Origin of the sequence: Bradyrhizobium sp. CB82 (genome assembly GCF_029714405.1) — a bacterium.
In the GTDB taxonomy this organism is placed as follows: domain Bacteria; phylum Pseudomonadota; class Alphaproteobacteria; order Rhizobiales; family Xanthobacteraceae; genus Bradyrhizobium.
The window spans coordinates 511,050-972,422 of record NZ_CP121650.1 but is presented as its reverse complement, the minus strand read 5'-3'; the positions used below and the strand labels follow the sequence as shown (position 1 = coordinate 972,422).

Annotated in this window: 418 protein-coding genes, 5 tRNA genes and 20 pseudogenes (2 of these 443 running past the window's edge); 188 read left to right on the top strand and 255 right to left on the bottom strand. The window is 62.6% G+C overall.

The window, feature by feature from the left end; translation table 11 throughout:
- On the bottom strand, positions 1-4,269 hold the beginning of the coding sequence (locus QA640_RS04625) for a hypothetical protein (protein WP_283039578.1). It extends 5,010 nt beyond the left edge of the window; only the first 4,269 of its 9,279 coding nucleotides appear in the window; it begins with the start codon at positions 4,267-4,269; its stop codon lies off the left edge, out of view.
- A 901-nt stretch (positions 4,270-5,170) separates the two neighbouring features.
- Positions 5,171-5,452 carry a MarR family transcriptional regulator gene (locus QA640_RS04620; protein WP_283039577.1) on the bottom strand — a complete coding sequence of 94 codons (282 nt, stop codon included), beginning with the start codon at positions 5,450-5,452 and terminating at the stop codon, positions 5,171-5,173.
- Positions 5,453-5,490: 38 nt separating this feature from the next.
- Between QA640_RS04620 and QA640_RS04615 the strand changes: the two are divergent.
- Positions 5,491-6,589, top strand: a pseudogene (locus tag QA640_RS04615) (IS630 family transposase).
- A 332-nt stretch (positions 6,590-6,921) separates the two neighbouring features.
- On the opposite strand, the gene QA640_RS04610 reads toward QA640_RS04615, so the two are convergent.
- From QA640_RS04610 to QA640_RS04580, 7 genes are all read right to left on the bottom strand, one after another.
- Positions 6,922-8,259, bottom strand: coding sequence for a HEPN domain-containing protein (locus QA640_RS04610; protein WP_283039576.1), 1,338 nt, complete (start codon positions 8,257-8,259; stop codon positions 6,922-6,924).
- 676 nt (positions 8,260-8,935) lie between these two features.
- Entirely contained in the window at positions 8,936-9,253 is a 318-nt protein-coding gene (locus QA640_RS04605) for a hypothetical protein (RefSeq protein WP_283039575.1), read from the bottom strand.
- Positions 9,254-9,944: 691 nt separating this feature from the next.
- Positions 9,945-10,649, bottom strand: coding sequence for a hypothetical protein (locus QA640_RS04600; protein ID WP_283039574.1), 705 nt, complete (start codon positions 10,647-10,649; stop codon positions 9,945-9,947).
- A gap of 81 nt (positions 10,650-10,730) precedes the next feature.
- The gene (locus QA640_RS04595; protein WP_283039573.1) at positions 10,731-11,747 is read right to left on the bottom strand and encodes a hypothetical protein; all 1,017 of its coding nucleotides are present in this window, start codon (positions 11,745-11,747) and stop codon (positions 10,731-10,733) included.
- Between the two features lie 479 nt (positions 11,748-12,226).
- The gene (locus QA640_RS04590) at positions 12,227-12,925 is read right to left on the bottom strand and encodes a hypothetical protein (RefSeq protein ID WP_283039572.1); all 699 of its coding nucleotides are present in this window, start codon (positions 12,923-12,925) and stop codon (positions 12,227-12,229) included.
- 436 nt (positions 12,926-13,361) lie between these two features.
- Entirely contained in the window at positions 13,362-13,925 is a 564-nt protein-coding gene (locus tag QA640_RS04585) for a hypothetical protein (protein ID WP_283039571.1), read from the bottom strand.
- Between the two features lie 681 nt (positions 13,926-14,606).
- The gene (locus QA640_RS04580) at positions 14,607-15,248 is read right to left on the bottom strand and encodes a hypothetical protein (protein ID WP_283039570.1); all 642 of its coding nucleotides are present in this window, start codon (positions 15,246-15,248) and stop codon (positions 14,607-14,609) included.
- Positions 15,249-15,604: 356 nt separating this feature from the next.
- On the opposite strand from QA640_RS04580, the pseudogene istA reads away from it, so the two are divergent.
- Positions 15,605-16,357: pseudogene (istA, locus tag QA640_RS04575) on the top strand (IS21 family transposase); the annotation flags it as partial.
- A 21-nt stretch (positions 16,358-16,378) separates the two neighbouring features.
- On the opposite strand, the gene QA640_RS04570 reads toward istA, so the two are convergent.
- From QA640_RS04570 to QA640_RS04560, 3 genes are all read right to left on the bottom strand, one after another.
- Positions 16,379-18,445: a recombinase family protein gene (locus tag QA640_RS04570; RefSeq protein WP_283039569.1), complete on the bottom strand. Its 2,067-nt coding sequence runs from the start codon at positions 18,443-18,445 to the stop codon at positions 16,379-16,381.
- Between the two features lie 267 nt (positions 18,446-18,712).
- On the bottom strand, positions 18,713-19,354 hold the full coding sequence (locus tag QA640_RS04565) for a helix-turn-helix domain-containing protein (protein WP_283039568.1): 642 nt from the start codon (positions 19,352-19,354) through the stop codon (positions 18,713-18,715).
- Positions 19,347-19,712, bottom strand: a complete 366-nt coding sequence (locus QA640_RS04560; protein ID WP_283039567.1) for a DUF5372 family protein — start codon at positions 19,710-19,712, stop codon at positions 19,347-19,349. Before QA640_RS04560 ends, QA640_RS04565 begins: the two co-directional genes overlap by 8 nt.
- Here QA640_RS04560 and QA640_RS04555 point away from each other — a divergent pair.
- Positions 19,658-20,440, top strand: a pseudogene (locus tag QA640_RS04555) (transposase); the annotation flags it as partial. The gene QA640_RS04560 and the pseudogene QA640_RS04555 sit on opposite strands and share 55 nt — an antisense overlap.
- 11 nt (positions 20,441-20,451) lie before the next feature.
- Positions 20,452-21,195 (top strand): IS21-like element helper ATPase IstB, encoded by a 744-nt coding sequence (gene istB / locus QA640_RS04550; RefSeq protein ID WP_283039566.1) that lies wholly within the window; start codon positions 20,452-20,454, stop codon positions 21,193-21,195.
- A gap of 90 nt (positions 21,196-21,285) precedes the next feature.
- Here the strand turns inward: istB and QA640_RS04545 are convergent, their stop codons facing one another.
- Complete coding sequence (locus QA640_RS04545; RefSeq protein WP_283039565.1) at positions 21,286-21,546, bottom strand: hypothetical protein; 261 nt, start codon at positions 21,544-21,546, stop codon at positions 21,286-21,288.
- 1,682 nt (positions 21,547-23,228) lie between these two features.
- Entirely contained in the window at positions 23,229-23,351 is a 123-nt protein-coding gene (locus QA640_RS04540; RefSeq protein ID WP_283039564.1) for a hypothetical protein, read from the bottom strand.
- Between the two features lie 340 nt (positions 23,352-23,691).
- On the opposite strand from QA640_RS04540, the pseudogene QA640_RS04535 reads away from it, so the two are divergent.
- The 4 genes and pseudogenes from QA640_RS04535 to QA640_RS04520 all read left to right on the top strand — a co-directional run.
- Positions 23,692-24,369 (top strand): annotated as a pseudogene (locus tag QA640_RS04535) (IS3 family transposase); the annotation flags it as partial.
- 658 nt (positions 24,370-25,027) lie between these two features.
- Positions 25,028-26,557 (top strand): group II intron reverse transcriptase/maturase, encoded by a 1,530-nt coding sequence (gene ltrA, locus QA640_RS04530; protein WP_283039563.1) that lies wholly within the window; start codon positions 25,028-25,030, stop codon positions 26,555-26,557.
- Positions 26,558-26,621: 64 nt separating this feature from the next.
- Positions 26,622-27,089: pseudogene (locus tag QA640_RS04525) on the top strand (DDE-type integrase/transposase/recombinase); the annotation flags it as partial.
- Between the two features lie 2 nt (positions 27,090-27,091).
- Positions 27,092-27,448, top strand: a complete 357-nt coding sequence (locus QA640_RS04520; RefSeq protein ID WP_283039562.1) for a hypothetical protein — start codon at positions 27,092-27,094, stop codon at positions 27,446-27,448.
- A 184-nt stretch (positions 27,449-27,632) separates the two neighbouring features.
- On the opposite strand, the gene QA640_RS04515 is transcribed toward QA640_RS04520, so the two are convergent.
- Positions 27,633-28,667, bottom strand: coding sequence for a site-specific integrase (locus QA640_RS04515; protein ID WP_283039561.1), 1,035 nt, complete (start codon positions 28,665-28,667; stop codon positions 27,633-27,635).
- Positions 28,657-29,229, bottom strand: coding sequence for a hypothetical protein (locus tag QA640_RS04510; protein ID WP_283039560.1), 573 nt, complete (start codon positions 29,227-29,229; stop codon positions 28,657-28,659). Before QA640_RS04510 ends, QA640_RS04515 begins: the two co-directional genes overlap by 11 nt.
- A gap of 1,126 nt (positions 29,230-30,355) precedes the next feature.
- Between QA640_RS04510 and QA640_RS04505 the strand changes: the two genes are divergently transcribed.
- Positions 30,356-30,853 carry a hypothetical protein gene (locus tag QA640_RS04505; protein ID WP_283039559.1) on the top strand — a complete coding sequence of 166 codons (498 nt, stop codon included), beginning with the start codon at positions 30,356-30,358 and terminating at the stop codon, positions 30,851-30,853.
- Positions 30,837-31,700, top strand: a complete 864-nt coding sequence (locus QA640_RS04500) for a hypothetical protein (protein ID WP_283039558.1) — start codon at positions 30,837-30,839, stop codon at positions 31,698-31,700. Before QA640_RS04505 ends, QA640_RS04500 begins: the two co-directional genes overlap by 17 nt.
- A gap of 24 nt (positions 31,701-31,724) precedes the next feature.
- On the opposite strand, the gene QA640_RS04495 is transcribed toward QA640_RS04500, so the two are convergent.
- Genes QA640_RS04495 through QA640_RS04485 form a run of 3 tightly spaced genes read right to left on the bottom strand, consistent with a single transcriptional unit; the run spans position 31,725 to position 33,177 of the window.
- Positions 31,725-32,393, bottom strand: a complete 669-nt coding sequence (locus QA640_RS04495; protein ID WP_283039557.1) for a site-specific integrase — start codon at positions 32,391-32,393, stop codon at positions 31,725-31,727.
- Between the two features lie 20 nt (positions 32,394-32,413).
- Positions 32,414-32,581, bottom strand: coding sequence for a hypothetical protein (locus QA640_RS04490; protein WP_283039556.1), 168 nt, complete (start codon positions 32,579-32,581; stop codon positions 32,414-32,416).
- Positions 32,578-33,177, bottom strand: a complete 600-nt coding sequence (locus QA640_RS04485) for a hypothetical protein (protein ID WP_283039555.1) — start codon at positions 33,175-33,177, stop codon at positions 32,578-32,580. Before QA640_RS04485 ends, QA640_RS04490 begins: the two co-directional genes overlap by 4 nt.
- An 895-nt stretch (positions 33,178-34,072) precedes the next feature.
- Here QA640_RS04485 and QA640_RS04480 point away from each other — a divergent pair.
- The gene (locus QA640_RS04480) at positions 34,073-34,282 is read left to right on the top strand and encodes a helix-turn-helix domain-containing protein (protein ID WP_283039554.1); all 210 of its coding nucleotides are present in this window, start codon (positions 34,073-34,075) and stop codon (positions 34,280-34,282) included.
- Between the two features lie 217 nt (positions 34,283-34,499).
- On the opposite strand, the gene QA640_RS04475 is transcribed toward QA640_RS04480, so the two are convergent.
- Positions 34,500-34,634, bottom strand: a complete 135-nt coding sequence (locus QA640_RS04475) for a hypothetical protein (RefSeq protein ID WP_283039553.1) — start codon at positions 34,632-34,634, stop codon at positions 34,500-34,502.
- A 603-nt stretch (positions 34,635-35,237) separates the two neighbouring features.
- Here QA640_RS04475 and QA640_RS04470 point away from each other — a divergent pair.
- The gene (locus QA640_RS04470) at positions 35,238-35,435 is read left to right on the top strand and encodes a hypothetical protein (RefSeq protein ID WP_283043142.1); all 198 of its coding nucleotides are present in this window, start codon (positions 35,238-35,240) and stop codon (positions 35,433-35,435) included.
- 347 nt (positions 35,436-35,782) lie between these two features.
- Here the strand turns inward: QA640_RS04470 and QA640_RS04465 are convergent, their stop codons facing one another.
- Entirely contained in the window at positions 35,783-37,897 is a 2,115-nt protein-coding gene (locus QA640_RS04465; protein WP_283039552.1) for a methyl-accepting chemotaxis protein, read from the bottom strand.
- Positions 37,898-38,860: 963 nt separating this feature from the next.
- Here QA640_RS04465 and QA640_RS04460 point away from each other — a divergent pair.
- Complete coding sequence (locus QA640_RS04460; protein ID WP_283039551.1) at positions 38,861-39,058, top strand: hypothetical protein; 198 nt, start codon at positions 38,861-38,863, stop codon at positions 39,056-39,058.
- A gap of 174 nt (positions 39,059-39,232) precedes the next feature.
- Here QA640_RS04460 and QA640_RS04455 read toward each other — a convergent pair whose 3' ends face one another.
- Both QA640_RS04455 and QA640_RS04450 read right to left on the bottom strand, forming a co-directional pair.
- Positions 39,233-39,724 carry an Hsp20/alpha crystallin family protein gene (locus QA640_RS04455; protein ID WP_283039550.1) on the bottom strand — a complete coding sequence of 164 codons (492 nt, stop codon included), beginning with the start codon at positions 39,722-39,724 and terminating at the stop codon, positions 39,233-39,235.
- Between the two features lie 76 nt (positions 39,725-39,800).
- Positions 39,801-39,975: pseudogene (locus QA640_RS04450) on the bottom strand (heat-shock protein); the annotation flags it as partial.
- Positions 39,976-40,201: 226 nt separating this feature from the next.
- Between QA640_RS04450 and QA640_RS04445 the strand changes: the two are divergent.
- The 6 genes and pseudogenes from QA640_RS04445 to QA640_RS04420 form a co-directional block, all read left to right on the top strand.
- A complete protein-coding gene (locus QA640_RS04445) occupies positions 40,202-40,390 on the top strand; it encodes a molybdopterin cofactor-binding domain-containing protein (RefSeq protein ID WP_283039549.1) in 189 nt (62 codons plus the stop codon).
- Between the two features lie 558 nt (positions 40,391-40,948).
- Positions 40,949-42,160, top strand: a complete 1,212-nt coding sequence (locus QA640_RS04440) for an acyltransferase (RefSeq protein WP_283039548.1) — start codon at positions 40,949-40,951, stop codon at positions 42,158-42,160.
- Positions 42,161-42,170: 10 nt separating this feature from the next.
- The gene (locus QA640_RS04435; protein WP_283039547.1) at positions 42,171-43,304 is read left to right on the top strand and encodes an ABC transporter permease; all 1,134 of its coding nucleotides are present in this window, start codon (positions 42,171-42,173) and stop codon (positions 43,302-43,304) included.
- A complete protein-coding gene (locus tag QA640_RS04430; protein ID WP_283039546.1) occupies positions 43,301-44,035 on the top strand; it encodes an ABC transporter ATP-binding protein in 735 nt (244 codons plus the stop codon). The genes QA640_RS04435 and QA640_RS04430 overlap by 4 nt, the downstream gene beginning before the upstream one ends.
- A gap of 17 nt (positions 44,036-44,052) precedes the next feature.
- Complete coding sequence (locus tag QA640_RS04425) at positions 44,053-44,955, top strand: alpha/beta hydrolase (RefSeq protein ID WP_283039545.1); 903 nt, start codon at positions 44,053-44,055, stop codon at positions 44,953-44,955.
- Positions 44,945-45,278, top strand: a pseudogene (locus QA640_RS04420) (hypothetical protein); the annotation flags it as partial. The gene QA640_RS04425 and the pseudogene QA640_RS04420, both read left to right, overlap by 11 nt.
- Positions 45,279-45,483: 205 nt before the next feature.
- Here the strand turns inward: QA640_RS04420 and QA640_RS04415 are convergent.
- The 3 genes from QA640_RS04415 to QA640_RS04405 all read right to left on the bottom strand — a co-directional run bounded on the left by QA640_RS04415 (position 45,484) and on the right by QA640_RS04405 (position 47,856).
- A complete protein-coding gene (locus tag QA640_RS04415) occupies positions 45,484-46,101 on the bottom strand; it encodes a DUF5666 domain-containing protein (protein ID WP_283039544.1) in 618 nt (205 codons plus the stop codon).
- Between the two features lie 121 nt (positions 46,102-46,222).
- On the bottom strand, positions 46,223-47,002 hold the full coding sequence (locus QA640_RS04410; RefSeq protein ID WP_283039543.1) for a molybdopterin-binding protein: 780 nt from the start codon (positions 47,000-47,002) through the stop codon (positions 46,223-46,225).
- Positions 46,999-47,856, bottom strand: coding sequence for a cytochrome b/b6 domain-containing protein (locus tag QA640_RS04405; RefSeq protein WP_349253692.1), 858 nt, complete (start codon positions 47,854-47,856; stop codon positions 46,999-47,001). The genes QA640_RS04410 and QA640_RS04405 overlap by 4 nt, the downstream gene beginning before the upstream one ends.
- Positions 47,857-48,044: 188 nt before the next feature.
- Here QA640_RS04405 and QA640_RS04400 point away from each other — a divergent pair, with 188 nt between their 5' ends.
- Positions 48,045-49,553 (top strand): PQQ-binding-like beta-propeller repeat protein, encoded by a 1,509-nt coding sequence (locus QA640_RS04400; protein ID WP_283039542.1) that lies wholly within the window; start codon positions 48,045-48,047, stop codon positions 49,551-49,553.
- A gap of 54 nt (positions 49,554-49,607) precedes the next feature.
- Positions 49,608-50,168 (top strand): uracil-DNA glycosylase, encoded by a 561-nt coding sequence (locus QA640_RS04395; protein WP_283039541.1) that lies wholly within the window; start codon positions 49,608-49,610, stop codon positions 50,166-50,168.
- A gap of 65 nt (positions 50,169-50,233) precedes the next feature.
- Here QA640_RS04395 and QA640_RS04390 read toward each other — a convergent pair.
- The 3 genes and pseudogenes from QA640_RS04390 to QA640_RS04380 all read right to left on the bottom strand — a co-directional run.
- Positions 50,234-50,488 (bottom strand): annotated as a pseudogene (locus QA640_RS04390) (NUDIX hydrolase); the annotation flags it as partial.
- Between the two features lie 291 nt (positions 50,489-50,779).
- The gene (locus tag QA640_RS04385; RefSeq protein ID WP_283039540.1) at positions 50,780-51,160 is read right to left on the bottom strand and encodes a hypothetical protein; all 381 of its coding nucleotides are present in this window, start codon (positions 51,158-51,160) and stop codon (positions 50,780-50,782) included.
- A gap of 56 nt (positions 51,161-51,216) precedes the next feature.
- Complete coding sequence (locus tag QA640_RS04380; protein WP_283039539.1) at positions 51,217-51,438, bottom strand: hypothetical protein; 222 nt, start codon at positions 51,436-51,438, stop codon at positions 51,217-51,219.
- A 661-nt stretch (positions 51,439-52,099) separates the two neighbouring features.
- Here QA640_RS04380 and QA640_RS04375 point away from each other — a divergent pair.
- The 7 genes from QA640_RS04375 to QA640_RS04340 all read left to right on the top strand — a co-directional run bounded on the left by QA640_RS04375 (position 52,100) and on the right by QA640_RS04340 (position 57,595).
- On the top strand, positions 52,100-52,300 hold the full coding sequence (locus QA640_RS04375) for a hypothetical protein (protein ID WP_283039538.1): 201 nt from the start codon (positions 52,100-52,102) through the stop codon (positions 52,298-52,300).
- Positions 52,301-52,320: 20 nt separating this feature from the next.
- Entirely contained in the window at positions 52,321-52,728 is a 408-nt protein-coding gene (locus QA640_RS04370) for a hypothetical protein (protein ID WP_283039537.1), read from the top strand.
- A 298-nt stretch (positions 52,729-53,026) separates the two neighbouring features.
- Positions 53,027-53,233, top strand: coding sequence for a DUF3072 domain-containing protein (locus QA640_RS04360; protein ID WP_283039536.1), 207 nt, complete (start codon positions 53,027-53,029; stop codon positions 53,231-53,233).
- Between the two features lie 30 nt (positions 53,234-53,263).
- Positions 53,264-53,566: a plasmid stabilization protein gene (locus QA640_RS04355; RefSeq protein WP_283043118.1), complete on the top strand. Its 303-nt coding sequence runs from the start codon at positions 53,264-53,266 to the stop codon at positions 53,564-53,566.
- 428 nt (positions 53,567-53,994) lie between these two features.
- Complete coding sequence (locus QA640_RS04350) at positions 53,995-54,939, top strand: complex I NDUFA9 subunit family protein (RefSeq protein ID WP_283039535.1); 945 nt, start codon at positions 53,995-53,997, stop codon at positions 54,937-54,939.
- Between the two features lie 180 nt (positions 54,940-55,119).
- The gene (locus QA640_RS04345) at positions 55,120-57,114 is read left to right on the top strand and encodes a protein-L-isoaspartate(D-aspartate) O-methyltransferase (RefSeq protein ID WP_283039534.1); all 1,995 of its coding nucleotides are present in this window, start codon (positions 55,120-55,122) and stop codon (positions 57,112-57,114) included.
- A 247-nt stretch (positions 57,115-57,361) separates the two neighbouring features.
- Complete coding sequence (locus QA640_RS04340) at positions 57,362-57,595, top strand: hypothetical protein (RefSeq protein WP_283039533.1); 234 nt, start codon at positions 57,362-57,364, stop codon at positions 57,593-57,595.
- A gap of 135 nt (positions 57,596-57,730) precedes the next feature.
- On the opposite strand, the gene QA640_RS04335 is transcribed toward QA640_RS04340, so the two are convergent.
- The 9 genes from QA640_RS04335 to QA640_RS04295 all read right to left on the bottom strand — a co-directional run bounded on the left by QA640_RS04335 (position 57,731) and on the right by QA640_RS04295 (position 64,896).
- Positions 57,731-58,399, bottom strand: coding sequence for a hypothetical protein (locus QA640_RS04335; RefSeq protein ID WP_283039532.1), 669 nt, complete (start codon positions 58,397-58,399; stop codon positions 57,731-57,733).
- Between the two features lie 123 nt (positions 58,400-58,522).
- A complete protein-coding gene (locus QA640_RS04330) occupies positions 58,523-59,200 on the bottom strand; it encodes a hypothetical protein (RefSeq protein WP_283039531.1) in 678 nt (225 codons plus the stop codon).
- 126 nt (positions 59,201-59,326) lie between these two features.
- Positions 59,327-59,575: a hypothetical protein gene (locus QA640_RS04325; RefSeq protein ID WP_283039530.1), complete on the bottom strand. Its 249-nt coding sequence runs from the start codon at positions 59,573-59,575 to the stop codon at positions 59,327-59,329.
- A 159-nt stretch (positions 59,576-59,734) separates the two neighbouring features.
- Complete coding sequence (locus QA640_RS04320) at positions 59,735-60,508, bottom strand: thioesterase family protein (RefSeq protein ID WP_283043117.1); 774 nt, start codon at positions 60,506-60,508, stop codon at positions 59,735-59,737.
- Positions 60,509-60,519: 11 nt separating this feature from the next.
- Complete coding sequence (locus QA640_RS04315; RefSeq protein ID WP_283039529.1) at positions 60,520-61,488, bottom strand: nitronate monooxygenase family protein; 969 nt, start codon at positions 61,486-61,488, stop codon at positions 60,520-60,522.
- Between the two features lie 338 nt (positions 61,489-61,826).
- On the bottom strand, positions 61,827-63,227 hold the full coding sequence (locus QA640_RS04310; protein WP_283039528.1) for an aspartate ammonia-lyase: 1,401 nt from the start codon (positions 63,225-63,227) through the stop codon (positions 61,827-61,829).
- 128 nt (positions 63,228-63,355) lie between these two features.
- Positions 63,356-63,958 carry a YqaA family protein gene (locus tag QA640_RS04305; RefSeq protein WP_283039527.1) on the bottom strand — a complete coding sequence of 201 codons (603 nt, stop codon included), beginning with the start codon at positions 63,956-63,958 and terminating at the stop codon, positions 63,356-63,358.
- A gap of 45 nt (positions 63,959-64,003) precedes the next feature.
- Positions 64,004-64,408: a phosphoribosyl-ATP diphosphatase gene (gene hisE / locus QA640_RS04300; protein WP_283039526.1), complete on the bottom strand. Its 405-nt coding sequence runs from the start codon at positions 64,406-64,408 to the stop codon at positions 64,004-64,006.
- A 119-nt stretch (positions 64,409-64,527) separates the two neighbouring features.
- Entirely contained in the window at positions 64,528-64,896 is a 369-nt protein-coding gene (locus tag QA640_RS04295; RefSeq protein ID WP_283039525.1) for a hypothetical protein, read from the bottom strand.
- Between the two features lie 230 nt (positions 64,897-65,126).
- Here QA640_RS04295 and QA640_RS04290 point away from each other — a divergent pair, with 230 nt between their 5' ends.
- The 6 genes from QA640_RS04290 (at position 65,127) to QA640_RS04265 (ending at position 72,764) form a co-directional block, all read left to right on the top strand.
- Complete coding sequence (locus QA640_RS04290; RefSeq protein WP_283039524.1) at positions 65,127-66,185, top strand: ABC transporter substrate-binding protein; 1,059 nt, start codon at positions 65,127-65,129, stop codon at positions 66,183-66,185.
- Between the two features lie 92 nt (positions 66,186-66,277).
- Complete coding sequence (locus QA640_RS04285) at positions 66,278-68,074, top strand: glucan ABC transporter ATP-binding protein/ permease (RefSeq protein ID WP_283039523.1); 1,797 nt, start codon at positions 66,278-66,280, stop codon at positions 68,072-68,074.
- Positions 68,075-68,255: 181 nt separating this feature from the next.
- Entirely contained in the window at positions 68,256-69,719 is a 1,464-nt protein-coding gene (locus QA640_RS04280; RefSeq protein WP_283039522.1) for a D-alanyl-D-alanine carboxypeptidase family protein, read from the top strand.
- Between the two features lie 193 nt (positions 69,720-69,912).
- Positions 69,913-71,598: a long-chain fatty acid--CoA ligase gene (locus tag QA640_RS04275; protein ID WP_283039521.1), complete on the top strand. Its 1,686-nt coding sequence runs from the start codon at positions 69,913-69,915 to the stop codon at positions 71,596-71,598.
- A gap of 16 nt (positions 71,599-71,614) precedes the next feature.
- Positions 71,615-72,169: a DUF924 family protein gene (locus QA640_RS04270; RefSeq protein WP_283039520.1), complete on the top strand. Its 555-nt coding sequence runs from the start codon at positions 71,615-71,617 to the stop codon at positions 72,167-72,169.
- A gap of 109 nt (positions 72,170-72,278) precedes the next feature.
- Entirely contained in the window at positions 72,279-72,764 is a 486-nt protein-coding gene (locus QA640_RS04265) for a peroxiredoxin (RefSeq protein WP_283039519.1), read from the top strand.
- 178 nt (positions 72,765-72,942) lie between these two features.
- Here the strand turns inward: QA640_RS04265 and rnhA are convergent, their stop codons facing one another.
- The 3 genes from rnhA to ispH are packed head-to-tail and all read right to left on the bottom strand — an operon-like array spanning position 72,943 to position 75,362.
- Positions 72,943-73,407, bottom strand: a complete 465-nt coding sequence (gene rnhA, locus QA640_RS04260) for a ribonuclease HI (RefSeq protein ID WP_283039518.1) — start codon at positions 73,405-73,407, stop codon at positions 72,943-72,945.
- Positions 73,404-74,387 (bottom strand): homoserine kinase, encoded by a 984-nt coding sequence (locus QA640_RS04255; protein ID WP_283039517.1) that lies wholly within the window; start codon positions 74,385-74,387, stop codon positions 73,404-73,406. Before QA640_RS04255 ends, rnhA begins: the two co-directional genes overlap by 4 nt.
- 6 nt (positions 74,388-74,393) lie before the next feature.
- Positions 74,394-75,362 (bottom strand): 4-hydroxy-3-methylbut-2-enyl diphosphate reductase, encoded by a 969-nt coding sequence (gene ispH / locus QA640_RS04250; protein ID WP_283039516.1) that lies wholly within the window; start codon positions 75,360-75,362, stop codon positions 74,394-74,396.
- Between the two features lie 256 nt (positions 75,363-75,618).
- Here ispH and QA640_RS04245 point away from each other — a divergent pair, with 256 nt between their 5' ends.
- Positions 75,619-76,311 carry a cell cycle transcriptional regulator TrcR gene (locus tag QA640_RS04245; RefSeq protein WP_283039515.1) on the top strand — a complete coding sequence of 231 codons (693 nt, stop codon included), beginning with the start codon at positions 75,619-75,621 and terminating at the stop codon, positions 76,309-76,311.
- 755 nt (positions 76,312-77,066) lie between these two features.
- On the opposite strand, the gene QA640_RS04240 is transcribed toward QA640_RS04245, so the two are convergent.
- From QA640_RS04240 to QA640_RS04220, 5 genes are all read right to left on the bottom strand, one after another.
- Positions 77,067-77,273 carry a DUF6494 family protein gene (locus QA640_RS04240; RefSeq protein ID WP_283039514.1) on the bottom strand — a complete coding sequence of 69 codons (207 nt, stop codon included), beginning with the start codon at positions 77,271-77,273 and terminating at the stop codon, positions 77,067-77,069.
- Positions 77,274-77,301: 28 nt separating this feature from the next.
- Entirely contained in the window at positions 77,302-77,571 is a 270-nt protein-coding gene (locus QA640_RS04235; RefSeq protein WP_283039513.1) for a hypothetical protein, read from the bottom strand.
- Between the two features lie 162 nt (positions 77,572-77,733).
- Positions 77,734-79,656: a propionyl-CoA synthetase gene (locus tag QA640_RS04230; RefSeq protein WP_283039512.1), complete on the bottom strand. Its 1,923-nt coding sequence runs from the start codon at positions 79,654-79,656 to the stop codon at positions 77,734-77,736.
- A 298-nt stretch (positions 79,657-79,954) separates the two neighbouring features.
- Positions 79,955-81,346 carry a tetratricopeptide repeat protein gene (locus QA640_RS04225; protein WP_283039511.1) on the bottom strand — a complete coding sequence of 464 codons (1,392 nt, stop codon included), beginning with the start codon at positions 81,344-81,346 and terminating at the stop codon, positions 79,955-79,957.
- A 254-nt stretch (positions 81,347-81,600) separates the two neighbouring features.
- Positions 81,601-82,329, bottom strand: a complete 729-nt coding sequence (locus tag QA640_RS04220) for a hypothetical protein (RefSeq protein ID WP_283043116.1) — start codon at positions 82,327-82,329, stop codon at positions 81,601-81,603.
- Positions 82,330-82,576: 247 nt separating this feature from the next.
- Here QA640_RS04220 and QA640_RS04215 point away from each other — a divergent pair, with 247 nt between their 5' ends.
- Positions 82,577-84,121, top strand: a complete 1,545-nt coding sequence (locus QA640_RS04215; RefSeq protein ID WP_283039510.1) for a sodium:proton antiporter — start codon at positions 82,577-82,579, stop codon at positions 84,119-84,121.
- 10 nt (positions 84,122-84,131) lie between these two features.
- On the opposite strand, the gene QA640_RS04210 is transcribed toward QA640_RS04215, so the two are convergent.
- The 5 genes from QA640_RS04210 to QA640_RS04190 all read right to left on the bottom strand — a co-directional run bounded on the left by QA640_RS04210 (position 84,132) and on the right by QA640_RS04190 (position 89,459).
- Complete coding sequence (locus QA640_RS04210; protein WP_283039509.1) at positions 84,132-84,938, bottom strand: glucose 1-dehydrogenase; 807 nt, start codon at positions 84,936-84,938, stop codon at positions 84,132-84,134.
- 91 nt (positions 84,939-85,029) lie between these two features.
- Positions 85,030-85,443 (bottom strand): DUF1850 domain-containing protein, encoded by a 414-nt coding sequence (locus tag QA640_RS04205; RefSeq protein WP_283039508.1) that lies wholly within the window; start codon positions 85,441-85,443, stop codon positions 85,030-85,032.
- Positions 85,404-87,515: a TRAP transporter permease gene (locus QA640_RS04200; RefSeq protein WP_283039507.1), complete on the bottom strand. Its 2,112-nt coding sequence runs from the start codon at positions 87,513-87,515 to the stop codon at positions 85,404-85,406. Before QA640_RS04200 ends, QA640_RS04205 begins: the two co-directional genes overlap by 40 nt.
- Positions 87,516-87,704: 189 nt before the next feature.
- Entirely contained in the window at positions 87,705-88,652 is a 948-nt protein-coding gene (locus QA640_RS04195; RefSeq protein WP_283039506.1) for a TAXI family TRAP transporter solute-binding subunit, read from the bottom strand.
- A gap of 330 nt (positions 88,653-88,982) precedes the next feature.
- Positions 88,983-89,459 (bottom strand): hypothetical protein, encoded by a 477-nt coding sequence (locus tag QA640_RS04190; protein WP_283039505.1) that lies wholly within the window; start codon positions 89,457-89,459, stop codon positions 88,983-88,985.
- Between the two features lie 229 nt (positions 89,460-89,688).
- On the opposite strand from QA640_RS04190, the gene QA640_RS04185 reads away from it, so the two are divergent.
- Positions 89,689-89,994: a hypothetical protein gene (locus QA640_RS04185; RefSeq protein WP_283039504.1), complete on the top strand. Its 306-nt coding sequence runs from the start codon at positions 89,689-89,691 to the stop codon at positions 89,992-89,994.
- 64 nt (positions 89,995-90,058) lie between these two features.
- Here QA640_RS04185 and QA640_RS04180 read toward each other — a convergent pair whose 3' ends face one another.
- The 4 genes and pseudogenes from QA640_RS04180 to QA640_RS04165 form a co-directional block, all read right to left on the bottom strand.
- On the bottom strand, positions 90,059-91,642 hold the full coding sequence (locus tag QA640_RS04180) for an SEL1-like repeat protein (RefSeq protein ID WP_283043115.1): 1,584 nt from the start codon (positions 91,640-91,642) through the stop codon (positions 90,059-90,061).
- A 183-nt stretch (positions 91,643-91,825) separates the two neighbouring features.
- Positions 91,826-92,602 (bottom strand): annotated as a pseudogene (locus tag QA640_RS04175) (caspase family protein); the annotation flags it as partial.
- A gap of 169 nt (positions 92,603-92,771) precedes the next feature.
- Positions 92,772-93,977 (bottom strand): hypothetical protein, encoded by a 1,206-nt coding sequence (locus tag QA640_RS04170; protein WP_283039503.1) that lies wholly within the window; start codon positions 93,975-93,977, stop codon positions 92,772-92,774.
- A gap of 59 nt (positions 93,978-94,036) precedes the next feature.
- Complete coding sequence (locus tag QA640_RS04165; RefSeq protein WP_283039502.1) at positions 94,037-94,663, bottom strand: CoA pyrophosphatase; 627 nt, start codon at positions 94,661-94,663, stop codon at positions 94,037-94,039.
- A gap of 70 nt (positions 94,664-94,733) precedes the next feature.
- On the opposite strand from QA640_RS04165, the gene QA640_RS04160 reads away from it, so the two are divergent.
- Entirely contained in the window at positions 94,734-95,159 is a 426-nt protein-coding gene (locus QA640_RS04160) for a PaaI family thioesterase (RefSeq protein ID WP_283039501.1), read from the top strand.
- Positions 95,160-95,314: 155 nt separating this feature from the next.
- On the top strand, positions 95,315-96,325 hold the full coding sequence (locus QA640_RS04155) for an aldo/keto reductase (protein ID WP_283039500.1): 1,011 nt from the start codon (positions 95,315-95,317) through the stop codon (positions 96,323-96,325).
- A 28-nt stretch (positions 96,326-96,353) separates the two neighbouring features.
- Here the strand turns inward: QA640_RS04155 and QA640_RS04150 are convergent, their stop codons facing one another.
- On the bottom strand, positions 96,354-96,827 hold the full coding sequence (locus tag QA640_RS04150) for a DUF4188 domain-containing protein (RefSeq protein WP_283039499.1): 474 nt from the start codon (positions 96,825-96,827) through the stop codon (positions 96,354-96,356).
- A gap of 363 nt (positions 96,828-97,190) precedes the next feature.
- Here QA640_RS04150 and QA640_RS04145 point away from each other — a divergent pair, with 363 nt between their 5' ends.
- A complete protein-coding gene (locus tag QA640_RS04145) occupies positions 97,191-97,766 on the top strand; it encodes a hypothetical protein (RefSeq protein WP_283039498.1) in 576 nt (191 codons plus the stop codon).
- An 88-nt stretch (positions 97,767-97,854) separates the two neighbouring features.
- Here QA640_RS04145 and QA640_RS04140 read toward each other — a convergent pair whose 3' ends face one another.
- Positions 97,855-98,220 (bottom strand): hypothetical protein, encoded by a 366-nt coding sequence (locus tag QA640_RS04140; RefSeq protein WP_283039497.1) that lies wholly within the window; start codon positions 98,218-98,220, stop codon positions 97,855-97,857.
- 143 nt (positions 98,221-98,363) lie between these two features.
- Here QA640_RS04140 and QA640_RS04135 point away from each other — a divergent pair, with 143 nt between their 5' ends.
- Entirely contained in the window at positions 98,364-98,711 is a 348-nt protein-coding gene (locus QA640_RS04135) for a DUF3088 domain-containing protein (RefSeq protein WP_283039496.1), read from the top strand.
- 128 nt (positions 98,712-98,839) lie between these two features.
- The gene (locus tag QA640_RS04130; protein WP_283039495.1) at positions 98,840-99,118 is read left to right on the top strand and encodes a hypothetical protein; all 279 of its coding nucleotides are present in this window, start codon (positions 98,840-98,842) and stop codon (positions 99,116-99,118) included.
- A 72-nt stretch (positions 99,119-99,190) separates the two neighbouring features.
- Here the strand turns inward: QA640_RS04130 and QA640_RS04125 are convergent, their stop codons facing one another.
- The 20 genes from QA640_RS04125 to QA640_RS04030 form a co-directional block, all read right to left on the bottom strand.
- Positions 99,191-99,628: an EVE domain-containing protein gene (locus QA640_RS04125; RefSeq protein ID WP_283039494.1), complete on the bottom strand. Its 438-nt coding sequence runs from the start codon at positions 99,626-99,628 to the stop codon at positions 99,191-99,193.
- 393 nt (positions 99,629-100,021) lie between these two features.
- On the bottom strand, positions 100,022-101,299 hold the full coding sequence (locus QA640_RS04120; protein WP_283039493.1) for an NAD(P)/FAD-dependent oxidoreductase: 1,278 nt from the start codon (positions 101,297-101,299) through the stop codon (positions 100,022-100,024).
- A 9-nt stretch (positions 101,300-101,308) separates the two neighbouring features.
- On the bottom strand, positions 101,309-102,019 hold the full coding sequence (locus tag QA640_RS04115; protein WP_283039492.1) for a dihydrofolate reductase family protein: 711 nt from the start codon (positions 102,017-102,019) through the stop codon (positions 101,309-101,311).
- 19 nt (positions 102,020-102,038) lie between these two features.
- Positions 102,039-102,716: a heme-binding beta-barrel domain-containing protein gene (locus QA640_RS04110; RefSeq protein ID WP_283039491.1), complete on the bottom strand. Its 678-nt coding sequence runs from the start codon at positions 102,714-102,716 to the stop codon at positions 102,039-102,041.
- A 320-nt stretch (positions 102,717-103,036) separates the two neighbouring features.
- Positions 103,037-103,435, bottom strand: coding sequence for a nuclear transport factor 2 family protein (locus QA640_RS04105; protein WP_283039490.1), 399 nt, complete (start codon positions 103,433-103,435; stop codon positions 103,037-103,039).
- Between the two features lie 143 nt (positions 103,436-103,578).
- Positions 103,579-104,373: a DUF2182 domain-containing protein gene (locus tag QA640_RS04100; protein ID WP_283039489.1), complete on the bottom strand. Its 795-nt coding sequence runs from the start codon at positions 104,371-104,373 to the stop codon at positions 103,579-103,581.
- A 47-nt stretch (positions 104,374-104,420) separates the two neighbouring features.
- Entirely contained in the window at positions 104,421-105,053 is a 633-nt protein-coding gene (locus tag QA640_RS04095; protein ID WP_283039488.1) for a DUF1326 domain-containing protein, read from the bottom strand.
- 376 nt (positions 105,054-105,429) lie between these two features.
- Positions 105,430-105,505 (bottom strand) — tRNA-Phe (locus tag QA640_RS04090).
- A 186-nt stretch (positions 105,506-105,691) separates the two neighbouring features.
- Positions 105,692-105,874, bottom strand: a complete 183-nt coding sequence (gene yacG / locus QA640_RS04085) for a DNA gyrase inhibitor YacG (protein ID WP_283039487.1) — start codon at positions 105,872-105,874, stop codon at positions 105,692-105,694.
- A 273-nt stretch (positions 105,875-106,147) separates the two neighbouring features.
- A complete protein-coding gene (locus QA640_RS04080; RefSeq protein ID WP_283039486.1) occupies positions 106,148-106,777 on the bottom strand; it encodes a Maf-like protein in 630 nt (209 codons plus the stop codon).
- Positions 106,778-107,093: 316 nt separating this feature from the next.
- Positions 107,094-107,561, bottom strand: a complete 468-nt coding sequence (locus QA640_RS04075) for a low molecular weight phosphatase family protein (RefSeq protein WP_283039485.1) — start codon at positions 107,559-107,561, stop codon at positions 107,094-107,096.
- A 72-nt stretch (positions 107,562-107,633) separates the two neighbouring features.
- Positions 107,634-108,128, bottom strand: coding sequence for a UPF0262 family protein (locus tag QA640_RS04070; protein ID WP_283039484.1), 495 nt, complete (start codon positions 108,126-108,128; stop codon positions 107,634-107,636).
- Positions 108,125-109,420 (bottom strand): histidinol dehydrogenase, encoded by a 1,296-nt coding sequence (gene hisD / locus QA640_RS04065; RefSeq protein WP_283039483.1) that lies wholly within the window; start codon positions 109,418-109,420, stop codon positions 108,125-108,127. The genes QA640_RS04070 and hisD overlap by 4 nt, the downstream gene beginning before the upstream one ends.
- 83 nt (positions 109,421-109,503) lie before the next feature.
- Complete coding sequence (locus QA640_RS04060) at positions 109,504-109,938, bottom strand: DUF2948 family protein (RefSeq protein WP_283039482.1); 435 nt, start codon at positions 109,936-109,938, stop codon at positions 109,504-109,506.
- Between the two features lie 253 nt (positions 109,939-110,191).
- On the bottom strand, positions 110,192-111,340 hold the full coding sequence (locus QA640_RS04055) for a trypsin-like serine protease (protein WP_283039481.1): 1,149 nt from the start codon (positions 111,338-111,340) through the stop codon (positions 110,192-110,194).
- A 350-nt stretch (positions 111,341-111,690) separates the two neighbouring features.
- Complete coding sequence (locus tag QA640_RS04050) at positions 111,691-112,515, bottom strand: alpha/beta hydrolase (RefSeq protein ID WP_283039480.1); 825 nt, start codon at positions 112,513-112,515, stop codon at positions 111,691-111,693.
- 125 nt (positions 112,516-112,640) lie between these two features.
- Positions 112,641-113,150: a hypothetical protein gene (locus tag QA640_RS04045; RefSeq protein ID WP_283039479.1), complete on the bottom strand. Its 510-nt coding sequence runs from the start codon at positions 113,148-113,150 to the stop codon at positions 112,641-112,643.
- A gap of 231 nt (positions 113,151-113,381) precedes the next feature.
- Complete coding sequence (locus QA640_RS04040; RefSeq protein WP_283039478.1) at positions 113,382-113,693, bottom strand: EthD family reductase; 312 nt, start codon at positions 113,691-113,693, stop codon at positions 113,382-113,384.
- A 208-nt stretch (positions 113,694-113,901) separates the two neighbouring features.
- Entirely contained in the window at positions 113,902-115,608 is a 1,707-nt protein-coding gene (locus tag QA640_RS04035; protein WP_283039477.1) for a cyclic nucleotide-binding domain-containing thioredoxin-disulfide reductase, read from the bottom strand.
- 25 nt (positions 115,609-115,633) lie between these two features.
- The gene (locus QA640_RS04030; RefSeq protein ID WP_283039476.1) at positions 115,634-115,831 is read right to left on the bottom strand and encodes a hypothetical protein; all 198 of its coding nucleotides are present in this window, start codon (positions 115,829-115,831) and stop codon (positions 115,634-115,636) included.
- Positions 115,832-116,148: 317 nt separating this feature from the next.
- Between QA640_RS04030 and QA640_RS04025 the strand changes: the two genes are divergently transcribed.
- Together QA640_RS04025 and QA640_RS04020 are read left to right on the top strand one after the other, a co-directional pair.
- Positions 116,149-116,223 (top strand) — tRNA-Thr (locus QA640_RS04025).
- Between the two features lie 51 nt (positions 116,224-116,274).
- Positions 116,275-116,625 carry a RidA family protein gene (locus tag QA640_RS04020; protein ID WP_283039475.1) on the top strand — a complete coding sequence of 117 codons (351 nt, stop codon included), beginning with the start codon at positions 116,275-116,277 and terminating at the stop codon, positions 116,623-116,625.
- Positions 116,626-116,722: 97 nt separating this feature from the next.
- Here the strand turns inward: QA640_RS04020 and QA640_RS04015 are convergent, their stop codons facing one another.
- Both QA640_RS04015 and QA640_RS04010 read right to left on the bottom strand, forming a co-directional pair.
- Positions 116,723-116,935 carry a hypothetical protein gene (locus QA640_RS04015; RefSeq protein ID WP_283039474.1) on the bottom strand — a complete coding sequence of 71 codons (213 nt, stop codon included), beginning with the start codon at positions 116,933-116,935 and terminating at the stop codon, positions 116,723-116,725.
- Positions 116,936-117,168: 233 nt separating this feature from the next.
- Positions 117,169-117,252: pseudogene (locus tag QA640_RS04010) on the bottom strand (dienelactone hydrolase family protein); the annotation flags it as partial.
- Positions 117,253-117,381: 129 nt separating this feature from the next.
- Between QA640_RS04010 and QA640_RS04005 the strand changes: the two are divergent.
- The 4 genes from QA640_RS04005 (at position 117,382) to QA640_RS03990 (ending at position 120,847) form a co-directional block, all read left to right on the top strand.
- Positions 117,382-118,110, top strand: a complete 729-nt coding sequence (locus tag QA640_RS04005) for a LuxR family transcriptional regulator (RefSeq protein WP_283039473.1) — start codon at positions 117,382-117,384, stop codon at positions 118,108-118,110.
- A gap of 78 nt (positions 118,111-118,188) precedes the next feature.
- On the top strand, positions 118,189-119,484 hold the full coding sequence (locus QA640_RS04000) for an O-acetylhomoserine aminocarboxypropyltransferase (RefSeq protein WP_283039472.1): 1,296 nt from the start codon (positions 118,189-118,191) through the stop codon (positions 119,482-119,484).
- A 4-nt stretch (positions 119,485-119,488) separates the two neighbouring features.
- On the top strand, positions 119,489-120,271 hold the full coding sequence (locus QA640_RS03995) for an alpha/beta hydrolase (RefSeq protein ID WP_283039471.1): 783 nt from the start codon (positions 119,489-119,491) through the stop codon (positions 120,269-120,271).
- 72 nt (positions 120,272-120,343) lie between these two features.
- A complete protein-coding gene (locus QA640_RS03990) occupies positions 120,344-120,847 on the top strand; it encodes a DUF6496 domain-containing protein (RefSeq protein ID WP_283039470.1) in 504 nt (167 codons plus the stop codon).
- A 13-nt stretch (positions 120,848-120,860) separates the two neighbouring features.
- Here the strand turns inward: QA640_RS03990 and QA640_RS03985 are convergent, their stop codons facing one another.
- From QA640_RS03985 to phnG, 11 genes are all read right to left on the bottom strand, one after another.
- Positions 120,861-121,814 (bottom strand): aliphatic sulfonate ABC transporter substrate-binding protein, encoded by a 954-nt coding sequence (locus tag QA640_RS03985; RefSeq protein WP_283039469.1) that lies wholly within the window; start codon positions 121,812-121,814, stop codon positions 120,861-120,863.
- Between the two features lie 26 nt (positions 121,815-121,840).
- The gene (locus tag QA640_RS03980) at positions 121,841-122,050 is read right to left on the bottom strand and encodes a hypothetical protein (RefSeq protein ID WP_283039468.1); all 210 of its coding nucleotides are present in this window, start codon (positions 122,048-122,050) and stop codon (positions 121,841-121,843) included.
- A gap of 535 nt (positions 122,051-122,585) precedes the next feature.
- Positions 122,586-123,197 (bottom strand): pyridoxamine 5'-phosphate oxidase family protein, encoded by a 612-nt coding sequence (locus tag QA640_RS03975; protein ID WP_283039467.1) that lies wholly within the window; start codon positions 123,195-123,197, stop codon positions 122,586-122,588.
- Positions 123,198-123,213: 16 nt separating this feature from the next.
- Positions 123,214-123,810 carry a phosphonate metabolism protein/1,5-bisphosphokinase (PRPP-forming) PhnN gene (gene phnN, locus QA640_RS03970; protein WP_283039466.1) on the bottom strand — a complete coding sequence of 199 codons (597 nt, stop codon included), beginning with the start codon at positions 123,808-123,810 and terminating at the stop codon, positions 123,214-123,216.
- Complete coding sequence (locus tag QA640_RS03965) at positions 123,807-124,964, bottom strand: alpha-D-ribose 1-methylphosphonate 5-triphosphate diphosphatase (RefSeq protein WP_283039465.1); 1,158 nt, start codon at positions 124,962-124,964, stop codon at positions 123,807-123,809. Before QA640_RS03965 ends, phnN begins: the two co-directional genes overlap by 4 nt.
- 11 nt (positions 124,965-124,975) lie before the next feature.
- Entirely contained in the window at positions 124,976-125,677 is a 702-nt protein-coding gene (gene phnL / locus QA640_RS03960) for a phosphonate C-P lyase system protein PhnL (protein ID WP_283039464.1), read from the bottom strand.
- An 8-nt stretch (positions 125,678-125,685) separates the two neighbouring features.
- Positions 125,686-126,480: a phosphonate C-P lyase system protein PhnK gene (gene phnK, locus QA640_RS03955; RefSeq protein ID WP_283039463.1), complete on the bottom strand. Its 795-nt coding sequence runs from the start codon at positions 126,478-126,480 to the stop codon at positions 125,686-125,688.
- On the bottom strand, positions 126,473-127,357 hold the full coding sequence (locus QA640_RS03950) for an alpha-D-ribose 1-methylphosphonate 5-phosphate C-P-lyase PhnJ (protein WP_283039462.1): 885 nt from the start codon (positions 127,355-127,357) through the stop codon (positions 126,473-126,475). Before QA640_RS03950 ends, phnK begins: the two co-directional genes overlap by 8 nt.
- Positions 127,354-128,457 carry a carbon-phosphorus lyase complex subunit PhnI gene (locus tag QA640_RS03945; protein ID WP_283039461.1) on the bottom strand — a complete coding sequence of 368 codons (1,104 nt, stop codon included), beginning with the start codon at positions 128,455-128,457 and terminating at the stop codon, positions 127,354-127,356. Before QA640_RS03945 ends, QA640_RS03950 begins: the two co-directional genes overlap by 4 nt.
- Positions 128,458-128,460: 3 nt before the next feature.
- Positions 128,461-129,069, bottom strand: a complete 609-nt coding sequence (gene phnH / locus QA640_RS03940; protein ID WP_283039460.1) for a phosphonate C-P lyase system protein PhnH — start codon at positions 129,067-129,069, stop codon at positions 128,461-128,463.
- A 4-nt stretch (positions 129,070-129,073) separates the two neighbouring features.
- A complete protein-coding gene (phnG, locus tag QA640_RS03935; protein WP_283039459.1) occupies positions 129,074-129,538 on the bottom strand; it encodes a phosphonate C-P lyase system protein PhnG in 465 nt (154 codons plus the stop codon).
- 107 nt (positions 129,539-129,645) lie between these two features.
- Here phnG and phnF point away from each other — a divergent pair, with 107 nt between their 5' ends.
- On the top strand, positions 129,646-130,374 hold the full coding sequence (gene phnF, locus QA640_RS03930; RefSeq protein WP_283039458.1) for a phosphonate metabolism transcriptional regulator PhnF: 729 nt from the start codon (positions 129,646-129,648) through the stop codon (positions 130,372-130,374).
- Positions 130,375-130,470: 96 nt separating this feature from the next.
- Here the strand turns inward: phnF and phnE (QA640_RS03925) are convergent, their stop codons facing one another.
- The 4 genes from phnE (QA640_RS03925) to phnC all read right to left on the bottom strand — a co-directional run bounded on the left by phnE (QA640_RS03925) (position 130,471) and on the right by phnC (position 134,065).
- Complete coding sequence (phnE, locus tag QA640_RS03925; protein WP_283039457.1) at positions 130,471-131,319, bottom strand: phosphonate ABC transporter, permease protein PhnE; 849 nt, start codon at positions 131,317-131,319, stop codon at positions 130,471-130,473.
- The gene (gene phnE, locus QA640_RS03920; protein ID WP_283039456.1) at positions 131,316-132,200 is read right to left on the bottom strand and encodes a phosphonate ABC transporter, permease protein PhnE; all 885 of its coding nucleotides are present in this window, start codon (positions 132,198-132,200) and stop codon (positions 131,316-131,318) included. The genes phnE (QA640_RS03925) and phnE (QA640_RS03920) overlap by 4 nt, the downstream gene beginning before the upstream one ends.
- Before the next feature lie 76 nt (positions 132,201-132,276).
- Positions 132,277-133,206, bottom strand: coding sequence for a phosphonate ABC transporter substrate-binding protein (gene phnD, locus QA640_RS03915; RefSeq protein WP_283039455.1), 930 nt, complete (start codon positions 133,204-133,206; stop codon positions 132,277-132,279).
- A gap of 49 nt (positions 133,207-133,255) precedes the next feature.
- Positions 133,256-134,065 (bottom strand): phosphonate ABC transporter ATP-binding protein, encoded by an 810-nt coding sequence (phnC, locus tag QA640_RS03910; protein ID WP_283039454.1) that lies wholly within the window; start codon positions 134,063-134,065, stop codon positions 133,256-133,258.
- A gap of 178 nt (positions 134,066-134,243) precedes the next feature.
- Here phnC and QA640_RS03905 point away from each other — a divergent pair, with 178 nt between their 5' ends.
- From QA640_RS03905 to QA640_RS03895, 3 genes are read left to right on the top strand one after another with little or no spacing between them, the layout of a single operon-like run.
- Complete coding sequence (locus QA640_RS03905; protein ID WP_283039453.1) at positions 134,244-134,912, top strand: DapH/DapD/GlmU-related protein; 669 nt, start codon at positions 134,244-134,246, stop codon at positions 134,910-134,912.
- The gene (locus QA640_RS03900) at positions 134,909-136,102 is read left to right on the top strand and encodes an alpha-D-ribose 1-methylphosphonate 5-triphosphate diphosphatase (protein WP_283039452.1); all 1,194 of its coding nucleotides are present in this window, start codon (positions 134,909-134,911) and stop codon (positions 136,100-136,102) included. Before QA640_RS03905 ends, QA640_RS03900 begins: the two co-directional genes overlap by 4 nt.
- 19 nt (positions 136,103-136,121) lie before the next feature.
- Complete coding sequence (locus QA640_RS03895; protein WP_283039451.1) at positions 136,122-136,820, top strand: DUF1045 domain-containing protein; 699 nt, start codon at positions 136,122-136,124, stop codon at positions 136,818-136,820.
- 118 nt (positions 136,821-136,938) lie between these two features.
- Here QA640_RS03895 and QA640_RS03890 read toward each other — a convergent pair whose 3' ends face one another.
- The 7 genes from QA640_RS03890 to QA640_RS03860 all read right to left on the bottom strand — a co-directional run bounded on the left by QA640_RS03890 (position 136,939) and on the right by QA640_RS03860 (position 144,609).
- The gene (locus QA640_RS03890; protein WP_283043114.1) at positions 136,939-137,532 is read right to left on the bottom strand and encodes a hypothetical protein; all 594 of its coding nucleotides are present in this window, start codon (positions 137,530-137,532) and stop codon (positions 136,939-136,941) included.
- Between the two features lie 83 nt (positions 137,533-137,615).
- Positions 137,616-139,016, bottom strand: coding sequence for a selenium-binding protein SBP56-related protein (locus QA640_RS03885; RefSeq protein ID WP_283039450.1), 1,401 nt, complete (start codon positions 139,014-139,016; stop codon positions 137,616-137,618).
- Between the two features lie 369 nt (positions 139,017-139,385).
- A complete protein-coding gene (locus QA640_RS03880; RefSeq protein ID WP_283039449.1) occupies positions 139,386-140,327 on the bottom strand; it encodes a dihydrodipicolinate synthase family protein in 942 nt (313 codons plus the stop codon).
- A 130-nt stretch (positions 140,328-140,457) separates the two neighbouring features.
- Complete coding sequence (locus QA640_RS03875) at positions 140,458-142,539, bottom strand: methyl-accepting chemotaxis protein (protein WP_283039448.1); 2,082 nt, start codon at positions 142,537-142,539, stop codon at positions 140,458-140,460.
- A gap of 118 nt (positions 142,540-142,657) precedes the next feature.
- Positions 142,658-143,428, bottom strand: a complete 771-nt coding sequence (locus QA640_RS03870) for an enoyl-CoA hydratase (protein WP_283039447.1) — start codon at positions 143,426-143,428, stop codon at positions 142,658-142,660.
- A gap of 13 nt (positions 143,429-143,441) precedes the next feature.
- A complete protein-coding gene (locus tag QA640_RS03865) occupies positions 143,442-143,903 on the bottom strand; it encodes a MarR family transcriptional regulator (protein ID WP_283039446.1) in 462 nt (153 codons plus the stop codon).
- 46 nt (positions 143,904-143,949) lie between these two features.
- Positions 143,950-144,609, bottom strand: coding sequence for a TetR/AcrR family transcriptional regulator (locus QA640_RS03860; protein WP_283039445.1), 660 nt, complete (start codon positions 144,607-144,609; stop codon positions 143,950-143,952).
- A gap of 90 nt (positions 144,610-144,699) precedes the next feature.
- Here QA640_RS03860 and QA640_RS03855 point away from each other — a divergent pair, with 90 nt between their 5' ends.
- The 3 genes from QA640_RS03855 to QA640_RS03845 all read left to right on the top strand — a co-directional run bounded on the left by QA640_RS03855 (position 144,700) and on the right by QA640_RS03845 (position 149,362).
- Positions 144,700-145,953, top strand: coding sequence for an HlyD family secretion protein (locus tag QA640_RS03855; RefSeq protein ID WP_283039444.1), 1,254 nt, complete (start codon positions 144,700-144,702; stop codon positions 145,951-145,953).
- Between the two features lie 61 nt (positions 145,954-146,014).
- Positions 146,015-147,514 (top strand): MDR family MFS transporter, encoded by a 1,500-nt coding sequence (locus QA640_RS03850; RefSeq protein WP_283043113.1) that lies wholly within the window; start codon positions 146,015-146,017, stop codon positions 147,512-147,514.
- A 126-nt stretch (positions 147,515-147,640) separates the two neighbouring features.
- Entirely contained in the window at positions 147,641-149,362 is a 1,722-nt protein-coding gene (locus QA640_RS03845; RefSeq protein ID WP_283039443.1) for an ATP-dependent Clp protease adaptor ClpS, read from the top strand.
- 36 nt (positions 149,363-149,398) lie between these two features.
- On the opposite strand, the gene QA640_RS03840 is transcribed toward QA640_RS03845, so the two are convergent.
- The 8 genes and pseudogenes from QA640_RS03840 to QA640_RS03805 form a co-directional block, all read right to left on the bottom strand.
- Complete coding sequence (locus QA640_RS03840; RefSeq protein ID WP_283039442.1) at positions 149,399-149,848, bottom strand: host attachment family protein; 450 nt, start codon at positions 149,846-149,848, stop codon at positions 149,399-149,401.
- A 281-nt stretch (positions 149,849-150,129) separates the two neighbouring features.
- Positions 150,130-150,431 (bottom strand): annotated as a pseudogene (locus tag QA640_RS03835) (tannase/feruloyl esterase family alpha/beta hydrolase); the annotation flags it as partial.
- A 163-nt stretch (positions 150,432-150,594) separates the two neighbouring features.
- Positions 150,595-152,046, bottom strand: coding sequence for a GntP family permease (locus QA640_RS03830; RefSeq protein WP_283039441.1), 1,452 nt, complete (start codon positions 152,044-152,046; stop codon positions 150,595-150,597).
- A gap of 3 nt (positions 152,047-152,049) precedes the next feature.
- Complete coding sequence (locus QA640_RS03825; RefSeq protein WP_283039440.1) at positions 152,050-153,066, bottom strand: patatin-like phospholipase family protein; 1,017 nt, start codon at positions 153,064-153,066, stop codon at positions 152,050-152,052.
- Positions 153,067-153,243: 177 nt separating this feature from the next.
- A complete protein-coding gene (serA, locus tag QA640_RS03820; RefSeq protein ID WP_283039439.1) occupies positions 153,244-154,488 on the bottom strand; it encodes a phosphoglycerate dehydrogenase in 1,245 nt (414 codons plus the stop codon).
- Between the two features lie 267 nt (positions 154,489-154,755).
- Positions 154,756-155,988 carry a rhodanese-like domain-containing protein gene (locus QA640_RS03815; protein ID WP_283039438.1) on the bottom strand — a complete coding sequence of 411 codons (1,233 nt, stop codon included), beginning with the start codon at positions 155,986-155,988 and terminating at the stop codon, positions 154,756-154,758.
- A 77-nt stretch (positions 155,989-156,065) separates the two neighbouring features.
- Positions 156,066-156,428, bottom strand: a complete 363-nt coding sequence (locus QA640_RS03810) for a hypothetical protein (RefSeq protein WP_283039437.1) — start codon at positions 156,426-156,428, stop codon at positions 156,066-156,068.
- 56 nt (positions 156,429-156,484) lie between these two features.
- Positions 156,485-157,369, bottom strand: a complete 885-nt coding sequence (locus tag QA640_RS03805; protein ID WP_283039436.1) for a dihydrodipicolinate synthase family protein — start codon at positions 157,367-157,369, stop codon at positions 156,485-156,487.
- A 206-nt stretch (positions 157,370-157,575) separates the two neighbouring features.
- On the opposite strand from QA640_RS03805, the gene QA640_RS03800 reads away from it, so the two are divergent.
- Together QA640_RS03800 and QA640_RS03795 are read left to right on the top strand one after the other, a co-directional pair.
- On the top strand, positions 157,576-158,982 hold the full coding sequence (locus QA640_RS03800; RefSeq protein ID WP_283039435.1) for an FAD-binding oxidoreductase: 1,407 nt from the start codon (positions 157,576-157,578) through the stop codon (positions 158,980-158,982).
- 6 nt (positions 158,983-158,988) lie between these two features.
- Positions 158,989-159,654: a GntR family transcriptional regulator gene (locus tag QA640_RS03795; protein WP_283039434.1), complete on the top strand. Its 666-nt coding sequence runs from the start codon at positions 158,989-158,991 to the stop codon at positions 159,652-159,654.
- On the opposite strand, the gene QA640_RS03790 is transcribed toward QA640_RS03795, so the two are convergent.
- The 3 genes from QA640_RS03790 to blaOXA form a co-directional block, all read right to left on the bottom strand.
- The gene (locus QA640_RS03790; protein WP_283039433.1) at positions 159,608-160,810 is read right to left on the bottom strand and encodes a PepSY-associated TM helix domain-containing protein; all 1,203 of its coding nucleotides are present in this window, start codon (positions 160,808-160,810) and stop codon (positions 159,608-159,610) included. The genes QA640_RS03795 and QA640_RS03790 overlap by 47 nt on opposite strands.
- A 3-nt stretch (positions 160,811-160,813) precedes the next feature.
- Positions 160,814-163,147 carry a TonB-dependent siderophore receptor gene (locus QA640_RS03785; RefSeq protein WP_283039432.1) on the bottom strand — a complete coding sequence of 778 codons (2,334 nt, stop codon included), beginning with the start codon at positions 163,145-163,147 and terminating at the stop codon, positions 160,814-160,816.
- An 879-nt stretch (positions 163,148-164,026) separates the two neighbouring features.
- On the bottom strand, positions 164,027-164,854 hold the full coding sequence (gene blaOXA / locus QA640_RS03780; RefSeq protein ID WP_283039431.1) for a class D beta-lactamase: 828 nt from the start codon (positions 164,852-164,854) through the stop codon (positions 164,027-164,029).
- Positions 164,855-164,988: 134 nt separating this feature from the next.
- Between blaOXA and QA640_RS03775 the strand changes: the two genes are divergently transcribed.
- The 10 genes from QA640_RS03775 to QA640_RS03730 all read left to right on the top strand — a co-directional run bounded on the left by QA640_RS03775 (position 164,989) and on the right by QA640_RS03730 (position 178,101).
- The gene (locus tag QA640_RS03775) at positions 164,989-165,861 is read left to right on the top strand and encodes a LysR family transcriptional regulator (protein WP_283039430.1); all 873 of its coding nucleotides are present in this window, start codon (positions 164,989-164,991) and stop codon (positions 165,859-165,861) included.
- Positions 165,831-166,670, top strand: coding sequence for a DUF2270 domain-containing protein (locus QA640_RS03770; protein WP_283039429.1), 840 nt, complete (start codon positions 165,831-165,833; stop codon positions 166,668-166,670). The genes QA640_RS03775 and QA640_RS03770 overlap by 31 nt, the downstream gene beginning before the upstream one ends.
- A gap of 314 nt (positions 166,671-166,984) precedes the next feature.
- On the top strand, positions 166,985-167,455 hold the full coding sequence (locus QA640_RS03765) for a YbaK/EbsC family protein (protein WP_283039428.1): 471 nt from the start codon (positions 166,985-166,987) through the stop codon (positions 167,453-167,455).
- 116 nt (positions 167,456-167,571) lie between these two features.
- The gene (locus tag QA640_RS03760) at positions 167,572-167,994 is read left to right on the top strand and encodes a CBS domain-containing protein (RefSeq protein ID WP_283039427.1); all 423 of its coding nucleotides are present in this window, start codon (positions 167,572-167,574) and stop codon (positions 167,992-167,994) included.
- 198 nt (positions 167,995-168,192) lie between these two features.
- On the top strand, positions 168,193-169,149 hold the full coding sequence (locus tag QA640_RS03755) for an alpha/beta fold hydrolase (RefSeq protein WP_283039426.1): 957 nt from the start codon (positions 168,193-168,195) through the stop codon (positions 169,147-169,149).
- Positions 169,150-169,467: 318 nt separating this feature from the next.
- A complete protein-coding gene (locus QA640_RS03750; protein ID WP_283039425.1) occupies positions 169,468-169,719 on the top strand; it encodes a DUF3311 domain-containing protein in 252 nt (83 codons plus the stop codon).
- Positions 169,720-169,782: 63 nt separating this feature from the next.
- A complete protein-coding gene (locus tag QA640_RS03745) occupies positions 169,783-171,339 on the top strand; it encodes a sodium:solute symporter (RefSeq protein ID WP_283039424.1) in 1,557 nt (518 codons plus the stop codon).
- A 590-nt stretch (positions 171,340-171,929) separates the two neighbouring features.
- Positions 171,930-176,744: an NAD-glutamate dehydrogenase gene (locus QA640_RS03740; RefSeq protein WP_283039423.1), complete on the top strand. Its 4,815-nt coding sequence runs from the start codon at positions 171,930-171,932 to the stop codon at positions 176,742-176,744.
- 74 nt (positions 176,745-176,818) lie between these two features.
- On the top strand, positions 176,819-177,160 hold the full coding sequence (locus QA640_RS03735) for a hypothetical protein (protein WP_283039422.1): 342 nt from the start codon (positions 176,819-176,821) through the stop codon (positions 177,158-177,160).
- Between the two features lie 440 nt (positions 177,161-177,600).
- On the top strand, positions 177,601-178,101 hold the full coding sequence (locus QA640_RS03730) for a DinB family protein (RefSeq protein WP_349253691.1): 501 nt from the start codon (positions 177,601-177,603) through the stop codon (positions 178,099-178,101).
- A gap of 406 nt (positions 178,102-178,507) precedes the next feature.
- Here QA640_RS03730 and QA640_RS03725 read toward each other — a convergent pair.
- A tRNA-Arg gene (locus QA640_RS03725) sits at positions 178,508-178,584 on the bottom strand.
- Positions 178,585-178,879: 295 nt separating this feature from the next.
- Positions 178,880-180,346, bottom strand: a complete 1,467-nt coding sequence (locus tag QA640_RS03720) for a HAMP domain-containing sensor histidine kinase (protein WP_283043112.1) — start codon at positions 180,344-180,346, stop codon at positions 178,880-178,882.
- Positions 180,347-180,787: 441 nt separating this feature from the next.
- Between QA640_RS03720 and rpmH the strand changes: the two genes are divergently transcribed.
- From rpmH to QA640_RS03680, 8 genes are all read left to right on the top strand, one after another.
- Positions 180,788-180,922, top strand: coding sequence for a 50S ribosomal protein L34 (gene rpmH, locus QA640_RS03715; protein WP_008542748.1), 135 nt, complete (start codon positions 180,788-180,790; stop codon positions 180,920-180,922).
- A gap of 30 nt (positions 180,923-180,952) precedes the next feature.
- Positions 180,953-181,330, top strand: coding sequence for a ribonuclease P protein component (rnpA, locus tag QA640_RS03710; protein WP_283039420.1), 378 nt, complete (start codon positions 180,953-180,955; stop codon positions 181,328-181,330).
- 16 nt (positions 181,331-181,346) lie between these two features.
- On the top strand, positions 181,347-183,191 hold the full coding sequence (gene yidC / locus QA640_RS03705; protein WP_283039419.1) for a membrane protein insertase YidC: 1,845 nt from the start codon (positions 181,347-181,349) through the stop codon (positions 183,189-183,191).
- 135 nt (positions 183,192-183,326) lie between these two features.
- Entirely contained in the window at positions 183,327-183,980 is a 654-nt protein-coding gene (yihA, locus tag QA640_RS03700; protein WP_283039418.1) for a ribosome biogenesis GTP-binding protein YihA/YsxC, read from the top strand.
- Positions 183,980-184,348 carry a DUF423 domain-containing protein gene (locus QA640_RS03695; protein ID WP_283039417.1) on the top strand — a complete coding sequence of 123 codons (369 nt, stop codon included), beginning with the start codon at positions 183,980-183,982 and terminating at the stop codon, positions 184,346-184,348. Before yihA ends, QA640_RS03695 begins: the two co-directional genes overlap by 1 nt.
- A gap of 198 nt (positions 184,349-184,546) precedes the next feature.
- Positions 184,547-185,434: an acetylglutamate kinase gene (argB, locus tag QA640_RS03690; protein WP_283039416.1), complete on the top strand. Its 888-nt coding sequence runs from the start codon at positions 184,547-184,549 to the stop codon at positions 185,432-185,434.
- A 68-nt stretch (positions 185,435-185,502) separates the two neighbouring features.
- Positions 185,503-186,489 (top strand): DUF1036 domain-containing protein, encoded by a 987-nt coding sequence (locus QA640_RS03685; protein WP_349253767.1) that lies wholly within the window; start codon positions 185,503-185,505, stop codon positions 186,487-186,489.
- A 123-nt stretch (positions 186,490-186,612) separates the two neighbouring features.
- Positions 186,613-187,308 carry a pyrimidine 5'-nucleotidase gene (locus QA640_RS03680; RefSeq protein ID WP_283039414.1) on the top strand — a complete coding sequence of 232 codons (696 nt, stop codon included), beginning with the start codon at positions 186,613-186,615 and terminating at the stop codon, positions 187,306-187,308.
- A 139-nt stretch (positions 187,309-187,447) separates the two neighbouring features.
- Here the strand turns inward: QA640_RS03680 and QA640_RS03675 are convergent, their stop codons facing one another.
- On the bottom strand, positions 187,448-188,947 hold the full coding sequence (locus QA640_RS03675; RefSeq protein WP_283039413.1) for a phosphomannomutase/phosphoglucomutase: 1,500 nt from the start codon (positions 188,945-188,947) through the stop codon (positions 187,448-187,450).
- Positions 188,948-189,344: 397 nt separating this feature from the next.
- On the opposite strand from QA640_RS03675, the gene QA640_RS03670 reads away from it, so the two are divergent.
- Positions 189,345-189,971, top strand: a complete 627-nt coding sequence (locus tag QA640_RS03670; protein ID WP_283039412.1) for a transglutaminase-like cysteine peptidase — start codon at positions 189,345-189,347, stop codon at positions 189,969-189,971.
- 35 nt (positions 189,972-190,006) lie between these two features.
- Here QA640_RS03670 and QA640_RS03665 read toward each other — a convergent pair whose 3' ends face one another.
- The 3 genes from QA640_RS03665 to QA640_RS03655 form a co-directional block, all read right to left on the bottom strand.
- Positions 190,007-190,522, bottom strand: a complete 516-nt coding sequence (locus QA640_RS03665) for a TIGR02281 family clan AA aspartic protease (protein WP_283039411.1) — start codon at positions 190,520-190,522, stop codon at positions 190,007-190,009.
- Positions 190,523-190,647: 125 nt separating this feature from the next.
- The gene (hrpB, locus tag QA640_RS03660; RefSeq protein ID WP_283043111.1) at positions 190,648-193,125 is read right to left on the bottom strand and encodes an ATP-dependent helicase HrpB; all 2,478 of its coding nucleotides are present in this window, start codon (positions 193,123-193,125) and stop codon (positions 190,648-190,650) included.
- 122 nt (positions 193,126-193,247) lie between these two features.
- Positions 193,248-194,564 carry a UDP-glucose/GDP-mannose dehydrogenase family protein gene (locus QA640_RS03655; RefSeq protein WP_283039410.1) on the bottom strand — a complete coding sequence of 439 codons (1,317 nt, stop codon included), beginning with the start codon at positions 194,562-194,564 and terminating at the stop codon, positions 193,248-193,250.
- A 211-nt stretch (positions 194,565-194,775) separates the two neighbouring features.
- Here QA640_RS03655 and QA640_RS03650 point away from each other — a divergent pair, with 211 nt between their 5' ends.
- The 5 genes and pseudogenes from QA640_RS03650 to QA640_RS03630 all read left to right on the top strand — a co-directional run bounded on the left by QA640_RS03650 (position 194,776) and on the right by QA640_RS03630 (position 200,668).
- Entirely contained in the window at positions 194,776-195,840 is a 1,065-nt protein-coding gene (locus QA640_RS03650; RefSeq protein ID WP_283039409.1) for an acyltransferase family protein, read from the top strand.
- A gap of 190 nt (positions 195,841-196,030) precedes the next feature.
- Positions 196,031-199,120: a DNA polymerase I gene (gene polA, locus QA640_RS03645; protein WP_283039408.1), complete on the top strand. Its 3,090-nt coding sequence runs from the start codon at positions 196,031-196,033 to the stop codon at positions 199,118-199,120.
- Positions 199,083-199,547 (top strand): annotated as a pseudogene (locus tag QA640_RS48240) (NADPH-dependent FMN reductase). The gene polA and the pseudogene QA640_RS48240 overlap by 38 nt, the downstream one beginning before the upstream one ends.
- Positions 199,514-199,678 (top strand): hypothetical protein, encoded by a 165-nt coding sequence (locus QA640_RS03635; RefSeq protein WP_283039406.1) that lies wholly within the window; start codon positions 199,514-199,516, stop codon positions 199,676-199,678. The pseudogene QA640_RS48240 and the gene QA640_RS03635 overlap by 34 nt, the downstream one beginning before the upstream one ends.
- 354 nt (positions 199,679-200,032) lie before the next feature.
- Positions 200,033-200,668, top strand: coding sequence for a LysE family translocator (locus QA640_RS03630; RefSeq protein ID WP_283039405.1), 636 nt, complete (start codon positions 200,033-200,035; stop codon positions 200,666-200,668).
- 68 nt (positions 200,669-200,736) lie between these two features.
- On the opposite strand, the gene QA640_RS03625 is transcribed toward QA640_RS03630, so the two are convergent.
- The gene (locus QA640_RS03625; RefSeq protein ID WP_283039404.1) at positions 200,737-201,363 is read right to left on the bottom strand and encodes a glutathione S-transferase family protein; all 627 of its coding nucleotides are present in this window, start codon (positions 201,361-201,363) and stop codon (positions 200,737-200,739) included.
- 203 nt (positions 201,364-201,566) lie between these two features.
- On the opposite strand from QA640_RS03625, the gene pyrE reads away from it, so the two are divergent.
- Together pyrE and QA640_RS03615 are read left to right on the top strand one after the other, a co-directional pair.
- A complete protein-coding gene (pyrE, locus tag QA640_RS03620; protein WP_283039403.1) occupies positions 201,567-202,130 on the top strand; it encodes an orotate phosphoribosyltransferase in 564 nt (187 codons plus the stop codon).
- A 181-nt stretch (positions 202,131-202,311) separates the two neighbouring features.
- Positions 202,312-203,079, top strand: a complete 768-nt coding sequence (locus tag QA640_RS03615; protein WP_283043110.1) for a DUF2865 domain-containing protein — start codon at positions 202,312-202,314, stop codon at positions 203,077-203,079.
- A gap of 69 nt (positions 203,080-203,148) precedes the next feature.
- On the opposite strand, the gene QA640_RS03610 is transcribed toward QA640_RS03615, so the two are convergent.
- Positions 203,149-203,580 (bottom strand): hypothetical protein, encoded by a 432-nt coding sequence (locus tag QA640_RS03610; protein WP_283039402.1) that lies wholly within the window; start codon positions 203,578-203,580, stop codon positions 203,149-203,151.
- Between the two features lie 171 nt (positions 203,581-203,751).
- The gene (locus QA640_RS03605) at positions 203,752-203,985 is read right to left on the bottom strand and encodes a hypothetical protein (protein WP_283039401.1); all 234 of its coding nucleotides are present in this window, start codon (positions 203,983-203,985) and stop codon (positions 203,752-203,754) included.
- Between the two features lie 231 nt (positions 203,986-204,216).
- Here QA640_RS03605 and QA640_RS03600 point away from each other — a divergent pair, with 231 nt between their 5' ends.
- Entirely contained in the window at positions 204,217-206,742 is a 2,526-nt protein-coding gene (locus QA640_RS03600; protein ID WP_283043109.1) for a glycogen/starch/alpha-glucan phosphorylase, read from the top strand.
- Between the two features lie 88 nt (positions 206,743-206,830).
- Positions 206,831-207,172, top strand: a complete 342-nt coding sequence (locus QA640_RS03595) for a hypothetical protein (RefSeq protein ID WP_283039400.1) — start codon at positions 206,831-206,833, stop codon at positions 207,170-207,172.
- Positions 207,173-207,239: 67 nt separating this feature from the next.
- Here QA640_RS03595 and QA640_RS03590 read toward each other — a convergent pair whose 3' ends face one another.
- The 3 genes from QA640_RS03590 to QA640_RS03580 all read right to left on the bottom strand — a co-directional run bounded on the left by QA640_RS03590 (position 207,240) and on the right by QA640_RS03580 (position 212,570).
- Complete coding sequence (locus QA640_RS03590; RefSeq protein ID WP_283039399.1) at positions 207,240-208,856, bottom strand: phosphoenolpyruvate carboxykinase; 1,617 nt, start codon at positions 208,854-208,856, stop codon at positions 207,240-207,242.
- Between the two features lie 312 nt (positions 208,857-209,168).
- On the bottom strand, positions 209,169-211,754 hold the full coding sequence (locus QA640_RS03585) for a CHAT domain-containing protein (protein WP_283039398.1): 2,586 nt from the start codon (positions 211,752-211,754) through the stop codon (positions 209,169-209,171).
- A 66-nt stretch (positions 211,755-211,820) separates the two neighbouring features.
- The gene (locus tag QA640_RS03580; RefSeq protein ID WP_283039397.1) at positions 211,821-212,570 is read right to left on the bottom strand and encodes a DUF2470 domain-containing protein; all 750 of its coding nucleotides are present in this window, start codon (positions 212,568-212,570) and stop codon (positions 211,821-211,823) included.
- Between the two features lie 245 nt (positions 212,571-212,815).
- Here QA640_RS03580 and QA640_RS03575 point away from each other — a divergent pair, with 245 nt between their 5' ends.
- The 5 genes from QA640_RS03575 to QA640_RS03555 all read left to right on the top strand — a co-directional run bounded on the left by QA640_RS03575 (position 212,816) and on the right by QA640_RS03555 (position 216,816).
- Positions 212,816-213,517: a response regulator transcription factor gene (locus tag QA640_RS03575; RefSeq protein WP_027520846.1), complete on the top strand. Its 702-nt coding sequence runs from the start codon at positions 212,816-212,818 to the stop codon at positions 213,515-213,517.
- Between the two features lie 101 nt (positions 213,518-213,618).
- Positions 213,619-215,421: a sensor histidine kinase gene (locus QA640_RS03570; RefSeq protein ID WP_283039396.1), complete on the top strand. Its 1,803-nt coding sequence runs from the start codon at positions 213,619-213,621 to the stop codon at positions 215,419-215,421.
- A 47-nt stretch (positions 215,422-215,468) separates the two neighbouring features.
- On the top strand, positions 215,469-215,867 hold the full coding sequence (locus QA640_RS03565; protein WP_283039395.1) for an HPr kinase/phosphatase C-terminal domain-containing protein: 399 nt from the start codon (positions 215,469-215,471) through the stop codon (positions 215,865-215,867).
- 209 nt (positions 215,868-216,076) lie between these two features.
- Positions 216,077-216,478 carry a PTS sugar transporter subunit IIA gene (locus QA640_RS03560; protein WP_024339151.1) on the top strand — a complete coding sequence of 134 codons (402 nt, stop codon included), beginning with the start codon at positions 216,077-216,079 and terminating at the stop codon, positions 216,476-216,478.
- Positions 216,475-216,816, top strand: a complete 342-nt coding sequence (locus tag QA640_RS03555) for an HPr family phosphocarrier protein (protein ID WP_283039394.1) — start codon at positions 216,475-216,477, stop codon at positions 216,814-216,816. The genes QA640_RS03560 and QA640_RS03555 overlap by 4 nt, the downstream gene beginning before the upstream one ends.
- Before the next feature lie 125 nt (positions 216,817-216,941).
- On the opposite strand, the gene QA640_RS03550 is transcribed toward QA640_RS03555, so the two are convergent.
- Entirely contained in the window at positions 216,942-218,567 is a 1,626-nt protein-coding gene (locus QA640_RS03550) for a glycosyltransferase family 39 protein (protein WP_283039393.1), read from the bottom strand.
- Between the two features lie 115 nt (positions 218,568-218,682).
- On the opposite strand from QA640_RS03550, the gene lepA reads away from it, so the two are divergent.
- The 3 genes from lepA (at position 218,683) to QA640_RS03535 (ending at position 222,061) form a co-directional block, all read left to right on the top strand.
- On the top strand, positions 218,683-220,494 hold the full coding sequence (gene lepA / locus QA640_RS03545; protein WP_283039392.1) for a translation elongation factor 4: 1,812 nt from the start codon (positions 218,683-218,685) through the stop codon (positions 220,492-220,494).
- A 480-nt stretch (positions 220,495-220,974) separates the two neighbouring features.
- Positions 220,975-221,247: a hypothetical protein gene (locus QA640_RS03540; protein ID WP_283039391.1), complete on the top strand. Its 273-nt coding sequence runs from the start codon at positions 220,975-220,977 to the stop codon at positions 221,245-221,247.
- Positions 221,248-221,551: 304 nt separating this feature from the next.
- The gene (locus tag QA640_RS03535; protein WP_283039390.1) at positions 221,552-222,061 is read left to right on the top strand and encodes an Hsp20/alpha crystallin family protein; all 510 of its coding nucleotides are present in this window, start codon (positions 221,552-221,554) and stop codon (positions 222,059-222,061) included.
- Positions 222,062-222,537: 476 nt separating this feature from the next.
- Here the strand turns inward: QA640_RS03535 and QA640_RS03530 are convergent, their stop codons facing one another.
- Positions 222,538-223,101, bottom strand: coding sequence for a hemerythrin domain-containing protein (locus tag QA640_RS03530; RefSeq protein ID WP_283039389.1), 564 nt, complete (start codon positions 223,099-223,101; stop codon positions 222,538-222,540).
- 105 nt (positions 223,102-223,206) lie between these two features.
- Between QA640_RS03530 and QA640_RS03525 the strand changes: the two are divergent.
- Positions 223,207-223,371 (top strand): annotated as a pseudogene (locus QA640_RS03525) (acyl-CoA dehydrogenase); the annotation flags it as partial.
- A 170-nt stretch (positions 223,372-223,541) separates the two neighbouring features.
- Here QA640_RS03525 and QA640_RS03520 read toward each other — a convergent pair.
- The gene (locus QA640_RS03520; protein ID WP_283043108.1) at positions 223,542-225,587 is read right to left on the bottom strand and encodes an EAL domain-containing protein; all 2,046 of its coding nucleotides are present in this window, start codon (positions 225,585-225,587) and stop codon (positions 223,542-223,544) included.
- Positions 225,588-226,144: 557 nt separating this feature from the next.
- Entirely contained in the window at positions 226,145-226,882 is a 738-nt protein-coding gene (locus tag QA640_RS03515; RefSeq protein ID WP_283039388.1) for a hypothetical protein, read from the bottom strand.
- A 258-nt stretch (positions 226,883-227,140) separates the two neighbouring features.
- Between QA640_RS03515 and mepA the strand changes: the two genes are divergently transcribed.
- The 5 genes and pseudogenes from mepA to modC all read left to right on the top strand — a co-directional run bounded on the left by mepA (position 227,141) and on the right by modC (position 231,072).
- Complete coding sequence (gene mepA, locus QA640_RS03510) at positions 227,141-228,085, top strand: penicillin-insensitive murein endopeptidase (RefSeq protein ID WP_283039387.1); 945 nt, start codon at positions 227,141-227,143, stop codon at positions 228,083-228,085.
- A gap of 172 nt (positions 228,086-228,257) precedes the next feature.
- Positions 228,258-228,727: pseudogene (locus QA640_RS03505) on the top strand (hypothetical protein).
- Between the two features lie 185 nt (positions 228,728-228,912).
- Positions 228,913-229,698: a molybdate ABC transporter substrate-binding protein gene (gene modA / locus QA640_RS03500; protein ID WP_283039386.1), complete on the top strand. Its 786-nt coding sequence runs from the start codon at positions 228,913-228,915 to the stop codon at positions 229,696-229,698.
- A gap of 13 nt (positions 229,699-229,711) precedes the next feature.
- Complete coding sequence (gene modB / locus QA640_RS03495; protein ID WP_283039385.1) at positions 229,712-230,407, top strand: molybdate ABC transporter permease subunit; 696 nt, start codon at positions 229,712-229,714, stop codon at positions 230,405-230,407.
- 2 nt (positions 230,408-230,409) lie between these two features.
- Positions 230,410-231,072 carry a molybdenum ABC transporter ATP-binding protein gene (gene modC, locus QA640_RS03490; protein WP_283039384.1) on the top strand — a complete coding sequence of 221 codons (663 nt, stop codon included), beginning with the start codon at positions 230,410-230,412 and terminating at the stop codon, positions 231,070-231,072.
- Positions 231,073-231,079: 7 nt separating this feature from the next.
- On the opposite strand, the gene QA640_RS03485 is transcribed toward modC, so the two are convergent.
- A complete protein-coding gene (locus tag QA640_RS03485; protein ID WP_283039383.1) occupies positions 231,080-231,340 on the bottom strand; it encodes a PepSY domain-containing protein in 261 nt (86 codons plus the stop codon).
- 136 nt (positions 231,341-231,476) lie between these two features.
- A complete protein-coding gene (locus QA640_RS03480; RefSeq protein WP_283039382.1) occupies positions 231,477-233,270 on the bottom strand; it encodes a potassium/proton antiporter in 1,794 nt (597 codons plus the stop codon).
- A 441-nt stretch (positions 233,271-233,711) separates the two neighbouring features.
- Here QA640_RS03480 and QA640_RS03475 point away from each other — a divergent pair, with 441 nt between their 5' ends.
- Together QA640_RS03475 and map are read left to right on the top strand one after the other, a co-directional pair.
- Positions 233,712-235,022, top strand: coding sequence for a mechanosensitive ion channel domain-containing protein (locus QA640_RS03475; RefSeq protein WP_283039381.1), 1,311 nt, complete (start codon positions 233,712-233,714; stop codon positions 235,020-235,022).
- A 104-nt stretch (positions 235,023-235,126) separates the two neighbouring features.
- The gene (map, locus tag QA640_RS03470; RefSeq protein WP_283039380.1) at positions 235,127-235,945 is read left to right on the top strand and encodes a type I methionyl aminopeptidase; all 819 of its coding nucleotides are present in this window, start codon (positions 235,127-235,129) and stop codon (positions 235,943-235,945) included.
- 22 nt (positions 235,946-235,967) lie between these two features.
- Here the strand turns inward: map and QA640_RS03465 are convergent, their stop codons facing one another.
- Positions 235,968-236,564, bottom strand: a complete 597-nt coding sequence (locus QA640_RS03465) for an Ada metal-binding domain-containing protein (protein ID WP_283039379.1) — start codon at positions 236,562-236,564, stop codon at positions 235,968-235,970.
- Positions 236,565-236,695: 131 nt separating this feature from the next.
- On the opposite strand from QA640_RS03465, the gene QA640_RS03460 reads away from it, so the two are divergent.
- The 7 genes from QA640_RS03460 (at position 236,696) to QA640_RS03430 (ending at position 244,353) form a co-directional block, all read left to right on the top strand.
- Positions 236,696-237,640, top strand: a complete 945-nt coding sequence (locus QA640_RS03460) for an EamA family transporter (RefSeq protein ID WP_283039378.1) — start codon at positions 236,696-236,698, stop codon at positions 237,638-237,640.
- Positions 237,641-237,719: 79 nt separating this feature from the next.
- Positions 237,720-238,556, top strand: coding sequence for an intradiol ring-cleavage dioxygenase (locus QA640_RS03455; protein WP_283039377.1), 837 nt, complete (start codon positions 237,720-237,722; stop codon positions 238,554-238,556).
- Positions 238,557-238,627: 71 nt separating this feature from the next.
- Positions 238,628-239,374, top strand: coding sequence for a DNA repair protein RadC (radC, locus tag QA640_RS03450; RefSeq protein ID WP_283043107.1), 747 nt, complete (start codon positions 238,628-238,630; stop codon positions 239,372-239,374).
- 28 nt (positions 239,375-239,402) lie between these two features.
- On the top strand, positions 239,403-240,191 hold the full coding sequence (locus QA640_RS03445) for a DUF4239 domain-containing protein (protein WP_283039376.1): 789 nt from the start codon (positions 239,403-239,405) through the stop codon (positions 240,189-240,191).
- Between the two features lie 220 nt (positions 240,192-240,411).
- On the top strand, positions 240,412-241,233 hold the full coding sequence (locus QA640_RS03440) for an IclR family transcriptional regulator (protein ID WP_283039375.1): 822 nt from the start codon (positions 240,412-240,414) through the stop codon (positions 241,231-241,233).
- 188 nt (positions 241,234-241,421) lie between these two features.
- Entirely contained in the window at positions 241,422-242,741 is a 1,320-nt protein-coding gene (locus tag QA640_RS03435; protein WP_283039374.1) for an MFS transporter, read from the top strand.
- Positions 242,742-242,751: 10 nt separating this feature from the next.
- Positions 242,752-244,353 carry a D-aminoacylase gene (locus tag QA640_RS03430; RefSeq protein WP_283039373.1) on the top strand — a complete coding sequence of 534 codons (1,602 nt, stop codon included), beginning with the start codon at positions 242,752-242,754 and terminating at the stop codon, positions 244,351-244,353.
- Positions 244,354-244,537: 184 nt separating this feature from the next.
- On the opposite strand, the gene QA640_RS03425 is transcribed toward QA640_RS03430, so the two are convergent.
- From QA640_RS03425 to QA640_RS03405, 5 genes are all read right to left on the bottom strand, one after another.
- A complete protein-coding gene (locus QA640_RS03425; protein ID WP_283039372.1) occupies positions 244,538-245,842 on the bottom strand; it encodes a nitrate/sulfonate/bicarbonate ABC transporter ATP-binding protein in 1,305 nt (434 codons plus the stop codon).
- A gap of 11 nt (positions 245,843-245,853) precedes the next feature.
- Positions 245,854-247,587: an ABC transporter permease subunit gene (locus QA640_RS03420; protein ID WP_283039371.1), complete on the bottom strand. Its 1,734-nt coding sequence runs from the start codon at positions 247,585-247,587 to the stop codon at positions 245,854-245,856.
- Between the two features lie 25 nt (positions 247,588-247,612).
- The gene (locus tag QA640_RS03415; protein ID WP_283039370.1) at positions 247,613-249,559 is read right to left on the bottom strand and encodes a carbohydrate porin; all 1,947 of its coding nucleotides are present in this window, start codon (positions 249,557-249,559) and stop codon (positions 247,613-247,615) included.
- A 425-nt stretch (positions 249,560-249,984) separates the two neighbouring features.
- Positions 249,985-250,248, bottom strand: a complete 264-nt coding sequence (locus QA640_RS03410) for a hypothetical protein (protein WP_283039369.1) — start codon at positions 250,246-250,248, stop codon at positions 249,985-249,987.
- Between the two features lie 139 nt (positions 250,249-250,387).
- The gene (locus QA640_RS03405) at positions 250,388-251,194 is read right to left on the bottom strand and encodes a creatininase family protein (protein WP_283039368.1); all 807 of its coding nucleotides are present in this window, start codon (positions 251,192-251,194) and stop codon (positions 250,388-250,390) included.
- Positions 251,195-251,317: 123 nt separating this feature from the next.
- Here QA640_RS03405 and QA640_RS03400 point away from each other — a divergent pair, with 123 nt between their 5' ends.
- From QA640_RS03400 to QA640_RS03360, 9 genes are all read left to right on the top strand, one after another.
- Entirely contained in the window at positions 251,318-252,340 is a 1,023-nt protein-coding gene (locus QA640_RS03400) for an ABC transporter substrate-binding protein (RefSeq protein WP_283039367.1), read from the top strand.
- A 204-nt stretch (positions 252,341-252,544) separates the two neighbouring features.
- A complete protein-coding gene (locus QA640_RS03395) occupies positions 252,545-253,360 on the top strand; it encodes an ABC transporter ATP-binding protein (RefSeq protein WP_283039366.1) in 816 nt (271 codons plus the stop codon).
- Positions 253,357-254,178: an ABC transporter permease gene (locus QA640_RS03390; RefSeq protein WP_283039365.1), complete on the top strand. Its 822-nt coding sequence runs from the start codon at positions 253,357-253,359 to the stop codon at positions 254,176-254,178. The genes QA640_RS03395 and QA640_RS03390 overlap by 4 nt, the downstream gene beginning before the upstream one ends.
- Positions 254,178-255,170, top strand: a complete 993-nt coding sequence (locus tag QA640_RS03385) for a 2-hydroxyacid dehydrogenase (RefSeq protein ID WP_283039364.1) — start codon at positions 254,178-254,180, stop codon at positions 255,168-255,170. Before QA640_RS03390 ends, QA640_RS03385 begins: the two co-directional genes overlap by 1 nt.
- The gene (locus QA640_RS03380; RefSeq protein WP_283039363.1) at positions 255,167-255,862 is read left to right on the top strand and encodes an AprI/Inh family metalloprotease inhibitor; all 696 of its coding nucleotides are present in this window, start codon (positions 255,167-255,169) and stop codon (positions 255,860-255,862) included. Before QA640_RS03385 ends, QA640_RS03380 begins: the two co-directional genes overlap by 4 nt.
- Positions 255,863-255,974: 112 nt before the next feature.
- Positions 255,975-256,373 carry a YciI family protein gene (locus QA640_RS03375; RefSeq protein WP_283039362.1) on the top strand — a complete coding sequence of 133 codons (399 nt, stop codon included), beginning with the start codon at positions 255,975-255,977 and terminating at the stop codon, positions 256,371-256,373.
- A gap of 31 nt (positions 256,374-256,404) precedes the next feature.
- On the top strand, positions 256,405-257,691 hold the full coding sequence (locus QA640_RS03370) for an RNA polymerase sigma factor (protein ID WP_283039361.1): 1,287 nt from the start codon (positions 256,405-256,407) through the stop codon (positions 257,689-257,691).
- A 74-nt stretch (positions 257,692-257,765) separates the two neighbouring features.
- Positions 257,766-258,143, top strand: a complete 378-nt coding sequence (locus QA640_RS03365) for a hypothetical protein (protein WP_283039360.1) — start codon at positions 257,766-257,768, stop codon at positions 258,141-258,143.
- 173 nt (positions 258,144-258,316) lie between these two features.
- Positions 258,317-258,619: a glycine zipper domain-containing protein gene (locus tag QA640_RS03360; RefSeq protein ID WP_283039359.1), complete on the top strand. Its 303-nt coding sequence runs from the start codon at positions 258,317-258,319 to the stop codon at positions 258,617-258,619.
- A gap of 64 nt (positions 258,620-258,683) precedes the next feature.
- Here the strand turns inward: QA640_RS03360 and QA640_RS03355 are convergent, their stop codons facing one another.
- The 5 genes from QA640_RS03355 to QA640_RS03335 all read right to left on the bottom strand — a co-directional run bounded on the left by QA640_RS03355 (position 258,684) and on the right by QA640_RS03335 (position 262,929).
- Entirely contained in the window at positions 258,684-258,854 is a 171-nt protein-coding gene (locus QA640_RS03355) for a hypothetical protein (RefSeq protein ID WP_283039358.1), read from the bottom strand.
- 161 nt (positions 258,855-259,015) lie between these two features.
- On the bottom strand, positions 259,016-259,831 hold the full coding sequence (locus tag QA640_RS03350; RefSeq protein ID WP_283039357.1) for an ABC transporter permease: 816 nt from the start codon (positions 259,829-259,831) through the stop codon (positions 259,016-259,018).
- The gene (locus tag QA640_RS03345) at positions 259,828-260,664 is read right to left on the bottom strand and encodes an ABC transporter permease subunit (protein ID WP_283039356.1); all 837 of its coding nucleotides are present in this window, start codon (positions 260,662-260,664) and stop codon (positions 259,828-259,830) included. The genes QA640_RS03350 and QA640_RS03345 overlap by 4 nt, the downstream gene beginning before the upstream one ends.
- Before the next feature lie 5 nt (positions 260,665-260,669).
- Positions 260,670-261,800, bottom strand: a complete 1,131-nt coding sequence (locus tag QA640_RS03340) for an extracellular solute-binding protein (RefSeq protein ID WP_283039355.1) — start codon at positions 261,798-261,800, stop codon at positions 260,670-260,672.
- A 16-nt stretch (positions 261,801-261,816) separates the two neighbouring features.
- On the bottom strand, positions 261,817-262,929 hold the full coding sequence (locus tag QA640_RS03335; RefSeq protein ID WP_349253690.1) for an ABC transporter ATP-binding protein: 1,113 nt from the start codon (positions 262,927-262,929) through the stop codon (positions 261,817-261,819).
- Between the two features lie 187 nt (positions 262,930-263,116).
- On the opposite strand from QA640_RS03335, the gene QA640_RS03330 reads away from it, so the two are divergent.
- Complete coding sequence (locus QA640_RS03330) at positions 263,117-263,899, top strand: inositol monophosphatase family protein (RefSeq protein WP_283039354.1); 783 nt, start codon at positions 263,117-263,119, stop codon at positions 263,897-263,899.
- A 278-nt stretch (positions 263,900-264,177) separates the two neighbouring features.
- Here the strand turns inward: QA640_RS03330 and QA640_RS03325 are convergent, their stop codons facing one another.
- Positions 264,178-265,005: a DUF1194 domain-containing protein gene (locus tag QA640_RS03325; protein WP_283039353.1), complete on the bottom strand. Its 828-nt coding sequence runs from the start codon at positions 265,003-265,005 to the stop codon at positions 264,178-264,180.
- A gap of 246 nt (positions 265,006-265,251) precedes the next feature.
- Between QA640_RS03325 and QA640_RS03320 the strand changes: the two are divergent.
- From QA640_RS03320 to QA640_RS03300, 5 genes and pseudogenes are all read left to right on the top strand, one after another.
- Positions 265,252-265,398: pseudogene (locus QA640_RS03320) on the top strand (bifunctional ornithine acetyltransferase/N-acetylglutamate synthase); the annotation flags it as partial.
- A gap of 325 nt (positions 265,399-265,723) precedes the next feature.
- Positions 265,724-267,265, top strand: a complete 1,542-nt coding sequence (locus tag QA640_RS03315; RefSeq protein ID WP_349253689.1) for a pilus assembly protein TadG-related protein — start codon at positions 265,724-265,726, stop codon at positions 267,263-267,265.
- Positions 267,266-267,276: 11 nt separating this feature from the next.
- Positions 267,277-267,837, top strand: a complete 561-nt coding sequence (locus tag QA640_RS03310; RefSeq protein ID WP_283039352.1) for a TadE/TadG family type IV pilus assembly protein — start codon at positions 267,277-267,279, stop codon at positions 267,835-267,837.
- Positions 267,838-267,854: 17 nt separating this feature from the next.
- Entirely contained in the window at positions 267,855-268,394 is a 540-nt protein-coding gene (locus QA640_RS03305; protein WP_283039351.1) for a TadE/TadG family type IV pilus assembly protein, read from the top strand.
- Between the two features lie 160 nt (positions 268,395-268,554).
- Positions 268,555-269,853, top strand: coding sequence for a hemolysin family protein (locus QA640_RS03300; protein WP_283039350.1), 1,299 nt, complete (start codon positions 268,555-268,557; stop codon positions 269,851-269,853).
- A gap of 310 nt (positions 269,854-270,163) precedes the next feature.
- Here QA640_RS03300 and QA640_RS03295 read toward each other — a convergent pair whose 3' ends face one another.
- The 13 genes from QA640_RS03295 to QA640_RS03235 form a co-directional block, all read right to left on the bottom strand.
- Positions 270,164-272,596: an EAL domain-containing protein gene (locus QA640_RS03295; RefSeq protein ID WP_283039349.1), complete on the bottom strand. Its 2,433-nt coding sequence runs from the start codon at positions 272,594-272,596 to the stop codon at positions 270,164-270,166.
- A 305-nt stretch (positions 272,597-272,901) separates the two neighbouring features.
- On the bottom strand, positions 272,902-273,099 hold the full coding sequence (locus QA640_RS03290) for a hypothetical protein (RefSeq protein WP_283039348.1): 198 nt from the start codon (positions 273,097-273,099) through the stop codon (positions 272,902-272,904).
- Positions 273,100-273,455: 356 nt separating this feature from the next.
- Positions 273,456-273,674, bottom strand: coding sequence for a hypothetical protein (locus QA640_RS03285; RefSeq protein ID WP_283039347.1), 219 nt, complete (start codon positions 273,672-273,674; stop codon positions 273,456-273,458).
- Position 273,675: 1 nt separating this feature from the next.
- Positions 273,676-273,939: a hypothetical protein gene (locus QA640_RS03280; protein WP_283039346.1), complete on the bottom strand. Its 264-nt coding sequence runs from the start codon at positions 273,937-273,939 to the stop codon at positions 273,676-273,678.
- 28 nt (positions 273,940-273,967) lie between these two features.
- Positions 273,968-274,576 (bottom strand): hypothetical protein, encoded by a 609-nt coding sequence (locus QA640_RS03275; protein WP_283039345.1) that lies wholly within the window; start codon positions 274,574-274,576, stop codon positions 273,968-273,970.
- A 324-nt stretch (positions 274,577-274,900) separates the two neighbouring features.
- The gene (locus tag QA640_RS03270; protein ID WP_283039344.1) at positions 274,901-275,572 is read right to left on the bottom strand and encodes an energy transducer TonB; all 672 of its coding nucleotides are present in this window, start codon (positions 275,570-275,572) and stop codon (positions 274,901-274,903) included.
- A gap of 50 nt (positions 275,573-275,622) precedes the next feature.
- Complete coding sequence (exbD, locus tag QA640_RS03265; RefSeq protein ID WP_283039343.1) at positions 275,623-276,057, bottom strand: TonB system transport protein ExbD; 435 nt, start codon at positions 276,055-276,057, stop codon at positions 275,623-275,625.
- Between the two features lie 5 nt (positions 276,058-276,062).
- Positions 276,063-276,797, bottom strand: a complete 735-nt coding sequence (gene exbB, locus QA640_RS03260) for a tonB-system energizer ExbB (RefSeq protein ID WP_283043104.1) — start codon at positions 276,795-276,797, stop codon at positions 276,063-276,065.
- Between the two features lie 115 nt (positions 276,798-276,912).
- A complete protein-coding gene (locus QA640_RS03255) occupies positions 276,913-279,318 on the bottom strand; it encodes a TonB-dependent receptor (RefSeq protein WP_283039342.1) in 2,406 nt (801 codons plus the stop codon).
- A 130-nt stretch (positions 279,319-279,448) separates the two neighbouring features.
- Positions 279,449-279,832: a DUF2946 domain-containing protein gene (locus QA640_RS03250; RefSeq protein ID WP_283039341.1), complete on the bottom strand. Its 384-nt coding sequence runs from the start codon at positions 279,830-279,832 to the stop codon at positions 279,449-279,451.
- 962 nt (positions 279,833-280,794) lie between these two features.
- A complete protein-coding gene (locus QA640_RS03245; protein WP_283039340.1) occupies positions 280,795-282,420 on the bottom strand; it encodes an FMN-binding glutamate synthase family protein in 1,626 nt (541 codons plus the stop codon).
- 433 nt (positions 282,421-282,853) lie between these two features.
- A complete protein-coding gene (locus QA640_RS03240; RefSeq protein WP_283039339.1) occupies positions 282,854-283,627 on the bottom strand; it encodes a ferredoxin--NADP reductase in 774 nt (257 codons plus the stop codon).
- Between the two features lie 157 nt (positions 283,628-283,784).
- On the bottom strand, positions 283,785-283,943 hold the full coding sequence (locus QA640_RS03235) for a hypothetical protein (RefSeq protein ID WP_283039338.1): 159 nt from the start codon (positions 283,941-283,943) through the stop codon (positions 283,785-283,787).
- Positions 283,944-283,993: 50 nt separating this feature from the next.
- On the opposite strand from QA640_RS03235, the gene QA640_RS03230 reads away from it, so the two are divergent.
- Positions 283,994-284,920 carry a RimK-like protein gene (locus tag QA640_RS03230; RefSeq protein ID WP_283043103.1) on the top strand — a complete coding sequence of 309 codons (927 nt, stop codon included), beginning with the start codon at positions 283,994-283,996 and terminating at the stop codon, positions 284,918-284,920.
- A 116-nt stretch (positions 284,921-285,036) separates the two neighbouring features.
- On the opposite strand, the gene QA640_RS03225 is transcribed toward QA640_RS03230, so the two are convergent.
- Complete coding sequence (locus QA640_RS03225; RefSeq protein ID WP_283039337.1) at positions 285,037-285,951, bottom strand: amino acid ABC transporter substrate-binding protein; 915 nt, start codon at positions 285,949-285,951, stop codon at positions 285,037-285,039.
- Between the two features lie 12 nt (positions 285,952-285,963).
- Positions 285,964-287,259, bottom strand: a complete 1,296-nt coding sequence (locus tag QA640_RS03220) for a dicarboxylate/amino acid:cation symporter (RefSeq protein ID WP_283039336.1) — start codon at positions 287,257-287,259, stop codon at positions 285,964-285,966.
- Between the two features lie 213 nt (positions 287,260-287,472).
- Between QA640_RS03220 and QA640_RS03215 the strand changes: the two genes are divergently transcribed.
- The 3 genes from QA640_RS03215 to QA640_RS03205 all read left to right on the top strand — a co-directional run bounded on the left by QA640_RS03215 (position 287,473) and on the right by QA640_RS03205 (position 290,706).
- Complete coding sequence (locus tag QA640_RS03215; RefSeq protein WP_283039335.1) at positions 287,473-288,474, top strand: NADP-dependent oxidoreductase; 1,002 nt, start codon at positions 287,473-287,475, stop codon at positions 288,472-288,474.
- Between the two features lie 167 nt (positions 288,475-288,641).
- Positions 288,642-289,439: a hypothetical protein gene (locus tag QA640_RS03210; RefSeq protein WP_283039334.1), complete on the top strand. Its 798-nt coding sequence runs from the start codon at positions 288,642-288,644 to the stop codon at positions 289,437-289,439.
- A 118-nt stretch (positions 289,440-289,557) separates the two neighbouring features.
- The gene (locus tag QA640_RS03205; protein ID WP_283039333.1) at positions 289,558-290,706 is read left to right on the top strand and encodes an FAD-dependent monooxygenase; all 1,149 of its coding nucleotides are present in this window, start codon (positions 289,558-289,560) and stop codon (positions 290,704-290,706) included.
- A 21-nt stretch (positions 290,707-290,727) separates the two neighbouring features.
- On the opposite strand, the gene QA640_RS03200 is transcribed toward QA640_RS03205, so the two are convergent.
- On the bottom strand, positions 290,728-291,246 hold the full coding sequence (locus QA640_RS03200) for a MarR family transcriptional regulator (RefSeq protein ID WP_283039332.1): 519 nt from the start codon (positions 291,244-291,246) through the stop codon (positions 290,728-290,730).
- Positions 291,236-291,868, bottom strand: coding sequence for a maleylacetoacetate isomerase (gene maiA, locus QA640_RS03195; protein WP_283039331.1), 633 nt, complete (start codon positions 291,866-291,868; stop codon positions 291,236-291,238). The genes QA640_RS03200 and maiA overlap by 11 nt, the downstream gene beginning before the upstream one ends.
- A gap of 147 nt (positions 291,869-292,015) precedes the next feature.
- Here maiA and gtdA (QA640_RS03190) point away from each other — a divergent pair, with 147 nt between their 5' ends.
- On the top strand, positions 292,016-293,056 hold the full coding sequence (gene gtdA / locus QA640_RS03190; RefSeq protein ID WP_283039330.1) for a gentisate 1,2-dioxygenase: 1,041 nt from the start codon (positions 292,016-292,018) through the stop codon (positions 293,054-293,056).
- 239 nt (positions 293,057-293,295) lie between these two features.
- Here gtdA (QA640_RS03190) and QA640_RS03185 read toward each other — a convergent pair whose 3' ends face one another.
- The 4 genes from QA640_RS03185 to QA640_RS03170 form a co-directional block, all read right to left on the bottom strand.
- Positions 293,296-294,123, bottom strand: a complete 828-nt coding sequence (locus QA640_RS03185; protein WP_283039329.1) for an ABC transporter permease — start codon at positions 294,121-294,123, stop codon at positions 293,296-293,298.
- Positions 294,116-294,889 carry an ABC transporter ATP-binding protein gene (locus QA640_RS03180; protein ID WP_283039328.1) on the bottom strand — a complete coding sequence of 258 codons (774 nt, stop codon included), beginning with the start codon at positions 294,887-294,889 and terminating at the stop codon, positions 294,116-294,118. Before QA640_RS03180 ends, QA640_RS03185 begins: the two co-directional genes overlap by 8 nt.
- 283 nt (positions 294,890-295,172) lie before the next feature.
- The gene (locus QA640_RS03175) at positions 295,173-296,177 is read right to left on the bottom strand and encodes an ABC transporter substrate-binding protein (protein WP_283039327.1); all 1,005 of its coding nucleotides are present in this window, start codon (positions 296,175-296,177) and stop codon (positions 295,173-295,175) included.
- A gap of 33 nt (positions 296,178-296,210) precedes the next feature.
- Entirely contained in the window at positions 296,211-297,575 is a 1,365-nt protein-coding gene (locus QA640_RS03170; RefSeq protein ID WP_283043102.1) for an FAD-dependent oxidoreductase, read from the bottom strand.
- 271 nt (positions 297,576-297,846) lie between these two features.
- Between QA640_RS03170 and QA640_RS03165 the strand changes: the two genes are divergently transcribed.
- Positions 297,847-298,101: a hypothetical protein gene (locus QA640_RS03165; RefSeq protein ID WP_283039326.1), complete on the top strand. Its 255-nt coding sequence runs from the start codon at positions 297,847-297,849 to the stop codon at positions 298,099-298,101.
- Between the two features lie 114 nt (positions 298,102-298,215).
- On the opposite strand, the gene QA640_RS03160 is transcribed toward QA640_RS03165, so the two are convergent.
- Complete coding sequence (locus tag QA640_RS03160; protein ID WP_283039325.1) at positions 298,216-299,016, bottom strand: enoyl-CoA hydratase-related protein; 801 nt, start codon at positions 299,014-299,016, stop codon at positions 298,216-298,218.
- 172 nt (positions 299,017-299,188) lie between these two features.
- Between QA640_RS03160 and QA640_RS03155 the strand changes: the two genes are divergently transcribed.
- On the top strand, positions 299,189-300,163 hold the full coding sequence (locus tag QA640_RS03155) for a ketopantoate reductase family protein (protein WP_283039324.1): 975 nt from the start codon (positions 299,189-299,191) through the stop codon (positions 300,161-300,163).
- Positions 300,164-300,302: 139 nt separating this feature from the next.
- Here QA640_RS03155 and QA640_RS03150 read toward each other — a convergent pair whose 3' ends face one another.
- Complete coding sequence (locus QA640_RS03150) at positions 300,303-300,980, bottom strand: alpha/beta family hydrolase (RefSeq protein ID WP_283039323.1); 678 nt, start codon at positions 300,978-300,980, stop codon at positions 300,303-300,305.
- A 145-nt stretch (positions 300,981-301,125) separates the two neighbouring features.
- On the opposite strand from QA640_RS03150, the gene QA640_RS03145 reads away from it, so the two are divergent.
- Both QA640_RS03145 and QA640_RS03140 read left to right on the top strand, forming a co-directional pair.
- Positions 301,126-302,271: an acyl-CoA dehydrogenase family protein gene (locus tag QA640_RS03145; protein ID WP_283039322.1), complete on the top strand. Its 1,146-nt coding sequence runs from the start codon at positions 301,126-301,128 to the stop codon at positions 302,269-302,271.
- A 366-nt stretch (positions 302,272-302,637) separates the two neighbouring features.
- Entirely contained in the window at positions 302,638-302,850 is a 213-nt protein-coding gene (locus QA640_RS03140) for a hypothetical protein (RefSeq protein WP_283039321.1), read from the top strand.
- Between the two features lie 557 nt (positions 302,851-303,407).
- Here QA640_RS03140 and QA640_RS03135 read toward each other — a convergent pair.
- Positions 303,408-304,397 (bottom strand): helix-turn-helix domain-containing protein, encoded by a 990-nt coding sequence (locus QA640_RS03135; RefSeq protein ID WP_283039320.1) that lies wholly within the window; start codon positions 304,395-304,397, stop codon positions 303,408-303,410.
- 160 nt (positions 304,398-304,557) lie between these two features.
- On the opposite strand from QA640_RS03135, the gene QA640_RS03130 reads away from it, so the two are divergent.
- Together QA640_RS03130 and QA640_RS03125 are read left to right on the top strand one after the other, a co-directional pair.
- On the top strand, positions 304,558-305,283 hold the full coding sequence (locus tag QA640_RS03130; protein ID WP_283039319.1) for an alpha/beta hydrolase: 726 nt from the start codon (positions 304,558-304,560) through the stop codon (positions 305,281-305,283).
- 198 nt (positions 305,284-305,481) lie between these two features.
- Positions 305,482-307,092 carry an ABC transporter substrate-binding protein gene (locus tag QA640_RS03125; RefSeq protein ID WP_283039318.1) on the top strand — a complete coding sequence of 537 codons (1,611 nt, stop codon included), beginning with the start codon at positions 305,482-305,484 and terminating at the stop codon, positions 307,090-307,092.
- A gap of 208 nt (positions 307,093-307,300) precedes the next feature.
- Here QA640_RS03125 and QA640_RS03120 read toward each other — a convergent pair whose 3' ends face one another.
- Positions 307,301-308,440: an amidohydrolase/deacetylase family metallohydrolase gene (locus QA640_RS03120; protein ID WP_283039317.1), complete on the bottom strand. Its 1,140-nt coding sequence runs from the start codon at positions 308,438-308,440 to the stop codon at positions 307,301-307,303.
- Between the two features lie 200 nt (positions 308,441-308,640).
- Positions 308,641-308,708, bottom strand: a tRNA-Ser gene (locus QA640_RS03115).
- Between the two features lie 616 nt (positions 308,709-309,324).
- On the opposite strand from QA640_RS03115, the gene QA640_RS03110 reads away from it, so the two are divergent.
- From QA640_RS03110 to QA640_RS03095, 4 genes are all read left to right on the top strand, one after another.
- Positions 309,325-309,894, top strand: coding sequence for an alpha-ketoglutarate-dependent dioxygenase AlkB (locus QA640_RS03110; RefSeq protein WP_283039316.1), 570 nt, complete (start codon positions 309,325-309,327; stop codon positions 309,892-309,894).
- 861 nt (positions 309,895-310,755) lie between these two features.
- Positions 310,756-311,982, top strand: coding sequence for an ABC transporter substrate-binding protein (locus QA640_RS03105; RefSeq protein WP_283039315.1), 1,227 nt, complete (start codon positions 310,756-310,758; stop codon positions 311,980-311,982).
- Positions 311,979-313,532, top strand: a complete 1,554-nt coding sequence (locus QA640_RS03100; protein ID WP_283039314.1) for a class I adenylate-forming enzyme family protein — start codon at positions 311,979-311,981, stop codon at positions 313,530-313,532. Before QA640_RS03105 ends, QA640_RS03100 begins: the two co-directional genes overlap by 4 nt.
- Positions 313,529-316,852, top strand: coding sequence for a carboxyl transferase domain-containing protein (locus tag QA640_RS03095; protein WP_283039313.1), 3,324 nt, complete (start codon positions 313,529-313,531; stop codon positions 316,850-316,852). The genes QA640_RS03100 and QA640_RS03095 overlap by 4 nt, the downstream gene beginning before the upstream one ends.
- 94 nt (positions 316,853-316,946) lie before the next feature.
- Here the strand turns inward: QA640_RS03095 and QA640_RS03090 are convergent, their stop codons facing one another.
- The 4 genes from QA640_RS03090 to QA640_RS03075 form a co-directional block, all read right to left on the bottom strand.
- Entirely contained in the window at positions 316,947-317,654 is a 708-nt protein-coding gene (locus QA640_RS03090; protein WP_283039312.1) for a fumarylacetoacetate hydrolase family protein, read from the bottom strand.
- Positions 317,647-318,723: a gentisate 1,2-dioxygenase gene (gene gtdA, locus QA640_RS03085; protein ID WP_283039311.1), complete on the bottom strand. Its 1,077-nt coding sequence runs from the start codon at positions 318,721-318,723 to the stop codon at positions 317,647-317,649. The genes QA640_RS03090 and gtdA (QA640_RS03085) overlap by 8 nt, the downstream gene beginning before the upstream one ends.
- A 233-nt stretch (positions 318,724-318,956) precedes the next feature.
- Positions 318,957-320,579, bottom strand: a complete 1,623-nt coding sequence (locus QA640_RS03080; protein WP_283043101.1) for a benzoate-CoA ligase family protein — start codon at positions 320,577-320,579, stop codon at positions 318,957-318,959.
- An 8-nt stretch (positions 320,580-320,587) separates the two neighbouring features.
- Positions 320,588-321,760: an FAD-dependent monooxygenase gene (locus QA640_RS03075; protein ID WP_283039310.1), complete on the bottom strand. Its 1,173-nt coding sequence runs from the start codon at positions 321,758-321,760 to the stop codon at positions 320,588-320,590.
- A 149-nt stretch (positions 321,761-321,909) separates the two neighbouring features.
- On the opposite strand from QA640_RS03075, the gene QA640_RS03070 reads away from it, so the two are divergent.
- A complete protein-coding gene (locus QA640_RS03070) occupies positions 321,910-322,338 on the top strand; it encodes an acyl-CoA thioesterase (protein WP_283039309.1) in 429 nt (142 codons plus the stop codon).
- 210 nt (positions 322,339-322,548) lie between these two features.
- Here the strand turns inward: QA640_RS03070 and QA640_RS03065 are convergent, their stop codons facing one another.
- Positions 322,549-323,274: a GntR family transcriptional regulator gene (locus QA640_RS03065; RefSeq protein WP_283039308.1), complete on the bottom strand. Its 726-nt coding sequence runs from the start codon at positions 323,272-323,274 to the stop codon at positions 322,549-322,551.
- 93 nt (positions 323,275-323,367) lie between these two features.
- Here QA640_RS03065 and QA640_RS03060 point away from each other — a divergent pair, with 93 nt between their 5' ends.
- From QA640_RS03060 to QA640_RS03050, 3 genes are all read left to right on the top strand, one after another.
- Positions 323,368-324,996, top strand: coding sequence for an NAD(P)/FAD-dependent oxidoreductase (locus QA640_RS03060; protein WP_283039307.1), 1,629 nt, complete (start codon positions 323,368-323,370; stop codon positions 324,994-324,996).
- 2 nt (positions 324,997-324,998) lie between these two features.
- The gene (locus tag QA640_RS03055) at positions 324,999-325,238 is read left to right on the top strand and encodes a hypothetical protein (protein WP_283039306.1); all 240 of its coding nucleotides are present in this window, start codon (positions 324,999-325,001) and stop codon (positions 325,236-325,238) included.
- Positions 325,239-325,368: 130 nt separating this feature from the next.
- Positions 325,369-326,340: an NAD(P)-dependent oxidoreductase gene (locus QA640_RS03050; protein ID WP_283039305.1), complete on the top strand. Its 972-nt coding sequence runs from the start codon at positions 325,369-325,371 to the stop codon at positions 326,338-326,340.
- A 98-nt stretch (positions 326,341-326,438) separates the two neighbouring features.
- Here the strand turns inward: QA640_RS03050 and QA640_RS03045 are convergent, their stop codons facing one another.
- A complete protein-coding gene (locus tag QA640_RS03045; RefSeq protein ID WP_283039304.1) occupies positions 326,439-327,428 on the bottom strand; it encodes a dihydrodipicolinate synthase family protein in 990 nt (329 codons plus the stop codon).
- A gap of 91 nt (positions 327,429-327,519) precedes the next feature.
- Here QA640_RS03045 and QA640_RS03040 point away from each other — a divergent pair, with 91 nt between their 5' ends.
- From QA640_RS03040 to QA640_RS03030, 3 genes are all read left to right on the top strand, one after another.
- Positions 327,520-327,966, top strand: coding sequence for a MaoC/PaaZ C-terminal domain-containing protein (locus QA640_RS03040; RefSeq protein WP_283039303.1), 447 nt, complete (start codon positions 327,520-327,522; stop codon positions 327,964-327,966).
- Between the two features lie 66 nt (positions 327,967-328,032).
- Positions 328,033-329,688 carry an AMP-binding protein gene (locus QA640_RS03035; RefSeq protein ID WP_283039302.1) on the top strand — a complete coding sequence of 552 codons (1,656 nt, stop codon included), beginning with the start codon at positions 328,033-328,035 and terminating at the stop codon, positions 329,686-329,688.
- A gap of 64 nt (positions 329,689-329,752) precedes the next feature.
- A complete protein-coding gene (locus QA640_RS03030) occupies positions 329,753-330,583 on the top strand; it encodes an IclR family transcriptional regulator (RefSeq protein WP_283039301.1) in 831 nt (276 codons plus the stop codon).
- 17 nt (positions 330,584-330,600) lie between these two features.
- Here QA640_RS03030 and QA640_RS03025 read toward each other — a convergent pair.
- The 3 genes and pseudogenes from QA640_RS03025 to QA640_RS03010 all read right to left on the bottom strand — a co-directional run bounded on the left by QA640_RS03025 (position 330,601) and on the right by QA640_RS03010 (position 333,947).
- Positions 330,601-331,658: pseudogene (locus tag QA640_RS03025) on the bottom strand (CaiB/BaiF CoA-transferase family protein).
- A gap of 126 nt (positions 331,659-331,784) precedes the next feature.
- Positions 331,785-332,561 carry an SDR family NAD(P)-dependent oxidoreductase gene (locus QA640_RS03015; protein WP_283039299.1) on the bottom strand — a complete coding sequence of 259 codons (777 nt, stop codon included), beginning with the start codon at positions 332,559-332,561 and terminating at the stop codon, positions 331,785-331,787.
- 15 nt (positions 332,562-332,576) lie between these two features.
- Positions 332,577-333,947, bottom strand: coding sequence for an MFS transporter (locus QA640_RS03010; RefSeq protein ID WP_283039298.1), 1,371 nt, complete (start codon positions 333,945-333,947; stop codon positions 332,577-332,579).
- 168 nt (positions 333,948-334,115) lie between these two features.
- On the opposite strand from QA640_RS03010, the gene QA640_RS03005 reads away from it, so the two are divergent.
- Entirely contained in the window at positions 334,116-335,318 is a 1,203-nt protein-coding gene (locus tag QA640_RS03005) for a CaiB/BaiF CoA-transferase family protein (RefSeq protein ID WP_283039297.1), read from the top strand.
- Positions 335,319-335,361: 43 nt separating this feature from the next.
- Positions 335,362-337,101 carry an acyl-CoA dehydrogenase gene (locus QA640_RS03000; RefSeq protein WP_283039296.1) on the top strand — a complete coding sequence of 580 codons (1,740 nt, stop codon included), beginning with the start codon at positions 335,362-335,364 and terminating at the stop codon, positions 337,099-337,101.
- 268 nt (positions 337,102-337,369) lie between these two features.
- Here the strand turns inward: QA640_RS03000 and QA640_RS02995 are convergent, their stop codons facing one another.
- The 11 genes from QA640_RS02995 to QA640_RS02945 all read right to left on the bottom strand — a co-directional run bounded on the left by QA640_RS02995 (position 337,370) and on the right by QA640_RS02945 (position 346,811).
- Positions 337,370-337,864 (bottom strand): PaaI family thioesterase, encoded by a 495-nt coding sequence (locus QA640_RS02995; RefSeq protein WP_283039295.1) that lies wholly within the window; start codon positions 337,862-337,864, stop codon positions 337,370-337,372.
- A gap of 38 nt (positions 337,865-337,902) precedes the next feature.
- A complete protein-coding gene (locus QA640_RS02990; RefSeq protein ID WP_283039294.1) occupies positions 337,903-338,232 on the bottom strand; it encodes a cupin domain-containing protein in 330 nt (109 codons plus the stop codon).
- A 12-nt stretch (positions 338,233-338,244) separates the two neighbouring features.
- A complete protein-coding gene (locus QA640_RS02985; RefSeq protein ID WP_283039293.1) occupies positions 338,245-338,391 on the bottom strand; it encodes a hypothetical protein in 147 nt (48 codons plus the stop codon).
- Positions 338,392-338,405: 14 nt separating this feature from the next.
- On the bottom strand, positions 338,406-338,621 hold the full coding sequence (locus tag QA640_RS02980; protein WP_283039292.1) for a hypothetical protein: 216 nt from the start codon (positions 338,619-338,621) through the stop codon (positions 338,406-338,408).
- 778 nt (positions 338,622-339,399) lie between these two features.
- Entirely contained in the window at positions 339,400-340,149 is a 750-nt protein-coding gene (locus QA640_RS02975; RefSeq protein WP_283039291.1) for an SDR family NAD(P)-dependent oxidoreductase, read from the bottom strand.
- Positions 340,149-341,015: a fumarylacetoacetate hydrolase family protein gene (locus tag QA640_RS02970; protein ID WP_283039290.1), complete on the bottom strand. Its 867-nt coding sequence runs from the start codon at positions 341,013-341,015 to the stop codon at positions 340,149-340,151. The genes QA640_RS02975 and QA640_RS02970 overlap by 1 nt, the downstream gene beginning before the upstream one ends.
- A 20-nt stretch (positions 341,016-341,035) precedes the next feature.
- Positions 341,036-341,818 carry a fumarylacetoacetate hydrolase family protein gene (locus QA640_RS02965; protein WP_283039289.1) on the bottom strand — a complete coding sequence of 261 codons (783 nt, stop codon included), beginning with the start codon at positions 341,816-341,818 and terminating at the stop codon, positions 341,036-341,038.
- A gap of 11 nt (positions 341,819-341,829) precedes the next feature.
- Positions 341,830-342,711, bottom strand: a complete 882-nt coding sequence (locus tag QA640_RS02960) for an alpha/beta hydrolase (RefSeq protein ID WP_283039288.1) — start codon at positions 342,709-342,711, stop codon at positions 341,830-341,832.
- Between the two features lie 22 nt (positions 342,712-342,733).
- Positions 342,734-344,545 (bottom strand): FAD-dependent monooxygenase, encoded by a 1,812-nt coding sequence (locus QA640_RS02955; RefSeq protein ID WP_283039287.1) that lies wholly within the window; start codon positions 344,543-344,545, stop codon positions 342,734-342,736.
- A 44-nt stretch (positions 344,546-344,589) separates the two neighbouring features.
- Positions 344,590-345,540: a 3-carboxyethylcatechol 2,3-dioxygenase gene (locus QA640_RS02950; protein WP_283039286.1), complete on the bottom strand. Its 951-nt coding sequence runs from the start codon at positions 345,538-345,540 to the stop codon at positions 344,590-344,592.
- Between the two features lie 53 nt (positions 345,541-345,593).
- Positions 345,594-346,811 carry an ABC transporter substrate-binding protein gene (locus tag QA640_RS02945; protein ID WP_283039285.1) on the bottom strand — a complete coding sequence of 406 codons (1,218 nt, stop codon included), beginning with the start codon at positions 346,809-346,811 and terminating at the stop codon, positions 345,594-345,596.
- A 116-nt stretch (positions 346,812-346,927) separates the two neighbouring features.
- Between QA640_RS02945 and QA640_RS02940 the strand changes: the two genes are divergently transcribed.
- Positions 346,928-347,713: an IclR family transcriptional regulator C-terminal domain-containing protein gene (locus tag QA640_RS02940; protein WP_283039284.1), complete on the top strand. Its 786-nt coding sequence runs from the start codon at positions 346,928-346,930 to the stop codon at positions 347,711-347,713.
- Positions 347,714-348,050: 337 nt separating this feature from the next.
- Here QA640_RS02940 and QA640_RS02935 read toward each other — a convergent pair whose 3' ends face one another.
- From QA640_RS02935 to QA640_RS02920, 4 genes are all read right to left on the bottom strand, one after another.
- Positions 348,051-348,752, bottom strand: a complete 702-nt coding sequence (locus tag QA640_RS02935) for an ABC transporter ATP-binding protein (protein WP_283039283.1) — start codon at positions 348,750-348,752, stop codon at positions 348,051-348,053.
- Positions 348,753-348,783: 31 nt separating this feature from the next.
- A complete protein-coding gene (locus QA640_RS02930) occupies positions 348,784-350,547 on the bottom strand; it encodes a branched-chain amino acid ABC transporter ATP-binding protein/permease (RefSeq protein WP_283039282.1) in 1,764 nt (587 codons plus the stop codon).
- 89 nt (positions 350,548-350,636) lie between these two features.
- A complete protein-coding gene (locus tag QA640_RS02925) occupies positions 350,637-351,548 on the bottom strand; it encodes a branched-chain amino acid ABC transporter permease (protein WP_283039281.1) in 912 nt (303 codons plus the stop codon).
- 18 nt (positions 351,549-351,566) lie between these two features.
- Positions 351,567-352,868 carry an ABC transporter substrate-binding protein gene (locus QA640_RS02920; RefSeq protein WP_283039280.1) on the bottom strand — a complete coding sequence of 434 codons (1,302 nt, stop codon included), beginning with the start codon at positions 352,866-352,868 and terminating at the stop codon, positions 351,567-351,569.
- 475 nt (positions 352,869-353,343) lie between these two features.
- Between QA640_RS02920 and QA640_RS02915 the strand changes: the two genes are divergently transcribed.
- The 4 genes from QA640_RS02915 to QA640_RS02900 all read left to right on the top strand — a co-directional run bounded on the left by QA640_RS02915 (position 353,344) and on the right by QA640_RS02900 (position 356,041).
- A complete protein-coding gene (locus tag QA640_RS02915) occupies positions 353,344-354,291 on the top strand; it encodes an amidohydrolase family protein (RefSeq protein WP_283043099.1) in 948 nt (315 codons plus the stop codon).
- A gap of 16 nt (positions 354,292-354,307) precedes the next feature.
- The gene (locus tag QA640_RS02910; RefSeq protein ID WP_283039279.1) at positions 354,308-354,442 is read left to right on the top strand and encodes a hypothetical protein; all 135 of its coding nucleotides are present in this window, start codon (positions 354,308-354,310) and stop codon (positions 354,440-354,442) included.
- Between the two features lie 347 nt (positions 354,443-354,789).
- Positions 354,790-355,206, top strand: a complete 417-nt coding sequence (locus QA640_RS02905; RefSeq protein WP_283039278.1) for a hypothetical protein — start codon at positions 354,790-354,792, stop codon at positions 355,204-355,206.
- Entirely contained in the window at positions 355,193-356,041 is an 849-nt protein-coding gene (locus QA640_RS02900; RefSeq protein ID WP_283039277.1) for an alpha/beta hydrolase, read from the top strand. The genes QA640_RS02905 and QA640_RS02900 overlap by 14 nt, the downstream gene beginning before the upstream one ends.
- A gap of 197 nt (positions 356,042-356,238) precedes the next feature.
- On the opposite strand, the gene QA640_RS02895 is transcribed toward QA640_RS02900, so the two are convergent.
- The 31 genes and pseudogenes from QA640_RS02895 to QA640_RS02745 all read right to left on the bottom strand — a co-directional run bounded on the left by QA640_RS02895 (position 356,239) and on the right by QA640_RS02745 (position 388,714).
- Positions 356,239-357,351: a branched-chain amino acid ABC transporter permease gene (locus QA640_RS02895; RefSeq protein WP_283039276.1), complete on the bottom strand. Its 1,113-nt coding sequence runs from the start codon at positions 357,349-357,351 to the stop codon at positions 356,239-356,241.
- A complete protein-coding gene (locus QA640_RS02890) occupies positions 357,348-358,214 on the bottom strand; it encodes a branched-chain amino acid ABC transporter permease (RefSeq protein ID WP_283039275.1) in 867 nt (288 codons plus the stop codon). Before QA640_RS02890 ends, QA640_RS02895 begins: the two co-directional genes overlap by 4 nt.
- 7 nt (positions 358,215-358,221) lie before the next feature.
- Positions 358,222-358,926 carry an ABC transporter ATP-binding protein gene (locus QA640_RS02885; protein WP_283039274.1) on the bottom strand — a complete coding sequence of 235 codons (705 nt, stop codon included), beginning with the start codon at positions 358,924-358,926 and terminating at the stop codon, positions 358,222-358,224.
- Positions 358,923-359,636: an ABC transporter ATP-binding protein gene (locus QA640_RS02880; protein WP_283039273.1), complete on the bottom strand. Its 714-nt coding sequence runs from the start codon at positions 359,634-359,636 to the stop codon at positions 358,923-358,925. The genes QA640_RS02885 and QA640_RS02880 overlap by 4 nt, the downstream gene beginning before the upstream one ends.
- A gap of 84 nt (positions 359,637-359,720) precedes the next feature.
- Complete coding sequence (locus QA640_RS02875) at positions 359,721-361,046, bottom strand: ABC transporter substrate-binding protein (RefSeq protein ID WP_283039272.1); 1,326 nt, start codon at positions 361,044-361,046, stop codon at positions 359,721-359,723.
- Positions 361,047-361,127: 81 nt separating this feature from the next.
- Positions 361,128-362,957 carry an FAD-dependent monooxygenase gene (locus QA640_RS02870; protein WP_283039271.1) on the bottom strand — a complete coding sequence of 610 codons (1,830 nt, stop codon included), beginning with the start codon at positions 362,955-362,957 and terminating at the stop codon, positions 361,128-361,130.
- On the bottom strand, positions 362,954-363,856 hold the full coding sequence (locus tag QA640_RS02865) for an intradiol ring-cleavage dioxygenase (protein WP_283039270.1): 903 nt from the start codon (positions 363,854-363,856) through the stop codon (positions 362,954-362,956). Before QA640_RS02865 ends, QA640_RS02870 begins: the two co-directional genes overlap by 4 nt.
- A 24-nt stretch (positions 363,857-363,880) precedes the next feature.
- The gene (locus QA640_RS02860; protein ID WP_283039269.1) at positions 363,881-365,005 is read right to left on the bottom strand and encodes a maleylacetate reductase; all 1,125 of its coding nucleotides are present in this window, start codon (positions 365,003-365,005) and stop codon (positions 363,881-363,883) included.
- 168 nt (positions 365,006-365,173) lie between these two features.
- Positions 365,174-366,061, bottom strand: a complete 888-nt coding sequence (locus QA640_RS02855) for an AraC family transcriptional regulator (protein ID WP_283039268.1) — start codon at positions 366,059-366,061, stop codon at positions 365,174-365,176.
- Positions 366,062-366,248: 187 nt separating this feature from the next.
- Positions 366,249-366,446 (bottom strand): annotated as a pseudogene (locus QA640_RS02850) (branched-chain amino acid ABC transporter substrate-binding protein); the annotation flags it as partial.
- Between the two features lie 93 nt (positions 366,447-366,539).
- Positions 366,540-367,775: an ABC transporter substrate-binding protein gene (locus QA640_RS02845; RefSeq protein ID WP_349253688.1), complete on the bottom strand. Its 1,236-nt coding sequence runs from the start codon at positions 367,773-367,775 to the stop codon at positions 366,540-366,542.
- Between the two features lie 69 nt (positions 367,776-367,844).
- Positions 367,845-368,285, bottom strand: a complete 441-nt coding sequence (locus QA640_RS02840; protein ID WP_283039267.1) for an SDR family oxidoreductase — start codon at positions 368,283-368,285, stop codon at positions 367,845-367,847.
- A 21-nt stretch (positions 368,286-368,306) separates the two neighbouring features.
- Complete coding sequence (locus tag QA640_RS02835; protein ID WP_283039266.1) at positions 368,307-369,203, bottom strand: SDR family NAD(P)-dependent oxidoreductase; 897 nt, start codon at positions 369,201-369,203, stop codon at positions 368,307-368,309.
- Positions 369,204-369,395: 192 nt separating this feature from the next.
- Complete coding sequence (locus tag QA640_RS02830; RefSeq protein WP_283039265.1) at positions 369,396-369,695, bottom strand: DUF1330 domain-containing protein; 300 nt, start codon at positions 369,693-369,695, stop codon at positions 369,396-369,398.
- Between the two features lie 105 nt (positions 369,696-369,800).
- On the bottom strand, positions 369,801-370,877 hold the full coding sequence (locus QA640_RS02825) for an alpha/beta hydrolase (protein WP_283039264.1): 1,077 nt from the start codon (positions 370,875-370,877) through the stop codon (positions 369,801-369,803).
- An 18-nt stretch (positions 370,878-370,895) separates the two neighbouring features.
- On the bottom strand, positions 370,896-372,146 hold the full coding sequence (locus QA640_RS02820; protein WP_283039263.1) for an acyl-CoA dehydrogenase family protein: 1,251 nt from the start codon (positions 372,144-372,146) through the stop codon (positions 370,896-370,898).
- Positions 372,147-372,201: 55 nt separating this feature from the next.
- Positions 372,202-373,449: an MFS transporter gene (locus QA640_RS02815; RefSeq protein ID WP_283039262.1), complete on the bottom strand. Its 1,248-nt coding sequence runs from the start codon at positions 373,447-373,449 to the stop codon at positions 372,202-372,204.
- 44 nt (positions 373,450-373,493) lie between these two features.
- Entirely contained in the window at positions 373,494-374,123 is a 630-nt protein-coding gene (locus QA640_RS02810; protein WP_283039261.1) for an NAD(P)H-dependent oxidoreductase, read from the bottom strand.
- A gap of 301 nt (positions 374,124-374,424) precedes the next feature.
- The gene (locus QA640_RS02805) at positions 374,425-375,360 is read right to left on the bottom strand and encodes an AraC family transcriptional regulator (RefSeq protein ID WP_283039260.1); all 936 of its coding nucleotides are present in this window, start codon (positions 375,358-375,360) and stop codon (positions 374,425-374,427) included.
- 16 nt (positions 375,361-375,376) lie between these two features.
- Positions 375,377-376,237: an AraC family transcriptional regulator gene (locus QA640_RS02800; RefSeq protein WP_283039259.1), complete on the bottom strand. Its 861-nt coding sequence runs from the start codon at positions 376,235-376,237 to the stop codon at positions 375,377-375,379.
- 206 nt (positions 376,238-376,443) lie between these two features.
- The gene (locus QA640_RS02795; RefSeq protein ID WP_283039258.1) at positions 376,444-377,664 is read right to left on the bottom strand and encodes an FAD-dependent monooxygenase; all 1,221 of its coding nucleotides are present in this window, start codon (positions 377,662-377,664) and stop codon (positions 376,444-376,446) included.
- Positions 377,665-377,737: 73 nt separating this feature from the next.
- Positions 377,738-378,670 carry a 2-dehydropantoate 2-reductase gene (locus QA640_RS02790; RefSeq protein WP_283039257.1) on the bottom strand — a complete coding sequence of 311 codons (933 nt, stop codon included), beginning with the start codon at positions 378,668-378,670 and terminating at the stop codon, positions 377,738-377,740.
- Positions 378,671-378,899: 229 nt separating this feature from the next.
- Positions 378,900-380,342: an aldehyde dehydrogenase gene (locus QA640_RS02785; protein ID WP_283039256.1), complete on the bottom strand. Its 1,443-nt coding sequence runs from the start codon at positions 380,340-380,342 to the stop codon at positions 378,900-378,902.
- A 44-nt stretch (positions 380,343-380,386) separates the two neighbouring features.
- Complete coding sequence (locus tag QA640_RS02780; RefSeq protein ID WP_283039255.1) at positions 380,387-381,175, bottom strand: SDR family NAD(P)-dependent oxidoreductase; 789 nt, start codon at positions 381,173-381,175, stop codon at positions 380,387-380,389.
- Positions 381,176-381,206: 31 nt separating this feature from the next.
- Positions 381,207-382,007: an SDR family NAD(P)-dependent oxidoreductase gene (locus QA640_RS02775; RefSeq protein ID WP_283039254.1), complete on the bottom strand. Its 801-nt coding sequence runs from the start codon at positions 382,005-382,007 to the stop codon at positions 381,207-381,209.
- Positions 382,004-382,564 carry a VOC family protein gene (locus tag QA640_RS02770; RefSeq protein ID WP_283039253.1) on the bottom strand — a complete coding sequence of 187 codons (561 nt, stop codon included), beginning with the start codon at positions 382,562-382,564 and terminating at the stop codon, positions 382,004-382,006. Before QA640_RS02770 ends, QA640_RS02775 begins: the two co-directional genes overlap by 4 nt.
- Complete coding sequence (locus tag QA640_RS02765) at positions 382,561-384,390, bottom strand: thiamine pyrophosphate-binding protein (RefSeq protein WP_283039252.1); 1,830 nt, start codon at positions 384,388-384,390, stop codon at positions 382,561-382,563. Before QA640_RS02765 ends, QA640_RS02770 begins: the two co-directional genes overlap by 4 nt.
- Entirely contained in the window at positions 384,323-385,444 is a 1,122-nt protein-coding gene (locus QA640_RS02760) for an ABC transporter substrate-binding protein (RefSeq protein ID WP_283039251.1), read from the bottom strand. The genes QA640_RS02765 and QA640_RS02760 overlap by 68 nt, the downstream gene beginning before the upstream one ends.
- 255 nt (positions 385,445-385,699) lie before the next feature.
- Positions 385,700-386,398 carry a GntR family transcriptional regulator gene (locus QA640_RS02755; RefSeq protein WP_283039250.1) on the bottom strand — a complete coding sequence of 233 codons (699 nt, stop codon included), beginning with the start codon at positions 386,396-386,398 and terminating at the stop codon, positions 385,700-385,702.
- 318 nt (positions 386,399-386,716) lie between these two features.
- A complete protein-coding gene (locus QA640_RS02750; protein ID WP_283039249.1) occupies positions 386,717-387,880 on the bottom strand; it encodes an acyl-CoA dehydrogenase family protein in 1,164 nt (387 codons plus the stop codon).
- A 117-nt stretch (positions 387,881-387,997) separates the two neighbouring features.
- The gene (locus QA640_RS02745; protein WP_283039248.1) at positions 387,998-388,714 is read right to left on the bottom strand and encodes a TetR/AcrR family transcriptional regulator; all 717 of its coding nucleotides are present in this window, start codon (positions 388,712-388,714) and stop codon (positions 387,998-388,000) included.
- A gap of 47 nt (positions 388,715-388,761) precedes the next feature.
- Between QA640_RS02745 and QA640_RS02740 the strand changes: the two genes are divergently transcribed.
- From QA640_RS02740 to QA640_RS02690, 11 genes are all read left to right on the top strand, one after another.
- Positions 388,762-389,493 carry a hypothetical protein gene (locus QA640_RS02740; RefSeq protein ID WP_283039247.1) on the top strand — a complete coding sequence of 244 codons (732 nt, stop codon included), beginning with the start codon at positions 388,762-388,764 and terminating at the stop codon, positions 389,491-389,493.
- 380 nt (positions 389,494-389,873) lie between these two features.
- The gene (locus QA640_RS02735; RefSeq protein WP_283039246.1) at positions 389,874-390,728 is read left to right on the top strand and encodes a branched-chain amino acid ABC transporter permease; all 855 of its coding nucleotides are present in this window, start codon (positions 389,874-389,876) and stop codon (positions 390,726-390,728) included.
- Positions 390,725-391,717 carry a branched-chain amino acid ABC transporter permease gene (locus QA640_RS02730; protein ID WP_283039245.1) on the top strand — a complete coding sequence of 331 codons (993 nt, stop codon included), beginning with the start codon at positions 390,725-390,727 and terminating at the stop codon, positions 391,715-391,717. Before QA640_RS02735 ends, QA640_RS02730 begins: the two co-directional genes overlap by 4 nt.
- Positions 391,714-392,475: an ABC transporter ATP-binding protein gene (locus QA640_RS02725; protein WP_283039244.1), complete on the top strand. Its 762-nt coding sequence runs from the start codon at positions 391,714-391,716 to the stop codon at positions 392,473-392,475. The genes QA640_RS02730 and QA640_RS02725 overlap by 4 nt, the downstream gene beginning before the upstream one ends.
- On the top strand, positions 392,465-393,193 hold the full coding sequence (locus tag QA640_RS02720) for an ATP-binding cassette domain-containing protein (protein ID WP_283039243.1): 729 nt from the start codon (positions 392,465-392,467) through the stop codon (positions 393,191-393,193). Before QA640_RS02725 ends, QA640_RS02720 begins: the two co-directional genes overlap by 11 nt.
- A gap of 32 nt (positions 393,194-393,225) precedes the next feature.
- Positions 393,226-394,350 carry an ABC transporter substrate-binding protein gene (locus tag QA640_RS02715; RefSeq protein WP_283043097.1) on the top strand — a complete coding sequence of 375 codons (1,125 nt, stop codon included), beginning with the start codon at positions 393,226-393,228 and terminating at the stop codon, positions 394,348-394,350.
- A gap of 35 nt (positions 394,351-394,385) precedes the next feature.
- Complete coding sequence (locus tag QA640_RS02710) at positions 394,386-394,841, top strand: MaoC family dehydratase (protein ID WP_283039242.1); 456 nt, start codon at positions 394,386-394,388, stop codon at positions 394,839-394,841.
- A gap of 29 nt (positions 394,842-394,870) precedes the next feature.
- Positions 394,871-396,244, top strand: a complete 1,374-nt coding sequence (locus QA640_RS02705) for an FAD-dependent oxidoreductase (protein WP_283039241.1) — start codon at positions 394,871-394,873, stop codon at positions 396,242-396,244.
- Between the two features lie 123 nt (positions 396,245-396,367).
- Positions 396,368-397,168 (top strand): enoyl-CoA hydratase-related protein, encoded by an 801-nt coding sequence (locus tag QA640_RS02700; RefSeq protein WP_283039240.1) that lies wholly within the window; start codon positions 396,368-396,370, stop codon positions 397,166-397,168.
- A 79-nt stretch (positions 397,169-397,247) separates the two neighbouring features.
- Positions 397,248-397,967 carry a hypothetical protein gene (locus QA640_RS02695; protein WP_283039239.1) on the top strand — a complete coding sequence of 240 codons (720 nt, stop codon included), beginning with the start codon at positions 397,248-397,250 and terminating at the stop codon, positions 397,965-397,967.
- 141 nt (positions 397,968-398,108) lie between these two features.
- The gene (locus QA640_RS02690; protein WP_283039238.1) at positions 398,109-398,582 is read left to right on the top strand and encodes a hypothetical protein; all 474 of its coding nucleotides are present in this window, start codon (positions 398,109-398,111) and stop codon (positions 398,580-398,582) included.
- Between the two features lie 63 nt (positions 398,583-398,645).
- Here the strand turns inward: QA640_RS02690 and QA640_RS02685 are convergent, their stop codons facing one another.
- Complete coding sequence (locus QA640_RS02685; RefSeq protein ID WP_283039237.1) at positions 398,646-399,839, bottom strand: CaiB/BaiF CoA-transferase family protein; 1,194 nt, start codon at positions 399,837-399,839, stop codon at positions 398,646-398,648.
- Between the two features lie 211 nt (positions 399,840-400,050).
- On the opposite strand from QA640_RS02685, the gene QA640_RS02680 reads away from it, so the two are divergent.
- From QA640_RS02680 to QA640_RS02670, 3 genes are all read left to right on the top strand, one after another.
- Entirely contained in the window at positions 400,051-401,655 is a 1,605-nt protein-coding gene (locus QA640_RS02680) for an AMP-binding protein (RefSeq protein WP_283039236.1), read from the top strand.
- A gap of 625 nt (positions 401,656-402,280) precedes the next feature.
- Positions 402,281-403,777 carry an argininosuccinate lyase gene (locus tag QA640_RS02675; RefSeq protein ID WP_283039235.1) on the top strand — a complete coding sequence of 499 codons (1,497 nt, stop codon included), beginning with the start codon at positions 402,281-402,283 and terminating at the stop codon, positions 403,775-403,777.
- Between the two features lie 279 nt (positions 403,778-404,056).
- On the top strand, positions 404,057-404,329 hold the full coding sequence (locus QA640_RS02670) for a hypothetical protein (protein ID WP_283039234.1): 273 nt from the start codon (positions 404,057-404,059) through the stop codon (positions 404,327-404,329).
- A gap of 1,219 nt (positions 404,330-405,548) precedes the next feature.
- Here the strand turns inward: QA640_RS02670 and QA640_RS02665 are convergent.
- The 5 genes from QA640_RS02665 to QA640_RS02645 all read right to left on the bottom strand — a co-directional run bounded on the left by QA640_RS02665 (position 405,549) and on the right by QA640_RS02645 (position 409,958).
- On the bottom strand, positions 405,549-407,495 hold the full coding sequence (locus QA640_RS02665; RefSeq protein ID WP_283039233.1) for an AAA family ATPase: 1,947 nt from the start codon (positions 407,493-407,495) through the stop codon (positions 405,549-405,551).
- 88 nt (positions 407,496-407,583) lie between these two features.
- Positions 407,584-408,438: a metallophosphoesterase gene (locus QA640_RS02660; RefSeq protein ID WP_283039232.1), complete on the bottom strand. Its 855-nt coding sequence runs from the start codon at positions 408,436-408,438 to the stop codon at positions 407,584-407,586.
- Positions 408,438-408,908: a hypothetical protein gene (locus QA640_RS02655; RefSeq protein ID WP_283039231.1), complete on the bottom strand. Its 471-nt coding sequence runs from the start codon at positions 408,906-408,908 to the stop codon at positions 408,438-408,440. The genes QA640_RS02660 and QA640_RS02655 overlap by 1 nt, the downstream gene beginning before the upstream one ends.
- 148 nt (positions 408,909-409,056) lie before the next feature.
- Positions 409,057-409,635: a hypothetical protein gene (locus QA640_RS02650; protein ID WP_283039230.1), complete on the bottom strand. Its 579-nt coding sequence runs from the start codon at positions 409,633-409,635 to the stop codon at positions 409,057-409,059.
- A complete protein-coding gene (locus tag QA640_RS02645) occupies positions 409,632-409,958 on the bottom strand; it encodes an HNH endonuclease signature motif containing protein (protein WP_283039229.1) in 327 nt (108 codons plus the stop codon). Before QA640_RS02645 ends, QA640_RS02650 begins: the two co-directional genes overlap by 4 nt.
- Positions 409,959-410,253: 295 nt before the next feature.
- On the opposite strand from QA640_RS02645, the gene QA640_RS02640 reads away from it, so the two are divergent.
- Positions 410,254-410,676 (top strand): hypothetical protein, encoded by a 423-nt coding sequence (locus QA640_RS02640; protein ID WP_283039228.1) that lies wholly within the window; start codon positions 410,254-410,256, stop codon positions 410,674-410,676.
- Positions 410,677-410,936: 260 nt separating this feature from the next.
- Complete coding sequence (locus QA640_RS02635) at positions 410,937-411,437, top strand: hypothetical protein (RefSeq protein WP_283039227.1); 501 nt, start codon at positions 410,937-410,939, stop codon at positions 411,435-411,437.
- A gap of 214 nt (positions 411,438-411,651) precedes the next feature.
- Here the strand turns inward: QA640_RS02635 and QA640_RS02630 are convergent, their stop codons facing one another.
- The gene (locus QA640_RS02630) at positions 411,652-412,062 is read right to left on the bottom strand and encodes a hypothetical protein (RefSeq protein WP_283039226.1); all 411 of its coding nucleotides are present in this window, start codon (positions 412,060-412,062) and stop codon (positions 411,652-411,654) included.
- 135 nt (positions 412,063-412,197) lie between these two features.
- Positions 412,198-412,641, bottom strand: coding sequence for a hypothetical protein (locus QA640_RS02625; protein ID WP_283039225.1), 444 nt, complete (start codon positions 412,639-412,641; stop codon positions 412,198-412,200).
- A gap of 738 nt (positions 412,642-413,379) precedes the next feature.
- On the opposite strand from QA640_RS02625, the gene QA640_RS02620 reads away from it, so the two are divergent.
- The 3 genes from QA640_RS02620 to QA640_RS02610 all read left to right on the top strand — a co-directional run bounded on the left by QA640_RS02620 (position 413,380) and on the right by QA640_RS02610 (position 415,661).
- Positions 413,380-413,541, top strand: a complete 162-nt coding sequence (locus tag QA640_RS02620) for a hypothetical protein (protein ID WP_283039224.1) — start codon at positions 413,380-413,382, stop codon at positions 413,539-413,541.
- On the top strand, positions 413,538-413,762 hold the full coding sequence (locus QA640_RS02615) for a hypothetical protein (RefSeq protein ID WP_283039223.1): 225 nt from the start codon (positions 413,538-413,540) through the stop codon (positions 413,760-413,762). The genes QA640_RS02620 and QA640_RS02615 overlap by 4 nt, the downstream gene beginning before the upstream one ends.
- A 339-nt stretch (positions 413,763-414,101) precedes the next feature.
- Complete coding sequence (locus tag QA640_RS02610; protein ID WP_283039222.1) at positions 414,102-415,661, top strand: FGGY-family carbohydrate kinase; 1,560 nt, start codon at positions 414,102-414,104, stop codon at positions 415,659-415,661.
- A 9-nt stretch (positions 415,662-415,670) separates the two neighbouring features.
- Here the strand turns inward: QA640_RS02610 and QA640_RS02605 are convergent, their stop codons facing one another.
- Genes QA640_RS02605 through QA640_RS02595 form a run of 3 tightly spaced genes read right to left on the bottom strand, consistent with a single transcriptional unit; the run spans position 415,671 to position 418,862 of the window.
- Positions 415,671-416,693 carry a carbohydrate kinase family protein gene (locus tag QA640_RS02605; protein ID WP_283039221.1) on the bottom strand — a complete coding sequence of 341 codons (1,023 nt, stop codon included), beginning with the start codon at positions 416,691-416,693 and terminating at the stop codon, positions 415,671-415,673.
- Positions 416,694-417,704: a hypothetical protein gene (locus QA640_RS02600; RefSeq protein WP_283039220.1), complete on the bottom strand. Its 1,011-nt coding sequence runs from the start codon at positions 417,702-417,704 to the stop codon at positions 416,694-416,696.
- Positions 417,705-417,755: 51 nt separating this feature from the next.
- Positions 417,756-418,862, bottom strand: coding sequence for an ABC transporter ATP-binding protein (locus QA640_RS02595; protein WP_283039219.1), 1,107 nt, complete (start codon positions 418,860-418,862; stop codon positions 417,756-417,758).
- Positions 418,863-419,214: 352 nt separating this feature from the next.
- Between QA640_RS02595 and QA640_RS02590 the strand changes: the two genes are divergently transcribed.
- The 3 genes from QA640_RS02590 (at position 419,215) to QA640_RS02580 (ending at position 422,787) form a co-directional block, all read left to right on the top strand.
- Positions 419,215-420,858, top strand: a complete 1,644-nt coding sequence (locus tag QA640_RS02590) for an extracellular solute-binding protein (RefSeq protein WP_283039218.1) — start codon at positions 419,215-419,217, stop codon at positions 420,856-420,858.
- A 164-nt stretch (positions 420,859-421,022) separates the two neighbouring features.
- Entirely contained in the window at positions 421,023-421,901 is an 879-nt protein-coding gene (locus QA640_RS02585; RefSeq protein ID WP_283039217.1) for a sugar ABC transporter permease, read from the top strand.
- Between the two features lie 31 nt (positions 421,902-421,932).
- Positions 421,933-422,787: a carbohydrate ABC transporter permease gene (locus QA640_RS02580; RefSeq protein ID WP_283039216.1), complete on the top strand. Its 855-nt coding sequence runs from the start codon at positions 421,933-421,935 to the stop codon at positions 422,785-422,787.
- Positions 422,788-422,995: 208 nt separating this feature from the next.
- On the opposite strand, the gene QA640_RS02575 is transcribed toward QA640_RS02580, so the two are convergent.
- The 3 genes and pseudogenes from QA640_RS02575 to QA640_RS02565 all read right to left on the bottom strand — a co-directional run.
- The gene (locus QA640_RS02575) at positions 422,996-424,729 is read right to left on the bottom strand and encodes an adenylate/guanylate cyclase domain-containing protein (protein WP_283039215.1); all 1,734 of its coding nucleotides are present in this window, start codon (positions 424,727-424,729) and stop codon (positions 422,996-422,998) included.
- Between the two features lie 318 nt (positions 424,730-425,047).
- Positions 425,048-426,295: pseudogene (locus tag QA640_RS02570) on the bottom strand (ATP-binding protein); the annotation flags it as partial.
- A 102-nt stretch (positions 426,296-426,397) separates the two neighbouring features.
- Positions 426,398-426,541, bottom strand: a pseudogene (locus tag QA640_RS02565) (GAF domain-containing protein); the annotation flags it as partial.
- A gap of 1,249 nt (positions 426,542-427,790) precedes the next feature.
- Here QA640_RS02565 and QA640_RS02560 point away from each other — a divergent pair.
- Genes QA640_RS02560 through fetB form a run of 3 tightly spaced genes read left to right on the top strand, consistent with a single transcriptional unit; the run spans position 427,791 to position 430,228 of the window.
- Positions 427,791-428,825 (top strand): Cj0069 family protein, encoded by a 1,035-nt coding sequence (locus QA640_RS02560; RefSeq protein ID WP_283039214.1) that lies wholly within the window; start codon positions 427,791-427,793, stop codon positions 428,823-428,825.
- A gap of 3 nt (positions 428,826-428,828) precedes the next feature.
- Complete coding sequence (locus QA640_RS02555; RefSeq protein WP_283039213.1) at positions 428,829-429,425, top strand: ABC transporter ATP-binding protein; 597 nt, start codon at positions 428,829-428,831, stop codon at positions 429,423-429,425.
- Positions 429,422-430,228: an iron export ABC transporter permease subunit FetB gene (gene fetB / locus QA640_RS02550; RefSeq protein WP_283039212.1), complete on the top strand. Its 807-nt coding sequence runs from the start codon at positions 429,422-429,424 to the stop codon at positions 430,226-430,228. Before QA640_RS02555 ends, fetB begins: the two co-directional genes overlap by 4 nt.
- A gap of 19 nt (positions 430,229-430,247) precedes the next feature.
- On the opposite strand, the pseudogene QA640_RS02545 reads toward fetB, so the two are convergent.
- The 5 genes and pseudogenes from QA640_RS02545 to QA640_RS02525 all read right to left on the bottom strand — a co-directional run.
- Positions 430,248-430,626, bottom strand: a pseudogene (locus tag QA640_RS02545) (glyoxalase); the annotation flags it as partial.
- A 129-nt stretch (positions 430,627-430,755) separates the two neighbouring features.
- Complete coding sequence (locus QA640_RS02540) at positions 430,756-432,081, bottom strand: MFS transporter (protein ID WP_283039211.1); 1,326 nt, start codon at positions 432,079-432,081, stop codon at positions 430,756-430,758.
- A gap of 118 nt (positions 432,082-432,199) precedes the next feature.
- The gene (locus tag QA640_RS02535) at positions 432,200-433,048 is read right to left on the bottom strand and encodes a fumarylacetoacetate hydrolase family protein (protein WP_283039210.1); all 849 of its coding nucleotides are present in this window, start codon (positions 433,046-433,048) and stop codon (positions 432,200-432,202) included.
- Positions 433,045-434,652 carry a bifunctional 3-(3-hydroxy-phenyl)propionate/3-hydroxycinnamic acid hydroxylase gene (locus tag QA640_RS02530; protein ID WP_283039209.1) on the bottom strand — a complete coding sequence of 536 codons (1,608 nt, stop codon included), beginning with the start codon at positions 434,650-434,652 and terminating at the stop codon, positions 433,045-433,047. Before QA640_RS02530 ends, QA640_RS02535 begins: the two co-directional genes overlap by 4 nt.
- Positions 434,649-435,551, bottom strand: coding sequence for a VOC family protein (locus QA640_RS02525; protein WP_283043096.1), 903 nt, complete (start codon positions 435,549-435,551; stop codon positions 434,649-434,651). The genes QA640_RS02530 and QA640_RS02525 overlap by 4 nt, the downstream gene beginning before the upstream one ends.
- Before the next feature lie 177 nt (positions 435,552-435,728).
- Here QA640_RS02525 and QA640_RS02520 point away from each other — a divergent pair, with 177 nt between their 5' ends.
- Positions 435,729-436,454: a GntR family transcriptional regulator gene (locus QA640_RS02520; protein WP_283039208.1), complete on the top strand. Its 726-nt coding sequence runs from the start codon at positions 435,729-435,731 to the stop codon at positions 436,452-436,454.
- On the opposite strand, the gene QA640_RS02515 is transcribed toward QA640_RS02520, so the two are convergent.
- Together QA640_RS02515 and QA640_RS02510 are read right to left on the bottom strand one after the other, a co-directional pair.
- Positions 436,439-436,657 (bottom strand): hypothetical protein, encoded by a 219-nt coding sequence (locus QA640_RS02515; protein ID WP_283043141.1) that lies wholly within the window; start codon positions 436,655-436,657, stop codon positions 436,439-436,441. The two genes, QA640_RS02520 and QA640_RS02515, sit on opposite strands and share 16 nt — an antisense overlap.
- An 86-nt stretch (positions 436,658-436,743) precedes the next feature.
- Positions 436,744-436,833: transfer RNA gene (locus tag QA640_RS02510), tRNA-Ser, on the bottom strand.
- Between the two features lie 199 nt (positions 436,834-437,032).
- Here QA640_RS02510 and QA640_RS02505 point away from each other — a divergent pair.
- Positions 437,033-437,371, top strand: a complete 339-nt coding sequence (locus tag QA640_RS02505; protein WP_283039207.1) for a hypothetical protein — start codon at positions 437,033-437,035, stop codon at positions 437,369-437,371.
- Positions 437,372-437,437: 66 nt separating this feature from the next.
- Here the strand turns inward: QA640_RS02505 and QA640_RS02500 are convergent, their stop codons facing one another.
- The 3 genes from QA640_RS02500 to QA640_RS02490 form a co-directional block, all read right to left on the bottom strand.
- A complete protein-coding gene (locus tag QA640_RS02500) occupies positions 437,438-438,901 on the bottom strand; it encodes a trehalose-6-phosphate synthase (RefSeq protein WP_283039206.1) in 1,464 nt (487 codons plus the stop codon).
- Between the two features lie 241 nt (positions 438,902-439,142).
- Positions 439,143-439,952 (bottom strand): trehalose-phosphatase, encoded by an 810-nt coding sequence (gene otsB / locus QA640_RS02495; protein WP_283039205.1) that lies wholly within the window; start codon positions 439,950-439,952, stop codon positions 439,143-439,145.
- Positions 439,953-439,955: 3 nt separating this feature from the next.
- Positions 439,956-441,434: an MFS transporter gene (locus tag QA640_RS02490; RefSeq protein ID WP_283043095.1), complete on the bottom strand. Its 1,479-nt coding sequence runs from the start codon at positions 441,432-441,434 to the stop codon at positions 439,956-439,958.
- Between the two features lie 129 nt (positions 441,435-441,563).
- On the opposite strand from QA640_RS02490, the gene QA640_RS02485 reads away from it, so the two are divergent.
- Positions 441,564-441,965, top strand: a complete 402-nt coding sequence (locus tag QA640_RS02485; protein WP_283039204.1) for a DUF3175 domain-containing protein — start codon at positions 441,564-441,566, stop codon at positions 441,963-441,965.
- 239 nt (positions 441,966-442,204) lie between these two features.
- On the opposite strand, the gene QA640_RS02480 is transcribed toward QA640_RS02485, so the two are convergent.
- The gene (locus QA640_RS02480; RefSeq protein WP_283039203.1) at positions 442,205-444,244 is read right to left on the bottom strand and encodes a methyl-accepting chemotaxis protein; all 2,040 of its coding nucleotides are present in this window, start codon (positions 444,242-444,244) and stop codon (positions 442,205-442,207) included.
- 261 nt (positions 444,245-444,505) lie between these two features.
- Here QA640_RS02480 and QA640_RS02475 point away from each other — a divergent pair, with 261 nt between their 5' ends.
- Complete coding sequence (locus QA640_RS02475; RefSeq protein WP_283039202.1) at positions 444,506-445,672, top strand: FIST N-terminal domain-containing protein; 1,167 nt, start codon at positions 444,506-444,508, stop codon at positions 445,670-445,672.
- The gene (locus QA640_RS02470) at positions 445,669-447,027 is read left to right on the top strand and encodes a hybrid sensor histidine kinase/response regulator (RefSeq protein WP_283039201.1); all 1,359 of its coding nucleotides are present in this window, start codon (positions 445,669-445,671) and stop codon (positions 447,025-447,027) included. The genes QA640_RS02475 and QA640_RS02470 overlap by 4 nt, the downstream gene beginning before the upstream one ends.
- Before the next feature lie 408 nt (positions 447,028-447,435).
- Here QA640_RS02470 and QA640_RS02465 read toward each other — a convergent pair whose 3' ends face one another.
- From QA640_RS02465 to QA640_RS02445, 5 genes are all read right to left on the bottom strand, one after another.
- Positions 447,436-448,131, bottom strand: a complete 696-nt coding sequence (locus tag QA640_RS02465) for a response regulator transcription factor (RefSeq protein WP_283039200.1) — start codon at positions 448,129-448,131, stop codon at positions 447,436-447,438.
- Positions 448,132-448,234: 103 nt separating this feature from the next.
- Entirely contained in the window at positions 448,235-448,921 is a 687-nt protein-coding gene (locus QA640_RS02460) for a response regulator transcription factor (RefSeq protein WP_283039199.1), read from the bottom strand.
- A gap of 138 nt (positions 448,922-449,059) precedes the next feature.
- Positions 449,060-450,262 (bottom strand): transporter substrate-binding domain-containing protein, encoded by a 1,203-nt coding sequence (locus QA640_RS02455; RefSeq protein ID WP_349253687.1) that lies wholly within the window; start codon positions 450,260-450,262, stop codon positions 449,060-449,062.
- A 127-nt stretch (positions 450,263-450,389) separates the two neighbouring features.
- Complete coding sequence (locus QA640_RS02450) at positions 450,390-452,105, bottom strand: PQQ-dependent dehydrogenase, methanol/ethanol family (RefSeq protein ID WP_283039197.1); 1,716 nt, start codon at positions 452,103-452,105, stop codon at positions 450,390-450,392.
- A 416-nt stretch (positions 452,106-452,521) separates the two neighbouring features.
- Positions 452,522-452,812: an SRPBCC domain-containing protein gene (locus tag QA640_RS02445; protein WP_349253686.1), complete on the bottom strand. Its 291-nt coding sequence runs from the start codon at positions 452,810-452,812 to the stop codon at positions 452,522-452,524.
- 519 nt (positions 452,813-453,331) lie between these two features.
- Here QA640_RS02445 and QA640_RS02440 point away from each other — a divergent pair.
- The 4 genes from QA640_RS02440 (at position 453,332) to QA640_RS02425 (ending at position 458,422) form a co-directional block, all read left to right on the top strand.
- Positions 453,332-453,817, top strand: a complete 486-nt coding sequence (locus QA640_RS02440) for a (2Fe-2S)-binding protein (protein WP_283039196.1) — start codon at positions 453,332-453,334, stop codon at positions 453,815-453,817.
- A gap of 83 nt (positions 453,818-453,900) precedes the next feature.
- Positions 453,901-456,243, top strand: a complete 2,343-nt coding sequence (locus QA640_RS02435) for a xanthine dehydrogenase family protein molybdopterin-binding subunit (protein ID WP_283039195.1) — start codon at positions 453,901-453,903, stop codon at positions 456,241-456,243.
- Positions 456,244-456,257: 14 nt separating this feature from the next.
- Positions 456,258-457,058 carry a xanthine dehydrogenase family protein subunit M gene (locus tag QA640_RS02430; RefSeq protein WP_283039194.1) on the top strand — a complete coding sequence of 267 codons (801 nt, stop codon included), beginning with the start codon at positions 456,258-456,260 and terminating at the stop codon, positions 457,056-457,058.
- Between the two features lie 227 nt (positions 457,059-457,285).
- Positions 457,286-458,422, top strand: coding sequence for a CaiB/BaiF CoA-transferase family protein (locus QA640_RS02425; RefSeq protein WP_283039193.1), 1,137 nt, complete (start codon positions 457,286-457,288; stop codon positions 458,420-458,422).
- A gap of 102 nt (positions 458,423-458,524) precedes the next feature.
- Here the strand turns inward: QA640_RS02425 and hppD are convergent, their stop codons facing one another.
- Complete coding sequence (hppD, locus tag QA640_RS02420; RefSeq protein WP_283039192.1) at positions 458,525-459,643, bottom strand: 4-hydroxyphenylpyruvate dioxygenase; 1,119 nt, start codon at positions 459,641-459,643, stop codon at positions 458,525-458,527.
- A gap of 120 nt (positions 459,644-459,763) precedes the next feature.
- Between hppD and QA640_RS02415 the strand changes: the two genes are divergently transcribed.
- Both QA640_RS02415 and QA640_RS02410 read left to right on the top strand, forming a co-directional pair.
- Complete coding sequence (locus QA640_RS02415; protein ID WP_283039191.1) at positions 459,764-460,243, top strand: Lrp/AsnC family transcriptional regulator; 480 nt, start codon at positions 459,764-459,766, stop codon at positions 460,241-460,243.
- Positions 460,244-460,346: 103 nt separating this feature from the next.
- Positions 460,347-460,658, top strand: a complete 312-nt coding sequence (locus QA640_RS02410; RefSeq protein ID WP_283039190.1) for a DUF1272 domain-containing protein — start codon at positions 460,347-460,349, stop codon at positions 460,656-460,658.
- 120 nt (positions 460,659-460,778) lie between these two features.
- Here the strand turns inward: QA640_RS02410 and fahA are convergent, their stop codons facing one another.
- Positions 460,779-461,373 carry the final stretch of a fumarylacetoacetase gene (gene fahA / locus QA640_RS02405; protein ID WP_283039189.1) on the bottom strand. 677 nt of this gene lie beyond the right edge of the window, so 595 of the gene's 1,272 nt are visible here — the last part of the coding sequence; its start codon lies beyond the right edge, outside the window; it ends in the stop codon at positions 460,779-460,781.

Below are 461,373 nucleotides of genomic sequence, written 5' to 3'. Positions count from 1 at the left end.
GCGGCCTCCCACGAGGTTCTCGGGATTTTTGGCGGGAACCTTGGGCAACTGATAGGGGTCTTGCAGGTCTGGCGTCTGCACGGTTAGCATTGTGACGTCCCGCGCGCACCACAGACGCCCGTCGAACGGCTGACCCACGGCCGGATAGGCCTGCGTTTTGCGCCCGACGCGGATGAAAATGCGTTGCACCAGCACCGCTTTCACGCCCAGCGTTTCCGATCGCAGAAACAAGCGCTCCGTCAGCTTGACGAGCGAGGCGCGATGGCCAAGCGGGAACAAATAGCCCTTGTAGACGACCTCTCCGACGATATCGCGCCCGAGCACGATCTCCGCTCGCCAACGCTCGATCGAAAAGCCATCGAATATCTTCCCACCCCACAAATCGTTGGCGCCGGCTGAAGGCAGGAACTGCGTATCGTGGATAAGCGATCCGCCGAGCGCGCTCAGCCAAAGCTCGCGAACGCGCAATTGTTGCGGGCGCTGGATAGCCTGGGCGTCGTCGGCGTCCAGCACCGGAAAATCGTCGCCCGGTTCGATCTGGCCGGAACCGGTGACCAGGCCGCCCGCAGTCTCCAAGCCGGCCGGATCGCCATCGCGCGGCTTGCGCTTGCCGATGACCGGCAGGCCGTAGGCGGAAGAAAGCAGGACCAGCTCATGGCGGTCGTAGGCATCGAGCGCCGAGCGGAAGAACTGCAGGTTGCCGAGTGTCTTGCGGTCGTCATCGCGGCCGCAGAGCAGGCGCAGGATGCGCCAGATGCGGTTGCGCAAGGGCGGGGTACACAGCTCCGTTTCTGAAGCAGGCGTCGGAACCGGCACCAGAGTCGGCGCCGGCGGCTTCGGTACCTGCGTGCCGGGAGGCATCTTGGCGTTGACGCCCTCGGCTGTCAGAGTTGCCGCATCCATCTGCTCCGGCCCGATAAACCAAGGAGCGAGCGGTCCGCGTGGCGGCGCGCCCTGACCGATCTGGCGTAAGTCGCCGGGTTTCAGCCACGTCAGGGCGTTGGGCCGAAGGTCGGGCGAATCGACAATGCGAAGATTGGGCTCCAGCCCATCCAGGGCCAGTTGGGCAACCCACAGGGGTTGATGCGAGCGCCTGACGGGATCGCCCGACTTCATGACGGTGTCGCCGCCGGTGGGTTCCGACGGGGCAACCACCGGCACCGCTCCGGCGTTCTCATGCACAACCTGCCAAGGCAATTTACGCCTGTCGAACCAGATAGCGTCCTGCGCGGTGGACAACGTGAGGCGTGCCGGAATCTCGATCGCGGTTTCGTAGAGCGTCGGCTTTCTGGCAAGCGCGGCGCGAATTTCTCCGAGTCTCTGTTCGGCGTTGACGCCGCCACGCGAGATCCCCTGATAGGTGAGCACCTCGGGATCGGCGAGATTGGCGGCGCGCGTGCCGATCGGCGGCACGATTCCGCTGGTGTTCCCGCTGAACAATTTGCGCGCACGCAAGGTGACGGCCGGCTCGTGCCGCGACCAATCGGTGAGGTCCGCGAATGTGAAAGCGAGTTCGGGATAGGCGAACCCACCGCTGTTTGGCGTCTGTGGCGAAGCGTCGGAGCTATAATTGAGCCCTGCCTCCTCTGCGGTCGCATTCGGCGCCGGCGCGCAATTGATACGGAAGGCCAGCCTGCTCGGCTGCGCGAGCCTTGCATCGCTAAGTTCGGCAAAAGTGGCGGGATCGTCCCCGACAATCTGCTGGATAAAATTCGCGCGAAGCGCTGTTTCGCGATACCCACGCGGGTCTGCAGGCGGAATTCTCCGCGGCACGCCGCTCGCCGTGGGCTGCCAATTCGGGCGGTTATCGTGGGCGAAAAATTCGACATCCATCGAGTCCAGCGTCGCTGGCGCCCAAGGCTGCTTGCTCGTCTTGACGTAGTATTGCTTGATCAACTCGCTGCGATAATAGTCGCGGAACACCCCGTATACCGGCTCTTGTTGCTCGAGCACAGTCTCGTTGCGCAAGGCGTTGGTCAGATAGTAATCGTCAGGGCCCGGGTTACCGGCCTCTGTAGGAGTTGCCGGCGCGAGGAGATGAGTTGTCGCACTCTTGTCGTCAGCGATGAACTTCTTGATGCGGTCGAACGTGTTATTTATCGAGTCAGTAACCGCAGCAGTTGCCATGGCACGCTCGACCTGCCGTGCGATTGCCATCGCATCGGGATCAAGGGCGAAGGGGCCGACATAGATTTGTTGATCGGGCGGGAGGGCCGCCGCATTCGCAGCAGTCTCGTATGCCTTGCAAAAGTCGTTGAAAGCGGGCGAGTTTGGATCTTTGTCCACCTTCCCTTTTCTTATGCTCTTTCGATAATCGATCAGCTTCGGCGTATCGTCCGCATACTGATCGATTTGATTGAGTATGGCATTTCGATCCAGCGTCGGATCCGTCAGGTCCGTAATATCGGGCAACGGGATGTTCTGGCGGAAGATGGCTTCCTCGAATACGTGCTGCGGACCGAATTCCGCCACGAGCACCGGCCGGTCATCGCGAAAATGATCGTTGCCGAGATCGATGACCCTGCACTCGGCATGCCGCGGCCGAATGACGGGCTCAGGGGTCAGGACCAATGTCAGATCCAGGAAACGAAAGCGCAGCTTGACGAGATCGACGTCGCGCGCGACCGCGAGCGTCGCCCGCGACAGATCGAATTGCGCGATCTCCTGTCCGGCGTCGAGCGAGCCTACCCACAGGTAGCTCGATGCGGGCGCGCGGGGAAACTCGCCCGCGGATAGTTCCTTCATCGTGTCGCCGTCTTCATAGACGAGCCGAAAATCCGCCGAGTCGAAGGTCAGCGAGCTGTGGCTTGCATCTCGTAGCGCGAGATCGCTCGCGAACAACGCGAGATCGATCGCGAGGCGCCGTGCCGCAAAAGGCTCGGCCGGCTTCGTTCGATCGAACACCGCCCAAATGGTGACGTCCTGGGCCCCCGTTCGATCACCGCTGGCGATTAGCGTGTCGTCTTCTGGGGGCGCCGCAGCGTTCGAGGAACCGGGCGCCTGCACGGTCGGCGCGGCCACAGATGGAGCAGGCGCGCCTCCGTTCGGTGCAGGCGACGGTTCGGCCACGCTCGATGCCGGCGCGGGCATCGGCTCCGGCGCATTGATTACCAGCCGTCCGATCGATGTGCGCAGTTCGAGTGGCGCCTTCGTTCGCGCTACTGCTCCCCAAAGCGTCCGGCGGATACGCTGATCCTTGATCGGCAAGCGAGATTCCGTGATGGACAGCGTCGCCGCCGTAATTGGCGCTGCAGTGGGGTCGTCATCGTCGGCGATTGTGAGCTTGGCGGCACCTAAGCTCAGCTTGACGAACGTCTGCGCGGACTTCGGGACAAGGGGAGAGATGACTTGGCGCGCCTCCCACTCCAAAGGAGACCCGGACGTTACGAAATCGTGGACGCTGACGCTTGCTCCCGACGTCCCGCCGACACGGAATGGCGAGGATACCGACACCCGGTCATGACGCTGTTTATCGTCCCGCGCAAAGCCGTGAAGAAACGGCAGTTCATTCTCCCGCTGCCACCAACCGAGGGTAAATTTGCCGGCCTTGGCCAGGCCGCCGAAGCTCGTCGCTGCCGCGCCCAGATCACGACTGAGACGCCACAGGCAATCATTCTGGAAGGCAAGCTGGAGCGGTTCGGCCGTCGCGTCATCCGCTGCTACGCGCCGGTCGAACATCTGGCCAAGCCTGACGTTTGCGTTTGCGGCATTTACATACGCGGACAGATTTCCGTCTTGCTGCACGAAATCGCGGAAGGCCTTTTTGGCGCTGGCCCAACGCGAAGCGGGCTGTATCGCGCTCCGCCAAAGATCGGTGGTCAATTCCAGAGCCCAGTGATCCACGCGCTTGCCCGCTGCGATAACGGGCGAGAAGAAAAGCTCCACGGTGAAGGAATTGTCGGCACCGTAGCTTGCGTCGCGAATTCTCAGATGTCTGCGATTGTCGTCGGTCGCATCCACCGCGAGATCGAACCAGGCCTTCGGCCCGAAAGCGGCTGCGATCGCTTTCCACTGCAATTTGTCATCGGGCTTTTGACCCGGAGTGGGGTGAGGAAATTCGCGGACCGTCAACGTTCCCCCGTCCGAAGACAAGTCGAACTCGAGGTCCATCGAAACGTCCGAGCCGGCAAACGCTGTCTCGGCGGCGATGGGCAAGGCTGCGGTTCCAGCCAGAAACCCTCGCCGGGTCAGGTTCGGATTCAAAGTTTCCTGCCGGCCCACAGGACGCGGCATGGCGCGCCTTGCGCGCTCGGTCGCAACTTCAGACACCTTTCCCCCTACCGATCAACCAGCATTGTGCAAACAATTCCCGTTCGAGAGAGTGCACCGTGATGACGACGAGTCGCGAACAACGAGTCTGGACTACGCTGACGTCCGGGCAGCGCAGGCGACGAAGTCCTGTTGCGATTATTTGAGTTTGGATGCCCCACACTAGGGCCGAAAGCCCCTCCGTCCGATAGCTCACGTTTGTAGAAAGCCAACCTGTCAGTTCAGAAACAGGCCCTCGCGCTTACAAAGAGGCGACCTCAACAAGTATCCAAGCCGGCTATGTAAGAGTATGGAATCTATACCTTAGATCGAAATTGCGCTTAAATTGTTTACGATACAGACGCAGGTGTCAACAACCTAAATGCGAATTTGCGGAAGCAAGTTTCTCCGCTGCAGCAATCAGGCCCAGGGCTGACTGTCTGAGTTGATGGACACGATACCTATCGGGCTTCCGGAATTCCCTCGTCGGTGATCTTCAAAGAAACCGCAGGCATAATGAACCAGATCAGGAAATCTGGCTGCTCTTAACAGACGTGTCTAACGTGCTCGACCGCATTGCAGCTACCGCAAGCAGGAGCCGCCCATTCGCTGGGCTGTCGTCGAGACTCCGCCGGACTGCCGAATTATTAGCGGCCGGCCAACTTTTTCACTGATCGCATCGGCTTCGGAATAGCTTGGAACAAGGGTGCTACACAGACCTCACCCGGCTGTGCGGAAAAGACTTATTTTGCGGGATTTTCCGACTCTTTCGGTCGAGTGGCGGAGAGGGAGGGAGCAGTTTCCCGAATTCCTGCCCTTAGCGATATCAGAGGCTTATCGCGCGGCATCAGCCGACTAATGCATTAATTGTACCACCTGACTGTACCAGGTCCAGGGATATGCGGTTCGGTCTAGTGGTTCATCACAGTGATTTTGACGTTTTGATACCGAGCCATTCGAGGATGGGCAAGTTTTCGGGTGGCAAAAGAATCTCGATGCTCCGGGGAACACCGGGCTGACGGCGAATGAAACCGTTTCGTTCGAGGGTGACGATCATCTGGTGGACTGAGGGCGGGCTGACGCGGAAATGGCGCTGAATGTCGGCTTCGGCGGGCGGCTGTCCGAACATGTACGAATAGGTATGGATGAAAGCGAGGTAGTGACCCTGTTTCTCGGTTAAGCACGCGCCTGATTTTTGACTCATGGATCGATTCGTCCCGGCCTCCGACAAGGAGGCGAAGCATGAATGTACGTTATCGGGTCGAATTGAGCCAAGCCGAGCGGGACGAACTGACGGCGATGCTCGGCGGCGGCAAGCATGCCGCCCGCAAGCTCAAGCGGGCGCAGATTTTGCTGGCGGCCGATGCCGGTAGTTGCGACGCGGAGATTGTCCGGACCGTCCGGGTCAGCCTGTCCAGCGTCGGCCGGACCAAGCGCCGCTTCGTGGAAGGCAATCTGGAGCGGGCCTTGAGCGAGGAGCCGCGTGGAGGCCCTGCTGGTGGCGACGGCATGCGCCAAGCCGCCCGCCGGCCGCAAACGTTGGACGCTGACGCTGCTGGCCGACACGATGGTCAAGCTCACCGATCATGACAGCTTGTCGGGCGAGACCGTGCGTCGCCGGCTAGCCGAGAACGACCTCAAGCCATGGCGCAGGGACATGTGGTGCATCCCCCATGTCGATGGCGAATACGTCGCCCGCATGGAGGACGTGCTCGACCTCTACGCCGAGGCGCCGGATCCCGTCCGGCCGCTCGTTTGCTTCGACGAGACCCCCGTCCAGCTCATCGGCGAGGTCCGTCAGCCGATTCCAGCTGAGCCGGGACAGCGCGAGCGCTACGATTACGAGTACCGCCGCAACGGCACCGTCAATCTCTTCGTTACCTTCGACCCGCATCGTGGCTGGCGCAACGTGAAGGTTACCGACCGCCGCGCCGCCGTGGACTACGCGCACTGCATGCGTGAACTCGTCGACATCCATTATCCCAACGCCGCCTGCATCCGTGTCGTGCAGGACAATTTGTCGATCCATAAGCCTGGGGCGCTTTATGAGGCCTTCGCGCCCGCCGAGGCCCGACGCATCCTGTGCCGCCTCGAATTCCACTACACTCCGAAGCACGCCAGTTGGCTCAACATGGTCGAGTGCGAGATCAGCGTGCTTCAGCGCCAGTGTCTCGGCCGCCGCATCGACGACCCCAAAAGGCTGCGAAACGAGATCGCAGCATGGCAACGGCAGCGAAATAAAACCCGAACCCGCATCAAATGGATGTTCACAACCAACAAAGCCCGCGCCAAACTCCGCCGCGCCTATCCAGCCACCGCCAAAGAGTCAAAATCACTGTGATAGACTACTAGGTGCCTCCTAGCGGAGATCGTACTGAACCCCCGGGGGATGCGCCCCACGCGAGGCATGTTAAAATTCGTCTCCAAAGACCCGCCAATTTCGACCACCAGAGCAAGCGGATTTTCGGCGCCAATTCCTATCCAAGTCCCAAATTCATCAGCCCCGGGCATCAGTCCATTGAGTTGCGCCACGGGAGAAAATCGGTCCCCGCTCTGGAGTTTGAGCCCTCAACAGCGCCTACACCAAGGTGAACTCGTCCGTGGCGCATTATTTTCAGATGTCCCGTAGGGCTGAATGGGAATGGAAATCGCGAGCTGGCGAACGGTCATGCCTTAGGAGAACTTCATACGGTCAATCCCCTCAATAAACTCCACCCGAGTTTTGAATTTGCCGACATTCGCGAGAGCGCTTTTCAAAGCGCGATGGGCCATTAGGAAGAAGAGTTCAAGGTTCTCGTCGGAGACAGGAGACCTGCGTCGATGATGAACATAATCGGACCTCGCGCCATATACTGCCTTGCAGCTTGCCACGACACGCAGCCGATCTTCTACGCTCGGAACGGTTAAGAACGCAATTCGCTCACTAAGATTTTGTGAGATGCCCTCGTTAGTATCTTTCAATAGCAGACTCTCGAGCGCCGACAGCGAATACACTAATCGGTCGCTCATGTCTGGAGAAGTCATGCCTTTGCTATAGGTGAGAATGCTGCTCCGCACTGCTAGGGCGAAGTTTGATATGCCTTCGTTTGGGACCAACCCTGCGACGGTGTCGAGAAGTTCGTTTTTCATCATTCGAAGTTCAGTCGTCGAAATACGCCACGGCATGGCATCGTAGATGTAGCCAGACGTGAAATCGAACTGACCTGGCCCTTCAACGCTAAAGGACTTTCTGAGCGGGAGATACTCCGCGCCAGCGGGAGCACATGGGCAGAAATGCCTCCAACTAAATGCAGCGTAGTGAAAAAATCGAAGAAGCCCGATCACATCATTGGCAATCGAATATGCTTTCTGCTGCGCATAAATCTTCTCACCTTCGATCGTAAGAGCGACCGCCGCCCCGCCTTGGAACTGTTTTCGCAGCTTTCTGAAATGCTCAGTAATTTCGATCGTGCGCTCTGGCTGCTCTGAAAAGTGGCGGGTCTCTGCGCGATCAAAGAACGATTTCGACATTGTCACGATCTTTGTCGGGCCAAACTCAAACTCCTGCTCCGTTTCCATTTCCGCAATTGGAATCAAAATGTCGCAGATAGAAACGTCCTTCTCGGCATGGCTCATAAGGAAATTGGAAAACGGTTGCTTGGCCGAAGGCTCTTCCAAGCACCAGTCCAGGGCGACTTTCTGAACGTATTTTTCACTGAGGCACGTCGCCAACACTTTTGTTCCAAGGACCCGATCGATCAGCTTGAGTAAACTAGCGAGGTTTTCACCCGTAAAGCTCGCCGGTTCGGTTCCGCGAAAAGTGAATATCCCTTCAACAAAGCCCAGGCCGTTAGTAACCGTGAGCCGGGGGGCACCAATGATGTGGCGCGAAGTTGCGGCGAAAGATACGAAGCGCTCACCCCAATCTGGGGTAGCGTTTGGCGGACTCTTGGCAGGGGAATCCAACTTGATTGAACTCGCAATCTCGTCCAACGCCGTCGCGGCATTGGGGTGCAGTGGCGTTATGCCCATCCGATTCATCTCCGCGACTGATTTCTCGCGTCCCATAGGTGGAGGCGCGGAACACGGTGTCTTAAGTCCTTCTCCCGGTTTCCTGCCATTCGCGGGCTGAAATCGGTAAGACCGTTGCTCAGCTCGACTCCATGACAAGGCAAGCTACAGGTCGTTGCGGTTGAGCTTTCCGCATGAATAACTGCCCCGTTGTGGACACGGAGGCGCGCCCCAAGCATGTGGAGCTGAGTCGCAAGCTCCCAGCAAAGCATCGCCGAAAAATTTCCACCATTTTCGGCCGCCAGAGCAAGCGGGTTTTCGCCGCCAACTCGTATCAGCCACCAAATTCATCAGCCCTAAGGGCGGTGGTCTATGGAGCTACGCCACAGGGGAAAATCCGCCCCGCCTTGGAGTTTGAGCCCTCAACAGCACCTACACCAGGGTGATCTCGTCCTGGGCGCCTTATTTTCAGGTGTTATGTAGGGTTGGATAGCAAAAGCAAAGGCGAGCTGGCGGGCCATGTCTCGGCTTGGCAGAGGTATGCAATTGCGCCTGCCATGCTGTCGTGACTGGCGGGGTACGGCCGAGCGAGGCGCGTCTCCGCATACGGCTATTTGCGCCTACACAGAGGCCGTCAGATTTAAAAGCTGTCCCGGCCTACGGCTTGAACATCTCATATCATGCTGGATCGGGTCGCCTAATGCCGGGGCTTTAGTGCCCTCGCTACGGGCGCTGCCAGCCGCAGGCTGCCGGCGGCGTTTATTTGCCCCCGCGAATAAAGCTGCAACATAACGCCCTCCGCTTCCTGGATCACGATCTTAGCGCAGCTTACTGGCGCGGGAAGTCCGCAGAACTTCTTCAGCGCCTGCTGCGCGGTCAGCTCCTCATAGCAAACCTTCTTGCACAGGCCGTCGAATGTGCCCTGTTCTGGCGTCTCAAGCGAGAAGGGGAGATGATGTCGCCGCTCGATTGCGAGCGTGCTGTTGTCGCCCCACCGGAGCCATTTATAGCTCACGTCGGCAAGAACGCACTCGCCGTCATTCTCATCAAGGCTCTTCGCGCACTAGCGGAAATAATGTTCCACGACGGCGCACTCGCGTGCGGTGTAAGTCTCGGCAGCGGCCGGGGTGACGAGCAGCCCCAGCGCCAAAGCAATACGGCACACTACTTACCCCTCCAACATCGTCTCCGCGATGGCAGTCTTGATCCATTTGGCCGCCTCTGCGAACAGCTCAGCCTCACGCTTGTTTCTCCCACCGGCACGCCAGCATCCATGATCGCCAAGTGCGTGAAGCCATCCTCAGCTCGGTGCCCTTGCTCGAATTTGCCGACCCAGCGGCCTGCGATCTTGATCTGGTTCTTATCGCGATTTTCGACGTTCTCAGGGCCGAGTGTGGCCTTGATGGCTTCAACCACAATCGGAATGATCGGTGCGAACCGTCGAACATGCGGCCTGTTAGTGGCACGTGCGGCACGAGCTTCGAGGTATGCGACATCTACTTGCATGTACTCCTCCTTTACCTCCGCCACTTGAGCTTGAGCCCCCAACTACACCAAGGTGATCTCGTTCGGGGTGGTCCAAATACCTACGCACGCAGATAGGTGCCGGTGAGGTGACCGCCAACGAATGACTGCTTACCGGACTTTCATCGATGGGCTACGCGCAGTTTCGATCCTTGCGTTTGCTCGTGAGCCTCATCATCTACCTATTGATCGTCGGCATCCTGCTGTGGCTGGTGACCTGGGTGATCGACGCCATCCCGATCCCGGGGCCGATCAACAGAGTGCTCAAGATCGCCGTCGTGGTGATCGGCTGCCTGCTGATCATTCTGCTCCAGCTCGTCGGCGTTGGCACCGGCCTCAACCTTCCGAAGGTTGGTGAGCCAGGCCTCGACCTCATGGAGCGCCTTCGGCAGCCCGCTGCTGATCAGCTCGCGCACTTCCCGGATCTTCTTCAACAGCCGTTGGTCGCGCTTGCCGCCCTCCTTCTCGCCCTCCAGGATCCAGGCATGGACGTCGGCGGGATTGACTGCGGGCAGCGGCACGATCTCGCGCAAGGCCTGGATCAACGCCTGGCCGCGACGGGCCGCATCGTGCAGCTCCTTCTCGGTCTTGGTGTGGATCGGGATGTAGCCGTGCAGCCTGGCAAATTGCGTAGCGGTGCCCTTGAAGTCGGGATCGACCTCTTCGGGCCGCAACGTGGCCTTGGCCAGGCCGTTGGTCTGCTTGATCGTCCTGGGGCGATTGGGCGTGGTGGTGGCGACGATCTCGTGAAGATAGGCGTCGACCAGCGCGGTGGGGTTGGTGTTGCGATGGGCTGCGGCGACCTGCACGGCCTTCCATTCGGCATCGTTGCGAATGACCGTGATGTTGCGCTTTCCCTTGACTTGGTTATTGCTCTTCTTGCTCATTGGTTGTGATCCTGCGCGCCAGGAAGGAGGGAGGCGGCGCGCGCCTCCCTCCCCGTTCCGGTGGTCTGGGTAGCGTGGCGGTTACTCGGCCGCTTTGGCGGCAGCCATCACCTCAACCTTGCCCCATACACGCGGAAACGGCTCGTTGACGCGAAGAGCAAGCTTCTTGACCGGCTCCTGCTTTATCCAGGCGTTGAAGGCCTTGATTACGAGGGCGAGCACATTGTGGCGCGCCATCGGATCCCTGCTATTGAGATCAGCCTCCAGCTCGGCCTGCAGCACGGCCACAGGCTCGCCGGCCCTGGCCGCCGCCTCACGCTGCTCGCTGCCAACCTCTTCGAAGAACTCATCCGCCACGGATTCGTCGTGGGCCTTGAGGATCTCGAAACAGACGACGACCGCGACGTCAGGCTTGGCGATTACCGTCCTTGCCGCCCTGTGCTCGCCTGCCATCAGGTTCGCAGCAATGCGGATCTGCGGATTGGCGATGATGTAGTCGAGCACCATCTTCGGAGCGATCTTGCCTAAAGACTTGGCCTTGGTAGCGCTGTAGCAATCCGCCTCATAGTGCATCTGCATCTTGATGGCGCTGGCCAGGTTGCCAGAGATCTCGCCATAGCCGGCGACCTTAAGGATCTCGGCGTGCGTCCTGGGCTTGCCCTGGTCGTAGTAGGCGAAGATCGACGGGACGTCCTTGCGCAAGTTCACAACGTAGTGGGTGACCGTGAGGCCGGTGATAATCTGGGCGAGCATGCGGTGCTGTAGATCGACGCCGTTCTTATGGGCGTCGAAGATCAGCGGGATGCCAGTCTCCTGAAAGTCGCCCAGCTCCATTTGCTGGGCGAGGTATTTGACGTTGGCCAGGGACGGATCGCGGTTGGCCGCGTTCTTGATCCAGGCCTTGACAGCCCAGACCTTGTCGACGTCGGTCCAGCCATCGGGGTGTACGAAGTCATCCGCGAAGGACTCATTGTCCTTGGCGAACACCTTCATCGCCTCGATATAGCTCTGCCATCCAGTGCTATTGGTAGTTTCCAGGTCGATGGTGGGGAGTAATGCGAGGACGGACGCAGTGTCCGCCGCTTGGGAAGCGGTCATAAAGACCTCCAATGTTGCCGGCGCATCGTTCCCGAAGCTCACTGTCGAGCGAGGGCGCTATCCGGTGTCGCGCAAATTGCGCCCACGCCCGGCGCTTGGCAACTACAAAGTTAATGGAGACGCGCGCATGCCGGGTTACCCCGCCGGTGTTACCTCAGAGAGGTAAAAGGCGGGGCGGGGTGGACAAGCCACCGCAGCGGTAAGGTGGGGCCCGGCAGCCCTTGGAGGGCGCCCGGCGGAATGCTCCTCCCTTTCGGTCAAACTCTGTGCTCAATGGAGCTGCGCCACGGGGGGCTGGGCTCGATTGTTTGTGCTGCCTCTCAAACAGCGGCTCCACCAGGGTGATTTCATCCTGGCTGCCTTATTTTCAGGTGCCAGGTAGGTTGGATGGCTGAGAAAAGCTCGGACTGGCGGGTGAAGACTTCGATTGGCACAGGTATGCATTCTCCGGAGCGCCTTTGCCACAGAGGCAGGACGACCTACTCCGGTCTGGCGGCCAGGTCGCCTCGGCCTATGCGATCCCAGGCTTCACGAAATTCGTCGGTAGCGTACTGTTTTCTTGGAAGCCAGTAGGCCTGGTCCCCATTTTTGTCTCGCACAGCAAGCGTCCTGACCTCGGCTGGCTCTAGAACGTAGCATTCCGGCGTGGTCGCGACGGAGCTGACGACAATCCACCAATCGCCCAACAGATTATCCAATGACTTGCCGAGCGGCACCGCTCCGATGCCCGAAAGCGCCTTTATCTGAATGCCGAGATATTGGTCCGCATCACTATCATAGGCCAGAAGGTCGATCCCGCGTGCGTTCCTGGACGTGGGCATGACATTCCAACCTCTTAACGACAACTGGTATGCCGCAAAATACATCCCGATATTGCCGACGATCTGTCTATTGGGCTGAGCTTTCATTTTCTGCTCGCCGCCTGCCGAGGGTATTTGCATTTGCCCCATGGGCGGATTGCGGTCCGGCCATTCCGGATCAAGTGATCCGACGTTCGCGATCCCATATTGATCGCGTCCGCGCTTAACGACCAACCCGGCCTCCATCATCCTCTTGATCCAGTAGTCGCCACCCTGACTATTCTTCTCGCAAGCATGTCGGACATCGCTAATGTGAAAAGCCTTTTCCCCATGCGAGCGTTGCAGGCGGTGGAAATACTCCATCATTCGGTCGTCCATTGTGCTCCTCCCTTGAACCCAAAATCGACTGAGAACCGGGCCAGACCCTGTCATGCAGGATAAGGCCGCAACAAAATTTCCACCAATTTCGGTCGCCAGAGCAGCGAGGTCTTCGCCGCCAACTCGTACCAACTCCAAATTCATCAGCCCTCTGCGCAGTCCGCGATTGGGCTGCGCCACGGGAGAAAATCCGTCGCGCTTTGGAGTTTTGGCCCTCAACATCGCCTCCACCAAGGTGATTTCGTCCTGGCTGCCTTATTTTCAGGTGCCCAGGAGGGTTGGGTGGCAAGTTCATTGACGAATGAGCGTGCCAAGACTGCGCCTGGCAAAGATATGCAATTCAGCAGGTGTTGAAATTTGGAGCCTCAGATTGTCGGCGGGGACAAAACAAGACAATCAGAGGCGGGTTTTAGGATTGGCTGCACCACGGGGTGGGTCACTCCGGAAGCTCGGCCAAACGCAACGGGATAGGCCGTCGCCGATGCGTCTCAAACGTCGGTCTCATCTCGAGTACGATCCTCTCGAGCAACGCCGAAAGGTCTTCCAGGTAGTAGTGCAGACCGTCGGTACTGCCTTCTTCGTAGCTATAGCGGTACCGCTGGAAAGCCTTGGCTCCCTTAGCTAGAGCTGAAGGCAGATCATCCGGAACTTCTAGCCCAAACTTCTTTAACCCCTCCCAGTCGGCGCGTCGTTTCACGACAACCTCCGCTTCCCACATCCGCTGGATGCGAGCTTGCGTTTCATCGTTGAGCAACTCGAAAAGCCTCTTCAGGTCGTGATGAGGAGGCGCATCGTCGCCCTGAATACAAATGAGGCATTTCAGAAACAGTTCTGTCGTAAAAGCTCCTACAGAAATTACAGGCTCGACGAGTGTTACAGCAGCATGGAGATTTCCCGCCGCGCGGACCGTAGCTTCAACAGAGCGTAACACAGCCAGTGTTTGGTAAAAGCATTCAGCGTGCTCAAATATGTTCACTGCCAACGCGCGAGGTCTTTTCATTTTGCTAATGCCACTCTCTTGGGACCTAGAAATGAGCGTACATGCTTCTTTGCGCGAGCGGCGCGGCTCTACGCCTTGCTCGATAGTGAGATCGGGGTCATCCCCGTGCGTGCTTCCGCGATGACCAAGCTCGCAACAATTGCCAGCGAGCCGCTGCGTCTGCTGCCCGTAGAACTATGAGCCACTGTTTCATTGCATCCGCCTCCCAACCTGTACCTGGTCCCGTCGAGCGAAAATGAAAGCCCAGACCGCGTCCACTTTCTCCTCCCAAAAACCGCCTTAAGAAGCGCCCCGCCGCATGGCCACGCTTGACGACCAACCGGCCTTCATCATCTTTTTGACCCAATAGTCGCCACCCTCGCTCGCCGTATCGCAGGCGTGACGGACGTCGCTGATGCCAAAAGACCTCTCCCCATGGGAGCGTTGCTGGCGTGAAAATACTCCATCAATCTGTCGCCCATCATCTCCTCCGATGAACCGAAAATCGGCTGAGACCAGTCCCCGGACCTAGGCGGGGTCGCAAACTCTCCTCCAAAATTTCCACCAATTCGGCAGCGGGTTTTCCACGTGCCACTAGCATCAACTTCCAAATTCATCTGCCCTCAGCCTATGTCGATTGAGCTACTTCCCGAACTGTTTTTGGGTGAACGACCCTCAACGGTCAGCGTCGCCCAGAGGGCGTCAAGTGATTTGCTCGATATTCCCACCGTGGCTGACGAACAACGCACTGATCTTCGTTCTTTCTTTCGCCAAGTTCGGCAGCCGAGCCCATAACCCTCGAAATTGCTTCAGGTCCGGGAATGCCACCGAATATGCCGCTTGAGGGTCGGTCATGCGTTGAAGGGTCTCACCTAGCACTCCCAAGAAGTAATTCACCCGCATTGGAGCGAGCGTCCCCTCGCCTTTCGCTTCAATGATCCATCGGCGGCCACCCTGCCGCGCATGAATGTCAATTCCTGGCGCTCTGGCCCAAGCAACTTCGACCGTCCAACCCTGGGTGATCAGCCAACTCTGCAGCATTTTCTTTAGAACATCCTCCGACATAAAGGGGGCGCTTGTTGAGTGCGGGTAAGGCGCAGGGGGCATCTCTTGCCCTTCGACCACTACGGACGCGGAGCTTTGCTCAGTGGTCACGAAGTTACCGATTAGGCCGTCTGCGCGCTGCGCCCGTTCCAATAACCCCTTGGCGGCAAGAGATCGGCATTCGCCGTTCACCCGTTGCTGGGCCGTACCCGGACCGAATAGAAGTTCGGCGAGCCAGCGATCCGGGATGCCTGGCTGCTGTGAGACAATTTTCAGTATTCGATCCGACAGAGCCCCCATTTCTCCTCCTTCTCTGTTCCGCCAGACTACCCGTATAATCTATTGCGGCAAGGACGAACCAACCATCTGGGTCCGCCTCCGCCGCGTCGACGCGCTATCATTCAGGCAAAACCGCCCACCCGTACTCACCCTCTCGACTTTGGATTGCTTGTATGCGGATTCCGCTCGATGTCGCCCAGCATTCCGAGATGATCTCGCCCACCATTCCGATTTGAAGTCGCCCACCCGTTCCGAGATGAAGTCGCCCACCATTCCGGGATGATGTCCCCCGGGTGACGAGGCCTCTTCTGGCTCCCATAGGGTCAACCCTTTCGGCTTTGCGAAGGGGACCCTGGATGCCGACGGAGAGGCTTGCGATGCGCCGCGTGCGCGATGTGATCAGAATGAAGGCGGCCGGGCTGCCGAGCCGCGAGATTGCGCGACGGGTGGGCGCGGCGCCCTCGACGGTACGGCTGGCGATCCGGCGGTCCGAGGCCGCGGGTCTGAGCTGGCCGTTGCCGGACGACGTCACCGACACGGTTCTGGAACTCCGCCTATTCGCGAAGACCGGCAATGGCAACCGGCAGGGTCACCGCCGCATCGCCGAGCCCGACTGGGCGACCGTGCACCGGGAGCTCAAACGCAAGCACGTGACGCTGTCGATCTTGTGGGAGGAGTATATCGCCGCCGAGCCCGGCGGATACCGATACTCGCGCTTCTGTGAGCTCTACCGCGCCTGGGAGGGCCGTCTGTCGGTGACGATGCGCCAGGCCCATGCGGCCGGCGACAAGTTGTTCGTCGACTATGCCGGCGATGGCGTGCCGGTGGTGGTCGATCGCCTCACCGGTGAGCGCAGGAAGGCGCAGATCTTCGTCGCCGTGCTCGGCGCATCGAGCTTCACCTACGCGCAGGCGACGTGGACGCAGGGGCTCGCCGACTGGATCAGCGCCCATGTTGGCGCCTTCGCGGCGATCGACGGCGTCCCGGCGCTGCTGGTGCCGGACAACACCAAGGTCGCGGTCATCAAGGCGAGCCTGTACGACCCGCAGATCAATCGCACTTATGCGGAGATGGCGGCGCATTACGGCGCCGCCATCTTGCCGGCACGGCCACGCAAGCCGCGCGACAAGGAGATTGCTTCATACTGCACCTCATCCTGGTGGTTGTGCGGTGATAGGCGTTGTCTGTGGTTTGCGGGAACGGCGGCCGCCATGGCCTTTGAGGATAATCGTTTCTGATGTTATCTCCCAGAGGCCACGGTTCAGGCTGTCTGCATAGCATTTTTTGATGAGTCCCTGACGACCCCACTCGTGCACGGTGGTTTTGGCGATGCCGAACTTGGCGGCGACCTCGCGGGTTGTGAGCATGCCACGTCGGCGCAAGCGATCGTATCGGCTCGCCAATTTGTAGGCACCGCGAATGAAGGCGACCTTCTTCAGGTCGAAGGGCTTGCCTTCCCAGGTGTGCCATCCATCTCGGTTAAAAATCTCGGCGATCTCACGGTCGCAATGCTGTTCGAGCAACCGGTCGACGGCCGCGACAAGCTCCGGCTTGAACTTGCGCAGCTGGGCAATTGGCAGCGGTCGTTCGAGCTCCAACGTGCGGGTAGCCCCGCCGGACAGACGCACATGGGCAGTGATCTTCTCCGCCTTGATCAACGTCACGTCGTCAATGAGCAAGCGTACGATTCGTTTGCGTTCACGGGAGTCGACGCGTGGGTCGTTCCAGATTTGCGGCAGCTGCTCGGCAAGAGCGAGAATACGTTGGCGGGCCTCGGCGCCAAGCGTCGCAGCCTGCTGCTTGCTGCGGCGTTCGTATTCCTCAGCAGCTTCGGCATGACGGCGCAGCTTGTCATTCCACTCGGCCTCAAGCGTATCTGCGACGAGACGGTTGTCGGGGTCTACCTTCATGTAGCGTCGGCGGGCAAGTTCGGCATCGTAGCGCAGTCGTTCGACGTGCTGGCGACGCGCGGTATCTGTCTCGTGGGCCCGCGTCTCCAGCTCGCGCTGGACTTCCAGAGTGACGGCCAGCGCCATCGGCGTCGTCATCTCGATTAGCAGCGCGGCGATCGCTGGATCGACGATCTTGCCGGGCACCGTTTGGCAGGTCTTTCCGGCACGGCGTACCGCGCTTTCCTGACAGACATAGGTAGGAACCGTGCTGCCATGCTCGCGACTGTAATGCACGCCCATGCGTTCGCCGCACAAGCCACATAGCACGCGCCCTTGCAGTAACGCCGGTCCCTCGCGCGGTGGCCCCGACAGCCGTTCGCTACCGAATGCGCCGGCATTGTCAGTAAGGCGTCGCTGATTGGCTTCGAACCGTTCCCAGTCGATGTAGCCTTGGTGCATGCCCGGCATGACGAACTGCCAGTCCGCTCGGGGAATCTTGAAGACACTGCTTCCACCGTCGGGGCGGTGGCGTGTGCGCGTGCGCCCATAGACGAATGCCCCGGCGTAGCGGGGATTGTGCAACACCTGCAGGATGCGTGAATGCTGCGGTGACGCCCACAAGAGGTCGCCTTTGTTGGCACCCGTCCGCAGCCGGCGTGGGAACTGCAGGCCTTGCTCCCGGAAGAAGCGGACTGTCTGCATGGCGCTACCGGTGCGCTCAAAGGTCTCGAAGACCAGCCGGATGGCATTCTGGACTTGAGCGTCCGGATCGAGACCGATCGTACCGTCAGCCCGGTACACCAGCCCAACCGGCGGCCCCATCTCCAACTCGCCGCGCCTGGCCTTATTGAGCTGACCACCACGCATGCGCGCCTTGAGGATGTGCAGTTCGGCCTCGCTCATCGTTCCTTTGAGACCCAGCAGCAGACGATCGTTGAAGCAAGCCGGATCATAGATGCCGTCTTCGTCGAGAATGAGCGTCGCAGTCAACGCGCACAGCTCGATGAGGCGATGCCAGTCTGCAGAGTTGCGCGCCAATCGCGAGACCTCCAGGCCCATGACGATGCCGGCCTTGCCGAGCGCTACCTCGCCCACGAGCTGTTGGAAGCCGTCGCGCGCGGTCGTGCTCGATCCGGACTTGCCGAGATCGCGATCGATCACATGAATGCGACCGATCGGCCAGCCCGCTACAATTGCGCGATCACGCAGCGCGTATTGGCGTTGCGTGCTCTCGCCATGTTCGGCGACCTGCCGTAACGTGGATTGGCGAACATACAGGTACGCATCACGCTTGAGATGGTCGGCCGTGACCTTGAGCTCAGGCATGCATGGGCTCCATAGTGAGGGAGACAAGAATGCCGGCGATGAGACGGGTGACGTCGCTCGCCCGCGGGGACAGATCGGGCTTGACGGAAGGCGCGGGGTCGGGGTCGCGGCAAGCAGCTGCGGCAGGAGCTTCGTGCCCCACCGCCCGCATCCACGCAGCCAAACCTTGGCGGCGAAGAATGCCGAGACCAGGAGTTGCGACGGGCTCGCCCGACAGGGCCGCGGTGCGCAGCTTCTCGTAGGCCGCCGCCCGCGCTGGCGCCACAATCAGGCTGGATGGATTCGTTTTTTTTTGCGCGCCAGCGCCCGCTCGAGGCTGCGCCGGTGCACCTTGATGCCGAAGCGTGACTCGATTGCTTCGAGGCACTGAGATGTCGTCAGCTCGGGCTTTGCTATCTTGAGTTCGGTTGCGAAGGCAATGACCTCGCCAGACACCTTGTGGCCGGCTTTGGGGCCTCGCCGGCTCGGCAGCAGAGCGGCGAGCCCACCTGTCTTTAATGCGCTCTGAGCTTTGTAGAAGGTGGGCCGGGTAACGCCGAACGCCGCGGCGGCCTCGCTGATGACGATGCCATCGATCTGATGGCGCCGCACCATCTCGTAGCGCACCTGGACCAGATCCTTGGCATCGAAAAACGGATTGCCGGTGAACACAACGTCGCGAACGGCGCCGGGATTGGGGTTGAGGACGCCGTCTCGTGCCAGCATCTCGCTCTTCGGATCCCGCGTTTTTGCCTTCGCCATGCGCTGCTCCGGTACGTAAATAAAAATACGCCTCAATATGTAGGATGTCAATTGCCGTTGCAGCGCATATGTAGCGAATGTGGCCTCAAACCCGTAATCTAATGCCGTGGCTCGACTGCATCGCGGCATGATTCTCTTTACACAAGGGGCGTAATTACCTTTACGCATCGGTGGCTCGGAACTGCCGCGTAAGCTGGTCCAGCGCCTCGCACAGGGACAGCAAGTCCACTGTGCGAAAGGCGGCTCTGCCCTGCGCAATCCGCCGGAACTCATCCACCGGATCGATATCCGTGAACGCGCTTGCGACCGTGCAAAGCCGCCCGTCTTCGCCGGCGTAGACCACCCGGTCCTCGCCCCAATAACGGCGTCGGCAGATCAGCTCGAAGGCGCGGCCGCGCAGCGGGTGGAACGGATGCGTGATCCGTACTTCGATGCGGGTCGTACCAACATGCCCTGCAGTTGACGGCTTTCGATAAGGGCAAGGTTGAAGGCGCGGTGCTAATTGTTGAGCGCTGGATTCTGGCACGGCTGCGCCATCGGCGGTTCTTCAACCTGACCGATCTCAATGCCGCGATCGGCGGTTTGCTGGAGGAGCTGAACAATCGGCCGATGCGCCATATCGGCAAATCCCGCCGGCAGCTGTTCGAGGAGATCGAGCGCGAGGCGCTGGCGCCGCTGCCGGCGAGCCCCTACGTGCTCGCCGAGTGGCGTATCCGCCGCGTCAGCCTGGACTACCACGTCGAGGTGGAGAAGCATTACTACAGCGTTCCGCATCGCTTCGCCCGTGCCGAGGTCGAGGTCCGGTTCACCGCACGCACTGTCGAGATCTTCCACAAGGGCGAGCGGATTGCCGCGCATCAGCGCATGAGCGGCAATCACAAGCACACCACCGTGCCGGAGCACATGGCCTCCAGCCATCGGCGCTACGCCGGCTGGACCATCGCGCGTATCCGCCAGGACGCTGCCGCGATTGGGCCAGCGACCAGCGCGTTGTGCGACCTCATTCTCGACGAGCGCTCGCACCCCGAGCAAGGCTTCCGCGCCTGCCTCGGCATCCTCAGGCTTGCCGCCTCCTATGGGCGCGAACGGCTGGAAGCCGCGGCTGCGCGGGCGATCGACATCGGCGCTCGCACCTACGGCTCGGTCAAGTCGATCCTCGCCAACAATCTCGATCGGCGTCCTGCTCATCAGCGCTCCGCGGACGATGCGCCGATCTTGCATGCCAACATCCGCGGACCGCGCTACTACAACTAGGAGACCATCCCTTGCTCACCCATCCGACCCTCGACCGCCTCAACGCCCTCGGCCTCCACGGCATGGCCAAGGCCTTCGCCGACATCGAAGCAACCGGCGAGGCCAATAGCCTCGGTCACGCCGAATGGCTCGCGCTGCTGCTCGAACGTGAAGCCTCGCTGCGCCATGACAAGCGGCTCGCCACCCGCCTGCGCTACGCGAAGCTGCGCCAGCAGGCCTGCGTCGAGGATATCGACTACCGCACCCCGCGCGGACTCGACCGCCCGCTGTTCGCCAAGCTTGTCGAGGGCCGCTGGATCGACGACCATGCCAACCTGCTGATCTGCGGCCCAGCCGGCGTCGGCAAGAGCTGGCTCGCCTCGGCGCTCGGCCACAAGGCCTGCCGTGACAATCGCTCCGTGCTCTATCAACGTGTTCCGCGGCTGTTCGATGACCTCGCTCTCGCGCGCGGTGACGGCCGCCATCCGCGCCTCTTGCGCGGGCTCGGCCGTGTCGATCTGCTGATCCTCGATGACTGGGGGCTCGAGCCGCTCGACGCCGGTGCCCGTCACGACCTCCTGGAAATCCTCGAAGATCGCTACGGTCATCGTTCCACCATCGTCACCAGCCAGCTCCCCGTGGACCAGTGGCATCTGCTCATTGGAGATCCCACCTACGCCGACGCCGTGCTCGATCGCCTCGTCCACAATGCCCATCGGCTCGACCTCACCGGCGAGAGCCTGCGCCGAACCCGGCAATCCGCCCGAACGGCCTGAGCCCGCGACGCTGTGGACATGCCGCTGCGCTTGGACAACGCCAAGCCGTTGCCCACATGCCCACAGCAACAGCAGCAGAAAAGAGGAGGTTCAAGCCGCGATTCCAGATTGACCATGCGGCTCGCCCAATGCCAGAGAATCTACCGGCCAGAACGCCTCGCCCCCGGGCGAGATCAAATCGGAAAGGTGGGCGACATCATCTCGGAATCCCCGGGCGACTTCATATCGGTACACCCGGGCGACTTCGTCGGAATCCGCAGCTTGTAGCCAGCGCTCTGAAATCGAGATTTCAAAGTCCGCCAGAATAGCGCTTTCGACGTCCCAGGCACGGTGCGCGAAGAACTCGCCCATCAATGCGTCGCAGCGGTAACAACCGTGGCTTATGCATCTCCGCTCTTGCGTTTTACTGTATCTTTGCTTGATGACACCGACCCGAGACGCTCTTGGTATAAGCGCCACACAGGACGCCAATAGGTCTGGAAAATCTGTCAGATCGGGAACCGTAAATCGGCACTGATGCGGCCCGACGAGCAAATCGATGAACGTGATGATGCGCGTCGATGCCTGGCACTTCCAGCAGTTGCTCACGCCCGACTGAATACGGATTGTAGCCCTTGCTCCGCGAGGAATTCCGCATCGAAAGCGTTTTGCAAAGACTGCATTCAAGAAGTCGTTCAAGGGCATCGTCTGATTGGACACCTGGGCCTCAAATCCTGTGACGATGCTCCCGCAGACTAACGCGGCTGGCAGGTCTTTTGAGACGGGAAATCCGGGTCGACGAAACAGCCAAAGGCATCGAACGCCGGACTGCCGGTAGCGCTCCTCGCGATTTAGGGTTTCCTGGGTGTTTGGCCCGACCACTGAATTTCAATGGCGACTTTGTGCTGTCCTTTCTGCGCCAGCACATCAGCGGTCCATGCCTCACCGGATGGCGACGAACCTCTTGCCTCAGTCGAGCAATCCCATCCTGCGCGCCGTGCTGCTTCTGCTGCCAGCGCCTTCAGAGCCAGATGTTCTTCAGTCTCGGGCGCACTGTGACGCGGAGCGCGGGATTTATGAGCGAAGAAGTTCAGCCCCCTAGCGGATGTCTTCATGACTACTGTAGCGTCACAGCAGGGCATACGCGGTAGCTGTGCCCGGCTGCTATCCAGTCTTAAAGCAGACCACTCTGCATCCGTCAGGTCGAAAGATTGAATGGGTTGGCCATCTGGCCCGAGGCATCGCAGCGGCATGTCGTGAGAAATCCTCGCACGGCGACTATCGTCGGCAGACCTTCTTGAAGAACGTAGTGCGGTCCATTGCCTTGCCGGTAGAACAGGCGGCTTTGCATTAGTCGCTCTAGACTTCCGCGTGAAATTCCGGCGTAGTGAGACTCCGCCGTAAGACAAGAAAGTTGGAGGCAGTGCTGCCCCTCATGGTGCAGTACGTGGAATTTGGCCGAGCGCCCTTGCACTCCTGAAAGTCTTGAAAAAGAGCGTCGCAGGCATCTTCATCCAATGGCTCGTGAGGGTCGAGCTTGCTTTTTCTCATTGTGAGTTGGCCAGCATCGAAGCGCGCGGTTACTTGTTGTTGTTCCTGTCGATAGGTGAAGACAACTTCGTTTGACCGGAAGTCCAATCTCTCGACCCGGATGTCGCATTCTAGACACCCCTCGGCGAGGGGCTTAGTGATCGCCTTTTTCCCATCCTCTACGATGAGCTTCCAATCGTGCCACCGGGTCCCCGATCCGAGTTGGCCCATGGAAACTATGAGGAGATCATAGTCCTTGGTTCTATAGTGCTTTTCAACGCTCACGAATTCCACGCCTGGTGGGCATAGAATTTCGATTTGATCTCGATGGAGACAATTGAGATAGTCGTTAGGGGGAGTTCTCAAAACTCTATAGAAGGCGTTTCGCACCATGATGCTGTCGCCCTCGGGTTTTTCGCCAGCATCCTGGGCAAGCGCAGAACCTGACGAAATCGCCGTAATCAGCACCCATACGGCGCCATGTGCAACCGCATTGAGTATTCGCGGGGCTAGCTGATAACAGCTCACCGCGATTTGCCCTCCTGAACGCTTGCCACTCCTTGAAGATCGCCTCCAAAAATTTCCACCAATTCGCCCGCCAGAGCGGCGGGTTTTCGGCGGCAGTTCGTATCGACTTCCAAATTCATCAGCCCCTCGCCGTTGTTCTTGGTTGGGTCACCCCGCTTTGCCGTGAATGCCGCTACGGACTAGCGCTGAGTGGAACACCAATCGGATAGCGAAATGCCCGGTGCCAATCGCTGCCTGCTTCAACTTCCGGAGCACCAGGCTGCCTCAAAAAACCGTTCTGGAACACTTCATTTCCAGCTGTTAGCCAAAGCTCGGAGCCGTTTATTTGATAGTAGATTTGAAAGTTGTAGGTCATATCGTTGCCGTGCCAGCTGAGCTGGCTCCGGAATTCTGGACAGGGCGATAAGTGGAGTTTCTGCCTGACGGCGGGCAAGATTGTCCCGCGAATCAGGAGAGACGATGAGCAGACGAACCCGTCGGCACCACGCACCGGCATTCAAGGCGAAGGTGGCGTTAGCCGCGATCAAGGGTGAGATGACGCTGGCCCAGCTGGCTGAGCATTTCGACGTGCACCCGAACCAGATCACGCAGTGGAAGTCACAGCTTCAGGAAGCGGCGGCCGAGGTATTTGGTCCTGGCGGTGGCAACAGAACGAGCGAGCCCGCGGTGGACGTGAAAACGCTGCATGCCAAGATCGGGGAGCTCACGCTGGAGAACGATTCTTTTAGAAGGCGCGCTCAGCAAAGCCGGCCTGCTGAGCGCAAAGCGATGATCGACCGTGAGCACGACCTGCCGATCACGAAACAGGCGGAAGTTTTGAAGATCAGCCGTGGCAGTGTCTATTATCTGCCGCGTCCAGTGCCTTCCGCCGACCTCGCGATCATGCGACGGCTCGACCGGCTGCATCTGGAGTTTCCTTTCGCCGGTTCGCGAATGTTGCGAGACCTGTTGGCTGCCGAGGGGTGCAAGATCGGCCGCCGGCATGTTAAAACGCTGATGCGGCGAATGGGGATAGAGGCGCTCTACCGTCGGCCGCGTACCACCAAGCCCGAGCCTGGACACAAGATCTATCCATATCTGCTGCGCGGGATGGAGATCACACGCCCTAACCAAGTCTGGGCGATGGATATCACCTACAGTGCGCCTCGCCCCACAGTTGGGGAAGCGTATGACTGGAATGCAAAAGAGAAAGGAGGACTGAGAAAAAAATATGACTTGTTCCCTGCTGTGAGGGGACATGAGCCCAAGCGGCGGTGACCTGTCGTCAACTGGCAGGGTGACGTAGCCCGCAGGTAAAGGGGATTGAGGCGAAGCCGTTAAGCCGAGATGGTCCCCGAGGCTGAAGTATTGGAAGGTTGAGGAACACGAACCGGTTCACCCGCATCTGAGGGCTGAAATGTCGCCTCCGTCTACACGGCTTAACAGGTGGAATGCTGATGATGTCGCCGGACAGTTATGACGGCGTGCATCCGAACGCGAGCCCAGATGTAAGACGCTCGCGAGGGGTCATGGGGAGAACGCAGCCAGACCATGGCATCGGCATCGACTTGCGGAAAGCAAGGGAAAAGACTGCGACCGGCAGCCTCACCAATACGATGACGTCCAGCATATGAACGAGGGAAGGCATGATGGAATGCCCACGATGCTTTGCGTCGCAAGGGAGTTGACCCTGATGTCCATCATGCTGGCGGAGTTCTCGTAGTAGTCCGCGGCAGGGAAAACCTGCCACATGGCGAAGGGGAACAGTTCAAACTGCTTGGAGTGCAAACTACCTGACCGAATGAGGTGAAGACCTTTGATAATCAGTGAAATGCAGCACAAGCTCGCGACATGGGCCGAGAGCGATCCGAACCGAAGGTTCGATCGCCTCCTTCGGCTGATTGCCAACCGGGAATGGCTTGCCGAGGCCGCTCGGATTGTTCTGGCGTCAAGTGGCGCACGAACATCGGGCATCGACGGAATAGATAAGCAACGACTGCAGGTCAGATTGGATCAGCATCTGGATGACCTGCGGAAAAGCCTGCTGGACGAGAGTTATCGCCCCCAGCCGGTGAAGCGGATCTATATCCCGAAAACCAACGGCAAGCTACGCCCACTGGGTATTCCGACTCTGACGGATCGCATCGTCCAACGAGCCATGCTCATGGCCATAGAGTCACTCTGGGAAAGCGACTTCCATCGCCTATCCTATGGCTTCCGGCCTGAACGGAGCGTGCACCATGCCGTCCGCACCGTGAAGATACAGCTTCAGGATGGAGCCGACACGACGAGGGGCCGTTGGATCATCGAAGGTGATCTGGCAAGCTACTTCGACACGGTCCATCACCGGCTGCTTATCAGATGCGTGCGGCGACGAGTGCAGGATGGGCGGTTTGTTGATCTTCTCTGGCGGTTCCTGAAGGCAGGTCACATTGACCGTGACCTGTTTACAGCCTCCAGCGAGGGTGTTCCGCAAGGTGGCGTGCTGTCACCGCTCTTGTCCAACATCATGCTCCATGAGTTCGATGCGTGGCTGGAGGCGAAATACCTGAGCGACAAGGCCCGCAAGGACCGCTGGGCATGGAACTTTGGCATCAAGCTGGGCCGCCCTATTACGGTTCGAGAGAACCGGCAATGGAAGCCGGCGGTTGCTTATTGCCGATACGCTGACGACTTTGTCGTGATCGTAAAAGGGACCAAAGCTCAAGCAGAGGAAATCCGCGAGGAATGCCGCGCCTTTCTGGAAGGCAAGCTGAAATTGATGCTGAATATGGAGAAAACCCATATCACCCACGTCAATGACGGCTTCGTCTTTCTGGGGCACAGGATCATTCGCAAGCGAGGGTCGCACGGACGCATGTCCGTTGTCACAACGATACCCAAGGAAAAGGCGAAGGGGTTTGTTCGCAGGCTCACTGAAACCCTTTCCGGCAATCATAGTGTCAGCACGGTCGACATGATCGCAGGCCTGAACCGCCAACTGGCGGGATGGGCAGCGTTCTACAAGTTCACCGACTTCACCGCGTACGTATTCCGGCACATCGACCATGTCGTATTCTGGAAAATGGCACATTGGCTGGGGCACAAATACCGATCTCGCATCAAACCTTTGATGCGGAAATGGTACCGAGCCCCGGAACCGGGCAAGGCGAAAACCTGGCTCGTGTTTGGTCGGAATGAACGCGGCGGGCCGCACGGAAAAGCACTTTACCGGCTTGTCTCAAGTCCGAAGGCGCAGTTCCGGTGGCGCAATCCGGAGGATAATCCCTACATCTTCCGAAAAGAAGCCCGCAGCACTGTCACCTCGCACTATCATGATGTTGCTATGGCCATGGGCCAAGCTTGAACAGAGAGCCGTATGCGCTGAAAGGTGCACGTACGGTTCGGGGAGGAGAAGCGCGTTCGCGCTTCTTACTCCACTCCCGATGGCGCGCGGCTTCGTGTACCTGGCTGTTGTCCTCGACTGGGCGACCCGCCGGGTGCTGTCGTGGCGCGTTTCAATCACGATGGAAGCCGCATTCTGCGTCGAGACGCTGGAGGATGCTCTCGCTCGCCACGGCAAGCCGGAAATCTTCAACACCGACCAGGGCTCGCAGTTCACGGGCGCCGCGTTCACCGGCGTGCTCGCCAGTCATGGCATCGCCATCAGCATGGACGGCCGGGGCGCCTGGCGCGACAACGTGTTCGTCGAGCGGCTGTGGCGCAGCGTCAAATATGAGGAGGTCTATCTGCGCGCCTACGACACCGTGTCCGACGCCCGCGCCTCGATCGGCCGATACCTCGACTTTTACAATGGCCGGCGTCCTCACTCGAGCCTTGACGGCGGCACCCCGGATCAAGCTTACTTCAACCCGCTGCCGTTCCGCGCGGCAGCTTAATTTTGGCAGAAGCTCCACTTATCGACGCGGAATTGCTGTTCAGACAACCGGGACCACCTCAAGCCGTCATTCTGCAGAGCCTCTTGTTTGCTGTGAAGGCACGAACTATTCCGCCGATCGGCGTTGTTTTGAAACTCGCCAGTGAGGTTTACGATCCCAAGGTATGGGTTCATCAAAGAAGTAGTCTTCTGCAGATCAACACTCACCTGAGCGCCTGCGGTAAGACGAACGCCAATGAAGCCACCCTTCAGGCAATCGATCACAAGAATTTTTTGCGTTTCGCTAAGGTTCTGCCAAGTAACCGCCAATCCCCGCATTGCTCGAACCAACTGGCTCTCCAAGTTCTGAGCGTGCGCTGAGACCGGCTGGATAATCTGACTGGCCGCAATTAGTGCGGCGCAAAATCCCAGTTCATGAAGCGACAAGAAGCTCCACTTCGTACTGCCCTCGGCCCTAGCTTGCACGGCCTCGTGTGAAAAACACCTCGTCTTCTTCACAAATAACCTCTTCCAAAATCAGTCAATGGAATAAGCGTCGTTTATATCACAAGAGCATCCCAGCGGCATTATCCGTGATTAGCTCCCCGGCCCGGATGTAGCGCGCGAGCATGGCATCGGAGGCGTGACGGGTTTGGCTCCTAATCCTCCACATTGGGACGTCAGCCTGAGCAGCGCTGGTAGCCAGTCCCGCCCTGAGCGAGTGGCCGGAGTAGGAGGTCGGATCGAAACCAGCCGCCTCGACGCGCTCTCGGAGAATAAGGCCCACGGCCTCTCCCGAAAGTCGCATGTCTTCTACGCGACCATGCCGATCCACGGGCCGAAAAACTGCACCAGCGGTGATCCCTGACGCCTCTAGCCAAACGGCTAGAGCAGCCACAGGGCACCACCTACCACGCCCGAGCGGAATGCCGATTTTCTCCCCGCGCCCCTCCTGGTCCGTCTTCGAGCGCCGCAGATGCAGAATGATGCCCTGCCGCACATATTCAACGTCCTCAATGTCGAGCCCCACCAACTCGGATCGGCGCAGCGCGCCAGCGAACCCAACGAGGAGAAGCGCTCGGTCCCGGATGTCCTTAAGGCGCTCGCCGGTGGCCGCGAGCACCAAGAACAGATCGTCCTTCAGCAGCGGCTTTGCTTCCCGCTGCGCTGTACCTTTAGCTCGTTTGAGCCCCCTTAAAACGGACCTGACCAGTTCGGAGGTGGTCGGGTTGTCCACGCCCTGGGACCGGTGAATTCTCGCCAGCGCTGCAACGCGCCTGGAGAGCGTAGCGATGCTCAAAGTTTCAGCGTGCGCCGCTACGGACTCGGCAACGCATTCGGAAGTGGCCGGAATTTGGCCGCCCCAGGAGAGAAAATGCTGAAGATCGCTCAGGTAGGCCACCTGAGTATTGAAAGATAAGCTGTTTTGAGCCAGCTCCAGCACTCGATCTGAATTACCAGTGCAACTGATTGCAGATTGAAGTGCCAAATGAGCTTTTGGGGGTACTTTTTGCTCGATTTTAGGTCCCTGTAATTGAGGATTATGACGACTTAGGCCAGTTGCCGAGTTGCCGAGTTGATCCGTTGGATTAGCAGACATAGTTGCGAACCTCGTTCAATTTGGGAATGTCCTGAAGCATCAGTTCGAAAATGTCCGGCGGACTGTAACACTCCTGGTCAACCATCCTCCGAAGGAGGGCACCCGTAGGCCAACAAAGACGGTTTTTGACCAAGCCGCCTTCAAGCCGAAACACGATGTCGCCGAGGTAGCGTACGCGACGCTCAGGCGACACGTGCTGGCGCACCCATTTTGCGCCGAGCGCGTCAGACTTCAGATAGCACTGCAGGGCGCGGCGGCCTTCCGCAGAATATTGATCGTAAACCCAACCGGGGACACCCCTGATATTAACCTCCGCTGGCAGGTCATCTGATTGTAGTTGCGCTGGGGTCACCCCGGCGTCACGGGACAGGATTGCGGTGAAGGGACACAACACTTCGCCGATCTTTCGGAAGCCCTCCGATGAAATCGCGACGACCGTATGAGGGTAGCCCAACTCTCGCAGAGCATCGAACAGAGCCGCTGGATTACCGCCCCGCTTCTCCAGAAATGGAGAAGGGCGTCTATCAGTTCCGACCGCATACCATGCAGCGATCGCCCGCACCGGCCAATCCGCCTGGCCCGTCGCGATACGGATCAGCTCCGTGATCGATTTAACAGAGAGATCGCGCCGCGCGCGCCGGTAACGAGGGTGACGCTCGGCGGCGATTAACAGATCATCCGCCCGGCATTTGGGAGCCTGTGTGAGCAGCCGGGCAAGCGTACTCGCCGTTCGCCACTCCCCCTCCCCATTGGCTCCGAAGGCGTTTCACTCCGAGAGCGCACGTCACACCGAATAATGCGTCAAAGCTCGCGACGCCAACATCTTCAAAGGCGATCGCACCCAGTCGCCGCCACAGCTTCTCCGGTGCGAGCCGAAGCAGCGTCGCTGCCGCGTGTTGCGCGAATGCGTGTTCGCCACGACGGATCGCCTTCTGGAGTAACGACATGGCGACCCAGGGGATACATCCAATGTGTTGGGAGTTACCGGGTCCGACGCTTCTATCAATTCGGCCAATCGACTGCGCGCTTGGCTGAGGATCAGCGGTCCATTCATGTTCGCCTCCTTGCAGGGGGGCGGTGACTTCTGACCCAGTTCGATAATGATCCTGTTACGCACCAAGAAAAGAGTTGTGTCGCCCCTGCCCGTCAAAAATGTCGGCGACACGCGCCAGGGACACGTCGGTGACAAACAGGAAATTAGGACGGTAGAGACACGTTGAACCCCCTCTACCCTTCCGTGAAAGCAGCTTTTCAGGCCGAAAACCCGCTAGCTGTGTGACCTGGCTTTGTCGCCGACGTGTCTCCGGACGTGTCGTCAGACGACATGATGCTTCGGCTAGCGAACAAGCCCCGGTCTGCCAAGTATGCCATTTTCACGAATGGCGATTGATGCGACGACAGAGCGAGCGTATCCGTAGGCACCCGAGCGGGTTGTGGAGGACAGCAATGGATGAGCTTGATCAATCGGAATGGGTTCTTCGCGCGAAACAGGCCTCTCAAAATTCTCCCTGGATATCGCTCCAGCAGATTTCGCAGACATACGGAATTTCGATCCGCACCCTTCGCCGCATGCAAGCTGAGGACTTGATGCCTCCCCGAACTAAGCGGGGGCGGCATCTCGTGTATCGCAAGGCTGAAATCGAGAATGTGCTAGCTGTAGGACGTCGGGCGCTGAGGCAGGCGGGACGATGAAGGTACCTCCGGCTCAGCTCTTCACCAAGATCATCTCGGATGTTGAACGTGCCTTGACCAGGTTCAAAGGCCTTTCTCCCGAGCAGGTCGTGAAAGCGCGGTCCTCGATCAAGCGCTACCGCCGATTGTTGGTCCGGTTGTCCACGAAGGGGTCGACCCTGATCGAAAAGGCAGCTCTGCACTCATTCGATGCCCATTTCTGCGCGGCGGTGCGCGCTACGGAGCGAGCGGGGCTGACGGCGACGAGTTACTCCGAATTGAAGAAGATGGCTGATCGGGCGAGAGCTGGGGATGCCGCTGCTGAGACCGTTTCCGCCCGATGGATCGAGAAGGACAACGGGGATTTTCGATTGATCGTGAAAGGCGGGGTCCTGCGCAATACCCGCCTGCTTGTGTTCCGGGACGCATTGAGCAGCTTGGGGGTTGACAAGCCAGTACCACTACTCCCGACCCGGAGCGGGAGGGGAAAGAGCATTCATGCGAGCGGTCGTTGATGCGATCTGCTCGGGTCGGTCGTGGGTCGCCAGGGCCGATATCAAACACTGTTTCGCGTCGATGAGGCCTGCGCACTTTGACGGTGGGCCTTTAAATCAGCAGCTGTTACGAAAGGAGGTGTTCATATCCGAAGAAGCGAAGATTGAAATCGAACTGCCAGGAAATGCTGCCAAGCTCTGGACGTTCCTTCAATCGAAGCACAATGCTGCAGCTACTACCACTATCATAAACTGCACCATATGTCTCACAACTCAGATGGTCCGGCAAGGTTTGCCAGAGGGGTTGCTCCTCTCTCCGCTCTTAGCACGCAGTTTCATCGGACGCGAAATCCAAGCAACGCTTGGGTCCATGGGTGTTGCGGTTCCCACTTACGTGGACGATCTCGCAATTTGCGCGTGCGCCCAACCAACAGCTGCGGCGGCAATGCAGGCTTTAGAGGTGCGGCTCAAGTCGCATCCCGCCGGACCAATTGAGCTTCACGCTAAGTGCGTCAGGAACGCAGAATGGTGGAAGAGCGAGGGCCAGGTAACAGTGCTCAAGTATTTATTGGAGCCTGGTAACGGGTACGGCGGAAATCCGGTCCACGTGAAGCCGGGACCGGGCCGCATATCAAGATTTAAAAAGCGGCTCAAAGAAAAACTTGATCAAGCCAAGGCTGAAGGGAAAGACCTCTATAGCGAGGGTCTCCGCTATTGGAAGCAATGGTACGCCAGTCAGCAGGCCTGGACCAAAGTGCCCGGATATACAGAGCTAGTATCGGAGAACCTAGCGATGTCGTACATAGATGACTACAAGCTCGGCATCCCGATGGGCTCGAACGGCAAGGTCTACGGGCTTGTGGCTTAGTCGGTTGTCCCGTTCTGTGCAGGTTTATGCAGATTTCAATTCCGCCAAGTCGATCGGATATACAACCTTGTCGATTGCTTCCTTCAGCGCGGACAGCGGCGCACCGCTACCGTAACCAGCATGGACACTCTTATCGATGTGGCCCATGAGCGCCTTGTTTATGTAATCAGGCGAATTCGCTGCCCGTAAGCCGTCCAGAAAATTGTGCCGGAAGGAATGGAAGGCCGTGCGGTCAGCCTTGAACCCAACATGCGCGGCGTAGCGTCCCCACCACTTGCTGAAATTGTGGGAAGCATACCCGTCAGCACCCTTCTTGATTTCCGGGAACACGCGAGCGGATACCGGACCTCCCGCCACAAATTCGAGAAATCCAAGTTCAATCAGAGCATGGTGGATCGGCAACCGGCGCTTGCTTGACGCAGATTTGAGGGACTTACCATCCCCGCCCCTAACATCGAAGTACCATATTCCATTCTCTTGCTTCACATCGGACTTCAGCAGCTGGACGACCTCGCCGAGGCGCATGCCGCAGAAAAGCGCGATTAGCGGCACCCAAAAATATCCGTCGCGCACCCGGAGGGAGCCAGGCTTGTAGCGACAGTCGTCCGACCTATGGCCAGTATAAAGCGGCGAACCGAAAATCTTCGCCAGCTGATCCGCCGAATATGGCTCCCGCAGATCACCGGCAGCCAATTTTTTGGCGCCCCCAATCTTTAGTTTGCCCCGGGCACCTTGATGAAGTCTTCGTTATGGGCCCAAATCAGCACCTGCTTGAACATCTCGAAATATTTGAGCTGAGTTTTGACCGACAACGATTTTCCCGACGTGTTTGCTGCGATCGCCTGCTCGGCGCCCAAATCTTTGGTAGCGGACGCTTTCATATAGTTCGGCGGCAGCAATACAGGACATCTCTGACGCGCTTCACGGCGTCCGTATCAACGGACTTCATTGGAGTGGTGGCGCCGATCATTTCCGTCCCCAGCGCGATCACCCTCTTGTAGTCAGCGGCCGTCTTGGGGGCCCAGTCGGGCTTTTTGAACGCGACAAACCGATTGGCGACGTCCTCGAAAGTGAGCTGTATGTTCAACTGGGGTTGGTCACCCGGGATCGGCGGTAATGCGAACACCCCTGTGAACAACGGGTCAGACGACGTGACCGCGTAATTACCTGCCAATTGCTCGGCATGAAGTTTGGCATTTTCTATTCGCGCGCGAAGGACAGCGGTGCAGGCGAAGCGGAACGCTTCAGACAACTTCGATGTGGCTCCCGGATCGATACACTTGAGCAACCTCTCAGCGTCCGACCGAACGTCGGGAGAGAAGTACTGCTGCGCTAGGTCACCTTGCATCTTCAGCGCAAATTGCTTCGCGCCAACTATTTCGATCTCCCGATCGAGGGCGGGATCATGCGCTATCGAAAAAGCAAGCTCTGATGACTTGCACAGTTGGTCACGAAAGTAGTTTTTGGCGCTCTCCACTCGCGTCGGATGTAATGTGAGCCATCGACCGAACATCCTGAAAAATTAATTCGAGCCCGTTGCTAAGAACGCGGGCTCGCATCTTGGCCAAAATTGCGTCTGAAGTTCGGAGCGCGATCTTAAATTCGCGGCGTCCAAGCAATCCAATCAGCGCCAGCGGGATCGCAATCCGGAAATAGAATTTGGACCCTCGCCTAACGAGATCTGGCTGGGGCATAAGTTCACCTCTCTGTACCAGGGTTCTGTCCTAGTCGGAGAGGCTGCACGGGTGCCTGTTCTAATATCGCAGTACGAGCAGGTAGTTATCACAAACGTGGCGGAGAGGGAGGGATTCTCACTCTGCAGACCTCCCCTCGAAAGTGCGTCCTCGGTATCCCGGCTCGGCGACAATTGCGGTTACCAGTTGCTTATTTGTCGATTAGGGAAGAAAGGGTCGCCCGACCTAACTAGTTGTGAGCGACCCGAGAGATAGGTGATAAATCCTACCGGACAAATGGGTTACACTTTGCCTTTGTTCTACGGGAGGTGTGGATGCCGTGGAATGCAAGTTCGGTGATGGAAAGAGCGCCTGCGCTTTATCGCGCGCCTTTTGGATGGCGAGGCCATGATGGAGGTCCGTCCGATTTGCACTCTACGGCGCGCGGGAGATAGCGGCGGCATCAAGGAGCCTTTTGTTCGGCACCGTAGGCGACGTAGATCAACGCATTCCGGGCGATTGGGCTGCGCGCAGATAGCGTCGAAACAAATCAGCAGGAATCTCGTGAGCTACCACAAAAGCAGCGCCTTCCTGGTGAGCCCGCGTCGACACCAAGGTCGCGCCATGGAAATGCCCATCTCGCTCAGCGGGGTTTGATCCGATTGTGGCGGAGATCATCGAAGCACATGCAGGAACAAAATGGTTGACAGCTACAATAACAAGCGGCGCCGACTCGTGGAGTTCAAGGACGGTTGCCGTTATGGCAAATTTGGAAAGACTAAGGCTTATGAGCTGATCGCCCACGAGAGGATCAAGGCCTACAAGATGGGAGGCAAGACCATGATCGACCTCGACAGTGTGGACGAATATCACGCTTCGCTTCCGAGGCTCGAAACGAGAGCAAGCTAAGCCGCCGATCTGCACAGCGAGACGGCGGACGCACCGTCGCGCAGGCTGTCGAGGCGGTCAGACCATGCTGCATTAAACGCACGCGTTCGGCCCAATAGGCCGCACGGTCATAGACCGCCGCGGATATTGTTCTTGTCGCCCTTGCCGAGCTGGCGCCGCTGCCTCGTCGCGCCGCGGCTCTTTGTTTTGTCCGTGTCATGGGAGAGTGGGGCTTCCACTACATCGCCGTCGAACGCGCCTCCCGGTTGAGTAGGGTCGACGCGGTCCAGCGGAAGCCGCGCGCGCAGTGGTGGCCGCCGAGGTCATTATCATAGCCCATGACCCGCAGCGCCTTGTTTATGTTGTCGGACATTGGCATGCGATCGTCATTGGCCGTCCAGCAGATCGTGGATCAGCGTCGCGATCAACGCTTTCCGCATCTGTCGCGCGCGAGGCGCGACCGAGTCGACCTGCGAAGGGGTACAGCACAAGGCAAGTGTCTCGCTTGGCATCGTGGGGCACAGTGGATGGGATACTGACAAGTCCCTCTTTGACCTCGCGATAGTGTTAGGTCGATCCCGCCAGGATTTCGAATCAGAGCCGGGTTCGATTCCGTTAGGGGCGATTGCGAAGACCGAAACGGCATGGGGGCGTGCCGCTGCCGGTGCGCCAATTGTTTTTATTTTTGCCAGCCAATCCCGGGCGTCAGCTTGTTGGTATTTCTGTTGGTATCGGCAGAAATTGACGAGAAAAATCACCACAAATTCAAATGGTTAATGCATTAGGCGATTGCCGGCCAGGGGCACCAGACTGAAAACACCAGCAATAACAACGGCTTCGATTACTGGCTTATTCGCGGGCATTGAAAACACGCGTAAAAATTCGCGGCAGCCGTCCGTGTTGGTAGTTTTGTTGGTATCGGGAGAACAAGCGTTCACGACGAATTTCGCTATTCCCGAACGAGGGAATTGAGCAGATGGCCCGCAAGAACGATGGCGCGAGCGCCAACCCAAAGCAGATAGGGACCGACGTCGACTGCCGCGCCGCCCGACCGGAATTCGACGGGCGCGCGTGGAGCAAGGGCAACATTTCCGACGTGACCGGCGGCCTTTACCTCTTCATCTCTTCATCACGCCGGGTTGGTGAGTCTGATCGCCGCGATCGTTGCGCCTGAAACGCGATCTCGCTCACTCTCCGACGAGATCGGTTGAACATCGACGGCGTGGTGCGCGCTGGAAATGGTCGCTCTGCGGCTTTCGATGGCCGCGACGTACCGGCCGCCTTGAGGTCGTATCGGCCGCCCAGGGCCAGCAGGCGCCTTCGTATGAACGGATCTGCGCGTTCGGCCCGCGCACGAATGCGCTGCAAAGCGGCTCTCCCGACGAACTGCTCCCCTCACGTTTGAAGTGCGAGGGGGAGCAGACTCTTTGAATGTCTTGATGAGCTAATTTCCTGTCGAGATCGCCTATGGGAATGGCGCTCGCCGGCCGACCGTCGACATCGCAACGGCCCGGAATGCGGTTACGCCGCGCGCATGTCTTCCAGGAACTTGCCGACCTCGAGCTTGAGCCGGCCGGAGTCTGCGGCGAGCAACTGGGCGGTGGCCAACACATGCGAGGAGGCCGAGCCGGTCTCGCTCGCGCCGTGCCGGACGTCGGTGACGTTTGCGGAGACCTGCTGGGTGCCGTTCGCCGCCTGCTGCACGTTGCGGGCGATTTCCTGCGTGGCCGCGCCTTGCTCTTCGACGGCGGCAGCGATGGTCGAGGAGATTTCCGACAGCTTCTCGATCGTGCCGCTGATCTCCCTGATAGCGCCGACCGATTCCTGTGTCGCGGACTGGACGCTGGTAATCTGTTGACGGATTTCCTCGGTTGCTTTCGCCGTCTGCTGCGCCAGCGCTTTCACCTCGGAGGCGACCACGGCAAAGCCGCGGCCGGTATCGCCGGCGCGCGCCGCCTCGATGGTGGCGTTCAGCGCCAGCAGATTGGTTTGGCTGGCGATCGAGTCGATCAGTTCCACGACGTCACCGATCCGACCCGCGGCCTGCGACAATTCGCTGACGCGTTCATTGGTGCGGCAAGCCTGCTCAACTGCGTCTCGGGCGATGCGTGCGGATTCCTGAACCTGGCGGCTGATCTCGTTGACTGAGGAGGTCAGTTCCTCGGTGGCGGAGGCTACCGACTGCACGTTGGCGGAGGCTTCATTTGAGGCGTCTGCGACAGCCATCGTCAGCACCTTCGACCGATCGGCCGTGGTGTTCAGTGTATCGGCGGAAGCCTCGAGTTCGGTCGCTGCGGACGAAACCGTGTTCACGATCTCGCCGACCATGGCCTCGAAATTGCGCGTGATGGTGTCGACGCGGCGGCTGCGCGCGATCTGTGCTTCGGCGTCACGCGCGGCTGCCTCGTCCGCGAGTTTCTTCGCGACCAGCGCATCCTTGAAGATCTGTAGTGCGTTTGCCATGGTACCGATCTCGTCCCCGCGATGTCCGTCCGGAATTGTGACATCGAGGTCGCGGTCGGCAAGCCGCAGCGTCGCGCCCGTCAGTCGCGTCAGCGGGCGGATTACCTGGCGCATCACCGCGACGACTACTGCGAGCGAGGTGGCGAGCACGACGAAGAGAGCCGCAAGCGCCCAGACGAGCCGCGTCTGCGCCTGCGCGATCGCTCCGTCATTGGCCCTGTGGGCGAAGCTTAAGGCGGCGTCGCGCAGACCCAGCACACTGTTCAGGACGGTCCCCCAGTCGGCCTCGCCGACCGGGGAGGGACGCCCCTCGCGTGCGGCCGCGGCGACGTCGCGAAACCGTGGCTCGCCTTCTTCCATCAGTGTCGTGCGCACCTGCTTGATGGCGTTCACGAGCTCAGGCGCATCTCCGGCATTGTGCACACCTTGCTCGATCTGCTTCCAGATCAGCGCGACCTGGCCGCTCAGCTCGGTCGCTTCGACGATCTGTGCCGCGGACATGGGCTGTTTACGGACCAGAAGGCCGAGGACGGCCGCACGGGAACCGTTGATCGCGCGCATGCCTTGTGCTCTTTGTGCGAGTTCCGCCGACGGCAGCAGATTTTCGATGTCGCTTCCGGCGCGCGACAGGCTGATCAAGGCTTCACTTGTCGCCGCCGTGAGCGCATCGACCGCGCGGGCCAGACCGTCGACGATGGCCGACTGGCTGTTGGCGGGGCGCTGCGCCTTGGGCTGCATTGCCGCCTGACGCGCGACATTGCGAGTATTCTGCAAGGCTGTTTCGGCGGCTTCGATCGATCCCGCCGGCAGCTCAGCCGCGCGAATGGCTTGCTTTGCGGCACCGATCGCGGCATCCGTGGTGGCGAGTGCCTTGTCCAGAGCGGACAGGTTCTCGGGCGTGGCAGCGTCGGCCAGACCCATGACCGCGAACCAGGCGGAGCGTTCGGCCGGGATCCGGCTGTTGGCCTTCATCACCAGCTCGAATGCGGACAGCGCGCGCGCCGCGGCTTCGCTCTTGCGGAGATCGCCCCATCCGTTCCAGGCGATTGCTGCCGCGAAAGCCACCGCGAGAAGGCTCGTGATCAGATTGCCGGCCAGCAACCGCCATCGCAGGCTGATGCCCTTCTGTCGACTGACGGATGAGCGTTCCGGCGGAAAGGAAAGATCTGACATCATAGCACCCAGGCAAATCGCGCGATTTAGCTGCGGAAGGGAACGATGGGCGGTTCGCCCGGTCACGATACTTCACAATCGCAACCAACCCCTTAATTGTTTGGTACTAACCTACGGGGCGCGGACATGGTCCGCGCGGCGCGACCACCTTATCGGCGCGTTCCCGCCTCAGGCCAGGGCATTTGCCGATGCCGATCATCGACCGAACGCAAAAACGACTGGCGTCCGCGACGATCTTTAAGGGCTATCCCAATGCCCAACGCCTGCTCATCGCGAGGCCGCCCCCTACCAACGGCATTCCTCCGGCTCACGGGTTGCCGGCGCTTTTGAAAACACCAGCAATAACAATAGTTTCGATTCCTGATTGATTCGCGGCGCATTGAAAACACGCGTAAAAATTCGCGGCAGCCGTCTTGTTGGTAGTTTTGTTGGTATCGGGAGAACAAAAGTTCACGACAAATTTCGCTATTCCCGAACAAGGGAATTGAGCAGATGGCCCGCAAGAACGATGGCGCGTGCACCAACCCGGCGAAACGGACCACTTCCGTGCGCTCGCAGGGCGAGCACTCGAAGGTGCGCTCCTCGAATCCACGCGGGCCCGGCGAGATGCGGCGTCCATCCGGTGCTTGCACGCCGGGCAGATCGGACGCTCGTTGATCGAGGCGGTCATCCCAGAAATCCCCGAGAGCGATCATACGATGTCTGGCGCCGGAGTCTGCACATTTGTGATTCCGACGAGGCTTGTCGCAGCGGAACGATCCGGGCCGAGTGCCGTTCGTGATCTAGGCCACGCGGAAATGCGTGGTCGGCGTGGCTCCGCCCCTAGCCCCCCAAAATCCCCAAGGCGGAGCTACGCTCGTCGGGCCGGGGCGGGCACCGAATCTTGTTCGAACAGCCTAACCTTCTTGAATCCTGTGGCCGACGAATTCAGCCATCATGCGGCCAGTGGATGGGGGATCTCCAATGCTTGACGCCGAAATCACCGCCCGGCTGCGTGCCGTGTTCGACGAGGTCTGCGAGACGGTTTCTCGCTACGAGAGCGGCACCAGAATGCACGTTGCGTCCAAGCTCCTGGAATCCGCCGCCAAGGGCGAGGTCTCAGTCGATAGCCTGAAATCCGTCGGCCGAAAAGCGCTGGGCGATACCCCGGCGCGGCTGTAGCGGACCGGGCACCGCGGTTGCGGCGCAAAGCGGACGGACGGTCACGCCCAAGCCAGAGTCGGTGAAACATCAAAGCAACACGAAGATCGGGATCAGCGCGATGCCCCCTGCGCCGGTTACGCATCAGCAGGACAGTTCAAAAGGCCGGACGGCGGCCGGAGCCGCCGCCCATGATCACTGCGTATTGATGGCAATGCGCTTGACGGCCGCGCGCGCCTTCTCCGATTTCGGCAGCACGATGGTCAGTACGCCGTCCTTGAACGACGCCTCGGCCTTGTCTCCCTCCACGTCCTCCAGCGGGATCTGCCGCTCGAAGGCGCCGTAGTAGCGCTCGGTGAAGTGCCTGCCTTCGCCGCTGCGCTCGTCCTTCTTCTCGCCGCGGATAGTCAGGACGCCATTTGCGATTTCGAGCTGGACGTCCTTCTCGCTCATACCGGGCAGTTCCGCCGAGATCGTCAGCGTCTTGTCGGTATCGTTGAGCTCGATCTTAGGCCAGCCAAACCGGCCCTCCATAAGCGGCGACAGGCTGGCGCCGCCGAATCCCCTGAACGCGTCATCGAACAAGCGATTCATCTCGCGATGCAGCGTCATGAACGGATCGTAGTTGCCTCGCGCCTGCGCGAGCTCCTGGTTTCTCGACCAGGGAATGAGATCGCGAATAGCCATGATGTTCTCCTTCATTCAATGAACTCGGAAGCGCGGGAGGTTCCGTCCAAGCTCCAAACCAACGCTTTGGGCGAGCCTAAGCTGCTTTCTTTTGCTCGATTTGCGACGTCGGAGATGCGCCGCTGACGATATCGATCTTGCACGGCTTCATGGCCTCGGGAACTTCTCGGATCAGGTATGATCAGCAACCCGTCTCGGAAGGAGGCCTGCTTCACGTGTACGTAGTCGGCGAGGTTGAACACGCGTCGGAACCAGGAGCGGCACATATCGCGGGTGCGAGAGTGCATCGCAGCGGACTCGATCGCGCGGCTTCCGTCGCTCCTGGCGCGCCGGGATAGGGCGCGTCGAGCCCTCGATATGAACCGGGGTGCGGTTGCCAGAGGTTCGCCCGCTACAAGAATCTTGCTGCCTATTGCGCGATAGCCTCGGAAGTCGACGTCAACCGAGACATCGGCCGCGTAACGTCTCGTCCGTGCCGTGGCTGCTGTCGACGCCGGACAAATCGTCGATCCCGACGGATTGATCAACCAGATTGAAGGGGCGATCCTGCAGTCGACGAGTTGGACCCTCTATGACAGTGTGACCTTCAACGACTCGCAAATCACCAGCATCGATTGGCAAACTTATACCCTATCCGACGCTTCAATGCCGTGCCGGAAGCCTTGAAGTTCATCTCCTCAACCGGCCCGGTCAGCCGTTTCTAGGTAGTGGCGAAGCCGGCCAGGGACCGACCGCGGCCTCGATCGCAAATGCGATTGCAAATGCCACTGGCAAGCGCTTGCGCGATCTACCTCTAACCCGGGATCGGGTTAGGAAGGCAATTCAGGCTTAGACCGGAGTTCGGCCTCGATCCGTCAGGAACTTCGCTCGCCCTGTGCTGGTCTCAGATTGCCGAGAGCGACTTGCAGACCCATCAATAACCGCGCGCGGAAGCACGATCGTCTCCGCGTCGAACATTGCAGCGCAGCTTCCCTCGCGTCAAAAGAATCATGCCAGAGCTCCTGAAGGCTGAAATTCAAATGAGTTACGCGGCCAACCAAAATGGCGGCGAACCTGCGGACCACCCGGACTGGTTTTCGAGATGATCCACCAGAGCTCGGACGGGTCTCGATCTCTCGGAGCGGCGGTCTCACGCTGGTCCACGGTTCGCATACTGGAACAAGCCAGGTAGGCGTCGGTTGGTTCGTTGCTAATTTCGCGCAAGCCGCCCCTTGGATGCGTTCCGTGACCTCATCAAGCGCAAGTGTTTCCCTGAGCAACCTGCGTGCGGTGGTCATTATCATCGTGGTCGCCTTCCATTCCGCCCTACCCTATCTTGCTTCACAACCCCCACATCCCTTCCCCTTCGACGAAGTGCCCTATCGTTGGGTCGCGTTCCCGATCATCGATAGGGAGCGCTGGTTCGGCTTCGATCTGTTCTGTGCGTGGCAGGACGTCAGCTTGATGTCCCTGATGTTCTTTTTGGCAGGCCTGCTTGCACCTGCGAGCCTGAATCGAAAGGGCAGTCTCGTCTATCTGAGAGATCGCTGGTGGAGGATCGCGGTGCCGTTTCTGTTTGCCGTCGCGATCCTCAGTCCTCTCGCCTACTTTGCCTCATACCGCACCACGGCTGCGGACCCGTCCGTCACCGCGTTCTGGCAGCATTGGCGTGCATTGCCGATGTGGCCGTCGGGCCCACAGTGGTTCCTTTGGCAGCTGTTCCTGCTCAGCGCGCTTGCGGCCGGCCTCCACGCAATCGCGCCGCGTTCACTCGCTTCTCTCGGTCAACTTGTCAAACGCTTCGGCGATCGCCCGCTAGGCTTCGTTGTCGCCCTGGTCCTTGCGTCATTCGCCGCATACGTCCCGCTCGCAATGGCCTTCTCGGCATGGGATTGGACCTACCTTGGACCGTTTTCATTCCAGCTCAGCCGCCCCCTCCACTATGCCGTCTATTTCTTCGCGGGCTTTGCGATTGGCGGCTATGGTTGTGACCGCGGCATTCTCCGCTACGACGGCCCGCTGGTCCGGCGATGGCCGCTTCTCCTTGCGGCAGCACTCATCAGCTTCGGCGCCTGGGGAGGTCTAACGTCCCTCACATTACCCGACTGGAATGCGAGCTCGGTTGCTTACCGGTTCTTGGCAGCCAGCGCATTTCCAGTTGCCTGCGCAACGGGTGTTCTGTGCCTGCTTGCCGTCTCGCTTCGGCTGATGCGGTGGCGCGACCGCATTCTCGATACTCTCTCGGTCAATGCCTACGGCATCTATCTCGTACACTACTGTTTCGTGCTGTGGCTCCAGTATGCGCTGCTCCCGTTTGATCTCGATGCCATCGCCAAGGCGACCCTCGTTTTCGCCTGTGCACTGGCCCTGAGCTGGGCCGCCAGCGCCACGGTTGGCATGCTCGGCTCGCGCCAAGTCGGGACTGCCAGGCAGGCGATTGCACATCGGCCACAGTGAGGACTCGCTGATGTCACTGACGTTCACCCTTGCCTCCCGCAACCTGTTCCACGACCGCCTGCGCCTGGTCGCAACGCTGGTCGGCGTGGTGTTCTCGGTCGTCCTGGTGATGATCCAGATGGGACTCTTTCTGGGATTTGGCCGCATGGTTACGACCATGATCGATCATGCTTCGGCCGACATCTGGATTGTACCGAGGGGCGCAAAATGCTTCGAAGACCCGTCCATGCTCGACGTAAAGCTGCGCGACAAGGTCGCCTCCATCGAAGGGGTGGCTTCCGCCGTGCCGCTGATCGTCGGCTTCTCCGACTGGCGGCTCGACAACGGCGAGATGACGCCCATCTTCATCGTCGGCGCAGACTTGCGCGACCAAATGCTACAGCCGTGGAATGTGGTCGAGGGTCGTGTCGATGCGCTGTCCCAGGGCGGAGCCGTTGCGATCGACCGCTCCTACTTTGATCGGCTCGGCGCTGCCGGACTCGGGTCGACGGCGGAGATCAGGGGCCGTCGGGTGAAGGTGGTTGCGCTGACGGACGGAATTCGATCCTTTACCACGACTCCTTACATTTTCGTGGATCTGAAGAGCGCACGCCTCTACACAGGCACGTTTCCAGAGCGCGCCAGCAGCATAGCCGTCCGGCTAAAGCCCGGCGCCGACCGCGAGGAGGTCATACGGGCTCTTCGCGCGCAGGTCGGTGATGTCGAGGTGCTGAGTAGCGCCGAATTCCGCAGCCGAAGCCGCTCGTTCTGGCTGTTCGGAACCGGCGCGGGTGCCGCGCTGTTCGCGGGTGCCCTGCTCGGCGTCATCGTTGGCACCGTCATCGTGGCGCAAACCCTCTATTCAAGCACCAAGGATCATTTGAGTGAGTTTGCAACCCTGCGCGCGATGGGGTCATCGAACCGCTACATCTACAACGTCATCATCTACCAGGCGCTCCTCAACGCCGTAGCCGGCTTCGTTATCGCGGGGGCGATCGGCGCGGCGGTCGTCCAGCTGACGGCCAGGAGCGCGCTACCGATCGTAATCACGCCGTGGCTGATCGTCGCGCTCCTTGTATTGACGGTCACGATGTGCGTGGCCTCCGGCCTCGGGGCTATCATTCGGGTGATCCGCATCGATCCAGCCACGGTGTTCATGCGATGAATGACGTCATCATCGAAGCCAAAGGGATCAAGAAGACGCTCGGAAAGGGGGCCGGCGAGGTCAACGCAGTGCGCGGCATCGACCTGACGCTCCGGCGCGGCGATCTGACCCTCTTGATGGGACCTTCCGGCAGTGGAAAGACAACACTGCTCCTCATCCTCGGATGTATGCTTGCGCCGAGTTCCGGCCGCGTGGACGTAAGCGGCATCCCCACATCCGACGCAGACAAGGAGCAATTGGCCAAGATAAGGCGCGACCATATCGGCTTTGTGTTCCAGTCCTATCATCTATTCCCGACGCTGACAGCGGCTCAAAACGTTCAGCTCGCGCTCGACATCCGTGGCGAGCGCGGCAGGCAAGCCGCTGAGAAGGCGCGCGAGGCGCTCAAGCTGGTCGGCCTCGAGAAGAAGACGAAGACCCTGCCAGCCGAACTCAGCGGCGGCGAGCAACAACGCGTTGCAATCGGACGCGCCTTTGTAGCCAATCCCTCCATCATTCTCGCCGATGAGCCGACAGCCGCGCTCGATAGCGACAACGGACGGACGATCATGCGAATCCTTGCCGATGCCGCTCATGAGCAGCACCGCGCAGTGCTGGTCGTCACGCATGATCCGCGCGTCGTCCCCTTTGCGGATCGTATCATCGAGATTGAGGACGGTCTTCTCGTCAATGAGGAGGCGGACACATCGCGACGCCTACGAATGCCCAAGGGAGCGGCATTGGGATCCTAGGGGCGAACCTATCCACCATGAGCTTGCGTGCAGAACTCATCCGACTGGGGCTTCGCTTGCTCCTGAAACGACATAAACAGCCCTTTGACGTGCAGACCTGGCGCGACAACATGCGGGGCATGGAAACATGGGTACCGCGGTCACCCCGCGGTACCGAAACGATCGTGGTCGATACCGGTCGCATCAAGTTCTGTCGAATCCGCACGCAGGCGTCCCGACCCGAACGCCACCTCCTCTATCTGCACGGCGGAGCCTACATCTCTGGAGCGCCGATCTATTATCGCCACTTCACCTGGCGAATTGCAGATGCCCTGAAGACGCATGTGTGGACGCTCGAATACAGGCTGGCGCCGGAGCATCCCTTCCCCGCCGCGCTGGAGGATGCCTTTGAAGGTTACAAATGGCTCCTCGAGCAAACCACGGAAGGCAGCAGACTGTTCGTGATGGGCGACTCGGCCGGCGGCGGGCTGGCGCTTTCTCTCCTGCTGAAGTTACGCGACGAACGCATCTCACTTCCCTTGGCGGCAGTTGCGATGTCGCCGTGGACCGATCTCGCGCTCACCGGGGAATCGCTGAAACTCAATGCCAAGGTAGACCCGATGTTGAATCCCAGGGATGTCCCGGAATTCGTACGCTGCTATCTCGCCGGCGCAGACCCGACGAGTCCCTACGCATCTCCGCTGTATGGCGAAACATCAGGGCTGCCGCCGGTGCTGATCCAGGTCGGCAGCGATGAGATCTTGAGGGATGATGCGAGACGGATGGCCGAGAAGCTACGGGCGAACAACGCCCGCAGCCGCCTGGAAATCTGGCCGCGAATGCCTCACGTCTGGCAGTTGTTCGTGCCCGTCCTGCCTGAGGCCCACGCGGCAATCGCCCAAATCGGGAGTTTCGTAGCCGAGCTCGAGGATGCAATCTGAATGGCGACTCCGCCTCAACGCTCATCAAAATGACGCGAGCAGCCCGTTCGACCCTGTCAAAGACAATCTCGGCGACCGCGGCTTCTTTGTAGCTCCGTTCGATGACCTGATCACGTGGGCTCGGTCAGGCTCTCTGATGTGGATGACCTTCGGTCTGGCGTGCTGCGCGATCGAGCAAATGCAATTGTCGATGCCGCGATACGACATCGAGCGGCGCGGCTCCTCGTGCATCGCCTCGACAATCCGACGTCATGATCGTTTCGGGCACACTCTGCAACAAGATGGCGCCCGCGTTGCGCAAGGTCTATGACCAGATGCCGGAACCGTCGGTGCCCCCCGAACGACTCCCGCGCCGGATGTACGCGCTGGAGTCGTTCCTTTCTTTTCCCCGGGAGTGCCGAAGATTTTGCAAACTTCGCAGACCTCCCGCTTGTGACGGCTTCTTCGAACGAGAACGAGACTGTCGGAGCTGGGTGGCGGCCAACTTGGACCGCAGAGATAAGCGGACGTCGAGACCCGAACTTCCCGCTACATCGGCGGAGCCGATCCATTCTTGCCCACCGTCAGACGGCTGGCTTCCAAACTACCGTCAGCATTCTCGGTCGCGCCCGGAACGAAAATCTTGGCTCCCGGCTGCAGTTCTGCTCGATCGCCAGGAACGAGGCTCACGATCTCGGTGCTTGGGGTCACAGTGACAACTTTCTCAGCGCCTTTGTAATTCACCGTCAAAGCGTCTTCTCCGATCTTGCTGACCTGAGCCACAGTTCCGTTGGTCATCGTGCTGTTTGGCCCAAGATCCCAGGCGCGATGACCCTCTCCGGCGCCGCGCATCGAGTTGGGGAAGATATGGATTTCCTTCGCTTGCAGGGTGCCATCCGGTCGCGCCGTTGCGGCAGTCCCGATGAACGAGCCGGGTTTGACATCAGACAACGAGGCCGCGGCAACTGACACCACTTTCGCATCGTTTGTCAGGTGAACTGCAGCTGAGCGACCGGTGTCCTGGCTGATCTCGATTGTGTCGCCGGCGACACGTGTAATCGTGCCCCTTAGGTTTTGCGGCGTCCCTAGCCCCATTGCCGCGAAAGGAATGGATATGAGCGTTCCTGCTGTGAGCATGGCGAAGATGCTAGGAAATTTTGGGCGCATGTTTCTCCTCCGACTTGCCGTTTGGGGAACCCAGCCGACCCGAGCGCGCGGCCGTATCCGGGTCTCCCATCCTCAGTACGAAGAACGCCACCAGCGGAAGGCGGTTGCTGTTAAGGCCCGGTCAGATGCCGGCGTACCATTCGTAGCCGCGATCCTCCCAATACCCACCACGCCCACCCTGAATGGCAGAAAGGCTCGCGACTGCCTCGATGCGCATGATGTATTTGGCCATCTTGTACCCAAGCTGGCGTTCCAGGCGCAGGCGCAACGGTGCGCCGTAGGCGATCTTGAGCGGCGCATCATTCATGTCGTAGGCCAGAATCGTCTGCGGATGGCGCGCGTCATCCAGCCCGATGCTCTCGTAATACTGAGATGCGTCAAACGAGGTTCCAAGCGTGTCGGCGCAATAGAATGCGATGTACCGGGCCTCCGGCTTCAATCCGACATCATCGATGAGAGTTGCCAGCGGCACACCTTTCCATTTTCCGATGCAACTCCAGCCTTCGACGCAATCGTGCCGTGTGATTTGCGTGCGCGGCGGAAGACGGCGCAAGTCTTCCAGCGAATAGCTCGCTGCCCGGCGCACCAGGCCACCGAACTCGAGCCGCCAATCCCTAAAGCCGTCGCGCGCAAGCGCGCGATACTCCTCATCCTCGGGATCGGTCGAGCCATTCGCTCGGAATGCGGCGGATATGTCAGCTTCGGAATATTCACGCGCCAGCGCCGTAGGCGGCAAGAGGAGCCGATGCAGCTTGTGGTTCAGGCTCTCGGCCACGTCGAGCACCTGGAGGACAGCGGGGTTCTCAGTGAAATCCTCGCAGCTCCCGAGCGCCAGAGCACTGCACAACAGCGAGCCACGGGCCAGAAATCTTCTGCGGTTCAATAGTTGCCTACCGCTCATGGTCCGCCCCCTGTCGACTTGATAGCGTACCACCCGGTGATCATCGAGCGCAGCTTGTTCCAAGGTCCGGAGACCAGGAGCATTGTGACATGCACGACCACGAACGCCACGAGCACGCAGGCGAGCAGGAAATGAACCGTGCGCGCGGTTTGCCGTCCGTCGAAAACGGAGGTCAGAAACGGAAAGGCCGCGTCGAGTGCTGGAGACATCGCTAATCCGGCGAGCACCTGCAGCGGCAGCACCACGAAAATTATGACGAGATAAGTCAGCTGCTGGAGAACATTGTAGTGCATGTCCTCGTCACCGGTGGGAAAGCGCAGGTACAAGTGATCAACCAGCGTTCGGCCGATGTGCTTCAGTCGCTCACGGGCAGGCACGAGGTCGCGCCAGAAGTGGCCCCGCCAGATGCCCAGCAGAAAATAGAAGAATCCATCGAGAACCAGGAGCCAGGCGAAGAAGAAATGCCAGCGTCGCCCAGTGGCGAGATCCTGCTCGCTGGGAAGCGTGATCCACCGCGGGAACGCCCGCTCTTGCCGGTCATCGGCGGAACCGCTCAGTCCCAGAACCCCGGTCGTGACAAGCCGGTGTCCAAGCACCTCCGCAACGCCGATCCGGCGACCGTCGCGCACGGTGGTGTTGATCGAAGCGACCGGCTTCGCGAAGTTGGACGCGTCCCCCCAGTACAGCGCGGGATGAGCATTGAAGATCTGCAAACCGCTCATCAGCAGGACGGCGAAGCAGAGAACACCCGCCCAATGGGTCACCCGGACCACCAGCGAATGTCGGTACATGTTCGATGCCTGACGCAAGCTAAGGTCTTTGAGCAAAACCAGCGCCCATCCGTGCGGTTCCACACGCCGCTCAACTGTCCGGATCGAATCTGATGCGCGTTCGATTGCCCGAACTGCTGCTGATCCGCGAATGCAAGTGCTTGCGTTCCTGAGCTCCGGCCGGCCTTCGACACGCGAGAGCGAAACGTCTCGGCTCGCGCGGCTGGTACTGGGCCGATGGAACCGGCGCGGCGACGGGCTGTTAGGCGCTCATGAACATCCCACGCGCTTTTTCGGTGACCGCACGTGTAGCGCTGTTGGCGGGACTATTTGCACTTGCGCTGTTGCCGCTATCCGCCCGTGCTCAGGATGACTCAGTTCTGACCTATCACGGTGACAACGGCCGAAGCGGCCACTACGTCGTTCCGGCACTGTCCTGGGAAAAAGCCAGATCGGTTCAGCTGGATGGCGCCTTCAACGCCCACGTCGCGGGCTCGATGTACGCTCAGCCGCTCTACTGGCGTCCTCCCGGCACGAACAGCGGCGTGCTACTCGTGGCGACCGAGGACGACGTTGTCCAGGCCTTCGACGCGACGACTGGCACGGAATTGTGGAGGCGCGTGGTCGGGCGTCCCGTTCGCCGTTCGTCGCTGCCGTGCGGGAATATCGATCCGCTTGGTATTACCGGGACGCCGGTTATCGACCCTGCAACCCAAGCTATCTATTTCGATGCTGCGGTAGAGCGGGAAGACGGCCCGCGCCACGAGCTGTTCGCGCTTTCGACCAGGGATGGCAGCGTGCTCCCCGGCTGGCCGATTGACGTGGCCGACGCTCTGCGAAAAGCGGGACAGCATTTCGATCCGAGCGTGCAGAATCAGCGAGCAGCGCTCACAATTCTCGATGGCACTGTCTATGTCGCCTTCAGCGGTCATTTTGGTGACTGCGGAAACTTTCATGGCTGGGTGATCGGAATTTCCCTTCACGATCCCGGCAAGCTGGTCAGCTTTCAAACGCGTGCGCGAGGAGGCGGCATCTGGGCGCCGGGCGGATTGAGCGTTGCAGGACATGACATCTACTTCGCGACCGGGAATACGTTGGGCGCCTCGACCTGGAGCGATGGCGAAGCCGTTTTTCATCTCACTCCTGACCTGCAACGCGGCGTCGACGAGAGAGGCTATTTTGCACCGTCGGATTGGAGAGCACTCGATGCTCGCGATGCCGACCTCGGAGGCAGCAATCCGCTCACCATCGACGTTGGCAGCGCAGCCAGCGGCCGCGCTCTGATCCTGGCTCTGGGGAAAGATGGCAAGGCCTACCTTCTTGATCGGAATAATCTCGGCGGCGTAGGCGGTCAACTCGCAGCCGAAACAGTATCGCAGTCATCGATCGTCACCTCGCCAACCGTCTATCGCGTCGGCGACGATGTCTTTGTTGCATTCCAAGCCCCAGGTGCGCATTGCCCTCGACCGGGCAACGGTCAAAGTTTGACGATCTTGACGATCGCAGCAGGCTCCCTGCCAGCGATGGCTACCGCCTGGTGCGGTGCGCTCCGCGGCCGCGGCTCTCCCATTGCGACAACCACGGACGGGCATTCCAATCCGATCGTGTGGATTCTTGGCGCCGAGGGCGACAATCGGCTGCGCGCGTTTCGCGGCGACAGTGGAGAGCCCCTTTTTGCAAGTGAACCCTTGAGTGGTCTTCGACGCTTCCAGACGCTGATTGCGGTACACGACCGCCTCTATGTCGGTGCCGACGAGCACATTTACGCGCTGCGTTTCTGAGCAGGGGCACGAGGTCCGCTGGTTGCATCGAAATATGCCGGCTCGGGCGAACCGATGTCTAAGGAAACAAGCCTAGATAACAAGCTTGATCGCCGCCGTGTCGCGCCGAAAGGTCGATTTCGACATCCTCGGCTTTACCTGGTTGGCGAGGCGCCTGGCGCTGAAGAGGCTGCGCAAGGCAAGCCCTTCGTTGGCCCGGCTGGCCGCGCCTTGCGGGAGATGCTTGAGCTGGCCGGAATAGATCCCAAACAAGTGCGATTGGCAAATGCCATTCCGTTTCGTCCGTTCTCGCATGCAACCCGCCGGAGACTACGTAACCGCAGCCCGACTATCGAGGAAGTCGATCGCTACGGCGCCGCGGTGCTGGCGGACATCCGGCGCTCCAAGCCAATCGTGATCGTAGCGCTCGGTAGCACAGCAGCAGGCCTGCTCGGCGAGCATCGATCGATCCAGGTCGCACGCAAGGCGACGCTCCAATTTGAGGGATTTGCGCTACAGGTCACTTTCCATCCAGCCTACGCACGGCGCTTCGGCGGTCCGCATGGGCGGATTTGGCGTCAGACGGTCGATGATTTAAGAGGAGCCTGGAGGGAATCGGAGGCTATCCGAGCCTAAACTGCAGCAGTCGACACTGCGGCGGGACAAACCATATCAAAGTGTACCTTGTTCTGGCTGACCTTCTTCGCCACGAAGATCGCATCGCTCATTTTGCGGCCGGACCGACGGTTCTTGGCCGTCACTTCCTTCCAGAGCTTCAGTGGTCCAACATTTAGCTTTGGCAGCTCCTCGCCAATTTCGCGCCGAAGACACTCCCGCTCGCTTTCGCCGGCGCGCCCGCGGGCCACCGGGGAACATCCAGAGCCCGTCGCGCTGAAGCCTGACAAGGAGTACCCGGCGCCCTTGCTTGCCGCCACGAGTTTTGACGATTTGGCCATCCCAGCGCCCGACTCAAAATTGATGGCAAGTCAGTGTAGCTCACCCTTTTCGCCCTTCAATGACGCGGCGGCGGTCCCGTTCCTTATTTTCGCGCATCATGCGTTCATTTGAGTCTTGTGAGTCTTGCCTGCCGACCAGGGGCATTACGGTCCGGGACGGCCCGACTGACTGCAAGAAGTGAGACACGACGATTATTCGCCTTGAGCGCGAGGGCGACCGCGTAGCACTCCATTCGATCACCTCTCGGCAGGGCGAGCTGCGCCACAGCCGATCGAACGGTTCTCCGCGCCTCAGCCAAGAAGCCGATTTCGCCGGAACATGAACCCGGTCGGAGCGAATCTTCTGGCCACCTCGAGCGCGCGGCTCTCGCAGCTTTCCAGTGCAATCTTCTGGGAGAGCATGACGTCTCCGATCGGCAGCTCGCCCATCGGCAGGAAACACAGCCCGATCGTCGGACGGTCCTTTTCGTCGATCTCGCAGACGTTCGTCATGGCGCCCGCGTAGATCCTGTACTGCTTGCCCGTATCGGCGCCGACGACCTCGAAATAGCCCTTTGCCGCGAACTGGGTCCGTTGCGCCGGCGATAGCCACTCTCGCAAGAGCCGCAGCGAGCGGCCCTCCGGAGTTCTCTCGGCACCGTGTCGTATGAGGAGAGCCCGGATCGCTCTCACGCGCGAGCGTTCACCCGGGCGAGACGGCCTGAAGCTCAACATGGCGCGCGGACCGATCACCCGCCAACCAGCCTGGGGAAGAACACGGTTTCCTCCGCGTTCGGATCGAACGACCGGATCTGCGAGACCTGACCCTGACCGGTCCGGACTGCCGCGGTGAAGCCGGTATTGGTGAGCTCGTAGAACCGCTGCTCCGCCTTCGCCAGCTCTCGTTCGTCGTCCGGATTGAAAAGGTGACGGCTGTCGCCGGTACGGTCCATCACGATCTGGATTGCCATGCTCGTCCTCCTCGGAATGCTGATGGCCAAGGACCTGATCCAAGTATCCAGCCGAAGTCGCGAAGTTTCAAGAAGAAGATGTCGTCGCGAGCGTTGGATATGATCAGCCCAAAGGGGCAACCGTCTTCATGACCGGGGATCGGGGAGCAGACTTTGGTCAGGCGGGATTTTCCGTGTGGTGTCCTCGCCTCGCTGCATTTCGTCAACGGAACCACCGGGAAGTCACTAGCTAGGCGAGCGAAGCGATTAGCCGACCGGCGTTCAGCCCTCCACCTGCTCGGTCAGGTCCTCGACGTGGTGCAACACGGGCCATCCGTCCCCGTCGTGGATTGCCGAGTTGATTGGCTGTCAGTGGCGTTCGACGAACTTCGAGCGTCCGCTTCAGTACAGGGTCGCCCGTTTCGCCAGCAGCCTTTCGAGGTTCGCGATATTCTGCTCGCAGATGAATTTCTTCATGCGTTCGGCGCTGAACCTGGTGCGGCAGTCATTGCGTACGCCGCCCCGTGGCATAAAGGTACCTCACGACCTCGGCAAGGGACACGCATTTTAGGGCTATTGCCAAATCCAAGCGGAAATGTAGAGTTCGAGAGTTTTTTTAACACTCTTGAATTCGACACTGCACCGGTTGCGATACGATAGTTTTTTCTCTTGGGGGTCTCCCATGTTCGATCCTGCTACGACGGCGCTTTTGCGCGCAGTCCTGGACGAAGTCTGCGAAGAGGTTTCCCGGACCGAAACGGGCGCCCGCACCCACGTGGCTTCTAAGATCCTGGAAGCCGCGACCCGAGGCGAGACGTCCCCCGTCAGCCTTAAGCAGATCGGCCGGGAGGCTCTCTCCGAAGCGCCGACGATGTGGCGTTAGGTCCCGAGTGGGGGCTAAGGGTGAATTTCCAGGTCACCGTGCTGAAGGTACTGGTGAGCTACCCGGACGGCTTCGCCGTGATGGCCGACCTCAAGCGCGACATGGCAATTCTTGCGACCAGCGGACGCGACTGGGCCGAACGGACCAAGCGCTTGGGCACGCGCGTGCCGGATCTGGACATCTTCTCGCAAGCGCTCGTCGAGCGCTTGAACGGCGGGTGGCGCATTACCCAAAAGGGGCGCGCGGTGCTCGAGTTTATAGAAGCTCGTCCGTGCGGTCCGGAGCCTGTGGCCGAAGAAGCTCCGTCGGCCCGGCCCGGCCCCGCAGCGCCGGCATTGCGGCTCCCGGCGCAAAGGGGGCGGCGACGCCGCGAATGCCGACAGCGGCGGCGGATCGCCCGTGAAGGTGTTCAACCGAACGCTTCCTGAGAGTACCTCTGCAACCCTCGCCGAAGTTGCCGCTGGATGGGTCTCCCGTCCGTGAGAAGGCGAGCACACCGACATGGCCGGCCTCGCGCGAAAAGCGCCACGGCGCGCATGACGGCCGCGTTGGCGCTGAGGCATATTCCATCGCCTCTGCTGGCGCGACACCGTCGTCGGTTGGGACGAATGCAAACTGAGATATTTCGGCGGGCCGCGCAAACGAGCGCCCGGGCAATCTGGATTGACCGGACCGGAATAGGAACAATTAGTGAACTACGCCGTTCCTTGCGCGAGGAGCCCGGCCATGAGCACCAAGGAAACCGCTGCCAATATTCAGAAGAATCCCGACGATTGGGTGTCGGGGGACGAGCCCATGACTGACGCCCAGGCGTCCTACCTGCAGACGCTGTCAGAACAAGCACGCCTGCCCTTCACGGTCGGGAAGGACCTCACCAAGGCGGAGGCATCCAAGCTCATTGACGAACTGCGCAAGAGAGCGGGCGTCGAGTAGGAGAAGCGATACTTGTCAAAGGAGGCCGTGATGCCACGCGGCGACAAACGAAGTTACACCGATAAGCAGAAGCGACAGGCCGAACACATTGAGGAAGGCTACGAAGCCCGAGGTGTTCCCGACAAGGAAGCCGAGCGGCGGGCCTGGGCGACCGTGAACAAAGAAACCCATGGCGGCAAGAAGAGCGGTTCCGGTAGGGGCACCGAAGAAGACACTTCAGCGTCTCGCAAGGGCGGCAGGCTTGGCGGAAAAGCGTCGGCCAGCCGATCGGCCGCTGAACGTTCCAGGTCAGCCAAGAAGGCTGCTCGAACCCGCAAACGCCGGGCGGCGTGAAGGAGGTACAATGCCGACATGCGAAACCTGCGGCAATGACTATGACAAGGCCTTTCAGGTGTTGATGAACGGCCAGGCGCACACGTTCGACAGTTTTGAGTGCGCGATTCATGCTCTGGCCCCGACGTGCAAGCATTGCGGAACGCGCATCGTTGGACACGGCTTGGAAAAGAGCGGCACCTACTATTGCTGCGACCACTGTGCCCAAAAGGAAGGGGTGACTGACCTCCGCGATCGTGTGTAGGAATTCCGGCGACCACGCAGGCAGGTGAGATGACACGGATGCTGCGGTCACTATCCGATCTTGATGGTTGGCGTATGGCCGGCTCCGGCGGATTTCGCCTACGCGGACCGATGGCTCGTCGATAGAACAGACGACCGACGAGCCTGCCGCCTCCGCTGGGCCTTCTTGCTTGAGACTGTCTCAGATGGTGGTGGCCGCAAATAATCGCCTTGTAACGGTGTTCGGCGGAACGGGATTTCTCGGCCGTCGCGTCGTTCGATGCCTTCTCCGGGCGCCTGAGCTGTCCGTTCGGATTGCATCAAGACATCCCGAACGAGGCAGACAGCTTTTTGGCTATGACGACCCGCGCCTCCAATCTGTGGAAGTCGATCTCCGTGACGAGGGTTCGATCGCCAATGCACTTGATGGCGCCTACTGTGCCATCAATGCGGTCAGTCTCTATGTTGAACAAGGACAGGAGACGTTTCACTCCGTGCATGTAGAATCGGCTCGGCGATTGGCCGCCCGAGCACGTCGAGCTGGCGTCAAGCGGCTCATCCACCTTTCCGGAATCGGCTCTGACGCTACTTCACCGTCCCTCTATATTCGCAAGCGCGGCGAAGGCGAACTGGCGGTCCGCGCGGCATTTTCTGAGGCCACGCTGGTTCGCCCGGCTGTCATGTTCGGCCCGGATGACGCGTTTCTCACCACGATCCTCAAACTGCTCCAGCAGTATCCGATCTATCCGATGTTCGGACGCGGATCGACGAGATTGCAACCGGCCTATGTTGACGATGTGGCCGAGGCAATCACAAGAGCACTTCTGAGGACCGAAACGAACGCAATCACGTACGAATGCGCTGGTCCTCGCATTTACACATACAAACAGCTTCTCAGAACCGTCGCGCAGGCAGCCCGCCGCCAACCTATGCTCATTCCCGTGCCATTTGCTGCTTGGCATGTCGCGGGATGGGTTTCGGAACTGTTTCCAAGGCCACCGATCACACGGAATCAGGTGGAGTTGATGCAGATCGACAACGTAGCGTCGGTGGGAATGCCAGGATTTTCTGAGCTTGGAATCCCGCCGCGATCGGTCGAACAAATCATACCGACCATGTTGCGGGAAAGTATCGCTCGAACCGGCTCTTGAGCTGCACCTCCACGAACCATGCCGAATAACGCATGCGTATGATTTCATTCCGCTTTGCGGTTGGCGCGGAACCGGTGCTCCCTCTCGCCTCATTCGGTGCGGTTCAGGTCCGTTGGGGAGGAACCGGTCTCGTTCGTCCCGATTGGCTTTATGTACCGGCATTTGCGATGGATGGGTCGGATGAGCGAATTTGCACATCTTCGCGATCGCATGGTCGACGTTCAACTCGCGCGGCGTGGCATCCGTGACCGTCGCGTGTTGGATGCTATGCGACAGGTCCCGCGGGAGCGGTTCGTGGAATCCGGGTTTGAGGAATTCGCCTACGAAGACGGCGCACTGCCGATCGCGAACAACCAGACCATCTCACAGCCATACATCGTCGCGCTGATGACAGAGGCGGCCGAACTGAAACCGACGGACAGGGTGCTCGAGGTCGGCACCGGCTCAGGCTATGCTGCCGCAATTGCCTCGCGGCTTGCCAAGACCGTTCACACGATCGAGCGACATGGCGCCCTGGCGAGAATCGCCGCGCAGCGGCTGAGTGCGCTCGGATGCGCGAATTGTATTGTCCATACCGGCGACGGCACCCGCGGCCTGGCCGATGAGGCGCCGTTCGACGCGATCCTGGTCGCTGCCGGTGGGCCCTCGGTGCCTGACGCGCTTAAGCGGCAGTTGGCCGTCGGCGGCCGGCTCGTCATCCCCGTCGGCAATTTCGAGGACGAACAATCGCTGCTCCGGATCACGCGCCGGAGCCAGACTGATTATGACGAAGAGACATTCGGAGCCGTCCGCTTCGTGCCTTTGATCGGCGAGCAAGGATGGGCCGAGGATGGCACGCGCTCGGCCAGCAACCACGTTCCCGGTCACACGCGGTTGCGGTCGCTGACGGATATGGTCCGTGCTGCCATCGAACCGTTGCCCGCTTTCGACGATCCTGCATTCGGCGCGCTGTTCGATCGCTTCGGACAGTCGCGCATCGTCTTGCTGGGCGAAGCCAGTCACGGTACGTCGGAGTTCTATCAGGCACGCGCGGCGATCACGCGCCGCCTGATTGAGAAACACGGATTTAGGATCGTCGCCGTGGAAGCGGATTGGCCCGACGCCGCGGCGATCGACCGGTATGTCCGCGCCCGAACGCACCGCGGAGGGCCAAGCGAGACCCCGTTCGAACGGTTTCCGACCTGGATGTGGCGAAATACAGATGTCGTCTCCTTCGTTGACTGGATGCGCAGCCACAACGAACGACTGCCGGCAACCGATCGAGCCGGGTTCTTCGGGCTCGACATTTACAACATGCGCGACTCGATCGCGGCCGTTCTGGCTTACCTCGATAAGGTCGATCCTCAGTCGGCAGCGGTGGCGCGCGAACGTTACGGCTGCCTGACCCCTTGGCAGCGCGAGCCTTCGACTTACGGTCGCGTCGTCCTGACCGAGGGCTATCGAAAGTGCGAGGCGGAGGTGGTTCGGCAGTGCCAGGATATCCTGAAACGGCAGCTCGACTATGCGGCGGACGATCCGGACAGCTTCCTGGATGCCGCGCAGAACGCGCGGTTGATCGCGTCGGCCGAGCGTTACTACCGGATCATGTATTACGGCGGCGCGGAGTCCTGGAATCTACGGGATACGCATATGTTCGAGACGCTGAGCCATGTCCTTGACGCACATGGCCCCCGATCCAAGGCCGTGGTCTGGGCGCACAATTCCCATATCGGCGATGCGCGTTTTACCAGCATGGGCGCGGTCCGCAACGAGCTCAACATTGGCCAGCTTTGTCGGCAAAAATTCGGGGAAGCGGCGTCGCTGATCGGATTGAGCACTCATGGCGGCACGGTGGCAGCCGCATCAGATTGGGACGCCGAGATGGAAGTGATGCGGGTTCGGCCCTCTCGACGGGATAGCTATGAGCGGCTGCTTCACGATGCCGGTACAACGCCCGGCCTGATCGAATTCCGCCGCGAGGAGGCTCTTCGCCGTCGCCTGCTCGAACCGCACCTCGAACGCTTTATCGGCGTGATCTATCGACCGGACACCGAACTGCAAAGCCACTATGCCGAGGCCTCACTGCCTCAACAATTTGACGGGCTGGTGTGGTTTGACGAGAGCCATGCGGTGACACCTTTGGGTCCCGAGCATCGTCGCATCGATGTCCCGGATACCTATCCCTTCGGGGTCTGACCACAGTGGCCCGTCGGCAGTCAATTCCATCCCTACTAAAACTATTGTCAATTCGTTACAGGCGATTGTCGGCCAGGGGCACCAAGCTTCGCTCGCTGCGCGAGCTATGCTTGGCGCGGCCGGTAGCGAAGCGACGAAGTGTTCGCCCATGAAGCCTCCTGGCGAAGACGGGGCATCACCCTCCCCTAGCAATCATCTCGCCTGCCTATATTCTCCTGCGGTGGGTCTTCACCCAGCGAGCAGCTTGATGGCGAGACGACGCGCGACCGAAGGAGAAGCCGGCGACCTCCCCCGCTATTTCGTCTGGGTGCGTGGGCTCGAAGGGCCCGAGCCGCAAAAATGGATGGCGATGGATTTCGGCGTCGACGGCTGGAAGCGGGCGCTGGTGCTGGCCTATCTCGAACTGCCGGAGGAAGAGCGGCATCTGTCGCTGTCGCTGCTGGCAAGGCGCTATCCGCCACCGCGGACCGAGGCGTCTTAGGGTTGGCAGGGAAGCCACACTACCGAAGCCACACTACCAGAGTGTCCGCTCACCGCCCCCTTGCCGCGGTCGGTGTCAGGCCAGAGCGGCGGCGACGGGATGTTGCAGGAGAAGATCCTTCACACGGCGCGTGTGCTACTCGTCGTCGTCATCGCCGAACAGCCGGATCTGCGGGACGCCGCGGCTCTGCGGGACAACACGGCGCGGGCCTGAGCCGAATTCCCGGGCATCGGCATCTTCGCGAACGCTGCGTGCAACGTCGTCCCAATCGGTGCGATCGCGCATGTCGCGCGGATCACGCGCATCGTAGCGGCGGCGCTCGGCCCAGCGCTGCCGCCGGTCGGCGCGATGCCGCTCCGAGGCCGCGCGCTTCACGTCGGCGTCCTTTGCTTTCGCGTTGGCATTGTCCGGCGAGGCGGCCTGTTCCGTCGCGGCCTGTTGCTCCGCAGGCTTGGCGGGCTGCGCGGCTTGTGTATTGGCCTGCCGGGACTCACGGCTTGCAGCCGGCTGTGCCCGCGGCGCGGACGGCTCCGCATTGGCCGTGGCGGTCGGTGCCTCGGCCTGGACAGGCGGCGCGACCGCCGCGCCGAAAACCTGCGATCCTGTGAGATATTGCACCCGCTCGGATGGCGCATTGGTCGTTGCCGTCGACTCCGCGCGCCGCTCCAGCTTGGCTGCATCGGCGCCGCGCTTGGGCGCGATGGGGTTCATGATGTTGCCGGCGACGATGCCGCCGCCAAGACCGATGGCGATGGCTGCGACGATGGTTCCCCCGCCGACAAAATAGGCTGTCAAAGCGCGCATCGGTCCACTCCCTCTTTCGAGCGGGCAACGCATCGCGCAATTTGATGTTCCGGAAACGAAGCGACGCTCGGGAAAATGCTGCAGTTCCGTCGCCAAGCGCGCGCGGAACTCACGAGCTGCGCGTCAGATCTGCTGAGCGACCTTCTCGAGCCCGATGATGCGGGCGAGCTTGCGCACTTCCTCTTTCTGGTCGTCGCGCAGCTGGAATAGCAGCGGCATCGCGGCCGACTTCAACTGCTGGACCTCATCGCAGTTCGGATCGATCGGTACGCCCTGCACCTGTGGATTGGAGAGCTTGTTCGCCTGGATCTTGCGCGCGACGTTGCGCAGCGCGGTCTCGACCGAGGGCCAGTAATATTCCTGCGACGACGACAGCTTCAGCCGGTCCTTGATGCCCGCGATCTGCACGTCTGAGAGCAGCGAGTAGGATTTCTGCGGCTGCGGCCTTGCGACCGCCTTCGGCTTGGCAGGCGCGTCGGTCGCTGCGGCCGGCGCCTCGGACGCGCTCGCCTTGGGCGCCGGGGGCAAATCGGATGGCGTGGCGGCGGCGAAGGCCTGGCGCAGCGGCTCGGTCAGAACAGGCCGGTCGACCGGCTCGACGGCAGCGGAGGCCAGAGCGAGCGTCGGAACGTTCAGTCGGTCGGACTTGCTGGCGCGGTTGGCGGCGACCGGCTTCGGGGCGACCTGCGAGACCATGTCGCTACCCGCGGCCGGCACGCTGTCGCGGCCGAAAATGGCGACGGCAGCAGCACCGAGAACCAGGATGCAAGTCAGCACGACGATGGTGATGGCTTTCGACAAACGTCTCTCCGCGACCGGCTCTCGAGTGCTCAATGCCCGGAAACTGGGCAGGAATTAAGGCCTAACCGTGCCACGGCAGCGGAAAACGCTGGGACGACGGCGACATCGACTGGGAAAATCAACGAATCAGGCGGCTAACGCCAGGTCGTAGGCGTCCTGGATATCGGCGACGATCTCAGAGGCCTCCCACACCGCGCGCGGCTCGACCGCCTGAAGCGTCACGGTCCAGTTGCCGCCACGCCGGGTGCGGGGCACGCTGACGATGTCGAAACGCACATTGCGGCAGAGCGGATGGCGGGCCAGCGCATGCGCCACGCGGACGCGGATTTCATCCAACGTTGCCGACGTCTTGGCGTTGAGAAAATCGTAGTTCATCGCCTGCCCCCTGTTCATGCCGATTAGCGGCTAGGAAGGGATTCTGGGAGCGTGATGGTTAATGCTGCGTTAAATGACGGGTTGTCCGCGCGCGCGGCATGTGGCGCCTGCCGATTTGCCAAGTCCTTCAGCGCTTAAGACCTTCAGCGCTTGAGTCCTTCAGCGCTTCTCGATCACGAGGCTCTGCACCGCGCGGCCGAAATAACCTTGCCGGTCGGCGAGTCGCGACATCGCAAGGCCCGTGCCATCTGCGCCGATCCAGGACTCACCATCGAGCAGGATCCAGTCGCCGACCGGCTGCCGCGCAAAGCTCACGGTGAGGTCGGCGTTGATGTAGGTCCAGGCGCGAAAATCGAGCGTCGAGGCGGTGCCGTTGGAGAAATCGGCGGCGACGACCGCGCGCACAGCCTGCGAGACGGCTTGTCCCTCGATCAGTGGCTTGTCGACGCGAAACCAGATCGCACCGGCTCCGGCCTGGCCGAAGCGGCCGCGCGCTGCACGCATCGAGACCGAGCGCACGAAGGGGCTCGTGGCAGCGTGTCCGTCCTCGACCAGCGACTGCTCCGGCGCCGGCAGGTCGACCTGAAGCTCCCGGACGTCGCCGGGCAGCGCCAGCGCCTGCCGCCTGATCTTCAGCACGGTCGCGCCGACCATGACGACGCCGTCTGCCAGGAGCTTGATGCCGCAAAGCTGGATCTTGCGGCCTTCGCGCAGGACCTCGGTCGCGATGGTGAGCGGCGCCACCGGAACCGGACGCATCAAATCAATAGTGACGCGCGCGATGTCCATCGGCACGGACGTCGCCATCCGCTCGGCCGCCCACACCACGAGCGAAGCCGGCGCCGAGCCGTGCTGCATGCGCGGATCCCATGGACCCGCGGCATCAGGGCTGGTAACGACGCTGTTGCCGTCGATGCGGTAGATGGCGTCCATCGCGAGAGCGGTCACAACGGCGGATCGGTGGCTTCGTCGTATTCCTTCTTGAAGCGCGCGATCAACTCGGCGGCGGGCACGATTCCCTCGACGCTGCCGATGCCCTGGCCCGAGCCCCAGATCTCCTTCCATGCCTTCGGCTTGGCGCGCTCGCCGGAAGCATCGGTGCCGAAATTCATCTTGGAGGGATCCGATGTCGGCAGGTTCTCCGGATCCATGCCGGCGGCGAGGATCGACGGCTTCAGATAGTTGCCATGCACGCCGGTGAAGAGATTCGAATAGACGATGTCGTCGGCCGAGGACGAGGCGATCATCTCCTTGTACTTCTCGACCGCGTTGGCTTCCCTGGTCGCGATGAAGGCCGAGCCGACATAGGCGAAGTCGGCCCCCAGGATGCGCGCGGCGCGAATCGCCTTGCCGTTGCCGATCGCACCCGACAGCGCGATCGGGCCGTCGAACCATTTGCGCGTCTCCGCGACGAAGGCCAGCGGCGAGATCGTGCCGGCGTGGCCGCCGGCGCCGGCCGCGACCAGGATCAGACCGTCGGCGCCCTTCTCGATCGCCTTGTGCGCGAACTTCTGGTTGATCACGTCGTGGAAGACGATGCCGCCCCAATTGTGCACGGCCTGATTGAGCTCCTCGCGCGCGCCGAGCGAGGAGATGATCATCGGAACCTTGTATTTGGCGCAAAGCGCCATGTCGTGATCGAGCCGGTTGTTCGACTTGTGCACGATCTGGTTCACCGCGAACGGCGCGGAGGGGCGCTCGGGATGAGCACGGTCATAGGCCGCGAGCTCTTCGGTGATCCGTGCCAGCCACTCGTCGAGCAGCTCCGGCGGCCGCGCATTGAGCGCCGGGAACGAGCCGACCACACCCGCCTTGCACTGCGCGATCACGAGATCGGGCACCGAGATGATGAAGAGCGGCGAGCCGATCACGGGGATCGACAGACGCCCTTTGAACAAGGCAGGCATGGACATTGCGAAACGATCCTCTGCTGGCGGACAAGATGGCTGCTGGGCGCCATACCAACAAGGCAATCTTTCCACTGTCAAGTATTGCGTTTCCGCGCCGCCGGCCGGACGCCGTTACCGCAATTCCAACTCACGGAATTCACTGTGTTTCGCGCAGGAGCGCGATCCACCTTCGTCATTCCCACATTGCGCAATTGCGCAATGGGATGCGCCGACAGGCGCACCGGAATGCATCGTGCCTCAGAGCGAATGGCAACTCCGGTTTCGCGTGGAGGCTGTCATCGGCCGCCTTGGCGCGGACTCGTTTGCGCCCCGGAATGTCGGCATCTGCGAGTGACGACAATTCACTCGCTCAAATCGGGGTTGATCAGTCGTTCGAATGAGAACATCTCGTCCCATTTCTCCTGCGTCAGCAGCTTGCGCTCGACCACCACGATCTGGTGCAGCGACTTGCCGCTCTTGTAGCCCTCGCGCGCGATCTCGGCGCATTGCTTGTATCCGAGCAGCGGCTTCAGCACGGTGACGATGCCGAGCGAGTTGAGCACCATGTTGCGGGTGTGCTCCTCGTTGGCGGTGATGCCGATGATGCAATTCTGGCGCAGGCTGTTGACTGCGCGCTCCATGGTGCGGATCGAGAAGAACAGCGCGAACGAGATTACCGGCTCCATCACGTTGAGCTGGAGCTGGCCGGCGGAGGCCGCCAGCGTCACCGTGGTGTCAAGGCCGATGACGAGGAAGCTGGTCTGGTTGACGACCTCGGGGATCACCGGATTGACCTTGCCGGGCATGATGGACGAACCCGGCTGAAGCTGCGGCAAATTGATCTCGTTGAAGCCCGCACGCGGGCCGGAGGCGAGCAGGCGAATGTCGTTGCAGATCTTGGTGAGCTTGCTCGCGGTGCGCTTGAGCACGCCGGAGAGCTGCACATAGGCGCCGGTGTCCGACGTCGCCTCGACAAGATCGCCCGCCAGCACGAAGTCGACGCCCGTCAGAGCACTCAGATGCCGAACCGCAAGTTTTGGATAGCCGACGGCGGCCGTGACCGACGTGCCGATCGCGGTGGCGCCGAGATTGATCTCGCGCAGCAGCGCGCGAGCTTCCGAGATGCGATCGACCTCCTCGCCGATCGTGGTGCCCCAGCCGCGGAATTCGGCCCCTAGCGACATCGGCACCGCGTCCTGGAGATGCGTGCGGCCCATCTTCAGCACGCGATCGAACTCGCGCCCCTTGGCGAAGAACGCCTCCTGTAACTGCCGCAGCGCCGTCATATAGCTCTCGAGCCGCAGGATCAGTGCCAGGCGAAAGGCGGTCGGATAGGTGTCGTTGGTCGACTGGCCGTAATTGACGTGATCGTTCGGGCTCACGTGCTGGTAGTCGCCCTTGCTGAAGCCGAGCGATTCCAGCGCGAGGTTGGCGATCACCTCGTTGGCGTTCATGTTGGTGGAGGTGCCGGCGCCGCCCTGGATGAAATCGGTGACGAACTGATCCATCATGTCGCCGGCGATGACGCGGTCGCAGCCGAGGATGATCGCGTCGGCGACCTTGGCATCGATCGCGCCGAGATCGCGATTGGCCATCGCGGCGGCTTTCTTCACGTAGCCAAGCGCCTTCACGAAGTAAGGCTCCTGGTTCATCGGAATGCCGGTGATGTGGAAGTTCTCCTTCCCGCGGATGGTCTGGACGCCGTAGTAGATGTCGTCGGCGATCTCACGCTGTCCGAGGAAGTCCTGCTCCGTACGGCTCATGGGCGCTCCTTATGGTTTGCTCGCGCGCGGTGTCATCGCTTCAGTTCTGGCACAACGCGGTGGTGACGACTTCACACTTTGCGCTAACGCGGCCCTTCGGGTCCTGATCATGCTCCAGCTACGCTTGCTCAGATCAGCTTGATCGCGATCACGAAGCCGAGCACCAGCACCGCGGCCAAGATCGCCACCCACAATCCGAGATGCCGCTCGATCCTGACCCGGATCCAGTCGCCATAGCGGTTGAGCAGGATGGCCGCGATGAAGAAGCGGCCGCCGCGTGCAATGATGGAGAACAGGACGAACAGAAGCAGATTGTAGCCGGCAAAGCCCGAGGTGATGGTGACGAGCTTGTAAGGGATCGGTGTCAGACCCTTGAGCAGGATGATCACGGCGCCCCATTCGGCGTATTTGGCACGGAATCCCTCGACCTGGTCGCCAAGCCCGTAGAGCTGGATCAGCCAATGCCCTAGCGAGTCATAGAGCAGCGCCCCGATGGCATAGCCGAGGATGCCGCCGAGCACCGAGGTCGCGGTGCAGACGGTGGCGTAGACCCAGGCGCGCTGCGGGCGCGCCAGCGACATCGGCACCAGCATCACGTCCGGAGGGACGGGAAAGAACGAGCTTTCGGCGAAAGCCACGGCGCCCATGATCCAAAGCGCGTAGGGCTTGTGGGCGGCGTCGATGCACCAGTCGTAGATACGTTTCAGCATGGCGCCGCGATGAAGCACCATGGGAGCGATTTGTCCATGGCGAGATAGGGCCGATTTGTATTGCTTCTAGTGCCGCTTGCGCGCCGTGCGGCCCTCGAGCGCGACAATTGGCCGCCGGGAGGCGACACGGGGCGAGGCGACCTTGGGCAGTTTCATCGGCGATTTCGGCAGCTTCTCGGCGATGCCGAGCAGGTCCTCCCGCCGCGCCATCTCGCGCCACACGTCCTCAGGCCGCACGCCGGCCGAGGCCCAGAGCACGGTGAGATTGTAGAGCAGGTCGGCGCTTTCCCGGATCACGGCTTCGTTGTCGCCATGAACGGCGTCGATGACAACCTCGATGGCCTCCTCAGCGAGTTTTTTCGCCATTTTGGCCGGGCCGCGCTGAAACAGCCGGGCGGTACGCGATGTTGCCGGATCAAGATTCCTGGCCGCGAGCACAGCCAGATATAGCCGCTCAAGCGAATCACTCATGGTACTCAAGACTACTCTAAACCCATGGTAGACGCGTTAACGTCCGACAACAAATGCAAAAAACAGACCGACGCGGCAAGCACGACGGCCTGTTTTGGTCAACGTTTGGTGGCCGATGGCTAGTAGGCCGGCGGCGGAACGGTGTAGCCGCCGTAGCGCTCCTCGTAGCCGTAATAGCCGCTGCCATAGTAGGCCGGGCCGCCGTAGTAGACCGGGCCCCTGTAGTAGGCCGGCCCACCGTAATAGGCCGGGCCACCGTAGTAGGCGGGCCCGCCGTAGTCATAGGCGTACGCATCGCGGGCGGCGGCGATGGCCAGGCCCGTGCCGACGATGCCGGCAAAGGCGGCGGCTGCCGCCGCTCCGCCACCACCATGCCAATGGCGGCCACCCGCAAACGATGCCGAAGGTGCGGCCGTTGTCAGCGCCAGCACAGCGGCCGTGGCAAGGATGGCCTTGCGGCCAACAATTCTCGAAGCTCGGTCGAACATGACTAAAGGCCTCCAATGGCTGCCTGCGGGCAGGCTTGTTCCTAAACCCCCGGATCCCATGTTGAGTTCCCGATCCTCAACGCAAGCTGAACCGCGACAAATTCTCGCGGAGATTGCGAAATCGTGATGCATTCCGCTCATCAACCGTTCAGGTTTGATCGTCCAGGATGGCTGTCGCCGGCGCTTTGCAAGCGTCACCAAAAAGAAACAGCGCAGTCCGGCGCGAATTCATGCCCCCATACCCGACATTCCTCTCCCGCTGCCTGTTGGCTCTCTGGATCGGGCTCGGGGTGCTCGCGTGTTCGGGCCCGCGCGCGGCGAGCGCCGCAGACGACGCGGCGCGGCATGTCGCGATCCGGTTCACCTTCGACCGCCCGATTGAATCGAGCATGGCGCCGTTCTTCATGGCGGAGAAAGACGGGCTATTCGGCGCCGAGCATCTCACCGTGTCGTTCAACAGCGCCGCGGGCTCGCCGGAGACGCTTGCGCGCATCGCCAGGGGCGACAGCGATCTCGCCCTTATCGACATCAACGAATTGGTCCGCTTTCGCGACAGGGTGGAGACCGCGCCGATCAAGGCCGTGTTCGTGCTGTTCAATCGCGCGCCCTACGCGATCGTGGCACGCAGGAGCCGCGGCATCCACACGCTGTCCGATCTCGAGGGCAAGACGGTCGGCGTTGCCGACAGCGACCTGTCGATTAGGCTGTGGCCGGCGCTCGCGCATCAAAACGGGGTCACCGCGACCCATGTGAGATTCTACAAGATGAGTGCCGCGGTGCGCGAGCCGATCCTGTCCGCCGGACAGGTCGATGCCGTCACAGGCTTCAGCTATCTGTCGGCCGTGAATTTGCGCGACCGCGGCGTGCCGGCCGACGATCTCGCGGTGCTGCGCTATGCAGATTATGGCTGCGAGGCCTATGGCTTTGCCGTGGTCGTAAACCCGTCCTTTGCCGCTTCGACGCCGGACGCCGTGAAAGGTTTCGTGCGCGCGCTGATCGGCGGTCTCAATGCAACGGTCAAGGAGCCGGAGCGCGCGGTCGACGGGATCGTCAGCCGGATGGAGGATGGCGTGCGCGACCTCGAACTCGCGCGGCTGTCCACCGTACTGGCCGACAACATCCTGACCGACGAGGTCCGCCGCAACGGCCTCGGCGGCGTCGATCCCGTCCGCTTCGATCGCGCGATCGACCAGATCGCGCAGGATTTCAAGTTCCGCAAGCGCCCCTCCGCGAACGATATTATCGACGAACAGTTCCTGCCGCCGATGGCTGGCCGGCTGATCAATTGAATAAAACTGACAGCTTCGGCTGTATCTTGCGACCCATCCCTGATTAGAATGTCACCTCGTGCGATCCCGCTTGTCCAGGTGCCGTGCATTTCATGTCGATCCTTCGTCTTTACACCCGCGTTCTCGAGCTGCTCGGCAAGGAGGCGCGGCTGGGCTGGCTGCTCGCTGTCGCCAATCTGCTGCTCGCGACGGCCCAGTTCGCCGAGCCCGTGCTGTTCGGCAGGATCGTCGACGTGCTCTCCGGCAAAACCGTCGCCGGCTCGAACTCTGCCTGGCCGTTCCTGCTCGCCTGGGTCGCGTTCGGGTTGTTCACGATCGGCTGTAGTGCACTGGTGGCGCTGCATGCCGACCGGCTCGCCCATCGCCAACGCCAGACGGTGCTGACGAGCTATTTCGAACATATTCTGCAACTGCCGCTGACCTTCCACTCCGGCACCCATTCCGGGCGGCTGATGAAGGTGATGCTCAACGGCACGGATGCGCTGTGGCGGCTGTGGCTCGGCTTCTTCCGCGAGCATTTTGCCGCGATCCTGTCGGTGCTCGTGCTGCTGCCGCTGTCGCTCTATCTGAACTGGCGGCTCGCGATCCTGCTGTTCGCGCTCTGCATCGTATTCACGGCCCTGACGACCTTCGTCGTGCGCAGGACCTACGGCTTGCAGATGACGGTCGAGGAGTACTATAGCGATCTCTCCGCGCGCGCCTCCGACGCGCTCGGCAACGTCGCGTTGGTGCAGAGCTTCGTCCGCGTCGAAGCCGAGGTGCAGGGATTGCGCTTCGTTGCCGACCAGTTGCTCGCTGCGCAAATGCCGGTGCTGTCCTGGTGGGCGCTCGTCACCGTCATCACCCGCGCCTCCACCACCATCACGGTGCTCGCGATCTTCACGCTCGGCATCGCGCTGCACGACCAGGGGCTGACGACGGTCGGCGAGATCGTGATGTTCGTGAGCTTTGCAACGCTTTTGATCCAGAAGCTCGAGCAGGTCGTGAGCTTCGTCAACAACGTCTTCATGGAAGCGCCGCGGCTGCGCGAGTTCTTCAACGTGCTCGACGCCGTGCCCGCCGTGCACGACGGACCGAATGCGATCGACACCGGGCGCCTCTCGGGCCTCGTCGAATTCCACGACGTCACCTTCTCCTATGACGGCAAGCGGCCGGCGGTCGAGGACCTCTCCTTCACCGCGCTGCCCGGGCAGACCATCGCGCTGGTCGGCCCGACCGGCGCCGGCAAGTCGACCGCGATCGCGCTTCTGCATCGCGCCTTCGACCCGCAGTCCGGCTTCATCAAGATCGACGGCATGGATGTGCGCGGGCTGAAGCTTACGGCGTTGCGGCGGAACATCGGCGTGGTGTTCCAGGAAGCACTGCTGTTCAACCGCTCGATCGCGGAGAATTTGCGCGTCGGCAAGCCGGACGCAACCGACGCCGAGATGCAGCTCGCGGCCGAGCGCGCGCAGGCGCTCGACTTCATCGAGCGCAGCGGCGGCTTCGAGACCAATGCCGGCGAGCGCGGGCGCATGCTGTCCGGCGGCGAGCGGCAGCGGCTGTCTATCGCGCGTGCGCTCCTCAAGGATCCGCCGATCCTGATCCTCGACGAGGCGACCAGCGCGCTCGATGCCGTCACCGAAACCAAGGTGAACGCAGCCCTCGATGAAGTGATGCGAGGTCGCACCACGTTTGTCATCGCACATCGCCTGTCGACCATCCGCCATGCCACCAAAATCCTGGTGTTCGACAGTGGCCGCGTGATCGAAAGCGGAACGTTCGATGAACTCGTGGCCAAAGGCGGCCATTTTGCCACGCTCGCCAAGGCCCAGTTCATGGTGCAGGAAAATGCACGGGCAAGCGTGGCGGCGGCGGAGGCCGCAGCCTCGGCGGTGAAGTCCCAGTAAAACCGTCGAAATTCGGCCTATTTCATCGCTGAATACCGGTCCTGGCCCCCTGTTCTCGGTGAACGAGCCGGTATAGGTTTGCACCCGCCGCAAGCGGCGGCGCTGACATACGCTTCAAACCCGAACCTCAGATCATGAGAACCGCATTATCGGGCGGCTCTCCAAGGACCGGAATCGGATAGTGCACTTCCTTCGCCCGCTGCTTCGCCTTGCCCCCCTGAACCTGGCCGTCGTGGCCGCCGCGCTGATGTTGCTTGCGCCGCGCGATGCGCGCGCCGAGGCGCTGCTTCTGATCGAGGCTGAGAGCGGCAAGGTCTTGCAGGCCGAGAACGCGACCATCCCGTGGTATCCGGCTTCGGTCACCAAGATCATGACCGCCTATGTCACGCTGAAGGCGGTGAAGGACGGCAAGCTCACGCTCGACACGCTGCTGACGGTCTCACCGACAGCCGCTTCGCAATCGCCCTCGAAGATGGGCTTTCGTCCCGGCACGCAGGTCACCGTCGACAATGCACTGAAGATGATGATGGTCAAGTCGGCGAACGATATGGCCGTGGTGCTCGCCGAGGGCGTCGGCGGTTCGATCGACGGCTTCTCCGCGATGATGAACCAGACTGCCTCGAGGCTCGGCATGACGCAGACGAGCTACGTCAATCCCAACGGCCTGCCCGCCGATGGCCAGATCACCTCGGCGCGCGATCTCGGCATCCTGGCGCGCTCGTTTCTGCGCGACCTGCCGGAATACGAATATTTCGTGCACATCCCGGCGATCCGGTTGGGCAAACGCATCACGCCGAACTTCAACAAGCTGATCGGCCGCTATCCCGGCGCCGACGGCTTCAAGACCGGCTTCATCTGCGCCTCCGGCTACAATCTCGTGGCATCGGCGTCCCGCAACGGACGGCGGCTGATCGCGGTGGTGCTCGGCGCCAATTCCGGCACTGCGCGCGCGGTCAAGGCGGCGCAGCTTCTGGAGCGCGGCTTCTCGCAGGACACGCTGTCGTGGCTGCGTCCCGCGCTCGGCACGGTCGACAGCCTCGTGCCAGTCGACGCCTCGCCGCCGAACCTGCGCGACGAGATGTGCGGCGGCCACCGCAGGCGCCCGGCGAGCGACGAGGACGACGCGCTGATCGCAACCAATGGCAGCACGGGCGGATCGACGTCCCAAACCGGCGGCGAAGCCCAGGTGACGTTCTTCACCGCCGGCCTGCAACCGCCCATGATGAAGGCGTCCGACCTGGTCGCCTCCGCCGCCGCGCCCGCCGAGCCGGTGCTGGTCTATACCGGCCCGACCCGAAGCGGCGCCGCCCTGATTGCGGCGGTCGCGGCCGATGCCGACCAACAGGCAACGCCGCGGGCGCGTGGCAAGAAGTCCCGCGTTGCGGCGAAGAAGCCTGAGGCGACCGACAAGCCGAAAGATGCGGGCAAGGACGCCAAGTCGAGCGCCAAGCTCGATGCTGCCAAACCGGATGCGAAGGGCGAAGCCAAACCCGCAGCCAAGCCGGTCAAGCACGCCAATGCCAAGCCCGACGCGGCTGCGAAACCCGCGGAAAAGCCGGCGGCGAACGGCGATTCCGCTGCCAAACCTACCAAGCCGAAGACGACCACCAAGCCCGCGGCCAAGTCTGCGCCCAACAACAGTTAACGGCACGCGCCGGCGGACGGCTGCTCCCGCATTTCGCAACTGCGACAAGCGCCGCTTGCGACGTTTCAAGTAGCCACGTCGGGGCCATAGTCCTAAGCCTCAAACGCTTGCCACCGGTTGCGACAGGCTCGATACTGCGTGCAACGAGGCAAGCCCGAGACACATCGGGCTCTGGTTTAGGAGGGGAATACCTATGGAGCGCATCTGGCTCAAACAATATCCGCCCGGCGTGCCCGCCGATATCGAGCCGACGCAATACGCCTCGCTGGTCGACCTCCTGGAGGAGAGCTTTGCGAAGTTCGCCGACCGCAAGGCCTTCATCTGCATGGACAAGGCGATCAGCTACCGCGACCTCGATCAGATGTCGCTGGCGCTTGCCTCCTATTTGCAGAGCCGCGGCCTGCAACGCGGCGCGCGCGTCGCGATCATGATGCCGAACGTGCTGCAATATCCGGTCGCGACCGCGGCCGTGCTGCGCGCCGGCTTCGCGGTCGTCAACGTCAACCCGCTCTACACGCCGCGCGAGCTCGAGCACCAGCTCAAGGACTCCGGCGCCGAAGCCATCATCGTGCTGGAGAATTTTGCCCATACCGTCGAGCAGGTGATCACCAAGACGTCCGTCAAGCACGTCATCATCGCGAGCATGGGCGACCTTCTCGGCTTCAAGGGCGTGATCGTCAATCTCGTCGTTCGCCGGGTGAAGAAAATGGTGCCGGCCTATTCGCTGCCGGGCGCGACCGCCTTCAACGATGCGCTGGCGGCAGGCCGCAGCGCGACCTTCAACAAGCCGAAACTATCGCCCGGCGACGTCGCTTTCCTGCAATATACCGGCGGCACGACCGGCGTCTCCAAAGGCGCGACGCTGCTTCACCGCAACATCGTCGCCAACGTGCTGCAGAACGACGCCTGGCTTCAACCGGCGCTTGCCGCGCCGCCGCAGATCGACCAGCTTCTGATCGTCTGCGCGCTCCCGCTCTATCACATCTTTGCGCTGACGGCCTGCTACCTGCTGGCGGTACGTGCCGGCGGCTGCAATCTGCTGATCCCCAACCCGCGCGACATCCCCGGCTTCATCAAGGAGCTGGCGAAGTACCAGGTCAACAGCTTCCCGGCGGTCAACACGCTCTACAACGGCCTGATGCACCATCCCGATTTCAAGAAGCTCGACTTCTCCAAGCTGAAGATCTCCAATGGCGGCGGCATGGCCGTGCAGCGCCCGGTCGCCGAGCAGTGGAAGGCGGTGACCGGCTGCTTCATCGCCGAAGGCTACGGCCTGTCGGAGACCGCGCCGACCCTCACCTGCAATCCGGCGACCACGAGCGAGTTCTCCGGGTCGATCGGCATTCCCGTGCCCTCGACCTGGATCTCGATCCGCGACGACGACGGCAACGAGGTGGCGCTGGGACAGCCCGGCGAAATCTGCGCCAAGGGCCCGCAGGTGATGTCGGGCTACTGGAACAGGCCCGAGGAGACCGCGAAGGTGATGACGGCGGACGGCTATTTCCGCACCGGCGACATCGGCGTGATGGACGAGAAGGGCTACATCAAGATCGTCGATCGCAAGAAGGACATGATCCTGGTCTCGGGCTTCAACGTCTATCCGAACGAGATCGAGGAAGTGATCGCAAGCCATCCGGGCGTGCTCGAATGCGCCGTGATCGGCATTCCCGATGCGAAGTCGGGCGAGGCGGTGAAGGCGTTCGTGGTGAAGAAGGATCCGAACCTGACGGCCGAGGACGTGATCAAGTTCTGTCACGAGCAGCTCACCGGCTACAAGGTGCCCAAGCACATCGAGTTCCGGACCGAGTTGCCGAAGACCAATGTCGGCAAGATTTTGCGCCGGCAGCTCCGCGACGAGAAGAAGGCCGAGGCGGCGTAGCCACGGCCTTTCCGTGATGACCGAGGTCGACGACATCACCCCAGGAGGCGTTCTCGCCTTCTGGCGCGAGGCGGGCGGCGACCGCTGGTACAAGCGCGACGATGATTTCGATGCCGAAATCCGGAGCCGCTTTCTCGAACTGTGGCGGCGCGCGGCGAATGGGGACTTGTCGTCGTGGGAAGCGAGCGATGACGGCGCGCTGGCGCTCGTCATCGTGCTCGACCAGTTTCCCCGCAACATGTTCCGCGGCGACGCGCTGACCTATGCGAGCGATGGGCAGGCCCGCGAGGTGGCGCGGCGTGCGCTGGCGCGTGGTACAGACGAACGGGTCGACCCGGCCTTGCGCGAATTCCTCTACATGCCCTTCATGCATTCCGAGCATCTCGCGGACCAGCTGCACTGCGTGGCGCTGTTCCGGAAAGTCGACGGCAGCGACAACCTGAAATACGCCGAGGAGCACGCTGACATCATCCGCCGGTTCGGCCGCTTCCCACATCGCAATCGCATCCTCGGCCGCAGCTCCACGCCGGACGAGCAGGCGTTCCTGGATGAGGGCAACTTCTCCGGCTGATGACATCACGGTGAAGGACGACGAACCCTGCCGCTTTGCGCATCGCAAATATTGTGCGGCCCGGCCGCCCGGTCTACAAAGCGGAACCGATTTTCCAGGGAGAATGATGATGGCGATCCAGATTGGCGACAAGCTGCCCGAGGCGAAATTCCGCGTGATGACGGCGGACGGTCCGCAGGTCAAATCGACCGACGACATCTTCAAGGGCAAGAAAGTCGCGCTGTTCGCGGTGCCCGGCGCCTACACCGGCACCTGCCACAAGATGCATCTGCCGAGCATCTTTCTCAACGCCTATGCCATGAAGGACAAGGGCGTCGACACCATCGCGATCGTCTCGGTCAACGATGCCTTCGTGATGAACGCCTGGAAGCGCGACACCGACCAGCGTGACGAGGCGACCTTCCTGGCCGACGGCAATGCCGACTTCACCAAGGCGATCGGCATGGAGTTAGATGCCTCCGCCAACGGTCTCGGTATCCGCTCCAAACGCTACTCGATGCTGGTCGAGGACGGCGTGGTGAAGAAGCTGAACCTCGAGGCAATGCCCGGCAAGGTCGAGGTTTCCGGCGGCGATACGCTGCTTGGGCAGCTGTAAGGCGGACACCCTTTCAAATCTGACGCTGTCATGCCCCGCGAAAGCGGGGCATCCAGTATTCCAGAGGCTTCGAGATCCACGACGACTGCCGCAGCGTACTGGATCGCCCGGTCGAGTCGGGCGATGACGCCTGAGGGTGTGCGACTTCTGCGACGATGACGGGGGCGCGTGGCTCGCTCTACTCCCTCACCCGCTGCTGCAGCCTCGCCATCGCAATCCCGTCGCGCGCGAGTTGATCGGCGCGCTCGTTTTCGGGGTGGCCGGCGTGACCCTTGATCCAGTGCCAGCGCACCTCATGCGCCTTCAGCGCGGCGTCGAGGCGCTGCCAGAGCTCGACGTTCTTCACCGGCTTCTTGTCGGCGGTGCGCCAGCCATTGCGCTTCCAGCCATGGATCCAGCCGGTGATGCCCTGCCGGACATATTGACTGTCGGTGTAGAGATCGACGGTGCAGGGCTTCTTCAGCGCCTCCAGCGCCGAGATCGCCGCCATCAACTCCATCTGGTTGTTGGTGGTGTGGCGCTCGCCGCCGTTCAGCTCTTTCTCCTTGTCGCCAAACCTCAGGATCGCGCCCCAGCCGCCGGGCCCGGGATTTCCCGAGCACGCGCCATCCGTGAAGATCATGACATTGGGCAGCTCGCTCACGCGACTAGTCCCGAGGGCAAGAGGCCATAGTCGCGCACGCTCGAAACGCTCTGGTGGAAGCGTAGCTTGCGGACGTATTCGAGCGGGTCCTTGGGGCGCACCAGCGCGCCCGGCGGCACGTTGAGCCAGTCGACCAGCCGTGTCAGCAGGAAGCGGATCGCCGCACCTCGCGCCAGCAGTGGTAGCGCGGCTTCCTCCGCCTCAGTCAACTTTCGCACACGCCCATAGGCATTGAGGAAGGCGCGCGCCTTGGTGACGTTGAAGGAATGATCCGGCTCGAAGCACCAGGCATTGAGACAGATGGCGATGTCATAGGCGAACATGTCGTTGCAGGCGAAGGTGAAGTCGATAATCCCTGAGAGCTGGTCGCCGAGGAAGAAGACATTGTCGTTGAACAGGTCGGCGTGGATCACGCCCTCGGGCAGGTTGTTCGGCCAGACACCGCTCGAGAGATAGTCGAGCTCGGTTTCAAGGAACGCACGCAATCCAATCTGCACCTCGTCGGCGCGGGCGGCGGCCGAATCGAACAACGGCCGCCAGCCGGACACCGAGAGCGCGTTGTCGCGCCGAGCCGCGAAATTGGCGCCGGCCAGATGCATCTTCGCCAGCGCGTCGCCGACGCCCGCGCAATGCGTGGCGTTCGGCTTGCGCGGCCAAATGCCCTCGAGAAAGGTGATGATCGCCGCAGGCCGTCCCGCGAGTTCGTGCAGCGCCTTGCCGTCCTTCGCCTTCACCGGCAAGGGACAGTTGATACCGTGCTCGGCGAGATGCGTCATCAGCGCGAGGAAGAACGGCAGGTCGTTCTTCGCCACGCGCTTCTCATAGAGCGTGAGGATGAACGAGCCCTTGCTGGTGTGCAGCAGGAAGTTGGAATTCTCGACGCCCTCGGCGATGCCCTTGTAGGAGAGCAATTCGCCGAGATCATATTCGCTCAGGTAATCCGCAAGCTCGTCGGCGGCGACGTCGGTGTAGACCGCCATACAAGACTACTCGGCAGCGGCTTCGGGGCGCACCGAGCGCGGCAGCGGGAAGAACTCGTTCTCTTCCGCGGCCGAGACCGTCTCGACATGAAGCGTGTAGCGCTCGGCGAAAGCGTCCATGATCTCCTCGACGATCACTTCGGGCGCGGATGCACCTGCGGTGATGCCGAGGCTCTCGATGTTGCCGAACTTGTCCCAGTCGATGTCGGCGGCGCGCTGCGCCAGCACGGCGACCCTGCAGCCTTCGCGCTCGGCGACCTCGCGCAGGCGCTGCGAGTTCGACGAGTTCGGCGCGCCGACCACGATCAGCGCGTCCACCACCGGCGCCACCTTCTTCACCGCGAGCTGGCGATTGGTGGTGGCGTAGCAGATGTCTTCCTTGTGCGGCCCGTTGATGTTCGGAAAGCGCTCCTTCAAGAGCGCCACGATCTCCGCGGTGTCATCGATCGAAAGCGTAGTCTGGGTCACGAAGGCGAGGTTGTTCGGGTCCTTCGGCGTGATGGTCTTGGCATCCTCGGCGGTCTCGATCAGGGTCACGGCACCGGGCGGAAGCTGGCCAAGCGTGCCGACCACCTCGGGGTGATGGGAATGGCCGATCAGGAAGATCTCGCGGCCGCGCTTGAAATGGATCGCGGCCTCGCGATGAACCTTGGTCACCAGCGGGCAGGTCGCATCCAGCGAGAACAGGTTGCGCGACTGCGCGTCGGCTGGAACCGACTTTGGCACGCCGTGGGCCGAGAACACCACCGGGGCGGTGGTATTTTCGGGGATTTCGGCCAGCTCCTCGACGAAAATGGCGCCCTTCTTCTTCAACCCATCGACGACATACTTGTTGTGCACAATCTCATGGCGAACATAGACCGGGGCGCCGTACTTATCGAGCGCACGTTCGACGGTGTCGATGGCCCGCACCACGCCCGCGCAGAAGCCGCGGGGAGAACAAAGCACGATCTTGAGGTCTGGTTTGGCTGACATGAAGCGATCTCGGGACCGAATCACCCCTCGGGCAAAAGGCCGGGGCGCGGTCGATGGATGGAATAGGGCCTAGGTACGGTCTGCTCGGACTTTACACGGACTTGGGCCCCCTTTCGGGCGCTGTCAAGGCACTATCTATAGCAGAACCATTGCGTAATTGCCCCATGACGGCTTATATAGGCGTTAATTCCCGTCATCGCTGATGACCACCGGTTTCGCCTCCAGAGGGGTGGGCGAAGCACAAAGGAGATTTGCCATGAGCAACGCACCTCTGATGCCCAAGGCGACCGCCGTCTGGCTGCTCGACAACACGGCGCTGACCTTCGACCAGGTTGCCGATTTCACCAAGATGCACCCGCTGGAGGTGCGCGCGATCGCCGACGGCGACGCCGCCCAAGGCATCAAGGGCATGGATCCCCTCTCCAACGGCCAGTTGACCCGCGAGGAGATCGAGAAGGGCGAGAAGAACCCCGACTACCGGCTCCGCCTCCAGGAGAGCAAGGTGGTGCTGCCGCCCCAGCCCAAGCGCAAGGGGCCGCGCTACACCCCGGTCTCGCGCCGCCACGAGCGCCCGAGCGCCATCCTCTGGCTGCTGCGTAACCACGCCGAATTGAAGGACGCCCAGATCATGCGCCTGGTCGGCACGACCAAGAGCACGATCGCGAGCGTGCGCGACCGCACCCATTGGAACACCTCGGCGCTGACGCCGATCGACCCCGTCACCCTCGGCCTCTGCTCGCAGATCGAGCTCGATTTCGAGGTGGCACGCGCAGCCAAGGAAAAACCGGTCGACGCTGCCTATGGCGGCGCCACCCTGCTGCCGGCCTCCGAGACCACGAAGAAGGACGAATACGAGCCGGCGGAGAAGAGCAGCGACGACCTCAACGTCGACGCCGTGTTCGCCAAGCTGAAGACGCTCGGCGGCAAGAAGCAGGAGGACGAGGAGTAGGCTTCACTGCCTCCTCCGAAATCGATTTGAACGCGGCGGAGCAATCCGCCGCGTTTTTATTTTGTCATCTGCCGGATAGCTCGACGAATCCTCGTGAGCGAAAGCCGTGCACCGAGCTTGCGCCGTCGTGCTGACGAAAAGCCGCGACGACGTTGGGAGGGCATAGCGCGTCCGCACACAGCGTCGTTGCCAGCGCTGTCGGACGTCATCCAGAGAAGCGCGGGTCTCGAAGGATGAAGGCCCCCTCCGCCTCACCCTTCGACACGCCGCGCGAACGCGGCTCCTCGGTGTGACGGCGATAGATCGATACTCGCATGACATCCGCTCCAGTTTCAGGACCGGGACGGCATCAATACGATAACTATGAATTTCCGTAATACATAATTCCGTGGAGAAGCCGCGCCGTATCAGGGCTGCGCTGGCCGATCCTCACGAAGCTCCCGATACATCCGCAAATCCTGTCGTGATCATCCAGACTCTCCGCCGCATTCGCGCGCCTTCGCCTCTTTGATACGCAGTATCGGAATTTCGATGGACGCGAAAAATGCCGGTCGCGAAACCTGGCCGGGCGTTTTGCCCGTCGACAGAGCGCGGCTATCAGAGGTTCGCGCAAGTCCTCACCTGGCAAACACGGTTTTTGCAATGCGGAGGTCGCCGCCATTGTGTGATACGCGATGGCGCACTCGATCACGCGCTTTCGCGGGTGTGCAGAGAGCGGGCGGGTGCTGACCGCATCTGCCAAGTCCAACTAAAGCTTACCCGAGCTCGATCTCGTCCTTCACCTCATGGCTAAGTCCGAGGCTGTCGATCGTCAACACCATCTTCGCCTTCAGCTTCGCGTGGCCCTTGATCCTGCCTGATGCGATCGCATCGCGCACGGCTTTCTCGATCTCACGCTGCGAGGTGACGCCGACTTGCTTCAGGAATTGACGCAGGCTGGTATTGAACTTGTCCTCGTTCATGACGGCCTCCGTGGGTGGACGAGGCGACCTATGGCCGCTCCGGATGGTTCAGCATGTACTCGCCGAGATCGCGCTGGCGGCGGTCGGCGCGGGCGATCGCAGCGTTGCGCTGGACATCGCGGTCCTTGCGGCAGGCAACGTACTCGGGCGAGCCTTGCGCATAGCCGCGGCTCTGGCAGACGGCATCGTCATCGTCATTACCCATCGCCACCGGCGCCTGGTTGCGCGCGGCGCAGGCGCCGAGGGCCAGCGCAAGCAGAACGGCAGTGAGAAGGCGCGACGCGGTCGTGATGGGCATAAGGGGTCCTCGATGTACCGGCACTCTGTAGCGCGGAATGAGGAAAATGTAAGTCCGCAAATATGCTGCGGCATGTTGTAAATCTCGATATCGCCCGCCTTCGCGCGTGATGACAAAGGAGATCAGGCGACAGCCTCGTACTCAGCAAGGACGCACTTCGCCTCACATCCTGCCCTTCAACGCATCCCCGATTTCATCCAGCACCTTGGGATCCTCGATGGTGGCCGGCATGGTCCAGGGCTCGCCATCGGCGATCTTCTTGATGGTGCCGCGGAGAATTTTTCCGGAACGCGTCTTGGGCAGGCGGCCGACGGTGATGGCGAGCTTGAAGGCGGCGACCGGGCCGAGCTTGTCGCGCACCAGCGCGATGATCTCCTTTTCGATGTCGGCTGGCGCGCGCTTGACGCCCGCCTTCAGCACCAGGAAGCCGCAAGGCACCTCGCCCTTGATCGCGTCCTTGACGCCGAGAACGGCGCATTCGGCGACATCCGGATGCGAAGCGAGAATCTCCTCCATGCCGCCGGTCGACAGCCTGTGGCCGGCGACGTTGATGATGTCGTCGGTACGACCCATGACCCAGACATAGCCGTCCTCGTCCTTGTAGCCGGCATCGGAGGTTTTGTAGTAGCCGGGGAATTCGGTGAGATAGGCCTCCTTGAAACGCGCGTCCTGATTCCAAAGCGTCGGCAGGCAGCCCGGCGGCATCGGCAGCTTGATGACGATCGAGCCCATCGTGTTGGCGGCAACGGGCTTGGCCGCCTCATCCACCACGTCGACCTGATAGCCCGGCATCGGCACGGTCGGCGAGCCGTGCTTCACCGGCAACATGCCGACGCCCACCGGATTGCCGGCGATGCACCAGCCGGTCTCGGTCTGCCACCAGTGGTCGATGACAGGCACCTTCAACTGCGTTTCCGCCCATTCCACCGTCGGCGGATCGGCGCGCTCGCCGGCGAGGAACAGCGTGCGGAATTTCGACAGGTCATATTGCCGGATGAATTTTCCGTCCGGATCTTCTTTCCGGATCGCGCGGAACGCGGTCGGCGCGGTGAACAGCGCCACCGCCTTGTGTTCGCTTATCACCCGCCAGAATGCACCCGCGTCGGGCGTTCCGACCGGCTTGCCCTCGTACATGACCGTGGTCGCGCCATGGATCAGCGGGCCGTAGACGATGTAGCTGTGGCCGACCACCCAGCCGATGTCGGAACCGCACCACCACACCTCGCCCGGCTTGACCCCGTAGAGGTTGAACATCGACCATTTCACCGCGACAAGATGCCCGCCGTTGTCGCGCACCACGCCCTTGGGAATGCCTGTCGTGCCCGACGTGTAGAGGATGTACAGCGGATCGGTGGCCGCGACCGGCACGCATGGCGCGCGCTTGCCGTCGTTCAGCGCCTTGCGGCGCAGGCTCGCCCAGTCATAGTCGCGGCTTGGAGTCAGCTCGCAGACGTGCTGCGGACGCTGCAGGATGATGCAGGCTTTCGGCTGCGCCGCCGCGAGCTTGATCGCCTCGTCCAGCAGCGGCTTGTACTGCACGATGCGGCCGGGCTCGATGCCGCAGCTTGCGGAGAGGATCAGTTTCGGCTGCGCGTCGTCGATGCGGGTGGCGAGCTCCTTGGCAGCAAAGCCGCCGAACACGACCGAGTGCACCGCGCCGATGCGCGCACAGGCGAGCATGGCGACCACCGCCTCCGGCACCATCGGCATATAAAGGAGGACGCGGTCGCCCTTCGCAACGCCGAAATCCTGCATGACCGCGCCGAGCGCCTGCACCTCTTTGAGAAGTTCGGCGTAGGTAAACCTGGTGATGCCGTTGGTCAGCGGGGAATCATGGATCAGCGCGAGCTGGTCGGCGCGGCCGCGTTCGACGTGGCGGTCGAGCGCGTTGTAGCAGGTGTTGACGACGGCACCGGCGAACCAGCAGCCATAGGTGCCCTGAGCGGGGTCGAAAATCTTCTTCGCCGGCTCGATCCAGTCGATCTCCTTGGCGGCCTCGGCCCAGAAGCCTTCGGGATCGGCCAGCGAGCGCGCATGGACCTCATGATATCGGCTCTTGCCTTCGAGGCTTCCTTGGAGGTTCATACCCGGCTCCCGTTTGCTCTTATTCGCGGCCTTTGACCTGACGGCGAAAATGCCGTTCCGCCATGATCAGGGTCAATTGCACGCGCTGTTTGGCGGATATTTTCCCAGGAACGGGCTGCGGTTCAAGCCGAAAAGGATGGGTCTTTCGGCGAAGCGACGATTCGCTCGCGAAGAAGCGATTGAGGTGAGCTGCGGCCTGCCTTTCGGGGGAGAGGGGTACAGTCCGGCGTTTGTGGCTACTCCTCCCTGGCCCTGCCCCGCGAGGGGGGAGGGAACGCAGATGAAAATGCGGAAGGAGCTAGCTGTCCAACCCGTTCAGCCGCTGCAAACGCTCCTGCATGGCCTTCTTCAGATCGTAGCCCGGCCGGCCGAAACTCGTGTTGCGGGCACTCAAAAAATCGCGCTGGGTGCGGCGGAGATCGGCGGCGGTGCGGCCGCTCGACGATTTCAGCAGGCGCGCATAGGTGCCAGCGATCTGTCGGTCGAGCACGCCGAGCTGCGGGTCGGCGCAGATCACCTTCTCGACCTCGCGCTTGGCGGTGGCGCAATCGAAGGACGGGCCGGCATGATCGGGCGCATTCAGCGGGCGTACCGGCGTGCCGCCGAACTTGGCGATCTCCGCCATCATGAGGCGGCGGCCTCTGGTCGCGCTGTCGTTGCCGGGATCGAGCCGCAGCACCGTCTCGTAATCGGCCAGCGCTTTCGCGCGCTCTCCCATCTTCTCGTAGAGCACGCCGCGGTTGTTGTAGGCGAGCGCGAACTTCGGGTCGAGCTTCAGCGCGGCCTCGTAGTCGCCGAGCGCAGTGCCGAGTTCGCCCTTGAACTGGTAGGAATCGCCACGGTTGGTGAAAAAGTTCGGCCGCTGCTCCAGCTTGAGCGCCTGGTCGTAGTCGGCGATCGCCTTGTCGTACTCGCGCATGTCGGCATAGGACAGCCCGCGATTGTCGTAATATTCTGGTACCTTGGGATCGATCCGGATCGCTTCACTGTCGTCGGCGATGGACTTGTCAAGTTGGCCGAGCTTCCTGTAGGCCGCGCCGCGATTGGTGTAGCTGCGCGCCCGGTTCGGATCGAGCCGAAGCGCCTCGCTGAGATCGCGGATCGCCTTCTCGTGGTCGCCGCCGAGATAATGGGTCGCGCCGCGGTCGGACCAGGCCTGGGCATAGTCGGGCCTCAGCTTGATCGCCTGGTCGTAATCGGCAATGGCGCGGTCGAGCCGGCGCTGATGGGTGTAGACCACGCCGCGCAGCTCGTAAGCTTCGGCATCCTGCGGATCGAGCTCGATCGCCCTGCTGAGGTCCGCGGCGGCGCGGTTGAGATCGCCGCCGGCCTCGCGCAGGAGATCGCCGCGCAGGCGAAAGGCGCGGGCGTTCCGGCCATCGAGCGCGATGGCTCGGTCGAGATCCTTCAGGGCGTCCGACAAGCCGCCGGAGGTTTTCGCATTGGCATCGGCGCGCACCACCAGCGCCGCGGCGCGGTCGAGGGCCGCATTTGCGGTCTGATCGATGATCGTGGTGCAGGCCGCGATGAGGAGCGGAATGGGCTCCTTGCTGCCGAGCACGCAATCGACCAAGGCGCCGCCCGCCGCGGCGGGGCCAGCAGCAAGGGCGAGGCCGAGCGAAAGGCTGACGCCCAGCAGCACGGATCTGGCAAGGAACGGAAGTGGCGCAGAATGCTGCGGACCGCACATGGTGATGGCTCCGTGAGGACGGCTTTCTCCGTTGTCGCAGTCGCGCCGAGACAGGTTCAAGCTTCGAGTCGGTGTTAGGGGCGGATTGGCCTGGCCCTCCCTCGCCCCGCTTGCGGGGAGAGGGTTGGGGTGAGGGGGAGTCTCCACGGGGGTGGTAACAGTTGGCCTCGCGGAGAGTCCCCCTCACCCGGATTGCATCTGGCGATGCGATCCGACCTCTCCCTGCAAGCGGGGCGAGGTGAACGACACCGCCATCAATACCCATCCACCCCGTTCAACCGCTGCAAGCGATCCTTCATCGCCTTCTTCAGATCATATCCCGGCCGGCCGAATTCGGCGCTGCGGCGGGCGATGAAGTCGTCCTGCTCACGCTGGAGAGTCTTGGCTTCCGCAGGGCTACGGGCCTCGTGCAGGACGCGCGCGTTGGCGGCGAAAATCTCGCGGTCGAGATCGGCAAGCTCGGGACTGGCGCAGATCGCCTTCTCCACGGCGCGGCGGGCGCGCGCGCAGATGAAGCTCGGCTTGCCGGCGACCGCCATCTGGGCGCCGAGGCGCTCGAGCTCCTGCGCCATCGCCTTGTGGTTGGCCCTGGCCTTCTCGTGGCTGGGATTGATCCGCAGCGCCGCGCCAAAATCCTGCACCGCCTTGGGCCGGTCGCCCTTCCTCAGCCAGAGCTCGCCGCGCGCGTTGAAGATGTCGGCAAGCGAGGGATCGAACAAAAGCGCGCGGCTGTAATCGGCGATGGCGCGATCGATCTGGTCGTGCCGTGCAAACAGCGCACCGCGCGCGACCAGCGCCTTGACCAGATCAGGCTTGCCGGTCTTCTCGTTGTCGATCACGTCAGCGCAGACGGATGTCGCCTTCTCGACATCGTCCGCCGCGCTTGCGGCGAGGCACGGCGCGACGTCGACTTGCCCGACAGCAGCCGGCTCGCCGCCGGTCGCGGCCCGGCCTCGATGAGCCGGCAGCACGTACAGGATCATGGCAGCGCAGAGGCTCGGAATCAGAATGGATCGGCGCATCGTCGTTACAGTCGGAAATTCTCGCGTCGTGGAGGCGCTCTCCACTATACAGCCGGATTGATGCTAGAGCATGATCCGGAAAAGTGTGAAGCGGTTCTCCCGCGCGATGAGATCATGCTCAAACACTAAAGCGCGCGACGCCGATTCATCCAATCTCATCGCGCCTTGGCCTATCGCATCGTATCGCTGACGGTTCTAAGGATATCTCGTGTCGACCTTCGAATGGATCATCGCACTTCTGCTCGGCGCCGTTGCCTTATCGGCGCTGGCGCGGCGGATCAAGGTCCCCTACCCGACCTTTCTCGCCATCGGCGGCGCCGCGATCGCCTTCGTGCCGGACAGCCCGACCTGGACGCTCGAGCCCGATCTGGCTTTGGCGCTTTTTGTCGCACCGGTGCTGCTCGATGCCGCCTACGATACCTCGCTGCGCGATCTTCGCAACAACTGGGTTCCCGTCTCGACGCTGGTCGTCGCGGCGGTCGGCCTGACCACGGCTGGCGTCGCATTTGTCGCGCACCGGCTGATCCCGGACATGCCCTGGGCCGCCGCGGTCGCGCTCGGCGCGATCGTGGCTCCGCCGGACGCCGCGGCCGCAGTCGCGATCCTCAGCCAGGTGCGGCTGCCCTATCGCATGGTGAAGGTCTTGGAAGGCGAAAGCCTCCTCAACGACGCAAGCTCGCTGCTCATCTATCGCATCGCGGTCGGTGCGGTCGCCATGCAGCACCTGAAATGGAGCGCGGTCGCGCCGACGATTGCGCTGGCCCTCGTCGGCAGCGTCATCGCTGGATTTCTCGCAGCCCGCATCTTCCCACTGTTCATGGAGCGGGTGACGGAAGCGCCGAGCGCGATCATCGTGCAATTCGCCACCACCTTCATGGTCTGGATCGCCGCCGAGCATCTCGGCCTCTCCGGCATCCTCACCATCGTCGTCTACGCCATCACGATCGCGCGCACGGCACCTGCCCGCGTTCCGGCACGGCTGCGCGTGCCGTCCTACGCGGTGTGGGAGACGATGGTGTTCGTGCTCAACGTGCTCGCCTTCATGCTGATCGGCATGCAGATGCGGCCGATCTGGTCGCGACTGAACGAGGACGTGCGCTGGGAGTACTGCGTGGCGGCCGGCTGGATCCTGCTCACCGTGATGCTGGTGCGGCTTGCCTGGGTGACCTTCTACCGCACGACGCTGCGCGCGCTGATCGCGCACGGGATCTATCACCCAAAGGATCCGAAGGCCGTCGCCTCGCCGAAAGGTGGCCTGATCATCTCCTGGTGCGGCATGCGCGGCCTCGTCACGCTCGCCACCGCCTTTGCCTTGCCGGAAAACTTTCCCTATCGCGACTTCATCGTCTTCATCGCTTTTGCGGTGGTGCTGGGATCACTGGTCATCCAGGGCCTGACACTGCGGCCGCTGATCCTCGCCTTCGGCCTCAAGGACGACGATCCCGTCGGCGCGGAGGTCGCGCGCGGGCGGGCGATTGCCTATCGCGCTGCGCTCGATGCGATCGAGAGCGATCCGTCGGAGGAGGCGGAAATCCTGAGGCTCGAATATCGTGCCATCCTGATGCAGGCCGAGAGCGATCCCGACGGCGGCGTCGCCAGCGGCGAGCTGCCCGCCGATCCCTTGCGCCGCCGCGCCATCGACGCGGCCCGCAAGACCATCTTCGACCTGCGCGCCACCGAGGTGATCGGCGACGACGCATTTCACAAGCTCGAGGAAGAGCTCGATCGTGCGGAGCTGAGTGCGGGGGGATGATGCGCGCGGCCTACGCCCCCGACTTGCAGGTGATACCGCCGTCGACGATGAGCTCGATGCCGGTCACGTATTTCGACTCGTCGGAAGCCAAAAACAGCGCGGCGTTGGCGACGTCCCAGGCGTCGCCCATGTGGCCCATCGGCACCTGGGCGTCGCGGGCGCGCCACATCGCCTCCACATCGCCCTTGGCATAGCTGGCGGCGAGCCCCGCGGAATGCTCGACCATCGGCGTCTTCATCAGGCCGGGCAGGATCGCGTTGACACGGACATGGTGGCGCGCGAATTCGACTGCCGTGGTGCGCGTCATCATGTTCATCGCGGCCTTCGAAGTGCCGTAGGTGACGTAGGAAAGGCCCATGTGGCGGATCGAGGCTATCGACGAGATGTTGATGATCGAGCCGCCGCCCTGCTTTGCCATCACCGGAATCACCTGCTTCATGGTGAGATAGGCGCTCTTGAGGTTGACGGTGAAGACGCGGTCCCAGCTCTCCTCGGCCACCTCGACCACGCTGCCCATCTCGGCGATGCCGACATTGTTGTCGAGCACGTCGATGCGGCCATAGGCCTTGAGGCACGCCTCGACCATCGCCTCGATGTCGCTCGCGCGCGCAACGTCGGCGGTGAAAGCGACCGCCTTGCCGCCCTCGCTCGTGATGATCTTCGCGGTTTCCTCGGCAGCGGTAGCGTTGCGGTCGACGCAGAATACCGACGCGCCCTCGCGCGCAAAGGTCACCGCGGTCGCCTTGCCGTTGCCCCAGCCCGGGCCGATCGAGCCGGCGCCGACCACCATCGCAACCTTGCCCTTGAGCCGATCCATCGCGTGTCTCCCTTGTTGTTGTCATTGTAGCCCCGATGGAGCGCAGCTCAATCCTGGAGAAAATCCTGGATTGCGCTTCGCTCCAGCCGGGCTACGGATTGTTGCAGACCTTCATCGTGGTGACACCAGCACCGATCGGATGACCGAAAATCTCCGACAAGGTCCGGCATTTTCCCTCGCTGCACAACCGCCACTCGCCCGCCGCGCCGGAATTGCCGAGCACGACCTCTTGCATCGGCGCCCGCTTCGGCCGCCATTGAAACCAGCCGTCCACCAGCCGCGCCTCGGGTGGCGGCTCCATGCCGGCGCCGGAGCCTTTGACGCGCGCCTGCACGAGCTCGAGGCCGGCCGGCGAGACGCGCCAGTCTTCCTGCCAGTCGACCTTCTCGATCGAATGCGTCCACACGAGCGTGAAGGCCGTGAGCGCCAGCGCCTTCACGGCTCCCGCTGATGCGAGGCAGAGGCTCACACCGCCTCGACCGCAGCCGGCGGGCGCTGCCGCCATTGCCAGAGCACGATCACCGCCGTCAGAACGAAGCCGATGGTGTCGCTGAAGATGAATTCACCGAGCAGGCAGAGCGCGGCGCCGAGCGCGAGCGCGCGTTCGAGCAAGCTGAGCCGTGTGAACAAAAAGCCGATCGCGACCATGCCGAACAGGCCGATCGCCACCAGTGCCTTGAAGGTCGCGAGCGCCACCGCGCCGTAGAAGCCGAGCTTTGCGGCCATGGGATCGCCGGCCTGGAGCGTCAGGGCGGGCGAGTAGACGAAGATGAAGGGGATGACGTAGCCGGCGAGCGCGATACGCATCGCCTCCCAGCCGATCTTGTCGGGATTTTCCTTCGCGATCGGCGCTGCGGCAAGCGCGGCGAGCGCGACCGGCGGCGAGAGGTCGGCCATGATACCGTAATAGAACGCGAACATGTGGCTCGCGATCAGAGGCACGCCGAGCTTTGCCAGCGCTGGGGCGGCGAGTGCAGCGGTGATGATGTAGGTCGGGATCGTGGGAATGCCGGTGCCGAGCAGGATCGACAGCAGCATGGTCATGATCAGCGCCAGAAACAGGCTCTTCTCCCCAAGTCCGATCACCCAGCCGCCGAAGATGGTGCCGACGCCGGTCTGTGACATCATGCCGATGATGACGCCGACGATGGCGCAGGCCATGCCGACGGTGATGGCGGATTTTGCGCTTTCGGCCAGCGCATCGCGGCAGGCGCGCAAGGCAGCAAGCCCGCCACGGACGAACGCGGCGATCACGATCAGCCCGGCGACGACACATAAGACCGGCACGATCTGGAGGCCGTCGCGCGACAGCGCGGCGACGACCAGCGCAAGCCCGATCCAGAAGATGTAGCGGATCACCATTGCCGACGCTCCCGCCGTGATGCTGGCCCCCAGGATCAGCGTCACGGTCAGTGCCAGGCCCATGCTGCCGGCATAGAGTGGCGTGAAGCCTTCGAACAGCATGTAGACGAGCGCTGCGAGCGGCAGCACGAGATACCAGCGCGTCACCAACGCCTTCCAGGCGCTCGGGATCTCCCCGCGTTTCATGCCGGTGAGCCCATGCTTGCCGGCTTCCAGATGCACCATCCAGAAGGCGGAGGCGAAATAGAGCACCGCCGGAATTGCCGCCGCTTTGACGATCTCCGAGTATTGCACGCCGAGCGTCTCCGCCATGATGAAGGCGACCGCGCCCATCACCGGCGGCATGATTTGTCCGCCCATCGACGCGGTGGCCTCAACGCCAGCGGCGAAGGCGCGGCGATAACCGAACTTGATCATCAGCGGAATCGTGAACTGGCCAACGGTCACGACATTGGCAACACCTGAGCCCGAGATCGTGCCCATCATGCCCGAAGCGAACACCGCCACCTTCGCCGGGCCGCCGCGGGTGCGGCCGAACAGGCCGAGCGATACGTCGGTGAAGAGCTGGATCATGCCGGCGCGCTCCAGGAACGAGCCGAACAGGATGAACAGGAAGATGTAGGTCGCCGACACGTAGATCGGAACGCCGTAAAAGCCTTCGGTGCCGAAGGACAGATGCGTGACGATCTGGTCGAAGTCATAGCCGCGATGGTTGAGCGGCGACGGCAGGTACTGTCCGAAGAACCAGTAGATGAGACACGCGCCGCACATCAACGGCAGCGCCGCGCCCATCAGCCGCCGTGTGCCCTCGAAGATCAGCACCGCGAGAAGCGTGCCGACGACGAGATCGACCCGCGTCGGATCGCCGTCGCGCGCGATCAGATCGGCATAGAAGATCCATTGATACAGACCGCACAAGAACCCGGCGCCGCCGATCAGCCAGCCGATCGCGCGGCCGACGTCGCTCCTGGCGGTGAAGTTGCCGATCAGACCGAACGTCAGCAGCAGGAGGAAGCCGACATGGACGCCGCGCACCACCTGGCTCGGCAAATAGTTGAAAGCGGCGACGTAGAGCTGGAAGGCCGCAAACGCGATGCCGATCCAGTAGGCGAGATGACCCCACCAGCCCGGTCCGAACCCTTCCGGAAAGCCATGCTCGAAATTGTCGAATTCGACCTTGATGGGCGCCTCTGCGCCCTCTGCCTTTTCCAGCATCCAACTCGTCCCCAGCCCTAGCAGGGCTTATAGCATTGGAGCAGCATCTCCAAACCATCATGCCCGGGCTTGTCCCGGGCATCCACGATCTTTCTCGCCAGCCGCAGAGCGTGGACGGCCGGGGCATTGGCGTGAAGACGCGCTTCGCGCTTTTGCACGGCCGTGAAGCCCGACAGCAGACTGCGCCACTTACTTGATCAGTCCCTTTTCCTTGTAATAGCGGATCGCCCCGGGATGTAGTGGAACCGGGCTGCCAGTGGCGGCCGTCTCGAGCTTGATCTCCTTGCCGGCGACATGCGCGTTGGCGAGTTCCGGCAAGGACTCGTAGATCAGCTTGGTCATCTGATAGGCGAGATCATCGGAGACCGCCGAGCTCGTGACGAGATAGTTCACCACCGCCGCCGTGGGCACGTCCTTGTCCTGACCCGTGTAGGTGTTCGCGGGGATCACGGCGGAGATGAAAGGCGGGCCAATCTTATCGATGGTCTCCTTTGGCACGGCAACCACCGTGATCGGGCTCGAGGTCGAGAGGTCCTTGAGCGAGGCAACGCCAAGGCCCGCCGATTGCAGCGTCGCATTGAGCTGGCGGTTCTTCATGAGGTCGACGGATTCGGCGAAGGGTAGATATTCCACCTTGCCGAGGTCCTTGTAGCTCATGCCGGCTGCGGCGAGGATCGCGCGCGAGTTGAGCTCGGTGCCGGATTTCGGTGCGCCGACCGAGAGGCTCTTGCCCTTGAGGTCGGCCACGGTCTTGATGCCGCTCTCGGCGGTCGCCACGATCTGGATGTAGTTCGGGTAGATCGCGCCGATGGTGCGGAGCTTGTCGAGCTTGGTCTTGAAGCCGGCCTCCTCCTCGCCGTCCCAAGCCGCCTTGAGGGAATCGCCGAGCGTGAACGCCAGCTCGCCGCGGCCCTGCTGCAAGAGGATGAGATTCTCGACCGACGCCTTGGTGGCCTGCACCTGCGTCTTCACGTTCGGAATCCTGTCGCTGTAGATTTTTCCGATCGCGACCCCGAGCGGATAGTAGACGCCGGAGGTACCACCGGTCAGCACGTTGATGAACGATTGTGCCTGCGCACACGACACCGACGCCACCAGAGCAAGAGCCGAGGCTGCGCCGATCAACTTCAATTTCATGATTTTTCTCTCCCCAAACCGGCCACGAAATTGGCCGGACGAGGGGAGCGGGTCAACCCATCCAAAAGGCAAAACAGGGCTGCGCGAAACAGCCGTTTCGACAGGAATTTAAGGGAACTTCGGAAGGTGCGTCGACATGGCGCAGCAGATGTGAGCGAGCTCGCGTGAGGGTCTGTCACTCGTGCCGTTGGGCTCGATTTAACCTCTCCCGCTTGCGGGAGAGGTCGGCGCAAAGCGCCGGGTGGAGGGCCATCCCCTCTTGGGGATTGTCCCATTGTTGAGACATCCTCTCCCCAACCCTCCCCCGCAAGCGGGGGAGGGAGCGCACCGTCACTGGAACGTCATGTCCAGGCATTTGGAGATGTCGGAGCCGAGGCCGGAGGAGATGATGATGCAGCCGCGGACCTTCTGTGTGGTCACGTCGGCGGCCCAGACCGAATAGCCGCCGGGGCCGAAGAACGAGTTGGTGTTCGGCGGCTCTGTCTCGGTCGCATCAAAATCATAGTGGCCGTCGGTCTCGAAGACACGCGGTTTCTTGGTGCAGCCGCCGTCGGTCTGCACGTTGATCACTTCCTTGTTGTCGCGGGTCAGTGCCAGCGAGACTTGGCAACGGAAATATTCCGAGGTCTTGGTGTTGAAGAGATAGGTGTAGGACTTGCAGGTCGCGGTGTTCAGCTTGCCCGGGGCAAGGCCGCGGCTGCAGGAAATCCGCTGGTTGTGGCTGAGCTGGTAATCGTCGGCATGGGCAACGGGCGCGAGCATCACCAGCAATCCGGCGGACAAGCAAATTTTTATGACATGGTTCATTCGAATCATCCCTACCCAATCTCTTTGTCGAATTGCGTTCTAGACGGAAAGCGGAACATAGTCGCGAGGGGACGAAGGGAAAATCACAAACTGCAGGGCAGGATGTGATTGGGTACGATGACCCGTTGGACGGGACGTGGTGCGTTGACGATCGAGGCACGTATTGACCGGCAAAGACCGTTCGTGATTTGTTCGGAACGGCGACCAAGTGGTTATGGGGAGGATGAGGATGACTGGATTTCCAACGAACGCCTTGATGGCCGTGGCGATGTTTGGGGCGCTCGCCGCGCCGGCGGTCGCGCAGACCGCCGCGACGCCGTGGGAGCTGAAGCCCGACATGGGTTATGCCTATGACCGGGAAGGCAAGACCTTCTCGTACAAGATGGGCACCAGCAACGCCGGCGACCTCCTGAAGGGCGCGAAGAAGGTGCCGCGGGGCACGCTGTTCTTCATCGGCCAGAACGGCCAGCTCTACATGCGCACCGGCCCGTACCTCGAGAGCGACGGGCGGTTCAAGTTCGGCCCGGATCGGTAGCCGGCGAGGCCGGCGCCATATATTCGGAGCCATGACCCGCGAATGCAAAAGCGGGGCACGACGGCTACTCTCGCCCGTCAGCGTTCAGCTTTTTCAGCGATGCTTTTGCCGACTCGTCGCCTGCGGCGACGGCCATTTCGAACCACTTGCGAGCTTGCGCGGGATCTTTGGAAACGCCGAGGCCGTTTTGGTACATCATCCCGAGATTGACCATCGCATAGGTCCGTCCTGCAGCCGCGGCCTTCTCGTACCATTTGCGGGCCTCGCCAAGGTCCTTTGTAACTCCATGCCCTTCGCGGTAGAGATCGCCGAGATTGGCCATCGCGCTGCCGCTGCCCAGGTCTGCCGCCTTCTCAAACCATTTGCGCGCCTCGTCATAGTCGACGGCGACACCCAGTCCCTTCTCATGGAGATAGCCCAGCCCAGCCATTCCCGACGGATCGCCCGCCGCCGCCGCTTTCTCGAACCACTTTCGTGATTCGCCCAGATCCTTGGTCACGCCGTTTCCGTCCCGATAGAGGTAGCCGAGATTCGCCATCGCAATCGGCAGGTTGAGCGCAGCCGCTTTCGCGTACCATTTGCGGGCCTCGGCGAAATCCTTGGCCGTTCCCTGGCCGTTGAAATACAGCACGCCGAGATTGTTGAGAGCGGTCGCGTTGGGCTCAGGCGCATTCGCGGCCTTCTCGTACCATTTGCGAGCTTCTCCGAAATCAATCTGAACGCCGTGTCCGTCGCGATACTGGTTGCCAAGATTGGTCATCGCATTGGCGTTGCCCAGTGCCGCCGCCTTCTCATACCATTTCCGCGCCTCGACGTAGTCGACCGCGACACCGATCCCTCTTTCATAGAGATAGCCGAGCGCATTCGTTCCGGTCGCATCGCCGGCAGCCGCTGCTTTCTCGAACCAATTTCGTGCCTCGCCCAATTCCTTGGGCACGCCGTTTCCGTCCCGGTAGAGGTAACCGAGGTTGGTCATCGCGAGCGGCAGACCCAGGGCCGCCGCCTTCTCGTACCATTTGCTGGCTTCAACGGGATCCTTGGCCGTTCCCTGGCCGTTGAAATACATCGCACCGATATTGTTGAAGCCCATCGCGTTGGGCTCGGCGGCATTTGCAGCCTTCTCGTACCATTTGCGCGCTTCAGCAAAATCCTGAGGGACGCCCTGCCCGTCGCGGTACTGGTTGCCTATGTTGACCAGAGCCCAGGCCGACCCTTCCGCCGCAGCCTTGTCGTACCATCGACGCGCCTGCGTGACGTCCCTGGGGACGCCTATACCCTTGTCATAGAGATAGCCGAGGGCGTTGAGGCCTGTCGCATCATTTGCCGCGGCAGCTTTCTGATACCATTTGCGGGCCTCGACCAGATCCACCGGCGCGCCCTGACCGTATTGGTACAGCCTGCCCAGATTGGCCATCGCACGCGGGAAGCCGCTGCTTGCGGCCTTCTCGAACCAGCCACGCGCAAGCGCATAGTCCTTGGAAACACCGTTTCCCTCGTAGTAGAGCGCGCCCAGATTATTCGCGCTGGCCACACTCCCCCTGTTGGCTGCCCCTTCAAAGAGATCGCGGGCGCGCCCGAAATCCTTCTGCAGCCAGGCAATGCGACCCGCCTGATAGGCAAAACGGACGACGTCCGGGTAGTCGCGCATCGCAGCATCACAGGCCGCAAGGGCCGGCACAATGTCGATGTGACCAAGTTCGATGCCCTCGATTCCGCGCGGCCGTTGGGCATCCAGGGGGCTGGCAGCAAGACGGTCGCATTCGGTCTGAAGATCGCGCCGCAACGGGTCGGTCGGCTCGGAAAGCCGCGCTTCCTGCTGGGGCACGGACGACGGAGCCGATGTCGCGGGTGGGCTCACGAAGTAGAAGTTTCCATCGATCGGAGACGAGGAGACCCAGGGCTGCTGTGCGCCACCGGTCGCCCGCTTCACGGCCAGCCCCACCTCGTTGAACGTCTGGAAGATGTCGAGGCCACTGCGACGGATCGTGGTTGCAAGCGCGCTTGTGTAGGGGCTGTGCCCGTCGTCACCGTCCTGCGCAACATTGCCCGGCTGCGTCGCGTAGGAAATCAATGATCCTTCCGGAGCACGGATCTGCGCGAGACCACCTCCCGAAGCGCGAAGCCCTCGCCCACCGAACGGATTGTTCCGGCACGCATCCAAGATCACCAGATTGAGACGCGTGCCTGAGCCCTGCATCTGGTTCAGCACGACATTGATGTCGACCATCTGGAAGTCGACATCGGCCTCGCGCGTCGGGTTTGCGTTCACCGGAACGAGATAATTCGAACCACGCACCTGAACGCCGTGTCCGGCATAATAGAAGAGCCCGACTTCCGCGGATTGCAGCTGCCGTCCGAACCGTTGCACGGCGGCATCGAGCGCCGCCTTGTCTAGATTGAGCTGCGCGCCGTCACCGACCAATGTGAAGCCGAGTCCTCTCAGCGTTTCAGCCATCAATGACGCGTCGTTCGCCGGATTATCGAGGCTGCCGACGTTCTGGTACGCCGAGTTTCCAACGACAAGCGCCACGCGCCTTTCGGCGCTAGCCGAGCTGAAATGAACGGACAGGACCAGGAGGATCAGGCAAAGGAGGCTTCGACAAGACATGAGCGTCGCCCCGGCAACGTTCAACCGGATTCCTTGCCTGAATCTTATCCCCGAATCGGCAAATTACAACGCGGCTTCTGGCATCTGGCCACCGCGCCAGCCGCCCTCCGCGGTAATCTGTGCTGGCGGCTCTGGAGCCCGGCTCGCGGCGGCCGGCGACCGTCACCCTTCAAAACGCTCCGGCCAATTCCTTCGCGCCGGCATTGCTGCTGTTGCTATCCATCCGCGCATCGGTGACTGCCAGCAGCTTCGCTACCGTATTGTGGCGGATCGCGACCGGGTTGCGCTCGTAGCCGCCACGCTGGAAGAAGTTCGAGGTCGGCACCTGCTCGCGCATGGCGTGCGGCATCGTCACCATGTCAAGGCCGGTGCCGTCGCCGGTGAGATTCATCATCTCGAGCTCCGCGGCGGTGAGCGGGCGGGCATAGCCCTTGGCGCGCGCGAACAGCACCGAGGTCAAGAGCTTGTGGGTCTGGAGCATGGGCCCGACGTCGATATCGAGCACCATGGCGTGCATCGCCCAGCCCTGTGCGGTGTCGCCGATCTTCTCATGTTCCGACCAGGTATCCGGCACCGACTTCGCCTGCGCCACCATGCGCTTCAGTACGCTGAGCTTGTGCTCCAGCGCGTTCCGAGCCGGCCCGGAGGTCCGCGCCACCTTCTCGCTGAGCGCACGGATGAATTCATGGCCCTGCTCGGCCAGCAGCTCGACGCTATTGGTGGTCAGCAACTGGTTGTAGCCGACCGCGGTCGAGATCGCGCGCGTGCCACCATGTTCAATTCCCGATTGCACGTCGTAATTGCCGGTGCCGCCGGTCTCGAACGAATAGACCCGCACCGCCTGCTCGCGCGTCAGGCCGGACGCAAGCGCATAGCGGGCATAGGCGCGCTTGAACTCGACTTCGGCGCCCGGCCGCTGCGGCGTGAACTGGTAGAGATCCTGCGCCGCGCGCAGGAGATCGGCGACGACCGGGATCGGCTTGCGCGGGCGCGGCTCCGGCTCTTCGGTGGGCTCCGGATTCACCGGCCGCTTCGGGCCGGTGTAGAGCGGCGGCTGCTCCAGCACGTAATCGTCGAGCGTGACCTGCTGCCCGCTGCGCCGCTTGGCATTGCGGGTGCGGCGCTTCTCCGCGATCTGGCCCCAATAGGCGCCGGCCTCGGCATCGAAGGCGGCGCGCGCCTCCTGATACTCCTGCAGGCGGCGGCGATACTCGAGGATGGCTGCCGGCGAAGCCTGCGCCATCGCGTTGCTGACGGCCGGCGGCAGTGCGGAGGAGTCGCGTGCGGGCGCAGGCGACGCGAAGAGGACGAGCGCAAGCGGTGCAAGCGCAAGGGTCTCAAGCGTCAGAGCGCGCCGAATCGGTTGGTGATGCATGGCGCTCTTGTAGCAAGCGCCGCATGACTGTCAGGTTAAAATGCCGTTTACTTCTAAGGTCATTTCCAGGCGAACACGGGCTGTTCCAACTCGGCGACGCGGGTCGCGCGGCCTGCCAGCACCTCACGGAACTGGTAGATCAGGGCCGCGGTCGGGGCGTGGATCAGGTTGCCTTCGTGGTGGAAGCGGATCACGCGCCGCGCGCTTTCGGGGATGGCGACGAAGTCGAAGGCGTCCTCGCGCTCGATCGCGTCAAGCGCGATGCGATGCACGGAGGCGACCTCCTCCGGGTTCGGCACGATTGTCTCGCCGTCGGCGGCCCAAATCACGACGGGCGTGATCAGATAGCCGGAGCGGGTCGGATAATCGTCCAGGAGGCCAAGCACCGCGTCTGCGGCGAGCTTCAGTCCGAGTTCCTCGTCGAGCTCGCGCAGCGCCGCCGCGACCGGCGTTTCGCCGGCATCGCAGCGGCCGCCGGGCAAGGCCCATTGCCCGCGATGGGCGCGCAGGTGTGACGCACGCAAGGTGAGCAGCAACGACGTGTCGCGCTCGCCTTCCGCCGTCAGTGTAATGGCGACTGCAGCGCGCTTCAGCGCCGACGGTGCGTCACTGTGGGGCAGGCGCGCAAACGCCGCGCAGGCGCCGGCGATATTCCACCGCGTGGCATCGTCGAACGGTCTCATCATGCTTGACTACACCAGGAGCGCGCTTGATGAAATGAGCTTCATATGCCCGCTTTCACGGACGGACCCGGACATGATCGACAAGGCCGCCGCAAGACTCAAGCACGACGGCTGGACCATTGTCGAAACCACCGGCTTCATGCACCTGATCGGTCCCCTGTGGGAGCGCCAGGTCGACGGCCAATATGAGTACGCGCTGATCACGCAGGACAAACATCACAACCGCCGCGGCATGGTGCAGGGCGGCGTGACGATGACCTTCGCCGACCGCACTTGCGGCATGACCGCGCGCTACGTCACCGGCAAGCAGTACATGGCCACGGTGCAGCTCGATACCCATTTCGTCGAGGCCGGGAAGATCGGCGACATCCTGATCTCGCGCCCACGCCTGGTGCGCTCGACCCGCAGCCTCATCTTCATGAGCACCGAAGTCACCGTCGACGACCGCTGCATCGTGATGGCGAATGGTGTGTTCAAGATCTTGAAGGGGCCGCAGTAGGTCTCCCTCCGCAGTCGTCCGTCATTGCGAGCAGCGCAGCGACGAAGCAATCCAGACCTCCCGCCGCGGGCGAATAGCTGGATTGCTTCGCTGCGCTCGCAATGACGAAGTGAGGTGGCTATGCTGCCGCCCGCAAAAAGCATCGAGGATAGCCCATGCAATACCGCCAGCTCGGCCGCAGTGGCCTGAAGGTTTCGCCGATCTGCCTGGGGACCATGATGTTCGGCGGCCCCACCAGTGAAGCGGAATCCGCAAAGATCATCGTGAAAGCGCGCGAGGCGGGCATCAACTTCATCGACACCGCGGACGCGTATTCCAAGGGCGGCTCAGAGGAGGTGGTCGGCCGCGCAATGGCCGACAACCGTCACGCCTGGGTGCTCGCCACAAAGCTCGCCAATCCCATGGGCGATGATCCCAATCGCGGCGGGCTGTCGCGGCGCTGGGTGTTGCAGGCGGCCGATGAAAGCTTGAGGCGCCTCGGCACCGATTTCATCGATATCTACTATCTGCACAAGGAAGACCACACGACGCCGCTCGAAGAAACGGTGCGCGCCATCGGCGACCTGATCCGATCAGGCAAGGTGCGCTATTTCGGGGTCTCGAACTATCGCGCCTGGCGTCTCGCCGAGATCTGCAACATCTGCGACCGGCTCGGCATCGACCGGCCCGTGGTGAGCCAGCCCTATTACAACGCGATGAACCGCATGCCGGAGGTCGAGCATTTCCCGGCCTGCGGCTATTACGGCCTCGGCGTCGTGCCCTATAGCCCGCTGGCGCGCGGCGTGCTCACCGGCAAGTACAGCCCCGACGCTCCGCCCGACAAGGAGACGCGCGCTGGCCGCAACGACACCCGCATGATGCAGACCGAATGGCGCCCCGAATCGCTCAAGCTCGCGCAGGAGATCAAGCAACACGCGGAGAAGAAAGGCATCTCCGCCGGCCAGTTCGCAGTCGCCTGGGTGCTCAACTCGGCCTTCGTCACCTCGGTGATCGCCGGCCCGCGCACCGAGAAACAATGGGACGACTACATCCGCGCGCTCGATTATCGCTTCACCGCAGAGGACGAAGCGCTGATCGATCGCCTGGTCACCTCGGGGCATCCCTCGACGCCGGGCTATAATGACCCGGCCTATCCGATCGAAGGAAGGCGTGCGCGGACGGTGTGAGGGGCATTCGGCGGAGCGAGAACAGCGCTTACGCCGCGCCGAGCCGCTGCCGCGCGCTATCGGTGGTCGCGTTGACCTCGGCGGAGGCGCCCGCCTTACCGAGCCCGAATGGGGGCATGCCGCTATAGATCGCCTCATAGTCGCCGGCGTGGACGCAGTAGGTCTCATGCCAGATGCCGACGTCACCGCGGGTCTCCTTCATCCGCCGGTTGAAATCGACCCAGGCCGGCCAATGCTGCGCGTCGCGCGCCTTGGCGTAGCGCTCCAGATGATCAAAGCTCCGCCAATACTGCACCATGTTGAGGAGGCCGAGCTCGGTGTGGCCGAGGAAGCCGACCTCGGGCGAAGCCTTTTCCAGCTCCTTGATCATCCTCGGCATGGCGAGCGCGACCGGCAGCCATTTGTGGAGCGCCCACGGCTTGTTGACGCGCATGCCGATCAGGAACACGACGAAATCGCCTTCGATCCGGCCGGCGACGCGGCTCGGGATGACCTTGGACATGCGAAGCCTCCCCGTAGATTTCCGGAAAGACTGCCGGAGGGCGGTGGCGGCGGCAAGCTTCGCCACGAAAAAAACATGGCCCTGGCGACAAGTGCGCGCCGGGACGGCGGTGAGGCGGTTTCGCGAATCGCCTAAAGCGCGCGATGAGATTGGAATAATCGTCATCGCGCTTTAGATTATTGTTTGAGCATCGTCTTTTCGGAAAACCGCTGCACACTTTCCGGATCATGCTCCAGGGGTGGCGCGGTGGTATTCCAGACGGGCATGTGCTTCGCGCAACGAACGGGATCGCAACTCATTGGTGGTTCGATGGTTGATGCACGGAACTTTTCCGTTTCCGCCACGCGCCATGGGGGCCCCATCATGCGCCGCTTCCGACCGGCTCTGGCCGCGAGCCTGATCGCTCTCGCAACTCCTTGTTTTGCGGGGTCTTCCCACCCCATCCGGGTCAACGAGACGCAGCCGCAAAACTCCTTCATCGACCTCTTGGCGCTGATATCGGGTCAGTGCAAGACCTTGCGGATCGCCGGGCGCGAGTTCGCCTGCAAGACGGTGGCCTACGCCCATGGCGACAAGGGCCGGGTCAATTTCGCGGTCGCGGTCGACGACCCCACTGATGACAGCCACGTCGTCTCGTTCTCGGGCGAGAACGGCAAGCGCGCGGACGACAATTCCTATGAGCTGCCGATCGACCGCATGCTGCTCAATTCCAAGGACCGGCCCCGGGTCGACGGCCTGCCGGTCCCGGCCGAGCAGACCTCCACCGGCGTCTGCCGCCAGACCGGCAATTTCGCCGCCCGGCAGGTCTCGAACATCACCTGCACCGCGACCGACAGCGAAGGCCGCAGGTACGAACTGCTGTTCGTCTCCGACGGCACGCCGGTGAGCGTGCGCCGCGTCCGGCAGTCCTCGCCGTCGATCCAGGATCCGTTCAAGTAACCTCTTCGCATGCCCGCCCGATGGGGAGAGGCGCGAAGCGCCATGGCCGGGCCCAAGAATGCAATCGGCAGCATGATGGCCCTCGCCGTTATCCCTTCACCTTGCAGGTGACCGGGCCGTTATCGAGCATGAGCTGGTTGCCGCCGAGGTCGGTCACGATCTGCCCGGCGTAGATGCCTTTGGCCTTGTCGCGCTGCGCCGAGATCACCACCCGGACGCGGCTCTTGTCCGATTCGTCCATGGCAACGACCAGGAGATTGTCATCGCGGAAGCTGAACAGCGTGACTTTTGACGGGTAGTCGAAGTCGATCGGCGGCAGGCCACCCTGCTTTTTTGGCACCTCGAACGTCAGCTCCTGGTCTGCCGGGTAGGAGCAGGTGATCGACTTCGCGGACGCCGCGCCTGCGTGAAGGGCAAGCAGCGAGGTGAGGCAGACGATGGCAGCGCGTTTCATGACAGTATTCTTTGGCCGGACTCGTGACGAAACAATCGTGCATCTGTCGCGGCTGGCGGGCAATGCGTTCAGTCCTTGACTTCCTGAAGGTTGGGCTTTCTTGCTGAACTATCCCTAGGGTTCGGCAGGAAGACCTGATCCCCATGACGCGCGATCGTTTGTTTCTGGTCCGCCCTGGCTTTGCCGACCCTGCCTATCCAGGCCAAAGCTTCTATTGCTGGCACTGCGCGCTGATCGAGGGCGTGCTGGCCTCGTTTCCCGATCTTGCCAACGAGATCGACGTCGTGCGCATCGCCTGGGCGCGGCCGCGGCAGGCCGTCATCGACCTCGTGGGCGAAACGAATCAATGGCTGCCGCTGCTTGTGCTCGCTGACGGCGCGACGTCGCCGCATCAGACTGGCAGCCACAAAGGGCGCGCGTTCGTCGCCGACAAGGACAAGATCTTGGCCGCGCTCACCGAGCGGCACGGCTTTCCTGATCCGCATCCGTGATGCCGCACTTTAAGCTTTGCGGCGATTCTACGCCGGCAAGGCACCGGGCAAGGCGGCACTTTGTCGCCGGAACGCACGCGTGACTCATCCCGTTATCGCCGCACACATCAATTGGAGTGAGTGACGGAATGAAGAGTCTCTTTGCGGCGATAGCTGTTGCCGCTGCGGCGGTCGCTGGTTCATCCGCGGCGAACGCCGCCGACAAGGGCGCGGCAAGGCCACACATGCAGGCCAGCCAGCCGACCGACATCAGCGCGCAAGGCTGGCATCATCAGTGGCATGGCCCGCGCCATCATTGGCGGCCTCATGGGCATTATCGCCCGTATTACCGGAGCTACGGTTACAATCCGCGGCCGCATGGCTACCACGGCAGGCCACACGGCTATTACGGCGGCTACCGCTGGTGAGAAGAAAAGCCCGCCGCAATGCGGGTTTTTTGTTTGGGCTGCCCGATCTACGCATCGCATGCGTCGGCGCGTTCAAGCCAGCAGCAGCGGCCGGCTGGACGTCGCCACATGGCGGATCAGCTCCATGTCCTCGTCCAAAATCTCGAACAAGCCGAGACGCAGCATGTAGCCCCAGTTCGGATTGTCGCGCGTGAAGGCGAGGCTCATCAGCAGCGGCCGGATCGGCACCTCGGCAGCCTCAGTCCACGCCACATCGCGGCGGAACGGGTGGAAGCCGCCGCCCATGTCGGCCTGGTAAGGCACGCCCGGCTTGACCACACCGATCGCGGTAAAGGCCTGGAGCCGATCGCTGCCGCCGAAGGTTTCGGTCGGCGAGTAGTAGGCGACGTGATCGCCCGGCGAGATCCGCCGCAGGGGTGCGCCCTTGCCGTGACAGACCTGCATGAAGCCGTGCGCACGTCCGATCCGGACGTGCCGGGCGGAAGCCACCGCGATCCAGCTCTTCGTCATCCTCCATCCTCCGCTATCGCCCCGGCCATGGTGCGGGGATGACGCAAGACCTATCACCCCAAGTGCCAGATTTTGGCAGCAGCAACGCGGTTGCTTTGTTCTGCAATACGTCCGAAAGTCGCGCGCGTGATCGAGGCCTCGGCAGTGTGCTGCTTGCGGTGGCGGTCGGCTTGGCGATCCGACGGGCCATAGCGTGGATGGCGAGCTAAGCGCGGCTGCGAATCGGTTTCCTTGCGGCCCATCCTTCGAGACGCCCGCCTTTGGCGGGCTCCTCGGGATGAAGTCTTGTTTCGCGGCGAAATCCCCGATCCTCATGGCGAGCAGCGCAGCTTTGCGGCGCGTCTCGAACCATGAGGCCGAGTTCACGACAGGGCTGCATGTTATAGCCCCGACCTATTTGCGGAGGATGATCCGCGCCGTCTCCTGCCCGCTCGCCAGCGCGGCCTCGACGGTGCCCATGTCGCGGCCACGGTAGAGGGCTTCGCCGGAGAACAGCACGGCCGTGCCATCCGCGCTTGCGAGCATCGCCTGCGCATCCCGCGTTTGCGGCTTGGCCCAGGAATAGGCGCCGCGCGCAAAGGGATCGTGGGCCCAGTTGATCGCGCGAGCAGCGACGAGCTTTTGCGCCAGATCATCAGGCGAAAGGCCGAAGATGCCAGCCAAAGAAGCAAGACCGGTCCGGATCAGCTCCGGCTCGGTGAGGCTGGCAAGGCTGGCCGTCTGCGGGCCGCCGAACCAGCCGGTGAGCACGACGTGCTCCGCCGGATGCTGCGTCCACCACACCGGGATTTTTTCATCCGAGAGCAGGAAGGTCAGGTCAGAGAGATCCGCCTGCCGATCGAGCCACCAGCGCCGCTCGAAACGCAGCAGGATCTTGATGACGTTGCCGAAACCAATATCCGCCGCGGCCGCGGCCTTCTCGCGGGCAGCGCACGGCAGCGCGATCTCCTTGAGCAGCGGCAGCGGCACGGTGAGGACGACGGCGTCGCTGCGATGCACCTCGCCGTTGGCGCAATGGATGACGACGCCGGCATCGGCCTCCTCGATCCCCGATACGACCGAGCCAAGACGAATGGTGACGTCGCGGGCGCGGCACTCCGCCTCCAAATGTTCGATGAGGGCGCCATAGCCGCCGACGATGCGCGCCTGTGTATGCCGTCCGACGTCCACCATCCATTCCTCGCGCAGCGCCAGCGTGCTGGCGCGCGCGGGATCGGCGGCGTCGTAACCTACCACCACCCGCGTGATGGACTGACGCAGCGACTCGTATTGGCTGCCTGCAAAATACCGGTGCAAAAATTCGGCGACGGTCAGGTCGTGCTTCAACGCCTTTAGCGCCCGGTGAAGCTCGGCCTCGTGCGGATCGTGGCGCGCCTCGCGCGAAAGCTTTCCGCCCTCAAAGCTCCATTGCGTCCCTTCGATCGGCTCAAGCGAAAGTCCGGCGTCGGCGAGCAGTGCGCGCGTGACCGGCGCCTCGCCATGGACGAACTCGGCGCCGCCGGCCGCTTCATACCCGAACTCGGCAGCGGGAAGCGGATGGATGCGCCCGCCGCAGCGGTCGCGCGCCTCCAGGATCGTCACACGCCGACGGGCACGGGCGAGCTCGCGCGCCGCCATGAGGCCGGCCGCGCCGGCGCCGACGATGATGATGTGGGAGGACTTTCGCGACATGCCGTTGCTTTATTGGCCTGCGGCGTTCGGATCGTTCTGGAGGAGATAACGCAGCAGCAGTACGCCGCCACCGAGCGGCCGCGTGCTCTCGAGCGTCATCGCGGTGACGGGCGCACGCTGCTCGCTCTCGGCCTCAATCGAGTCGAACACGATCGGCGCGCCCCTGGCGCCGTCCACCGCCGGACAGAGGATCAGGTTCAGCTCGTCGATCAGGCCCGCGCGCAAAAATGCGCCATTGGCAGCGCCGCCGCCTTCCAGCAGCAGCCGCTTCACGCCGAGTTCGCGATTGAGGACGTCGAGCGTCAGCGCAAGATCGATCTCTGATTTGCCGGCGAAGATGTAGGACACGCCCTCGCCGCGGAGCCCTGCCAGATGCGCATCCGACACGCGCTCGGTCAGCACCGCGACGATGGGATCGCCGCCGATGTCCGAGCGGCCCCAGCCGATCTTGCCGTGCGCATCGAGCACGACGCCATAGGCTTTTGCATCGCGCCGCGCAAACCAGTTTTCGCGCGGGACCTTCGCGTTCGTTGACGTGGGATACGGCTTGCCCTTGGCAAACTCCGAGCCGGTAACGCGGCCGATCAGCCAGGCATCGCCGCCGAGTTCGTCATGAATCCGCTCGAACCACTCCGAGCCCGCGCCCTTCGGACGCCAGCGGCTGTGATGCACGCGGCCATCGACGCTGGAGGCCATCAGGCAGATGACGTAAGGCTTCATGCAAATCTCCAGGATACTCTCAAGCCGCCGGCTCATCGCCTGTCGCGCGATCATTCTTGGCGCGATCGTTCAGGATCACCGCCAGCGGATTGAGCTTTGGCGGCGCCACCAGCTTGAGCGTGCTGGTGTCGTGATGATTGAACGGCGCGCCTCTGACGAAAAGCTCGGTCTGGATGAGATAGGTCCAGCTTCCATCATCGTTGAACGTGATGTCGCAGCGGTAACTGTCGGTGCGGAAGGCTTGTTCCAAAAAGCCGGTCGAGCAGATCCCGTAAGCCGTCTCGCCGCGCTTCGCCGTGACGGAGATTTTTCTGTCATCGGGCGAGGCCTTGCCCGATGCGAGCAAGACCTGGCCGCGCGGTATCGCCAGCGTCTGCATGATCAGTCCGGTCGCCGGCTCCCACAGCCAGTAGCCGACCTGGTCGTGGAAGGTGATGTCTTCCTCGGGCGTGTTGATGTGGATGTGATAGCGCAGCCCATAGAACAGCTGCGGCCCGTTGGCCTGCGGATCGATCGGGTCCATCCGGATATGCTCGATGAACGTCCGCCGCTCCGGCCCAGCGGCCTTCGGGTTGATGTCGATGCCCTTGTCCGCCTGCCAGACCCCGGCGAGAGGGCGCAGCGGGCCGAGATTGGCGAGACCGTCGGGGGAGACGTCGTCAGGCTCGGTGAAGATGTCGGCGGGAATGGGGAGCATGGGGGCCTCGCGGGGACCGGCGATCTCGGCAGTATCGTGATGGGCCCCACTGTAGCGCAATCCATTGGTCGACGCGCATGCGCGTTTGGAGGGGGATAGATGCGTGGCCAAGCGCGCGCATGACGATCATGTGAATGGAGGCACGCTTCCTCCCCGCTCTTCTTGTTGTGGGAGGGTGTCTCTGGCCGCGTAACTGGCGAGACGGGCGAGAATGTGGCTGATGGCGGAGCAGCCCTCTCCCGCAAGGGGAGAGGGCTCAACAATGCGCGTCGCATGAAGGACGCAAGCGACGCCGCCCTTCGCGACCCTCACGCCTGTCGTCACGACATCGCGGCGATTTCCGTGGCCGTGTCGTAATACTCCTGAAAGAACACCAGCTTTCCCTGGCGGTATTTCAGCACGTGAGCCCATTCATTCTTGCTGATCTTGCCCGTCTTCTTCATCCGACCGGAGGCCGAGCCCAGGACAACGACGGTGTCGCCCTGCTCGATCATCTCGCGCGGCGCGAACTCGGAGAACTCGATGTTCTCGGCGATCTTCGCGAAGAAGCCGGCAATCTCCTGTTTTCCCCTGACTTGGCCAGCCCAGGGCAATTTATCCCTCGGGCCGGGCGATATCCAGGTACAATCGTCCGCCATCATGTCGTTGACGAGCGTTGCAATGTCGCCCTGCTGAAAAAGCTCGTAGCCCTTCTTTGCGATCTCGAGATTGGATGCCATTGACCTACTCCTTGCAACAAAGGTGGATTTCGCGTGATGAAATTCGAAAGGAAATCCGCGCTCGCAAATTCGTGCAATCACCTCCCTCCCCTCGGCATCGAAAACAACCGCCGTAACCGGCACAACAATGCGTGTCACGCAGATCACGTCGCGCGCGCGAGCAGAATCGCGCCTGATATGATGAGGGCCGCTCCGGCCGCATGGCTGAGCCTTCCACCAAACGGCAACAGTTTCTCGCAGGCGACGTAGACGGCTATGCCGATGATCCAGACAAGATTCATCACGCCGCTGACGAACAGTAACGCCATCAGAAACCAGCAGCAGCCGACGCAATAGCCGCCGTGGCGAAGTCCCATGCCGAGTGCCCCAATCGTGCCTGGCCGCCAGTTCTGGCTGAGGAACAGCAGCGGGCTCTGACAGTAGCGAAGGCAGGCACGCTTGAGCGGCGTGAACTGGTAGAGCCCCGCGGCGATCAGAATGGCGCCGCCCAACACCGCGCTGGTACTTGTCATTGCCATGGACAACAGCCCCAAATGTTCGAGCGACCATTGTGCCATGACCGCAACGAGGCTGAACCCGGCCCATATCGCGAGATAGCCCGCGAGAAAGACCCAGGCTTCCGCCGCGGTGCCCGGCGCTGTCGCGCGCTTGCGCCTGATGGCCGCGTAGAGCAGCACGGTGGGCGCCGCGCTCGGCACCATCATTGCGATCATCATCACCCACCACATGACGAACAGCAGCGCGGCATAGACCGGCGTCCATGGCATCGGCGCCATGTCCGGCATGTCGGCCATCATCTCGGTATCCATGCCGGCGCCGACAGCCAGATAGGCCCAGGCGAGCGCCACCACCGCGACAAGCCCGACCGCAACGATCAGGCGATCGCGACGTAACACCTGTTCGAGCACGCTATATTCGAGCACACCTGGCCCGTTCATGAGCCCCTCACTGACGGCGCGGCAAGTCGGAACGGCGAATCAGGCCATCAGGCGGCAACGCCATCCGGCGTCTGCACGACGTTGGCGAGAGAGCTGTGCGTGCCCTTCGTTTCGAACTTGATCGCACCTGTCGAGCGGATGTCGGCCGATGCGACCTCGGCGGCCCGGTGCTCGAAGCCCTCGGGCACGACCACCTGAATGCGATGCGGCGCACCGGTTACCGGGTTCTTGATCGGTTCGACGTCCGTCTCCAGCACGCCCTTGACGACGAGCTTGGCGACGCGCCCCTCCTTGTCGAAGGAAAATTCGAACGGCGCAAAGACGGGATCGTGAATGGTGGTCACGATCAGGCTGAGGATGTGGAACAGCGTCCCCTCGGCGGAATGCTTGCCGGAGAAGATGTCAAACAGCGCCTGGCGCTGTTCCGGCGTTGCACGCTCATCGATGATCGGCTGCATTTTGCCATTGCCTTCATGCAGCGCTCCGGGGAAATGGACCGTGGCTGCGAAACACAGGCCATCGAGCCTGGTCCCGTCGAAATGTCCCTTGCTGATCCTCATGCCGACCATGCCCTTGCAATAGCCCTGGGTCGGCGGGGCGTTGAAGTCGCAGGGGCAGCCAAATGCGCACGTACAATTCTTGATCCACTCGCCTTCGAGACGCCAGTCCGATGCAGCCATGGCACATCTCCCATTGTGAGGACGAGGCAGCCGCGAATGAATTTCTTTAAAATTCGTTGAGCATCAAAAAAAGCGCGAGCGGGATCGATATCCGATCAGAAGGCCGACATCGCCACGAAGTCTGCTTGCGGACTGCAATTACTGTCCTGATCAAGGAAGCATATCAGCCGCGGACTGACGGGTACAACACGATGGGTTGAACGAAGCGAGACTTGATGACGCGGAGACGAGGAATCTCGCCGCACGTGGAAGTTGCTGGGGTGGAGATAGCCTGCTGAGCTAATCCCGCCTCCGCCAAGGCTCCAGCGCGACAGCCTTTGCCGCTTCGCTACGAGAGCGGAGATGGGCCTGCCGAGCCGTAGCTGGCAGCGAAGGCTGGTGCCCAGGGGCGGAATCGAACCACCGACACTGCGATTTTCAGTCGCATGCTCTACCAACTGAGCTACCTGGGCGTGCTCCAAGAGAGGGGCCAAGGCCCATCGAGCGGGCGGTTTATAGTGGGCTCGGGGCGGCCTGTCCACCCGGCTTCGCCTGAAGGCTTCGCCGGGGCGGCCCGGCTGTGCACAAGCTGGGGGCGGGGTTGGGAGGGCTCCGCCAGACGCTCCGTTCATTTCAGTTAAACATTTGATATTACTAAACTATTCGACGTCATCGACTTCATCGTCGCGGCCGGGAATGACGTAGGCGCCTTTGAGCCAGCGGTTGAGGTCGACGTCGCGACAGCGCGAGGAGCAGAACGGGCGGGTGGCCTGCGACTGGGGCTTGCCGCAGATCGGGCAGGACTTGAGCGGGCCGGCGGGCTTTTTGACTTGGTCGTCCATGATGGGGGGCAGTCTAATACGAGGTAAAGGGCACCGCAGCAGGTGGTTCTAGGATGGCGGCCAGCGGGCCTCGCGGCACGCCTCCATAGCCGATGCTCCGCATCGGCGCTCTCTTGGCGACCGCCGCCGCAGGCCGCCGATGCCTCCCCGCAAGGGGGGATGGAGCGTACCGGGGGATGTGGCTCGACCTCAATTCGAGCTTCGCAAAGGGGCCGTCAGGCCGGGCCCCCTCCTTTGCATGGGGTTGTTTTCGAGATTTTTGTGGGAGGGGGCTCAGACGCCGATGGCGTTGAGCCAGCCGAAGCGGATGGGGAAGCCTTCGCCGCCCAAGAGCGTGGTGGTTTCGTAGAGCGGTAGGCCGACGACGTTGGAGTAGGAGCCGACCATCTTGACCACGAAGGAGCCGGCAATGCCCTGCACAGCGTAGCCGCCGGCTTTGCCGCGCCATTCGCCGGAGCCGATATAGGCCTGGATGTCGTCCTCGGAGAGGCGCTTGAAGCGAACGCGGGTCTCGACCAGGCGCTGGCGGAAGGCCTCACGCGGCGTGACCAGGCAAATCGCGGTGTAGACGCGGTGGTTGCGGCCCGACAAGAGCCGCAGGCATTGTGCAGCCTCATCCACGAGATTGGCCTTGGGCAGGATGCGGCGCCCGATAGCCACCACCGTGTCGGCCGAGAGGATGAAGGCGCCGCGCAGCTCGTCGTCGAGCTGCACTGATTTGAGTGCCGCATCGGCTTTGACCCGGGCGAGGCGATTGGCGCAGGCGCGTGGCAGCTCGCCCCGCCTCGGCGTCTCGTCGACATCGGCCGGCCGCAAGGCATCGGGCTCGATGCCGGCCTGATTGAGCAGCGCCAGGCGCCGTGGCGAACCGGAGGCAAGAACGAATTTTGGGCGGCCGAGCATCGGGTGATTTGGGGGACGAAGCAGGGGGTGAATTGCGCGCGGAACCTATCGGAAGGGGGCCGGTTTCACAACCCGGGAACCCGGACTTAAGCGATTCGAAGAAGACTTCAGATGCGTGTGCCTGCGGTCTGTGACGCGGGTGTTACGATAGCTTCGTGTCCCGGACGCGGCGCGGCAATTCCGGGCGATGCGAAGCATCGTCCCGTATGACGCGACGCAGAGCCGGGACCCAGGGGCTTGCGCTCGCGGTCAGATGGGCCCCGGCTCTGCAGCGCATCGCGAGAAGCGCGCTGCGTTGCGTCCGGGGCACGAGTGTTTACCCACTCGCCGCACCGACCTTCGCGAACCGCTTGCGGATGCGCAGGAGGAGCTGGTCGCAGACCTCGCGATAGGCAGCCAGCTTCTGGTCGCGGCTGCCTTCGGTGCCGGTCGGATCGTGCGTCGGCCAATATTCGACATCGGCGGCGAGCGTGCGCGTCAGCTCCAGCGCCTTGTGATGGGCCTCGGGCGAGAGCGTGATGATGAGGTCGAAATTCAGTCCCTCCCAGTCCTCCAGTTCCTCGAAGGTCTGCGGCTTGTGGGTGGAAATGTCCTGCCCGAGCTCGGCCATCACGGCAACCGCGAAGGGATCGAGCTCGCCCTTCCTGGCGCCGGCGGATTTGACGTAGAGCCCGTGCGGAAACATGTGCTGCAACAGGCTTTCGGCCATCGGCGAGCGCACACTGTTGAGCGCGCAGGCAAACAGCACCGATTGCGGATCGCGTGCGCGTGGGGGCGCAGCCATCCGCGTTTAGCCTCTTTTGATAGAGGGCATGGCCTTGTCGGAAAATCGCTGCACACTTTTCCGGGCCATGCCCTAGCCCTTCCAATGCAGGACGGTGATGAGGGTGAACAGCCGGCGCGAGGTCTCGAAATCGACCCGCACCTTGCCCTTCAGCCGTTCCTGGAGCGTGCGCGATCCCTCGTCATGGATGCCGCGGCGGCCCATGTCGATGGCCTCGATCTTGTCCGGCGTCGCTGTCCGGATCGCCTGATAGTAGCTGTCGCAGATCATGAAATAGTCCTTCACGATCCGCCGGAACGGCGTCAGCGACAACAGATGCGCCACGACCGGCGTGCCGTCCTCGCGGCGGATGTCGAACATCAAGCGGTTGCCGGTGATGCCGATGTGCAGCGTGAAAGGGCCCTCCCCATCGGCGCCTTCCGGCGCGAACAGGTTCTGCTCGATCAGATCGTAGATCGCGATCGCGCGCTCATGCTCGATGTCCGGCCCCGAGCGGCCGATCGATTCCTCGTCGAGCGTGACGCCGACGATGCGATTCTGCGTGTCGTCCTGCGCGGGCTTGTTCATGACAGATTGAGGCGCAATCCCACCGAGCGGGCATGGGCGTCCAGCCCTTCCGCCTTGCCGAGCGTGATCGCAGCGGGACCGAGCGCGCGGAGCTGATCGGGGCCGCATTTCAAAATCGAGGTACGCTTCATGAAGTCGTGCACCGAAAGCCCCGAAGAGAACCGCGCCGAACGCGCGGTCGGCAGCACGTGATTGGAGCCGCCGACGTAGTCGCCGATCGCTTCGGGCGTGTGCGCGCCGAGGAACACAGCGCCGGCATTGCGGATCTGGCCTGCGAGCGCGTCCGGGTCCGTCGTCATGATCTCGAGATGCTCGGCGGCGATGGCGTCCGCAAGCGGGATGGCGTCGCTCAGGTTCTTCACCGTGATGATGGCGCCGAAATCGGCCCACGAAGCGCCGGCGATCGCGGCGCGCGGCAACGTCTTCAATTGCGCATTGACGGCCTTTTCGACATCGGCGGCGAGCCGCGCGGAGTCGGTGATCAGGATCGACTGCGCGCTCGCATCGTGCTCGGCCTGCGCCAACAGGTCGGCGGCGATCCAGTCGGCGTTGCCGGTATCGTCGGCGATGACCAGCACCTCGGAGGGACCGGCGATCATGTCGATGCCGACCTTGCCGAACACCAGCCGTTTTGCGGCGGCGACATAGGCGTTGCCGGGGCCGACGATTTTTGCCACCGGCGCGATCGTCGCGGTGCCATAGGCGAGCGCGGCCACCGCCTGCGCGCCGCCGACGCGATAGATCTCGCTGACGCCGCCGATATGGGCGGCGGCCAGCACCAGCGGATTGAGCTTGCCGTCGGGCGCCGGCACCACCATGACGAGGCGCGCAACGCCTGCGACCTTGGCCGGCACAGCATTCATCAGCACCGAGGACGGATAGGCCGCGGTGCCGCCGGGCACGTAGAGGCCGGCCGATTCGATTGCGCTGTAACGCCAGCCGAGTTCGACGCCGAGCGGATCGGTGAAGCGCTCGTCCTTCGGCAGCTGGCGGGCGTGATAGGTCTCGATGCGGTCGCGGGCGAGCTTGAGCGCATCCAGCGTTGCGGCATCGCAGGCCTTCGCCGCGGCCTCGATCTCGGCGGCCGAGACACGCAAGGAGGCCGCATCGAGCTCTAGCCGGTCGAACTTGCGCGTCGCCTCGATCAGCGCGGCGTCGCCGCGCCTCGCCACATCGTCGACGATGGCGCGCGCGGCAGCCTCGACGTCGGCCGAGACCTCGCGCTTGGCGGCGAGGAAGGCCGCAAATCGCTGGTCGAAATCGGCGCTGCTGCGGTCGAGGCGAATGGGCATGTTGCGGCGGTCTTTTGGCTGGTCGTTGGGGGTGGATCGGCGTCATCAGTTCCCCTGCTCAATGGCGCGGCGGGCCACCGCCGTCAACCCTCGTCCCCGCCCGCCCCCGTCCCGAGCTCATCAGTGCCCAGGTCGGTCAGCTCGCATTCCAGGCATTCGACGTCGAGCCGGATCGCGCCGCCATGGGCGAACAGGAGCAGCGCGCTGCCGCCGGGGGCGCTTTGGCCGTGAAACTCGATGCCGACCAGGTCCAAAACCCGCTCGGGCGTGGCAAGGTCGATATTGCGCGATTTGCAGGCAAGCACGCGGTCGAATCGGAGTGCGGAGACCAGCCGGCGCGGCTCGGTCTCGCCGTCCAACGTCTGCTCCCAGTCCAGCCGGTTCATGCCGACCACGAAGCGCTTCTCGCCTTGCCGCCAGATGATGTCGGAGGTCTGCACCCGCGCGTCCTGCACATGGGTGGAGATGACCGCGAGGTCGTCGGCATCGAGCGCAATCAGTTTGAGCTGGGGCGGCATCGGCCTGCACCTCTCATGGAGTCGCGGGACTGCGCCTTAACGCGCCAGATCGCGGCTGTTTCCGTAGAGGCTACAGGCCCGAGCGCCCGGAGGCCATCCTCCAGACGGCGGCAGCAACGCAAAACGCTGGTCCCGCGCGTTGTGCGTCAACGGTAACTCCGCTTTCGTCGGCGGGGAGTTGTGCTGACCACCAGTCATGTCGAGCGGCGAGGTGGCGTTTTGAGCGCGGCTCTTGCGACCTCGCCGGACGAATCTACCCGCTCGGCCAATTCGCCTGGCCCCACAGCACCAAATCGACGACCGCCTTGCCACCAGCGGCTATATTGTTTTGCTGAGTGGAGAAGGGAAACTGGTACTCTTCTTCGCCGCCTGAATCGACGCCGACAATGTGGGGGCCATCGTCCCACTGCGCGAAGTACGGCCCCCCTGAGTCGCCCGGCGAGGAATCGCCATTGTCAGTTTCTAGCTCCATGGCATCCCCGTCTTCGTCATCGTCGTGGAAACTGATCCCACCTTGCCAGGACGGCTGTTGCGCACCGGCGACCGCGCCGGGGTATCCCACCAGCGTCCACACATTGTCGTCTTCCCAATCGTCATTGTACGTTCGAGTGCCCATCCAGCCGATCCAGCTCCCGATCGGATCATAGAGCTTCAATAAGAGATGGTCCCAAGCCTTGCTGTCGGCACCGCTGTTGCCACGATAGGACTGGACGTAGGAATAGACCCCTGCGCCGAGGATCGATCCACCATTGTAGTAGGCCGGGATGAACTGCATCATCCACGGATCACTCCCCCAAGGCGCCATGTGCCCGGCCGTAAGCACGAGATTGGGGCCGACCAGTGTCCCGGTTCCCGTCATTTGAGGTGACGGCGAACTCGGATCCGACCATACCAGCAGCTTTCCGACGCATTGCCACGGATAGCCCGAGGGATAGAACGGCTGCCTATCATCCGCGCCGAATACATATCCGTGAGGCCGCAAACGTTTGCCGTTTATGCGACGGAGATTTTGTTCCTGTGGTGCCACCGAGAGCAGGGGCGTCGGCCGAGCTTCCGCCCAAGCCGGACGAAAGGGCGCCGCCCGGGACGCGCCGCGACCGGCGCCAGCAATCTCCTCTCGGCTGAGCCTGCTGCCGTCAGCACCCAGCAGCCCTCGTACGATGGTCCCGCCCGTATGCACGCTCCAGGCCGAGTGATTGGCCACGTTCAGTCGGCTCAGTTCCGGCTGGCGATCCGAGAGTTGATCGCCGATCAGGGAAAAACTGTTGGTAGACTTGAGAGCCCCAAGTTCGGCCGGAAGCAAGCGCCGCAAACGCTCCGTCTCGCGAGCCAACATTTCGTCCGCGCCGAGCGGCCTGGAATACTGCGCTCGGTCGCTTTCCAGTTTTGTGTACTTGCTCATTTGACTTCCTCCGTTTTCCGCAAGAGGCCCCGAGCGACAAACGAACTGTGCACCATTTGAGCGATAACAGATTGAAGTTGCCTTCGGTGCGTTCGCAGGGGTTGTCGGGTGCCTCGTACCATTGTGCCGTGGCCTCTCCGTTTGATCTTTCTAGCGGGGCATCCAGAGGTTGTGGTATGAAGCGCTTCACACTGGCAGAGGGGCATACTGCTGTGAGCACGCCGCATCGGAACCCGAGCAAGCCAATGATTTTGCAACCTGAAACGGTTAAGTGATACGTGCCCCTTCTCCCACAACAAGCGGAGAAGAGCGCTCGCCGACCAAGCGACCCTGTTGATGTACCGCCCGCCTCATGCCTTGAAAAAAGCCAGCAGATCGGCGTTGATCGTCTCGGCTTCCGTGGTCGGCATGCCGTGCGGAAAACCCTTGTAGGTTTTCAGCGTGCCGTTCTTCAGAAGTTTGGCCGAGAGCGGCGCGGAATCGGCGTAAGGCACGATCTGGTCGTCATCGCCGTGCATGACGAGGACGGGCACGTTGATCTTCTGCAGATCTTCGGTGAAGTCGGTCTGCGAGAAGGCGACGATGCCGTCGTAATGCGCTTTGGCGCCGCCCATCATGCCTTGGCGCCACCAGTTCTGGATCACGGCTTCCGACGATTTCGCGCCCGGACGATTGAAGCCGTAGAACGGGCCGCTCGCGAGATCGCGATAGAATTGCGAGCGACCGGCCGCGAGTTGTGCCTGCAGATCGTCGAAGACTTTCTTCGGCAGGCCGCCGGGATTACTCGGCGTCTGCACCATCAAGGGCGGCACCGCGGAGAGGATCGCGGCCTTCGCCACCCGACTTTCGCCATGACGGGCGATGTAATGCACGACCTCGCCGCCACCGGTGGAATGACCGACATGAATCGCGCTCTTCAGGTCGAGATGCGCCGTCACTGCCGCGAGATCGTCGGCATAGTGATCCATGTCGTGGCCGTCGGCGACCTGGCTGGAACGGCCGTGGCCGCGGCGGTCATGGGCGATGACGCGATAGCCGCGGTTGAGGAAGAACAGCATCTGGGCATCCCAGTCGTCCGACGACAGCGGCCAGCCGTGGCTGAACACGATCGGCTGGCCGTTGCCCCAGTCCTTGTAGAAGATCTCAACGCCGTCTTTGGTGGTGATGGTGGGCATTGGAAGGCTCCTTCGTTCTTCATTATGGGGCACGCGAAGCGCGACGTACCGAATCTGGATGTTGTTGCGCGGGATTACGGGGTGATGCTCGGCATCACCCCGGAAAGACGACGAATGAGTGAAGCTCAGGCGATTGCCATCGGCCTGAAGCGGCGCCAGGCGCCGATGATCACCAGCACGAAAAACACCAGTACGATGCCCTGCACCACCGCGAACACCGGGCCGGACGGCGGAGCGGGTGGCACAGCCGGCGCCAATGCTGCCAAAGCGGGCACCTTCAGGAACGACTGGATGATCAGCACGAAGACATTGAGATAGAGCGACGTCATCGCCGTCACGACGTAGATCGGGCGCCAGGCGCCGGAGAGCTTCACGCCGTAGAGCGCGATGCAGGCGATCGCGAGCAGCACCAGCGAGAGGATGCCGACCATGTGCGACGGCAGCAGCTCCTTGAATGGAAACAGGAAGCCGGTGACGCTGGTCAGGATCGTGAACAGCAGGAAGATCGCGGTGAGGCCACGCATCGGCTTCGAGCCGAGCAATCCGAACATCACTGTGAGACCGGTGACGATCGCGATCAGGCTGATGATGACATGGAGCATCGTGAAGGCAGGCAGGCTCAACCCAAGGACCATGGCAGCTCTCCGCATTGAGAAGACGCCGATGGTATTACGACCCTCATCGGACCGCACCATGCGATGTTGCCACACGCAGGTGTTGAGCCATGCGTTCGCCGCTCAATACGACGAACGCATGCCTTGATTTTGCTCGGCCGTCACACGTCACCGCGCGCGACCTGAGCACGCGACCCGCAGTCTTGCATCAAATGAGAAGCATCGATCAGCGGCGCCGGCCGACGTGCGGCCTCACACTTCCTTGAACTCGTGGATCAGCATCTCGACGCCGCCGCTTGCGAATTTTGGCACGTCAGCAGCGGTGGCTTTTCCTTCCGCGCTCTTGAAGGCCGCCTGGATGTCAGCGGGGCTATCGAAGGTCAAGGTGGCAATGAGGTGATAGGGCGCAGGACCGGAAGGTGTCCCAACTGCGCCTTTGCTGACCGTGTATTTCTTCAGTCCGGGAAGTTTCTTTGCGAGGGGTACGTGCGTCTCGAAGTAATACTTGTCGAAGGCCGCAGCATCCGTGGGGGTCTTGTAGAGCACGACAATATCAGCAGGCATTTCGGTCTTCCCTTGAACCTTGTTGTGTATGGACCCTCATGGTGAGAAGGCGCACAAGCGCCATCTCGGACCATGCAGGCTCTGCTCGCGCAGTTCGGCCTTCATCCTTCGAGACGTTTGCTCACGCAAGCTCCTCAGGATCTGGGGATAGTCTGCGTGATGCGACGCGATGGCAAATCACATTCGCCTTGGCATCAACTTGACTTGTCTAAAGCGCCGGTTTCGCGCCATCGCCGAGGAAACCGTGCAGGGAAGCCACGACCTGCGCGCCCTCGCCGATGGCGCCGCCAACACGCTTGACCGAGCCGGAGCGCACGTCGCCGACGGCGTAAACGCCGGGCACTGAGGTTTCGAGGGGCGCCACGAGCCGGCCCTGGTTCTGCTCGGACTGCGCGCCGGTGACGACGAAGCCGCCGCGATCGAGCGTCACGCCGCAGCCATCGAGCCAGTTGGTCGCGGGATCAGCGCCGACGAACAGGAAGAGGTTGCGGACATCGGCGGCGTCCTCATCCGTCGACAGCCTGCTTTTCCAGCGGATCCGGCGGAGCAGCGAGGCTTCGTCGCCCTCGAGCGCTGTGATCTCGGTGTTGAACAAGAGCTCGATGTTCGGCGTCGCCTCGATGCGCTCGATGAGATAGCGCGACATGCTGGCCCCTAAGCCGCCGCCGCGGATGATCATCAGCACCTTCTTCGCGTGGCCCGACAGGAAAACGGCGGCCTGGCCCGCCGAATTGCCGGCACCGACGAGGGCCACCTCCTCACCGGAACAAAGCCGTGCCTCGACCGGCGAAGCCCAATACCAAACGCCGCGGCCCTCGAATTTTTCCAGATTCTCGATTCCCGGCCGGCGATAGCGCGCGCCGCTCGCGACCACCACCGCGCGCGAGAGCAAGGTGTCGCCGCAGTCAAGCGCCAGCGAGAACGTGCCATTGGGGCGCGAGCAATCCAGTGACTTTACCGACATCGGGATCATGATGTCGGCGCCGAACTTCTGCGCCTGCGTGAAAGCGCGGCCCGCGAGCGCCTGGCCGGAAATGCCGGTCGGAAAGCCGAGATAATTCTCGATGCGCGCGCTGGCGCCGGCCTGGCCGCCGAAGGCGCGCGTATCGAGCACGGCGACCGAGAGGCCTTCGGAGGCCGCATAGACCGCGGTCGCAAGCCCCGCCGGCCCGCAGCCGACGATCGCGACATCGTAGATCTTCTCGCCGCGCGGTCCACCGATCATGCCGATGGCGCGCGCAAGCTCGCTCTCGCCGGGATTGCGCAGCACGGTGCCGTCAGCGGTGACGACGAGCGGCCAGTCCTCCGGCTTGGGGGAATAGCGTTCGATCAGTTCGGCTGCGTCATGCTCGGTATCGGGGTCGAGCAGATGATGCGGCTGGCCATTGCGGGTGAGAAAGCCCTGGAGGCGAACCACGCCGGCCGAATGCGACGGGCCGATCAGCACGGGTCCGCCGACGCCGCCCTGGATCAGGCTGACCCGGCGGAGGATCAGCGCGCGCATGATGCGTTCGCCGAGATCGGCTTCGGCGACCAGCAGCGCCCGGAGCCGGTCCGGCGGGATCAGGAGCGTCTCGATATCGCCATCGGCATGGCCGTCGACCAATGCAGGCCTACCCGAGAGCTGGCCGAGCTCGGCGAGGAACTGGCCGGGTCCCTGATCGATCACCGGCGTGACGTGACCGAGACCGTCGCGCTGGGTGATGGCGACATGGCCGGAGAGCACCACGAACATGCCCGGGCCGCGCTTGCCGGTCTCGAACAGCAGCTCGCCGTTCTTATAATGTCTGATCTCGCCGAATTGGCGCAGGCGCTCGATCTCGGCCGGCGTGAGCGTCGGAAACGTCTGCTCGGGGCGTGAGAAGCGCGAGATCAGCGCGTCCCTGTCGGCTCGTTCCGGTCCATCCTGCGCCATCACCGCTCCCGCTCATTTCAAAAATCTAGCCGCCGGCCTTTCCGCCGATCCCCTTATCCGGGGTTGGTTCATCCTCCCGCGAGGGGCCGGCCGCTCCGGCGCGCTGGCGCGCCTGCGCCTTGCGCCGCTTCAGGTTCTCGCGCAACGCCGATTTCAGCCGATCCTGCCGGGACACCCCCGATCGCGTCTTGTCGTTGTCTGTCTTGTCGTTTTCTCGGGTCATCAAGGGTCCATCATCATGATCGACGACAGGATGACACCGATCAGGGACAGCTCAAGGGGGGATGGCCAGCCGAAGCAACGAAGCCGCCACAATTGGTCGAATTCAGGGTTACGGCCAACTGGCCAGTTGGCTGGGGATTTTTGGGGAACCAAACCGCCCCAAAGCGGGTCATTTCGGGTCAAATTGCCCCGATTAGGCGCGTAACCGGACCGATTATCCATTTCGCAGGGCAAGCGCGCTTGCGCAGAAGGGGGGCTTGTGGCAGACATCGCCCCGCTTGGCGGGCCCATGTCGCGGCCGATTCTTTGCCAGCATCTGCTGCCGTAGCTCAGTGGTAGAGCACTCCCTTGGTAAGGGAGAGGTCGACAGTTCAATCCTGTCCGGCAGCACCAGCTTTCCCGATTCGCCGACGATGTCTCCTCCTGCCCCTCACGGATGCCATCTTGATCGAACGTTCCCTGCCCTATGAAGGACTGCTCCACGAGATCGTCGAGCATAATGGCGTGCTGTATCTCGGCGGCGTCGTTCCCGAGAATACCGGGCTCGACATGGCCGGCCAGGCCGACGATGTGTTTCGCCAGTTGAAAACTCTGCTCGAAGGGGCCGGCTCCGATCTCTCCTGCGTCCTGCAGGTCACGATCTACGTGACCAATCTCGCCGACAAGGCGGCGCTCAACCAGGTATGGAAGCGCCATTTCACCGCAGAACACCTGCCGGCGCGTGCCGCCGTCGGCGTCGCGGATCTCGGCCCGGGCGTCAAGCTGGAACTTACGGCGATCGCCGCCCGCCGCTAGTCCTTCCGGCCGGCGAGCCCATCCCACGATCATCTCAGGCAGCCGCGAGACCCGCCCCAGTCTCACTCCACTTTCAGACCTGCATCTGGGCCAGGCGTCAACCATTCTCATCGATGGCGACGATAGTCTCATCTCGCGGCAAGGCGCACACGACCCGCGTGGAGTTCTGCAGAGTGATCGTCAGCCACAAGGTCTCATGGTCGTGCGCACCGATCGCGACGAGGGCTTCGAGGTAGGCCGCTTCGTAATCGTCCGCGACGGAAAACCAGGCTCGCTTCAGCGCACCGCGCTCCTGTTCGTCAAACTTCACAAGTGTCGTCTTGGTTTTAAGGACGCCCGCCGCTCGCCCTTCTATCCGAAGTGAGCGCTGAAGCCTCGTTAATTTCCAGCAACAAAAACAGCAACACCGACAATGGCATTACCGCAAATAGCATCGGAGGCGAGGCGCATGACGCCGCCCGGCCCTGCGGAACGACGGTGGCTCAGCTCAGCACGTCATATTTTTTGAACCAGGCCTGCATCCTCTCCGCAGCGTCCTTGCGTGGGCGCGATCGCAAAGGCGCCGAGCTCGGCTCGGCGGCGCGTCACGTCCTTGATGTATTCGTGGAGGCCAAAAATCTCCATCGCCCCGTGGACCGCCGGAGCTTCGCCAAGGCAATCGTTGCGCAGATTGCGGGCTCGGCACTGCCGTCCTAAACTCGATGCCCGGAAGGGATCGCATGGCGCCGATCCTACTGCCTCATCGAAGGATCGTCGATGGACGTGATCCGCAGTCGTGCATTCGAATTCGTCGAGAGGGTGCAAAAGCTTTCCGACGCGGCGGGCATCGTCGACGCAATGGGCCGCGTGCTCGGCCAGCATGGATTCGACTATTTCTGCTGCGCCTATGTCGCCCCTCTCTCGACCGAGCCTGCGCGCGACGCAGTGCTCGCCGAACGGCTGCCGGCCGGCTTCCTGGATATGTATTCGGAGGGGCAATATGTGTGGGACGATCCGGCGCTGCGTTATTGCAGGATGACGATCCGTCCGTTCCGCTGGTTCAGGGAAGCGCCTTATGATCCGGAGCGGGAGCCGCGCGCCGCCGAGCTGGTGCAGCGCGCCCGCGATTTCGGCATGGTGGATGGCTTCATGATTCCGGTTGCCTCGCCCACGGGCCGCATGGGGCAGGTCTATTTCGGCGGCGCCGCGATCGATCTGCGGGAACGCGAACTGCCCGCGCTTCACCTCATGGCCCTCTATGCGTTCGACCGGGCACTGAAGCTGCGCGGTCTGGCTGATGCGCCGCGCCTCGTCCTGTCACTGCGTGAGCGCGAGGTGCTGACACAGGCGGCGCTCGGCCGATCCACCGACGAGATCGCCGATGACCTCAACATCACGGGGCGCACGGTGAAGGCCCACATCAAGAGCTGCTGCGAAAAACTCGGCGCAACGACCCGCACGCAGGCCGTGATGATTGCCATGCGCGACCGCCTCATCTCGCCGTGAGGCCCGCGGGCGGGCTGACGCGGCCCTCCGTTTTGTGGCACAACGGCCATCCCCGCCGCTCCACCAACGAGACCAAGCATGCCCGCCCCCAAGCCGCCTGCCTTCGAAACCCTGAGCCTGCATGCGGGCCAGCATCCGGATCCCGCGACCGGTGCCCGTGCGGTGCCGATCTATCAGACCACGTCCTACGTGTTCCAGGACACGGACCACGCTGCGGCGCTGTTCAATCTGGAGCGCGCCGGGCACATCTATACGCGGATCTCCAATCCGACCACGGGCGTGCTGGAGGAGCGGCTCGCGGCGCTGGAGGGCGGCGTCGGCGCGATCTGCACCGCCAGCGGCCAGGCGGCGATGCATCTGGCCATCGCCACCCTGCTCAATGCCGGGGACCACATCGTGGCGTCGAGCTCGCTCTATGGCGGCACAATCAATCTGCTCGCACACACGCTGCCGCGCTTCGGCATCACCACGACATTCGTGAAGCCGCGCGAGCTCGACGCGTTCCGTGCCTCGATCAGGCCGAACACCAAGCTCGTGATCGGCGAGACCATCGGCAATCCCGGGCTGGAGGTGCTGGACATCCCGAAGGTCGCGGGCATCGCGCATGAGGCGAAAATTCCGCTGCTGATCGACAACACCTTTGCCACGCCCTATCTCAGCCGGCCGATCGAGCTAGGGGCCGACATCGTCATGCATTCGGCGACCAAGTGGATCGGCGGCCATGGCATCGCGATCGGCGGCGCGGTCGTCGATGGCGGCCGCTTCGACTGGCGCGGGTCGGGCAAGTTCGCCGTGCTCACCGAGCCCTATGCTGGCTATCACGGCATGGTCTTCGACGAGCAGTTCGGCACGGCCGCCTTCATCATGCGCGCGCGCACAGAAGGATTGCGCGATTTCGGCGCCTGCATGTCGCCGACCAATGCGTTCCAGCTCCTGCAAGGCGTCGAGACGCTGCCCGTGCGCATGGATCGCCACATGCAGAATACGCTATCGGTGCTGGAAGCACTGAAAGCCAACAAGGCCGTCGACTGGGTGCTGCATCCCTCGCTGGAGACCCATCCGGACCATCAGCTCGCAAAGCAGCTGCTGCCGCGCGGGGCCGGCTCGATCGTCTCCTTCGGCATCAAGGGCGGCCGCGCTGCGGGGCGCAAGTTCATCGAGCAGCTCCGCATGATCAGCCATCTCGCCAATGTCGGCGACGCCAAGACGCTGGTGATCCATCCCGCGAGCACCACGCATCAGCAGATGGATGCCGAGCAGCTCAAGACAGCCGGCATCGGCGAAGAGCTGGTGCGCCTGTCGGTCGGTATCGAAACGGCCTCCGACATCATCGACGATCTCGCCCAAGCGCTGCGCATCTCGCAAAAGGTCTGAAGCCATGAAGCTTTCCGTCAACGGCGCCGAGGTGTTTGTCGCAACCGGCGGCCGCGAATTCGACAAGTCCCTGCCGGCCGTCATGTTCATCCACGGCGCGGGTTTCGATCACTCGACCTGGGCGTTGCATACGCGCTGGTTCGCCCACCACGGCTACGCCGTGCTGGCCCCCGACCTGCCCGGCCATGGCCGCTCGACCGGACCGTCCGTGTCCAGCATCGCGGAGATGGCCGACTGGACCGCCGCCCTGGTCGTCGCGGCCGGCATTACGAAAGCGCACCTGATCGGCCATTCGATGGGATCGCTGATCTCGCTGGAGACCGCGGCGCGCCACCCCGACAAGGTCTCCGCGCTGAGCCTGATCGGCACGGCCGCAACCATGACGGTCGGGCCTGATCTAGTGAAGGCCGCAGAGGCCAACGACCAGGACGCGATCGACATGGTCTCGATCTGGGGCCTCGGCTTCAAGGCCGAGCTCGGCGGCAGCCTCGCACCGGGCCTGTGGATGCATGGCGGCGCCCAGGCTGTCCTGAAACATTGCGAGCCGGGCGTGCTGTTCAGGGATCTTACGGCCTGCAATTCATACACGAATGCGCTCGCCGCGGCCGCGACCGTGAAGGTGCCGACCACGCTGATCCTCGGCGAACGGGACATGATGACGCCGGCGAAAGCCGGCAGGGCAGTCGCCGCTGCGATCCCGCATGCGCGGACCATTGTGGTGCAGGGCGCAGGCCACATGATCATGGCCGAACGTCCCGATGAATTGCTGGCGGCGCTGAAGGGTTGAAACGGATCAATCCGCCGTCTCATGCGTTGCGGTCAGGAACTCCCTCGCCAATCCATCGAAGGGAACCTGATCATGCCGAGACAAGAGATCATTCGCAAAGCCAGGCAGGACAAGCGCGAAGGCAAATCGCCGAGCACGCAGGCCGGCGAATTCGTGAAGGACGAGATCGACAAGATCCGCAAGGGCAAGCATGGCGCGCGCTCGACGCGCCAGGCCATTGCCATCGGTCTTTCCGAAGCACGCCGCGCCGGCGTCGACCTGCCCCCGCCACGCAAAGGGCGCACCAAGAAGGCGACGCGCCGCAGCGCCAAATATGCCTATGAGGTCGGCCAGGGCAAACGGCATCCGAAGCGTCGGCCACGCGTCTCTCGGGCAGTGGAGAATGTGCTGAAGAAGGAGCCGCGCTCGACCGCCTCACGCCGCTCGCTGTCGAAGCAGGCCAAGCGCGCCGCGAGCCGGCGCAGCGCGGCGGCGCGCTCGGCAGCCGCGCGAAAGGCGAGCCGCACCAAGGGCGCGAAGGCTCGTTCCGCCGCCGCCAAGAAGGCGGCGCGCACCAGGACGCGCCGCCGGAGCTGATGGAAGTGGACGCTCAGGAGCCCGAATTCCACCTCCAGACGATGCTGGAGACGTCGATCGACTTCGGGATCAGACCGAGCTTTGCAAAGCGATCGGCGATCGCCTGCTGACTCCGGATCACCTCCGCATCGAGCGGCACGACGCGATTATTGGAACGATCGACGAAGCGCCTGATCGCTTCGATATCGACGCCGGTTGCCTCGGCCTGCGCCTTGGCGACCTCCTCGTGATGGCTCTCTGCCCAGACGCCTTCAGCCGCGAAAGCTGCGTTGAGCTTGGCGACCAGCGACGGATATTTTTCGACGAACTCGGAGCCTGCGATGTAGAAAGAGTTCGGCTTGCCGATCTCGTTGTCGAGGACGAGCACGCGTGCGTTCTCCCTCAACTCGGCAAGTGCGAAATAGGGGTCCCAGATCGACCAGGCATCGACCGAGCCTTTCACGAAGGCGGCCGTCGCATCTGCCGGCGCAAGCGGCGCCGGGGTGATATCGTTCCACGTCAAGCCGGCCTTCTCCAGCGCCGCGACCAGCAGATTATGCGCGCTCGAACCTTTGCCGAACGCGACGCGCTTGCCCCTGAGGTCGGCGAGCGAATGGATAGCTGAATCCTTCGGCACGATAATCGCTTGCGACGTGCCGTCCGATTTCACCGCCGCGACATAGCGGATCTTCGCGTTACCTGCTTGGGCAAAGATCGGCGGCGTATCGCCGACAAAGCCGAAATCGACGCTGCCGACATTGATGGCTTCCAGGAGCGGCGGGCCGAACTGGAAGTCGACCCATTTGATCTCGATGCCGAGCGGCCTGAAGGCGTCCTCGATCGTGTGACGCTGGCGGACCGCCGGGAAGAAGCCGCCCTTCTGCGTGCCGATGCGGATTTTGGTCGGCCTGTCTTCGGCGCGCGCGGGAGCAGCCAGCATGGTTGCGAGCAGCAGCGCTGTGGTCAGGATGGATCGTCGTGTGATCATGGCAGATGATTCCTTTCGGTCGCCGCTTAGATGGCGAAGAGTGATTGATTGAGAAGATGGCGCCGTTCGGAGAACACCGCGCGCGCGGCGCGTTCGGCATCGCGCACTGAGCGGAACTGGCGGCCTTCGAGGCTGTCGAACAGGCGCTCGGAGGAGAAGAAGCGGAAGCCGCGCGCATCGCGCGCGATGATGCCGGCGGTGCGGTCGTTGACTTCGATGATGTAGGCTTTGGTCATGGCTGCTCGTTCGCCGGAAGTTCGGCGTCCCTGTCTCCGGAATTTGCGATTTTACGGGTGTGGCTGAGGTGACGGTCAGCAACAACAGGGGCCGGTCGCCGCAGAGAAATAGCGACGCGTCATGCGCTTGCGCATGTCGCTTTGAACTCGCTGGTCATTCTCTCTCATGCTGCGGCCTTCGGCATCGCGGGAGCAGTTTCGATACGCCGAATATCGGGCGATCGAGCCGATCGGTCAATGAAATGGGCATCCATATTTCGCGCGGCGGCGTATGCGGGCTTCTCCGCGTGCAAGCCCCAGCAAATGGAATCATCTCGCGATGTTCATCACCACGCCCTCAGGCGTCATCGCCCGACTTGAGCGGGCGATCCAGTATTCCAGAGGCAGCAGTGATCGATCGAGAGGTTGCGGCGTACTGGATGCCACGCCTACGCGGGGCATGACAGCGTGATTGTGGCAGCCACGAGCTCGCTTGGCGTCGCCCTCGCTCTTGCACGTCGGAACTTAGCGAAAGCGTACCGTGGAGGAGAAGGGGTCACCACATCGTGGCGGCCGCGCGGGCGGGCCAGGCACGATCGTACTCTTCGCCGCCGACCTTGTTGTTGCTGATCTCGGCGAGGATCTGGCCGGGCGTCGGCAAGCTCTTGGGATCGACGCGCTTGTCGGGATTCCAGAGGTCGGAGCGGACGATGGCGCGGGCACACTGGAAATACAGCTCATCGATGGCCATGACCATGACGCTGCGCGGCGCCTTGCCTTGAACCGCGAAGGAGGCGAGCAGCTCCGGAGCGACCGAGATGTGCGCCCGGCCGTTGACACGGATCGCGTTGCCGGAACCGGGGATCAGGAACATCAGGGAGACGCGCGGATCGCGAACGATGTTGCGCAAGGAATCAATTCGGTTGTTGCCGCGGCGGTCCGGCAGCATCAGCGTCTTCGGGTCATGAATGCGCACGAAGCCGGGCAGATCGCCGCGCGGCGAGCAGTCGATGCCCTCCGGGCCAATGGTGGCCAGCGCGGCAAAGGGCGACCTCTCGATGAAGACGCGGTAGAGCGGCGTGACGTGATCGGCGACCTTCACAGTCGAGGCGTCATTGGTGACGCCATAGATGGCTTCGAGCTCCTCGACCGTCGCAATCACCGTCATTCCACCTGCTCCTTTGCTACTCGCGACAGCACTCGTTGCGGATCACGCGGACGAGCTGGCGGCTGTGATAATCGGCGCTGCCGGCATTGACGATCGTGACCTCGGCATGGGCTTCAGCGTCATCGACGTGTCGCTCGAGCCGCTCCTGGATATTGCCATCACTGCGGCGCGCGCGCGCGGCGAGACGCTGGGCGAGGACATCAGGCGGCGCCGTGATCGCGACCACCACGACGTTGGCATAGGCCCGGCGCAGCACGCCGATCACCTTGCGCGAGACGTTGACGATGACCGTGCGGCCGGCACGGATGTCGTCGTTGATCTCGATCGGCAGCGCGTATGAGAGACCATGTGCGTCCCAATGCGCGGCGAAATCGCCGTGATCGAGTCCGCGGCGGAATTCGTCTGGAGTGACGGACACGTTGTCCTCGGCGGCGGACGCCTCACGCGTCACGATCCGGCGCGGAAAGACCGCATCGTGATCTTCAGTGAGGGCGGCTTTGGCAAGACCGAGCAGCGTATCCTTGCCCGCACCGCTTGGGCCGACGACCAGAACCAGGCGTCCGGGGCCGATCGTCGGGGTCTCCTGTGGCGCAATCGACGGGCTCTCGCTCATGCGACGCGCTCTCCTTCCCGCCAGACGCTGCGGACAACGGGAACGCTGCCCGCAACATGCACGCGGATCAAATCGGCGCGCTTGCCAACCGCGATCTCGCCTCGGTCGCAGAGCCCGACCGCCTCGGCCGGGGCCTTCGTCACGGTGCGGATCGCCGCCGGAAGGCTGATCGCCGGCACATGCTGTGGCAGTTGCAGCGCGGCCATCAGAAGGCTCGACGGAATGTAGTCGGACGACAGGATGTCCAAGAGTCCCTCGCGCGCGAGATCGACGGCGGCGATGTTGCCCGAATGCGAGCCGCCGCGCACCACATTCGGCGCGCCCATCAAAATGTCGATGCCGGCTGCGTGCAGGCCGCGCGCGGCTTCCACCGTGGTCGGAAATTCCGCGACCGCGACGCCGTCACGGATCGCATCGGTGACGTTCTCCTCGGTGGTGTCGTCATGGCTCGCCAGTGGAACCCTATATTCCTGCGCCAATGCGACGATCTCGCGCATATTGCTGGCGGCATAGGTCTGCTGGTACGTGAAGCGTCTAGCAAAGAGCTCATCGAGCTGGGCGTCGCTCATGCCGCCACCCTTGCCGCGGTAGTAGTCGCGCAGCTTGACTTCGTCGCGAAACTGGCGCTGGCCGGGGGTGTGGTCCATCAGCGACATCAACCGCACGTCGGGGCGGCCGATCAACTCCTTGGCCTCCTCGACCACGCTAGGCATCGGGATTTCGCAACGCAGATGCAGAAAGTGATCTGCGCGCAGGAGATTGTTCAGGCGCGCCGCAGAGATCGCAGCCGCCAGCGTGCCGGCGCGGCCATCGACCTCCTCCGCGCCGTCCTCGCGCCAGACCCGCAGCGAATCCAGCACCGTGGTGATGCCAGACGTCGCGAGCTGCCCGTCATAAGAGATGACCGCGGCGACCGGATCCCAGAACACCTTCGGGCGTGGCACGTAGTGCGCTTCGAGATGATCGGTATGTAGCTCGATCAGGCCGGGCATGATCAGGTCGCCGCCGGCATCCTCGGCGCCTGCGGGCGCCCTGCCCTCGCCGATCTCGGCGACTCGCCCTTCTGCAAGAGCGATCCAACCCTGCTCGATCACGCTGTCGGCCAGCACGATCCTGGCGTGGGCGATCACGGTTTCATTCGGCTTGGCGTTCATTTCCAGGTCCTTCAGGCCGCGGCGGCAAAACTGGTGACGTCGACGATGCGGTTGGCGATCAGATGGCGGATCTCGTCGTCATGGACGATCGCAACCATGGCGACGCCGTGGCGCTTCTTCTCGGCAATCAGTTCGACGACGACGGCGCGGTTCGCCGCGTCGAGCGAAGCGGTCGGCTCGTCAAGCAGCAGGATCGGCAGCTCCGGAATGAAGCCGCGCGCGATGTTGACGCGCTGCTGCTCGCCGCCGGAGAAAGTCGCCGGCGGGAGCTGCCAGAGACGCTCGGGGATGTTCAGCCGATGCAGAAGCGCGCCTGCGCGCTGCTGTGCCTCGGGTCGTGCCACGCCGCTCGCGATCAGTGGCTCGGCAACGACGTCGATGGCCGCAACGCGCGGCACCGCGCGCAGGAACTGGCTGACATAGCCGATCGTGTCGCGCCGGATGTTGAGGATCTGCCGCGGCTCGGCGGTGGCGAGATCGATCAGCGCGCCGCGATGGCGGACGCCGATGCGGCCGCCGTCGCAGCGGTAGTTACCGAAGATCATTTTCAGGATCGACGATTTGCCCGCTCCCGACGGCCCGGACAGCACGACGCATTCGCCGGGATCGACGTGGAACGTCACGCCTCGCACGACAGGCAGCTCGACGCCGCCCTGAAGGTGCATCGTAAAGGTCTTTTGTGCATCGGCGATGTCGATCATCATGGCGGTCATCGGGCGGCTCATGGCGGCAGAATCGAGGAGACGAGAAGCTGAGTATAGGGCTCGCGCGGGTCGTCGAGCACCTGATCGGTCAGGCCGGTCTCGATGACGCGGCCTCCCTTCATCACCATCACGCGATGCGACAGCAGCCGCGCCACCGCGAGATCGTGGGTGACGATGATGACGGCGAGATGCAGTTCGGCAACCAGGTTGCGCAAGAGATCGAGCAGGCGGGCCTGCACGGAGACATCGAGGCCGCCGGTCGGCTCGTCCATGAAGACGAGGCGCGGCTCGGTGACGAGGTTGCGGGCGATCTGGAGACGCTGGCGCATGCCGCCGGAATAGGACCGCGGCGCATCGTCGATGCGCGCGACGTCGATCTCGACGCGCTCGAGCCAGTTCGAGGCGGTGTCGCGGATGCGACCGTAGTGATTCCATCCCACGGCCATCAGGCGTTCGCCGACGTTGGCGCCGGCCGAGACCGCCATGCGCAGGCCCTGCGCGGGATCCTGGTGCACATAGCCCCAATCGGTGCGGAACAGGAAGCGCCGCTCGGCCTCGCCGAGCGTTGCGAGATCGCGTGTCATGCCATCGCGCATCTGGTAGGCGACGCGGCCGCCACTTGCGGCATGCTGTCCCGACAGGAGCTGAAGCAGCGTCGACTTGCCCGAGCCGGATTCACCGACGATCGCCAGCACCTCGCCCGGATAGAGCGCGAAGGAGACGTCGCGACAGGCGGCGATCCTGCCGTAGGATTTGCTCAGGGCTTCCGCGACCAGCAGCGGCTGATCGTTCTCCAGCACGGGCTCAGCCATGCGCCCTCTCCTTGTACGGCGCGGCGCTCAGGCTGCCATGGTGGCCAGCCGTCTGACGCTCCTCGCAGAAATCGGTGTCGGAGCACACGAACATGCGGCCGCCCTTGTCGTCGGTGACGATCTCGTCGAGGTACGAATTCTCGGCGCCGCACAGCGCGCAGGGAGCGTTGAACCGGTAGGGCTCAAACGGGTGATCCTCGAAATCGAGCGACACCACCTGCGTGTAGGGCGGGATCGCATAGATGCGCTTCTCGCGGCCGGCGCCGAAAAGCTGGAGCGCAGGGCAATTGTCCATCTTTGGATTGTCGAATTTCGGCGTCGGCGACGGGTCCATCACGTAGCGCGCGTTCACCTTCACCGGATAGGCGTAGGCCGTCGCGATATGTCCGAACCGCGCGATGTCCTCGTAGAGCTTGACGTGCATCAGGCCGTATTCGGCGAGCGCATGCATGCGGCGCGTCTCGGTCTCGCGCGGCTCGAGGAAGCGTAAGGGTTCAGGAATCGGCACCTGATAGACCAGCACCTGGTTTTCGCCAAGCGCCGTCTCCGGGATGCGGTGACGGGTCTGGATCACGGTCGCATCAATCGTCGCGGTGGTCGTAGCGACACCAGCGGTCTTGGCAAAGAACTTCCGGATCGAGATCGCATTGGTGGTGTCGTCGGAGCCCTGGTCGATCACCTTCAGCACGTCATCGGGTCCGAGGATCGCGGCCGTGACCTGCACGCCACCGGTGCCCCACCCATAGGGCATCGGCATTTCGCGGCTAGCGAACGGGACCTGGTAGCCGGGAATCGCAATCGCCTTCAGAATCGCGCGGCGGATCATCCGCTTGGTCTGCTCGTCGAGATAAGCAAAGTTGTAGGTGGGCGCGTTCATTCCGCGGCCTCCTTCATCGGCTCGGCGTCATTGGCCTCGGCAAATTCCTGACGCAGCTTGCGCAGCAGGCCAAGCTCGGACTGGAAGTCGACATAATGCGGCAGCTTCAGATGCTCGACGAAGCCGGTCGCCTGGACGTTGTCGGAATGCGACATCACGAATTCCTCGTCCTGCGCCGGTGCGAGCACCTCCTCGCCGAGTTCGCGGGCGCGAAGCGCGCGATCGACCAGCGCCATCGACATGGCCTTGCGCTCGCTCTGGCCGAAGGCCAGGCCATAGCCGCGGGTGAAGCACGGCGCTTCCGTTGCCGAGCCCTTGAACTGGTTCACCATCTGGCACTCGGTCAGCTCGATCGCACCCAGCGGCACGGCGAAGCCGACGTCCTCGGCGAAGAGCTCGACCTCGACCTCGCCGAAGCGGATCTCGCCGGCGAAGGGATGGTTGCGCCCATAGCCGCGCTGCGTCGAGTAGCCCATCGCCAGCAAGAAGCCTTCGTCGCCGCGCGCGAGATTTTGCAGGCGCAGGTCGCGATCGGCAGGGAAGTTGAGGGGTTCGCGCGTGAGATCGCCGACCGGGGCGTCCGGCCCGGCTTGCGGTGACGGCTCGATCAAGCCGTCGCGACCCAGAATATCGGTCACGCGCGGCGTGGCGGCGGGTGAGGCTTCGGCTGTGGCCGGCTCCTCGGGCACATAGCCTTCGGCCAGACCCGGATCGAGCAGGCGATGGGTGTAGTCGAAGGTCGGCCCGAGGATCTGTCCGCCCGGAATGTCCTTGAAGGTCGAGGACACCCGCCGCTGCACCCGCATGGCGCCGGTATCGACCGGCTCGCTTGCGCCGAAGCGCGGCAAGGTGGCTCGGAAGGCGCGCACCAGGAAGATCGCCTCGATGAGATCTCCCCGGGCCTGCTTGATCGCGAGCGCCGCGAGCTCGCGATCATAGAGCGAGCCTTCGCTCATGACGCGATCGACGGCAAGGCCAAGCTGCTCGGAAATCTGGCCGAGCGTGATGTCGGGCAAGCTCCGTTCGCCGCGACGCGCATGGGCGAGCAGGCGATGGGCGTTCTCGATGGCGCGTTCGCCGCCCTTGACTGCGACATACATGCTTCAACTTCCCTTGTTCGCGATACGCGTGGTGCGCGGGATCGCAACCACGGCGTCATCGGCGACCAGCACCACGTCGATGCCGCGCGGAAACAGCGCCTCGTTGAGGCGCAGGCGCTCGAACAGGTCGGCTGGCCTGATCATCGCCTGTAGGATCGTCGCGCCGTCGATGCCCGGGCCACGGAGCTCGAAGGCGGCCCCTGCGTCGAGACTATCGGCTTGCAGGATCAACGTGGTCGAACGATCAGGGTATTCATTGCTGCCGAGCGCAAAGCGCTCGAGCGAAGGAAGCGTGGCACCATCGGCGATCAGCGCAAAGCTCGCGACGGAAGGATCCTGGATCACCGACGCACCGGTATGGAATTTCAGCCATTTCAGGACGTCTGGGCTCCCCGACATCAGCGCATCGAGCCAGAGTGGCGTATCATGGTCGAACAGCGTTAGCGCGATCGCGGCAGTGCCGCGCATCATCAGGCCCGGCGCCGCCAGGACCGGCGCGATGCGCTGCACCGAGCCCGGTCGCGCCATCGCGTCCATGACCGAACGAAAGGTCGATTGCGCCGACAACACCTTGTCGGCAAAACCGGGCGGCAGTTCTGCGATCGTCGTCATGGCCTCACCCCTCACCGCGCACCATGGTGTAGAAATCAACCTTCGTTGCCGCGGCTCGCGCGGCGCGCTGCGCCTGCCGCGCATGCAAGTCCGCCCGCAGCGGCGCGACGACATCTTGCTCGATTGCGCTCGCAAACTCTTCCGACTGCACCAGCGCGTCGCAGAGCGCGATCAGTCGCGCCTTCTCTCCGTCGCGACCAAGCGTATAGCCGAAGCCGACCTCGCCGCTCGCAAGCCGCACTGCGGCGCGCGACACGGTTGCCTCGCCCAGGTTGAATGGCACACCGTCGCCGCCGATTCGGCCGCGCAGCATCACTAGCCCGTTTTCGGGCGCACGCAGATCGTCGTAGCGCGGCAGCGTAATGGCCCGGAGGCGGCCGGCGATGGTGCTTGCGTCCGCATGCGCCAGCACCGCCATCGCCGCCTTGCGCCGGATCTTGAGACTGTTTTGCTGGGTCACGTCGTTCACAAGCCTTGCCGAATTCAAGTTGTCTATGATAATAGACAACTCGATAATGAAGCGCCATGACTGTTTCGTGACAATCGTGTGATTTTGGAGATGGGCCTGTCTTCGATATGAGCCTTCAGGACACCGCCTCTTCCGGCGTCGCGCTGTGGCGCCTGGTCGCCGACGGCATCGAGCGCGGCATCGCCGATGGCCGCTTTGCCGCCGGCGAAAAACTGCCGGGCGAGACCGAGATCGCCGAGATCTATCGCGTGAACCGCCACACCGTGCGGCGCGCGCTGGCGGCGCTCGCCGAGCGCGGCCTGGTGCGCGCCGCACGCGGCAGCGGCACCTATGTCGAGGCGCAGAAGCTCGCCTATCCGCTGCGCTCGCGTACGCGCTTCTCGGAGATCGTCGGCGCCGGCGGCCGTGAGCCGCGCGGACAGTTGATCGAGGCGTCGGAGGACGTGGCGAGCCGGGAGCTCGCACGACAGCTCGGCGTGAAGACCGGCGCGCGGCTGGTCCGGATCGAATCCGTGCGCTTTGCCGACCGGACGCCGATCTGTGTCTCGACGTCCTGGCTGTCAGCCGAACTCTTCCCTGATGCGGGTGCGGTGTTCGCCGCCGCGCGCTCGATGACAAAACTGCTCGCCCATTACGGCGTCCGCGACTACCGCCGTGGCTCGACCCGAATCACGGCCGGGATCGTCGATGCAACCGACGCCGCGCGGCTCGATCTTGCGCTGGGGCGTCCGATCCTGGTGGTCGATTCGACCGACGTCGATCCCGACGGCAGGCCGCTGGTGACCAAACGCTCGCGGTTCGCGGCGGAGCGCGTGGAGTTCCTGGTGGAATCATAGGGCAAAGGCGCGCTCTTCGCGCGCCGCGCCCACCACCTTTCCGGAATTTCGACAGAAGCGGTGGGCACGCTCCGCTTTGCCTGCCCTACAGGGGCCTCATGCCACTGCTCGCCGCCCGATGATGGCGAAGCGGAGCTTTCCGGAGATGAAGTCGATCGCGGCGACCGCGACCAGGATCATCAGAACGAGGAATGACACTTTCTGCCATTCGAGCACGCGGATCTGCTCGGCGAGCTGAAGCCCGATACCACCGGCACCGACGATGCCGATGATGCTGGCCGATCGCGTGTTCGATTCGATGAAGTAGAGCACCTGCCCGGCAATGACCGGCAGCACCTGCGGCATCAGGCCGAATCGAATCTCATGCAACGCATTGCCGCCTGACGCCCTGATGCCCTCGACCTGCTTCTTGTCGGCCGCCTCGATCGCCTCCGAAAACAGTTTTCCGAGCGCGCCGAAGTCAGAGACCATGATCGCGAGCACGCCGGCGAACGGGCCGAGGCCGACGACATTGATCCAGACCAACGCCCAGATCAGCGTATCGACGCCGCGGATCGAATCGAGGAAACGTCGCACCGGAAAGCGGATGATGTTCGGCGGCACGATGTTCCGCGCTGCGAGCAGGGAGACCGGCAGCGCCAGCGTTGCGGCGAGCGTGGTGCCGAGCAGCGCGATCGACAGCGTCTCACCGAGCGCCCGGAGATAGAGCGGGAGCGACGTTCCGGGATCGGGCGGGATCATCATCAACGTGATCCAGCCGAGCTGGTGAAGGCCGGCGATGAACTTTGCCGGCTCGAAGCCGAGATCGTGCAGGCCAAAAATGAGGACGGCGAGCGCCGCCGCGATCATCGCAGGCGTCGCCAGGCGCGCCGCCGCCGGCCGTTCGAACGCATCGGGATACTTCGTCCGCAGCGCTGCGGTGTCCGGCCGTTCCAGCTCCTTCATGACCGCGCATCCCTGCCGAACAGCCGCGCGCGCAGCCAGCCCGTGGTGATATCGATGATGAAGATGGTGACGACGATCATGAGCAGAATTGCGCTGACGTCGGAGTAGTAGAATTTCCGGATCGCGACCACGAGTTCCTGGCCGATACCGCCGGCGCCGACGAAACCCATCACCGAGGATTCGCGGACATTGATCTCGAAGCGCAGCAGCGCGTAGCTGACATAGCCGGCCGAGACCTGCGGCAGCACGGCAAAGCGCATGCAGGACAACCAGCTCGCGCCGGTCGAGCGCACACCTTCGACCGGCTTCATGTCGGCATTCTCGACGATCTCGGCAAACAGCTTGCCGAGCGCGCCGGTCGAGTGAATAGCGATCGCCAGCACGCCTGCCATCGGCCCGAGCCCGAAGGCCATGACGAAGATCAGGGCGAACACGATGCCCGGAACCGTGCGGGCGAATTCGAGCAGGCGGCGCACGAGAAAGCGCAGCCAGGGTGCCGGCGACGTGTTCTCAGCCGCGAAAAAATTCAGGCCGAAGGCGCAGACCGCGCCGATCAGCGTTCCGACATAGCTGATCAGCAGCGTCTCGCCGAGCAACTTCAGCCATTTGTACCAGCCCCACAGCCACTCGCCGGGATCAGTCCAGACACGCTGACCGCTGTCGAGGGTGAGGATGCGGTCGAAATAGCTGACGAAATTGCCGAAATATGTGAACAGCGTCCGCAAATTCACTTCAGCCCCGATCGCGGCAAGGATCAGCGCGGCGATGGACAGCATAGCGCCGGCGAACAGCCGCAGGCGCTTGCGCGCCACCGCCTGGCGATAGGCCGCGTTCAGCGCCGCCAGTCGCTGCTCGGGTAGGATCGAAACCGCAATGGTCATGGGGTCAGCGGACAAGGCTCGACATAGAAAGGAGCCGGGTCAGTTGACCCGGCTCCAGGTGCGTCGTCCCGTTCGATCAGGACGCCTTCTTACGCAGGTTGTCGACGAATCTGATCAGCTCGATCGTCTTGTTGTAGTCGTCGGTGGCGATCGGTACCCAGGGCTTGTTCTTGCCGTCGGAGAGCTTCTTGAACGCCTCGGGATCCTTGTCCGCCGCCTCCAGGAAGGCCTTCTTGATCGCCGCCTTCATGTCCTCGGGCAGATCACTGAGATAGGCATAGGGCGAATTGATGATGAGGTCGGACTTCACGATGATGCGGAAATCTTCCTTCTTCATCGGTGTGCCGTCGGCCGACTTCACCATGCCCTTGTTGAGCATGCGCGTCAGGTTGGAATCGTCATCGGCATTCCACCAGTTGGCGGTGACATCGACGGTGCCCTGGGCGAGCGCGAGAACGGCGTTCTCGTGGCTGCCGGTGAAGATCACCTTGGAGAAATAGGCATCGGGATCGATGCTCATCTGGTTGAGCTTGAAGCGGGGCATGTTGTTGCCGGAGGTCGAGTTCGGATCGACCAGGCCGAGGTTCCTGCCCTTGAGGTCCTCGATCTTCTGATACGGCGACTTCGCCAGCACGTAGAACACGGAGTAGTAGCCCTTCGAGCCGTCGGAGTTGACGTCGATGACGAAAGCATCGGTCTTTACGCCGGTGAGGCGGGCACGCGCGAAGGACGCCGGACCGTAGTAGCCGATATGGATGTTGCCGGCGCGCTGGCCCTCGATGACGGCCGCGTAGTCATTGGCGACACGCAGCGTGACCTTGATGCCGAGCTCCTTGGACAGATAGCTGACGAAGGGCGCATAGCGCTCGGTAACACCCGAGCCGTTCTCGGCCGGAATCACCGCAAAGGTGATCTCCGGATATTTCGCTTTCCAGTCCTCTGCGGAGGCGGAGGCGGAGAAGACCAGCGCGGCGGCGCCGGCAAGGACGATGCGACGAGTGATCATGATACCCTCTTGATCGGTTGGAAGCGATGAACGCAAAACTGGTAGCGGCTCAGGCGGCAGCGGCGGTGCCGAGGACGGGAACGCCGCCGGGCACGGGCAGCGGCATGCCACCCATGACTTCACTGGCTTCGAGATCGTAGAGCTCGCGCGCGACGTGCTCGGTGAGCGCTGACGGCGCGCCGTCGAACACCACGCGACCCGCTGCCATGCCGATCAGGCGATCGCAATAGCTGCGCGCCAGATCGAGCGAATGCAGGTTGCAGATCACGGTGATGCCGAAATGCTTGTTGATGCGGAGCAGCGCATCCATCACGACTTTCGTGTTGCGCGGGTCGAGCGAGGCGATCGGCTCGTCGGCGAGGATCAGATCGGGCTGCTGCACCAGCGCGCGGGCGATCGCAACGCGCTGCTGCTGGCCGCCGGAAAGCTGGTCGGTACGTTGTGCCGCGAGCGATGCCATGTCGAACTGCTCCAGCGCGGACATCGCCAGCGCCTTGTCTTCCTCGAGCCAGGCCTGCGTCAGCGAGCGCCAGGCCGGCATCGCGGCAAGGCGGCCCATCAGCACGTTGGTAAGCACGTCGAGCCGGCCGACGAGATTGAACTGCTGGAAGATCATCGCGGCGCGGGCGCGCCATTGCCGCAGTTCCTTGCCGCGCAGGGCGGTGACGTCGACGCCGTCGAACAGGATGCGCCCTTCCGTTGGCGTGACAAGACGATTGATGGTCCGCAGCAGGGTCGACTTGCCGGCGCCGGAACGGCCGATCACGCCGACAAAGCCACCGGGGGCGATTTGAAACGAAGCGTCGTCCACCGCGGCTTTTGAACCGAAGCGGCACGTCAGACCTTCAATCACCAGCATGCAGGGGCTCCCAACTAGCTGGGCCCCACCGCTAACGCCCCAGCTTTACATTCGTGTGACAGAGCCGCTGCCGTGCGGCGATGCTACACACGCCGTCCCCTGTCATCTCGGCGTCATGACATCGTCATCGAGGCGCTCGAAGACGAACATCCCTCCCCTTTTTGACGGACGCACCATCATGGTCGCCAAATCGCTTTCGGTCCAACCGACCATCGATCCCACCGCCAAGCTGCACGAGATCAAGCTCGGCGCCTATTGCGAGGTCGGCGCGCGCACGATCCTGCACGAGGTGACGATGGGCGATTATTCCTACGTCGTGAACGATACCCAGATCACTTACACGACGATCGGAAAATTCTGCTCGATCGCGGCGATGACGCGCGTCAATCCCGGCAATCACCCGATGCAGCGCGCCAGCCAGGCGCATTTCACATATCGTGCGAGCGCCTATTTTCCGGGCGAGAGCGATGAGGCCGAGTTCTTCGATTGGCGGCGCCAGCATCACGTTCATATCGGCCATGACGTCTGGATCGGCCATGGCGCGATCGTATTGCCGGGCCGCAATATAGGCACCGGCGCGGTGGTGGCCGCAGGCGCCGTCGTCACCAAGGACGTGCCAACTTACACCATCGTCGCAGGCAATCCGGCCCGCCCGATCCGGCGGCGGTTCTCCGACGAGATCGCCGGCCGCCTCGCAAAACTCGCCTGGTGGGACTGGGATCACGAAAGCTTGCGCGAAGCCTTGCCTGATTTCCGCAAGCTTGGGATTGAAGATTTCCTTGCAAAGTACGAGGCACGGATCGTTGCCAACCAGTCCTCTCCCAGCGAGCGAAGCATCCCCGCGTGACCGAAATCTTCCTTGAAGGCGGCCGAGCCCTGATCGGCCCGGAGATCGTCGAAACCTCACTCGTTATTTCCGGGCAGGATATCGCAGCGATCGATCGCGGCCGCGCACGCGCGCCGCTCGCGATCGATGCTCGTAATCTCTTGGTTCTGCCGGGTATCGTCGACCTGCATGGCGACGCGTTCGAACGGCAGATGATGCCGCGCCCGGGTGTCGACTTCCCGGTCGACGTGGCGCTCGCCGACAGTGACCGGCAAGCCGTGGGCAACGGCATCACCACCATCTTCCATGGCGCGACCTGGTCGTGGGAGCCGGGCCTGCGATCCGGCGACAATGCCCGGCGCCTGCTGGAGGCGATCGAACGGCTGCGGCCGCAATTTGCCGCAGACACCCGATTGCATCTGCGGCACGAGACCTATAATCTCGATGCAGAGGACGAGATCGGCCAATGGCTTGCTGAAGGACGAGTCGATCTGTTCGCCTTCAACGATCATATGGCTGCGACCATCCGCGACCTGACGAAGCCGAACAAGCGCGGCCGCCTGGTTGAACGGACCGGACTATCCGACGCGGCCTTTGAAGAGCTGGTCGGTCGTGTCGCCGCCCGCGCGGCGGATGTCCCAGCGTCGACTGCGCGGCTTGCTGCGGCGGCGCGCGCGGCCGAGGTGAGGATGCTCTCGCATGACGACGCCACGCCGGCGATGCGCAAGGCGTATCGGGACATGGGTGCCACGATCGCCGAGTTTCCGGTCAACGAAGAGACGGCGCGCGCGGCCGCGGCGGCCGGCGACGCCATCATCTATGGCGCGCCCAACGTGGTGCGTGGCGGCAGCCATACAGGCTGGACCAGGGCGTCCGACATGATCGCCAAAGGGCTCTGCTCGGTGCTGGCGTCGGACTATTACTATCCGGCGCAGCTGCTCGCCGCCTTCAGGCTCGTGGCTGATAGCGTGCTTCCGCTGGCGCAGGCCTGGAAGCTGATCTCGGAAGCACCGGCAGAGGCCGCAGGCCTGTCCGATCGCGGCATGATCAAGGAGGGACGGCGCGCCGACATCCTGCTGGTCGACGACAGCGTGCCGCTGCGGCCGCGGGTGGTCGCGGTGATCGCCGCGGGCAGGCTGGTGCATTTCACCGATGCAACACGCCTGCTCGGCTCAGCCCCGGCATCCCGCGAGGCTGTCGTCGTCGTTTGAACCGGCTATATGAGTTCCGATGACAGGTTTTCCCCGCTACGCGATCTACTATGCCGCCGATGCCGACAGCGCGCTGTCGCGCTTCGGCGCCGAACTGCTTGGCTACGATGCCTCTAGCGACCGTGAGTTACCCTTCCCCGCAGAGGCGTTGCACCTTGCATCCGATTGGCACGACATCACGGCCGATCCCCGCAAATACGGCTTTCACGGCACGCTAAAGGCGCCGATGGCGCTCGCGGGCAGCAAGACCGAGGCAGAACTGGCTGCTGCGTGCGCAGCGTTTGCCAGCAAGCCGCGGCCGATCCCTGTGATTCGCCCGGTCGTGGATTCCATCAGCGGCTTCATTGCGGTGATCCCGGCCGAGGCTGTCAGCGAACTGACACAGCTAGCCGCCGATTGCGTCCGCGAGTTCAATGCATTTCGTGCCCCGCTGACGGCTGAGGATCGTGCAAGGCGCAACCCGGAAAAGCTGACCGAGCGGCAGCGCGACCATCTCGATCGCTGGGGCTACCCCTATGTGATGGAGGAATTCCGCTTCCACATGACGCTCACGGGCCGGCTCGATGCGCAGCGGCGCGGGCCGATCATCAAGATGTTGCGGAGGCTGTTCGCTGCGCTCGATCTCGAGACGCTCACGATCGACCGCATCGCCCTTTTTCGCCAGGAAGTCCCAGCGGCACGCTTCCACATCATCGGCGAGTGGCCGTTAACACGGTAGTCGCCGCATATTCCGTCATTGCGAGCGAAGCGAAGCAATCCAGAATCCTTTCGCGGGAAAAGTCTGGATTGCTTCGTCGCTTCGCTCCTCGCAATGACGCTAGTGGCGCATGCTCGTATCAACGCCAACCCGTTAGATTGAACACAAGAGCAGCGGCGCCGACCAGGACGAGGCTCACGGCCCAGACCGCATCCAGATTCAACCAGCTTCGCGACACGAACTTAAGACCGAGATAGCGGTAAACCAGCCACGCAAGGCAACCGCCCGCGATGACCATCGCAACGACGTGCACAAGCGAAACCAGCACCGCCATTGCGAGATTCGCCGTGACCAGGGCGCCGGCCGCTTGGTGACTGGCGTCGAGGTCGGCGGCCTGGCACAGCCCGAGATAGATCGGCAGCAACATCAACGCGGCGCCGTGGGCCATGGCGACGGCGAATGACCATAGCGCCAACTGCGTCGGCGGTATCCGCGCCAACGCCCGCGGATGGCGCCGATCGACGAGACGGTAGGCCCCGAAGCCGATCACGAGAAGGCTGGCTGCGAGCTGGATCGGACGCTGCCATTCGGCGAGCGCCAGCAACAGCGCGAATGGCAGCAGCACCAGCAACGTTGCCAGCAGATGTCCAGCCGACAAAGCGCCCAGTGCGCCAAACAGCGCGCCGGGACTTCGTTCCATGAGCCCTGCCGAAACCGCCAGCGGCCATCCCATTCCCGGATTGACACCGTGATAGATGCCGCTCGCAACGAGAGCGAGCCAGAGCCAGGCAAGTGTCCGGCTCGCCTCTCCCCAATCTATGCCGACGGATAGCAAAAGGAATCCGTCGAACAGTCGCCGCCCTCAAGCCTGACCTGATGGGCTCGGTATCCTTCCGGGAAGCTGACAAAATAGTCACTGGCGAGTTCGAGGCCGCCATTGCGACCGACATTGGCCATCACTTCGACGCCAGGAACTCCATCGGGATAGAACTGGTCGTCCCACGTCGAGTAGAGCGAGTTGGTCCAGTACACGCGCTTGCCGTCGCGGCTGATCTCGACCATCTGCGGACCACCTGCATATGCCTTGCCGTTCGGATGCGGCGCGCGTCGGACAATGCCTCCGGTGTACACCGAGCCCGCAAGCTTGGGCTTCCGGGGATCGCTGACATCGTACTGGCGCATCTCGCCGGTGCCCCAGCAGGAAACATAGAGGAACCTGTCGTCCATCGACAGATCGATGTCGGTGACCAGTGGCGGGACGGCACCAAAGCCCTGCAGAAGGGGTGGAAGCTTTTCTTTGGCTGCGGGCTCCGGCGGGATCGTCGCCGTCTTTTCGGCGTGGAATTTTCCGCCCTCGCGCCACCAGGTCCAGATCGAGGCTTCCAAATTGGTGGTGTCCACCACCACGCCGACGAAACCGTATTCACGAACCGGATCATGGGCGGGCCGCACCTCCAGCGCCATCTGATGGTTGGCGCCGAGGTCGATGGTTTGAACATTGCGCCGGGCCCGGAGATCCCAGAAATGGAGCCGGTGGCCATATTTGTTCGACAGGAGATCTTCGGGAACGATCCCGTTCTCGAATTGCGGCGGCAGCGCCCATTCGCTCGTCACCATGTAGTCGCGCGGCAGATTCCACCAGAAGTCATAGTGCAGTGTCTGTGGACCGCGATCGATCTCCCAGCGACCGAGCACCTCGAACGTCTCGCAATCCATGATGAAGACGCCGGGAGGCCCATTCGTGCCATCCTTGCCGCCGCCGCCGAGCGTGCTGACGTAAATGCCGTCCGGCCCGCAATGGATGGTGTGCGGCCGCGAATAGCCGGTTCTCTTGAACACCTCCTCCGGCTCGATGACCTTGTGAATTTTCGCTTTGGTCGGATCGGGCCTGGTATCGATGATGTAGATGCGCGATGAACGCAGTCCGGGAATGATGAGATAGCGCCGCTCGATGAAGGCGTGCCCGGCGAGCGGAGACAATGCCGAGGAGCAGGCATTCCAGCCGAAATGATGAAACTCGTCGCCCTTGTTCGGCATCGTGACGGTATGGACGATCTGGCTGTAGGTGGGCGATCCCGGCTTGGCGTCGATGACCGCAAGTGCGTCGGGCTTTGAGAAATCCGGGCTGAGCAGCAACGTATAGGCAAAGTTTTCGGGCGGCGCTTCCATCGCAAGTTTTGGCGATGCGTGGAAGGTCGGATCTGGCCGCATTGTCATGGCACTGCCTCCCTGTTTGCGTCGGCTTGCACCAACCTGGCCCGGGATAACGGCATAATGAAGTGCTGACGCGTGATGTCTCGAGGCGCTCCGTTAGGCTTGGTTGGCCCGGGAAGATTACGTCATCGCGCCGCCGCGCGAAACCGGGACGAAGCGCGCCAATTCGACGCTTAGTCCCAAACGGGGCGGGGAGACAGACTAGATCTCGTCCCTTACGCTCGGTGTCGTCGTCCCCGCGAACGCGGGGACACATACAACCTAAGTTGGTGAAGCACGCAGGCTCCGCCGGCGTGTCAATTCCCAAATCCTGGGGTGTGGGTCCCGGGCTCGCGCTTCGCGCGCCCCGGGACGACTTCGGGGTAGATGGCGCTACTTGCCCCAGCGCAGCGCCAGCGCGTCGCGTTCCTTGGCGAGTTCGATCAGGCCTGCGCGCGTGGCCGGGTGCAGTGGTTGCAGAGGATGGCGCACGGCGTCGGACTTGATTATGCCGCCGGCCTGCATCATCGCCTTGCAGGCGATCAGGCCGCATTGGCGGTTCTCGTAGTTGATCAGCGGCAGCCAGCGCTCATAGGCGGCTTTGGCCTCCTCGCGCTTGCCGGCAAAATAGGGATCGATGATCTGGCGAATGCCGTCGGGATAGCCGCCACCAGTCATCGCGCCGGTGGCGCCGGCGTCGAGATCGGCCATCAACGTGATTGCTTCCTCGCCGTCCCAGGGACCTTCGATGGCGCTGCCGCCCGCCTCGATCAGGCTGCGCAGCTTCGCCGCGGCGCCGGGCACCTCGATCTTGAAATAGCGGATGTTTGAAAACTCCCGCGACAGCCGCACCAGCAATTCCACCGACAGTGGCGTGCCCGCGACCGGCGCGTCCTGGATCATGATCGGAATCTCGATCGCCGCCGACAGCACCTTGAAGAACTCGACGATGCCCTTCTCAGGTACGCGGAAGGTCGCGCCGTGATAGGGCGGCATCACCATCACCATGGCGGCGCCGGCGGCCTCCGCCTGCTTGCTGCGCGCTGCGCATACGGCCGAGGAGAAATGGGTGGTGGTGACGATGACGGGGACGCGGCCCGCGACATGCTCCAGCACGGCATGCATCACCGTCTCTCGCTCGGCGTCGGTCAGCACGAACTGCTCGGAAAAATTGGCCAGGATGCAGATGCCGTTCGAGCCGGCATCGATCATGAAGTCTATGCAGCGGTGTTGGCCTTCGAGGTCAAGCTCCCCGCGCTCGTTGAAGATCGTGGGGGCGACGGGGAAGACGCCCCGGTACGGACGCTGGGCTTTGCTGGGGGGCGTTGACGGCATCGAACTCTATCTCCCTGATCTTCTTGTGCCTGCGCCGCGTGGCGGCGTGGCGCCGCCCTACCATCTACTAGGCGCGCACCCTCGCGGCAATGCCGTTCGCACCGCCCCGGAACCGCCGATTGAGGAAAGCTCAGGCCGTACGTACCGCGCCCAAAAAGCCTTCGACCGCCACGCGCAGGCGGTCGGCATCGGCCGACATCTTCTTGACCGACTCCGTCAGCACGGTGCCGGCATTGCCGGTCTCGCGATTGAGGCTGGCGACGCTGCCGATGGTGTCGGTCACCTCCCTGGTGCCGAGCGCGGCCTGCTGGAAGTTGCGCGAGATCTCGGTGGTCGCCGCGCGCTGCTCCTCGACCGCCGCAGCAATCGCCGTCATCTTCTCGTCGATACCGCCGATCGCCCCGCCGATCGACCGGATCGCGGCCACCGCCTGCCCGGTGGCGGACTGGATCTCCGCGACCTGGCGCGAGATCTCCTCGGTCGCAGTCGCCGTCTGCGACGCGAGGTTCTTGACCTCGCCGGCAACGACCGCAAAGCCCCGGCCCGCCTCGCCGGCACGCGCCGCCTCGATGGTGGCGTTCAGCGCCAACAGGTTGGTCTGCCCGGCAATGGCGCTGATCATCTTCACGACCTCGCCGATGCGAGCAGCCGTCTGGTCCAGGATCTCGACGGTGGCATTGGTCCGCTCGGCCTGCGCGACCGCCTCGCGTGCATCGCGCGCGCTGGCCTGCACCTGCGCCGAGATCTCGCCGACCGATGCCGATAGCTCTTCGGTCGCGGCTGCAATCGTCTCGAGATTGTTGGTGGCCTGTTCGGCCGCGGACGACACCGCGGCGGTCTGGTTGCTGGATTCCGACACCAGCGAATGCACGCCGGTCGCAGTGGCGTCCAGCTCCCGGGTCGATTCGGCAACACTGTGGATTACGGCCTGTACGGTGTCGTCGAAGCGGCGGCAGGCGGCGTCGACCGTGCCGGAGCGCGCGAGTTGCTGGGCCTGTTGCGCCTCGCGCTCCTGGCCGAGCCGCTCCGCAGTCGCCGCGCTCTCGCGCAGGCTCTCCAGCGCTGACGCCATCGTGCCGAACTCGTCGGGATATTGCGACTGCGGCACCGGCGTCGCATAGTCGCGCGCGCTGATCCGCGCGATCGCGCCCATCAGCGATTGAACCGGCCGCACCAGGCGATTGCGCACAACGAACACGCCAGCCACGGTCACGGTCAGTGCCGCCAGGAAGGCCAGCGACTGCACCACAAGCTTGGTGAGCGCAGTCTCTTGCACCGCTTCCGCGCGCGCGATCGACTGGTCCAGCGCCTTGGTCGCGACGGCCACGATCGGCCCGAACGGCGACTGGCAGAGCGTATTCCACTCCTGGGCGGAGACGGCGGGACGGCCGCTGCCGTCAAAATTCTTCGTCATCTGCGAGATCTGCTGAACGACCGAATCGGTCTTGGTGCGTGCCTCCTTGGCCGCAGAGACGAGGTCCGCGGCTACATCGGGCGCGGCGAGGAGCTCCTCCATGCCGGTCCAACCCGCGTTGACGATCCCGTTGTACTGCGCCACGTTCAGCTTCTGGGTCTCGTCGAGCGGCTTGCTGCTGTTGACGTTGGGGCGCAGCTCCGAGCACTGCATGCCATAGCGGTCGCGCACCTGCCAGGCGAGACGGCGAACCTGGATCATGCGGGCGATGAAAGGATCGTTCATCCAGGCGCGGTTCGAGACCGCGGTCGAGGCGAGATTCACCGCGTCGATCGTCCTGGTGACGGCATCGTACCAGGAACTGGTCCGGTCGATCTTGCGTTCGGCGCGCGGACGCGCAGCTTCATCGAAGAACAGGCGGAATTGCGGCGCGGCTTCCGCCCAGTGCTGCTTCAGCGAGGTGGCAAGCTCGTCGCGGCGCGGGAACTCGATCATTGCCATGGCCGCCGTGATGGTTTCAAAGCCCGCCTGCTCGTTCTTCTCGGTCTCGCTCAAGCGTGCGTGAGGGTCGTCTTCCCCAAGCAGCGCGCTCTGGGCTTCGCCGCGATTGGTCCGTAGCGCAAGCACGCCATGGAAGATCGCCTTGTCGGCGGCGGCGAGCCGCCCGGTCTCGAGGCTGTCGCGATAGCGGCCGAAGGCGCCGGCCATCTGGATCGCGGTACTTGTCAGAGCACCAACGGCCAGAAGAGCCATGAGCACCAGGAGAAGCGTGCTTACCGATTTCTTAATCATCGCCATTGCCAGCATCCAATTTCGTGCGGGCAATGTGCCGGACGACCTGCCAACGTTCCGTTAAGGCTTTAATCGAACTGGCTGCAATGTAATTTTGCCGCAACGGCTGGTCGGCCCAGGGACATCACGCGACCTTGGTGAAATCCGGCGGCCGGCGCTCGGCGAAGGCCAAAAAGGCCTCGCGGGCTTCGGCGGTGCGCAGGCGTCGTGCAAACTGCTCGCCCTCGGCCGTCATCTGCGCGACCAGCGCCTCGCCATTCCGCATCAACCGTTTGGTGGCGATCAGCGCGCCGGCAGGCTGCTTTGCGAGGCGCTGCGCGAGCGCGGCCGCCTCGGCGTCGAGCTTGTCGAGCGTCACGACGCGGTTGGCGAGGCCCCATTCGAGCGCGGTCTTCGCCGGCACGGCCTCGCCGAGCGCGAACATCTCGTAGGCGCGCACGTGACCGATGCGCAGCGGCATCAACAGGCTCGAGGCCGCCTCGGGCACCAGCGCAAGGCTGACGAAGGGCGTCGACAGCAGCGCGTTGTCGGCGAGCACGACGAGATCGCAATGCAGGAGCATCGTGGTGCCGACGCCGACCGCGCGGCCCTGGACGGCCGCGACCAGCGGGCGCGTGCAGCGCGCCAGCGACTGGATGAACCTGATGACGTTGCGGCTGCCCCCGGATTTGCCGGTGGCGACCGCTGCGAATTCGCCGACGTCGTTGCCGGCCGTGAACATGTCGCCTTCACCGCGGATCAAGAGCACGCGGACCGACGGATCGGTCTCGGCCCCCTCGATGGTATCGGCGAGCTTGCCGTACATCGCATCGGTCAGCGCGTTCTTCTTGTCGGGGCGCGCCATGGTCAGCGTCAGCACGCCATTGGTCATCTCGGTCTGGACATGCTCGGTCATGGAACGGCTCCTCTCATTCGTCTGCTGCACGCGGAAATTTGGTTTGAATGCTCGTCAGCCAGCGCGCGACGATGTCGATCTCGGCGCTGGAAAATCCTTCCGTCAGCGCGGCGTTGATCTCCGCCGCAGCCGCTTTCGCCCGCACCTCGACCGCACGGCCCTTCGGCGTGAGCCAGACGCGCCAGGCGCGGCCGTCTTCGCGGTCGGCCCGCCGCTCGACCAGCCTTGCCGCGGCCATCCGGTCGACGAGGCCGGAGATGCCCGCCGGCCCAAGATCGAGCGCAGCCCCCGCCTCGCCCATCAGGACGCCGTCCTGTCTGCCGAGGATGAACAGCAGTCCCGCCTGGGATGGCGTCACCTCGCTCTCCGGCTGAACCGCCATGAAACGCTGTAGCCGGCGCTGCGCGACGTTGAGGAGGTAGATCAGCCGATGGTGCCTTGCCGTTGTCACGCGCGCTCGCAACTTATTTCGCATGCGAAATATATAGCCGGCAAGGCCGACCTGTAAAGCGGCACGGGCGTCACGCCGTTGTGGCGCGACAGCCGTCCAGGAAAAGAGCAGCGGCGGTGCGTACGCGGCGCTCGATCTCCTTGCGCGATGGCAACGGCACACCGCCATAGATGGCGGCGCGCTGAGGGGCCGAGACGGCCATGCCGATCAGCATGCCCGCGGCCTCCTCGACATTGTCGAGCGCGAGGCGCTCAGCCTTCACCTGAACGCGCAGCCAGCGCGCGAGCGCGGCCGCCGTGCGCGCGATGCCGTTGCGATAGAAGGCGACGGCAAGATCCGGGAACGCGGCAGATTCCTGGAGCACGATACGTTGCAAAGCGACGACCTCCGGATCGAGCGCGAGGTCGGCGCAGGCCAGCAATGCCGTGGAAAGAGCCTCGGCAATGTCGGCGTGATCGATGCCCTTGAGCTGGACATCGGAGAGCTGCCGGTCGAGCCGGTCGGCGACCATGGCTTCGAACAGCGCCGCCTTGGCCGGAAACAGCCGATAGAGCGTCTTCGTGGAAATGCCGGCTCGGCGCGCCAACTCCTCGGTGCTCGTCGCCGCGTAGCCGTTCTCGGCGAAAGCGTGCCGGGCGGCGTCGAAGATGATCTGACGCGTCTCGCCGTCGTCGCGCAGTGGCGGCCGTCCACGGGGGCGCCATTCGTTGGAAGATTTTGCTGGAGCCATGTTTTTACATGATGCCTGTCATTCTATTGACAGTTCTGAAGTTAGCCCTATTTTGGAAATCGTCAAGTTTCCTAATTAAGGGAGCCGGCCATGACCGTACACACGAATCCCTCCAAGATGGAATCCACGATGGTTCCCGCGAGCGCGCCGGACGATCTGCCGCCGGCCGCAGCCACCCCCGTCCGATCCAGAAGGCTCAACCTTCGCAAGCTGTTGCTTGCCGGTGTCGCTGCCGCGGCGCTGGCCGGCGCAAGCTGGTACGGTTACGACTATTGGACCGTCGGCCGCTTCCTCGTCTCTACCGATGACGCCTATGTGAAGGCCGACAACACCACCATCGCACCGAAGGTCAGCGGCTACCTCATCGAGGTGCTCGCGCAGGATAACGAGCACGTGAAGGCGGGCCAGGTGCTGGCCCGGATCGATGACCGCGACTTCAAGGTCGCACTCGACCAGGCGAGGGCCGATGTCGCCGCCGCGAACGCGACGGTTGCGAGCAAGCAGGCCCAGCTTGAGATCCAGGAGGCGGTGATCGCGGCGGCGAAGGCGACACTGGATGTCGACAACGCCGCCAAGACGTTCGCGAGCCAGGAGAACAAGCGCTACACGGATCTTGCCTCGACCGGCTTTGGCAGCGTGCAGAACGCGCAGCAGGCGCAGGCGCGAGATGCCGGCGCGGATGCAGCGATCCAACGCGACACCGCGAACCTCATCTCCGCGCGCAAGCAAACCGGCCTGCTCAAGGCCGAGCTCGCGCAGGCCGAGGCCGCCGCGGCGCGCGCAGGCGCGCTGCAACGACAGGCCGAGCTCAATCTCGGCTACACCGCGATCACGGCTCCGATCGACGGCGTGGTCGGTAATCGCACCTTGCGGACCGGCCAATTTGTCCAGGCCGGAACGCAGCTGATGTCGCTGGTGCCTTCATCCGGCGCCTACGTCATTGCGAATTTCAAGGAAACCCAGCTCACCAACGTACATGCGGGCCAAGAGGTCGAGATCGAGGTCGATACCTTCCCGGGCAGGCTCGTGCACGGTCACGTCGATTCCATCGCACCGGCAAGCGGCCAGGAATTCGCGCTGCTGCCGCCCGACAACGCCACCGGCAATTTCACCAAGGTGGTGCAGCGCATCCCGGTCAAGATCGCGCTGGATGCCGAGAGCACGCCGTTGATCGCGCTGCGGCCGGGAATGTCCGTCATTCCCAGGATTGCGACGCGCTCCAGCGCGCCGGCCACGCTAGCTACGACTGCACCCAAGGCAAAGCAGACCTCAGGAGGGTCGCGCCATGTCCAACAGCCTCTCAATCCCCGCGCCCACACGCTCGATTCCGGCCGCGACGCCTGATCGCGTCATCGCCGATCCGAACCGCGCCAGCGCCACGATCTGGATCGCCGTCTTCGCGGCGATGATCGGCGCCTTCATGGCGATCCTGAACATCCAGATCACCAACGCCTCGCTGCTCAACATCGAGGGCGGCATCGGCACTGGCGTCGACAACGGCTCGTGGATATCGACGTCCTATCTGATCGGCGAGATCATCGTCATCCCGCTCACCGACTATTTGTCGCGCGTGTTCTCGTTCCGTAACATCATCTTGAGCTTCGCGACGCTGTTTGCGGCATTCTCCGTCGCCTGCGCCTTCACCCACGACCTGCCCTCGATGATCGCGATGCGCGGCTTGCAGGGCTTCTTCGGCGGCGTGCTGATCCCGATGGCCTTCACGCTCGTCTTCACCAGGCTGCCCAAGGGCCAGCAGCCGATTGGGCTGGCGATGTTTTCGCTCGCGGTGACATTTGCGCCCGCGATCGGCCCGACCATCGGCGGCTATCTCACCGAGAACTACGGCTGGCAGACCATCTTCTTCGTCAACGTCGTGCCGACGGCTGTCATGGTCACCACGCTGTTCTTCACGCTGGAGCGCCAGCCGCTTCAGCTCACCCTGCTGCGCGAAGGTGACTGGTTCGGCATCGTGACCATGGCGATCGGCCTCGCATCCCTCCAGGCAGTGCTCGAGGAGGGCAACAAGGACGACTGGTTCGGCTCGCCCTTCATCGTGCGGCTTGCCGTTATCGCCGCGATCAGTCTTTCACTATTCATCTGGATCGAGCTGGTCGTGGAGAAACCGCTCTTGCGCTTGCGGCTGCTCACGCAATGGAATTTCGGCGTCGGTACGATCGCCGCGGTCTTCCTCGGCTTCGCCCTGTTCGGCTCGGTCTACCTGTTGCCCGCCTATCTCGGCCAGGTCCAGGGCTACAATGCCGAGCAGATCGGCAACGTGCTGGCCTGGACCGGCCTGCCACAGCTTCTCCTGATCCCCTTGGTGCCGAAACTGATGCAGCGGTTCGACGCCCGCCATATCGCCGTGGTCGGCCTGCTCCTCTTCGCGACGAGCTCCTTCATGAATATCGAGATGTCGCTCGACTATTCAGGCGACCAGCTCATGCTTCCCAATATCGTGCGTGCGGTGGGGCAAGCGCTCACGCTGGCGCCGCTCTCCGCGCTGAGCCTCGGCAGCGTCGCGCCGCAGGATGCTGCCGCTGCCTCCGGCATCTCCAACATGATGCGCAACCTCGGCGGCGCGATCGGCACCGCGGTACTCGCAACCATCGTCACCAAGCGCGAGCAATTTCATTCCAACATCATCGGCCAATCCGTCACGCTCGGCCGCGAAGAGGTTCGTGGCCGCATCGCGCAGCTCACGAACTATTTCATGGGCCACGGGGTGCCCGACCCGAACGCCGCGCACGAGCAGGCCGTCATCGCGGTTGGCAAGCTGGTCAAGCGCCAGGCGCTGGTGATGGGCTTTTCCGACACTTTTGCCGTGATCGGCGTGGTGCTGGTGCTGGCCGCGATCGCAGTCCTGCTGACGCATCGCGTGAAGGCAGCGGGCGGGCCGGCGCATTAGGCGCCAGCCAATTGGTCGGCAACGGCGTTGATCCATTTTTTTGGTGGCCGTCACGCTTGACGGCCGCTCGTTTTTGTGTTCTTACTTTGTTCCATTCAAGTATAGGTTGTAGTGAGAGTTATTTTCATGATGAGTGATATGCACGGCGATAGCGGCCCGGCCCAGCTCGTGATCCACGACGACGAAGATACGCCGGAAGAATTTGTGATCGAGTTGCTACGCCGGGTTTTCGGCAAGTCGGAACGCGACGCGGTCGCGCTGATGACCCGGATTGAGCGGGAGCAACGAGTCGGTTGCGGCCCCTACCCGCGATCCGTCGCCGATGCACTGCTGAAATCCGCGCTCCAGCACATTCAGTTTGCAGGTCATGGCCTGAGGATCACGCTCGAGCCGGTCAAGACAATTTGCGAGCTTTGCGGCAAGCCCGAGGCGCAGACCGACGTGCGGCTCGGAAGCCGTACGATCTGGCTGTGCAGCGACTGCATGCGCGCGGCGGGCAACACCGGCAATGAACCGGAAAAGGAGTTCGAGCATGCCTGCGAGGTTCTGGATTGGCATTTTGCCGGCGTTCCACGCAGCAAGCTCGTGACCACGGTCCGCCAGTTTCCGGGACACATGCGCGCAGACGTCCAGGCGGCCATCGACCGGCTGTTCGCCTCCGCCCTCCGGCTGTTCGGCATCAACGACGAGCAACGCTACGAGACGCTGTCGATTGCACGGCTTCTGCGTGACGGTCGCCATGCGCAGGCGATTGCGCCGCTCCAGTATTTCGATGTCGACGTTGGCGAGAAGAGTCCGGTCAAGTGCCTCGACAACGGGCTGTGGCTGTGCGTGCAGGGCGATCTCCGCTACGCGGTGCTGCTCTGCGCGCATCGCGAATACAGCCGTGAGCCCGGAATCCGGATCGAAATCGCCGTGCCCTCGGGCGCTGCGGGCGTGGTCCTGGTCCAGCGATGCTTCGGCGAGCTGGAGCAGGCCGTGCAGGCCGCGCGCACCTATCGTGGCAAGATCCTCTCGCTCGACGCCGATAGCGACTATCGCGGCCGCTCGCGCGGCATCACCGTACACCGCCTGCCGCCGGTGGCACGCGACGAGGTGATCCTGCCGGAGCAGACCTTGCGGCTGCTTGACCGCAACGTCCTGAGATTCGTCGGCACCCGCGATCATTTGCGCCGGCTCAGCCAGTCGACGCGCAAGGGCATCTTGCTGTACGGCCCGCCGGGCACAGGCAAGACGCATACGATCCGCTATCTCGCGACGCATTTGCCCGGGCATACGACGCTGATCATCACCGCCGAGCAAATGGGCCTTCTCGGCGCCTATATGAGCCTGGCGCGGCTTCTCCAGCCGTCGATGGTGGTGATCGAGGATGTCGATCTCATCGCCCGCGATCGCCACGACATGGGGCCGTGCGAGGAGACTCTGCTAAACAAACTGCTCAATGAGATGGACGGGCTGAAGGAGGATGCGGACATCCTGTTCGTCCTGACCACGAACCGGCCGGAGGACCTCGAAGGTGCACTCGCCGGCCGACCCGGCCGGATCGATCAGGCCATCGAAGTGCCTCTTCCCGACGAGATCGGCCGCAGCAAGCTGGTTCGGCTCTACGGCAAGGGACTACCGCTCGATGACGTGATCGTCACCGAGGCGGCGCGCCGCAGCGAGGGCACGAGCTGTGCCTTCATCAAGGAATTGATGCGGCGGCTGGCACAGGCGAGCCTGGCGCGCGACGGCGGTAATTCCGTCATCTCCGTCGACATCGACGAAGCGCTCGACGAAATGCTGTTCTCCGGCGGTCGCCTCAATGCGCAGCTGCTCGGCGGCGCGCAGGCGGTGGCAGCGGCCTGAGCGGCTGCCACCGTCACTGCCATTCCCACGGCCGACCTAGTACTCGGCCGCCAGATGCTCGGTGATCTCTTCGACGGGAAGCCGTGTCAAGTCCTTGGGCAGCTCGGCGACGATACGTGCCTTGACGTCGGCGTGAAAGGCGTCACGCAAGTCGGCCAGCGCGCGGGGCGGCGCAACGACGATGATCGCCTTCACGTCGCGCTCGCGGACGAGTTGTTCCAGCGCGACCGCGACGCGACGCGCAAAGCGGTGTTCCTCGATATCGTGCCAGTCCGTCGGCTCGACAGCCGCTCTTTGTCCGGTCGGTTTGCTGACGCGGCCGGGACGTTCGGTTCCCTGCTCTCGCGTCGGCGGGTTCTCGTCAGCGAACACCTCTTCAGTTTTCAGGCTCGGCTCGGCCGGGTTGCCCTCGTTGCGCAGGAACAAGGCCTTGCGACCGTCCCCGATGAAGACGAAGGCGTCGTGGGGGATCATCAGGCCACTCATGTCGACGCTCCAAGATTTGCACAAATCATTCAACCCCTTGCTCGCGAAAGGGTTGATCCAGATCAACGCAGGCCTGCTGCCCGCTTTCTGCACCCGTATTGGCTCCTGTCGGGGCAAGGAACTCGCGCCGGTCCACCCTTCGATGCGCACATTGAGAATTTGAGCCGGATTAACGTCAGGCTGCGGGCATCGGTGAAGGTTTTTTCAATTGGACCAGCTCTAGTCTCTTAAAGGAGAGATATCATGGCAAACGAGACCGAGCTCCCGATCAACAAGACAGCAGTGACGTCGAGCTTGGGATCGCGTGCGAACACATATTGTCGCTGGCGCCGTAGATCCAGGCAATGCCGTTATTCGGAGCTGGTTGCGTTGGCGCCGCAGTGCCGAGCCACCACGAAATCCATCCGCCCGCCGGGCCGACGGATGGCGTGTCCTTGCCCGACACGCCCCAGCCCGGACAATCATCGAGGCCGTTGGCGAGCGGGAAAGGAAATTTGTAAGGATCATGCAGCGTGTCGATCGCCTTGATCTGCGCGTCGGTCAGACATTGGTCGCCACTCTGTCCGCTCGCGCAGCGCAGCGTGAAATCGCCACCACCATTCAGCAGGCTTGCGAAACATACAGTTGCGTTGATCTGAGAACGCGTCATCGTTTCCACCCGGATTCTTTTTGTTATCAACGACAAGCGGATGCATTCAACGCAACGTTCGGCCGCCCGTCAATCGCGTGCGCCGGATTGTCCGTCGTCAGAACGATCCTATGAGGCTACCGAGCGCGATGACGATGACCAGCGCCAGCAGCGACGAGACGATGCCGACCATCACGATGTCACGGTAGCTGTCGCGGTGGGTCAGTCCGCAGATCGCGAGCAGGCTGACCACCGCGCCGTTGTGCGGGAGGATATCCAGCGTGCCCGAACCGATCACCGCCACGCGGTGCATCAGCGCGAGGTCCACGCCAGTCTGCGCGGCGACTTCCACATAGGTCTGACCGAGCGCATCGAGCGCGATGGTGAGGCCGCCGGATGCCGAGCCGGTCAGCGCGGCCAAAATGTTGGTCGCAACCGCGAGCGACACCAAAGGTCCACCCTCGATCGCGAGCACCCAGTCGCGCACCGTTTCGAAAGCCGGCAGCGCGGCGATGACGGCACCGAACCCGACCAGGCTTGCAACGCTCAGCGCCGGGAGCACGGAGGCATTCGCGCCGGCATCCATCGTCTGCCGGAGCGAGGCCAGCCTCGTCCAGTTCATGGCGATGGCCACGACGATGGCGGCGGCCAGCGCAACGACGACCGACCAGACGCCGGCAACGGCTGACAAGGACGTGCCGCCCCAGCGTTGCTCGGCAAGGTATGAGAAATCCATCCGCGGCAGCACCAGAAGCGACATCACGAGGTTGACGGCCACGACGACGATCAGCGGCAGAATCGCGCTCAAGACTGGCGATGGCGCCTCGCTGCGACGACCGTGCCGGATCTCGGCGGGGTCGAACTCGCGCGCGGTGGTCGCGCGCTCGCGCAACAATTCATCGTCGACGACATGCTCGGCGATGCCCTGCACGTCGCCGAAACCCTCACCCGCGCGACGAGCCTGTGCCTCCGCCCGCTGCAGCCACCACAATCCGACGCCGAGCATCACGAGCGCGGCAATGATGCCGAGCCCGGGCGCCGCGAACGGCGTCGTGCCGAAGAACGGCATCGGAATCGCGTTCTGGATCGACGGTGTGCCAGGCAGCGCCGACATCGTAAATGTCGAGGTCCCCAGCACGATGGCGGCCGGGATCAACCGCCGCGGAATGGAGGCTGCGCGGAACAGCGACTGTGCCATTGGCGCGATGACGAAGAAGGCGACGAACAGGCTGACGCCGCCATAGGTCACCAGCGCACCCGCCAGCACGACTGCAAGGATCACGCGCTGCTCGCCGAGCCGCTGCGCCATGAAGGCGGCGACCGCCGTCACCGCGCCGCTGTCGTCCATCAGCTTGCCGAAGACGGCACCGAGCAGGAAGATTGGAAAGAACTGCGCCAGGAAGCCCGCGGCGCTCGCCATGAACACCTGCGTCAGATTGGCGAGCAGCGGCTCGCCGCCGAATGCCGCGGCAACGAGCGCCGCGAACGGGGCGAGCAGCAGGACGCTCCAGCCGCGGAATGCCAGCAGCACGAGCAGGCCGAGCCCGACAAGAATGCCGAGGAGCCCCACGTGTCAGCACTCCGCCAAGAGAACATCGAGATCGGCCGTCGAGCGCCGGCCGATGTCCTCGCCGTGATGTTCGAGAAATTCGCTCGCGGCCAGCCGGCCCTCGGCACGGAGCATCGAGACGAACTGCCATTCCGCATTCAGCTTGGAGGAGGCGCCGAACTTCGTCAAAATATCGCTCTTGATCCGGTGCGTCCGCATCCGCGCCCAGCGCGCGCCCTCGCCGCTTCCGGGGTCGGCCGCCTGACGGAGCAGCGCGATCATGCGCAGCTCCTTCATCAGCGGCGAGTTGAACGAAATCTCGTTGAGACGGTTGAGGATCTCCGCCGCGGTACGCGGGTCTTCCGGTCGCTCAGTCGGATTGATCTGCACCAGGATGGTATCGTAGGCGTCGCTTTCACGAACCAGCGGCGTGATCGTCGGATTGCCGGCGAAGCCGCCGTCCCAATAGGGCTCGCCGTCGATCTCGATGGCGCGGAACATGGTCGGCAAGCACGCCGAAGCCAGGAGAACGTCGGCGGTGATCTCGGCGTTGCGAAAGATCCGGCCACGGCCGGTGCGTACCCGTGTCGCCGTGATGAACAGCTTGATCTCGGAACGCGCAAGGCGTTCGAAATCGATGCTCTCGGCGAGCACCTTGCGCAGTGGGTTGTAATCGACCGGGAGATCGTAGGGCGAGAACAGCCGCGACATCAGGTCGGTGAAGACGTAGGCCGGCGAGGTGTCGAGCGTCCAGCGCCCCATCAGGCGATCGAGCGGCGAGCGCTGCAACGGACTGAACGCCGCGGCGCGCGACACGCGGAGCCAGTACTGATCCAGCGCCTCGCGCGCGCCTTTGGCCCCGCCTGCCGTCCATCCGTCGGCCAGCACCGCGGCGTTCATCGCCCCGGCGGAGGTCCCGGAGATGGCGACCACGTCAAGCCAGGTCTCTTCGAGAAGACGATCGAGCACGCCCCAGGTAAACGCCCCGTGCGAGCCTCCGCCTTGAAGTGCAAGGTCGATTGGTATGCGGTCTCGGGCCATCGTGTCCGCACTCACGCAAGTTAAGCTCAACTTCGATGAGACTTGCTAGACGAAACTTGCCTTCCAGCGCCCAGGTAACCACAGGTAGTGTAGAAAGCGGAAGCCGGGCCGCGCAACCGTGCAGCCCGCCCGGATGCGGTCACAGCGTCGTGATGCGAAAAGCCTTCAGTGCGCGCGTCAGTGCTCGAACACCAGGCGCGCGCCGATCGTTCCGTCGAGCGCGCGGATCTGCCGGAGCAGCTCGTTCGAATCCTGGCCGCCGAGATCGGCATCGAGCACGACGTAGCCGAGCTCACCATGCGTCTCCAGATATTGGGCGGCGATGTTGACGTCACGCTGCAAAAACACCTCGTTCAGCCGGCGCAGCATGCCCGGCACATTGCGGTGGACATGGCTGAAGCGGGCGCCGGTGGGCCGGAGGTGGAGCTGCACCTCCGGGAAATTGACGGCGCCCATGGTCGAGCCCGTGACGTAATAGTCGACCAGCTTGCGGGCCACCTCGCCGCCGATCCGCTCCTGCGCCTCTTCCGTGGAGCCGCCGATGTGCGGCGTGAGGATCACGTTGCTCAGGCCCTGCAGCGGACTCTTGAAGCGATCGGCGTTCGAGGAGGGCTCGACCGGGAAGACGTCGACGGCCGCGCCAGCGAGGTGCTCGTCGCGCAAGGCGCGCGCCAGCGCGTCGAGATCGACGACGGTGCCGCGGCTGTTGTTGATGAGGAACGAGCCCGGCTTCATCAGCCGCAGTTCGCGCTCGCCGATCATGCCCGCGGTCTCCGGCGTTTCCGGCACATGCAGGCTGACCACGTCGCTCTGGGCCAGGAGGTCCTCGAGCTTCTCGACCGGTTCGGTGTTGCCGTGACGCAGCTTGTCGGTCCGGTCGAAGAAGATCACCCGCATTCCCATGGCTTCGGCAAGCGTCGAGAGCTGCGAGCCGATATTGCCATAGCCGATGATGCCGAGCGTGCGGCCGCGCACCTCGCGGCTGCCGGCCGCCGACTTGTCCCAGCCGCCGTCATGCGCCGCGACCGAGCGCGGGAAGATCTGCCGCAGCAGCATCACGATCTCGCCGATGACGAGCTCGGCGACGCTGCGGGTATTGGAGAACGGCGCATTGAAGACCGGAATGCCGCGCTTGCGGGCGGCGAGCAGATCGACCTGATTGGTGCCGACGCTGAAGCAGCCGACCGCAAGAAGCTGGTCGGCGGAGGCGAGCACGTTCTCGGTGAGCTGGGTGCGCGAGCGGATGCCGAGCAGCGACACACCTTTCACGGCTTGCCGCAGCGCCTCGCCGTCGAGCGCCTTGGTCAATCGCTCCACATTGGTGAAGCGGGCGCTCTTGAACAGGTCCACTGCGCTGTCATTGACGCCTTCAAGCAGCAGGGCTTTCGCGGTCCTCTCAGGGGTCTGGCCTGTGGCTGGCATGGAATCTCCGTGGATATCGCCTTCGCCGCGCGGCTTAGTCGCCGGCGAGGCGGAAAACAATATGAATCTCACGTGGACCCACGATGGCACGTGCCGATATTTCCGGCCCTTTTCAGCGTCATGCCCGCGAAGGCGGGCATCCAGTGCGCCGCGGCCCATCGGCATACGACCAACGTCTCTGGAATGCTGGATCGTCCGCCCTCGCGGACGATGACAGAGGAGAATTCAGTCGCAGCGATTCCGCTGTCTGGCAGCCCACGCGCCGGCTCAGATCACGTAAAATCCGTGCGTCGCGTCGCGGCGGAGCTGCTCGACGAGGCCGTATTCCCAGTCGAGATAGGCCTGCATCGCGCTTTCCGCGATATCGGTGCCTTCGTAGGGGCGCCGGTAGCGGTGCGCGGGATCGGGCTTGGAGAAGACCTGCGGCGGTCCCACGTCCAGCGCGCCGTCATAACCGCCTTCGAGCACGTAGACCTCCCAGCCCATCTGCGCAAGCCAGGACGCCGTCATGTCGGCGCGCACGCCCCTGTCGTCGGTCAAAAGGATGCGCGCGCCGCGCACGGGCGCAGCGATGTCGATCTCCTGAACGAGTTGGCCGCCCGCGTAATGGCGGAAGCCGGCGAGATGGCCACTGGCATATTCCTCGGCGTCGCGCACATCGAAGCGATAGAGCGTGCGATCCCTCCGGGCGGAGAGCCCCGCCGCGTCGCTCAGGTCGATGTGGCGAACGCCGGCGCGATAGGCGACGTCGCGGGCATTGGCGGCGGCCCCCCCGAACGACCCGATCGCACCCCGCCGTCCGGCGCCATGCTCGAGCGTGTACTTGGCAAGAGTCCAGCCGATCGTGCCGTTCCGCAGCGCGCGCACCTTGTTGGGGACGCCCGCATTGATCAGCGACTGGGTGCCGATGATCGAGCGGGTGCGGCCGGCGCAGTTGACGATGATGGTGGTGTCGGGATCGGGCGCCGCGCGGCCCGCGCGCAGCACCAGTTCCGCGCCGGGCACACTGACCGACCCCGGGATATTCATGGTCGCATATTCGTCGAAGCGGCGAACATCGAGGATCGCAACATTGGCCTTGTCGGCAATCAGCCTTGCGACCTCGTCAGCGCTGAGCGAGGGCGTGTGACGGCGCGCCTCGACCAGCTCGCCAAAGGCCTTGGCGTAGGAGTTGACGTCCTCGAACACTTCGTAGCCGGCCGCGCGCCACGCCTTGAGGCCCCCATCCAATGCGCGGATGTTGCTGTAACCCAGCGCCCGCAGGCGCTCGGCGCCAAGCCCGACCAGGCCTTCACCGTCATCATAGAGGACTATGCCTGCGTCCTTGCGCGGCAGCCTCGTCTCGGCCTCGATCGCGATGCGTGCCTCCGCCATGTTGGCGGCAAACAGGGGATGGCCGGTGGCAAAGGCTGCCTCGTGCCTGAGATCGAGCAGCGCGATCTCCTCGCGCAGCAGCAGCGCACGACGAACGTCGGCAGGTGTAAGGGTCGTGAGCTTCATGGGACGGCGAGCCTTCGCGAGAATGAGCCTCGCGCTTTTGGACCATTGTCACGATCTTGGCTAGCCGCTAGCGGCGCTCATTGCTTCGGGCCGACCGTACCCGTTTCCTTCAGCCGCGCCGACCTGACCCAGCCGGAGACGGCATTTCCGGTTCTGGGATTGCTGTACATCACCGAGGCCCAACCGCCGTCGGTTTGGCCATAGGCAATCAATTCATCCTCGGGAATGACGAAAATGCGGTTCATCGCGCAGGCGGGGTTCGGCGCCGAGTAGAATTGCAGCCGTCCCGCTCCGGTCACGAGGTTGACCGTCGGCGGCGACAGCACCGGTGCGTCCTTGCCGCCCAGTTCCGACTCTTTGCAGAGCGGTTCCGCGAGCGCAGGCGTCAAGGCGACCGCGCCCCAGACGGTGAAAGCAAACAAGAACCTGACCACAACCATTCGTGACTCCGCGAATGGTCATCGGTCGTCACGAGCGCAAGAAAAGTTCGCGGGCGTCACGCGATTGCGGGACTCACCAGCGCGTCGATCTTCGCCTTCAGCGCCTTGCCGTCGGAGAGGCCACGAAGCGGCGGACGCACGCGCAGCCAGCCGGGATCGGCAGTCTGTGCGGAGAGGATGGCTTTCAACGTCGCGACCAGCGACGGCGTCTTGACGACGATATCGATCGCCGCCTGCATACGCGCGCCCACGTCCTTGCCTTCGACCATGCCCTTGACGAGCTCGGGTACGATGTTGGCCATGCCGCAGATGGTGCCGGCGCCGCCCGCTGCGATGGCGCGGGTGATGTCGGCTTCATTGCCGACGGTGATGGCGAGCTCGGGCGCCGCTGCACGAAATGCCTGGAACTGCTTGAAGTCGCCGCTGGAGTCCTTGAGGCCCGCAACGAGCTTACCGTAGCGCTTGCGCAAATTCGCCGCGACCTGCGTCGGCACGGCGACGCCGGAGACTTGCGGGATGTGGTAGAGATAAGCGCGCAGGCGATCGTCGGCGACGCCATCGAAGATCGCGCCGTAGGCGTCCTCGATTCCTTCCGCGCTGATGCTGCGATCGAAATAGGGCGGCAGTACCAGGACGTGGCGGAGGCCGAGGTTCAGCACCGAACGCGTCAAGGCGATGCTGTCGCTGATCGCGGGAAAGCCGCCGCCAATGCCGATGCGGTCGGCGGCGACGCCGGCCTTGAGCAGGGCCTCCACGGTCGCGATCCGCTCTGCAGCATTGAAGGAGGTGCCTTCACCGGTGGTGCCGAACACCACGACGCCGTTGACGCCCTTCTCGAAGAGTCGAAGCGCGTGGTCCGCCAACCGGGCGGGGTCAACGCCTCCCTCCGCTGTCAACGGTGTTGGCGTGGCGACCCAGAACCCGCGAATTGCGTCCGTCATGGCATGTCCTCTGCGAAAATTCGCGTTGTTAAGACTTTGATCGGGCTCGCTCTTTTGGAAAAGTGCGAAACTTGCTTGGCGTTCCCTTTTGCTTCTTGTACCTTACATACAACAAGGCCGCAATTCCATCGTGAAGCGGATCGCGCCGCCAAAAATGCATGGGCGCCGGTCCCCGGCCCGCAACACCCGGTCACAGAGGCTCCGCCATGACGACGCTGCTCGAACGCCCCGAGGACATGCTGCGCGATCTGCGCGACCGGCTTGGCCCGCAAGCCGTGCTGATCGGGAACGAAGTGCCCGCACGCAATTGCAACGACTGGAGCGCGAGCCTGCCGCAAACGCCGCTCGCGGTGATCCGCCCGCTGGATGCGGCCGGCGTTGCCGCGGCGATTGCGACCTGCCGCAAGGCAAGCCTGCCGTTCGTGCCGCAGGGCGGGTTGACCGGCCTCTGCCGCGGCGCCGCGCCGGAGCCCGGCTGGGTCGCGATCTCGCTGGAGCGCATGACCGGCATCGAGGAGATCGATCGCGCCTCCGCGACCATGACGGTGAAGGCCGGCACCCCGCTGGAGACGATCCAGAGGGCGGCCGATGAGGCCGGCTTCTTCTTCCCGCTCGATCTCGGATCGCGCGGTTCCTGTGCAATCGGCGGCAATCTCTCCACCAATGCCGGCGGCAACCGCGTGATCCGCTACGGCATGACGCGTGAGCTGGTGCTCGGACTGGAAGTGGTGCTGCCGGACGGCACTGTCATCACCAACCTCAACAAGCTGATGAAGAACAATGCCGGGTACGACCTGAAGCATCTCTTCATCGGCTCGGAAGGCACGCTCGGCATCATCACGCGCGTGGTACTGCGGCTGTTTCCAAAGCCGCGCTCGACCATGGCCGCACTGTGCGCGCTGAAGGATTATGCCGCCGTGGTCGCGCTGCTCGATGCCGCGCGCTCCGGCCTCGGCCCGCTGCTGTCGGCCTTCGAGGTGATGTGGCCGGATTATTGGGAGGTGATCACGGCGCGCGCGGGCGTCAAGCCGCCAATCGCTGCCGGTCACGGGCTCTATGTGCTGGTGGAGGCGCAGGGCACGGACGAAAGCATCGATGCGCCGCGCTTCCAGGCCTGGCTCGAAGAGCTGATGGAGCGTGGGCTGCTCGCGGACGCTGCCGTCGCGCAATCGCTGGCGCAGACGCAAAAATTCTGGGCAGTGCGCGACATCTGCGCCGAATTCGCCCAGGTGCTCGGGCCGCACATCTCCTATGACATCGGCCTGGCGGTCGCACGGATGGACGAGTTCGCCGCGCGCTGCAAGGCCGCGCTCGCGGACGGCATCAAGGGCTGCGAAAGCGTCTATTACGGCCATATCGGCGACGGCAATCTGCACCTGGTGTCCTGGGTGACGGGGTTGCCGATCGAGCGCCAGCCGAAGGAGGCGATGGACGCGATCATCTACGGCCTCGTGCGCGAGATGGGCGGCAGCGTCTCCGCCGAGCACGGCATCGGCACGCTCAAGAAGCAATGGCTCGGGCATGCCCGCAGCGATGCCGAGATCGCGCTGATGCGCACGCTGAAGGCCGCGCTCGATCCCGATCATCTGCTCAATCCCGGCAAGGTCATCTGAGGACCGATGAGATCGTTGAAGCTCGATACGCCGAAATCGCTGGCGCAGCGCGTGATGCTGCGCCTGCGCCAGGGCATCATCGACGGCGAGTTCGCGCTCGGCGCGGCCATTTCCGAGGAGATGGTCGCGCAGTCCTTCGGCGTCAGCCGCACCCCGGTGCGCGAGGCCATGGGCCAATTGCAGGCGCAGGGCCTCGTCGTGATCCGGCCGCAGGTCGGCAGCTTCGTCTTCACTCCCAGTGCGGAGGACATCAAGGCGCTCTGCGCATTCCGCATCGTCATCGAACCGAAGGCCGCCGAGCTTGCCTTCGCATGCGATCGCGCCGGCGCAGTTGCGGCAATGGAGCAGGCCATTGCGGCGATGGAGCAGGCGGTCGCCGCGAAGGATAACGTCGCCTATGGGCGCGGGGATACTGCGATGCATGAGGCGTGGTTCGCCAACTGCGGCAATCGCTATCTCGTCGAATCCTATCAACTCGTCTCAGGCCGCGTCGCGGCGCTGCGCACCAATCTTAGCTCGCCAATCGACGTCATCACTCCAGCGTCGTTCGACGAACATCGCGCGCTGCTCCGATTGTTTGCGAATGGCGAACTCGCCGTCTTCGAGAAGCTGCTCACGAAACACATCACCAGTTCGGGCCTGACCTACGCGCGGGCATTGAACGTGACATAGCAATGCTCTCGCCGGCGCCACCGGCACGCCGGTGCCTGCGCCGCGACAGATAAAGCAGCACGCCGGTGACCGCGAATAGCGGCATCAGGCCGGCAGCCAGCATGAAAGCGAGCTTGCCGGGCCACCCCAGAATCGCGCCGCGATGAATGTCGAGGACGCCGGCGATGGCTCGCTCGCCGAGCGTCCTGTTCGCGGAGCTATCCGCCGAGACGAGCCGGCCGGTGACGGCATCGATGCGGAATTCGTCGCGCGCGCCTTCGAGCGTCGATTCCTGCGGCCATGATCGGACGCGCATGACGGTGCCGTTGGCGCCTGGCAACGTCAGTTGCGCCCTTGCGAACGGGCTGCTCTGCTCGCGCAGGAATGTGGACCACGCGCGGTCGAATCCCGGCGTCTCTGCGGACTCGCTCGCTGGAGCGTGCGGTGACTTCGGTGGCATCCGCGCGGCAGCTGTCGATGGGCGCGACAACAACCAGACGACGCACTCCTTGTACCAGTCGAACGAATACCAGAGCCCGGTCAGCGTCATCGCCAGATAGATCGGCAGGACCCAGGTGCCGATGACCGCGTGCAGCGACCGGTGCAGACCGCGGCCGCGCAACGCCACATTGGGCTTGAGCCACATCTTCACGCTGCCGGCACGCTGCGGCCAGCGCAGCACGAGGCCGGAGACCAGCAGCGCGATCAGGCCGAGCGCCGCGATGCCGGTGATCTGGCGGCCATAGCCGTTGCCATCGCCGGGCAACAGCAGCCAGCGATGCAGCCTTCGGACGGTTGCGAAGAACTCCTCGCCCCGGGGCGTCCCGAGCACGCGCGCGTCATAGGGATCGACATAGAGCGAGGACGGCCGCGCGCTCTGCCCATCGCGGGCGAAGCGAACGTGAACGGCCGCGGACGCATCGCGGGTCATCATGAGGCCCGAGACCTTGCCGACGTCCTGCGTGGCTTTCAGCCGCACGACGAGTTGATCCGGCGTCAGCATCGGCAAAGCGCGCGGCGCGACATGCATGATATCAGCGTTGAGATGATCGAGAGTCTCATCCTCAAAGGTCATAATCGCGCCGGTGATTCCGATCACCGCCAGCACGAGCGCGATCACGAGGCCCAGGACGGAGTGGACCTCGAGCAGGAGAGCCTTGATCCTCCGCGCGCCCATTGCTTAGAACTTCACGGTTGCCGACAACGAGATGCGCCGCGCATCGCCGATCGCGACGCCCAGATTGTTCTGGGCGGAGGGATAGTAGACAGTGTCGAACAGGTTCTTGACGTTGAGCTGGTAGACCACCGGCAGCCTTTCGTAGCGCGTCTCATAGGTCGCAAATACGTCCGCGACGACGTAGGACGGCAGCACGAAGGTGTTCGCGGAATCGCCGGGCCGATCGCCGACATAGCGCGCACCGCCGCCGAGGCGAAGCCGGCCCGGCAGCGTGGCGCCGAAGTCGTAGACGAGGTAGAGCGAAGCGGTGTTGAGCGCGACGTTCTGCAATTGCTTGCCGTAGTACGTCGGGTCGTCGGTCACGCGCGCGTCGGTATAGCCGTAGCTTCCGATCATGCTCCAGTGGTCGGTCAGCCGCCCCGTGACGTCGACCTCGACGCCGAGCGAGCGGACCTTTCCGGCGGCGCGATATTCCGTGACGCGCGTGGTGCTATTGAGCTGCGAGACGAGCACGTTCCTCTTGTCAATGTCGTACACCGCCACGGTGCCCGAAAGTTGCCGGTTGAGATCGAACTTGACGCCGGTCTCATACTGGGTGCCTTGCTCGGGTGCGATGTTCGATCCGACGACCACACCGCCGGTGAGCGGCGCAATCGTCGAGGTCGGCTTCAGCGACTCCGTGTAGCTTGCATAGAGCGAGACCTGATCGGTGAGCTTGAGGATCGCGCCGCCGAGGGGCAGCGCCTTGTCGCCACTAAGATTCGTGTTGGTCACGAACGGCCGCGCCTTGCCTGCGAGCTGCTCGTATTCCATCCAGCGCACGCCGCCGACCAAGGCGAAGCGGTCGGTGAGATGCAGCGTGTCCTGGAAAAACAGCGCGCGCTCGCCGAGCTTGTCGGTCTGGTCGCTGTCGGTTGGCGACACCGTGGTACCGGGCCCGACCAGGCCGTAGATGGGGTTATAAACGTTGAACACGTTCGGAAGGGTCTTCCGCAGCAGATCCTGGCGGTAGATCGTGCGATATTGCGCGTCGCCGCCGAACAGCACCTCGTTGCGCATCTCCCCTAACCAGAACGCACCCTGCAGATAGGACGTGCCGTAGCTGACGTTGCTGAGCGCGCCCAGCGTGCCGTCATTGCTGCGCGCCTCGATTCCCGTGACCGGGTTCACCGCGGTGATGCGGAGCTGATAGGCGCCGTAGGATTCGGTGTTGTAGCTGTAGCCCGCGTAGAGCTTCCAATCCTGATTGAAGCGGTGCTCGACGGACGCCTGCACCAGATCGGACGTGCCCCACATGTTGTTGTAGGGCTCGTCCAGCCGGCGCGTCGCCGGGATCGCCAGCGGCTTCATGGTGCGGGAATCGATCGCCGTGCCGCGGTCGAAGGGATAGAGGAAGTCGCGGTGCTCGTAGTTGAGCTGAATCGTGGTGTCCTTGCCGTACCAGGCGAGCGACGGTGCGATCAGCGTTTCCTTGTGCGTGCCGAAATTGCGCCAATAATCCTCGCCGAGGCCGTAGGCGATGAAGCGGTAGGCAAGTCCATCCTTGCCGATGGGACCCGTGATGTCGAACAGTGCATCGCCGCCGCTGCGCCAGCCATAGGTTGAGCCGAGCAGGGTGATGGAGCCGTGCTGATAGAGCTCGGGCCGCTTGCTGATGGTGTTGACGATGCCGCCAGGGTCCATGATGCCGTAGATCAGCGAGGCCGGCCCCTTCAGCACCTCGACGCTTTCCACCGCGGCATTGAGGCTGCGGCCCTGCACCAACGGCATGCCGTTGCGCATGACTGAGCCGTCGCGATTGTCGCCAAAGCCGCGGCGGATGATGGCGTCCTGGGTGCCGGCGAGCGTGTTGGTTTGCGTGATGCCGGAGACGTTGGCGAGCGCGTCGTCGAGATTGCGTGGCAACTGGTCCTTCAAGACCTGCTCGGGCACCACGTTGACGGACTGCGACGTATCGAGCGGCGAGGCAGGCGTGCGCAGCGTGCTTGAGCTCGGCATCGCGCGATAGCCGAGCTTGGCCTCGTTCAGGACTGCCGCGGCTGCGGCCGCGCGCTCCGACGGCGAGGCCTCCGTCGGCTTTGGATTGCGATCGCGTTGCCGCGCGGTAGCCTGCGTGCGGCGCGCGGATGTCGCAGCCGCACTCGTCTGCTTCGGCCGCGTGTTCGGCGCCTCCACCGTCACCGGCGGCAGCGCGGACTGCGCCCCTGCGGTCCCTGTGGCGGAGGAATAATCAGCGAGCAGGACGGCTGCTCCGATGAGACTACGCGCACGGCTCCCGCCGGCGGGGTTTCGATGGCCGCGGACGCGCTGGCCATCAGCATGGGCACGCACTTTCAAGTCACTTCCAGGTCGGAGAATTGCATTCGCGCACGCGCCTCTAGCAGCGGGCGCACATTCCGCGCGACTTGAATTGCTCTAAGGTCGAGGCCTTCTAAATCGCGGCGCGCGTGGCGCGGCGCTGGAGCAGCAGCAACGTGTGATAGCATGTCGCGTAACGCGCCCGCGCACCACGCACCGTCATTGCTGTCGATGTTCAATAATTCGCTGATTGGATCGCGGTGGTCTTGGTAGCCGCAAAGGCTTTGGGAGTTTGTCCTGCCAAGGCCTGATGCAAAAGCGAGATGCGATCAGGTTCGGCCTGACGCGTTCCCGAGCCTCCGACAAAAATATCGAAGACAACCCCATGCAAAGGAGCCGGTGACCGCCAACCCAATGCGCTACGGATTTTACGAAATCGTTTGACACGTCGGGCAAATCAGGGGCATAATGCCATGATCGCGGTGCTTGGGATGGGTCGGCCCCTTCCGGAGCGATGTTACGACACGACGCCACGCGCCTGCCGGCTCGACGGCGCACGACCGGCGGCTTGCCCGCCTAGCTGCGTCACAAGCATTCTGACCCTCATCCCGAGGAGCCCGCTGAAAGCGGGCGTCTCGAAGGATGGCAGCAGGCGAGAGCCGGGCCTTCATGGTTCCCCGGCGATGCGAAGCATCGTCCGGAGACGCGCTTCGCGCTCCTCACCGTGGAGGTCTTGTGACACAGTAGAGCCACGTCGCTGGTCCCGACGCACCCCAGAGCCATTTCGCATGAACATCGCGCGCTCGCCCGAGAGATCAGCGCCGGCAAGCCTGTCCGCGCGGGCGAAGTGCTCGCGCCAATCGGCGACAGCGGTGTCCGGCATCGATCGCTGGTCTCCACCACACGATCGCGCAAGGCTCAGAGCACGCCGAGCTGGGACAGCATCGCCTTTCCGATCGCAACGCGTTTCGGCGCATCGGTAGCCGCCCCTGGCATGTCGATGTTCAGCGAGAACGCCAAAATCTTTCCGTCGCGTTCGACCCAGCCGGTCCACCAGCCGAGATTCGGCGTGCTGGAGAAGCGCCAGCCGGTCTTGCCGTAGAGAGACTTGCCGTCCTTGCTTTCAAGCCGGATGATTTCGCGGGTGATCGATTGCGCGCGTACCGAGGCATCCAGCTTCTGCCGTGCGAGGCGGGCAACGAAGCGGGCCTGCTCGACCGCGCTGGTTTCCAGGGGACCATCGAGCCAGAAGGTGTCGACGCTCTCGCCGGTCTTGCGGTTACCGTAGTCGAGACGCGCCAGCCAGTCGTGATAACGCGCAAGACCCACGCGGCGGGCAATCTCCTGATAGATCGGGACGGCGGATAGCGCGATCGCCTCGCGCATCGACATGTCCTTCTCCCACTGCTTGAACGGCTGCGGCTTGCCGCCATAGGGGATGATCTCGTTCTCGTCCTTCACGACGCCGGTCTCGAGCGCAATGATGGTATTGGCGATCTTGAAGGTCGAGGCCGGAACGAAACGCGTTTGCGCCCGCGCCGGATTGACGAGGGTCAGGTGATCGCCAGCGACGTCGTAGAGCACGAAAGTTCCCGTGACATTGTTGTCCCGGAAGACGCCGTCGAGGTCATTGCGTTCGGTCGTGCCTGCCCTCAGGCGCCGCCCGCACGCCATCAGGGCCACGGCGCTGATCGACAGGCGGATCGCCGCGCGGCGCGTCAGGGGCGAGAGCGTTGCAAGCTTCATTGGGGAGCTCCTTTTGTTGCGGCGGGAGGCGACTCGTTTCGGCGCACCAGGCCGGAGCTCCTAATAATTAGAGGGGTCTGGTCACGACAAACGATCATTTGTAAGGATTGCCCCTAGAAAAATTGGGGTCAGACATGCCGAAGTCCCATTTGCCGCTCAACGCGCTGCGCGCCTTCGAGGCCTCGGCGCGGCATCTCAGTTTCACCAGAGCGGGCATGGAATTGCGCGTCAGCCAGGCCGCGGTCAGCCACCAGGTGAAGGGGCTCGAAGAGCGGCTGGGCGTCACGCTGTTTCGCCGCCTGCCGCGCGGGCTCGCACTGACCGACGAGGGACAGGCGCTGCTGCCTTCGATCGCCGAATCGTTCGGCCGCATGCGCATGACGCTCGAGCAATTCGAGCGCGGCCATTTCCGCGGCATCGTCAGCGTCGGAATCGTCGGCACGTTCGCGACCGGCTGGCTGCTGTCGCGGCTGCCGGATTTTGCGGCGCTGCACCCGTTCGTCGACGTGCGCATCCAGACCAACAACAACCGCGTCGATCTCGCCGGCGAAGGTCTCGACTTCGCGGTGCGCTATGGCGACGGCTCGTGGCGCAGCACCGACGCTACTCACCTGCTTGCAGCACCGCTGTCGCCGGTGTGTGCGCCACAGATCGCCACGCATCTCAACGGTCCACGTGATCTCGCCGAACAGGCGCTGCTGCGCTCCTACCGCGCCGACGAATGGCCGCGCTGGTTCGCCGCCGCCGACATCGCCTGTCCGCCGATCAAGGGGGCGATGTTCGACTCGTCGATCACCATGGCGGAAGCGGCCGCGCAGGGCGCGGGCATCGCGCTGCTGCCGGTTGCAATGTTCCAGCGAGAATTGTCGGCGGGACGCCTGGTGCAGCCCTTCGGCATTACGGTTGCAATGGGCGACTACTGGCTGACGTCGTTGAAGTCGAAAGCGGAGACGGATGCAATGCGCGCGTTCCGAAGGTGGATCGTGGCTGCGGCTGGCGCTGCGTAGGGCGCACGCCTCACCTGCCATCGATCCCAGCAGTTGTCCAAACAAAGCGGAATTGTGGTAGTATCATTGGGTCGCTGCTGAAAGCACGACCTGAACATTTTCACCGGTCTTGGGTGGTTCGCGCCATGCTCAGGCCTGCAGAAGACACACGTGAAATCCAAGAGCTGAACGCGGCCGAATTGGGGGCGATCGCCCACCTCTATCGCGGCGAGATCTATCGCAGCACCATCTGGCGAACACGCCTCGACAACACGACAAACTGGTCGATCGTGACCTTGGGCATCGCCCTGTCGTCGACGTTCTCGTCCCGAGAGGCATCGGCGCTGCCGCTCATTCTGATAGGCATGCTGCTCGCGGTCTTTCTCGGACTCGAGGCGCGCCGTTATCGCTATTTCAACGTTTGGCGCGCGCGGGCGCGCTTCCTCGAAACCAATTGGTACGTTCCGATCTTGAGCGGCAAACGCGGAGATGACGACGCCGGTTGGCGGAACATCCTCGCGGAAGATTACCTGCATCCACGTCATCACATCAGCTTCGTTCGCGCCGCCGGGCGTCGTATTCGCCGCACCTACATCTGGATCATCGTGATCCAGACATCCGCCTATATCGGCAAACTCGCGATTCATCCGCAAATGGCGGCCCACCTTGAGGAGTTCGTCGATCGCGCCGCGATCGGCCCGATCCCGGGCTGGGCCGTGATCTGCTGCGGCGTTGCCTATAATCTCTGCTGGGTCGTTCTTGCAGTCACGACGTATTGGCTCGATCGGCGTGCACATGGCACACGGCCCTCCGCAGCCGGAATGGGTTGATTAGGGAGGCGACGCAGACCGCGCGGCTCCCGGATAGGTCGGCAATACTGTCTAAAGCGCGATGAGATTAGGATGAATCGTCATCGCGCCTTAGGCTATTGTTTGAGCACGATCTTTTTCGGAAAACCGCTTAACACTTTTCCGGATCATGCTCTAACTGCGCAGCGGCTGGCATCTAATCGCGTCCCGGCGCAATGACGAATTGCGGCGGTCGACAGGCGCGCCTATGTTGAGATTCGACAATCACGCGGCCGCCTATCGTGCGGCGGGAGAGCCTCACGGTGGATGGCTGCATACCCATCGGAGGGCACGCCATGTCCATTGCTCCGACACTGCACCGATATCTTACCGCCGAGAAAATCCAATATGCGGAGATCCCGCACGATCTCACCATGTCGTCCACGCGCACGGCGCAGGCCTGCCACGTCTCGGGCGATCGTCTCGCCAAGGCCGTCGTGTTGCGGCATGACGGCGGCTATATGCTCGCCATCGTGCCGGCATCGCACCATCTCAACCTGCCGGACCTGAAAGAGAGGCTTGGCGAGGATCTCGCGATGGCCAACGAAACCGAGATCAATCGGATCTTCGCCGACTGCGCGCACGGAGCCGTGCCGGCCGTCGGAAGGTGCTACGGACTCGATCTGATCGTCGATGATACCATCCAGGCCCAGCCCGAGGTCTATATCGAAGCCGGCGATCACGAGACGCTGCTGCAGCTGACCCACGCGCAGTTCGCGCGCCTGACGGCCAATGCGCCGCATGGACGTTTCAGCGCGCACGACTGACGCGGCACGACTGTGAGATGATCCACCGGTACACTCTCGCCGCCGGCGCGCGTGCGGTCGCGCCCGGTTCGTTGTATAGTCACGTCACGGGGGCTCGTTCACAACGGAGGTCCTCCATGAAGGTCAGGGACGTGATGCACAAGGGCGTCGATTGGGTCAGCCCCGACACCCCGATCACCGAGATTGCGAAGTTGATGCAAGGGCACGACATCGGCTGCATTCCGATCGGTGAAAACGACCATTTGATCGGGATGGTGACGGATCGCGATATCGTCTGCAAAGGCCTTGCGAGCAAGGACTTCAACGCCGCGCGGATGACCGCGCGGGACGTGATGACCGAAGGCATCCATTGCTGCCGCGAAGACGACGATCTGGCGAAGGCCGTGCATCACATGGAGACGCTGAAGATCCGGAGGCTGCCCGTGATCAACAGGAACAAGCGGATGGTCGGCATGATCAGCATGGGTGACGTCGGCCAATCCGCCACCGCCGATCTGTTGACCCAATGCGTCAAGGGCGTGTCGGCCCATCATCATTGAGGCGATGCGTGGTTACGGAACCTCGCCGGATCGCGCGCAGCTCCGCCGTTTTCTCGCCCCCATTCTCATTCAGGGAGCTAGGCGGGGCCGCGCTACGGTGGGCAAAGTTCCCAAAGGTTCCGTGTGATCGTCCGACGTCTTCTGCAACGCGACTCTCATCATCCTCCTCTGTCGCGCCGCGCGCTCCTGGGCGGGCTGGTGTCGGCAGGCAGCGCCCTCGCGCTTGGCGGATGCGCGGGCCTGGGCGCGACCGGCGCGCGCTTCGACGCATCGTCGCTCTCCGTTGACCCCACATTGCTGATCACCACCACGCGCAAACCCGTGAACGGCGGTCGCACGAAACCCTGGTTCGGGCCGGAGCGCGCGACGACAATGACGGTCGCGCGGGCGAAGCTGGTGGCACCGGACGAGAGCCGGCTTTCTCTCGCCTCGGTCGGACTTGGCGATTGGCGCCTTGATCGGGTCGAACCGTTGTCGTCCGACGTCGGTGATCTCCTTGCTCAGGCCGGCGCGGGCGGAGACGTGCTGATCTATGTGCACGGCTTCAAGCAGACATTCGAAACGGCGGCGCTCGATGCCGCCCATCTCTCCGACGGGATCAAGTTCCGCGGCCGGACCATGCTGTTCTCCTGGCCTTCCAAGGCAGGACTGTTCGACTATGCCTATGACCGCGACAGCGCGATGTGGTCCCGCGACGAATTCGAGCGCGTGCTCTCGTCCGTCGTGTCGGCTCCCGGCGGCGGCCGCGTGCACATCGTTGCGCACAGCATGGGAACCATGCTGACGCTCGAAAGCCTACGTCAGCTCTATGCGCGATATGGCGACACCGTTACAGGCAAGATCGGCGCGGTGGTGTTTGCCGCGCCCGATATCGACATGGACGTGTTCTCGTCGGCAATCCACCGCATCGGTCCGCTTGCCGGCAAGATCACCGTGATCGCCGCGACCAACGATCGCGCACTGGCCCTGTCGGGGCAAATCGCAGGCGGAATGACGCGGGTCGGCGCTGCCGAGAAGGCCGCCATCGAGCAGCTTGGCGTGCGTGTGATCGACGCCTCCGACGCGGGCTGGGGCATCATCAACCACGATCTGTTTCTGTCGAACGCCGACGTGCAGCGGGTGATCCGCCGCTCGATCGACGGTACGACGGCGTGATGTGGGCTGCGACCGCCCCTTGAGACCGCCCCTATTGCCGGTCAGCTTCAACCATTCGCGCGAGCTGCGACTGGCAAGCGACGTCCTATTCCCGCTCCAAAAGGCTTCGTCGGACTTTTCCGAATTCCGGCTCCCCCGCTGGTGCCATAGCCAAACTGCCAATGGAACCACGGAACACGTGATGCGTTGCCGCGGCGGAACGCATCAGAAGGCTGCGCGGGAGGTGATGCGCCCCGGCTTTCGCCGGCGCCGCCAAGATCAGCTCTGCTACCTCCGCAGGATCCACCGACATTGGCGCACCTCAGTGAAGGAGATCCCATGTCAAATGGCGTCGGTTCGAGATACAGCCTCGAGGAAGCGGCCACCGGCCGGCGGGACCAGGAACACGCCGGATGGAGCTGGTGGTACCTGCTCTTCCTCATTCAATTCATCGCCGTTCTCTGGCCGCCGTTCTACAACATGGCCGAGCCTGAGCTCATCGGCATCCCATTCTTCTACTGGTACCAGCTTCTCTGGGTCGTCATTGGAGCCATCCTGACCGCAATGGTCTATTTCGCGACGGAGGATTAGCCCGGTCGCGGGTGCAATCACGCAAGGGGACGACAACAAGGAGGGCCAATCGGGAGGAGCGCCGTGCAGGACGTCAACTGGACTGCCTTGATCATCTTCCTGGTGCTGTTCGCGCTGATAACGTGGCTCGGCTTTGCAGCGGCGCATTGGCGCAGGGGCGACCTCGACCAGTTGCACGAATGGGGGCTTGGCGGACGTCGCTTCGGCACGATCGTCACCTGGTTCTTGATCGGCGGCGACCTCTACACGGCCTACACCTTCATTGCCGTTCCGGCGCTGGCCTTCGGGGCCGGCGCGGTCGCCTTCTTCGCGGTCCCCTATACGATTGTCATCTACCCCATTCTCTTCCTGGTGTTTCCGCGGCTTTGGTACGTCTGCCACCGGCACAACTACATCACGGCCGCCGACTTCGTCCGCGGGCGCTTCGGCAATCGCTGGCTCGCACTGGCGATGGCAGTCACCGGCATCGTCGCAACGTTGCCCTACATTGCGCTCCAGCTTGTCGGACTGCAGGTCGTGATCGGAGGGATGGGCGTTTCCGGCGAAGGTTATACTGGCGACCTGCCGCTGCTTTTCGCGTTCATCATTCTCGCCGCCTTCACCTATTCGAGCGGTCTGCGGGCCCCCGCGTCGATCGCCATCGTCAAGGACATCCTGATCTACATCACGGCGTTCGCCGCCGTCATCGTCGTTCCCGTGCAGCTTGGCGGCTTCGAAAAGATCTTCGCAGCCGTACCGGCCTCGAAACTCCTGCTGGCTACCCCCGGCCCCAACACGACCGGCGCATATGGAGCCTACGCGACGCTGGCGCTCGGATCGGCGCTTGCGCTCTTCCTTTACCCCCATTCGATCACGGGCATCCTGAGCGCCAGCAGCGGACACGCCGTCAGGCGCAACGCGGCACTCCTGCCGGCCTATTCGTTGATGCTTGGCCTGCTTGCGCTCGTCGGCTTCTTCGCCATCGCCGCAGGCGTCGCCGAGCTTCCCGAATATGCGGCCGGCTTCAAACAGTTCGGCAACAACTTTGCGGTGCCGGCCCTGTTCCTCCACAGCTTCCCGTCATGGTTCGTCGGCATGGCGTTCGCCGCCGTCGGCATTGGAGCGCTCGTGCCTGCCGCGATCATGTCGATCGCAGCCGCCAATCTGTACACGCGCAACATTCACCGCGAATTCATCAACGGCTCGCCCACCGACAGACAGGAAGCGCAAATGGCAAAGTGGGTGTCGCTGATCGTCAAGTTCGGCGCGCTGGCCTTCATCGTCTTCGTGCCATCGAAGTTTGCGATCTACCTGCAGCTGCTCGGCGGAATCTGGATCATCCAGACACTGCCTGCCGTGATGCTCGGCGTCTACACGCGCTGGTTCAACGAGTGGGCGCTGCTCGTCGGATGGGCTGCGGGAATCGTCGCGGGGACCGCGATGTTTGTCGCCGCAAACCTTACCCCGACCTATGCTCTCGCGGTGGGCAGCTTCACTTTTCCCGGCTATTCGGCGCTCTACGCCGTGGTCCTCAACCTCGTTCTGACGATCGTCCTCACGCCGCTGTTCAATCACGTCAGCGGCGCTTCTGCCCCCGACGAGACCCTCGCAGCCGAATACCGGGCGCCGTTGCGAACTTGAGGAAACATCGCGCGAGGCCGAAGGCCTGCATGTTCTCCGGCGTTCATCAGGCGCAGCGCCGCCCGGGACAACGTGAGGACGCCGTCGACCCATCGTGGGCAGCTCGAATTTGTCCCTGGTACATCCGGTCTAGGCCGCATCGCAGACGATGAGCAGTGGTGGCGGCGGGTGCGGAGGTGGTGGCGGATGCGGCGGGTGCAGTTGAGGGTGCCGCAAGGACAAAAATCTCGAAAGTAGCCGCGCCGAGCGCAACCTCAAGCCACATGCGCCGGTCTGGATGAGCCGCACAGTCGAAACTGGCGCGCCATTCAGAACAAAACCACGAATTCATACACAATTGAAATTCCTTGCGATTTTGCAAGGCGCCCGTTGGCACGAGGGTCGTCGGCACCGATTTCGGCCGCAAGACACGTCTCACAACTCCGCGCGCCATGACGGCTGCGGAATGCTAGTATCGTCGAGACCGCAAGACCGAAGATTTCACCGAGGCGATCGAAACACGGTCAAGATGATTGCGCACAAAGAGGCGCACAGCCAAAATCAACGCCCGACCGTAATTTGCGGGAGTCGGCTGGGACAGGGAGGACGCTATGGCGTGGCGTGACGACAAGGCCCGGGCAACCCTGATCCGCGATGCGGCGGGAAGCGTGCAGCCGGGCAAGGCCCCCCGAACCTTTGCCGAACTTCTGTTCGGCTACACCAATGTCGAGGACCTCGCCAGTTGCGATGCCTCCTCGCTTGCCTTGTTGGCAGAGCAAGCCTGGGAGCACGTGCAGCGGCGCACGGCGGGTCGTGCAGATATCCGCGTCGTCAATCCGACGATGCCGGACGGGCGCGAAATGTCCGTGCTCGAGATTCTCAACGACAACATGCCCTTCCTGTTCGATTCCACCATGGCGGAACTCACCGAGCAGGGCATCGAAGTGACCCTCGTCGCTCACCCCATCATCGCCGTGGAGCGCGATGACCAGGGCAACCTCCTGCACTTCTACGGAGAAGCATTGCCGGAAGGGGCAAAAGGCGCGCGAGAGAGCCTGATTCACCTCCACATCACCCGCCTGGACGCCGACGCCGACCGCGAGAGGCTGATCGAGGGCCTCACCAGAACGTTGAACGACGTGCGCGCCTGCGTCGTCGACTGGCGCGCCATGCGCGACCGGGTCGAGGATGCGATCAAGACTTTCTCTGCCAATCCGCCTCCGCTGCCGATCGATGAGGTCGCCGAAGCCAACCAGTTCCTGCAATGGCTGTGTGCGGACAATTTCACCTTCCTCGGCGTGCGCGAATATCGCTTCTCGTCCGACGGTGATGCGTCGGACGACATCACGACCGGCGAAGGCCTCGGCATCCTGCGCGATCCCGATGCGAAGGTGCTGCGCCGCGGCAGCGAGATGGTGGTGATGACGTCGGAGATTCGCGAGTTCATGCGCGAGCCGACCCTGCTGATCGTCATCAAGGCCAATGTGAGCAGCCGCGTCCATCGCCGCATTCGGATGGATTATGTCGGCATCAAGCTCTATACGCCCGACGGCCGGCTCGAGGGTGAATTGCGCCTCGTCGGCCTGTTCACCTCGGGTGCCTATACCCGCTCGGTACGTCAGATCCCTTATATCCGCCACAAGGTGACACGGGTGCTCCAGCGCGCCGGTTTCGACCCGAACGGCCATTCGGGCAAGGCGCTGACGCATATTCTCGAGGATTATCCGCGTGACGAACTGTTTCAGGTCGACGTCGACACCCTCTTCAATTTCGTCATGGAGGTGCTGATCCTCTATGAGCGCCCCCGCGTTCGCGCGCTGGCCCGGGTCGACAAGTTCGATCGCTTCGTCTCCATCCTCGTCTTCATTCCGCGCGACAAATACGACACGGACGTGCGCACGCGCGTCGCAAACTTCCTCGCGCAGGCCTACCGGGGGACGCTGTCGGCCTCCTACGTGTCGTTCCCCGAAGGAGCATTGGCACGCGTCCACTACATCATCGGGCGCTACGAAGGTAAGACTCCCGCCGTCGAGCGCGCCACGCTGGAAGCCGGAATCAGCGCCATCGCCGCAACCTGGGCCGACAAGCTGAAGGCCGCGCTGGCTGCGTCCACCGATGGCATGCGGGCACGCATGCTCGCCAATCGCTATGCCCAGGCCTTTAGCGGCGGCTATACCGAGGTCTCCACGGCGGAACAGGCGATCGCCGATATCGCGACCATCGAAAGGCTCACGCCGGCTCGCCCGGTGACGATTTCGGTTCACCGTTTAGAAGGCACGGACGATCCCAGACACTTCGGACTGAAGGTGTTCTCGGACGCCGCACCGCTGTCGCTGTCCTATCGCGTGCCGGTGATCGAAAATCACGGCCTGCGCGTGGTCAATGAACGCACCTATCAGATCGTGCCGGGTAACAGGCCCGAGCCGGTTTGGCTGCACGACATGACGATCGAGACCAGCGACGGCCAGCCGATCGAGATCAGCCCGGACTTCAGCCATCGCCTGGAAGCCTCGATCATGGCAGTGGTCGGCGATCGCGCCGAATCCGATGGGTACAATGCCTTGATCCTGCGCACGGCCCTGGGCTGGCGGGAAGTCTCGACCATCCGGGCGCTGTCCCGCTATTTGCACCAGATCCGCGCTCCGTTCACCCAGGACTATATGTGGGAGACCTTGCGCAAGAACGCCGCGATCACGGCCAACCTCGTCGCGCTGTTCCAGGCCCGCCGCGATCCGCGCCTCGTCCTTACCGATCGCGAGCGTTCAGCGCGCGAGATAGCTCTCCTTGCCGAGATCGAGGAGCAGCTCAAATCCGTCGCATCGCTCGACGAAGACCGCATCCTGCGCCGTTTCACCAATCTGGTGCAGTCAACCATCCGCACCAATTTGTGGCAGGTCGGCCAGGACGGACATCCGCGTCCAGTGATCTCCTTCAAGTTCGACGCGCGCAAGATCGAGGACCTGCCCCCTCCCCGACCGCTCTACGAGATTTTCGTCTATTCACCCCGTGTCGAAGGCATTCACCTGCGTTTCGGCAAGGTGGCGCGGGGTGGCTTGCGCTGGTCCGATCGGCCACAGGATTTCCGCACCGAGATACTCGGCCTGGTGAAGGCGCAGCAGGTCAAGAACGCCGTGATCGTTCCGGTCGGGGCCAAAGGCGGCTTCGTGCCCAAACGCCTGCCGCCGCCCTCCGATCGCGAGGCCTGGCTCGCGGAGGGCACCGAAGCCTATCGCATCTTCGTGCGCTCGCTGCTCGAACTCACCGACAATCTCGACGGCGACATCGTGGTGCCGCCCGACTTGACCGTGCGGAATGACGGCGACGATCCCTATCTCGTCGTCGCCGCCGACAAGGGCACCGCCACCTTCTCCGACGTCGCCAACGCGATTTCGGCCGAGAAGAACCATTGGCTCGGCGATGCCTTCGCCTCCGGCGGCAGCCAGGGCTACGACCACAAGAAGATGGGGATCACGGCGCGCGGCGCCTGGGAGGCAGTCAAGCGCCACTTCCGCGAGCTCGGCACCGACATTCAGACCATGCCTTTCACCGTGGCCGGCGTCGGCGACATGTCCGGCGACGTCTTCGGCAACGGCATGCTGCTCTCGCCGGCGACGAAGCTCGTTGCGGCGTTCGATCACCGCGACATCTTCATCGATCCCTCCCCCGACCCGGCGACCAGCTTCACCGAGCGCAAGCGCCTGTTCGACCTGCCGCGGTCGAGCTGGCAGGACTACGACAAAGCGCTGATCTCGCAGGGCGGCGGCGTGTTCTCGCGCGCTCTCAAGGCGATCCCGCTCGCGCCGGAAGTACGCGCCCTGCTCGATCTCGACAAGGAGCAGGCAACGCCATTCGAGGTGATGACCGCGATCCTGAAAGCGCGCACGGACTTGCTGTGGTTTGGCGGCATCGGCACCTATATCCGCTCCTCCTCGGAAAGCGACGATCAGGCCGGCGACCGCGCCAATGACCCGATCCGCATCACCGGCGCCGACGTTCGCGCTCGGGTGATCGGCGAAGGCGCCAATCTCGGCGTCACCCAGCGCGGCCGCATCGAAGCGGCGCAGAAGGGCGTCAAGCTCAACACCGACGCGATCGACAATTCGGCCGGCGTGAATACGTCCGACGTTGAGGTCAACATCAAGATCGCATTGGCGCGCCCCGAGCGCGAGGGACGCCTCAGCCCGGCTGACCGCAACACGCTGCTTGCGGCGATGACCGAAGAGGTCAGCACGCTTGTGCTGCGCAACAACTATCTCCAGACGCTCGCGCTCTCGCTGGCCGAACGCAGGGGCGTGGCCGAGACCGGCTTCCTCACGCGCCTGATGCAGTCGCTCGAGCAGCGCGGCCTGCTCAGCCGCGCCGTCGAATTCCTGCCTGACGACGCCGCGATCGCCGAACGCACACGACGCGGCCAAGCCCTGACACGGCCCGAGCTTGCCGTGCTGCTCGCCTACGCCAAGCTGACGCTCTACAGTGACCTGCTCGAAACCGGCGTGCCTGATGATCCTTATCTCGCCCGCAGACTGTCCCTGTATTTTCCGCGCGAGATTGTCGACAAATTCCCGGGCGCGGTCGAGCTCCATCGCCTCCGACGCGAGATCATCGCGACCAGTGTCGTCAATGCCGTGATCAACCGCGGGGGCCCGGCCTGCATCGTGCGCCTGACCGACGAGACCGACGCCGATATCTCGACCATCGTCATGGCCCAGGTGGCGGTGGACGCGATCTACGAGCTCAGGCGGCTCAATGACGGGATCGACGCGCTCGACACCCTAATCGACGGACAGTTGCAGCTCAGCCTCTACGCGGCGATCCAGGATCTCCTGCTCTCCCGCATGGTCTGGTATGTGCGCAATGTCGATTTCAAGGACGGTCTCAGTGCAGTGATCGCCCGATTTGGCCCTGCCGTCCGTGAGGTCGCAGCCTCGCTCGACAACGCCCTGCCACCGGACTTGCAGGCCGCGCGGAGCAAGCGGCGGCAGGACCTGATCGATGCCGGCGTCCCGACCGGACTCGCCGGCGACTTGGCCGACCTCGACGCCCTGGTCTCGGCGCCTGATATCGTGACGGTCGCCGAGCGCACCGGCCGCAGCATCGGTGATGCCGCCGCGACGTTCTTTGCCGCCGAGGCCAATTTCCGTCTCGACCGCATCACCGCCGCTGCGCGCAACGTGCCGGCAAGCGATCATTTCGAGCGCCTCGCCATCGACCGCGCCGTCGACCTGATCGCGGCTGCCGAAAGACGCCTGGCCGCGGACATGCTGACCATCGGCCAATCCGGTCAGCAGGCTGCGGAGACCTGGCTTGCAGCTCATCCCGAGGCGACGCGCATCCGCCGTACGGTCGAGGAGATTGCCGCCGGCGGCCTGACGCTCGCCAAGCTGATGGTGGCGGCGAACCTGCTGGGGGACCTGGTCAAACGCTGACGGCGCCGGCCGCGCCAGCGAATCTGGAATGCAATGTCAGGGGCAGGGTTGTTAGCGGTGAACGGAGGGACCCGATGATCCACGCGACTTGCCATACCGCCGACAACATCCGCTGTCTCGAATTCGATGCCACGCCCTGGTTCAGCGAGGCTGACGTTCCGAGCATCGTCGACTTGGCCCAACGAGGCTGGGCCAGCACGGCGATTGCGGACTCGCTCGAGCGCCGGCGAGGATACGAAGGTCTTCATGACCTCGTCGAGTATGCGGCGAAGCGCCTGCAACCCGACACCCTCGAGGATCCAGCTTGGGAAACCTTCGAGTGTCTCGTCGATGGACCGGAGGCGGTAGCCTGGCTCGAGAAAAACCGGCCAGACGTTGCGGCAAGAATTCCGATCCAAAGCCGCGGTCACCCCTAAGCAATTCCGCTTTAGCAGGGACGCCGGAAGGCTGGTGGAGACAGCCTGGCAACGAATGGTCACGAATGGCGCGCCACGGCCGATGCGCTATGATGCCGCAGCCTGCGATGCGCTCCAATCAGCAAAGCTGCGACGGTCTGCGATCCTGCCCTACGCTTTGCAGGTGGGCGTCTTCCCGATATCGCAACGTGTCCGCTTTCCCTTCGATACCGGCTGTGCCGTTCAATCCGGGCGTCGACCTGATGGCACAACAACCGACATTTGCGCTAATGCATGATTGTCGGAGAACAGCGAAAAGCCTATGTTTATCATCTAAGTGCAGCATACCGTCACTCAGGCGACCAGCCTGACGCAAGCAACGTGACGCGGATTGCATAGGACAAGACTATTCCGTCCGGCACTGTTCCAGCCAGACATCGATAACTTTTGGAGGACGAGAAATGATCTCAGCCGGATACTGCCGACTTATGTCGCGTTACAACACTTGGCAGAATAGATCGCTGGTAACTGCCGCCGATGAGCTTACCAACGAGGATCGTTGGAAGGATCGAGGGGCTTTCTTCCAATCGATCGCAGCTACATTAAACCATCTTTATTGGGCGGATGCCCTGATACTGGAGCGATTAAAGGGGAACGAGCGTCCAGAAGAAAACATCAAGCACTCTCTCACAAATCCATCAGATTGGAGAGACTTCAAGGCGCTCCGTTTGCAAAGGGACGAGGAAATCGAAGAGTGGTCCGCGAGATTGCTCGACGCGGACCTGGACGGGATGCTTGTCTGGTACCCTGGGGATGGTTCTGCTCGGATCGAGAAGCCAAAAACGCTCTGTGTTGTACAGCTTTTCAACCACCAGACACACCATCGGGGGCAGGTCCACGCGATGCTGACAGCAGCGGGCACGGAACCGGAGCCGACTGATCTTCACATGCTGGAATACTGAGCTATGCACGTTCCTGACCCGAAAAGATCCTGGCTGCGTGCATAGAATTCAGGCGCCCTTAGCGTACGAGTTCGCCCACTCTCCTCGCGAATCCCTTTGGACCGAAAGTGTTACCTATGTCCCCACAATGAAACGTAACCCAAGTGTCCGGAACGGACCTGGGATAGATGGCGCGCCGCGGCCGATGAAGATGGGCACTACTCGTTCGCTGTAGCGCTATGAGAAACTCGGCATCAAGGAGATAGACGAGGGCATTTGGCTCGTCAGCTTCATGCACTACGATTTGGGATCGACTTGGAACAGAGGACCCTGCAGCCCCTCGACAACCCGTTCGGCACTAGGTTGTCACCCATGTCTTAGGTACGACCTGTTACCCATGTCGTCTCAGGGCTGGACAGTACCGAAATGGCGCGCCCGGAACGATTCGAACGTCCGACCCTCAGATTCGTAGTCTGATGCTCTATCCAGCTGAGCTACGGGCGCGTGTTTCGCAAAACAGCTGTGCGGGCGGATCGCCCGCACGCAGCCTCCGGACGGGGCCGGAGGGGGTGCGAAAGAGCGCTCTGACTAACCGCTCTTGTCCCGATTGGCAAGGTCTGGAAGAGCGGTATTTGGAGTCACTGCCGCCTTCCAACCCTCTTTCCCGGGCGCGACGACGCCGCGAACCCAAAATCCATGACTATGGATTCCGGGCCTCGCCCTGAGCCTGCAATCGGGCGGGCCGAAGGCCGGATCCGGTGGGACCATCCCGGAATGCCCGGTCGGCCTCTGGCCGACCTTACGCCCTGGCCCGCTCGTTGCGGATGGAGAGGAGTTCCACGGGACGGTCGGGGATCACGATCCGGAAGGTGGCGCCGATGGTGCCTTCGACGAGGTGAATGTCGCCGCCATGGGCGCGGACGAGCTCGGCGGCGATCGCCAGCCCAAGGCCACTGCCACCGGGGCGGCCCGAGGTCTGGAACGCCTCGAACAGGTGCTCCCGGGTCTTTTCCGGCACGCCCGGGCCGGTGTCGGAGACTTCGAGAATCGCGACCGCGCCCTCGCGCTTGCCCGTGATCCGGATCTGCTGCGGACCGACCGCGCTCGCGGCGTGCGTTTCCAGCGCCTGCGCCGCGTTGCGGACGAGGTTGAGCAGCACGCGGAACAGCTGGTCGGGGTCGGCATCGATCGACAGCCCGCGCTCGATCGCGGCAACCCACGTGATCGAGGCATCGGAGGCGAGGCCCGCGGTTTCGCGCACTTCCATGACCACCGGCTCGATCAGGATCAGGCGGCGATCGGGCGCGGCCTCCTGGGCGCGGCCGTAGGACAAGGTCGACTGGCAGAAGGCGATGGCGCGCTCGAGCGAGCGCACGAGCTTTGGCGCAAAGCGCTGCACCCGCGGATCGGGCACGCTGGCGAGCTGGTCGGACAGCAGCTGCGCCGACGCCAGCAGATTGCGCAGATCGTGGTTGATCTTGGAGACCGCAAGGCCAAGGGCGGCAAGCCGGCTCTTCTGATGCAGCATCGACATCAGGTCGCGCTGCATGTCCGACAGCTCGCGCTCGGCAACCCCGATCTCGTCGCCGCGCTGGCTCGGCACGATGATTCCCGCCGAGCTCTCCGGGTTTTCATGGAAGCCGACCAGGCTCGCGGTCAGCCGCCGCATCGGCCGCACGAACAGATAATGGAGCGCGAGATAGACGAGGCCCGCGGTCAGGACCGCGATGAACAGGGCGACCACCACGACGTTGCGGGAGAAGCGGTACATCGCCTGCCGCAGCGGCAATTCGTCGGTGACGACCTCGATGAACTGCGCATTGCCAACCGACGGGCCGACGATGCGGATGGCCTGGTTGCCGGTCTCCAGCATCATCTGGAAGGAGCCGGTGATCGCCTGCCAGGCCGTCATCTCGCGCATGTCGATGTCGTGCTCGATCGCGGCCGGCAGGTCGGCGCTGGCGAGCAGGCGGCGCTGCTGGCCCATCTTGATCGCCACCGCGCGCGCGTTGATGCTCCTCAGGATCTGCCGCGACAGCGAGTCCGGGACCGTGCCGAGTGGCGCGGCGTCGAGCACCAGCGCCGCGGTGTTTGCCGCGGCGACGCGGTCGTTCAGCCGGTTGACCCAGAAGTTGGCGATCGCCGGCACGTAGAGCATGCTCGCCGCGATCATCACCAGGGGGACGGTCAGCAGCAGGAGCTTGCCGGATAGGCCGAGCCGGCGTGGGGCGCGCGGCCGCGCCGCCGCCGGCTCCGGCGGCCCCATGGGCTCCAGGTCTTGGCGCTCCAGGTCCTGGCGCTCCAGGTCCTGGCGCGCCAAGCCCCTTTCGGCGGGCTGAAGGTCTGTCGCTGACACGAGTTTCGCCTTCGTTGGCCTCGACTTGTGGAGGATGCGGCCCGCTGGACCGGCCGGTCAAATTACGGATCACTAATCTGCCGAGTTAGGATGTAAGCGCGGAAACGGCGAGTCGCTACCTCCATTGGCAAAAACCCCGCGGAAACAGCGATATTCGCCAATTGGACCCACCCCGCGGCGTTGACGAAAAGCGGACGCTCCCTTATAAGCCGCGCCGAATTGTCCGCGATGACCCGGAGTGACACCGGGAGCGGCTCTTTTGGGGCCGGAAAGGGCCCATTTTGGGCCGCATCTTTCGGACGTATCCTTCAATTCCAAAGGCAATTTGCCCGGTCAGCGGAGAACAACCCCGTGAAGCGGACTTATCAACCCAGCAAACTGGTGCGCAAGCGCCGTCACGGCTTCCGTGCCCGCCTCGCCACCGCCGGCGGCCGCAAGGTCCTCGCCGCCCGCCGCGCCCGTGGCCGCAAGCGTCTGAGCGCCTAAGCCGGACTGGCCCCTTTTTGGGATTTCATCATGGATCGGCTGAGGCAGCGGGCGGATTTCCTCGCCGTTGCCAATGGCGTGCGGGTGAACAGAGCCGCGTTCGTCCTGCAAAGCCGTCGCCGCGATGACGACGGCCCGATCCGCGTCGGCTTTACCGTTACCAAGAAAAACGGCACCGCCACCGAGCGCAATCGCATCCGGCGCAGGCTTCGCGAACTGATGAAGCGCTGCGACCCGGTGTCGATGCACCCCCACCATGATTATGTGCTAGTCGGCCGCAGGGACGCGCTCACGCGCGACTTCGCGGTCATGCTCGACGACCTGCGCGCCGCGTTCGCCCAATCGCGGCGGCCGGCGACGAAGGGACGCGGGCAGACGCCCGCACGAGCGGGCCGCAAACCGGATTGATGACGAGACTGAAGAGATGACCGACAATCGCAACACCATCCTCGCCGTCATTCTGTCCGGCCTGGTGCTGATCGCCTGGCAGTATTTCTACAATGTGCCGCAGATGGAGAAGCAGCGCGCGCAGCAGCAGGCGCAGGCCGAGCTGCAGAAGGGCACGGCACAGCCGAGCCCGACCGCCTCGCCATCGGCTACGCCCCAGGCCGGCGCCACGCCCGCGCCGGCGGCCGCCTCGGCCACGAACCAGCCGGTCGTTGCCCGCGACGCCGCGCTCAGTGCGAGTCCGCGCGTGAAAATCGACACACCGCGCCTTGCCGGCAGCATCTCGCTGAAGGGCGGGCGCATCGACGACCTCGCGCTGGTGCAGTACCGCGAGACGGTCGACCCGAGCTCGCCGCCGATCATCCTCTATTCGCCCTCGGGCACGGCAGAGCCCTATTACGCCGAGTTCGGCTGGGTGCCCGCAACGGGCGTGACGGCGAAGCTGCCGGATGCCCAGACCGTCTGGCAGCAGGACGGCAATGGCAGCCTGACGCCGTCGACGCCAGTGGTGCTGAAGTATGACACTGGCGAGGGCCTCGCCTTCCGCCGCACCATCTCGGTCGACGACCATTATCTCTTCACCGTCAAGGACGAAGTGAGCAATGTCGGCAACGCGCCGGTCACGCTCTACCCTTACGCGCTGATCTCGCGCCACGGCACGCCGCACGTCTCCGGCTACTACATCCTGCATGAAGGCCTGATCGGCTATCTCGGCGAGCACGGCTTGCAGGAATATGCCTACAAGAAGATCGACGACGCCAAGCAGGTGAACTTCAAGGCCACCGACGGCTGGCTCGGCATCACCGACAAATACTGGGCCTCGGCGCTTTTGCCCGACACCAACGCGAAGCTCGACGCGCGCTTCTCCTCGAACCTCACCGGCAACAACCGGACCTACCAGACCGACTACCTGCTCGATCCCGTGACGGTTGCGATCGGCGGCACCGCGACGGCGAACGCGCGGCTGTTCGCCGGCGCCAAGGAAGCCGGCGTCGTCGGTGTGTTCCCGTTCGCAGGGCTCGGCGGCTACAACAAGGAGCTGGGGCTGAACCATTTCGATCTGTTGATCGACTGGGGCTGGTTCTACTTCATCACCAAGCCGATGTTCCTGGGACTCGATTTCTTCTACCGCTTCTTCGGCAATTTCGGCATCTCGATCCTGCTCGTGACCGTGATCGTGAAGCTCCTGTTCTTCCCGCTGGCGAACAAGTCCTACGCCTCGATGGCGAAGATGAAGTCGATCCAGCCGCAGCTTCAGGCGCTCCGCGAGCGTTATCCCGACGACAAGGTGAAGCAGCAGCAGGAGATGATGGAGATCTACCGCAAGGAGAAGATCAATCCGGTCGCCGGCTGTCTCCCCGTGGTGATCCAGATCCCGGTATTCTTCTCGCTCTACAAGGTGCTGTTCGTCACCATCGAAATGCGGCACGCGCATTTCTATGGCTGGATCAAGGACCTCTCGGCGCCCGATCCGACCAACCTGTTCAACCTGTTCGGCCTGATCCCGTTCGATCCGACCACGATCCCGGTGTTCGGCCACTATCTCGCGCTCGGCGTATGGCCGATCATCATGGGCATCACGATGTGGTTCCAGATGAAGCTGAACCCGACGCCGCCGGATCCGACGCAGAAGATCATCTTCGACTGGATGCCGCTGATCTTCACCTTCATGCTGGCGGGCTTCCCGGCGGGCCTCGTGATCTACTGGGCCTGGAACAACCTGCTCTCGGTGATCCAGCAGAGCTTCATCATGCGCCGCAACGGCGTGAAGGTGGAGTTGTTCGACAATCTCAAGGCAACGTTCGCAAAGAAGGCGACGTAAGTTAAGGGTACTTCGAACCTCATCCTGAGGAGCGGCCGCAAGGCCGCGTCTCGAAGGATGGCCGCGGGCACCGTCATGGTTCGAGACGGCGCTTCGCGCCTCCTCACCATGAGGCACTGATACGGAGCCGTGGGCTTGAACAACGATACCGACGACAGGCTGATCGAATCCGGGCGAAAGCTGTTCGCGCGCGACTGGCGGTTCGTGTGGGCCTCGCCCTCGATTCAAACGCTGCCGCCGATGGCGGGGCTGGAGATCGCCTTTGCCGGACGTTCCAATGTCGGCAAGTCGAGCCTGATCAACGCGCTGACCGGCCGCAACAATCTCGCGCGCACCTCGCACACGCCAGGGCGGACGCAAGAGCTGATCTTCTTCGAGGGTCCCGACAAGACCGGTCTGCGGCTCGTCGACATGCCCGGCTATGGCTATGCCAAGGCGCCGAAGACGCAGGTCGCATCCTGGACCGACCTGATCCACAAATTCCTGCTCGGCCGCGCGTCACTGGCGCGCGTCTATGTGCTGATCGACGCACGGCACGGCCTCAAGGACGTCGACCTCGAAATCCTGCGGACGCTCGACCGCTCGGCTGTCAGCTACCAGATCGTGCTGACCAAGACCGATCAGGTGAAGGCTTCTGAGCTTGCCAGCCGCATCGCCGAAACGGAAGCGGCGCTGGCAAAGCACCCGGCCGCGTTTCCGAACGTGCTCGCGACCTCCTCACGCTCGTCGACCGGCATGAGCGAGCTGCGCGCCGCGATGGCACGGCTGCTGGAAGAGCGGACGTCGTGATGCCGCAAGCAACCCGCCTGTTGATTGGGCTTGCCGGTTTGATGGGCGCCGCCGGCGTGGCACTGGCCGCTGCCTCCGCCCACGGCGCGGAGGCAAGCCGGCTCGCCACGGCGAGCTCGATGCTGCTGTTTCACGCAACTGCCATATTGGCGACGATGGCGCTGATCGCGCGCGGCCTTCTGCACGGCGGAATTGGCCTTGGCGCGGCTTTCGGTTTCGTGATTGCAGTCGCATTGTTCGCAGGCGACCTCACCTTGCGCCAATATGCGGGGCATTCATTGTTTCCCTATGCGGCGCCGACCGGCGGAACGCTGATGATCGTGAGCTGGCTGACGGTGAGCGTGGCGGCGGTTTGGCCGCGGAAATGACGCTCGTGTCCCGGACGCGGTGCGGCACGCAGTGACGCTCCGCAGCGCCGGGACCTAGCAGCAGCATGGGCCCCGGCTCTGCAGCGCACCGCTGAGGAAGCGCTGCGCTGCGTCCGGGGCACGAAGACCACTTTGCGCCGCCCTCGCCAATCGGATAGAACGCGAACCCGCGTTAGTCCCGCCAGCGAGATCAGTTTCATGACCGACATCTCCCCGCTCGACCAGGCCCGCATCCTGTCCGAAGCGCTGCCGCATATGCAGCAGTACGACGAGGAAACCATCGTCATCAAATATGGCGGCCATGCCATGGGCGACGAGGAGACCGCGAAGAATTTCGCTCGCGACATCGTGCTTTTGGAGCAGACCGCGATCAATCCGGTGGTCGTGCATGGCGGCGGGCCGCAGATCGCGACCATGCTGAAGCGCCTCGGCATCCAGTCGGAATTCGCGGCCGGCCTGCGCATCACCGATGCCGCGACAATCGAGATCGTCGAGATGGTGCTCGCCGGCTCCATCAACAAGCAGCTCGTCGGCTACATCAATGAAGCGGGCGGCAAGGCCGTCGGCCTGTGCGGCAAGGATGGCAACATGGTGACCGCCGCCAAGGCGACGCGCACCATGATCGATCCCGGCTCCAACATCGAGAAGGTGGTCGATCTCGGCTTCGTCGGCGAGCCGGAGAAAGTCGATCTCACTTTGCTGAACCAGCTCATCGGCTACGAGCTGATCCCGGTGCTGGCGCCGCTCGCGACCTCGAAGGAAGGCCAGACGTTCAACGTCAACGCCGACACCTTCGCCGGGGCCGTTGCCGGCGCGCTGAAGGCCAAGCGCCTGTTGCTGCTCACCGACGTGCCGGGCGTGCTCGACAAGTCGAAGAAGCTGATCCCGCAACTGTCGGTGAAGGACGCGCGAAAGCTGATCGCCGACGGCACCATTTCCGGCGGCATGATCCCGAAAGTCGAGACCTGCATCTATGCGCTCGACCAGGGCGTGCAGGGCGTCGTCATCATCGACGGCAAGATGCCGCATGCGGTGATCCTCGAGCTCTTCACCAACCAGGGCACGGGAACGCTGATCCACAAGTGATGAACGGGGCGACGAGAGCAGCCGTCATGGCCGGGCAAAGGCGCCGCTCCGTCTTGGCCCGCTTCCTGATGACGTTGCCGGCGGCGGTCGTATCGTTCTTCGCGTCGTCCGCCCCGGCTCTCGCCGACCTCAAGATCTGCAACCGCATGTCCTATGTCGTGGAAGCCGCCATCGGCATCGACGACAAGGCGGCGACCGCGACGCGCGGCTGGTTCCGGATCGACCCCGCCACCTGCCGCGTGGTGGTGCAGGGCACGCTGGCCGCCGACCGCATCCTGCTCCACGCGCGTGCGCTCGGCGTCTATGGCGCCTCGCCGATTCCGCAGAACGGCAGCGACATGCTGTGCATCGCGCAGGAGAATTTCGTCATCGCCGCCGCGCGCCAGTGCCGTAGCAGGCAGACCCAAGCCCCCTTCACCCAGGTAACGCCGACGCAGGGCGACGATGGCAACCTCGTCGCCTATCTCGCCGAGGACAGCGAGTATGACGACGAGCAGGCGCGACTCGCCGGTATCCAGCGGCTGCTCGTGATCGCGGGCTATGACGCAGCGCCGATCGACGGCGTCGATGGCCCGAAGACGCAATCCGCGCTCGCCGCCTTCCTGAAGAGCCGGGGGCTGCCATCCGACGCCGTGCAGTCGCCAAATTTCTTCAAGACCATGGTCGAGGCGGTACAGACGCCGTCGACCAGCGGCCTGACCTGGTGCAACGACACCCCGCACAGGGTGATGGCGGCGGTCGCGACCGACGACGGCAAGGCCGTGACGAGCCGCGGCTGGTACCGCATCGATCCCGGCAAGTGCCTGCACCCTGACGTGGCCGGCCAGCCGAAACAGATTTTCAGCTTTGCGGAAGCGGTCGACGCCGACAACCGCACCATCAAGCTCAAGGACAAGCCGCTGAACTGGGGCGGCGACAAGCAGCTTTGCACCCGCGAGACCAAGTTCGAGACCAACGAACAGGCCGATTGCGGAGCGCGGGGATTTGCGGCGGCCGGCTTTGCCGCGGTCGACATGAGCAGCGGCGGCAAGACGCTGCGCTTTGCGATGCCGTAACGTGATGATCGTGGCCACACCCTCCGCCGTCGTCCCGGGGCGCGCAAAGCGCAAGCCCTGGACGATGTCGTGGGGTCGGTTGAAACGCGCGCTTGTCCGGGACGACGAGACGAGAGCGTTGAAATGACCCCACCCCGCCCCTTCAGCCATATCGACACCTGGGTGTTCGACCTCGACAACACGCTCTATCCACATCACGTGAACCTGTGGCAGCAGGTCGATGCGCGGATCGGAGAGTTCGTTTGCAGCTGGCTGAACGTGACGCCGGAGGACGCGCGGAATATCCAGAAGGACTATTATCGCCGCTTCGGCACGACCATGCGCGGCATGATGACCCTGCACGGCGTGCGCGCCGACGACTATCTTGCCTATGTGCACAAAATCGACCACTCGCCGCTGGAACCGAATCCTGCGCTCGGCGAGGCCATCGCAAGACTTCCGGGCCGCAAGCTGATCCTGACCAACGGTTCGGTCGATCACGTCGATGCGGTGCTGTCGCGGCTTGGCCTCACCACGCATTTCGATGCGGTGTTCGACATTATCGCCGCCGAGTTCGAGCCGAAGCCGGCGCGGCAGACCTACAAGAAATTCCTCGACCAGCACGCGGTCGATCCGACCCGGGCCGTGATGTTCGAGGATCTCGCCCGCAACCTCGCCGTTCCGCACGAGCTCGGCATGACCACGGTGCTGGTGGTGCCCGACGGCACCAAGGAAGTGGTCCGCGAGGATTGGGAACTGGAAGGCCGCGATGCCGCCCATGTCGACCATGTCACGGATGATCTGGCGGGATTTTTGGCGGAATTGTCGCGCCCCGTCTAGCCGTCTACCCCGCGAAAGCGGAGTATCCGGCAATCACTGCCGGCTCGATTCATCACTGCTGCCACGGCGTACTGGATCACCCGCTTTCGCGGGTGATGACAGCGGTGAATACGGCGCGCGTAGGCTCGCCGGCTCCTGTTCAAATCTTCTGATTGTACTCGCCCACTTCGGGATGCGCGCGCAGCACGCCATCCACCATCTCGAACATGTCGCGCATGCGCTGCTCGGAGACGGGACTTTCGACCACGACGACGAGCTCGGGCTTGTTGGAGGACGCGCGCACCAGCCCCCAGCTGCCATCCTCCACCGTGACACGCACGCCGTTGACGGTGACGAGGTCACGGATTGCCTGGCCGCCGATCTGCGCACCGCTCTTTTGAAGACCTTCAAAGTGCCTCACGACGGCGTTGATGACACCGTATTTGACCTCGTCGGCGCAATGCGGTGACATCGTCGGCGACGACCAGGTTTTTGGCAGCGCGTTCTTAAGATCCGCCATCGACTTGCCGGGCGCGCGGTCGAGCATGTCGCAGATCGCGATCGCGGAGACGAGGCCATCGTCATAGCCGCGCCCGAACGGCTTGTTGAAGAAGAAGTGGCCCGACTTCTCGAAGCCGGCAAGCGCGCCCATCTCGTTGGTGCGGCGCTTCATGTAGGAATGGCCGGTCTTCCAATAAGCAGTTTTCGCACCCTGCTTCCGGAGCACGGGGTCGGTGATGAACAGGCCGGTCGACTTCACGTCGACGACAAATTGCGCATCCTTGTGGATCGCCGACATGTCGCGCGCCAGCATCACGCCGACCTTGTCGGCAAAGATCTCCTCGCCCGTGTTGTCGACGACGCCGCAGCGGTCGCCGTCACCGTCGAAGCCGAGGCCGACGTCGGCCTTGTGATGCAGCACGGCATCGCGGATCGCGTGCAACATCTCCATGTCCTCGGGGTTCGGATTGTATTTCGGGAAGGTGTGGTCGAGCTCGGTGTCGAGCGGGATCACCTCGCAGCCGATCGCTTCCAGCACCTGCGGTGCGAATGCGCCGGCGGTGCCGTTGCCGCAGGCCGCAACGACCTTGAGCTTGCGCTTCAACTTCGGACGGCTGGTGAGATCGGCGATGTAGCGCGCCGGATAATTTTCGTGGAACTGGTAGGAGCCGCCGGCCTTGTTCTTGAAATCGGCGTTGAGCACGATCTCCTTCAGCCGCGTCATCTCGTCGGGGCCGAAGGTCAGCGGGCGGTTGGCGCCCATCTTCACGCCGGTCCAGCCATTGTCGTTGTGCGAGGCCGTGACCATGGCGACGCAGGGCACGTCTAAGTCGAACTGCGCAAAATAGGCCATCGGCGTTACGGCGAGGCCAATGTCATGCACCTTGCAACCCGCCGCCATCAGTCCGGAGATCAGTGCGTATTTGATCGAGGCTGAATAGCCGCGGAAATCGTGGCCGGTGACGATCTCTTGGTTGACGCCGAGCTCGGCGATCAGCGCACCCAGCCCCATGCCGAGCGCCTGCACCCCCATCAGGTTGATTTCCTTGTTGAACAGCCAGCGCGCGTCGTATTCGCGGAAGCCGGTGGCCTTCACCATCGGCTCGGATTCGAAGGCATAGGTGTTGGGCAGCAGCGCGGATTTCGGCTTGGGAAACATCGAGACAGTCTCGTTAACAGGCGGGAGGAATATACCGCAGGCATAGCGAAGGCGCAGGCCGAGCGGAAGGCGGGATTGGCAGCTTATGGCTGATAATTGCGGCGGTTTGGTAACGGAGAAACCCTACCTCGGCGCGGCTCGGAGCGCGCAAAAGGTTCGCCAAAGTACTCGGCCACGATCGACCCGCTCCATCGCGGATGCGCACTTCATGCCCACAACCTCGCGATATCATTTGTAACCAACCGGCCGCACCGCGCTTATCACTCAGGATTACTCCGTCTCGCCCGGTGAACAATCCACAATCGCCCTGGCGCAGGACGCGGCCTGCCTGATCAAATTGGAGCATTAAAAGCCTATCTCGAGCTCTCTCCACGACGTGACGCGTAGGAGACAAAGCATGCGCACGGCGTCGATCCTGGCTGCGATTGCGGCCGGCATGATCTCGTCGATCTGCCAAATGACGGCCGCTCAATCGGCAAACGAGGGGTTGTCGGGCCTGCCGATCAGTCCCGCGCCGACGCCCCTGCACCTCAGGTTTGGCGATCCGACGCTTCCGCCGATGACACATACGATCTTCTGCCTGCGGTACCCGGACGAATGCCGCCCCCGCCTGCTGTTTCGTGGCGGCCCGGTTCACTTGACCGAGGCACGATGGAAAGATCTGAATGAGGTCAACGAGACCGTGAACAGCGCCATCATCCCGGAACCGAACGAGCTGGGTCTGGCAGCGGAAGCCTGGCTCATTGATCCCAAGCGCGGCGACTGCAACGACTACGCCGTCAGCAAGCGCCACAGGCTTTTGAGCCGAGGCTGGCCCCAGCGGGCGCTTCTGCTCGGCGAGGTCGTGACCGTCCGAGGCAAGCATCACCTGGTCCTGGTCGTTCGCACGCAGAGCGGAGACCTGGTGCTGGATAGTTTGAGTCCGCAGATCAGACCTTGGACGCGTGCACCCTACCGGTGGTTTCGAATTCAATCGCCGAACAACCCGCGATATTGGAACGTCGTCGCTCCGCGCACCGTGTAGGGCTCCGCGTCGGGCCGGTGGACCGAGGCGCTCGCCTACTGTTCCAGCACCATCTGACCGTTGGCGTATTCGAAGCGCCTCAGCTTGGACAGGAAGGAGAGCCCGAGCAAATTCTCCGACAGCGCCTCGTCCGGCAGCACCATGGCATCGACGTCGCGAACGATGAGGCCGCCGACGTCGAGCATGGCGATGCGGATGCGCGCGGCCTTGATGGTGCCGTTGGCGGTGGTAACGTTCGCGTTGTAATCGCCGCGCGACGGGCGCAGGCCGAAGCGAGCAGCCGAGGTCTCGTTCAGCGCCACGACGGAAGCGCCGGTGTCGATCATGAAGCCGATGCGCTGACCGTCGATCCGCCCCTCGGTCTGAAAGTGGCCGCGGCCGTCGCGGGGGATGCTGACGCTGCGATTGACGGCTTGCGGGGCGGCGGCCTGCACGGCGGCCATCTGGCGAGGGGCCGACGTGGCGGAGGCCGAACTCATCTTGTCGGCCATCTGCGCCATGAATGTGCCCAGCCCAATCATGATGGCCGCGAAGATCATAATGTTACGCATGACACCACTCGGAACCGAAAACGCGATCTCACCACGCTACGCGCCCGGCCGCGAGCGAGGACGCGGCCGGGAAGCTGCCATTTTGGCGAAAAGCGTGACGGAAGGGTTAATGCGCGCTTACGGAATTACGTCCCGCGCGGCTTGGCGCGCCGGGTGGGCAGCGCGTTCGCGGGATCGTCCGGCCAGGGATGGCGCGGATAGCGCCCGCGCAGGTCGGAGCGCACGGCGGCGTAGCTGCCGCGCCAGAAGCCGGGCAGATCGCGCGTCACCTGTACCGGGCGCTGTGCCGGCGACAGCAGCTCGAGAACGAGCGGCACCTTGCCGCCCGCGATCGATGGATGGGTGTTGAGGCCGAACAGTTCCTGGAGCCGCACGGCGATGGTCGGCCCCTGCTCGGCCTCATAGTCGATCGCGAGCATCGTCCCGGTCGGCGCCTCGAAATGGGTGGGCGCCTCGCGTTCGAGCCGCGCGCGCAGCTCCCAGGGCAACAGCGCCATCAGTGCCTCGGAGAGGTCGCCGGCGGAGACGTCCTTCAGCGCCGTCTTGTCATAGAGCGCAGGGACCAGCCAGTCGTCGCGCCGCGCGATCAGAACGTCGTCGGACAGATCGGGCCAGCTCCCGCCTTCGGCCTTGCGCAGGAACATCACGCGGTCGCGCCATTGGATGGCGGCTTTCGACCAGGGCAGCCGGTCGAGGCCGGCGGCGATCAGGCCGTCGGCGAGGATGCGGGCCGTCGTCTCGGACGGCGTGAGCATGAGGGGCGCCTCAGATAACGTGATGGCGTGCAGCGCACGTTTGCGGCGCGCACGCAGCGCCATCGCGCCGCGATCAAAGGAAACCTCGTCCGAGGTTTCGATGTGCTCGGCGAAATGACCTTCGATGTCGCCCTCGCTGATCGGCGCGGCAAGCAGGATACGCCCGCTCGCTGCCGTGCCCGTCATCTCGGCCACCGCAATATAGGGCGCGCGCGCAAGCGAAGACGTCTGCTCGACGGCAGCGCCGCGGCCGTTGGCCAGCACGAAGCTGCCGTTGCCGCGATTGCGGGCAACACGGTCGGGAAAGGCGTAGGCGAGCATGATGCCCGTTCGCAAGTCGCCCTGCCCGGGCGTCACTTTCTCGAATGACGCGACTTGCGAGGCCCAGCGCCGTGCGAGGTCGCGCGCGCTGGTGGCACGGGGTGAGCGGTCGCGGCGGAATTGATCGAGACGGTGATCGAGATCGACGCTGTCGCCGCCGAGCCCGCGCTCGGTGAGGATGGCGGCGATTTCGGCCGCGGCCTCACCGCCGCCAGCGCGATGCGAATCCACGATCATGCGCGCGAGCCGCGGCGGCAGCGCCAGCGCGCGCAGGCTCTTGCCTTCCGCCGTGATGCGACCATCGGCATCGAGCGCGTTGAGCTCGCCAAGCAGGCTCTTTGCCTCCTTTAGCGCGGGCTGAGGCGGCGGATCGAGAAACGACAACGTGGCCGGATCGCTCACGCCCCATTGCGCAAGATCGAGCACGAGCGATGACAGGTCAGCGCTCAGAATTTCAGGCTGGGCGTAGGGCGCAAGCGAGGCGGTCTGCGGCTCGTCCCAGAGCCGGTAGCACACGCCGGGCTCGGTGCGGCCGGCGCGGCCGCGGCGCTGATCGACCGCGGCGCGCGAGGCACGCACGGTCTCGAGTCGCGTCAAGGCGATATCAGGCTCATAGCGCGGCACGCGGGCGAGGCCACAATCCACGACAACGCGCACGCCCTCGATGGTGAGCGAGGTCTCCGCGATCGAGGTCGCCAGCACCACCTTGCGCGTGCCTCTGGGCGCCGGCGCGATGGCGCGGTCCTGCACGGCGGCATCCAAGGCGCCGAACAACGGCACGATCTCGATCGCAGCGTCATGGACGCGCTCGGCGAGAAAGTTCTGCGTGCGCCGGATCTCGGCCGCGCCAGGCAGGAACGCCAGCACCGACCCGGCATCGGCGCGCAGCGCGGAGGCAATCGCATCCGCCATCTGCCGCTCCAGTGGCGCGTCCGCCTTGCGACCGAGATAGCGCGTCTCGACCGGAAACGCGCGGCCCTCGCTCTCGACCACGGGCGCCTCCCCCAGGAGCTTCGCCACCCGGGCGCCGTCCAGCGTCGCCGACATCACGAGGATGCGCAAATCCTCTCGCAGGCCCAGTTGCGCGTCGCGCGCCAACGCGAGGCCGAGGTCGGCATCGAGCGAGCGCTCGTGGAATTCGTCGAACAGGACGGCGGCGACGCCCGTCAGCTCGGGATCGTCGAGGATCTGGCGAGTGAAGATGCCTTCCGTCACCACCTCGATACGGGTCGCGCGCGAGATTTTCGAGCCGAAGCGGACGCGATAGCCGACGGTCTCCCCAGTTCGCTCGCCGAGCGACTTCGCCATGCGGTCGGCGCTTGCGCGCGCCGCGATGCGCCGCGGCTCCAGCACGATGATCTTCTTACCGCCAGCCCAAGGCGTATCCAGCAGCGCCAGCGGCACGCGCGTGGTCTTGCCGGCACCGGGCGGCGCCACCAGCACGGCAGCGTTCTGCCTATCCAGCGTGCCCGACAATTCGTCGAGCACCGCATCGATCGGAAGGGGCGTGTCGAAGCTGCGCGGCAAATCTCGCATCCGTCGTCACCCGCACATACGGGTGATCCAGCAAATTCAGACCCTCGTCATCGATGAAGGTCGGGCGCACTGGATACCCCGCCTTCGCGGGGTATGACAACAAGATGCGCCGATCAGACCTGCCCGGCAGGTCGTCCCACGCTCTCGTAGACGAAGCCGGCGGCTTCCATGTCTTCGGGACGGTAGATGTTGCGCAAATCGACCACGATGGGCTGCACCATGGTCTCCTTCAGCCGGTCCAGATCGAGCGCACGGAACTGCACCCATTCGGTGACGATGACCAGCGCGTCCGCGCCCTTGGCGCAGGCATATGCATCCTCGCAATATTCGATGGCCGGCAATTCTTGCCTTGCCTGATCCATGCCGACCGGGTCATAGGCACGCACCTTTGCGCCCATATCGAGCAAACCCGTCACCAGCGGGATTGAAGGTGCATCGCGCATGTCGTCGGTGTCGGGCTTGAAGGTCAGACCGAGCACGCCGATGGTCTTGCCGCGCAGCGCGCCACCAAGCGCGTGGCTGACCTTGCGCGCCATCGCGCGCTTGCGGTTCTCGTTGACGGCGAGCACCGCTTCGACGATGCGCAGGCTCACGTCATAGTCCTGCGCGATCTTGATCAGGGCCTTGGTGTCCTTCGGGAAGCAGGAGCCGCCGAAGCCCGGGCCCGCATGCAGGAATTTCGTGCCGATGCGGTTGTCCAGACCGATGCCGCGCGCGACCTCCTGGACGTTGGCGCCGACCTTCTCGGACAAATCGGCGATCTCGTTGATGAAGGTGATCTTGGTCGCCAGAAACGCGTTGGCGGCGTACTTGATCATCTCCGCGGTGCGGCGCGCGGTGAACATCAACGGCGCCTGGTTCAGCGACAGTGGACGGTAGATGTCGCCCATCACCTTCCGGCCGCGCTCGTCATTCGTGCCGACCACGATGCGATCCGGGAATTTGAAATCGCGGATCGCCGCGCCCTCGCGCAGGAATTCAGGGTTGGACGCGACCACCACATCGGCATTCGGATTGGTCTCGCGGATGATGCGTTCGACCTCATCGCCGGTGCCGACCGGAACGGTCGACTTGGTGACCACGACCGTGAAGCCGGAGAGCGAAGCTGCGATCTCGCGCGCGGCAGCGTAGACGTAAGACAAGTCAGCATGACCATCGCCGCGCCGCGACGGCGTGCCGACCGCGATGAACACGGCGTCGGCTTCGGCCACCGGCCCCGAAAGGTCGGTCGTGAAGCTCAGACGCTTGGCCTTCACATTGGTCTCGACCAGCGTGTCCAGCCCCGGCTCGTAGATCGGGATCTCACCGCGGTGGAGCGCTGCGATCTTGCGCTCGTCCTTGTCGACGCAGGTGACATCGTGGCCGAAATCCGCAAAGCAGGCACCGGAAACCAGCCCCACATAGCCCGTGCCGATCATGGCAATTCGCATGAAAAACCTGCCCTGTCTTGGTTAACGCATGATGATGCCTTGCGGTGGTCTTAGAGCATTTTCATGGCCGCGGGGAGAGGCTGGCCCGAAGAAAAACAGCAAGAAAACCGGCAAGAGAACCGGCATGTGATTTGTAGAGTAAAGGGGACCGCAACCTGCCGCCGCCATACTGCCTCACTCTCGGCCGGCCAGCGCCTCGAAAAGGGACACCATGACATCAATCGGCACAGTCGCGGGCGGGAGCTCCCAGGCCTTTCGACCCGAACGCGTCGATTGGGTCGATTATGCCAAGGGCATCTGCATCGTCATGGTCGTGATGATGCATTCGGTGCTCGGGGTCGAACTCGCCGCCGGCGAACCCGGGTTCATGCATGGTCTGGTCGCCTTCGCAAAGCCGTTCCGGATGCCGGATTTCTTCCTGATTTCGGGACTATTTCTGCCGCTCGTGATCGACCGCGACTGGCGAACCTATCTCGACCGCAAGGTCGTGCATTTTGCCTATTTTTACGTCCTCTGGGTGACAATCCAGTTCGGCTTCAAGGCGCCGGCTTTCGCAGCCGAGACGAGCTGGCGCGATGCGGGCCTTCTGTATCTCGAATCATTGATCGAGCCATTCGGCACGCTCTGGTTTATCTACCTGCTGCCGATCTTCTTCGTTGTCACAAAACTGACACGGCGAATCCCGCCGCTCGCGATCTGGCTCGCCGCGGCGCTGCTGGAGACGGCGCGGATCGCTACCGGATGGACCGCCATCGACGAGTTCTGCGCACGCTTCGTCTATTTCTATTCCGGTTATCTGTTTGCCGATTACGTGTTCGCCTTGTCGGATCGCGCGCGCAGGCACCCCGCCGCTGCCCTCGCCACGCTTGGCGCGTGGGCGCTCGTCGATGCGGGTCTCGTTGCACACGGCGCAAGCGAATGGCCGATGGTCTCGCTTCTGCTCGGCCTTTCCGGCGCCTGCGCCATCGCGACGATGGGCACGCTGCTCGCGCATGTGCGCCGGTTGAACTTTCTTCGGTTCTGCGGCCAACATTCGATCGTGATCTATCTCGCCTTTTTCCTGCCGATGGCCACGACGCGGACGCTGCTGCTGCGCACCGGCGTTGTTCCCAACATCGGCATGATGTCGCTGATCGTCACCGTCGTGGGCATCATCGGTGCGCTCTTGATCTGGCAGGCCGCGCTGCGCCTGCACGCCCACTTCCTGTTCGAGCGGCCGGACACCTTCTGGATCGCGCCGAAGAGGGCGGGGGCGGCGTTGCAGGCCGCCGAATGACACTCCCCTGTCGTCGCCCGGCTTGACCCGGGACCCAGTATTCCAGAGACGGCGGTTATCTACCGAGAGGCCGCGGCGTATTGGATTTCCCGGCATTCGCGGGGGATGACAGTGGGGATAGGGGCGCCTGCAGGCCAAAAATCGCCCTTCCAAGGCTGTCAAACGCCGCAAAAATTCATACATTGCGGCCATGCCGAAAACCTCCCCGAAAACCGCTGCCAAGTCTGAGACAACCAAGTCCGAGACCAAGGCTGAAACCAAATCCACTGCTGCCAAGCCTGCTGCCAGACCCGTGGCGGCGAAGGCGGCCGGCAAGGGCGACCACGTCTTCCTGGTCGACGGTTCCTCCTACATTTTCCGCGCCTATCACGCGCTGCCGCCGCTTAACCGCAAATCCGACGGTTTGCAGGTCAACGCCGTGCTCGGCTTCTGCAATATGCTGTGGAAACTGCTCCGCGACATGCCCGCGGACAACCGGCCGACGCATCTGGCGATCGTGTTCGATAAGTCGGAAGTCACCTTCCGCAACAAGATCTATCCCGACTACAAGGCGCACCGACCACCGGCGCCGGACGACCTCATTCCGCAATTCGCGCTGATCCGCGAGGCCGTGCGCGCCTTCGACCTGCCTTGCCTGGAACAGGTGGGCTTCGAGGCCGACGATCTGATCGCGACCTATGTGCGGCAGGCCTGCGAGCGCGGCGCGAGCGCGACCATCGTTTCCTCCGACAAGGATCTGATGCAGCTCGTGACCGATTGCGTCACCATGTACGACACCATGAAGGATCGCCGCATCGGCATACCGGAGGTGATCGAGAAATTCGGCGTGCCGCCTGAGAAGGTGGTCGAGGTGCAGGCGCTGGCAGGCGACTCCACCGACAATGTCCCCGGCGTGCCCGGCATCGGCATCAAGACCGCGGCACAACTGATCGTCGAATATGGCGACCTGGAGCAGCTTCTGTTCCGCGCCGGCGAGATCAAGCAGCCGAAGCGGCGCGAGGCGCTGATCGAGAATGCCGAGAAGGCGCGCATCTCGCGCCAGCTCGTGCTGCTCGACGACAAGGTCGATCTCGAGGTGCCGCTCGACGAACTCGCCGTCCACGAGCCCGACGCGCGCAAGCTGATCGCCTTCCTGAAGGCGATGGAGTTCACGACGCTGACGCGCCGCGTCGCCGAGTACTCCCAGATCGATCCCGCCGATGTCGAGGCGGATCCCGGCTACAAGACCGGCGCCAGCGTGTTCTCGCCGCTGCCGGCCTCTGACGTCGTGCCGGCACCGGGACCCGCTCCGGGGCCTGGCGCATCGGCGCAAGCTGCACCCAAAGAGCGCAATAAGGCCGCCGGGAAGGAGGACAAGGGCGCAAGCCCCAAGGGCACGCCGATCTCGCTCGCCGAGGCTCGCGCGGAAGCCGCGCGCAAGACCAGGATCGACCGCGCCAAATATCGGACCATCAAGACGCTCGACGAGCTCAAGGCGCTGGTCGCGCGAATCCACGATACCGGTCATGTCGCACTCGAGGTGAAGGCGAACTCGGCAGACCCGATGCAGGCCGACATCTGCGGCATCGCGCTGGCGCTTGGAGCGGACGACGCCGCCTATGTGCCGCTGGCCCACAAGCAGCCGGGCGGCGGCGCCGGGCTGTTCGACGCCGGGCTCGCGCCCGACCAGGTGAAATTCGAAGCGGCCGTCGCAGCGCTGAAGCCCGTGCTCGAGTCGAAGGGCATATTGAAGATCGGATACAACGCCAAGTTCATCGCGGTGCTGCTGGCGCAGGTCGGCATCACGCTGCACAGCCATGACGACGCGGAATTGATCTCCTATGTGCTCGACGCCGGCCGCGGCTCGCACGCGCTGGAATCGCTCGCCGAGCGCTGGCTCGGGCACGCGGTACTGGCCGAAAGCGAGCTCGTCGGCAGCGGCAAGAACAGGCTCACCTTCGACCAGGTCGCGATCGACAAGGCGACCGAGCATTCCGCCGAGCGCGCCGACGTGACCTTACGTTTGTGGCGCGTGCTGAAGCCGCGCCTCGTCGCAGAGCACATGACCGCCGTCTACGAGACGCTCGAGCGTCCGCTCACCAGCGTGCTCGCGCGCATGGAACGGCGCGGCATCTCGATCGACCGCCAGGTGCTGTCGCGGCTGTCGGGCGACTTCGCCCAGACCGCGGCGCGGGTCGAGGCCGAGATCCAGGAGATCGCCGGCGAGCCCGTCAATGTCGGCAGCCCGAAGCAGATCGGCGACATCCTGTTCGGCAAGATGGGTGTTCCGGGCGGCACCAAGACCAAGACCGGCGCGTGGTCGACGACGGCGCAGGTGCTGGATGATCTCGCCGAGCAGGGCCACGACTTCCCGAAGAAGATCCTGGAGTGGCGCCAGGTCTCCAAGCTGAAATCGACCTACACCGACGCGCTGCCGACTTACGTCAATCCGCAGACCCATCGCGTGCACACGACCTACGCGCTGGCCGCGACCACCACGGGCCGGCTGTCGTCGAACGAGCCGAACCTGCAGAACATTCCGGTGCGCACCGAGGACGGGCGAAAGATCCGCCGCGCCTTCATCGCGACGCCGGGCCACAAGCTGGTCTCGGCCGACTACTCGCAGATCGAGCTGAGGCTGCTCGCCGAGATCGCCGACATTCCCGTGCTGAAGCAGGCGTTCAAGGACGGGCTCGACATTCACGCGATGACCGCGTCGGAAATGTTCGGCGTGCCGATCAAGGGCATGCCGAGCGAGATCCGGCGCCGGGCCAAGGCGATCAATTTCGGCATCATCTACGGCATCTCGGCGTTCGGCCTTGCCAACCAGCTCGGCATCGCGCGCGAGGAAGCTTCCGCCTACATCAAGAAGTATTTCGAGCGCTTCCCCGGCATCCGCGCCTATATGGACGAGACGCGCGACTTCTGCCGCAGCCACGGCTATGTCACCACGCTGTTCGGCCGCAAGTGTCACTATCCCGACATCAAGGCGTCCAACGCCTCGGTGCGCGCCTTCAACGAACGGGCCGCGATCAACGCGCGGCTCCAGGGTACGGCCGCCGACATCATCCGTCGCGCCATGACGCGGGTAGAGGACGCGCTGGCGGCAAAGAAGCTCTCGGCGCAGATGCTGCTCCAGGTGCACGACGAATTGATCTTCGAGGTGCCGGATGCGGAGGTCGAGGCGACGTTGCCGGTCGTGCAGCACGTGATGCAGGACGCGCCGTTCCCGGCCGTGCTGCTCTCGGTGCCGCTGCACGTCGATGCCCGCGCGGCGAACAACTGGGACGAGGCGCACTGACAGCCGGAACATCCAGATGAAGATCGCAACGATCTCCGGCAGCTTGCGCGCCGGTTCGAGCAATAGCGCTGCATTGCGTGCAGCGGCTCTGCTCGTACCTGTTGGCGTCGAAATGATACCCTTCGAAGGAATTGCAGGCCTGCCCTTCTTCAATCCGGACCTCGATGGCGATGATGTACCCGCCCCCGTCGGGGCGATGCGGAGCCTCATCGGAAGCGTGGATGGCGTTCTGATTTCCAGTCCTGAATATGCCCGCGGTGTCGCCGGCGTCTGAAGAATGCGCTCGACTGGCTGGTCGGAAGCCATGAATTTCCGGGCAAGCCGGTCGCATCGATCAGTACGTCACCTCGCGCCACGCACGCGCTGGCCGCCCTCACTCTTACCCTGGAGACGATGTCGACCCGGATCGCACGGGACGCTTGCGTGACGCTGCCCCTGCTCGGCGGCGCCTGGGACGAGCACGGCATCGTCGCAGATCCTACGGTCGCGGAGCCGCTGCGTTCGGCGATGGAACGTTTTGCAGCGTTCGTCAGGGGCGTGCAGGCCGACGCATCCTAACCTTACTGTGTCACTAACCCCCATGGTGAGGAGCGCGAAGCGCGTCTCGAACCATGAGGCCCCGCCCGTGGCCCACATCCTTCGAGACGCTTGCTTCGCAAGCTCCTCAGGATGAGGAGTTAGAGCGTTTATGACGCAGTAAGGCTAAAGCGCGATGAGATTAGGATGCATCATTATCGCGCTTTAGGTTGTTGTTTGCGCACGATCTCCGCGCAAACGCGCGTTTGTCGCGAGGGAAAACCGCTTCACACTTTTCCGGATCATGCTTTAGTCAATTGTCCTCCGTGCAATTGCACGATGGCACCACAGCACCGCGCATATTAGAACCGTGCGATCCCTCGCAGCGGTCCACCCATGCCCCAAACATCTGCCCTGCTCGGCTTTGCCCTCGTCTGCCTCGGCCTCGTGCTGACGCCGGGGCCGAACATGATCTATCTGATCTCGCGCTCGATCACGCAGGGGCCGGCGGCCGGCATCGTCTCGCTCGGCGGCGTGGCGCTGGGCTTCGTGTTCTACATGCTGTGCGCGGCGTTCGGCATCACCGCGCTGCTGCTCGCGATTCCCTTCGCCTATGACGCGCTGCGCCTCGCCGGCGCCGGCTATCTCTTCTGGCTCGCCTGGCAGGCGGTGAAGCCCGGCGGCCGCTCGCCGTTCCAGGTGAAGACGCTCGCCGTCGACGGCCCGCGCAAGCTGTTAGCGATGGGCTTCGTGACCAACCTGCTCAATCCGAAGATCGCGATGCTCTATCTGGCGCTGCTGCCCCAGTTCATCGACCCCGCGGCGGGCAGCGTGCTGGCCCAGTCGCTGGTGCTGGGTGCGATCCAGATCGCGATCAGCGTCAGCGTCAATGCCTTGATCGCTCTCGCCGCCGGCTCGATCGCGCTGTTCCTGGCGACACGGCCGAACTGGATGCTGGTGCAGCGCTGGTTGATGGGCACGGTGCTCGCCGGGCTTGCCGTGCGGATGGCGGTGGAAGCGAAGCGGGTGTAGCGGAAGCCAAAAATACTCGCTCGTGTCCCGGACGCGCTGCGCTGCGTCCGGGACACGAGATCAGGTCGCTAATCCAACTTCGCCTCCATTCCCCGCTTTACCGCGGGGCGCGCCATCAAAGCCTCGTACCAGCGCTTCACATTCGGAAAGTCCGCGAGCTCCACCTTGTGGCGTGGGTGGCGCCAGGCCCAGCCCAGGATGGCGAAATCGGCGACCGAGAGATCGCCCGCGACGAAGTTGCGGCCCTCGAGCCGACGATCCAGCACGCCGTAGAGACGGCGGGTCTCGGCCATGAAGCGCTTCAACCCGTAGGCGCGGTCCTGCTCATTCTCCAGCGCAATGAAATGATGCACCTGGCCGGGCATCGGCCCGAAGCCGCCCATCTGCCACATCAGCCATTCGTAGACGGGGATGCGGCCCGCCAGCGACTTCGGCAGGAACTTGCCGGTCTTCTCGCCGAGATAGAGCAGGATCGCGCCGGATTCGAAGATGCTGACGGGCTTGCCGTCCGGCCCCTCGGGGTCGACGATCGCGGGAATCTTGTTGTTCGGGCTGAGCTTGAGGAACTCGGGCGCCATCTGTTCGCCCTTGGTGATATTCACCGGAAAGACCTTGTAAGGGAGCCCCATTTCCTCCAGAGCGACCGAGATTTTTCGGCCGTTCGGCGTATTCCAGGTGTGGAGCTCGATGGTCATTGGCCGGTTTCCTTCCCGTCTTGTCTGGCATCCCACTACTCCAGGACATCGCGGCCTTACAACCGGCGGTCCGGCATGGTGCCAGCGCGTCGGCGCGGACGATGCCCTGTTGACGGTGGTTTTGCGGGCCCACCACCCTCTGGCATGTCGGCGCTGTGGCGGATAGATTCCGCCTCCTCCAAAAGAGCTCTAGAGGGACTGTCGTGTCGAAATCAGCCTCCCGCGCCCGCTTGTTCGAAATCATCCGCCGGCGCTCCTTCGGCCGCGGCGAGGTGACGCTCGCGTCGGGCCGCAAGAGCGATTTCTATTTCAACCTCAAGCCGACCATGCTCGACCCCGAAGGGGCGACCCTGCTCGCCGAGCTCACCTATGAGGCGCTGAAGGACGACGAGCTCGATTTCATCGGTGGGCTGGAGATGGGCGCGGTGCCGCTGGCCGGTGCGCTGGCGCAGATCTCCTGGATCAAGGGCCATCCGATCGCGGCCTTCTTCGTGCGCAAGAAGCCGAAGGAGCACGGCGCCAAGCTTGCTGTCGAGGGCCTCGCCAAGGGCGAGACGCTGGAGGGCAAGCGCGTCGTGATCGTCGAGGACGTCACCACCACCGGCGGCTCGGCGATGAAGGCGGTGGAATCCGTGCGCGAGGCCGGCGCCAATGTGGTGCTGGTGCTGACCATGGTCGACCGCGAGGAAGGCGCCAACGACACCTTCGGCCAGGCCGGCCTGCCGTTCCGCTCGCTCTACAAGGCGTCGGAATTTTTGAAGGGGTAGAGACTCCTCTCCTCCTCGCAAGCGGGGCGGGGCAAAAGTCTCTTTGGTCACCGCTCATTTACCATCCCCGTCTTATTGTGACCTTGAAGCTGAGACATATTGGCCTCGGCTGGGTGCGTTGCGTCGGGTGGAGTAAGCTTTGCGTACACAGTTTGTGCTTGCGCGCCGGCGGCGCCGCGCGATGTTTTTGGGCACCCTCCTTGCGCTGCCTCTCCTGGCGGCACCGGCGCCGGTTTGGGCCGAGGGCTTCTTCGACTTCCTTTTCGGCGGAATGCAGCAGCGGCCACAGCGCGAGGTGCCGCAGGCGAATTCCCCTATCGATCCGTTCTCGGCACTGCAGAACGGCCCCGCGCCGGGCAATGTGCCGCCGACACGCTCCGCCGGCGGTTCCGGCCCGGCCTTCTGCGTGCGCAGCTGCGATGGGAAATATTTTCCGCTGATGCGCGGTGCCGTTTCGCCCGCCCAAATGTGTCAGGCCTTCTGTCCCGCCTCGGCGACGAAAATCTATTTCGGCTCCAGCATCGACGGTGCCACTTCGCAGACCGGCGAGCGCTATGCCGACAGCGAGAACGCCTTCGCGTTCCGCAAGGCGCTGCGCGCGGACTGCACCTGCAACGGCCGCGAGCCGGCCGGACTTGCGCCGGTAGACCTGGCACTCGATAATTCGCTGAAGGCCGGCGACGTGATCGCGACGAGTGACGGACTCGTCGCCTATACCGGGGTCCGCCTCGGCAACGAGCAGACCGCCGAGTTCACGCCGGTCGCATCCTATCCAGGTCTCACCGCACAGGTCCGCGCGCGGCTAGGCGAGATGAAGGTCGCGCCGGTGCGCGCCGAGACGGAGGCGGCGGACGCACCTCCTCCGGAGATCGTGCGCGAAACGCAGCCGGATGCGACGGTGCCGAAGACGTCTTCGCAAAAACCGGCCAAGCGCGCGGGGTTGGATTAGTCGTCACCAACTCTCGTGTCCCGGACGCGGCGCGTCGCTTGCGCGCTACGCCTTGTCCCGGGCAGGAGACTACCGTCCGATGATCACGCCGATCACGTTCGGCGCTGCCAGATACTTCTCCTCGATCGCCGCGCGCGCCGCGGCGCGGTTCTCCGGCGTGAGCAATCCGCGCTTCTCGGCCAGGATCATCCAGCAAAAGCCCCACCAGTCCGTCAGCATGCCCGCATCGTCGATGAGGTCATAACCCTGCTCGGCCGCGAAGATGCGCGCGTGCGCCTCGTCGAGCGTGTCGAGGAACAGGTGGTCCCCAGCCGAGAACAAATCATCGCTGATATCGTCGATGGTGTAGCCCCAGATCGACAGGCACACCGCGTTGAACTCGCGGTCGATCTGATCGTCATCGACCGCGTAGCGCCGCGCCGTCTGATGCAGCCGCGACAGCGAACGCGCGAAGTCGCCAATTCGGGTGAGGGCGAATTGATCAGAGGCAATGGTGGACATGTAGTCCTCGCAAAATCGGGCAGACGCTAGATATTGTGTCGGCGACACGCCGAATCACAATGATATATCAAAGGCTTGCTAAAATGTTCTTAATTCGTTCTGATGGACGTGCGAGCAGTTGAAAAACGTCGTTCTGCGCCAGGACGATACCGGAGGGCGAGGGCGTTCCCTTCAATTTGCCGCCGACAGCATCCTGTCGCCGCAATAGTTCGCGTAGAACTTGCCGCCGCATTGGCGCTTGATGGCGGCGCAGCGCGCGGCGGGTGTGGCGTTTTGGGCTAAGGAGAACGCACAGCTCAGGCCATCGGGGCTGCGGCCAACCTTGTCGGCGGCGAAGGCGGCGCTGGAAGCGGTGATGCAGATGACGAGCAGGGTGGCCGTGGCAATTTCGATCAGCAGTCTCATCGTCGTCTCCCTGGATCTTTTTCTCCAACCAAGGTCTGAATCTGTCGGCATTCTAGCACGAAATCCGCGTCTCTCCGTGCGCGACCGGGTTCCCAAGGCGGCCCATTCCTTGCATAAATGAACGCCAGCGCAGTGTATCGTCGCGCCGCAATGGTTCCGCTTCCGCGGCAGGCCGCGTAAGGTCTGGCGCGTAAGGTTTGTTCAGTGTCCCGAGACCAGGAAGTGACTGTTTTGCAAGAGCAATCGTTCCAGCCGAATTTTTCCGCACCCGGTCAGCCCATCGATGAATTGGCGCTGTCTGAGATCAAGGGGGCGATCCTGGCAAAGCTGCGCCTTGCCATCGGCAAGGACGCGGGCATGGCGACCCGGCACGACTGGTATCAGGCCGCAGCTCTCGCGCTGCGCGACCGCATCGTGCATCGCTGGCTCAGCGCGGAGAAGCGCAGCTACGACGCCGGGCGCAAGCGCGTCTACTATCTCTCGCTCGAATTCCTGATCGGCCGTCTCTTCACCGACGCGCTGAACAACATGGGACTGCTCAATATCTTCGAGGTCGCACTCGGCGATCTCGGCGTCTCGCTTCCAGACCTGCGCAAGTGCGAGCCGGATGCCGCGCTCGGCAATGGCGGCTTGGGACGGCTCGCGGCCTGCTTCATGGAGAGCATGGCGACGCTGTCGATCCCCGCGATCGGCTACGGCATCCGCTACGATTACGGTCTATTCCGCCAGATCATCAACCAGGGCTGGCAGCAGGAATATCCGGACGAATGGCTGGGCTTCGGCAACCCCTGGGAATTGCAGCGGCCGGAAGTCGTCTATCACGTCCATTTCGGCGGCGGCGTCGAGCATGTCGACGACAAGGGCCGTGACCGGGCAATCTGGCATCCGGCCGAAACCGTCCAGGCGATCGCCTATGACACGCCGATCGTCGGCTGGCGCGGCCAGCACGTCAATGCGCTGCGACTGTGGTCGGCGCGTTCGCCCGACCCCTTGAAGCTGGACGCCTTCAACACCGGTGACTATGTCAGCGCCAGTGCCGAGCAGGCACGCGCAGAAGCGATCTGCAAATTCCTCTATCCGAATGACGAGAGCCCGGCGGGCCGCGAGCTGCGCCTGCGGCAGGAATATTTCTTCGTCTCGGCCTCGCTCCAGGATCTCGTCAAGCGCCACCTCACCTCGGACGGCCAGCTGCGCAGCCTGGCCATGAAGGTCGCAGTGCAGCTCAACGACACGCATCCCTCGCTTGCCGTCACCGAGCTGATGCGGATCCTCGTCGATCTCCACAATTTCCGCTGGGACGAGGCGTGGAAGATCACGGTCGCCACGCTGTCCTACACCAACCACACGCTGCTGCCGGAAGCGCTGGAAACCTGGCCGGTCGAGCTGTTCGAGCGGCTGTTGCCGCGGCATCTCGAGATCATCTACCGCATCAACGTGCAACACCTCGCGCTCGCCGAAGCGCGCTGCCCGGGCGACATCGACTTCCGCGCGTCGGTTTCGTTGATCGACGAGAAGAGCGGTCGCCGCGTGCGCATGGGCCAGCTCGCCTTCGTCGGCTCGCACCGCATCAACGGCGTCTCGGCGATGCATTCCGACCTGATGCGCGAGACAGTATTCCACGATCTCAACCATCTCTATCCCGGCCGCATCACCAACAAGACCAACGGCATCACCTTCCGCCGCTGGCTAATGCTGGCGAACCCGAAGCTCACCGAGCTCCTGCGCGAGGCTTGCGGCGAGGCCGTGCTCGACGATCCCACGCAGCTCTCGCTTCTGGAAGCGCGCGCCAGCGACGTCGCCTTCCAGCAAAAATTCCGCAGCGTCAAGCATCACAACAAGACGGCGCTCGCGCGCGTGATCGGCGAGCGACTCGGCATCAAGGTCGACCCAAACGCGCTGTTCGACGTGCAGATCAAGCGCATCCACGAATACAAGCGCCAACTCCTCAACATCATCGAAACGGTCGCGCTGTACCAGGCGATCAAGGACAACCCCAACGGCAACTGGGTGCCGCGGGTGAAGATTTTTGCCGGCAAGGCGGCGGCGAGCTACCGCTACGCAAAGCTGATCATCAAGCTGATCAACGACGTCGCCGAGGTCGTCAACAACGATCCCGCGATCGGTGGCAAGCTCAAGGTTGCCTTCCTGCCCGACTACAATGTCAGCCTCGCCGAGGTGATCATTCCCGCGGCCGATCTCTCCGAGCAGATCTCGACCGCCGGCATGGAAGCCTCCGGCACCGGCAACATGAAGCTGGCGCTGAACGGCGCCATCACCATCGGCACGCTCGACGGCGCCAATATCGAGATCCGCGACCATGTCGGCGCGGAGAACATCGCGATCTTCGGCATGGAGGCCGGCGACGTGATGATCCGGCGCAAGCAGGGCCTGGATGCCGCCGACGTGATCCGCGGATCTCCGCAGCTTTCGCGCGCCATCAATTCGATCGGCGTCGGCGAGTTCTCGCCCGGCGATCCCGGCCGCTTCGAATCCATCGCGCATGCACTGCGCTATCTCGACCATTACATGGTCAGCGCCGACTTCGATTCCTACTACGAAGCGCAGCGCAGCATCGACGCGCGCTGGCAGGTGCTGCCGGCCTGGACGCGGGCCTCTATCCTCAACGTCGCACGCATGGCCTGGTTCTCCTCCGACCGCACCATCCGCGAATATGCCGAGGAGATCTGGAACGTGCCGGTGCACCCGACGACGCCCGCTTTCCAGGAGGCGGAGGATCAGCGCGGCGCGACGGGCTGATTTTTCCGCCGCGTGAAATCGATTACTCCGGAGGTCATTGATTTGGCAGGATAGCCATCATACTGAGCTCTTCTGCCCGGAGTCGACCATGTCTGTTGGCGAGTATGTCAGCCCTGATGGGCAGCTTCGGCTGCTCGTCATTTGTCCCGACGGCGACTGGACACTGGGCTTCAACGGATTTCCTTGGCACACGCACGGCAGCATCCGCGCCAGTCTCTCTGGGAAGGACGAGGCGACCGCGATCAATAGCTTTGTCGCTGATTTGACCAGCGGCAAGAGCGTGATCGCGATCAGGCACATAAAAGGCACCGCGGTCGATGTATGGGTTACGGATGATCCAGCGGAGGATGTCTCGAATTCTCGACGATATGGCCCCGAGGACGAGACGATTGAGTTCCGTCTTTGGGATGGAAGCGCAGTGAAGGTCTAGCTAGCTGGCGTACTCAAACAAAAAGGGCGGCCTCTCGGCCGCCCTTTTTGTTCTCAACAGAACGAAGTTACTCCGCCGCGAGCTTCACATCCGGCGCGGCCGCGCGCACCTCGGCATCGACCTGGGCTTCGAACTTGGCAAAGTTCTTCTGGAACATGCCGACCAGCGCGCGGGCGGTCTTGTCGAACTCGTCCTTGTCCTTCCAGGTGTTGACCGGATTGAGGATCTCGCTCGGCACGCCCGGCAGCGCGGTCGGGACCGCGAAGCCGAAATATTTGTCGGTGCGGAATTCGACGTTCCGCAAGCTTCCGTCGAGCGCGGCGGTGAGCAGCGCGCGTGTCACCTTGATCGGCATCCGCGAGCCGACGCCGTACTTGCCGCCGGTCCACCCCGTGTTGACCAGCCAGCAATCGACATTGTGCTGTGCGATCAGGTCGCGCAGCATGTTGCCGTAGACGGATGGATCGAGCGGCAGGAAGGGCGAGCCGAAGCAGGTCGAGAATTCCGGCTGCGGCTCATTGCCGAGGCCGCGCTCGGTGCCCGCAACCTTCGCGGTGTAGCCGGACAGGAAGTGATACATCGCCTGCGCCGGCGAGAGCTTTGCGATCGGCGGCAGCACGCCGAAGGCGTCGGCGGCGAGCATCACCACGTTCTTCGGCTGCGGCGCGCGGCCGGTGCGCGAAGCGTTGGGGATGAAATCGAGCGGATAGGCCGAACGCGTGTTCTCGGTCTTGGAACCATCGTCGAAGTCGACCACGCGGGTGTCGTCGTCGAGCACGCAGTTCTCCAGCACCGCGCCAAAACGCGTCGACGCGGCATAGATCTCGGGCTCGGCTTCCTTCGACAGCTTGATGCACTTGGCATAGCAGCCGCCTTCGAAATTGAACACGCCGTTCGGACCCCAGCCGTGCTCGTCGTCGCCGATCAGCGTGCGGTTCGGATCGGCCGACAGCGTGGTCTTGCCGGTGCCGGACAGGCCGAAGAAGATTGCGGTGTCATCCTTGGTGCCGACGTTGGCCGAGCAGTGCATCGGCATCACACCGCGCTCGGGCAGGTAATAGTTCAGCGTGGTAAAGACCGACTTCTTCATCTCGCCGGCATAGTAGGAGCCGCCGATCAGCACGATCTTGCGGGCGAAGTCGATCGCGACGACGTTCTCCGACTTGCAGCCGTGACGTTTCGGATCGGCGCGGAAGCTCGGCATGTCGACGATGGTGAGCTCCGGCACGAAGGTCGACAGCTCGATCGCCTCGGGGCGGATCAGCAGCGTGCGGATGAACAGCGAGTGCCAGGCGAGCTCGGTGAACACGCGCGTCTTGATCCGGTAGGCCGGATCGGCGCCGCCATAGAGGTCCTGCGCGAACAGCGCCTTGCCTTCGGCGTGCTTGAGGAAATCCTGATAGAGCGCCTCGAACTGCTCCGAGGTAATCGACTGATTGCCGGCCCACCACATCTTCTTGTCGGTGGTCGCGTCACGAACCGTGAACTTGTCCTTCGGGCTGCGGCCGGTGAACTCACCGGTATCAGCGCACAGCGCGCCATCAGCGGAGAGCACCGCTTCTCCGGCGGAGAGCGAGTACTGATAAAGTTGTGGCGCGCCGAGATTCCAATGAACCCGCTTGAGATTCCTTAAGCCGAATTTGTCGGCGCCGAAGGCACCGTTGCGCACGCCCGTCTCTTGCACGAAAAATCCTCCTAGAACCCGCATTTCCGGCGCGATCATCTTTGAGCGCCATCCATCGCGGACACCGTGAATAATAGGCCGTCCGGCCTCGGCTGGACGACGTAATACTGATGAACGCTGGCGTTGCCAAGCTGATCCCGTAGGTTTTGGTTTATTCAAGGGCCGGGCCAAAGGTCGCGCATGCCTGGTCTGAAGCGCGCGCGTCAAAAACGATCGATGATCGCGCAACCAAATGGGCAAATCAGCGTTGTCTGAGATTTTGCAACGCACAATCCGTCAACTGTTTTTCCAGTGCTGTTCTATCGTACCGCTCTATCGTACCGCACCTTCTCCGATCAGCGCGAAGGGTGCCCAGATCGCAGGATAGGCATTGCGCGGTGACGAGGCGTCATCGAGATAGGTCAACATTGCGCGCCGCAATGCTTCAGCTCGGCCGAGACCTGGTTCGTTTTTGAGAAAATCGAAAGTCGATGTGGTCAGCCGGGTGGCAGCTTCGGAATCGACCGCCCAATGCGAGACCAGAAGTGCACGCGCACCGGCATAGAAGAACGCGCGCGCCAGTCCCGACAATGCGTCCGCGCCCGGCTTGTCGCCGGCGATGGTGTTGCACGCCGACAGCACGACCCAGTCCGCATTGAGCTTGAGCGAAGCTACTTCGCTTGCGGTGAGCAGGCCGTCGTCGAAGTCGGTCGGCTGATCCGGCATCGAAAGCGCGAGCGAAGGCTCGCCCAATCCCTTGACGTCGCCGGCGACGAGACCGTGGGTGGCGAAGTAAATGATGCTGTATTGGGCAAGCACTGCCCGCTTCAGCGTCGTCTCGCTGGCGTCTCGGCCGAGATGGAGATCGGCGTCGGCAGCACCGACGTCCTTCGCCACGGCGCTGATCTCGTCCGCCGTGTCGGGCAGTTGCGGCAGCGCCTGTGCGAGCCGCGCACGATCGACGCCGGCACCGCGCCAGAAATCGGTATAGGCGAGCGTTGCAATGCTGCGCGCTGCAGCCTTCGTCGCGCGCCGGTCTGCTGGCGCCTCCTGCGCCGGATTGAACAGGGGATCGCCAAAGCCCGTCATCGGCTTGACGTTCTGATCCCTGCGCGCAGAGGCGCGCAGCGATTTCAGGCTGACCACCGAGGGCAACACCGAGACCGCCTGGCGCCGCAACAACCAGGCAGCGCTGCGATAGCCTTCGAGCGCGTCCGGTATCGCAGCTTGCGGCTTCTCGGTGACGAGCAGATGAAACGGCAAGGCCGTCAGCGCGCCGGATGGAACCACGAGCAGGCTACGCTTGTCCCGGGTCAAGTCTTCGACAGGCCCGAGCAACGTGACATAGAGCTCGTTGGCGAGTGCGAGATCGAACAGCCCTGACTTGCCGGAGGAATCGCGGGCCTTGCCGACATCGAGCCCCTTGCGAAACGCCGAGACCTTTTGCGCAAGCGCGTCACTGCCGAGCGGAATCCGCTTCCAGTCGACGCCTTCGCGCGTGATCGCAATGACATAGCTCTCCTTGTCGACGACAGCATAGACTATCATCGCTTCATCGGCCGACAGCAGGGCCTGGACCTCCTTCGCCGCCAGTGGCAGCGGGTTGGAGAGCGAGGCATAACCCGGGAATTCGAGAGCAAGTGTTTTCTGCAAGGTGGAACGCTCGCTGCCGATTGCCGCAAGGCGCTGGCGGTCACGCTGCTCGGCAGCCGCATCGCGCTGCGCGGACTGCTTTGACACCGCAGCGACCATCGCCTTGTCGAGCGTATCGGACTCTGCCGCCAGATCCTGATCCCGCCGCACGAGCTCGGCGAGTCGGTCGCTGCCGGCGGCGAGCCGCACCGCGAGTTTGTTCACGGCGGATGCAGCGGAGGATTGCGTGCCGCGCTGGATGGCACCAAGCGCTCCATCCAGCGCCTTGCCGTCAGTCAGCAATTGCTGCTGCCGGGCGGCGAACAGGATCGGCAGCACGATTCGGAGCTGCGCGCGATTGTTGGCGAGCGTCCTCTGCGCGAGCGGCAGCGCGTCGGCCGTGCGTCCCGAGACCTGGAGGAAATAGGCAAGATTGCCGGTCGAGGTCGCGACATCGGGATGATCAGGTCCGAGCGCACGCTCGCGGATCGACAGCCCGCGGCGATAAAGCGGTTCGGCATCCGCATAGCGCTGCTCGTGCTCATAGAGCCCGGCAAGATTGTTCAGCGAACGCGCAACATCGGGATGATCGGCACCCAGCACCTTTTCGCGGATTGCGAGCGAGCGCTTGATCGGCGCTTCGGCATCCGCATCGCGGTTGAGATCACGATAGATCTGGCCGAGATTGTTCAGGAGCGTCGCCACCGCGGGATGCTCGGGGCCCCCGGCTTTCTGGTAGATGGCAAGCGCGCGCTGAAACAACGGTTCGGCGTCCGCATAGCGCTCCTGCTTTACATAGAGCGTGGCGAGATTGTTGAGGGACTGGCCGACATCGGGATGCTGGCGCGACAGCGTTTTCTCGCGGATGGCGAGCGCGCGCTTGAACAGCGGCTCGGCCTCAGCGAAGCGTTGCTGACGTTGATAGAGCGCGGCCAGGTTGTTCAGCTCGGGCGCGATCTCCGGCGTATCGAGGCCGAGGGATTTTTCCAGCAAAGCGACCGCGCGCTTGTAAAGCGGCTCGGCCTGGTCGTCATGGCCCTGCGCGGCGTAGACCTGCGCCAGATTGTTCAGCGCGCCGGCGAGGTCGCGGCTGTTGTTGCCCTTCTCGAGGCTCGCCACCATGGCCTGCGCCAGTGACAAGGCTTCCGGATATCTGCCGGCGCGGCTGAGCTCGTTGATCTTGGCGCTTTGCACGGCGAGACTCTGCGCCGTGGCAGATGTGACGAAGGATGCAACGAGCGCGAGCGCAAGGCCAGCCGCCAGCGCCAAACGTACATTTCGTGTCATGAAAACTCTCGCTGCCGACCCAGGCCATATTGCTTGACCATGGGTCGCAGCGATGGGCGCCGCCGTTCAAGCCGGCTGTTGTCGACCCCGGGACCGCGCCTCGCCTGCCAGTCTGACCAGCATCTTGCGCAGCGCGTTGCCGTCAGTCACCCGTTCGGGGAACTCGAGTCGCAACACGGCCTGCTCCGACTGCATGTCCAGGCCCTCGGGATCACAGCCGGTGCAGCGCCACGCGGCCTCGGCTGCGCCGAGCAATCTTGTCGCATAGAGATTCATGGTGTCGCGATGGTCGGCATTCATGTGCGCGACGGCACCTTCCTCGGCTTCAAGCAACTCGTCGGCGTCGGCGAGGTCTGTGAGGAACTGCTCGGGCTTCAGATCGACGATACGACCGAATCCCGCGACCAGATGGGTTCCGGACGGCCTGATCCGGAAGAAGGAAAAATCCTTAAACGAAACAAAGTCTTCTGCGGAGGGATGGGCGGCAAGGTAGCGTCGGCGCAGGAGTTCCAGCTCGGCCCCGGCTCCCTGCTCCGCCTGTCCCGACAGCATGATCCGGGCTCCCTCGAGGGGATCGCCGGGGGCGCGCTCGTCCAGCATCAGCGAGACCCGGCCGTCGGCAAGGATGTTCTTGGTGTGCACGGCGAGCCGCGAAATCAGCAGGATCGGCGAGCCATCCGGGTGGCTCGCCAGATTGACCAGGGAGCAATAGGGATCGCCGGTACCCGGCATCAGAGTCGCGAGCGCCCCCTGCCGGGAGCGCCGCAGCAGTGATTTGGCAAGCTTTCCGGGGTCGAAATCGGAGGTCGGTTGCATCTGATTCTCTTCGGTTTTCCGGCTTTTACGGGTTGCAAGGCCGGCCTTTTCGGGGTTAAACGGGGCCTGGTTATGGGTCGGACCACGGCTGCTTCGCCGTGTTTCGAGAAACTTTGGTCACACTTCAGCCCAGCTTGCATTGCTCGGTGACAAGGTTCGAACCCCGGGTTGGGGGCCCATGTATGCGGCGCATCACTGGATTGCTCGCCGTTTTAGATCACGACCCCAACGGAAAGCAGAGGCTCATGCCCACAATCGCTTTGGTCGACGACGACCGCAACATTCTCACATCCGTTTCGATCGCGCTGGAAGCCGAAGGCTACCGCATCATGACGTACACCGATGGTGCCTCCGCGCTGGACGGCTTCCGCACCACGCAGCCCGACCTTGCCATTCTCGACATCAAGATGCCGCGCATGGACGGCATGGAGACGCTGCGGCGGCTGCGCCAGAAATCCGATCTGCCGGTGATCTTCCTCACCTCCAAGGACGAGGAGATCGACGAGCTGTTCGGCCTCAAGATGGGCGCCGACGACTTCATACGCAAACCGTTCTCGCAGCGGCTGCTGGTCGAGCGCGTCAAGGCGGTGTTGCGCCGCTCGGCGCCGAAGGACCCGACCGCCGCACCGAAGGAGAACGACGCCAAGGCGCTCGATCGCGGCCTTCTGCGTATGGATCCCGAACGACACACCTGCACCTGGAAGAACGAGCCCGTGACGCTGACGGTCACCGAATTCCTGATCCTCCAGGCGCTGGCGACCCGGCCCGGCGTGGTGAAGAGCCGCAACGCGCTGATGGACGCCGCCTATGACGACCAGGTCTATGTCGACGATCGCACCATCGACAGCCACATCAAGCGGCTGCGCAAGAAGTTCAAGGTCGTCGACAACGAGTTCGAGATGATCGAGACGCTTTACGGCGTCGGCTACCGCTTCAAGGAAGCCTGAGGCGAGCGCGCCTCTTTCGGGGACTTTGCGGACTGACGTTGCCGTCGGTACCGGCTAAGATGCGGGGACCAATCGCACCAGTCCTAACGCGGGCGTAAGCATTGCTTGACCGGACGCAGACTGATTCCAGCCTGAACGCCGAGGATGTTGCATCCGCGGGCGTTCAGGACTATTCGGCTGAGGAGAAGCAGGTCGCGCAAGGCTGGCGGCCGCTGAACTGGCTCAAGCGCGCCGGGCAGTTCTTCTTCGCGCTCTCGTTCTCGAGCCTCACCCGCCGCATCGTCTCGCTCAATCTCGCCGGCCTCGTCGCGCTGGTCGCGAGCATCCTGTATTTGTCGCAGTTCCGCGCCGGCCTGATCGATGCGCGCGCGCAGAGCCTCCTGGTGCAGGGCGAGATCATCGCGGGTGCGATCGCGGCCTCCGCGACGGTGCAGACCAACGCCATCACCATCGACCCCGACAGGCTGCTCGACCTCAAGCTCGGCGACAGCTATGGCGGTTCGGACGATTATTCGCCGCTGGATTTCCCGATCAATCCGGAGCGCGTGGCGCCTGTGCTGCGCACGCTGATCTCGCCGACCAAGACACGCGCCCGCATCTACGATCCCAACGGGATTCTGCTGCTCGACAGCCGCAACCTCGAGAACGTGCTGCGCTACGATTTGCCGCCGCCGTCCGAGAAGCCGGGCATCCTCGAACGCGGCATGACCTCGGTGCGCACCTGGCTCAACCGCGGCGACCTGCCGCTCTATCGCGAGCTCGGGCCCGAGAACGGCAATGGCTATGACGAGGTCGCCGATGCGCTGAAGGGCCAGAAGCGGTCGATGGTGCGGGTCAATTCGCGCGGCGAGGTCATCGTCTCGGTCGCGGTCCCCGTGCTGCGCTCGCGCGCCATCCGTGGCGCACTGATGCTGTCGACGCAGGGCGATGACATCGACCAGATGGTCACCGCCGAGCGGCTGGCGATCCTGAAAGTGGGCGGCGTCGCCGCCGCCGTCATGATCATGCTGTCGCTGCTGCTCGCGAGCACGATCGCAGGTCCCGTGCGGCGCCTCGCCGACAGCGCCGAGCGGGTCCGCCGCCGCACCAAGTCCCGCGTCGAGATCCCCGACTTCACCCGCCGCCGCGACGAGATCGGCCACCTCTCCGGCGCGCTGCGCGACATGACCAATGCGCTCTATCGCCGCATCGAGGCGATCGAGATGTTCGCCGCCGACGTCGCGCACGAGCTGAAAAACCCGCTGACCTCGCTGCGCTCGGCGGTCGAGACCTTGCCGCTGGCGCGCAACGAGACCAGCCGCGGGCGCTTGCTAGAAGTGATCGAGCACGACGTGAAGCGGCTCGACCGGCTGATCTCTGACATTTCGGATGCGAGCCGGCTCGACGCCGAATTGCAGCGGCAGGATGCGATCCCCGTCGATCTGCGCCGCCTCCTCACCACACTCACCTCGGTCGCCAACGAGACCAAGCTCGGCCACGACGTCGCGGTCGAAACGCGCTTCGAGGGCCGCGGCCCGACCGACGGCTTGTCCGTAACCGGTCACGATTCGCGGCTCGGGCAGGTGATCTCCAATCTCTTGTCGAACGCGCAGTCCTTCTCCGAGCCCGGCAACAAGGTGCGCATGACCTGCCGCCGCGCGCGGACCGAGATCGAGATCGTGGTCGACGATGACGGCCCGGGCATCCGCGAGGACGCGCTGGAGCGCATCTTCGAGCGCTTCTACACCGATCGCCCGCATCAGGGCTTTGGCCAGAACTCCGGCCTCGGCCTGTCGATCTCCAAGCAGATCATCGAGGCCCATGGCGGACGCATCTGGGCGGAGAATCGCGCAGGCCCGGTGGATGCCGACGGCATGGCCACGGTTGCCGGCGCGCGCTTCGTGGTGAGGTTGCCGGCGCTATGAGCGAGGACAGCGCCAGCGTCCACGCCTCCGCGGTCCGAATAGGGAATATGGCTGTACTGATCCGGGGGCCCTCGGGGGCGGGCAAGTCGCGTCTTGCCTTCGATTTGATCATGGCTGGCCGCGCCGGGCTGGTCGAAGCTGCCGTTTTGGTGGGCGACGACCGTGTCCATCTGGCGACAGTCGGCAACGAAATTGTGGTCCGCCCTGCCCCGGTCCTGGCCGGCCTGCTCGAGATCCGGGGCCTCGGCATCCGCCGCTGCGACTTCGTGGGACAGGCGAGCGTCGGCCTCGTTGTCGACCTTGCCGCGCCCGATGCGGGGCGCCTGCCGTCACCGGAAGCCCTGAAAATCACCATTTTCGGTGTCGAAATACCGCGAATCCCGGTCGGAGGCGGTTATCAGCCCCTTCCGCTGGTTGTTGCGGCCCTGACGACTACCAAGAGTTAATACTGCGTTATCCCCTCCGCCGATTGTTTGAAGGGATTCTGTAACCATATGAAGCCCACTATCGCGACCGAATTAGACCGGCGCACCTCCCCTCATACATCCGTATAGATTCAGGGAGATACGCAACATCCCCTCTTGCGCGGGGGCTCTGGATGGTCAAAGTGGCGCGTTCGTGCGGCGCACCAAAAGCGCCCGCGAGGAGTTTTCCGATGATTGGTCTAGTACTTGTGACCCACGGGCGCCTTGCCGACGAGTTCAAGGCAGCGCTTGAGCATGTCATGGGTCCACAAAAACAAATCGAAGCGATCACGATCGGCGCCGAGGATGATTCCGATCTCTGTCGAAGCGACATTATCGAGGCGGTTAATCGCGTCGATTCCGGCGACGGCGTTGCGATCCTCACCGACATGTTCGGCGGCACGCCGTCCAACCTTGCAATATCCTGCATGAGCCGACCGAAAGTCGAAGTGCTCGCCGGCATCAATCTTCCGATGCTGGTGAAGCTCGCCAAGGTGCGCGAGGAGCGCTCGCTGCCCGACGCGATCGCGATGGCCCAGGAAGCGGGTCGCAAATATGTCACCATCGCCAGCCGCGTGCTCGCCGGCAAATGAGCGACGACGGTGCGCCACTCGGAAGTGAGGCCGGTCCCGCTGCCGGGACGGGCGTGCCCGAGGGAGCGATTTCCAAGGAACTGCTGATCATCAACAAGCGCGGCCTGCATGCCCGCGCGTCCGCGAAGTTCGTGCAGGCGGTGGAACGCTTCAACGCGCAAGTGTGGGTGACGCGCGGCGGCGAAACCGTCGGCGGCACCTCGATCATGGGATTGATGATGCTCGCCGCAGGCCCCGGCACGACGATCATGGTTTCAGCCAAGGGCGATGAAGCCGAGGCCGCGATCGCCGCGATCACCGAGCTCGTTGAAAGCAAGTTCAACGAGGAAGGGACGTAGCTGCTTCGTCAATGAAGCCGCGGCAGGGTGGGCAAAGGCGCGTAGCGCCCACCAACTCTTGATCTTTGCAACAGAATGGCGGGCACGCTTCGCTTTGCCCACCCATCGCACAAGGGACGCGTCGGTCACCCGCCCGGCGGCGCGATGTAGACGTTCCACGTCATCGACGGCCCGGCTCTGCCATGCGTGAAGCGGCGCGTGGTCATCACGACCCGCTCGGCATTCGGCGCGGTCTCCTTCACCCACTTTTCAAGCTCGGCGAGGCGGCCGTCGGTCGGATCGAACACGCCAATGAAACCGAGCCTTTTCACGTCCTCGGGCACGGTCAGGCCGGAACTCCAGGCTTCGTGCGGCGTGAACGGGCTCGGATGGTCGGGGCTGTAGAACGCCATCGGCTGGATGGTTTCCATGGTGCCGGCGACGATCGGCCAGCGTGAGCCGAAGCGCGTGCGCCACACTTGGGTCAATTCGCGCGCGAGCTCGGAACGCGCGCCATAGGTCGCGGTGTTGCCCGCATTCGCCGCCATCTCGCGCGCGGCAATGAAGGGCGAGGCCGCGAGCGTTGCCAGCGACAGCACGAGCCAGATCGCGGCGATGTTGAACAGGCTCGCGCGCTGCACGCGCAGCGCCGGGATCGACACCAGTGCCAGCGGCACCAGGAAGAACAGCGAGATGCCCCAATCGGTCTTCATGTAGATGCCGAAGGCGAGCGCGCCGAGCGGCGGGCCGACCGCGACGATGATCTGGATGATCCAGATATTCAGCGCCTGCGAGACGTTCACGCCCGGATTGTCGCCGCGCGCCCAGGCGCGGGTGACGATCGCCAGGGGATCGCGTCGGAGCAATCTCCACCACGGCGGCACCAGCGCCATCGCCAGCGCCGCCAGCGCCACCGGGAGTGCGAGCAGTGCGAAATTGTGCACGGCGTAGCCGCGCACCAGCTCGTTGATCTGGGCGCGATCGGTGAGGCTGTAGGTATCGCCGGCATAGGTCAGCGGCACGAAATGCGCGTCAGCCAGCCAGACGCCATGCGGGATCATCGCGACGAGCAGCGTTGCGATCGCAACCCATGGCGCCGGCGAGGCCAGAAATCTGACGCGATCCGGATGGATCAGCGCGGCAAGGCCGATCGCGCCGATCATGGTCAGCACCCAGTATTTCGTCATCAGCGCGAGCGCACCGGCGAGCCCGAGCAAGATGCCGGACTGCCAGCTCCGCTTCTCGAACGCGTTGAGATAGGCAAGTACCAGGAGCGGCAGCGTGACGAGTTGCAACAGGTCCGGATTGTACTTGAAACCCTTGAAATTGAAGATCGGGTAGAGCGCGACCATCACCAGGACGAGGAACGCGCGCCGGGCATCGACCACGCGCAGCGCAATCAGCCAGCAGATCACCATGCCGACGCTGACGGTCGCCATCGCGAGCGCATAGGTCGCCCAATCCCTCGGCGGGAAGACCATGAACCAGAGGCCCGCGATCCAGCCCGACAGCGGTGGGTGCTTGCCATAGCCCAGCAGGAATTTCTGGCCCCAGGCATAGGCCTCTGCGACGTCCATATGAACGTCCTGCGCTGCCTTCAGATTGATCAGGGTGAAGGTCCAGATCACCGCATGGAGGACGGTAAGCTGGATCACCAGCCACAGGCGGGTTTTGGGATCGGTGGCACTGGCGACAAGTCGGGCCACGAGCCGCCTGGCGCTCAAAGCGCTTTTCGCGTGCGTTCCGGCGGGCAGGATCGAAGTCGTCGACATGGGGCGTTGCGTAGCGCGTTTTGGTCCCGCGTGGAATCAGCTTGGCGTGAAGAAAGGCCCTGAAAATACAGTAATATGGTTGCCGCACGGGGATGTGAGTGGTATCCCGCGCCCCATGACGACCGCCCCCATTTCCAACATCCGCAATTTCTCCATCGTCGCCCATATCGACCATGGCAAATCGACGCTGGCCGACCGCCTGATCCAGATGACGGGCGGTCTGTCCGAGCGCGAAATGGCCGGCAAGGAGCAGGTGCTCGATTCCATGGATATCGAGCGCGAGCGCGGCATCACCATCAAGGCGCAGACCGTTCGGCTCTCGTATCGCGCCAAGGACGGCAGGGATTACATCTTCAACCTGATGGACACGCCCGGCCATGTCGACTTCGCCTACGAAGTCTCGCGGTCGCTGGCGGCCTGCGAGGGTTCCCTGCTGGTGGTCGACGCCAGCCAAGGCGTCGAGGCGCAGACGCTCGCCAATGTCTACCAGGCGCTCGACAACAATCACGAGATCGTCCCGGTCCTGAACAAGGTCGACCTTCCGGCCGCCGAGCCGGACAAGATCAAGCAGCAGATCGAGGACGTCATCGGCATCGATGCATCGGACGCCGTGATGATCTCCGCCAAGACCGGTCTCGGCGTGCCTGACGTGCTGGAGGCCATCGTCACCCGCCTGCCGCCACCGAAGGGCGACCGCGATGCGACCTTGAAGGCGCTGCTGGTCGACAGCTGGTACGACGTCTATCTCGGCGTCGTCGTGCTGGTGCGCATCGTCGACGGCACGATGAAGAAGGGCCAGCGCGTCCGCATGATGGGCACGGGCGCGGCCTATGACGTCGAGCGCGTCGGCTTCTTCACGCCGAAGATGCAGCAGGTCGACGAGCTCGGTCCCGGCGAGATCGGCTTCATCACCGCCGCGATCAAGGAGGTCGCCGACACCCGCGTCGGCGACACCATCACCGACGACAAGAAGCCGGTCGCCGAGATGCTGCCGGGCTTCAAGCCGGCCATCCCGGTCGTGTTCTGCGGCCTGTTTCCGGTCGATGCCGACGATTTCGAGACGCTACGCGCCGCGATGGGCAAGCTGCGGCTCAACGACGCCAGCTTCTCCTTCGAGATGGAGACTTCGGCCGCGCTCGGCTTCGGCTTCCGCTGCGGCTTCCTTGGCCTCTTGCACCTCGAGATCATCCAGGAGCGGCTGTCGCGCGAGTTCGATCTCAATTTGATCGCGACCGCGCCGAGCGTCATCTACAAGATGAAGCTGACCGATGGCGCCGAGATCGAGATCCACAATCCCGTCGACATGCCCGACGTGGTCAAGATCGCCGAGATCGACGAGCCCTGGATCGAGGCCACCATCCTCACCCCCGACGAATATCTCGGCAGCGTCCTGAAGCTGTGCCAGGACCGCCGCGGCTCGCAGAAGGAGCTGACTTACGTCGGCTCCCGCGCCATGGTGAAGTACGATTTGCCGCTCAACGAGGTCGTGTTCGATTTCTACGACCGCCTGAAATCGGTCTCCAAGGGCTACGCCTCGTTCGACTATCACCTCACCGACTACAAGCCGGCCGACCTCGTCAAGATGCAGATCCTGGTCAATGGCGAGCCGGTCGACGCGCTCTCGATGCTGGTGCATCGCACCCGCGCCGAAGGCCGCGGCCGCGCCATGGTCGAGAAGATGAAGGAGCTGATCCCGCCGCACATGTTCCAGATCCCGATCCAGGCGGCGATCGGCGGCAAGGTGATCGCCCGCGAAACGGTGCGCGCCCTGCGCAAGGACGTCACCGCGAAGTGCTATGGCGGCGACATCACGCGTAAGCGCAAGCTTCTGGAGAAGCAGAAGGAGGGCAAGAAGAAGATGCGGCAGTTCGGCAAGGTCGACATCCCGCAGGAAGCTTTCATTGCCGCGCTGAAGGTCGATAGCTGAGGCGGAGGCTCAGAGCACTCGGAGCTTGGTGAGATTTGCGTGTGGCCTGGGCTTCCGTGGCCGGATAACGAAAATATCGAAAACCCCATGCAAAGGAGCCGGCGGCCCTTCGCGTCAATCTGCGGATTTTACGAAATCGCTTGACACGTCGGGCAAATCACCAGCATGATGCCATCATTGCAGCGCCTGTGATCGGCAGTGCTCGCCAAAGCCGTCGAAGCAGCCGCGAGCCTCTCTCCGCGGTCCTCCAGCCACGCCACTCAGCCTATCGGACCGGCACCGGTTGCGCTCGAACATGACCGGGTTCAGGCATTCATGCTGTCCCTTTCCGCAATGAGCGGAAGGTGACTGGCTCCCTTTTCTACGCCCTAGTGTTATCCTGAACCGACTGGAGGCGCTGTTGGGACGTGATGTCATGCACCGATACATCTCTCGGGCCAATGTGGATCACTACATCGCTTACTGAACGGCGGTGATCTCGTGCCTCGGAACCGCGAAAGCGTCACCAAGCTGTTGATCGCGGAAGAGGACAAGCTCAGCCACGATCTGGAGCATCTTGAATTTGCCCAGAGGAGAGCTGCGAGGGGACGCGAATGCGTGAACCGCGTCAGGAGCTTGCGCGATTCCTGCTCTTTCGGAACGGCGGAGCGCGAGCAAGCGGACAGGCTGCTAGTCAACTACGAAAACCTGCAGACCCTGCTGGAAGATCTTTGCCATCGCCTGCGCGACAAGATCAACGCGCGCCACGTTTAAAGCCGCCGCAATTCCAGAGCCGTCAGCTTCCCAAGGGCCGGCGGCTTTGCTTTCTTCAAGCGATGGACCCGAACCTACCGCACGCATTCATGGGATTTTCGGTAGGCGCGCTTCGCGCCGAGAGCTCCCTCGCCCTGAGGTCGCGGTTCGACCAACGGAACGTCGGCGGTGTTGCGACGAAACCCAGTTCTCCGAGAGCAGGGTTTTTGGCCGGGAGCATTCGAGCATTTGAGCTGGATCAAGGTCATCAGAACCGGGAGGAGCAGCATATCTCAAGAGGTTTTCCAAACGGTGGAGAGAACAGATGAGCCTTCCAAGACTATGGCCGATGGGCAGCCAAGAACTCGACCCGTTCCGGGCCATGCGGCGTGAAATGGAAAATGTGTTTCGCGCCTTCAATCAGAGTTCGTCTTCTTCCAACATTGGGGCAGGTGCACCGGCGATCAGTGTGGCGGAAACAAAGGATGCGTTCGAAATAACCGCCGAGCTTCCGGGCGTGGACGAGAGGGATATCAAGGTCAGCCTTGATGAAAACCAATTGGTCATTTCCGGTGAGAAGAAGGCGGAAAGCAAGAGAGAGGAAAGGAACTGGCATGTCGAGGAGCGGAGCTACGGCTCGTTCTACCGATCCATGTCCCTGCCTTTCGAACCGGAAGATGGTGCCGTCGACGCGCATTTCGACAGGGGCGTGCTGCATCTCACGGTCAAGAAGCCCGTCAAGGCGACAAAAGTCACCAAGACAATCGATATCAAGACAGGCGCTCCGCCGCACACGGACGCCGGCCAAACGGCCGCGCCGAACAAGGCCGCTTAAGCTCCTAAAGCGCGATCCGGAAAAAGCGTGAAGCGGTTTTCCCTCGCGACAAACGCGGAGCGTTTGCGCGGAGACCATGCGCAAACAAACAACCTTGAAGCGCGATGACGATTCATCCTGATCTCATCGCGCTTTAGCCTTACTGCGTCATAAACGCTCTAACTCTACTCCTCATCCTGAGGAGCTTGCGAAGCAAGGGTCTCGAAGGATGTGGGCCACAGGCGGGGCCTCATGGTTCGATACGCGCTTCGCGCTCCTCACCATGAGGGTTAGTGACACAGCAAGATTAGCGCAAGAATACTTAAGAGGCCCGAATTCTCCGATCCAATTCGGGCCTCGTAGCAGGCTGTTCGCACTTCCCCATGTGCCAAAAACGACCTTCAGAGGCTGGATAGCGTTTCGCAATCCACGCAAATCAAGATCGGAAAGGGAGACGGCCGAACCAATTGTCTCTTGCGAGCGCAATGCAAAACCGCCTAGCGTCGATCGGCTTCGGCCTCTTGTTCCAACCCCAAGATTCGCGCTCGTAGTTCGTCGAAGGTTTCCTCTGCAGCCTCGCTAAACAGCGGATCCTCTTGACTGGTTGAGGCTGAGGCGATCTCCGTCCAATCCTGAGGCTGTAGAGCCTTGAGGGCGGCGGGAAAGAAATCGCGATCCTCCATCATGATGTGACGCCGCTCGCTCTCTATGAAATCGCGAACGATGCGGTCCACATCCTGCCGCAGGATTTCCCGGTCCGCGAGGACCGCATCGACCGCCTGAGCAACGCGGCGCAAGCGCTCGACTCCCTTTTGATGCTCAAGTGCGAGGTTGCCCACCTTTGCGGCCGCAGCAGGATCGCGAAGTCTTAACCTGGCGAAGACCAGGTCTTCTAGTGGATGGTGATACAATTCCGGATAGAGCTGGAAATAGCTGATAATCCCGCGAATGACCTCATAGTCTGGCCGGTCTCCGCGATCGAATATTTCCAGTTCATGCTCGAGGATGCCGAGCAGCGTCTCGATATTGCGATGTTCTCGGGATAGGCGCTCAATGATCATTGCAGCCTCTAATGAAGCATTGAGATGGCGCAAACTAACATGAAAACATCGGGACTTCTTGCGCTAGATCAAACACTGATCGCGCGGCCGATCGCGCCAGAAGGCGCTATGGTGGTCGATACCGCCTATCACATGGCGGGCGCGACCGCAGTCTTCCGCAACAATCCCTTCGAGCGACGCTTTCGCGACATGCACGCCATCGCCCAGCAGAGCCAGCCGCGCGACACCCATTACGAGGATGTCGGCAGGGCGATTTTGACGGCGGGGTGAGGCGCCTGGAGCTATATGACAGGTCCGGTCGGGCGCCGCAGCCTTCAGCCGCCGCGAGAAACGCGCATAGCGCGGGCCGTCCGTCGTGGCTGGGTCATCGAGGCTCATTGGGGCGCTGATCCCGTCATCCGATTCAATCATCAGACGCCGGGATGCGGCTGGAGGTTCAATCACGCGACCAGCGCGGCGTTGTCGTCATCAGTTGCGTCCGCCCCGCGCTGTGCCTTCAGGAGGCTGATGATCTCGGCATTGGGGCGGGCCTTGGAAAACAGGAAACCCTGGCCCTCATCGCAGCCCTCGGCGCGCAGGCAGCTCAGCTCGGCCTCGGTCTCGACACCCTCGGCTGTGATGGTGACGCCCAGGCCTTTGCCGAGGCTGACGATCGAACGGATGATCGCCTGCGATTCGCGGTTGGCGCCGAGATCCCGGACGAAGGACTGATCGATCTTGATCTTGTCGAATGGGAAGCTGCGCAAGTAGCTGAGGCTGGAATAGCCGGTGCCGAAATCGTCCATGCAGATCCGCACGCCGAGCGCGCGCAGCGCATGCAGCGTCGCCAGCACCTGGCTGCTCTTTTCGAGCAGCAGCGTCTCGGTGATCTCGAGCTCGAGCCGGCGCGGCGGCAGGCCGGAATGCTTCAGCGCCTCGGTGACCATCGAGAGCAGACTGCCGCTGCGGAACTGCAGCGGCGACAGGTTGACGGCGACGCGGACGTCGTCGGGCCAGGCCGCGGCGTCCATGCAGGCCCGGCGCAACATCAACCCGCCGAGCGGGTTGATCAACCCGGTGTCCTCGGCGACCGGGATGAACTCGGCCGGCGACACCATGCCGCGCTCGGCATGCGGCCAGCGCACCAGCGCCTCGAAGCCGGTGATGCGTCCGCTCGCAAGGTCGATCAGCGGCTGGTAGAAGGGACGCAGCACGTCGTTCTGGATCGCGTCGCGCAGCTCGACCTCGATCTTGCGGCGGCTCTGCGCCTTCGCATGCAGCGCCGCCTCGAAGAAGGCGAACGCACCGCGCGCGTCGGTCTTGGCGCGCGACAGCGCCATGTCGGCGCTCTTCAAGAGCTTCTCGGACTCATCGCCGTCGCCGGGCGCCATGGCGATGCCGATGGAGGCGCCGATCACCACGGAGTGACCCTCAAGCAGATAGGGATCGGCGATGGCCTCCAGCAAACGCTTCGCAAGCCCTACCGCATCTTCCGGCCGCGACAAGCCGCTCTGGACAACGACAAATTCATCCGAATTGAGCCGCGCCAGCGCGTCCTCCTCGCGCAAAGTTGAGCGCAGCCGCTTGGCGACGCCGCGCAGCAGCTTGTCGCCGATCGCGTGCCCAAGCGTGTCGTTGACCGCCTTGAAATTGTCGAGCCCCAGCATCAGCACCGCGACCTTTTCGGCACCGCGGCGCGTGTGCAGCAGCGTCTCGTCCATCTGCTGGCGCAGCAGATTGCGGTTCGGCAACCCGGTCAGGCCGTCGTGCTGGGCCATGAAGGCGAGCCGCGCCTCGGCGCGCTTGCGTTCGGTGATGTCGATCAGCGCCAGCAGCACCGCCGGCCGATCGGCGTAGGTCAATTCGCGCGAATAGATTGCCAGATCAATCAGCGCGCCATCGGCCTTCACATGCCTCCAGGTGCGCGCCGCCTGCTCCTCGCTGCTCCGCCCGGAGATCCAGGGCGGCTCGCTATCGAAGGCCTGGAGCGAGCGGATCGTCAGTTTCTCGAATTCGGCACGACTGTAGCCGTAATGCGCGATCGCGGCGTCGTTGACGCCGAGGACGCGCTCGTCGTCCAGCGCGCAGACGATCATCGGCACGGGGTTGCCGTCGAACAGCAGGCGGAACGAGGCCTCGCGCTGCTTCAATTCGGTGATGTCGACGCGGAGGCCGACGACACTCCCGTCATCGGTCAGGCGCTCCTCGATCAGGATGACGCGGCCGTCGGCCAGCTTCTGCTCGTGGCGGGCGCCGGGCTGATAGAGCCTTTGCAGTCGCTCGGCGATCCATTCCTCTTCACGGCCGGCGGCTTCCGGATAGTCGCCGCGCGCAACGCCGATGCGCAGCGTGTCTTCCAGACGCGCACCTTGCGCGAAGAGATCCGCGGTCTTGTTGTAGATCTCGGCGTACTTCTTGTTCCAGAGCACATAGCGGCCCTCGGGGTCGAGGAACACGATGCCTTGCGGCAGGATGTCGATAGCCTGGCGCAGCCGCTCATGTGACATGCGCGCATCCGCGATCGCAGCTTCGGCTTCCGCGCGGCTCTGCGCGAGCGCGTCGATCCCGACCGGCGCATCATGCAGCTTTGCGCGCTTCGGCGCAGGCTTGCGCGAACGTCCTGTTGCCCAGGTGAGCGCCGTCCGCTTTCGCTTTTTTGCTTTTCGAGACCCCAAACTCAACCTGCCACGTCGTACCCGCGCCCAGCAGTCGCAAGCTGTGCGCCAATGTGTCTGAAGAAAAAGTAATCTTGGGCGCGCCGGCGGCCGAACGCGCCACTCAGCAACCGCACGGATTGTACTTTTCGTGCCCAGTTGCAAGGCGGCTGCGCCTTGAGCGTCGCGACAGACGAATGCGGTGGTCGTTATCGGAAGGAGGGGTTGCGCAAAAATGCGCCCTCCCTATGAATCGATTCCGAAGCCGTGTCCGTTTGCATACAGGGCACGACTATTCCCGACGTCATCGCACGAATTTTGATCAATCCAACATACGGTTATTGCGGCGTTAAGAGAGGCCATCGTCGGCGCCGTGGCCTACGACTTTGAAAGAGCTGTGGGGACGAACTCTAATCAGCACCCGGCGACAGGGGCAAAACAGCTTTCGCATTGTGGTCCGAAAGCAGTGCCGGCACGTCGAACTTGCCGGTCTGCAGATCATATCTGCAGCTCCAGTTGTGCACGACGCTGGTCTGCATGGGCTTGTGGTCCTTGACGTCGGCATCCCCCGACAGACTGATCAGAATATAGCGGTTCGCCGGCCAATCGGCGCCGAGCCAGCGATAGTTCTCTTCAATTCCCTTCACCAGATTCGCCGATATGTGATACTCCGGCTCCTTCTTGATCTTTTGCCAATCCGGACGAGTCTTCAGATAGGCCCACGCCAGGTCGCCGAGCGGCTTCTTGCTCGCGGGAACGTAGCCATGCGGAGCGAGGCGGTACAGATAGAGCGACAACTCGCCCGAGCCAGTCTTTTGCAAGCGAACGATCCATTTCAGATCGTTGGTGAAGATGAAGTCCGCGGGATAGCCGGCCGGCTCCGGATCAAGCAGCGTGAATGTGTCCTGACGGCGCGCCCAGAACTGCCATTTCCAGTCGTCCGTATCCTTGTTCAGATATTGCTCGATCGTTGTCGCGCCGTCCGGCGATCGCTGGGTGTATTTGTCTTCGATCTTGTAACCCGCGAGCGGAGTCGCCGGCTGCGCGGCGGCCGCTTCACTGCAGACGCCGATACCGCAGGCAACAAACAGGCCGATCCAGGATGTCCTGATCCAAGATGTGTTGATCCAAGATCTCCTTCCCTTCATATGTCTCGCTCCTTTCGATCCCGTCACGCGATTAGTCGCTCATGTCCTGATCGGGTTCGTTGTGGGCGCATGGGCGGCTTTCACCGCCGCAAGCAGGCCTTGGGCAGTGAACCTTTGCGGCGCGACCCGCGACAAACAACCGCCATCATCGCGACCGGCGGCGCGTGCCGCGCCGATCGCGCGATGCCCAACGCTGGTGTCCGCTCGCAAGCCTAATTCTTAACCCCGACGCGGCGTTGGGTTATAAGGGATGCCAGCATGAGTCCCTGCCGCCTCGCCCCCCTCCTGCTTCTGCTTGTCCTCCTGAACGCCGGTGGCGCGCTGGCCCAGGACAAGGGCAGCGTCAACCCAAAACCGCTGCCGCCGCTCGCCAATCCCAACGATCCCAAGATCGGCGCCAGGGAGCTGTTCGCACGAAAATTGCTGCCTTCGACGGGGCCGGCGCATGTCATCGGATCCTACGTCAAGGGCTGCATCGGGGGCGCGGAGGAGATGCCGCTCAACGGCGAGAACTGGCAGGTGATGCGGCTGTCGCGCAATCGCAACTGGGGTCATCCCAACATGATCGCGCTGATCAAGCGCCTCGCGGCCAAGGCGCACAGGGACGCCGGCTGGCCGGGCATCCTGGTCGGCGACATCGGCCAGCCGCGCGGCGGACCTGCGCTGTCGGGCCATGCCAGCCACCAGATCGGTCTCGATGCCGACATCTGGCTGACGCCGATGCCGGACCATCGCCTCTCGCGCGAGGAGCGCGAGGAGACGTCCGCGGTGATGATGGTGCGCGAGGACCGGCTCGATATCGATCCCAAGGTGTTCACGCCTGGCCATGTGCTGGTGCTGCGCGATGCAGCACAGGAGCCGGCGGTGCAGCGCATCTTCGTCAATGCCGCGATCAAGAAGGCGCTATGCCGCGAAGCCAAGGGCGACCGCTCCTGGCTGTCGAAGATCCGGCCGTGGTGGGGGCACGACTATCACTTCCACATCCGCATGCGCTGTCCTCCGGGCGCGGGCGAATGCCAGGGCCAGCCATCGCAATCCGAGGACGAAGGCTGCAAGCCGTCCGATCTCGCCTACTGGTTCAGCGACGCCGTGCTGCATCCCAAACCACCGGCGGAGCCACCCAAGCCGAAGCCACCGATGACGCTGGCGCAAATGCCCGCCGCCTGCAAAGCCGTGCTGCGCGCGCCGGACGCGAAGCCGTAGCGTCACTGCCGTCGGGATGACTGGGAAGGTGGTTGGCATCACGCGAATGCGCTAGGATCGGCTCGTCGCTGTGCCGTAAGCAAGCGGCATGTCGGGATGCGCGTCCCGTTCTTCGACCACACACCTGACTGCACGCCCCGCGTCCTTTGCGTGGCCAACGATGAGACTTGACATGCGCATCCTCACTGTCCTCGCCGCGCTTTCGCTCGGTGCGACCTCCGCTCTGGCTGCTGAAGAGCCGAGCGGCTGTGACAAGTTCAAGTGGCCGATCGAGCGGGAGCGCGCCGCGCTCACCGCGCCGGACCGTGCCAATCTCGCCTCGGGCGGCGAGCAGGCGGCGTTGCCTCATCAGCCATCACGCTGGCGCTGGTCGCGCCAGGCGAAGCCAGGCTGCCCTCCCCGCCGGAGCGCGCGCCGAAGGACGGCACCTTTGCCGGCTTTGCGAGCTTCAGGACCGCACCCAAGGCCGGCGTCTATACGATCAGCCTCTCGGCAGGCGCCTGGGTCGACGTGGTCCAGGACGGGCATTTCCTGAGGCCCGTGGCCTTCAGCGGCGCGACCGACTGTCATGGCATCCGCAAGCTCCAGGTCAGCGGTGCGAAGGAGAATTCGGTCTCGATCGCGATCCTGCCGAGCGAGTAGGCCTTAGACAAACGGTCGCCTTTGACCTAAAGCCTCCGCCTGCTATGTTGTGAGTAGCGATATCCTTGCCGGCCGTAAGTCGTTGCGGGGATTAGCGGAACAGCGCTTCCGTCCGTCGCAGGCCGACCCACCAACGCCAGATCTGCGCGTGCGTTTTCGCGCGCGAGCTCGGACGGAGCGCTCCCATGTTTCGTATTGCCGGATTTTTCACCGCCTTTGTGATCTTCCTTGGCGCGGCCCTCGCGCCGGCTCAAGCCGAGGACAAGATAATCACCGTCTTCGCCGCCGCCTCGATGAAGAGCGCGCTCGACGAGATCGACGCGGCGTACACCGCCAAGACCGGCGCCAAGTTCACGGTCAGCTATGCCGCGAGCTCGGTGCTCGCCAGGCAGATCGAGCAGGGCGCCCCCGCCGACGTGTTCGTTTCGGCTGACACCGACTGGATGGACTATGCGATGGCCAAAAAGACCATCAACGAGCCAACCCGCGTCAACCTGCTCGGCAACAGCATCGTGCTGATCGCGCCGAAGGATTCAGAGATCAACAACGTCACCATCGCCCAGGGCTTCGATCTCGCAAAGCTCGCCGGCGACGGTAAGATCGCGACCGGTGATGTGAAGTCGGTACCCGTCGGCAAATACGCCAAGGCCGCGCTGGAGAAGTTAGGGGCCTGGCAGGCGGCCGAGCCGAAATTCGCGATGGCCGAGAGTGTGCGCGCCGCGCTGACGCTGGTAGCACGCGGCGAGGCCGCGCTCGGCATCGTCTATTCGACCGACGCCAAGGTCGAACCCGGTGTCAAGATCGTCGGCACCTTCCCGGCCGATTCGCATCCTGCGATCATCTATCCGGTCGCCGCGACCGCGACCGCGAAGCCCGAGGCCAACGACTATCTCGCCTTTCTGCGCTCGACGACGGCCAAGACCATCCTCGAGAAGTACGGCTTCAAGTTCCTGATCACCCCCACGACTTGATGCTTGCGACTTGATGTCCGCGATCACATCGGCCGAATGGACCGCGATCCTGCTTTCCTTGCGGGTCGCGGTCATCGCGACGCTGGTGGCGACGCCGTTCGGCATCGCGCTGGCGTGGCTGCTCGCGCGGCGTGATTTCTGGGGCAAATCGATGCTCGACGCGCTGGTGCATCTGCCCCTGGTGCTGCCGCCGGTCGTCACCGGCTATCTCCTGCTCCTGACCTTCGGCCGGCGCGGCCTCGTCGGCAGCTTCCTTGCGGATCATCTCGGCATCGTCTTCGCATTCCGCTGGACCGGCGCCGCGCTCGCCTGCGGCATCATGTCGTTTCCGCTGCTGGTGCGTCCTATCCGGCTCTCGATCGAGGCGATCGACCGCAGGCTGGAGCAGGCCGCGGAGACGCTGGGTGCTGCGCCCTGGAAGGTGTTCCTGACGGTCACGCTGCCGCTCGCGCTTCCCGGCGTGCTCGCCGGCATGGTGCTCGGCTTTGCCAAGGCGATCGGCGAATTCGGCGCCACCATCACCTTCGTCTCCAACATTCCCGGCGAGACTCAGACGATCTCGTCGGCCATCTATTCGCTGATCCAGACGCCCGACGGCGACGCCGCGGCGGGACGGCTCGTGATCATCTCGATCGTGCTCGCGCTCGGTGCGCTGATCGCGGCCGAATGGTTCGCGCGGCGCGCGACCGCACGGCTGCACGGAAACTGACCATGCTGCGCGTCGATGTCGAAAAACAGCTCGGCGAGTTCTCGCTTCACGCGTCGTTCGCGAGCGAGGGCCGCGTCACCGGCCTGTTCGGCGCATCCGGTGCCGGCAAGACCTCGCTGGTCAACATGATCGCAGGCCTGTTGCGACCGGACCGTGGCAGCATCGTCATCGACGGCGACGTCGTCGACGACACCGCGGCCGGCATCCATGTCCCGGCTTACCGCCGACGCATCGGCTACGTGTTTCAGGATGCGCGGCTGTTTCCGCATCTGAATGTCGCGCAGAACCTCGACTATGGCCGGCGGATGAACCGCCTCGCGCATGATCCGGCGCAGGAGAACCGCATTGTCGATCTGCTCGACATCGGCGCCCTGCTCGGCCGTCGGCCCGGAAAGCTGTCCGGCGGCGAACGCCAGCGCGTCGCGCTCGGACGTGCGCTGTTGTCCAAGCCGCGGCTGCTGTTGTTGGATGAGCCGCTCGGCGCGCTGGACGAAGGCCGCAAGCTCGAGATCCTGCCCTACCTGGTACGGCTGCGCGACGAGGCCAATGTCCCCATGGTCTATGTCAGCCACGACGCAGCCGAGCTGCGCCAGCTCGCCACCCAGATCGTCATGCTGCGCCAGGGCCGCGTGACGTCGTCCGGCGGGGTGAAGGTGCTGACGTGAGATGCGGCTACCACCCGCGCTCGACGTTGCGCACGTCGCCGGTGCTGGCGTCGACATAGACTTTCATCCAGCGGTCGGCGCGGTCACGGCCTTCGATCTCCCATTCATCCCCGAGGAACTGGGTATGCGACACGGTTCGAATGCCGAGGCCGGTGGCAATATCGAGCGCGGCCTCCATCGAGATCTGGTCGCCGGAATCAAAGGCCATGGCAGGCGCTGCCGATCCAACACCAAGCGCCACCACGAGGGGCAGGATGAACTTTCGCATGGAACCACTCCTGTTATGTTGCCACGCGGCTAACTGGGGGCACAGGCGAGCGTTCCGGGTTCCGATCACGATCCGTGCGCGAATATGCGGCAAGTCACGGCGGTTTGGCGGCGGTTCCCACCTCGATCGGATGGAGCTAAATCCCCGCCACCGAAGTCCATAAATCCGCGAGCTTACGGCGTAGCGCCTTCATCCGCGTCTGCGGCTCCGCCTTCTCCTCGTCCTCGGGCAGCCGCAGGCCGACGACGTTGACGCGGCCGCCGGAGATCGAACGGGCGACCAGAACGATCTCGTCCAGCGCGAGCTCGGCGCCTTCCTTTGGCGCGCGGTCGAGATGGACGTCGAAATAATCGGCGAGCGTCAGCTTGCCCTCGTCCTCGCTCACCTTGACGCCGTAGATCCCGGCAAGCTCGGCCAGCGTGTGCTCGCCGGAGACCATGAAGTCGCCGAGCAGATGCGGGTCGGGTGCGGTGCTCGGCTGCATATCGACGAAGAAGCGGTCGAGCGACTCGGCCTTTTCCGGCGGCGCCAGCAGATAGATGTAGTCGCCCGGCGCGATCGGGTCGGCTTCCATGGGCGTTAAAATGTTCTCGTTGCGAATCACCAGCGTCGGCTTGGACCAGGACGGGATCAGGCCACGGCGGAAATACAGGCTCTTGGGCCGCACGGCATAGCCGACGAGCTGCTGCTCGAGCTGGCCGGGCAGGTCGAGCTCGACACGGCGCGGACCGCGCTCGCTGCGCGGCAGCGCGACATGCAGCCTGCGCGCCGCGGGCGCCAGCGTCCAGCCTTGCAAGAGCAGCGAGATGATGACGACCACGAAGGCGACGTCGAAATAGAGATAGGCCTTCGACAACCCGACCAGCATCGGGATCGAGGCCAGGAAGATCGCGACCGCGCCGCGCAAGCCCGTCCAGGCGATGAAGACCTTTTCGCGCCAGTTGAAGCGGAACGGCGCAAGGCAGAGGAACACGGCGAGCGGCCGCGCGATCAGCATCAGGACCAACGCGACGCCGATCGCGGGCACGGCGCTGGAGCCGAGCCGCTGCGGCGAGACCAGCAGGCCGAGCAGCACGAACATCACGATCTGCGCGAGCCAGGTCGCGGCGTCCAGAAACGTCACCACCGAATTATGCGCGCGGGTCGGCCGGTTGCCGATGATGATGCCGGCGAGATAGACCGCGAGAAACCCCGAGGCGTGCATGATCTGCGAGCCACCGAAGATGACGAGGGCCGCCGTCGTCACGAACGGCGCGTGCAGCCCCTGCGGCAGCGCTACCTGGTTGAGCGCGATCACCACCAGCCGGCCGCCGATCACGCCGACGATCGCACCCAGAACGGCCTCCTGGATGAACTCCATGACGACGTGGCCCGGCGTGCTCGACCCCAGCGAGATGTATTCGACCAGCATCAAGGTGAGGAAGATCGCGAAGGGGTCGTTGGTGCCGGATTCGGCCTCCAGCGTCGCGCCGACGCGCGGACGCAGGCGCAGGCCCTGCGTATGCACCAGCAGGAACACCGCCGCTGCATCGGTCGAGGCGACGACGGCGCCGACCAGCAGCGACTCCGCCCAGTTGAGGTCGAGCGCATATTTTGCAAACGGCGCCGTGATCAGCGCGGTCAGGAGCACGCCGACGGTCGCGAGCACCACGGACGGTGCCAGAACTGCGCGGATGCTCTGGAAGCGCGTGCGCAGGCCGCCGTCGAACAGGATCAGCGCCAGCGCCACCGAGCCGACCAGATAGGTCGTCCGCACGTCGTTGAACTGCAATTGCCCGGGGCCGGAATCGCCGGCCAGCATGCCAATGCCGAGGAAGACCAGCAGCAGGGGCGCGCCGAAACGCAACGCAAGCAGGCTCGACAGGATGCCCGCCATCACCAGGACGGCGCCGAGCAGGATCGCGATGCTGACCGAGTCGAGGGACGCCATGTGGTGCTGCTGGTCACTCCAAAGAGCCGACGAGATTCCGTTCAGGGCATCGCCGGCCGTGCACTCCCTCGCCCCGCTTGCGCGGCCGGGACAAGCATAGCTTGCCCGGAGAGGGTGGGTGAGGGGGAGTCTCCGCGAGGACGGTGACGGTCGGACTTGTGGAGAGTCCCCTCACCCGGATCGCATCTGGCGATGCGATCCGGCCTCTCCCCGCAAGCGGGACGAGGCGAAGACCGGCAATCCCTGTACCAGCATCCTTATCGTCGCCACACTTGCCCGCCAACCCATTTCTGCCGCTCGCGGCAATCTGCCCGCATTTTACGGCCTTAACTCGCATCACGTGCCGGTGTATCGATGGCCCGGCCGCGCCCTTTGTGGGATTCTGCCGCTGTCCCGAATCAAATCCGCCCGATCCGCCGCCAACGAAATTTCGCCATAGACATGGACCTCAAAGACCTCATGGAGTTCTTGCAGACGACGGCGCGCAGCGTCGGCGCCGAGATCACTTCGCCCTGGTTCTACCTGCAATTCGGCCTGATGCTGGCCGCGGCCGGGATCGCCTATGCCTCCGAGGCCGCCATCCGCAACCGCATCGACATGACCTCGCTGGCGATGCGCTGGCCGCTGCCGCTTCGCCACTTCATCCGCGTGCTGATCGGCAGCGCCTCCACGGCGGTATTCACCTTCCTGATCATCGTCGAGCGCGTGGTGATGTACCATGCGACCTGGCCGAGCCGCAGCTATCTCCTGATGGTCGCTGCAAAGCTCGGCCTTGCCTGGCTCGTCATCCGTCTCCTCACCTCGGTGCTGCGCAACGCCTTCATCGTCAAGCTGGTGTCGGTCACGGCGTGGTTCGTCGCCGCTCTCTCCATCATCGGCCAGTTGGACGCGACGGTCGATCTGCTCGATTCCTTCGGTATCATGCTCGGTGGATTGCGGCTGACACCGCTTTTGCTGATCAAGGCCGGCGCGCTCCTGATCGTCGCGCTCTGGCTCACCAATATCGCCAGCAATTTCGCCGAGAGCCGGATCAACTCGACGACCGACCTGACGCCGTCGGTCCAGGTGCTGCTGATCAAGATCATCCGCATCGGTCTTTTGACGGTGGCCGTCGTCATCGCGCTCGACGCCGTCGGCATCAACCTCTCGGCGCTCGCGGTGTTCTCCGGCGCTGTCGGCGTCGGTATCGGTATCGGCCTCCAGAAGATCGTCGCGAACTTCATCTCCGGTATCATCTTGCTCGCGGACAAGTCGGTGAAGCCCGGCGACCTCGTCACCATCGGCGACAATACCGGGCGCATCAGCGCGATGAAGACGCGCTACATTTCCGTCGCCGCCGGCGACGGCCGCGAATTCCTGGTGCCGAACGAGGATCTGGTGACGCAAAAGGTCGTCAACTGGACCTACACCGACAAGAACACGCTGGTGAAGATCGCCTTCGGTACCAATTACGACGCCGATCCGCGGCTCGTCTGCAAGCTCGCCGCCGATACGGCCGCAGCCCACCCGCGGGCGCAGAAGGGCAAGCCGGCGAACTGCATCCTGACCGAATTCGCGGAGGCCGGGATGAAGTTCTCGCTGACTTTCTGGATCGCGGACCCTGACGGCATGGACAACGTCAAGAGCGACGTGATGCTGGCACTGTGGGATGCCTTCAAGCGCGAGGGCATCCGGGTTCCCTACCCCGTGCGCGAAATCCGCGTCCGTGGCGGCGCGCTGCCGGCCGAAACCACGGTAGAAGTCCCGAGTTGAGACGGTTTTTGCCCCGGGCGGCTCCGCGCAGCTTGCATGACGGCCCGCGATCATTAAATTGAGGCCAGAAATCAAACGCTTCCGCTGAAAAGACCGCGACCCTCATGAGCTACGTCGAAGCCACCGATACTTCCTTGCGCAAGACCGGACAGATCAAGCTGCATGGCCCGAACGCGTTCATCGGCATGCGCAAAGCAGGCGCGCTGGTGGCCAAGTGTCTCGACGAGCTGACCGACATCGTCGGCCCGGGCGTGCCGACCTCGCGCATCGACGAGTTCGTCCGCGAATTCGCCTTCAGCAACGGTGCCTATCCGGCGACGCTGATGTATCGCGGCTATCGCTATTCGACCTGCACCTCGCTCAACCACGTGGTCTGCCACGGCATGCCCGGCGACCGGCCGCTGAAGGAAGGCGACATCGTCAACATCGACGTCACCTTCATCGTTGATGGTTGGTACGGCGACTCCAGCCGGATGTATGCGATCGGCCCGATTGCGCGCAAAGCCGAGCGGCTGATCGAAGTGACCTATGAAGCGATGATGCGCGGCATCGCCGCCGTAAAGCCCGGCGCCACTACCGGCGATATCGGTCACGCCATCCAGAGCTTCGTCGAGCCGCAGGGCATGAGCGTGGTGCGCGATTTCTGCGGCCACGGCCTGGGGCGCATGTTCCACGACGAGCCGAACATCATCCATATCGGCCGGCCCGGCGAAGGCGTGCAGCTCAAGCCCGGCATGTTCTTCACCATCGAACCGATGATCAATCTCGGCAAGCCGCATGTGAAGATTCTCTCCGACGGCTGGACCGCGGTGACCCGCGACCGTTCGCTGTCGGCGCAGTTCGAGCACTCCGTCGGCGTGACCGCCACGGGCGTCGAGATCTTCACGCTGTCGGAGCGGCACGGCGAGAAGCAGATCGGCTGATGCGTCGCGACCGTCGCACCGTCTATCGTGAACGCCGGAATGACGATGGTGGCCGCTTGTAGGTTGCCGCAAAGGCATCGTTGAATCGCCGAACGCTGCCGAACCCCGCAGCGAAAGCAATCTTCGCCAACGGCATGTCCGTCTGGTCGATCAGGCGCTTGGCTTCCTGTACGCGCCGCGTCGCCGCGATCTCGCTCGGGCTCGCGCAGGCATGGCGCATGAACAGGCGCAGCAGATGACGCGGCCCGACGCCAAGGGCTTCGGCAAGCTCCGCCATCGACGCCCGATCGAGAAAGCCGTCATTGATCAGCCGCATCCCCCGCGCGACGGTGGTGGCGGTTCCCATCCAGGCCGGAGAACCCGGCGCTGTTTCCGGCCGGCAACGGAGGCATGGGCGAAAGCCGGCACGCTCGGCGGCGGCAGCGGTCGCATAGAAGGTGACGTTCTCGGAGCGCGCCGGGCGAACCGGACAGACCGGCCGGCAGTAGATGCGCGTCGAGCGAACGCCGGAAAAGAACAGGCCGTCGAACGCGCGGGCGCGCGCCAGCCGCGCGCGATCGCAGGTCTCCCAATCGAGATGCGGTGGCAGCGTTTGCCGATGCGCCAGGGCCTTCGCCATGACGAAATCATAGTTTCAACAGGGCCCGCCGAGTAGCTGAAATCGGACTCGATCGGGCGATGAGGTCCGAATTCAGCCAGCCTGCACCGCCGCTCGGGATCATAGTGCCGACAGATCCCGGAGCAAATCGCATGAGCACGCAGGCACAACAGGCAGCGTCAGGACAACCCTCGCTCATATTCGAGATCGGGCTCCTGCTGCTTCTCTCACTGATCTGGGGCAGCTCGTTCACGCTGATCAAGGTGGCGATCCCCACGATTCCGCCATTCACGATGGTCGCCGCGCGCGTGACGATCGCGGCCATCCTCCTGATCCTGATCGCTCGCGCGCAGGGACACGCCCTTCCCCGCCAGGGATCGGTGTGGGCGGCTTTCCTCGTGCAAGGGCTGCTGCAAAGCGCAGCGCCGTTCACCCTGATCAGTTGGGGCGAGATGCATATCGCAAGTGGCCTCGCCGGCGTGCTCAATGCGACGCCGCCGATGTTCGTGCTGGTGATCGCGTTGACGACCGGGCGCGGACGACAGGCGATCAGCGGCCAGAAGATCATCGGCGTCGGTCTCGGCCTTGCGGGCGTCACCGTGACGATGGGCATGGATGCGCTGTCTGAGATCGGCGCGGCGGCGCCAGTGGCGCAGATCGCCGTGCTCGGCGCGAGCTTCTGCTACGCGCTCGCGCCGATATGGGGCCAGCGGTTCTCGAACCTTCCCGCGATCGTCACGGCGGCCGGAGCGATGAGCTGCGCCGCGATCCTCATGCTCCCCACCGCCGCCGTGCTCGAACGTTCCTGGACGCTGGCGCCACCGCCGGCGCAGGCGATCGCGGCGGTGATCGCACTCGCAATCGTCTGCACGGCGATTGCGATGGTGATCTATTTCCGCCTGATCCACACGATCGGCCCGCTCGGCACGACCAGCGGAAGTTACCTGCGCGCGGGCTTCGCCGTGGCGCTCGGCACTGCATGGCTCGGTGAGCGCTTTACCTGGTCAATGCTCGCCGGAATGGCGCTCATCGTCGCGGGCGTCGTTGCCGTCACGGTGCCGCTGCCGGCGCGAAATGCCGGGAAACCGGCGGGCTGATTGTCGACATCTTCAAAGCCTGATCTTGCCATTCCGTTCGCCGATGACGATCTGTCGTCAAAGCAACAGGAGAGATGACGTGAGCACGTCGACGCGCCGCGGCTTCCTTGGGTTTGCATCGGCCAGCGCCGCGGGCCTGTTACAAACCCGCGCGCAGGCGGCGTCCGAGCCCGCCGCTTCCGATGAGCCGGCCTGCATCCTGACGCCGCACGCCGAGGAAGGGCCGTTCTATTCAGATCCAAGGCTGGTGCGCGCGGACATCACCGAAGGCAAGCCCGGCATTCCGCTGACGCTGAAGCTGCGCGTGATCGAGGCAGGTCCCTGCACAGTGATGCGTGGCGCGCGGGTCGACATCTGGCATTGCGACGCGCAAGGGCTCTACTCGGCGTTTCCCGGCCAGGGCGACGCGCACAACATCGATGCCTCCAGCAAGACGTTTTTGCGCGGCACGCAAGTGACCGACGAGGCCGGCTGGGTCGCGTTCGATACCATCTATCCCGGCTGGTATGACGGGCGCACCACGCACATCCATTTCAAGGTGTTCCTCGACGAGAAAAACGTGCTGACCGGGCAGACCTTCCTGCCCGACGCGCTGAACGAGTTCATCTACACCAACGTTCCCACCTACAAGGATCGCGCGCGGCAACGCACGATCATCAACGCCAACGACATGGTGATCCAGCGTTCCGACCCGGAGCATCGCGCCTTCTGCGCGGTGAAGGAGGAGCGCGACCGCTATGTGGCAACGCTGACGCTCGGCGTCGACCGCCGCACGGACGCGACCGTGGGGCCCGCCTCGCCGCCACCTCCACCCGGCGCGCGCGGCGGACCGCCGCCGTCAGGCAGGCCCATGTTCGGCCGTCAGATCAAGGACCGGCTCGCCGCGCTCGTGCCGGGGCTGAAGCCGGGCCGCTAGATCGGGGCTGGTGAGCCGCTCCGCAATTGGCGGTTGCAAAAGCGTCCTTCCGCGGCGATGCTGCGCGCACGATGCCCGCCAAGCCCAGCGCCCCCAAGTCCAACGCCCCCAAGTCCAGCGCCCCGTCCGAGAAGCCCGCGCCCCCAGAGCCGCACTATCACGGCCATCGCGAGCGGCTGCGCGAGCGTTTTTACAGCGCCGGCGCGGATGCGCTGAGCGACTATGAACTTCTGGAGATGGCGCTGTTTCCGGCGCTGCCGCGGCGCGACACAAAACCGCTTGCGAAGACGCTGATCAAGACGTTCGGCTCGTTCGCCGAGGTCGTCCATGCGCCAGTGGCGCGGCTGCGCGATGTCGATGGTGTGGGCGAGGCCGCGATCAACCAGCTCAAGCTGATCGCGGCGGCTGCAAGCCGCGTGACCAGGGGCGAGGTCAGGAGCCGCAACGCCCTGTCGTCCTGGAACGAGGTGATCGACTATTGCCGCTCCAGCATGGCGTTCGCCGACAAGGAGCAGTTTCGGCTGCTATTCCTCGACAAGCGTAACCAGCTCATCGCCGACGAGGTGCAACAGACCGGCACCGTCGATCACACCCCGGTCTATCCGCGCGAGGTTATCAAGCGCGCGCTCGAACTCTCCGCGACCGCGCTGATCCTGGTCCACAACCACCCGAGCGGCGATCCCTCGCCCTCGCAGGCCGACATCCAGATGACCAAGGCGATCATCGAGATCGCAAAACCGCTTGGCATTGCCGTGCACGACCACATCATCGTCGGCAGGGGCGGGCATGCAAGTTTGCGCGGGATGCGGTTGATCTGAAGAGCTTTCAAGCAAGTGATGAGATGAAATGAGCGACTGGCTGCACAACCTGCCGGTGCCGTGGATGGTGCTGGTGATTTTCGGCTTCACCTATTTTCTCGCGATGACCGTGTTCGCGGCGGTCATGCTGTTCGCGACGGAGGCGCGCACGAAATCGCTGAAGACGATCTCGCCCGGCATGCTGCCGGTGCTCGGGATCATCTTCGGCCTGTTCGTCGCCTTCACCGCGGCGCAAGTCTGGGGCGACAGCGATCGCGCCAGCGCTGCCGTCAGCCGCGAGGCCAGCGCCTTGAGGAGCGCCGTGCTGCTCGCCGCCGGCATGCCGGCCGAGCAGGAGACGCGCTTGCGCGGATTGGTGCGCGACTATGTCGGACAGGCAGTGGCGCTGGAGTGGCCGATGATGGCGCGCCGGGAAGCCTCGCTCAAAGTGACGCCGCCAGCGCTCGCCGAGGCATTGCAGCTCGTCGTCACGATGGCGCCGCAAAATCCGGGGCAGGCGACCGTGCAGCGCGAGCTCATCAGCGCGCTCGAACAGGCGCTGGACGCGCGCCGGCAGCGGATCATCATCAGCCTGGCTGCAGTGAATGCCGTGAAATGGTGGTGCCTGTACCTGCAGGCAACCTGTGCGCTTCTGGTGATCGGCCTCGTCCATTGCGACAGTCGTCTCGCAGCGGCAATCGCCATGAGCCTGTTCGCGACCGGCGTTGCGGCTTCCGTCCTCCTGATCGCCGCGCATGACCGGCCCTTCGCAGGCCAGATCTCGATCGGTCCCGGGCCGCTGCTCCAGATCACGCCGGAGCAGCCGGACAAGCCGTAGGCGGAGGCGCTTGAGCCTTGGTTGGCTGAGAACGCCGAGAAGACGCATGACAGCGAGCCTGACCGCAGCGGACGCTCGCGAGCATCGTTTCGCACGCTGCTCGATCGCGCTGGCCGGTGACAAAACGCCTTCGTGGTCGCGCGCCGCTTGCCCGAACGTCGCGAACTAAACTGGGGCCGTGAGGCGATAAAGCCGCATCGGACTTTTCGGTCCGGGATGGATGCGATACGATCTGCTCGATCGCGAAGTGGATGAAACGGGACTGGAAAGATTGGCTGCATCTAAGAAGGGGGCCGCGCCCGCGGAACGCCAGAACGGAATCGACCGGACCATCGATCTGCTGGAAGCCCTGCTGCACTTGCGCGCACCGTCCAAGCTCGGCGATCTGGCCAAGGAGATGGGCGCGCCGCGCTCGACCGTCTATGCCATCGCCAACCGGCTGATCGAAGCGGACATCCTGGAGAACGTCGGCGAAGGCGGCCAGATCTATTTCGGCAAGGCCGTGCATCTCTATGGCCGCGCCTATGCGGATGCCAATCCGCTGCATCGCCGCTGCCGCGAAGCATTGGAGAAGCTGGCTACCGAGCACAACGCGACGGCGCAACTCTGCGCGCTGCGCGGTAACAAATACGTGGTGGTCGACACGCAGGATGGCTCGGGCCTGTTCCGCATCACCACGGATGTCGGCGTCGAGGTGCCACTGCCATGGACGGCCTCTGGTCGGCTGCTGCTCGATCATATGAGCCCCGACGAGATTCGCGCCTTCATTCCGCGCGAGGATTTCCAGCTTCCGGACGGGCGGAGGCTCGACGTCAACGATTTCATCAAGGATGTCGCGCGGGCGAAACGCGATGGAAAATGCACGACGACCGCACTGTCTGACCGCTTTACTTCGTGCCTCGCCGCACCCATCCGCGATCGACAAGGTGTTGCGGTCGCAACGCTTTGCTTCGTCATCCCGGCGGATTCACCGAAGGAACGCAAGACCGCGCTGCTCGACGAGCTGGTCACCACCGCGCGCGAATTGTCCGATCACCCCTAGCGGACAAAAGCAGCATGGGGACTTGACACGAAGTTGTCACGATCCCTAGCATGTCGCTGTAGCGTATAGCTGTCCACTATAAGAGACAACCCTGAGAGGGAGGTCTCTGGGCGCGCTCCGCTGCAGACTTTCGCGTGACGACAGTATCAAGACAACAGTGTGAAGCCGATTTTCCGATAGGATCCGAAATGGCGAAGGCGGGCGAGCGTGTGCCTGGGAGACGATGGCTGATTGGCTGTCTCCTCGGCGTTGGTATCCTGGTCAACTACATCGATCGGGTCGGGCTCTCGGCCGCGACACCGGCGCTCAGCACGGAGCTCGGCCTCACGGCCACCGACATCGGGCTGCTCGGCAGCGCCTTCTTCTGGACCTATTCGCTGCTGCAGATTCCCGGCGGCATGGCGCTCGACCGCTTCGGCGTCACTGCGGTCGGCCGCGCAAGCGCATTCTTATGGGCCGTCGCATCCGCAATCACGGCGCTCGCCAGCGGCCTTTATGGCATCGTGGCCGCGCGGATGTTGCTCGGAGTCGCCGAGGCGCCGGCATTTCCGGCGAGCCAAAAGGCGACCGGGCACTGGTTTCCAATCGACGAACGCGCGCGCTCGACCGCGATCTTCGATTCCGCCGCCAAGTTCTCCAACGTGTTCGGCGTGCCGCTGGTCGCCTTTGTCATCTTCCTCTACGGCTGGCGCTGGGGCTTTGGCATCACCGCAATACTGAGTCTGGCGTATTTCATCGCCTATTACATCATCTATCGGAACCCGAGCGAGGACCCGAACCTCTCCAGATCCGAGCACGCCTACATCATCGCCGGTGGCGGAACGCCGGAAGGGCCGGCGCCCGCAGGGCAGAGCCGCATGCTCGGCTACCTGCTCGGCCGCCGCAAGGTCTGGGGGCTGACCATCGGGTTTTCCGCTTACGGCTACACTTTCTATCTCTTCCTCACCTGGCTGCCCGGCTATCTCGCCCAGACCATGCATATGAATCTGATGTCGGCGGCTGGCTATTCGACGATCCCGTGGATCTTCGCAACCCTCGCCGATCTTCTGATCGGCGGCTTCCTGGTGGATCACCTGATCGCACGCGGATACGACAGCACCAGGGTCCGGCAAATGGTCATCATCGTCGGCGGACTGATGGGGCTTGCCGTGATCGGCGCTGCGTTCACCGTGAGGCCCGGATGGGCGCTGCTGTGGTTGTCGATCTCGATCTCCGGCCTTTCCGCCACGTCCCCCGTCGGTTCCTCGATCGTCTCCCTGATCGCGCCAAAGGGCGGCACGGGAACGGTCGGGGGCATTCTCAACTTTACCAACAACATGATGGGTGCGCTGGCGCCAATCGTCACCGGCATCGTCGTCGACTGGACACAATCCTTTGCCGGCGCGTTTCTGATCGCCGGCGTCGTCTTGGTCGTCGGCATCTTCTTCTACGTCGTGGTGCTGGGACGGATCGAGCCGATCGCCGATCTCGCCGAGGAAGTGCCGGAAGCCGTGGTGGCGGTCCCGTGAGGAAATGGGCATGACCAGGGACATTCTGATCCGCAGCGCCAGGCTGATCGACGGCACCGGCGCGCCGTGGTTCGAGGCGGACTTGCGGATCAGCGACAGCCGGATCGCCGCGATCGGCCCGGCATTGCCCGCAAACGATGCCGAGATCGTCGACGCCCGCGGCTGCTACCTCGCGCCGGGCTTCATCGATGCGCATTGTCATGATGACCTGATCAGCCTGCGCGAACCGGACCGGCCCGAAAAGGCGCTGCAAGGCGTCACCACGGTGGTGGTTGGGAATTGCTGCTTCTCGCTCTATCCGGCGACCGGCGGCTCCGCCGAAATGCTGCGGCAGCATTTTTCGGGCTTGCTCGGAGAAGCCGATCCAAGCGAAGTCTTCGGCAGCTTCGACGAATATCGGCAGGCGCTGGACCGACCGGGCATGGCGCTCAACCTCGTCTCGCTGGTTGGGCATGCCGCAATTCGCCTTGCCGTGCTCGGCTTCGAGCGGCGCGCGGCCGCGGACGGCGAGATTGCCGCCATGCAGGCGCTGCTCGCCAGGCAGCTCTCCCAGGGCGCGGCGGGCCTTTCGCTCGGCCTGGTCTATCCGCCGAGCGCCTATGCCGACATCAGAGAACTCTGTGCGCTCGCCCAAACCGTACGCGCCCATGGCCGGCTGCTCACCGCCCATATCCGCAGTTACGAGGCGGGTCTCCTGGAATCCATCGACGAGTTCATCGCGATCCTGCGCGCGTCGGGCGCCGCCGGCCTGCTGTCGCATCTGCAATCGGCTGGCAAGCCGAACTGGGGCGCGATTCCCAAGGCGCTCGCGCGGCTCGAGGCGGCGCGCGCCGAGGGCATCGACGTCAGCTTCGACATGTATCCCTATCCCGCCGGAAGCTCCTACATGCTGCAACTGCTGCCCCCGGCAGCGCTGGAAGGCGGTCTCGGCGCGCTGCGGGCGCGGCTGCGCGATCCGGTGCAGCGCGAGGTGTTACGCACGCTCGTGGAAAAGGGCGACCCCGATCCGCATGCCGCGCAATCGAAAATCGTGCTCATCGGCTGGGGCAACGTGCTGATTTCCGGCACCGCCAATCCCGGGCTCAAATCGCTCGAAGGCAAGACCATGGTCGATGCCGCGCGCGAGCTCGGCGTGTCGCCCTTCGACCTCATGGCCCGCTGCATCGAGGAAGATGACGGTCAGACCATCATTATCATGTTTCAGCTCGATGAAGGCGATCTGCGCGCCGCCTTCACCCATCGCCTTCACATGGTCGGCTCCGACGGAATTCCGCGTCCGGGTACCAAACCACATCCCCGCGCCTATGGCAGCTTCCCGCGTGTCGCCGGACGCCTCACCCGCGACGCGGGATGGCTGACACTCGAAGACGCGGTGAGAAGGATGACCGCAATGCCGGCGCAACGCTTCGGCCTCGCCGATCGCGGCCTGCTGCGGCCCGGCATGACCGCTGACCTCGTGCTGTTCGACGACACCATCATGGACGAGGCGACGTTCGAGATACCGACGCTATCGCCCACCGGCATTCGCTCCGTGTTCGTCGCAGGGCAGGCCGTGATCAAGGATCGACAACGCACGTCGGCACGACCAGGCCGCACGTTGATCGCGGGCTAACCTTAGTGTGTCACTAACCCTCATGGTGAGGAGCGCGAAGCGCGTCTCGAACCATGAGGCCCCGCCCTGTGGCCCACATCCTTCGAGACGCTTGCTTCGCAAGCTCCTCAGGATGAGGAGTTAGAGCGTTTATGACGCAGTAAGGCTAACGCGCGATGAGATTAGGATGAATCGTCATCGCGCTTTAGCCGGGATTCTCCAGGCTAAAGGTCTCGGACTGCTCGTCATAGGCGAACAACTCTGCATAGCGGCCCCACGAGACGACGGTCTTGAGCGTCTCATCCGCGTAGTCCTCGGACATGTAGTCTTCCAGCTCGTTGCGGAAGCGTGCCTCCGGCGCCGTGTGCGAGGGACGTTCGTCCAGCACGCGCCGGATCAGTCCCATGACCGGCACATAGGTGACGAGGTGTTCGGCGAACAGTCGCTTGCGTGCGTCGGTCTCGAGATGGGCGAAGCGCTTGCCGGCGTCAGTCAGCATCAAATCGCCTTCGCTGAGCTGGGCAAAGCGCAGCAGCTGGAGCGACTCGCCGAGATGAAGGATCTCGTCGGCCTCTAGCTGGAGGTGGCTTGCGAGCACGGGTAGATCGGCGTGTCCATCGTAGGGGGGGCCGGCCAGCGTCTCGATCAGGCCCGACAGCACGTTGGAGGAGACGTGATGCAGGGTCATGCCAATACCTGTGCCGGGAATGCCTTCGATCGAAGGTGCCTTCGGCTCGACGCGCTGGGTCATGCGAGCATAGATGTTGTCGACGAGCTGCCGGAAATAGGGATCGAGCCGGTTGCGAGGATGCGGCAGGTCGACCTTGATCTCCGTGGCGACACGGCCCGGATTGGACGAGAACACCAGGATCCGGTCGCACATCAGCACCGCCTCCTCGATGTTGTGCGTCACCATCAACACCGATCTGATCGGCAGCCTGCCCTCGATCCAGAGATCGACGAGGTCGGTGCGCAGCGTCTCCGCGGTGAGCACGTCGAGCGCGGAGAACGGCTCGTCCATCAGCAAGAGATCGGGATGCACCACCAGCGCGCGGGCGAAGCCGACGCGCTGGCGCATGCCGCCGGACAACTCCTTGGGAAAGGCAGATTCGAAGCCGTCCAGACCGATCAGATCGATCGCGGCCAGTGCGCGCTTGCGACGCTCGGCCGCGTCGACGCCGAGCGCTTCGAGGCCGAGTTCGACGTTTTGCAGCACCGTCAGCCAGGGAAACAGCGCGAATGATTGAAACACCATCGCGACTCCGTTCGGCGGTCCGATGATGGTTTCGCCGCGGCAGGTTGCCTCGCCGGAAGAGGGACGGACCAGTCCGGCGATGATCCGCAGCAGCGTCGATTTGCCGGACCCGGAGCGGCCGAGCAGGCCGACGATTTCTCCGGTGCGGATCGTCAAGTCGACCTTTTCGAGCACCAGAAGCTCTTCGCCGCTGCCTTTCGGAAAGGAGCGGCAGACGTTGCGGATATCGACGAGCGTAGCGGGTTGGTCGAGCATGATTGCTTCCTTCAGCCGAGACGCAAGCGGCGCTCGCTGAAGAGATAGAGCGGCCGCCAAACCAGACGATTGAACAATGTCACCAGGATGCACATCGTGGCGATGCCGAGCACCACGCGGGGGAAATCGCCGGTCTCGGTCGCCGTGGCGATATAGGACCCCAGCCCTGTGGCACGCAAATGCGTGTCGCCCCAGCTGGCGACCTCCGCCACAATGGATGCGTTCCAGGAACCGCCGGACGCCGTGATCGCGCCGGTCACGTAATAGGGGAAAATGCCGGGCAGGATCACCTTGATCCACCATCGCCATCCCCCGAGGTGGAAGCTCCCGGCAGCCTCGCGCAGGTCGGTCGGAAACGCGCTCGCGCCGGCGATCACGTTGAACAGGATGTACCATTGCGTGCCGAGGATCATCAGCGGGCTCAGCCAGATGTTGGCGGCAAGCCCGAAGCGCACGATCGCAACGACAAAGACGGGAAAAGCGAGGTTGGCCGGGAACGCCGCCAGGAACTGCGCCAGCGGCTGGATCCGCTCGGCCAGTTTCGGGCGAAGCCCGATCCAGACGCCGACCGGCACCCATATCAGGGTGGCGAGGGTGATCAGCACGACGACGCGCAGCAGGGTAATCAACCCGTCGCGGATCACGACGAGAAGTTCGGAGGGGCCGAGATTGGCGGAGAGATAGCGATAGGTGAGCCAGGCGGCGGAGGCCGTGCCGACGACGATCAGGGAGATCCAGAGGCCGTCGACCAGGCGGGACGGGCGAGCTCCGGCTTTTCCCGTTGGCCCCAGCTTCGGTAGCGTCACCCGCAAATTCGAGACCATCCTGTTCACCGTCGCAAACGGCATAGTGAGGGTGCGCAGCGCGCGGGTGCGACGGAACAGGTCGAGCATCCAGGAGGTCGGCGCTTCGCCGGAGGCGGTCTGCTCGAAGCGGAATTTATCGGCCCACGCGACGATCGGCCGGAACAGGAATTGATCGTAGGCGATGATGACGAACAGCATCGCGAGGATCGCGTAGAAGATCGCCGCCAGGTCCTGCTGCTGGATGGCCAGCGCAACGTAGGAGCCTATGCCGGGCAGCGTCACCGTGGTGTTGCCGACGGTGATCGCCTCGGAGGCAACCACGAAGAACCAGCCGCCCGACATCGACATCATGGCGTTCCAGATCAGGCCCGGCATCGCAAAGGGCACGTCGAGGCGCCAGAAGCGCTGCCAGCCTGACAAGTGGAAGCTCTGCGTTGCCTCGTCGAGGTCCTTCGGTACGTTGCGCATCGACTGGTACATGCTGAAGGTCATGTTCCAGGCCTGGCTCGTAAAGATCGCGAATACCGAAGCGAGTTCGGCGCCGAGCACCTGTCCTGGAAACAGGTTCATGAAGAAGACCACGGTGAAGGTCAGGAATCCCAGGATCGGCACCGATTGCAGGATGTCCAGCAGCGGGATCATCACCATCTCCGCCCGGCGGCTTTTGGCGGCGACCGCGGCATAGATGAAGGTGAAGATGGTCGAGCAGACGATGGCGAGCAGCATCCGCATCGTGGTGCGCAGCGCGTAAAGCGGCAGGTGCAAGGGATCGAGGGAGACCGGAATGCGCTCGAGCTCGGACAGGGGGGCCGTGGTCTGCTCGCCGCCATAGACCATCAGAACCATGGCGCCGATCACGAGGACGAGCGCCACGACGTCCCAGCCGTTGGGACGCAGCGCCTGCCCAATCGCGGCGCTACGGAAATCCTGAAGCCTCATGCGACCGGCCTCCGGGGCTGGTATCCTAGAACTCGGCGTGCAGGCGTCCGGAGAAGATCGAGACCGGCCCACGGTCGGCGTTATAGGCCGGGTTTATGATCAATTGATAGTCGCCCGTGAGGGTCACGCCCTTGATCACCGAATAGGCGTAATAGGCTTCAAGGATTCGTTCGGGCCGGTAATTGAGCTGGCCGTCGCCGATCAGGAGGCCGGTGCCGCCGGCCGCGAGGAAGTCGCGATGCGCGGCCGAGAGGCCGTTGATTGCGCCGCTGATGCCCACGGTGTCGTCCGGCCGTCCCCAGAAGCTGCCCTTGATCGACAGGCCGCCGGAGAGGCTGCGGTCGATGTCAGTGAAGGACAGGATCTGGTTCTGGCCGTCGTTCCAGCTTGCTCGTGCAAACAGCCCGACGTCGTTGACGATCTGCTGTTCGAGATTGACGTAGAAGCCGTATTTGAGCCGGTCGCGCTGGGTCGCAGTAACGATGTTGTTGATGTCGAGCGCGGGGCTCGCGGCGGCCAGCTCCAGCACTTCGCGGTAGTTGGCGGTGTTGCCGCTGTTGGCGAAGGCGCCGACACGTAGTTTGCCGGGCTGATCGAAGATCGAATGCCGCTCTTCGAACTCGACCACCGTGCCGCCCGTCTTGAAGGTGAGGATGTCGCTGTTGGGTGCAGATGGCACCTGGAAGAGGCCGGCGCGCACGGCCCAGTCCTTGCGGTTGAACTCGACCACGGCGCCACGCGTATAGCCCGGAAGATCGGCGGGGAAATCGTACGCCGCCGACGCCCACATCGCCCAGTTCATGAAATCCGCGCGTGGGTCCTTCGCGTATGAGTTGCCGTCGAAGAAATCGCCGACCGCGAAACGACCGACGATCAGCGTGACGCGGTCGATGTCGCGCTTGCCGGGGAGCTGGTTTGGGCCGTCAGTAACGTCCTCTTGTTCGCCGCCGAGTCCGAAGGTCTGTTTGAAGTAATAACGCTGCGCGCGGAGTTTCGGGAACGGCGCACCCGCCTTTTGCGCTTCGCCGTTGGAGAAGCCGGCGAGGCCGAGGGTGCCGTTGAGCCCGAAGCCCTGGGCGAGCTCGGGATTGAAATAGAACTCGCCGCCGTCCCAGAGTCGCGCCCCCAAGAATGCTGTCGTCGTCCACGTCGCCTGCAATTGACCGCCGCCGGGAAGGCTTTGCGGGCTTGCATAGGGCGAGTGGATTGGCCCATAGCCTTGCGGCAGGAACGTCGTTTGGGCGTGCACGTTCCAGTCGTCGGATTCTGGTAGTTTGGTCTTGCCGTTGACCGGCGCCATCCACGGCGTGTCGCCGAACTGATAATTCAGGCCAAGCTTGAACAGATGGATGCGTGGATCGACATCGACGCTCGCAAGGCCGAAGCCGCTGAGGTCGTAGGTGCGACGTGCCAGGTCGACATATTCATACTCTGCCTTCGCGGTCCAATTGCCGCTGACGGCAAATTCAAGGCCGAGGCCGGCGGTCCAACCGGCTTGGTAGTGACCAACTGGGAATACGGCAGTGACGCCGTCACCATCGTTGACGTTGATGTGGGTGTGACCCCACGCGAAGCCGCCGGTGACATAGGGCATGAAGCGGTCGAAGGCGTAGCCGATGCGCCCGCGCACGGTGCCGACATAGTCGATGGTGGTGTGAAAAGCTGCCGGCGCCCGCGCCAGCGCCGCAACGTCCTGGGGGCTGGTGAAGGTCGAGTCGGCTTCTACGCCAAGCACAACGCGGTTGGCGAGTTGATGGTTGTAGCCGAGCTGATAACCGCCAGAGAGACCAGTCGCGCTATGCGGCAGCAACGCGCCCTGCAGGGGCAGAGGATTGGTGCCGGGTCCAAAACTCGCATCGCCATAGCCGAAATGACCACCGACGTAGAATCCGGTCCAGTCATAGACAGTCTTCAGCGCCGGCGCCTTCAGCGGCAGATCCGCGGCGCGGCCAGCCGCGGGAAGCGCCAGCATCCCGCAGGCGATCGCGGCGGCCGCCTGCAAAAGACGATGTCGGTGAACTCTCAACGTCAAAACGCACGCCCCCAAACGCGAATTGCCCCGCCGCGCTATCCCTGCCGATTCGCGGCCATCCTGTCATCAGGTCTGGGTATCCCACCCGATCGGACCAGATGATCCCGGTTGGAGGTGATTTCTTCCCAAGTCCCTGCGCTTGTTGCAAACCTTATTGCGAATAATTCTCAATAGCAACAAGTGCAGAATGTCGCAGAGGATGGTTCGCATCCTTGTGTGACGGGACTGCAACAAAACGCCGGCGCCAAAAAAGGATGACCCGCCCGGGGGGACAGCCGGGCGGGTCGGGGGCACGACACGGGGTGGATGAGGCGCCCGTGTCGGACGCAGGATCCACTCAGGGATAGGGCCTCAAATACGTAAGATCAGTAGCAAGTGCGGACGCGGCCGAGGTAGTGGCCGAAGGCGTCATACTGGGCGACCCAGCCGCAGCGGTGATAGCCGTAGTAATAGGGGTCATTGCTGGCGGCGATCGCAGTGCCGACGATAGCGGCGGTGGCGATGCCGGCGCCGACGCCCCAGCCCCAGCCGAGCGGCTTGGCCTGGGCGGTCGAGGTGGTGGACGCAACGCTGGCGGTAACGGTCAGGGCCGCAAGAGCGACAGCGGCAAGCTTGGTCTTGATCGACATTTCAAACTCCATCCGGGGTGAGGCGGTCCGTTGTGGCCCGCGTGTCCAGTTGGACGGAGGCTTGTGCGTTCGGGTTCGAAGCGCGCCAAGCTGCCCCCGAAATCTGGTCGATCGTGCAGGAATTTCAAAGAGATATGGGCTAGGCGAGGGGACCTGAGGCGAGCCTTCTCACGTCGAAGTTATCGACCTCGGCCAGCAGCTCGCAGAAGACCCGCGCACCCCGGTCGACGAGCTGCTCGCCTTTCTCGGCAGAGGCCAGTGTCGCGTTGCCGACGGCGCCGCTCAGATGCAGATCCTGCGCCTGCCAGGCGAACGGTGCGGGCCGCTGCGTCGACAGCCAGCGATATTGCTGCTCCATCGCGATGCTGCTCGAGGCAAAATCCGCGATCGCATCGTTGCGCACCTCTGACGGATAGCGCGCCAGCATGATCGAGGTCTCGACCGCGCCGCCATGGATGCCGTGGCGCACTTCGTCGGCGGGAAACAATTGCTCCGCGCCAGAGAGCCGCGACCACGACGTCGTCACCACGAACAGCTTATGATGTGCGCGCAGATCCTGCGCCACCAGCATCATCGCCGCGCTGTTGCCGCCATGGCTGGTGACGATGACGAGTTTTCGCAGGCCCGCGCGCGCGACCTCCTCGCCGATCGCGGTCCACCTCTTCAGCGCTACCTCGGTCGGCAGCGTCTGCGTGCCCGGATAGTCGATATGCTCGGTGGAGATTCCAATTCGCTCAACCCCTAGAAACGTGACGGGAAGGTTTTCGGGCGCGAGCTCGCGCACCCGCGCAAGATACGCCTCGGCGATCAGCACATCCGTCGCGAGCGGCAGATGCGGCCCATGCTGCTCGGTCGCCGCCAGCGGCAAGACCGCGATCCATCGCGCCGGTTCCTTGGGCGCCACGTCGCTCCAGCTTATATCGCTCCAGTCGCGGGAAGGTCTCATCGTGGTTTCTTTGCGCGAATTTGTAACGTAGTTTGGCGGTCTCGAGGGGACGTGGCCCGGCCGGCCGCGTCCCCGAAATTCTTGTGTTTTATCATGGTCCAGAACGATCGACGGAGTCCAATCATGCGCCCCCTTCATCTGCGGCGAGCGTTAACGGCAGGCTTGATGGCCGCCTGCATCTCGATCCTGCCGGCGCGCGGACAGACCCTGGACAAGGTCTCCTTCGGCACCAACTGGGTCGCCGAGGCCGAGCACGGCGGCTTCTTCCAGGCGGTCGCCGACGGCACTTACAAGCGCTACGGGCTCGACGTCACCATCGTGCCGGGCGGGCCCAATGAGAACAACCGGATGCTGCTGATCGCGGGCAAGATCGATTTCTTCATGGCCGCCAATACGCTGATGTCGTTCGACGCCGTGGCCAACAACGTGCCCGTCGTGACGATCGCCGCGATCTTCCAGAAGGATCCGCAGGTGATGCTGACGCAGCCGGATGCCAAGGTCGGCAAGATCGAGGATCTGAAGCCCCTGACGCTGTTTGTCTCCAAGGAGGGCATGACCAGCTATTTCCAGTGGCTGAAGTCCGAATACGGCTTCAGCGAGAAGAACGTCCGGCCCTACAACTTCAATCCGCAGCCCTTCATCGCCAATCCCAAGAGCGCGATGCAGGGCTATGTGACGTCGGAACCCTTTGCGGTGGAGAAGGCTGCGGGCTTCAAGCCCAACGTGCTGCTGCTCGCCGATTCCGGCTTCAACACCTATTCCACCCTGATCGAGACCCGCCGCGAGATCGTCGAGAAGAAGCCGGACCTCGTGCAGCGCTTCGTCGATGCCTCGATCGTCGGCTGGTACAACTACATCTATGGCGACAATTCCGCCGGCAACGCCATGATCAAGAAGCTCAACCCGGAAATGACCGATGAGCTGCTCGCCTATTCCGTCGCCAAGATGAAGGAGTACGGCATCGTCGATTCTGGCGACTCCCTGAAGAACGGCATCGGCGCCATGAGCGACGAGCGCTACACTTCTTTCTTCGACAAGATGGTGAAAGCCGGTGTGGTGCGCTCCGACATCGACTATCGCAAGTCCTATACTCTGCGCTTCGTCAACAAGGGCGTCGGCGTCGAACTGCGTCCGAGCAAGCCGTGAACGTATGTCGAGATTGGCTCGAGGCGTGGCTGTGAGGTTCACCTCTCCCGAAGGGAGAGGTCGCATCGCATCGTCAGATGCGATGCGGGTGAGCGGTTATGCTCTCTCGTGGGACTTGATCCCCCTCACCCGCGCCTTCGGCGCGACCTCTCCCCGATGGGGAGACGTGGACGGCTCGCTTCGTCAAACAGCGCCTGGCCATCGATGATCGATCGCGCCGCTTCGTCCGGGGGCGATGTCGGGCTGACCGCGCTGGCCGTGAGTCTGCGCGGCGTGACGAAGGTCTATGACAACGGCGTGATGGCGCTCGGGCCGTTCGACCTTGCCGTGCGCAAGGGCGAGTTTATCTCACTGCTCGGCCCGTCGGGCTGCGGCAAGTCGACGGCGCTGCGGCTGATAGCGGGCTTGAGCCCGCCGAGCACGGGAACGGTGCGGGTCTCGCGCCACGAGGGTATGGCGCGGCCCGGGCATGCCATCGGTTTCGTGTTCCAGGAACCGACGCTGATGCCCTGGACCAGCGTGCGCGAGAACGTGCGGCTGCCGCTGAAGCTTGCAGGCCTCGCCAGGGCCGAGGCGAACGCGCGCGTGGATGAGGCTCTTGCCAGCGTGGGTCTTGCCGATTTCGCCCGAGCCCTTCCGCGCGAGCTCTCCGGCGGCATGAAGATGCGGGTCTCGTTGGCACGGGCGCTCGTCACCGATCCCGATATCCTCTTGATGGACGAGCCGTTTGCGGCGCTCGACGAGATCACGCGCTTTCGCCTCAACAACGATCTGCTCGCGCTGTGGCGGCGCTTGCGCAAGACCGTCATCTTCGTCACCCATTCGGTGTTCGAATCCGTCTATCTTTCCCAGCGCGTCGTGGTGATGACGGCGCGGCCGGGCAGGATCGGCGCCGACATCCGTATCGAGACCGTCGAGCCGCGCGGGGAAGAGTTTCGCACCTCCGCCGGCTATGCCGATTATTGCCGCAAGGTCTCGAGCGCGCTCGCGCCGTCCTATTCGGGACAGTCGGTGCTATGAGCGCAGAGCCCCTCGCCGCGGCAAAGCCCGAGAACCGCGCCTTGCGCGCCGCGCGTTTCGCGCTTCCCCTCGTCGTCTTCGCGGCAGGTCTCATCGCCTGGGAACTCGTGGTCCGCATCAAGCAGATTCCGCCTTACGTGCTGCCGGCGCCCTCAGTCGTGTTCCTGACGCTCGTCAAGGACTGGGGGCTGCTGTCGCAATCCCTGGCCACCACATTGCTCACCACGCTCGAAGGTTTTATCGCAGCCAGCCTCGGCGGCATCGCGCTGGCGCTGCTGTTCAATCAGTCGAAATGGGTGGAATATTCGCTGTTCCCCTATGCCGTCATCCTCCAGGTGACGCCGGTGATCGCGATCGCGCCGCTGCTCCTGATCTATCTCGACCAGGAAACCGCCGTCGTGGTTTGCGCCTTCATCGTGGCGTTCTTCCCGGTCCTCTCCAACACCACGCTCGGGTTGAACTCGGTCGACCGCAATCTCGCCGGCCTGTTCCAGCTCTATGGCGCTTCGAAGCCGCAAACCCTTCGTTTCCTCAAATTGCCCTCGGCCCTTCCCTATATTCTCGGCGGCCTGCGCATTGCCGGCGGCCTGTCGCTGATCGGCGCCGTGGTCGCCGAGATCGCAGCGGGGACGGCCGGCGCTGGATCGGGCCTTGCCTACCGGATCGCCGAATCCGGCTATCGTCTCAACATACCTCGCATGTTCGCGGCGCTGCTTTTGCTGTCGCTTGCCGGGATTGTCATCTATGGGGTGCTGGCGCTAGTTTCGCACTTCGTTTTACGGCGCTGGCATGAAAGCGCCCTTGGAAAGGAAAACTGATGACGGCCGCTCCGATTTCGTCCGGGAAGATCGATCTTCTGATCTATGGGCCGGTGCGGCCGATTCTCGAAAATGGTTTCTCCGACCATTTCATCGTGCACAAGGCGGAGACGCGGGCCGACCTCGAGCGCCTGACGCCTGCGGTCCGCGAAAAAATCCGCGGCGTGGCCGTGACCTATCACACCGTGCGGGCCGACAAGGATTCGTTGTCGCAATTCCCGAAGCTCGAGATCGTGGCGGGCTTCGGCGTCGGCTACGACCACATCGATGCCAAATATGCAAGCGAGCACAACATCGTCGTCACCAACACGCCTGACGTGCTGACGGAAGAGGTCGCCGACGTCGCGATGGGCCTTCTGCTCGCCACGCTGCGCGAATTCATCAAGGCCGACCGCTATGTCCGCTCCGGCCTGTGGCAAACCCAGAACTACCCCCTGAGCGTCGGCTCGCTGCGCGACCGCAAGGTCGGCATCGTCGGCATGGGCCGGATCGGTCAGGCGATCGCGCGCCGGCTCGATGCCTCGCTGGTGCCGGTGGTCTACCATTCGCGCAATCCGTCCAAGGACGTCTCCTACCAGCACTATCCCGACCTGATCGAGATGGCGAAGGCGGTGGACACGCTGATGGTCATCGTCCCCGGCGGCGCCAGCACCAACAAGATGATCAATGCGGAGGTCTTGAAGGCGCTCGGCCCCCGCGGCGTGCTGGTCAACGTGGCGCGCGGCTCCGTCGTCGACGAGCCTGCACTGGTTCAGGCGCTGAAATCCGGCACCATCCTCGCCGCCGGTCTCGACGTGTTCGCCGCCGAGCCGAACGTGCCGGACGAGCTCAAGACCATGCAAAATGTCGTCCTGCTGCCACATATCGGTTCTGCATCCGTGGTAACGCGGAACGCGATGGACCAGCTCGTCGTCGACAACCTCAAGACCTGGTTTGCCGGCAAGCCGCCGATCACGCCGGTCGCGGAAACCCCGGTGAAGAGTCGCGGATGACACATCTTCGGGTCGGTGCTTGGGCAACCGTCGCGGCGCTCGTCGCCGCGGCAACGCCTGCGCAGGCGCAGGATGCGACGACCCTGAAGAAGGACATGATCGGGCAGTGGGAGCTGTCCACCACCGAGCGCAGCAAGACCTGTGTGGTGACGCTGAAGGGCGACGCGGCCGGCCAGGCCTCCAAGCTCGAGCTGGAGCCGGCCTGCAAGACGGCGCTGCCCTTCACCAAGGAGATCACGGCCTGGAGCGTCAAGGGCCTCGACATCGTGCGGCTGCAGAATTCGACCGGCGAATCCGTGATCGATTTCACCGAGGTCGAGGCCGGCATCTTCGAGGGCTTGCGGCAGGGCGAGGGCGTCTACATCCTGCAAAATCTCGCGGCCGCCCGCTCGATGGCCAAGTCGATGGACCAGATGATCGGCGACTGGGCCATGGTGCGCGGCAACGGCCAGCCGGTCTGCACGCTCGTATTGACCAACACCGAGGCCGGTGCGGACAATTTCCAGGTCTTCCTCAAGTCGAAATGCGACGCGGCGATCACGCAGTTCAACCCGACGCAATGGCGGCTCGAGCGCGGCCAGATCATCCTGATGTCGAAGGCGGGCGAAGCCTGGCAGTTCGAGGCCGACGACAACGCGCAATGGCGCCGCGTGCCCGATACCGCCGATCCCCTGATCATGCTGCGGCAATAAATTTTCCTGGCCGATGTCGATTCGGCTTGGGCTTGATCGTCACTTTCATAGCGAGCCGGTTTGCGGCCGAAACGGGCTGCTGCTCGCGCCAAGGGAGTTTTTCATGCGCTTCATGTACATCGTCACCTCCAGTCAGCCGATGGCCGCCCCGACACCGGCGCTGATGGAGGCCATGCAGAAGATATCCGAGCGAGAGATCAAGGCCGGTCGGATGATCGACAATGGCGGGCTGATGCCGCTGTCGACCGGCGCGCGGGTGCGGATCGCCGACGGCGAGCTCAGCGTCATCGACGGCCCGTTCGTTGAGGCCAAGGAGGTGATCGGCGGCTACGCCATCTTCGAGCTGCGCGACAAGCAGGAAGCCGTGGCCATGGCCAGGGAGTTCATGCAGTTGCACCTCGATCACATGCCAGGCTGGGAAGGCACCTGCGAATTGCGGGCATTCGCCACGCCCGATATGGAGGGGGCCTGCCAGGTCGACGCGCATTCCAGGGTGGCCGCCCACGCCTGATGGACACCAGCGCTCGTCTTGGTCGGCGGCGATGACGGCCGCCGACATCGATCCTGCGATCCGCGCCACGATTCACGCGACTTGGCGCATCGTGCAGCCGCGGCTGATCACTACGCTGTCGCGGATGCTGCGCGATGTGCCGCTGGCGGAGGAATTGACCCAGGACGCATTGGTTGCCGCGCTGGAAGCGTGGCCGCTCACCGGAGTGCCGGACAATCCCGGCGCCTGGCTGGTTGCGACGGCCAAACGCCGTGCGCTCGATCACCTGCGCCGGGCCAGAATGCTGGCTCGCAAGCACGAGATGTTGGCGCATGATCTGATCCAGGAGCAGGAGGCCGTGCCAGATTTCGACGCCGCCCTCGATGACGACATTGGTGACGAATTGCTGCGGCTGATCTTCACCGCCTGTCATCCGCTCCTGCCGCGGCAAGCTCGCGCGGCGCTGGCGTTGCGCATGATCTGCGGCTTGACCACGGACGAGATCGCGCGCGCCTTTCTGGTGTCGGAGGCAACCATCGCCCAGCGCATCGTGCGCGCCAAGCGAACGCTCTCCCGGTCGGGCCTCGCCTATGAGACCCCGAGCGGCGAGGCGCTTTCCGAGCGTCTCGCTTCGGTGCTTGAGGTCGTCTATCTCATCTTCAACGAGGGCCATGCGGCCTCGCACGGCGAGGAATGGCTGCGGCCGCAACTCTGCGACGAGGCGTTGCGCATGGGGCGGGTGCTGGTCGGGCTGGCGCCGCTGGAGCCCGAGGCGCACGGCCTCATGGCGCTGATGGAGCTGAACGCCGCGCGGATGCGCGCCCGCGTCGGCATCGATGGCGAGCCCATCCTGCTCATGGACCAGGATCGCGCGCTCTGGGATCGTCTGCAGATCCGCCGCGGCCTGTCGGCGCTCGGTCGCGCGCGCGAACTCGGCGGTGCCGGAAAATTCTACACGCTGCAGGCAGCGATCGTCGCCTGTCACGCCACGGCGGAGACGGCCTCAGCCACGGACTGGCGGCGCATCGCGGAGCTCTATGGACAGCTTGCGACCCTGGTGCGCTCGCCCGTGATCGAGCTCAACCGGGCGGTCGCGCTCGGCATGGCCGAAGGGCCGCAGGCCGGGCTCGATCTCGTGGACCTGATCGCGGACGAACCCGCGCTCAGGGCCTATCACCATCTGCAGGCAGTCCGCGGCGACCTCCTGCAAAAGCTCGGCCGCTTCACCGAAGCGCGCGCGTCGTTCGAGGCCGCCGCATGTCTCGCCACCAATGCGCGCGAGCGGGCGATGATGGAGCGACGCGCGGCGGCTATGGCCGATCTCGACGGCACGGCTTGAGGTCTGTCGGAACCAGCGCGCGCCTCGCCGCGTTGGCCAATTTGACAGGTCAATGTCAGTCGGGAACCTGCGTCGTGACGAAGAAGCGCGTACTCGCGATCGGCATCGAGCCCGGCAGCGCGGATTACAGCGCGTTTCCGCAGCTCACACCCGAGCTCGTGCGCAACTATATCGACGCCCAGCTCCTGCGCCTCACCGATCTCGGCTATGACGTCATGAGCTGCCTGATCGATCTCGACGAGACCGCGGAGGCGGCGGTCACGTCAGCCCTGCGCGAGGCGAGCTTTGACTGCGTGGTGATCGGCGCCGGCCTGCGCGAGCCGAAGGAGCGCCTGCTGCTGTTCGAAAAGGTCCTCAACCTCGTGCACCAGCTCGCGCCGAACGCCACGATCTGCTTCAACACCAACCCGCGCGACACGGTCGAAGCCGTGCAGCGCTGGATCGCGCCATGATGGCGCGCGGGTGCCGCCTGGTCAGATAACCTCGTCGCAGCCGGTACGGCCGATGCCTGCCCCATCTGAGGCCATGGCGACATAGCCTGACGCCTCACGCCGAATGGGCGTGATTGTTCTGGCCCGAATCCGTCGCCGACGATATGAATGGCTGCATCGCAGGGAGGATCGAGATGCTTCGAGGACTTGGAATGGCTTGTCTGGCGGTTGCGATGCTCGCCCCGGTGCATGAGGCTGCGGCGCAGGACGCCATTGGCGGCGCGATCGTCGGCGGCGTCGGCGGCGCCATTCTTGGTGGCGCGATTGGCGGCAGCCGCGGTGCCGCGGTCGGTGCGATCGTCGGCGCCGGCACGGGCGCGGCCATCGCCGCCGAAGGCGAGCGCCGTCGTTCCGGCTACTACGCCTATCAGCGCGGCTGCTACATGCAGCGCCCCGACGGCGCCTATGTGCGGGTCGATCGGCGCTATTGTTACTAGGTTTGCTCTGACCTGATACCGGCGCCACGCGGGTGGCGCCGGTGCGCGCAGTGATCGCGCCGAATTAGTCGAGGCGCACCTCGACTCGCCTTTCCTGGCACGACAGCATGTCGACCCGAGCAGGCATCATCATTGGGCTCATTTTCTCGATCTGGTCGAGAAGCCAGTCGACCAGATGACTCGGGCTCAGCAACGCTAGGCCCGTGCTCCAGATGCGCTCTATTGTCTGATTCACCACCGATCCCCTTTGCTTCGATGATGCATGATTGTGGCACACATTCCGCCAACACGAAGCGGAGAGTTAATAGATGGTAAATGGGCGGCGGATGATCGCATGCCCGACACGGTCGACAATGATGTGGTCGCGCCCGGCTGCCCTGACGACTTTGCGGGGTTCTACGCCCCCACCTTGGCCAGAACGTCCGCGCGCAAAAAGCGTTCGATGAACAGCATGAACAGCACCGATGGCACCAGGAGGATCAGCGCCGTGATCGAGGCGACCTGGTAGTTTCCGCCCATCGCCGCATTGTAGAGCAGAAGCGGCAGCGTCGTGACTTGCGGAACGCCGACGAAGAACGTGCCGGTGAACTCGTCCAGTGATTCCAGGAAGACGAAGATGCCGCTCGCGATGACACCCGGCGCAGCCAGGGGGAGCGTCACCGTGAAGAAGGTGCGTAGCGGCGAGGCGCCGATGTTCCGGGCCGCGAGTTCAAGATCCCTGTCGACCGCCGAGAAGGCCGCCGCCGCGATCCACACGGAATAGACCAGGCCATGGGCGGCGTGGACCAGCACGACGCCGAGCACCGTGCCGTTGATGCCGAGATTATAGAAGATCCGCGCCACGTTGATGTATATCGCCACCGAGGGAAAGGCCTGGGGCAGCAGAAACGCGATCATGAACAGCGCGCGCATCGGCAGCTTCAGGCGCGCCAGCGCGTAGCCGGCCGGCACGGAGAGCGCGAGTGCGACGACGACCGTCAGCACCGCAATCCAGACCGAGGTCCCGAGCGAGGCCATGGCATCGCCGGTTGGGCGGAAGACCTGCCCCCAGTACCGGGTGCCATAGGTGACCGGCAGCTTGTACGGTGTGTACCAGCGCTCGGCCACCGACCACAGCGCCAGATTGGCAAGCGGACCGATCAACGCGAAGGCGAAGGCCGCGAGGACGACGCCCGCCAGCGAGGCGCGCAGCAGGGACGCGACGCGGCTCACGGCGTGCTCTCCCTCGCCATGCCGTGCCGGAGGTAGAGGATCGCAGCACCGGCGCTGATCAGGTAGGTGATGACGCCGAGCGCATTGGCCGTGGCATAGTCGCCGTAGGCGTTGATGCGGAAAGCCATGTCGACGGTCAGCATGGTCGGCTGCGAACCGGCCACCATCATCGGCACCGAGAGCACCGAGAGCATCGTCACGAAGGAGAGGACGAGCGCAACGAGCAGCGTCGGCATCACCTGCGGCAGCGCCAGCTCGATCAGAACCCTGAGCCGCGAGGCGCCGAGATTGCGTCCTGCCTCCAGCGTCGCCCGGTCGAGTGCCGCCAGCGCGCCGGCCAGCAGCAGCGCGACGAACGGGGTCTGCTTCCACACGAAGGTGATGATGATGCCGCGCCAGTCGAGATAACTCGCTGCCTGCAGCGGCTCCATCAGGCCGAGCGAGACGAAGCTGTTGTTCATCAGCCCGTTCTTGGCGAGGAAGGTGCGCATGCACTGCGCGGCCACGATGAAGGGAATGAACAGGGGCCAGCGGTAGAGGGTGCGGAGCGTGCCGACGACCCACGGATTTTCGCCGAGTGTCAGCGTGCCGGCGATGGCGATCGCCGCCAGCGCCGTCAGCACGCAGGACGTCACCACGATGACGATCGTGAAGAGGATGTCGCCGGAGTAGAGCTCGAAGGCCTTGCCGAAGGCCTGCAAGGAGAACCCGCCCTTAGGGCCAGTGAAGGCCGAGACGAGAGAGAAGAGAAGCGGATAGAGGAACAGCGCCGCGACGAGGGCGAGACCCGGCGCGATCAGCAGCAAGGCGAGCTGGCGTTGGGACAGGCTCATGAGCCTCAGTTGGCGACCTTCTTCTCGTAGCCCTCGAGGATGTCGTTGAAGTAGGGCGCGATCGGGAAGGGCTTGCCGTTTTTCGACAGGTCGGCCGGCGTAATGTCGGTGAAGAGCTTGTCCCAGGCGGCCTTGTCGAGCTTGCCTTCCAGGTTCTTGGCGTCGATGCCCGGATACCAGTTGAACTTCTTGACGATGCCGTCTGCCTGGACCTGCGGGCTGGTGGCGAGCGCGATGAACTCCTCCGCCAGCTTCCGCTGCGCCGCCTTCTCCGGCACGGCGTAGTACATCGGTTGGCCGGGCATGCCGGGCGCGGCGAGCTTGAGCTTCATGTTGGGCGGCAGCTTGCCGTCAGCCTGCCAGGAATAGAACATGTCGACCCAGACCGGGCCCATAGCGATCTCGCCGCGGTTGAGCATGTCGAGCGTGCCGGCGTTGCCTGGCGTGATGACGACGTTCTTGTTGAACTCCTTCAGCTCGCTGAAGGCTGTGTCCCATTTGGCCTTCTCGGCCGGGTCATACGGCCCCTGGATCAGCTTGCCGGCGTCGCCGCCGAAGGCGTAGACCCAGCCGGCGACGAAAGCCACGCCGGACATGCCGCCCTTGATTCCATTGTAGCCGAACTGCTTCGGGTTCTTCTTCACCCACTCCTTCAGCTCGGCGAAGTTGTCGGGCGGATTCTTGAGCATGTCGGCATTGTAGGCGAGTGCCGTCTGCGACTGGAACATCGGGATGACATAGCCCGAGACGTCGGCGCCGAGCGCGTTCTTGGCGGTGTCGCTGGAAACCAGCTTTGCAGTGTCGACCTTGTCCGTGTATTTCGCGAGCAGCCCTTCCCTCACCATCGTCCCGGCTGCCTTCTGGTGGATCACCACCACGTCGAAGTCGGTGGTCGCGGCGCCTTTCTGGGCGTCGAGCTTCTCGTAGATCTTCTGGGAGCCGGCATCGCCGGGGCCCGTGCCGACGGAGACGACCTTCACGCCGGGATGGCTCTTCTCGAACATCGGGCCGAGATAGTCCTTGACGTAGTCGACCATGTTCTGGTCGCCGGCCGAGGCGACATTGAGGGTCTGTGCCGCGAGAGGCGAGGCTGCGAGCAGCGCCGCGAAGGAGCATGTGATCGTGAGAATGCGCATGTGTCTGGCTCCGTTGTCAGGCGGCGATGACGGCCTCGGCCGCCGGGAAGATGTGAAGGCGTTGCACCGGGATGCGCAGGCCAATGGCGGCGCCCGGTTCATGGCGCGCAGCGTCGTCGACCGTGATCTGCCGGCCGGCCGCTTCGACGCGATAGCGATAGAGGCCGCCCGGGTAGCTGCGCGCGGCGATGCGCCCGGGTACGAGGAGATCGCCCCGCGGCGCTGCGTCGGGCGCGTCGAGGCTCGCGGCATCGTCCCGGAAATAGGCTACGGCCTCGCCCGCGGGCAGTGCGGTGGCGTCATCGTCCGCGAGCCGGGCGACCGCGGAGCCAGTGCTGACGGCCGTTCCTTCCTCGCCGCGCGCAAGATGCACGGGCAGGACGTTCTCCGCACCCATGAAGTTGGCGACGAAGGCGCTCGCCGGCCGATCGTAGACCTCCTCGGGCGTGCCGATCTGGGCGATCCGCCCCGCCTGCATGATGACGAGCCGATCCGCCATGGTCATGGCTTCCTCGCGATCATGGGTGACGTGGATGGCGGTGACGCCGAGCCGCCGCTGGATCGCGCGGATCTCGTGGCGCATCGTCATCCGGATCTTGGCATCGAGATTGGACAGGGGCTCGTCGAGCAGCAGAATGCCGGGGTCGACCGCCAGCGCCCGGCCGAGCGCGACGCGCTGGCGCTGCCCGCCAGACAGCGCCGTGACCTTGCGCTCCTCGTAGCCGCTGAGGCCCAGCATCGCGAGCAGCGACGCCACTTTGGCGGCGATCTCGATTTTCGCGGTGCCGCGCAGCTTGAGCCCATAGCCGATGTTCTGCAGCACGGTCATGTGCGGCCACAGCGCGTAGGACTGGAAAACCATCGCCATGCCGCGCTTCTCCGGTGGCAGCAGAGCGACGTCGCGGTCTCCGACCACGATCGAGCCGGAGCGCACCGGCACGAAGCCGCACAACGCGCGCAGAAGAGTGGTCTTGCCGCAGCCCGAAGAGCCCAGGAGAGCGGTGAAGGTGCCGGGAGCAAAGTCGAGGCTGATACCATGCAGGACTGGCGTGCCGCCATAGGCGACATGCAGGTCGCGCACCCCGATGGCCGCGCCGGCGCACGACACGCCTTGCGTCTCCGCCTGCACGATCCGTTCCCTCCATGCCGCTCTGATTTTGCCAGAATGGATTTGCTCTTCCATTCCGCGACCGGCTTGGAATAAACGTAGCGATCCGTAGCGTGCTCATGCAACAGATTTGTGAAACCATGCCCGCCGACGCTGTCACCGACCTCGCCCGCACCGGCAGGCCTGTCGCCCTCGGGGCTGTCGGCCGATGACGCCGGCAGAACTCGAATTGCGGCGCTATGCCGTCCAGGGCCTTGTCGTCGAGGCCGGACACATGGCGCTCGACTATTTCGGCAAGCAGGAAAGCCTCGGCGTCACCATGAAAGGCGCTCAGGACTGGCTGACCGTTGCCGACGGAGCGGTCGAGGGCTTCCTGCGCCAACGGCTGGCCGTGCTGTTCCCGATGGACACGGTGATCGGCGAGGAGGGCGGCGGCGCAGCAAGCGATGCGGTCTGGATCATCGATCCGATCGATGGCACCTCGAACTTCGCCCGCGGTGACCGCAACTGGTGCATCTCGATCGGATTCCTGCTGAACCGCATCCCCACGATCGGAATCGTGGCCGCACCGGCGCTGGACGAGCTCTATGTCGCCCAGCGCGGACAGGGCGCGGCGCTGAACGGGCGGCCGATCTCCGTGTCGGGTGTCGAGGACATCACGCGCGCCACTATCGAACTCGGCTGGTCGACCCGCATTCCCTTCGAGCGCTACCTGGCCGTCCTGCAGCGCTGCTACACTGCCGGCTGCTCGGTGAAGCGCTCCGGGTCGGGCACGCTCGGGCTCTGCCGTGTCGCGGACGGGCGCACCGACGCCTATGTCGAGCTGCACATCAATGCCTGGGACGTCGCGGCCGGTATCGTCATTGCCAGCGAAGCGGGCGCCTCAATCAGCGATTTCTTCGCTGGCGACGGCATCAGCAAAGGAAACCCGATCCTCTGCTCCACACCCGCGCTTGCTTCCCAGCTGAGCGGAATCGCGGGAATTTCTTGAGCTCGCTCCCGGCAATCGATGTCTCTAGCCTTACTGTGTCACTAACCCTCATGGTGAGGAGCGCGAAGCGCGTCTCGAACCATGAGGCCCCGCCTGTGGCCCACATCCTTCGAGACGCTTGCTTCGCAAGCTCCTCAGGATGAGGTGTTAGAGCGTTATGACGCAGTAAGGCTAGAGCATGATCCGGAAAAGTGTGAAGCGGTTTTCCCTCGCGACAAACGCGGAACGCGTTTGCGCGGAGATCATGCTCAAACAATAACCTTTAGAGCCGATCCTCTTTAGCGTCCCCAACGCTCCTGCCAAAGCTTTTCGCCGATCTCGCAGCTGATCCGCGGTTGCGCGCCCGCTACAGGGACCACCCGCTGCTCGGGCCGCCATCCTGCCACCTCGAGCAGCAACTTCGTGCGGATCGCCTCCTTGAAATTGTCGCGATCCTGGATGGCCACGACAAAGGAGCCCGGACCTCCGATCACACAGTCCTCGTAGTACCAATCAAGATTTTCGATGTCCGTTGAGGTCTGAGATGGCTCCCTGACCATGATCGGCAGGCCATTGATGACGATGCCTTTCCCCAAGGCCTCGTCTCGAACCGGCGTGATCGGCGAGCCGTTATTGTTCGGGCCGTCACCGGAAATGTCGATGACGCGGCGCAGGCCTCGATACGGATCCTCGTCGAACAGCGGCATGGCAAACTGGATCGCTCCAGAGATAGAGGTGCGCGAACCTCGGCGGATCGGCGCCTTCATGATTTCGTTGGCGACGGAATCGGCGGTCTCCGGACCGTCGATCAACCGCCACGGGATGATGATCTTCTGGTCACTTGTGGCCGACCATTCGAAATAGGTCACGGCGATTTTGCCGTTCGGGCCGGCCTTCAATGCCTGAAGGAATTCCCTGGAAACGATCGCCTGGGCGTAGCCTTCGCGCTGCAACGCAAGTTCGTCCGGGTCCATCGAGTAGGATATGTCGACGGCAATGACGAGCTCGATATCGACCGAAGCCGGCTTCTCCGCGAGGTCGGACCGCTGCCCGGGCGCCGCCGCAACGGCGCCGCAGGCGAGTGCACCCGCGACCAACATAGCTCCGAGAGAGACGCACAGTCGCACGATCGATCTCCCTATCTCGATGCGAGATCGTGACATGCATTCAGGCGCCCGCATAGCGAAAAGGTGCGTCACATTCGCGTTAGACTTATCTTGCGTGCCGGGCGCGTGCTGGAGACCTGCTACGCGCACCCGCTGAATGAGGCGCTGACCTTCACCGCCGACGACCAGCTTATCGTAAGCCCCGCCTGCGACGCCGACCGGTGTCGGCGTTTTCAGGGTGGCTGCACGGCGAGTTCTGAGCGGCCGCATAACGAGGCGGAAGTCTCCGAGGCCATGAAGAGCCCGAAGATACAGATCAAGGTCGGGGTCGGCCTCGGCAGGGGCCGCGACCGCGCGCTGACCTGCGACCTGACGAAGGAGTATGTCGCGACCAACGGGGATTACAGATCGTAACTCTGTCCTCCTCTCTCGGTTCTTCACGGCAGAGGGAGAACCAGCATGCCGCCTGGCGAGGCAACCCGCTTCAATATGCCCGGCTGCTTTCCTGGCTGCGTTTAGCCTTCGTTAATGATTCCGGTCGATCCGGCAACGGCGGATTTTCGGCGGCCCATGTTCGCGCGATCCGCGTAAGCTTTACTTAACAGGCCATCACTTAACAGGCCATCTTCAAGGTTCCGCTCTGCCGAGAAGTCGGCAGAGGTCGCCTGGTCGCGCTCCCAGGTCCTCGATCCTTGATAAGCCAGAGAGATTGCCTCTGCCGGGACCTACGGCGATCGGGATGAAGATCATGCTCCGCGCTTGGTTGTATCGTTTTGCCAGAGATCGCAAGGCCAACGTCGCCGTGATCTTTGCACTTGTGATGGTTCCGACCGTCTTTCTGCTGGGCATGGCGCTGGACTACACTCATACGCAGCACATGAAGGTCGACCTCGACGCCGCCACCGACGCTGCCGCCGTCGCCACCGTTACCTCGGCGATGATGCAGCAGAGCCCGACAGCGGCCCAGACCGCGGCGAAGAACGTTTTCAACATCACCGCGAATTCCCTGGTGAGCAACAACAACCTGGCGGGACAGCCGACTCTCACGGTCGCGGTCAATTGCAGCAGCCCCGACTCTACAACAGGCTACTGTACCTACGGCTCATGCCCCGGCCCGGACACGGTCTATGCTGACCCTGTCAACTCAAACAACCAGGTCGTTCGCAACGTCCAGGTTTGCTACAACGCGACCGCGACCAATGCCTTTCCGAGCCTGCTCAAGCAGGCGAGCTGGCCGTTCAATGGTCAGTCAACGGCACGCAACCAGGGCGCACCCAACATCAATTTCTATCTCTTGCTGGACGACTCGCCTTCCATGGCGATCGGCGCGACATCGGCCGACATCAACACGCTGATCGCCAACACGCAAAAGCAGGTCGACTCATCCGGGACCAAAGGGTGCGGATTCGCATGCCACGAAACCAATCCTGCCGCGGACAGCCTGGGCAATCCAGGCGGGATTGATAACTACCAGCTTGCTCGCAATCTCGGCCTCACGTTGCGCATCGATCGTGTAACGCAGGCAGTCCAATCCCTGATGAGTACCGCCTACCAGATATCGAACATCAATCGAAATACTTATGGGGTCGCGATCTATACATTCGATTATCAGTTGAACAGCAGCTCGCCGATCTTCGCGCCTAACGGAAAACCTGGGGTGGTGCGAACTCCCGTGACGCCGGCGTCGACGACCAGCTATACGGTCGCGACCATCCAGAGTGCAGCCAGCAGCATTGCGGTCCTGCCAGTCTACAAAAACAACTGGCTGACATCGACGAACAATAATAGCGACGCCGACACCAGCATCGCGGGCGCATTGAACGCTCTCAACAACATCATGCCGACTCCGGGGAACGGGACCAACGTCGGCACCGATACGCCACAGGAGGTGGTCTTCCTCGTGACCGATGGCGTTGAGGACGTGATGACTACGACCGACCCGTTCACGAAGTCCTGCAACAAGACTCTCAGTGGTAAGCGTTGCCAGCAGCCGCTCGACCCCACGATCTGCACCACCATCAAGAACAAGAAGATCCGCATCGCGGTGCTTTACACCGAATATGACGACTCGGCGCTCCATAAAAGCAACGCCTGGTACGATAGCTGGATCTACCCCTTCAACGGTACGTCCACCGGCGCGACCAGCCAGATCGAGACAAATTTGAAGGCCTGCGCCTCATCGACCGATTTGTACACCAAGGTGTCAACCAACGGCGACATCACGTCCGCACTCCAGGCTCTGTTCCTCAAGGTCGCGTCCAACCCCCGCCTGACTCAGTAGAGAAAGCAGTCATGACCGCCACGCACGCCGCGCCCATAACCAAACGCCGCCGCTGGCGCGCCTTCTTTGCCGACCGGAAGGGCGCAACCGCGGTCGAGTTCGCGCTGATCGGCGCACCGTTCATCGCTTTGCTGCTCGCGATCATCCAGACCTTCCTTGTTTTCTTTGCCCAGCAACTCCTGGAACAGGTGGTGAACCAATCCAGCCGGGCGATCCTGACGGGGCAGGCGCAGGCCCAGAGCATGACCCAGGCCCAGTTTGCCAATGCGGTCTGCAAGAACGTTGTGATCCTATTCGACTGCAAAGGCCTGATGATCGACGTCCAGGTTGCCAGCGCGTGGAGTTCGGCGAACACGGGCCTGCCAACCCTGACCTACGACGCCCAAGGAAACGTGACGAACACCTGGCAATACAGCCCCGGCAATCAGGGCGACATCGTTGTCGTGCGGGTGATGTATCTGTGGCCAGTTTACTTGGGTCCACTCGGCTTCAATCTGGCGAACCAAATGAATGGCAGCCGCCTGATCATGGCGTCAACGGCTTTCATGAACGAGTCCTTCGTCAACTCATGAGCCGGAGGCTTCATCGCATGCGGAACTTATGGGTCGACACTCGCGCCGTCGCCGCGGTGGAATTCGCCATCGTGGTGCCGTTCATGCTGTTGCTCTATGTGGGCGGCGTCGAACTCGGGAACGGGCTAGCGATCAGCGTCAAGGTCAGCGAAACCGCCCACACGGTCGCGGACCTGGTGTCACGAAACGCATGCGTCACCGACTCATCGCTGAGCACCATGCTTGGCGCGTCGGCGGCGACGATCGCTCCTTATTCCTCCCCTCCCTATTCCTCGACGAATGTCACGGTCATAGTGTCGGAAGTATCCACGGACGCCAAGGGCAATGCGACCGTGACCTGGAGCAAGGCGCTCAACGGGACGCCACTGACCGGCGCGGTAACCTTGCCGGCGTCCCTCGGCACTCCCTCGCCCGCCAACGTGTCGTTGATACTCGGCCAGGTCACGTACCAGTACACGCCCAACCTTGGCTACACGATCGCCGGAACTATCAATATCAGCGAGAGCTATTACCTGTATCCGCGCGTTTCCTCAGCCGTGCAGTATCCGTGCAGCTAAGAGAGCGCCAGGCGGTCGACACGAACACGCGCGTCAGCATTGCCGCCCGACCCGGACGGTGCGGCAATTTGATCGGAACCGGGCGAACCGCGCAGTGATTGCCTATATTGGGTATGGCCCGGCGTTCGCCTGACCGCGTTTCAACCCAATGCCACCAAATATGCTCTCGCTCGAACTCGTCATCGTCGTCCTGCTGATCGTCATTAACGGCCTGTTGTCCATGTCGGAGCTGGCGGTCGTCTCCTCGCGCCCGGCCCGGCTCTCGATGCTGGCGGCCAAGGGGGTGCGCGGCGCCGAGCGCGCGCTGGCGCTGGCGTCCGATCCCGGAAAGTTTCTCTCGACGGTGCAGATCGGCATCACGCTGGTCGGCGTGCTCTCAGGCGCATTCTCGGGCGCGACGCTCGGACAGCGGCTGGCGCAATGGCTGCTCGGGCTCGGCCTCTCGTCTGGGATTGCCGACATCGTCGGCGTCGGCATCGTGGTGACGCTCATCACTTACGCGACGCTGATCGTCGGCGAACTGGTGCCCAAGCAGGTGGCGCTGCGCGATCCCGAAAGCATCGCGGTCAAGGTCGCGCCGGCGATGGACTGGCTCGCGAAGATCTCGCTGCCGCTGGTGGTGCTGCTGGATCTCTCCGGCAAGCTGATCCTGACGCTGCTCGGCCGCAGCGGCAAGGCGGAGGAGAAGGTTTCGGAGGACGAGATCCATCACCTCGTCAGCGAGGCCGAAAGCGCCGGCGTGCTGGAGCCCGGCGAGAAGGAGATGATCGCGGGCGTGATGCGGCTCGGCGACCGCCCGGTCGGCGCCGTCATGACGCCGCGCACCGAGGTCGACGAGATCGATCTCAACGACGCGCCGGAAGTCATCCGCGAGATCATGTCGAAAAGCCCGCATTCGCGCTTTCCCGTGTCCGACGGCGACCGCGACAAGCCGATCGGCGTGCTCCAGGCCAAGGATCTGCTGGTCGCCACCATGAACGAGCGCACGCCCGATCTGCGCGCGCTGGTGCGCGACGCGCCGGTGATTCCCGCTTCCGCCGATACGCGCGACGTGCTCGCAATCCTGAAGGCGGCACCGGTGCATATCGGCCTCGTCTACGACGAATACGGCGCCTTCGAAGGCGTGGTCACCGCGGCCGACATTCTGGAATCCATCGTCGGCGCGTTCCATTCCGAGGAAGGCCCGCCGGAGCCGGCCTACGTCACGCGCGCCGACGGCTCGCTGCTGGTTTCGGGCTGGATGCCGGTCGACGAATTCGGTGAGCTGCTCGGCTTCGAGCTGCCGCCGCTTCACCGCTACAACACCGTGGCCGGCCTCGTGCTGCAACACTTCAACGTGCTGCCGCAGGTCGGCGACGCCTTCGACCTCGGCGGCTGGCATCTTGAAGTCGTCGATCTCGACGGCCGACGGATCGACAAGATCCTTGCAAGCCGAAAAGGTGAGCAGGCCGCGGCGTGACGCGCACTTCTTCCTTCTTCCCTTGTGGGAGGCCTATCCACGCGAAAAGCTTGCGGGATCAATGGCTCGGCGCGTCAGTATCCGCGCAGTGTCAGGAGCAGCCTTCCGCCCAACGCAGCTCTTAGCGGGAAGCAGACCTCGGATCAACCCTCGGCATTTCCGCCATGGGCCGATATCCCTCTGCGCCGCAACATGGCAATGCGCGTGACGCACGAACTCAGCTCCGACATCGGTGACGCACGCAATGTGAGGGCAGGTCGAGCATGAGTTGCGCCTATATCGCTCCTCCCATTGTAGCGCCGATCCCCCGTTAACGACTGGCGACCTTCAGCGCAACACCCGCTCCGGTATGGGGTAGGGGAAACTCGAGATCGTGTGCACCCTCCGCGGCATGAGTGAGGTAGCGGAAACCGGCGATATCCGCCGGCCTTCCCACCAAATATCCCTGAACTTGATCGCACAGCTCGGCACCCAAGAAACGAAGCTCTTCGCGCGTCTCAACGCCTTCCGCCAACACCGGCAGCTTGAGCCCGCGGCCAATGCCGAGCACCGCCCGAACGATGGTCGCCGCCTGCTCGTTGGCCTCGACCGACTTGATGAAGGAACGATCGATCTTGATCTTGTCGAACGGGAATGCCCGCAAGTTCGATAACGACGAGTAACCAGTCCCGAAATCGTCCATCGCAATCCGGACCCCAAGCGCCTTCAGCTGACGCAAGGTCGCCAGCGCCCGATTGAGGTCGCGGATCAGCGCGGTTTCGGTGATCTCCAATTCGAGCCGTCCAGGCTTCAGCCCGGTTTGAATAATGATTTCGTGAACGAGTCGTGTAAACTGCGGATTGTGCAGCTGCATCGCGGAGACGTTCACAGCGACGCTGAGCGGGTTAGTCCATCCGCTGGCTTCTTTGCACGCCTGCCTCAGCACCCATTCGCCAATGTGCTGTATCGCACCACTTTCCTCCGCAACGGGAATGAACAAGCCCGGCGAAACCTGACCGCGCCGCGGATGATGCCAGCGCAACAAGGCTTCGAAGCCCGTGATCTCGCGCGTATCAAGCCGGGCTTGCGGCTGATACACCAGTTCAAACTCATGGTGTGCGATCGCGCTGCGAAGATCGCGCTCCAGCATGCGCCGATCTCGCACCTCAACGCCCATCTCGGCTTCAAAGAAGCGATAAACTCCGCGACCATCGGTTTTGGCACGATAGAGTGCGGTATCCGCGTGGGTGAGAAGGCCCCGTCCGTCCTGGGCATCGTTTGGGAAAATCGCTATGCCAATACTGGTGGAAACGAACGAGGCCGTGGTCGATGATTCGTTTTCGATCCGCAACGCTTCGATGATTTGCTCGGCGATACGGCCCGCCGCCGATGCACCAGAAAGATTTGTTGCGATGATCGCAAATTCATCGCCACCGAGCCGCGCCATCATCTGGCTCCGATCGAGCACGGCGGTAACGCATTTAGCAACCCTCTTCAGGAGGGCGTCACCGGCGGCATGACCGAACAGATCATTTACCTCCTTGAAGCGATCGAGGTCGAGACAGAGCACGGCAAATGACCGACCCGAGGCTTGATGCACCTCGATTTCGTGGTCGAGCCGGGCGTTGAAGCTGTTTCGGTTAGGCAAGCCCGTCAGTGCGTCGTGGTGCGCCAGGAATTGAATATGTTCCTCGGCTTTCTTCCGATCACGCAGATCGCGGACCGCGATTGCATGATGAGGCTGACCGGCGAAATCTATGGTGCGAAGGATGAATTCTGCAGGAATGAACTGGCCGTTGACATCGCGTAATTCAGCCTCGATGCGCTCCCGCGGCCTCGTGACCAGCTTGTGCCTGAGAGACTCCTCGGGCAGGCAGATCGCCAACGATTTGCCAATTACATCGTCGGGGACATAGCCCGTCAGTTCCGTCAGGCTTGAATTGATCGAAACGATCTTGTCGCCATAGCAGACCAACAATCCCTCGGCCGACGCATCGGCAAGTCCGCGCATGCGATCGACCTCTAATTCGGCGCGATGGCGTTCTCGGATATCGAGCGCAAGGCCTCCGCAGGCGAAAAACAGGATCGCCAGCGACGCGAGCGCGACGCCGAGCGCAAGCCAGCCGGCAGGAAGAGCCATTTCCGACACCGCGACTGCCGGGTCCGGAATGATCGAAACCGCGCCCATGGCGGTGAAATGATGACTACAGATTGCCAGCGTGAGCAGCATCGCCCCGATGGCCTTCCACTTCAACGTCCCGTCACGCAAACCGGCGGGCAGCGCCGTGGCTCCGATCGCTGCACCCAGCGCGATGGAAGCGACGACGAGAGCGGCGTCCCACTGAATCCGTCCGGCGATCTCGAAGGCTGCCATTCCGGTGTAGTGCATCGCCGCGATGCCGCCGCCGACCGCGGCCCCACCGATCCAGCGCCCGGCAGGCACTCTATTTGCGGACGCGATCGAAAGACCCACGCCGGTGAGCAGGATCGCCGCAAGGAGCGACAGTGTGGTAAGGATAATGTTGTATCCGCTCGGAATGCCTGGCGAGTACGCAAGCATAGCGATGAAGTGGGTCGCCCAGATGCCGAAGCCGCTCGCGGTGGCGGCGACGCACAGCCAGATGTCGCGCATATAGCCGGTTGTCTTGCGGACGTGATTCAGGAAGTTGATTGCCGCGAAAGACGCGAGTGCACATACGATGGCCGCCAGCACCACCAGTCGCAGGTCATGCTCGTAGGCGATGCAGTTGTATATGGTAAACATCGAAGTAGCCCCCGGTGAAACATCTCTTATATTTTCAATTTTGATGGATCGTGGAGGCGTCGGCCTTTCGCAATCCTGAACAAGCTTTATGCAGCTGACGCTATGGTTTCTTTTCGGTGACCTACTCCGTCGGTAATCGGTCCGAGAGTGGCCAGATCGTGTCCGGATACGGCGCGGACAATGGATCCAACAAGGATGAATGCTGTCTGAGGACGACCGCACCATGGTCCACGAACCGGGCGCGGTGGAATTACCGGCCGCCGGGGACGAGTTTTCGAAGGCCGCCTCAAGGGCGTCATGATGCCTCAGCCTGCGACTACATGGACGACCTCAACCACGACCTCGGCATCAGCCTCGACACGGACAAATGTCGAAGTGGTCACCGATGCGGCGCTGGCTGAGGTCCGCCGCTTGCAAGCAATCGAGAAGCTCGTACCGGCGGCCTCGACCGCATCATCGGTGCCCTCAACACCGTGCAGGACATCGACGACGAAAACGGGCATGCGAACGAGGCCAAGGACAGTCGGGACCTGATCGACCAGTTGCTCCAGCGCCTAACGAGCTGGACGAGGATGATGAGGATGATGACGATGAGTGAGTACAATCGCCACAAGCTCGCGCTCACCGTGACGCAGTGAACTGCGGGCTCTGGCCCGTGAGTTCGTCAGGCGGCCGAGGAAAACTCAATCCACCGATCCGGCCGTGCGCCTCTTCGTCAACCAGTTCGAGTCGCTCTCGCACAGCAACTGGAACGACCATTTCTCCCAGGCCTACAAGATCTGTCAGCTTGTGGTGATCTCACGGGAATGAGCGCGTGTAATTGGAACCGAAACGTCGCATCCGAACCGGTCCGGTATACTCACGAATGCTCCTTCTTCGACCGCAGTCCTCTCAGCACCGATAGGGCGGCTGGCACGAGCAGCTTTTCCGCCGCGACGTCGAGCGGATTGTGCACCAGCGCGGTCACGCTCTGCTTCACGCTCCTGATTTCCTGGCCCATCGCATCGATCGTCAGCTTAATGTCGCGCGCATCCTCATGAAGGGATTCTAGCGCGGTCTTGCGGACCTCGAGTGCCACGTCAATTTTCGGTCCGGGATGGGACCTTAGAGCGATCCGAAACGCTCTTCTCGGCCTCGCCGAACAGTTCGGTGACCTCGTCAGCGAGTTGGCGCAGGTAGCCCTGCAGCTCGGCTTCGTCCGGCGTCGAAGCCTCCGTGCCGCTTGCCGGTGCGGGCGATGCCGCAGCCGATTGCTCGACCACTGCAGTGCGATTCTTCCTGGCACTCGCAAGCTCGTCTTGCAGCGATTTCAACTCGCGCGAAACCAGGACATCGGTTGCCATGCATCCCTCTGCGCGCCAAACGGTGGTTTCAGCTCTTCGAGCCAGAGCCCTTCAGGGCGTGCCATGCGGCCTGGTTAGCTTGATCGAAAGCCTTGCGGGATTCTGCCAACGCGGCGCTCAGCACCGACCAGGACTCGCTCCCTGCCTGCTTTAGCTTCTGCAGACGCGCTTCCGCTTCAGACGCGTCGGATTTCATCTGCTTGAGCGCGGCTTCGACGTCGACGGTGCGGGCCGCTGCCACTTTACCCGCCGCCTCTCGGAATTTGTCCGCCGCCTCGCGCCAGGCCTTCGCCTGCGCCGCTGCAATATCCTTGAATGTGGCCTGTTGTTGCTCGATATGCTTGCCTGCGCCTTCGAAATAGGTTTCCACTTGGGCTTCGAACCCGTTCCATTGCTTTTCCAGATCCGTCTTGGTGCGCGCCCAGGCAGCTTCGCCTGCTTCCGCCTGCGTCTTGAGTAGCGCCTGAAATTCGTCACGACGTTTTTTCAAATCGGCGACGATCTGATCGACCTTGACCTTGGACTCGGCCTTCGCCTGGCCGGCTCTGACCTCGAAGGAAGCCAATGCTGCATCCATCTCGTCGATCCGCTCCTTGGCCCAATTCAGGTGTACATGCATGCTGCTCTGTTCTGACATGACCGTCTCCGTACACTAGTCGATGCTACTCGTGATCCTCTCCAAGCTTGGCGTTAGTCGCGTTGACCTGTATCAAACTTCTCGCGCTCACTTTCAGATCTGGAGGCGGTGGTGGGCCAAAATCGTCGCGCTCGACCCTCGTCTTCCGAACACACTGGCGAGTGTAAGCAGCGAAACGAGGAAGAGGCGCTGACGCATTAGACAATCAATTTGCCGGATCGGTCCGAGGGGTTCCCACTGCAATGCTGAATTTCTGACTGCAGAACAGGCTCAGCGCCTGATCGAGCAGAAGCCCCTCCCACCGCGCAAGACTCCCAGCGTCAACTAGCGCGCGAAATTCACCGGCGCGATGTAACTGTCCTGGGACCCCGGTTTGGCGACCGGAAACGGCGGGAAGGGACTGGCGCGGCGCAGGATTTCGAGCGCCTCGCGATCAAGCACGTCGTTGCCGGATGATTTCGTCACCGCGCTCTCCGTCACTGCGCCCGCACGGTTCAGGACGAACCTCACCACCACGGTGCCCTGTGCCCCTCTGGCCGACGATGGATAGCGCTTGAAGCGCTGCAGATGCCCAAACACCAGCGCGTTGTAGGCATTGGAACCGGCTTGAGTGAATTGGCCGACATGCTCCGTCTTCGGTGGCGCGCGCGTTTCTGGCGCCGGAGGCTGCTCTTCCGGCTTCGGCTTTTCCACGTCTTTCGGCTCGACCTGCGGCAGCGTGACCTCGGCCTGTTGTGGTGGCGACGGAGGTTGCACCACCTGCTCCAGCGGCTTCTCCTCGACCTTGGGCGGCTCTTTCGGCGTTTCTTCCGCCTGCTGCATGGTCGGCCCGACTGCGATGTCCTGGTTCTGAACCTGAGGCGAACTGGCCTCGACCGGCGCAAGCGTTACCGCGATGGCTGGAAGAATATTCGGCTCTACTGGTCTGCGGGCATACCAGAGCGCAACCACTGCCACGATCGCCGCGTGGGCGATCAGGATCGTCAGGCCGGCCAACGTCCAGCGAGAAAGCCCGTGCCTTTCCGGCAGATGGAGCGCGAACGCATTCATTGTTTGGTCGCCGGCGTTTCCAGCCCGACCAAAGCGAGCTTGAGATATCCGGAATCACGCAGGCTGTTCATCACCTCCATGAGCGCGCCATAGCTCAGGGTCTTGTCCCCGCGCACAAAGATCGTCTCGTCCTTGTGATTGTTGGTGGCGGAATCGAGCGCGGCCGGAAGCTGCTCGCGCGTCACCACGGTCTCGCCAATCGCAATGGTCTCGTCCGGCTTGACGGTGAGGAACACGGGCTTGTCCGGCCGTGGCTGCTCGGGCGCAGTGCTGGCAGGCAGGTTGACGCCGATGTCCACGGTTGCGAGTGGCGCCGCCACCATGAAGATGATCAGCAACACCAGAATGACGTCGATGAAAGGCGTGACGTTGATCTCATGCTGGATTTCGAGATCGTCGCCGCCCGAGCGGGAGCCAAGACGGATCGCCATCTTCGTCACTCCGCGGCGCGCGGTAACGGAGCGACTCGGCCCCTCTGTCCGCGGCTGACCATCAACAGGAGTTGCGCCGAGGCGTCGCCCAAGAGGGTGCGATAGCCGCTGATGACGCGCGCGAGATGATTGTAGATCACGACCGCCGGAATCGCCGCGACGAGCCCAAGGGCCGTGGCGAGCAAAGCTTCGGCGATGCCGGGCGCCACCACCGCGAGATTGGTGGTGTGGGATTCAGAAATGCCGATGAAGGAGTTCATGATGCCCCAGACGGTGCCGAACAGGCCAACAAACGGCGCGGTCGCGCCGATCGTTGCCAAAATGCCGACGCCGCGTGAAACCTGTCGTGTCATCGCGGCTTCCACGCGTTCCAGCCGCAACGCGACGCGTTCCTTGAACCCCTCGTCGATGACGCCGTCGGATAGCTCGGCTTCCCGGGCCGTGGACAGGATAAGCTGCGCGACGGCGTCCCCATCGGTTTCGCAAGCGCGGACCGCATCTCGAAGACTGCCACCGCTTTCCAGCATTTTGAGCCGGCGACGTGCGCGCCTCTTCTGCCCGCTGAGTTCGACGGTCTTGGCAAGCCACACCGTCCAGGTCACCAGTGAAGCGAAGGCAAGCCCGATCATCACGGCTTTCACCACGATATCGGCATTGAGGAACATGCCCCAAGGCGACAGGTTTCGCGGCAACAAGGGATTTGGAGATTGGGCAAACGCGGGTTCTGCTGTCACTGCCAGACAGGCAAGAAACCCCGCGAAGCTTGTGATGATTCCGCTGCAAAAATTGCCACCGTGCCTGCTATGCCACATGTGGTCCTCTCTTCGGTAAGTGATCCGGCCTCCAAGGCCAAATTCAGAGTTTCTGCGAAACGCCGACAAAGAAACCGCGCCGCGGTCCGAATTGCGGAGCGAACACGCCGATACCCGTTCCGTCCCTTATTTCGTAGATCTTGTCGAACAGGTTGACGACATCGAACCGCACGGTGGTCGGCTTGTTCGGCGCAACGATGTTGAAATCGTGCGATACCCCGACATTGACCTGCGTGTAAGACGGCAGATGGTCGGTGTTGGCAAAGCCGGAACGAAGCCCGCTACCGTAGATCATGGAGGCGCTTAAGCGCGTGCCGTTCCACAGATAGGAAGCACCCGCGGAAGCGGTCAAGACCTGGGCGTGGTCGGTGTAGATATAGTGGTTAGCGATATAGTTCAGTTCGTCCTGAGCGAACAGAAACTGGTTCGATACGACGTTGGTGGCAACCTGCTTTGCCCAGGCCACGTTGGCCCAGGCGCGGAAGTTGCCGTTGGTGTAGGTCGATTTGACTTCGAGACCAATATTCTCGCCGCGGTCATAGTTGAAGCCGGTCAGCACATAGGCCGCGCCGAACTGGCCATCGTCGAGCAGGTTGCGGGCGATCTTGTAGTAGCCATCGATGCCGACTTCGAGACCGGGCACGGGATAGATCTTCTGAACGACACCGACGTCGAAGACGTGAGAGCGTTCGGGGAGCACCGGACTGTTGAGCGGCACCTCGGGCGTTTGCGTGTTGGCGGGCGCGGTAGGGGGCGTCACCAGCGCAAGATTGGCCGGGGCAGCGATCACTTGCTGTGGCGGCGTGAAGTTTCGCGCGTAGCCGGCGTGGAAGGTGGTTCCGTCGTACGGCTTCCAGGTCAGGCTGATGCGCGGACTGAACTGGTTGGCATCGACATACTGATACATCTGGTCGAAGCGCAATCCAGCGTTCAAGGTTAGCTGGTTCGTGATCCGCCACTCGTCCTGAACATAAGTGCCGAGCAACCAGCCAGTCTTGGAGCTGGAATCGAACACGGTGAAGGGTGGACCGAACGGATTGCCGGTTACGGGATCGACCTGGTTGCCGGTTGCGGGATCGACCGGCAGCACCGTGGATATGTTGTTGACCAAAGAGCGCTCAGCGCTCACGGAAAATCCAAACCGCAGCGTATGGGCAAAACCGACGCGCCAAGCAGTATCTTCCTGAATGCCGTTGACGAAACTCTGACGGTAAACGTCCGACGACACGCCGTTGAAGATCAGATCTCCGAGTGGATCAGGAAAGAAGTGCAACTGGCTGTAGCGGTTGAAGTAGGAGATCTGGTAGTCGATGTCTTCTGCCGATTTCTGGTAGGCAAGGACGTTGAACTGATTGAACTCGTTCTGGTGCTCGTTGAGCGTTGAGGAATCGAAGTTGGTTATCCCATTGACGTTGAAGTTGGGCGTCAGCCCCGGAGTGTTGGGAATCTGAAACGACGCATTCGAAACGCCGCTCATGAACGTCAGGCGGCTGGTGGGATCGAGTACCGTCGACAGATAGAGAAAACCCTTTTCCTGCGACGTGCGGTCGTGAATCGCTTCGTTCGACGGTGTCGGATTTTCTATTCCCAGATTGTTTTGCAGAAAGCGCCCGGACGCGAAATACTGGGTTTGTCCGACCGTGCCGCCATATTCGAAGCTCGGCGTGATGGTGCCGTGACTGCCGCCATAGACGCTGACGCTTCCAGTGTTGTTGAAGGCGTCCGTCTTGGTCTGGATGTCCAGCACACCGGCAGTCCGTAGCCCGTATTGCGCCGGTAGCGCGCCGGTCAATAGCGCCAGGCTGCCGACGATGCCGGTGTCGAGGATTTGCCCGAACGCGCCGACGCCGTCGGGGAGCATGATGCCGTTGATGCGATACTGAAGATTGGCGTGCTCGTTGCGCACATGCAGCTCGCCGCTTGCGGCCGAGTCTTGCGTGACGCCGGGGAACTGCAACAGCACCTTGTCCAGAGTGGCATTGTTTCCCTGCGGCTGAGCCTCGATCGCCTGGTGGCTGACCTCGTAGGAGGTCGCACCGGCCGGCGCCAGAATGGTCTGCCGGGCAGCGTCGAACTTCTGGTTCTGCTGGTTCACGACCTGCCCCTGTGTCGGTGTCGGCGCGGCCGGCTGCCGGGTCACCACCTGACGTGGCGGCGGCGTTCGCGGCCGGCGTCGCTCGGCCGGCGCGACGACGCGGGTCTCCGGTAGGACATTGCCACCCGTGGCCTGTTGTGGCGCTTCGGGTGCCGGCGTCTGTTGCGGGGTGGGCGTGGCGCTCTCCTGAGGCGCCGGGGTAGCGGCGGGAGCCTGCGGCGCAGCGGTGCTGGGCGGCGGCGAGGTGGTCTCGTTCTGCGCCAGAACGGGCGCATCCGATGCGGCAAGCAGTGCCAGCGACGATGCGGAGCAGAGAATTCTCCGCCTGATGCGCAAGGATCGGGGACTAATCATGGCGAAATCCTGACTTTGGATTCGCGCTTCGCGGCGAAAGACGCGCCGTCCACGCGGTCGGGAGCTTCCTATCCCCGTCGCGGCAACGCGCTTCCGCACGTTGCGCTAACAGGGAACCGGAACAGCGATGTCAGGAAATCGGTGGCCCGCGCGGTTGAAATGCGCCTCGCAACGGCTCGACGAGGGCAACGACGTTTTCGGTCTCACGATCGACTGCAACATTGCCAAGTTCCAACGGCAAAGCAGGCGGCGCCGAGGCGAGCGCGTTCGCCATCGCGGTCGCGGCCATGCAGATCGGACAGAGATAGTCGGCATGGCCATCGTTGGGATGACTCTTATTCTGGTTCTGGCCATCGTCCGGCGATGCGATGGACGCCGCCATCGTGGCTATCCCGCGCCCAGAAACCTTGCCATCGATCGCGTGGACGTGACCGAAGGACAGCCCAAGGTTCATCGCCAGCGCAATCAGCGCCAGCCACGTACTCTGCCTGATCGTGTCCCGAAACCAGCGCATTCGAGCGGTAATGTCCCTCGGCGTTCAGCCGCGTCGCAATCTTATCTGAGCTACCACCCCCGTCAATTGTAGGTCCGTGATCTGCCGCGCCCGATCTCTGAGCAGCCGCAAGGTTTTATGTGCCCGCCCCCATCCGATGTTCGGCGGGCGGCGGCGGCCACAGGGCCTAGTCAGGTTCCACCTCCGTTTTGTCTGCAGCGGGTGACCCGTAGCTGGTTGAGCTATTTGTGAGCGGCCGATCACTCGTTATCGCGACCGTAGTAGCTTTTCTTGAGCTGATAGTGGCCTCCGGTAGAGACATACTCCTGGCGGAGGCAAGCACCTTCCCTGCAAAACGTTGCCTGTCCCCCACAGTGCAGATGTTCGAAGTGCAGCTTCATCACGCGTGAATTGTCGATGAAGGTGACAAAGTACTGACCGGCGCGCGGTGGGTCTCGGCACATGCGAATGACAGCAGTCCGAACCTCGGGAGGCAGACGATCGACACGTTCCGAATTCCAGGGATCCTCGTGTCCAACCTGGCTGCCGCGAGCCAATGCGTGTGGCTGGGTGCAAAGTAACAGCACGACAGTCTGAGCCGCGATTGCCGAAATCCGCGTGTGAAAGATCCACATGCAAGCGCCCATTTGCGGGTAAGACCTGGCGGAGCAAATCGTAGAATATCAGGAATGCCAACGACGGCCAGCGGCAAGCTGTCCAAGGTGCGGTGCGTCAATCTACGCTATCCTCGTTTCAACTGTTTACCTGCAACGTAGGTCTCCGAAACGACGCGCAGGCTGAATAGTGCATTTCCGCCATGGTCCGAGACATCCATTCGCCATTCGCGTTCGAGAGCGCCGGATCGTGTCCCGTGGCGTGGTGTAACTGGCGGTGGGACACCGCGTTCGACGGCATGGGCCGGACAGGTCAGCTGGCCAGCCCTCACACCCCGCGCGCGATGATTTTACCGGGCGCGCCGGGCCTCACATTGCGGGCTGGAACGTCTCCGCCCGCGCCATCCGCCAGGCATCGCGGTAGCGCGGGTCCTCGGTGCCCTCGAGCAGCTCCCCCGGCCGCAGCGCCGGATAGAGCTGTGCGAAGGATTTGACTTCGGTGGTCGAGGTGCGCTGGGTGAAATGAATCGGGCGCAGCTCTTGCGGATGCGCGAGGCCGGCGGCGGCGATCAGTTCGGACAGCGAGTGCAGCGTCGCGTGGTGGTAGTTGTGGACGCGGTCGATCTTGAGCGGCACGTAGAGCGCCCGCGCGCGCGTCGGGTCCTGCGTGGCGACACCAGTCGGGCAGCGGTCGGTGTGGCAGCTCAGGGACTGGAGGCAGCCGAGCGAGAACATGAAGCCGCGCGCCGAATTGCACCAGTCGGCGCCGATCGCCATGGCGCGCGCCATGTCGAAGGCGGTCGCGACCTTGCCCGACGCGCCGATCTTGATGCGGTCGCGCGCGTTGATGCCGACCAGCGCATTGTGCACGAAGTTGACGCCCTCGCGCATCGGCATGCCAAGATGATCCATGAACTCCAGCGGCGCGGCGCCGGTGCCTCCTTCGTTGCCGTCGACGACGATGAAGTCCGGGTAGATGCCGGTCTGAAGCATCGCCTTGCAGATCGCCAGAAACTCCCAGGTATGGCCGATGCACAGCTTGAAACCGGCCGGCTTGCCGCCGGAGAGCTTTCGCATCGCTGCGACGAACTGCATCATCCCGATCGGGCTGGAGAAGGCGCGGTGCGAGGCGGGCGAGATGCAGTCCTCGCCCATCGCGACGCCGCGGATCTTGGATATTTCTTCGGACACCTTCGCCGCCGGCAGCACGCCGCCATGGCCGGGCTTGGCGCCCTGGCTGATCTTGAGCTCGACCATCTTGATCTGGTCTTCGGTCGCGACGCGCGCGAACGCATCCGGATCGAAGGTGCCGTCGAGATGACGGCAGCCGAAATAGCCCGAACCGATCTCCCAGATGATGTCGCCGCCCATCTCGCGGTGATACGGGCTGACGCCACCCTCGCCGGTGTCATGGGCAAAGCCGCCCTTCTTGGCGCCGGCGTTCAGCGCCCGCACCGCGTTCGGACTGAGCGCACCAAAACTCATCGCCGAGATGTTGAACACCGATGCGGAGTAGGGCTTCCCACAATCCGGCCCACCGATGGTGACGCGAAACTTCTCTTCGACCCGCGCCTTCGGCGAGACCGAGTGATGCATCCACTCATAGCCCTCGCGATAGACGTCCTCCTGCGTGCCGAACGGGCGCTTGTCGAGCTGCATCTTGGCGCGCTGATAGACCACCGCGCGGGTGTCGCGCGAGAACGGCATGCCGTCCTTCTCGCTCTCGAAGAAATACTGCCGCATCTCCGGGCGGATCTCTTCGAGCAAAAACCGCATATGCGCCGAGATCGGGTAGTTGCGCAGGACCGCGTGGCCCTTTTGCAGGAGGTCGCGGACGCCGAGCAGCGTCAGCCCGCCGAAGATCAGGATGGGAACGAGCAGGATGTCGAAGATCTTGCGGTCGGCGATCCCGAAGCCGATCAGAAGCGCGGTGACGACAGCGCAGATCGTGAGCACGATGAAGCGCGGCGAGAATGGAATCAGCAGGGTTTCCATGAACCCCTCTTCCAAGGGCCCACGGGTCGATTTTGGCGGTTTGCTGTTTTCGTCGGCCACGATCACATCCTCTCATCGGAATGACGGGGTATGATACGCCCGCGTCCCTCTTACGGTATGACGCGGCCCGCTTTTCTGGCTACCGAATTCGACCGACGCAAATCAATCCGCCGGGTGGGCAGGCTGCTGCAGTGCAATAGACCGGATCGGAATAAGACAGCAATGGTGGACTGGCGCTGCGCTGGACCGCCCAGTACGGCCACAGGCGCACCACAAACTCAGCCGCTGTCCCGGACAGGCGAGCACAGCGCGCGCCGATCCGAGACCCATGACCACAGGATTGAATTTGGCGAAGACCCCAGGCTCGCGCTTCGGGCGCCCCGGGACGACGATGATGGCATGTGGCGCGGGATCGCGCCACGCCGCACGAAGCTCAGCGCTCCACGAAGGCCTTTTCGATCACGAAATGCCCGGGCTCGCTGCCGGAGCCCTCGGTGAAGCCGCGGCCTTCGAACATGCCGCGGAGCTCTTCGAGCATCGCGGGGCTGCCGCACATCATGATGCGATCGGTTGCGATGTCGAGCGGGGCCTGGCCGATGTCGTTGAAGAGCTGCTCGGAGTTGATGAGGTCGGTGATGCGGCCGCGGTTCTTGAACGGCTCGCGGGTCACAGTCGGATAATAGACAAGCTTCTCGGAGAGAATCGGCCCGAACAATTCGTCATCGCGCAAGGTCGCGACGAGTTGCTCGCCATAGGCGAGTTCCGAGACCTGGCGGCAACCGTGAACCAGCACGATGGTCTCGAACCGGTCATAGACGTCGGGGTCCTTGATCAGGCTCGCGAACGGCGCAAGGCCTGTGCCGGTCGACAGCAGGAGAAGCCGCTTGCCGGGAATCAGGTTGTCGGCGACGAGCGTGCCGGTCGCCTTGCGGCCGACCAGGATGGTGTCGCCTTCCTTGATCTTCTGGAGACGCGACGTGAGCGGACCGTCCTGAACCTTGATCGAGAAGAACTCGAGCTCTTCCTCGTGATTGGCGCTCGCCATGCTGTAGGCGCGCAACAACGGACGGCCGTCCACTTCGAGGCCGATCATCGCGAACTGGCCGTTCTGGAACCGGAAGCCGGTGTCGCGGGTGGCACGGAAGCTGAACAGGGTATCGGTCCAATGCTGGACGGAAAGGACCTTCTCTCGATAAAACGCGCTCATGTGTTTCGATATTCCGAATTGATACGGTTTTGAACCAAAGCGTTGCCTAGCCCCTTCAACTTGGGGCGACACCACTGTCATGGCGGATGATTTCGCGTGTGTGATGTACGCCATTGAGGTCAATAATCAACCTCGTTTGCGCAGCAATTGATGCCGATCAAACCGGCATTTCCCATTGATTTGTCAGGATAATTAACGATTTTCTCCTTTCAGGCCGCATTGCAGCAATTTCTTTGCCCGAATGGCGTGCCAGGCAGCACTTAATTTCCATTTCACTCGCGAGAAATTCATTAAGAATAGCTCTGCTTTTGGCCATGGCAGACCGCCGATTCCGGCATGAAGCGGCCTTTTGGCGGGACAACCATGATGTCAAGCAATGAACGGATATTCGTCCAGGCGATACGGAGCTACTGTGCGCGGCATGGCATCGCCATCGACGTGCGCGCGGACGGCTGGCTGATCGCGATGCACCGCGGCGGGACCCGCCGCTTCGCCTTCGGCTACGACATCGGCCTCAACAGCGCGATTGCGCATCGCCTCGCCAACGACAAATCGGCCACATCGGAGGTGCTCGCGCTGGCGGGCGTGCCCTCGGTCGCCCATCATCTCTTCCTCAATCCGAAGCTGGGCGAGCACGTCGCCGGCCAGCGCTGGTGGGAGGCGATGCTTCGGCTGCTGATGCAGCACCCGCAAGGGCTCGTGGCGAAGCCCAACGAGGGCACGGCCGGCCGGTCAGTCATCAAGGTGACGAGCAGCGCCGAGCTCGAAGGCGCCGTGAGCGAGATCTTCGCGATGAGTCTTGGCCTGGTGATCGCGCCCTATGTCGAGATCGAGGACGAGGTTCGGATCATTCTCCTCGATGAGACGCCGATGGTGGTCTACGGCAAGGAGCGGCCGTCGGTCACCGGCGACGGCGTTCAGACGCTGCGCGAACTGGCGGGCGCGATGCCGAAAGTGAAGCTCGACGAGCTCGACGCGCGCGAACTGAACGTGGTCGTGCCGAAGGGCGAGCGGCGCTTCCTCACCTGGCGCCACAATCTCGATGCCGGCGCAAAGCCCGTCCTCATCGCGGACGGCGAGGTCCGCGCGACCTGCGCAAAGCTCGCCATCGACGCCGCCCGCGCCATCGGCATCACCTTCGCGTCGATCGACCTCGTCCGTGTCGACGGCGCGTGGAAAGTGCTCGAGATCAATTCCGGCGTGATGATGGAAGCGCTGGGGAAGCTCCATCCGGGTCTCGTGCAGGCGACCTACGACGCGGCGCTGGATCGGGTGTTTGGTTCAGAACACTGAGTAGCGCGCAGTTTATTGGGCTCAGCCGCGAACTCGTTGCACCCTCTCCCCCCGGTGAGAGAATGGATTGCAGCGAGCGTGCGGCGCGATCAACCCGGCAGAGCTGCACACTCCCGCTAGTTATTCGCACCCGGCGAATCGTCCATCGCCTTGAAGGCTTCCTCGAGTTGCAGCGAGATCGGCACGTTCAGCCGCTCACCGGTCGGCAGCCTCGCGATGAACCATTTGTTGTAGAGCGGGACGAGATCGTGGTTGGAGCCGAGCTTGCGGAAGGTGCGCTCGACGACCGCCGAGAGTTGCGGCTCCCCCTTGCGGAACATGATGCCGTAGGGCTCGTAGGACAAATAGTCGCCGGTGACGCGGAACTTGTCCTGCGCCTTGTGGCGCAGAATCAGGCCGTAGAGCAGGATGTCGTCGGTCGCGAACGCATCGGCCTTGCCGTCGGCCAGCATCTGGAACGACTGCTCGTGATCGGGCGAGGTGATGATGTTGAGGCCGAGCGAAAACTTCTTGTCGACCGCATGCATCGCCTGCTCGTTGGTGGTGCCCTTGTTCACCACCACCGTCTTGCCCTTGAGGTCGGTTACAGCGGAAACGGTGGACGCCTTCGGCACCATCAGCTTGGTGCCGGTAACGAATATCAACGGCGAGAACGCGACGCGTTTGGCGCGCTCTGCATTGGCCGTGGTCGAGCCGCATTCGAGGTCGATCTTGTTCTGGAGGATCGCATCGATGCGATCATCCGAGGTGACCTTCACGTATTCGATCTTCAGGTCGGGATCGTCGACCTCGACGCCGATCTCCTCCACGATGGCCTCGCATAGCTCGAGGCTGTAGCCGATCGGCCGGCCCGCCTGATCGAGGAAGGAGAACGGCAGCGAGCTCTCGCGATAGCCGAGCCGCACGACATGCGCGCCCTTGATCGCCGACAGGGTCGGGCTCAGCCCTTCGCCGCCGGTCTGTCCCGAGGCTCCCGTTGCCAACGCACACGCCAGCAACAGACCACCAGATATCGCCGATATCAGGCGCATGACGCGCTCCCGTCAGTGGCCGGCCATCGCGGGCACTTCGCCCGGCACCATGTCCGGCGGCACGACTTCGCCCGGTTCGAGCGCATGCTCGGGCCCGAGCTCGCCTTCCCACTTCGCGACGACCGAGGTTGCCAGCGTATTGCCGATCACATTGGTCGCGCTGCGGCCCATGTCGAGGAAGGTGTCGATGCCCATGATCATCAAGAGGCCGGCTTCCGGAATGTTGAACTGCGCGAGCGTCGAGGCGATCACGACGAGGGAGGCGCGCGGCACGCCGGCGACACCCTTGGAGGTGATCATCAGGGTTGCGAGCATCGCGAGCTGGGTGCCGAGCGGCATGTCGATGTGGTAGGTCTGCGCGATGAAGACGCTCGCGAAGGTGCAGTACATCATCGTGCCGTCGAGATTGAAGGAATAGCCGAGCGGCAGCACGAAGCTCGAGATCCGCGACGAGGCGCCGAAGCGGTTGAGGCCTTCCAGCGTCTTCGGATAGGCCGCCTCCGAGCTCGCGGTCGAGAACGCGATCATCAGCGGCTCGCGGATCAGCTTCAACAGATGGCTGTATCTCGGCCCGATGGCGACGAAGCCGACGATCACCAGGATGCCCCACAGGATCAGCAGCGAGAGATAGAAGCCGCCCATGAAGACGACGAGCTTCCACAGCACCAGAAGGCCATTCTTGGCGACGGTTGCGGTGATCGCGGCCCAGACGGCCAGCGGCGCGAACAGCATCACATAGCTCGTCACCTTGAGCATGATGTGGCTGAGATCGTCGATCAGCCCGAGAATCGGCTTCGAGCGCTCGGGCATCGCGCCCATCGCCACCGAGAAGAACACGGCGAAGATCACGATCTGCAGGATCTCGTTCTGCGCCATCGCGTCCGCGATCGAGGTCGGGATCAAATGGGTGAGGAACTTCTCGATCGAGAAGGCGGAGACCGGCAGGCCGGTCGATTGCGCCTTGTCCGGCAGCGTGCCGGGGAAGTTGGCGCCGGGCTGGAGCAGGTTGACCATCACGAGACCGAGCATCAGCGACACGAAGGAGGCGCTGATGAACCAGCCCATGGTCTTGGCGAAGATGCGTCCGAGCTTGGCGCCCGAGCCCATATGGGCGATGCCGCCGACGAGGGTGGCGAACACCAGAGGCGCGATGATCATCTTGATCAGGCGCAGGAACATCATGGCGATCAGGTTGATGGACGAGGCCCAATCGGCGCGGGTATCGGGCAGAAAGTTGTAGATCGCCGATCCCACAATGATGCCCAGCACCATCGCCGCCAGGATGTATTGCGTAAACTTGTTCGACATTGCCTACCCCCTCGTACACCGAAGCTTCATAGTGTCGCAGATTTTGCCAGCGACGCAACACGCTTGGGGTGTGCGCGGTTGGCCGGATGTTCCCGTTGTGAAAAAGGGCGGAGCGATCTAGCTTTCACGCAGCGCACAACGGATGCGGCTTGCATGTTTTCTGCGCGGCATCTGCATCAATAAAAGTCAACCAATTGAAGAGGGGGACTACCCATGAGCGGGACCGTCAATCGCCAAATTCTCCTGGTGGAGAAACCGAGCGGCAAGCTTGGCCCGGAACACTTCAAGATGGTCGAAGGCGCCGTGCCGGAGCCGAAGGACGGCGAGGCGCTGTTACGCGTGCGCTACATCTCGCTCGATGCTGCCAACCGCGCCTGGATGCATGGCGCGACCTATCGCTCGGCGGTCGAGGCCAACAGCGTGATGGCGGGCGGCGCCATCGCCGAGGTCATCAGCTCGAAGGCAGCGGGGATCACAGCCGGCGATATCGTGTTCGGCGACACCGGCTGGCAGGACTATGCCGCGGTACCCGCAAAGCATCTCACGAAAATGCCGAAGCTCGAGCCGCTGACGCATCTGCTCAGTGTGTTCGGCATCGCCGGCCTCACCGCCTATTTCGGCCTGCTGGAGATCGGCAAGCCCAAGGAGGACGAGACGGTCGTTGTCTCGGCGGCCGCTGGCTCGGTCGGATCGATCGTCGGACAGATCGCCAGGATTAGGGGATGTCGCGTGGTCGGCATCGCCGGCGGCGCGGACAAATGCAGCTGGCTCACCTCGGAACTCGGCTTCGATGCCGCGGTCGATTACAAGGACGGCGCAGTGTTCAAGGCGTTGCGCGCGGCTGCACCAAAGGGCATCGACGTCTATTTCGACAATGTCGGCGGCGACATTCTGGAAGCCTGCCTGCCGCAAATGAACAATTACGGCCGGATCGCCTGCTGCGGTGCGATCTCACAATATGACGGCGCGCCGTCCGCGCATGGCCCGCGCGGCGTGCCCGGCTTGATCGTGGTGAAGCGGCTCGTGATGCAGGGCTTCATCGTGATGGACTACATGAATCAGAGCCAGCGTGCGCTGGCAGACCTGCAAGCCTGGGTCAAGTCGGGGCAGTTGAAGGTGCAGGAGGACATCATCAACGGCCTCGAGAACACGCCGCGAGCGCTGATCGGATTGCTTGCGGGCGAGAACCGCGGCAAGCGCATGATCAAGCTCTGACGTTGTTGTCCCGCCACATTCCGCGGGCATAATCTACTTGCGGTAGCAGCCAAAGCGGCCAATGATGCCGCGCGCGTGACGACCCCCGCGCCGATTGCGATCACATGACTTTTTCGAAGCTCCGATTTTCAAGGCATGGCTTACCGACAGGGCAGGAACTGACGCAAATGTTCAACAGCTCAGGATTTCTCGCAACGCGTAGCGCGCTGCTTACGGCGGCTCTCTTCGCAACTGCAGCACCGGTCTTCGCGCAGGCCCCGACCGACGCGCAGAAGAGTGCGATCCGGTCCGCATGCCGGGCCGACTATCAGGCGCATTGCGCGAGCGTCAAGCCGGGCGGCGCCGAGGCGCTGCAATGCCTGAATAACAACATGTCGAGCCTATCGTCGGCCTGCCAGAGCGCGGTGCGCGCGATTGAACCGGCGGCTGCGCCAAAGACCGAAGCTGCGCCGGCCGCACCGAAGACTGGATCGGCGCCTGCCGCCGAACCCGCCAAGCCGACCGCCACGACCGAAGCCCCCAAAGCCGAGACGCCCAAAGCTGCCACGGCCAAGCAGCCGAGCAGCGCACAGGTCTCCACAATCAGAAGCGCCTGTCGCTCCGACTATCCAAAGGTCTGTGCGGGCGTGCCGCCCGGCGGCGCGCCCGCGCTCGAATGTCTGGAGAAGAACAAGGCGAACGTCTCGTCCGCCTGCGCGAAGGCGATGAGCGCCGCGACCGGCGGTGGCGGCGCGCCAGCAGCCGCGGCGGCTGCACCTGCGGCAGCGCCGCCGGTCATCAACCTGCGGCCGTTGCGGCCGCGCGAAGAGCTGTTCATCGTGCGCTCGGCCTGCGGCGGCGACATCCGTTCGCTGTGCGCCGGCGTGGCGCCGGGCGGCGGCCGCATCGCGCAATGCCTCGCGACCAATGCCGCCTCGCTGTCACCGGCCTGCAAAGGCGTCCTGGCACCCTTCGCCGCGCGATAAGATCGCGGTAGGATAGAGCGACGCGGCGCGCCACGGCTGCGCAGCAATTTCCAAGGCGGCGTGGGCCCCCGGGGCGTGCATGCCGGCAATGATGCTGCAGAAACTTGGGAGGACGACGTTGCGGATCGCCGTAATCGGCGGAGGGCCTGGCGGGCTCTACTTCGCCTATCTCTGGAAGATGCGTCACCCCGAGGACCAGGTCGACCTGTTCGAGCAGAACCCGGCCGACGCGACCTGGGGCTTTGGCGTGGTTTTCTCCGACGAGGCGCTCGAGTTCCTGCGTTCCGACGACCCCGAGACGGTGGACGCGATCGCGCCGCATATGGAGAGTTGGGAGAACATCACGCTGAACCTGCGCGGTGACAGCGTCGCCATCGACGGCGTCGGCTTCTCGGCGATCGGACGGCTCGATCTCCTGAAATTCCTCCAGCAGCGCGTGATCGATGCCGGCGTCGCCTCGCGCTTCGACACGCAGATCCAGTCTATCGATCAGCTCAACGGTCATGATCTGATCGTCGCCGCCGACGGCTTGAATTCGCTGGTGCGCCGCTCGTTCGAGGGCGATTTCGGCACCTCGCTGTCCTACTCCTCCAACAAGTTCGTCTGGTACGGCACCTCGAAGCACTTCGACACGCTGTCGCAGACCTTCGTGAAGACCGACCGCGGAGCCTTCAACGCCCATCACTATCGCTACTCCCCGACCATGAGCACGTTCCTGGTCGAATGCGATCATGCGACCTGGCACGCCTATGGCTTCGCCTACAAGGACGTCGAGCAATCCAAGGGCGTCTGCGAGGAGGTCTTTGCCGATACGCTCGGCGGCCACTGCCTGGTCTCCAACAAATCGGTCTGGCGCAATTTCCCCTGGGTCTGGAATGAGCACTGGTCGTTCAAGAACATGGTTTTGATCGGGGATGCCTTGCACTCGGCGCATTTCTCGATCGGCTCAGGCACGCGGCTCGCGATCGAGGACGCGATCGCGCTGGTGAAGGCGCTGGAATCGGACGCGCATCTTGCCACCGCGCTGCACCGCTACCAGGCCGAGCGCAAACCCGTCGTGCAAAAGCTCGTCGATGCCGCGCGCACCTCGGCCGGCTGGTACGAGCATTTTGCCGAGCACATGAAGCTCGACCTGATGGACTTCGCCTACAGCTACATCACCCGCTCCGGGCGGATCGACGATGCGCGCCTGCGCCATATGTCGCCAGCCTTCATGGCGCAGTATGAGGCCGCCAAGAACGGCGGAGATCCCCGGGACGACGGCTGAATATGAGGCGCATGCAGCGCCTCACACCTGTCCCGCCTTTCCCAGATGTTCCAGCGCGTCCTCGGCGCGCAGGGGGACGCGGGAGGCTTCGTTGTTGAGATCGACGAGCTGCACGAGCAACCCCATCAGCGTCTTGCGGTCGGCGGGTTTGAGCGGCTCCAGCATGCGCGCCTGCGCGCGCTCGACCGCGGGAATGATGTCCTTGAGGATCGCGGCGCCCTGCCTCGTCAGATAGAGCAGCTTGATCCGCTTGTCCTCGGGCGCCGGCTTGCGCTCGACATAGTCCTTGGCCTGGAGCCGCTCGATGACGCTGCCGAGGGTCGAGCGGTCGAAGGCGATCACCGCGGACAGCCGCGTCGCATCGATGCCGGGATGGGTGTGAATCGCAACCAGCGCCGCATATTGCACCGGCGTCAGATCGAACGCCTTGCACTCCTCCATGAAGATCGAGACTGCGATCTGTTGCATGCGCCGGAACAGGTAGCCCGGCGCGGCATAGACCGCGTCCATCGTAATGGGAGGGGCAGGCTTACTCGGCATCGGGCTGCTTCTCCGGCGCAGCATTGGCAAAGGCCGGGAGTGCCTTTGCGGCGGCTTCCGCCGCGAGCAGGCGCGGATAGGCCGAGACGTCGACACCGAAGCGGCGGGCGTTGCCGAGCTGCGGCACCAGGCACAGATCGGCGAGCGTCGGCGCGTCGCCGAAACAGAACGGCCCAGGCTCGTCTTTCACGAGCGTCTCACAGGCCGACAGCCCCTCGCGATTGACCCAGGCGGCCCATTCCTGAACCTTCTCTTCCGCCACCCCAAGCTCGCGCAGGCGCGCCAGCACCTTCAGGTTCTGCACCGGGTGGGTATCGCAGGCGATGGCAAGCGCGAACGCGCGCACCCTGGCACGGCGCAAGCTATCCTTCGGCAGCAGCGGCGGATTGGGGTGGGTTTCGTCCAGCCATTCGATGATGGCGAGCGACTGGGTCAGGGTCGCGCCCACATCATCCTCAAGCGCCGGTATCAGGCCCTGCGGGTTGATGGCGAGATAGGCGGGCGCGCATTGCTCGCCCTTACGCAGGTGATGTGGCAGGTGCTCGGCGGCCAGGCCCTTCAGGTTCAGGGCGATCCGCACCCGGTAGGCCGCGCTGGAGCGGAAGTAGCCATGCAGCTTCATTTCGGAACCCTCCCGGAAATCTTTGTTGCCGTCTCCGGGCGATGCGACGCAAGACCCGGAGTGACGGCATCTAACATCCATCACTGATTGACGTTACATGGATTGTAAGTATACTGTCAATCTTACGACACCAACGGGAGGCTCGCCATGGAAGCCGTAGCGAAGACGCCGGAACGCGAGGCGTTCTACAGGAAGATCGACGGCGAAAACCTCACCGCGCTTTGGACGGTCATGAGCGATCTGATCACGCCGGAGCCAAGGAGCGCCTGCCGCCCGCATTTGTGGAAATTCGACGTCATCCGCGACTACATGACCGAGGCGGGCAAGCTGATCACCGCCAAGGAGGCTGAGCGCCGGGTGCTGATCCTGGAAAATCCGGGCCTGCGCGGACAGTCGAAGATCACGACCTCGCTCTATGCCGGCGTGCAGATGGTGGTGCCCGGCGACGTCGCGCCCGCGCATCGCCACAGTCAGTCGGCACTCCGCTTCGTGCTGGAGGGCAAGGGCGCTCACACCGCCGTTGACGGCGAGCGCACGGCGATGGAGCCCGGCGACTTCATCATTACGCCGTCGATGACCTGGCACGATCATTCCAACGAAACGGATGAGCCGATGTTCTGGCTCGACGGCCTCGACATTCCGCTGGTGCAGTTCTTCGACTGCTCCTTTGCGGAAGGCGCCAAGGAGGACCAGCAGAAGATCACCAAACCCGCCGGGGACAGCTTTGCGCGCTACGGCCACAATCTGCTGCCGGTCGACGTGAAGCGATCGTCGAAGACGTCGCCGATCTTCAGCTATCCCTATGCCTATACTCGAGAGGCACTGGAAAAAGCCAAGGCGCGCGAGGAATGGGACGCCTGCCACGGGTTGAAGCTCAGGTTCAGCAACCCTGAGACCGGCGACTACGCGATGCCGACGATCGGCACCTTCATCCAGCTCCTGCCAAAAGGTTTCAAGACCGCGCGCTATCGCTCCACCGATGCAACCGTATTCTGTACCATCGAGGGCAAGGGCCGCAGCCGCATCGGCGACCAGACGTTCGAGTGGGGCCCGCGCGATCTGTTCGTGGCACCGAGCTGGCACTGGGTCACGCACGAGGCCGACGCGGATTCCGTGCTGTTCAGCTTCTCCGACCGTCCGGTGCAGCAGAAGCTCGACCTCTTCCGCGAGGATCGCGGGAATGCGTGAGGCGAACTGGGCGCCAATCGCCACCGTTGGGTGGGTTTAGCCGAAGGCGTAACCCACCACGTCCGTCTTCGCACGGAAAGTAAAGAGGTGGGTTACGCTTCGCTAACCCACCCTACGATCTTCGCCGTGGCGCGGACCTGCATCCACATCGTCATTGCGAGCGCCGCGAAGCAATCCAGACTGTCACCGTGGAAAAGATTCTGGATTGCTTCGCTGCGCTCGCAATGACGGAGAATGCCTCACCGCCAATGCAGCAGCCGCGTCTCCAGCCAGTTGATTACCTTCCCCACTGCAAGGCCAAACGCCGACAGGATCACCACGCCCGCAAGCAGCTGATCAGTCTGCATGAGATTGCCGGCCTGGAGCACGAAGGCGCCGATGCCGAACTGGGCGCCGATCATCTCGGCGCTGACGACAAGCAGCAGCGCGACCGAGGCGGTGATGCGGAAGCCGGCGAGGATCGAGGGCAGCGCGCCCGGCCAGATCACCTTGCGCACGATGGTCGCGAACGGCACGTTGAAGCTTTGGGCCATGCGGATGAGGTTGCGCGGCACCGCATCGACGCCGCTATAGACCGAGATCGCGGTCGAGAAGAACACTCCTAACGCGATGGTCGCGATCTTCGGTTCTTCGCCGATGCCGAGCCAGAGGATCAGCAGCGGCAACAATGCGATCTTCGGAATCGGGAACAGCGCGGAGATGAAGGTGATGCCGACGCTGCGCGCCAGTCGCGACAGGCCGATGGCGAAGCCGACGGCGGTGCCGGCCGCGGTGCCCAGCAGCCAGCCGACGCCGATGCGCAAGAGCGAGGCGGAGATGTGCTGCCAGAGCGCGCCGGACACGGCGAGCTCGTAGATCGCGCGCACGATCGCCGATGGCGCCGGCAGGAACAGCGGATTGACCAGGCGAGCGCTGCCGGCGATCTGCCACAGCGCGATGACGAGGGCGAGCGCGAACCAGCCGCCAAATCGGCTGCTCGCCGGCACGAAGCCCGCGCCGCGGAAGCGGACCGGCCGCGTCGCCGCGTCCTTTACCGACGCCCCTCCTTGCGTTGCGCTATCAAGCATGCTGAACCTCGCGCTCGGCGTCGATCGCCTCGTTGCGGATCAGCGACCAGATCTGGTTCTGGAGCGCGAGCAGTTTTTCACGCGCAGCAGGCTCGCCCCGTTCGGCGCGCGTCATCGGCACCGTCACGACTTCGCGGATGCGGCCGGGCCGCCGCGACAGCACGACGATGCGGTCGGCAAGCCGCGCCGCCTCTTCGAGATTATGCGTGACATAGACCGCGCCCATGCCGCCATCGGCGAGCAGGCCGACGAAATCTTCCATCAGGAGCTCCCGGGTCTGCGAATCCAGCGCCGAGAGCGGCTCGTCCATCAAGAGGATCGCGGGCTTCACCGCAAGCGCGCGCGAAATGCCGACGCGCTGGCGCATGCCGCCGGAGAGCTGTTTGGGATAGGTCATGCGAAAATCGGTGAGGCCGGTGCGACGCAAGGCATCGTCGACCTGCGCGCGGCGCTGCGCGGACGAAAGCTGCGTGTGCAGCAGTGCGAATTCGACGTTCTCCTCCACGGTGGCCCAGGGCAGCAGGGCAAAATCCTGAAACACGAAGGTCAATGGATTGAGACTGTCCGAAGGCGGCGCGCCACGCAGCTCCGCCGCGCCCGATGACGGCAGCAACAGCCCGCCGAGGATCGACAAGAGCGTGCTCTTGCCGCAGCCCGACGGCCCGACAATCGCCACCACCTCGCCCGTGCTGACGGTGAAGGAGACGTCGTCGAGCACGGCGAGTTCGCCGAAGCGGTGGGTGATACGGTTGGCGATCAGGTCCATTCGCCGATCCTGGCTTCACCCCCCCCTGGAGGGGGAGGGTCGGTTTGCATGGCGTGAAACGCAATGCAAACCGGGGTGGGGTGACGGTCCATCCGCGATGATGCTGCCGACGCCTGCCCCTCAAATCGCAAGCGGAGGCTGGAGCGAACGACGGAGAAACCGTTCCCGCGGCTCACCCCACCCCGCTCGCAGCGGACGATGCTGCGCATCGCCGCAGCGATCGACCCTCCCCCTCCAGGGGAGGGTGGCAAATCGCTTGCCGCGAGGATTCGTGTCGTCTGCATCAGTCCGCCTTCACGTAGTCCTTCGCGATGATCGCGTCCGCGTCAAAGCCCTTGTCGGCGAAGCCCTGCTGTTGCAGCCATTTGATCTGGTTGTCGACGTTCTTCACGTCCAGCTTGCCGTCCGGATCGATATACGCGCAGTTGCCGACGACCTGCTCGACCGGCAGGTTGGTATACTTTGCGATGATCTCCAGCAGCGGCTTGGTCTTGTCGTTGATCGGCACGGTGCCGTCCTTCATCGCGGCGAGAATGACGTCGTGATATTCGCGATCGGCTTTTGCCAGCGCACCGAGCAGCTTCGTCACCAGCGCCTTGTTGGCGAGCGTCTTCGGCGAGGCGAATACAGCGCCCAATTGCCAGGGCGTCTCGTCACCGACCCAGCCCAAGAATTTCGCGCCGCCTTCGTCCATCAACTTTCGCGCGGTCGAGATCGGAAGCAGCGCGGCGTCGACGGTCTCGCCCTTCAGAGCGGCAGCCGCATTCGACAGCGATTGCAGCGGCACGATCTTCACGTCGGACAACTTGAAGCCGTATTTGTCGGCGAGCAGGCCGAGCGAATAGTGAAAGGATGATCCGACCTGCGTCACCGCGACACGCTTGCCGGCAAGATCCTTCGGCGTCTTCAGCCCGGCCGCGTAAGCGTTGTTACTGGCGAAATAGCCGATCAGGGGATAGCCGGCCTTCTCGCGGCTCATGCCGCCGATCACCTTCAGCGTGTCCTTGCCGGCGAGATTGTAGAGACCCGCGGTGAAGGCGGTGATGCCGAAATCGACGTCGCCCGAGGTGGTGGCGACCGCGATCGGCTGCGCCGCATCGAAGAACTTCAGCTCGATCGCGAGGCCGGCGTCGCCGAAATAGCTCTTGTCCTGTGCGATGAAGACGGGCGCCGAGGACGACAGCCGGAGCACACCGATCTTGGCCTTCAGCGGCTCCTCGGCCTGCGCGGCTGCAATCGTCGCCAGCGCCAACAGACCCATTACCGCGAACCGCGCAACCCAACCCATCCGGCTTCCTCCGTCGTTTCTTTACAGGGCCATTTACATCCCCTCGGGCACGGTCTGGTCCCGCCCGATGAAGGCGCCCTGTTGTTTCAACGTTTCCTGCAATTTTTCAACCGGGATGTCACGCGGGATCCGGTTGGCCGACAGCGCCAGCACTGCTGCGGAACCGGCCGCCTCCCCCATCACGAAGCAGGCGCCGGAGACGCGCGCCGCCGACTGGCCCTCATGGGTCATGGACGCGCAGCGGCCGGCGACCAGGAGATTGTCCACGCCCTCAGGCACCAGCATGCGATACGGCAATTCGTTGTAGCCGCGTGATTCCGGGATCGGCGGGAAGGTAAAGACGACGTCGCCGGGCACATGAGCCTCGATCGGCCAGCCATTGACGCCGATGGAATCCTCGAACGAGGCGCATGTGAGCACGTCCTTGCCGCTGAGCTGATAGCCACCCTTGATGCGGCGGGTCTCACGAATGCCGAGCTGCGGCGGCAGGTCGACGATGTAGGACTTCTCAAACCCCGGCACGGTGCGCAGGAATGCGAAGGCCGCGAGCGCCTGGCGACGACCATCGATTTCGCCGCGGGTGAGATCATCAGGTTCGATGCCGTTGATGGCGTGGCCGTCCTCGCGCGCCACCTGCGTGAAATTCACGCGCCATTCGATGCCGTGGCGCTGCGGCCGCACGATCGCGCTTTTTCGCGGGAAGCTGTGCGTGCCGGCGGTAAGCGCCTTCTCCATCAATTGCGGAATGGTGCGCCAGGCCTCGCCGGCCTTGTCGGGATCGATGCCATTGAGGCGGAACATCATCGACGGATACAGCGGATGGCCGTGTTCGTCGCCGATCTCGAAAGGCGCACCGGCCCAGGCCGCGAGATCGCCGTCGCCGGAGCAATCGATGAAAATCTCGCTGCGTACCGCCTGCCGTCCCGCCTTGGTCTCGACCATCAGCGCGTCGATGCGGCGCGCACCGTCCATCACGACGCCGGCGCCGAGGGCGTGGAAGAGAATATCGACCCGGTGGCTTGCAAGGAGATCGTCAGCCGCGATCTTGTAGGCGGCGGTGTCATAAGCCTGCGCAAACACCTTGCCGAGGATCAAATGCGGCTCGTTGAGGCCGTCGAGCCGATCGATCCGCGCGAGCAGCTCGGAGGCCATGCCCTGCACCAGCCGGTGGTGCTGGCCATGGACATTGCCGTGCAGGCCGCAGAAATTGGTGACGCCGGCGGCGGTGCCCATGCCGCCCAAGAAGCCGTAGCGCTCGATCAGGAGCGTTCGCCGCCCCGCCCGCGACGCCGAAGCGGCCGCAACAATGCCGGCAGGGCCGCCGCCGAGCACGACCACTTCATATTCGCCGTAGAGCGGCACCTGACGCGCAGGTTCCCGAATCGATTGTTGCTGCAAGACGATACCCGGTCGTTTGGGGCCCAGGCCGGACCATCCTGCTATCTCGACAAAGGGATCGACGATGTAAAGCCCCGTGGCGCGCCACATGACTGTTGGTCCGGTTCGGCGGAGCTGACAGAACGACCCTAAAGCACGATGAGATTAGGATGAATCGTCAGTGCGCTTTGGGTTATTGTTTGAGCATGATCTCCGCGCAAACGCGTTCCGCGTTTGTCGCGAGGGAAAGCCGCTGCACACTTTTCCGGATCATGTTCCAGGATGGTTGCCTTTGAAACGCACTCTGATTTCCCTGATCTGCCTTGCGATCTCCGCCGCTCCGGCCTCCGCAGTGGAGCAGAACTGCCGCTTCATCCAGGCCAAGGCCGACCGCGAGGCCTGCTACAAGCGACAGGAGGAAGAGCTTGCAGCGAAGCGCAAGCCCGAGCCGCCACGCCAGAGCACCGCGCTGGAATCGCTCAAGCAGATGCGACAGGACGACGACGCGGTCTACCGCAGCATGAGCGGCATCTGCCGCGGCTGCTGAGCGGCGCCTAGACCGTGATGAGGATTAAGTCCGCTCTGGCGCATCGGTGCTCACCTCTCCCCAGCGGGGAGAGGTGAACTTGCTGGCAGCAATTCCATCGGAATTTATCATGCTCTATGGGCCGCGACCCCATTTCGCCGCGCGCTTCTCGGCGAAGGAAGCCAGCCCTTCCGCCGCCTCCGCGCTCTGGCGCTTCAGCGAATGCAGGTGGATGAGGCGCGCATAGGCGGCGTCATCGATGCTCATGCCACCAAACGAGCTTTCCAGCGCGAGCCGCTTGGTCTCGGCCATCGCCTCCGGCCCGTTGGCGAGCAATTGCTCGACCACCTTCGCGCCGGCGGCGTCCAGCTCGGCGAGCGGTACCACATCATGAACGAGGCCGATGCGGCGCGCCTCTTCGGCGCCAAAACGCTCGCCGGTCAGCGCGTAGCGGCGGACCTGACGAACGCCGATGGCATCGCAGAGCTGCGGGATGATGATTGCGGCAGTCAGGCCCCAGCGCACTTCGGTGATCGAGAACAGGGCATTGTCGGCCGCGATCACGACATCGCAGGCCGCGATCACGCCGGTGCCGCCGCCGAAGCAGCCGCCCTGCACAAGGGCCACGGTCGGGATCGGCAGCGTGTTCAGCCGCTGCACGGCCTCGAAGGTCGCCCGCGAGGCAGCCACGTTCTCTCCAAGCGACTGCGGACGCACGCTGTTGATCCATTTGAGGTCGGCGCCGGCCTGAAAATGCTTGCCGTTGCCCCTGAGCACCACGACCCGCAAATTGGGTTTTCTGCCCAGATCATCGATTGCCGCGAGCACGCCTGATATCAGCGCGCCGTCATAGGCATTGTTGACCTCGGGTCGATTGAGCGTGACGGTCGCGACCCCGCGCTCGTCAAGGGTCCACAGAACAGGGCTGGCCGGCATGGGCGATCCTCTCGGCATTATTCTTTGTCGGGCCACGCACTATGACCGTGGCTGCACCCATTGATCCATCACTTTCCGCGGGGAGACGGTCGCGCCCATCGCATGGCGGCTTGTGCCATGCTGCTTACCGGCGCGAACCGAAAGATCCATCCTTGGACGGGGCAATCACATCATGCGCATTTGCATTTTCGGCGCGGGCGCGGTCGGCGGCCATCTTGCGGTGCGGCTCGCACGCGTCGGCCATGAGGTCTCCTGCGTGATGCGCGGGCCGCATTTGGAGGCGGTGCGCGCCAATGGCCTGAGGCTGCGCGTCGGCGAGGCGGAAGTTTGTGCCAAAGTCCGCGCCTCCGGCGATCCGGCCCAGCTCGGGCCGCAGGACGTCGTGATCTCTACGCTCAAGGCAACCGGCCTGCCGGGCCTCGTCACCGGCATCGCGCCATTGCTCGGCGAGACCACCGCGATCGTGTTCGCGCAGAACGGCATTCCCTGGTGGTACAATATTGGGCTACCGCCGCGGCATCCGACGCCGCCCGATCTCGCTTTTCTCGATCCCGGCGCGCGCCTGCGCAAGGCGATTGCCAAGGAGCGTATCGTCGGCGGCGTCGTGTTCTCCTCCAACGAGGTGGTCGAGCCCGGCATCGTCGAAAATCTCTCGCCGGACCGCAACCGGCTACTGGTCGGCGAATGCGACGATCGCACCAGCGAGCGGATCAACCAGCTCCGCGCGGCGCTGAACGAGGCGAAGCTCGATTCGCCGCCCATCTCCGACATCCGTGAGGCGATCTGGTCAAAGCTCCTGACCAACATGTCGCTCTCGGTGCTGTGCCTGCTCACGGGCCTGACCGCACGCGGGGTGCGCAACGACGCCGCCTTCACGGATGTCATTCCACGCCTGCTCAACGAGGCCAACGAGATCGCGCAGCACTACATCCCCGAGGTCAAGCGCGTGACGCGCAGCGGACCCGCGCCGAACCACAAGCCGTCGCTGCGTCAGGACTACGAGCTCGGCCGAGCCATGGAGATCGACGTGCTGGTGAAGGCGCCGGCCGCCTTTGCCCACGCCGCCGGCCTCTCGACCCCGTCGCTCGACCTGATCGCCGCGCTCGCAATCCAGAAGGCGCGGGACAAGGGCCTTTATACGGGATGACCGCACAACAGCATGATCCGGAAAAGTGTGAAGCGTTTTCCCTCGCGACAAACGCGGAACGCGTTTGCGCGGAGATCATGCTCAAACAATAACCTAAAAGCGCGATGACGATTCATGCCAATCTCATCGCGCTTTGGGCTCAGACGAGCTCGTTGATCCACGCTGCGAGCGTATCGAGCACCTCTTTCATCGCCTCCTCGTTGCTGCGGCCGGACTTGCGCAAGACCAGGAAGGAGTGATCGCCGCCGGCGACTTCATGCAACCTGGCCTTCGCGCCGAGTTCCGCGATCACGGGTTGGAGGTAGCTGAGATCGGCGAGCCTGTCCCGTGTTCCCTGCAGGAATAGCATGGGGATGTCGATCGCGGCGAGATGCGCCGCGCGCTCGATGGACGGCTTGTTGTCGGCATGCAGGGGAAAGCCGAGGAACGCGAGTCCGCGCACACCGGGCAGCGGCGCCTTCGACTGAGCCTGCGAGGTCATGCGCCCGCCGAACGATTTTCCGCCAGCGATCAGCGGCAGGTCAGGACATTGCCGCGCCGCCTCCTCAACCGCCATCCGCACCGCGGCATGCGCAATCGCCGGCGGGTCTGGCCGACCCTGCTTCTTCTCCATGTAGGGAAAATTATAGCGCAGCGTCGCGATGCCGCGCTCGGCCTGTCCTGCCGCGACCCTGTCCATGAACGCGTGCCGCATGTCGGCGCCCGCGCCATGGGCGAAGACATAGCAAGCGCGCGGCTTGTCCGGCATCATCAGCAGCGCGGAGACGGCGCCCACGCGCGCGATGTCGATCTTGAGCTCGGTCGTCCTGGCGGTCAAAATCGCACACCCTGCAAAAATCACAACACCCTGAAAGGCTCGAATCCGGTTGCCTTGGTAGCGTCACGGGCGCAGCCTGAAAACACAATAATTGTCGGGCTCCACCGGCGTAACCAAGACAGTCGCATCACCGACCGGAGTTTTCATGTCCTACCGCTCCTCCTGGATGACCGAAGAGCTCGAAATCTTCCGCGACCAGTTCCGGAAATTCTTGGCCAAGGATCTGGCGCCGCACGCCGAGAAGTGGCGCGCACAGAAGATGGTCGACCGCTCCGCCTGGCGCGGGCTCGGCGAGATGGGCGCGCTTCTGCCCAGCGTGCCCGAAGCCTATGGTGGCCTGGGAGCGACCTTCGCCTATGACGCCGCGGTGCTGGAGGATATCGAGAGCACGGTGCCCGAGGTCACGACCGGCGTCTCCGTGCACAGCGCCATCGTCGCGCACTACATCCTCAACTACGGCTCGGAGGAGCAGAAAACGCGCTGGCTGCCGAAGATGGCCTCGGGCGAGATGGTCGGCGCCATCGCCATGACCGAACCCGGCACCGGCTCGGACCTGCAAAACGTCAAGACCACGGCGAAGAAACAGGGCAATTGCTACGTCGTCAACGGCCAGAAGACCTTCATCACCAACGGCCAGGCCGCCGACCTCGTCATCGTCGTCGCGCGCACCGGCGAGGTCGGCGCCAAGGGCATTTCGCTGATCGTGGTCGAGGCCGCGGGCGCGAACGGCTATCGCCGCGGGCGCAACCTCGACAAGATCGGCCTGCACGCCTCCGACACTTCGGAACTCTTCTTCGACAATGTCACGGTGCCGCCGGAAAACCTGCTCGGCAAGGAAGAGGGGCAAGGGTTTGTGCAGCTGATGCAGCAACTGCCGCAGGAACGATTGGCATTGGCGGTCAGCGCCGTCGCCTCAATGGAGCGCGCGATCAAGCTCACCGCCGATTACACCAAGGAGCGCACCGCCTTCGGCAAGCCGCTGATCGAATTCCAGAACACCGCGTTCAAGCTCGCCGAGCGCAAGACCGAGGCGATGATCGCTCGCGTCTTCGTCGACTGGTGCGTCGAGCGCCTGATCGCCGGGGATCTCGATACCGTCACCGCCTCGATGGCGAAATACTGGTGCTCGGAGAAGCAGGTCGAGACCGCCGACGAATGCCTCCAGCTGTTCGGCGGCTACGGCTACATGCAGGAATACCCGATCTCGCGCATCTTCATCGATTCCCGCATCCAGAAGATCTATGGCGGCACCAACGAGATCATGAAGCTGTTGATCGCGCGGTCGCTGTAGCGCTATCGCATCCGCTGGTCCGGCATGACGTGCTCGAGGCGTCCTGCGGCGACCGGCAGGCACATTTCGCCGCCTTGTCGCTGCCTGTGCGGAACGCTCGCCAAAGGAGAGCAACGCCACGAGCACGCGTGAACGGAGCGGAATCGAACCCGACCCTGCGCGCGGTGTGATTTCGTCGGGGAACCGCTCGCGCAGATGTGCCGTTCTGGTGACAGTCCGCACAGAAAATGGGGTGCGCGCCTTTTCGCCTTATTCGATCACGTTTTTTGTGCGGAACACTCGGTCGAGCACTCGACTTGCAACCGCCGTCGAGCCGAGCAGTTATGCCGCGTCAGCCGCGGAATTGAAGGCGAAGAGGAGATCATCGTGACGAGGGTAGCCAAGCTTCTTGCAGTAACCGCCATACCGGCATTGTTGATCGCAACGTCTGGGCCGCTGCTCGCTGGTGGAGGTGGCGGTGGCGGCGGGGCGGCGGCGCCGGAGGGGGAGCTGGAGGAGGTGGCGGGGCAGGAGCCGGTGTTGGTGCCGGTGTGGGTGGCGGACATGGCGGCGGCGTGGGCGCGGGACATGGCGGCGTAGGTGGTGTCGGCCACGGCAGTTCGGCATCGGCTCCGGGGCACGCGATGCAAGCAGCGTTTACAAGCCCGCACTCGCATGGCGCCCATCACGGCGCATCAAGCCTCAGCCTAGGACACGCGATACAGTCGGCGTTTTCGGCGGTGTTTTCGAGCTCGCACTCGCATACCGGGCATCATGGTTCATCAAGCCATGCCGGGCATCCCGGCGCATCCGGCTTCAGCCCGGGACACCAGATGCAAGCGGCATCTACAAGTCCCTCCGGGCATCCGGGAGCATCGGGCTTCAGCCCAGGGCATGAAATGCAAGCGGCATCGTCAAGCCCGCCCGCCGGGCAGCCGGGAGCATCAAGCTTCAGCCCAGGACATGAGATGCAAGCGGCAGCTCCGAACCCTTGAACGGCGACGGCAGATTCGGATCGTCCACGGCGTGCGGCGAGGACCGCCACGGGGTCGCACCGTGTCATAGCCGTTGCGACCCGGTGGTCCGAAGTCGTCAGATCGGCACACGTCGGTGTCGCTTGTGGGTCCGCTTTGCCATGCGGAAGTCAGTACACGCCCCTACCGCGCCGGCTTACCGGCTGCATCGCGCGGCCGGCAACCAAAACGCTGCTTGAACCGCCGCGTGAAGTGGGAGAGGTCCGAAAAGCCCCAGTCGAACGCGATGGCGCCGATCTCGCGACCTGCCACGGCCTGATCCCGCAGATCGGCCGCGGCGCCGTCGAGACGGCGCTCCATGATGTAGTCGGAAAACGTCGTGCCGGAACGCTCGAACAGCTTGTGCACGTAGCGCTCGCTGATGCCGATGGCGCCTGCGACCGCGGCGACCGTCAGGCCCGGCTCGCGGAGCCGCTCTTGAATCGCGCGGCGCAGCGCCAGCACAGTCGCATCCGCAAAGCTCGCCGTCTCCGCCGTCTGCGCGCGCGAGCGGCGCGACAGGCTCAGCGCCACGAGGTCGAGCAGCACGCCGAACAGACGCACGCTGTCCTCTTCAGTCATCCGCAATGCGCCGGCATTCAGCGAGCGCGCCGTCTCGACGATGAGATGGCCGACATGGGGATCATCGGAGACACGCTCGGCCTCGAAATCGAAGCCTGACGGCAGCCGGTCGCGCAACGCGCGCGCTGGCACCCAGAAGGAGGCGACCTCCAGCGTCGGGCCGCAATCGTGCAGCAGCCTCACCTCGCGGTCACTGTCGCAGATGCCGACCTGGCCGCGCGACAGGCTGACGTCGCGCGTCCCCTGCAAGATGCGGCAGCGGCCGGCGAGCTTGAAGTTGAGATAGAAGCAGCTCTCGCTTGAGGCCGCGATATCGCTACGCGAGCGATGCACGATATGCTCGGGAAACACCACCCGGTTGACCGCGCCGGCGCCGAACCTGATCGTCTCCACCTTCGCCGGAAAATACGACGTCGTCGCCGATTCCGGCGTCAGGTTCATGAACGCCTGGCAGATCGCCTCGCGGTAGAAGGAAAACTGCTCCGTGGGGCGCGTCTGCGCCGTATTCCAGATGAAGTGCCGCGGCCGGCTCAAGGGATTGACCTGCTCCATAGTTCGCTCCGAGACCAATCCGGTTCAGCGCCAGCCAAGCGGACCGATCCCCGGCCGGCTCAATATGGCTGCAACAAAGACAACGACCGACGTTCAGTCGGCAGGGCTTCGGCCGGTGATTGCCGCGCCGATCTAACCATCCTTGCGGAGGAGCTACAATATGTCGACCTACGTCCTCGTCCACGGCGCCTGGCACACCGGAGCCGAGCTCGAGCCCGTCGCCGCCCCCATTCGCGCCGCCGGCCACACCGTTCATACGCCCACGATCAGGGGCAACCGGCCGGGCGACACCAAGACCACGGGGCTCAAGGAAGCGATCCAATCCATCGCCGATTATCTCGCCGAGAGCAATCTGAAGGACGTGATCCTGCTCGGCCACTCCTATGGCGGCATGGTCATCACGGGCGTCGCCGACCTCGTGCCGGAGCGGATCCGCCGGCTGATCTATTGGAATGCCTTCGTCCCCAACGACGGCGAGTCGCTCAACGATATGGTGCCGCCGCACTATCTCGGCTTGTTCGAGGCGATCGCCGCCGAGCGCGGCGACGGCTCGGTGGTGCTGCCATTCCCGATCTGGCGCGAGGCGTTCATCAACGATGCCGATCTCGAACTGGCCCAGCGCGCCTACGACATCCTCAATCCGCATCCGCTCAAGACGTTCAGCGACAAGATCGCGCTGAAGACCAACCCGGCCGAGATGCAATTGGCAAAATCCTACATCAACTGTACCGAGGATACCGCGCTGCCGCACGGCTATCCCTGGCATCCGCGGCTGTCGGAGAAGCTCGGGCTTTTCCGCCTGGTGCAGGTGCCGGGCAGCCATGAATTGTGCTTCTCGGATCCGGCGCGCCTGGCACGAGCGATCATGGAAGCGGGACGGGACTAACGCGCGCCCGTCAAAAGCGAGACGACCTTCGGCGATTTCCTGCGCCGCCGGCTTCGACGGCACAGCCCTTGCTTGGTCGCGAACGTATTCAGATCGGTGGAGGCAACCCTCCTTGTCACGTATGGCTCCCCGCCATACGCTGCCCGTCATCGGCAGCCGCCGTCCGGTTTCGTTTGCGTCAGGTCAGGAGAAAATCGAATGGTTCACGTCTCGCGCCGGAAACTGCTTCAGCTTGCGGCTGTTGCGCCGTCGGCACTTCCCGTTGCATGGACGTCGCTTGCATCTGCCGCGAGCGGAAAGAAGATCCTGACGGCGGTGATGCAATCGGACCTTCGCGTCACCGACCCCGGCTTCACGACGGCCATCATCACCCGCGACCATGGCTATATGGTCTACGATACGCTGCTCGGCATTGATTCTAGCTTCAAGGTGCGGCCGCAGATGGCCGACTGGAAGGTGTCCGACGACAAGCTGACCTACACCTTCACCCTGCGCGACGGCCTGAAGTGGCACGACGGAGCGGCGGTGACGGCGGAGGATTGCGTCGCCTCGCTGAAGCGCTGGGGCACGAGCGTCGACGGCATGGCGCGCAAGCTCATGGACTTCACGGCAGGCATCGAAGCCGCGGACGCCAGGACGATCGTCCTCAAACTGAAAGAGCCCTATGGCCTCGTGCTGGAGACGATCGCCAAGCCATCGTCGATCTGCGCCTTCATGATGCCCAAGCGGCTCGCCGAGACCCCGATCAGCAAGCAGATTCCGGAGCAGATCGGCTCCGGCCCGTTCAAGTTCGTGGCCGCCGAATTCCAGCCGGGCGTGAAAGCCGTTTACGAAAAGAACACCGACTACGTGCCGCGCAAGGAGCCGGCCGAATGGACATCGGGCGGCAAGGTGGTCAAGGTCGACCGTGTCGAGTGGCTGACGATGCCGGACGCGCAGACCGCGCTCAACGCGCTGCAATCCGGCGATGTCGATTTCGTTGAAACGCCGCCGTTCGACCTGCTGCCCACGCTCGAGTCCAATCCGGACATCAACGTGACAATCCTGAACAAATTCGGCTTCCAATCGTTCGGCCGGATGAACTTCCTGCATCCGCCGTTCGACAATGTGAAGATCCGCCGCGCCGCGCTGCTCGCGATCAACCAGAAGGACGTGCTCGACGCGCAGATCGGCAATCCCAAATATTACAAGCTCTGCGGCGCATTCTTCATCTGCGATACGCCGCTGGCCAGCGACGACGGCGGCGAGACCCTGATCAACGGCAACGGCATGGCGGACGCCAAGAAGGCGTTGGCCGAGTCCGGCTATGACGGCACGCCAGTGGTGATACTGGCACCGACTGACCAGATCCTGCTGAAGGCGCAGCCGGTCATGGTCGCCCAGCTTCTGCGCGAGGCCGGCTTCAAGGTCGATCTCCAGGCGATGGACTGGCAGACCGTGGTCACGCGTCGAGCCAACCAGAAGTCGCCGAAGGAAGGCGGCTGGAACATGTTCTTCACCTACCAGGGCGCCGCCGACTCGATGAACCCGCTCGTCAATGGCGCGATGGTCGGCAAGGGCAAGGAGGGCGGTTGGTTCGGCTGGTCCGAGGACCCCAAGCTCGAGCAACTGCGCGACGCCTTTGCCCGCGCCACCTCACCGGAAGAGCAAAAGAAGATTGCACTCGACGTGCAGAAGGAAGCCTACGATCAGGTGATCTACGTCCCGCTCGGCCAGTTCCAGGCGCCGAGCGCTTGGCGCAAATCGCTCACCGGCGTGATCGACGGCCCGGCGACGCCGATGTTCTGGAACGTGGACAAGAATGAGTAGAGATCGGCGGCGCATCCGCAGTTGAGCTGCGGGTCGCTCGCCCCGCTCGCAGGGCCGAGGCGAGCTTTGCTCGCTCTGTGAGCGTTAGTGTGAGGGGGAACCTCCGCGCGGACGGTGACAGAGAGACACGCGGAGACTCCCCTCACCCAGAATCCGCGTTCTCAGCGCGCATTCCGACGTCTCCCCGGCCAACGGAGCGAGATTCCGGCTACTTCGGATGCCACCAGCGACCGCCGATGACGACGCCCTCGGATACGATCTTGCGATTTCCGATCAGGTGCTCGCCGACGACGTCGACATAGTCGAACTGTCCCTCCCGAATCGTGATCAGCGTGGCGTCGCCGACGCTGCCGGGCTTGAGGCTGCCGAGCTCGGGGCGACGCAGTGCCATCGCGGCGTTGACGGTCGAGGCCGCGATCACGTCCGGCAGCGACATCCCCATGCACAAAAACTTCGACATGGTCGTCACCTGGTCGAAGGCCGGGCCGTCGATGCAGAGCAAGTGGATGTCGGAAGAGATGGTGTCCGGATAAAAGCCGTTCGCCAGCATCGCGCGCGCGGTCTTGAAGGCGAACGAGCCCTTGCCGTGGCCGATGTCGAACAGCACGCCGCGCTCGCGTGCTTCCAGCACCACTTTCTTGACCGTGCCTTGCGCGGTCGCTGGCGTGTTGGGGAACGGCCGGAAGGCGTGGGTGAGCACGTCACCCGGGCGCAGCCGCGCGAGCACCTCTTCATAGCTCGGCGGCGGATGATCGATATGCGCCATCAGCGGCATGCCGACCTCCTCGGCCACTTCGAGCGCGATATCGAGCGGCACGATCCCCGACGTGCCGGACGCATGCAGGCCGACGCGCACCTTGATGCCGACGATGAGGTCGCGGTTGGCGTCCGCCACCTTGGCGGCATCGATGGGGTTCATCAGCCGCAGCTCCTCGCTCTCGCCGACCATCACCTTGTGCGAGAAGCCGAAGATGCCGGCATGCGAGACGTGCAAATAGGCGAGGATGCGGACCTGGCTCGGCTCGATCACATGCTTGCGGAAACCGGCGAAATTGCCGGGGCCGGCGCTGCCGGTGTCCACCGCCGTAGTGACGCCGGAGAGACGGCAGAATTCCTCGGCATCGATGCCGAGCGAGGTGCCACCCCAATAGACGTGAGTGTGCAAATCGATCAGGCCAGGCGTCACGATATAGCGCGAGACGTCGCGCACATCGGTCCCAGGATCCGCCTTGAGGGAGCTGCCGATCGCCGCGACCTTGCCGCCCGCAAACGCGACATCCGTCACCGCGTCGAGCTTCTGCGAGGGGTCGACGACCCGGCCGCCGCGCAGGATCAAGTCAAAAGGCATCGTCATCTCCGGGTGTGTCGGTGGGGCAGGCCTCCTGCGGGCGCAGGGCGGGCCGGAAGGGGTGCTCCGGTCGCTGTAGCAATTTTTGCGCCGGTGGCGCAAAACCGCATCGCAGTGTGAATCCCTGCGCGCTCAAACGCAGCGATCAAGCCCGAAGAGGCGCGTCACGTCCGAGCGAGCGCGAACCGGAAGAGAGAGCATGGCGATCCCGGGATGACTCGAACATCCGACCTACGGTTTAGGAAACCGTTCCACCGCTTGTAAAATCAATGCCTTAAGGGCCACATGTTGCAGATCTGTTGCGTAGCGACCGGAAAACGTCTCCGCAACTGCGCTCAAGGGCAATCCGCATCGCCCTTGAGCGTGGCACGGAAGCTTCAGCCTAGACGAAACGCCCCGAACCGGGCTTCATGATGCCGCCGGTTCCCTGTAGTTCGGGTCGACCTGGCAAAGATCAGACGAATTGTATGCGTGCGTCGCCGCCTGCTTTGCGTCACGAGCGACTTGCCCGACGTGCAGGCGCTGGTGGAGTCGCCCCTGTCGCGCGTTGTCGCGGTCGATGCAATCGATGCGAAAGTTGCGGAATAGAGGGGCGGCACCGGCTGCCCTAATTTGGATGCAGCCTTCTCAGCCTCGCCGCGGCAATCTTGCGGACTTCCCAGCAGATCGGAAACACCACCTCTTGCCAGGTTTGCGGCTTTACGTCGGGAAGGCCGCGAACCCATTCTCCCTTGCGCCACCCATCACCGATCTTCTCGAAGAAGCCCTCTCCGGCGTGAGCGTGCGCGTGAAAGGTGCGTGGGTGACAGCTCTCGCATATTACCTCCCGCGTCATAGATGAGTCGCACCAGCCGCTTTGAGGTTCCATGACGGAAATACGAGAAATGACGCAACTGGGTTTGTTCACTGATCCAAACGCGGGGCCGGCCGGTCTTCGTCATCAGGACAATTTTATCGACGGCGTCGCCGAGGAAGCGCTGATCGGCCGCATCGCAGCATTGCCACTCCAACGCTTCCAGTTCGGCGCTTTCAAGGGCAACCGGCGCGTGGCGTGGTTCGGCTATCAATACGACTATTCGCAGCAACGGCTGACCGCGGCCGAGCCGATCCCAGACCGGGTCGCGCCCATTGCGCGGCAAGCCGAGGCGTGGGCCGGCCTCTCGGAGGGCAGTGTGCAGCAGGTCCTGTGCACCGAGTATGACGAAAGCGTCGGCATCGGTTGGCATCGGGACAAGCCGCATTTCGACAAGGTCCTCGGACTGTCACTCGGCTCGTCCTGCAAATTCCGCTTCCGACGCAGCTGCGGCGATACGTGGCAGCGCTACACGCTCGAGGCGCGACCGCGTTCGCTCTACCTCATGGACGGTGAGTCGCGATCACAATGGGAGCACAGCATTCCACCGGTCGAGGCGCGCCGCTATTCCATCACCTTCCGGACGATGAAGCGGCCCTGACCAGGCAAAACGAGAAAACAACCGCATGCAAAGTAGGCGCCCATCGACCGCGGCTCAATCAATGACGCTGAGCGCGCGTCATGATCCACCCTAGGAGGTTCAACTAGTGAGGGGCGATAGGGCCCTCCTACAAAATGGACCCCAAGACGGCGCCCCTTTTCGCGCGTCGGCGTTTGGTTGGCGTTGCCCGGCAGCTTCGGCAGCGGCACGGCGTCGTTCTTGCCAGTCACGGAGTATGACCGGCCCTGCGAAGAATGCGCGCCCCCCGGCACCAGATACATCCGCATGAATCTCGAAACCTCGGCATCGCCGCCCATCGCAGCAAGCACGCGGTCGTGATAGTTGACGTTGCCGGCCGGCGGAATCGCATCATCCGCAAGGCCGCTCCACACAATCACCTTGCGGCCGAGATCGCGCGGTTTGGCGTCGTTGGGCCTGATGCCATCGCTGGGGTCATGGTCCCTTCCGAGGTCGCACAGCGCCTCATGATGATGTCCGGGGCGGACGCCTCAACGTCTGCAGCGGGGTACGGTCAAGTCGTGCCACAGCCAACTCGCCGTCGCTCCGGCCTCAAAACCAATGCCCTCGGCGTGTGGAGCCCGCTTGCGAAGCAGTGCCGTGAGCGCCCCGGAGTCGGACTTGGCCTTTCCCTCGAACAAGACCTGACCTACCTCGTCGACCACACATACTGACGTTTCTTTCTGCGAGACATCCAGCCCAACATGGGCTTGCCCGAACCATTACCCGCCGCATTGCTCAACGGATGTTCACCCTGCGAACGTTCGAGAAATTCCATTGGCGTTCACGGACGCGTCAAGTGCCAATGAGGATCAAGAAGGAAGATAATAATGGAGGAGGGACATGCCCACGCTTATCGGACGACGACATTTCATTGGCGGCGCGCTCGCATCTTCAGTGCCGCGCGCGGCGAAGTCGGCGACGCCTCGCATCAAACTCGGCGTATTGACGGACGCCGCCGGGTCTTACGCAGATATAGCTGGCCCGGGTTCGTTCGCCGCGGTTCAGCTCGCGGCTGCGGATTTTCGCGCGGTTAGGCCGGATATACCGGTTGATGTCGTGATGGGCGACTTTCAACTGAAGCCCGATCTTGCCGTCTCAATCGTGCGATCATGGTTTGATGAGCAAGGGATCGATGCGGTGCTTGACGTTCCTTCCTCGTCTGCGGCGTTGGCCATTTCCCATCTTGTGCGCTCCAAAGACAAGGTTGCGCTATTCTCGGGTGCTATCACGACGGAGCTGACCGGCGCGAGTTGCAGTCCGAACCACGTTCATTGGATGTATGACAGCTATTCGATCGCGTCTGGCGCAGCTCACGCGCTCCTCAGCGAAGGTGGAGATAAATGGTTTTTCATCGCGGCCGACAATGCGATGGGGTCAGCACTTACACGCGATGCCAGCAACAGGGTTCGGGACGAGGGGGGATCGGTTCTCGGTGTTGTGAGACATCCGGCAACCGGAGCATCCGACTTCAGCAGTTTCATTCTCCAGGCCCAGACAAGCGGCGCGAACGTGCTGGCATTAGCTACCGCAGGAAACGAACTGGTCACCCTCGTCAAGCAGGTCGCAGAATTTGGTCTCCGCCAATCGGGACTAAAAATCGCGGCTTTCGGGGCTGAGTTTCCGCTCGTGGCAACGCTCGGTTCGGATTGCGACGGCCTTTACGTCACCTATAATTTTTATGCGAATCGAAACGAGCAGAGCCAGCTATTCGCACGCCGTCTCGCGCAGTCAACGGGCAAGCCGTTCTGTTCCTCCTTACATGCGAGCGCTTACTCGGCAGCGTGGCACTATCTGAAAACGGTAGCAAGCATGGGTCCGGACGCCGCCAAGACAAGCGGGGCCGGGACGGTCGCTCGAATGAAAGCAATCCCTACAGAAGATCCGGTTTTAGGATCTGGAGAAATCAGGACCGATGGCCGGAAGTTGAATCCTATGTTCCTTTTGAAGGGAAAGGCAAGGAACGACGTCCAGTACCCGGGGGATCTTCTCTCCGTCGTTCGTGAAATTCCTCCCGAAGCTGCCTTTCTTGCCATTTCACCGTCCTGCAAAATGGAGTCCGTCCGATGATTGGGCTCTCTGCACCCACGAGCCCGTACAGCTGTCCTTTGATGTGGGACAATATTCTGACTAGATCGGCGCAGCTCGATCCCGATGCGGCGGCGCTAGTGGCTAATGATACAGTTTACAGCTACGGGGTTCTGGACCGCACATCGTCTCAGCTCGCGGGTTGGGTCGCCGCTCAGGGTGCGCGATCGCGCGTAGCGGTTATTCTCCCGAACAGCTTTGAATGGATGGTCTGTGCGTTCGCTATCTCGAAATCGGGCGCGGCGCTCGTTCCTCTGAATCCAACGTACACAGACCGCGAACTCTCGTACATTTTGGTCGACGCCAGCGTCGAGCTCATATTCTGCCGCTCAAGCCATCTGGAGCGCCTCAAAGCCCTGCAGGCCGACGTTCCGACGCTTCGTCACGTTGAAGTCATCGACAGCGCTCGAGACTTAGGCAATCTTCTCGAAGGCCTCCCCGACGCGGCAACCGAGCGCCGGAGAGATTGGAATTCTAGCCAGAGCATTCTTTACACGAGCGGAACCACCGGTCGGCCGAAGGGTGCGGTTGTCTCGCACCGGGCCCGCGTCGTCAGCAGCGTCTCGTGCCAACTGGATCTCGGCTTCACCAAGCAAACGCGCTTAAATTGTCCTCTCCCGCTTTTTCACAGCGGTGCGCAAGCGCTATTTATGACAACGCTCGTGGCTGCGGGGGGCACCCTCATACTCCCGCGAGATGCCTCCCCGGGGGCAGCGCTGGAAGCAATCCGTGAACATGGCGCCAACGTACTTGCCGCCGTTCCGACGATCGCCGCGCGGTATCTCGAATCGAATATCTTTATCGATTCCACAAAATCGCTGCCTCTGGAGCTGGTTCACGGCGGAGCCAGTATGCCTGGTCAGGTCGCGGAACGATTCTTGAACGAACTTAAAACCTGGTCATTGGCCGAGGTCTATGGAGCAACAGAGGCTCCGCAGCTTACCGTTCTGAATGGCGAGGAATACCGTAGAAATCCAACGTTCACTGGCAGGCCATTGTCCGGTTGCGACGTGAGAGTTGTCGACGCCGACGGCAACGAGGTTGCTGTGGGGCAGACCGGACGAGTAGTGAGCGCTGGCCCGCACCTTTTTGACGGATACCTGAACGAGCCGGAAAAGACGGCGCAAGTCCTGAAAGATGGCGTTTTCGATACCGGCGATATCGGACTCCGCGAGCCCCGCGGCTATATTTCGATCGTCGGCAGGACGACTGACGTGATCATCTCCGGTGGATTGAACGTCTACTCGCGCGAGATCGAGGAGCTGTTACATATCCATCCCAAGGTTCGCGACGCATCCGTATTTGCCGTGCCGGATCAGAAATGGGGCGAAGCGATCGGCGTTGCCATCGTGTGCCAACCGAGTGAAACGTTGACGAGCGAAGATGTCGTGCAGTTCTGTCTTCAAAACCTCGCGCCGTACAAGAAGCCGCGCCACGTTTGGTTTGTCGATGAATTTCCACTTACTCCTTCGGGAAAAGTCAAGAAAGTGGAGCTTCGAGAGCGCTTGGTCGTCGGGAGACCGCCGGAGTGAAAAAGCCGTCAGTGACTAGATTGCTCATCGCCAATCGCGGTGAGATCGCTATACGAATCGCACGTGCAGCAGCTGCGCTGGATATCCACACGACGAGCGTGTTTTCAGAGGACGACCGCTTGTCCCTTCACGTGTGCCGGACAGATGGTTCGTTTGCACTTCGGGGCCGAGGAACTACAGCTTATCTTGACATCGGTCAACTGATCGCTGCCGCTACTGAGGCTGGGTGCGATGCTATTCATCCCGGTTACGGGTTTCTTAGTGAGAGCGAGGAGTTCGCACGACGCTGCGATGAAAACGGCCTGACTTTTGTCGGTCCTTCTCCCGAACATCTTGCGGTGTTCGGCAACAAGATGCGCGCCCGCACCCTTGCAAGCAAATGTCGCGTACCGGTACCAAAAGGCACGACAGGCGCCTTGACCCTAGATGATGCCCGCGCCTTCTACGCATCCTTGGGTCCGCAAGGAGCGATGATGATCAAGGCCGTGGCCGGCGGTGGTGGCCGCGGCATGCGCCCAGTCCTCACGCAAGATGCCCTTGCGGACGCCTTCGAACGATGTCGTTCGGAGGCGAAGGCCACATTCGGATTAGGCGAACTCTATGCGGAGGAACTTGTCAGCCGAGCGCGACACATCGAGGTACAGATTGTTGCCGATAGAGCTGGCAGTGTCCTTGAGGTTGGCGACAGGGATTGTACGCTGCAGCGCCGCAGGCAGAAGCTGATCGAAATCGCGCCCAGCCCAGCGCTCGACGCAAGCGTACGCGAAAAGTTGGGGCAGGCAGCGCTCTCGATTGCGCGGGCCGTCGGCTATCGAAATCTAGGTACATTCGAATTCCTGGTCAGGCATGACGCGGCACAAGATCCGGAAAATGGCTTTGTCTTTCTTGAGGTCAATCCAAGAATTCAAGTCGAGCACACGGTTACGGAAGAAGCCTTTGGCATTGATCTCGTCAAGACTCAGCTGCGCATTGCTAGAGGTGAAACTCTCGGCGAGATCGGCCTAAACCAGCGTTCGATACGTCCCAAAGGTTTCGCCATTCAGCTGCGAATCAACATGGAGGCGGTGGATGCCGCGGGCAACACGATTCCGTCGTTAGGCGCCTTGCAGGCCTTCGACGTTCCATCAGGCCCCGGTGTTCGGGTCGACACAGCGGGATATAGCGGCTTTTCGCCGACGAGCAATTTCGATTCGCTGCTTGCAAAGCTCATCGTTCACTCGCAGTCCGAACGTTTCTCCGCGGCGGCTGCGCTGGCCGAACGAACCTTACGCGAATTCCGTGTCGAAGGCATTGACAACAATATCGGGCTGCTTCACGCACTTCTGACGCAGCCGGAAGTCGTGGCGTGGCAAGTCGATACTGGATTCGTCGAGACGTTCTTGAAGCGCAACGGTCCGGTTGCCACAGTCGAGCGCCCCCTGCTTTTTCCCGCGAACGCTTCCGAGCCGGCGAACGGCGCAGTCCGGCGTGATCGATCCGAAATCACACCGGACGGTTTTGAGCCGATCAGAGCGGCGACACGCGGATCCATCGTGTCGATCTCTATACAAGAGGGCGATCGCGTGAGCCCGGGTCAGGCTGTGGCGGTCATATCCGCGATGAAGATGGAGTTTGTCGAAGCCGCATCAGTGGCAGGAGTCGTTCGCAGAATTGCCGTATCGATCAATGACGTCGTGGAGGCTGGGGATATCATTGCCATGCTCGAGCCTGCTGAGATTGAGCACGACGCCGGTGGAACCGAGAGAGAACTGAACCTTGAGCTTGATCGTCCTGAACTGGAAGCCTTGACGGCGCGACGTGCGTTGACTTTCGATGCTGCAAGGCAAAGCGCGGTGGACGCCCGGCACAGGAGCGGCCATAGGACGGCTCGCGAGAATATCGCCGACTTGTGTGACAATGGTAGCTTTGTCGAATATGGAGGACTTACGATCGCGGCTCAGAGAGCACGCAGGCCGGTTGAAGAGCTTATAAAATCCACGCCAGCTGATGGGCTGATTTCAGGTATCGGGTCGGTGAATGGCGCTCTTTTCTCCGAAGATGCCACCCAGTGCGGGATCCTGGCGTATGACTACACTGTCCTCGCGGGGACACAGGGACACACAGGTCACCTGAAGACCGAGCGTATCATGAAGGTTGCTGAAAGCGGCCGACTGCCTGTCATCCTGTTTGCGGAGGGTGGAGGAGGCCGTCCGGGCGATACCGATCGCGCTTACGCCGCCGGCCTTGATATGGAAACGTTTTCGGTTTTTGCGCGATCGAGTGCCTGGATACCCAGGATCGGGGTCGTGTCAGGACGGTGCTTTGCCGGCAACGCCGCCATGCTGGGATGCTGCGACGTAATCATCGCAACTCGCGACGCGTCGATCGGCATGGGTGGACCGGCGATGATCGAAGGAGCGGGTCTCGGCGAAGTCCTACCCGACGATGTCGGTCCGGTTAGTGTGATGGCACCGAACGGCGTCGTGGATGTCGTTGTGGAAGACGACCAAGCGGCCGTCCTTGTAGCAAAGAGATACCTTTCGTTCTTTCAAGGCGCGTTGCGCGAGTGGTCATGCAATGACCAGAACGCCCTGCGCAACATGATACCGCAGAATCGACTTCGCGGATATGATATGCGCGCCATCGTAACTTGCTTCGCCGATGTCGATTCGGTGTTGGAGCTTCGTCAGTCATTTGGACAATCCGTAATCACGGCGTTCGCTCGCATCGAGGGTCGACCGATCGGAATCATCGCAAGCAATCCACTCCGTGAAGGTGGCGCGATAGATTCGTCGGCCGCCGACAAAGCAGCCCGATTTATGCAGCTTTGTGATGCTTTCGACCTGCCAATAGTGGCGCTTTGCGACACGCCAGGTTTTATGGTTGGTCCGGCCTCCGAGCGAGATGGGGCAGTCCGCCATGTCAGCCGGTTGTTCGTAACGGCTTCGACGTTAAGCGTGCCTTATTTCTGCATCGTGACGCGGAAGTGCTATGGCCTGGGGGGGATGGCGATCGCAGCGGGAAGTCTGCACGCCCCGATGGTTACCGTGTCCTGGCCTACCGGTGAATTCGGCTCCATGGGAATCGAGGGAGCGGTCCGACTGGGCTTTCGTCGGGAACTCGAGAGGATTGCGGATCCGGAAGAGCGAGAACGAGAATACAAGGCACGCGTAGCGAGGGCCTATGAGGATGGCAGTGCATTGAACGTCGCATCATTCTTCGAGGTTGACGACGTGATCGATCCAGCTCAGTCGCGGCGATGGATCGTATCAGGCCTTCGCGCTACGGCGAAGCGAGAGCGGCGCACGGCCAAGCGGCGCCAATTTGTTGATACCTGGTGACGGAATCAACGGCGCAGTCTTCTGTAATCTAGGCCAAACGCGAGACGCTGGCGCGTTCGGCGTCCAAGGCAGCGCGTAAGCAACCTTTCCTCGGCTACTCCACGGAAATCCTTATATTGGCCAGCCCTTCGATCCCTGCTGTCATGACTTCCCCACGCTGCACGGGACCTACCCCTTCCGGAGTACCCGTCATGATGATGTCGCCGGGCTTCAGCGCCATGGAGCGTGAGCAGATCGAGATGATGTCCGGCACCGGCCAGATGAGCTTGGAGATGTCGGAGTCTTGTTTGATGGAGCCGTCGATCGCAAGCCAGATACGCCCGTCCTTCGGATGTCCCACTTCCGACACTGGCCGCAGCGGCGCAATCGGGGCCGAGTGGTCGAAGCCCTTTCCCCAGTCCCAGGGCCGGCCTTGCTCGCGCGCCTGAAGCTGCAGATCGCGCCGGGTCAAATCAATCCCGACGCCGTACCCCCAAACATGATCGAGTGCGCTGTCAACCGGGATATTGGTTCCGGCTTTTCCGATTGCGACGATCAACTCAATCTCGTAGTGAAAGTTCTTCGTCTCCGGTGGATAAGGAACAGTCGCCCCATCATCCACGACCGTATCTGCCGGTTTCATGAAAAAGAATGGCGGTTCGCGATCAGGATCCCGGCCCATCTCGCGGGCATGCGCAGCATAATTGCGGCCAACGCAGATGATGCGACGCACCGGAAAACGCCTTTTTGAATTGTGGACTGCCACCGAAGCGAGTTTTGGAGGCGGCAGGACGAAATCGGTGTGGGGAAGGATATCAGACATTGCCTCGGTCCTCACGAAAGAGATGCAGGGCTTCCTGAATCGGCCGGTCGGAGTAGGAGAAGATCACGGCGTCCCCCTCAATCGCCTCGTGGCGGACACGATGCCAGGATGGCACCACGAAGATGTCCCGCTTGCTCCAGTCGACCACGATGTCCTCACCGGATCGAGACGAAATCACGCTGCGACCTTTGCCCTCGATCGGCACGAAGACGGTCGCATCCGTCGAGCGATACGCCGCTGTTCCAAAACCCTTTGGCAGGAGCTGGATGAATGTAGCCATGGTCGCCATGGCATGATTGCCGGTGATCGGATTGGTATATCGCATCTTGAGGCCGTGGCACGCGTCCCAGGCGCTCGAGCGCCGCAACTGCTCAAGCACCTCGCGGGTCCGTCCATACGGATAGTTGAACACAGGCGACGTGCCACCGCCGCCTTGGTGGTCCACGGGAAGCAAGTTGTGACCATAGCGAGCGTCGCTGTCGCCGACCGGTCGGATGATAGGTTGTTCGTCAACGTCGAGATGTTCGGCAAACGATGCGTCCAGCATCTGCAAGACTGGGATGTCGAGACCATCTAGCCAGAAGATCGGGTTTGCGCTCGGATTTCCATGATCGTGCCAGGCCCAAGGAGGCGTAATGATGAAGTCGCCCTCGTGCATAATGGTGCGCTCGCCGTTCACCGCGGTGTAGGCGCCCTCGCCCTCAAGGATGAACCGCAGCGCCGACTGAGTGTGGCGGTGAGCCGGCGCCACCTCACCCGGCATGACCAGTTGTACGCCCGCGTAGAGATCCGTGGTGATCTTGGACTGCCCGCGGAGGCCGGGATTCTCGAGAACAAGAACTCTCCGTTCCGCTTCCCTGGCGGTGATAAGATCTCCCGCCTCGAGCATACATTTTCTGATATCGTCGAAGCGCCAAGACGCGGGTCGACAAGCACTCCTCGGTTCGGGAGTTACAAGGTCGGCGAGCGATAACCATAGCGCCGCAAGATTCTTCTTGTCGATCTTATCGTAGAAGGCTCGGCGCTGCGGTGTATCGGCCGCCGGAGCGATGATGGAATCGTGGGGCAATATCTGTCTCCGTTTTGATTCAGGACAAGGACCGCTGGCGGCGGAGCGTTGCGAGAGTCGGCTCGATCATGGCGATTAGCTTGTAAACGCGGGAACGGAATAACATCGTCGTTGCAGCGCCACTGATATCTTCGCATTGAACGGTGTTATCGCGAATTCCATCAAGACTGGTGATGGATTAGACAGGGCATTTTCGTCGCAGATGAAAACGACAAAATGGGAGTGATTTAGGACTAAGAAGATGCTCCGCGAAGCTTCTGTCGATCGATTTTGCCTGTTCCGGTCTTCGGCAAGTCGATGCAGTACTCGATCAACCGTGGGTATTTGTAGGGGAGCAGTTTGGACTTGATGTAGTCCTGCAATTCCCGGCTAAGTGCCTCACTTGCTGAATAGCCGTCGCGAAGCATCACGAATGCCTTGGTCGTCATGCGGCGATCTTGGAGTTCAATCCCGAGGACGGCGCATTCCCGAACCGCCGGATGTTCGGACAGGCACAGTTCGATTTCGAGCGGGTAGATCCATTGACCGCTCACCTTGATGAGATCGTCGACGCGGCCGACGAATGTAAAGAAGCCATTGCTGTCCTCGACAAGCCTGTCGCCGGTCCAAATCCACCCGGCGTCGCGCATGGTCTGCTCGGTTTTGTCCGGCCTGTTCCAATAGCAGGGCGCGTTGGAGTGACCACGGACCCACATGACACCTTCTTCGCCTCGCGTGACTGGCTTACCCTCGGGAGTCGTCAGCCGGACCTCATATCCGGGAACGCGCTTGCCGGCGGCTCCGGGCTTTTTGTGGCTCGGCGTGTTCGAAAGATAGATATGGAGAACCTCGGTCGATCCGAGCCCTTCCAGAATCTCGTGCCCGAAACGCCGCCTCCAATCGTTAGAGATATCCTGGGACAGGACCTCGGCAGCGGACAGACAAAGACGCACACTCGAGAAGTCGGCGGAATCGATGCGTGGATGATGGAGTAGTGAGGTATAGAGGGTCGGCAGTCCAAAAAAGAGTGAGGGCCTGAATCTCTCGATCGTCTCGAGAACCGCGTTTGGCTCGGGCCGGCCAGCGAGAAGGACCGTGCTCGCGCCGACCGAGAATGGGAAAGTGATGGAATTACCAAAACCGTAGGCGAAGAAGATCTTCGGCACGGAGAAGCAAACGTCGTTCTCCCGGATCGCCAAGATATGTCGACCGAAGCTTTCGGCAGTATAGGCCATATCGTGCTGCAGGTGCACAATGCCCTTCGGCCGGCCAGTGCTGCCCGAACTGTACATCCAAAACGCCATGTCATCGCGACTTGTAGGCGCCGTGTCCAGCGCGGGAGAGAACTCAGCGAACCAATGGTCCCCATTCAGAACCCGGAGAGAGGCTGGCTTGGATGATGCATCACCATTTGTGACGATCAGCGCACGTAACGACGTTCCCGCGATCGTCTCTTCGTCGAACAGAGGCGCGTACTCGGCGTCGACGATCGCCAATGGTGCGGCAGAATCCTGTAGGTAGAACTGGATGAGTTCCCTTGGCGACAGGATGTTGATTAGTACCGGCACGAAACCAGCACGAATTGCACCGAAGAGTACGGCTGGATAGGCTGGAGTGTCGTCCAGAAGAAAAAGGACGCGGTCACCGGGGGCGAGCCCGAGCGACTTGAGGGCATTTCCGATCCTTGCGGCTTTCGCGCATAGCTGTCCGTAGCTGACGTTACCTGTCGCGGCATAGATCGCGATCTTGTCGGCGCGACCCGCCTGAAGGTTGTCGAACAGGATCTCGCTCGCGTTGTACCGCTCGGAGACAACGAATTCTATCTCCCGAGCGCCAGGAGCATCGTTGGGAACACGATCGATAATCGCGCGACCGATCTGATTCGTCATGAAAGCGCTCCTGGCTGTCGCGATTTATCTGGGCCTGGTGAAAGCGCGTCATAATGCTTCATGAAGCACGGACACATTGCGCGGAGTTGAGCGTCGTCGATGCGGCCCGAGCGAGTGATGTAGCTGTAGCCGAGTTCGAGCGGGGTCAGCTTCATGTGTTCAGGGAAACGCTCGTACCACGCCGCGCTTGTCTTTGCCGCCTTGACCAGCGTCTCCACTATGGGACGCCGTGTCGCTTCATAAGCTTCGAGCGCTCCACGCAGATCATGCTGTTCACGATCCAACGCGCTCACGAGAGCAACGACGTCCTCAAGCGCCAGCCGCGTGCCTGATCCGATCGAGAAGTGCGCCGTGTGGAGTGCGTCGCCGACGAGAACCATGTTTCGAAATGACCAATGATCGTTCCACAACCAAGGGAAGCTCCGCCAGACCGACTTGTTGCTCACCAGCTGGTGCCCTTCGAGCGTCTCGGCGAACACGTTCTGGCAAATGGCTCTGCTCTCTTCCTCGGTCTTGTCCGCGAAGCCAACTCGCAGCCAGGTCTTGCGATCGCACTCGACGATGAACGTGCTCATCTCGCCTGAGTACCGGTAGTGATGAGCGTTGAACGTGCCTAGCTCGGTTTCGACGAACGTCTGGGTCAGCGTCTCGAAGCGTTTGGTGGTACCGTACCATGCAAACTTGTTGTCGTCATAGGAGAGGGACGTCTTGAAATCGCCCTCATGGGTCCGCCGGATCAGCGAGTTTAAGCCATCCGCGGCCACGATCAAATCGTATCCCGCAAGCTCATCTGCAGAGCGCACGACCGTGCCAAACCGCAGAGTCACGCCGACGGAGCGAGCGCGCGCTGTCAGTCGCGTGATGAATTCGAGCCGACCGACAGCGGAGAATCCGACACCATCAAGAACGGTGCGCGTACCACGATGAACCAGTGTGATGTCGCGCCACGTCTCCATGCGAGCCGAGATGGCTTCCGCCGCTTCCGGATCGTCCGCTCGAAGGAAGTCGAGCGCCTTGTCCGAAAAGACGACTCCAAATCCCCAAGTCGCCCCCTCTTGATTTTGCTCGAAGACGTCAACCTGGGCGTCTGGGTGCCTCCGTTTCCAAAGGTAACCGAAGTACAGCCCTGCAGGACCTCCTCCGACTACCGCGATGCGACTGAGCCGCATGACCCTTCCTCACTATGCTATCTGGCCGGCGTATTATTGCCTAATATGAAAAGCATTTTGTATTATGCAATACAAATTGCTTATAGAAAAATAGATTTTATATTGCGCAATGTCTGCGGCAAGGCGGATGGCTCGGTGTGAGGACACGGATGTTTGAGACAGCTTTTACGGTAGAATGGGGAGACTGCGACGAAGCCGGTATCGTCTTTTATCCCAACTATTTCTATTGGTTCGACTGCGCCTATCAGCGCTGGCTGCGTAAGCTTGGACTGGGCCAGCGCGAGCTTCGACGCCGCTTCAACGGTGTCACGCCGCTCGTCGATGTCGGCGCTCGCTTCGTGAAGCCTGTCCGCTACGACGACGAACTGGTGATCTACGCCGAGACGACCGCGTGGGGCCAACGGAGGTTTCAAGTCGACTACAGGCTTTCGGTAGGGAACGTTGAGGTAGCCAGCGGATTCGAGCAGCGCGCTTGGCGGACATTGCCGATACAGGCGAGCTCCGCGGTGGGAACGTGCCGCCCGAGTTCAGGGCAATGCTCAAGTGAAGCCGACGTCGAGGGACGGGAGCGAACATAGGACGACACTCAAGCTCTCTTGGCTCACCGGTCCTCTGACGGGAGCCTGGCCGGGAGCGGAATAGTTTCCGTCTCCGCACATCGGAGAATTGTCAAATTTGCCAGACGTCCACGTTGCCCAAGCCGCATGCCGTCCAAGGTCACGTTGCGCGACCGTCATCAGGGGCACGGAAACTGGCTGAACCATGCCCGCCGGCATGGATCTTTTCACTCAAGGTAAATCTGCTTTCGTCCCGCCCGCCTGAAGATCCATATTGAAGCGTAGCGCAAAGCGATCGCCCGGAAAGGAAAGTTCGATCGCAATCAAAGTCCGCTTTTGACCATCGTGAAGCCTGCCCTTGTAGGTCAGGATCGGGGAGAGGGGGCCGACTTTCAACGCCTCGGCAACCTCTGCGTCAGGAAGGCGGGCCTCGATACGCATGTCGACATCGTTTAGCGGAACGCCAACTACATCTCGCATGAGGCGAAAGGTGGGGTATCTTCGCAGCAATGAGGGGGATAGCTTCTTGCCGTGCTCTGGCAGCAGATGCGCGACGGCGTAACTCCAAGGTCTTCCGTCGCGATGAACTAGGCGCTTGAGCCGCATCAGGTTCTTCGCGCCAGCGAACGATTCGGCGAGATACGGAGGGCAGCGAACGGTTTCGCGCGCGATGATTTCCGTATCACTCCCAAACTCTTCGGAAAACATTTGACCAAGCGCATCGTGGGAAGTCGCCGTCTTAAGAAGCGCGGGTCCATCCGAACTGATAAACGAACCGCGGCCGCGATGGCGCGCGACCAACCCCTCGGCCTGCAAGTCCCGCAGCGCACGCTGCACCGTCACTACGCTCACGCCGAACTCCTTGGCGAGTTGGATCTCGGTGGGAATGCGTTGACCGGGTAGACACTCTCCGCGGGCGACGCGCTCGCGAAGTATCTGAGCGATCTGGAAACTCAACGGGATCCGATGGCTGAACCTTCCTTCTTGGAATCGCGCCCTCATTGGACAAATGCCTCGCTTAGCGACTTTACACCTATACATAGGTGTATTATGGTTTTGACGAAATGCAATGCTGTAATGCTATCGCGGGATTGTTTTATGCAAGAGAGTTATGACGTCGTCGTCGTCGGGTCCGGACACAACGGGCTAATCGTGGCCTGCTACCTTGCCAAGGCGGGGCAAAAGGTCCTCGTCCTCGAGCGAAATAGCTGGTACGGCGGCGGCGTCTATACGGCTGAAAGCGTCGCGCCCGGGTTTAGGCACGACTGGCATTCCGCCATTCACATTCTCATCCAGGCCAATCCGCTACTCGCCAATGACGAATTGGGATTGAAATCGAAATACGGGCTGCGCTACGCCAATCCCGAACGCGTTTTCTCAACCATCTTCGACGATCAGAGCTCGATCGTCACTTATGGCGACCTCGATCGCACCTGCGAATCCATCGCCAAACTCTCGCGGCGCGACGCTGACGCCTACCGTCAATTCGCGGAAAAGAGCGCAAAGCTTCTGCCCCTGATCGTGCAAGGCCTGTTCGTGCCCCCGGCACCACAAGGCGCCTTCTGGGCGCTTTTGGATCAAAGCCGCGAGGGCCAGGAGTTGATGCAGATCATGCAGCGAAGCACGTTAGACCTGGTTCGCGAGATGTTCGAGAATGAAAAGGTCATGATCCACCTGCTGAAATTCGCAGCAGAGGTCTTGATCTCGCCGGGGGAGAAAGGGACCGGCGGCATCCTTTTTAACATGCCCGGCTTCGTCCACGCCTATTCTCCCGGGGTTGCGATCGGCGGCAGCGGCGCGCTCGTTGACGCCCTGATCGCCTGCTTGCGGGATCATGGAGGCGAACTGCGCAACAATGTCGACGTTGAAAAGGCTGTCGTAAGCGGCGGACGTGCCGTTGGCGTCCGCCTCAAAGGAGGAGACGTCATTGCAGCCAAGACCGCCGTCGTAGGCCAGATTCACCCATGGTTTCTTGGCGAATTCATCGATGGCCTGGATCCCACCGTAACCGCGAACGCCAAACGCACGAAGACTGCCGGCCACGGTATCTTCATCAGCCACTACGCGATGGATAAGCCGCCCGAGTACTACGCGGGCGAGGAGGCAGGCCGCGCGACGCTCATCGGCATGGCCCCGAAAGATCTTGACGGCTATATCCGTTCCTTCGACGATATTCGCCATGGCGAGATGCCGCGCCGTGCCCTGCTCACCGCGAACGTGATGTCGCAATTCGATCCGACGCGCGCGCCGCCCGGCAAAGCGGCACTGTCGATCACCGGCCACGCTCCCTTTGAATTGCGCGACGGCGGTGCTCAGGAGTGGGACGCCCGAAAGGAGGCGATATCAAATTCTGTCGGCAGACAGTTCTCCGAGTACTGTTCGAACTTCACGCCCGACAACGTCAAGGCCTTCCACTTCGACTCGCCGCTAGACGTCCGCAGACATTCTCCCACCTTCCAAGGCGGCGCTGGAAGCGGGCTTGGATCGTATTTCCACCAGATCGGTGGCCACCGCCCCACACCTGACTTGGCGCAGTACGCGGTCCCTGGAATCGATCGTATGTATCTCGCCGGCACCTTCATGCATCCGCCCGGGGGCGTTACAGGCGGCGGAAGGGCGACTGCAATCAAGATCATTGGGGATCTCGGGATGGACTTCGACAAAATCGTGGGAGCATAGAAATGAAATTCTACACTCCTGAAAAAGGCGTCTTGATGGAAGTCACCTCCTTGGAGCGGCACCCCGACGGTCTGCTCCTCAAAGGCAAGATCATGGGAACCATGCCCATGAAGGCCATCCTTCGTCCGGAAGAGGCACGGGCAATATTCGGATTGCTGAACTTCAAGACGTGCATCTCTCTTGTTGCGATTTTGTTTCGAGGCTTATTGACCAAGCCGTCCGGCGTTCAGCGAGTTTCGTGAGGCCTCTTCGATTCGTTGCGCTGACGAGAATGGCGACAACATCGACGGATGATTCGAGGATTCTCACTAAATCCATTAGCAGCAGGGCTGAACACATGGACCAGATCGGCCTTGGGGAAAGCGCGAGAGCATGAACGTCTTGATTCTCGGCGGCGGCCTCGTCGGCTGCGAAACCCTGAAGCAACTGCGTATAGCTGGCATCGACCCGGTGCTTGCCGACCTCGCCCCCGATCACACCTCGATAGAATCAGCGGTTGGCAGCCGCTGCGAGGTTGAGCGCGTCGACATCGGGGATCGCACGCAGCTCGCAGCCGTCGTGAAGAAGCACCAGATCGACTCCGTCGTCAATTCGGCCGCCGTGCTGACGAAACGTGCCGACCTTTCTCCCCTTGCCGCGGTACAGACCAACGTCGGGGGCGTTGCTAACTTGCTCGAGATGCTGCGTCTTGGCGACCTGCGCCGCATTGTTTCCGCATCTTCCACCACGGTCACCTATTCGTTGTTCGATCGCCCTCTCGAGGCGCCTATTCCCGAGGATTTCCTGATGCGAGTCGTCTCCCAACATCCCGGGTCTATCTACGCGACGACAAAGCTCATGGGAGAGATGCTAGGGCTCGCTTATCGCGACAGATATTCCGTCGAGGCAATTTTCCTGCGCCTTGGCGCGGTGATCGGACGTTGGCCGTCGGGCCCGAACAGCATTCCATCCCGATTATTCGAAGTATTTCGTTTGGCGATTGATCAGAAGACCACCGCGGTAGTCGACGACGATCCGCTGATCGTCTGGAGTGGCATCGAGGAATTTGTCGACGTCCGGGACGCCGCTCGCGCAAACGTCTGCGCGCTTCTTTCAGATCGTCCTCTGCAGGCGGTCTACAACATTGCGAACGGCGAGGCCATCTCGATCGACGATGTTATCGCTGCATTTCGGGAGTTTCACCCCGAACTCTCGGTCGAACTGCGGGCCACTGCTAATGGTGCGCTGGCGGGCTTCGAGTATCGACGGCCTGCCCCCTCGGACTTGCAAATGGCGCAGCGCGAACTCGGGTTCGTCCCGATGTTCACGTTGCGCGATTCCGTCAAAGCCTATCTGGACGGATAGAATCTGCAGATCGGAGAGTGCGGCGAGCTAAAGCGCGATGGGCTTGGATCGAACGGTCATCGCGCTATAGCGTATGGTCTGCACGTCTTTCCGGATTTTTAGGCGGCCATCTCAGGATCCGGCTTCGAAATGGTCTCGATGCCGGCCTCTTTGAGCAGCTTAGCGATCGTATCGACTTCAATTTTCCGCGGCTTTGGCATGGGCGGACGCATGAGGGGAGAATCCACCAATCCGCATAGCCACGCCGCGATCTTATAGCGGATGTGCAGCCTGCCCCACTCCGAATAGATGTATTCGTGGAGTTGCACCAGGCCGCCGTTCCAGATTTGATTGGCGGCGTCGATGTCCTTCCGCCGCCATGCCTCGATATGACTTAGCATGGGATTGAGAGCGTAGTTCCACGAACCCGAGATGGTCCCGCGGAAATCGCCAGTAGCCAAATTTTCGTGGAAGTAGTGCGCGGCGGCGCCCATGATCGCCACGCGCGGCGCTTGGGAACGCAGCGCACGTGAAATCAACCTATGGCCGCCATAGCTGTAGGTCATCTTCCAACCAACCACATTCGGCACCTCACGGCAGATTTGCAAAGTGGGCTCCTTGGGCAAGCCGATCCCGTACGCGGCAGTCGAAGCCGCCACCGGATGCGTGAAAATAGGAAGGTCCACTGCGCGGTCCTGCTCCTTAATCTGATCGAGCCAGACTTCCGGATATTTTTCGGCATCCCAGCTCGTTGTGATGTCCATCGCACCTGCCGGCGGAATGCAGAAGATGCCATCCACCCCAGCAGCTTTAGCATCCTTGGCGGTCTGGACGACGTCGTGGGTCGTCCACCCGAAAGTGCCCGCCAGGATTGGCATCTTTCCCGAAGCTTCTTCCATGACGATGTCCAGCGCACGGCGCTTCTCGTCCTGGCTCAAGTAAAAGATCTCGCCCGCCTCCGGGTTAGCAACGAGACCGCCGACGGCGGCGAACTTCTTGTTCTCGGCATAGTGGCGAACCAGGCGACGCAAACCGGGTTCGTCGATCCGGAAATCATGCGTAAGGGGAAGGACGAGAGCGACGAATAGATGATCTGCCAAATCAGCCATGACAACCTCAGAAGTGTTTGCACGTAAGGCCTAGTAACACTATATGAAATTCATTGTCCATAGAGAAACCACGGCAACGGGAAGGAACGCAATGGAGGATGCAGACTTCGGAGTAGTCCCAGGAGCTTCAGTTCGCTTTTCAAAGACGGTAAGCGAGAGCGACGTTTATCTGACCGCCGGGCTGACCGGCGATTTCTCGTCCGCTCACATCAACGAAGAATACATGAGACGCTCGGCGTTCGGCCGTCGAATTGCCCACGGCATCCTTGTCGTCGGGTTCATGTCGACCGCATCGTCGATGATGTTCAATCCACACCTTGAACGATACGGCAATTTGGCGCCGGTCTCGCTCGGTTACGATCGGATCAGGTTTCTCAAACCCGTCTTCTTCGGGGATACAGTCACAGTCAATTATACGGTCGAAAAACTCGATGGCCCTAGATGGCGCTGCTACTCGGATATCAATGTCATCAACCAGCATCGGGATGTTATAGCGGTTGCAAAACACATCATAACGTGGGTCGAAACGGTCGGGTAGACGGCCCGTCCGTGATTGGCAATGAAAGGGCTACGCGCCCGAGCCGGCGGAATCGCGAGGATTATCATGTCGAATGATCGAGACCTACTGACCGATGCGGACAAAGAGAATTGGACCCTGAACTGGGCTCTGCGCGAACGTGTTCGGCTTTCGCCTAACGACACGTTCCTGGAAGTGATCGGCGGAGAAACGGAATCGTTTGCCCAAACGTTTCGGGCGGCGCAAAGACTGGCCCGTGGCCTATCAAGTATAGGCGTGAAGCCGCACGACTCTGTTGTCGTCATGGCGCCCAATTCCGCCGAGGCGATCCATGCATGGATCGCCATCAATATGCTTGGCGCCATCGAGGTGACGATAAACACTGCATATCGCGGTCAGACGTTGATACACGCCGTCAACACCTGCGCAGCCAAGGTGATCGTTATTCATGAGAGTCACTTGCCGGCACTGGCCGAGGCGCAATCAAAGATTCCTTTGCTGCGCTGCGCAATCGTCATAGGCGGGGCCGCGAGACCGATCGGAGAACTGAAGGTCGTCGCTTTAGATTCGATGCACGAGGCGGAAGCGACCGAACCGCCCGATATCATGCCCGCTCCATCCGATATAGCGTCAATTATCTATACGTCCGGCACCAGCGGGCCGGCGAAGGGCGTCAGGTTGTGTCACGCCCAGAACTTCTTGACCGCGAAGTCGACGGTCGAGCACCTCCGGCTGACGTCGCGCGATGTTTATTATTGCGTGCACCCGATGTTCCACATGGCCGGGAAATTCCTTGCCGTCTATGCGCAACTTCTTGCCGGCGGCAAACTCGTTCTCGACGCGCGCTTTTCCGCCGAGAGTTGGCTTGAGAAGGTGGTTCGATATGGAGTGACGGTGACTGTGGCTCACGGTCCGATGCTTGAGATGATCTTTGCGCAACCGCGAACCGAAGTAGACGCGCGCAACGACCTCAAGACTGTCTTATGCAATCCGCTCCCGAAGCGCATCGCAGCAGAATTCGAAGCGAGATTCGGCGTGAGGGCGGTGGAGGCCTACGGCATGACCGAAATCGGCGTGCCCGTCTGGACCGCATATGATGAACCACTTAGGATCGGGGCAGCCGGCAAGGTCGACGCCAGATGGTTCGATCTGCAGATCGCCGATCCCGTAACCGACGAACCCTTACCCGCTATGGAAATCGGCCAAATTGTCGTTCGACCCAAATCGGCGTGGACGATCATGCAGGGCTATTTAGGGATGCCGGAAAAGACAGTCGAAGCCTGGCGCAATCTTTGGTTTCAGACTGGTGATGCCGGATACATCGATCGCGAGGGATATCTGTACTTTGCGGACCGAATGGGAGATCGGATCCGCCGACGCTCGGAAAACGTCGCTTCTTACGACATAGAGGCAGCCGCCCTCCTCTTTCCGGCCGTGTCGGAGTGTGCCGCCGTCGGCGTGCCTTCAGAGTTCGAAGCGGACGACGATATCAAGCTGTTTGTCGTACCACACCGCGAAACGAATATTGATTTCGGCGAATTGAGCAGGCATCTTGCAACCGAACTACCGCACTATATGGTTCCGAGATATCTAGAGGCCGTTGACGCGCTGCCGCGGACGCCGACGAATAAGGTGAAGAAGAGCGAATTGCGAGACCGCGGCATCAATGGCAATACGTGGGACAGGAAGTCGGCGGGCGTCAGCGTCCGAGAGCTCGTAAGTCGTGAATATCCTATTAGGTGAAGCCGCCTCCTCGCCCAAGACATAGGAAAGAGGAAATAACCGTGCCTACTTGGGCGACCAGACAATGACGCAATTTAAGGCCCCAGCGCCGGACCAGCGCCAAGCTCGCGCCTCGAAGCGAAAAAAAAATCCGCATCCGAAGGGCGTTCAGTCCGTCGAAAATGGAAGCGTCTTGCTCGAGGCGATCATAGGCGATCGAACGGCCGCACCATTGAATGTCTTGGCCAAGCGATCCGGAATGCTTCCCAGCACCGCTCATCGCTATCTCGCAAGCCTCATTCGTGCCAATCTGGTGCAACAAACTCCTTCCGGCTATTATGATCTCGGTGAATTTGCGCTGCGCCTCGGTCTTGCTGCATTGAATAGATTGGACGCGGTCGAGGTTGCTGCGCAGGAAGCCGAAAAGCTTTCAAAGGGCCTGGATCAGACAACCTTCGTCTCTGTTTGGGGAGAAAATGGACCAACCCTGATACGTTGGTACAGCGGCAGTCGGCCGATCTTCACCAATCTAACCTTGGGATCCGTACTGCCAGTTCTTACGTCGTCAACCGGACGGATATTTCTTTCCTTCTTGCCTCGCCAAGCGACCCAGAAGCACGTCAAACAAGAATTGCAATCGGCGGATCGTCCGCCGCTCAACCTTGCTGAGGTCGAGCAATATATCGGCAACGTAAAGTCCCAAGGCTATGCTTGGATCGATGGGAATGTCATTCCGGGATTGCGTGCGGCGGCGGCGCCAGTTTTCGATGCTCAGGGATATTTGAGGGTTACGATCACAGTGTTGAGCACGTCGGCCGCGATCATAAAGATGCCAAGCGATGCGATTAAAGCTCTACTCGTTTCTGCAAAAGAAAGTTCGGCCAGATTGGGCTGGTCCAACAGAGAAACGAGCTAGACTACTATCCGGGAATCTCATTTAAGCGGCGGCGGCCAGGTCAACATCTTGTTGAGGTCGACCGGCGCTGGAGCTGCTGCTTGAATTTGCGCGGCAGAATAGCCCAATTCCTTCATCATCAGGCTGGTTTCGTCGCGCATTTTTGGTCGATCGTGCTTCAACTCGCAGTCTGAAAATATTGGCACCGCCGGACTTTCGGCGCCTTTCTCTCCGAATCTCGCTACGTAGTAATCGCTACTTGCAGCCTCCCATGGATCGAGGACGGGCGAGACACAGGCATCCACACCCTTGAACTTCTTCACCCAAGCGTCCCGGCTTTCCCTGAGAAAACATTCTGCAAGCACTTTTTCGATCATCGGCCAATTATCGCGATCGAAATGGTCGGGACGGTCCCCCAAGCCTAGATGGCTCCACAGCCGGGAGAAGAATTCCGGCTCAAGCGCGCCGACAGCGATATATCTGTCGTCCGCGCAACGATAGCATCTGTAGAACGGAGCGCGGCCGTTCATCAGGCCTGCTCCACGGGTCGGCATTGCGGGCTTTCCCCATGCGGAGAGGTGCATGCCCATGAACGAGAAGCATCCGTCCGTCATCGCGACATCAACGTAGCGGCCGAGGCCTGTTGCATTGCGCGCGTGCAGTGCCGCCAGGATCGCGAATGCCGCAAGGAGGCCGCCGCCTGCCATATCGGCAAGGAGATTTAAAGGCACGGTTGGAGGTCCATCGGCGGGCCCCATACTGCCCAACACCCCGGAGACAGCCAGATAATTTATGTCATGGCCTGCTTCGGCGGAAAGCGGTCCCGCTTGTCCGTAGCCCGTGAGGGAGCAGTAGATGATCTTCGAATTGAGCGCAGCGAGTTTCTCGTAGCCTATCCCCAGCCGGTCCGCTACGCCGGGACGAAATCCCTCAATACAGACATCCGCCGAAGCGACGAGTTTGTAGAAGGCATCGAGCCCCATCTCGGACTTGAGATTGAGCGCGACGTATCTCTTTCCGCCCGACAGTTCGGCGACCGGCGGGCTTCCGCCCCCCCTACGACGACAACATCGGCCCCGAGATCGGCCAACAGCATCGTTCCATAAGGCCCCGGAACGTGCCGAGTAAGGTCGATGACCTTCAGTCCTTGCAGCAAAGTATCCATTGCGATTTCCCAGATCAGAGTGTGAGTTTCCGGCCAGCAGGCCGCAATACTCCCGCGTTACGGCATGTATCGGCCGCCATTGATGTGCAGGGTTTGACCGGTCAAATAACTGCTGGCATCGCTGAGCAGGAAGGCGACCGCAGTCGCTACTTCATCGGGCTGCCCCAACCGTTTCATCGGTACACTTGCTGTATAGGCCTGCAGATCCGCGGCACCTACGACGGCCTCTACATTAGGCGTCAATACGATGCCGGGTGCCACGGAGTTGATCCGTATGCCCGAAGTTGCCGTTTCCAAAGCCAATGTTTTTGTCAGCGCCGCGATCCCGGCTTTCGCGGCAGAATAGTGCGCGCTTCCAGGAGCGCCCGCTGAACCCAAGCGAGAAGAGAAGGTTACGATCGAACCATTCGTCTTCATCCTCAGGATTGACCGGATGACTGCTCGACAGGTCAGATAGCATCCCGTCAGATTTGCTGAAATGACCGCGTTCCACTCATCCAGATCCATGTCCAGGGTGGACGAATTTCTATTGAATCCGGCCGCGCAGACGGCTCCATCCAATCCGCCGAACTCGGATTCCGCGAGATCCGCTAGGGCGTCGCAATGCCGAGGATCGGTGACATCCGCGAGCCGGGTGCGTACGGGCCTCCGATCCGCGGTGGCATTTTCGATCTCGTCACCCACGCGCTTAAGTCCGTCGACGCTGATGTCACCAAGGACAAGCTGCGCTCCCGCTTCTGCGAGCCGAAGCGCGCATGCCCGTCCCAAGCCGCTTGCCGCTCCGGTCACTACATATGTCTTTCCAACGAAATCGCTATCTTCTTGGCGCCGCACGCGAACCTCAACTCCCTAATGAGATAGTTTTTCGAGGACCTGGCCCTTGGTTTCGACGAAGGAGATCAGCACGGTTACCGCACCGATACCCGCCGCCGCTGCAAAGAACAGAAAAACGGTACTGATCGTCCCGAAGGTCAAAAGGAGACCGATGATGGTCGGACCCACTATCGAGCCAATGCGGAACCACGCGCTCGCGAGACCCGTCCCCAGAGCGCGAATCCTGGTTGGATATATCTCCGCCGCATAAAGATACGCGCCCGTCAGAAGAAAGGTTATGAAGAATAGTCCCACTGAGACGAGCGTCACGATAATTTCCAGCGACGCAGTTTGAGCGACGACGGAAAGAACAACGAGCGTGACCGCGCTCATTCCGAATCCGATGACGAAACTGGGGCGACGGCCTATCCGATCGACGACAAGGGCCAACGTAAGGCCTCCCAGGAAAACGGCAAAGTACCCCACGAGGCTCACGTTCAGCGCCTGCTGAACCGACAACTTATAGACCGTTTTGTAGATTGTCGGCATCCAGGACAGGAGTCCGTATCCCGCGAGCGACGTACAGAGCATTGCAATGGACGTAAAGACGGTTCGGGACACATATTCCCTTGAGACGAGCTGCAACCAGCCGGTCGCCTGCTCCGCCGAAACGACTTCGATCTTCCCGATCGGCGGCAATTCGCGCCCGGACGACGACGCAACTGTTGTCTCGATCCGATCGAGACTGGCCTCGGCCTCGGCCATGCGGCCGTTCGCGGCCAACCATCTCGGCGACTCGGGAAGGATACGGCGCAAGGAGATTGCCAGGACCGCCGGCACCGCTCCCAATAGAAAGATGGACTGCCAACCAAAATGTGGAACGAGCCAAACCGCTATCAGTGAGCAAATCAATATGCCCAACGCGAAACAGGTTTGTAAAAGGACGACCATTCGGCCGCGAATGCGCGCCTGCGACACTTCGTTGATGTAGGTCGACGCCACCGGCACTTCTCCGCCGAGCCCTGTGCCTTGTACCAGCCTAAAAATCAAGAACGACAGGTAATTCCAGGATACCGCGCACGCGAGACTGAAAATTGAAACGATCCAAATCGTCCAAGTCAGCGCCGGTCGGCGGCCATACCGTTGCGCAAGCCAGCTGAAGAAGAACGCCCCCGCCAGTTGGCCCAGATAGCCGCCGGAAATCAGAAGGCCAATCTCGGAGGGTGTGAGACTCCATAGACCAACCAGAACGGGAAGCGAGAACGCAATTGCCAAGGAATCGAACGCATCGAAGAAATGCGCCGTTCCAGTCACACTCAGGGCTCGAACGTGCCAACGAGAAAAAGGCAAGCGCTCGATTCTCGCCGAGATCTCCGCCACACCTTTTGGATCAGCCACCTTCGCCATGCAGTCCCCCCTCTATCGTCGCGAATTGTTGTTTTTCATTTACGCGGCCCACTGCCGTTGTCCGGGGCAAATTGCGCATTGTGAAAAGAATTGTCAATAGGCCAACGCGCGTCTATATTGCGCAACTGAGCCGACTATGCGCTCGAAAGAAAACGTCGGAGGAAACTTGTGTCGAAGATAAGCAGTGAGCTGCCGCTTGCAGGGATCAAGATTGTAGATTTGACGCAAGTGCAGTTCGGCCCGTCGGCAACCCAGGTCTTGGGGGATTTTGGCGCAGAGATAATCAAGATCGAACGCCCCGGACATGGCGACATAAGCAGATCACTCGACCCCTTTGTCGAGCCCGGCGGACAAAGTACAAACTTCCTTGCGTTGAATAGAAACAAGCGAAGTGTCGCGGTCGATATCACCAAACCAGCGGGCGCGGAGCTTCTGAGGCGCCTGGCACAGAAGGCCGACGTTCTGGTTCACAATTTTCGCCCCGGAGTTCTCGAACGTCTCGATTTAGGATACGAAGTTCTATCCTCGCTCAACCCGAGACTTATTTTCGCCGCCGGTTCGGGGTTCGGTTTAACAGGTCCTCTCGCCGGCAAACCCGGTCAAGACTTGCTCGCCCAATCCCTATCGGGTTTGGCTATGCGCAATCCGGACCGCGAAGGCCGGCCGCAATTGCATCCGACTGCCATTGCGGACTTCACGGCTGGAATGCTGCTTGCACAGGGTCTCTTACTGGCTCTCTTCCATCGCGAAAGAACCGGTCGCGGGCAGAGCCTCCATGTTTCCTTGCTCGACACTTTGCTGGCGATGCAATTGCAGGAAGCGACGCAATGGATGCTACGCCAGAAGGAAATTAACTGGCTGAAGTTATACCCGATGCGAATTTTCCGCACCAAGGACGGCGCGATAACCGTCGTTGCAGTATTTCGTCCGAACCCCATTGCTGACATATGCTCCGCGCTCGAACTCGACGATATCACGCAGAACCCCGCTTTCAGCACGCGTGAGGTTCAGATGAAGAACATCGAACAGCTCGAGACAATACTGGGCGTCGGATTTGCTCGCTTCACGACGGGCGAATGCATCGAACGGCTTGAGAGGAAGGACGTTCTCTGCGCCCCGGTCCTGAGTATCGACGAGGCTCTCGCGCATCCGCAGACTGTCGAGAACGGCATGATCATCGAATTGCCCGATCCCACCTACGGAACGATACGAACGACCGCGAATCCGGTCCATTTGTCCAGCGTGCCGGACATCGCGAAAGGGCCTTGCCCATTGCTCGGCGAACACACCGTAGCGGTGGCGCAGGATGCTGGATTCGGCGAAGAAGAAATCCGGCAAATGCTCGAAGCCGGAGTGCTCCAGCAAGCCTGATCAAGAAGCGTTCGAACTTCCCATCAAACCAAGAGCCTAGAACATGAGCCAATTCGAGCCCGCGCTCGCAAACATTGCATACGCGCTCAAATACGTCGGCGGCGTATCTGACCTGAAGACCGGTGATTCGGCCGAACCGATCCACGACATCTTGATGCAGGCTGCCAGATTCGCAAAGGGTGTGCTGGCTCCGCTCGACGCGGTAGGCGATCGTGAGGGTTGCGTTTTCGACAGTGGAAGCGTGAGGACGCCTCCCGGTTTTCGTGAAGCGTACCGGAAATACGTGGATGCCGGCTGGTCGACATTGCAGTTTCGCAAGGAGATGGGTGGGCCCGGTGTTCCAACCAGCGTTGCAGTGGCGGTAGCCGAGATTTTCAACGCCGCTAACATGTCATTGACGATGGGGTTGCAGGCCGCCGCCGGAGGAGCCGAACTCGTCAGCCGGTTCGGCACTCCCGATCAGAAAGAAAGATACTTGCCGCACATCGTCAACGGACGTTGGACGGTCACGATGATGATGACGGAGCCGCAGGCAGGCAGCGATATGAGCTTGATACGGACCCGCGCCGTATCCGACGGAGACGGCTACCGCATTTTCGGCCGGAAGCAGTTCATCACATTCGGAGATCAGGACCTGAGTGACAACATCGTTCATCTCATTCTGGCAAAGACTGATGCCCCCGGAAATCCGATCTCCCTTTTCATCACGACCAAGACACTTCTGAATCCCGATGGAACGCCAGGAGAATTGAACGACATCCAGTGCACGGGGATCGAGAACAAAATGGGCTTGCACGGCAGTCCGACGGCGAGCCTCGTGCTGGGTGAGAAGGTTGGAGCATATGCGGAGTTGCTCGGCACCGTCGGGCAGGGACTGCAGCAGATGTTTGTGTTGATGAATCGCGCCAGAATAAACGTCGGCGTTTTCGGCGTGGCGTCCGCGGAACGCGCGCGACAGGCTGCTGGCCTATATGCCTTGGAACGGGTACAAGGGAAGGATCCCTCGCGAAAGCCCGTGCCTATAGCTCATCATCCCGACGTTCAGCGCATGCTACTGTCAATGCGATCGCGAACCGAGGCCGCACGCAACCTTGCTTACTACGCTGCCTCTCTGATGGACATTGCCGGCGACCAAGAAAATGCTGGCTCGATTGCGGCACAATCCCGGCTCGAGCTCCTCACGCCGATCGTCAAAACATGGTGTACCGAGTCTGGATTTGCGGTCAGTTCAGATGGCGTTCAGATCTTCGGTGGGATGGGCTATATTGTCGAGTGCGAAGCGTCTCAATATTTCAGGGATGCTCGGATTCACATGATCTACGAAGGGACCACTGGAATCCAGGCAAATGATTTTCTGACGCGCAAGATCATTAGAGACAAGGGGGCGGTCGCGCTTCCGCTAATCCGGGAGATGCAGCTTTCGTTGGACGAACTACAGAACGACGACACCGTTCAATTCGAAGCAGCAAACGAACTTAGAAAGGCGCTTGCCACCCTTATTGAACTTACCGATTACGCTATATCTCGTTCACCGCAAGATCTACCTTCTTTGCAGGCTTGGTCTGTTCCTTACTTGTTGTTCTTCGGTGAAGTGGTCGCGGGTTGGCTAACCTTGCGGGCCTTCTCCGAATTCAGCCGGGACAAAGTGAGGGATGCCGACATGTCCAAACGTCTTGGACGTTCTCTCTTGTTTCTGGTCTCACATATGCTTCCGGCTTCGGAGGCCGCCGCGAGAAGCATGACGCGTGACGCCACGCCCATTTTGGACGAGATACCTGGGTAAATGCTTCGGTTGCGTCTGGCCTCTCGCAAAGGCGCCGCGCACTTGTGGCACCTCCACGATCGACCATCGGCCCTCCCGGCCGCACGAAGAGGACTGCTGTAATGAAGTCCTCTCCACTCGACCCCGACGGATCCCAGACGTCGGGGGTTTTCCTTTCTTTGCGCAAGCTGTAGCGGCGCCGCCTTCCCGCGAATAGTCGCCCTGCGACTTGGAAACACTGAATTGCCCACCGGACGGGATCGGTTGGCGCAGCGGCTGCCGATGAAACCTATCTGCTTCGCCCGATCTTTGAGGTCCCGGTGGCTGTTGCGAGCAGATTTGCTGCGTCGTCGTGAAGCTGCCCTTCCAAGAAGCAGATCGACCGACCGCGGCTCACGATCCGGCCGGTGCCAAGAATGCGACCGACCTTCGCGGGCGCAATGAAGTTGACTTTGAGTTCGAGCGTCGGCGCGAACTCGCCTGCCCCCAGGGTCGCGGCGAGCGTCGGTGCGAGCGTCTCGTCCAGCATTGCCGCCAATATGCCGCCGTGGATGACACCAGCGGGATTGAGGAATTCCGGGCGAGCCTGCATCTCGACTTTCATCACTTGCCTGGCTTCATCGAAATCGACAAAACGCCAACCGAGCAGCTTCGTGATCGGCGGTTCGGGCAGTTCTCCTGTCACGATCTTCGAGAAGAACCCACTGCGGTTCATCGTCGCTCCCTTTCTTGCTTCGCTCTTGGAATATCGCTTGTCCTGGAAGGCACACTCGCTGGCCGGCACTCAGGCAGCCAAGCGCTTCGCTCCGATCAAGACGAAGATCAGCGTCGCCGGCTTGGCCCCGGGTTGCGCCAGGCGTGACGCGTGCCATTCTGCACGACGACGTCGCCCGGCTTGAGCGCGACCACCTGTCCATCATCGAGTTCAAGCGATATTTCGCCTTCCACTAGGATGCCATAATCCACGGTGTCCGTCGTGTGCATGCCCGGATTTTCGGGCTCGAAGCGCTTCGCAAGCCCCGGCAGGCGGGACATGTATTCTGCAGACGGATCAGACGTAAGCGACATCATCACCGCATCGGGTGGAAAAATCACCTTCATCAATCGCGTCTCCCCCACATCGGGAAGTACGCTCTTGCGGCCCTCGGCCATATTCCGCCCGTCCTAGGGAACTGTCGGCGTCGCCTTGGTCCCCCAGAGAAGGGCGGGATCGAAGCCGGGCACATACGCAAACGGCTTGACGGGTATCGCCCCGTCGACTGCGATGGTGGAGTTTCCATTTCGATTGGAGGTAACGATCAGGCGCGTCATCTATATTCTCCAGCCTATTCGTGAACGATCCCGACGTTGGCGAAACCGCCGGCCCTGCGATCGACCGCCTCGAGCGCCTTGGTGATGTCCCGCAGCGGATATCGTTCGTGTTCGAAAACAGACAGTTCCAGGGTCCCCGCCGCTGCCATCTCGACCATGTCCTGCGCCTCCGAAACGTCGAACCATGGGGATCCGATGCGCTGATGAGCCTGGCCGGCGATGTCCACCATCCGTCCGCCGCCCCTCAGCGCGTTGATACCGGCGAGCGATGTAGAACTGGGGGCGCCTGGCCCACGGCGTCAATAAAGATGTCGGCTCCCAAACCATCAGTATGCTCGCGCACCCACTCATCCAGCGGCGGTCGTCAGCCGACAGCACATGTATCCGTGAGGGAGCGATCGCCCGTAGGCGTTCCAGCAATCTCTTGTCCCGCGCTGCGCCGAAGATCTTAGTGACGCCCATCCCCAGTGCGAGGACCACTGCGCCGAGGCCGAGCATGCCGGTCGCGCCGCTGACGATGACGCTCGTGCCTGCGCGAGCACCTGCCTTGCACAGCGCCGAGTACGCCGTTCTCAGATAATCAAGCCGGGCCGCAGCCTCATAAGACAGCGACGAGGGCAGCTTCACCAGCGACGAAGCCAGCGCCGCCGGAACCGAGATCTCATCGATCGAAAAGGTGGTGCCGACCTGATGCAGCCGAGCCGCTTTCATGATGGCCATGGAACATCCTTCCCTGATGGTCTGTGAGAGTGAGGAGCATGCGAAGCAGCTCCGCCGCTGCAACCGCTAGGCAGGCTCTTGGATCGCAGCTTTATGTTGTGAAGCTCAGGCGTGCCATCGGCTATGCGGACGACCTTCGCTCCTCAACCTTGCACGGTTGTGCTGACGGTCATCGTTTCCTCCGTAAGCTCTGCAGCGCCTTTTCTCCTCCGACTGTCGAATGATCCACTCCAGGCCACAATGAATAAATGCAAACTGTTCGCGAGGCGAACACGCCGCCGCATCCGGTTAATAGGTCGCCCGTCCCCCCGAGAGGTCGAAAACAGCTCCTGTGCTGAACGAGCACTCCTCACTGGCGAGCCAGCAGACCAGCGAAGTCGCCTCCTCGATCGTTCCGAACCGTCCGAGCGGAATCTTCGACAGCATGAACTCGATGTGCTGGGGCGTCATCTGGTCGAACAGTGGCGTTCTGATCGCGGCCGGCGTGATGCAGTTGACTCGGATGCCGGTTGCGGCCATTTCCTTGCCCAGCGATTTGGTGAGCGCGATTACGGCCGCCTTGGATGCGCTGTAGGCCGACGCGTTTGGATTGCCTTCCTTTCCTGCCACGGAAGCGACGTTGACGATGCGGCCATAGCCTCCCTTTTCCATCGCACGCACCGCCGCGCGATTGCAGTAGAAGGACCCGTTGACGTTGACATCGAAGACCTTGCGCCAATCGCCGCCCGAATAGTCCTTTACGGCTCCGTTCGGCCCCGTAATGCCGGCACTGGCGACCAGAATGTCGAGCTGGCCGCCCAGCACATCGATGGTTCGCTGCATGGCAAAAACAACAGCGCCTTCCACCGCGACATCGACTACTTGTGTGTCTGCGGCGCCGGCATCCGCTGCTGCAGCAGCGAGGGCGGCGGCGTTCAGGTCCCACATCGAGACGTGGGCACCTTCGGCCGACAGGCGTCGCGCCACATCGCGGCCAATGCCGGACGCAGCGCCAGTCACCACGGCGACGCGCCCCTCGAATCTATCCTTGAAGATCATCACCGCGGCTCCAGAGTCGCCGACCATTGGCAGACCCGCTGACGCTGCGTCCCAAGGCCCTGGATGCCGAGCGTCATGACGTCGCGCGGCTTCAGGTAGACCGCAGCGGGCTTCTTGCCCATGCCCACGCCCGGCGGCGTGCCGGTCGCAATGATGTCGCCTGGCATCAGCGTCATGAAGCGACTGACGTAGCTGACGATCTCGGCGCAGTCGAAGATCATGGTCCGGGTGCTGCCCGCCTGCATGCGTTGGCCGTTGACGTCGAGCCAGACGTCGAGCGCCTGGGGGTCGATGACCTCGTCCGTGGTCACCAGCCACGGTCCGACAGGACCGAAGGTATCGCAGCCCTTGCCCTTGTCCCACGAGCCGCCGCGTTCCATCTGGTACTCGCGCTCGCTCACGTCGTTCACAATGCAGTAGCCGGCGACGTAGGCGAGCGCGTTGGCGCGCTCGACGTAGGAAGCTCGCGTGCCGATCACGATTCCAAGCTCCACTTCCCAGTCGGACTTCTTCGAGCCCTTCGGCAGAACGACATCATCGTTCGGTCCGCAGAGCGAGGTGATCGCCTTCTGGAAGACGATGGGCTCGGAGGGCAGCGGAAGGTTCGCCTCCGCGGCATGGTCGGCGTAGTTGAGCCCGATCGCGATGAACTTTCCGACGCCTGCGACCGGCACGCCAAAACGCGGCTCGCCAGCGACGAGCGGCAGCGTGGATGGAGCGATCGCGGCGATCTTTTGGAGCGCTGGACGCGACAGGTTGGCGGGGGTGAGGTCGGCGATGACATTCGACAGATCGCGCAAGCACCCCTGATCGTCGACGAGCCCCGGCTTTTCGGCGCCTGGATTGCCAAATCTGACGAGTTTCATTGGTGTTCCTTCGGATGTGCTCAGGCGAAGCGCGCCGAGACGGTGCCAAGCCCGGCGATATTGGCCTCGAAAGCATCGCCCGGGTTCACCGGCACCATCGGGCCGAGCGCGCCGGAAAGCACGACGTCGCCGGCGCGGAGCGGCCGCTTGCGACGGGCAAGCTCGCTGGCGAGCCAGGCCATCGCGTTGAGCGGATTGCCTAGACAGGCCGCGCCGGTCCCCTTCGACACGACCTCGTCCTTTCTCGTCATCTGCATCTGGAGAGCACGGAGATCCAACCCATCCAGCCGGCGGACGGGCCCCCCGAGAACGAAGAGGCCCGACGAAGCGTTGTCGGCGACGGTATCGACGATGCCGATGTCCCAATTGGTGATGCGGCTGCCGACGATCTCGAGGGCCGGCATCGCGTAGGCCACCGCCCTGAGAACGTCGGCCACCGTGGGCACCTCGACATCGACGTCCCGATCAAGCAGGAAAGCCACCTCCGCCTCGATCTTCGGCTGAAGCACGCGCCCCGCAGCGACAGGCTCGTCCTCGCCCACGATCATGTCCGCGAAGAGAACTCCGAAATCCGGCCTGTCGACGCCGAGCTGCTTCTGCACCGCGCGCGATGTCAGCCCGATCTTGCTTCCGACCACGCGCCGGCCTTCCTTCTCCCAATGCGCCGTGTTCTCCTGCTGGATGGCATAGGCCCCATCGACGTCGAGGTCCGCCAACTGCGGCCGAATGGGCGCGATCGGTGTGCCGGCGTAAGCGGCGCGGATCTGGGCGGCGAGTTCGCTGTGCTTGGCTTGCTGGTTCATCTGAAAGATCCTTATTTGCCGGTCCGGAGGAATTCGATGTGGAGCCGGTTGAACTGCTCGGCGTCCTCGAACTGGGGCCAGTGGCCGCAGCGGTTCATGACGACGAATTTCGAGCGCGGAATCATGTCCGCGATCTGCTTTCCCTCCTCGGGCGTCGCAGTCGGATCGTGCGAGGTCCACACGACCATGGTCGGCGCCTTGATCGAGCGATATTGATCGGCGGTGATCATGTTGGGCCGGCGGATTTCCATCTCCTGTAGGCACATGATTCGCTTCATCGTGTCGGCGAACCCCGGCTGTGCGTAGATCGCGCGACGGGTCTCGATCAGATCGTCCGAGACCATGCTCTTGTCGCACATCAGGAATTCGAGGCGAGCCTTGATCCGCTCCCAGGAGGGATCGGACGCGGCCTCGTTGGACAGCTTTTTCAGCCGCTCCATCACCTGGGGATGCGCAGTCCAGCCGCCGGCTGTGTTGAGGACAAGCTTCTCGACCGCAGCCGGACGATGCACGGCCAGATATGTCGCGACCCAGCCGCCCAACGATTCACCGCTGACCATCGCCTTATCTCGGCCGAGCGTCTTGAGGACGGAGAGCACATGGTCAGCGTAGTCCTTGACCTGGTAGTCGATAGCCGGCTTGTCGGTCCACCCGTGGCCCAGCATGTCGATCGCCACGAACCAGAAGTGATCGGCGTGCGGACCGAAGTTTCTCGAATATGCCTCGGCATGGCCGCCGACGCCGTGCAGCGCCAGGACGAGCGGTTTGGAAGGGTCGCCGGACTCGATGCAGCGGGTCCGAATTCCGCCAGCGTCGATGAAGTGCTGCCTGAAGGAAACGCCCCTCAGATCGGCCCAGACGCTGGAAAAGTTCTCTGGTCTTTTGTCGCTCATAGCTGGACCTCGTTCGTTGATGTCAGGCGAATAGCGGCGTACCGCTGGGCTTCGACGGAGAGGACGCTTTCTCGCGCGGGACAGCCGAGAGGTCCGTGAGATCGAGGACCGTCCGGATGGCCGCGCTCAGCCGGTCGAAGGCTGCGCTCGCGTCGGACGTCCCCTCCATGTCGCGCCAGGCGACCACGCCATCCGGGCGAACAAGCAGAACTCCGGCTTCATCGATCTCCCGGAGGCGTTGCCACTCGCAATAAAGGTCCTGTGCCTCAGGCGAACCGGTCACCACGATCCGGAGGAACGGCAGATCGAGGCGGAGCGCTGCTTCTTTCCATGCTGCGCCGGCGAGGCCGGTCACAACGGTGAAGAGGCCCTTTCCGGTCACGTCGAGCGTCGAGACGCGCAAGCCGTCACGACCGACGAGCCATGCATGCGGCATCTTGGCGCCCGGGCGCGACGTCGGTTGATTGTAGAGGCCGCGATCTCGCCGCCACTCCTCCGGCTTGGCACCGACGTCTGGAATCACGGCCGAAGATTCGTACCGCTGGTTCATCTCGGTGCCTTGGGCATTGAACTCCGTCTGCTTCAGGTCCAGCGCTGCTTGCGCCGCCTTCCGCGCGGCCACGCCATCCGGCCCCGGATCGCGGAAGCGCGCGATGCCTGCAGCGACCGGGTTCTCCGCGCCCTGCACCCTGAAGCATGCGTTCAACGGGGCGTAATCGAGCCGGGATTGGTTTGCCCGCAGCACGATCTGCTTTCCGACCGGCGCCCGCTCCTGCGAGTAGCTTTCCAGCAGCTTCGGACCGGCCCAGCCCTTCACCGAGTAGGCGAGCTTCCAACCGAGGTTGTGGGCGTCCTGGACGCAGGTGTTGTTGCCCAATCCACTCGACGGCGGGTGCCGGTGGACCGCATCGCCGCCGCAGTGCACCCTGCCTTTCGAATACTGCGTCACATAGGCCTGGTTCACGTACCAGATCGATGTGCGTACGATGTCGATGTCGACGGATGGGTCGCCGATCAGAACTTTTATCTTCGGAATGATCGCTTCCGGCGATAGGTCCGGCTCGCCCTTGCTGATGTCGAAACCCCAGCCGGCGATCCACTGGGTCCACGGATGCACGGCCCGCAGCAGGCCCATGCCGATCTCGCCGAAGCTCGCATCCGGCGTCACGATCCAGTTCAGGATGCTCGGCCGATGTTTGCTGTATTTGGTCAGGTCACAGTTGAAGACGGTGTAGACGGTGCCGGCGCGCGCCATCTGTCCTTCGATCGGCAAGCCGAGATGGTCCACCACCATCGAGCGCGCGCCATCCGCGCCGACCATATAACGCGCGCGGACGGCGTACTCTCGCCCATCGAGACGATCGCGCAGCGTGGCCGTCACGCCGTCAGCATCCTGCTCATGCCGGACGTACTCGGTGTTGAACGCGAAGGTCGCGCCCTTCTCGGCCGCCTTCTGGAACAGAATTGGCTCGAGCAACGGTTGGATGATGTCGACCATGCCGCAGGGGCTTGCGCGCAGATAATCGCCGCGGCGATCGTCGCCGGTCCCCCACGTCCGCATCCGGATCAGCTCGGCGCCGGCCAGGCTGGTCGTGAAGGTCGTGTCGCCCATGAGCTCCCAGGGGCTCGCGTACCGGGCCACATCGTCCGCGATCCCGAGATCGCGGAAAACCTCGTTGGCGCGCTGGTTCGTGATGTGGGCGCGCGGGCTGTCGGCCATCCAGTTGCCGCGCGATACGATGTGACTGCGAACGCCGCAATTGGCGAGCGCTAGGGCGGTCGTCGAGCCCGTGGGGCCGGCGCCGATGATGAGCACGTCCGTTTCGTATGCCATTTGCCTGCTCCGCGAAGCTTCCGCATTCGCGCGGGGTTAGTCGATCAATGAGAGCCGTCGGCCTGTCTGGCCGCCATCATCGCCATGCCGGCGATCCAGCCCGGAATAGCTTCGTAGAATTCCTGCTCCATCTTGAAGTGGCCGCCCGTGGAAAAGGCCCCGAAGGCGGCGACCCATGCGAGCACCTCGTTGGCGCCGCGCCCCGCGACTTCGCGGACCTTGCCGGTGTCGAGCGCGTCGGCGCGCCAGATCTGACCGCTCCGCAGGATTTCCATGAACTCCGCGTCCCATTCGGGGTTGAGCGGCTGGCACGGCCCCTTGCCCGCCTCGGCGAGAACACCTGCCTCGAGCACGCGCTTCTCGCGGGCTTCCTTGGCCTCCGCCGTCGGATTCCGGCCGTTGATCAGGCGCTCGCGGATTTCGGGCGGTGCATCCTTGATCGATGGAAGCGGTGGATCGTGCGAGAGGCCGCCGGACGCGGCAAACAGCACCCGCTTGCCGGACCGCATCGCGAAACGGCCAACGGATTCACCGAGCTGGCGGGCCCGGCGATAAGTCGGGACCGGCGGCGCGGCGGCGTTCACGAAGATCGGCAAGATCGGGATGGACTTGAAGTCCCCGAACATCGCTTCCCACAACTGGACGAAGCCGTGATCGACCGGCATGCGGTAGGACACCGCGACGTCGAAATCATCGGCCCGCAGGTGGTCGATGAGCTCGAGTGCCGTCTGCTCCGGAACGTCCAGCGGGCCCGTCCCGCCTCCCCAGTCGCCCAGCGAGACGGCTCCCGCCCCGACGCAGAAAGAGGGCATCAGATCGTAGAAGAAGCCGTTGAAGTGATCGGGTGCGAACTGGATGATGTAATCAGGCGCGAACTCTTTCACGAAGTTTCCGAGACGTCCGAACGCGGTTCGGACGCGTTGCTCGGTCTCATTGCTGGCGGGCCCCTTGTACATCAGGGGAGTATGCGAAGCGCAGACGATTGCGACTGACATGGGCGAATTCCTTCGAACGCCGAGTTGATCTGTCGAACGATGGCTGCGGTCGGCTACTTCTTCACCAGCGGGCATGGGCTTTCAGCAAGCGGGCGATTGACGGATTCACCGGGCAGCGTCTGCACGACGTTGTAGAGATCCCAATCGCCTTTGTTCTCTCCGGGCTTCTTCACCTGGAGCAGGTACATGTCGTGGATCATCTTGCGATCTTCGCGGATGTAGCCGTCGGCCGCGAAGAAATCGTGCACCCGCTCCTTTTCCATCTGCTTCATCACCGTCGGTGCGTCATCGGTGCCGGTCGCCTTGACCGCCTTCAGGTAGTGCGCCACGGACGAATAGACGCCGGCGTGGAAGCTGGTCGGCATTTGCTTGGCCTTCGCGAAGAATTTCTCGGCCCAGGCCCGCGTTTCGGAGGTCCGGTCCCAGTAGAACGGGGACACTTCGTAAGCGTCATGCGCGATTTTCAGACCGACTGCTTGCACGTCTGTCAGCACCGATTGCAGCGGCACGATCTTGGCTTTCGCGCTCAGCCCAAATTCATCGGCCTGCTTCATCGCCGTCACGGTATCGCCGCTGGAAGCCGCGATCGCGATGACGTTGGCGCCGGCGCTGGAGGCGGTCAGCAGAAAGGAGGCAAAGTCGGACGTGTTCGGCGGAAACACAGAGTTGCCCACCACTTGGCCGCCGTTGAGCTTGACCTGCTCTGACGTATCGCGCGTCAAGGCATTGCCGTACGCCTGATCGACAGTCAGGAAGTACCACTTGGTTCCACCTGCATCGATCACGGACTTGGCTGCGCCCTTTGCGAGATTGTAGGTATCGACCGTCCACTGCACCGTGAGCGGCGAGCAGGCCTTGCCGTTGAAGTCCGACGAGGTCGATCCCGAGAGCAGCATGATCTTGCTCTTCTGCGCGGCCAGGTTCTGCACGGCGAAGCCGATCGGCGAGCCCTGCATGTCCGCAACGGCATCGACGCCTTCCACGTCGAACCAGCGGCCAGCGATCTGGGATCCGATGTCGGGTTTGCCGGAATGGTCGGCCGAGATCACTTCGACATTCAGGCCAGCGCCGAAGTCCTCGGCGGCCATCTGGGCGGCGACGACCGAGCCCTTGCCGTTCGCCATGGAAGTCGGACCGGCGATGTCGGTCAGAACGCCGATCTTGACCTTGCCATCGCTGAGCTTCGGAGTGCCTCCGGCGGTCTGCGCCGCCGCCGGCGCCGCCAAGGCCAGACACACGGCCGCGGACAAATAAAAGCTTGAATGAGCCATTGTTTCCTCCCGTCGCCGCCTGTTTGGGCGTGCGGCGGATGGATTGCCGCCGATTGAACTATGATTCCATCTGAGTCTGTGAAATGTTCGCACTGCGAACACGTCCGGAGACGATCATGCACCGCAACGTCAGGTCACTTTCCCGCGGGTTGGCCCTGATCAACGAACTCAATGCGAGCGGGCCATCGAACGTCGTGCAACTCGCGAAGAGGACCGGTCTCAACCGGACGACCTGCTATCGCCTGCTCGATACGTTACGCAGAGATGGCTACGTGACATTGGACGAGACGAACGCCTTGTTCACGTTGACGCCACAGGTGCGCACCTTGAGCGAAGGGGTGTCTTCGCGTGACCTGTCGAGCCAGGCGGCTCTGCCCGCGATGTTCGGCCTTCTCGATGATGTCTCATGGCCAAGCGACTTCGGGGTCTTCGAACTTGGCTCGGTCCTCATCCGGGAGAGCACGCATCCCTTTAGCCCCTTCTCGGTTCACCGCTCGATGGTAGGCCGCAGAAGATCCTTGGTCCGGAGCGCGCTGGGCAAGGCCATCCTGGCCGCCTCGACGCCTGCGCTGCGCCGAGAGATGCTCGCGCTGACGGCCTCACTTGTCGAGGAAGACGCAGGCTTGGCGAAAGATCGTCGCTTCATCAACGAAGTCCTCCTGCAGACGAAAGAAGATGGATACGCCTCGTCTGTCGGTGGATCGGAGGCTGGCATCAGCGCCATCGCGCTGGCCATTCCGGGTGGTGGCCCCGTACTCGGCAGCCTCAACCTCATCTTTTTCTCGTCGTCGATGACGCCCGAGGTCGCCGCAAAGAAGTATTTGCCCAGCATGAAGGTCGCAGTCAAAGAAATCGAGAGGCGATGGTCTGCGGCAAACAAAGCCCGGGGGAAGCCGCCATAAACGCGCCGCGAGCAGGAATGTGGGGAAAGGTGGTAGCGAGGGAGCGCTACCGCCTTTCCCCACACCAGCCTATCCGCCCGAGCCAAAATCTGGTCGACCGTCAGTTGACCGCCGAACCTGATATGCATGTTGCGCTGCTCCAAATCTCGAATCAGTCGGTCCGCGGTCACGGGATGCTTGAGACCTGCCTTAAGATTACCCGCCGGTTTGCGATGGAATATTGGCGCAAGTCAGTCCACGGTACACGCGATCATTCAGCGTCTCCCCCACCGCTGAGATCGCAGCGGCAATTTCAGCGTTTGAACTATCGCGTGCCATCGTTAACTGAGGGCAAGCATTAAAACAGTTCCCACCACTTTTCTCGTCCGCGATTCTCGAGCTCGCGGGCTGATTCTTCGAGGATAATCCTTCCTGACCGTAAGACGTAAACACGATCGGCGACCTTAAGCGCGGCGGCGATATTCTGCTCAACCAGCACGATCGAAACCCCTTCGCTTGCGAGCCCGCGAACCCGAGCCATAATCTGCTCTGCGATCGCAGGCGAAAGGCCGAGGGACGGCTCATCGAGCAGGAGGAGGCGGGGGCGGTGCATCAGCACCATCGCCAAGCTCACCATTCGCTGCTGTCCGCCGCTAAGAGACCCGGCGAGTTGATGCGCGCGCTCGCTCAGAATTGGAAAATCATCATACGCTTCCTCCAAGCGCTGTTCCCGTAAGACACCCTCAAGGCCGCGCCCACTCAGCCGGAGATTTTCGAGGACCGTCAGGTCGGGAAAGACGAATCTTTCGGATGGAATCATGCCCATCCCCAAGGCGACGGCGTCGCTTGCCGCATGCCGATCGTCGAGAGGCTTTCCGTTGAAATAAAGCGAGCCGCTCCAGATCGGCTGTAGTCCGTAGATCGCCTGGAGCAGCGTCGTCTTTCCCGCACCGTTGTGGCCGAGGATGGCAACCGCCTCGCCCTTCTTCACGTTCAGACCGACGTCATCGAGCACGCGCTTCTTGCCAAAGCCCGTGCTGATACCCTTGACGAGAAGCATCGGCTCGGAATCCTTCGCGACCGATCCGGTATCAGACGGTGCCAAAGTAGACCTCCGCAAGCCGCGGGTCGGAGGTCAGCTCCCTGATCGTCCCCTTGGCTGTGATGTGACCGAGCTCCATGAAGAAGACCGTATCAGCCAGCCGCTCTACCACGTGCAGACTGTGCTCGACGATACAGATGGTCTTGCCCCGATCGCGCGCATAGACCACCAGCTCGAGAAGCTTATCGACCCAGCGGGCGTCGATGCCGGAGGCGGGCTCATCGAGTAGAAGCACATCAGCATCCGTCGCCATTAGCCGGGCGAAGGACACGAGTTTTTGCTGGCCATAGGAGAGCGCCCCGGCGGCCGTGCCGGCCACGTCAGCGAGACCTACCAGCCGCAGATGCTCCATGGCGCCGTCGCGCTCCGAGCGCTCGGCCCGTGCGGCGCGACGTGGATGCAGGAAGAGATCGCTGAACTTCTCGGCACCGCTCCCTCCCTCGATCCTGCGCATGGCAAGCATGACGTTCTCCAGAGCACTCATGCGGGCGAAGAGTCGAACGTCCTGGAACGTGCGGGCCATCCCTTTTCTGGCGACCGCGTCGGGACCAAGCCCACACAATTCCTGGCCGTTCAGCTTTATGCTGCCGCTATCGGCTGCGAAGGCGCCCGTCAAAAGGTTGAATACCGTCGTCTTGCCTGCTCCATTTGGCCCGACCAGTGCCGCGATTTTTCCGGTTTCCAGGTCAAGGCTGAGATCGCGGCAGGCGACAATACCGCCAAACTGCTTGCTCAGACCACGCACTTCGAGAATGGGGCCAGCGCCAGCCGGCGGCTGAAGTTGCGACGGGCGCGAGGAACCAATGTCCACCGCTTTCGTCGCCGCCGAGGAGCGCACCGAAGGAGGCGCCACGCGTTCTGCAGCGCGTGCCGGGAGCAGCGATACCCCCTCCGGCAGCAAGCCTTGCGGGCGGACGCGCACCAGGATCGCCAAGCCGATGCCGTAGATCACTAGCTGGATCAGGAACGCGTTGCCAGGCTCCAACTTGACCACGTTTTCGAGAATGGGTTGAAGGAGTTGGACGACAGCGGTTCCCAGGATTGATCCGACGAAGTTGCCGAGGCCGCCAAAGATGGTCATGGCGAAAATCTTGAGCGACACATCCAACCCATAAACACTTGGCGAGACGATCTGGTTGTAAAAAAAGAGGAGTACACCCGCCAGTCCGGCGAAAGCCGATGTGACGGAGAATACGATAACCTTGAATATATAGACGTTGTGTCCGAGCGCACGGGTTGCCACCTCGTCGTCGCGGATGCCGCGCAGGACGCGTCCCCATGCCGATTGCCCCATGCGCCAGCAAACAAAGAAAGTCGGCGCCGCGAATCCTATCAGCGGCAAGGTCCATTGGGTTGGGAATAGAAGCGGACCGCCGGGGATCGGCCACAAGTCGGCCGGCCTGCTGGCGGTGATTCCGTAAGCGCCGCCGAGTTCGGCAACCGCACCGACGATAGCAAGGACAATTGCTGAAACGGCGATGGTCAGGAGAACAAGATATTCGGGCCGCAATCTCAACGCGGGCAGGCTCATGAGGAGCCCAATCAGTCCCGCGCCAAACGTGCCGGCGGCAAGGCCAGGCCAAAAGCTGAAGCCTGCATTGGCCTGCAAGTATGCCGCCGCATAGCCACCTATCGCTCCGAACGCCGCATGCGCCACCGATACCTGGCCGGCGTATCCGATCAGCAGATTTAGCGAGATCGTGAAGATGCTGAAGATCAGGACAACGTTGAATATGTCGATCCAGTAGTCCATGCCCGCTCTAGACCTCAACCCGGCCGCACAGGGTGAAATAAATTTTTCCAGGCCACGTGCCGCGCTCTTTAAAGTTCATCCTGCACCTACTAGCCGCGCGAACGCGCACCGAGCGACAACCACCGGCGCAGGCCTGAGATTTCGGTTGGTTGAAGCGAGAGATAAATGAAGAGCACCGAAAAGACGACCAGCGCCGACCACTGCGGCGCTACCCACAGACCGCTCAAGCTCTCGACCAGTCCGATGAACAATCCGGCAAGGCCAACCGTGAGGGGCGAACTGCGCGTTCCTCCCAGAAACGCGACGACGAAGGCAAAGACAACCGGACGGTCGCCCATATTGGGAACCACGGCGAAGCGAGCGCCGTTGAGGATGCCGGCGACGCCGGACAGGAACGAGCCAATGGCAAATACGACGAGATACAGCCGGTCAGGTTTGAGCCCGATGATCCGCGCCAGGAACGGATTGCCGCGCACAGCTTTGATGGAACGCCCGAGATCAGTGAAGTTGAGGGCGACGGTCAGCAATCCGATCAGCAGCCAGGATGCGAAGACGATGAAGAGGTCGAGGGTGGTGAAGGTCACCCCTGCGACCGCGAAGGGCCGCACCTCAAACAGATAAATGGACCGGCTGAACGCGGTCCACATCAACGTCATTAGGTTGCCCCCGGCAATCGTTATGCCGAGCGCTGAAATGAAAACGGTCAGAAGCGCCAAGGCTCCTGAGGAACGTGCAAGCGGACCATAGACCCACCGCTCCAATGCCACTCCGAGCGCCATCGCTGCGAGGAGACCGGCTCCCGCAGCCAGCGGCGGCCAGACGCTCAACGAGCTTTCCAGCACCGACATTATGTAGGCTGCGAGTACAAATGTGAGCGCGTAGGCATAGTGAAAACGCCCTACTACACCGAGGATAAGACCGAAGCCGACGCCCAGCAGCGCATAGAAGCAGCCGTTGATGGCGCCGGCTACGGCGAGTTGTGCGATCTGCTCAAACTGCACGGGAGCGTTACGCGGACGTTATTTGACCAGCATGAAGTTGGCGCCACCTAGATCGAAATAGGCCAGCGGAACCGGATCGCCCTTGTTGGCTCGATAGACTCCGAGCGGCCGTGAAGTGACCGAGTGCGTCTTGGTATCTAGGGTGATGACACCCGGCTCGGCCGCCTTGCCCCCGTAGATGCTCTTGAACTTCGGATCGTCCACCAACGCCTGCTGGAGCTGCTCGCCGTTGTTCACGTCGCCACCCTTGGCGATGACCCGCCGAATGAGATCCCAGATGGCGAACGCGTCTTCGTAATAGTTTGCCGCATAGATCTCCGGCTTGAGGTTGAACTGCTTGGTGTAGCTGTCGATGAACAACTTTGCCCAATCGTTGGTGGGCTTGTTGGCGTCGAACCAGTCGGTGGCGAAAATCATCTCGTCATAAACCGGACCGGCAACCTGCGCTGCGTCGGAAACGTATTCCGCCACGATCGTCGGTTTCGTGAGACCGGCGTTGGCATACTGCTTCATGAAGTAACCGGGATCGACGCCGATCAGGAACATGAAGACGGCGTCGGGATTGGTTGCCTTCAGTCGCGCAATCGTCGCCGAGTAGTCGGTCGCACCGATCGGCGCGACTTCCGTGCTGGCGAGTTCATGGCCGGTGGCCTCAAGCGCCTTCTTGAAGTTCTTCGTGACGATTTCGTTGATCGGCCCCTGGTCGATGAAGACCATCGACACGCGTTTGATCGACGGATCGGTCTCCTTCCAGTACTTTAGCGCACCGATAAAGTCGTCATCCGGCTCGATGGCGCGCATACCCCAGAAGTAGGGCTTGCCTTGGCCGAAATCGCTGGTTCCGCCGCCACCGTCCAGCGCGAGAATCTTGTACTGCTCAAGGCCAGGGAACATCGATCCGATGACGCCGACATAAGAGGTGAGCGCGGCGGGCACCCGGGCAATGCCTAGTTCCCTCGCAGCGCGTGCGCCAGCCTGCGCATCGGCGGATTTGTGGTCCTTGAAGATTAGTTCGATGTCGGGCCCACCCGCCGCCTTTATCTGCTCGACCGCGAGCTTGGCGCCGTTGCCCTGGATGCGACCGTAATAGGAACCCGGACCTGTCAGCGCCAGGACAATGCCGAGCTGGAATTTGAGTCCCGTACCAAGCGCCTTCGCATCGAGGCCCTCTATTCCGAGAAGCTTTTTGATTTGGTCCGGGGTCGCGGAATCCTGTGCCAAGACAGGTCCACTAGCCACAAGCGACCCAAAACAGGCCGCGACCATCAGTTTGATCGCGCCGCGGCAGAAGGCGTCGAAGCCGTTATTGGTAAATTGCATCACATCCTCCCACAAGGCCGTTTGTACGTTTATGCGGTGCCTCGTCGGGGCGGTGGGGTACACCCTCGCCTCAAGGGCCTCCGTGACATTCGCGCTGGACACTGCGCTGCAATTTGTGATCAAAGATCATTGATTACGGCCACTAAGTCAAGGGGACAAGAGGCAGGCGCCGTTAATTGGTCGCGCAGGAGCAAGGACCGTGACCATTCATAGGGGGTTCGCCCATGCATCGTGCTGGACGGTTCGAAGAAATTGAGGGACCGGCGCTCTTCTTTTCCTTCCAGGTCGCGAGCTTCGTTACCGGGGCGCAATACACACTGACGGCGGCCAGTTACTCGGTCGCGGCGACAGGAGAGAGGACATGACCGGAAAAATAGGCGCCAAGATCGGCGAAACAGAAACCGAAAAGCAGATTCTATTCGCCGTCAACGAAGACTGGCTTGCGCTCCGGCGAGAAGAACCGATCGAACCGGAAATGCCGATCATCGACCCACATCACCATCTCTGGGATCGGGGGTCGCGGTACCTTCTCGAAGAGCTGAAGGCCGATATCGATGGAAGCGGCCACAACGTCGTTGCCACCGGTTTCGTCCAGTGCGACTCCATGTATCGCGCCGATGGCGACCCGAAATTTGCACCGATCGGCGAGACCGAGTTCGTCAACGGCATAGCCGCCATGAGCGCCAGTGGTCTCTATGGCCCAGCGCGACTGTGCGCCAGCATCGTGAGCTATGCCGATCTCTTTCTAGGGCCGGAAGTCGACGCGGTGCTGGAAGCGCATCTGAATGCGGGCGGCGACCGCTTCAAGGGCGTCCGCCAGTGCTCCGTCTGGGATGCGGACAGCACGATAAAGTCGACACCGATGGATTTTCCGAAAGGCCTCCTGCTCGATTCCAATTTCCGCAGCGGCTTTGCGCGTCTTGAACGCTACGGCCTTTCTTTCGATTCATGGATCTATCACCATCAGATCCCGGAACTCGCCGATCTTGCGCAAAAGTTTCCCGACACGACTGTCGTGATCGACCATATCGGCGCTCCGCTTGGAATCGGCGCCTACGCCGGCCGGCGCAACGACGTCTTTGCCGAATGGCGCAAAAACATCCAGGAGTTGGGTAAAAATCCCAACGCCTACGTCAAACTGGGCGGCATGGGGATGCATGTTTTCGGGTATGATTTCGAGAAGCGCAGCGCGCCGCCCGGTTCGCAAGAGCTGGCCGAAATCTGGCGGCCCTACGTCGAGACGTGTATTGAGGCCTTTGGGCCCGATCGCGCAATGTTCGAAAGCAATTTCCCGGTGGACAAGCGCTACTACAGCTATGGCGTGATGTGGAATGCCTTCAAGCGGCTCGCTGCCGGATACAGCCAGAGCGAGAAAGAAGCGCTTTTCCGGGGCTCGGCACGACGTGCTTATCGTTTGAACTAGATAGTCCCGTTGCGCCATGGTGCATCACTCGCCGACCCTCGAGGCGGTTGGACAAGTAGGGCGGATGGAAGACCTCCAGGCCGTAGGCGTGCTCAAGCAGGAGTTTGAGTATCGCGACATCAGCGGGGCTGTGCTCGCCAAGATCGACTAGACACTCCCCGGGAAAAGGAAATACCCGTTTAACCTCCATCTCGGCCAGGATCGGCTTGCGGAGGTGATCCTTTCTCACGTGCAACGGTTGCCTCTGTCGCGTCGTCGCCGGGGGTGCGCTCGTGGCGGTCGAGTTCGCCGTCATCCGGAACGAAGGTTATCCCCTGCTCCAAAACCGTAACCGGCACGCTGTGCTTCGCCAAAATAAGGGCCAAGGTCAGTCCAACCGGACCTGCGCCGTTACAGTAACCCTGTCATTGCTCATGGAGATTCCATTCTCGCCGCTTGACTCGATATGATCTTTGATCACAATATCGATGGTCCGAGCCTCTAGACGGGGAAAGCAGCGTGGCTGAAGGCTGGCCGGAATTGATGCGCGGGATTGACGGAGCTGCCTTCGTTGCGGAGGTCAACGCCGATCCTGAGTTCCGCCTCGCAGCACGCTACTGGAACGCGAAGGTCGGGTTAAATTTCCCACCCAACAACCTGGTCTTGGCGTTCGAGAATGGCGCATTGATCGAAGCAGGCCCAGGCGACACAGCCACTGCCGACATTCGACTGACCGCCCCGGAGGGCAGCTGGTTAGAATTCCTCAAGCCGGTCCCATTACCATTTCATCACGGCATGCTGCCGGCGATCGTACGGCAGGGCTTTGCGCTCGATGGCGATGTTGTTCTTTGGACGACCTATTACGGCGCGCTCTCCCGTGTCTTTGCGATTATGAAGAACACTCGTAAATGGACAGGGATAGATGGCTCGATTTGACAAGGCCGTCGGCCGATACGTTTACCTGACCGTGGAAGGGGTCGATTATCGCGTATATTTCGAAGAAAGCGGCAGCGGAATCCCCCTCCTGTTGCAGCACACTGCCGGGGTCGACGCGCGCCAATGGCGGTTCTTTCTCGAAGACGAAGAGATTACGAGAAATTTTCGGTTGATCGCCTACGATCTGCCCTTCCATGGCAAGTCCTTGCCACCTTCGTCCGAGCGGTGGTGGGAGCAAGAGTATCGGTTGACCGAAAGCTTCCTAAAAGAATTCATCCTGGGCCTTTCCGCGGCGCTCGAACTCGACCGACCGGTCTTTCTCGGCGTTTCGCTTGGGGGCTACATTGCCACTGACCTTGCGCTGACCCACGCGGACGCCTTTCGGGCAATTATCGGGTGCGAGGTCTCAGCCGAATTGCACGGACTTGACAATCCGCTGTTCTTTCATCCGCAAATTAGCGACGCCGCGAAAGCCGCTCAGATGTATGACGCTATGGGCCCGGAAAGCCCAGAAGCGTGCAAGCGAGAGTCGACATGGCTCTTTTCTCAAGCCGCTCCGCCGGTCATGCTGGGAGACCTGTACTACGTCTGTAATGAACATGACCTGACTGAAACAGCGCACAAGATTCGCACCGATCGAACGCCGCTCTACTTGCTAAACGGCGAGTATGACTTCGTTATGCCGCCGTCCCACGGTAAGGCGCTCTCTGACCAGATCAAAGGGGCACGTTTTTCGTCTATGGCCGGTCTAGGCCACTTCCCAATGATTGAGAATCCACCGCTCTTCCGACGCCATGTCATGCCGATACTGGAAGAGATACGACGACTATTCTGAGAATAGGAGCGCTCGTAATGCCACCGTCGATGATGATGGCCACATCCGGCAAGCAAGGAGCGGAATTACCTAGCGGGTCGATCACTCGAAGGTAGCGGCTTTTAGGCTACAAAACCTCTTGGATGCCTGAACACATCCTTCGCAATGACGCGCTGGTGGCGTTTCTCAACGGACGAGGATACCCGACACAAGGTCGGTCACAATGGCGTTGGACTAGACTCGCTGCGGCCGAGCCGGCTTCGTGTCGGGAACAGCTGCAATTGCCAGCGCCGAGCCGCCGCGCCCCACACGCCGGTGGGCATGAACAACATGATCAGGATAGCGAGCGTGCCGAGCACGACCAGATAGAGACTGCCATACTGGGCGAGGTAGGTGACGAGCCCCCACAGCAGCAGCACGCCGACCACCGGACCTTCGATGGTGCGCACCCCGCCGATCACGACGATGAAGATGACATAGGCGGTCCAGTCGGTGACGCTGAAGGCCGCATCAGGCGAAATACGCGCCTTCTGCAAATAAACCATGGCGCCGACCATGCCGGTGGCGAACGCGACCGCGATCCACAGCACGTGGCGAGTCCGCGCGGTGCGGACGCCGACGCTGCGCGCGGCCGCTGCGTTGTCACGGCTTGCGGCGAGCGCAAGGCCGTGGTGCGAACGCATGAAGGCGTAGATGCCGAGCGTGACCAGCACGGCGAGCAGCAGTGCCAGCCAGTAAACCAGCACGTCACGCGCGGCCGCCGGGCGCAACCCGAGCAGTGCCTGCACCGCCTTCAGCCCAAGCATCTGCGAGAGCTCGCTGGGCGAGACCGACATCCCGGTGCCGCCGCCGAGCGACTTGAACTGGGCGCAGATCAGCCGCAGCGCTTCGGCGGCGACCCAGCTGCCGATCGCGAAATATGGACCGTCCAGCCGAAACAGCAGCGGCCCGAGCACCGCCGCGACCAGCGCCGCGAACAGTCCGGCCAGCGGGATCGCCGCAACCGGATCGAGCCCCGCCATCACGATGGCGGCAAAAAGCGCATAGGCGCCGAGCCCGACAAATGCCTGCTGCCCGACCGATACCAGCCCGCCCCACCCGGCCAGCACGTTCCAGAGCTGTGCCAAGGTCAGCATGGTGAAGACGAAGATCAGATCCTGGATCAGGTTGCGCGAGGCGATCGCGGGCAGCGCTGCCAGCGCCACGATCAGCGCGATGCCGGCCACGGCCGCGACGCGCGACAACCGTGTGCCGACCCGAACCCGCCACACCGGCGCGTCCGCCGGGCGCGGCTCGCGACTTGCCGGGATATGGATGCTTTCGACGCTCATGTCCGCCTCGCCGGGAACAGGCCGCGCGGCCGCACCATCAGCACGACAAGGAAGGCGAGATGGCCGGCCAGGATCTGCCATTCCGGATTGATCCGCCCTCCGATCGCCTGCGCCAGCCCGAGCACGATGCCGCCCGCCAGCGTCCCCCACAGGCTGCCGAGCCCGCCGATGATCACCGCCTCGAATGCGTAGAGCAGCCGCGCCGGTCCGATCGACGGATCGAAGCTGGCGCGGATACCGAGCACGACAGCGGCGATCACCGACACTGCGAGAGACAGTCCGACCGCGATGGCGTAGACATTGCGCTCGTTGACGCCCATCAACTGCGCGATCTCGGGGTTATCCGCAGTGGCGCGGAAGGCGCGGCCGAGCGAGGTACGATAGAAGATGAGCTGGAGCAGCGCGACAGCGGTAACCGCTGTCACCAGCGCGGTCAGCGGTGCCAGCCCGACGCTCAGGCCGGGGGTGAGCGCCACCGATGAGGATTCGAAGGCGCCTGCCTGCAGCCGGCGGCTGTCGGCGCCGTAGCCGAGCAGAAGTCCGTTCTGGATCACGATCGACAGGCCGAAGGTGACGAGCAGCGGCGGCAGGATGTCGTCGCCGAGCACCCGCTCCAGCACCAGCCGCTGCAGCACGAAGCCGAGCACGAACATTGTGATGACGACCAGCAGGGATGCGGCCGCAAGCGGCAGACCGAGCGCGGTGGTGGCGCTGAGCACCAGATAGGCGGCAAGCAGGATCAGATCGCCATGCGCCAGATTTACCAGGCGCATGATGCCGAAGATCAGCGACAGGCCGAGCGCGAACAGCGCATAGACGCCGCCGAGCAGCACGCCCTCGATGACGGTGTCGAACCCGCTCATCGCTCCCTCATGCTCCGAAATAGGCCGCGCGGATGGTGTCCTGATCGACATCCCTTGGCCGTCCGCTCAACGTCACCCGTCCCTCCTGCAAACAGTAGAAGCGATCCGAAGCCCGCAATGCGCGGGCGATGTCCTGCTCGACCAGCACGACGGCGGTACCGCCGGAGCGGATCTGCGGCAGCATGCGGTAGATGTCCTCCACCACGATGGGCGCGAGGCCGAGGCTGATCTCGTCGCACAGCAGGACCTGTGGGTTGGACATCAGCGCGCGGCCGATCGCGACCATCTGCTGCTGCCCGCCCGACAGCGCGGTGACGGCGCCGCGCCGCCGCTCCTTCAGCACCGGGAACATGCGGTAGACCGCGGCGAGATCCCACGGTGCGCTGCGTTCGCCGCCATAGGCGCCGATCAGGAGGTTCTCCTCGACGCTGAGCGAGGGAAATAGCTGGCGCCCCTCCGGCACCAGCGCGAGGCCGAGCCGGACGATGCTGGCGGCGGACGCATCGCCGATCGCCCGTCCCTCGAGGCGGATCGCATCGGGACGGTTCTTCACCAGCCCCGCCAGCGATTTCAGCATGGTCGACTTGCCGGCGCCGTTGGCGCCGATCACTGCGACCGCCTCGCCCTCGGTCAACTCGAAGTCGATGCCAAACAGCGCCTGGAAGTCGCCGTAGAACGCATCGAGCGCCGTGACATTGAGCAGCGCGGTCATGCCGGCACGCCCATATAGATGGTCTCGACCTCGCGCGAGCGCATCACCTCGGCTGGTGCGCCCTGGGCGACGACCTTGCCAAAGTTCAAAACGACCAGCCGCTGCACCACCGCAAGCAGCGCATGCACCACGTGCTCGATCCAGATGATACCGACGCCTTCGGCATGGATGGTGCGGATGGTCTCGACCAGTTCGTGGCATTCGGCATCGGTGAGGCCGCCCGCGATCTCGTCGAGCAACAGCGTGCGCGGCCTGGTGGCGAGCGCCCGCGCCAGTTCGAGCCGCTTGCGATCGAGCAGCGGCAGGCTGCCCGCAAGCCGATTGGCCTTGGCTTCAAGGCCGGTCAGATCGAGCATGCGGCCGCAATGCTGGATCGCATCCGCCTTCGATAGGCCGCCGCCGAACAGCGCGGCGACCGCAAGGTTCTCGAACACCGAGAGATGGTCGAACGGTTGCGGGATCTGGAACGAGCGCCCGAGGCCGGCGCGACAGCGCGCCTCGGGCGAGAGACCCGTGATGTCGGCGCCATCGAGAACGATGCGGCCGGCATCGGGCCGGAGCAGCCCGGTGATCAGGTTGAACAGCGTCGATTTGCCGGCGCCGTTCGGCCCGATCACGCCCAGCGCCTCGCCGGAGGACAGCGTCAGGTCGATCGCGTCGGCAACGACGAGGGCGCCGAACCGTTTCGAGATGGCCTGGAGTTCGAGCATGGTCGCCCACATCCGGTTTCGGCGGAGAGGAGATGCGCAGCAACGCCACGCATTCTCTTCCTTCGATAAATCAGCCCGCTTGCGTTAACTCAGCGCCTGCATGTCGCCGCCGAGCGGAATCTGCGGCGCCAGCTTATTGTCCGTGATCACCATGTTGTACTTGTCGCCGCTGAGCCGCCACTGGCCGCCGACCAGCGGCGTCTTGGCGATGTTCTTCGCGGCGAACGGCAGCACAGCACCGGAGCCGAACTCGATCTGGCCGACGATCGTATCGAGCTTGGTGGCGCCGATCGCCTTCGCGAGCGCCCCGCCATCCGCTGGGTCGCCGGAGCGCTTGATGGCGTCGATCGCGACCTCGAACAGCGAATGCACGAAGCCGATCGGCTGGGTCCATTGCTTGCCGGAGGCCTGCTCATATCCCTTGGCCAGATCAGCTGCGCTGACGCCGCTGAGGCTCGATTTGTAGGGATGCGACGGCGTCCACCACACCTCGGTCGAGATGTTATTGCCGCCCTTGCCGAGCGCCTGCACCGAGGCCGGGAACAGCAACGCCTTGGCAACCGATACGACTTTCGGTTTCAGCCCCTTCTGCCGCGCCTGGTTCCAGAACGTGGTGAAGTCGGGCGGGATGATCACGCCGGTGACGATCTCGGCATCGGCACCACGAAACGCCGCGATCTGCGAGCTGAAATCGTCGGTGAGGTTCTGGAAGCGGCCGGGATCGGTGAGCTTGTAACCCTGCTTGGCCAACACGGGCGGGAAGCCGATGGTGGTGTCGCCCCAGGCGTTGCCGTCGGCATCGTTGGGAAACAGCGCGCCCACCGACTTGTTGGTCGCGACCTGGTTCCACATGCTGGTGAAGACCCCGATCACGTCCTCCAGCCCCCAGAAATAGTGGAAGGTGTATTCGAACGGCTTCCAGCTCTTGGGATCGCCCGGATTGGCCTGCCGGCCGATGAAGTTGGTCTGCCACGGCGCAACGCTCGAGATGCACGGCACCTGCTCGAGCTCGCACTGCGTCGCCACCGGATTGTTGGTCTCGGGCGTGGCGCCGACCACGATCAGCCCGACATTGTCACGGGTGATCAGCTCCTTGGCGACCTCGGCGGCGCGGTTCGGATTCGACTGACTGTCTTTTGTCACCACCTCGACCGAGTAGGTCTGTGATCCGACCTTGACGCCATCCTTGATGAACTTTCTGAATTCGCCGAGCACGAAATCGTCAGCTTCGGCAAAAGCCGCCAGCGGACCGCTCTTCGGCGAGACATAGCCGATCTTGATCGGCTTGTTGGCCGCCCGCACCGCCGGCGCGAACAAAGTCGTCGAGCCCGCGGCTGTGAGCCCACCGGCGATGCCCTGCAGCACACGGCGGCGATCGAAAGGCTTTATGTTCAATAGGTCCTTGGTCATTTTCCCCTCCCTTGAGGCGAGCCGGTCTTCAAGCCGGCTGCCGTTCATTCCATTCTGAAAAATGATCCGCGCCGCGTCGCATCACGCGGCGGCGACGGACTTCGCCTGCGCCTTCGCGCTACGGCCGAGGATCTGGCCGAACACGTCGAGCAGCACGTCGGGGGCATTCACTGCCGCCTCTCTGGCGCGCCAGGCGACATACATGTCGGGCCGCACCAACACGCACCCGTCCTCGTCGACTTCGCTCTGGCGATACCAGTCGGCATAAATGTCGAGCGCATCGCAGCCTTGCGGGCCGATGGTCACGACGTCGACTGGCAGGCCGTAGGCCTTCTCGATCGCGGCAGCCGCCGCCTTCCAGCCATCGCCCCCGATCCCGGTGAGCAGCGTGAAACGACCCTTGCCGGCAAGATCGAGCGTCGATTTGCGCTGGCCCTGATGCTCGACCCAGACATGCGGCAAGTGCGCGCCGGGCCAGGTGGTGGCCTGATAATAAAGTTCGTGATCGCGGCTGAAGGCCGGCATCGGCGTGCCGTCGGACACCACGGCGGTCGAGCCATAGCGCTGGTTCAACTCGACGCCGTGGCAGTTGAACTCGTAGCTCTTTTTGGCGATGGCCTCATAGAGCTTCTTGCGGCGCGCCTTGCCCTCGGCGGTCGGCGCCTTGCGCGCGGCGATCGCCTTGCGCGCCTCAATCGGATCGGTCGAGGCGACAAGTCCCACCGCCTCGAAGATCGGCGGGAAGTCGCCGATGCTCTTGTTCGCACGGGTCACGATCTGTTTGCCGACCGGCTGGCGCTCGGCCGAATAGGTCTCGAGCAGCGACGGCGCCGCATGGCCCTCGAGCACCAGCTTCAGCTTCCAGCACAAATTAAAGGAGTCCTGGATCGAGGTGTTGGAGCCGAGGCCGTTGGTCGGCGGATGGCGGTGCACGGCATCGCCGACGCAGAACACGCGGCCGGACGCGTAGTGGCCGGCATACATCTCGTTCACGGTCCAGGTCGAGGTCGAGCGAACCTTGACCTCCAGCGTCTCGTCGCCGACGAGATTGCGCACGATCGAGATCGCCTCGTCATTGCTGAGCTTGCGCTCGCCCTGCTCGATGTCGTAGCCCCAGATGATCAGCCATTCGTTCCAGGGCCGCACCATGCGAATCAGGCCGGCGCCGATGCCGCCGATCTCAGCGCCCGGCTGCAACACCCAATAGAGTACACTCGGCCTGTGCGCGACGTATTTGCTCAAGTCCGCCTGCACGATGATGTTCATGCTGCCGGCGCGGCCCATCTGACCCTCCATCGGCAGCCCGATCACCTCGGCAACCCGGCTGCGGCCGCCATCGGCACCGATCAGATACTTCGCGCGGATCTGGTAGGTCTCGCCGGATAGCCGATCCTTCACCGTTGCCGTAACGCCGTCGGCATCCTGCGCCAGGTCGACGAACTCGGTGTTGAAGCAGAGCGAAGTGCCGCGCTGGCCGGCGGCCTCGATCAGGATCGGCTCGAGCAAATTCTGCGGCAGGTCGCAGATCCGGGTCGGGCTGGCGAGATCGTAGTCCGCCTTGCGCGAGGGATGATTACCCCAGGAATAGAGCCGGCCGAACTCCTCGCCGGCGAGGCTTTCACAGAACACGTTGTTCGCCATCAGATGCTGCGGCGTCGCCTGCGCCACCGCCTTGTCCTCGAGGCCGAGATCGCGCAGCACCTCCATCGCACGCTGGTTGGTGATGTGGGCGCGCGGCGTATCAGCCAGCCAGCCATATTTCGTCACCAAGATGTGCTTGACGCCGTACATGCCGAGCAGCGCCGCCGCCGTCGCGCCGGCCGGCCCGCTGCCGACGACAAGCACGTCGGTCTCGATTGGTTTGCTGGTCATGATCTTCTCCTTGGTCGTGTTGTTGGTTGCGATCGTCATTCCGCGGCCATCATCGGCCGGGGCACCAGCCCTGCGCCGGGCTTCATCTGGAAGTCGTAGGTCATCAGGTGCCACGGGCCGGAGACCCGCTCGCCGTTCGGCAGCGCTGCTTCGTTGCGCGGCTCGACGCGCGCGACGAGCTCGTCCTTGACGCCGAACACCACGTCGCTGCGCAGATATTGGTCGCCATCGAGGAAGACGTGGGTGATCAGCGGCTCGTAGCCTTCGGCCTTGACCAGGAAGTGCACATGCGCGGGGCGCATCGGATGACGCTCCGTGGCGGTGATGAGATCGCCGACCGGACCGTCGGTCGGGATCGGATAGCTGCACGGCAAGATCGTGCGGAACGAGAAGCGGCCGTCGGCATCGGTGACGAAGCGCGCGCGTAGCGACGGACCGTGGGTCGCGTAATCGGCCTTCTGCGAATCGTAGAAGCCGTCGTCGTCGGCATGCCAGACGTCGATCTCGGCACCGGCGAGCGGCCTGCCGGCGAGGTCGGTGACGCGGCTCTGCACGAACATCACCTCACCGTCGATGCCCTCGGAGATATTGGCACCGTGCGGCGTAATGCGGTGCTCGCCGACATAGAACGGGCCGAGCACCGTGGTCTCGGTCGCACCCTCGCGCTCGCGGTGATTGACGGCGTCGACCAGCATCGAGACGCCGAGCACGTCGGAGAGCAGGATGAACTCCTGGCGCAGCGGCGTGCAGGTCTGGCCGGTGCGGGTCAAGAACTCGATCGCCTGATTCCATTCCTCGAAAGTGAGTTCAGTGCGGCGCACCAGATCGTGCAGCGATTTCACCGTCTCCTCGATGAGGAACTTCAGCCGCTTGTTCGGCGTGTTGGCGAAGCTGCTGATCACCTCGTCAGTGAGGTTATGCTCGTTGAAATTGGCCATTGTGTCGTCCTTGATCCCTGAGGTTCAATCCTGCGCGGGCGCATCGCCGCGCCACGCTGCCGCAATCAATTGCTCGACCGGTGCGCGATCAATCGGTCTCGGATTGGCATATGGCCTGCGCACCGCCATCTCCGCGGCGCGTGCGATGCCGTCCTCGGGCATTCCGATGTCGCCGAGCGCGCGCGGCAGCGCGAGCTGCCGGGCAAGGTCAAACAGGCCCTGCGAAGCATTGGCGCTATGCAGCGCCCGCGCGGCGCGAGTCATGGCCTGAGGCGCGGCGGCGGCGTTGTAAGCGGCGGCGTGCGGCAGCACGATCGCGTGAGTTTCGGCATGCGGCAGGTTGAACATGCCACCCAGCACGTGGCAGAGCTTGTGGTGCAGCGACATGCCGACCGCGCCGAGGCAGATGCCGCACAGCCAGGCGCCATAGAGCGCATCGCGACGGGCGCCGGGATCGGCGGGCGCCACCATGATGCGCGGCAGCGCGCGGGCAAGCGCGGCGATGCCATCCTCCGCCATCAGCGAGGTCAGAGGATTGGCGTCGGGCGCGTAAAGCGCCTCGACGGCGTGAGCGATCGCGTTCAGGCCGCTGGCGGCGGAGATGTGCGGCGGCAGGCTGATGGTGAGATCGACGTCGTAGATGACGGTATCAGGCACCAGATCCTGGGATTGCTGCGTGGTCTTGATGCCGTTGCTGGTCTCGCCAAGAATCGGCGTCATCTCGGAGCCGGCATAGGTGGTCGGCATCGCGATGTGCGGCAACCCCGTGCGCAGCGAGAGCGCCTTGCCGAGTCCGACCGTCGAACCGCCGCCGATCGCGACCAGCCCGTCGATGTCGCGGGACTCCACAATCCCAAGCGCTTCGTTTGTGACTTCAACCGGCGTATGCATGCGTGCGCCGGTAAACAGTCCGGCGAGCCTGTTACCGAGGCCTGGGCCAAGCCGTCGCCCGAGGTCGTGCTGCTCGCTTGTGGTTAGCACCAGCGCCCGCTTGATGCCGAGGCGCTCTGCCTCCTCGCCGATGCGCGCGGAGGTCCCGGTACCGAACAGGACGCGATATTGCTGCGAGCAATAGGCAAACGCGCCCTTGCCGGCATCACCGGCCGTCGCAACGGACGCGCCTCCGGCATCGGCCAGCGCGATGCTCATGGCAATCCTCCCAAGCCGGCGAACCGGCGATCTCATGTCGTTGGGAGGAGCCTAGGGGCGGGCTGGCGCGGCGGGCCTGCACGAAACCGAAGAAAATCTGCACAAAACCGGAAAAATAATGCAGGACCGCATTGAGCCGTCGACCGCCCCGGCCGCGATCAGCGGAACCTAGTGGCTGTGTCGGTATCGTCCGGGTGTTATGCCAGTAAAGCGGCGGAACATCCGCGTGAAATGCTCTTGATGGGAGAAGCCGCAAGCCAGCGCGATCTCGGCCAGACTCAGGGTCTCGTCGGCAAGCAGCGCCCTGGCGCGCTCTATGCGCAAATTGAGCACGTATTGATAAGGCGAGACGCCGCTGGTCGCCTTGAAAAGCCGCACGAAATACTCGGTGCTGCGGCCGCACAGCTCCGCCAGCTGGTCGAGACGGATATCGCTATCGATATTGGCATCAACGAATTCGCGAATGCGTGCCATCTGCCTGCCACTGAGCAGGTTCGGATGCTTGCCGGCTTCCGTGCTCGGCTTGTGGAAGTTGATCGCCACGAAACGGTTGGCGATCGCTTGCGCGATCGGATCGACGAAGAGCGACGAGGCCGGCAGACCACCGGTGATGGTGTCACCGATCGCCGAGGCAAGATGCTCCAGCACAGCGTCCTGATCGCCGAGCATCGGCGCAAGGCCGCTGATCACGCCGGGCGACCCGTCAGCGCCGGCGAAAAGGTCCGAGCGCAGATAGATATGGGTGGATTCCAGCGGTTCGCGCAGGAGCACGTTGCATGCATGGCCGGCCGGCAGGAAGAAAACCCCACCGCGCGGGATGTGTCGAGCGACCGACTTGCCGTCCATCACATACGTGATGTCGACCGGGCCGCCCCGGTGCAACACCATCAGATTGTCGGATAGTGCGTGGAAGTGCCCCTCGAACGGCCGTTCGCGCTGAACCGAGGCAAATGCGGACGACCAGCCGAGCCCTTCGCTCGAGCCGCGGAATTCGGCCTGGAAGCGGTTCAGGACCCCGTGTGTCTCCTGCACCGCAAAATTCGACGTCGCCTGCATCCGACAGACCAAGGGCTCGAGGCTTCGGTGCCGCGGAGTAAAACCCAATAGCCCTCAATTTTCAACAGAATCGCTCTCATCGTTGCTGCAGCGCAATGCCAGCACCCGCGGACCAACCTGCCTCGACATCATTGCATGCGGTTCGAAATCGGCGCTACTTGGTCGACAGCACCTCGCCGAACCGGTCTCACTGCTTGTTGGTGAAGCGCATGAACTGCAGCTGCTCGATCGGCAAATGGTCACTCTCGCCGGTATTGACCTTGATGCCGGGCAGTAGCATCGGCAATTCCAAGTCTTTGATCGACAGGACCTACCGCACGATATTCTCGCGACTGAGGTCGTTGCCGGCCGCCTTGAGCACGTGCTCCTGCACCATGCCGTTGTTGGCTACTGTGTTGCCTCAAGGCGTCGGGATGATCGATTCTCGAAAGAAAGCAATGCGCGTTCTTCCAGAACCCGCCCTGCACCACGAAGACGATCAATCCTCAGGTGCGGCATTCATGAGCTCACCGAAGAGCACGAATGACGACTTGCCGTCAAACCGCTGAAGCTGGAGCGTCTTAATGGGATAGGGCGATTTCGCGCTGGTCTGCATCATCACGCCCGGGAGCAGCATCGGAATGCGGACGTTCATGTTCAGCGCCTGCGCCATCAAGTTCTCGCGGGTCAGATTGTCCCCACACTGCTCAATGACTTTCTCGATCGATTCGGCCAACAGATAGCCGACCAGATTGAAAATGTCGTTGACGTTCGCGCCGGGACGATACTTCGCCAGGAAGGCCGTGTATTCAAGCAGGTCGGGATCGTTGGCCCATTGAGGATCGCTGGGATCCTTGAAGAAGGTTGAGGAGATGATGCCGGCCGCCTTCTCTACGCCGGCAGGAACCATCACGGTTGCAACGGAGGCCGACGTATAGCTGAGGAGCTGAAGCGGATGCCAGCCGGTGTCGTAGGCGATCCGGATGGACTGAGCGGCGAACTTCGGCGTCGAGGCATTGATAAAGACATCGGCGCCGCTTTCCTTGAGAATGGCGACTTGCGAGTCGACAGTCGGCGCCGTGATATCATAGCTCTGCTTGGCCACTATCATCGCCTTGGCCTTCTCGCCAAGCTCATATTCGATACCCTTGACGTAGGCTTTGCCTAGGTCGTCGTTCTGATAAAGGATCGCGATCTTTGCATTCGGCTTCTGCTGTAAGACGTATCGCGCATAGATGCGCGCTTCGCCCTCGTACGTCGGCTGCCAGCCGATCGTCCAGGGATACTTACCGAGATCTCCCATGGCGGCGAGGCCATTAATCGCGAAGATCGTCGGAATCTTCTTCGCATTGAGATAGGGCCGGATTGCCATGTTGGCTGGCGTGCCATGCGAGGCTCCGATGAACAGGACCTCGTCGTTTTCGACGAGACGCCGCGCCTGTTCCATCGCCTTGGACGGACTGTAGCCGTCGTCCAGCGAGATGAAGTTCAGCTTGCGGCCGCGAATTCCACCACGATCGTTGATCATCTTGAAGTAGGCCGACAACGTCATGCCCTGCACCGAAAAGATCGATGCCGGGCCGCTGTAGGGCATATTCTGTCCGAATTTGATCTCGGTATCGGATGCACCGGGACCGTATTGCGACCCGGCCGCAGCTCCTCCGACTAGTGCAAGCAGGATGACCCCGCCGCTGAGCGCGCTCTTCACCTGCAGGCTGAGACCGTTCATGTTCATATCACTTCTCCCTAAACGCTTTTCTTAAATGGCGAACGCCCGATGCTCGGGCTGACACTCGGCGAGGCCTCATTCCGAACTTCCCCCGCCGTTAATTGGAATTTGCACGCCTGTGACGAAGCCGGACGCTGGCGACGCCAGAAAGAGCGCAAGACCTTTCAGATCCTCGGTCGTCCCCATTCGGCCGATCGGTATCGCGGCGGCCATCGATTTCTGTACTCCCGCCTGTTTGAGCCAGCCGCCTCCGATGTTGGTGACAATGAATCCGGGCGCGATCGCATCGACGCGAATGTTGTGCAGCGCAAGCTCGAGAGCGACGTTGCGCATCAGATGCGCAGCACCGGCCTTTGCGGCCATGTAAGCCGCGCCGGTCATTCCTTCGTTCAAATAGGCAGCAACCGACGTCGTGATGACGATACTGCCGCCTTTGCCCCGCTTCATGTGACATGCAGATGCCCGGATCGTCGCAAAGACGCCAGTGAGGTTCACGTCGATGTTTCGGTTCTCCACCGCTCGTCCCCGTAGTAAGTTCTAACCAATGCTTGCAGCCAAGCGCTTGGCCTCCGTCGTCGCTTGCCGGCGCATCGCTTCGAACTGTTGCCGTTTCGGATCGACGTCTCGATCGGCGGGGAACGACTGAAGTATCTCTCCGAACGACTCTGCGACTTCGTCTTTGAATTCGCCGTGCGGAAAAATGTATGGCTCGTTCCCGACGATTCCTTCGACCACCCGTTCGCCTACGGCAAGAGGGTCCATCCCGGCTTCCAACGGCGAACCGCCGGCCGCGAATGGGCCGCCCGCCGGTTGAGCAGAACCGAGCGTGTTGAGGTGAAGCGTCGTGTCGATGAGATTGCTGCGAACCAAGCCAGGGCAAAGGAGCGAAACGCCAATGTTGTGCGGCCCGAGTGCCATTCGCAACGACTCCGTCAGGCCGCGCACCGCGAATTTGGATGTCGAGTAGATGCCACCGGGATTGGGAAGAGCGAGGATGCCGGCCATCGAGGAGGTGTTGACGATATGACCACCCTCTCCATGCGCCCGAATTCGGGGAACGAACGTCGCGACGCCGTTGACGACACCCCCGACGTTGATGTTCATCACAAAATCCCAATCCGCGAAGCTCGCGTCTTCCATAGCCACCATGCTCGATACGCCTGCATTGTTGCAGAGTATGTGGACCTTGCCGAATACCCTCTCGGTCTCCGTCCCGGCCTGTGCCATTGACTCGCGGTCGGTAACGTCCAGACGGATCAGATGGTAATTCTTGTTGGAGCGACTCAGGGCGGAAGCAGCCGCATCGAGATGCGATTGACGGACGTCCGCGATAACGATCTTCACCCCATGTTGCAGGAACGCGCGGGCCATTCCGAACCCGATCCCACTCGCGCCTCCCGTGATGAACGCGACCTTATCTTCGATTTCTTTCAATTGACGGTGCTCCTGATGCTTGCGCGCCCCCCTCGGCGTCATCGCGCCTCCTCGAGCATGAGCGAGAAGGTGGAGTGAAAGCCGCTCCGCTAGGGCTATAGATACTGACCGGCATACTGTGGAACGAATTAGTGTCTCCACATCCGGCTAGGCTCTTAATCGTAAGTTGCCAACCCCCGCTGCGGATCGCTGTTATTCCTCGTGGCCCTCGATCATGACGAAATCGGAGGTGCTGGCTTCATCGCGAATCTTGGCCGCCGCCTGATACTCCGGCGAGTCGTAGCAGGCCTTGGCTATTGCGTAGCTTTCGAACTCGATGACGACGTGGCGACGCCCTTGAAGTGCGTCGCCGTGCACTTCGCATGCACCGTTCCGGACAAGGAACCGCGCCCCGTACTTCTTGAAGGGTAAGGCGTTAGCCGCGATGTAGTCCTTGTAGCGCTCCGGGCTCGTGACGTTGATGTGACCGACCCAATATCCCTTCTTCGCCATCTCGCACTCCTCTTGCGCTAACGGTCTGCTGACAAACCGGACCACCTCACTCGCACCTTCCAGTCCGCTGCTTCACCACAAGTGCGGCGGCGCGAACAATCGAATTTATGTTGGCCGTGACCCCACACGTTCCGAGATCCACCTTTCCAGAAAGGCAGCAATGTCATCGCTGTTCCTTTCTTGCATCATCAGGTGGCCGTTGCCGTGCAGGCCATGGCCTTCGAGGCGCAGATGGACGGCTCGCACGCCTGCCTGGACGAGATAATCGACGGTGCCGTGGTCGTGCATGGACCAGGCCGACGCCTCCGATGTCACGACTGCAACGGGTATCGACGCGAGGTTGGGAAGACGCCTCGCCGGCTCTTTCTGAACGAAGCAGTCCGCCAGCCCCGGCTTCGGAGCTTTGCGGATTTCGCGCCGCAGTTCAGTTGGGCCTTTGACGGGCGGATCGAACGTCATCGGGATTGCCGTGAGTCCGTATGAGAGGTCACCCAGCCCCATTGGCAATTGGGCGAAAGGGGGCCCCATTGGCTCAACCGCGACAATGCCTTTCACCAGGTGCGGTCGACTATCGGCCACGAGCCAGCCGAAGGGCGCGCCCATGGAATGGGTGAGCAGGATCGCTGGACCGATACGATCCAGCAATTCGGCTCCGGCTCGCTGCATCAGCTGTTGCGTCTGTGCCAAGAACACAAGGAATGGACCTTGGGTCGCGATGAATTGGTCCAGGGCTGGATCAGCGACGACGCCGGAGCCGGGCCACTGATTGTGCTTTTGCGCGTTCGGCCAGCTGTTCGGCTGCTTGCCGGGCGCGCTAAACAGCGTCATGGCAAATTCGTATGTCAACGGAGGTGTCATGGGACCCAGAGCCTCCGGATGCAGGGGTGAGCGACCGTGGCCAGGGCGGTCGACGACATAGACCGCGTAACCCTGTTTCAGAAAGTAAGTGGCCCATCCAGGCCGTCCATCGGGGGTACCGAGAAAATCCGTTGCCTGCCCCCCACCTCCGTGCACCATCACGATGGGATATGGATGCCGGATGTGCTCCGGGATCTGATACTGAACAAACATCTGGCCCGCAGCGATGGTGCCATTCGGTGTCTGCTGGCGGACCAAACCGGTCCAAAAGAATCCCTGATCCGCCAGCACCAACGGAGCAGGTTTTGCTTTAGTTTGAGTCACGTGCACCTCCGACTTTCTTCAGAGATCCAGAAAACCGGTCGGCAGCCCGAGATTGCTGCGACCAATGTACTTCGCGAAGGTCATGTACTGGGAGGACATGTGTCCTCGATACATCTGGGCGTCGCCAAAGTATCGAAGCATCCTTGAGCCCTTCCGCGCCGCGGTCGACCCGGCTGTCTGGAACAAGAGCTCGATGGCTTCACAGGCAAGACGTGCGCCGTTCTGCAGCATCCCCCAGAGCCGCAAGTTTTCTTCCGTGGAGGCTTGCAAGCCCGTCTTCGCCCACCGCTGGCAGTAGTCCATGTGCTTACGCAAACCCTGCAGCAGCACGCCTTCAGCCGCATCGGTCAAGGCTATGGCGCGGCCATAGTTGACCTGGAAATCAGTCTCGAAGGCACGCTTGATGAAAGGTGGAACAAATGTGTTTTGCGAGAACAGGATATCGCGATATTCATCGATCGCAGCGCGCGCGGCACCGATGATAGGCGACGTCAGGGACGCGTGATAAGGACCCATGAGAACGCCGAGATACATGGGGTTGCCATGCAATCGCGTTCCGGGTGTGCCATCGGAGAGATCCTGCTTTATACCCAGCGCGTCGAAGAACGCGGTCATGTGCTCGGGCACGAAGACATTATCCAGCTTGACGCTGTTCGAGCCGGAGCCGCGCATGCCCAAGGTACGGTCTCCACCCCAATCGCCCAGAATTGTGTATCGCCCCCGCGGCACAACGAAGTGGAGCATTCGTGGCGGGAACGACGTTTGAAGCAACGTCGCGCCCAGGAAGTGCGTGCTGTGCGGTATTCCCGACGAATATGGCCACACACCATTGATGATATAGCCGCCCTCGACCGGCAGGCACGTGCCCCCGGGGGCAGCCCGGTGCGGTGACGCGAAATGTCCGGATGAACCGAAGATTTCGATCTGTGCAGCTTCCGACCAGTGCGAGGCTATGACGGGCGCATGAGAAGCGGCCAACGTCAAGCACCACCCTGCGGACGGATGACCGCGCGATACCTCAACCATGACGCGGAAAAATGTTTCGTAATCGAACTCATAGCCACCAAACATTTTGGGCTGCAAGATCCGATAGAATCCAGCATCGATGAACTTCTGCTGGATTTCGTCCGAATAATGTCCCCGCTCATCGGTTTCGTCCTGCGATTCCCTCAACAGCGTTCTCATCGACGCGGCGCGGTCCACCAGATCCTGCGGTGTGAGGTGAGGTTCCGGTATCGGCAGGCTCTTGGGTATGGCCTGAACGTTCATTTTCAATCTCCTGATATTTCCGTTGAGCGCGTCGCAGCTAACCGGCGATACTCATTTATGCCGGCGAACTCACAATCATTCTTTTGTGGCGCTCGAGCACCCGCGGCGCAGTCTCCTCCAGCATCAAGCAAAGCAAGCCTGCACAGATACAAAGCGTAGCGGAGATCCACATCGAGCTGGACGGACCGAACACGTCGGAAGCGATCCCGGCGAGGGCCGGGCCCGCGAAACCGCCCCCGAGCTCGCCAACCCCCATGATGAAGCCAAGCGCAGTAGCAACATGGGTCGGCGGGATTGTCTCGGACGGCACAGTGGCCATGAACAACGAGAAGCTGCCAATGGCGAGATTGCCGACACCCATGAGCAACACCATCACAGGCAAAGGTCCGTCGAACATTACGGTTGTCACCGGAGCAATCACGGCAACGAAGCCTGACAGGATGAGAATCGGACGGCGGCCAAAGCGGTCCGACAGCGCCGGTACGATGATTGAAGACGCGGCCGTTGCGATACCGGTGGCGGCCACGGCAACGCTCATCGCGACGGGCGACAGACCGCGAACCTGCACCAGGTAGATCGGAAGGAACGTTATCTGGATCAGGAGCCACGACACCATCAGGCAGCTCACGATGGCGCAAACCCAGATGTTGCGATGTTTCAGCATCGTCAAAAGCGGTATCGTATTGCGCGCTGACGCAGCCGATATCGGAGCGGCACCCGATGAGGGTTCACGGATAAATGCGACGATCAAGGCCGCCACCACGAAGCCAGGCACCGCCGCAATGTAGAAAGCACTTCTCCAGCCGTAGGTCTGCCCAATTGCCACGAGCACCAGAGGAGCGGCAAAATTACTCAGGAGCGCGCTGAAGAAGTTCTGCAGAACGCCCATGTTGAAGCCGCGACGGTGCTCCGACGATTCCGCAGCCATGATCGATTGCGCGATCGGAAGTACGGGTCCTTCCGCAAATCCCATAACGAGGCGCGCGGCAAGCAACGTCAGAAACGAATTGGCGAGACCGGATCCTACCGAGCAGATCGAGAAGATTACTATCGCGCAGACCAGCAGCGTCTTACGATTTTGAAGATAGTCTGAAAGAGTGCCGACGGCATACCCGGCGATTGCCCAGGTCAGCGCCAGACCACCCGCGAGGGCACCCAGCTGAGTGTTATTCAGCTGCAACTCAGGCACCAGAAATGGAGATAGAAAGTTCAGCGCCAGACGGTCGAAAAATACGAAGCCAAACGCGGCTCCCATCAGGACGACAACGAGATTTTCATAACTAAAGATGCGATTCTTGCTCATTGATCCCTCCCTAGGGTTCCCGTTCTTTTGTTTGAGGCCGCCTTCTATGCGCATTGCGCCGACGCGGCTTCTGATATTCCCTCAGGCGTGAGCCCATTGCGCCGGCTCTCATATAGCCGCCGCATTCTCGCGAACTCGACGACCTGCTCGGCCACGAATGCAAGCTGTTGCGCTATGGTCGGATCACTGCACACACCATCTGCGGAAAATGGCCTCTGCGCGGTGTTAATCACTGCTGAATATGGAGTCGGCCAACCGCGCAGCGCGTGAACAATGGTCCGCAGAGTCCCCAGCGTCGCACCCATGGCTTGGGCTCCGCCCGCGCATACGATGGCGCCGACAGCGCGTCCGGCAAGATAGCAGCGCGCGTCGCCGCGGAGATCCTCGGTGTAGTCTATCGCATTCTTGACCAGACCGGAGATCGAGCCATGATAGCTTGGAGTAGCGATGATGATCCCGTCTGCGGCGCGCAGCGCTTCGACTAACGAGGTCGCGCGCTCGGTACGTTCAATGCTGTCGTAGTGCGGGAGATTCAGCGATTGCCCGGCGAAGATCTGCGTTTTCGCTCCGAGCCGCGCGGCTTCCGTTAGAGCTCGGCGGAGCGCCCTCTCTGAGGTCGATCCGTCGCGCAGCGTTCCGCCGATCCCGACGATGAGCGGAGACCAGTCTTTCATCGCAGCGGCCCACATTCCCGCGCAGCACGGTCACCCGAGGTGCAAGGCTCCTCGAGCGAATGCTGGCCAATTCGGATATGCGAGCACCCTCGCCCGGCATCGAACAATGCCATGCGCGTCTCTCCCTATCGTCGGCGCCTTGATTGCGTCTGGCGCCTCTTCGTAAGGTGAAAGTAGGATATGCCGGGTGGCCAAGCCTGCACAAACCGGACCGGTTTGCAGGAAACTGACACAAACTGCCGGCTTCGTTTACGGGAAACGACCCAGTGCACAGATCGAAAAGGCAGATCTTTGAGGTTTTCTAATTCATTGCCCGTCGATAAGCGCCGGGCGACAAGCCGGTCATCCGACGGAACGTGTTCGTGAAATGTTGCTGGTGCGCAAACCCGCATTGCCTCGCGACTTCCGCGAGCCCAATGTTTGGATCCGTCAGGAGCAGTTTCGCACGATGGATGCGCACCCCCACAACGTAGCGGTGAGGAGACACGCCCAGCGAAGACTTGAACACCCGTATGAAATACTCGGGACTTACGCCGCAGATCGCAGCCAAATCGTCCAGCTTGATGCAATCCGCGATATTGGCTTCGACAAAATCACGAATCGTACGGACGCTACGTGGACTCAGCTGGCGTTCCACAGCACACGGCGCTTTCGGCTCCCGTGCATTGAGCACGACAAGACGATTGGCTATTGCATGCGCAATTGAATCGGCCAGGAGGGAGCACGAGGTATCGCCCTCACGCACCATTTCTTCCACCACTGCCAGGAGATTGTCCGTTATGGGCTCCGGCTCACCCAACAAGGGCAAGAGGCCAAGATCGGAGTTCTGCGCTTTACTTTCAGACCCGGAAAACAGTTCGGGGCGCAGGTACACGTGGAGCGAATTCAAGGGCGTATTTAACGCTACCTCACAGTCACGGCGCGGCGGCAGGAAAAAGATCCCCTTCTCCTGCAAGTGCCTGGATACAACACGCCCATCGATCCGATAGGTCACATCGACTGGTCCACTAGCTGCAGTCACCAGCAGGGCGTTGGCATTGGCTTCGAAGCGTCCCCTGAACGGCTCTTCCCGCTGAACCGATGCGAACATGGTCGACCAGCCGAGCCCCGCACTGGATGCCTCGCGTTTGACTGCGAACTCTCGCAGCACGGAATGGGCCTCGCCTCCGTCGAAAGGCCGCACGGTACGCTCATTCTGCGCTGCGGCTGGCGATGGTGGATCGGTGCGTTTCTGCATTGGCCCTGGCTGCGTGTCAGTTGACGCTGCGACGGTACCGACCGGGCGTTTGACCCGTCAGCCTGCGGAAGGCGCGCGTCAAATGTTCCTGATGGGAGAAGCCACAGCGCAGTGCTATCTCAGCGAGACCTAGCTGGTTTTGCTCGATCAAGCGCTTGGCCCGTTCGACACGTGCCGCGATGACATATTGGTATGGTGATTTGCCGGTCGTTGCTGCAAAAGCTCGAACGAAAGACTTTGTGCCGATGCCGCACGCGCTGGCCATCGCAGCAAGAGTAATCTCGCGCTCAAGATTGGCCTCTATGAAATCCTGGAGGCGCCGAAGTTCGTAGTCCGGCAGCCCAGCGGTCTGAACCTGCCACGGTTCGCTACTCCTGCTAATCGCGGAGACCCTGTCCGCGAGGGCTCGCGCTATCGGCTCGATGAAGAGATCTGAATTCGAGACATTCTCGCAAAGCGCCTGCTCAACCGCCTGCGCCAGATGCTGTATAATCACATCCCGTTCCACCAGCAGCGGCGTAACATTGTGGACAGGAATTAAGTTTGCGCGCAGATAAATGTGGAGAGTATCCAGGGTCCCATGCAGTCCCACCTCGCACGCATGACCTGCCGGCAAAAAAAAGATGCTTCCTTTTGGAATGCAACGAGAAGCGACGTGCCCGCCGGACGCAAAGGTCGTCTGCACGGGGCCACTGCGGTGCACCACGATGAGGTCGTCAGCGATCGCTTCGAACCGCCCCTCGAAGGGATTCTCCCGTTGGATCGACGCGTAAATCGAAGACCATCCATGCCCCTCACTCGTTGCACAGATGTCGGCCCCAAACCGTTGCAGAACACCGTGGGTATCGGAGCCTCTAAACTCGCGCCTGGCTTCCATCTCGTGCTCCGCGTGTCGTCTGACGGGGCCCGCTGCAGCGCAATATGCGCCTCGTGGTGATGAAGAATAATTCCTTATAACAACAATGCTCTGAGCACGCTATGTCTTCGTTTGGCCACCCAGGAGCAAGCTGCCGTCGACCTCCTCGCCAACGAGCCGGAACGGGCCGCCTGCCTCGAAGCCTAACCGTTGAAGAGGCGCGTTATCTACACTTCAGTGCGTCGAACAGAGACTTGACCTTCAGACGCTACTGAGGTCTCGCCGCGCATTCGCACCGTCAGCATAAGCCGGTCGAGCAGCACCTCCTTATCTGTCAGACGGCGCAAACGGACGAGATTGGCCTCGTGCTGCTCCGGATCTGTCGTGTCGAAGATGATCCGCTTGTTGTCGACCGCCGCGGGCGAGACGACCTCGAGGAAGATGCGGCGGCGCTCCTCGGCGTAGCGATCGAGGACCGCGCTGTCGACATCGCCGCGAACGACAGCAGCCAGCGCCTCATGGAGCGCAAATGCATCGAACAATCCCGATGTGAGCCCATAGGCGCCGCTGGGATTCGTTGCATGCGCTGCATCGCCAGCCAGCAACACTCTGCCAACACGGAACCGCTCGGCTGCCCGCTGATGCATGCGATAAGGCGCAAAGGCAACGACCTCAACGTCGCGCGCTCCCGGAAGGATGACGTCGAAGTACGCGGTCATACGCTCGGCGATGCTTTCCTCGGGTAGATCGAGCGGCTCGCTGTAGGTGCAGCGCCACAGATCGTCTTTATCCAGCTTTACGATGATAGCGCCATGGGTCGGGTGAATCAGAAAGGTGGTGCGCGCGTAGCCATGCTTCGAAAAATCGTGCCGGACGTTGGCCGCGATAAACCGCTTCGGCCATGTGATACCCTCGAACTCCAGATGCAGGGCCCTTCGAACGTTGCTCGTCGCGCCGTCGGCGCCGATGACCCATCCGGCACGGAGTTCGGAAGGGCCGTCAGGGCCGTCAACTGAGAGAGTGACCCCGCTGCCATCTTGCATCAGATCGAGCATCGTCACACCCCAGCGAACCTCGACATGCGGAAACTGCTGGAGTCGGCGCAACGCAATCTCGGCAAGTAGGTTTTGGCCGAGATGGAGATTGAAAGGGAAAGGTGTCCGTCCGTCGAGAACGTCCAGGCTGTAGTCGATTTTCTCGCCGGTCGCGAAATCCAAGTAGGTATAGTCCTGCTTGGCGAACCCGACGTCCAGCGCCTCTTTAAGCAAGCCAAGCCGGTTGAGGCCCTCAAGTACAGACCAGTGATAAACTATCGCGCGCGGGGAGGCGACGATCTCCGTTTCGCGCTCGATGACGATAACCGGGATGCCCGCCTGGGCAAGCCCGAGAGCGCTTAGCAAACCAACCGGGCCGGCGCCCACGATGGCGACTCGTTCTTCAACGGACATAATCCCTCTTCTATTTCCTGCAGGCGGGACTGCCTTCTTGTTGCGATCGAGGCTTAGCCACGTCATGCTTCGCTCAAGCCCCTGGAGCTGCCTTCGGCGCACCATCGCGGAATGGCTGCAGAAGTCGATAGGCGAGACTATGCAGCGGCGTTGCTATGCCATGCTTATGCCCCAACCGGTCGATCTCGCCGCTAATGAAATCGAGTTCGAGCCTTTTGCCAGCATCCAGATCTTGGCGCATCGACGCGACCGTCGCCGGCGGCAAGTTTTGAAGGATTTTCAGAGTCATCTCTTCGGCATCGCGGGTGATCGCAATGCCTTCGGATCGGCCCACGCTTGCAACTTCGCGGATCGACTGCTTGGCGAGTTCGACGAGTCCCGGCGTGTGATAGATGACGCCGGCCGGAAGGCGCCCGAGCGATGTCAGCGCCGCATTGGTCGCGAAGCCTAGAAACTTTGTCCAAATGACGTCATCGATATCCTCAGCTATCTCAGCAGTGACACCAACGCTCGTCCAGCGTCGAACGAGTTCATCAACAGCTGGTGAGACCTTGCATTCCGGATTCCCTAGGGTCACCCGATCGGCACCGGCATAAGCAACCGATGCAGGTCCCGTAAGCCGCGTGGCCGCAAACACCGGCCCAACGGCCAACCTCGACGGATCAAGAAGGGGGCGGAGAATGCCGTAGGCGCTGACACCGTTCTGGACGGCAACCAGCGCACCTGCCGGTGCCAAGGCAGGTAACGCCTGAGCGGCGGCGGCCGCGAGATCATACAACTTCACGGCGAGAATAATCGCATCGAAGCTGCCCGCATTGGCGACGTCGCCAACAGCGGAAACGCGCTCAAGACGAAAGGAAAGGCGCCCCTCGGCCGTCAGTGTTGCTCCATCAAGCGCGGCTTGCCGACCCGGCCGGGTGACGAATACGACGTCCAACCCCGCTGACTGCAACCAGCCACCATACAGCAGCCCGATTGCGCCGGATCCAACAATAGCAACCCTCATCGATCATCCTCAATCTTTTGTCCGAGCGGCCGCCTCATGACCTACTTCCTGCTTTAGCGTCGCATTGTGATTACCCGCATGCAGTCCCAAACAAGACGCCTACCTTCTCTGCCTCATCTTTGCACTGAGGCGCTCCGAGGAGCGCTCTACGGTTGATCGTCTTGCGCAAGCGGTCCAGCACCCGGATGTTGTCGAGAGCTTTGCGGATGACATGCCTCCGGGTCTTTGCTTAGAACGGGTAGTGCTGCGGACCTTCGATCGTTATCCAACGAAGCTCGGTGAATTCGTTGATGACGGCCTTTCCGCCGAAGCGGCCGTAGCCGCTTGCCTTTGTCCCGCCGAATGGCATCTGAGCCTCGTCGGCGACGGTCGGCCCATTGATGTGGCAGATACCGCTCTGGATACGTTTCGCAATCGTCAGGGCGCGGGAGACATCGCGGCCGAAAATCGCAGCGGACAGCCCGTATTCAGTGTCGTTGGCGACGCGCACGGCTTCATCGACGCCGGCGACACGAATGATCGACTTCACGGGTCCGAACGATTCCTCTCTGTAGATTTTCATGTCCGATGTCACGTGGTCGAGCAAGGTGGCTTCGACGACCGTTCCGTTGCGCTTGCCGCCCGCGACGATCTTCGCTCCCTTTCCGGTGGCATCCTTGATCAGCGCATCCATACGCTCGGCGGGCGCCAGATCGACCAATGATCCCAGGACGACATGATCACGCGGATCGCCAGCCGGCAATGTCGAGGCCTTGGCCGCGAGTTTGGCGACGAACGCATCGGCGATCTTCTGATCCACAATAATGCGCTCCGTCGACATGCAGATCTGCCCCTGATTCATGAAAGCGCCGAAGGCCGCAGCATCGACCGCTTGGTCCAGATCGGCGTCGTCCAGAACGACCAAAGGCGCCTTGCCGCCAAGCTCCAGCAGCGCAGGCTTGAGATGCTCCGCCGCGAGCTTGGCGATGACGCGACCGACTTTGGTTGAGCCTGTGAAATTGACCCGGCGTATGGCAGGATTGGAAATCAACGCCTCAACGATCTTGGGCGCGTCCGAAGGTGCATTCGACAGGACGTTGACGACTCCTTTGGGGAAGCCAGCATCATTCAGAACTTGGCCGATAAGATGATGCGTTCCGGGACAGGTTTCTGACGAACGCAAGATGACCGTGTTGCCGCAGGCGAGCGCGGCCGCGATTGCCCGCGTGCCGAGGATGACCGGGGCGTTCCACGGCGCCATGCCGAGGACGACGCCGGCCGGCTGGCGTACCGCCATCGACCAGATACCGGGCTTATCGGATGGAATGACTTCGCCGGTGATTTGGGTGGTGAGAGCTGCAGCTTCGCGCAAGATACCGGCGGCGAGATGGACATTGAAGCCAGCCCAAGGCGCCGTCGCCCCGGTCTCCTCGAGCATCAGCTTGATAAAGTCGTTGGTACGGCTCTCCATAAGGTCAGCCGCCTTCAGAAGGAGGCCGCGACGTAGCGAGGGCCCCGTCTCTGACCAGGTCTCGAACGCTTTGGCCGCAGCAGCGACGACCTTCTCGACATCTGCGAGCGTCGCAGCCGGCGCGCGTGTCGCGACCTGACCGGTCATGGGATCCTTGCGATCGAAAGTGGCCCCTCCCTCGGCCGCAACCGCACCACCGTCAACGATAAATCCGATATCCATCAATACACTCCTGATTTTCCGAGTATTTTTTAATTGCGCGGCCCTCAGGCCTGCGTTCCGCCGTCGATCGGAATGATCGCGCCGGTCATGTATGTGGAAGCCGGCGATGCCAACAGCAGCGCGAGCCCCTTGATCTCATCCAGTTCGGCAAGCCGCCCTAACGGCACGGTATCTGCGAACGCCGCAGCACCTTCAGGCGTATGCATCCGGCCATTGGCGATATTCGTTCGAAAAGGACCTGGCGCGATGGCATTGACACGCACATTGTGAGGACCGAGCTCAAGAGCGGCGACGCGCACCACCTGTGCAATGCCGGCCTTTGCCGCGTGGTAGCCGTAACTCGGTAGCGCCGACGCGCGCAGCGCCGCGACGGAAGACGTCACGACGATCGATCCCCGCCGCCGTGGCTTCATATGTTTTGCCGCCACGCGCATTGTCCGAAAAGCGCCATCAAGATTGACCCGAAGGCAGGCGTCCCAAAGCTCCATGGACGCCGCCTTGAGCTCGCCTTCGGGCTTGCCGTATCCGGGGCCACCGCTCGCGCCTGCGTTCGCAAACACACAATCGAGCCGGCCATATCTTTCGACGTAAGCATCCACGACAGATTCGACTTTGCCGGCCTCGGCTATGTCGACGCAGAACGTCTCAACGGCTCCACCGGCTTCGTCGATGGCAGCCGCGGCCTGCTTCAATTTGCCCTCGTCGAGGTCAAGCATCGCGACCCGCCCTCCATTGGCTGCGATCACTTGCGCAATCGCGAGTCCAAGGCCAGACGCAGCGCCTGTAACGACGGCGACATGTCCGGACAGGTCAAACAGTTCAGCGGCTTTCATCGTGTCTCTCGTGGTCTAACGTTCGATCAGTTTAGTCAGCGCGACCAAGCAAGGCGCCGCCATCGATGACGATATGGGTCCCGGTGATGTAGCTCGACGCTGGTGAAGCCAGGAAAAGCGCCAGCCCCTGTATCTCCTCCGGTCGACCGACGCGGTGAAGAGGGCTGCCAGCTTCGAAGCGCTTCTTGAGGTCGGGTGTCGTGAGCTGGGTCAGAAACGGGCCCGGCAAGATTGCGTTGACGAGAATGTTGTAGCGGGCGAGCTCAAGTGCGGCCTGCTTGGCGAGGTGCGACACACCCGCCTTCGATATCTGATAGGGCATACCGACGATAGCACCTGGCCTGATGCTCGCAATCGACGAGGTCAGGATGATGCGTCCGCCGTTCTGTCGCTTCATATGCGGGACAGCGGCTCGAATGGTCGAAAAGATCGAGGTCAGATTCGTATCGATGACCTTGTCCCACAGCCCGTCCGGGACGGCCTCGATCGCACCCTCCGGATCCCGTTCGCCGGCCATCGACAGAAATCCCGGTCCGGCGTCGATGCCCGCATTGGCGAACACGACATCAAGACGGCCGTTTCGTTCGACGGCTTTGTTGACAGCGGCCCTGACTGCATCGCGATCGGTAACATCGACGGCAACGCCGGCTACATCGCCGCGCGCCTTGAGCTCGGACACCGCCTGATCGAGGACAGACTCGTCTTTGTCCAGCAGGACGACGCGTGCATCATTGTCGAGCATTGCCTCGGCGAAGGCCCGACCCAGGCCTTTGGCACCGCCGGTAATAACGACAGAAAGGCCGGTGACGTCGAACAGATCCTGGGTTTTCACGTCGGGGCCCCTTGTTTGAGTGACCAGCGCCGGATGGGATCCTTGCCGTCCCAGTTCTGCGCCGCTGCGAAGTAGCTGTGATAGATGCCTTCGAGCGCCTCCGTCGTCTCGATCACCTCGAGCATGCCCGGCAAGTCGCAGCTTGTATCGACATAGACAATCCGCACGCCGCGCGGCGAGAGGTCGGAGAACACGACTGGGTAGCCGGCAGCCTCGTAGCGAGCGACGTCCGCATCGAAGTCCTTGGAACAGACGGCCCAGTGATGGAAACCGTGACCTTTGACCTTGATCGTCTCTTGATAGACCGACGGCTTGGTGTCGTGCTGCTCAATGAGCTCGATCATCATGTGGCCGGTAAAGGCGACGGCGAGCGTCAGGCTCATGTCGGTCGGCTGGCCTCGATACATTCCCTTCGCAGGCACGAAAGGACCGCTCACAAACCAAGGCCCGATATTCAGCGCCTTCACATAGCGCATCATCGCCTGATCGATGTTTTCGACCGTATAGGCTGCCTGCACCAGTCCGCCGACCGGCTGTCCGAATGAGAGTGGTTTCATCGCGCAAAAAACTCCGTACTACCCACCAAGCGTTCTTTGGCGACGACGAAGTCGAGAACTGCGGGCTTACCGCTTTCGTTGGCCACGAACGCTCGTTGTAGGGCGGCCTCGACCTGGTAGGGATCGGTGACACGCTCGCCGTAGCAGCCGGAGGCGACTGCAAGGCCCGCGTAGTCGAGATCAAGTACGAATTCGGTCCCAATGAACCGCTCATTGAACGCGTGCACTTGGATGTCGCGGATAGAGCCCAAGGCGTGATCGTTGAATATGCACCACGTGACACCGAGCTTGAGTTCAGCGGCAACGGGAAGGATATTCATCACCATCTGGAAGGATCCATCACCGACGAAGCAGACCGCAGGCCGGTCAGGATAGACGAGGCGTGCGACTGGAAAAGCCGATGCCGCGAAGCCCATTCCATAGAAGCTCGAGGGCACGATCGTCGCGCGTGGCTCAAAGATCTTAAAATACGGGAATGCGCCACCCATACCCTGCGCGAGCACGCCCACATCGATGGCGACGGTCGCGTTGCGCGGGAACACGCGCTGGATGCGATCGAATATCCGAATAGGATGAATTGGCGTGGCATTAGAGCTCGCCATGCTTTCGCGCTCTGTTTCGAGCGCGGCGCGCCGGTTCGACAACTCGGCGAGCCACTCCTTGGAGGCCGTGCGCTGACCAGTACCCTTTGTTTTTAACTCCGTAAGAAGATCCTGGAGAACCAGGCGCGCATCTCCCGTGATGCCGATGGTCGCAACGACCGAGCGGCCGAGTTCGTTCGGATCGATATCGATCTGAATATAGGTGGCCGCCGGCGCCGGAATATAGTCTGGCTTCCAGTTGGTTTCCTGCTGCTCAAAGCGAGCGCCGATACCGATGACGACGTCGGCGTGTGGCAGAAGATACTTTGTGACATCCTGCCGATGATGACCGATGCCGCCAGCCGTGAGTTCATGATCGTCAGGCAAAATGCCACGCCCTGCGAGCGTCGTGACGACGGGGCTACCCAGCGTCTCCGCGAGTTGACGGACTTCAGACGTCGCGTTTGCGGCTACGGCGCCGCCGCCGGCGACAATTAGCGGCCTTTTTGCCGCGAGAAGAGCCGTCGCCGCGGTCTTGATGCGTTCGCTATCACCGCGAACCGCAGCCGGCTTGCCGACCGGGAGATAGTCGCCGACGTCAAACTGCATTCCAAGGATATCCTGAGGGATATCGATAAGCACCGGACCCGGCTTGCCCGAGCGGGCAATGGTAAACGCTTGACGCAGGCATTCGACGATGAGGTCCGGTCGATCGACCCGGACGCCCCATTTCGTGATAGCGGCAAAAATCTTGACTTGGTCGATTTCTTGGCTTGCGCCACGATGTGCGTTGCGAGTAGCACCACGCCCCGCGATGATGACCATCGGCAACGCACCGACATATGCTTCCGCTACGCTCGTGATCAGATTGGTGGCGCCGGGCCCTGCCGTCACACAGCACACGCCGGGCTCACCGGTAAGCTGCGCATAGCCGGCAGCCATGCTTGCGGCATGCTGCTCGTGCCGCACGAGAATGTGGGAGATCTGCTGTTGTCCGTAGAGAGCGTCGTAAATTCCGATTGTATGGCCGCCAGGCATACCAAAGATGAACTTCACGCCTTCCGCCTTGAGAACGTCAACGACGGCTTGGCCGCCACTCTTCATCACCATTGACTCGATCCAGTGTTTATCATTGACGACCGCAACCCCCGCTTCGCGCGACGATTTGCTACGTTGATCACGGCTTGGCCGAGCCGGCCTTCGCCAACGTACATCCGCCATCTTGGAGCGGACGGAACGCTTCATCTCCAGGTACTGTAGCCACCACGTTGTAGAGGTCCCACTTTCCTTTGGATTCCTCGGGCTTCTTGACTTGGAGAAGATAGAGATTGCGCAACACACGGCCGTCGATACGCACCTTCCCGTCTTTGGTTGTGAAGTCATTGACCGGTAGTTCGCGCATCTTTGCGGCGACGGCGTCCGCGTCGCGCGATCCGGCGGCATTGACTGCTTTGAGATAATGAAACACCGCGCTGTACGACATCGCAGGATCCCAATCCGGCGGATGACCGATCTTTTCTTCGAAGCGCTTCGACCAGGCACGCGTCTCGTCATTCAGGTCCCAATAGAAGGGATTGGCCAGAAGCAAGCCGTGGGCGGCCTTGAGCGAGATGCTTTGGACATGCTCCAGAAAGAGCACGTAAGCGGCAAAGGTCGCACCGTTTGAGGTGAGACCGAATTCGACGGCCTGTTTGATGGAGTTGACCGTATCGTCCGAAGAATTTGCAAGGCCGATCACGTTCGGATTGGTCGGCTGCGCCTGCAAGAGGAAGGAGGAGAAGTCGGAAGTGTTCAGCGGCGCGTAGACGGCGCCGAGGACTTTGCCCCCGTTGGCCTCGATTACGGCGCTGGTATCGCGCACAAGGGCACGTCCGAATACATAATCGGCGCCGAGGAAGAACCAGCGGTTGCCACCCCGCTTGAGAACAGCGGCTCCCATTACGTGGGCCAGCGAATATGTGTCGACGGCCCATTGTGTCGTGTAATTATCGCATTTGGGACCAGTCACGTCGGAACTGAGCGCGCCAACAAATAGCGAAATCTTTTTCTTTTCCTTGGCAAGACTTTGGACTGCGAAAGCAACCGCCGAGTTCGGTACGTCGACGACCGCATCGACATTCTCAACGTCATACCAGCGGCGCGCGATGGCCGAGCCGACGTCCGGCTTATTCTGATGATCGGCAAAGACGAGCTCGGCCTTCTTGCCCAGCACCGGCCCCGCGTCGTCGATGGCCATGCGAACGGCCTCAACGGTCTCTCGACCGCCGGCCACGGCATAAACCGAAGACATGTCGTTCATGACGCCGATCTTGATGGGTGCATCGTCAGCGCGCGCCGAACTCGCACACATCAACGCACCTGCGAAGACCACACCCAGACACCTCATCGCAAATTTCCTCCCAAGCGAGCTATCCACCTCGGGAACTCGTCAATTGTGATTTGTGATAACAAATCAAATATGAGAGTTCAAGAGCCTTGAGCGCGCCCCAGCACGCACGCGCAACTAGCAGCAGGTTCGTTGTTTGAATTTGTAGTTTGGTGGAGGACTAGACGGCTAGTGGGCCGGCTGCTTGTCCTGGATTAAGGCCGCGATGATGCGATCGCCACCCTTCATTAGATCTTCTGTTAGCGCCGCCCTTGCTGCCTTGGCATCGCCGCCACTAAGCGCAGCTATAATTCGATGATGGCCGCGGGCGCCTTCCGAGGTCAAGTTTACCGGAATATGGTTGAAAACAGGCCCGATCTGGAGCCACAGCGACTCGATCATGGAAAGTAATAGCGGGCTCTTGGCCGCTTCATACACCGTAAAATGGAACTCCTGGTTCAGCGCCCAAAATTGACGCTGCTTATTTCCACTCAAGGATTTAATCTTCTCATGGATGCGCTTGAGGGAAGCAATGACGTCAGGGCCCACGTGCTGACATGCCAGGGCGGCGGCCTCGCCCTCGAGAAGAATCCGAACTCTGCGAATTTCCAAGAACTCATCGATCGTCTTTTCGGGTACGATGACGCGATGGTTGGGGAGCATTTTCAGTGCGCGTTCGACGACTAGGCGCGCAATGGCGTCCCGAACCGGCATAAGGCTAACATGTAGGCTTTGCGCCAGACCTCGGAGCTTCATTTCCGAGCCGGGCGCGAAGCCTCCAGACATGATCATAGTCCGGAGTTCGCGGTACACGCGATCGTTGAGAGTCTCTCGTTCGACAGCGCGAATCGAGCTCTCCAGCCCGACCTTGTCTGCTCCTTTAACCATTCGCTGAGTCGCCTCGCCCTCGACAATTCCGTCACCTTATCAAGAGAGGCGCGCTTGGCAAATCTGACGCCTTGCCGGGATGCGTCCTAGCCGCTCACCGATGATCTGCGCTGCACTCCGCCAGGCGATAGACGAGACGCGTATCGCCTTATCCCTGAAGAATAACGCTTTTTCCGTGGCCGAGGGCCTGATGCAAGCCGATTAAATGCCTCCACAACACATGACACCCACAGCTCCGCTTCAGGAGCGGAACTCCAAACAGGCAGCTCATCGCTCCCTGGCCAATGGTCGCAATTCTCATGGCCTACCAAACATTCATCAGAGAGCCGGGACGCCATTCTTCATCAGCGATCTAGCGATCACCATTTTGTGGATCTCGGTCGTACCATCATAGATCCGAAGAACACGGGCATCGCGGTAGAGACGTTCCATGATGAACTCTTTCGTATATCCCATTCCCCCAAAAATCTGGACGCCGCGATCGACGACGCGGCCAAGCATCTCGGATGCGTGGAACTTGACCATGGATACCTTTTCACGCGGATCCATGCCTCGATCGATCTCCCAGGCGGTGTTCAGCACCATCATACGGACGCCGAAGATGTCGGTGACCATATCGGCGAGTTTCTCCTGGATCATCTGGAATTCGCCGATGGGCTTTCCAAATTGCTTGCGCTGCCGGGCATAATCGGTCGCCAGCGCAAGGACCCGGCTGGCCATTCCGACGGCGCGCGCCCCCACTCCGCCGAGCCGGTAGGCGTTCACGAACGAGAGCATCTGGCTCAAGCCCGCGCCTTCCTGCCCCAGCAACTGCTCCGGGCCCACTCGCACATCCTCCAGCGACAGTTCGGCGTGGTTAAGGCCGCGCATGCCCATCATGTGCTGCACGCGCGCGACACGAAATCCGGGCGTCCCCTTATCGACGAAAAACGTTGAGATGCCCTTTGCGCCCTTCTCGGGATCAGTTACCGCGGAGATGATGACCGTATCGACGAAATCGCCGTCCGTGATGAAGTGCTTGGTACCATTGATGATCCAACCTTTGCCGTCGCGTTTCGCTGTCGTGCGGATTGCTGCTGCGTCCGAGCCGGCAGCCGGCTCGGTCATGCCCAGCCCCACGTCGATATCGCCCCGGACTGCCGGAAGAAGATATCGTTCGCGCTGCTCTCCTTGGCAATGAATGATCGGTCCTGGGATGGCGCCAAAGGCGCGCCGCACGAGCGCGTCCGATGTCCAGCCACATTGCTCTTCGACCAGGCAGGAATCCATTGTTCCGAGCCCTCCCCCACCGACCTCTCGTGGATAGCTCATCGCAAAGAGTCCGAGCTCGCGCGACTTGCGGCGCAAGTCGCGGACGAGATCAGGATCCACCGTCCCGGAATCTTCGACCTTCTGTTCGAGAGGAGCGAGCTCCTTTTCAATGAAGCGTTTCACCGTGTCGACCAGCAGTCGGCTTTCCTCTGGGACCTCGAAGTCGATCATGTCGTTTCCTCTTGAATATTTGGCTGGCAGAATAAGAGCCGGCTTGTCTTAGGAGATTCGAAGGGCGTCCAAACCAGTCGCCCTTTCATTCGCGATGGGCATCATTGGAATATGCTGTCATTGATCGGACGCCCGCCTCGCCTTCCGCACTGGCTGCCCTCGCACGTTCGCGATCTCCGGCTGAAATGTGAGTAGCTTGTGTGCAGCCGTTCTTGATTGCGCCGGAAAAAGGCTCGCCAGGAGCGCCCGCCGAAAGACGCGAACGAGTTCCGATCCGTCCAGCTCCTCGCCACGGCGGACCCACTCGAGCAGGATGCCGTCATGAACGGCCATGAATGTCGAGGATGTCTCGCGAAGCCGGACATCAGCGGAGAAGCGGCCAGCCTTGATGCCCTCGTGGACGACCTCCTCGATGAAGTCCCGCATGTCCTTGTACTTTTGTGCGATGATTGCGCCGCTCTCGCTCTCGGCGTTGCGGAGTTCAATAGATAAAAGAACAAACAGGATTATCTCGCGTTGGTTCTTGACGGAATAACTAACCTGCTGGTGCAAGAACCGCACGACCCGATCGACGACATCCTTTTCCTCTCTGGCGCGAGCGATGGCAGCATCAATGTAGACTGCAGCAATTCGTCTTAAGATATGCGCCAGATATTTGTCTTTGTTGTCGAAATAGAAGAGCAGGCCAGCCTTCGACATGCCGGCAAGTTTTGCGATCTCGTCGAGCGATGCCCCGCGGAAGCCCTTTTCCGAGAACACGGCGACACCAGAGCGGTAGAGCGTTTCAAGGCTCTCCTCTCGCCACTGTTCATTCGTTCGGGATTTTTTGGCCAATTGGCACCTCTAATCTGGTTGGAGCACTTTCAACAACGCAGTTCGGCTTGAAGTTCGAAAGCCGCGAGGAGCAGGAACCCCTGAGCAAACGGCGCTTTTCCAAACGGCACGCCGGGCCCCCCCGGCGGAAGCGCAACAGCCGGCACGCCGCCGTCGGCGCCGACCGAATCCGCTACGACACGAAAAGCCCGGATCGCGGAATCTCGAAATCCCGACTCGACGAGGCCGAGCCTGGCTGCCGCCGCGGCCGCATAGGCATATTGCAACGTCCCCGAAGATTCGAATGGCGCGAAGGGATCATCAAGCACGTGTCGCAGATAGCCCGAGCGGTCCTGCCGTTCGCGCAACGAGGTGAGAACCCGGCGAAGAAGTTCGCAAAGCCGGTCTGCTGCGGCGTGGTCGGGCTTCATCTCGATGACGTCAACAAGTCCCGCAACGAGCCACCCATTTCCTCGCGCCCAGAACGTCGACTGTGGATAATGGTCTGGGGTTTCGCACCACACATGGCGCGCGAGATTCCGGTAGGGATCGACGAGGTGCTTTGCCATGACCTCGATCTGACGCGCCCCTTCATCAAGGAATTCCGCTCTGCCCGTCACGCAGCCAAGCAGGGTCAGGAAAGGTGCCATCAAATATGCGAAGTCGATCCACAGCTCAGGCGCTTCGAGCCGGGCCACAATGCCGCCATCTCTCGTTCGTTTCGCGGCCAACAGGGCTTCAGCGTGAAGAAGCGCTGCGTCGAGCAGGCGCTGTTCGCGTGTGCGCCGATAGACATTTAACAATGCAACACCGAACGACGATGCGTTTGCCGGTGACGGCGTAAAGACGCGCACATGGCCCGAGCCGAGATAGTCACGCTCATCATTCGCCAGGTACCCGGCGCTCGATTGTCGGGCGACCGCGCGGTCGATCCACCTTTCCACCACTCGGTTCGCCTCAGGATTTTCAAAGCGTTGGAGGCCGACGAGAGCCGGCCCGCGCTCCCACCAGTCGCGGTCGTCGGGATGGTCGATAATGTAGCGACTAACTCTTCCGATCAAACCATCGAACTCGCTTGACATGCCGCGCCCATGTTAGTTACCGTTCGGTCAGTTAGATATATGAGAGCGCTGGCGGATGCAACCGCAAAGCACTCCGAGGGAGCGAAACCGGAGGAGGCATGGCCTTCATCGAATTCGGGCTGAACGGAATCTTTCTTGGGGCTGTATTCGGCCTCCTCGCGCTCGCCATTGCAGTTGTCTGGATGACCACCGACGTCGTTGACATTGCAACCGGCAGCTACGCGGCTGCGGCTGGCATGGTGGCCGTATGGGCAGGGCCGCCTTGGGGCGCGCTCCTCGGAATCTTAGCGGCAACGGCGCTCAGTGGCGCGATGGGCGTCATCTTCATGATCTTCCGACGACTTGGCGCGACCCGCGATACCATATTGATCGTACTCTGCACGATCGCCTACACATTCGTCATCGAATCTGCGCTTCAGAGCGTGTTCGGGACCGACAACCGCTTCTTTGCATCCGTTCCGGGCGCCTTGGACGTGGCAGGCGTGTTTCTCACGCTTCAAGGCGTCTTCGCTTTCCTTGTGGCTGTCGTGCTGCTGGCGGGACTACTCGCGGCACTTCGTTGGTCTCCTGCGGGGCTTCTGATGCGCGCAAGCGCGATCTCCGCAAAGTCTGCAAGCCTTACCGGCATTCCGGTCCGCCTTGTTCAATTCGTCGTATTCTTGTTAGGGGGCGCGATTGCAGGCGTTGCAGGCGTTCTCGCCTCTATGAGTATCGGGGTGTCCTACTCAAGTGGTTTTGCGCTGTCTATTATTGCCTTCAGTGGGGCCGTGGTCCTCGGCCGCGTGACCGTTTCCTTAGCCTTCACGGGCGGGCTTCTGATCGGGCTCGCAATTGCACTTGGCCAAGCCTATCTGCCGCAGGGCTGGGACGCGGCAACGGCGCCCATTTTGATCATCGCCGTCCTCTGTAGCGGGCTTGTTTCGCGCGACATCTTCCACGGAGCGCGGCCATGACCAGAAGCGTTCGTCTCAGCAGGATCTCTCCTGTCCTGATCATAATAGGCATCGCGATTTCGCTGGCGATCGCCGGCCAGGTCAAGCCATCCATCTATGCGACATCGGTCACGATCGGATTCTTCAGCCTCCTCGCGCTTCCTCTTGGGCTTCTCTACGGCCAAGGTGGCGCCATATCACTGGCACAAGGAGGGTTCGCAGCCGTGGGAGCATTCACCACCGCGATCCTGACGGTCAAGTTCGGCTGGTCACCCTTTGCATCACTTGTTGTCTCGGTCGGCCTCCCCGCGATTCTTGCATTCGCGATTGCACGGCCGCTCCTTCGTCTTCCCGAATTGTCTCTTGCGCTGGTCACTATTTCGCTCGTGATGATCTTCAAGGTCGTATTCGAGCGGGCTGAGCAATTGACTGGCGGCTACAACGGCATCACCGGTATCGCACCTCTTCCGATCATCGGCGTCGAACGCTCGTATGCACATTGGACGATTTGGACGGCCGTCCTCGTCGTAGCATATTGCTACGCTTCTTACGTTGAAAGCGGGCGCGGACGAGCACTGAATGCGATCCGGGTGGACCGCCTTCTCGCCGAGTCAACTGGCACCAATGTCGCGTTTGAGCTATCGAGTCTCTTCTCCCTGTCGGCGGGAATTGCCGGGTTAGCCGGTTGGTTTTACGCACATTATATTGGGTTTATGGCACCGGACTCATTGGATCCGACTCTGTCGGCCAATATCTTGTTCATGGTCGTGCTAGGGGGACGTAAGTCGGTCTTGGGGCCGATTGTGGGAGCATCGTTGTTCACGCTTGCCTCCGATCTTCTTCCGGGCACCGTCACGCAAGGAATGATTTTCGGCTTCCTCCTCATTGTCATTCTCGTCTTCTTCCCTGATGGTATCGTCTCTCCGGGAATGATGCGATGGACCCGCCGCCGAACCACGGCGATTCCAGAAGCCAAGAACAGACCTGGCGTGAGGCTTGAGCGCGCATGACCCTGTCAGCTCAAGATCTCTCCGTTCGCTTCGGTGGCCTCCAAGCTCTCGCTGAGGTTTCACTCGAAGTCACGCCTGGACGCATCCTCGGCCTCATCGGCCCGAATGGTGCCGGGAAGACGACGCTTTTCAACTGCCTCACGGGTGTGATCCAGCCGAAGGGTACTGTGGTCGTCGACGGGGTCGAGATCACACAGTTGCGCACGGACGAGCGTGTCGGACGTGGCATCAGTCGCACCTTTCAAACGCCGCGGCTCGATATGAATCGAACCGTGCTTGACGCTGTGATGCTTGGATATACGCCTCACCTGACGCAAGGCCGTCTCGCCTGCTTTCTCGGGCTACCTTCGGTCCGCCGCAGCGAAGAGGATCTCAGGAACGGTGCGATTGAGAAAATACGGCTCCTCGGGTTAGGCGGAGCGGCGGAGGACCGCGCCGGATCGCTGTCGCTCGGCCAGTTGCGGCTGCTCGAGGTGGCTCGGGCCTTGGTCGCCGGCCCACGCTACTTGCTGCTTGATGAGCCGGCAGCCGGTCTCGACGAGTCAGACCGGATACGCCTGGCGGACGCCATCAAGAGCGCGGCAGCCAGCGGGATCGGAATCGTACTGATTGAGCATAACGTAGGCTTCGTCTCGAGGCTCAGTCACGAGTTGCTGGCGCTCGTGAATGGCAAGGTTGTCGCTCGCGGAGAGCCGAACTCGGTAGTCTGCTCGCAAAAGGTAATCGAAGCATATCTGGGGCCTGCCTATGTCCATTGAAGCAGGCGGATCAACCCGGCCAAGTCTGATTTGTCGGGAGGTCTGTGCACGATACGGACTGTTGGAGGCCTGCCGGAATATCTCGCTCCAGGTTGACCCCGGCGAGATCGTCGCGTTGATCGGACCAAACGGTGCCGGCAAAACGAGCTTCATTGGCGCCCTGAACGGTACCGTTGCCGGCTCCGGAGAGGTGTTGCTCAACGGAAGTAACCTGATGGGCATGGCGACGCATCGTCGAAGCCGAGCGGGTCTCGCCACGGTGCCGGAGGGCCGCGGCTTGTTTCCCACTTTGACGATCGGCGAAAATCTGGCGCTCGGCGCCCGGTTGGCACCTTCAACGGAGCGCGCCGCCGCGATCGAGGAGGCCGCTGGCCGGTTCGGATTTATCCGCGAGCGATGGAACACGGCGGCGGGGTCTTTGAGCGGCGGCGAACAACAAATGGTCGCAGTCGCGAAATGCCTGGCCGGGCGGCCTGCAGTCTTGCTGCTCGATGAGCCATCGCAGGGCTTGGCTCCGATTATCGTCGGAGAATTGGCCGAAGCATTAAACGGACTCCGCACGACCGGAATTGCCATCCTTCTTGTCGAACAGAACCAGACGTTGGTCTCCATCACTGCCGACCGTTTCGTACTGTTAGCCTCCGGCCAAGTCGTGTCGCAAGGCGGTCGGGCGGAACTGGCCGATCGTGAACGAATGGCCATGGCATACTTCAAATAGAACAATATCCTGGGGAGGAATACGTGAAGCAAATGTTTCGTTGTCTCGTAACAACGGTTGTTCTCGCCGCCGGTATGTCAAGCGCTTCGGCCCAATCGACATCGAAGGACCCAATCAAGGTCGGCATTCTGCTTGGCCTGACAGGGACCTCCGCGGGTTATACATTGGACGAGCGCCGTGCCGCCGAGGCCGTGACCGAGGAGGTCAACTCTGCAGGTGGCATCAACGGACGCAAGATCGAACTCGTCATACGCGACACAAAGACGAATCCGACTGAAGCCGCGCGCGTCGCGAGTCAGGTCATCCTGGACGACAAGGTGGTCGCCATCCTCGGGGCCGGAACGGCTTCGGAAACGTTGGCATTTGCCGATTTCGCCGCGCGCAACCAGACGCCTATCTTCGCGCCGACCTCGTCGCAATCCGTGACGGATCCGAGCACGTCCTACTTCAAATGGATTTTCCGGATGGCCCCTCCCCTCAGCGCGGACGCGCCAAAGTTGATGGACAAGGTGAAGGCCGATGGACGCAAGACGATTGCGATCTTCGTGCAGGAAGATGCTTATGGCCAGCAAGCGTCCGAGATGATGAAGGACTACGCCAACAAGAGCGGCATCAAGATCGCTGAGATCGTATCCGCACCCATCTCGAACACAGACTTCACCACGCACGCCATCAAGCTGCGAAATGCCCGGCCCGATGCGGTGCTGATCGCTGCCTCGCAAACGCAGACAGCGAGCAGCATGCTCCGAAAACTGCGCGAGATGGGCTCGACCGCGCCTGTGTACGGGGTCTCCGCGCTTGTCTCGAGCGCCATCCTTGAAGCCGCTGGTCCGGCGGCAGAAGGGCTTATTGCGCTTTCGAACAGCAATCCGTTCGATCCCGGACCGTTGAAGCCTCTCGTTGAACTGCTGAAGGACCATGGTGGTAACCGATCGTATGGCTCGGTCTGCGGCGCAACCGCCATGGAAGCCATTGTTCAGGCATTGCGGACGGGCGCTACGACTGGATCCGAGATTCGTGACGCTGTGGAGAAAATGGGGCCCGTCAAACTCTATGCGGCAGCCCCAGTGGAGTACAGCGAGACCAATCACGACGGCTGGGGCCCGGGCACCATGTTCTTCGTGACGGTCAAAGACGGCAAGTTCGTCAACCTGTAACGAAAAGAAAAATCGACGAAAATAGGAACAGAAGCGTGAGAAGCTGCGAGCAAATAATCGATAGCATCCAGTTAGGTGAAACCGTTCAGTTCGAGAAAACAGTCACCGAAGCGGACGTCTATATGTTTGCCGGCATTACCGGGGATTTCGCTCCCGTACACGTCAACGAAGAATACATGAAGAGAACGCGGTTCGAGGGCCGGATAGCCCATGGCGTCCTGATCCTCGGACTCGCCTCCACCGCATCGAGCCAATTCGCGGCACGTGCGAACGTTCCGGGTGTTTCTGCAGGATACGATCGGGTGCGTTTTCTCGGACCGGTCCGATTCGGAGACACGATTAGGATCGATTACACTCTTCGCCGAAAAGACGCCGAGCGCGCCCGCCTCTACTGTGAAGTCAAAGGCATCAATCAGCGCAACGAAAGCGTTCTCTCGGCTGAGCACATCATTAAGGTCATTCCGAACAGCAACGACAGCCGGCTTACCTAATCAGCGCAACACCCCTGGAGCAATCCCCGATGTCAGACAGCGTCGATCTTCACCTTGCCGCCGATCGTTCAGCCACGATCGCGTCGCGCGCCGATGTCGTAGTGGTTGGAGGCGGACCGGCGGGTGTTTGCGCAGCCGTTGCGGCAGCACGGCAGGGCGCATCCGTCGTTCTTCTCGAACGCTATTCCTACCTTGGCGGCCTTGCCTCCGGCGGTATGGTTTTGGTGCTCGATGACATGTGCTCGGGCTCGGAAATTACGGTGATGGGCCTTTGCGCTGAGTACATTGACAGGATGCAACGCGAGAATCTAGTTGTGGTCCCTCCCCCCCATGAACGGACGGCTAGGCCGGAGCATTATCGAAAGTGGGCGCGCTGGGGCCTGTTCGATCTTTATGCGCGTACAAAGCCTCCCCCCGTCTGCTATGCGGCGACCTTCGATCCGGATAGCTGGAAGCGTGTCTCGACTGAGATGGTGCGCGAAGCGGGCGTCGAGACGAGACTGCACAGCTGGTTTTCCCGCGCTATCGTCGAAGACGACCGCATCCGCGGCGTAGTCTGCGAGACGAAATCGGGCCGTCAGGCAATCATGGCAGATGTTGTAATCGATGCCAGCGGGGACCTTGATGTTCTCGCCTCCGCCGGCGCTCCGTTTGCGCACGAGCAATACTTAGTGACCAATGTTTTCCGACTGGGCGGCGTGGATACCGAGGAGGCCGACCGCTTCCAGCACGAGGAGCCGGAGGCGTTCGCACGCATCGATGGACAGGCGCGCAAGATTATCGGCGGCTCCTGGGAGTTCTGGTGGCTTAAGACTCCGCTGCCTGGAATCGTGTGGTGCAACTGCCCGCACCTGACTGGAATTGATGGCCTTGATGTCGCCGACATGACGCGGGCCGAGTACGAAACCCGACGACGCGCTGACCAACTCGTCGACTACGTGAAACAGAACCTTCCCGGCTTCCAAAAGTGTTTCGTCGTGGATTTCGCACCGCAGCTTGGCGTCCGTCAGACGCGACTGCTGCAAGGCGAGTACGTCGTGACGAAGGAAGACATTACCAACCGTCGCTGGTTTGCCGACTCAGTTGCGCGTGGGCGGGACTACTTCACGCCCTATAGAGCGCTTCAGCCGAAGGGCCTCGTAAACGCGCTCGCCGCGGGGCGGCACTATTCCGCAACATCGACCGCTCAGAAGATCTCGCGCGAGATCCCGCCCTGCATGGCAATGGGTGAGGCCGCCGGAGTGGCTGCGGCCATGGCGCTCGAAAGCGAAGCAAACGTAAAGAACGTTGATATCGAGCGTCTTCGCCGGCGCCTGCGGGAATTGGGAGCGATTCCGGGCGACAAACCTGCCGCGTCGACGGCCGCTTCGGAACTGAACAACAAGTTCGATCTGCAGACGTAAGAGAAGGTTCTGAGAGACCTCCATGAGACCAAAGTACTCGGGGGGAAACCTTTTTGCGGCCTCATCGGGCCACAAAACGCCCAATAGGTCGCAAAAATAGAATCTGAAACGGAAACCGAACCCATGCCTGACCATCACCTGACAATCGATGCGGGGATCGCGACGATTACGTTCGACAACCCGCCGCTCAACCTGATGACGACTGCTCTGATGGGCGTTCTCGAAGGTCATCTCGATACGATCGATGCAGACCCAACCGTGCGCGTGCTCATTCTGACCGGAAGCCGCAAGGCCTTTGGCGCGGGTTCGGATGTGCGAGAATTCCCCGGGTATGCGGAAGCCGGGAATGTCCTCAACAAGAAGCTAATCCGCGAAAATAAGGTTTTTCGCCGAATCGATCACCTGCCGATTCCGACGATCGCAGCCATTCACGGCCTTGCCTTCGGCGGTGGACTTGAGCTCGCTTCGGCCTGCGACCTTATCGTCGTCGATGAGGATGCGCGGCTCGCGTTGCCGGAGATCAAGCTTGGGGTCTTCCCAGGCAGTGGAGGATCGGTTCGTATCAGCCGCCGCATCGGCGAGGCTCGCGCGAAGGAAATGATGTTCTTGGGCGAACCGATCGATGCGGCGACAGCGCTGTCCTGGGGGCTGATCAATCGCGTGGCGCCGAGCGGCAAAGCAATGGAGGTCGCGCTGGATCTTGCACGGCAGCTTATTGCTCGTCCCAAGCTCGCGCTTTCGGTATGCAAGACGGCCGTGGATCTTGCCTTCGACGTCTCGGAGGACGAGGCGATGGCCCGCACGCTGTTGATGTGCGATCTCGTTTCCAGTTCAGCCGAGACCCGGGAAGGCGTTCGAGCGTTCTTCGCCAAGGAAGCGCCCGACTTCAGCCGGGTGTCGTCCAGCCTCTATCGCCCCTCCTGACATTTTTGGGGGAACGATGATGAACACCGCTGCCGGGCAGCTGAGCGTGTCAGTTCCGACCGAGCTGTAGGAGCCGAGCGTGGTGTGCCGACCTTCGGAGAAGAACAGAACAATTCTCAAGAGCGGCATCCTCTTCGCCCTGGCAAGCGTGGCGCTCACAGCGTCTCTTAAGGCGGAGGATCTCCCGCCGGCGTTTCCGCGCGAAGGGTCGAGAAAGGTACTGGAGAATAGTCGCGTCATTATCTGGGATGCGACGTGGCCAAAGGGCAAGGCCGCCGTACTTCATGAACACCCCGTCGACTATCTCTCAGTCACATTGGTTGAAGGGGCAGTGAAGATTATGGAACGAGACGGAACGTCTTCTGTTGGTCGGCCCGCTCCATTTGGGTTTGTCCGGTTCAATCCGAAGGGCACGATTCACGCTGAAGAGGGTGTCGGCGACCAAGAGAGACGGGCCATCATGGTGGAACTGAAAACGGTTCCGAGACCGGCAGAGGCGGCTGCTACCAGATCAGGCTTTCCACGGAACGGAGCCACGAAAGGACTGGAGAACGAGCGGGTCGCCGTGTGGGACGTAACTTGGATTCAGGGTCAACAGATCCCGAGGCGGCAGCAGGGTCGAGACGCAGTTGTCGTATTTCTGAAGGGTGGCGTCATTCGGCAATCTCCGGAGGGTGCGGCGGTAAACGACACGCGGTGGAATGTCGGTGATGTTCTATATGTCCCGGCAGGTACTGACGTTCCGTCCGAGGAAGCCACCCAAGGTCCACCGCGAGCCGTCGTCATAGAACTCAAGTGATGATTTCAGAAAACACGAGCCGGCTAACCTTGCGATTGAGCCGACGCACCATCGCCCGCGGTCGACTCGCCGTGGTGCGCGGCCCATCGCTATCGTCAGCCAGACAACCCAGGCTTCCACTACATCAAAGGAGCTCCGTCGATGAAGGCCGCCATCTGTTTCCTCACCGCCGGGTTTCTTGTTGCCCCTGCCTTGGCTGCGGACCCGGTGGGGTTCGCCATGTGGAAGCCGGCCGAACTGAAGCAACGAGACGAGGCGCTATCCAAGAAGGTCGGTGCGGATAACTCCGCGCGGGAAACGCTGGCCGACTACGGCCATTACCGCTTCCGAATGCTTTATCGGGACGCGGATGGACTCCCTGAGCAGCATGACAACTTTGTCGATGTCGTCATTGTGCAAAGCGGGGAGGGCGCGTTGGTCCTGGGCGGCAAAATGATCGAGCCCAAGGCTGGCCCGGGCATCGGCGAGTACCTAGGCACGGGAATCGAGGGCGGGGAGCGGCACGCGCTCGCGCCAGGTGACTTGGTTCACATCCCAGCCAAGATTCCACACAACTTCCTCGTCGCCAAAGGGAAGCACCTCACGTACGTGCTTGTGAAGGTTTCCGCGCGTTGATGAACCGCTAATGCACTCACCGTGGGCTCGGTCCATACCTTGGCAAGCTCCCACAGTGTTCGGTTAGTTGGGATCGGCGACCCCAATGGCTTTTTCGGCCGCGAGGGCAGCGATCTCGTCTTCCGTATAACCGGCTTCTTGCAACACCGCCCGCGTCGAACCGCCAAGAGCGAGCGGAAGGTGGCGCACTGGGCGCACTTCGCCATCATACCGAATGGGGTGAGTGACTAGCGTCGCGTGGGCCTCCCCAACCGGAACGTGGGTTAATGCTCCAATGGCCGCAATTTGGGGATCATCGGGGAGGTCCTCATAGGACTGTATCCGTGAGAACCAGATCCCCTGCGACGTCAGCACTGCAGCAACTTCGTCGAATGTCATCGTCTCGAGTTTCGCGGCGAACAATTTGGCATATTCGTCCCGCCGCGTTTTGCGGCCGTCCGGTCCGAGCTCTGCCAATTCCGGAATGCCGAGGAGCCTAGGCAGGTCTTCGAATTTCCCTCCCGCACTGACGGCTATGTGCGCATCGCACAGCCGGTAGACGCCATAGGGAGCATCGGAGAACCAAAGCCCGATATGCGGGTCTCGCTCGATATTCGCCCGCGTTGCCCGCCGAGCGAAGAAATGGGTCAGCGTCTCGGCTTGCAGATCGATTGCAGATGTAAGGAGGCTCGATTCGACCCGCGTCCCCTCACCGGTTGCAAGGCGCTTCACATAGGCTGCAAGAATGCCGAGCGCCAGAAGCGCCCCGCCGTGCTGATCGACGATCGCGGCACCAACGCTCGACGGTAGCGTAGCAAGATCGCCGGTCGCTGCGATCAGGCCCGTACGCGCTTGGGCAAGCAAATCCTGTCCTGGTTCTTGAACCATAGGACCATGCACACCCCAACCCGTGGCGGATGCATAGATGAGATTGGGCTTCGTCCGTTGCAGATCCTTGAACCCGAAGCCTAGACGGTCGAGAACACCGACGCGGTAGTTCTCGGTAACAACATCAATCGTTTCTACGAGCCGATGAATGATCCGTTTGGCCTTCGGATGCTTCAAATCGATCGCAATTGACCGCTTATTGCGGTTTGCTGCCAAGAGGCTGCTGGAATGTCCATCCACATAGGCTCCCGCGGGGCTGAATCGTCTCTCGAAAGCGCCCTCGAGTGGCTCCACTTTGATCACGTCGGCGCCCATATCGCCCAGATATTGGGAAGCGGCTGGACCCTGAAGCCAATGTGAAAAGCTTAGCACCCTCATCTGTTCGAGCATATATCATCCGTGTTGATCAGGCTTTTTGAGACTTGCCCGGAAATAGCCCCGAGCACCTGTGCCGCCTTTGCGTGCGCGCTAAAATTAACTTACCGTCTAGACAGTAACTTCGTCAATCGCGGCGTAGACCTATGCACCTCTGCTGCGGAAGCGTAGCCTAAATTCAGAAGCTCTCGCACCGACGCCTGGCCTCCCACAGAAGAAGACGAACATGAACATGATGGAAACGCCCACAGTTGAAACCCTTGTCTGGAGCGCGGCGCGCCGGAATCCCAACGGCGTAGCAGTCGTTTCCCAAGCAGGCTCCGAGACATGGTCCGCCTTTGCCTGGCGGGTTTCTCAGATTGCGCGCGCCTTAATAAAGGACGGCCTTAGACCCGGTATGCATGTCTGTGTGCTGGCTGGAAATTCTCCGGCCCATCTTGCGACGACCTATGCCGTCTGGGCCGCGGGAGCCGTCCTGGTCCCCCTGAACACACGATTGTCGTCCAGCGAACTCGGCGCCATCCTTTCTCATGTCGAGGCTGCCGCTCTGCTGTTTGATGGGGCGCACGCCAATACTGCGCACACAATCGCGGCCGAATGCCAAATCTCTCGCGCGCTGCAGATAGAGAATCTCAACGAGCTCCGCGAGCCTACGCCGACGGGCCGCCTGCCATCTATGCCAACGATCCTCCGTTCCGGCGAAGATCGGGAGATTGCCGGCATCATTTACACGGGAGGGACTACGGGTACTCCCAAGGGGGCAATGCTCACTGGGCGCTCATTTCTGAGACAGGCAGAGATTTTGCTGGATATTATGCGCCACGACACGATGTCCGTTTATCTTCACATCAGCCCCCTCTTTCATCTATCTGGGCTGACGCACACACACGGAATCACGCTGGCCGCCGGGACTCATGTTTTTCCCGGCTCCACCAAACCTGACGATGTGTTCGCATCGATCGCCGATCACGGTGTAAATGTTCTAGGCCTCGTGCCCACCTATCTAGCCACGCTCCTCGAGAACGTCTCTGGCCACAAGGCAACACTTCAGCGCATCGAACATGTCGGATACGGAGCGTCGCCAATCAGCGAGCCCCTCTTGCGGCGCGCGATTCAAGAGCTGCCAAACGCCTCTTTTCACCAGGTTTACGGGCAGACGGAAGCCGGAGGTTCCTGCCTGACCCTGCCACCAGAGGCCCACCGTCTAGAGAAATCAAGACGTGAGCGACTGAGCATGGCCGGCATTGCGCTCCCCGGATTCGACGTTCGCATCTTCGGCGAGGACGACCGGGAATGCATTCCTGGTGAGACAGGCGAAATCGTTGTACGTGGTGAGGGTGTTATGGCTCGCTATTGGCGAGATCCTGCACGCACATTGGAGGTTTTGCGCAACGGTTGGCTGAGAACCGGCGACATGGGCCGTCGTGACGAGGATGGGTATATCGCTGTGGTCGGCCGGTTGAAGGATTTGATCATCACGGGCGGAGAAAACGTCTACGCTGGCGAAGTCGAACGCGTGCTCGAAGCCTTGCCCGGCGTACGGAGCTGCGCGGTGGTCGGCGTTCCAGATCCGCATTGGGGCGAGGCAGTGCACGCCTTTGTCGTGCGCGATCCGGGCGCCAGACTGACCGAACCCGATATTAGACAATTCTGCCGATCCCATATCGCCGCATACAAATGCCCCAAAAGAGTATGGATCGACGACAAACCGCTGCCTTTGACGGGGGTGGGTAAGATCATGAAGAGCAAGCTTCGGGAGCAAGCGCTCGCCTTGATGACAACAGGCTCTACTCCGACCATTCTCAGCGAGCCTGCAGCCTCCTCCGCCTGAGAGAAGAATGAGCGTCCGGAACGGCGGAGCCTTCAGCCCTTCAGCCTGCAGGATCACGTGGTGCCGACTTTGGAGCAGTTTGCGGATCAAAGCGGCGATACCGCTATGTTTTGCGTTCCTCACGGTGATGAGCGGCTTTGTCTTTTTCGCGTCGAGAGAGCGAATCGCATTCGAATGCGCGCGCGGCCCGGCGAGATCCGGCCAATGAATGAATAACTCTGCAGTTGCGCAAGTACTTCGCCGGTCGACCGCCAGGGTTCAAGCGAGTGAGGGAATCGTGTTGTACACATCTGGCGTGGCCGACCCGCACACTGCCGCGCTGTCGACCCCGGTGTTCGGTGCGGCTGAAGCGCTCATCGGAGCTAAGAAGCGGGAGGATAGTTGCGCGAGGTCGACCTTTCATTCGCAATGGGCATTGGGAGCAATCTGGCGCTATTTCGACGGTCGGGCTCCGGTTTCGGCTGTTTGTATTCGGCGACAATCACGATTGTAGGCTTCTCTAGTACTACTGAGTCAATCATGCTGATCCCGCGCACGAGATCAATGGAGCAGGCTCATGGCTGCATTGCGCTGGCGCCCGGAAGCACTTCGCGTCATAAGGCGGAAAACAAGGAAGGTTATCGCAATGCGCGCTCATTCCGCTGCAATCCTGTTGTCGGCCGCTCTCATCGTCCCGTCACAGGCCGCCCCGCGCGACCGCTTCTTCTGGCTGTCGGAGATCAACAAGGCCTCCGCCGTGATGATTGTCGAGCGCGGCATCGTGCCGAAGCCGCTGGGCACCAAGATCTTTGATGCGATCAACAAGGTCGATAGCGCGGGCGATGCGCCGGGGGCGGCACGCTCCGGCGATTATCTCGTCGTGGAAAAAGACCTGATGGCGACGGGCGGGCCCGACATCAGCCGGTTGCATTCCGGGCGCAGCCGGCAGGACATCGGCTCGACCACACAACGGCTGATCACGCGCGACGATTTCCTTACCGCTTTCGAGAAGCTGAACGGCATGCGCGACGCACTGCTGGCGCTCGGCGCACAGGCGCCCAACGCGATCCTGCCGGCCTATACCTGGGGCGTGCAAGCGCAGCCGGTGACGCTCGGCCATTATGTCTCCGCCTATGCCAACGCGCTGGATCGACAAGCCGCTCGGATGCGCGAGGCCTATGCGCGGCTGAACCAGTCGCCGCTCGGCGCAGCCGCGCTCGGAACGTCGAGCTTCCCGGTCGACCGGCCGCGGCTGGCCGAACTGCTCGGCTTCGATGCACCGGTCGAAAACTCGCTCGACGCCAATCAGGTTTCGCCGATCGACGGCGGCGCCGAGCTGGCTGGCCTTGCGATATCGAGCGCGCTGATACTCGGCGCCTTCATCGCCGACGTCACCACGCAATATGCCCAGACCGAGCCGTGGATCATCCTGACCGAGGGCAACGAGACCGGCATCTCCTCGATCATGCCCCAGAAGCGCAATCCGAGCGGGCTGGTGCGGCTGCGCGCGGAGGCGAGCACGCTGATCGGCGAGGCCGCGACTTTCGCCATCATCGCCCACAATGTCGAGCCTGGCATGAGCGATTACAAGGATTTCGGCAACCCGAAGGAATATCCGAACGTGATGCTGCGGGACAAGGCGGCGCTGTTCGCGCATGCCGAGGACATGATCCGCACCATGCGCTTCCGCCCCGAGCGCGCGCTCGACGAAGTCAATAGCGACTACTCCACCACAACAGAACTCGCCGACACCCTGCAGCGCGAGGCCGACGTGCCCTTCCGCATCGGGCATCATTTTGCATCGGAGCTGGTCAACTACGGTCGCGGCCATCGTCTGCGTGCGAGCCAGATTCCGTATGCGGAAGCGCAGCGGATTTACGTGGACATCGCGACGGCTGCGAAGATGGAGACAAAACTGCCGCTGTCGGAAGAGCAATTCCGCCGCTCGCTCAGCGCGGAGAACATGGTCGAAGCGAGCAAGGGCCTGGGCGGCCCGCAGCCGGCCGAGGTCGCGCGCATGCTCAAGGGCGCGCGCGATCGCCTCGCGGCCGATCGTGCCTGGCTCGATGCAACGCGGACGAAACTCTCGGATGCATCGCAAAAGCTGCAGCAGGCCTTCACGGGATTGCGTGAGGTGAAATAGCTCGTAGGGTGGGTAGAGCGAAGCGAAACCCACCTCTTCTGCCGCCGCGGAAACAGAAGTGGTAAGTTGCGCTTCGCTAACTAGCGCACCGGCTATTCTAGAGTCGCTACGATCAGAGGCGAGAACGGAAGGAGCGCTGTTGGAAAACGTCCGCTCACTCGTCGAACGGCGCCCAGCCAAGAACGACCGGCGCATCCACAATGGTGAGCGGCAATCTGTTGTGCGCGATGCGCGAGCAGATGTGGATCAGTGTGGATACGGATGCTTGCAGTCGAGCTCATGATTGAGCATATCGTTGAACGCCCGCTTGAAATTGAGTCTCGGGTATCGCCGAAGCACTTCAGCAACGTCATCAGGGTCGAGCCTCGCATCCTGCACGCCCGAAAGGTCGTAAGCGAGGCCGCGCTGCATCAGGCGACTGGTGTCGCCCCTGATTGGTTCATATCCCAAGTGTGCAGCGCGATGTTGTCCCAATCAGCTGCGCTCGCCGAGGCACTCCTCAAGCAGGCCCTGCAGATCTCGCTGCGTCAGGGGCGGCGATCTGGGAATTAAGATCCGCCACAGGCTTGGCGGCTTCGTGGGCTGCATCAGGGCTGAAACTTCAGGCGTGGAATCTTCTCAGCCCTATCTGTGCCAAGTTCAAGGAGGAGAGAAACGACACTCCCGAGATCCGAGCAGTACGCCAACTGTTCTCAACACTTCCGTAGGAGCCCTGCCTATAACAGCCGAACGTTCCGCCGCAGGCGCTCAGAGCTGCTGAACAAATACGTCAAGCGGCCTGCGGGATCGAGCGGGCGCTTCGCCGAGCGCCGTCCGACCTGGGAAACGGCAAGGACGGGGCTCGGCGGGAAATTCGTCGCACGAAGCCGGCAAAGCGTCCCTCTCCCATGATCAGCAAACGGAACGCGCGAAACGCCGCCGCCGATTTCGAGAGGAGCAGAAGCGCCGTGAGGCCGAGCGCCAACGCGACTGCGCGGCAAAGAAAGCTCGAACGCCGCGAGGCGACGCCAGCGAAAGCAGAGGCCGCTCTTCAGAAGGCCGAACGAGGGCACGACGAGAGGTTAGCCGGACTGCACGCGGAGCGCGAACAATCGACAAACACTTGCAGGCCGAAGCTACGCGATGGGAGCGGGAGAGAGAAAAGCTGGAAGCTGCTCTGCGCCGTGCCCGGAAGTAGCGGGGTCAATCACCGAAGACGTGTGCATCGGCTCGCCTTGAGTAAGCGATCTTACATTGGCCAAAATGGCCGCCCGCTCGCGATCACTGCCGCCAATCAACCTAGCCCTTGGTGCGGACTCGGCCCTGAGGTCGCTCATTAACGCCAATCACCCACGGATATTGAAACTCTCAGCCTGCCATGGCAGGTTAGGGTCATCCTTGGGCTACACTCAGGGGCTACACCAGAGACCTCTGGCGTGCAGTAAGGCCTGATTTTACGGGGCTTTCTCGAAGCCGTTTTATTATGGCGGAGAGGGAGGGATTCGCATCCCTCTTCCGAGCGCAGCGAGCCGTCTGCGTCAGCGGTGACCTATCGTTTAGGAATAAAGTTTCGAATCGATTCCGAGCGTGCAGGTGCGCAAGCTCGACGCGGTCAGCTTTCCAATTCTGGCCTCCCAGGGCTACGCCATCGCAGAATTGACGGTGCCCTATGCGGAACGGAGACGGCGGACCGCTCGTTCCACAATGGATGAAGAGCCGCGGTCCGACTGCTAAATGATCTCTCAGGTTGCGAGTTGGCGCCGGCTTGACGCGCACCTTGCCTACTGCTTGCCTACTGCCGAAGTGAACAACCAACGGCGCGCCCAGCAATCGAAGCTTCGTAGATTCTGCGGATTTCATCGCCGGAGAGATGCCTGCGCTTGCTCAGTTGTTGAGCAACTGCTTCGATTGCGCCACGATGATCCGTCATGATGCGGAGTGCGCGCCGGTATAGCGCCTTGAGATGCCGACCGACCTTTCGTTGCAGGAGTGGGTCCGTCCTCAAAAGCTGATGGATGTCGTTTGGTCCCACCACATGAACGAGCGAACCACCGAGTCCCACGGAGAAATGAAGGACGCCCACGAAGCGCGAGGCGGTCGCTAGATCGCTCTTGATGTCGCCGCCCGCGTTGGCGGACACGACTCCAAATACAATTTCCTCAGCCGCCCGCCCCGACAGGATCGCCACGACACGATCTTCGATGTCGCTCTTGGTGGGTAGATCGTTCTCTGTCGTCTCCGACAGCGTCTCGCCCAAGCTATCTGTCCCGCTGCGTACGACGCAGCGTTTCACCACCGCGCAGCCCAACGCCAAGGTGGCGACCGCGTGCCCCGCTTCGTGGACGCAGATCCGCCGCAGGGTGTCGGGGGCGAAGTCGCTCTTCGGCAGTACCGCGGCTCTCAGGTCGGCCGGGGAAAGTGCTCCGCCACGAGCACGCGCGATTCGGCGGCCATCGCGCACATACTGCATAACCTCCGCGCCGGTCGCCCCCTCAATCAGGCCGGCTATCTCTTCGAGATCGCGCTCGGCGACGTCTCCCGCGACGTGAAAACGCAGGATGTTCAGCGTTCCGACGAAGTCGGGCCTCCTAATCTCGATCGCGCGCTCGAGACGCCCCGGACGCATCAACGCGGCGTCGAGATCGGCGATCCGGTTAGTTGCACCTATGACGATGATGCCGGTCCTCTTGCTCTTACCGTTGCTGGTGCCGGCTATGCCGTTGTCCAAATTGGTCAGGATGTCCCCCAAGATTGGGGTCCAGTAGTCCCTGTTGCGATCCGACATCGTTGCGCGATTTGGGATCGCGTCGCACTCATCTAGAAATAGAATACAACAGCCAGAATCCGCTTGAGATGCAAGCGTCCTCGCCTGCGCGAACACCAGGCGCTCGGCGCGGATAACGTCGTGGATGTAGCCGGTTCCGTTGAACCACTCAGCCACTGAAGATTCCAACAAGGGAACCCGGCACTCCCGCGCCACCATTCTCGCCCAAAGCGACTTGCCGAGGCCAGGCTCTGAAAAGACCACGGCGCCACGGTCCAGAGCGGACCATGGAATTCTTTTCGCGCGATAATCCTCGATGTCTTTCGCAAGTGCCAACGCCCAGCGGCGCGCCTCTCCGAACTCCACTGCGAGGCGCAGGTCGGGCAGGTCGTGTGCGGCGGTGTCCGCGCCGATCCTCCCCGACGTCACCGCCAGGCGATCGCGGATCTTGCGGGCAGACCACCCGGACCGAAACGTCGCCAGGATATCGGGAAAGTCCACGCCAACGACGGTAAGCCCGGAAAAATCGACGTTGTGAGGCTTGCCGCCGAAGCGCGCGACGGCGTCGCTCACGACCGAGCCGGACGACCCGAGCTCGATCGTGAGGTCGGCCGCGGCGACCAGCGTGGACGGCAGGACCCCGACATCGGCGGCGACGCCGACAACGGAGTGCTTCGTCAGCTCGAAGGCCACCACGTCCGATCCCTTGTCGGAGCGATGCTGCCGATCGGTGCCGTCTCGGGAGATCAGTATCCAGGAACGGCCGAAAACCTTCTGGCAATAGTCGGCAACCGGCGCGACCCAGGCCGGTGTGGGGACTCGGACCACGACCGCGATCGGTTGCTTGCTGTCGGCGAGCTTCCGGCGAACGGACGGCGAAGTAGCCGCTTCGAAGGCGGCGGCAGCAAGCGCCATCCGCGGGTCACGCTTGTCGTAGCGATCTTCCGCGATCGGCTTGAGCCGGTTCTCGTCCACCTTTTCGAGGTCGAAGTCCGCCTCGGTGACACGGCTCGCATCGTTCGGGATCTTTTGCATTACTAGGAGTTTCCGCGTCCTTCCCCGACTAGGAGCTGATTTTCACGATCAAGCCTGGATCGAAATCCTGGACCTCGTCGCCGTAACCGTGCGGGTTGCAGATCACACGGGTCCGGTTGATCATGTAGTCGGAGCAGGCGTGAACGTGGCCGTGAAACCAGAAGTCAACTCGCGGCGTCGGCCCGGTCGCTTCCTGCGGGTTGGAGCGCAGATCGTCCGTTCCGTCGAGCGGACCGGAAAGCAGGTCGTCCGCTATCGTCGAGGCGAAGGCGGGCGTCAGAGGATCGTCCTTCCAAAGTTCGGGGACGGAGCGAAAGCTCGGCGCGTGGTGGGTGACGATCACGACCGGCATCGCCGAAGCGCGCGGATCGGCGAGCTCGGCCGCGATGTAGGCGCGCGATTGGGCATGCATGGCCGCCGCTTCCTGAGGGCGAAAGCGCCCCCACGGGCGTTTGCGCCATCCGATCCGCCGGTGGTCGTTCATGCCATCGCGCGCGGCCGCCATGGCGGCCGCCATGCGGTGGTCGCCGAAGAGCCGGAAGTCGACCCAGCCGGTGGCGCCGATGAACCTCACGCCGCCGACGCCGTTCACGGCACCGACGACGGCAGTGTCGTTCTCCAGCAGGACCACGTTGTGATCGGGCGCTGCACGACGGGCCTCATCCAGCTCGTCGAGAACGAACCTGCGATAATACTCGTGATTTCCCATGACGAACACGATCGGGATGTCGACGGGGACGATGCGGCGCAACGCCACGAAGGAGTTGCGCGCGCCTTCGCAGACGTCGCCCGGCACGATGACGACATCGACGCCGGCGCCGACCGTTATCGGTTTGGGGGCCCGCCAGTCCGCATGCAGGTCCGAGAAGAGCTGGGCCAGCATCAGACGCCGCCTCCGTGGCCACGGTGCAGTTGGCGGCGCCTGCGCGCGTTGCGGAGCCGACTTTCGCACCAGATGGTATGCAGCCTCCAGCTCGTCGACAGCCCGGCGCGATCGACGGAATCGAGCGGGGCGCATTCGATGAGGTCGGCCATGACCGACGCCGCAGCCGAGTCCTCGAACGCGACGGCCAACAGCATCGTCATGGTCAGATCGAGCCTCGCATCGACCTCCTCGGGCATCCGCATACCCAAGGCGATCTTGATCGCCGCGGTGGCGTCCCCTCGGACAGCGGCGCGCCAGTCTTCGATGGTGGAGCCGATGAGCGCGACGCAGTCGTGGATCCGCCGTTTCAGCTCGTCGTCGAACATCTCGGCGGTGTACCCCCGCCAGAAGGTGAGCGCGTCCTCCCAGGCTTCGATGTCACCGGAACGGTTCCCTGCTGCGTCGCTCCGATCGTTCTCTTCGTTCATCAGGTTTCCTGTCTGCGCCGCTATGCACCGCGCCTTCGAAATTCGGGGGACGATGCTTGCGGTGGTGTCCCAAGGGACACCACCGCCCTCGCCTCGCCACGCCGGGCCATGGCATGCCTCACCGGGCCACGCCCCGCCGGGGGACTCGTCAGTCGGGGAGCAGCTCCTCGACCGTGAAGCGGCCATGCTTCTTGCGCCAGTCGCCGACGCCCACCTGCGACCCGGCCACACGGAAGATGTCCACGACCTGCTCGCGATTGATCACGGTGGGGAGGAAGCTCACGTGGACAACGGCGTGCCAGCTCGCGAAATAGGGGCGCGTGCGCGGCGTCAGCGCGCGGCGCACGCGGACCAGCTTCCTGAACCTGAAGTCCGGGTTCTTGGCGAGCTTCCGGATGTCCCGCGGTCCGTCGTATTCGAGCAGCGCGGGCGCATCGACGACAACGGCGCCGGCGAGCGTGGCGCCGAAGTTGCGCGTCTTGGCGGCGTCCTCGAAGCACTTTTCCAGCGCGTCCGCGGGCAAGCAGGGGCGACCATCGTGCGTCCACATCTTGCCGAACCATTCGATGTCGGCGATCCGGCGGTGATCCGCCGCGGTCTTCTTGCGCTTGCCGGTCACCGCGGCCAGCTTGATCGCGTCGGGGTCGAGAGGGTCGGCCATCCGGGATGCGTTCATCAGAAGCGGGCCGAAGGACTCGAGTTTCAGGGTCAACCGCTCAGCGCTCATGCCGCTTCTCCCGCGAACGAGGCGTCGAACAGCGGCGCACGGGCGTGGATGACGACGTCGACGACGGTCGGCGGCTGGAGCGTCGCGTAGAGACGGGCACTGAGGAAGTTGTGTACGTCGCGATGACAATCACGGCACAGCGCGGTGAGATCGTCCGGGCTCTCGTCGCCGAGGTTCTCGTACGTGCGGTGATGGGCCTGAAGCGGGATCTCCGACGAAGGCGCGTTGCACAGACGGCAGCGGAATCCGGCCGAGCGCAGAGCTTCGAACCTGGCGGGGCTAGTAAGCCAGGCGTCGCTCGCGATGTATTGACGGTATGGCATCGTGTCTCCTGTCATCACGCCCAAAATGTAACCGACGAAAACGATTGACGCAAGGCATAAGTGACTTTTTGTAACCCACAAGGTTAACGGAACGCGACGGCTGCCCCGTCCCAACGGCGGTGGCATCGACGATGATCACGGGGTTCGCTTGCCCGGCTCGCGAAGGGTTCGCCGGCGCAAGACATGCGTACGGGAAAAGGGCGTCCCGCCCCCGCTGGCTTCTGTCTACTCGTCGGCGGACGGGTTAGTGTTCGCCGAATCACCGGCAGAAGCAGGCGACCGACCCGGATCCAGAATGGCGAAACTCATCGACATGTCGAAGGTCTGGCCCACGCCCGCACTCTTCCGCGCGGCGCGGGGCCTTCTGTGCTGGGGACAGGAGGAGCTCGCGGAAAAGTCGGGCTTCGCCCGCAAGACGATCATCCTCATCGAGAGCCATTCGTCGGCGACCATGGACGCCCGGCGTGTGGCCATCGTCGAGGAGCTGGCGAGCTTCCTGGAGAAGCAAGGAATCGAATTCGTTCCGACCCGCGGCAAGGAAGGCGCCGGCGTCCGCTTCAAGGAGCGAGGTCGCGAGGCGAAGGTCGTCGAAGAGATGAAGGCCCAAATCGAACTACGCAAGGCCGGTCGGAAGCTGAAGGCGGACGAGAAGCTGAAGGCCGAAGAGGCCCGCAAGTCCGAGGGCAAGGCAAAAGGGCGCAGGACGAGCATTCGATAGCCGACGTCCTCCCTGCATTCGTCTCCCTGCTGCGCGCGATAAACGAAGCATTCGCTCGCGATCCTTCGGCGGCGCCCCGTTGGAGAGGCGACAGCGAGAGACCAGAGATGGATTACGCAGATCGCATCGGGAAGGAGACCCTCGGCGTCTGGCGAGACGAGCTCTCGCGTTGGACGCCTACGGGAGTTTTCCGCGCACGCGTCGAGGAGATCTCGGCACCAGGGCGGATCTCGCGGCAGACCTACTTCCGGCAACCAGGGTTGGCTTTCCTGCGCGACGCCTGGATCGCCTCCCGGGTCGCGTCGGCGCTGTCGTCGGACCAGGTCAGATTGGTGCCCGATGAAAGGCCCGACTTCGAGATCCAGACGGACGATCGAGTCCTCCAGTTCGAAGCCACCGAAGCCGACATGGATGGCCGTCGGCGCGGCGACGAACCCGACGATTTGGGCTGGCGGCCCGATCCGGTCGAGGAATGGCGCAAGCGGTTCGAGGCGATCCCGGCGGCGCTCGACCGGGTCGTGACCAAGAAGGTGGGCAAGGATTATCCACCCGGAACCGCCCTGGTCGTCTACGTCAACTTGGGATGCTATGGCGCCTACGTGGAGGAAGGCATCCCCATCCTCCGAGCCGGTACCGAGCCGGCCAAGGACAAGTTCAAGGCCGTCTTGGTCATCTGGGAAGGCACCCTTTACAAGTTTTGGGAAGACGGATGCCCCTCTTCGGATCGATGGCCATACGCGAGCGCAGACGACGACTTCTGAGCGTGCCTTGAGAACAGGGTGGATCCGATCCGAGGTTTCGCGCCTTCGTTAAGCACATGGCTTACGGCGTCGACCCGACTCCGCGGGTGGTCGAAGCGAGTTGTCGACAGTACGGGGTGTCGCGCCCGGCCGAAGGGCGATGCCGCTGGCGATGGAGTCCCTGGGCGTGGCGACGACGGGGCGCCCGACCGTGCCCTCTCCGAAACCGCCGTGTCTAAGAGCGGCTCTTGGCGCGGAGGCGACGAGCCCGGATCCGTTCCAACACCGGGTCGATGGCGGGTACTACCGGCGCCGGCGCGTCGGCCGGAGGCGGGGACGGCGGCGGCATCGTAGCCGACGTCGGTGCCGGATGCGGGCGCGGGGTCGCCATCCGGATCACCGCCGCCTTGGTCGTGAAGAACTTCCCGGCGATCGGCACGATGTCCAGATCGCCGTCCCGGACCGCGGTCCGGATCGTGGTCAGCGTCACGGGGCCGCCGCCGCCCGGCCAGAACAGAGCCACAACTTCAGGCAGCGTAATGAGCTCGTGCTCGGACCAGTCGGACACCAGCGGCCGGAGACGGACCCGCTCGGGCACGACGTCACGCGGCGGTCCGTCAACTCGAATCCGGGGCTCGAACGGCATGGCGAAACTCCTGGCGGAAGGACTTCTATCGGTTACAATTTGGCACCGATGAAGGCCGCAGTCCAGTGCCGGCATCGGAGATGGTTAATCGGTCGGGAGAACTTCCGTGACGGACCGAAACAGGAGCAAAAGTCCTTACGTCAAATGGTATCCGGGTACGTTGAGATTCCGGAATCGTGGCCGCGGAGTTGGTCGGAAAAAGCACCCGAAATCAGGCCAAACGGGACCAAACCGGCCAAGACCGGACGTCGTAAGTGTTTGATTTCGTTGGAGCTGGTTTTTCGAATGAGGGTGGATAAGTCGTGGAGCGAATTCTACTCCGGCGTCGCGCCTGAGTGCGATCAGCGTCTCGAACTCGAACAGGGTGACCTGCTCGCCGGCGTTGCGCAGGTGCGAATAAAACCCTTCCCCGGTCATGTAGCGATCGCCCTCAATACCCTTGCCGGCGATTAAGGTGACTGCCGACATCGACCGCATTGGCAGGAACGCACGCGGCGTGATGTGGATGAAGCGCACCACGCCGGTCCATCCGATCGGGGGAGAAATCAGGTCCAGTCCATCCTTCGCCTTGACGCGCACCTGAAAGGTCCTCCTCGAACAGGTTCCGGGCTTGGAGCGGCCGGTAGTAACAAATCAGTCTAGGACACTCATTTTCCCTGTCCAACTATTCCGAGTTACTCGTTTACCGAATTGGCAACCTGCATTCACGCCCTTGAAGCATTGGGCTGTCGAACGGCTGGTCCAGAGCAACCGGGTCCGATCCACAGGTCTCGCACGCAGCCGATGTTGGCAGCGTCCTGGTCTGTGGGTCCTCTCATTAACTTATGTGAACATTCCTCGACCAGCGGCGTTGCATGCGAGGAGCGTCCTCCGCTGTTATGCACGGTAACAATCACTGGGCAGATTTCGCCGGAACAAAGAGGTTCCGCCATGCAAAGCCATATCGACGAAGCACTCAGACGCGCGATCCTTCGAGAGATCGGTGAGAGATTACAAGCATGTCTCAGGGAGCAAGAGTTGCCCGTGAGCCTCAGAGATCAGCTTCAGCGGCTCCGCCAGCTTGATGATCGGACGACACGCACTACGTGCGACCATCCAGCGGGCCGGCAAACAGTGGCGCGTTGGTTAATTTCTCGAATGCGTCGGCGGAAAGGCAAGTGATAAAAGAGAAACGGCCCCAACGCTGACGTGGCGCTTGGGACTGTGAAGCGGTGACGAAGGGCCATGACCTTCATCCAGTCGGACGGCGATAGGCCCGACGTCTTTGTGAGAGACCGGAATGCGGAACAACATTGTGGGCCTCGAAATTAAACCCCCATGGGAGCTGTAAAGGACATCCGCAAGCAGGCTGAGGTGGCCGAAAAGGCAGCCGCACGCACTGCTGACGCCTTTGTGGCAAATCAGATGAAGACCTTGGCCGAGGCGTTCCGGGCCCAGGCCGATAGCATGAAAAAGAACAAGAAGAAGAAGAAGAAATGAGTTTCACCGTCAAAGGCATGTGCAAGCACGGCGAACTGGCACACCGCAGAAAAACCGCCGAAGCGGCCCTGACGAAAGCCAGGGAGCTTGCCCAGATAGGCTGCTACGACGTCCATATCATCACCCCGGAAGGCCGGGACTACGCCTCCTCCGAGTTCGGAGACCTTCCGCGATCGCCCGTCGCATGGCGACCTATCCAGAAAACCAACACCCACCCGTGAGCTGGACCTCGGCAGTATTCGGGGCGATGCCAGTCAACGGTTGCGGCGTGTCGACTGGACTTTTCCTGCAACGTCCGCTGGCTGCTTGAATGCACTCCCGCTCATACTGGCGGCCAGCTGAACAGCACCATCTTCGAGCAATCCCCACGTTATTCGGCTCGGAAGTTCTTCTCAGAGCCGTCACCCGCCCCCCTCGACTTACAAGGGACGCTCGGCGCGCGGGGCACTACCGCAGAACTCGGGGATGGATTGGACTCAAGTCAGTTTATCTGGTCCCGGAGTTGCTGGACTGGCGAGCTGGAAGCGTTCAGTGTTATCAACATAAGACCAGGCGTTTCCATGACATTGAAGGCAAAGCCGGTTACATCTTCCGCGCCATTGATCGTGGGTATCGATGTCGGGACGCAGTCGATCCGCGCGATCGCTTTCGACCTGCGCGGTAGCGAGGTTGTTGCGACCCACCGCCCGACCCCGGCGCACATGCTTGACGGCCGCAGCGGCGAGTATGATCCGGACGCGCTCTTTGCCTGCGTGTGCGATTGCCTATCGGAGATCGGGCAGCAGGTGCGGGGCCGGCCTGTGGCTGGACTTGCCGTGGCAAGCGTCGGGGAAAGTTGCGTACTCGTTGATGAACGCGGCCGCGCGCTCGCCCCTGCGCCCGTCTGGTTCGACGGCCGCAGCGAGATCGCCGCGACGGCTCTCGCCAAGAAAATAAGCAAGCAACGCGTTTTTGAGATCACCGGCCTACCGATCGATCCGACGCTGACCCTCTGCAAGCTCCTGTGGATGAAGGAGCACTGGCCCGATGCGCTGAAGCATACACGGCGAGTGCTTTGCATTGCGGACTGGATCGCCTTCCGCCTTTCGGGTGAGGCGGCGACCGATTTCACACTCGCCTCGCGTACGCTCTGCCTTGATCTGAAAGGACGGCGCTGGACCGAGGGGCTGGTCGCGGATGCCGGCATCGAGCCAACCCTGCTGCCACCTATCAAGGCAAGCGGTTCTCTGCTTGGGCCCGTTCGTCGTGAAGTCCTCGACCGGACCGGGCTTGCTGGGAAGCCGGTCGTCGCCGTCGGCGGGCACGACCATCTTGTCGGCTCCTATGCGGCAGGTCTCACAAGCCCCGGCATGGTCCTCGACAGCCTCGGTACGGCCGAGGCGCTGCTCATGATGACTGAACGCCCATTGCTGGACCAGGAGGTCGTCCGCGGCGGCTATGTTCAGGGCGCGGTGGAGACGCATCGGCCGCTCTACTATCTCGGCGGAACGATGAACAGTTCTGGTGGCGCCGTGGAGTGGCTGCGAGCCCTTTTCGGCGCTGCGCCCCATCAAACACTCATCGATGAGGCGCGCGCAGAAGGGCCGGGCAACGCCGGTGTGGTCTTCCTGCCGCATCTTGCCTATGCGCCGCCGCCCGCACCCGATATTGCCGCGCGCGGCGCCTTCATCGGGCTTACCGCGAGCAGCGGCCGCGGCGCGGTCTATCGCGCGGTACTCGAGGGGATCGCGCTGCAGGTAGGCCGCGTGGTGGACGGACTTGCCGCACTTCCCGGGGTCGGACGTCCGCGCGAATATCGCCTGATCGGCGGCAGTTCGCGCAATCCGCTGCTCGTCGCGATCAAAGCGGCCGTATTCGGCGCGCCGCTTGTCGTAGTCGACCAGCCGGAGGCGACTGCGCTAGGCGCGGCGCTTCTCGCTGGCATCGCGGCCGAGCTTTGGCCGGACCTGGACGCGGCACGCGCCGGTATCGAACGGCGCGAGCATGTCGTTGAGCCGGACCCGGACTGGGTGGCAATCTACGCCGAGATTCGTCGGCGCGTATTCGATCCGCTGCAGGACGCGCTGAAGCCTTTCAACGAGGCGATCGCGAACGTGGCAAGGACCCGCGAAACGGCCTGAAGTCCATTCTCAGTCGATCTCCTCCCGCCAGCCCCAACGATCGGCAAGCGCCAGGCATTCCCGCCAGCGCAGAACCCCGTCAGTTGTGCCGACCCTGCGCAGTGAGGCAGCAGCCACGGCGTGGGCGAGCGCCAGCGCGTCGGCAAGGGTCCAGCCCTCCAGAACGGCATAAAGAATGCCGGCAGCAAAGGCATCGCCGGCCCCGTTTGCGCCAGCAATCTCTTCGGCCGGTATCCGTAATGAGGGCTTCGCGAGCATCTCGCCGGAGCGGGTGAGCGCGATCGCGCCAGCGGGGAAATGGACGACAAGGAGGTCCATGGCTCCGGCATCCAACACTTTGCGCGCCGCCACGCGGCAGGCAGCGACATTTGTGCTGCCCTCGCTTCCCGTTGGCATCCCGGCGAGCGCGCCGATCTCCACATCGTTGATGATGAGAAAGTCGAGGACCGGCAAGCAGGGCCGGACGAGGCGGGCAATCGTGTCCGGTGCTACGGAGGCGAGCTCCATATTGGTGCGCAGACCCGCAGCGCGCGCCTTCTTCAGGACAGCCACCCAGCCATTCGGTTCAGCAGCGAAAGGCGCGTCCATGCCTGGGTAGAGCCCTGGAAGACCGAGATGGAGGTGGGAAGCCCGGATTCCCGAGAAGTCGCAAAGATCGGGCGTCAGCAGATCACTGCTGGCAGGAAAGAAGATATGCGTGCGCCGCCCCGTCTCACGCAAAGCGAAGGCGTCGGTGTAGCTCGTGCGTCCGCCAGTGACAATGCGCAGTCGGCTACGCTCGATGCCGTGAGAATCGGCCTCGGCAACCAGCAAGCGCCCGTCCTCGTCATCGCCGATGATGCCGATTGTTTCGACGAGGAAATCGGGGTCCAGCTTCTTAAGGGCGATCGCCATGTTGCAGGCTGAGCCGCCGCCGTGTCGCTCCTCGGCAATAATCGTGGCGAGGCCGTCTTCCGACGGCCAATGGTCGACGAGCTTGTTATGGTCGCAGCACCAGCTGCCGGCCGTCACCACGCCTTTGGGCGCCGCCATTCAGCGTGCTCCGGCTTTGAGGATGGGATCGGTCACTTCGCTGTCCTCATCGAGTGGTCGCCTTGCGCGAATGCCGACTCTTGCGAGCACGTCGTGATAGAGCCGCACCGCCTCGCTCGGCGAGACCTCGCGCTCAATGACCCGGCGCATCAGGCGCACGATTTCCATCGGGGATTCGGCATACCAGATCTTGCGGCCGAAGAGTGCGACCCGCGCACCGTGACGCTCTGCCTGTGCAACGAGCTCCATTGCGTCGCGCGTTGTGGCTGCCGCACCCCCGAGAATGCCGACGATAAGGTTGTGCGGGTCGAAGGAAGCGAGTTCTTCCATGGCGCGCGGCCCGTTATAAGTCATTTTCAGGAAGAGGGGCCGTTCGGCCAAGGCAACGCCGGCAAGGGTGCGGGCGATCGCATCGTTCACGTAGAAGCCGAGATCGACGCCGCACGTGTCGATTGGGAAGGCGGGATTGAAGACCTCAAGGAAATGGCGCATTCCGACCGCTTCTGCCTCCTCGCGAAAGGCGGCATAAGCTTCGAGGGTCGCAACGTCTCGATCGATGTCGTTGTAGAAGGTGACGGAATAAAGCCCGAGATCTGCGACCGTGCGCGCGTGCTTGAGCCGGGCCGTACGGAACGGCCGGGCTTGCAGCGTTCTGTATGCGCCGCCGCGCAGGCTCCAGATGTCGGTGGTGTCGTTCAGACGTACGGCTGGCGTGACGGGAGTGTCGGCATAGGTGCCGTTCGCGTGCAGCACCTCCGCCGAGGAAACGGAAGTCAGCATGATGTCGACGAGGCCGGATCTGACCATGTCACGCATGCCAGCACGATAGTCGGCAACGGGGCGCATCCGGTCTGTCGACTGATTGTCTTGATCATAAACTGGCCCCGGCGCACCCGCACCGAAGCCCATGTCGCCGTCCTTGGCATCCGCGATGATGAAATCGGCCGGCACATATTTCCCCGCGCGGATATGGGCGAGTTTGCGGTCCAGTGTCTTCTCAGGCACGGGCATGGATCGCTTTCTCCTTCTTCTTCGGTTTGATTGTGTTGTGCGTTGTGACGCTCAGCCGGGGAGACCGCACAGGAGTTGGTCGGCAGTCCTGTCGAACAGGTAGATGTGCTCGGGACGCATGGCCAGGTAGACGTTCTCCCCTTCGCGCCAGGAGATCTTTCCAGCCACGAGCACGTTGAGAACCTGCTGCGAGGGCAGCCGCGTTCTCACCAGAATGGTGTGGCCGAGCGGCTCGACGGTATCGACCGTTGCGGCCAGGCTATAGACTCCGTCGCTGGCCGGGCGGTCGGAAAGCGAGACGTGTTCTGGCCGTATGCCCAGAAGCAGGTCACGGGCGCTTGATCGCTGTGTTGCAGCGAACAGACGACCGGCAAGTTCAACCGTCGCGTTCAGGTTCGTGAGCGTTACGCCATTGCCGTTTGCGATTCCCTCAAGGAAGTTCATCGGCGGACTGCCGATGAAGCCTGCCACGTAAGAATTTGCCGGCTGTTCGTAAAGCTCCATCGGCGTTCCAACCTGCTGCAGCTTGCCGCCGCGCATCACGACGATCCGGTCGCCCATGCTCAATGCTTCCACCTGGTCATGGGTGACATAGAAGGTGGTGACGCCGAGGCGCTCCTGCAACTTGATGATTTCGGCTCGCATCTCCATGCGCAGTGCCGCGTCCAGGTTCGAAAGCGGTTCATCCATCAGGAATACCCTCGGCTCGCGCATAATCGCGCGACCGAGTGCCACGCGCTGGCGCTGACCGCCGGAAAGTTCCCGAGGACGACGTTGGAGAAGCTCCTGGATGCCGAGTAGGCGCGAGACATCCTTCACCCGGGTCTCGATCTCTGCTTTCGGCACCTTGCGGAGTTGCAGCCCGAAAGCGAGGTTGGAGAAGATGTTGAGATGCGGGAAAAGCGCGTAGTTCTGGAACACCATGGCGACGTCCCGATCGCGCGGAAGCTGATCGGTAACGTCCTTGTCATCGAATAGGATCTGCCCCTCGCTGACGGCTTCTAGCCCGGCGATCATGCGCATGGTAGACGTCTTTCCGCATCCGGAAGGGCCGACGAGGACGATAAACTCGCCATCCGAAGTGCCGAACGAGAGATCCTCCACCGCGGAGACGTCGCCGAAGCGCTTCGAAACGCGTCTGAGCTCCACTCTTGCCATTGTTCTCCGTGTGCCTTTCTGCAGGGCAGTCGTAGACCGCGCGAGCACATCAGAACCGGCTGTTCAGGCGATTGATACACATCGCTGCCGCGACTGTCCATGACGCTCTCCGGCGGGCAAAGCGCTCTTGCTGCACCACTTTCCCGTATTGACCCCTTAGGGAGGCCAGGACTAGATTGAACTCCGAAGGCTGCGCTCCGGTCGCGCAGATTGCGACCGCTGGATCCTGTGCGTTGATTACGGATCGGAGGTCTTGGCCAAATCTTCATTCCATTTTTTGCCAGCACGATGAGAATTCGCGCTCCGAGCTCCGGATCGCAGGCTTGCCGCGCGATGGTGAGAGGAGGAGAAAATGCCGAGTGGAGGACACGTCGAGAAGTTCGAACATCTGCTTCATGGGTATTTGAAAGGAAAGATCGGCCGACGCGAGTTTGTGCTCGGCGGATTGCAGGCTGGGCTTTCGCTTGCGGTACTGACGAGACTGACCGCTCCGGCGCGGGCGGCAAACCTGATGGAGTCAGCGCCCGAGGCGCCGTATGAGTCGCCGATCACCAAGGAGCGTGTCGACTTCATCAAAACCAAGCCCTTCAAAGGGACGACCATCAATGTGATGGTGCTCAAAGCGACGGTAGGTGACGGCCTCAAATATCACGTGCCGCACTGGGAGGAAGAAACCGGCGGTAAGGCAAATGTCGCCGAGGTGCCGATCGAGACGCTTCACCAGCAGATCTTCTCTGACCTCGCGAGCGGCCTTGGCCGTTATGACGCCTATATGACCGGGGCGTGGTTCTATGGCGATTTCTTCGTACCCGAGACGCCGTATATCATTGACATCGACAATCTCCTGGCCGATCCGCGCTACCCGTACTGGGATCCGAACCAGTGGCTGCCGTCCATGCGCAAGCTCTATGAATGGAACGGCAAGCTCTATGGCGTGCTCTTCGACGGGGATGCGCAGGCGCTATACTACCGTAAAGACATCTTCACCGACGGCGAGACCAAGGAAAAGTTTAAGGCCAAGTACGGCTATGAGCTGCCCAGTCCGCCCAAGACCATGAAAGAGCTGCACGACGCCGCGGAATTCTTTACTGGCTGGGATTGGAACAAGGACGGCGGAAATGACTGGGGCCTGGCGCTGCACGCCAAGGTGAACGAGCAGGGATTTTTTCACTTCCTGTCACTGTCGGCACCTTATGTGATCTCGCCCGACAACAAGTATTATTTCTTCAATCCGCAGAATATGAAGCCCCTCATCAATTCGGAAGGGCACCTCAGAGCGCTCGAGGATTACGTCAAACTTGCCAACGCCGGTCCGCGTGAAGAGATAAGCTGGACGCTTGGGCAGGGTTGGAATCTGTTCCTCGCCGGTCATTCGGCAATGGAGCCGACCTGGGGTGACCTGCCGACGCTTGCCCAAGACCCCAAGACATCGAAGGTGAAGGGCAAGGTCGGCGCGGCCGGTATACCGGGTACCACCGAGGCCTTCAATCCGATCACGGGCGAATGGAAGAAGTATGAGTTGAACCAGGTCGGCAACACAAATGGTGGCTCCTGGCATTGTGTCATCTCCCGCAATTCCAAAAAGCGCGAAGCGACCTACGACTTCCTGGCTTTCATGGCCAACAAGAAGAATGCTTTCTTCAATTCCGCAAACGGCTGGACCGGCGTGCAGCCTGGCATGAAGTTCGAATATCTGCCGCCGGTTGGTACCGCCAGTCTGGACGAGTTCAAGGCGCAGAACTGGAATGCCGATGACGTGGTGGAATATTTGAAGGGCTACTATTCGGTCCTGAGCGCGCCGGTGCAGGAGGAATATCTGCGCATCCCGGGAACAGCCGAATATTGGCACGAACTCGACGTCAACATCTCGGCAGTCCTGGGGGGCCAGATGCAGCCGAAGGCTGCGCTCGATGCCACTGCTGCCGCCTGGGAGAAGATTACCGAGCGTTACGGACGCGAAAAGCAGAAGGCGCTCTACCAGGCGTCATTTGAATGATCGATATCGCTGGAAACCTCTGTCGGCTTCCGGCGATGATCACGTGGGGAGTCACATCTCGCGGCACCGCACGCGCGGACCCTGGAAGTCGGCGCCGCTGATCGCTCCAATGGCCTGCACCGGAGGGCGCCGGCCAAGTTCGGCGACTGGGGCATTCTATGAAAGTGACGCACGCGAGGCCAGGCGAGTACGGCGCGGCCTTCAAATATGTTCTTCTCCTGCCCGCGGTGCTCTGGGTCGTCGCGTTTACATTTGCTCCGCTCATATTTGTCATCCGCTACAGCTTCGCCAATTACGTGCTTGGCATGGGCATCACCGGGTATGTCGGGTTGCAAAATTATGCCGACGTGCTCGCCTCTGACCGTTTCTGGCACAGCATCATCGTTACGGCCATTTACGTGGCGGTCTCGGTCCCGGTCGAAGTTGTCCTAGGCTTCATTGCGGCCTGGCTGGTTAATCTCGGTGCGCCCTGGGCGCGCGGCTTTCGCACCATCATCGGCATGCCGCTCTTCACGATGGAGGTGGCCATCGGCTATCTCGGCGTGACGCTGTTCAGTTCCCAAGGGGGACTGGTCACGGCCCTGCTGGGACTTGGGGGCATTGAAGTCCCCTGGCTTTCGACGCCGTCCGGAGGAATTGCCGCAGCTATTCTGCTCGATATCTGGCGCTGGACATCCTTCGTTTTCATCATTGTGCTGGCGGGACTGAGCAGCATTTCGAGCGATCTCTATGATGCCGCGATTCTCGATGCTCGGAATCATTGGCAGGTGATGTGGCGACTGGGCATCCCGCTCGCGTGGCCAGTGACGACAATCGCCATCCTGCTTCGGACCATCGAATGTCTGAAAGTGTTCGCGATCCCATACGCGCTGACCACGGGCGGGCCGGGCACGAGCACGGAGGTCTTCAGCGCGATGGACTATCTGACCACAGTTCAGTTTTTCAATTTCGGCCAAGGCTCGGCGATGGGCATCATCTTCCTCATCATCGTCTCGGCACTCATCACGGTGTTTTTCAAACAGATGCGCAAGCGCCTGGGCTGAAAAGCGACACGTTTCCGCGGAGGGCAAGAGCATGATCAACATTCTGTGGCTCAGGGCAAGCCTGATCTCCAAGATCGTTGTCTATACGCTTCTGGCGCTTGCGGCTGTCGTCACGCTGCTGCCCTTTGTGTGGGCTTTTATCAACTCCATCAAAACGAGCACCGCTACCTTCGAGCCCGGCGTCGTCATTCCTTTCCTCGATTTCGAGCCGACGCTCGATTCCTGGGGCAATGTCCTTTCTGACCCGCAGGCAATCAATGCCTTCATCAGCAGCGTCGTTGTCAGCGTGGGCACCACTCTCTTCGCCCTGATCCTCGGTGTACCGGCCGCCTATGCGCTTGCTCGATTCCAGTTTCCGGTCCGGTCGGGCGATATTGCACTATGGTTTCTCTCGCAGCGCGTGCTGCCGCCTGCCGTGGTTCTCGTACCGTTTTACCTGCTCATGGTGTATCTGAGGCTCATAGATACGTGGACGGGGCTGATCTTCTGCTATTCCACCTTCAATCTCGCCTTCGCCGTCGTCATCATGCGCGACATATTCCGCGACGTCAGTACCGAGATCGAAGACGCGGCAAAGGTCGAGGGCGCCACGCCCTGGCAGATATTCTGGAAAATCTCGCTGCCGCTTTCCGTTGACGGCCTCATCGTCACCGCCGTGTTGATTTTCGCTTTTACCTGGAACGAGGCGCTTTTTGCCTCGGCGCTCACATCTCAAAGCGCGACGACCTTCTCCGCGCTGGTGCTTGCCTCGCGTTCGACCCGCGGCGTCGATTTCAACATAGCGGCAGTCAATACGCTGATCGGAATCGTGCCGCCAGTGATCCTCTATTTCTTCGTGCAACGCTATCTCGCGCGGGGCCTTTCTTTCGGCGCTGTCAAAGGCTGAGCTGGATCGACAGTACGCTCACTTGGATCAACTTCCCATCAACGTCGATCATTTTTGCAAGTGTCTGCTATGCGCCAGAACCCGTCCTTTCCCGGCTAGTCGCAGTTGACCCTAACCGGAAGCTCGCCAATTCAACAAAGGGTGTCGTGCGGCAGAGCGTACAACTTGCTGCAAGGTATGAACAGATGGCCTGGAGATCAATGCAACCTCACCCCTTCCACCCGGCCTTACGCAAACCCTCGACGAGATGCGCGTGGTCTTCTGGACGAAACCACGGAGCTTTCTTGCGAACATACATGTCGAACGCCCCCGGTGCGCGTGAGATGGCCTTCTCCAATTCTTCCCGGGCTTCCGTTGTACGGCCAAGCTGGGCAAGCGCCGCCGCGGACCAGCGATAGACCATCGGAAACTCGGGGTACGACCGGATGAGACGTTTTGCAGCCTCGATCGAAGCCTCATATTCGCCGCAGAAATAGAGACCGCAGGCAACGTGCAACAAACGAACTGCCAAATAGGGGTCGCGGGGATCGAGCCTGAGACACACGTTGAGTGCCGCGAGTCCCTCCTTGGGCCGTCTAGCAAAGATCAGCGTCGCGCCTCTATGGCCGTGCGCGATCGCCAAATTTGGGCTCATGGAAAGAGCTTGCTCGATCTCCGCCAACGCATCGTCAGCCTCACCGCGCGCTTGTAGAGCCCAGCCGAGGCACGACCGGGCTTCCGCATCGGCGCCATCGAGCGCGACCGCCCGGCGCGCCAGGGTTTCGGCCGAGTGTTGCGCATCTCGCAGGTCTATCTTCTGGTAGAGCGCGGCCGCCTGCAGTTGGTACAGCGCGAGCGCGCTGTAGCTGCCGCCGAAAGTCGGGTCGAGCTCGATGGCTTGTCTGAAGAAGTTCTCTGCAGTCTCGTCGTTGTCTACGGTAGCCTTGCTCAGATGCCACAGGCCGCGTTGATAGGCTGCCCAGGCATCGAGGCTCCCCGGTGGCTTGCGCATGGCGCGTCGAAGCTCAGCGTCTGCAATGGCGGGGGCCAGCGCGATCGTCAGCGCTTCGGAAAGCTCGTCCTGCACAGCGAAAACATCCGCGAGCTCGCGGTCGTAGCGCTCGGCCCAGACATGATTACTGGTCGCCGCCTCTATCAATTGCGCAGTGACGCGGATCCGGTTGCCGGCCTTGCGCACGCTGCCTTCAAGCACATAGCGGACGCCGAGCTCGCGCCCGACCTGCCTAACATCGACTGCTCGCCCCTTGTAAGTGAACGACGAGTTCCTCGCGATGACGAATAACGAGGGATAGCGGGATAGTGCCGTGATCACATCCTCGGCGATTCCGTCTGAGACATATTCCTGCTCGGGGTCGCCGCTCATATTGGTGAGCGGCAGCACAGCAATAGACGGCTTGTCGGGCAAGGAGAGCGCCAGCCCTTCAGGTTTGGGCGTCGCAGTCTCCCGACCGGGAGCGATGATGATGCGGTAAACGTGGACAGGTCGGGCGATATTTTTCAGAATTTGCTCACCCGCTTCCTCGACGTCGAAGGCGACCTTGTCGCGCGCATGGTTGAAGACCGTCTGAGAGATACAAATGCCGCCGGGTTCGGCAATGCTCTCGAGCCGCGCCGCGATGTTTACGCCGTCCCCAAAGATGTCATGGGCTTCGACGATCACGTCGCCGATATTGAGCCCCACACGGAAGAGAATGCGCCTCTCTTCCGAATCGCCGATTGAAAGCTCGTTGATGCGAGCTTGGAACTGCATGGCTGCTCGGACCGCTTCGACCGCACTAGGAAACTCAGCCAGGAAACCGTCGCCTGTGTTCTTCACGATGCGCCCGCCGTGTTCCGCAATCGCAGGCTCGATACCTCGCGCGAGGAGCGCTGTCAGTTTGGCGTGTGTGGCCTCTTCGTCATTGTGCATGAGCCGAGAATAGCCCGCCACGTCGGCGGCCAATATCGCCGATAACCTACGCTCGACCCGGACTGGCCTCTCTTGCACCATTTCCCGCGATCCCTCCCAATATTGTACGACCGATCAAACGGCAGCGCCAAACCTTGCTGCTGGGTTGAAACGTCAGCCGGCCTGACCGACGTGGGCCCCCGGATATGCGAAGAGCTCGAAATGCGCGCCGCCAATGTCGCGCTTCAGGCCGCGCAGTGAAGCGGTATGTCTGAAGTTGGGCGTAGATTGGACGTGGCTGGCCAACTGCAAGAATGTCGAGATTGACCCCCAGCTGACCTCAGCAGTCCGATCCCACTTACCGCGCAGAGTCTAGTGGCGCCAGCGCGCGACGAGGACATCTGCCGTCGCGGAGAACGGGCCCTCGTTTTCGCTCTCCGTATCCGCTTTCTCCGGCCGCCGGCATTGGCCGGCGTATTCAGCGAAAACGGACTCGTTTCGTTCCAGAGGCAGGCTAAATTGAAATACCGCGCCCCGAGGTTCATTTGCGCCAGCCCATATCCGTCCCCCGTGCGCTTCGACGATCGAACGGCAAATTGACAGTCCCATGCCCATGCCACTGGACTTGGTCGTGTAGAATGCGTCGAAGATGTGCTCAAGATTCGCGGGATCCAGTCCCGGACCCGAATCCCGCAGGCAGACGAGCACACCATTCAAGGCATTTCTGCCAGTGCTGATCAGCAACTCACGCGACCCCTCGCCAACGCCGCTCATCGCTTCGACGGCGTTGATGATCAAGTTGAGGACCACTTGTTGCAGTTGGACCCGGTCTGCTCGAATGAGCGGCAAGCCCTCCGCGAGTTGCATCCGCACCGAGACGCCGTTCTTCACCATTTCGCCACGGGTCAGAGCTATGACCTCAAGCACTGCCTCGTTGATCTCTATGTCCTCCCTCCGTGGAGGCGCCTTCTTGATAAGGGCCCGGATCCGACCGATGATCTCGCCGGCCCGGGTACCGTCGCTGATGATCCAACCGAGCGTCTGCCGGACCTGCTCTAGATCCGGCGGTTGAGCATCGAGCCAGTTCAACCCGGCCTCCGCGTTGGCGACGACCGCCGCGATCGGCTGGTTCATTTCATGTGAAATCGAAGCCGTCAGTTGCCCCATTGTCGTAACGCGATTGGCGTGCGCGAGCTCCATCTGGGCTTCGCGGTAACGCCGCTCGCTTTCGCGGGCTTCGGCTTCCGCCCGCTTCCGCTCGGTCAGATCGAGCACGAACGCGACGCCTTGGTCTCGTTGTTCGTCGAACGCCGCCGAGCCGATCAGCACGGGCACACGGCTACCATCCTTGCGAAGGTACTCCTTCTCGAAGGGTTGCACCACGCCAGTCATCTCTAATTCTTCCCGGGCGCGCGCGGTGCGGTCGCGCCATTCCCCCGGCGTGAGGTCCGTCCAGCGCACGCGACCCGAGATAAGGTCCTCGCGATCGTATCCCACCATACGGAGGAACGTGTCATTGGCCTCAACGAGCCGACCGTCGAGCTCCCAGATGCAGATCCCGATGATGTTGGCGTCGACCAGACGCCGGATCTTCGTCTCACGTTCTTCGAGCAGTCTGTGCTGTGTCGCTAACCCTCGCAAATCAATCTGTAGCGCGTCGCGCAACTGGAGCAGGAGTCTGAGGTAAGGCTTGCTGTACTCGTTCCTTTTGTTGTCGAGAACGCAAATCGTTCCGAACACCTCGCCATCAGGCCAACTGATCGGTACACCGAGGTAGGAAATCATCCCCAGCTTGATATCGGGGTTTGATTTCCACTCTTCATTCCGAAGGGCGTCGGGGACAAGCAGTGGTTGACACGTCTTCATCACGGTTTCGCAATAAAGCCCCGTGTTGAGAGGTGCGAGTTCGTCCGGTTCGTAGGGATTGCCTTGGGACTCGCTGGATACGAAAACTTTTGATGTTGGGCGGCTCTACTCGCATGATCAAAGCGGAGGGAACGTGCATGATCTCGGCAAGCATATCCACGACCTCTTGCCATTTATGGATGATTTCAGTGGGTACTTGGATAGAGTTGTAGAGCAACGATTGACCCCATCGAGTGGCCCGCCGCGGGCAACGCGGCCAGGATAGCCTTCTTCCCATCGGCGCCCGCATCCCGGGCAGAAGTCTCTGCTCGAGATGCTTCCACCAAGCCAGAAGCCGCTATCCCAATCAGCGCCGAACCGAAAAAAAGACGGCCAAATTGCTGGACTCTGCCGTCAAGCAACGCCGCTGAGAAGGGACGCTGATCTTCGTCCGCATCGGCCGGCCAAGGCGCGCTGGAAGCAGCTTATCACAGCCATGACCAGGATGTCCTGAGAGAAATAGGGCGATGCCAGGCTGGTCCAGATCGAGGGCGCGCGTGGTTGAACCCAACCACTGATCCTCCGAGCTGTCACCGAAAATGCGGTGACGACCCTGGCCCTTGCAAGCTCTGCCGAGGATCTCCTCGACCTTCTGCCAGTAGACCTCTTGCGCATAGGCCTTCGAGACGACTGCCAGGCAGGTCGATGAATTGAAGGCTGGTGCTGGCGCGCTCAGGCGATGTCCGCCGATGCAACCTTACACACTCGTCCGCGCGGACGTTCTCATTGCGGCGCGCCATTCGCGCGGACGCTGCGTCGATGGTCGGTTTTCGGATGTAATCGAGGTGAGTAGACATGCGGCGTCCTTGCTGATTCAGGACGCGATTCTTGGGCATGTCATCTTGGGCATGTCATCTTGGGCATGTCATCTTGGGCATGTCATCTTGGGCATGTCATCTTGGGCATGTCATCTTGGGCATGTCGCCTCATGAGGAGATCGCAATTCCCCATCCTTGCCCAATCGTCAACAGGGTCGACAGTTCCGATGTCCCTCAAAGTATTTCAGCGACGGCCCGCACACAGTTCAATCGTTCCTATCGATCGTCGAATGCGTTCGGTGCGGACATCCCATTGAGGCGCGCTAACCTCCTCACACCGTCTTGAAAAGGCCAGACAAGTTCGCGTAAAGTGCGGTCCCGAGGGGGCAAGCAGACTCCCCGTGAGACTTCGGTCCAAGCTCTGCGCAGCACGCACAACGTGGAGCTCGCGCATGAACACCGAACTTTTCTCCCGTTCCCTAAATTCCGTGGCCATTCTCTCGCGGGGCAACGCTGTCGCGCGGCGAGAGGCGACCGCGCAAAACAGCCGTTTCGTCCAGGTCTTCGAAGCGCTCTCCGCCGCCGGCATCAAGGCCCGCCCGGCAATCTACGATGAAAGCTTTGCCGAGGAAGTCCGCGAACAGTTGCTCGCGGTGGACGGCGTACTCGTCTGGGTTAATCCTATTCAAGACGGTCGAGATCGCGCCAGTCTCGACGCCCTGCTGCGCGACGTGGCCGCTCGGGGCGTGTGGGTGAGTGCGCACCCCGATGTCATCCTCAAGATGGGCACCAAGGAGGTACTCTACCGCACCCGCTCGATGGGGTGGGGAAGCGACACGGCGTTATATCAAAGCGCGGAGGCCATGCGCGCCGAGTTGCCGACACGGCTCGCCACCGGTCCCCGCGTGATCAAGCGCAACCGGGGTAACGGAGGCCAAGGCGTCTGGAAGGTCGAGAAGTTGCCAACTTCCCCCATGATAAGGGTGCTGGACGCGACCAAGGACGCGTCAGAGGAACTAACGCTGGATGATTTCCTTCGACGCTGCGCGGAGTATTTCGAAAGCGGCAGCGTGATCGATCAACCATTCGAGTCTCGCTTGAGCGAAGGCGTCGTGCGCTGCTACATGGCTGGCGATCGCTGCGCCGGCTTCGGCCATCACAAAGTCAAAGCTCTAGTCGACTCGCCGGCCGCACGTGCCGAGGCCGGGCCCCGGCTCTACACGTCCAGCGCAGACCCGCGATTCCAGCGGCTCCGTCGGTTGATGGAAGACGAATGGACGCTGCAGCTAACCTCGTTACTGGATATTGCGCGAGGTGACCTGCCCATGATCTGGGACGCCGACTTCATGCTTGGTCCGGTGCAGACGGACGGGAGGGACAGCTACGTGCTCGGCGAGATCAACGTCAGCTCGGTGCATCCTTACCCGGACGAGGCACCGGCAGAGATCGCTAGGCAAGTTGCCGAGCGGTTGCGGCGCAAGCTTTGACACATGCTGACAGTCCGCGCGCTCAAGCGCTTGCACATCTCGGTTTCGTTCGACCTGCAGGACGGGGAATGCGTCGCCCTGCAAGGGCGCTCCGGCGTCGGGAAGACTCTTCTGCTTCGCTCCATCGCGGATCTGGATCCCAACGAGGGGACGGTGAGGCTGGACGGAACACTCCGGGAGGCGATGCCCGCCCCCGCTTGGCGAAAGCGAGTGACTTACCTCGCTGCCGAGCCGGGTTGGTGGTGTGACACTGTGCAAGAGCACTTCAGCAGCTGGGATGATACCTTGCCACTGGTCACACGATTGGGTTTGCCGGCCGATTGTGGACCTTGGCCGATCCAAAGACTTTCGAGCGGCGAGAAACAGCGTTTGGGACTTGTGCGGGCGCTCATGCTGCGATCGCGGGTGCTTCTGCTGGACGAGCCGACCTCGGCACTCGACTCGACATCCGCTGCCGCCGTGGAATCCTTGATCTCCGAACGCATCTCGACTGGAACGAGCGTCGTTTGGAGCACGCACGATGACACCCAGGCCCGCCGTGTCGGATCGAGGGTTCTTGTGATGAGTTCCGGCGGTGGCATCGAGGAAAGCCGGCCGTGAGCTACATCCAACTGACGTACGGCGACCTGATCCTTCCCGCGCTCCTCGTCGTCATGGATGGCGCTCTCTCGCTTGTTCTCCGCCTCAATCTGGAAAGGCAACTGGCCATCGCGACGGTGCGGATGGTGTTTCAGTTGGTGCTCGTCGGATACGTGTTGACGTTCCTGTTTGCCGCGGTCTCGCCCCTCTGGACCGCCCTTGCGGCCATCATCATGGTTCTTTTCGCATCTCGGGAAATCGTCGCGCGGCAGAAGCGTCGCCTGCCAGGCATCTGGAGCTACGGCTTGGGCGCCGGATGCACGCTGATCGCCGCCGGTATCGTCACCATGTTTGCGCTTCTGACGGAGCTCCGCCCGGATCCTTGGTATCATCCGCGCTATGCCCTGCCGTTGCTGGGCATGATCCTGGGCAACACGATGACGGGGATCAGCCTGGGCTTGGACGTGCTGACAAACAGCCTAGTGCGCGAACGAGCCGCTGTGGAAGCTTGTCTCGCACTCGGTGGCACCCGATACCAAGCCCTGCTGCCAATCGCACGGGACGCGTTGAGAAGCGGTTTCATGCCAATCATCAACAGCATGGCGGCGATCGGCCTCGTTTCCTTGCCGGGGATGATGACTGGCCAGATTCTCGCGGGCGTCGAACCGGTCGATGCGGCAAAATATCAACTGCTCATCATGTTCCTGATCGCAGGCGGAACGGGTTTGGGAACGCTGGCCGCCGTCCTGGGTGGCGCTCACCTCCTGACCGACGGTCGACACCGGCTACGCCTTGATCGAATTTCGACCGAAAGGTCCGGTTGAGTGCCGCTCGTGCGTCGCCTCAAGCTGAGCTCTTGCTAGTCTGCTCGCGAACGATGTAGTCCGCGTACCAGTCGGGCCAGTTGGCGTCGCGCTGCCCGGTTCGCTTCTCGTGCTCTCCATGCGCGGCCGCGGCACGCCTCAGCGCTTCGGCGAGCTCCCGCGACGACGCAAAGCTGGTGTCAGCCTCGACACCCGCCCGGCAGCCGATCCGTCACTTGCTGGACTAGCCGACCATTGCCGTCCGGATCGAGGAAGCTCGCGAGGGCTCCATAACTCGGCCGTTCCGGATAAGGGCCCGGGACGCGGCCATTGGGCCCCCGGTGAAACACCTCGCTGACTTCGACACCCCGTCTGATGAGCTCATCGCGGGCTGCCCCGATATCGGAGACGACGAGAAAGTGGACCGCCGCAAGCTGAATCGTATCGCATTCGACCAAGCATCGATGACGGCTTGGGGGAGGCCGGCGGCGAGAAGGCTCGACAAGTCGGACGTCACGACGACCGGTCGGCGGTCTGACGGGGCTTGCCTAGAGGGTTCGTTTCGCGCTTTCCGGGGCGAGCAGGATGCCGATGAAGGCGCAGGCCGCTATCGCCTCGAAATAGAGGATCACCGGGGTGAAGCTGCCGCTCGATCCAATCAGGGCGGTGCCGACCAGGGGCGCTATGCCGCCGCCCAGGATGATGCCGAGCTGCTTGCCGAGCGAGGAGCCGCTGACACGGACTTCGGTCGGAAACAGCTCCGCGGTGAAGGCCGCTTCCGGCGCGAACATCAGCGCGTGGATGATCCCGATCGAGACGACGAGGCCAGTGATCAGCAGCGTCGGATCCTTGCTCGCGACCAGCTGGAAGTAGATTGGATACCAGGCGGCGGCCAACAGGATGCCGAGCCCGATGAACGGTCGGCGGCCGAAGCGGTCCGAGTAGCTTGCGATCAGCGGCACCATGCACATCTCCAGCACGTTGGCGACCATGGTGCCGAAGGTGACGTTGGATTGCGCCATGCCGAGCGTCTTGAACGCATAGCCGAGCACGAAGACCGTGCTCATGTACTGGAACGTGCTGTGCGCCATGTTGACGAGGCAGCCGAACAGGACTGGCTTCTTCCACGAGCGCACCACGTCGAGCAGCGGGGCCCTGGGACGCGCCGCCGAGGCCCGCACCGCCTTGAACAAGGTCGATTCGTCGACCTGGAGCCGGATGTAGGTGCCGAGCACCACCAGCACGAGGCTCAGCACGAAGGGCACGCGCCAGACCCATTGCGCGAAATCCTGCGGGGTCGAGACGAGACCGAGCAGCGCGATGAAGCCTGAAGCGAGGATCACGCCGATCGGGCCCGAGGCGTTGACGAAGGAAGCGAAGAAACCGCGCCTTGCCGAGGGCGCATTCTCCAGCGTCAGCGACACCGCGTTCATGTATTCGCCGCCGAAGGCAAAGCCCTGCACGAAGCGTAGCGCGACCAGTGCGATCGGTGCCAGAAGCCCGATCGAATCATAGCTCGGCAGGCAGCCGATCAGGAAGCTCGCGACGCCCATCAGCACGAAGGTGATCGTCAGCATCTCCTTGCGGCCGAGCTGGTCGCCGTAATGGCCGAACACCATGCCGCCGAGCGGCCGGGCGACGAAACCGACCGCGAACGTCGCATACACGGCCAGCATGCTCGCGGTCGAATCCATCTTGGGGAAAAAGAAGCGATCGAACACCACGGGCGCGGTGAAGGCGTAGATGAAGAAGTCGTAGTGCTCGATCACCGAGCCGAGCGAGGAGGCGATGACCAGCTTGCGGAACGCGGCCGTGATCGGCACTGCCGTCGTGGCTTCGCTCGTACCGACCATGACATCTACGCTGTTGCTCATGACGTTTTCCCTCTCTGGTCTTTTTTGTCTGGCTTCAATCAGCAGCTTTCCCGCGGGCGGACGAAGCCGGATGGGCTTCGCCGCCGCCGCTCGGAGCAGCTCCCGTCCGATGGACCTTTCACCGCGCCTCGTCCTCGACCGGATTGCGCAGCACGCCGAGCCGCTCGACCTCGACCTCTACGATGTCGCCGGGCTTCATCCAGAGTGGCGGGTTGCGCCGGGCGCCGACCCCACCGGGCGTGCCGCTGACGATGACGTCACCCGGCTCGAGCCGGGTGAAGGTCGAGCAATATTCGATCTGCCGCGGGATATCGAAGATCATGTGCTTGATCTGCGCTTCCTGCACGACCTCGCCGTTAAGGCGGGTGGTGAGCTTGAGCTCGGCCAGCTCGCCGAGCTCGTCCGGCGTCATCATCCACGGTCCGAACGCGCCGGTATCGGGAAAATTCTTGCCCGGCGTGAATTGATGGGTGTGGCGCTGGAAATCGCGGATGCTGCCATCATTGTAGCAGGCATAACCGGCGACATGGCCCATCGCTTCGCTGCGCGAGATGTAACGTCCGGCCTTGCCGATGACGACCGCGAGCTCGCCCTCGAAGTCGAGGTCGGTCGAGACGCGCGGCCGGAGGATCGGCTTCAGATGACCGGTCTGGCTGTTGGCGTAGCGTGAGAAGATGGTGGGATGCTCAACCTCGGTGCGCCCGGTTTCCTTCCGGTGCGTCTCGTAGTTCAGGCCCACGCACACGATCTTGTCCGGGTTCGGAATGACGGGCAGGAAGGCGAGCTTCGCAAGCGGCGTCACGGCGGCCCTGGACTTCGCATCCGCGACGCCCGCCAGCGCGCCGGCGATGGCGGCTCTGAGATCGGCATAGCGAGAGACGAGCGCGGCGCCGACATCGAGGAAATTGTCGTCCTCGACGAGGCCCCACGTCGTGCGGCCATCGATGGCAACGGTTGCGAGCTTCATGCTGTCTTCTCCATTCTGACATTGGGATCGGGTTGGCCGTGCAGGCGCGCGCTGACGTCGCGCAAGAGATCGTCGAGTTCTGCGGCATCCTGCGCCGTCCCGAACACGTAATGATCCGGCCGCACGAGTGCGGCGGCGGCGGCGTACCGGTCGAACCAGCCGGCCAGCACGCCGTCGGTCTCTTCGAGCACGCCGGAGGCGCCGGTGCCGGAAGGTGCGATGGCCGTTGCAGCCAGTTCGGGATGCGCGGCGCAGAGCGCCATCAGAGAGGGCACATCGCTGCGGCGGCCGTCGATGACGACGCGGAAGCCCGGCCCGGTGATCTTGTCGAGCAGGCAAGGTGCACCGCCGTGCAGGACCATCGGTTGTGGAAACAGGGTGCCCCGCGCGGCTCCGACGTGCTCCGCCAGGAAGCCCGTGCGCAGCGGCGGGATGATCTCCTGCCGCGTGATCTCCAGCGGCTTGCCGCCGCCTTGATCGAGGATCTGCGCGTCGCGGCGCCGCGCGGCCGCCGCATCTCGCTCGCAGATCGACTGGCCGATCGCCTTGATCTTGCCAGTCAGCTCGATCACGTGCTGCTTGCGCTCGGCCGTGTAGCTGTCGAGCAACGTCTCCTGCGAAGTGCCTTTGAGCACGCGGTCGAGCTTCCAGACGAGGTTCGTCGCATCGCGCAGGCCCTGGCACATGCCCTGGCCGATGAAGGGGGGCTGCTGATGCGCGGCATCGCCGGCGATGACGATGCGCCCCTCGCGCCAGTTGGCGGCGACCAGCGCGTGGAAGCGATAGGAGGCCGCCCGCCACAGTTCGCCGTCTTCCGGTGTCAGCCAGGGTGATAGCAGCGACCAGACATTCTCCGGCCGCTCCATCTGCCTGGCATCCTCGCCCGGCAGCAACATGATTTCCCAGCGCCGATGATTGCCGGGGCCGATCAGGAAGCTGACAGGCCGCGCCGGATTGCAGAACTGCGCCGAGTTTGGCGGCAGCTTGGCGAGAGCCTCCTGATTGACGCGCACGTCGACCACCAGCCAGGGCTCGTCGAAGATCAGGTCTTCGAGCGCGATGCGTCCGATCTGGCGCACCGTGCTCGAGGCGCCGTCGCAGCCGACGACGTAGCGCGCCGTCACCTTCCGTAACTGCCCGTCGGCGTCCCGCAGCGTTGCCTCGACACGGTCGGATCGCTGCACGAGGTCGACCAGCTCGACGCCCAGTTCGGCGCGGACGTTGGGAAAGCTCAAGGCGTGACGGCGCAGCACCGCCTCGACGGGCGGCTGGCTGAACACCATGCTCGGCGTGTAGCCGAGCGGATAGGGTTCAGCGACCATATGGACGCGCCGGATCAGCTGGCCGTCGGCGCCAAAATGCTCCGAGGCGGTGAAGGGCTCGACATGGGGCGCGATCGGCTCGGCCAATCCCATGTTGTCGAAGTGACGAAAGATCTCGTGATCGAGCGCGATGGCGCGCGGCTTGTCGTAGATGCCGGTGAGACGGTCGACGACGAGCACGCGATGGCAGAGGCGCCCAAGCAGGCCGGCCGCGACGGCGCCGGTCGGTCCGAAGCCAACGACGAGTACGTCGTAATGCGCATGAGCAGAGGACGTCGTCATGTGCGGCGCTCCGTGTCGAACAAGACGGAGAGCTGCGCGGTCTTGCAGGCTTCGCTCTTCGGCGGCGCGATGCCCCATTGGTCGGTGCGCCCGGGTGGCCAGACCCATTCCGAGGGTCCCTTGGCGCGATAGAGGTCGTCGACCTGAAGGACTTCGGCGGTGTATTCGATGACGATCCCCGAGGGATCGACGAAATAGGCGAACACGTTGTCTCCGGGGCCATGGCGGCCGACGCCCCAGCCGATCGGGAAGCCATGGTCGACCATGCGGCCCGAGCCGCGCATCACCGATTCCAGGTCAGGCATCAGGAAGGCGATGTGGTTGAGCCCGTTGAGCGGGGCCTCCGCAAGCACGACGGCGTGGTGATCGCTGTTGCAGCACAGGAAAGCCATCAGCTTCGAGCGGTCGGTCAGGCGAAAGCCGAGCACCTGCTGGTAGAATTTCGAGAGCTTCTCGATATCGGCGCTGTTGATGTTGACATGGGCGAGCCGTTCGGGACGATCAGCCAGGACGCGCGCGGTCTTGGTGCGGTCGCCGTGGACGAACTCAATGCGGCAGCCTTGCGGCTCGCGGATCACGAAGTGCTCGCCGCCCGAGGGCGCATGCGACGGGCCGGGCGGGGAGATGATCTCGCAACTGGCCTCGCACGCACGCGCGAACAGGCGGTCGAGGTCTTCGCGCGAACGCGCGCGAAAACTGATCTTGCGCAGCGCGGCGCGGTCGCCTTGCGTCAATTCGAGGACGTGGAAGTCCGCTCCGGTTGCCGCCAGATAGATCGTGCCTTCGGCTTCCGCGGCAAAATCGAGCCCCCAGACTTTCCGATAGAAATCCGCCGAGGCGCCGAGATGCGGCGTAGCGATCTCGACGCTGCGCAACGCGATCACCGGAAAATCGGACATCGGGCTTCCTCGTGAAAGGCCCGGAGACGCGCGCCGAAGCAGCCGCTGATCGCCACCGAGCCGGTTGTTGTTGGGAGAGAAGTAATATATACAAACAGGCCAGTAAAGCATAAATTTATAAATTATGCCTTTGATCCAGCGTGATGTACAAAAAGTGCAGATGATCAACGGCACGCTATGAGTTCTGACCTGTCCAGCCCGAAGACGGATGCGCCGGCGACGTTGGCGACCAGCATCTATGCCCGCCTCAAGGCCGACATCCTGACCACGCGGCTCGCGCCCGGCCGCAAGCTCCAGTCGCGCTTCTTGATGGAGCATTACAATGTCGGGCAGACCCCGCTGCGCGAGGCGCTCAATCGCCTCACCACGGAGGAGTTCGTCATTGGCATGGAGCAGCGCGGCTTCTACGTGAAGCCGGTCAGCAAGGACGAGCTCCAGGAGCTGACGAAGACGCGCTGCTGGGTCGAAGGTCTCGCCCTGCGCGAATCCATGCAGAACGCCACCCAGGACTGGGAGGAGGCGCTGCTGGTGACGCACCACCGCCTCGACCGCACGCCGCGTTCGCTCGATCCGGACAAGTTCACGGACAATCCCGACTGGGAGAAGGCGCACCGCGCCTTTCACGCGACGCTGATCGGGCTGTGCGGCTCGCGCCCGCTGCTCGGCTTCTGCGAGCAGCTCGCCGACCGGCTCTATCGCTATCGCATGATGTCGATCGCCAAGGCCTATCCGGTCCGCAAGATCGGGACCGAGCATGCGCAGATCCTTCAGGCGGTGCTCGATCGCAAGACGGATGACGCTGTCGCACTGCTCCAGCAGCACTATCAGCGCACGGCCGACGTGATCTATTCAGACCTCGAGGCCGTGTTACCGAAGTCCGACGCGTCTCACGCCACGCGATAATCCGGCGCTGACGCCGGGAATTTCGCATAGGCGTCGGCGTCCGGCGGCAGGAAGCGGCCGTTGAGCCCGCCGCGCTTCTGGTTCTTCGCGCCGATGTCGGCAATCAGCTCGTCGAAATGGCGGTAGGCCTTCGGAACGCGGCGCCTGAACCAGTAGAATTCGGATCGCGGATTGACCCAAGGCTGAATCACGCGGAAGCCCACGGTGACCACTCCTGTGTACCACCGGACTTTTCGGAAAGCCTTATTTTATAGGTAAATGCGGAGTTTCAGTCGCTTGCGCCGACAGATGGCGGAGAGAGTGGGATTCGAACCCACGGTACGGTTTCCCGCACACACGCTTTCCAAGCGTGCGCCTTAAGCCACTCGGCCATCTCTCCGGAGCGCCCTCTCTTGAAGGGGCGCGGCTGATTTTGCAAGGGACTGCAGACCGATCGGCCGAAATTTCCTTAAGTCTTTGTATTTCAATGAGAAATATATGGGCCTTCGAAGCTTGGACGATACCTCCCGGGGTGAACCGGGGGCGGCTCTGGCGCGACGATTCCCAAGCTGCGCTTTCGACAGATGAGAGGGGATACCATGACCTGCTTTCGAGCCATCGCAGTTTTGGGCCTTGTATCGGTCGTCTCGGTGATTTCGGGCCCGGCGGCCGCGCAGATGTGCACGCGCCAGGGCGCCGAGGTGACCTGCGATGACGGCCGGCGCGGGGTACTGGCGGGCGACGCCATCATCTGGCCGGACGGCACGCGCTCAAGCGCATCGCCACATCCGAGCGTGATCATCGGCAACAAATCATCCGTGCATGTCGGACAAGGCGTGTTCGTCGGCCAGGGCAACGGCATGGTACCGATGGACGATCCGAACGCGCCAAACAAACGGCGCTGCGCAGTGCTCGACGGTGTGTCGTATTGTTACTGATGCGTGATGCGCTCCCTCTTCACCTCGCCCCGCCTGCGGGGAGAGGTGAGCAGGACAGCTAGACAGCTACATCAGCCTCACGCCCGAGATCGCCGACTTCAGCCAGCGCAGCGCCTGTGGGGATTGTGCGGTCAGTGGTGCGACGGTGGACTTCTCGGTGCGGCTCCTCTCCAGCTGCGCGACGAAGTCGGCGGACCATTGCTGGATGGTGTGCCCGCGCAGCTTCTTCATCATCGCCTCCCAGCGCATCTTGCGCTCGGTGAGCGGCATCGATGCGGCGATCGAGATCGCGCGCGCCATGCCATCGATATCGTGCGGATTGACCAACAGCGCGGTGTCGAGCTCGTTTGCCGCACCCGCGAATTTCGACAGCACGAGCACGCCGGGATCGGCCGGGTTTTGCGCAGCGACATATTCCTTGGCAACCAAGTTCATGCCGTCATGGAGCGGCGTCACTACGCCGACCTGCGCGGTGCGATAGAGGCCGGCAAGCACCGCCTGGCTAAAACCCTTGTTGAGATATCGGATCGGCGTCCAGTCGACCTCGCCATGGCGGCCGTTGACGTCGGTGACGAGCCGCGCGACCTCGTTCTGGAGGTTGCCATAAGCCTCGATGCCGCCGCGCGAGGGGTTTGCGATCTGAAGGAGCGAGATGCTGCGCGAAAACTGCGGCTGCTCGGTCCACAGGCGATCGAAAGCGCTGATGCGATTGACGAGGCCCTTGGAATAGTCGAGCCGGTCGACGCCGATCGCGAGCTTTTCGCCGTTGAGACTGCGGCGCAGCCGCGACACGTCGGGATGCGAGACTGACTTCGCGGCATACTGTGCGAATTTTTCCGCATCGATGCCGATCGGAAACACCTGGCACCGCGTGCGGCCATGCTTGGAGGTGACGATGCCGTCGTCGACCGTCAGTCCGAGTTCGTGACCGACATAGCCGAGGAAATTCCGGCAATCTTCCTCGGTCTGGAAGCCGATGAGGTCATAGCCGAGCATCGCCTCGATCAGTTCGCGATGATGGGGCACGCCCTGGATCACGGCCGGGACCGGCCAGGGCGTGTGCAGGAAAAAGCCGATCGGGTCCTCGACGCCGAGATCGCGCAGCTCAGCGCCGAGCGCGAGGAAATGATAATCCTGCACCCAGAAGGCGGTGCGCTCTTTGCGGAAGCGGAGCAGCGCGCGCGCCATGAAGGCGTTGACCTCGCGATAGCTGAGATAATCGCCCTGCGAGACGCGAATGAGATCGCTGCGCGAATGCAGCGCCGGCCACAGTGCCGAATTGGCGAAACCCTCGTAATAGCCGCCGTAGTGCGCTGCCGGCAGGTCCAGCGTCGCCAGCGCGCCGGTGCCGAGCGCCTCGATCTCGGCAAACGGCTCCTTCTGATGACCATCGCGCACCCTGCCCGAGGAACCTACCCAGATCGCTCCCGAATGTTCCACTACGGGCAGCAGGGCCGCCGCAAGGCCGCCCGTCATGGCTTCGTTTGGTTTGCCGCGCGCGACGCGGTTTGACACGACGACGAGATTCACAGGGTCGTCCCCTCCTGTTTATTCCGCCTCGTTTAACTGGCGTTCATCAATATGGTTCCGGAACATGGTTTCAACCAATTGAAACCAAAATCAGGCGCGTGTGCCGGAACCGTCTTTTGTCCTCCTAAATGAAAAATTCGACGCAAAGACAGTTTCTGCGTTCCCGGTTGCGCGGCAAGAGACGCCCACGCGTCACGCGGTTCCGAGGTCTTTATGGCTCCGGCGTGGCGCTGCCTTGCTTTTACCTTGTATCGCCGTCGAGCAGATGGGCGAGGAACTCGCGCACATCACTGGGTGAGTCGAAATGGCCATTCACGCCACGCGCGCGACGTCCCACCGAGAATGCGAGTCCGTTCATGTCGGGCATGATCGCGAACACGGTTTCATCGGTGACATCGTCGCCGATGAACAGCGGACGACGCCCCCTGAACGGCTCATGCGTCATCAACTCGCGCACGCCGCTCGCCTTGGTGAAGCCGGAATGCTTGATCTCGCAGACGCACTTGCCCGGCAGCACTTCGATCGGCGCGTTCGGCAGATCGGCCCGGATCAGCGACACGGCCGCATAGATCGCCTTCTCCGCATGTGGGGCGAGACGATAATGCAGTGCGAGCGAGTAACCCTTGTCCTCGAGCAGAATGCCGGGCGAAAGCTTTGCGATCGCGGCGAGGCGCCGCTTCAGCTCCTTGTCCATCGGCGGGGCATGGCTTGCCACCGCCTCGGCATCGGTTTCGAGGCGCATCTCCGCGCCATGGCCTCCGACGGCGGGAAACTGATCCGGCGCGAAGATCAGGTCGATGTCGTTGAGCGAGCGTCCGCTGACGAGCGCGAGCGCGCCGGAGGTCCGCTCCACCAGGCGATTGAGCGTCTTCGAAAGGCCGGGCGGCACCCAGACCTCGCGCGGCGTCGGCATCAGTTCGAGCAGCGTGCCGTCGATGTCGAGCAGAATCGCCGTCTCGCTGAGATGCGGCACCAAGGCCTGCGGCACCGGCACCGTCTCCGGCGTCTCGTCGTCTTCCATGGTTCGTATGTCCATCACTTCCGAGTTCATAGCCTACTCCATAAAGGCAAGCGGCCGCGCGATCTGTTCGAGCGATTTGCGTTCTGCGGCAACCGCATAGCGCCACGCCACGATTGCGGCCCCGATCATCAGCACCGATCCCAAAAGATAACCCGCGAACACGCTGGTGCGGGAGCCGGTGTCGATCAGCGCGCCGAACAGCGCGGGACCCACGACCCCGCCAATGCCGGTGCCGATCGCATAGAACACCGCGATCGCGAGCGCGCGCACCTCCAGCGGAAAGTTCTCGCTGACGGTGAGATAGGCGGCGCTCGCGGCAGGCGAAGCAAAGAAGAATATCACCATCCAGGCGATCGTCTGTCCCTGCGCGCTCAGCGCGCCGATCGAGAAGAGATAGCCAGAGAATGCAAGCAACAGGCCTGATACGCCATAGGTCAGCACGATCATGGTACGGCGGCCGAGCGTATCGAAGAGGCGGCCGAGCAATAGCGGGCCCAGAAAATTGCCGGCAGCGAACGGCAGAATGTACCAGCCGACGCCATCGGCGCTGATGCCGTAGAAATCGGTCAGCACCAGCGCGAAGGTGAAGAAGATCGCGTTGTAGAAGAAGGCCTGTGCGCTCATCAGCACCAACCCCACCAGCGCGCGCTGGCGATAGACCGAGAACAGCGTATGCGCGACCTCGCCAAGCGGCGTGTGGTCACGCATTTTGAGGCGGATCTTCGCGAAGGCGGTCTCGCCCTGCTGACGGCCGATCACCGACCGCTCGACGTCGTCGACGATCGCGTGGGCCTCATCGGGGCGGCCATGGATCATCAGCCAGCGCGGGCTCTCCGGAATCCACATCCGCATGAACAGCACGACCAGGCCGATCGTCGCACCGATCAGATAAGCGAGGCGCCAGCCGAGATCGGGACCGATCACGGCGGGATCGAGCAGGACGATGGCGCTCACCGCACCCATGGCGGCGCCGATCCAGAAACTGCCGTTGATGATGAGATCGGTCCAGCCGCGGTACCGCGCCGGCACCAGTTCCTGGATGGTCGAGTTGATCGCGGTGTATTCGCCACCGATGCCGGCGCCGGTGAGGAAACGAAACAGCGCGTAGCTCGCGATATTCCACGACAATGCGGTCGCGGCGGTCGCGGACAGATAAACGGCCAGTGTGATGAAGAACAGCTTCTTGCGCCCGATGCGATCGGTCAACCAGCCGAAGCCGAGCGCGCCCAGCACCGCGCCGGCAAGATAGGCGGAGTTGGCGATGCCGAGATCGAGATTGGAGAAGTGCAGCATCGGGCTTTGCTTCAAGGCGCCGGAGAGCGCGCCGGCCAGCGTCACCTCCAGCCCGTCGAGAATCCAGGTGATACCGAGTGCCAGCACGACGCGGGTGTGAAAGCCGCTCCAGGGCAGCGCGTCGAGGCGCGAGGGGATGCTGGTCTCGACGACGCGATCATGCGCTGCTGCCGAGACCGCAGAATCAAACTTCAGCGCTGGGGTTTGCTGCAAGTCCATCGCGCTATTGCTGGAGGTGCGGCCTGATTCAAATCCGCGACCATCGACAACGTTTGCGGCGAAGTCAGGTTCCATCAGGAACCACCTCGCAGTACACCGGTTTTCAGAGGAGCTGCAAGGAGTTAACGCATGGCTCAAGTCAGAAAGTCGACACATTCGCGCAAAACCGCAAAGCGCAAGGCAGGGCATCGGACATCAAGCCGCGCGCGGCGCCATCCCACCTCGCGCAATAGATCGAAGACAACATCGAAACGTGCTGCGCCCAAGCGCTGGTCGCAGCGGGTGACGAAGGAAAGCGACGCGCTCGATCTCAAGCACGGCGTGTTCAAGCAGACGAGCCCAAGGAAGATCGCAGCGTCCCTGAAGCGCTCGGCCGAGCACTCCAGCCGCCGCAAGTCCGGCGCCTATCGATCGGCGCTATCGATGCTGACCTTCTACATCAACCGCGCCGGCAAGACCCTGCCGAAGACGCAACGAACGCGGCTCGAGCGTGCGAAGGTGGAGTTGAAGCGGGCGTTCGGCAGGGAGTAAGCGCACTGCGCGAATAAAGTCAGGCAGCCCCATACACTCAGCTCTTCGTCCCGGACAAGCGTGGCGAAGCGGAGCGTAGATCCGGGATCCCCGCGCGAGCGCTTGCGCTCGTCGCGATAGCCACAGGACGCGGTTTGGCGAAGCCTCGTGGTTGCCAGCTCGCGCCGCAACTACTCCCTGGGGGTATGGGTCGCCGCCTTCGCGGGGACGACGGCTGTGGGCGGGCGGCAGCGAGCCCCTTACGCCGCCCTGATATTTGCCATGAAGCGGTCGAGCTCGGCGCGCAGGCGCGTGCTTTCGCTGGAGAGCGTCTTGGCCGAGTTGAGCACCTCTTCCGAGGCCGAGCCGGTTTCGGCGGCGCCGCGGTTGACCTGGCCGATGTCGGTGGCCGCCGTTTGCGTGCCCTGCGCGACGTTCTGCACGCTGCGGGCGATCTCCTGCGTGGCGGCGCCCTGCTCTTCCACGGCGCTGGCAATCGACGTCGCAATGGTCGAGATCTGGCCGATGGTGGCGCCGATCTCCTTGATCGCGGCAACCGACTCCGCGGTCGCGCCCTGCATGCCCGCAATATGCGAGGAAATCTCATCGGTCGCCTTCGCGGTCTGGCTCGCCAGCGACTTCACTTCGCTCGCAACCACCGCAAAGCCACGGCCGGCGTCGCCGGCACGCGCCGCCTCGATCGTGGCGTTCAAGGCCAGCAGGTTGGTCTGCTCGGCAATCGCCGTGATCAGCTTCACGACCTCGCCGATCTGCTGGGCGGCATGGGAGAGTTTTCCAATGCGGCCGTCGGTCTCCCTGGCCTGCACGACGGCAGCTTCCGCAATGCGGCTGGAATCGCGCACCTGGCGGCCGATCTCCTCGACCGAGGCCGAGAGCTCTTCGGTCGCGGTGGCGACCGACTGCATGTTGGAGGAGGCCTGCTCGGAGACGCCGGCGACCTGGCTCGACAGGGTCTGCGTCGTCTCGGCGGTCCGGGTCAGCGTCGACGCGGCCGACTCGAGCTGCACGGCGGACGCCGACACGTTCGAGACGATGGCGCCGACCGCGGTCTCGAAATCATCGGCAAAGCGGATCAGCTCGGCGCGGCGCGCTGAGGCCGTCTCCTTGTTCTGGGCTTCGCTGGCCGCTGCATCACGCTCGGCCTTCGCAACGGCCTGCATCTTGAACTCTTCGACCGCACCGGCCATCTCGCCGATCTCGTCCTTGCGGCCGAGCCCCGGCAGCACGACCTCGAAATTGCCCGAGGCAAGCTCCCGCATCGCCTTGCACATCGCGATCATCGGCCGCGAGATGCCGGTGCCGAGCAGGAAGGCGAAGATGGCGCCGAGCAGCGTGCCGCCGGCAGCCAGCATCACGATCAGATGCTCCGTCTGGTCGATGCTGGCCTCGGATTCCGTTTCCAGCCGCTGCTGCTCGGACACCAGATCGGCCTTCATCGCGGTCGCGCCCTGCATGATGGCGCCCGCCGAGCCGCCCATCTCGGTGACGAGGTCGTCGATCATCTTGGCATTGGCGACGAGCTTCTCCAGCGCTTCGCGGTAGGCCGCGAGCAGACCCTTGGCGTCCTTCAGACCGGCGACGATCTTGTCATCCATCGAATAGACCGCGCCCAGGGAATTATCGACGAATTTCAGCCGCGCCAGCGCGCTTGCGGCGAGCGCCCGGTCGGAGTTGAGGACGAAATTGGTCGCCGCCGCGCTCGCGGTCTGGAACTGGGCATTGACCTGCTTGGTGCCGAACTCGATGGCCTGCGCCTCGGCATCGGAAGCGTTGTTGCCGATGTCGTCCAGCTTGTACTTCAGGAGATTGGCATTGCGCTGAAGCTGGTTCTGTACCAGGAGCGCGCTGTCGCGCTTGGCTTGCAGGATCTTGGCAAAGGTCGCCGAGAAGTTCGAAAACTCCTTGGCCAGCTTGGTGAGGCTTTCCACCCGCGCCGGCCGCTTGGCGCCCCTGATGGCCTGGTCGATGGCGTTCTTCAGGCCGGCCTCGGCCTCCAGCGCCACCTTGGCGTCATCCTCCTTGCCGGTGACGACGAAGTAGCGCGCGGCCGAGCGATAGGCGAGCAGCTCGCGATCGATGTTGCGGGCGAGGTCAGCCTCGAAGACGCTGGCGCGGTAGGAGCCGACGCCGGCCGACACCCGCTCGAAGCCGAAATAGGCGAAGGCCATGCTGACGGCCGAGATGACCAGCACGGCGGCAAAGCCGAGGATGATCTTGGCGCGGAACCTGAGGGCCGGAAAAAATGTGCGCTTCGACGTCGACGCGTTACGCCCGGTCATTCCGACCCCCCACCCTATGTTCTTGCAACGATCATGCGGCCCGGAAGCAGCCCTCCCGCACCGGTGCGGAAAACTAGGGCAGAAACGTCAAGGGGCGGTAAATTCGTCCGGCCTGCATTTCCGTGCGAAGAAAGTTCGTATCCAAGGCCTTCGGGGCGCCGTGTTGCGGCTAACCGGAAAACGCCTTACTCTTGGAGCACTTGTCGGCACATATCAGGCTCCTGGCGTCAGACCGAGCCGATCCTCGAGGGGAGAAACGGAGTGGGGCAAACCGATTTTCGGTTTGGCGGTACATCTGGCGTTGCCGTTGCCAAGTCGAAGGCTGCGAGCGTCGATGAAGCCGTGGCCGAGCTCGCGGCCCAGCTTCCATCCGACGAGCTGGCGCTGATCCTGGTCTTCCTCTCGCCCCGCTACGATCCCCATCACTTCATCGCCGAGATCACCCGACACTTCGACGAGACCCAGGTCTGCGGTTGCACCACTGCCGGCGAGCTCGCTCCGGATGGCTGGGACGAGAACAGCGTCGTGGCGCTGGCGTTCAGCCGCGCCGACTTCTCGGCCGTGATCCGGCCGATTCTCAATCTCGACAGCTTCCGCGTCGAGGACGGCCGCAGGATCGGCGGCGAGCTCCAGCACGAGCTGCTGCGGGTCACCCCGCAGGTCGACCGCGGAAATCCGTTCGGCCTGGTGCTGATCGACGGCCTGTGCCGCCGCGAGGAAGCGGTGATGTCCGCCCTCTATGCGTCGCTCGACGACATTCCGGTCGTCGGGGGATCGGCGGGCGACGGGTTACGCTTCGAGAGGACCTGGGTGTTCTTCGACGGCAAGGCACACACCAACGCCGCTCTCCTGATCCTCCTGAACACGTCGCTGCCGTTCCGGGTCTTCAAGTGCGACAATTTCGAGCCGCGGCCGCAGAAGATGGTGGTCACCGAGGCCGACATCGAAAATCGAACGGTGAGGGAGCTGAACGCGGAGCCTGCGGCGAAGGAATATTCGCGCATGGTCGGGATCATGGACGCCAAGCTCGACCCGTTCTCCTTTGCGTCCCATCCGGTGCTGGTGCGCGTCGGCGGCTCCTATTACGCGCGGTCGATTCAGCGCGTCGAACCGGACGGCTCCCTGCATTTCTTCTGCGCCATCGACGAGGGCATGGTGCTGACGGCCGCGACGTCGCGAAGCCTGGTCGGCACGACGCGCGAGACCTTCGCGGAAATCCGCGACCAGATCGGAGACGTGTCGCTCTATATCGGTTTCGAATGCCTGTTACGTCGGCTCGACGCCGAGCAGCACCAGCTCGCCCGCGACATGTCCGAGCTGTACCGGCAGAACCGCGTCGTCGGCTTTCACACCTATGGCGAGCAGTTCGGCTCGATGCATGTGAACCAGACGTTCACCGGCGTCGCGATCGGCAGGCGCCCGGCATGACGGACATGTGGCAGGCCCCGGATACGGTCGACGAGCTTCGGCGGGAGGCCGCGAAGCTGCGGAAGATCAATGCGGCGCTGATGTCCCGCGTCGAGCGCTCCATGGATCAGCAGCTCAACGCCTTCTCGCTGTTCGAGACGGCGATTGCGCTCGACCGCCAGGTTCGCGACCGGACGCATCAGTTGCGCGAGGCGCTGCACTCGGTCGAGCGCGCCAATGAAGGCCTCTACCGCGCCAAGCAGCAGGCCGAGGCCGCGAGCTCGCTGAAATCCTCGGTGCTGATCTCGGTCACCCACGACCTGTTGCAGCCGCTCAACGCGGCGCGCCTGACGCTGTCGGCACTGACCGAGATGATGGAATCGCAGCAGGCGGGCCTGCTCATCGATCAGGTCGACCGCTCGCTGGTGACGCTGGAGGACCTGCTGCGCTCGCTGCTGGAGATCGCGAAGCTTGACGCGGGTGCCCTCAGGCCCGACGTGCGCCCGATTGCGCTGGCCCCCTTGTTCGAGCAACTCCGCAACGAGTTCGAGCCGATCGCCGCACGGCAAGGTCTGTCCTTGCGCATCCGCACCTCGCAGCTTGCGGTGACGTCGGATGCGATGATGCTGCGGCGGATCCTGCAAAACCTGCTTGCCAACGCCATTCGCTACACCCGCAGCGGCGGCGTCGTCATGGGATGCCGGCCGAGGGGCGACCGCATCTGCGTCCAGGTCTCCGACACCGGGCCGGGAATTGCGCAAGCGCAGCAGGAAGCGATCTTCCGCGAATTCCAGCGCGGCGAGGCGAGCGCCATCGACCAGGCCGGTTTCGGGCTCGGCCTCTCCATCGTCCGCCGTTTCGCGACCGTGCTCGGACATGAGGTGCACCTGTCATCGCAGGTCGGCAGGGGATCGACCTTTGCCCTCGAACTGGAGCCGGCCGACCTCGCCGAGGTCAGCGACGAGGTGCACGAGGTCAAGCTGACCGAGCGGCACTATGGCGGGCTCGAAGGCGCCAAGATCCTCCTGATCGAGAACGATCCGAACGGCTCCGAGGCCATGGCCGCCCTGCTGGAGGGCTGGGGCTGCGACGTCGCGACCACGCCATCGGCTGCGGATGCATTGCTGCGCCTCAGCGAACTCGGCGGCGCCCCCGACGCCGTGATCGCCGATCTCCATCTCGATCACGGCGAGAGCGGCCTGTCGGCCGTCGCCGACATCCGCCAGCATTTGAAGCTGGACGTGCCTGCCATGATCATCACGGCCGACTACTCGGAAAAAGCCGCGAAGGAAGCCAGCCTCCACGGCCTCGAAGTGTTGAAGAAGCCGATCAAGCCCGCCGAGATGCGCGCGCTGCTGTCGTTCCTGCTGAGCTAGAAGGGTGATGCGATTGCCGCTCCACGAAGGAGGTGCGCTCCCTCTCCCGCTTGCGGGAGAGGTTGGGGAGAGGGTGCTTCCGCAATCGAGGCTCTCAATGTGGAGAGAGCCCCCCACCCGGCGCTTCGCGCCGACCTCCCCCGCAAGCGGGAGAGGTTACCGAGCCCGCGGGGCAATCGATTCAACCTAAAACCATTCGCTTGCGGCGAGGGCTAACAAAATACCGAAAACAACCCCATGCAAAGGAGTTGACAGTTTTAGGTCATAATGCCTTACGCATGCGGGGAAGCCATTGATATATCGGGAGAACCGGCGACAAACCACCATCATCGGAGATGGCGGAGCGAAACTCGTCAATTGCACGCAGGAGCGCTCTCAAAGAGGCCGGGAGAGGAAGAGGATCGGGCGTCAGCCCTGCTGATCCGCCTGTGCGCGATCGTGCTTCGCCCTCCACCCTTCGCTCGCCAGCGTCGCGAAATCGATCCGGGACATTTCGACGATCGCCTTGGTGCGGCTCAGCACGTTGAGCTTGCGCAGGATGTCGGAGACGTGGACCTTCACAGTGGTCTCCGAGATCTTCAGCTCATAGGCGATCTGCTTGTTCTGCAGCCCGCGCTTGAGCATTTCGAGCACGCGCAATTGCTGCGGCGTCAGATCGTGCAGGCGCTTGATGAGATCCTGCGCGGGGCCGGCGGCGCGTTGCGGACGGGTCGAACGATAGGCGCCGGGGACACAGACCGCGCCGCGCAGGACGTCACCGATCGACTGCGCAAGATCCTGCTTGGACGAGGATTTGAGAATGTAGCCGGCGACGCCGAGTGACAGTGCACCGGAAATGATCTGCGGATCCTGATGCCCCGATACGATGACGACGGGAATCTTGGGAAACGCCTTGCGGATCCGGATGATGCCCGAAAGGCCCGTCGTGCCCGGCATCGACAGATCAAGGAGGATGAGGTCGAGCTCAGTGGCCGCCGCCAACAGCTCGAGCGCGCCGTCGATGGACGTCGCCTGAAGCATGTCGGCCTCGGGCGCCACCATCTGCAGCGCGCCTTCGAGCGCCTCGCGAAACAGCGGATGATCTTCGACAATCAGAAATCGCATCACGCCTGAGCCATTCCCAAAGTGTTGCCGGGTTCAGTGTCGCGTCGAGAATGACTCAGCCGGCTCAAACCGGATTGATCCAGGTCAAGAACGAGCGCGCGCGTCATTGCGGCCTGCCGCGATCGGCCCGCGCATAGGGCCGGCTCCGCGGATCGGGCAGGTCCATCTTGCCGATCTCGATGATCGCCTTGTTGCGGCTGAACAGGCCGAGCTTGCGCAGGATCTCGGTGATGTGCGCCTTCACGGTGGACTCCGCGAGCTGAAGCTCCTGGGCGATCTGCCGGTTCGGATAGCCGCGGCGCAAGAGGTCGAGCACGCGAAGCTGCTGCGGCGTCAGCTCGCGCAGCTTGACCGCGAGCGCCTTGCTGGTATCGGCCCGGCGCCGCTGCGGCGTGGCGACAAAATCCTTCGGCACCGACACCGATCCGCTCAGCACGCCCTCGATCGATTGCGCGAGCTCGCGCTTGGACGTCGACTTCGGCAGATAGCCGGCGGCACCCAGCGCCAGCGCCTCGCGGACCACGTGCTGATCCTCCTCGCTCGACACGATGGCGACAGGCAGGCGCGGATAGGTCTCGCGCAAACGGAGAAAGCCGGAGAAGCCGGTCGCATCCGGCAGCGACAGATCGAGCAGCGCGAGGTCGATGCCCTGTTCGGCAGACAGGATATGCAGGGCGTCTTCGATCGACATCGCCTCGAAGATCCGTGCCTCCGGTAGTGCCAGCCGCACCGCATTGCCGAGCGCCTCGCGAAACAGCGGATGATCGTCGATGATCAGGAAGCTGGTCATGGCGCCTTCCCAAAAGTCCACCGCACGAACCTTCACCGCACGAGCGGAAGCGGCGCATCCATGCGGCGCCCGTCCGGCGCCGGGATGATGCCGGATGGACGCTACCACATCCTCCCGATGGCGTCCGGTCAAGATCGTTCAGTCGTTCGATTCGGACTGGACCGTCAGCAGGAAGGAATAGATGCTGTCGAACTGGTCGTCGGTGAAGACCTCCTTCCAGGCCGGCATGCCCTTGGCAGGCCGGCCTTCATGCACGGTGGTCCAGAATTTCTCGCGCATCTCGTCGCCGTAGCGGTGACGCAGCAGCCGCAGGTCGATCTTCCGTTCGCTCTGGATCGCGTCGGGGCCGTGACAATGCGCGCAGGTCCCGTTGAAGATCTCCTTGCCCGCGCCGACGGCCTCGGCGCTTGGCGCGGCGGCGTCGCCCTTGGTCTCGGTCGCCACCACATTGGCGACCTCAGTCACGTTGGCGCCGGTTTGGGCTCCGGTTCCCGTTCCCGTCGTTGCTCCCTCGGGCGCCGCCTGGACCGCGCCGAAGCGAACGGGTTGTCCGGTCGGCAAGCCGTATTTCACTGCGAGATCGGCGATCGTCTTTTGAAGCTGCGGCAAGATGGCATCGACGCGATCGCGCAGCTCCGTCGACGTCTTCGCGAAGCCGATGGCCGCATCCCACGACAGGCCTTCGCCTTCGGTGAGCTCGATCTGATAGCGATCGCTGTAGGTGGTCTTGTTCAGCCAGCCGGCGACGGGTCCCCAGATGAAAGCGACGTCGGCCTTGCCCTGATCGAGCGCCTGCATGCCTTCCTCGGGCGAGAGCACGGTGACTTTCTGGATGTCGTCGCGACTCGCGAGCAGGTTTTGCGGCGTGCTGGCGAACTGCACGGCGACGCGCTTGCCCTTGAGGCCGTCGAAGCCGCCGATCGCCTGGCCCTTCGCCGCCACCAGGACGTAGCCTTCCTTCACGAAAGCGTTGGAGAAGATCACGGCCGGCCCCATGAAATCCTCGGAGCGCGGCAGGCCGATCATGGCGTCGCATTGCTTGCCGAGCAGCGTGACGCGCACGGTGCGCTTGCCGAAATAGGATTTGTACCAGTCATACGCGATCGGCTGGCCAAGCGCCTTCGCCAGGGCCTGCCCGATCTCGACATAGAAGCCCGGCTGCGACGGACTGTCGCTCGAGAACGGCAGATTGGTAGGATCGGCGCAGAGCCGGAACGGCTGCGCCTCGTCCGCGTGAGCGGTCGTGACCGGCGCGATCATCGCGGACGCGGCAGCCCATGCGACAAGCGCGGTGATGGCGCGATTTCGGTTCTTGCCACTTCCAAGATGACTCCGGCGCATCCTCATCTCCCGTAGTTGGGACGTGTTGGACCAGGCGTTGCGACACACGGTATCGGCCGATGCCGCAACGATCGTCTGGAAAAAGCGCGCGCGTACCTCGTCACCTCTGAGATACGCGCGCGAGTGGTCACTGGACGGAGAACACGAAGAGCGAACCGCCCTCGGGAGTGGCGTCCGCTATCTTCTTGCCAATGCCGCCCAGGAACGCGGGCAGCCCGACCGAGCGGCCGACGACGATCGCAACGTATTGCTTGCCGTCGACCATGTAGGTCACGGGACCTGCGCCGATACCGGAGCCGAGGCTCTTGCTCCAGAGCACCTTGCCGGACTTCGCATCGATGGCGCGGAAGTCGCCATGGAGGTTGCCGGCGAACACCAGGCCGCCGCCGGTGGTCAGCGTGCCGCCGTTGAAAGGCAGGTCTTCCTTGATCGACCAGACCTTCTTCTGGTTCACCGGATCCCACGCCATGAGTTCGCCCATGAATCCGCCCGGGCCCTCCTTGGTCGGGAATTCGGCGCCGAGATAGAACACGCCGCGCTTGTAGGAGACCTCGCCGACCGACCAGTCCATGCAGACGTTATTGGCCGGGATGTAGACGAGACCGGTCTCAGGGTTGAACGACATCGGCTGCCAGTTCTTGCCGCCGATCAGGTTCGGACAGATGTCCTTGGCGGGATGGCCCGGCCCCGGACGCTTGTCGGGATCCTCGACTGCGCGCAACGTGGCGATGTCCCACTTATCCGCCCAGTTGGAGAAGACGTATTTCTCTGCCGACAGCACCTTGCCGGTTTCGCGGTTGGCGACGAAGAAGAAGCCGTTGCGATCCGCCTTCATCAGCGCCGGGACGTTGCTGCCGCCGATCTTGAGGTCGGCGAGCACGGCCTCGTTGACGCCGTCATAGTCCCAGGCGTCCGCCGGCGTGGTCTGGATGTGCCACTTGATCTTGCCGGTGTTGGGATCGAGCGCGAGCGTGGAAGCCGTGTAGAGGTTGGTCAGCTTGCCGAAATTGCCGTCGCCGGTCGAGCGTACGCCCGTGTTCCAGGGCCCGGGATTGCTGGTGCCCCAATAGACGGTATCGCTCTTCGCGTCGTAGGAGCCGACCAGCCAGGCCGCGCCGCCACCATGCTGGGCGGAATCGCCCTTCCAGGTGTCGCCGCCGGGCTCATCCGGATTGGGAACGGTGTAGGTCTGCCACACCTGCTTGCCGGTGTTGATGTCGAAGGCCAGCAGCGCGCCGCGGGCGCCGTACTCGCCGCCGCCGAAGCCGGTGATGACCTTGTCGCGCACCACGAGCGGCGGCGAGGTGATGACCGAGCCCTGCTTGTAATCGACCACCTTCGCCGTCCACAGCGCCTTGCCGGTGGCGGCATCGAGCGCCGTCAGCTTGCCGTCGAGACGGCCGACGAAGATCTTGCCGTCGGCGTAGGAGACGCCGCGATTGTTCACGTCGCAGCAGGCGTATTGCAGCACGTCATCGGGAATGTCGGGCTCGTAGGTCCACTTGCGCGCGCCGGTCGCGGCATCGAGCGCGTAGACGTATTTCGGGCCCCAGGAGCTCGAGACGTACAGCGTGTTGCCGATGACGATCGGCGAGGATTCGTTCGAGCGCAACGACGCCAGCGAGAACGAATAGGCGAGCGTCAGCTTGCCGGCGTTCTCGGTGTTGATCTGCTTGAGCGGGCTGAAGCGCGTGTTGCCGTAGTCGTGGCCGGCGACGGCCCACTGGTTCGCATCGGATTGCGCCTTGAGCAGCGAGTCGTTGGCGCGAACGCCGGACGTGCCGGCTGCCAGCAGCGCGATCATCGAGATGCCAGCCAAGAAGCCCTTCGGTCCAAAGGTCATGTATTCCCTCCGCGGTGTTGTGGTGCACGCCATGTTGAAGCGCTTGAGCGCGTTGCGCTCGTGATGCGCAGTTCATCTGCGAGCCATCGTTCGAAATTACAGCATCGGCTTTGCGCGCTTAGTATAGGCGGAAGGTAGTAGTGCAAATCATCGTCGGCGTTTGCGACGCATGTCGTTGTGCGCATTCGACTCTTGCGGGCAGCTTGCAGTTCGCAACGCGCTGTTGGAGTAAGGCAAGGCGATGCCGCAATCCGATCATCGCTTCGCAAAGCATCGCGTAACGATGCGCGCGCCAATCAGGATGATGGCGCTACCATTGCCGCCAAGTTTCGAAGACATTCGCAGCGAGCTTGCGCGACGTCGAATGGATCAGCCGCGAGCCGCGTTGTGCGGTCTCGTAGGGCAGGATCGTTACGTCAGGCGATTCTTCCTCTGACTTTCGCGCCGCCCTTGGCGAAACCTGCGACGCCGCCGGCGCCTTCGCCGATGATGCGGTAGCTGTTGGCGCATCGATATCGGTCAGCGTCACCTTCGCTGAACGTCGACTTCACCGGACCGACCTTCAGCACCACGGTTGCCGTCATCTCCGTCGGCGATGCCATCTCGAGCGATTGGCAGCCGGGAATGCAGCGCCGGAGAATGCCGGGATCGTTGAGCGCAGCCCACACCTTGGCTTTCGAGGCCGGGATCCGCTGGCTGTCGTTCATCTGCATCGCTTCCGCCCTTTTGCCGCTGCTTGTCCGGCTCGGCCAGGGGCGCGCGCCGCCGATCGATCGCCAGGAAGTCCTGGGACGCCCGCGATCGCCGCGGCTCGCGGACCGCGCCGTCCGGCGCGGCTCGACATCAATAAAATCAATGGCTTAGCCCATCCGCGCCTACTACCAAGATCGCGATTGCAAAGCCGTGAGCGCGTGCTCCTATTCGCGCAACGAACAAGGCATCAAAGGGAGAAACGACGCGCGAGAGGGCTGAGGTCTGGGGGCGAGCGGCGTCGCGCCGCGGCATCGAAAGCACGCCGCGCCAGACGTGACGCAGATTTTTCCGAAAGCGTCTCACGGGTCGCGCCACGCGCTGGCAGCGGCAGGGAACGTCATGATCGAATCGCGCGCCTGCGACGGTTGCCACGATGACCTTTCCATGACGCGCGGTCACCAAAATCCCAGTTGCAAAGTTCCGTTCGCGCTGTCTCTAATTGGAATAACTACAAACATCCGGGAGGAACTCACGTGTCTACAGTCAAACTGACAGTGAACGGCAAGGCGGTCTCTGTCGATGTCGAGGACCGCACGCTGCTGGTCCATCTCCTGCGCGATCACCTCAACCTCACCGGCACCCATGTCGGCTGCGACACCAGCCAGTGCGGCGCCTGTGTCGTGCACATCGACGGCCGCGCGGTGAAATCCTGCACCATGCTGGCAGGTCAGGCCGACGGCGCCAGCGTCACCACGATCGAAGGTCTTGCCAAGGGTGACGAGCTGCATCCGATGCAGGCGGCATTCCGCGATAATCACGGTCTGCAGTGCGGCTACTGCACCCCGGGCATGATCATGTCGGCGATCGACATCGTGCAGCGCCATGGTGGCCAGCTCGATGAAGCCACCGTCCGCCACGAGCTCGAAGGCAATATCTGCCGCTGCACCGGCTACCACAACATCGTGAAGGCGGTGCTGGATGCGGCCGGCCGCATGAAGGTCGCGCAGGCCGCCGAGTAAGCGGCGACCTCGCCACATCGAACAAGCGCCGCAGCTTTCGATGGAAAGCGCGGTCAAACAAATTCCGGTCGGGAGGACAGGACATGGGTGTTGAAGGCATTGGCGCAAGCGTTGTGCGCAAGGAAGACAAGCGTTTCATTACCGGCAAGGGCCGGTATGTCGACGACGTCAAGTTACCGGGCATGACCTATGCCCATTTCGTCCGCAGCCCCCACGCGCATGCCAAGGTGAAAGGCATCGACGCTTCCGCGGCGTTGAAGATGCCGGGCGTGGTCGCCGTGCTCAACGGCAAGCAGCTCGTCGACGACAAGGTCGGCAACCTCATCTGCGGCTGGGCCATCACCTCCAAGGACGGCAGCCCGATGAAGATGGGCGCATGGCCGGCGATGGCGCCGGAGACGGTACGCTTCGTCGGACAGGCCGTCGCGGTCGTCATCGCCGAGAGCAAGAACCTGGCCCGCGATGCCGCCGAAGCCGTGGTCGTCGATTACGAGGAACTGCCCGCTGTCGCGAACGTGACCGACGCGATCAAAGCCGGCGCACCTCAACTCCATCCCGAGGCACCCGGCAACCAGATCTATGACTGGGTCATCGGCGACGAGAATGCGGTGAACGACGCCTTTTCGAAGGCGGCCAATGTGGTGAAGCTCGACCTCACCAATAACCGCCTCGCGCCGAACCCGATGGAGCCGCGCTCGGCGGTCGCCGACTACAACGAGGCGGAAGAGCATTTCACGCTCTACACGACATCGCAGAATCCGCACGTCGCGCGCCTCGTGCTCTCGGCCTTCTACAACATCGCGCCCGAGCACAAGCTGCGCGTGATCGCGCCCGATGTCGGCGGCGGCTTCGGCTCCAAGATCTACATCTATCCCGAGGAGATGGTGGCGCTGTGGGCGTCGAAGAAGACCGGCCGTCCGGTGAAGTGGACCGGCGACCGCACCGAAGCCTTCCTCACCGACGCGCATGGCCGCGACCATGTCACCCATGCCGAGATGGCGTTCGACGCCAACAACAAGATCACCGGGTTGAAGGTGAAAACCTACGCCAATTTCGGCGCCTACATGTCGCTGTTCTCCTCAGCCGTGCCGACCTATCTCTACGCGACGCTGCTATCGGGCCAGTACAACATTCCGGCGATCCATGCCGAGGTGATCGCCGTCTACACCAATACCACGCCGGTCGACGCCTATCGTGGCGCCGGCCGACCGGAGGCGAGCTACCTGGTTGAGCGGATGATGGAGACGGCGGCACGGCAGCTCAATGTCGATCCGGCCGCACTGCGCAAGACGAACTTCATCACCCAGTTCCCGCACCAGACGCCCGTCATCATGGCCTATGACACCGGCGACTTTAATGCTTCGCTCGACGCGGCGATGAAGGCGATCGACTATGCCGGCTTCGCGGGCCGCAAGGCGCAGGCAAAGGCCCAAGGCAAGCTGCGCGGCATCGGCGTCTCCTGCTACATCGAGGCCTGCGGCATCGCACCGTCGAAGGCGGTCGGCAGCCTGGGTGCCGGCGTCGGTCTGTGGGAATCGGCCGAAGTGCGCGTCAACCCGGTCGGGACTATCGAAGTATTGACGGGTTCGCACAGCCACGGCCAAGGCCATGAGACGGCGTTCGCTCAGCTCATTTCGGATCGCCTCGGCATTCCCATAAGCCAGGTTTCGATCGTCCATGGCGATACCGACAAGGTGCAGTTCGGCATGGGCACCTACGGCTCGCGTTCCGCGGCCGTCGGTCTCACCGCCATCCTCAAAGCCGTGGAGAAGGTCGAGTCCAAGGCCAAGAAGATCGCCGCGCACCAGCTGGAAGCGTCGGAGGCCGACATCGTCATCGAGAACGGCGAGTTCAAGGTGACCGGCACCGACAAGGTGATCGCGCTGCCGATGGTCGCCCTCGCGGCCTACACCGCGCACAACCTGCCTGACGGGATGGAGCCGGGCCTGAAGGAAAGCGCCTTCTACGACCCCTCCAACTTCACCTTCCCGGCCGGCGCCTACATCTGCGAACTCGAGGTCGACCCTGGCACCGGCAAGACGTCGTTCGTCAACTTCGTGGCGGCCGACGACTTCGGGCGCCTGATCAACCCGATGATCGTCGAGGGCCAGGTCCATGGCGGTCTCGCGCAAGGCATCGGCCAGGCGCTGCTCGAGCACGCGGTCTATGACGCCAACGGACAGCCGATCACGGCCTCGTTCATGGATTACACCATGCCGCGCGCCGACGACCTGCCGTCGTTCAAGCTCAGCCACACCACGACGCTCTGCCCGGGCAATCCGCTCGGCATCAAGGGCTGCGGCGAGGCCGGCGCGATCGGTGCGTCCGCTGCGGTGATCAACGCGATCACGGACGCGATCGGCAAGAACAACCTGGAAATGCCCGCGACCCCTGACCGGGTGTGGCGCACGATCCACGCGGCTTAAGAGGAGGAACGAAGATGTACCAGACCACCTATCATCGCGCCTCCTCCGTCGACGAGGCAGCCGCGCTTTTCGCCAAGGGCAGCGAGGCAAGATATCTCTCCGGCGGCCAGACGCTGCTGCCGGTGATGAAGCAGCGGCTCGCCAGTCCCTCTGATGTGATCGACCTTGCGAAGATCAAGGAGCTGATCGGCGTTGAAGCCTCCGGCGACACGCTGACCATCAAGGCGGCGACGCCGCATTACGACGTCGCGACGAGCGACGCCGCGAAGAAGGCGATCCCGGCGGTTGCCTATCTGGCCTCGCTGATCGGCGATCCCGCGGTGCGCTACCTCGGCACGATCGGCGGCTCGCTCGCCAACAACGATCCGGCCGCCGACTATCCGGCCGCGGTGCTGGCGCTGGGCGCGACGATCAAGACCAACAAGCGCTCGATCGCGGCCGACGACTTCTTCAAGGGCCTGTTCGCGACCGCACTCGAAGACGGCGAGATCATCACCGCCGTGTCGTTCCCGGTTCCGGCGAAGGCGGGTTACGCCAAATTCCCGCATCCGGCCTCGCGCTTCGCACTGACCGGCGTGTTCGTTGCCCAGACGAGGTCGGGCGACGTCCGCGTCGCCGCGACCGGCGCCTCGCAGAGCGGCGTGATGCGCGTTGGCGCGCTCGAAGCCGCGCTGAAGGCGAACTGGGCGGCAAGCGCGGTCGATGGCGTCTCGATCCCGGCGAGCGGCTTGCTGAGCGATCTCCACGGCTCGGCCGACTACCGTGCCAACCTGATCAAGGTCATGGCGCAGCGCGCGGTGGCCGCCGCGGGCTGATCAAATAGCTAAAGCGCGACGACGATCGCGCTTTAGCCACTCAACACAAATTTTCCGCGGCGCGCAGCAATGCGCGCCGCTTTTATTATGCGCCCATGCATCAAAAGCGCTTGCCTCGTCAGGTCGAAGGCGAGAAAATTTAATCGACCAATTAACTCGCCCACAGAGGAACGTCCAAACGGGTGCCGCTTCGCGCGCCCGTCTTGCGGCCCCGAGGAAACAACAACGTGCCCGATCAATCAGCCCGAGAATCAGTTCAAGAAAAATCAGAAGGCTCATCCGCCCGCGCCTCCGGCCCGCTCGCAGGCTTCCGCATCGTCGAATTCGCCGGCATCGGCCCCGGCCCGTTCGCCTGCATGCTGCTCGCCGACATGGGCGCCGAGGTCGTCACACTCGATCGTGTCGGTGCGAACAAAAGCATGAAGTCGGTGGCCGGCCGCGGCCGCAAGGTGATCGAGCTCGACTTGAAGGACAAGGCGGCGATCGCCGAGGTGCTTGACCTGCTCGCTCGCGCAGACGCGCTGATCGAAGGTTTTCGCCCGGGCGTGATGGAGCGGCTCGGGCTCGGCCCCGATGTCGTGCTCGCGCGCAATCCAAAGCTCGTCTATGGCCGCATGACCGGCTGGGGCCAGGAAGGTCCGCTGGCGAATGCCGCGGGCCACGACATCAATTACATCTCCGTCACCGGCGCACTGGCCGCCATCGGCACGAAGGACGCGCCGGTGCCGCCGCTCAATCTCGTCGGCGATTTCGGCGGCGGCGCACTTTATCTGGTGGTCGGTGTGCTCGCCGCGCTCCTGGAAGCGCAAAAGTCCGGCAAGGGCCAGGTGGTGGACACCGCGATGTGCGACGGGGCGGCCTCACTGATGTCGTTCTTCTTCGACATGACCGCGATGGGCCGCTGGACCGAAGGCCGCGACCAGAACTTTCTGGACGGCGGCGCGCATTTCTACGGCGTCTACGAATGCGCCTGCGGCCATTTCATCTCGATCGGTTCGATCGAGCCGCAGTTCTACGCGCTGCTGCGGCAACACGCCGGGCTCACCGACGCCGATTTCGACGCGCAGATGGACCGCAAGGCCTGGCCGGCGCTGAAGGCAAAGCTGAAGGCGATCTTCAAGAGCAAGACACGCGAGGATTGGTGCGGGATCATGGAAGGCACCGACATCTGCTTCGCGCCGGTGCTGACGATGTCGGAGGCGACAAAGCATCCGCACATGGTCGCGCGCAGCGTCTTCGTCGAACGCCACGGCGTGAAGCAGCCCGCGCCGGCGCCAAGGTTCTCGCGCACGCCGTCAGGGATCCGCGAGCCGGAGGCGGCGGAGATCGGCGCGCTAACGGAGGCGTGGAAGGCGGACCGGTAGCAACGCCCTCGAAGGGTGTGCAAAGGCGCGTAGCGCCGTGCCCACCAGCAATTGCAGACAGAAGCGGTGGCACGCTCGGCTTTGCCCAACCTACAGCAGCGGTTACGCCGCGTTGTCCACCTTCAGCACGCCGCGCCTGATCTGATCCTCCTCGATCGATTCGAACAGCGCCTTGAAATTGCCCTCGCCAAAGCCGTCGTCGCCCTTGCGCTGGATGAACTCGAAGAAGATCGGGCCGATCGCATTCGCCGAGAAGATCTGGAGCAGCACCTTGGTCTGGCCGCCGTCGACGACACCCTCGCCGTCGATCAAAATGCCGTTTCGCTGCAATCGCGCGACGTCCTCGCCGTGCTTGGGCAGCCGCGCGTCGATCTTCTCGAAGTAGGTGTCGGGCGGCGACGGCATGAACGGCAGGCCGGCCGCACGCAGGCCTTCGATCGTGCCGTGGATCTCGCGGCAGCCGCAGGCGATGTGCTGGATGCCCTCGCCGCGATAGATCTTCAGATACTCCTCGATCTGGCCGGAATCGCCGGCGTCCTCATTGATGGGAATGCGGATCTTGCCGTCGGGGCTGGTCAGCGCCCGCGAGAACAGGCCGGACGCGCGGCCCTCGATGTCGAAGAAGCGGATCTGGCGGAAATTGAAGAGCTTTTCATAGAAGCCGGCCCACACATCCATTTGGCCGCGATGGACATTGTGGGTGAGGTGATCGAGATAGAACAGGCCGGCACCTTGGGGCCGCGGGTCGCGCGCGCCAAGCCATTCGAACTCGGCGTCGTAGGCAGAGCCCTTGGCGCCGTAGCAATCGACGAGATACAGCAGGCTGCCGCCGATACCCTTGATCGCTGGCACGTCCAGCGACTTCTGCGCGGAGGTGACGTCGGCCGGCTCGGCGCCGAGCGCGATGGCGCGGTCATAGGCCGCCTTCGCATCGACGACGCGGAACGCCATCGACGGCGCGCACGGCCCGTGGGCGCCGACGAAATCGAAGCCATGCGTGCCCGGCTCCTCGTTGACGAGATAGTTGATATCGCCTTGGCGATAGACCGTGATCTTCTTGGTCTTGTGGCGCGCGACCGGTGCAAAGCCCATCAGCTTGAACAGCGCGTGCAGCTGTTGCGGATCGGGGTGGGCATATTCGACGAACTCGAACCCGTCGGTGCCCATCGGATTGTCGGCGCTGATGGTGGCGGGCGGTGCATCGTGCGGAAACGGACCCATTGGCGAACCCTCCAAATTGCTTGCCAGAACTATCCTTCATGGGGCGCGCAATGGGCGTGCAAACGGAACGCGTTTCCGGTAGTTTATACACGATCTGTGCATAAAACGGATAAAGGACGCATGATTCCGGTAGATGCCTTCGACCTCAAGATCCTCACCGCGCTCCAGGACGACGGCCGCCTCACCAACCAGGAACTCGCCGACATCGCGGGGCTTTCGGCTTCGCAATGCTCGCGCCGGCGGATGCGGCTTGAGGAGGAGAAGGTGATCGCGGGCTATCACGCCGATCTCTCCAGCGAGGCGCTCGGCTTCAGCGTGATCGCCTTCATCCAGGTGACGCTGGCGACGCACTCGCCCGACAATGCCAAGCGATTCCGCAGCCTCGTCGGCCGCATCGACGAGATCCAGGAGGCCTATTCGCTCACCGGCGACGCAGACTATGTGCTGAAGGCCGTGCTGCGCGACCTCAGGGGACTCTCCAACCTCGTCAACGACATCCTGATGCCGCACCAGAGCGTCGCGCATGTGCGCTCCTCGATCGTGCTCGACCGGCTGAAAGAAAGCTCGCGGCTGCCGTTGAAGGGGCTCACGCCTGGCTGAAATCGAGGGAAATACGACATTCGCGCGAAGCGTGCGATTTGCGATGATCGGCGCCAGCCTATTTTTGTTTGAGCATGATCATCATGCTCCGGGAGACTGAGCCATGGCCCTGCAGCTTCGGCCCAACTGCGAATATTGCGACTGCGACCTGCCCCCTGGCGCAACGAATGCGCGGATCTGCTCCTATGAATGCACGTTCTGTGCCGACTGCGTCGAGACGAGGCTCTTCAACGTCTGCCCGAATTGCGGCGGCGGCTTTGCTCCGCGCCCGATCCGCCCCACGCAGGAGTGGCGGCCGGGCGTGTGCACGAGCAAGCAGGCACCGTCCGACAAGCGGGTGCATTTGAAATACAGCGCGGAGGATGTCGCCGCGCATTGCGCGAGAATCCGCAATGTGCCGCCGGAAGCGCGGTAGCCGCCCCCACACCGTCATTGCGAGCAAAGCGAAGCAATCCAGAATCTTTCCGCGGAGATACTCTGGATTGCTTCGTCGCTTCGCTCCTCGCAACGACGGAGATTGTGGCAGTGGCGAAGCTTAATCCGCCGGCAGAATCGTTCCCTCCACCTCGCCGAAGCCGACGCGGTAGCCGTCGCCCTGACACCAGCCGCGCATGACGAGGCTGTCACCGTCCTCGAGGAACGAACGTTTGGTGCCATCAGGCAATTCCACCGGCTCGGCGCCGTTCCAGGAGATTTCGAGCAGGCTGCCGCGCTGGGTTCTTTCCGGCCCGGAGATCGTGCCCGAGCCGAGGAGATCGCCGACATTCATGGCGCAGCCGCCCGAGGCGTGGTGCATCAATTGCTGCACCGAGGACCAGTACATGTATTTGAAATTGGTGCGGCTGATGCTGGCCGCGGCATTCGTGCCGGCGGCGCGCAAGGAGACGTCGAGCTCGATATCGTAGTTCTGCGGCCGACCCTGTTTGAGATAATCGAGCGGCGCCGGGCTCTGCTCCGGTCCTTGCAGGCGGAACGGCTCCAGCGCCTCGCGCGTCACCACCCACGGGCTGATCGAGGTCGCGAAGGCCTTTGCGAGGAACGGTCCGAGCGGCACATATTCCCATTGCTGGATGTCGCGCGCGCTCCAGTCGTTCAGCAGCACGAAGCCGAAGATCATCTCCTCGGCCTGC

Coding starts and splice junctions, on each gene's coding strand:
- QA640_RS04395 (WP_283039541.1), top strand. CDS start 49,608: ATGTCTAAGGAAACAAGCCTAGATAACAAGCTTGATCGCCGCCGTGTC.
- QA640_RS02765 (WP_283039252.1), bottom strand. CDS start 384,390: ATGAAGCGTTCCGTCCGCTCCAAGATGGCGGATGTACGTTGGCGAAGG.
- QA640_RS04325 (WP_283039530.1), bottom strand. CDS start 59,575: ATGAACTACGATTTTCTCAACGCCAAGACGTCGGCAACGTTGGATGAA.
- QA640_RS04075 (WP_283039485.1), bottom strand. CDS start 107,561: ATGGCTGCGCCCCCACGCGCACGCGATCCGCAATCGGTGCTGTTTGCC.
- QA640_RS03795 (WP_283039434.1), top strand. CDS start 158,989: ATGAGATCGTTGAAGCTCGATACGCCGAAATCGCTGGCGCAGCGCGTG.
- QA640_RS03060 (WP_283039307.1), top strand. CDS start 323,368: ATGGTTTTGACGAAATGCAATGCTGTAATGCTATCGCGGGATTGTTTT.
- QA640_RS03280 (WP_283039346.1), bottom strand. CDS start 273,939: ATGGCAACCGATGTCCTGGTTTCGCGCGAGTTGAAATCGCTGCAAGAC.
- QA640_RS02910 (WP_283039279.1), top strand. CDS start 354,308: ATGGTGCATCACTCGCCGACCCTCGAGGCGGTTGGACAAGTAGGGCGG.
- QA640_RS04490 (WP_283039556.1), bottom strand. CDS start 32,581: ATGAAAGCGTCCGCTACCAAAGATTTGGGCGCCGAGCAGGCGATCGCA.
- QA640_RS03550 (WP_283039393.1), bottom strand. CDS start 218,567: ATGTCGACGACTTCGATCCTGCCCGCCGGAACGCACGCGAAAAGCGCT.
- QA640_RS02465 (WP_283039200.1), bottom strand. CDS start 448,131: ATGCGATTTCTGATTGTCGAAGATCATCCGCTGTTTCGCGAGGCGCTC.
- QA640_RS02410 (WP_283039190.1), top strand. CDS start 460,347: ATGGCCCTGCAGCTTCGGCCCAACTGCGAATATTGCGACTGCGACCTG.
- phnE (WP_283039457.1), bottom strand. CDS start 131,319: ATGAAGGAGCTGGAACGGCCGGACACCGCAGCGCTGCGGACGAAGTAT.
- lepA (WP_283039392.1), top strand. CDS start 218,683: ATGACGACCGCCCCCATTTCCAACATCCGCAATTTCTCCATCGTCGCC.
- QA640_RS02990 (WP_283039294.1), bottom strand. CDS start 338,232: ATGGCCGAGGGCCGCAAGAGCGTACTTCCCGATGTGGGGGAGACGCGA.
- QA640_RS02430 (WP_283039194.1), top strand. CDS start 456,258: ATGTACCAGACCACCTATCATCGCGCCTCCTCCGTCGACGAGGCAGCC.
- QA640_RS02950 (WP_283039286.1), bottom strand. CDS start 345,540: ATGTCAGTCGCAATCGTCTGCGCTTCGCATACTCCCCTGATGTACAAG.
- QA640_RS04235 (WP_283039513.1), bottom strand. CDS start 77,571: ATGCCCATCACGACCGCGTCGCGCCTTCTCACTGCCGTTCTGCTTGCG.
- yidC (WP_283039419.1), top strand. CDS start 181,347: ATGACCGACAATCGCAACACCATCCTCGCCGTCATTCTGTCCGGCCTG.
- QA640_RS04515 (WP_283039561.1), bottom strand. CDS start 28,667: ATGTCTGCTAATCCAACGGATCAACTCGGCAACTCGGCAACTGGCCTA.
- serA (WP_283039439.1), bottom strand. CDS start 154,488: ATGCCAGCCACAGGCCAGACCCCTGAGAGGACCGCGAAAGCCCTGCTG.
- QA640_RS03160 (WP_283039325.1), bottom strand. CDS start 299,016: ATGCCGGCCAGCCCTGTTCTGTGGACCCTTGACGAGCGCGGGGTCGCG.
- QA640_RS02720 (WP_283039243.1), top strand. CDS start 392,465: ATGTCCATTGAAGCAGGCGGATCAACCCGGCCAAGTCTGATTTGTCGG.
- QA640_RS04545 (WP_283039565.1), bottom strand. CDS start 21,546: ATGGGCGAGTTCTTCGCGCACCGTGCCTGGGACGTCGAAAGCGCTATT.
- QA640_RS03975 (WP_283039467.1), bottom strand. CDS start 123,197: ATGACGGTGATTGCGACGGTCGAGGAGCTCGAAGCCATCTATGGCGTC.
- phnN (WP_283039466.1), bottom strand. CDS start 123,810: ATGAGCGAGAGCCCGTCGATTGCGCCACAGGAGACCCCGACGATCGGC.
- QA640_RS02880 (WP_283039273.1), bottom strand. CDS start 359,636: ATGCTCGAACTCCAGGCCATCTCGAAACGGTTCGGCGCCCTCGTCGTT.
- QA640_RS03630 (WP_283039405.1), top strand. CDS start 200,033: ATGCCCCAAACATCTGCCCTGCTCGGCTTTGCCCTCGTCTGCCTCGGC.
- QA640_RS04500 (WP_283039558.1), top strand. CDS start 30,837: ATGCGAGCGGTCGTTGATGCGATCTGCTCGGGTCGGTCGTGGGTCGCC.
- QA640_RS03765 (WP_283039428.1), top strand. CDS start 166,985: ATGTCCATTGCTCCGACACTGCACCGATATCTTACCGCCGAGAAAATC.
- QA640_RS02520 (WP_283039208.1), top strand. CDS start 435,729: ATGAGTTCTGACCTGTCCAGCCCGAAGACGGATGCGCCGGCGACGTTG.
- QA640_RS02860 (WP_283039269.1), bottom strand. CDS start 365,005: ATGAGCATCGCGCTGGCCGATGCCGGAGGCGCGTCCGTTGCGACGGCC.
- QA640_RS04585 (WP_283039571.1), bottom strand. CDS start 13,925: ATGAAAAGACCTCGCGCGTTGGCAGTGAACATATTTGAGCACGCTGAA.
- QA640_RS03145 (WP_283039322.1), top strand. CDS start 301,126: ATGTCCTACCGCTCCTCCTGGATGACCGAAGAGCTCGAAATCTTCCGC.
- QA640_RS04275 (WP_283039521.1), top strand. CDS start 69,913: ATGGAGCGCATCTGGCTCAAACAATATCCGCCCGGCGTGCCCGCCGAT.
- maiA (WP_283039331.1), bottom strand. CDS start 291,868: ATGAAGCTGCATGGCTACTTCCGCTCCAGCGCGGCCTACCGGGTGCGG.
- QA640_RS03405 (WP_283039368.1), bottom strand. CDS start 251,194: ATGAGACCTTCCCGCGACTGGAGCGATATAAGCTGGAGCGACGTGGCG.
- QA640_RS04045 (WP_283039479.1), bottom strand. CDS start 113,150: ATGGTCCTTGGGTTGAGCCTGCCTGCCTTCACGATGCTCCATGTCATC.
- modC (WP_283039384.1), top strand. CDS start 230,410: ATGCTGCGCGTCGATGTCGAAAAACAGCTCGGCGAGTTCTCGCTTCAC.
- QA640_RS04030 (WP_283039476.1), bottom strand. CDS start 115,831: ATGACCCGAGAAAACGACAAGACAGACAACGACAAGACGCGATCGGGG.
- QA640_RS04600 (WP_283039574.1), bottom strand. CDS start 10,649: ATGAGCAAGAAGAGCAATAACCAAGTCAAGGGAAAGCGCAACATCACG.
- QA640_RS02865 (WP_283039270.1), bottom strand. CDS start 363,856: ATGGCCAATTTCAACGAGCATAACCTCACTGACGAGGTGATCAGCAGC.
- QA640_RS02735 (WP_283039246.1), top strand. CDS start 389,874: ATGGCCTTCATCGAATTCGGGCTGAACGGAATCTTTCTTGGGGCTGTA.
- QA640_RS03680 (WP_283039414.1), top strand. CDS start 186,613: ATGACCCCACCCCGCCCCTTCAGCCATATCGACACCTGGGTGTTCGAC.
- QA640_RS04505 (WP_283039559.1), top strand. CDS start 30,356: ATGAAGGTACCTCCGGCTCAGCTCTTCACCAAGATCATCTCGGATGTT.
- QA640_RS03210 (WP_283039334.1), top strand. CDS start 288,642: ATGTTCAACAGCTCAGGATTTCTCGCAACGCGTAGCGCGCTGCTTACG.
- QA640_RS04360 (WP_283039536.1), top strand. CDS start 53,027: ATGAGCACCAAGGAAACCGCTGCCAATATTCAGAAGAATCCCGACGAT.
- QA640_RS04345 (WP_283039534.1), top strand. CDS start 55,120: ATGAGCGAATTTGCACATCTTCGCGATCGCATGGTCGACGTTCAACTC.
- QA640_RS04180 (WP_283043115.1), bottom strand. CDS start 91,642: ATGCGCGACTACCCGGACGTCGTCCGTTTTGCCTATCAGGCGGGTCGC.
- QA640_RS03875 (WP_283039448.1), bottom strand. CDS start 142,539: ATGGCGATGATTAAGAAATCGGTAAGCACGCTTCTCCTGGTGCTCATG.
- QA640_RS03225 (WP_283039337.1), bottom strand. CDS start 285,951: ATGCGCCTGATATCGGCGATATCTGGTGGTCTGTTGCTGGCGTGTGCG.
- QA640_RS04295 (WP_283039525.1), bottom strand. CDS start 64,896: ATGTTCGACCGAGCTTCGAGAATTGTTGGCCGCAAGGCCATCCTTGCC.
- QA640_RS03595 (WP_283039400.1), top strand. CDS start 206,831: ATGTCTGTTGGCGAGTATGTCAGCCCTGATGGGCAGCTTCGGCTGCTC.
- QA640_RS04290 (WP_283039524.1), top strand. CDS start 65,127: ATGCCCCCATACCCGACATTCCTCTCCCGCTGCCTGTTGGCTCTCTGG.
- QA640_RS04415 (WP_283039544.1), bottom strand. CDS start 46,101: ATGCGCCCAAAATTTCCTAGCATCTTCGCCATGCTCACAGCAGGAACG.
- QA640_RS03880 (WP_283039449.1), bottom strand. CDS start 140,327: ATGCCGTCAACGCCCCCCAGCAAAGCCCAGCGTCCGTACCGGGGCGTC.
- radC (WP_283043107.1), top strand. CDS start 238,628: ATGCCCGCCAAGCCCAGCGCCCCCAAGTCCAACGCCCCCAAGTCCAGC.
- QA640_RS03090 (WP_283039312.1), bottom strand. CDS start 317,654: ATGTCTGATATCCTTCCCCACACCGATTTCGTCCTGCCGCCTCCAAAA.
- phnE (WP_283039456.1), bottom strand. CDS start 132,200: ATGACCATTGCGGTTTCGATCCTACCCGAGCAGCGACTGGCGGCGCTG.
- exbD (WP_283039343.1), bottom strand. CDS start 276,057: ATGGCGATCCGTCTTGGCTCCCGCTCGGGCGGCGACGATCTCGAAATC.
- QA640_RS02650 (WP_283039230.1), bottom strand. CDS start 409,635: ATGAGCGCTGAGCGGTTGACCCTGAAACTCGAGTCCTTCGGCCCGCTT.
- QA640_RS03945 (WP_283039461.1), bottom strand. CDS start 128,457: ATGTATGTCGCAGTCAAGGGCGGCGAACGCGCCATCGAGAACGCCCAT.
- QA640_RS03130 (WP_283039319.1), top strand. CDS start 304,558: ATGTCGACCTACGTCCTCGTCCACGGCGCCTGGCACACCGGAGCCGAG.
- QA640_RS02980 (WP_283039292.1), bottom strand. CDS start 338,621: ATGGTGGACATCGCCGGCCAGGCTCATCAGCGCATCGGATCCCCATGG.
- QA640_RS03180 (WP_283039328.1), bottom strand. CDS start 294,889: ATGGACCTGATCGCCAACCGTATCACCCACCGCTTCGGCGAACTCGCC.
- QA640_RS04200 (WP_283039507.1), bottom strand. CDS start 87,515: ATGCTGGAAAAGGCAGAGGGCGCAGAGGCGCCCATCAAGGTCGAATTC.
- QA640_RS03845 (WP_283039443.1), top strand. CDS start 147,641: ATGATGAGTGATATGCACGGCGATAGCGGCCCGGCCCAGCTCGTGATC.
- QA640_RS02630 (WP_283039226.1), bottom strand. CDS start 412,062: ATGCCGTTCGAGCCCCGGATTCGAGTTGACGGACCGCCGCGTGACGTC.
- QA640_RS02670 (WP_283039234.1), top strand. CDS start 404,057: ATGATTGAGCATATCGTTGAACGCCCGCTTGAAATTGAGTCTCGGGTA.
- QA640_RS02685 (WP_283039237.1), bottom strand. CDS start 399,839: ATGCTCGAACAGATGAGGGTGCTAAGCTTTTCACATTGGCTTCAGGGT.
- QA640_RS04315 (WP_283039529.1), bottom strand. CDS start 61,488: ATGTCCATGCCTGCCTTGTTCAAAGGGCGTCTGTCGATCCCCGTGATC.
- hppD (WP_283039192.1), bottom strand. CDS start 459,643: ATGGGTCCGTTTCCGCACGATGCACCGCCCGCCACCATCAGCGCCGAC.
- QA640_RS02750 (WP_283039249.1), bottom strand. CDS start 387,880: ATGATCGACTTCGAGGTCCCAGAGGAAAGCCGACTGCTGGTCGACACG.
- QA640_RS02680 (WP_283039236.1), top strand. CDS start 400,051: ATGAACATGATGGAAACGCCCACAGTTGAAACCCTTGTCTGGAGCGCG.
- QA640_RS03760 (WP_283039427.1), top strand. CDS start 167,572: ATGAAGGTCAGGGACGTGATGCACAAGGGCGTCGATTGGGTCAGCCCC.
- QA640_RS02610 (WP_283039222.1), top strand. CDS start 414,102: ATGACATTGAAGGCAAAGCCGGTTACATCTTCCGCGCCATTGATCGTG.
- QA640_RS04165 (WP_283039502.1), bottom strand. CDS start 94,663: ATGATGAGACCGTTCGACGATGCCACGCGGTGGAATATCGCCGGCGCC.
- QA640_RS03340 (WP_283039355.1), bottom strand. CDS start 261,800: ATGCGCATTCTCACGATCACATGCTCCTTCGCGGCGCTGCTCGCAGCC.
- QA640_RS04105 (WP_283039490.1), bottom strand. CDS start 103,435: ATGGCATCCAATCTCGAGATCGCAAAGAAGGGCTACGAGCTTTTTCAG.
- QA640_RS02800 (WP_283039259.1), bottom strand. CDS start 376,237: ATGGAAGCCAGGCGCGAGTTTAGAGGCTCCGATACCCACGGTGTTCTG.
- QA640_RS03370 (WP_283039361.1), top strand. CDS start 256,405: ATGACGGCCGCCGACATCGATCCTGCGATCCGCGCCACGATTCACGCG.
- QA640_RS02590 (WP_283039218.1), top strand. CDS start 419,215: ATGCCGAGTGGAGGACACGTCGAGAAGTTCGAACATCTGCTTCATGGG.
- QA640_RS03485 (WP_283039383.1), bottom strand. CDS start 231,340: ATGCGAAAGTTCATCCTGCCCCTCGTGGTGGCGCTTGGTGTTGGATCG.
- QA640_RS04255 (WP_283039517.1), bottom strand. CDS start 74,387: ATGGCGGTCTACACCGACGTCGCCGCCGACGAGCTTGCGGATTACCTG.
- blaOXA (WP_283039431.1), bottom strand. CDS start 164,854: ATGAAGCTTGCAACGCTCTCGCCCCTGACGCGCCGCGCGGCGATCCGC.
- QA640_RS03805 (WP_283039436.1), bottom strand. CDS start 157,369: ATGACGGACGCAATTCGCGGGTTCTGGGTCGCCACGCCAACACCGTTG.
- ispH (WP_283039516.1), bottom strand. CDS start 75,362: ATGTCAGCCAAACCAGACCTCAAGATCGTGCTTTGTTCTCCCCGCGGC.
- QA640_RS03415 (WP_283039370.1), bottom strand. CDS start 249,559: ATGCTGGCGCTTCCCGCGGCTGGCCGCGCCGCGGATCTGCCGCTGAAG.
- QA640_RS04380 (WP_283039539.1), bottom strand. CDS start 51,438: ATGGCAATCCAGATCGTGATGGACCGTACCGGCGACAGCCGTCACCTT.
- QA640_RS02955 (WP_283039287.1), bottom strand. CDS start 344,545: ATGGCATACGAAACGGACGTGCTCATCATCGGCGCCGGCCCCACGGGC.
- QA640_RS03410 (WP_283039369.1), bottom strand. CDS start 250,248: ATGTCGATCAAGACCAAGCTTGCCGCTGTCGCTCTTGCGGCCCTGACC.
- QA640_RS04595 (WP_283039573.1), bottom strand. CDS start 11,747: ATGACCGCTTCCCAAGCGGCGGACACTGCGTCCGTCCTCGCATTACTC.
- polA (WP_283039408.1), top strand. CDS start 196,031: ATGCCGAAAACCTCCCCGAAAACCGCTGCCAAGTCTGAGACAACCAAG.
- QA640_RS03075 (WP_283039310.1), bottom strand. CDS start 321,760: ATGCGGCTCAGTCGCATCGCGGTAGTCGGAGGAGGTCCTGCAGGGCTG.
- QA640_RS02415 (WP_283039191.1), top strand. CDS start 459,764: ATGATTCCGGTAGATGCCTTCGACCTCAAGATCCTCACCGCGCTCCAG.
- QA640_RS03185 (WP_283039329.1), bottom strand. CDS start 294,123: ATGCTTGATAGCGCAACGCAAGGAGGGGCGTCGGTAAAGGACGCGGCG.
- QA640_RS03125 (WP_283039318.1), top strand. CDS start 305,482: ATGGTTCACGTCTCGCGCCGGAAACTGCTTCAGCTTGCGGCTGTTGCG.
- QA640_RS03815 (WP_283039438.1), bottom strand. CDS start 155,988: ATGAAGCTCACGACCCTTACACCTGCCGACGTTCGTCGTGCGCTGCTG.
- QA640_RS03695 (WP_283039417.1), top strand. CDS start 183,980: ATGCCGCAAGCAACCCGCCTGTTGATTGGGCTTGCCGGTTTGATGGGC.
- QA640_RS03740 (WP_283039423.1), top strand. CDS start 171,930: ATGGCGTGGCGTGACGACAAGGCCCGGGCAACCCTGATCCGCGATGCG.
- QA640_RS03840 (WP_283039442.1), bottom strand. CDS start 149,848: ATGAGTGGCCTGATGATCCCCCACGACGCCTTCGTCTTCATCGGGGAC.
- QA640_RS03735 (WP_283039422.1), top strand. CDS start 176,819: ATGATCCACGCGACTTGCCATACCGCCGACAACATCCGCTGTCTCGAA.
- QA640_RS03675 (WP_283039413.1), bottom strand. CDS start 188,947: ATGTTTCCCAAGCCGAAATCCGCGCTGCTGCCCAACACCTATGCCTTC.
- QA640_RS04305 (WP_283039527.1), bottom strand. CDS start 63,958: ATGGTGCTTCATCGCGGCGCCATGCTGAAACGTATCTACGACTGGTGC.
- QA640_RS02960 (WP_283039288.1), bottom strand. CDS start 342,711: ATGAGCGACAAAAGACCAGAGAACTTTTCCAGCGTCTGGGCCGATCTG.
- QA640_RS03625 (WP_283039404.1), bottom strand. CDS start 201,363: ATGACCATCGAGCTCCACACCTGGAATACGCCGAACGGCCGAAAAATC.
- QA640_RS04160 (WP_283039501.1), top strand. CDS start 94,734: ATGATCGACAAGGCCGCCGCAAGACTCAAGCACGACGGCTGGACCATT.
- QA640_RS02940 (WP_283039284.1), top strand. CDS start 346,928: ATGCACCGCAACGTCAGGTCACTTTCCCGCGGGTTGGCCCTGATCAAC.
- QA640_RS04620 (WP_283039577.1), bottom strand. CDS start 5,452: ATGAGTCAAAAATCAGGCGCGTGCTTAACCGAGAAACAGGGTCACTAC.
- QA640_RS02885 (WP_283039274.1), bottom strand. CDS start 358,926: ATGACCGCGCTGCTCAATGTCACGGCGCTCGATGCGTTCTACGGCGAC.
- QA640_RS02895 (WP_283039276.1), bottom strand. CDS start 357,351: ATGAGCGTCGAAAGCATCCATATCCCGGCAAGTCGCGAGCCGCGCCCG.
- QA640_RS04055 (WP_283039481.1), bottom strand. CDS start 111,340: ATGAGCAAGTACACAAAACTGGAAAGCGACCGAGCGCAGTATTCCAGG.
- QA640_RS03530 (WP_283039389.1), bottom strand. CDS start 223,101: ATGATCATTGAGCGCCTATCCCGAGAACATCGCAATATCGAGACGCTG.
- QA640_RS04350 (WP_283039535.1), top strand. CDS start 53,995: ATGGTGGTGGCCGCAAATAATCGCCTTGTAACGGTGTTCGGCGGAACG.
- QA640_RS04455 (WP_283039550.1), bottom strand. CDS start 39,724: ATGGCTATTCGCGATCTCATTCCCTGGTCGAGAAACCAGGAGCTCGCG.
- QA640_RS03135 (WP_283039320.1), bottom strand. CDS start 304,397: ATGGAGCAGGTCAATCCCTTGAGCCGGCCGCGGCACTTCATCTGGAAT.
- QA640_RS04610 (WP_283039576.1), bottom strand. CDS start 8,259: ATGGGCATAACGCCACTGCACCCCAATGCCGCGACGGCGTTGGACGAG.
- QA640_RS04080 (WP_283039486.1), bottom strand. CDS start 106,777: ATGCTCGGCCGCCCAAAATTCGTTCTTGCCTCCGGTTCGCCACGGCGC.
- QA640_RS02830 (WP_283039265.1), bottom strand. CDS start 369,695: ATGGCGAAGAAGGGATATTGGGTCGGTCACATCAACGTCACGAGCCCG.
- QA640_RS04270 (WP_283039520.1), top strand. CDS start 71,615: ATGACCGAGGTCGACGACATCACCCCAGGAGGCGTTCTCGCCTTCTGG.
- QA640_RS02900 (WP_283039277.1), top strand. CDS start 355,193: ATGGCTCGATTTGACAAGGCCGTCGGCCGATACGTTTACCTGACCGTG.
- QA640_RS03775 (WP_283039430.1), top strand. CDS start 164,989: ATGCCGAAGTCCCATTTGCCGCTCAACGCGCTGCGCGCCTTCGAGGCC.
- QA640_RS03535 (WP_283039390.1), top strand. CDS start 221,552: ATGAGCCTTCCAAGACTATGGCCGATGGGCAGCCAAGAACTCGACCCG.
- QA640_RS04110 (WP_283039491.1), bottom strand. CDS start 102,716: ATGCTCCCCATTCCCGCCGACATCTTCACCGAGCCTGACGACGTCTCC.
- QA640_RS03890 (WP_283043114.1), bottom strand. CDS start 137,532: ATGGGATGGCCGCTGGCGGTTTCGGCAGGGCTCATGGAACGAAGTCCC.
- QA640_RS02790 (WP_283039257.1), bottom strand. CDS start 378,670: ATGAGGGTTGCTATTGTTGGATCCGGCGCAATCGGGCTGCTGTATGGT.
- QA640_RS02580 (WP_283039216.1), top strand. CDS start 421,933: ATGATCAACATTCTGTGGCTCAGGGCAAGCCTGATCTCCAAGATCGTT.
- QA640_RS03655 (WP_283039410.1), bottom strand. CDS start 194,564: ATGCGAATTGCCATGATCGGCACGGGCTATGTGGGGCTGGTTTCCGGT.
- QA640_RS03100 (WP_283039314.1), top strand. CDS start 311,979: ATGATTGGGCTCTCTGCACCCACGAGCCCGTACAGCTGTCCTTTGATG.
- QA640_RS04060 (WP_283039482.1), bottom strand. CDS start 109,938: ATGCCGCCCCAGCTCAAACTGATTGCGCTCGATGCCGACGACCTCGCG.
- QA640_RS03035 (WP_283039302.1), top strand. CDS start 328,033: ATGTCGAATGATCGAGACCTACTGACCGATGCGGACAAAGAGAATTGG.
- QA640_RS02730 (WP_283039245.1), top strand. CDS start 390,725: ATGACCAGAAGCGTTCGTCTCAGCAGGATCTCTCCTGTCCTGATCATA.
- map (WP_283039380.1), top strand. CDS start 235,127: ATGAGCTACGTCGAAGCCACCGATACTTCCTTGCGCAAGACCGGACAG.
- phnK (WP_283039463.1), bottom strand. CDS start 126,480: ATGGCTGAGCCCGTGCTGGAGAACGATCAGCCGCTGCTGGTCGCGGAA.
- QA640_RS04115 (WP_283039492.1), bottom strand. CDS start 102,019: ATGAAGCCTTACGTCATCTGCCTGATGGCCTCCAGCGTCGATGGCCGC.
- QA640_RS04480 (WP_283039554.1), top strand. CDS start 34,073: ATGGTTGACAGCTACAATAACAAGCGGCGCCGACTCGTGGAGTTCAAG.
- QA640_RS03515 (WP_283039388.1), bottom strand. CDS start 226,882: ATGAAGGGAAGGAGATCTTGGATCAACACATCTTGGATCAGGACATCC.
- QA640_RS04190 (WP_283039505.1), bottom strand. CDS start 89,459: ATGAACCATGTCATAAAAATTTGCTTGTCCGCCGGATTGCTGGTGATG.
- QA640_RS04155 (WP_283039500.1), top strand. CDS start 95,315: ATGCAATACCGCCAGCTCGGCCGCAGTGGCCTGAAGGTTTCGCCGATC.
- QA640_RS03565 (WP_283039395.1), top strand. CDS start 215,469: ATGGCTGTACTGATCCGGGGGCCCTCGGGGGCGGGCAAGTCGCGTCTT.
- QA640_RS03800 (WP_283039435.1), top strand. CDS start 157,576: ATGACGACGCTGCTCGAACGCCCCGAGGACATGCTGCGCGATCTGCGC.
- QA640_RS03200 (WP_283039332.1), bottom strand. CDS start 291,246: ATGCCGAGTAAGCCTGCCCCTCCCATTACGATGGACGCGGTCTATGCC.
- QA640_RS02645 (WP_283039229.1), bottom strand. CDS start 409,958: ATGCCATACCGTCAATACATCGCGAGCGACGCCTGGCTTACTAGCCCC.
- QA640_RS03825 (WP_283039440.1), bottom strand. CDS start 153,066: ATGGCCCGAGACCGCATACCAATCGACCTTGCACTTCAAGGCGGAGGC.
- QA640_RS03245 (WP_283039340.1), bottom strand. CDS start 282,420: ATGGAAACCCTGCTGATTCCATTCTCGCCGCGCTTCATCGTGCTCACG.
- QA640_RS04100 (WP_283039489.1), bottom strand. CDS start 104,373: ATGAACGGGCCAGGTGTGCTCGAATATAGCGTGCTCGAACAGGTGTTA.
- QA640_RS04540 (WP_283039564.1), bottom strand. CDS start 23,351: ATGAATTTGGAAGTCGATACGAACTGCCGCCGAAAACCCGCCGCTCTG.
- QA640_RS03425 (WP_283039372.1), bottom strand. CDS start 245,842: ATGCTCGACCAACCCGCTACGCTCGTCGATATCCGCAACGTCTGCCGC.
- QA640_RS02615 (WP_283039223.1), top strand. CDS start 413,538: ATGAGTTTCACCGTCAAAGGCATGTGCAAGCACGGCGAACTGGCACAC.
- QA640_RS04285 (WP_283039523.1), top strand. CDS start 66,278: ATGTCGATCCTTCGTCTTTACACCCGCGTTCTCGAGCTGCTCGGCAAG.
- QA640_RS04130 (WP_283039495.1), top strand. CDS start 98,840: ATGAAGAGTCTCTTTGCGGCGATAGCTGTTGCCGCTGCGGCGGTCGCT.
- QA640_RS03480 (WP_283039382.1), bottom strand. CDS start 233,270: ATGGCGTCCCTCGACTCGGTCAGCATCGCGATCCTGCTCGGCGCCGTC.
- QA640_RS04040 (WP_283039478.1), bottom strand. CDS start 113,693: ATGCCTGCTGATATTGTCGTGCTCTACAAGACCCCCACGGATGCTGCG.
- QA640_RS04355 (WP_283043118.1), top strand. CDS start 53,264: ATGCCACGCGGCGACAAACGAAGTTACACCGATAAGCAGAAGCGACAG.
- QA640_RS02920 (WP_283039280.1), bottom strand. CDS start 352,868: ATGCAATTTACCAATAACGGCTTCGACGCCTTCTGCCGCGGCGCGATC.
- QA640_RS04565 (WP_283039568.1), bottom strand. CDS start 19,354: ATGCGTAAAGGTAATTACGCCCCTTGTGTAAAGAGAATCATGCCGCGA.
- QA640_RS03665 (WP_283039411.1), bottom strand. CDS start 190,522: ATGCGTAACATTATGATCTTCGCGGCCATCATGATTGGGCTGGGCACA.
- QA640_RS04005 (WP_283039473.1), top strand. CDS start 117,382: ATGGACGTGATCCGCAGTCGTGCATTCGAATTCGTCGAGAGGGTGCAA.
- QA640_RS03220 (WP_283039336.1), bottom strand. CDS start 287,259: ATGTCGAACAAGTTTACGCAATACATCCTGGCGGCGATGGTGCTGGGC.
- QA640_RS02805 (WP_283039260.1), bottom strand. CDS start 375,360: ATGCAGAAACGCACCGATCCACCATCGCCAGCCGCAGCGCAGAATGAG.
- QA640_RS04430 (WP_283039546.1), top strand. CDS start 43,301: ATGAATGACGTCATCATCGAAGCCAAAGGGATCAAGAAGACGCTCGGA.
- QA640_RS02705 (WP_283039241.1), top strand. CDS start 394,871: ATGTCAGACAGCGTCGATCTTCACCTTGCCGCCGATCGTTCAGCCACG.
- QA640_RS02970 (WP_283039290.1), bottom strand. CDS start 341,015: ATGAAACTCGTCAGATTTGGCAATCCAGGCGCCGAAAAGCCGGGGCTC.
- QA640_RS03895 (WP_283039451.1), top strand. CDS start 136,122: ATGACAGGTTTTCCCCGCTACGCGATCTACTATGCCGCCGATGCCGAC.
- QA640_RS02780 (WP_283039255.1), bottom strand. CDS start 381,175: ATGAAAGCCGCTGAACTGTTTGACCTGTCCGGACATGTCGCCGTCGTT.
- hisE (WP_283039526.1), bottom strand. CDS start 64,408: ATGAGTGATTCGCTTGAGCGGCTATATCTGGCTGTGCTCGCGGCCAGG.
- QA640_RS02760 (WP_283039251.1), bottom strand. CDS start 385,444: ATGAACGACATGTCTTCGGTTTATGCCGTGGCCGGCGGTCGAGAGACC.
- QA640_RS04475 (WP_283039553.1), bottom strand. CDS start 34,634: ATGTCCGACAACATAAACAAGGCGCTGCGGGTCATGGGCTATGATAAT.
- QA640_RS02655 (WP_283039231.1), bottom strand. CDS start 408,908: ATGAACGAAGAGAACGATCGGAGCGACGCAGCAGGGAACCGTTCCGGT.
- QA640_RS03155 (WP_283039324.1), top strand. CDS start 299,189: ATGCGCATTTGCATTTTCGGCGCGGGCGCGGTCGGCGGCCATCTTGCG.
- phnD (WP_283039455.1), bottom strand. CDS start 133,206: ATGATCACTCGTCGCATCGTCCTTGCCGGCGCCGCCGCGCTGGTCTTC.
- QA640_RS04465 (WP_283039552.1), bottom strand. CDS start 37,897: ATGTCAGATCTTTCCTTTCCGCCGGAACGCTCATCCGTCAGTCGACAG.
- phnL (WP_283039464.1), bottom strand. CDS start 125,677: ATGACCGCCATGATGATCGACATCGCCGATGCACAAAAGACCTTTACG.
- QA640_RS04470 (WP_283043142.1), top strand. CDS start 35,238: ATGGCCCGCAAGAACGATGGCGCGAGCGCCAACCCAAAGCAGATAGGG.
- QA640_RS02855 (WP_283039268.1), bottom strand. CDS start 366,061: ATGCAGGCGACGTCGAATTTTGCGGTGCAGGAGACACACGGGGTCCTG.
- QA640_RS03040 (WP_283039303.1), top strand. CDS start 327,520: ATGGAGGATGCAGACTTCGGAGTAGTCCCAGGAGCTTCAGTTCGCTTT.
- QA640_RS03810 (WP_283039437.1), bottom strand. CDS start 156,428: ATGGTTGTGGTCAGGTTCTTGTTTGCTTTCACCGTCTGGGGCGCGGTC.
- QA640_RS02620 (WP_283039224.1), top strand. CDS start 413,380: ATGGGAGCTGTAAAGGACATCCGCAAGCAGGCTGAGGTGGCCGAAAAG.
- QA640_RS02560 (WP_283039214.1), top strand. CDS start 427,791: ATGAACACCGAACTTTTCTCCCGTTCCCTAAATTCCGTGGCCATTCTC.
- QA640_RS04205 (WP_283039508.1), bottom strand. CDS start 85,443: ATGGCGGCAGCGCCCGCCGGCTGCGGTCGAGGCGGTGTGAGCCTCTGC.
- QA640_RS04210 (WP_283039509.1), bottom strand. CDS start 84,938: ATGGATCGGCTCAAGGGCAAGGTTGCGATGGTGGTCGGCGCCGGCTCG.
- QA640_RS04375 (WP_283039538.1), top strand. CDS start 52,100: ATGTTCGATCCTGCTACGACGGCGCTTTTGCGCGCAGTCCTGGACGAA.
- QA640_RS02675 (WP_283039235.1), top strand. CDS start 402,281: ATGCGCGCTCATTCCGCTGCAATCCTGTTGTCGGCCGCTCTCATCGTC.
- QA640_RS03215 (WP_283039335.1), top strand. CDS start 287,473: ATGAGCGGGACCGTCAATCGCCAAATTCTCCTGGTGGAGAAACCGAGC.
- QA640_RS03420 (WP_283039371.1), bottom strand. CDS start 247,587: ATGAGGCTTCAGGATTTCCGTAGCGCCGCGATTGGGCAGGCGCTGCGT.
- QA640_RS02525 (WP_283043096.1), bottom strand. CDS start 435,551: ATGTCCGATTTTCCGGTGATCGCGTTGCGCAGCGTCGAGATCGCTACG.
- QA640_RS03965 (WP_283039465.1), bottom strand. CDS start 124,964: ATGAACGCCAAGCCGAATGAAACCGTGATCGCCCACGCCAGGATCGTG.
- QA640_RS04265 (WP_283039519.1), top strand. CDS start 72,279: ATGGCGATCCAGATTGGCGACAAGCTGCCCGAGGCGAAATTCCGCGTG.
- QA640_RS03885 (WP_283039450.1), bottom strand. CDS start 139,016: ATGACAATGCGGCCAGATCCGACCTTCCACGCATCGCCAAAACTTGCG.
- QA640_RS02975 (WP_283039291.1), bottom strand. CDS start 340,149: ATGATCTTCAAGGATAGATTCGAGGGGCGCGTCGCCGTGGTGACTGGC.
- QA640_RS02445 (WP_349253686.1), bottom strand. CDS start 452,812: ATGAACGACAGCCAGCGGATCCCGGCCTCGAAAGCCAAGGTGTGGGCT.
- QA640_RS02535 (WP_283039210.1), bottom strand. CDS start 433,048: ATGAAGCTCGCAACCGTTGCCATCGATGGCCGCACGACGTGGGGCCTC.
- QA640_RS03310 (WP_283039352.1), top strand. CDS start 267,277: ATGACCGCCACGCACGCCGCGCCCATAACCAAACGCCGCCGCTGGCGC.
- QA640_RS04460 (WP_283039551.1), top strand. CDS start 38,861: ATGCTTGACGCCGAAATCACCGCCCGGCTGCGTGCCGTGTTCGACGAG.
- QA640_RS02555 (WP_283039213.1), top strand. CDS start 428,829: ATGCTGACAGTCCGCGCGCTCAAGCGCTTGCACATCTCGGTTTCGTTC.
- QA640_RS03850 (WP_283043113.1), top strand. CDS start 146,015: ATGATCGGCGCCTTCATGGCGATCCTGAACATCCAGATCACCAACGCC.
- QA640_RS04410 (WP_283039543.1), bottom strand. CDS start 47,002: ATGAGCGGTAGGCAACTATTGAACCGCAGAAGATTTCTGGCCCGTGGC.
- QA640_RS03905 (WP_283039453.1), top strand. CDS start 134,244: ATGGTCGCCAAATCGCTTTCGGTCCAACCGACCATCGATCCCACCGCC.
- QA640_RS03790 (WP_283039433.1), bottom strand. CDS start 160,810: ATGGGCGCGCGGAGGATCAAGGCTCTCCTGCTCGAGGTCCACTCCGTC.
- QA640_RS03980 (WP_283039468.1), bottom strand. CDS start 122,050: ATGACCAAAGCCTACATCATCGAAGTCAACGACCGCACCGCCGGCATC.
- QA640_RS02770 (WP_283039253.1), bottom strand. CDS start 382,564: ATGAAACCACTCTCATTCGGACAGCCGGTCGGCGGACTGGTGCAGGCA.
- QA640_RS03670 (WP_283039412.1), top strand. CDS start 189,345: ATGCGCACGGCGTCGATCCTGGCTGCGATTGCGGCCGGCATGATCTCG.
- QA640_RS03240 (WP_283039339.1), bottom strand. CDS start 283,627: ATGAGCGCGTTTTATCGAGAGAAGGTCCTTTCCGTCCAGCATTGGACC.
- QA640_RS03070 (WP_283039309.1), top strand. CDS start 321,910: ATGTTTGAGACAGCTTTTACGGTAGAATGGGGAGACTGCGACGAAGCC.
- QA640_RS03290 (WP_283039348.1), bottom strand. CDS start 273,099: ATGCCCGTTTTCGTCGTCGATGTCCTGCACGGTGTTGAGGGCACCGAT.
- QA640_RS03275 (WP_283039345.1), bottom strand. CDS start 274,576: ATGTCAGAACAGAGCAGCATGCATGTACACCTGAATTGGGCCAAGGAG.
- QA640_RS03330 (WP_283039354.1), top strand. CDS start 263,117: ATGACGCCGGCAGAACTCGAATTGCGGCGCTATGCCGTCCAGGGCCTT.
- QA640_RS03440 (WP_283039375.1), top strand. CDS start 240,412: ATGCGATACGATCTGCTCGATCGCGAAGTGGATGAAACGGGACTGGAA.
- modA (WP_283039386.1), top strand. CDS start 228,913: ATGTTTCGTATTGCCGGATTTTTCACCGCCTTTGTGATCTTCCTTGGC.
- QA640_RS03235 (WP_283039338.1), bottom strand. CDS start 283,943: ATGGCCAAAAGCAGAGCTATTCTTAATGAATTTCTCGCGAGTGAAATG.
- QA640_RS04570 (WP_283039569.1), bottom strand. CDS start 18,445: ATGCCTGAGCTCAAGGTCACGGCCGACCATCTCAAGCGTGATGCGTAC.
- QA640_RS03855 (WP_283039444.1), top strand. CDS start 144,700: ATGACCGTACACACGAATCCCTCCAAGATGGAATCCACGATGGTTCCC.
- QA640_RS02785 (WP_283039256.1), bottom strand. CDS start 380,342: ATGGATATCGGATTTATCGTTGACGGTGGTGCGGTTGCGGCCGAGGGA.
- mepA (WP_283039387.1), top strand. CDS start 227,141: ATGAGTCCCTGCCGCCTCGCCCCCCTCCTGCTTCTGCTTGTCCTCCTG.
- QA640_RS04230 (WP_283039512.1), bottom strand. CDS start 79,656: ATGAACCTCCAAGGAAGCCTCGAAGGCAAGAGCCGATATCATGAGGTC.
- QA640_RS03860 (WP_283039445.1), bottom strand. CDS start 144,609: ATGGCTCCAGCAAAATCTTCCAACGAATGGCGCCCCCGTGGACGGCCG.
- QA640_RS02890 (WP_283039275.1), bottom strand. CDS start 358,214: ATGAGCGGGTTCGACACCGTCATCGAGGGCGTGCTGCTCGGCGGCGTC.
- QA640_RS04320 (WP_283043117.1), bottom strand. CDS start 60,508: ATGGACGCCATCTACCGCATCGACGGCAACAGCGTCGTTACCAGCCCT.
- QA640_RS03465 (WP_283039379.1), bottom strand. CDS start 236,564: ATGGCGAAGGCCCTGGCGCATCGGCAAACGCTGCCACCGCATCTCGAT.
- QA640_RS03555 (WP_283039394.1), top strand. CDS start 216,475: ATGAGCGACGACGGTGCGCCACTCGGAAGTGAGGCCGGTCCCGCTGCC.
- QA640_RS04170 (WP_283039503.1), bottom strand. CDS start 93,977: ATGCATCACCAACCGATTCGGCGCGCTCTGACGCTTGAGACCCTTGCG.
- QA640_RS02640 (WP_283039228.1), top strand. CDS start 410,254: ATGGCGAAACTCATCGACATGTCGAAGGTCTGGCCCACGCCCGCACTC.
- phnF (WP_283039458.1), top strand. CDS start 129,646: ATGAGCCTTCAGGACACCGCCTCTTCCGGCGTCGCGCTGTGGCGCCTG.
- QA640_RS03990 (WP_283039470.1), top strand. CDS start 120,344: ATGCCGAGACAAGAGATCATTCGCAAAGCCAGGCAGGACAAGCGCGAA.
- QA640_RS03650 (WP_283039409.1), top strand. CDS start 194,776: ATGACATCAATCGGCACAGTCGCGGGCGGGAGCTCCCAGGCCTTTCGA.
- QA640_RS03380 (WP_283039363.1), top strand. CDS start 255,167: ATGACACATCTTCGGGTCGGTGCTTGGGCAACCGTCGCGGCGCTCGTC.
- yacG (WP_283039487.1), bottom strand. CDS start 105,874: ATGGACGACCAAGTCAAAAAGCCCGCCGGCCCGCTCAAGTCCTGCCCG.
- rnpA (WP_283039420.1), top strand. CDS start 180,953: ATGGATCGGCTGAGGCAGCGGGCGGATTTCCTCGCCGTTGCCAATGGC.
- QA640_RS03460 (WP_283039378.1), top strand. CDS start 236,696: ATGAGCACGCAGGCACAACAGGCAGCGTCAGGACAACCCTCGCTCATA.
- QA640_RS03750 (WP_283039425.1), top strand. CDS start 169,468: ATGTCAAATGGCGTCGGTTCGAGATACAGCCTCGAGGAAGCGGCCACC.
- QA640_RS02725 (WP_283039244.1), top strand. CDS start 391,714: ATGACCCTGTCAGCTCAAGATCTCTCCGTTCGCTTCGGTGGCCTCCAA.
- QA640_RS02945 (WP_283039285.1), bottom strand. CDS start 346,811: ATGGCTCATTCAAGCTTTTATTTGTCCGCGGCCGTGTGTCTGGCCTTG.
- QA640_RS03395 (WP_283039366.1), top strand. CDS start 252,545: ATGATCGATCGCGCCGCTTCGTCCGGGGGCGATGTCGGGCTGACCGCG.
- QA640_RS04035 (WP_283039477.1), bottom strand. CDS start 115,608: ATGGCGCAGGATGGACCGGAACGAGCCGACAGGGACGCGCTGATCTCG.
- QA640_RS02915 (WP_283043099.1), top strand. CDS start 353,344: ATGCCGATCATCGACCCACATCACCATCTCTGGGATCGGGGGTCGCGG.
- QA640_RS02490 (WP_283043095.1), bottom strand. CDS start 441,434: ATGGACTTGCAGCAAACCCCAGCGCTGAAGTTTGATTCTGCGGTCTCG.
- otsB (WP_283039205.1), bottom strand. CDS start 439,952: ATGAACTCGGAAGTGATGGACATACGAACCATGGAAGACGACGAGACG.
- QA640_RS02485 (WP_283039204.1), top strand. CDS start 441,564: ATGGCTCAAGTCAGAAAGTCGACACATTCGCGCAAAACCGCAAAGCGC.
- QA640_RS03610 (WP_283039402.1), bottom strand. CDS start 203,580: ATGTCCACCATTGCCTCTGATCAATTCGCCCTCACCCGAATTGGCGAC.
- QA640_RS02450 (WP_283039197.1), bottom strand. CDS start 452,105: ATGACCTTTGGACCGAAGGGCTTCTTGGCTGGCATCTCGATGATCGCG.
- QA640_RS02965 (WP_283039289.1), bottom strand. CDS start 341,818: ATGAACCAGCAAGCCAAGCACAGCGAACTCGCCGCCCAGATCCGCGCC.
- QA640_RS04425 (WP_283039545.1), top strand. CDS start 44,053: ATGAGCTTGCGTGCAGAACTCATCCGACTGGGGCTTCGCTTGCTCCTG.
- phnC (WP_283039454.1), bottom strand. CDS start 134,065: ATGCTGGTGATTGAAGGTCTGACGTGCCGCTTCGGTTCAAAAGCCGCG.
- QA640_RS03475 (WP_283039381.1), top strand. CDS start 233,712: ATGGACCTCAAAGACCTCATGGAGTTCTTGCAGACGACGGCGCGCAGC.
- QA640_RS03580 (WP_283039397.1), bottom strand. CDS start 212,570: ATGCAACCGACCTCCGATTTCGACCCCGGAAAGCTTGCCAAATCACTG.
- QA640_RS03615 (WP_283043110.1), top strand. CDS start 202,312: ATGTTTTTGGGCACCCTCCTTGCGCTGCCTCTCCTGGCGGCACCGGCG.
- QA640_RS03105 (WP_283039315.1), top strand. CDS start 310,756: ATGCCCACGCTTATCGGACGACGACATTTCATTGGCGGCGCGCTCGCA.
- QA640_RS03385 (WP_283039364.1), top strand. CDS start 254,178: ATGACGGCCGCTCCGATTTCGTCCGGGAAGATCGATCTTCTGATCTAT.
- QA640_RS03120 (WP_283039317.1), bottom strand. CDS start 308,440: ATGCCTTTTGACTTGATCCTGCGCGGCGGCCGGGTCGTCGACCCCTCG.
- QA640_RS02435 (WP_283039195.1), top strand. CDS start 453,901: ATGGGTGTTGAAGGCATTGGCGCAAGCGTTGTGCGCAAGGAAGACAAG.
- QA640_RS03995 (WP_283039471.1), top strand. CDS start 119,489: ATGAAGCTTTCCGTCAACGGCGCCGAGGTGTTTGTCGCAACCGGCGGC.
- gtdA (WP_283039330.1), top strand. CDS start 292,016: ATGGAAGCCGTAGCGAAGACGCCGGAACGCGAGGCGTTCTACAGGAAG.
- QA640_RS04245 (WP_283039515.1), top strand. CDS start 75,619: ATGAGCAACGCACCTCTGATGCCCAAGGCGACCGCCGTCTGGCTGCTC.
- QA640_RS02505 (WP_283039207.1), top strand. CDS start 437,033: ATGACCTGCTTTCGAGCCATCGCAGTTTTGGGCCTTGTATCGGTCGTC.
- QA640_RS04435 (WP_283039547.1), top strand. CDS start 42,171: ATGTCACTGACGTTCACCCTTGCCTCCCGCAACCTGTTCCACGACCGC.
- hisD (WP_283039483.1), bottom strand. CDS start 109,420: ATGCCCATTCGCCTCGACCGCAGCAGCGCCGATTTCGACCAGCGATTT.
- QA640_RS03230 (WP_283043103.1), top strand. CDS start 283,994: ATGTCAAGCAATGAACGGATATTCGTCCAGGCGATACGGAGCTACTGT.
- QA640_RS02985 (WP_283039293.1), bottom strand. CDS start 338,391: ATGACGCGCCTGATCGTTACCTCCAATCGAAATGGAAACTCCACCATC.
- QA640_RS03605 (WP_283039401.1), bottom strand. CDS start 203,985: ATGAGACTGCTGATCGAAATTGCCACGGCCACCCTGCTCGTCATCTGC.
- QA640_RS03870 (WP_283039447.1), bottom strand. CDS start 143,428: ATGACCGAGCATGTCCAGACCGAGATGACCAATGGCGTGCTGACGCTG.
- QA640_RS02605 (WP_283039221.1), bottom strand. CDS start 416,693: ATGGCGGCGCCCAAAGGCGTGGTGACGGCCGGCAGCTGGTGCTGCGAC.
- QA640_RS04095 (WP_283039488.1), bottom strand. CDS start 105,053: ATGGCTGCATCGGACTGGCGTCTCGAAGGCGAGTGGATCAAGAATTGT.
- QA640_RS04195 (WP_283039506.1), bottom strand. CDS start 88,652: ATGAAATTGAAGTTGATCGGCGCAGCCTCGGCTCTTGCTCTGGTGGCG.
- modB (WP_283039385.1), top strand. CDS start 229,712: ATGTCCGCGATCACATCGGCCGAATGGACCGCGATCCTGCTTTCCTTG.
- QA640_RS04150 (WP_283039499.1), bottom strand. CDS start 96,827: ATGTCCAAGGTCATCCCGAGCCGCGTCGCCGGCCGGATCGAAGGCGAT.
- QA640_RS04070 (WP_283039484.1), bottom strand. CDS start 108,128: ATGAACAAGCCCGCGCAGGACGACACGCAGAATCGCATCGTCGGCGTC.
- QA640_RS02870 (WP_283039271.1), bottom strand. CDS start 362,957: ATGACGATCGCAACCAACAACACGACCAAGGAGAAGATCATGACCAGC.
- QA640_RS04400 (WP_283039542.1), top strand. CDS start 48,045: ATGAACATCCCACGCGCTTTTTCGGTGACCGCACGTGTAGCGCTGTTG.
- QA640_RS03720 (WP_283043112.1), bottom strand. CDS start 180,346: ATGGGGCCGCCGGAGCCGGCGGCGGCGCGGCCGCGCGCCCCACGCCGG.
- QA640_RS04220 (WP_283043116.1), bottom strand. CDS start 82,329: ATGATCCTGTACGTGCTGCCGGCTCATCGAGGCCGGGCCGCGACCGGC.
- argB (WP_283039416.1), top strand. CDS start 184,547: ATGACCGACATCTCCCCGCTCGACCAGGCCCGCATCCTGTCCGAAGCG.
- QA640_RS04000 (WP_283039472.1), top strand. CDS start 118,189: ATGCCCGCCCCCAAGCCGCCTGCCTTCGAAACCCTGAGCCTGCATGCG.
- QA640_RS02455 (WP_349253687.1), bottom strand. CDS start 450,262: ATGCGCCGGAGTCATCTTGGAAGTGGCAAGAACCGAAATCGCGCCATC.
- QA640_RS04340 (WP_283039533.1), top strand. CDS start 57,362: ATGGCGAGACGACGCGCGACCGAAGGAGAAGCCGGCGACCTCCCCCGC.
- QA640_RS02815 (WP_283039262.1), bottom strand. CDS start 373,449: ATGAGCAAGAATCGCATCTTTAGTTATGAAAATCTCGTTGTCGTCCTG.
- QA640_RS04335 (WP_283039532.1), bottom strand. CDS start 58,399: ATGCGCGCTTTGACAGCCTATTTTGTCGGCGGGGGAACCATCGTCGCA.
- QA640_RS03585 (WP_283039398.1), bottom strand. CDS start 211,754: ATGACACGAAATGTACGTTTGGCGCTGGCGGCTGGCCTTGCGCTCGCG.
- QA640_RS03390 (WP_283039365.1), top strand. CDS start 253,357: ATGAGCGCAGAGCCCCTCGCCGCGGCAAAGCCCGAGAACCGCGCCTTG.
- QA640_RS03865 (WP_283039446.1), bottom strand. CDS start 143,903: ATGCGAAATAAGTTGCGAGCGCGCGTGACAACGGCAAGGCACCATCGG.
- QA640_RS02470 (WP_283039201.1), top strand. CDS start 445,669: ATGACGGACATGTGGCAGGCCCCGGATACGGTCGACGAGCTTCGGCGG.
- QA640_RS02795 (WP_283039258.1), bottom strand. CDS start 377,664: ATGTCCGTTGAAGAACGAGTCGCCATCGTGGGCGCCGGCCCGGTTGGT.
- QA640_RS03435 (WP_283039374.1), top strand. CDS start 241,422: ATGGCGAAGGCGGGCGAGCGTGTGCCTGGGAGACGATGGCTGATTGGC.
- QA640_RS03430 (WP_283039373.1), top strand. CDS start 242,752: ATGACCAGGGACATTCTGATCCGCAGCGCCAGGCTGATCGACGGCACC.
- QA640_RS02460 (WP_283039199.1), bottom strand. CDS start 448,921: ATGACCAGCTTCCTGATCATCGACGATCATCCGCTGTTTCGCGAGGCG.
- QA640_RS04240 (WP_283039514.1), bottom strand. CDS start 77,273: ATGAACGAGGACAAGTTCAATACCAGCCTGCGTCAATTCCTGAAGCAA.
- QA640_RS04580 (WP_283039570.1), bottom strand. CDS start 15,248: ATGGGGGCTCTGTCGGATCGAATACTGAAAATTGTCTCACAGCAGCCA.
- QA640_RS02530 (WP_283039209.1), bottom strand. CDS start 434,652: ATGACGACGTCCTCTGCTCATGCGCATTACGACGTACTCGTCGTTGGC.
- QA640_RS04185 (WP_283039504.1), top strand. CDS start 89,689: ATGACTGGATTTCCAACGAACGCCTTGATGGCCGTGGCGATGTTTGGG.
- QA640_RS03045 (WP_283039304.1), bottom strand. CDS start 327,428: ATGGCTGATTTGGCAGATCATCTATTCGTCGCTCTCGTCCTTCCCCTT.
- QA640_RS03255 (WP_283039342.1), bottom strand. CDS start 279,318: ATGATTAGTCCCCGATCCTTGCGCATCAGGCGGAGAATTCTCTGCTCC.
- QA640_RS03730 (WP_349253691.1), top strand. CDS start 177,601: ATGATCTCAGCCGGATACTGCCGACTTATGTCGCGTTACAACACTTGG.
- QA640_RS02595 (WP_283039219.1), bottom strand. CDS start 418,862: ATGGCAAGAGTGGAGCTCAGACGCGTTTCGAAGCGCTTCGGCGACGTC.
- QA640_RS03030 (WP_283039301.1), top strand. CDS start 329,753: ATGACGCAATTTAAGGCCCCAGCGCCGGACCAGCGCCAAGCTCGCGCC.
- QA640_RS04145 (WP_283039498.1), top strand. CDS start 97,191: ATGCGCCGCTTCCGACCGGCTCTGGCCGCGAGCCTGATCGCTCTCGCA.
- QA640_RS03010 (WP_283039298.1), bottom strand. CDS start 333,947: ATGGCGAAGGTGGCTGATCCAAAAGGTGTGGCGGAGATCTCGGCGAGA.
- QA640_RS04140 (WP_283039497.1), bottom strand. CDS start 98,220: ATGAAACGCGCTGCCATCGTCTGCCTCACCTCGCTGCTTGCCCTTCAC.
- QA640_RS04310 (WP_283039528.1), bottom strand. CDS start 63,227: ATGAGCCGTACGGAGCAGGACTTCCTCGGACAGCGTGAGATCGCCGAC.
- QA640_RS03560 (WP_024339151.1), top strand. CDS start 216,077: ATGATTGGTCTAGTACTTGTGACCCACGGGCGCCTTGCCGACGAGTTC.
- QA640_RS03445 (WP_283039376.1), top strand. CDS start 239,403: ATGAGCGACTGGCTGCACAACCTGCCGGTGCCGTGGATGGTGCTGGTG.
- QA640_RS02700 (WP_283039240.1), top strand. CDS start 396,368: ATGCCTGACCATCACCTGACAATCGATGCGGGGATCGCGACGATTACG.
- QA640_RS02845 (WP_349253688.1), bottom strand. CDS start 367,775: ATGAACATGAACGGTCTCAGCCTGCAGGTGAAGAGCGCGCTCAGCGGC.
- QA640_RS03055 (WP_283039306.1), top strand. CDS start 324,999: ATGAAATTCTACACTCCTGAAAAAGGCGTCTTGATGGAAGTCACCTCC.
- QA640_RS02660 (WP_283039232.1), bottom strand. CDS start 408,438: ATGCTGGCCCAGCTCTTCTCGGACCTGCATGCGGACTGGCGGGCCCCC.
- phnH (WP_283039460.1), bottom strand. CDS start 129,069: ATGACGACGATCGCAGAACTGCCGCCCGGTTTTGCCGACAAGGTGTTG.
- QA640_RS02820 (WP_283039263.1), bottom strand. CDS start 372,146: ATGAACGTTCAGGCCATACCCAAGAGCCTGCCGATACCGGAACCTCAC.
- QA640_RS03050 (WP_283039305.1), top strand. CDS start 325,369: ATGAACGTCTTGATTCTCGGCGGCGGCCTCGTCGGCTGCGAAACCCTG.
- QA640_RS02755 (WP_283039250.1), bottom strand. CDS start 386,398: ATGGTTAAAGGAGCAGACAAGGTCGGGCTGGAGAGCTCGATTCGCGCT.
- QA640_RS03575 (WP_027520846.1), top strand. CDS start 212,816: ATGCCCACAATCGCTTTGGTCGACGACGACCGCAACATTCTCACATCC.
- QA640_RS02690 (WP_283039238.1), top strand. CDS start 398,109: ATGAAGGCCGCCATCTGTTTCCTCACCGCCGGGTTTCTTGTTGCCCCT.
- QA640_RS02600 (WP_283039220.1), bottom strand. CDS start 417,704: ATGCCCGTGCCTGAGAAGACACTGGACCGCAAACTCGCCCATATCCGC.
- QA640_RS04225 (WP_283039511.1), bottom strand. CDS start 81,346: ATGTGCGGTCCGCAGCATTCTGCGCCACTTCCGTTCCTTGCCAGATCC.
- QA640_RS03685 (WP_349253767.1), top strand. CDS start 185,503: ATGACGTTGCCGGCGGCGGTCGTATCGTTCTTCGCGTCGTCCGCCCCG.
- QA640_RS03295 (WP_283039349.1), bottom strand. CDS start 272,596: ATGTTTACCATATACAACTGCATCGCCTACGAGCATGACCTGCGACTG.
- QA640_RS03400 (WP_283039367.1), top strand. CDS start 251,318: ATGCGCCCCCTTCATCTGCGGCGAGCGTTAACGGCAGGCTTGATGGCC.
- QA640_RS03315 (WP_349253689.1), top strand. CDS start 265,724: ATGAAGATCATGCTCCGCGCTTGGTTGTATCGTTTTGCCAGAGATCGC.
- QA640_RS03950 (WP_283039462.1), bottom strand. CDS start 127,357: ATGAACGCGCCCACCTACAACTTTGCTTATCTCGACGAGCAGACCAAG.
- QA640_RS03375 (WP_283039362.1), top strand. CDS start 255,975: ATGTACATCGTCACCTCCAGTCAGCCGATGGCCGCCCCGACACCGGCG.
- QA640_RS03345 (WP_283039356.1), bottom strand. CDS start 260,664: ATGAGCCTGTCCCAACGCCAGCTCGCCTTGCTGCTGATCGCGCCGGGT.
- QA640_RS04590 (WP_283039572.1), bottom strand. CDS start 12,925: ATGGACGACCGAATGATGGAGTATTTCCACCGCCTGCAACGCTCGCAT.
- QA640_RS03985 (WP_283039469.1), bottom strand. CDS start 121,814: ATGATCACACGACGATCCATCCTGACCACAGCGCTGCTGCTCGCAACC.
- QA640_RS03000 (WP_283039296.1), top strand. CDS start 335,362: ATGAGCCAATTCGAGCCCGCGCTCGCAAACATTGCATACGCGCTCAAA.
- QA640_RS03250 (WP_283039341.1), bottom strand. CDS start 279,832: ATGCGCTGGTTTCGGGACACGATCAGGCAGAGTACGTGGCTGGCGCTG.
- QA640_RS04125 (WP_283039494.1), bottom strand. CDS start 99,628: ATGACGAAGAGCTGGATCGCGGTGGCTTCCGCCCGGCACGTCCGGATC.
- QA640_RS02875 (WP_283039272.1), bottom strand. CDS start 361,046: ATGACCAAGGACCTATTGAACATAAAGCCTTTCGATCGCCGCCGTGTG.
- QA640_RS03360 (WP_283039359.1), top strand. CDS start 258,317: ATGCTTCGAGGACTTGGAATGGCTTGTCTGGCGGTTGCGATGCTCGCC.
- QA640_RS02810 (WP_283039261.1), bottom strand. CDS start 374,123: ATGAAAGACTGGTCTCCGCTCATCGTCGGGATCGGCGGAACGCTGCGC.
- QA640_RS02480 (WP_283039203.1), bottom strand. CDS start 444,244: ATGACCGGGCGTAACGCGTCGACGTCGAAGCGCACATTTTTTCCGGCC.
- QA640_RS03635 (WP_283039406.1), top strand. CDS start 199,514: ATGTCGACCCGGATCGCACGGGACGCTTGCGTGACGCTGCCCCTGCTC.
- QA640_RS04135 (WP_283039496.1), top strand. CDS start 98,364: ATGACGCGCGATCGTTTGTTTCTGGTCCGCCCTGGCTTTGCCGACCCT.
- QA640_RS04120 (WP_283039493.1), bottom strand. CDS start 101,299: ATGTCGCGAAAGTCCTCCCACATCATCATCGTCGGCGCCGGCGCGGCC.
- QA640_RS04050 (WP_283039480.1), bottom strand. CDS start 112,515: ATGCCCACCATCACCACCAAAGACGGCGTTGAGATCTTCTACAAGGAC.
- QA640_RS03300 (WP_283039350.1), top strand. CDS start 268,555: ATGCTCTCGCTCGAACTCGTCATCGTCGTCCTGCTGATCGTCATTAAC.
- QA640_RS02715 (WP_283043097.1), top strand. CDS start 393,226: ATGTTTCGTTGTCTCGTAACAACGGTTGTTCTCGCCGCCGGTATGTCA.
- QA640_RS02540 (WP_283039211.1), bottom strand. CDS start 432,081: ATGAGCAACAGCGTAGATGTCATGGTCGGTACGAGCGAAGCCACGACG.
- QA640_RS03175 (WP_283039327.1), bottom strand. CDS start 296,177: ATGGGTTGGGTTGCGCGGTTCGCGGTAATGGGTCTGTTGGCGCTGGCG.
- QA640_RS02930 (WP_283039282.1), bottom strand. CDS start 350,547: ATGGACTACTGGATCGACATATTCAACGTTGTCCTGATCTTCAGCATC.
- QA640_RS02935 (WP_283039283.1), bottom strand. CDS start 348,752: ATGCTTCTCGTCAAGGGTATCAGCACGGGCTTTGGCAAGAAGCGCGTG.
- QA640_RS03305 (WP_283039351.1), top strand. CDS start 267,855: ATGCGGAACTTATGGGTCGACACTCGCGCCGTCGCCGCGGTGGAATTC.
- QA640_RS03520 (WP_283043108.1), bottom strand. CDS start 225,587: ATGTCACATGAGCGGCTGCGCCAGGCTATCGACATCCTGCCGCAAGGC.
- QA640_RS03110 (WP_283039316.1), top strand. CDS start 309,325: ATGACGCAACTGGGTTTGTTCACTGATCCAAACGCGGGGCCGGCCGGT.